Source organism: Amycolatopsis sp. WAC 04197 (genome assembly GCF_003947475.1).
Lineage (GTDB): Bacteria > Actinomycetota > Actinomycetes > Mycobacteriales > Pseudonocardiaceae > Amycolatopsis > Amycolatopsis japonica.
On record NZ_QHJK01000004.1, the window covers coordinates 449,354 to 823,957 of the forward strand.

The following is a 374,604-nucleotide window of genomic DNA, read 5'->3' on the forward strand; positions in this document are numbered from 1 at the left end:
GAGAGCCGATCCCCGAGGACCGGACCACCCGTGCCCCCGTCACTGAAGACGAGATCGCGGAAGTCTGGGAGACGGTCGCCACCGAGATCCGGGCAACCGGCTATGAGGTGACAGGCGGCCCGCCCGGCGACGTCGACAGCTACACCGACCTAACCGCCCGCGAAGTATGGGTCTGCGACACCCTGGACGACGAAGCGGCTATCACAGCGGCACTCCGAGAGCTGGCACACATCCGGCTCAATCACCTGGCCGACGCAGACGAGTACCGCCAGCACCGCGAAAGGATGGACCGCGAGGCGACAACGGTGGCGATCATCGCAGCGGGGGCCCTCGGCCTCAACACCTCGTCGCATGACCAACCTGCCCTCACCGGCTGGCTAGAAGGCAACGCCGAGTTGCTCGCCGAGACCGCCGAACGAGTAACGGCTACAGCTCAGGAGATCATCCGCGCCTTCCAGGAACCCGCCATACCCGAGTAGTCACGCGTGCCAGCCGAAGGCCGTGCCGTAACGGTCGCGCGCATCTTGGATGCGCGCGTGCCGTGGCCACACGGAACACGGAGGAGACCGATGGACGACACGACACACGAGCACCACCAGCTTACGAAACGCCGAGACCGGCAGGACCCGGTCGCGTTCCGGCTCGCCACGCCGGCGACCGTAGGCGGATACACGGTCATCGAGGCCGCGTTCTTCACTCCTGGGGGTCCCGGATGCCACGCCTCAGCGTTGGCCGTGACCCGCCGGGGCACGAACTACAGCACGCACGTCTTGCTGTACGACGAGAGCCAGGATGCCTGGTCGCTCGAGGTCGGGCACTACGACTTCGCCACGTTGCCGCTGGCCCAGGAAGACCTGGCCGCACGGGCGAACATCACCCTCGGAGGTGCCGTCCCGCCGATCGAGGTCAAGGAAATGCAGGACGTAACCCACCTGCCGTCGACGGGGACACGCGAGCAGATCGTGGAGTGGGTCCGAGAGCATCAGGGGAAGACCCCGGCAGAGATCGCCGCAGGACTTGGGCTCGGACGAGACCAGGTCCGGCAAGCATGCCGAAGGATGGTGCGCGATGGCCAGCTGCGAAGCACGCCCGGAGGCACCTACTACCCCTGACCGGCTACGGTGTCACTCGACGCACGCTGAACAGGCGGAACGGCGGATTACTCCGGCCACAGCGATCGGACTGCCGCGAACGCGCGGTGACACGGAAGTGCAGGTGATGACGCAGGTGGAGCCGCTGGAGCTAACGCCGGAGGTTCAGACGGTCATCGATGCCTGCCGAGAGTTCATCACCGGAGGCGGGGGCTCCTCGATAGAGGCGCTCTATGGCGGCAGCGATCTGCCAGAGCTACAGTCCGCGGTCCGTGAGCAGGTCGACCTCCTGGTGAGGCTCGCGCGGGCTGGCCAGCTCGTCGGTGTGGAGCTCGAACCGCCTATGGGTGGCGAAGACTCGGACGACGATGCCGTCGCGCGCTGCTCGCGTGCCGTCGCCCGGTGGAGGGTCAGTCGGGACCTGCACAAGAACCTCCGGGCCCGGACGACGCAGGCGAAAAACGACGAGCGCGAGAAGCAGCAAGCCCGAGACAAGGCTGTGCTGGACCTGGCGGCCGCGCGACCGGACTGGGGCACCCAACGAATGGGTAAGGCAGTCGGCCTACCGGAAAAGACCTTGCGCGACATCCTCACGAAAGCCGCCAATCCGCGCTAAAGGCCCAGCCAGCTTGCCCGCGAGAGCAAGCTCTTCAAGACGGGAAGGGCGCACCCGTCGATTCAGGCGATTAAGCCGATATCTGAACCGCGCCCAGCCTGAACAGCTGAATTACGAGCGCGGCCCGTGCATGCGTGCCCTCACGGCCGTAGCCGTCCATCTATCACGGCTTGCGGGATTCAATAGCTCGCATGTCCACGCGACTTCCCCGAGGTTGATGTAGCAACCGGGACATGACGCCAGAATATCGTTTGTGCATCGACGACGTGCGCAGACTACTGCGGAAGATTCGTAATCCCTCGCCTGTTAGATGGTCTTCAAAATTTCTCCACATAGGGACAGTTATTTAATCGATCGGCCGAAATGAGTATCTCATTTGAGGAGTAGTCATGGTTACATCGGCTAATTTGAACGCGGCAAGCAACGAGGTCTATGTCGCCTTGCTGGTGCCAGACGCCCCATCCTTCCCCGCAATTATCGATGATGAGAGGTGGAACACCTTTGCCGTGCCGAGATTTCGGCGCGCGACTGCTGAAGCGGTCGCGTCGTGGCTCAATGCCATGCACGAGGAAGACCCGCGAACCTGGCCGGGTGGAGCCGCTTTTGGTCCGGACGGCGTTCTGACCGTGCTGGAAGGAGAAGAACGCGCGACCGCGCGGGTTCTTCCGGACGCGGAAGGCAGGTACGCGATCGGCTTTCAAGGTTGGGCGTGGGTACTTAGCGCTCCGACCATTGACAAGCAGCGCAATGCTGAATTGCTCGACGATCGGGCGCGGCTAACAGCGGAGAGTCGCGAAATCCTTGTCACCATTAACATCAATGGCTCGGACCCCGTGTTTCCCGCACTGCCCTCGGTGGAGCACGGCTGGTCCCGGGCGGGATGTCCGCGGTTCCGGCGCGAGGTCGCCGAGGTGGTCGTTGCCTGGATCAATGACGTCGCCCGCAGCAGCCCAGAGGGCGCAGACCGCGCGTACTGGGACGCCGACACGATCGTGCTGCTCGACAACCAGGCAATTGCCGACGACGGCTACCTGCCAACCCGAATCGACGCCGATTCCGACGGACGCTACGCGATCGGCACGACATTCGAATGGGAGCTCGTCGATCAAGAGCTATAAATTCGCAAGCCGTTCGAGGAGGGAACATGGAAGAACGAGACGACATGGTCGTGACACTGGATATGCCCGGAACCATCGCGGAGTTCCTGCAAGATCTGGATATGCAGGACGACGAGATCGAGGCATACGACGGTGCTCGCTTCATCAATCGCTCTCGCGGATACACGCTCCGCGTCACGGCGACACTGGCTGTGCATAGAGCATTTCTCAGCCGTTGCTGGACATTCGAAGGTGGCGACGGCATCGAGTCGAGCTCAACCGAACGATCGGCTTACCGCGCGTACGCGCAGCGGATAGAACGCGCAGAGCATGACCCTAGTAAGTAGTCGATACCGCATGCAAGCACGCCAGAAGGAGTGGGAAGATGGTCAAGAATCACGAACCCAAATACCCGTTTCGGATTCTGCGGACTGCTAAGAACGTCCGCCGAGTCTCGATTCCCTATGACACACGCGAAGCACGGGATGCAGCGGGCAGCCGTTATGCGGAGCAGGACGCCGCACGGGTCCTGCTGGAGTTCTGGAGCGAAACTCACCCGCAGGACCCGCTAAACGAAGGGTGGGCTTGTGACGGACATGTCGATCCGCCCGGAGCGGCCCCGGCTGGCCCGTTGGACGATGCCTCCGCCCTGCTGACCCGTATCCGCGATGCGCTGATGCAGATCGACGACGCCGCCCACATGGTCGAGGACGCCGACCGGGCGGGGACTCCCGGTGACGAACACACAGCACGTGAACGGCGCGAAGCCCTTCTCGATGACCTCGTCGGATCGGTGGACGTCCTGGACAAACTGCTCTCCGAGGGCGGCGCCCTCCCCGGAGCGTGGTCGCGGCGCAGCACCAAAAAGGCAGTGACCTACGCCGCGGTCACCCCCGATGTGTCGGACGTCTGCCAGACCCAGGCCGGAGCGAAACTCGGCCCCATGGTCCTCCAGGGCGTCGAGGACGCCAAGAACGCCGGTGTCTACCACTGCCGCTGGTGCAGCAACGCCTTCAACCGGCAGCAGCAGGCAGTGCTTGCGCGGCACCCGGACGAGGACGAGCTCCACGGCTTCCACGAAGCCTGCGCCGGGGACTTCGCCCTCAACTACCTCCCCATCGTGGTGACCGTACGGCCGGACCGCACAGCCCAGGTCACCGGCCCACCGAACACCAGCGTCACCGTGCTCATCGAGGACTAGCAACTAGGAGGAACGGCCATGCAGCAGAAGACAAGAACTATCTACGTCGCCGTCCACCGAGTCACTGGACAGGAGATGGAAACAGGCTCGCCGGTGAAGGTCGCAGGCCCGCACGGGCGTGGCGCTGTGTTCCTCCACGTCGTACGGCCTGATCGCCGCGAGCCGCACCGGGAGCTGGCCGAGGTTTACGTCCGCTGGGACGCGAACGGCCGCACCAGCGACTGCTGGGCGCGAGACGTCGGGATCCGGGTCGAGCCACGCGAAGTACCCATCACAGGAACGACGCCGCTCGTCCCGGTAACGGCGCGCCAGCAGGACGCCATACGCCACGCCGTTCCCACGGCCCAGCTGGACGGCTGGCATTTCGGCACAGGGAGCATCGTCGTGCCGCACCCACCGCTAGAGGCACTCGCGGTAGTCCAACGGGCCTTCGACTGGGCGGCGGAGAAGTACGGCGCGAACAAGTTCCCTGCGGCTTCACTTCGTTCCGTGCTGAAGAGCCTCAAGGAGAGAACGAGCTGAGACCCGCGGGACTTCGGTACGTGCAGGTCGGCGCGGGTACGCCGATGAGTGCCCGCGCCGACCTCAAGTCCTAGCAGACCCATCGGCGGCACGCCGTCCCACCGCGAGCGCCTTCCAATGACAGCGCGAGGGCAAGCGGACAGGACGTGCCCCCTCGAATCGCAACCGGCTTGGAGAAGAGACCATGACTGCGCGCCCCAACAGCCCCGACCCGTCCGCCTTCCCGCTGGAGGAGACATGCCCTGCCTGTCACGTTGAAATCGGACAAGCTCACGAACATCGCTGCGAGGTCGCCCGCTGCTTGGCCACCGGCCGACAACGCAACGGCCACATGTACTGCCGTTGTCCCCAGGACGTATGGACGGGCCTGATGTCCGGGATGGCCGAATGTATCGAGTTCGGCTGGATGCAAGAAGGAGACCCCAGTCTCCCCGACCTCAACCGCCTCTACACCGCCGCGACCTGGGACCCTCGCAACCACCGCTGGACCCGGCCCTGATCGGCTGCCCCAGAGGCCCCCAATTCCGGCTTCACGGCCGGCGAGTCTTCGAAGCCACCCCATCGGCCAGGGGGCTCGCTCGTTTGTCTTGTGGTCCTGCTTGCCCGCTCGAGTCTCCGTGTGGCCTCCGGGTGGAAGGCCCGTATTCGACAGCGTCGTGCGGTCGAGGTGTCGGGCGAAGGCTCCTCGCGTTCCCAGAGGATCGAATCATTCGATCGCCGGGGTTCTTAGACCAACAGCTTGGCCCAAACCTGTTTTGGCTCTGAAGGCCCTGTCGACTGGCTGCGGGGCAGTCCTCGCACCCGCACTGTTGATCGCCGGTGCGGTGTGCCGGTGAAGTCGTAGTTGTAGCGAGCGTCCTGCGGCCAGCTACTGAATGGAGCGGTTGACTGCAGCAGTAACGGCAAGTTGTTGCGCGCCACGTACACAAGTCTTACTTCGGTTGGCTCTAGCGATGTTCTGCTGCCGTCCCTGGAACTCCGGTGGGCTGACCTGTCCGCCACCCTGGGATATGATCACAACGCGCACATTTGTGACTGCTGAGGCGCTGTCCAGCAATTTTGCCATTTTCAAGATCTTAGTTGTCAAGAATTATGGATCTTGGTATCAAAAAATTAGGGCCGAACGGCCCTTTACTGTGCAGGCGGTCGCCGCTACTTTGAAATAAAGTGGCATGCTGGAGGTCAAGTGTCCGCTAACGTCAATTTGTCGCGACATGAACTCATGGCTGCGGCGGGAGTTGAACTGGCGATTTATCGAAAGGGGTGCGCGGCGCCACCGTGGGAAGAATCGGTCGCGTGGAACGATGTCGGACCTGACCACAAGGCTATGAACCCTGCGATGCAGAATTTTGCCTTGCATCTCGCCAGTCAGTCTGTCATCGCGGAGCAGATGGGCATGGCGGCTGCGGCGTCATTGATGCTTGAAGCGCCAAGTTATACCTTGCGACTTAACCTCGCTCGCGCTGTTGCTGACGAGGCGCGACATGTTGACGTCTTCGCGCGGTATCTGCAGATTATTGAGGAGGAGCCAACTGCGCCTAATGAAAATTGGGAGCGGGTTGCGTTGGAACTCGGCGCGGAAAGAACATTTATACAGCGCTTTGTGACGCATTCTTTGTTGGAAGCACAGGCATTGGGTGTCTTCACTGTGTTGGCAGAGATCTTTTCGGGACGTATTCTTGGAAGTATTTATCTTCAACTAGTTCCTGATGAGGCCCGACATGTAGCATTAGGAGAGGAATATCTCCGTCAATTGTTGCTTCGTGAGCCTGGCGCAACTCAAGAAGTGGCCGACGCAATCGATAGAAGTTTGGCTACAACTGGAGTTAGCCGGGCAGTGGCCGAACGGTACGCACAATTTAGCGACTTATCTAGTGATCAGATACATGAGACGGTCGATCGTAAGCGCAGAAGCTTTCGTGCTCGAGTTCTAGCTGGAGTAACCGATCTGGAAGGAGGGTGACATGTTCTATCCGCCGGATAACGACGGAATCGACGAATGAGCTTCGAGGCTCAAATCGGACGGGTGCGCTGGCAATCGTGGCGCGCCCGCCCGTTAGTTCATGGATGTCAGCAAGCGCCGAGGTGAGCAATGCGCAACTCGATTAAAGTGTCAAAGTTTGAGCTGAATCAGCTTGGCGTCTCAGTGGCTATATTTGAGGCGGTGCTTGCGGATCTAAGTCTGGTTCCTTCCCTGCGAGTAAGTAAAGGGGTGGAAGGTGATACTGAATACCGACTGACTGTGCAGCGTCTGGTCAGCGATATGACTCCGCCCACTGAGGAGCGTTCATATTACCAGCCACAGAACGATCACGCGCTTGCTGAGTCTGCGCGGAGACTTATAGACGCAGTCACAAGGTCAATTCAGGTGCGAGATATAATTGGACCTGGCGAAATTCGACGGATTCAATGTAATGTACTCGATCCAGGTGACTTTATCGGAAGTCATGACGACTTCTCAGCGAATCAATTGTATTCGCACACTCTAGTAATCGGGTTGTCGTCGGATTATGATGGCGGAGCCCTATCCCTGCATTTGCCGGAGGGGGTTCTGAATGTTCGCCCTCTTCGAGGAGACGTAATAATTTTCGACAGTCGAGTAGTGCACGAAATTCACGCAGTGGAGAGCGGGAGAAGGCGCACCTTGGTGGGTTTTGTAGAGAGTAAATCCTAGACGGTGGGGCAGGAGGCTCCGGTTGCCGACCTTATGATTGAGTTTGGTGCGTCCGGTTACATGCTGATCCGATGTGGGTGTTGCCCGCGTGAGTGGACCGCTTGTCGCATTGTGCTGGTGCCACGTGTCGACTGGTGGCGCGCGTGGGCGAACTGGTAGCCGGTTTCACAGAACGCCTCGGCTTCGCCCAGCGTCTACTGCTGGGGCATGTACGGCATTTGGTCTATGCGGTCACGGCATTGGGGGGCGATTGTGGATCGGTAAGCGGTGGCGATTCTGTCGTAGCGTATGACCAGGACGGGCCGTTGCCCGAACGGTGGAACCGGCGCTCGAGATCGTCACGGCTGCAGTAGTCCACCTGGGGCTGAATATGGGTATGCGCAGCCGAAAGAACTTCACCGTTTTGGTGCCCCGCTTGATCGTCGGCGTCGTAGAAGTCGACAGATTGCTTGTGATAGGACCCTCGAAAGCTTGCGACCTAGAAAATTTCACTGAAGTCTGATTAAAGAACACGCGCATGTCAATTAATTTCGGAACTTGTCATGTGCCTGTGAAAGAAGTTCGAGACTTCAGGCCGATGGGCGCGTCGCGCCCGCGTAATCGTCACCAGGGTAACGGTAGTTGTCGACGCGAACGGGTTTCCCAAAGGTTGGCGCGTTGATCATCTTGCTTTCTCCGATGTAGAGACCGACATGGTGAATTCTGGCGGGTGTGCCGTAGAAGACGAGGTCGCCGGGCAAGAGTGGTTGCCCGTCCGGAACTCGGGGGCTGGCGTGAAACTGGGTGTGGGCGGTGCGGGGTAGCGCGATCCCTGCTGCGTCGTATGCTGTCTTGGTCAGCCCGGAGCAGTCGAAACCGTGATGCCCGCCGTCCGGGCCGTTTCCGCCCCAGACGTAGGGAAGGCCACGTTGCCTGCATGCGTAGGTGATTGCGGCCTTCGCGGCGGGGGTGGGTGCCTGAATCGCGTTACAGTCGCCTGTGCCGCTGGATGTGCAAGTCGCACTATGGACTGCGGCAACGACCTGGCGAGCGGCTGGTTCGAACTGTGCGTAGCGGTCGGGAAATCCGGACCGTTGTACGGTTTGGGCTGCTTCGGCGACGGGCTTGGTCTGCCAATTCGGCAGCGTCACGAGATGCCGGTAGAACTGCTCGCTGCTGTAGTTCGGGTTCATGATCTGGGCGACGGAGCCCCAGCCTTGCGAGGGGCGCTGCTGGAAGAGGCCGATGCTGTCGCGGTCGCCGTAGGTGAGGTTGCGCAGTCGTGACTCGGTGATCGCGGTCGTGATCGCGATGACCCAACCCTGTTCGGGAACGTTCATCTGCTTGCCGACGGCGACGATCGTCGCCGCGTGGCCCATCTCCTCAGGGCCGTATCCGACTATCGGTGCGCCGTTCGCGCCCGCGGGGATGCAACTCGTGCTTTGTGCAGAGCTGCCGACCACTGCTTGGACCACGGCGATCGCACCTCCGCCGATGAGAAGAAGCAGCACGACGAAGAACGCGACGCCGGCTACTGCGAGCTTAGCCATCGCTTAAGTACCCCCTTAGCTGTTAAGGCGTGAGGAAGCGGCTGGCGGCATCGGCGTGGGCGGCTCCAGCCCCGGTCGCGTGGCGCGCGTGGCATCGAGGTTGCGCCCACCGCTCGACGGCGGTGATGCGGGCAGATGCGGCCAAAGCTTCGGAAGCTCGGCCAGGGCTACCCGTCCCAGAGCTCCGGGTTCATCGACCCGGAGCCACCGGGATGCGGTCATGTCGAGTGGATCAGCGGAGGACTCGCCGCTCGTCGTCGCCACTGGCACTCGCGCGGGGCTGTCGAGACCTCGCAGGACTTCGGCCAGTACGCGACGCGCGTTGGCTTCTCTGACGGCGGTGGGAAACCAGGCCAGAACGGGTGTGGCGATACCCGTGACGTCGGCGAGGCGCTCATAGCGGACCAACTTGCTCGCCAGACGGGACAGTGTCTCTGTGCCGAAGTCGAACTCGACGAACCATTCGATCTCCCGTCCGGCTTCACGCCACCTGCCGTAGCCATCCGGGGTGACGATGTCGCCCCAAAGTCGTCCGCACCGGGCCGCCGACCACCAGGTGGTGAGCCTGGCGGTGGCCTCGGGTTGGCGGGACGCGCGAATCAGGGTGGTGAAGAGCGCGTTGCAGCCCACGGTATGGGCGAGTTGGAGGGAGAAAGCACGGCCCACTTCGCGTTCGCGGCTGTAGCCGAGGTCTTTGAGCGCAAGCCCGTCTTCGTGGGCGAGCGCGACCGCTCCGGCGGTATCGAGGACGTAATGCATCGGGTGCGAGCCGAGGGACCGGTGCGGTTGGAATCGGTGCACGAGGCCCCACCGGTAGAGGTTGTGCAGGCGCAGGTTCGCGGCACGGCGTCCGGGGAAGGCGATGTCGACGATCTGCGTGCTGGTGAGGACGTGGTGCTCAAACAGCATCCGGCACAACCAGCGGTCGCGGTCGGTGAGATGCCGTGCGAGCCAGGCGTGGTGCTCGGCGCTGTTCAGCACGCGTGGTGCGGGACGTTCCGGCCGGTGTGCTCGCAGCTGTCGTTGCGGGGTGGGGTTGCTGATCTTCATGTGGTGCACCTCCAAATGCGCCAATGCGCGGTGTTGGGTTCAAACGAGGAATGGCGAGTGCCGGGTCAGGCGGCACGCCGGGGATCGAATGCTGCGGGTCGTGCGTGTTCGGCAGTGTGCGGTCTGCTCCGAGCCTTAGCGTTAGTCCGTGCGAGCCGGCGGATCTCCTTAGCGCGTCCGGGGATCGCAGGCGGGAGTTTCTCGGTGACTGCTGTGAACGGGGGTGCTTCCTCGCTGTTGAGCACCAGCCGTGCGGCGACGTTGTAGCGGCCCAGGTTGGCGAGGTCGTGTTCGGAGAGCTGGGGCTCGGTGTGCCGCGCGAGGTCGCGCGCGTCTTCGGGCGAAGCGGAGAAGATGATCTTTGAGCGGGCGTTGGCGCTGATGCCTTCTTCCAGCTCGCGGGGGAGCTGGCGCAGGTATTGGTGGGCCAGGGTCATCGACATCCGGTAGCCGCGGGCTTCGGCGAGCATGTCTTCCAAGGGATAGGCGAGGGACAGGAAGTTGTGGCATTCGTCGATGTAGAGCGAGCTGTCGAGTCTTTCCCGCTGGGGAATTCGGACGCGACGGGTGGCGGCTTGCCAGGTCCGGGCGACCAAGATCGAACCGACCAACCGGGCGGTGTCGATCCCGAGCGAGTTCTTGCTCAGCCGGACGAGGCAGATGCCGCCGTTGAGGACCGCGTCCATGTCGACAGTGGATTCGCCGCCTGCGAGGGAGGCCCGGACGAACGGCCGCAACAGCAGGCCGCGGAGCTTGTTCATCAACGGTGCGACGACCTGGGCCTTGCTGGCATCGGATAGGTCGTCGTACCAGGCCCAGAATCCGCGCAGGACGTCGTCGGAGACCTGCGCGAGTGCGCGTTCCCGGAAGCTCGGCACCGTCAGGAGTTTCGGCAGGTGGGTCAGGGTCGGTGTGCCGGGGAGTTCACGCAGGGTCAGCAATCCGGATCGGAGGATGTCTTCGGTGCGGGGGCCCCAGCTGGAGGAGTACACGTGGGAGAAGATCGACACGAGGTCATCGACGGTGCGTGCGGTGTCGGCACCTTCGAGCGGGTTGAGCACCGGTGGCCGGTAGCGGCTGTCTGCGTCGAAGAGCACGACCTTGTCCCCGAGCCGCGAGGGAAGTCGCATCAGGACGTCGGTGATCAGGTCGCCTTTCGGGTCGATGACCACCAGGCCGCGGCCGGCGTCGGCATCGTCGAGAATCATCCGCGCCATCAGTTCGCTCTTGCCACTGCCGGTGGCCCCGAGGATGTGCAGGTGGTGACGGGCGTCAGCGACACGCAGCCCGACCGGCCGGGAATGGCCGGAGTCACTGACCCCGATCGGTTTCACCTCCGCGCCGCCGGTGGCGATGCCCGGTGGCGGCGGGACCGCCCGCGCTCCGGCGCGTTGCAGGCCGGGTATGGCGTCGTCGGTCGGGAGGTGCGCGAGCGCGGCCAGTTCGGTGATGGAGAGCAGGTCGCCGTCGGCGAGGCGGCGTTCGGTGACGGCCCGGACTGGGTGAGGGAGCCGGACACGGCGGTAGTAGTTGTGCTCGCTGTAGGCCGCGAACGCGCTGGCGATGGCGTGCCCGCGTCCGGCCAGGTGCTCGTGCACCGGCGATCGCTTCGCGTCGGTCAGGCCCTCGTCGACGAGGGTGGCGACGGCGTAGCGGACGCGTGTTTCGAACTGGGGGCCGCGCTGCTTGGCCACGATGACCCGATCTTGGGACGAGGTCTCTAAGACTGTCTGGCGATCGGCGACCGGCTTCGTCGTGCTAGCTCGGGATCTGCGTCCCTTCGTGTGTGGGGTGATCAGGTCCAGGAAGCGTCCCGCCAGTTTCGCGGAGCCTCCGGAGCGGACGTGGCGGGCGGCTCGGCGGGCCTTGCGGACACGCGCACCGGTGACCGGCCGCGCGAGGATCTGCACGACGGCGCGTTCGCGGGAGCCGAGCCCTGCCGGTGCGCCGAGAAGCGCACGGACCGGGTCGGCGGGGAAGTCGGAGCGGATCGGCAATGCTTCGCTGCGAGCGAGCCGCATTTCCCCGCCGACGGCCTCGACGGCTTTTCCCGCGGGCGTGAATTCCGGGATCGGTGGTTTGGCCGGGGTGGTGCCGGTGTGGGCTCCGGGCCAGGCCGCTTCGATCGCGCGTTCGGCCATGCCGGGCGGGACGATCCCGGGCAGCCATATTCGGATGGCGACTCCGGCGTGGGAGAACACGTATTCCCATACGATGTGCGGCTGGCCGTGGATCCGGCGTTTCCGGCCGGGACGCAAGAGTCCGACCAGGTTGGAGAAGAGCGCCTCAGCACCGCCCGGGTCCACGGTGGGCGGGGCGAGCACCGTGACCAGCCTGGCTCCGGCCGCCATCCGGTGGTGGCGTCGTTGCAGCCACCACCGGCGCCCGAAGGTAGCGCCGGTCCAGGCCAGCGCGAGCGCGGGACCGGCGACCGGTCCCCACAGCACGGCGACGTCTCGCACCGCGGTGAGCAGAGCGTGCACCGCGCCTCCGGGATCGCGAAGGTAGTCCTGCAACGGAGAGGTCAACGCCTCCGCGTAGGCAGCCACGTATGGGGCAGAAGACATCAGAACTCCGTTCTGCATTAGGGAAATCAGGCGTTCAGGCTGCGTGGCGATGGGCGTCCGCGGGGCGCTGAAGGTTCTGCTGCGAGGGCGCCGCCGGGCTCGTGCCGGGTACGAGCCGGAGGTGTCGGCGTCGTTTGCGGGCACGGTCGGCGTCGATTTCGGCCTGCCATTCCGACAGTCGCCGCCCGTCCATCCGTTTGAGGAAGTGCGGGATGTTGTTCGCGGGTACCCCGACGAGTCGCGGGCCGAGTACGGCCAGCAGGTCGGATGCTTCTTGCGAGGACCATCCGGCTGCGGTGATGGCGTCGGTGTCGGGGAAAACGTCGGCGACCCGGTCGCGGCTGGGGTCGATGTGGGCGTCTTCTTTGCCGCCGTAGCTGTAGACCCACAGGAAGTTGCTGGGCGGATCCGGCTCGATCAACCGCTTGAATCGGAGGACTTCCTTGGTATAGGCATAGAAAGTCACGTCCGGGCAGGCGCGCATGACGCGGCACCATGCGAGCGTGTAGGGGTCGTCGAAGAAGTCTCCGGCGTCGTGGACGCGGATGAACTTCCCGGTGAACCGTGACGCTGAGAGTTCACGGATCATGGCCGATTCCCAGCCGGGCAGGTCGTCGAGAACGAAGGCGAGATTGGCTTGGTGGCGGGCTTTCACGGCAGGGAAGCGGTAGGTTCCGTTGCGGGCGTAGCAGATCTGCGCGCATGCCGAGGCCGCGGGACAGGTCACCTGTGTGCGCCCGTCGGGCAGCCGGGCCGCGAGCGCGGGCAGTGTCCAGTTCCAGACGCCGATGGCGCGCATCGCCCGGTTCTGCGTCAGCAACCGCGCGGGCTGGCTGGCCTTAGCTAATTTTGTGACGGGTAAAGACATATAGCACCTCACACAAGCAGGCAGGAGCAAGGAAAGGGAGCGGCTAAGCGGGCTTAGCGTCAGGCGGCGGGATCGAGGTCGATGTGACGGTCGATGTCGTCGTCGAACGTCGCCGCGGTATCGATGCCGTCAAGGTCGACGAAGGCGCTGTCGTCGGCCTCGACGCCGGGTTCGGCATACGCGGCGAGCTCGGCCGGGTCGGTGGTGATGAGCGCGTTCTCTTGAGGCGAGGCCAGGGCTTGGAACGCGACTCGCTGTGTCCCAGTGCTGAGCAAGCCTTGTCCTTTGTCCGCGGAGACGAGGAACTGTTTCTCCCCGTCGGACAGGTTGAACGTCGCCACGATCTCGTCGATCGCTTGTGTCGCCTGGCGGAGCAGAATCTGCGTGGCGGCGTTGGCGATGATCGCCTTGCCCAGCTCGGTGCCGAGGACGTCGCCGACATCCTGTGTCGCGATGGTCAGGCCTGCCCAGTGTTTCCGGGCGGCTTTGGCCATGCGGTGCAGGAACCGCGCCCCGGCGGGGTCCTGCATGAGGAGCCACGCTTCCTCGACGGTGATCAGCCGCGGTCGCCGGATGGCCGGGTTGGAGACCCGCCGCCAGATCGTGTCCAAGGTGAGCAGGGTCCCGATCGCGCGCAGCTCGTCCGGCAGGTCGCGGAGGCTGAACACGGTCAGGTGGCCCTCGGGCCTGGTGGTGGTGGGCCCGGAAAACATCGCTGAGGATGCGCCGTCGACGAACGGATGCAGCCGGGACGCGAGGTCGGCCGCGACCGGATCACCGGTGCCGGTCAGGGTCGCGGACAGGTCGGCCAGCAGTGGTGCCTGACGGCCCCAGGTCCGGGGATCGCTGGTGATCCCGGCCCGTTGATAGGTGGCGAGGAACGCGCGGTCGAGCACGGCCCGCTGGTGCGCGGACAGTTCCATGCCGAGCAGGACGCCGATCACGGTGTGGAGGAACAGGACGCGTCGTGTCAGCGCGTCCTTCGGCGCGGTGCGGCGCCCGTCCGGGCGCGTCGCGATCGGCAGGTCGAAGGGATTGATGCGGACTGCGGGATCGCCGAGGCGGATGTAGGTGCCGCCGATCGCCTCGCACAGCCGGCGGTATTCGTCTTCCGGGTCGATGATCGCGACTTCGACACCTCGGTAGAGCGAGCGGAGTGCTTCGAGTTTGACCAGGTAGCTTTTTCCTGCGCCGGACCGGCCGAGGACGACGCTGTTGTAGTTGTCCGCGGCGAACCTGTTCCAGTGCACCAGGCCCTGGCTGCCGATGTTGAACCCGTACAGCACCCCGTCCGGCGCGGCGACGCTGGTCGGGTCGGCGGGCGGAAGGTCCGGTGAGGTGAACGGGAATGCGGCGGCCAGCGCGCTGGTGTCGAAGGTGCGGCGCATGCCGATGAGGTCCAGCGCGAGCGGCAGAGTCGATACCCAGCCTTGTAGCGACCGGTAGGTGGTGGGCTGAGCGTTCATCAGCAGCGATGCAGCGAGGGACCGGACCGCGGCGACGTGTTCGGCGAGATCGGGTTCGCTGGTGGCGTGCACGGTCAGATACAGGCCGAACCGGTAGAGCTTTCCTTCGCCGCGGGCAACGCGGGCGGACAGGTCGTAGGCGTCCTCGGTGGCGGCCTCGACCATTGGGTCCATCAGCCGCCCCTTCTCGTTGTTGTGCCGTCGACCGGATTCCAGTTTGGACAGCTGGCGCTTGAGCCGGTTGGCGGCGGTGACAGGGTCGATCGGCTCGACGTGCAGCGAGACATCGACACGGCCGGGATAGGACAGCAGCGGCTGAAGCCATCCCGCGTGCACTTCGCGCGGGTAGCCGGTGATCGCGAACGATGCGACCCACTCGCCGCCGATCTCCAGATGGCGCGGTGAGACCGCGAGCGAGTCCGGAGTGAACGCGCTCGCCCCGCCCACCGGTGTCGCCGCCGTTTGCCGGGCGCGTCCTCGAGTGTGGCTGGTTTTCCTGCTCATAGGTCGTCGCCCTCCCAGTCGTCGAGTGCTGTTGCCTCCGGTGCCGCGCGGTGCGTGGGCTCCCCGCGGCTCCTTGGGGTTCGGAGGGGTGGTTCGTCCTCGGGTTCGGCGGCGGTGGTGATCACCTCGTCTGCGCCGGCGAGCCCGGCCGACGGCGGGATGAGGGTGTCGGGATTGCAGGCGGTGGCAAGGACGGCGGTGGCCTGCCCGGCGTCCAGCGGGGTGATCGTGATCCCGGCGGGGGAGAGCAGCTCGATGGCTTCGCCCAGGCGGCGCACGAGCCGGGTTTCCGCGGATCGCAGCGCGCTCTCGGTGACCGTGTCGCCGCGGTTGGCGTGGCGGCGTGCGCGCAGGGCAGCCAGCGGTGACGCGCCGCCGAGCCCGTCGGTCGGACCGGCTGCGCGTACCGGTTCGCGCAGGACGATCAGCACCTGGCGGCGCAGCAGATCGGTCGAGCGGCGCAGCTGGTCGAGGTAGGTCGCGTGCTCGTGCGCGGCCGTTTCGAGCATCGGATGCGGCAGGCCTGGAGCGGCCTCGCGCAAGTCGTTGATCTGGTGGCTCAGGTCGAGCCGTTCGGCGCGGACGAGGATCTGCACGGGCGCGGAGATCGAGTGCAGGTACCGGCCGAACGACGCGACCAGCGCTTCCTGTTCGCCGGGGGTACGGAGCGCGAAGTTCACGGTGCTGGCGACCGCGACCATGGCTACGCCGTCGGACCCGAGGTCGATGACACCGGCTTCGGTGACCCCTTCTGCGGGCAGTCGCAGCGCGGCCGGTGACACCTGCGAACCGTCCGCCTCGCCAGGATCGTCGTTCGCCGCGACCTGACTGGTCAGCCATTCGGGCGCGGGACGGACACCTTCTGGCGCGGCTACCCGATGCCGTGGCTGCATGCGCTGCCGGATGGCCGCGAGCACGAGCCGGTCGAGGCTCATACCGTCGCGCTGCCCCAGGGCCAGCACCGCGGCCACGACCGCGATCGGGACGGCGATGATCAGATACACCAGCAGCGGCACCGCGCCGCGCGCCAGCGTCCACCCGCCGTACAGGACGATTCCGGTCACTGCGAGGATCGCCAGCTGCCGCGCGGTGAGATTGACGAGGACCCGGTCCTCCCGATCCACATCGGACGGTATGCGCACGGGCTGTGTCATGGCTTCTTACCTCCACGGGACGAGGGTTTCGGCGCGGGTGCTGGGGGCGCCGGTGGCGGAGTCGGCGCACGGAACGCGACCGGGGGAGCGGCCGGAGTACGCGGCCGGGCGTCCGCGGGGCGGGGCTCGGGATGCGGGGTCCGGAACACCGGCGCCGACAGCGTCGCGGTCGCGGGCGTGACTGGCCGGGACACATGGCCCGGTTCCGGTGCGGCGGGCTGGAACCTCAAGTGCGGCGGGACCGCCGCGACACCGACCGGCCGCGCGGGTGCCTGCCCGGCCCCCTGGCGGTGTGACGGATTCGCCGTCTGGAATCGCGGGTTCGTCACGCGCCGCCGACCAGCTCTAGGCGGTGGGAGTGGAACGGCGGGCCGGGGCGCCGAACTGAACTCCGGCTTGGGCGGCGACCCCGATGGAGCGGGGCTGGCTGCGGGGTCGTGCGTCGTGGTTTGCGGACCCGGTTGCAGGAACTGCGGTTCTTGCGAGGGGACGTGCGGTTGCTGGGCGGCGCGCAGCCGCTCGGCGTCGTACTGCTGTCGCATGCGCTTGTTCACCGCTTCCGGAGTCGGGGCCAGCCGCGGTTGCGGCGGCCAGGGCGGGTCGGCGACACGGGCATGCCCATCCCCGCTGCGGCCGCGGGGTGTCGTGGCGATGCCGGCTGCGCGGGACGCGCCGAATCCGCCGGAGCTACCGGCGATGGCGCCGAAGGTTTTCGCGGCGATCACGGCTTTGACCAAGCCGCCGAGAAACGAGCGGCCGCCCCCGCCGAGCTTTGTGGCGGAGAGAAACCAGGACGGGATCTTGATCAGGATGTAGAGCAGTCCGAGGACGGCGAAGAGCATCATCAGACCGCCGCCGAGAGAGCTGAACAGCTTCGTGCTGCCGTTGAGGAAGGTGTTGACCGCGACGATCAGCGTGAGCGATTGGACGACCTGGATACCGAGGGTGGCGGCGAGTGCCCGCCAGCCCCAGCGGGCGATGCCGTCGGTATGGGGAAGGGCGTGGCAGGCGACCCACAGCGGGGCGGACACGGTCAGGAGCAGCGTGATGATCACCCGCACCACGTAGACCAGCAGCAGCGCGATGACCGCGATGACCAGGACGACGTTCAGCAGGATGACGAACAGCCCGCCGGAGGCCATCGCGGAGTAGGTGCCGTTGATCGACTGGGTGAGGTTGTCGCCGAGCTTGGGCGGATCCGTCCCGCCGGACAACACCGCGGTCGACAGCGCGTTCGCGAGCCGGATCGCCTTGTCGATCACGAACAGCGACAGCATCGAGGCGATGAAGGAAATGACGAGACGGGGCGCGATCTCCTTGATCGAATAGCGGCTCTGGACCGACTCGTGCGACATCACGATGATCCCGCCGATCATGATCAGCCCGCTGTAGCAGGCCAGAACGATCAGCCAGGAGTTGTTCCACAGGTTCGTCACCCCGGGCAGCGAATCCAGCGTCGGCGTGCTGAACGCGGTGTCGCCCAGCAGCTTCAGCAGAGGGTCGAGCGCGGACTTGACCAGCTCGCGGAACACCGCGTTGATGGCCTTGTTGATGCAACCTTCGATGTTGGTGATCCCGCAGTCCGGATCGTCACCGTCGGCGCCCGGCCCGGTCGGCCCTGGAGGCGTGGACGGCGCGGGGGAGCTGGGTTGCGGGATGCACCCTTCACCGACGCAGGGACTGCCTGGGCTGGTGGTCGGAGCCGTGTTTGGTTCGCCGGGTGCGCAGCCGATCTGGCCGGGGAAACAGCTCTCCGGCGGCGGCAGTTCGGTGATCGGCGGCAGCGGGGTCGCAGAGACCGACGGCCGTGGCGACCCAGTTGGGAAGTTGCAGATCGGGTCCGGTGACCCCGGCGGACACGTCTCACCCGGTGCGACTGTCGGGAGAGGCAGGGGAAGCTCGGGCTGCGGTTGCGCCGCCGCAGCCTGCGACACGGTGGAGGACGGCGAAGACTCCGGCGCCGCCCACGCTCCGACCGCGAGAAGACAGCCGAGGACCACGACCAGGCCGAGCGGAAACAGCCGCAGCAGGCGACGCCGTGGACGACCGGTCCCGCCCGGGCCGGACGGGCTGAGCAAGATGCGCCCGCGAACCGTCACACGCGTGTCGGTCTCGCTGCGACCGGATGTGAGCGCGGGGTCGGGACGGGACGTGGCCATGACCTCAGGCCCCGACAATCCCGCGCAGGATCTCCACGGCGAGCGGCGCCAGCGCCGCCAACCCGTAACCCCACGCAGCGTTGCGGAAAGCCGACTTCGCCTTCTCCGTTTCACCCGGGTCGCCACCGGCCAGCAGGTACCGAACACCGCCGACGGTCAGGAACACCGTCGCCAGACCCGCCAAGATCCCGACCAGCCAGTTGCGGATGTTGGTGAAGACCTGATCGACGGTGGTCGCGAGCGCGACAACATGCGTTGAGGCCTGCGCCGAATCCGCCGTGTGCGTGGTCAGAAGGAGCGCGGTGACGATCGCCGAGCTGACCAGTCGGGAGAAAATGGCGCGCGCGGACCGGGAACTAGTGCTCGGATGACCGGCCTTCGAGTTGCCGCGCGCTTCGTTCGGCGGAGCAGGCCGCGCGTGCTCGGTAGTGCTTGCCGCCTCTGGCGGCGGCGAGACGGTGGGCTGGGTCGAGGGATGGGGTGTCAGGCGCATCGGCGCACCTCCGAAGTCGGCTCGTTCTCGGCGGTCCGCGGAGAGTTGGTCGGGCTCTCCCCGCACCCCAAGAGGCCGGATTTCGGGTTGTTTTTCGACACCGAGCGTGACGCTTTCTTTCGGTTCGCCGGTCGCCCGTTGCGGAGACGCCCGCTCACCGCGCGTGACTTGTGGGTGTCGTCGGCGGAGGTGGCGGCAGGAGCGGCCGCCCTGAGCGCGCTCAGGGCGGCGTCGGCGACCGGGTCTTCGTCGCCGGTGCCGTCGGTCTGCTGCCGCAGCCAGGACACCAGTCGGTCTTCGGCCCGGTTGCGCGCCTTGTATGCCGTCGCGAGGGCCGTCTCGTGGCGTTGTGCCCATGCGGTCATCGACGTCTCGCCGAGACGCGTGGCGGAGATCAACTCCGCTTCGGCAGGGGTCAAGATCTGTTCACCGACTGCCGTCGCGAGCACCAAGTCAGGGTGTCCGTACGGTGGCTTCGGAACGGTCGACCGAAAGGCCATCCCGACGGGACGAGGTGCGTCGAGGGACTCCTCCAGTGCCGCCTGGCCGGCGCGGCGGGCCGCGAAATGGAGCCGGAGGAAGATGCCGGGATCGGTCAGGTCCACGGTCGCCAACGCCTCGATGAACCCGGCAAGAACTGCCGCGTGTGCGTCGGCTCGGTCGCCGCGATACCGCGCCGCCAGCCACCCTGCGCTCGATGCCAGCGAGGGCAGCGCCATGCCGACGCAGGCCACTGTCCACGCGCCACCTTGAGCGCGCGAGCTCAACACAAGATGTGCCCAGACGGCATCGCGAGTTCGCGATGGGCACTGCTTGCTCAGCAACCGGTCCCGGAGCTCGTCCAGCGGCACCGGCCGCCGCGGCAGCCCGGCGAACTTGGAGCCGTGCACGGCCATCGGATCCGGGCCAGTGACCAGCCAGCTGAATGCATCGCGGGCGGTATCCAGAGGTAACCATTCATGCTCGTCTCGGCCATTCCGAGGTGAGGCGGGGAAGGTGTCGTCGACCGTCATGATCTGCTCCTGTTCTGCTGATTTGGAAATCCGTGAGAACAGGACGCCAGAGCTTCGACAAGAAAAGAACAAGAAAAGAACAAGCCAATCAGAGATTGGAATTAAAGAACTACTAAATGGCCGAAGGTGATCGATTCAGTGAGTGGGTTTCCAGGTGTCGAGACCGCGCGTCGACCCGTGGCAAAGGTGCGCAAATATGCGTCTCTAACTGGTGTTTAAGTAGTTGTTAGTCGGGTCTCGCGGGTTGTGCGCGTCGAGGCCCTTGGCTGTCAGTCTGGCAGTTCGGTCATGCTCATAATCGGGGTGAATGGTGCCGCAGGCGGCGGTTTGCAGACTGCGTCCACTTGCCCGTCTCGCAAGCATGGGCGGGCGCAGTCCTTGGGTTGCTGAAATAAGATTTTTCGGCTGCCCCGGCAGAGTTGAAGGAATTCGGCGTGCGGTGTCGAAAATCGGGCTCAAAAGCGGCCTCTTGGGGTGACTTGGCAGGCCACGCCGAGGACTATCCGCGAGGAAGGGCTACCGATGACCTCGACACCGCACCGTGATCACAACGGCCGCCCCCGCCGCACACCACGGCATCACCCGACCCACGACGGTCACGACAACCACGCCAGGCGCCGGACGGCGTCCCTGGGCTCCGCCCGGCGGCGCATCCGCGGCCCCCGGCCGACGACATTCTGGGCATTCGCGGACGCCGAGCAACTGCCCGGCACCGCACAGCTCGCCGGTTGGCTGGGGCGTACCGTCGTCACCCTCGTCACGACCTACACGAGCCCGGGTGACCGCGTCCTTCTTCTCACGCCGCCCGCGCCGAACCAGGTTCCGCCGCGCGCCACCGGCAGGGTCCACGACTCCGTCCACTACGGCGGACTCGCTGAAGCGGTCTGGACCGTCAGCCGCCTCGGCCGCAGCGTCGACACCGCGGCCGCCGTGCCGGTCCGGGACCAGTGCAGCGATCGCACCGACTCGCGCCCGGTCACTCGAAACGAGTCGGTGACGCGACCCCGCCCGAGTCGGCTCGGCCTTCGGTCAGTCGCCGAACCGTCCCCCGACTCCACGCGTTGCGCGCGGGCCGACGGAGACCGCTCCCGCGGCACATTCGACCTGATCATCACCGCTGTCGACCCGGGCACCACCGACTGGATCGGACACACCGACTGGAACACGCAGATCACTCCGGAAGGCATCGTCGCCCTCATCACCCACAGTGAACGACGAGCCGGGCGCCTCGTCGAACCGATCGCCGAACTGGCCGCCACGCTCGGTAACTACCAGCTGCGTTGTCTCGACCACATCGCCGTGCAGTCCGCCCATGCCTCTGACTTCTCGGTCGCCCATCAGGACGCGCATACGAGGGAGGGCCGTGTCACTAAGCCTTCCGCGAGCCTCGACAGGCCGGTGCACTTCCGGCAGGTCCACCACGACCTCGTCCTGTTCGCGCGGCCATCGGTCACAGAGGACGAGGCCGACGTTGCCAGGGGAGGAGAAACCTCAGATGTCTGAGCGCACGAGCCGACCGCTGTCCGCTAAAGAACTCGACCAGGAAGACCGTCTCGTGCCGACTTCGGTGTGGCCGACGGGGACGCTTTCTTTCCGAACTCAGCTCGAGGACGGTGGTTACCACGAGGCCACGGGCACCGACTCCGCGCTCATGGCTCCGGCGATCGCCCGATACGCGATCTCGGCGTTCACGAAACCCGGAGATGTGGTCCTCGATCCGGACTGCGGAGCAGGCACAACGGTCATCGAAGCGCTGCGCTGCGGAAGGCACGCGATCGGGCTGACCGATCAGCGCCGGTGGTGGCGGCTCGCCCGGGCGAACGTGACCACCACCAAGGCCGGTGGCGTGTTCGTCGACGGCATGGTCCTGGTCCTCGACCGGCGCCCCGGCACGGCCGTCGCCGCTGCGACAGCGGGCCTGACCGGACGCGTGGATCTCCTGCTGACCGCGCTGCGTCCCGGCCGGAACAGCGACATGGAAGGCGACGTGGACCGGTTGGGAACCTTGCTGGCGCAGTACCGGCCGCTGGTTCGTCCCGGCGGCCATATCGTCGTCACCTGCTCCCCGTGCCGCCACCCGACTCGGCACGAGCTGATCGACGTTCCCGGCCGGATCGAGGCGATCGGGAACGCAGCCGGACTGGTCCCGGTGGCCCGATGCGTCGCCCTGACCGCGGCGGTTCAACGAGGCAGGACCCACACCCGCACGACGTTCGCCCAGCGCCGCGCCGTTCGGCGAGCAGAAGACGCCTTCGGGTACCCGATCGCGCTCCCGGCGCACCACACGGTGCTGGTCTTCCAAGCCGATCCGGACGCCATCGACCAGGCCGCGGCCGAACCGGCGTGGCCGTCTCCCACACGCGTGGACGTGCACCGACGACGACGCAGGAGCCGTCGACGTCCGGAGGCAGCGACTTCCGGCTTCGACACACGAACCAACGCGGATCAGGAGGCGGCGTGAACACGCAACCGAGGAGCACCGTCCACTACCGCGACGAGTCGGTCACGCTGCTGACCGGCGACGCCGCGTCGACCCTGACCGGAATGCCGGATCGGTCGGTGGATTGTGTTGTCACCAGTCCGCCCTACTGGGGTTTGCGTGACTACGGAACCGGGAGCTGGGTCGATGGCGACGCCGACTGTGCGCACCTGGCCGCGGCCGGGCGCGGCGGCAACGTTCGCCAGTCCATACAGCGTCAATCCGCTTACCCTGCCTCGGCCGCGCATCGTGGCGGTGCACCCGCGCGTTGTCGCCGGTGCGGCGCGCGGCGGGAGGACGACCAGCACGGTCTGGAGCCGACGCCGCAGGACTACGTCGACCGTCTCCGCGAGGTCTTCGGCCAGCTGCACAGGGTGCTGGCCGATACCGGCACGGTCTGGCTGAACCTGGGGGACTGCTACGCCACCGAGCCTCCCGGTCGCGCCGGCGACGCGATGCGGGCGAGCACGTTGACCGGTCGGAGCACGGCGGCGCAGCTGCGGGATTCCGTCCGCCGCGCGGGAGCAGCGCGCGCCCACGACCTTCCCCGGAAGAACCTGATGGGCATGCCGTGGCGGGTCGCGTTCGCGCTTCAGGAAGACGGGTGGATCCTGCGCAACGCGATTGTGTGGCACAAGCCCAACGCCATGCCCGAATCCGTGCGAGACCGACTGTCCAACCGGTACGAGATGTTGTTCCTGCTGACGAAACAGCAGAAGTACTTCTTCGACCTCGACCCGATCCGCGAACCACTCGCCCGTCCTGAAGCGGTCGGGGAGGGCATCGTGATCGGCGGAGCGAACAAGGGCCGCTACGGCGGTATCGACGCGACCGCACGCCGCCGTGGCAACAGCGTGTACGGCAAATACCGGGACACCGAACCGTTCGCCGGAAAACCCCACGGCGACGCGATGCGCCCGACCGGCGCCCAACACACGGCGGCGCATGCACGGGGTAAGAACCCCGGGGACGTCTGGTCGATCACCACCCGACCGTTGCGGGAGGCGCACTTCGCCGCGTTCCCGGTCGACATCCCGCTACGCTGCATCGCCGCCGGCTGCCCGGACGGCGGTGTGGTGCTCGATCCGTTCAGTGGCGCAGCCACCACCGGCCTGGCCGCGAGGAAACTCGGACGGAACTACATCGGTATCGACCTCAATCCCGACTTTCACGACATCGGGCTGCGGCGCCTCGGCCTGGCAACCAGAGGTGGAGATGAGGTGGCGGCATGACGGATTCGTACAGCTACAGGCGACCCGGCCCGGTCCCCTCCGCTGACGGGGATCGTGTACGGCTGTGCCTCGGGGACGCGCGAGAAGTCCTCGCCGCCATGCCGCCCGCGTCGGTGGATTGCGTGGTGACGTCTCCGCCGTACTGGGGCTTACGCGACTACCGGGTCAACGGCCAGCACGGGTCGGAGCCCACGACCGAACAGTACGTCGACCGGCTTGCCGATGTCTTCGACGAAGTCGGGCGGGTGCTGACACCGAGCGGCACGGCGTGGCTGAATCTGGGCGACAGCTTCGGCGGCTCGTGGGGGAACTACGTCGCCCGCGGATCCGTCGCCCGGACCGCGTCAGCCCGCTCTGCGCAGGCCTACGGCGTGCACCGCCCGCCCCAGTCGAGGTATCGCGCGAAGGATCTGATCGGGGTCCCGTGGCGTGTCGCGTTCGCCTTGCAGGACCGGGGCTGGTTGCTGCGGAACGCGGTGGTGTGGGCAAAGACCAACGGGCGTCCGGAAAGCGTCCGCGACCGGCTTTCGCAGCGCTACGAGTCGGTCTTCCTCTTCGCCCGCAACGGTGAGCACTGGTTCCGCGGAGACGGTGCCGTAGGAGTGGATTCGGATGTCTGGACGGTCGCGGCGGACCGCGGCCGGACCGGGCATCGCGCCGCCGGAACCGTCGAGATCGCCCACCGTTGTGTGCGGCTCGGTTGCCCGGACGGCGGCGTCGTGCTCGATCCCTTCTCCGGCAGCGGAACGACCGGCCTTGCCGCGCTGGCACAGGGCTGCTCGTTCATCGGGATCGATCTGGATCCCGAATGCCATGCCCTGGCCCGGCGCCGGCTCGGAAGCTTCCTGGAAGAGCCGTGAACCCGGACGCCGAGCGGTTCACGACGTTGACCCTGGACGAGGTCGCGGCGCTGCCCGCCGTTGTCGATTTGATGACCGCCGCGCGTGCGTTGGGGATCGGCCGGACCACGGCCTACGGCCTGGCCCGCAACGGCGACTTCCCCTGCCCGCTGCTACGTGTCGGTGGCGAGTACCGCGTACCCACCTCCGGGCTTCTGCGCGCGCTGGGGATTGATCCATCCATCAGGTGAATTCGTCACCTCTCGGGCTTCCCCGAGAGGTGTGGTCAGCGCGAGCATCGTGCGGACCCGCTGATTCAACCGAACAGAAAGGAGGACGACTGGTGGCACAGATACCGCTGGGGTCGGTCTTCAAGCGTTGTTCCTGCCGGGACAACAACAATCGCGAACTGGGCAGCAACTGTCCGAAGCTGACTCAGCATCGCCATGGCCAGTGGTGCTGGCGGATCGAGCTACCCGCCGACACCAAGGGCACTCGGCGTCCCCGTCGCCGAAGTGGCTTCGAGTCGGCGACGAAAGCCCAAGAGGAACTGGACCATGTCCGGGATCTGCTCGCGATCGCCGAAGACGACGACGAGGACACGCGACGAAAAATCGGTGACGTGATCGCCACAGCGGTCGCGAAGAAACAGAAGCTACCGGAAGCAGACGACGTCCGGCGCCTCGTGCGCGCGGGCGCAAGTGTGCTGGAACATCCGTATATGCACGAGGTCTTCACGGCCTTCCTTGCCTTGAAGAAGAAAAATCGGAGCCGCAACACCTACCGGTCGTATGAGTCGCATGTCCGGCTCTACCTGGGCCCGCACCTTGGCCATATCCGTAGGGACAAGCTTGGCGTGCCGCACCTGGAGAGCATGTTCGACGCGATCGTGGAGCACAACGACCGCATCGCCGAGTACCGCAACAGCGGGGACCCGCAGAAGATCGCAGCAGTGAAATGGCAGCGTCCGGTCGGGCCGACGTCGATCCGACGAATCCGGGAAACGCTGCGTGCGGTGCTCAGCCCCGCGGTGAAACAAGGCCTGCTGACGGTGAACGTGGCATCGCTGGTCGAGTTGCCACCGGCAAAGCGGCCAACGCCGAAGGTGTGGACGGCCGAGCGCGTCCTGCGCTGGAAGCTCACCGGCGAGATCCCGTCGCCGGTGATGGTGTGGACACCGCAGCAGACCGGCCAGTTCCTCGACTCCGCGGTGAACGACCCGCTGTATCCGCTCTACCACCTGATCGCTCATGTCGGCCTCCGGCGAGGGGAGGCCTGCGGACAACGCCGGGCAGATACCTACCTGGACGCAGCGACGTTGGAAGTGGCAAACCAGATCGTGCAGTACGGATGGGAGACCGGCCAATCAGCGCCGAAGACCAACTCGTCGGAAGGCCTCGTCGCACTCGACGCGAACACCGTCCTCGTCCTGCGTCAGCACATCGCCTGCCAGGACGCGGACAAGGTCCGGCTCGGCAGCGATTGGGTCGACAGCGGGCTGCTGTTCACCCAGCCGGATGGGAGCCCTCTGCATCCGGCCGATGTCACCGATCGGTTTTACGAGATCGTCCACCAAGCCGGGCTGCCGCCCATCCGCCTGCACGACCTCCGGCACGGCGCCGCCACACTCGCCCTCGCCGCCGGTGCCGACATGAAGGTAGTCCAAGCCATGCTCCGGCACTCCTCGATCACCGTGACCATGGACACCTACACCACAGTCCTCCCAGAGATCGCACTCGCCGCAGCCGAAGCGACCGCCAAGCTTATTCCCCGGGGCCAAACAGGCAAGTTTGTTTCGATGGTCAATGAGCAGTAAGGTCGCTTGGATCCACGCCGTGGTCGGCGAAAAAACGGTTACACTCCGCCTTCAACGCTTCGAAATTTGTGTCCCGCTTGTTAATTGTGGCGGCAAGGGCTTCAACTTGTGGCCTGCTGAGCTGGCGGGAATCCGCCCGCTCGTACGCCATATCGATCGCTGCGATGGATTCCTTGGCGAAGATGTCGTACTTGTCTATCGCTGCCGTTAAGGCTGGCGATGGCGGTTTGTCAACGCGTACCTTATTTACTGCGGTATGCCAATCCTGTCCGGCTCGAGAGAGCATTACAGGGGGAAGGGGTGGAATTCCGAACTTGTCAGATTTGCGCTGTTGCCAAAGGATTGCAGCTGCGGCATTTTCCTTCAGTTCATCGCGCAGCGCATCGGCGTCTAGAAGGATCTGATGTATCATGGCAACATACTTGGCCTTTTGCTTCTCATGGTAGTTGTTTTGGTTGGCTTCAAGTTCCGATTGGGCAATCCGGAGCTGTTCTTCGGTTATCAGGTTCTGACGCTTTGCCTCTGCTGCCTGCTGCTCAGCGGCTAACGCGGATTTTTGGGAAGCCTTCGTTTGCTTTCGACTTTCGATAAGTGCCTGCTCGGCGACATCAGCGCTTCTTCTGGCTGACAATGACTGCGCTACTGCGGACGCTGCCTGCTTGCGCGCGGAAACGGCCTGCCAGCAGGCGATCCCCATTGTAACGAATGAAATTATCGCGGCGACGATGGCAACTATTGCCGCGGTCCACGCGGCGGCCTCAGCTGGGTTCACGTCTTTCCTTCGATTAATGCCGTAAGGTTTTGGCTACTAGTGTAGAACATTGCGTTCCGTTGTGTGCGGATTGATGGCGATCGTTATGCACTTATGTTGCCGTGTGCCGCTACGGTTCCAGGACTCCTCGCCTATTGCTTCATGAACCTTCGCCTCGAGGTTGATGCGTGGAAACTAGGGAGCGGTCGGGAGCTCTGCGCGGTACTCTGTGACGGTGAACTGGAACGACGGGAACAGGCCGGTCAGCCGGGCGTTTGATCGCTGGGTGCAGGTGGAGGCGCAGGTCAGAGCCTTCCATCGCTATGGCTTGCTCTGGTCGGAAGCGGGCTACGAGAGCTTGTGGTCGAAGGCTGAGCGGCGTCTCGCTGACGTGTTTGACCCCGACGTGCACTACGGCGACGAGCATGTCGAATACTTCGACGACAGCATCTCAGGAATGTGGCCCGACCAGTTTGAGTGGATGATGCATGCGGCGACTATTAAGGATGCGGTAACCGCATTTGAAGTGTATCTCGAAAAGAGTCTTCAGGAAATCGTTTCAAGAATTTATGCCCAGGGCTCTGATGGCAACCGGTTTCGTGTCGGCCTATTTGTTAATGGTAAAAATGAGTCGCCGATGTGGTCGACTCTAAAGGGATTTCATCAGCTTTTGGGTGGAGAAGTAGATACACCTCGTGTTCGTGAGATTCGAGCGTTTCGGCATCTTCTTACGCATCAGCGCGGCGAAATAAGGACCGATGAGGCACTCGAGCAATATTCGGCCAATAGTTTAATGAGCGTCGAGAACGAAGAGGATCTCTGGTCCGATAACCGCCCGTACGTAGGTGGCGACGTGCCGCTAGGTCGAGAACTCGTTGTAGGGTACCTTGACGACCTCGCAGGCGTTGTGCGGTCCACAGACCCCCGCGTTTGGGAAATAGCGTGGGGAGATAAACCTTGGCCCGATATCGGCGTTCTACGGGAGAAGAAGTACATCAAGTTGTATCCCGCTTAGCCTTGATTGGATGGAGTCGCTTAATCAGTTACTCTGGGAAATTGTTTGGAATGCGCTGACGTTGGGTCGCCTCAGGGGCGGCCGAAGAGGGCGACGCCCGCGGCTTGCGTTCGCAACTGCGGCTCAATAGAGGCGAAGGAGTGACGGAATGAGGTCGACAGCGGGGCTCCGGTAAAGGTGCCTTCGTAGGTCTCAGCCAACAGCGCGCCTGCCGCCCGATCGTCAATGTCCTAAATTCCACCAATCACGGCTGACGCGCCCGCGGTAGGCAGCCAACCGATGCCGTAAGTGTATCGCAGGGAGAGCAGGGCCTGGGCGGACCAGTAGCAGCCTATGACAACAATGGGCGGCAGCTGCATCGACAGCAGCGCTGCAGGTGAGTGCGCTCCGTCCGGCAGCTACATCCGGTACTCGACGCCGTCGCCACTGCTCCCGTGTACCCCGATGGTGAGCAGGTCAAAGGTCTCCTCGCTGAGCCGGCGATGAAGCTCGGCGAGCGAGCTCGCGCGGTGGAACTCGACAAGACCGCGGCGGGCGAGATCGGACAGCTTGGCGATCCCAGCACCGGCGCCCGCCAGTGTCTCGTCGAACAGTCCGATGACTCGAGGTCTGACTGTACGATGGTGCGTTCGTATGCGCCGAAGCGCCGCTATCGATGGGACACGAGCAGCCTCTGCGCCATCGTGCCCACGCCCTGTCCACGATGTTCGGGTAGCACCCCCACGCCGATCTCGTAGGTGACGCCCGAGGGAAGCCGCGGGGCTTCCAGGTGGCGATGCCGATAACCGTGTCGTCGGCCTGCGCGATCGCGACCGCCGCGGACTCGGCGGAGATGTACCCGTCGATCTCCCATCGCTTGCGGCGTGCCCTCGGATCACCGAATCCGGGCCACTCGAACTCGCCGAGCGCATCGGGATCCGTGCCGAGGCGGTCGAGAAAGGCGAGGTCGTTTTCGGGATCGGCCTGGCCACTGCCTACGGCTACATCCGCGAAGCAGCCGACGACCTGCCGCGCTCGCGCCCACGTTGGCCGACGCGATCCGGCAGGCCCGGCGGATCGCCTTTGTGAACCTGGACGGCACGCTCCTGCCGATCGACCGGATCGCCGCCGACCTCCCAATCCACTCCGGAAAGCACCGCAAACACGGGATAAACGTGCAGATCCTGGCCGATCCGTTCGGCCGTCTATAGCTGCGCGTCCGGGTGTCCTGTCGTCTTTCGAGAAGTGAAAGGTAGGTACCTCCCATATATGAGGCAGGAGGCGTCTATCTATGTCGACTTCTCATTCTGGTGGTTTGGTGGGTTACAAGTTCGAGCCATCCGGTGCTCGATGGCCAGGTTCGAGCGCCCATTGTGCCACGAATCTTGAGCAGGTCGGCGGCTTTGCCTTCAGCGGCTTGAATGGCCTTATAGGGAGCGAACGGATTAGCGCTGAAGACGTAGATGCCGCTGTAGATTCGGCGTCGCTCAGGGTGATCGAAATGTTGTCGTATGCGCGCCCCGATTCCTCCGCTTCGATGAGCCTTCCCAAGCCATCGCAAGCGGCCCTCGGTGTCTACAGTCAGGTACAGTCCCGACAGTACTTCGTCGAGTTCAACAACTGTGGCGAGGTAGTTGGCCGGAGCGAGGCTTCGCAGCGCAGGCCACTCGCCTAGCGTTAGTGGCCCTAACGCGGTCCATACGATCCGTAGCTCTTTGGTGGTTATCGGCGGCCCTGGAAGCGGTTCAGCGCAGCAGTCAGGTTTCACAGCTCCATCACGGCGATGATCGCCTCACTGAGAGCCGGGCCGAGAGACCCGGCCTGCTGCTGTGCCTCCTTGCAGTCGGCCACGTACCCCTTCTGCACCTCAGCAGGCTCTTCGGGAAGTCCAGCGTCCTTGCGGGCGGCTACTGCTGCCTTAATTGCTTCGAGCAGGGCGGTAGCTTCATGCTGCGCGTTCTGAAGGGCGACTTGCGCTCGGGCTACCTGATTAGGAAGTTCTCCACGCAGGCGAGTCATTCGAATCGCGGGCGGTTCGTCGATCTCTTCGTCGATTTCGGTCGACGTTTCACCGTGCCGGCCTTCGAAGTCCTCGGTATCAACGTCGTCACCGCCGGAAGACTTCGTCTTCCGTTTCGGGCCACTTCCCGAGACCTTCGGAAACGTCGTATCGAACCAGGCCTTGTCTGCAAGGACGTCGATCCGCGGTGATCCGTTCTCATCGGGAGCCCAGAAAGTGCCCTGCGCAAGGCCATCGGTTGGCGACGTATCAGGAGCTCCTAGGACGTTCTCCGCGAGGGCCAGCAGCAAGTCCCGCGTTACGCCATCAGGAGGGTTCGTGAAAGCGTCAATGAGGGCGAGGGTCGCGTTGGCAGGCGTTCGTCGGACGCCCTTGCGGTCTTCGCCCTTTTCCGAGCCTTGACCAGACGTGATGAGTGGTTCGGGCGCGTTGACGAGCCCAGGGAGCAGGTGGCGACGGACTAGCGTTTCCCACGCTTCAGCGTCGCCCTTTCGGCACGCCTCGGTCAAAGCGGAAAGACTCCGCTTATCTGAGCGGGCGCCGAACTGGACCTCCAGGGCCGTAAAGGCGCTATCCATCGCCAGGAGGTTCCCGCGGTGCACGAAGTGCTGTGCTACTACGGCAGCCCATACCTCGCTACGCCGCCTAGCCTTCGCACCGTTCTGCTGGCTCCAGGGTGCTTCTTGGAGTGCCTGCCGCACCGTGGTCCAGTAGCTCCCGGTTGGCATCGGCGACCGCGGTGAAAGGCCGGCGGGTCGCGGTGGAACAGGTGGGAAGAGCAGCACGGTGGCGCAACGGATGGCCATGTCCCGTAACGCCCGAGGGCTGGCCTCCTCACCTGGAACAAGCAGCTTGCCCAACGGCTCCAGTGGGCCAGCTCCGACGAGTGCGTCGGCCACGGCTGCATGGTCGAGATCGCTGGCGACAATTCGGCCCTTGGTGATCTCCTTGGCCAAGAGTTCAGTTAGGAGCCCCTTCGCCTGGTACGCGTTGACGATCGTTGACCAGATTCCGAGCCCGCGGTCTTCGTCGTCATAGACCAGCTGACCGCGAAGATGGTCATGGACATTGAGATCGCGGAGCGCCGTTTCGAGCCGTTCCGGCTGGATGGCGCCGACCACCACACGGGTTGGAACCTCGGCGATGCGTTTGGCCCGTTCGGCTCGGCCTTCCATGTCACGATCGGGGTCCGCGTACTCGGTGTTGAGGAGGCTACTTAGCCGACGCAGAATTTCCGCAAGACCACGCAGGATAAGCCTTTTGTTCTCTACCTCGTCGTCCAACTTGAGCAGGACGTGCGGAACTCCCGTGAGTAGTTGATCGGCGGCTACCCCGAAGATCTGTTGTCGGCAGTCCGCGCGATTGTTACCGGTGACGTGATAAAGCCGCCAGGCCTCGACAGGCTTCTCGTCCCTCTCGTAATCTGCCATGGGGGTTAGCTGGAGCACAACCACGGTGGCTTCTCGCTGCCCCTCCAGGACCAGGGATTCCTTGAGGTCATAGTTGCGTTGGCGGCCGCGGTAACGAAGCCGCTCCACTGCGTATTTTTGAGTCGCAGCAGCCACACCAGAGGATACCGGCGCACCAGAGAGCGCCGCACAGAAAGAGTTGCCCTCCTTAACGGTGCGAACCGTCGGCAGAGGCATCCGTCCGCCAAGTGCCTGCCTGCGCTGCTCGGCGGTACGTTCCGCGCGTGCATGCTCGTCTTCTGCTGCTTTCAGCGCTTCCACTGCGGCGTCTTTCTCGGCAGCGGTGGCAGAAGCTGCCAGCGCGCGCTGTGCTCCCTTGGCCCTGTCCACCGCGGCTTTGGCACGGTCACAGTGAAACTGGGCATCTACGAGCTCGTGCATCGCGGTGACGGTCGTCGCTGTCGGATGAAGCCAGTCGCTGCGGATTCGGTCGTTCAGTGCCCACGGCATGGTCGCGGCTCCGTGCAGGGCGACATTCAGCAGCATCAGGGCATGATCTGTTCCGCGCTTTTCGATGTGGAACGCGGTGGGCTTCAAGAACCTGCCTCCGCGGCGTGCCTCAATGACTCGCTTGGCCTCGCCGTGACCGAGCGCTGGTGCTAGACCTTCTAAGACGGCACTTCGCGGTACCGGGACGAGTCCATGTTCATCGCAAGTATTGACGATGGCGTCATAGAGGTGCTCAGCCCACGAAGCATGGGTTGGGTACGGGAAAGGTCCCGAGGGGGGTTTGGATGGCGACATGGCGGCACGCGGTCTTTCCCCCGGGTTGCTGCTGCCCGGGTGCGGGGCTCCGTACCCAGCGGTTACTGGGTGCGACACGCACCCAAACCGCCGCGCTCCTTCCACGGAACGCACCGAGGGCCGCCATCGTCGTGACGTCCGGTTGAACATCAGGGCGAGGACCGTCGGCCCCTCCGTGCCACCTTCAGTGCGAGGCGACGTCCGATCCACTGCGAGACCGAATCGCCGCATCTGCCCTTGCCCCTCCGCCGACGGCGGCATGGGGTAGGTAGCCCGTCAGGACCACTGACGTGCGGGTCAAGAGTTGCACATCCGATGCCGGCACGCCAGAACTAGTTCGGGTGCTAGCCGCACAAGGTGAGCCTGGAGCAGGCGGCCTTACGGAGGTGAGAGAGACTCTGCCTGGAATAGAAGACCATCGCACTGGGCGGCGACTGGTCAAGGCTCCGGACGCTGGCGTCAGACGCACGTGCAGTCCGTGCCCTCGGCGGCGCGGGACGCTGAAAGTCGAACGTAGGATCGATGTGCCTTGGTTCTCGAAGTTTGACTGCGAGGTGCCGAAGTCCAGGCCGTGACGGCGTGCCGTCAGCTCGGGCTCGCCTCGGGCTCAGAACTGATCACAATGGACAGAGAGGAAGTGGAAGAAGTGTATCCATATACCACAAAGCCCCACGTCATCGAAGCCGAAAACGTGGGGCTTAAGGGTGCGCCATCAGGGACTCGAACCCCGAACCCGCTGGTTAAGAGCCAGCTGCTCTGCCAATTGAGCTAATGGCGCCTGCTTGTTCCGCCGCTTTGGTGTTCCCCTCGGCGACGTGGAAAACATTAACACAGGGTGGCTGGGGCCCGTTTCAGGGGGGTCCCCTAACGCCGGGCCGGGACGTATTCGGCCATCCGGCCGCGAGCGTTGCGGCCGGTCAGGCAGACTATAGCCAGACGTAGGGGTTGGTACCACGCGAAACGGGCGGTGTGCATGAGGGTCTGGGGAGCGACGGGGCGGTCGCGGGTGGCTTTGGTGGCTTTGGTGGCCGGGTTCACTCTGGCCGGGTGCACCAGTACACCGTCGGGTGAACAGCCGTCGCCGGGTGGCGCCCCCGGGGGTTCGCAGCAGAGCGGAGCGCCCGCGCCGGAGCCGAAGCCCGCCGTGATGACGCTGACCCCCGCGCAGGGTGCGGCGAACGTGGCGCCCGGCGAGCCGGTCACGGTGGCCGTCGCGGACGGCAAGGTGGGCGAGGTCAAACTGACCGGCGCCGACGGCAAGGTCGTCGCGGGCAAGCCGAAGGAAGACGGTTCGGGCTGGGAGTCGGCGGAGCCGCTCGGTTACGGCAAGAGCTACACCGTCACCGCGGCCGCGACCGGCACCGACGGCAAGCCGGTCACCGCGACCTCGACGTTCTCCACGGCCAAGCCCGGCCGCCAGATCGGCGTCTCGATCAACCTCGTCGAAGGGGAGACGGTCGGTGTCGGCCTGCCGTTAATCTTCACCTTCACCGGCAACGTGCCGGACAAGGCCGCGACAGAGAAGGCGCTGAAGATCGTCACCGAGCCGCCGGCCGAGGGCGCGTTCCACTGGTTCGGCGAGAAGACCGTGATGTGGCGGCCCAAGGAGTACTTCAAGGCCGGCACGAAGATCTCGGTCAACGCCGCGATCTACGGCAAGAACCTCGGCAACAACACCTTCGGCCGGGAGGACAAGCCCGCCAAGGTGGTCGTCGGCGACAAGCTGGTCGCGACCGCGGACGGCGGCACGCACCAGATGAAGGTCGTGGTGAACGACCAAGAGGTCAAGCAGATGCCGATCTCGATGGGCAAGCCGTCGAGCAGCACCCCGGCCGGGACCTACACGGTGATGAGCGAGCACACCGGGTACACGATGGACTCCAGCACGTACGGCGTCCCGACGGACAGCAAAGCCGGCTACCGGACGTTCGTGAAGTACGCGGTGCGCATGTCGAACAGCGGCATCTTCTACCACTCGGCGCCGTGGTCGGTCGGATCGCAGGGCAAGCGGAACGTGAGCCACGGCTGCATCAACCTGTCGACCGAGAACGCGAAGTGGCTGATGGACACTTCCAAGAAGGGCGACATCATCACGGTCACCAACTCTGGCCCGCAGGTGCTGGAGCCGACCGACGGCTGGTCGGTCTGGCAGATGTCGTGGGACGACTGGAAGACCGGCGGCGACCGGAACTGACCTGTTCTTCATGAGGGTCCTGTCAGGACGGTTTTCGTCCTGACAGGACCCTCATGGCGTTGTTGGCGGGTAATACTCCGACTGCACCTCGCCGCTGGTCTTGTAGCGGCACTTCTGGGACTGGGCCTTGGTGCAGTTCGGGTAGCCAGGCTCGCAACGCCAAGGTGACTTTGTGACCGGAGAAGTCGTCGGCTTGGGCGGGGTCACCGTCACGGTCACCGGCGGCGGCACCGAAGTCGACGGCGTCGCCGTCACGGTTGTGATCGGGGTCGGTGTGATCGCCGGTACGGGTACTTGGTTCGGTGGAGACGTCGTGCAGGCGCCGGCCGCCACGAAGACTCCCAAGACCAGCCAGCGTCTCATGGCATCCTCCGCGCGAGTTCCTACCTGAACTCGCGCGAGCGCCACGCCGCGTTACCGACACCCCGGAAAAAGCGAAACCCCAGCCTGCCGGAAAACCAGCCGAACTGGGGTCGATGGGGTGAGCGACGGGTTTCGAACCCGCGACCTCCTGGACCACAACCAGGTGCTCTACCAGCTGAGCTACGCCCACCATCGCCGGGCTCGGGGAACCCCCCATCACCTCGGCCGCACTATATTAGCGTGCCCGTTTCCGGGGCTCGCAACGGGTTACCGTTCGTGGCGTTCCTGCACTTCAGCGGCCGCGGCCTTGGCCTGTTCGGTGGTCGGGCCGGGCTGCGGCACGAAGGCGACGCGACGGTAGTAGTCGAGCTCGCCGATGGATTCCTTGATGTCGGCGAGCGCGCGGTGCGCGAGGCCCTTCTCGGGCTTGGCGTAGTAGATCCGCGGGTACCAGCGCCGGACGAGTTCCTTCACCGACGAGACGTCGACCATGCGGTAGTGCAGGTGCGCGTCGAGCAGCGGCATGTCGCGGGTGATGAAGCCGCGGTCGGTGGCGATGGAGTTGCCGGCGAGCGGGGCGACGTTGGCCTCGGGCACGTGCGCGCGGATGTACTCGAGCACGCGCTGCTCGGCTTCTTCCATGGTGACCGTGGAGCGCCGGACCTCTTCGGTGAGGCCGGAGCGGGCGTGCATTTCGCGGACGACCTCCGGCATTCCGTCGAGGGCTTCCTCGTCGGCGTGGATGACGATGTCGACGCCTTCACCGAGGACGTTGAGTTCGGCGTCGGTCACCAGCGCGGCTATTTCGATCAACGCGTCCTTGCCGAGGTCGAGCCCCGTCATCTCGCAGTCGATCCAGACTAGGCGGTCGTTCACCCCGAAACCCTAACCCGACCCGGGGATTCGTGGCGCGCGACGTGCGGGTTCGGCGCGTTGCTGGCACCGTGTGCATCCTCAGGTGAGTCATGTCACAGATCGGGGAGCGACAGTGGCCGAACAGGGTCCAGCCCAAGAGATCGCGCAGGGATATGTGAGCGACGGGGCGGCGGTGGAACTCGGCGCCGTCGTGATCGACGGCAAGGCCGACGCCGGCGCGGCGGTCCGCCTGCCGCTGGCGACGCTGAACCGGCACGGGCTGGTCGCGGGCGCGACCGGTACCGGCAAGACGAAGACCTTGCAGCTGATCGCCGAGCAGTTGTCCGCCGCGGGAGTGCCGGTGGTGCTGGCGGACGTGAAGGGCGACCTGTCGGGGCTCGCCGCGCAGGGTGAGAGCAATGACAAGATCGCCAAACGCGCGGAGGAACTGGGCGACTCCTGGGAGCCCGCCGCGTTCCCCGTGCAGTTCCTGTCGCTGGGCACCGGCGGCAAGGGATCGCCGATCCGGGCGACGATCACGAGTTTCGGCCCGATCCTGCTGTCGAAGGTGCTGGGGCTCAACGAAACGCAGGAGTCGACGCTCGGCCTGATCTTCCACTGGGCCGATCAGCGCGGTTTGGCGCTGCTGGACACGAAGGACCTTCGCTCCGTCATCACGCACCTGACGAGTGACGAGGGCAAGGAGGACCTCAAGGGCATCGGCGGCGTCTCGGCCGCGACGGCCGGGGTGATCCTCCGGGCGCTGTCCAATCTGGAGGCTCAGGGCGGCGAGGACTTCTTCGGCGAACCCGAGCTGGACGTCCACGACCTGATGCGCGAGTCCGACGGCAAGGCGATGGTGACCTTGCTGGAGTTGGACAACCTTCAGTCGAAGCCCGCGCTGTTCTCGACGTTCCTCATGTGGCTGCTGGCCGAGTTGTTCGAGGAACTGCCCGAAGAGGGCGACCTCGACAAGCCGAAGCTGGTGTTCTTCTTCGACGAGGCGCACCTGCTGTTCAACGACGCGTCGAAGGCGTTCCTGGAGCGCATCGAGCAGACCGTGAAGCTGATCCGGTCGAAGGGCGTCGGCGTGTTCTTCTGCACGCAGCTTCCGACGGACATCCCGAACAACGTCCTGTCCCAGCTGGGCGCGCGGGTGCAGCACGCGTTGCGCGCGTTCACACCCGAGGACCAGGCGGCGCTGACGAAGACGGTGAAGACGTACCCGAAGACGAAGCACTACGAGCTGGACTCGGCGCTGACGTCGCTCGGTATCGGCGAAGCGATCGTCACCGTCCTTTCCGAACGGGGCGCGCCGACGCCGGTCGCGTGGACCCGCCTGCGCGCGCCGCGTTCCAAGATGGGCTCGATCGGCGCCGAAGCCATCTCCGCGGCGACGACGTCTTCGGACCTGCACGCGAAGTACGCCGAGACGATCGACCGCGAGTCGGCCTACGAGAAGCTCGCCGCGAAGGTGGCCGCGCCGCCTGCCGGTGAGGCGCCACCGCCCGAAGCGCCCGCTCCGAAGCCGGAGAAACAGGAGCCGGGGATGGTGGAGCAGGCGATGAAGAACCCGGCGGTGAAGTCGTTCCTCCGCTCGGCGGCGAGCGCGCTCGGCCGGGAGATCACGCGCGGTCTGTTCGGGAACCGGCGGCGGTGAGGAATACCTGACGCGATCTGTCAGGTAAAGGCGGCAGACTCGGTGCCATGACCAACCGCGCGACTGCGTCGTTCACCGTGGACGGCTGGGATCCCCAAGCCGCCGAGAAGGCCGAAGGCACCGAGTTCTCGAGGGTGCTCCTGACCAAGACGTTCACCGGCGACGTCGAAGGCACCAGTGCCGTCGAGATGCTCACGGCGGTGAACGAGACGTCGTCGGCGTACGTCGCCTTCGAGCGGCTGGCCGTCTCCGTCGGCGGGCGCAAGGGCGGCTTCGTCCTGCATCACTCGGCGGGGGAGAACGGGCATCACCTCATCGTCTTGCCGGGCTCCGGCCACGGTGAGCTGACCGGCATCATCGGAACGGCGGAGATCGTCCAGGACGACGAGGGCAACCACACTTTCACCCTCACGTACGAACTCTGAAAGCCCGTGAAGGCATCCTTGCGAAAAGGAGGCCTTCACGGGCTGTGCCTGCTGGGCCGCCCCCTGACAGCGGTCCAGACGGCGGGGTCAGCCGACGATCTGCTCGACGATCTTCTTCGCGTCGTTGATGGGGATCGCGAAACCGATGCCGATGCTGCCGGTCGAGGCCGGGTTGTACAGCGCCGAGTTGATGCCGATGACGTTCCCCTGCGCGTCCACCAGCGCCCCGCCCGAGTTGCCCTGGTTGATCGGGGCGTCGGTCTGGATCGCGGTGTAGCTCGGCCCGGCTTCGTTCGTGGTCCTGCTGTAGGGCGAGCGCCGTTCCTGGCCGCTGCTCAACTCGTCGAGCTTGCGGTTCAGCGCGCTCACGATCCCGGTGGTCACGGTGTTCTGCAGCCCACCGGGCGAGCCGATCGCGACGACCTGCTGGCCGACGGCGAGCTTGCTGGAATCGCCGAGCGAGGCCGCGGTCAGCCCGCTCGCGTTCTTCGCCTGGAGCACGGCGATGTCGGCCTTCGTGTCGGCGCCGACCACGCTCGCCTTGTACTGCTTGCCGTCGGACAGCGTGACGGTCACGTCTCCCTCGGCGTCCGCGACGACGTGGGCGTTCGTGAGGATGCGCCCGTCCGCCGTCAGGATGACGCCGGAGCCGACGGCCTCACCCTGCGCGGTGGTCACGTTCACCTGCACGACGCTCGGTGTCACCTTCGCGGCGACCCCGCTGACGTCACCCGAAGTGTTGTTCCCGACCAGTTGCCCGTTGGCGACCGCGGACGAACCCGTGCCCGACGCCGACGACGTGGAGCCGAGCCCCATGATCGCGGCGCCGCCGACCCCGCCGACGAGTGCGGCGGCGAGTGCCGTCGCGCTGACGAGGACGGCCACCCGGCCGCCCTTCTTGCGCGGTGGCGGGGTGACGAGTGGATTCGGCGCGGCCTGCCAAGGGGTGTAACCGGGGTACTGCTGCTGCTGGTGCGGCGGCTGGTGCCCACCGGTTGAGGCGGGGCCTGGCCGACTCTCGTTCTCGGTCATGGAACAAGATTCGCGCCCGTACTTGTGAACCGCCTGTGGAATCCCCCTGTGCTTTCCTGAGAAGAATTACCTGAGAAAACTCAGTCGAAGAACGCTGGCACGTCCAGCGCTCCGCCCGACGCCTCGAACTCCTCGTGCACCGCGGCGCGGAGTTTCGCGTCGGCCAGGTAGTCGGCGGCCGTCAGAGCCAGTCCCAGCGCCCCGTCGACGACCGCGCGATCGCCGTCCGGGGAACCGGCCGCCGCCGCGAACTCCTTGGTGTGCAAGGCGGTCGTCGGTCCGGCGATGGCGATCATCGGGTGGATCGCGGGCATCCGGTAGGAGAGGTTGCCGAGGTCGGTCGAGCCGGTGAGGAACTCGGGCACGATCCCCGGCGGCAGCGGTTTGCGGCCGGCGTCGACCTGATGCACCGACCAGCGTCCGGCGAGCGTGGTGTTGAACCGGATCGGCAGATACGCGGGCTGGGCGTCCCACCGGAGTTCGACTCCGCAGCCGGTCATCTCCGCCGCGCCGCGCGCGACCGCCGAAACCCGCTCGGCGAGGTCGCGCAGCGTGTCCGGTTGCGCGGACCGGAGATAGAACAGCAGCGCCGCGCGTTCGGGGACGACGTTCGGCCGTGCGCCGCCGTCGGTGAAGACGCCGTGGACGCGGTCGCTGGAGGGCAAATGCTGCCGAAGCGCCGCGACACCTTGGTACGCGGCGACGGCGGCGTCGAGTGCGTTGCGCCCCATGAACGGCTGAGCCGACGCGTGCGCGCCGACACCGTGGAACACCATTTCCAGCTGCCGCCTGCCGAGGAACGGGTGCATGGCGATGTCGTGGCTGAACGGGTGCAGCATGAGCACGGCGTCGACGTCGTCGAAAACACCGGCGCGGGCCATGGTCTCCTTGCCGCCACCGCCTTCCTCCGCCGGCGTGCCGATCAGCGAGACCCGGCCGCCCAGCCGTCCGGCGACCGCGGCCGCGCCGAGGAAGCCGCCCGCGCCGGCGGTGCAGATGACGTTGTGCCCGCAGCCGTGGCCGAGCCCCGGGAGCGCGTCGTATTCGGACAGGACCGCGATATGCGGGCCGCTGCCGGGGGTGGTCGCGACCAGGGCGGTGTCCAGCCCGCCCGCGCCGATCGTCACCTCGTGGCCGTGCCGCCGGAGCAGCTCGCCGAGCGCGCGGACCGAGCGGTGCTCGGCGAAACCCTCTTCGGGGTGAGCGTGCAGGTCTTGGCTCAACTCCACCAATTCCGCCCGCAGCGCGTCGATCTCGGCGACGACGGCGTCCCGTGTGGCGGCGTCCGCGCCGTCATGGGGCGAGCCGAGTGGTTCGGCCGCGGCGACGGCGTCCGCGGTCGCTTCGACCAGTGAACGGAGGTAGCTGTCGTCGGGAGGGATCGGCGAAGCGTGCTCAGAGCGGATCATTTCCGGATGTTAACTCCTAGCTCGCCCGTGACGATCTGCGTGACACCGGAGTACCGCTCGTCGACGTGGTCGAAGCCGCGGCGGAACAGTTTCGCCGCGATCTCGCCGCGGTCGAACATCCGCTGTCCGCTCAGCCTGCCGAGGACGGTGTCCGCCAGCCGCATCGGCTGATCGCCGTGCCGGGCGCTCGTCAGCATCACCAGCGAGCCACCGGGTTTCAGCACGCGGGCGAACGAATCCAAGGCGGCGTCCGGGTCGGCGAACATGTGCAGCGCGGCGAAGCAGCAGACCGCGTCCACAGTGGAATCGTCCAGCGGCAGGTCGACGGCGTCGGCGCGCAGATACGTCACCGAAGCGGGATTGGGCGCGGCGAGCGCCTTCTCCAGCATGGTGACCGAACCGTCGAGGCCGATGGAGAGCCCGTCCGGGCCGACGGCCTCACCGAAGGCCCTCGTGAACCGGCCGGTGCCACAGGCGACGTCCAGCGCGACCTGGCCGGGGCGCAGGCCGAGCGCTTCGAGCGCGATGCGGACCTCGTCGGCCATGCTCGGGCCGTTCAGTCCTTTCGCGACCCTGCCCAGCGTCGGGCGCCAGTACCGCTCGTAGATCATCGGCACGGCGGAGGTGCGCATGAGCCGCTGCGCGAGCCCGGTCGGCGGCCCCGCTTGCGGGATTTCTCCCAGCAGATCAAGGAATCCCTCGCCCTCGCCGGTGGTCGTGATACCCGGCCGCAGCAGGCTCCTCAGACGTTCGCGTTGGTCCGGCATGGCTGCTCCCTTCACGGTGTCCACCCGAGAATCTGCCATGACCGGTCCGTTCGCGACATTCCCGCCGCCGCGACCCGAAACTGTCGGTGCCCGTCTCTAACGTCGGAGGGAGTCGCCGTTCCCCAGCCGAAGGAGCCCGAAAATGACCGGCTCGATCCTGCAGCACCCCGCGTCGACCACGCTTCGCATCCCGGTGCGCGGCCCGTTCGACCTCGACAAGTCCATCCGCTTCCTGACCGACTTCCCGCCCGCGTGCCGCGCGGACGCCGCCGCCGAGCCCGGCACCCTGCGCTTCGCCTTTCCCGCAGAAGCGGGTTGGGAGCATGTCGGTGCGGCCGTCAGACAGAGATCGCCCGGCACGATCGAGGTGGAGGTCTTCGCCGAAGAAGGGCTCGCCGTCGAGGTCGGCGCCCAGGTCCGGCGAATCCTCTCGGTGGACGTCGACGGCGTCGGCTTCGCCAAGATCGGCACGGCGGATCCGGTGGTGCGCCGGCTGCAACAGGAGCATCCCGGGTTGCGCCCCGTGCTGTTCCATTCGCCCTATGAAGCGGCCTGCTGGGCGATCCTGAGCCATCGGACGCGGATGTCGCAGGCCGCCACCGTGAAAAGGCGGCTGGCCGAGGAGTTCGGCAGGCCGGTGGACGTCGGCGGGCAGGTTCTCAGGTCGTTCCCGGCGCCGGATGTGCTGGCCGGGCCCGAAGCGGGGCGCGGGCTCCCGGCGGTGAAGGCCGAGCGGTTGCGCGCGGTGGCCAACGCCGCCAAGGACGGTCTGCTCGACGCCGCGTACCTGCGCGCGATGCCGGTGCCGGACGCGTTGCGCTGGCTGCAGCTCTTGCCGGGGATCGGCCCTTTCTCGGCACAGCTGATCTTGATCCGGGGCGCCGGGCATCCCGACGTCTTCCCCGCCGGCGAGCCGCGGTTGCAGGAGGCCATGCGGGCGGCGTACGACCTGCCGGAGGCGCCGCCAGAGGAACTGGAGGAGCTTTCCGCGGTCTGGCGGCCGTTCCGCAGCTGGGTGGCCTTCGCCCTGCGCAACGACCCGGAGTTTCGCACGCGGGGGATCGGAGGTTCCATGACCGCCTGACACGGGACATATCCGGCCTGTGGTGAGCTGGTGAGGTGAGCTCGTCTCCCGCCGAAACGGTTTCCGACATCGCCCAGTCCACTCCGCCCGGCACGATCACCCTGGTCACCGGTGGTCTCGCACTGCTCGTGGTGCTCTCGGGCAGGCCTTGGCGGCTCGCCCGCAACCTGATCACGCTCGTCCACGAGGCGGGCCACGCGCTGGCGGCGGTGCTGGTCGGACGACGCCTGCAGGGCATCAAGCTGCACTCGGACACCTCCGGCGTCACCGTCTCCCGCGGCAAACCGGAGGGGCCGGGGATGGCGTTCACCGCGCTGGCCGGGTACCCGGCGGCCGCGGTGCTCGGGCTGGTGTTCGCGGGGCTGCTCTCGTCGGACCTGATCACCGTCGTGCTGGTCGTGATGGCGCTGATGCTGCTGGGTGTGCTGGTGATGGTGCGCAACACCTACGGGGTGTTCACCGTGATCGCCAGCTCGGTGGTGCTCGGGCTGGTCGCGCTGGTGGCGCCGTCGTGGTTCCAGGCGATCTTCGTCTACCTGCTGACCTGGTTCCTGCTGTTCGGTGGCGTCCGTCCGGTGGTCGAGCTGCAGATCAAGCGGCGCCGGGGAGCGGCGAGGGATTCCGACGCCGACCAGCTCGGCAGGCTCACCGGGATGCCCGCGGTGCTGTGGGTGCTGGTGATGGCCGTGCTGACGGTGAGCTGTCTCTTCGCGGGCGGGTTGTGGCTGCTGGAGCCGACCGTCGCCTGACCGGGGCGGTACGGCAGACTGATGGCTCGTTCCGCGCGGAAGGAGTCAGCAGATGGACGAGGTCGCCAAGGCCGTCGAGGAATGCGCTCGATCGGCGAAACGGGCCGCGCCGTCGCTGGCCGCGGCCTCCCCGGAAGCGATCGACGCCGCGCTGAACGCCATGGCGGACAAGCTCGTCGAGCACGCCGACGTCGTGCTCGAGGCGAATCAGGCCGACATCGCCAAGGCGCGCGAAGACGGGATGAGCGCGGGCCTGCTCGACCGGCTCACCATCACCCCCGAGCGGCTGACCGGCATGGCCGAACAGCTCCGTCTCCTGGCGGGAGCGCCGCATCAGGAGCGCTCCGTCGACGTGTCCACTTTGGACGGAGGGCTGCGGCTGGTGGAGCGCCGCCGTCCGGTCGGCGTGATCGGGGCGAACTACGAGGCGCGCCCGAACGTCACGGTCGACGTCGCGTCGCAGCTGGTGAAGTCGCGCAACGGCGGCGTGCTCCGCACGGGCTCCGCCGCGCTCGGCTCGGCCCAGCGCCTGCGCGAGACCGTCATCGCCCCCGCGCTCTCCGAGGCCGGCATCGATCCGGACGTCATCCAGCTGGTGCCGCGCGCCGAACGGGAAGCGGCCTCCGCGCTGGTCCGGTTCCCCGCGCTCGTGCCGCTGGTCATCCTGCGCGGCAGCGGGGACAGCACCAGGGCGCTGGCCACCGAGGCGGCCGTCCACGGCGTCCGCACGCTGGCCCACGCCGACGGCGGCGGCGTGCTGTACATCGACGAAGCGGCCGACACCGACAAGGTGCGCGACCTGGTCTTCAACAGCCTCGACCGGCTCGGTGTCTGCAACCGGCTGAACCTGCTGCTGATCCACGAGGCCGCGCACGACCGCGTGTGGCCCGGCATCTCCGGCGCACTGGCCGAACGCGGCGTCACGCCGTCGCTCGCCCCGCACGAGCACGCCATCGGCTACGAATGGGCGCTCGACTCGGACCGCGAAGCGACCGTCACCGTCGAGAAGGTCTCCGGCCTGCCCGAGGCGGCGGAGATCGCCAACGAGCGGACCTCGGGCCTGGCCGCCGGCATCGCGACCGAAAGCAGCGAAGCCGCCGACGCGTTCTTCGACGCGTACACCGGCACCGGCGTCTTCTGGAACGCGCCGACCCGGCTGCTCGACGGCTTCAAGCTCCTCGCCGTCCCCGAGACCGGCATCAACCTGGACAAGGTCCCCGGCCCGCGCGGCCCGGTCACCTACACCGACCTCTACGTGCGGCAATACGCCGTGCTGCCCGCCTGACGGGCTTCGCTCCCTTCTCATATGTCATGAAAGGGTCGTTCAGGACAAAAAATGTCCTGAACGACCCTTTCATGACACTTGGCCACGCCGGCCGGCGGAAGTGGTAGCAAAGGTCCCTTGCTCCCCTCGGCAGGGGATCAGCGCCGCCGGCGCTTCGACCGAGGCCGCGGCGGCAACGAGTCCGCGGTGGCGTCCTCGACCTCGTCCGAAGCGGGCGCCGGGTCCGGAGTGGCGTCGGCCAGCCCCAGCATCTCCGCCGCGAGCTGCTGTGAAGACGCGAACACGCCCGAAGGCCGGTCCCGCGCCCGCCGCAAGGACGAAGGCCGCAGCCGGTTGTACCCGCGCACCGAAACCGGCCGCCGCGTGCGGACCTCGAACTGCGGGAACTCCGAGAGTTCGGTGGCGAGTTCCTTGTCCACCAGGATGGTGCCCGGCCGTGCGGTCGAGGTGAGGCGGGCGGCGAGGTTCACGACCGAGCCGTAGACGTCGCCGAAGCGGCTGAGGATCCGTCCCGACGCCAGGCCGGCGCGCACGGCGGGCAGGGTCTCGTCCGCGTCGGCGCGTTCGGACAGGACGAGGGCGATCTCGGCGCCGTCGACGGCGGAATCGGCGACGAACAGCACCTCGTCGCCGATCATCTTCACGATCCGTCCGTGATGGTCGGCGATCACCTCGGTGGCGACGGATTCGAACCGGTCGAGGATGTCGGTGAGCTCGTCCTCGTCGACCTGCCTGGTCAGCCGGGTGTAGCCGACCATGTCGACGAAACCGACCACCTCGGTCCTGGCCTCGAGATCCTCGTCCGGCATGGCCATCGCCCGGCCGGCGTAGGCCGCGAGGTGGCGGCGCCAGACGAACTCCTGCACCTTCTCCAGCTCGGGCAGCAGCCGTTCGACGAGCCGCCCGATCTGGCGTTCGCTGCTGCCGATCTCCTTGTTCTCGGTGATCATCGTCCACAGCATGTGGACCTGCCATTCCGCGAGCCGCGAAAGGTGCTGGCCCAGCGCGCGCGTCACGGCGAGCTCGATGCCCGGTTCGATCAGGCCCGAGTTCATCAGCTGGTCCGCCGTGCGGATCGCCTCGATGTCGGCGTCGGTGAAGACGACCTCGTCGTCATCGACGGTCGCGAAGCCCAGGGCACGCCAAAGCCGCCGAGAGCGTTCCTCGGGAACGCCTGCCTTCTCGGCGACTTCGAGCCGGGTGTATTTGCGTTTCCCGCCGAGCAGGATCCGTTCGAGACGCTGTTGCAGCGCGTCGGGCGAGATCTCGCCGGGTTCGGGCATCAGGTGGTGTGGACGATGAGCACGTCCACCCCGGACTTCCGCGCGACTTCGGACGGCACGGAGCCGAGGATGCGGCCCGCGAGCGTGTTCAGCCCGCGGTTGCCGACCACCAGCAGATCCGCGGAGCGCTCGGCGACGACCTTGCGCAGCGAGTCGACCGGGTCGCCGACCACCGCGGCGGTGTCGATGTTCTTGGCGCCGGCCTTCGCCGCCCGGTCGCGGGCGGACAGGAGGGTGTCCTCGGCCGGGGCCGAGCCCACCACCTGGTACGCCTCGTCGCCGAGGACGTCCTGCGCCTTCTCCACGTCGCCCTTGTTGGCGGGGTAGTAGGCGCACACGATGACCAGGGTCGCTCCGGAGTCCCCGGCGACGCCCGCCGCCCGGTCGACCGCGGCGAACGATGAATCCGAGCCGTCCGTGCCCACGACCACGGTCCGATATGCAGCCATCCGCAACCTCCACCGATCTGACAGCCCGCACCTGCGTGCGAGCAGCGACGATAACCGCTCGTCGGCGGCCCCGCAGGCCGTCGTGAGCACGGTCGGGTGAAAAGGTTACTCGCCAGTCGGTTTCTGCGCTGCCGCAGGTCGCGGTGAAGCCTTCGCGCCTGATGTGGCCTTCGGCACATCGGCCGTCCGGAGCTGCACGGTGGCTTCCGCGTCGGGCGACGGCTTCGCCTTCAGGTCCGCCGGGACATGCGGCTCGTCGCCGAGCACGTGCGTCGCCTCGGCGAGCGCGGTCCGCGCGGCGCGGACCTGCTCGGCCAGGCTGGAGCGCACCTTGCGGAGCGCTTCGACCCGTTCGGTGGCCTGCGTGATCCGCCGGTTGGACTCTTCGGTGGCCTGCCGGACGCGGCGGCGTGCCTCGTCGGCCGCCTCGGCGAGCCGGGCGTTGGCCTCGGTGATCGAGTCCTGCTTGCGCTTGTTGGCGTCGGCGACGGACTCGCGCTGACGGCGTTCGATGTCGGCCTTGGCCGCCGTCTCCTCTTCGAGCACCTTCGCGCGGATGGCGGCGGCGTCCTCGGTGGCCTCGCGGACACGGCGGGCGGCCTCGGCCTTGCTCGCGGCCTCCTGCTCGGCCAGCGCGTGCATGGCCTCGGTGCGCCGCGACGCCATCGCGATCTCGAAGTCCTCTTCGACCTGGGTGCGACGCTGCTGCGCCTCGGCGTCGAGCTTGTCGCGCTCGGCCTTCGCCTTGTCGGTGATGTCCTTCGCCTCGGCGCGGGCCTTCTCCAGCACGCCGCGGTGCTCGGCCTCCATCTCCTTGCGACGGAGGTCGAGCTCGTTGAGCAGTTGCTCGTAGCGGGCCCGCATGGCGCTCGCGTCGGTCTCGGCCTTGGCGCGGATGTGCCCGGCTTCGGCTTCCGCGCGCGCCTTGGTGTCGGCGGCCTCGTCCTGCGCGAGCCGCAACATCCGCTGCAACCGCTCGGAAAGACCTTCGACGCTCGTCGGCGGCTGGGCGAGCCTGTCGACCTGCCCGCGCAGATCCGCGATCTCGCCGCGCGCGATCTCCAGCTGCCGTGCCAGGTCGCCCGCCTGTGCGATGGCGGCATCGCGATCGGCGGTGAGCATCTTCAGATCGGCGTCAAGCCGTTCGAGATGTTCGTCGACCTGCGCACGGCTGTAACCGCGCTTCGCCACGTCGAAGCCGGCTCCCAGCGGCACTAGCTCCCGTTCCTCGCCAAGGCTCATCCTTCTACCGTAGTCGAGCTGGAGTCACGGAAGGGTGAGCACCCACGCAACGCGCGGCGAAAGCGCGTTCTGGCGCGTTAAACGTTCCGGAAAGCGTTGATGCCGTCGATGTGCTTTTCGCGCAGCTCGTGGTTCCGGACACCCAGACCTTCTTCCGGCGCAAGGGCGAGCACGCCGACCTTGCCCTGATGTGCGTTGCGGTGGACGTCCAGCGCGGCCTGTCCGGTGTCTTCGAGCGCGTAGGTCTTCGACAGCGTCGGGTGGATCAGACCTTTCGCGATCAGCCGGTTCGCCTCCCAGGACTCGCGGTAGTTCGCGAAGTGGCTGCCGACGATCCGCTTCAGGTTCATCCACAGGTAGCGGTTGTCGTACTGGTGCAGGTAGCCCGAAGTCGACGCGCACGTGACGATCGTGCCGCCCTTGCGAGCGGCGTAGACGGAAGCGCCGAAGGTTTCGCGGCCCGGGTGTTCGAAGACGATGTCCGGGTCTTCGCCGCCGGTCAGCTCGCGGATCTTCTTGCCGAACCGCTGCCACTCCTTCGGGTCCTGGTTGTGCTCGTCCTTCCAGAACTTGTAGCCCTCGGCGTTGCGATCGATGATCAGCTCCGCGCCGAGCTTCCGGCAGATCTCCGCCTTTTCGGGGCTGGAGACCACGCACACCGGGATGGCGCCGCCGTTGAGCGCGTACTGCGTCGCGTAGGAGCCGAGGCCACCCGAAGCACCCCAGATCAGGACGATGTCGCCCTGCTTCATGTCGGCGCCGTTGCGCGAGACGAGCTGGCGGTAGGCCGTGGAGTTCACCAGACCGGGGGAGGCGGCCTCTTCCCAGGTGAGGTGATCCGGCTTCGGCATCAGCTGGTTCGACTTCACGAGCGCGATCTCGGCGAGTCCGCCGAAGTTCGTCTCGAAACCCCAGATCCGCTGCTCGGAGTCGAGCATCGTGTCGTTGTGCCCGTCCGGGCCTTCGAGTTCCACGTTGAGGCAGTGCGCGACGACCTCGTCGCCCGGCTTCCAGTTGTGCACGCCGGGCCCGGTGCGCAGCACGACGCCGGACAGGTCCGAGCCGACGACGTGATAGGGCAGGTCGTGGCGCTTCGACAGCGGCGAGAGCCGCCCGTAGCGCTCCAGGAACTTGAACGTCGAGACCGGTTCGAAGATCGACGTCCAGACGGTGTTGTAGTTGATCGCGCTCGCCATGACCGCGACCAGCGCCTCGCCCGGGCCGAGCTCCGGCACCGGGACCTCGTCCACGTGCAGGGACTTGCGCGGGTCCTTCTCCCGGCTTTCGAGGCCTTCGAACATGTCGGCCTCGTCCTTGTGCACGGTCACCCCGCGATAGGTCTCCGGCACGTCGAGCGACGCCACGGCGCCGAGGTCATCGTTCAGAATGGCCTGCTGGATCTCGCCGAGCTGCGACATCGAAACCTCCGCGATTGGGGTCATGGCGTTGGGGCCACAAATTACTCACGGGTAACCAAGTCCACAACTGTACGAGACGTGGAGCACGTCCACATCCCGAAGTGTTATCGACCGGTCTTGACCGGCCGGCCAACCAAGCGGACCATCGGACGTGGAGATCTCTCCGACCTGCAGGTTCAGCCGATTTTCGGAGGTGAGCACGCATGAACGAACCCACGACGCGCCCTTGGACCCGTCCCCATGACTGGGCGGAGGTGGTCATCGGTGTCGTCGTCGCGCTTTCACCCCTCTGGATGACCACGGACAACACCGCCATGTGGACGCTCGTCGTCCTCGGCGCGCTGGTCGCCCTCGACGGTCTCGCGTCGCTTGCGATGCCTGGCATGGTCTACGGCGAAGGCATCCAGATCGTTCTGGGCGCACTGCTGTTCATTTCGCCCTGGGTGATGGGATACGCCGACTTCATGGGCGCGTCCTGGACCGCTTGGATCGGTGGCGTCCTGACCGTGGTGGCCGGGGCGGCGGCGATGCCGATCGCCCAGGCGACGCACAGGACGGCGGGACAGCACTGACCCGGGAGGGAACGGCGTGAAAGAGGATTCGGCGAAACAGCGCATCCTGCGAGCCGCGGAGGCGCTCTTCGCCGAATCCGGTTTCGACGCCACGCCCACTTCGCGGATCGCGGAGCGGGCGGGCGTGCCGAAAGGCCTCGTGCACTACTACTTCCGGCGCAAGTCGGATCTGCTGGCCGCGCTGGTCGCCGAACTGCCCGACGCCCGGATCGAACCGGCCGTCGTGGTGGTCCCCGGCGACCTCGCGGGCAGCCTGCGCGGCCTCGTCGTGGAACTCGACAGGCGGTTCAACCGGTCGCTGGCGCTCTCACACCTGCTGTGGCGGGAAGCCGATACGCACCGCGCGGTCCGCGACGCGCTGGCCGAACGGTTCCAGCAGCTCGTCCGGCAGGTGAAGGCGGTGATCGTCGCCGCGACCGGCGGCAAACTCGCGATCGCCGACGTCGATTCGGCCTCGGGACTGCTGGCGCGGGCGGTCAGCCACCGTCACGCGACGGCGCGGCACACCGAGGACGGGGACCCCGCCGAGATCGACCGCGAGGTCCTCTTCATCGCCTCTGCGTTGACGCGGGGTCAGTGACCGTCCTTCGCGGGCTCGACCAGTTCCACCAGCACACCGCCGGCGTCCTTGGGATGGACGAAGTTCACCCGGCTGTTGGACGTGCCGCGTTTCGCCTCGGCGTAGAGCAGCCGAAGTCCCTGCGCGCGCAGAGCTTCGGCCGCGGCGTCCACATCGGACACTCGATATGCCAGCTGCTGCAACCCGGGCCCGCTCTTCGCGAGGAACTTGCCGATCGCGGAATCCTCACGCAACGGCGCGAGGAGCTGGATCGCGGTCTCGGTCCCGGCGGTGCCCGGCGCGCGCAGCATCGCCTCGCGGACCCCCTGCTCCTCGTTGATCTCCTCGTGCGCGACCTCCAGGCCGAAATGCTCGGCGTGGAAGGCGATCGCGGCATCGAGATCGGGTACCGCGATGCCGACGTGGTCGATGGCCGTCACGAACGGTTTCAGCGCCTGGTTCATGCAGAGCAGGATAGGTGCGCGAGCGGGCGGACCGGCGTGCGCCGCCTCACACTGGCTCCATCAAGAGGCCCGCGACCCGGGTATGGTCGCGAAGACCCCCTTTGCCCTTGCGCCGATGCTTGGAGGACGCTGTGTCCGGTTCCGTGATCCTGGGTGCCGCCCGTACACCGATCGGGCGATTGCTCGGTTCCCTGAAGGATTTCTCGGGCGCACAACTCGGCGGATTCGCCATCAAGGCGGCGCTGGAGCAGGCCGGTGTCTCCCCGGACGCGGTCCAGTACACGATCATGGGCCAGGTGCTCACCGCCGGCGCGGGCCAGATCCCGGCCCGTCAGGCCGCGGTCGCCGCCGGTATCCCGATGAGCGTCCCGGCGCTGACCATCAACAAGGTCTGCCTCTCCGGTCTCGACGCCATCGCGCTGGCCGACCAGCTCATCCGCGCGGGTGAGTTCGACCTGATCGTGGCCGGTGGCCAGGAGTCGATGACCCAGTCGCCGCACCTGCTGCCGAAGTCCCGCTCCGGGTTCAAGTACGGCGACACCACCCTCGTCGACCACATGGCCTACGACGGTCTGTTCTGCGCCTTCGACCAGGTCGCGATGGGCTCTTCGACGGAGAAGTACAACAGCCGCTACGGGCTCACCCGTGAGCAGCAGGACGAGTTCTCCGCGCGTTCGCACCAGCGTGCCGCCGCCGCGATCGCCGAGGGCCGCTTCGACGCCGAGATCGCGCCCGTGTCGATCCCGCAGCGCAAGGGCGACCCGGTCGTCTTCTCCCAGGACGAGGGCGTCCGCGCCGACACCACCGCCGAAGGTCTCGCGAAGCTGCGTCCCGCCTTCGCCTCCGACGGCACCATCACCGCGGGCTCGGCTTCGCAGATCTCCGACGGCGCGGCCGCGGTCATCGTCGCGAGCAAGGCCAAGGCCGAGGAGCTGGGCCTGACCCCGCTCGCCGAGATCGGCGCGCACGGTGTGGTCGCCGGTCCGGACGCCAGCCTGCACGAGCAGCCGTCGAACGCGATCCTGGCCGCGCTGGCCAAGGAGAAGCTGACCGCGGACGCGCTCGACCTCGTCGAGATCAACGAAGCCTTCGCCGCCGTCGGCCTGGTCTCGGCCGACAAGCTCGGGCTCGACCCGGAGAAGGTGAACGTCGACGGCGGTGCCATCGCGCTCGGTCACCCGATCGGCGCGTCCGGCGCGCGGCTCGCCGTGCACCTGGTGCACGAACTCCGCCGTCGCGGTGGCGGCCTCGGCGCGGCCGCCCTCTGCGGTGGCGGCGGCCAGGGCGACGCGCTGCTCATCCGCGTTCCGTAAAGCCGTTGCCGGTACAGCTGGACATCGACGAACTGGTCGGTCGCGCGCGGGACGGCGTCCCCCGCGCGATCGCCCGGTTGCTGTCGCTGGTCGAGGATGCCCATCCGCGGTTGCCCGAGGTCGCGGCGAAGCTGACGCCGCACACCGGGAACGCGCGGGTCGTCGGCCTGACCGGGCCACCCGGTGTCGGCAAGTCGACATCGACTTCCGCGCTGCTCACGGCTTTGCGGGCGAAAGGCCTGCGCGTCGGCGTGCTGGCGATCGACCCGTCGTCGCCGTTCTCCGGCGGCGCGCTGCTCGGCGACCGGATCCGGATGACCGAACACGCCACCGATCCCGGCGTCTTCATCCGGTCGATGGCGACGCGCGGCCATCTCGGCGGGTTGTCGTGGGCGACGCCGCAGGCCGTCCGGGTACTCGACGCGGCCGGGTTCGACGTCGTGCTGATCGAGACCGTTGGCGTCGGTCAGTCCGAAGTGGACGTCGTGAAACTGGCCGACACCACCGTGGTCCTGCTCGCGCCGGGGATGGGCGACGGGATCCAGGCGGCCAAGGCCGGCGTGCTGGAGATCGCGGACGTGTTCGTGGTCAACAAGGCCGACCGCGAGGGCGCGGACGCGACCGTTCACGACCTCAAGCAGATGATCTCCTTGGTACGCCGGGAGATCCGCGGTCCGAGCTGGCGTCAGCCGATCGTGCGAACGGTGGCGTCGCGCGGCGAAGGCGTCGAGGACGTCGTCCGCGCGCTCGACGAACACCACGATTGGCTCGTCCGGCGCGACGAACTGCCCCGCCGTCGTGCGGCGCGGGCCCGGGACGAGGTCGAGGCGATCGCCGTGCAGCGGCTGCGCGCGGAAATCGTCGACCTGCGTTCCGGGGACCGGCTCACCGAAGTGGCCGAACGCGTGGTCGCGCGGAAACTCGACCCGTTCGCGGCGGCCGAAGAACTCATCGGAGACCTTCGCGGCTCGTGAGGGTTCAGAATTCGACGTACATCTTGATGTCGCCGAAGTCGCTGTCGAGATTGTCCAGATGGGCGATCGCGTCCTCTTTCCAGACTTCGAGCTGATTGGTCTCGCCGTACGTGAGCTCTTCGCCGTCGGCCACCTTGTGGGCGTACTTCGTGATCGTGACGGTCTGCCCACGGCAGAACTCGACCCGCTCCAGGAACCGGTCCGCCATGTCGGGATCGAAGACGCGGCCCATCCGGACGTAGCCGTTGTTGATGTGCTCCTCGCAGTAGAAGTGCGCCGCGGCCGAGGCGATCCACTCGGTCAGCGTCGGTTCGCGGGGCGGCCACTTCTCCCGGACGTGCGATTTGATCTCCCTGGCGAGGCGGATGACGCGGCGCCGTTCGAGGTCGCTCAGCCCGTCCTCCTTGCGGAAGTCGAGGATCATGTCGTCGACGACCTTGGCCAGCCTGAGCATGCGCGGTTTGTCGAGTTCAGCCGGTTTCTCCGGCGGCAGCCCCGCCATGACCCGCTCGTGCACGAGGACGTACTGCGTGTACGCGTACAGGAAGGTCAGGGCGTTCAGCTGCCATTGGTGTCGTTCGGCGATCTCCACGGCTTCGACCCTAATCGCGGACCTACTTCCGGACCTGTGTGAGCGCCGGGGATTCACCCTATGCTCTCTTCTTCGTCCACGGCTGGGAGGCAGGAACCGTGCAGAGGATCGCGAAGGTCTTTGTGGCAGTGCTGGGAGCCGGGCTGATGCTCGCGGCCGGCACCGGAACGGCGTCGGCGGAAGGCGCGCCGCCGAAGGTCACGAAGGGGCCGTGCCAGTACACGCAGACGCCGGAAGACCCGGCCGTGCGCCCGGTCCCGTTGCCGCCGGACCCCCGTCGTACGCCGGACCGGGGCAAGGTCCCGGTGCAGCTGAAGACGAACCAGGGCATCATCGATCTGACCCTCGATCGGGCGAAGGCGCCGTGCACGGTGCAGAGCTTCCTACACCTGGCGAAGCACCGGTTCTACGACCGCACGACGTGTCACCGGCTGACCGCGTACCCGACGTTGAAGGTGCTGCAGTGCGGTGACCCGAGCGGCACCGGCGAGGGCGGCCCCGGCTACAAGTACAAGGACGAACTGCCCGTCGGCCTGCCGCCCGCGCCGACGGACCCGACCGGCGCGCGCAAGGTGTATTCGCGCGGTGTCCTCGCGATGGCCAACGCGGGCCCGGCGACGAACGGAAGCCAGTTCTTCGTGGTGTACGGCGACTCCGCGCTGCGGCCGAACTACACGATCTTCGGCACCGTCGGGCATGAAGGCCTCGAAACCCTCGACGACGTCGCCGCCGGCGGCATCCAGCCGACGCCGGAGAACCCCGCCCCGGTCGACGGCGCCCCGGTGCTGAAGACCGACATCCTCCGCGCCCGCGCCTGGTTCTGCTAGGTGACCCCACGCATTTAGTCCTCTGGATGCGGTGGTTCGCGCTACCAACTACCGCATCCAGAGGACGAAATGCGGGAGTCAGGTGACCTCGAAGATGGCCTCGCGCAAGGCCTGGGTAGCGCCGCCGAAAGCGTGCTTCGCGGCGGCGCCGTACCCGATGATGAGCCCCTCGCGCTGCGGCTCGCCGATCCAGTAGCCGCTGAGGCCTTCGAGCCCGATCGCGCGACGGCGGCAGGCGGCCAGCACCTCCATCTCCCCCGGGACCTCGCCGGGGAACTGGAGCACCAGATGCAGCCCGGCGGAGATCCCTTGCGGCAGAACGGAATCCGGCAGTGCCGCGAGCAGCTTGTCCCGCCGGGAGCGGTACTCGATCCGGCAGCGGCGGATGTGCTGGTCGTACGCGCCCGATTCGATCAGTTCGGCCATCGCCAGCTGGTCCACCAGCGCGGGCCGGGCCCCGCTCTCGGCCATCGCCGCGCGCACCGGTTCGACCAGGAACCGTGGCAGCACCATCCATCCCAGCCGTAGCGACGGCGCGAGCGTCTTGCTCGTCGTGCCCACGTACACGACCCGTTCCGGCGCCAGCGCCTGCAACGCGCCGACCTGCTGGTGGTCGAACCGGAACTCGCCGTCGTAGTCGTCCTCGATGACGACGGCACCGGTTTGCTCCGCCCAGCGGGTGAGTTCCGCTCGTCGCTGAGGGCCGAGTGTGACACCCAGTGGGTACTGGTGCGCCGGGGTGACCACCACCGCCGGACTGTCCAATGAGGACACGGTGATCCCGTGGTCGTCGACGGGGACGCCGACCACGCGGGGACCGTTGGCGGCGGCGATGTTCCGGTAGATGTGCAGCGATGGGTTCTCGAACGCGATCTCGTCCGCGCCGCGCGCGTGCAGGACCCGCGCCAGGATCGCGATCGCGTGCGAGAACCCGCAACACACCAGGATCCGCGCCGGGTCGGCGATCACGCCGCGGCTGCGGGCGAGATACGCGGCGAGCGTCTCCCGCAGTTCCGCCGCGCCGGATTCGGCCGTGTAGTCGAACGCCGTCATCGGCGCCTTGTGCAGTGCCCGCCGGGTCGCCGCGAGCCAGGCCGACCGCGGGAACGCGGACAGGTTCGGCCTGCCGGGCCGCAGATCCCAGCGTGGTGCCGGGTCGCGGGGGACGGGCCTAGGCGCCGACGCGGGCAGCGCGCCCGCCGTCGCGACGCGGGTCGGCGCGCCCTGTGCCGTCCGCAGGTAGCCCTCGGCGGCGAGATCGGCGTAGACGCGGGTGACCGTTCCCCTGGCGACGCCGAGGTCCTGCGCCAACGCCCTGGTCGAGGGCACCGCGGCGCCCGCCTGCCAGCGTCCTTCCCGGATGGCCGCACGGATCGCCGTCGCGAGCCCGGTCCGGCCGCTTTCGGGGCGCCAGTCCAGGTGGACGTCTATTCCCGAACTGGACCATGATTCCGCCATGACACTGGACCATACTCGTGGGCCAGTCGACGCTAGATTCGCAGTCATGACCGAGCGAATCCACGTGGGCAAACGAGTGCCCGAGATCTACCAGGCCATGGCGAAGCTCCAGGCCGAAGTCGAGAAGGCCGCCGCCAACGCCGGTGTCGACCAGAAGATCCTCGAACTGGTGAAGATGCGGTCGTCGCAGATCAACCACTGCGCGTTCTGCCTCGACATGCACTCCCACGACGCGTTGCAGATGGGCGAGTCGCCGCGGCGGCTGTTCGTGCTGCAGGGCTGGCGGGAGACCGAACTGTTCACCGAGCAGGAGCGTGCCGCGCTCGCGCTCACCGAGGCGATCACGAACGTCGCGACCCTGCACGACGTCCCGGACGACGTCTACGAAGAGGCCACGCGCGTCTTCACCGAGGAGCAGTACCGCGCCATCGTCTGGGAGGCGATCGCGATCAACAGCTGGAACCGGATGTGCGTGACCAGCCACGCGCCGCTGCCCGAGCGCGCCGAATGACCGCGGCTCGACTGCGGGAGCTGCACGTCGCGGGCGAGCCGCTCCTTCTGCCGAACGCGTGGGACGCGGACAGCGCACGTCTCGTGGAGGCCGCCGGGTTCCCGGTCGTGGCGACGAGTTCCTTCGCCGTGGCCAAGGTCCTCGGATACGAGGACGGGGAGGACGCGCCCGCCGACGAGATGTTCGCGGCGGCCGCGAGGATCGCGCGGGCGGTCTCGGTGCCGGTGACCGTCGACGCGGAAGGCGGGTACGGGCTCGAAGCGGGAGAACTCGCGGCGAGGCTGACCGAGGTGGGCGCCGTCGGCTGCAACTACGAGGACACCGACCATCCCTCGGGCGGTGTCCTCCCGTTGGAGGCGCAGGCGGAACGGGTCGCGAAGTTGCGGGAGGCCGCCGGGGACGCGCTGGTGATCAACGCCCGCGTCGACGTCTTCCTCGGCGCGTCCGACGAGCGGGCCGTCCTGGACGACGCGATCCTGCGGGCCAAGGCGTATCTCGATGCTGGGGCGGACTGCGTCTACCCGATCATGGTGAAGTCGCCGGAAGTGCTAGGCGAGTTCGTGAAGGCGGTGGCACCGGGGGCGGTCAACGCCGCTCCGACGCCTTCGGGCCCCGATCTCTCCGCGCTCGCCGCACTGGGGGTGGCGCGGATCTCGCTGGGCACCGGGCTGTGGAAATCGGCGAGGGCCGATCTCCGCGCGAAGCTGGCCGAACTGACGGCGGGGAAACTGCCGTATTAAGGGGAATGGGAACCGGGGCGGTGCGGCCGGGGGCGTTGGATGCCGGCCGCACCGCCCCGGCGACTAGTGGGCGACGGCCTTTTCGGCGCCCGCTCCGGTCAGGGACCGGACCTCCATCTCCGCGTACTTCTTCTGGTTGTGCTCCTTGGACAGCACGGTCCCGAGCCAGCCGAGGAAGAACGCCACGGGGATCGAGACGATGCCCGGGTTGTCCAGCGGGAACCAGTGGAAGTCGACGCCCTGGATCATCGAGGCGCTCTTCCCGGTCTTGGCATCGACTGGCTTTCCCGACACCGCGGGCGAGAACACGATCAGCACGATGCAGACCGCGAGACCGCCGTAGATGCTCCACAGCGCGCCCTGGGTGTTGAACCGCTTCCAGAACAGCGAGTAGAGGATTGTCGGCAGGTTCGCCGACGCCGCCACCGCGAACGCGAGCGCCACCAGGAACGCGATGTTCTGCCCGTTGGCGAGGATGCCGCCGAGGATCGCGACCGCGCCGATCACCAGCGCGGTGATCCGGGCGACCTTCACCTCCGAAGCCGGGGTCGCCTTGCCCTTCTTGATCACGTTGGCGTAGACGTCGTGCGCGAACGACGCCGACGCGGTGATCGTCAGCCCCGCGACCACGGCGAGGATCGTCGCGAACGCGATCGCCGCGATCAGGCCGAGCAGGATCGGTCCGCCGAGTTCCAGCGCCAGCAACGGGGCGGCCGAGTTCACGCCGCCGGGAGCGGCCTTGATCTTGTCCGCGCCGACCAGCGCGCCGGCGCCGTAGCCGAGCACCAGGGTGAACAGGTAGAAGACGCCGATCAGGCCGATCGCCCACACCACGGAACGACGGGCTTCCTTCGCCGTCGGCACCGTGTAGAAGCGCATCAGGACGTGCGGCAGACCCGCGGTACCGAGGACCAGCGCGATGCCCAACGACAGGAAGTCGAGTTTCGTCGTGCCGGTCTTGCCGTACTGGTTGCCCGGCCCGAGCAGCGCCTCACCGGCCTTGCCCGCCTTGTCCACCGCGCCCTGCAGCAGCGAGGAGAGGTTGAAGCCGTACATGCCCAGCACCCACAGCGTCATCGCCAGCGCGCCGACGATGAGCAGCGCCGCCTTGATGATCTGGACCCAGGTGGTGCCCTTCATCCCGCCGATGAGCACGTAGGCGATCATGATGATGCCGACGATCACGATGATCGCGGCCTGCCCGGCCTTGCTCTCGATCCCGAGCAGCAGCGCGACGAGGCCACCGGCGCCCGCCATCTGCGCGAGCAGGTAGAAGAACGACACGGCCAGGGTGGACGTCGCCGCCGCGGCCCGCACCGGGCGCTGCTTCATCCGGAACGCCAGCACGTCGCCCATGGTGAATTTGCCGGTGTTGCGCAGCAGTTCCGCGACCAGCAGCAACGCCACGAGCCACGCCACCAGGAAGCCGATGGAGTACAGGAAGCCGTCGTAGCCGTAGACGGCGATCGCGCCCGCGATCCCGAGGAACGACGCGGCGGACAGGTAGTCGCCCGCGATGGCGACGCCGTTCTGCGGGCCGGTGAACGCGCGGCCGGCGGCGTAGTAGTCCGACGCGGTCTTCGTGTTGCGGCTCGCCCGGAACACGACGAACAGCGTGACCACCACGAACAGGCCGAAGATGGTGATGTTGAGTACGGGGCTGCTGCCCTCGACTCCGGCGGCGAGGGTCATTTGGCCTCACTCTCGATGTCCGTGCGGATCTTCTCCGCGATGGGGTCGAGTTTCTTGTTCGCGTAGCGGACGTAGAGCCCCGTGATCACGAACGTCGAAACGAACTGCAGCAGACCGAAGACCAGGCCGACGGTGATGTTGCCGACCAGCTTCGTACTCATGAAGCCGTGCGCGTAGTCGGCGAGCAGCACGTAGAGCAGGTACCAGAGGAGGAACAGCGCCGAGACGGGGAAGACGAACCGGCGCAACCGAGCCCGCAGTTCCTTGAACTCCGCGCTGTCATGGGCTTTGTCCCAGTCCGTTTCCGGCGGACTGGGAGCGTTCGTTTCGGTACTCATCGTGCTCTCCTCGCACCGCGAATGTGTTCCGCGACACGTTAAGGAGAGGTCAAGGAGACCGGAACCTTCAGCGGTTCAAACGTCTGCCGAGACGACGAACGGTCGACGAACGGTGGTCGGACCACGACGAAGGGGTCTCGGCCGTGCGATCGTCCAGATGCAGCCGCAGCATGGCGGCCGTGGACCAGGCGGGAGGCCTGCCCCGCCAGGAAACCACGATCATTACGCCGAATGCCAGCGGAACCGACCAAGGCGCGGGCTGCGACACCAGGATCGCGGGCAGACCGCTCAGGCTGGGGACGAACAGGGCCACGAGGATCGAGCCCGAAGACGCGACGAGCCCGGCGAGGACACCGCTGATCGCGCCCGCGGCGGTGAGCCGGTTCCACCAGATGCCGAGCACCAGCAACGGGCAGAACGTCGACGCGGCCACGGTGAAACCCCAGGTGACGAGGACGCCCGCGTCCAATCTGGCCGACGGCAACGCGAGCAGGACCATCACCGCCGCCGCCCCGAGCACCGACCAGCGCAGTCTCCGCAGGCCGCCGGGCGCGAGGTCGTGCGCGACCGCGCCGGAGATCACCAGCAGCAGCCCGAGCGACGTCGCCAGGAACGCGGCGAACGCGCCCGCGGTCAGCAGCCCGGTGAACAGCGATCCCGCCCAGCCGTCGTCGATCTGCGCCGGCAACGCGACGACGACCGTGTCCGTCGCTCCGGAGACGTACAGCTCGGGCACCAGCACCCGGCCGAAGACGCCGTAAACCCCTGGGAACAGGTAGAAGACGCCGAGCAGGGCGACGGTGATCGCCGCGGTCCGGCGGGCGGCGCGGCCGTCCGGGCTGGTGTGGAAGCGCATCAGGACATGGGGCAGACCCATCGTGCCGAGCATGGTGGCGATCAGGATCGCCCACGTGCCGAGCAGCGGATAGCCCTGGTCGCCGAGGTCGAGCAGCGGCCGTTGCCAGTCCGGCCCGCCCAGCGGGGCACCGCCCCGGACGGCGGGAACCGGGGTCCCCTCGGCGAATTCCAGGGTCTCGCCGCTCCTGGCCACCAGCTCACCCGGCGGCACGACATGCTTTTCCGGCGTGAGCAGGGTGGTCGGCTCGCGCAGGGTCAGCGTCACGTCGATCTCGAAGGACAGCCGGGTGTCGCGGGCGAAGTGGCTGAATTCCACCGGATGCACCGAAGCCGACCGCTGCTCCGGGGACACCTGGGAGACCAGCCAGATCGCGGGAACGATGAACAGCAGCAGTTTCAGCACGAACTGGAAGGCCTGGACGTAGGTCGCCGCGCGCATCCCGCCGAGCGCCAACGTCGCGCTGACGGCGGTGCCCGCGATGACGACGCCGACCCAGTACGGCGTCCCGCCGACCGCGGTCAGCACCAGCCCCGCGGTGCGGAATTGCGGTACCAGGTAAAGGGTTCCGATCACGAGGACGACCACGGCGGCGAGGCGGCGCAGGGCGGGGGAGGCGAGCCGCGCTTCGGCGAAGTCCGGCACGGTGAGCGCGCCGGAGCGCCGCATCGGCGCCGCGACGAGCACCAGCATCGCGATGTACCCGGCGGTGAACCCGACCGGATACCAGAGCGCGCCGATACCGTCCTTCACCACCAGCCCCGCGACGCCGAGGAACGACGCCGCCGACAGGTATTCGCCGGAGACCGCGGCGGAGTTGACCAAGGGCGAGATCCGGCGCGAGGCGACGAGGAAATCCGACGTCGTGCGCATGGCCGCGACCCCGCGCAACCCGATCAGCAGGGTGACCAGCACGACCGGGGCCACCGAGAGCGCCGCGACCACTACTCGTCCTCGATCTTTTCCGCCCGGCGCAGCTGCCACCACGACAGCAGGGCCATGGCCGGGTACGGGAGGATCGCGATCATCAGCCAGGACAGCGGGATACCCAGCAGCCGCACCGAATCCAGCCCGGGGAAGATCCCGAACACCAGCGGGAGCCCGAAGACCAGCCCGAACATCCCGGCCAGCGCGGGGAGTCCGCGACGGCGCTGGGCGCGGTACAGCAGGTCCGCGCGTTCGGCGTCGCTCGCCGCCAGCCGGGGGACGCGCCAGCGGCCGCGTGCCCGGGGCCGCGACCGCGCGAGCCGGGTCTGCGGGCTGGTGACGGCGACCCGTTTGACGCGGCTCACGGGCGGCCTCCCCGGCCCAGTTCACCGCGTTGCGCGGCGGCGAGCAGCCGGTCCCGCAGGTCGCGCGCGTGGCGGCGGCTCACCGGGACGTCACCCGCCTCCGTATGCGCCAGCAGCCCGCCGGTGGTGTCGCTGCGCAGTTCGAGCACCGCGTCCACGGCCAGCAGGAAACCCCGGTGGACACGGGTGAATCCCGTTCCCTCCCAATACTCTTCGAGCCGGGAGATCGGCATCCGCGTGACGTGGACGCCGGATTTCGTGTGCAGCCGGACGTAATCGCCGTGCGCCTCGACGAACTGGACGTCGTCGCGCCGGACGTACCGGGTGCGCCCGCCGGATTCCACCGGCAGTGCCGCCATCGCGTCCGGCGCGGGTTTCGGCTCGTCGGCCTGGTTTCCCGCCATCCGGACCACTTTGGACAGTGCGGCGGACAGCCGTTCCGCGCGGACCGGTTTGAGCAGGTAGTCGACCGCGCCGATACCGTACGCGGCCACGGCGTGCCCGTCGTGCGCGGTGACGAACACGATCACCGGCGGTTCGTTGAGCCGCGCCAGCAGGGAGGCGAGTTCGAGCCCGTCGAGGCCCGGCATGGAGATGTCGAGGAAAACGGCGTCGAAATGACTGCCCTGCAACAGTTTGAGTGCGTTGACCGCGTCACCGGCGGCGACCACTTCGGCGACTTCCGGAGCCTCGCGCAGCAGGCTGCACAGCTCGTCGAGGGCGGGCGGGACGTCGTCGACCGCCAGCACCCGCAACCCGTTCGTCACGGCAGCACCCCCGGCTGGAATCGGGGCACCCGCACCACGACCCTGGTGCCCGCGCCGGTCTCGGTCTCCACCGTCAGGCCGTACCAGGGGCCGTAGACGCTGCGCAGCCTTCTGTCCACATTGGCCAGTCCGACGCCGCCGTCGTCGCCACGTCCGGCCAGGATCGCCGCCGCGCGTGCGGGGTCCATGCCGACACCGTCGTCCTCGACGCTGATCACGCAGTCGTTCCCTTCCGCCATTCCCTGAACCTGGATGAACCCCGCCTCGGCGCGTGGCTCGATCCCGTGCCGGATCGCGTTCTCCACCAGCGGTTCCAGCACGAGGTACGGCACCGCGACGGCCAGTACCTCCGGCGCGACGCGCACCTGCACGCGAAGTCGTTCGCCGAGCACGGCGCGCTGCAACGCCAGGTACGTCTCGATGGCGCGGAACTCCTCGGCGACCATCGTGTACTCGCCGTGCCGCGCGAGGCTGTAGCGCGTGTACTCGGCGAAATCGAGCATCAGATCGCGGGCGCGGTCCGGATCGGAGCGCACCAGCGAGGAGATCACGGTGAGCGCGTTGTAGACGAAATGCGGCGAGATCTCGGCCCGCAGTGCCCGCAGTTCCGCCTCCGCGGCCTGCTCGGCGGAGGCCTCCAGCCTGCCGCGTTCGAGCGCGTGGACGACGAGTTCGACGGCCTGGCGGGCGACGGCGTTCGTGGTTTCGGTGACCAGGAGGACGCCGGCCAGTTCGTCGTGGACGTGCAGGGGCATCGCCAGCAGTCCGGGTTCGGACACCGGTGTCTCGGAGTGGAGGACCTCGTCGAGCGCCGCGACCACGACGTCGTCTGCGGCCGGTCGGCCCGACCAGATCAGCGAGCCGGAGAGGTCGGTCAGCCCGAGGCCGGGGACGTCGAACAGCCGTCGGAGGCCGTGCGCCGCATGGCGGGCGCGGGGTCCGGCGAGGCCGTCCATGAGGTCGTCGGAAACGCGCTGGGCGGCGGCGAGCACCGGCACCGGATCCGCGCTCGCGGCCGGACGCCAGGGCAGACGGGTGGTCATCCGGCCTCCTCCACGACGTCGGGGCCTAGATCCTAACGTCGGTGCGTGGTTTCGCCGGTTACGCTCCGGGCATGGTCCCCGGTGATGCGGTGATGGTGCGCCTGGACGTCGTGATGCGGCGGGTCGCGATGGTCGGTTTCGTGGTGTTCGGCGTCGGCGGCGTGGTGGCCGTCGTGCTGGCGTTGTTCTCCGGCTCGGTTTCCGGGGTGGTGTTCAGCCTGCTCAGCGTGGCTTTCGCGGGGCTGATCCTGCTCGCTCTCCGGAAGTCGGCGAGCTCGTTGGTGATCTCCGCTGTGGGGTTCTCGGTCCCGGGCGTTTTCGAGGTCCGGTGGACCGAGGTGACGCGGCTGCGGGTGTACCGGGAGAAGCGGCGGGTGGGGCGGTGGATGCACTGGTGGCACTACCGGCTCGAGTGGACCGGGTCGGGGCCCGAAGTGTTGCTTGAGGACGGCGAGTACTTGTACGCGCTGGGGCACCTGGGTGGGGGCGCTCGGCTGTACGCGGCTCTCACGCGCTTCGCGCCCGCTGGGGTGGTCGAGTTCGCCGAGTGAGTGCGCCCCGGATGTCATGAAAGGGCCGTTCAGGACGAAATGTGTCCTGAACGGCCCTTTCATGACATGCGGCCTCTCGGCCACGTGAGATGAAGGGGCCTTTCATCGCAAATTTCGCTATGAAAGGCCCCTTCATCTCACGCGAGGGAAGCTGGTCGAGCCGCGGGAGTGAGCCGGGTCCCGAACGCTATGAACGGTCCTTTCCTTGCAAAATTTGCAAGGAAAGGACCTTTCATAGCAGCACCAAAGCGCGTCAGCAGCTCTGCTTGTAGAAGTACTGGGCGTTCGCGTCCATGTTCGCCTTGGTGATCGAGTGCAGCGAAGCGGTCAGGTTCCGCGTCACCGGCTTGCCCTCCAGCGCCGCGATGGCCTGCTGCACGCCCTGCTGCCCGATGGCGGCCGGGTCCTGCGCGATGAGGCCCTGGTACTCGCCCTTCTTCAGACCCTCGATCTCCGAAGGGGAGGCGTCGAAACCGATCAGGTTGACCGCGCCGACCTTGCCCGCGTTCCGCAGACCGGTCGCGGCGCCCTCACCGGTGTTGAGGTTGGTCGCGAAGATGCCGATCAGATCCGGGGTGGACGCCAGCGCCGCGGTCACCTTGGACGCGGCCTGGTCGGGCTCGTTCTGGGTGAACTGCACCCCCGCCGACTTCAGGTTCGGGTAGTTCTTCAGCTCGTCCTCGAAACCCTTCGCGCGGGTGTTCGTGGTCGAGGTGCCGGCGATGGTGTCGAGCACCAGCACCGAACCGGTCTTGCCCGCGGCCAGTTCCGCCATCGTCTTCGCGGCGAGCTTGCCGCCCTCGGCGTTGTCCGACGAAATGGACGACTCCGCGACGCTGGTGTCCTTCAGCGCGGTGTCGACCTCGATGATCTTCGAGCCGCGGTTCTTGACCTGCTGGATCGGCGCGAGCATCGCCTGCGCGTCGGTCGGCGCGATGAGCAGCGCGGCGGGCGGGTTGGAGCCCAGCGCGTTGACGAGCTGGGTCTGCATGGCCGCGTCGAACTTCTGCGGGGCCTGCGTGGTGAGCTCGTAACCCGCCTTCTTGGCCTCGGCCTCGGCGCCGCACTGCATCGAGATGTAGAACGGCTCGGCCTGCACGCCCGGGATGAGCGACAGCTTCTTGTTGTTGGTCTTGGCGCCGGAGTCGCCCGACGGCGCCTGGCCGACAGTGCCTCCGCCGCACGCGGTGAGCAGGAGGGCCGCGGAAACGGCGGCACCGGCGGCGAGCAGGGTCTTCTTCATGGGGAATGCACCTCTTTGTGCGTAGGGATCAGCGAGAGTTGCGGCGACGACGGCGCCGCTGGTCGAACCAGACCGCGGCGATCAGCACCGCGCCGACCGCGATCATCTGCCAGAAGTCCTGGACCTGCGTGATGTTGAAGCCCTTCTTCAGCACGGCCGGGATGAACACGCCGATCACCGTGCCCAGCACCGAACCGACACCGCCGAAGAGGCTCGTCCCGCCCATCACCGTCGCGGCGATGGCGTTGAGGTTGTCGGTGGTGTGCGCCGAAATCGTCGTCGACGCGTAGTACGCCAGCGAGAGGAAACCGGCGACACCGGCGAGGAAACCGGTGAGCGTGTACACCTTCAGCAGATGCGCGGTCACCCCGATGCCCGCCCGCCGCGCGCCCTCGGCGTTCGAGCCGACGGCGTAGGTGTAGCGGCCGAATTTGGTGGTGTGCAACAACCAGGCGCCGATCAGCGTGATCACCACGGCCACCAGCACCAGGTTCGGCACGCCGCCGAACGACGTCCCGTAGCCGAGCGTCTTGTTGAGCTCGGTCGGCACGCTGCGCACGTCGGACCCGTTGTTCAGCAGGTACGCGGCGCCGAGCGCGGCACCCATCGTGCCGAGCGTGACGATCAGCGGCGGGATGTTCGCCACCGCGATGAGGAAACCGTTGATCAGGCCCCAGATCGTGCCCGCGACGACGGCGGCCACGAGCCCGGCGGTGATGACTCCCCAACCGGCCTTGGTCGCGTCGCCGTCCGGGCTCAGCGCCTCCATCGTCTTGCCGGCCACCATGCCCGCGAAGATCAGCACCGAACCGACCGAGAGGTCGATCCCGGAGGTGATGATCACGAACGTCATGCCGACCGAGAGCACCAGCAGCACCGAGGTCTCGATGAGCAGGGTCTGGAAGGTGAACAGCGTCGCGAACTCAGCGGGCGCGATCGCGGTGAACACGATGATCAGCGCCAGCAGCACCAGCGCGATCCAGAACGTGTTGGCCCCGATGAGCCGTTGTCCGATCGACCGTTTGCCGAAGCCACCGTCCACAGAGGTCTGGATCTCGGGGCCGTTCTTCGTCGGAGTGGACACGGTCACGCCGCCTCCTCTTGTACGAGGGCGCCCGTCATCGCGGCGACCAGGTCTTCCAGTTTCGTGCCGTCGCCGGTGAACCGGGCGACGCGTTTGCCGAGCCGCAGCACCTCGATCCGGTCGGCCACCGACAGCACCTCGGGCATGTTGTGGCTGATCAGCACGACGGCGATGCCCTTGTCCCGCACCTTCTTGATCACGTCGAGCACGCGTTCGCGCTGCACGACGCCGAGCGCGGCCGTCGGTTCGTCCATGAACACGACCTTCGACGCCCAGACGACCGAGCGCGCGACGGCGACACTTTGCCGCTGCCCGCCCGAAAGCGAGCCGATGGGGACGTCGGTGCTCTGCAGGGTCACGCCGAGCCGCTGGAACTCCTCCACGGCCTGGCGTTTCATCTCCTTCTTGTCCAGCATCCCGAGTTTGCCGAGGATCCCCTTGCGGTGGATCTCCCTGCCGAGGAACAGGTTCGCGGCCGGGTCGAGTTCCGGTGCGACCGCGAGGTCCTGGTACACGGTCTCGATGCCCATCCGCCGTGCCGTGGTGGGGGAGTCGAGCACCACCGCGGAGCCGTCGAGCAGGATGCTGCCCGACGTCGGCTGCTCCGCGCCGGACAGGCATTTGACCAAAGTGGACTTCCCGGCGCCGTTGTCACCGATCAGCGCGGTGACCTCACCGGCGCGGGCCTGGAAGGACGCGCCGCGCAGTGCTTCCACCGAGCCGTAGCGTTTGACCAGGTTCTGTGCGTCGAGCAGGAGTTCGCTCACGATCGCTCCCTCTTCTCGGGTGCGGGCGGCCGGCAGCGGATGACCGTGAGCTCACCCTCCACAGTGGATTGACCGGCGTCGTGCGGTACCACGTAGGTCTCGCCCTTGCGCAGCGCGTACTCGCCGCCGTGTTCGGTGCGGAGCGTGCCCGAACCGTCCATGACCACCAGTACCGCGAACGACGGGTCGAGTGACAACGTTGTCGAGGTACCGGAAACGGCGGGGCGGAGCTGATCGGCACGGAAGAACGCGTCACTGCCGTCGGCGAGTAAGTCCACAGTGGCCGCTTCGGCACCGGCGGTGCGCTTGACGATCGAGCCGAGTCGTTCTTCGTCCCAGCCCGAGGTGTCCAGGGTTTCGATGGCGGTCTCGAAGCCGATCCCGAGATGCGCCTTCTCCGGGTTCGCCAGGAAGTCCCGCCATTCGAGGGTCAGCGAGAAGTCGGTCGGCTGCTGGAGTTCGACGACGAACACGCCTTCGCCGATCGCGTGCGGCAGGCCCGCCGGGATGTAGACCGTGTCGCCGGGGGTGACCGCGACACTGTTCAGCGCCTCGAGCATGGCGGGAGCGTCCTGGGTGCGGGCCCATTCGTTCACCGTCGCTTTGTCGACGGTCTCCTTGAAGCCCGGGTAGACGCGCGGGTCGTCGCCGTAGGTGCCGACCACGATCCACGCCTCGGTCTTGCCGAAGTGCGAGTCGAAATGCCGCTTCGCGAACGAGTCCGTCGGGTGGAAGTGCACGGGCAGGCGCTGGCCCGCGTCGAGCAGCTTCACCAGCAGACCGGTCGAATCGCCGAGCGCCTCGACGTGCTTGGCGCCGAGCCAGGCGGCCGGGTTCTCGCGGACGGCGTCGCGCAGCCAGACCCCGCTGGGCAGCTTGGTCAGGCCGTTGGTCTCCTGGCCGAACATCGTGGTGGCCGAGCCGACCCAGTCTTCGGGCCCGAATTTGGACTCCGACGGGGCGCCCCGCAACGCGGCGATGGCGTCGCCGCCGCGGTAGAACTGCGGCGGCTGGTTCGCCGGCAGGCGGATCGGTTCGAGGTGGCCGCTCATGAAGGCGCGACCTCCCCGGAACCGCGGGCTACGAGATGCACGGGCAGAACTACCTTTCTCGGTGCGGATTGATCTCCCTGTACCCGGGCGAACAGCAGTTCCGCGGCCGCCCGGCCCAGCGCGCTCACGTCGTGCGCGATCACGGAGACCGGCGGATCCAGCAGATCCGCCAGTTCGAAGTCGTCGAAGCTGATCATCGCGGGCCGCCGCTCGGCGTGGGCCAGCGCGCGCAGCAGGTGCACGGCGACCCGGTTGTTGCCCGCGACCACGGCGGTGGCCGGATTCGCGCCGGTGAGCAGCCGTTTCACGGCGTCGCCGACGCTCTCGGCGGTCGGCGTCCGCATCACGACGAGGCTGTCGTCGAAGGGGATGCCGTTGCGCAGACAGCCTTCGCGGAACCCGCGCAGGCGTTCGCCCGCGGTGAAGATGTCGGGGCTGTCGGCGAGGAACGCGATCCGGCGATGGCCGTGTTTCGCCAGGTGGGCGACCGCTTCGACGGTGCCGCCGATGTTGTCGACCAGCACCGTGTCGGCCATGATGTCGCCGGCGGGCCGGTCGAGGAACACCACTGGTGTGCCGGCGCGCATCTCGGGGACCAGGTAGCCGTGCTGCATCCCGGCGGGGACGACGAGGATGCCGTCCACCCGGCGGGAGCAGAACTCCAGGACGAGTTCGCGTTCGCGGTCGGAGTTCTCCTCCGACGACCCGGTCAGCACCTGGCGGCCGAACGAGGTCGCGATGCGTTCCACGGCCCGGTTCAGCTCGGAGTAGAAGGGGTTGCCGACGTCTTCGACGATCAGGCCGATCGTCCCGGTCGTCGAGCCGCGCCGCAGGTTCCGCGCGCCGAGGTTGCGCCGGAACCCGAGCTGCTCGATCGCCGCCATGACGCGCTCCGCGGTGTCCGGATGGACGGCGGGCTCGTCGTTCACCACCCGCGAGACGGTCTTGATGCTCACGCCCGCGAGCCGGGCCACGTCACTCATCGTGGCCCGTCGGCCGGTTGTGCGGTGGCCGTTGTCCGGTCCGCTGGAAGACAACGTTGTCATAGTGGCCGGAATTGAACGCCAGCGACGCCGCCGTGTCAATGCCCGGTTCGTCCTGGGTCCGCTTTCCGAGTTCGAACCGTTACGGCCGTCCGGGTCGCTGTCCTGAATCGGACAGGGTTTGGCGGACCTCTTGACCAGGTGGTCCGTTCTTGTCGAAGGTGAGCAGGCAGCGACAACGTTGTCAGGAGGCGGCCTTTCCCATGCCTGCACGTACCTCGACCCGCGTCGCCGGGTTGCTCACCGCGCTGGTCGTTCCCGCCGGGCTTCTCACGCCCGTCGCGGCGGCGGCGCCCGGTGGCGACCCCGTGGACGCGGTCAACACCTTCATCGGCACCAAGGACGACGGCAACACCTTCCCCGGCGCTTCGGCCCCGTTCGGGATGACGCAGGTCAGTCCCATTTCCTCGCATTACGCCGGCTACCGCTACGACGACACCGCGATCCGCGGCTTCGGGCATTTCTTCCTGTCCGGCGCGGGGTGCTGGGAGCAGGGCGGGCTCGTGTCGACCCTGCCCACCACCGGCGCGGTCGGGCCCGGTGCGGCGTTCGACACCGCGAAACCCGAGACGTTCGACCACAAGAAGTACGCCTCGCCGTACACGCACGAGGGCGAGGTCGGGAAACCCGGTTACTACAAGGTGCGGCTCACCGGTTACGGCGGCGTCGACGCGGAGACCACCGCGACCACGCGGACCGGTGTCGAGCGGTACACCTTCGCGAAATCGGGCGACGCGAACGTTTTCGTCAACGTCGGGCAGGCCAACGACAAGGAACCCGTGACGGCGAGCCAGATCCGCGTCGTCGGCGACCGGACGGTCGAGGGAATGGTGGAGTCGCAGGCTTTCTGCGGCGGGAAGCCGTACAAGACCTGGTTCACCACGACGTTCGACAAGCCGTTCAAATCCTTCGGCACCTGGTCGCCGACGGGCGGCACGCCGGGTTCGAAGGAGTCCGCCGGTGGTGAAGGGCTGCGCGGCGCGTGGCTGACCTTCGGCGGCGGGCAGGTCACCGCGACGACGGCGATCTCCCATGTGGACGCTTCCGGCGCCAAGCTCAATCTGGCCTCGGAGAAGGCTCGTTCGTTCGACGCGGTCCGCGACGGTGCCCAGCGCGCCTGGCGCAAGGAACTGTCCTCAGTGGCCATCAAGGGCGGTACGAAGGACGACCGCACGGTGTTCTACACCTCGCTGTACCACGCGCTCCTGCAACCGTTGACCGGCAACGACGCCGACGGCCGTTACCGCGGGTTCGACGACAAGGTCCACCGCGCACTGGGCTGGACGTATTACGAGTTCTTCTCGCTGTGGGACACCTATCGCACACAGAACCAGCTGCTCGCGCTCCTGCGGCCGTCGCGGGCGAAGGACGTCGCGAAGTCGGTGCTCGCCATCCACGACCAGGGTGGCTGGCTGCCGCGCTGGGCGTACGCGAACCAGGAGACGAACACGATGACCGGCGATCCGGTCACCCCGTTCCTGGTCGACCTGTGGCGTTTCGGTGCGCTGTCCGGGCAGGAGCTCCAGGCGTACCAGGCACTTCTGCAGAACTCGCGGGAGGTCCCGCCCGCGTCCTCGCCATTCCAGGGTCGCTCCGGCAACGCGAGCTACCAGAAGGACGGATTCGTCCAGTACGACAAGGACTTCCCGAAGAAGGGGCAGGACACCGACCCGAACCACGGCGCTTCGGCCACGCTGGAATACGCGCTCGCGGACTGCTCACTGTCCATCATGGCCGCCGGCCTCGGCAAGAAGGACGATGCGAAGGCCTTGGCGGACAAGGGGCGCAGTTATCGCACGCTCTGGGATTCTTCGGTGACCGACCGCGGCTTCACCGGTTTCTACCGGCCCAAGCTCGAAGGCGGCCAGTGGTTCAGCCCGGCGGACAAGCCGTACACCCCACAGAGCCCGGACGGGTTCCACGAGGGCACGTCGTGGCAGTACCAGTGGCTGACGCAGCAGGACGTGCCCGGCCTCGTCGAGCGGATGGGCGGCAAGGAGAACGTCGGCAAGCGGCTCGACGACTTCTTCGCCTACGGGGATCTGGTCAAGGATCCGGCGAAGACCGTGCGCGAGGAATGGGTCGTCGGCCCGTACAACTACTACAACCAGTTCCGCTACAACCCGAACAACGAGCCGGATCTGCACTCGCCGTGGATGTACACGCTGACCGGGCAGCCGTGGAAGACCTCGGCCGTCGTCCGCGCGGCGCACACGTTGTTCACCAACGCGCCCAACGGGGTCACCGGCAACGACGACCTCGGGACCATGTCCGCGTGGTACGTCTTCAGCGCGCTGGGACTCTATCCGGCGGTGCCGGGCACCGGGCAGTTCCTGCTGAACGCGCCCCGGTTCGAGAAGTCGGTGGTGCACTTGGAGAACGGCCGCGACATCACGATCAAGGCCGACGGCGCCGACGGCTCGAAGCTCCAGTACGTCCAGGGACTGGGATCCGGTTCGCAGCGGGCGTATGTCGGGTTGGAACAGTTGACGCGCGGGACCACTGTGGACTTCAAGCTCACCGGCGATGTGGCCAAGGCCACCTGGGCGACCGGCCCGGAAGGCGCGCCGAAATCGCCCTGCGCGGGGTGATCCGAGTGGTTTAGACCGGTTCGCACCGGGGGTCGTGAGCAGCATCACGACCCCCGGTGTTCCGGTGAGGGCCGTCACGCCTCACACTGGTATTACCACGTCCGACAGTGCTGTTGACGTTCTTGGCGAGTCCGCCTTGGACAGTGCTCGTCGGACGTAGTCATGTGTGCACACATAGTGGTGAGACCCCACAGGAGGAGAAAGTGTCCAGCAAGGCCGCTCTAGTATTCCGCGTGGCCGCGGTAGCCGAAGCCCTCTCCTGGGCCGGGCTGCTGGTCGGGATGTTCCTCAAGTACGCCGTCAAGCTCGGCGAGGGCGGCGTCCCCGTCCTCGGCATGGTGCACGGCGTCGTGTTCGTCCTCTACGTGCTGGTCTCCCTGTCCGTGGCGAAGCCGCTCGGCTGGCGCCCGAAGACCCTGATCCTCGCGCTGCTGTCCAGCATCCCGCCGCTGTTCACCTGGCTGTTCGAGTCCTGGGCGCTGCGCAACGGCAAGCTCGACGGCCCGCAGCGGCTGTCGCACGGTGGTGTCGGCCTGTTCGCGGCCAAGTCCGCGGAACCCGCCGCCGTCTGATTCTTTAGCGCGTGAAGGCCCCCTTCCCTCGGCTCAGTCGAGGGAAGGGGGCCTTCACGCGCTATTCGGTGAAGTCGCCGGTGGCCTTGCGGACCTTCGTGAGCAGGTCGGTCAGCTGCTCGGTCTGCTTGCCCGTGAGCCCGGTCAGCCCGAAGTCGATCTCGGTGACCGCCTTCGTGGCCTCTTCGCGGCGTGCGCGGCCTTCGTCGGTGATCTCGACCAGCGTGGTCCGGCGGTCCGTCGGATGCGGCACGCGTTTGACCAAGCCGTCCTTCTCCAGCCGGTCGACGATGTTGGTGACGCTCGTCGGGTGCAGCTGCAGCCGCTCGCCCATCACGCGCATCGGCAGATGGGACGCGCGGGCGAAGGTCAGCAGGACCAGTGCCTCGTACCGGGCGAAGGTCAGCCCGTGCGGTTTGAGCGCGCCGTCCACCGCGGACTGGATGATCTGTTGCACGCGCATGATCCCGGTTACCGCGGCCATGGTTTCGGACGGCCCGATCCGGGCCTCCCACAGCTGCGCCGCGCGGGCGATCGGGTCGAACGGCAACGGACGGCTCATGGCGCTCGAAGTTACCAGCGGGTACCCGTGCCATGCCGCACCACCGGGTGTTATGCGTGGGAAAAGCGTCTGAACGAGGAGCAGAAGATGATCGTGGCCTTCAGTGTCAGCCCGTCCGCGGCCGAGGAGGACGGCGGGGTCAGCGAGGCGGTCGCCCGCGCGGTGAAAGTGGTCCGCGATTCCGGACTGCCCAACTCCACCAACGCGATGTTCACGAACATCGAGGGCTCGTGGGACGAGGTGATGGACGTCGTCAAGCGGGCCGTCGAGGCCGCGGGCGAGGGATCGTCACGGGTCGGGCTGGTGCTCAAGGCCGACATCCGGCCCGGCTACGAAGGCCAGCTGACCGCGAAGGTGGAGCGCGTCGAGAAGCACCTGAGCGACTGAGTCAGGGGAGTGGCGGGGTGAACGAGACCAGCCACAGCTTGTCCTTGACCGCGACGGCCACCGGATAGCCGAAGGAACGGCCGTCGCCGAGCTTCCCGCTGACGGTGGCCGAGGTCGGCGCGAGATCGTCCGGCGCGAATTTCACCGTGACGTCGTGGGCGCCGCGGCCGGCCAGCGTGTCGATATAGGACTTAGCGAAGTCGCCCGCCGACGCGGGCGGGTAGTCGATGAGTTCGGAGAGGGCCTCGACGTCGTGCTCGTTGAGTGCGGCGGTGAGGCCGTCCCGGAGCTGCCCGGGACTGGCGACGCCGGGGTCGGGCTGGTGGGCGATGAGGACCGTGATGACGCTCACCCAGACGATGGCGATGCTGATCGCGACGGCCACGGTGGCCGTCCTTCGGGTCGGAATGTCGATCACCCCCTCGTGGCGAGCCTGCCGGAACCCCGGCGTCCTGCCAAGCGGGCAGCCGGGGGCATGCGGTGAAACGCTCGGGGATGCGTGCCAGGATGGAACCCGTGACACACCCACGCGGATCAGCATCGAAGACGGCGGCCCTCTCCGCCGCGCTTTCCGGCGCGGTCGACCTTTCCGCGCTCAAGGCGCGTGCCGAGGCGCCCCAGAAACAGCCTCCTGCCCCACCTCGTCCGGCGGACGGTGCCGCCCCCGCCGCGGGTGGTGCCGTGATCGACGTCACCGAGGCGACCTTCCAGACGGAGGTCGTCGAGCGCTCCTTGCAGCAGCTGGTGGTCGTCGACCTGTGGGCCGAATGGTGCGGCCCCTGCAAGCAGCTCAGCCCGGTGCTGGAGCGCCTCGCCGCCGAGTCCGGTGGCGCCTGGGTGCTCGCGAAGGTGGACGTCGACGCCAACCCGCGTATCGCGCAGCTCTTCGGCGCGCAGTCGATCCCGACGGTCATCGCCATCGGCGGCGGCCAGCCGGTCGACGCGTTCTCGGGCGCCCTGCCGGAACCCGAGATCCGCAAGTGGCTCAGTTCGCTGCTCGACGCGCTGCGCGACCGGCTTCCCGGCATCAAGGCGGCCGAGCAGAACGGCGGCGGCGTCGAGGTGCCGGAGGACCCGCGCTTCACCGAGGCGGAGGAGGCCTTCGAACGCGGTGACTTCGCCGCGGCGCAGGCGGCCTACGAGCGCATCCTGGACGTCGAACCGGCGAACGAGGAGGCCAAGACCGCGCTCGCGCAGGTCAAGTTCACCGCCCGCGCCGAGGCCGCCGGCCCGGACGCGATCGCGAAGGCCGACGCCGACCCGGCCGACCTCGACGCCCAGCTCGCCGCCGCCGACCTCGAAGTCGCGGGGCAGCAGCCCGAGGCGGGCTTCGCGCGGCTGATCGCCGTCGTGCGGCGTACCGCGGGCGACGACCGCAACAAGGTGCGGGAGCACCTGGTGGCGCTGTTCGAACTGTTCGACTCGGCGGACGAGCGCGTCATGAAGGCGCGCCGGGATCTGGCGAGCGCGCTCTACTGAGGTTTCGCAACTCCCGAACGCCATGAAAGGTCCTTTCCTTGCAAAATTTGCAAGGAAAGGACCTTTCATGGCACTTCAGGGAGCGATGACCGAACCGTTCAGCCCGATCAGCCGTACTGGGTCGAGCACACCGACGAGCTCTCCAGATAACCCTTCCGCAGCGCTTCGAGCCGCTCGAAACCGTTGTCCACGCGCTTGCCGTTGACGTCGGCCGAGACCAGGCTCTCCGGGCTCAGCAGGTCCGAGATGGCCTCGTCGAGGTCACCGGCCGAAAGCCGCAGCGTCGCGCCGGGCACGGTGCTCGCCTTCGCCCACGCGCCGACCAGGCAGGCGGTGCGCAGTCCCGCGTTCGCGTTGTCGATCGACGCGCCGACACCCTTCTGGATGCCCATCGCGTACCGGGACGCGATTTCCGAGAACGCGGCGAAGTCGCCCTTACCCTCGCTGTGCCCGCTTTCCCATTCCGCCTGCTGGTCGACCGGCTGGGCGAGTTCCCGCAGCTTGGCCATGTCGATGCTGACGGTGTTGTTCGACGGGCAGTACGACGCGGGCGGGGTGCTGGGGCCGCCGGGGCAGCTGCCGTTGCCGTCCTCGGTGATCTCCGGGCCGGGCACACCCGCGCCCTTGAAGGCCTCGTCGAGGCTCTTCTTCAGGATCCCGATGATCTCGGCGTCGAGTTTCTCGTCGCCCTTGCCCTTGTCACCCTTGTCGAACGGGCGCTCGGTGATCCGCGCCTTGATGTTCTCCTCGTTCATCGCGGCGCATTCCTTCGGGCCCTTCTCGAACCCGACCTGGAACGCGTACGTGCGGTCGAACGCCGTGCCGTGCGCGCCCTGTTTGGTCGCGCTGGTACCCGCCTGGTCGCGGATCAGGAACAGCGACGCCATGACCTGGTTGAGGCCTTCGGACGTGGAGACCCGGTAGTACTTGCTCTTGTCCTCGGCGACCCAACGGAAGTAGCCGCCGGCGAAGCAGTCGGCCTGCTGTTCCTTGACGATCGACGGGGTGTTCTTCTTGATGCCCGCCTTCTCGGCGAGCCGGTACTGCACGGCGTGCCCGAGTTCGTGCGACAGCACGACGGCGCCCGCCATCTTCCCGAACCGCTCGCGCAGCATCGGCAGCAGCACGCCGCGGTCCCACGCCACCAGGTCACCCGGCGGACAGTAGAACGCGTTGACGAGCTTCTTGACGCTCCCGCATTCGGTCTCTTCGTCGTCGGTCTTCGCGCTGTAGGACAGCAGCGACTTCAGCGGCTCGTACGGCTGCCCGAAATCGCGCGGCATGACCTCGGTCCAGTAGGCCTGCGAGTCGGCGATCGCGGCGATGGCCAGCTGGTCGTCTTCGGAGCCGTCCTCGTTGCGGACCTGCAGGTCCGGCTTCGGCGCGTTCGGCTTGAGCCCGCTCTCGAAATGCGTGATCGGCAGGCCGGCGACGTCACCGGCTCCCGGCTGACTGCCTTGCTGACCGGTCGAGCTTCCCTTGTCGCTGCAAGCGCTCAGCCCGAGGGCCAGCACCGTCACGACCGCGATCAGAGCCGGGCGTTTGAAGCCCCGCGCTCCCCCTTGGATCATGTTCACTCGCTTGTCGTCAGGGCCCCGACCGGGCCGCGTACTCCGGCAAGCACGGACCCTACCCAGCGCTTATGGCCCGCGTGCAGGTAATCCCCGAAGTGGGTCTTGAGCGGGGCGGGGGCCCTGCCGATATGGTCGCTCCTCATGAGAGCAGTCCGCCGGTTCACCGTCCGCGCGAGCCTGCCGGAGTCGCTTTCCGGCCTCGGTGACCTCGCCACGAATCTGCGCTGGACCTGGCATCCGCCCACCCGCGACCTGTTCGCGTCGATGGACGCGGAACTGTTCAACCGCGTTCGCGACCCGTTGCGGATGCTCACCGCCCTCCCGCCCGCCCGGCTCGACGAACTCGCCGTGGACGACGCGTTCCTCGCCCACGCGCGCGAGGCGGTCGCCGATCTGGACCGCTATCTCGCCGAGCCGCGCTGGTATCAGAAGCAGGACGACCCCGATCTCCCGCCTGCCGTCGCGTACTTCTCGATGGAGTTCGGCGTCACCGAGGCGCTGCCGAACTACTCCGGCGGCCTCGGCGTGCTCGCCGGGGACCACCTCAAGGCGGCGTCGGACCTCGGCGTGCCGATGGTGGGCGTCGGGCTGCTCTACCGCGCCGGGTACTTCCGGCAGGCGCTGTCCCTCGACGGCTGGCAGGTCGAGCACTACCCGGTGATCGACCCCAACGCCTTCCCGCTGGAACTGCTGACCGACGGCGGCGAACCGGTGCTGGTCGACGTCGCGATGCCCGCCGGGCGCACGCTGCACGCGCAGATCTGGAAGGCCCGCGTCGGCCGGATCCCGCTGCTGCTGCTGGACACCGACACCGAGGCCAACGACGAAGACCTGCGCGCGGTCACCGACCGGCTGTACGGCGGCGACGCCGACCACCGCATCCGGCAGGAGATCCTGTCCGGGATCGGCGGCTTCCGCGCGGTGCGGCGCTACTGCGAGCTGACCGGGCATCCGCAGCCGAAGGTGTTCCACACCAACGAAGGCCACGCCGGATTCCTCGGGCTGGAGCGGGCCCGCGAGATCATCCAGGCCGACGGGCTGGCGTTCGACGAGGCGCTGCCCGCCGTCCGAGCCGGCACCGTGTTCACCACGCATACGCCGGTCAGCGCCGGGATCGACCGGTTCCCCGTCGACCTGGTCCAGCGGTATTTCACCGACGGCAGGCTGGTCCCGGACGTCGACCCGCGCCGCGTGCTCGCCCTCGGCGCGGAGGACAACCCCGGCCTGTTCAACATGGCGCATATGGGCTTGCGGCTGGCCCAGCGCGCGAACGGCGTCTCGGCCCTGCACGGCCGCGTCTCGCGGCGGATGTTCTCCCGGCTGTGGCCCGGGTTCGACTTCGACGAGGTGCCCGTCTCGTCGGTCACCAACGGCGTCCACGGGCCGACCTGGGTGGCCCGCGAGCTGAGCGCGCTGCTCGGGCGCGACCACGAGGAGCTGGGTCTCGACGGGGCACCGGGCAAGCCGCTGCGGGACGGCGTCACCGACGAACAGCTTTGGGCGCTGCGGCGGGAGCTGCGCGAGAAGCTGGTCGCCGAGGTGCGGCGCCGGGTGCGGGCCGCGTGGATGCAGCGTGGCGCGTCGGCGCTCGAACTCGGGTGGACCGACACGGTCTTCGACCCGGACGTGCTGACCGTCGGTTTCGCGCGGCGTGTGCCGACGTACAAGCGGCTCACGCTGATGCTGCGCGACCCGGACCGCCTGCGCGCGCTGCTGCTGGACGAGCGGCGCCCGATCCAGCTCGTGGTCGCGGGCAAATCGCATCCGGCCGACGAGGGCGGCAAGCAGCTGATCCAGCAGATCGTCCGGTTCGTCGACGATCCCGAGGTCCGCCGCCGCATCGTCTTCCTGCCGGACTACGACATGTCCATGGCGCGCTACCTCTACCGCGGCTGCGACGTCTGGCTGAACACGCCGGTGCGGCAGCTGGAGGCGTGCGGCACGTCGGGGATGAAGTCCGCGCTCAACGGCGGTCTCAACCTGTCCATCCGCGACGGCTGGTGGGACGAGTGCTACGACGGCAGCAACGGCTGGGCGATCCCGACCGCGGACGGCGTCACCGACCCGCTGCGCCGCGACGAACTGGAGGCCGCGGCGCTCTACGACCTGCTGGGCCACCAGATCGCGCCGCTGTTCTACGACCGCGGCGCCGACGGTGTGCCCGGCGGCTGGCTGTCGATGGTGTGGCACACGCTGGAGACCCTCGGACCGCGTGTGCAGGCTTCGCGGATGGTGCGGGAATACGTCGAATCGGGTTACCTGCCCGCCTCTCGGATGGTCGCCGAAGCCACGGGCGACGGCTACCGCGGCGCGTTGTCGCTGGCCGACTACCGGACCAAACTGGACGTTTCCTGGCCGCGGGTGCGGATCTTCGACACCGAACTGCTCGTCGAGGATTCCGCGCCGATGGTCACCGGCACCGAAGTGACCATCCGGGCGCGGATCGACCTCGCCGGCCTGGAACCGTCCGAAGTGGACGTCCAGGCCGTCGTCGGGAAGGTGGGTGACGGGGACGAATTGAGCGACCCCGTCGCAGTCCCGATGTCGGGCGACGGTATCGGCGCGTTCTCGGCGCGGCTGAAACTGCCGCATCCGGGCTCGATCGGCTACACCGTCCGCGTGCTGCCGAAACACCGTCTGCTGGCCACACCCGCGGAACTGGCCCGCGTCGTCCACGCTTAGGCCGGTACCGAACAAAAGAAACCTCCGATTCTCGATTTCCGCCGAACAATGCGGAACGGCCCGGTGAAATAGACTTTGCCGGGCCGATCGCGAATCGCGGAGGAATGGTGGCTTCGGCGAAGGAAACGAAAACATCGCGCAGGGCCAAGGACCGGCTGCACCATGTCCACGCCCGCGCCGGTATCCGGCAGGACGGCCTGCGTCGTGCGCTGGGGCCGGAACTGCGGGAAATCTGGGGGATCGCCGAGGACGCCGAGCCGGGCCGGGTGCGCGAGATCGTCCTGCTGCGGCTGAACCGCGTTCTCGAGCGGTTCGCCGACCCGCTCATGCCCGAGATCGTCTGGACCGCCTACAACCTCGGCGTCGATCCGGTGAACGGCGGGGCGGGCATGGTCGGCCGGATCCGGACGATGGTCGGCCGCGGGCGGGTCGCCGTCTCCGAGCGGACCTGCACCCGGCGGTTCTACGACTTCCTGGGGAGTGTCAAGAACAGCCTGGACGGCTTCCAGGAGGACCTCACCGGTGAGGACTTCAGGCTCGCTTCGCGATGGATCGCCGAGAACGTCCGTCCCGAGCGGGAGCGAAATCCGAGCGAGCCCGTGCCGTCGGTGATGCGGATGTTCCTCGACGGCACGGTATGCGGCCCGGCGGACGAGGCCGGCGCGCCGATCCCGGCCCGCCTCGGCGCGCACGGCGAGTGGCTCTGCGTCTTCACCGACGAACGGCTGCTGGCCGAGTACCGCGCGGTCACCGGCGCGGGCTGGGCCCGGATCCGGCACCGGACCGGCCGCGAGGTCGTGCTCGCCGCAGCCGGTCGCGACGCGGCGACGGGAGTGCTGGTCAACCCCAGGCCGACGCGCGGCGCCGGGATCCACGCCGCGCTCCCGCTCTCCCCGGACTCGATCGCGCGGCTCGCGGTCCGCCGCTAGGGAACGGCGGGCGTGCCGCCCTCCCGGATCGGCAGGCCGGCCGAACGCCAGGCGCGGAACCCGCCTTCGAGATCGGTCGCGCCCGGCAGGCCGAGCCGCTGCAGATCCGCGGCGGCGAGACTCGACGAATACCCCTCGTTGCACACGACGATCACCGTCGAATCCGGGTTCACCTGCGGCAGCCGCCACTCGCTGTCCGGCGCGAGCCGCCATTCGAGGTGGATCCGCTCGACGACCACCGAGTCCGGGATCTCACCCTCTTCGAGCCGGTTGACGTGCGGGCGGATGTCCACGATCAGGGCACCGTCGCGCTGCAGCCGCAGCGCCTGCTCCGGCGCCGTCCGGTCCAGTCCGGCCCGGGCGGTGGCCAGCAGCGTGTCGATGGCACTCATCGGCCCAGTATCGGGGCCAGCGAGGGGATCTCGGCGGGAACGTCGGCGAGCGTGGCGTATTCGCGGGTCGCGACCAGCGGCGGCGAGTAGGCGTGGACGCTGGCGGCGGGCTCGGTGCCGATACCGGTCACCTGGTGCGCGCGCCCCGCGCCGAAGCCGATGCCCTCGCCCGCGACGTGCGTGCGGCGCCGGACCGGGCCGCCGGGGTAGCGGTACTCCTCGCCGAGTTCGCCCTGCAGCACGGTGAACGAGCCGGACGCGCCGCCGTGGTCGTGCGGTTTGGTCTGCTGGCCGGGCAGCCAGGACAGCAGCCACAGTTCGACGCCGTCGGTCAGCGCGAGACGCGCCCACCAGCGGTGGTCGGCGTCGAAGCGCAGCAGGCCGCGCAGGCCCGACGTCAGTTCGGTGGCGACGGTGGAGGTCAGGTCGGCCAGTTCCCGCGGCGTCCACAGCAGACGGTCGGGGTGCAGCAGTTCCGGCAGCAGCGGGTCGACCAGCTGCGGATGGATCTCGAAGTCCTGGCGCGGGGTGATGGACGTGGTCACGGTGAGGCTCCTCGTGAGGGTTCGCGGGCTCGGAAAGCGGGGCCGAACGCGGCGCGACACGGGGTGCCGTCGGAAGAGCGGGGACTCAGCCGTGTCGCGCGGTGGTACACCCGCACGAGGCGACGAGGAGCAGGTCGATGGCCCGGCGGCGCCAGAAAGAGCCCCCGATGACGGGGAAGGCGGCGGACACGGACCTGATCACGCGCTCGATGCTGCCACAGCGGCCGCGTCCGGGTCGCGTCGTCCCACTCCCTGGACCAGCCGCTTTCCCCCGACCGGCGGCCCGGTGCACACACGCGCGCGAGTGCGGACACAATGGGCGCGTGAGCGAGCCGATCCAGCCCAGCGAACTTGACGACCTCGTGGTGAGGATGACCGGTGTCGGGGTCCGCCGAACAGGCAACGACCTCCTCGCCGACCTCGATTGGACCGTGGAACTGGACGAGCGCTGGGTGGTGCTCGGCCCGAACGGCGCGGGCAAGACCACCCTGCTCCGGCTGGCCGCGGCCGAACTCCACCCGACCTCGGGAACGGTCGACCTGCTCGGCGACCGGATCGGCAAGGTCAACATCTTCGAGCTGCGCCCGCGGATCGGGTTCACCTCGGCCGCGATCGCCCAGCGTGTGCCGGGTGAGGAGCGCGTCGTCGACGTCGTGGTGAGCGCCGGGTACGCCGTCGTCGGCCGCTGGCGTGAGGAATACGACAGCCTCGACACCGACCGCGCACTCGAGCTCCTGGGCGCGCTCGGCATCGCGCACCTGGCCGAGCGCACCTTCGGCACGCTGTCCGAGGGCGAGCGCAAGCGGACCCTGATCGCGCGAGCGCTGATGACCGATCCGGAGATGCTGCTGCTCGACGAGCCCGCCGCGGGGCTCGACCTCGGCGGCCGCGAGGACCTCGTCGCCCGGCTTTCGGAGCTCGCTCTCGACCCGGAGGCGCCCGCCATGGTGCTCGTCACCCATCACGTGGAAGAAATCCCCCCGGGGTTCACCCACGCGCTGCTGCTGCGCGATGGCCGCGCGGTCGCGTCCGGACTCGTGGACGACGTCGTGACCAGCGACAACCTGTCCAAGACGTTCGATCAGGACCTGCTGCTCGAACGGTCCGGTGATCGCTTCTTCGCCCGTCGCCGCTGACGGGTCGTACTGACCGGTAGCCTGCAATCTGTCTTGGACGGTTAAGGAGGACGGCGTGGGAGAGTTCGTAAGTCTCGAGGTCGAAGGCGGGGTCGGCACGATCCGGCTGGACCGCCCGCCGGTCAACGCGCTGAACAACCAGGTGCAGGCCGAGCTGGCCGAGGCGGCCCGTGAGGCCTCCGAGCGCGACGACGTGCGCGCCGTGATCCTCTACGGCGGCGAGAAGACCTTCGCGGGTGGCGCGGACATCAAGGAGATGGCCGAGCGCACGTACCCCGAGATCGCGAAGTTCGGCGCCGCGCTGACGGCGTCGCTGGCCACCATCGCGAACATCCCGAAGCCGGTCGTCGCGGCCATCACCGGCTACGCGCTGGGCGGCGGCCTCGAACTCGCGCTGACCGCCGACCGCCGCATCGCCGGCGACAACGTCAAGGTCGGGCAGCCCGAGATCCAGCTCGGCGTCATCCCCGGCGCCGGCGGCACGCAGCGCCTCGCGCGGCTCATCGGCCCGAGCAAGACCAAGGACCTCGTGTTCACCGGCCGGTTCGTGAAGGCCGAAGAGGCCCTCGCGCTGGGCATCCTCGACGAGGTCGTGGCGCCGGACGACGTCTACGCCGCCGCGCACAAGTGGGCCTCGCAGTTCGCGAACGGCCCGGCTGTCGCGCTTCGCGCCGCGAAGGCCGCCATCGACGGCGGTCTCGACACCGACCTCGCGAGCGGCCTCAAGCTCGAATCCCACCTCTTCGCCGCGCTCTGGGCGACCGAGGACCAGCGCAACGGCATGAAGTCGTTCATCGAAAACGGCCCCGGCAAGGCCACCTTCGAGGGGAAGTGACGCGATGACCCAGGTGAACGACCCGGCGCCGAATCCGCACGCCACCGCCGAAGAGGTCAAGGCCGCCTTCGGCGACCCCAAGCTCGCCAACGTGCTCTACCACGACTGGGAAGCCGGGACCTACGACGAGAAGTGGTCCATCTCCTACGACGAGCGCTGCATCTCCTACGCGACGGACGTGTTCAACGCCGTCGCCGGTGAAGACGGCCAGCCGTACCCGACCGCGATGGAACTGGGCAGCGGCACCGGTTTCTTCCTGCTGAACCTGATGCAGGGCGGGGTGATCAAGAAGGGTTCGGTCACCGACCTCTCGCCGGGCATGGTGCAGGTCGCGCTGCGCAACGCCGAGAACCTCGGCCTCGACGTCGACGGCCGGGTCGCCGACGCGGAGCGGATCCCCTACGAGGACAACAGTTTCGACCTCGTCGTCGGGCACGCGGTGCTGCACCACATCCCGGACGTCCGCGCGGCGTTCGCCGAGGTGCTGCGGGTGCTGAAGCCGGGCGGCCGGTTCGTCTTCGCGGGCGAGCCGACGAAGGTCGGCGACTTCTACGCGCGCAAACTCGGCCAGATCACGTGGTACCTCACCACCAACCTGACGAAGATCCCGGTGCTGAACGGCTGGCGCCGTCCGCAGGAGGAACTCGACGAGTCCTCCCGCGCGGCCGCGCTGGAGGCCGTGGTCGACATCCACACCTTCGACCCGTCCGAACTCGAGTCGATGGCGCGCGGTGCGGGCGCACAGGACGTCCGCGCGGTCACCGAGGAGTTCGCCGCGGCGCTGGCGGGCTGGCCGATCCGCACCTTCGAGGCCGCCGTGCCGCAGGAGAAGCTGACCCTGCGCTGGCGCCTGTTCGCGTACCGGCTGTGGCTGCGGCTGTCCGCATTGGACAAGAAGCTGCTCGCCAAGGTGCTGCCGCGCGAGCTGTTCTACAACGTGATGATCACCGGTACCAAGCGCTCGTAGGTTGCCGTACCACTTCACCCTCGACGACGTCGCCTTCCTGCGCTCCGGCGCGGGAAGCGCGGCGCTCGCCGAATGCTCGTCCCTGCCGCTGACCGACAAGACCCGCATCGCCGACGTCGCCGCCGTGCGCCGGATCGCCCCGGACCACGCGGCCGCGGTGCTGGAAACGGTGGTGCTGCGGCGGAAGTCGTCGGCCAAACTGGACTCCGCGGGTTCGTGGCTGTTCACCGGCGACGCCCTTCAGCAGGCCAGCGCCACACTCGTCGCCCGGCACCGGGCTTCGCGGCTCGCCGGCCGCGACGTCCACGACGTGACGTGTTCGGTCGGCGCGGACCTGGTCGAGATCGCCCGTGTCGCTGCGAAGGCGCTGGGTTCGGATCTGGACGAGGTCCGGCTGTCGATGGCGCGCCACAACGCCGCCGAGGCCGGGGTTTCGCCCGCGTTGCTCCGGGCCGACGCGCTGCGGCCGGTCAGCCGGTCTTCGGTCGTCGTCGCCGACCCGGCTCGTCGTGACTCCGCGGGGCGCCGGGCGTGGAAGCCCGCCGATTTCCTGCCACCGCTGGACGGTCTGGTCGAGGCGTATCCGGGCCGCGAACTCTCGGTGAAATGCGCGCCGGGGCTCGATTTCTCCATCGCACCCTGGGCGGACGAGGTCGAACTGGTCTCATTGGACGGTCAGGTCCGCGAGGCGTGCCTGTGGCGCGGCGTGGGGTCGACGGTGTCGCGCCGGGCGACCGTGTTGCGTTCGGACGGTGCACAGTGGACGGTCACCGACGCCGATCCCGACGAGATCCCCGTGCGCGAGCCGGGCGAATGGATCGTCGACCCCGACGGCGCCGTCGTCCGTGCCGGACTCGTGCGGCATTACGCGGCACGGCACGGTTTGTGGCAGCTCGACGAACGCATCGCGTACCTGACCGGCGACACTCCGCCGCCGGGAATCCGGGCGTTCCGGATGTTCGAGCACGGACCGTACAGCGAGAAGAATCTTCGTGTACTGCTGAAAAAACACGATATCGGTCGATTGGAAATCCTCGTCCGCGGTCTCGACATAGACCCGGATGCCTTGCGGCGCAAGCTGAAACCTCGCGGAGGTGAAGAAGCTACTTTGGTTCTGACCAGAATCGGTCGTTCTGGAGTAGCGTTCCTTTGCCGCGCACAGCTGACGTGAGGAGCATTTCCATGAGCCGGTTCACCGGTCTGCTGAAACTGGCCGCCGCCGCGGCCGCCGGAGCCGTCCTCGCGGGCGGCGCCACCGCCGTCGCGAACACCGACGACGCCACCTGGCGGCGCGGTCACGAGCCCGCGAACATCGGCCAGGTCAAGCTCGACGTGAAGGCCTACTACGGCGATGTCGTCGGCAGCGACGGCAAGCACGGGTACTCCGAGGGCAGCCGGTTCGTCTCCGACACCAAGCGCCAGGTCGAGGACGCCAAGCGCTACCTCACGCGCAGGCTGGACCGCGGCGTGAAGAACCCCGCCGTCGTGTTCGACGTCGACGACACCGCCGAAGTCACCTACGGCTGGGAAGCGGACAACGACTTCGGCTTCGACCCGAAGAAGCAGCAGGAAGCGATCGACAAGGGCACGTTCGTCGCGAACAAGCCGGTGCTGGAGCTGGCGAACTGGGCCGCGCAGCGCGGCGTGAAGATCTACTTCCTGACCGGGCGCAACGAGTTCCAGGGCCCGCAGTCGCTCAAGAACCTCGCGAACGAGGGCTACCCGGCGCCGGCGGGGGCGTTCTTCAAACCGAAGACCACCGCGCCGGACTACCTGCCGTGCGGGCTGACCTGCACCACCGTCCAGTACAAAGCGGGCACGCGGAAGCACATCGCGTCGACCGGGGCGACCATCCTGGCCAATTTCGGCGACCAGTTCAGCGACCTCGAAGGCGGCTACGCCGAATTCCCGGTCAAGCTGCCGAATCCGATGTACTACCTGCCCTGACGGGAATATCCGCGCGTTCGGCGTCGCTGTGCCCGGTATGTCTGACAAAAAGGTGTTGAAGCCCAGCGCGGACCGCCCGATCACGGTGGCGCCGAACGAGGCGCGAGTGGTCGTCACGATCGGCGGCAAGGTCGTGGCGGACAGCGCGAACGCGCTCACCCTGCGGGAGGCGAACTACCCGCCCGCGCAGTACATCCCGCGTGCCGACGTCGACTTCGACCTGCTGGAGCGGACGGACCACTCGACGTACTGCCCGTTCAAGGGCGACGCGTCGTACTACAGCATCCGCACCGGCGACGGCCTCGCCGAGAACGCCGTCTGGACCTACGAGGCGCCGCACGACGCGGTCGCCGAGATCAAGGACCACGTGGCGTTCTACCCGACGAAGGTCGACTCGATCGAAGAGCGCTGACCTTCACGGGAGCTGGTTGATCCGGTCCCCGTCGGCCGCGAGCGAGGTGTCGGACTCGATCCGCCAGGCCTCCAGGCCCGGTGCGTCCAGCAGCGCGTCGATCAAAGCCTCGTCACCCGCGACGAGGGTCGAATCGAAGTCGACCTCGGTGGCGACGCACCACGCGCGGTCGTCCGGCCAGAACAGGTTGGGCGACTGCGCCTCGAACCAGTTCGGCCGGGGCCGCCAGCCGAGTTCGGTCGCGGCCGTCAGCGGCCCGTGGAACAGCAGGTAATCCCGGCCGGGATGGCGCAGGCGAGGCGCGGCGAGGTGTTCACGCGACAGCGTCGCCTCGTCGGCCCAGCCGTAGCCTTCCCAGAGGCAGAACCAGCCGTTCAGTGTGCTCGTGTGCCGGCCGAGCACGGCCAGCAGCGCGGTGAGGCTGTGTGACGGCAGCGAGCCCCGGTCCGGCGGGGAACCCCGCCAGAGCGAGCCGGTGAGATTCACCGGATCCGGGGAGCCGACGAGCGCGTGCCACTGCATGGCGGCATGGGCCCGGCGTCCCGTCTCGGCCGCTGCCTCACGCCAGCTCGCCCAGCCGCCGCGATCACGCTCGGCGGGATGGCAGACACGCGCGTACGCGGCGTAGCCACGCGGAACCGTGCGGCCCGCTGCGCCGAACGCCCCACCGAGCCTGGGGGAGATCCACTCGGCGGGGGACGGGTCGAGCACCGGCAGCAGCACGACGGCAAGTCTTCAGCAAGATCAAGTGAAGCGCATCTTGTCGGTGGCCGGGGGCATACTGCCGGACGTGGGTGTTCCGCTGCGTCGACGGTCGGGTCGTTCGGTGTACCGCGAAAGCAGTCCGGTCGCGGCGGTGGCCGGCGTCGTCGAGAGCGTCTGGACGGGGTTGGTGGGCTGCCGTCGTCCGCTGAGGGTGTTCCCGGACGGCTGTGTCGATCTCGTCTGGGACGGGACGGTGCTGACCGCGGTCACCACGGTGCGCGGGGTGCTGCGGCACGAGCTGGCGTCTGCGGTGTGGACCGCCGGGCTCCGCCTGCGGTGCGGCGTCGGTGGTGCGGTGCTGGGCCTGCCGATGACGGAGCTGTCCGCGGGCGCCACCCCGTTGCGTGACCTATGGTCCGCCCGGGCTCGTCGTGCGGAGTCCGAGCTGGCCGGATGCGGGACGCCCGGCGAGGCACGGTCGGTGTTGGAAGCGTTGGTCGCCGAGAGGCTCCGGGACGTCGAGGTGGACGGGCTGTCGATCGCGGCCGCTCGCGCGTTGAGCGCGCCCGGCGCCCGCACCGATCGAGTGGCGGCCCGGCTGGGTGTGAGCGAGCGCGGCCTCCGGCGGCATGTCCGGCACGACGTCGGCGTCGGCCCCAAGGAGTTGCAGCGGGTGCTGCGCTTCCACGGGTTCCTGAAGCGGGTCGAGACCGTGGCGCGCGACCACGCGTCGCTCGCCGACGTCGCCGCCGATGTGGGCTACGCGGATCAGTCCCATCTCGGGCGGGAATGCCGCCGCTTGTCGGGCGCTTCGCCCGGCGCGCTCGTGCGGTCGTGGACTGGCCGAAACGTTCCAGACCGAGGCGGCCCGTAGAGGCGAAGATCGGGAAGTGCTCGAACCTTTCCGCGTCACCATCGACATCCGCACGGACGACCTCGACCTCAACGGCCACGTTCGCGGCCCCGCCTACCTCGCGTACGCCGATCACGCCCGCTGGGAATGCGTGTGGGCGGCCGGGGTGGATCCGCTGGCCTTGAAGGCAGGAAACCTCGGCCCGGTCAACCTCGAAACGACGATCCGGTTCCGCCGCGAGCTTCGCGCCCGCGCGCGGATCGACGTGCTGACCCGGTTCGTCTGGCAGCCGGGCAAGGTGTCCCGGGTCGTCCAGGAGTTCGTGGCTCCGGACGGTGCCGTCGTGGCCGAGGTCGAAAGTGTCTCCGGACTGCTGGATCTCGAGTCGCGGCGCCTGGTCCCGGATCCGGGGCGGTATTGGCGGGAATACGCTTCACGGCCGGAGGTTCTGGGCTTGCCGTGACTCGGTCACTCGCTTTTCGTAGAGGCTGGTGGGCCATTTCGCTTCAGGCGGGTCCGCGACGTGCTCGAACCCACCGCGAGTCGGCCCAGATAGTAGGCCGGTTCCGTGGTTTCGCCCCAGAGTTCGGGATCCGCCTCGGACACCGCACAGGTCGCGATCGGCCCGCCGGGCCCGACGATCAGTAGCGCCTCACCCGCCCGGATCTGATGCCGCACCGAATCCACGGGAAAGCGTTGCGGCCATTGGTGAATCCCGCGCGCGGCCAGCCAGGCCGCAGCTTCGGCGAGGAGGTCCAGGACGACGTCTTCCTCGCCCGCGCGGGCCGGGCGGATGGTGGCCTCCGGGGTGAGCGGCTCGGGGCCGGCGAGGATCGGCATGCCTCGATGATGCCCCGGCGGTGGTTGGATGGCGTTCGTGGTCGACGAGAACCTCGTGCGGAAGCTGATCGCGGCGCAGTTCCCCGGGTGGGCCGGGCAGGCGATCGAACGATGGCCCTCCGGTGGCACGGTCAACGCCATGTTCCGGCTGGGCGACGACATGGTCGTGCGGTTGCCCCTGACCAAGAGCGGCGCGAAGGACGTCGCACTGGAACAGAAGTGGCTGCCCCGGATCGCACCGCGGCTGCCCACACCGATCCCGGAGGTGCTCGGGGCAGGAGCGCCCGCCGACGGATACCCGTGGCCGTGGTCGGTTTACCGCTGGTTGCCGGGCGAAACCCCGCGCCCAGAAGCACTTGGCTCGCCCGTGCCACTGGCCGAAGATCTGGCGGAATTCGTGCTGGCGATGCGCCGTGTCCCACCGGTACCCGCGCCAGCCCTCGCGCACCGCGGCGGACCGCTCGCGACGTTGGACGCGGAGACCCGGTCGGCGATCGAAAGCCTCCGCACGATTCCGGAAGAGAACCTCGACTGCGACGCCCTCCTTGCGCTCTGGGAGGAGGCTTTGCGGATCCCCGCGTGGGAGGAGCCGGCGGTGTGGCTGCACGCCGATCTGATGCCGGGCAATCTGCTGGTGGATGGTGGCCGCCTTTCCGCGGTGATCGACTTCGGTTGCATGGGTGTGGGCGATCCGGCCTGCGACCTGTTCCCGGCGTGGAACCTCTTGCCCGCCGACGCGAGAGGCGTCTTCCGGCAGACGCTGGGCGTGGACGACGCGACCTGGAGCCGCGGCCGCGCCCGGACGCTTTCGCAGGCGCTGATCGCGCTGCCGTACTACCGCACGACCAACGAGGCCATGGCGGGGAACGCGCGGCACGTGATCCGGGCTGTGCTGGACGAGGTGGGGTGATCCACCGGCTTGCTGTGTGGTCACTCCGGCTCGCGGAGCTCGCCGCCGCCAGCGCGCCGGTCTGTGGTGGCTCAACATCGCGGCGGGTCAGCAAGGCTTGGGATACGGGCGTTTACGGCCGAGGCCGTGGTTGCCGGGCTTCAGGTCGAGGGGTTGGCGTTGGATTAGGAGTGCCTGGGCCCATCGGTGGCAGGGACGATCGCGGCCGAGTGTTCTCGCGGCCGGTTGTTCGGTTTCGGAAGCTTCGCGGGGTCGGCCTATGTCCTGAGGTGCATGGTGTTCCTCCTCGGTGTTCCGGTCGGGTCGAGGTAGGCGGGTGGGGTGAATTCGGGGAATCCGTCCTGGGCGATCTGAACCTTCCATTCGCTGCGATGGATCAGCCGGTGGTGCTTGGTGCAGAGCAGGACGAGGTTGTCGATTTTCGTTTCGCCGTGATGCCGCCAGAAAACAATGTGGTGGGCGGTACAGCGCGGGACGGGCATGTCGCAGCCGGGGAAGGCGCAGCCTCCGTCCCGGAGGGTGAGCGCGTATTTCTGCGCGAGAGAGACGGTGCGTTTGGAGCGGCCGATGTCGAGTGGTTCGCCTGCGGTGCCGAGGACGCCGGGTCGGACGCGGGCGTCGCAGGCGAGGATGCGGGCGTCGGTGGCGCTGATCGGTCCGACCAGATCCAGGTGGGCTTCGCCGACGTCCCGGATCAGGTCGTCGTAGGACATGGTGACGAGAATGTGAGTGGCTTCCCCGGCTTGGCCGGGAAGATTCCGGCTGGTGGTTTTCAGTCTCACGTAGTCGGTGAAGGCATCCCCATAGCGTTCGTCCTGAGTGCGGGAGTCCCGCATTCCATCAATGGCCTTGTGCGGTTTGGCCAGCGGATCCAGGTCAGACTTCAACCGCGCATAGGTTTCCAGATCCAGGCGTGCCTTGAGGCCCAAGGTGCCATCGCGGTGCTTGACGAACCGCAGCTCCGGGCGGGTCTCCTTCGGGTCGTCGTTGCGGGGTTCTTTGCCGTCGGGGTCGAGTTCGTCCAGGAGGCGGCGTCCGGCGCGGGCGATTTGCCGTGGCCCCGCATGTCTGGCCAGTTCGACCAGGATCTTCTCCCCAGCACGGACCTCTTCCTCGGGGACGCTCGACGGGATGCGGGTGAGGGTCTTGATGATGGCATCGATCTGACCACCGCCGATCGCGCCCTCCGCAGCAGCCTCGGCCGTCAACGGTGCCAACGGTGGTTCGGAGTCGCCACCGATCGACGGACCGGGATGCAGCGCCAGCACCCGATCGGCACGGGCGGCAGCCTCCTTGTCAGAGACCAAGAAGTCTTCGAGGATCAGCCCAGCCAGCGTCGAATGGCCGCTGCAGCCCCGAATCCCGCGGGAATTGATCTCGGCGAGGATGGCGTTCTGTTCGGCATCCAGTTGGCGCTTAAGGACTTCGAGTTCCTGTTTACGCGCATGCAGCGTCGCCGTGTCGACGCGCCACCACTCGGTGGACGTCTTCGGGGATGCATCGTCGCTGGACACAAGATCAATGTTACGCCGATTCGAACACTTGTGCTATCGCACGTTCAGACTATATCGAAAGATGTAGGGCGCCTAAAGGTAATGCGGAGGGCGAGGGTGGTCGCATTTGGTCGACTAAATGCGACGGCAGGGCGGGCAAGGTGGGTGCGCGGCGTCTGGGGTCCGTGCTAACGTCGTCGCTGAGCCCCGTATGGGCCTACGCATGGAGGTAGCGGCTACTCGGCCACCGGAGATCGGCACATGCCGTCTCGCATAATCACTCATCCCCGCGTCGTGGGATGACGCCTCCATGCGGTGCGCCCGAATATCGGGCCTATGTGTGCTCCTCCGGTGACGGTTCCGCGCCCTCCTGTCGACACGGCGATGGGAAGGAACACAGTGAGCTTCAACGACCAGGTGATCGAAGAATTCAGGCAGGGCAAGGGCGGCATGCTCGAGGGCTGGAAGCTGATCCTGCTCACCACCACCGGCGCCAAGACCGGTGAGCGGCGGACGAATCCGTTGGCGTATCTCGAAATCGACGGCAAGACCGTCGTCGTCGCTTCGAACATGGGTGCGCCGGCGCATCCGGGCTGGTACCACAACATCCGGCGTGACCATCGGGTCACGATCGAGACGGAGACCGAGACTTATGAGGCCATCGCGTCCATCCCGCCCGCCGCGGAGCGTGACGTCCTGTTCGCGAAGGTCGTCGCCGAAGAGCCGGGATTCGCCGAGTACCAAGCTAAAACGACGCGCGAGCTGCCTGTCGTGATCCTGCACCGGATCGACGACCGGGTGCGGGGGATGGGCGATTTCCTGGTGGAGGTCCACGAGTGGCTACGGGAGGAGCTCAAGTCTCTTCGCGCCGGGGTGGAGGACATCGTGGCGGGCCGCGCCGACGCGCTCGTCATGGAGAAATCCTTGAAGGCGCATTGTGTTTCGTTCTGCGAGGCGCTGACCAAACACCACACCGGCGAGGACATGGGCGCGTTTCCCATGCTGGCCCAACGGTTTCCCGCGCTCGCACCGGCGTTGACGAAGCTCGGGGAAGATCACGTCGTCGTCGCGGCGACGCAGGAGCGGATCCGTGACCTCGTGGATGGTTACGTGCACGGCGAGAGTGATCTGGCACGTTTGCGTGACGAGTTCGACGCCCTCGCGAGCAAGCTCGAAGCGCATTTCGCCTACGAAGAGCGAAGCGTCGTGGCCGCCCTCAATGTGACGATGACCGGCTGATCGAGGCGGACGCCCTGGGGTTGCGGCCCCGGGGCGTGTACCGTGAGTGGTGGCGACGCCATCGGCGTGACGCCGCGAGGCGGGCGGAAATCGTCCCCGGCCTCGCCGAAGACCGCGAAACAGCGGTCCCCCTCGAAAGGTTTCACCGTCAAAACTCACAGCACGGACAGTGCGCTGTTCAGTCACCCGCTCGCAGCTCAGGACGAGCCCCACGAGCCGACCATCCCCCAGGGTGAGCGATACATGGATCTTTTTCGCGAACCTTCTTACCCCGCACCGGAACCATCGGCCGACGTCGTTCGTTGAGCTGACAAGTCCAACGTTTTGGGTGTCGTGTCGTCCAGCACGCTCGCGCAGAATTCGTCGCGGGCATACCTTCGTGCGCCGCGTCGTGCCTCAGGCTCCAGCAGCCGGCACATGCTTCGGCCATCGACAAGAAACGGCGATATGACCTCAGTTCTCAGACCCCCGGACAGCGAAGAGCGGCAGGCGCCGCAACCCCTCCTGTCGGGAGAGCAGTCCCGCACCGAAAACCTTCTCGTCAAGCTGTTCGCGGTGGTGCCCCTGGTGGCACTGGCCGCCTCCGTCCCCTTCGCGTGGGGCTGGGGCCTCGGCTGGGTGGACCTCGGCCTCGCCGCCGGGTTCTACTTCCTCACCGGCCTCGGTGTGACCATCGGATTCCACCGCTACTTCACCCATGGCGCCTTCAAGGCCAACCGCGGCCTGCGGATCGCCCTCGCGGTCGCGGGCAGCATGGCCATGCAGGGCCCGGTCATCGGCTGGGTGGCCGACCACCGGCGGCATCACGCCTTCGCCGACCGCGAGGGTGACCCGCATTCCCCCTGGCGCTTCGGCACCACCCCGGCCGCGCTGGCCCGCGGCTTCTGGCACGCCCATATGGGCTGGCTGTTCGAACGTGAGAAGACCAACGCTCAGCGGTTCGCCCCGGATCTGCTCACCGACCGTGACATCGCCCGGATCGATCGCCTGTTCCCGCTGCTGACCGTCGTGACCTTGCTCGCGCCGGCCGTCCTCGGCGGTGTGATCACCTTGTCCTGGTGGGGCGCGGTCACCGCCTTCTTCTGGGCGAGTCTCGTCCGGGTGGCGCTGCTGCACCACGTCACCTGGTCGGTGAACTCGCTGTGCCATCTGATCGGCGACCGCCCGTTCGCCGCCCGCGACAAGTCCGCCAACTTCTGGCCGCTAGCCATCGCCTCGATGGGCGAGTCCTGGCACAACTCGCACCACGCCGACCCGACCGGCGCCCGGCACGGCGTCCGCCGCGGCCAGCTCGACATCTCCGCCCGGCTGATCTGGCTGTTCGAGAAAGCGGGCTGGGCGACGGACGTCCGGTGGCCGAAGGCCGACCGCCTCGGTCGCAAACTCAATCCCGGCCACTCGTTGTCGCTGCGCCGTCGTACGCAGCGGGCCTGAGCCGTCAGCGGATCGCGCCCGCGATGGCGTCGATCAGCTCCGGCCCGTCGGAGAACACCGGGTCGTTGTGATCCGCGCCGGGGACTTCGATCGTCCTGGCACCCGCTGCCTGGGCCACCTCACGGCTCTGCTCGGCGGGGACGATCGAATCCTCGGCGCCGAAAAGGACGGTCACCGGCGCCTTCACACGGGCGACGGCGTCCTTCGTCGGGAACTCGTCCCGCAGCAGCCAGCGGACCGGCAGGAACGGGTAGTGCCGTTGTCCGACCGACGCGAGGTCGACGAACGGCGAACGCAACACGAGCGCGGACGGTGGACGTTCGGTGGCCAATTCGGTGACGACCGCCGAGCCGAGGCTCTCGCCCCCCGTACTCGCGGTAGTCCAGGAGCAGCACCGAGAGCCCGCGCGCGGGCCAGCGGCACGCGGAAGGAACGGTTCCCGGCGTTGCCCGGCGCGACCAGTACGGCCGCTTTCGCGCCGGCGACCGGGAAGTACCAGCTCGCCAGGCTCAGCCCGTCCGAGGTGGTGCGTGACGTCCCCGCAACACCTTCTTGCGCACGCTCAAGGCTTCGTCGGGGGAAGGCCGAACCGTGCGAACAGGTCCGCGTCGAGGAACGAGGTGATCTCGCGGATCCGATCGTCACGAAGGGACAACACGGTGATCGACCAGGGGGTGTGCGCGGCGTCCGCCGATTCGCCGAGGTAGCAGGCGACGGCGGGCTGCCCGTTGGCGGTGACGATCTCGGTGTGCCAGCTCGGGCACCGGCCGAGCGGGACCTCGGCGGCGAAGCCGGCGACCGCCTCGATACCGCTGTACCACTGCGCGAGCGGCGGCATGGACCAGGTGACGTCCTCCGTCAGCAGCGCCACGAGCGCGTCGGCGTCACCACGCTCCAGCGCGGAGGCGAAACCCGCGGCGATCTCGCGCGTCCGGGTGTCGTCGGGCCGGCCGCCGGGCGGCGGGACCTTTTCCGCCACGATCGCCCGCGCGCGTTGCAGCGCGCTGTTCACCGCCGCCACCGAAGTGTCCATTATGGACGCGATTTCGGCGGCCGAGAAACCGAGGACGTCGAAGAGCACCAGAGCGGCCCGCTGGTTGCCCGGCAGGTGCTGCAGCGCGGCGACGAACGCCAGCTCGATGGCCTCGCGCCGCTCGTACCGGGTCTCCGGGCCGTCGGGGTACGGGCCGAGCCACGCCACCTCGGTCAGCGGGGCGTGTTCGAGCACGACTCGCTCGCTCGACGGGCCGAGGTCCATCGGCAGCGCCCGTTTCCCGCGCGCCGCCGCGATGTCGAGGCAGGTGCGGGTGGCGATCGTGTAGAGCCAGGTGCGCATCGAGCTCCGGCCCTCGAACCGCTCCATCCCCCGCCAGGCCCGCAGAAGCGCGTCCTGCAGGGCGTCGTCGGCGTCGTGGGCCGAGCCCAGCAGGCGATAGCAGTGGGCGTGCAGCTCGCGCCGCAGCGGCTCGACGAGCCGATCGAACTCCGCGTCGTCGGTGCGCACGACGGCTACTTGGCGCGAAGCGCGGTGACGGCGGGGGAGAACATCGTCGTCTTGATCGCGGACAGCGTGCCGCGGTCCTTTCCGGCCAGCGGGCGGACGAGATCGGCCGCGTACTCCAGCAGGGCGGGCTTCTCGGCGACGGCGTCCACGAGCCCGAGGTCGCGCGCGTCGGTGCCGCCGAACCGTCGTCCGGTGGTCATCGACGCGATCGCGGCGGCGGGGGTGAGCTTGCCCTGGATCAACGCCGCCATCCCCGGCGTGAACGGGATGTTGATGTCCGCTTCGGGGAAGCAGAAGAACCCGCGATCCGCTCGCATCACCCGGAAGTCGTGCGCCATCGCCAGCATCGCCCCGGCGCCGAAGGCGTGCCCGTTGATCGCGGCGACCGTGTGCACTCCCAGGGTGAGCACGCGGGCCAGCAGTTCGTGGACGTCGGCGACGTACTGCGCGGCCTTGGCTGGGTTGCTGGTGAGCCAGTCGAGGTCGAGGCCGTTGGAGTAGAACTTCCCGGAACCGACGGTCACCAGCACCGCCGGATCCGGATAGGCGACGACGGTGTCCAGCTGGGAATGCACGGTTTCCAGCCAGGACGGCGAGAACCGGTTCTCGTCGTCCCCGAGGTCCAGCAGGAACACCGGGGCGTCGTGGCGCAGAGTGGGCATGTCAGTCCTTCCGTGGGGGTGGGAGCAGGAGTATGGCGTGGACCGCGGCGGACAGCCGGGCCCGGGAGTCTTCGGAGATCGGCTCGCCCGCGGTGAACGCGCGGCGGAACAGGGCCGTCGGCAGGTCGACGACGCAGGTCGTCAGCACTTCGACCGCCTGAGCGTCCCGCCTGCTCCAGAGCCGCTCGGCGAGCGTGACGAGAAGCCTGACCAGGCGTTTGTCGAGTGCGAGGAGCTCGCCGGCGAGATCTTCGGGGACCTGCGGGCCGAGTAGATGCTCCTTCTTGACGGTGATGAGCAGGCGGGCGGCTTCCGGACGACGGTGGGCGAATTCCGCGGGCGCGTCCGCTGCGGCCGCGATCGCGGCGGACGGGTCTTCCGCCTGATCGGCCAGCTCGGTCTGGAGGTCGAGAAAGGCGCTCGCCGCGCGGAGCCAGACGCGGGCCAGCAGTGCGCCGAGCGAGCCGAAAGCGTGGTAGATCGTCCCGTTGGACACGCCCGCGGCGGCCGCGAGGGAGCGCACGGTGACGCCCTGGGCGCCGACTTCGACGACGAGGCGCTCGGCCGCGTCGAGCAGCCGATCCAGGTCGTGCACGCGCGGCCGGGGCATGCGGCGAGGATAACAGAGCGCTTGCTCTAAAACGACGCGACCCTGTGACGTGCTTCACCCGGCGGGCTGTCACATCGGGTCGATCGCCGGGGTCAACCCCGCGAACCACCGAAAAGCCAAGGAGAAACCGAAATGACCACCGCTTATGTCATCGTCACCGTCGTCGGAGCGTTCATGGCCGCGTTCTCGGCCGCCTCGATCTTCTTCCGCGCCAAGTGGGTCGTGCAGCCGCTGGCCGACTACGGCGTTCCGCGCGGCTGGTGGACCCCGCTCGGGGTCGCCAAAGCCGCGGGCGCGCTCGGCCTGATCGCCGGCCTGTGGGTGCCCGCGCTCGGCGTCGCGGCCGGGATCGGCCTGGTGCTCTACTTCACCGGCGCCGTGATCACCGTGCTCCGCGCGCACTGGCCGTCGCACGTCGCGTTCCCGCTGATGTACATGGCGCCTGTCGCCGCTTCGCTCGTGCTGGGTTTCGCGGCCTGATGTCAGGAGTCCGGGGACCACACCGCGAGTTCGGCGCCGCCGGGCTCGCGGAAGTGGAACCGGCGCCCGCCGGGGAACGAGAACGGCTCGACCGTGACGATTCCGCCCGCGGCCTCGACGGAAGCCCTCGCCTGGGCGAGGTCGTCGGTGCGGATCGTCACCAGCGGCGCGGCCGTCTGCTGCGCGGTGTCCTGCTGGAAGCCGAGCGAGACCACGCCGCCGCTCTGGACGTCGGTGTACGTCGGGCCGTACGCCGTCGCCGTCCACCCGAAGGCCTTTTCGAAGAAGCCGCTCGAGCCCGCCGCCGAGCTCGACGGGAACTCGACGAAGTCGATTTCGTACATGGCCGCAAGCTACTCCGCCCCACCGACAAAACCGCGTCAGACGCTGCGCAGCACCGAGACCACGACGCCGAGCACGCTCGCACGGTCCCCGTCGATGACCTCGTAGGCGGGGTTGCGCGGTTCGAGGTACACGTGGCCGTCGCGGCGGCGGTACACCTTGACCGTGGCCTCCTCGTCGATCATCGCGGCGACGATCTGGCCGGAGTGCGCCTCCTGCTGCTGCTTCACCACGACGATGTCGCCGTCGCAGATGGCCGCGTCGATCATCGAGTCACCGCGCACCCGCAGGCCGAAGACGTTGCCCCGCCCGGTGAGTTCACGCGGAAGGGTCATCACGTCGTCGACGTGTTCGACGGCGGAGATCGGCGTGCCCGCGGCGATGTCACCGACGACGGGGACCGGCACGGAGTCCTCTGTGGACTCCTTCGACGAGGTGCCGTGCAGGAAGGCGCGCACGTCGATGGGGCGCGAGATGGAGCTGCTGCGGCGGAGGAAACCCTTCTCCTCCAACGCCGCCAGATGCTTCGACACCGAGGACGTCGAGCGCAGCCCGACCGCTTCGCCGATCTCGCGCGTGCTCGGCGAGTAGCCGTACTCCACCACCCATTCGCGGATGGTCAGCAGGATCTTCTGCTGCCGCTCCGGCAGGGAAGCGGCTTCCTCGAACAGCTCAAGATCGTGGTAGGCGGTCATCAGCGGAATGGTAGTTCGTGCGGGCCGCCGCGATCGCCGCGGTGTCCCAGTGGAACGGCCGCCGCGCGACGTGGCCGATCGCCGGCGGTCATCCGTCGTCGAGATCGGCCGGATGGCGGCACGGCCGGGCCGAAAGTCCGATCCCGCGAACGTTTCCGCGAGGTTGACTCGATCGTATGAACACGAAGATCACCGCGGCGGTGCTCGCCGCCGCGACGGCCACCATCGCCCTGTCCGGCTGCGGGCTCAAGGAAGGTCTGACCGAAAAGGCGAACGGACACGTCAAGACGGTCAGCTACGCGACCGGCGCGGAGGGCAAGCGGGACAAGGACGCCCGGCTGCCGGAGTGGGTGCCGGACGGGGCGGCGTCGGTCACGGAGGTCATCCGGACGACGGGTTCGGAGCGGCTCCTGAAATTCACCGGCGGCACACTGCCCGCACTCTGCGTGCCGGGGGCGGCCGCGACACAGGCGGCCACGCTCGCCGCGCAGTGGTGGCCGCAGGGTCAGGAGGGCAGGACAGACAAGGTCTGCGGCGAATGGCACGTGCTGGTCCAAGGCTCCGACGTGTACGCGTTCAAACCGGAGACGCTGGTGAGCACGAGGTCTTGAGTCATTCCCCGGGCGTGAGCGCGTCGGCGCAGACGGCGAGGTCGTGCACCAGCCGTTCCCGGCCCGCTTCCGAAAACGGGGCGAGCATACGGTCCTGGACCTCGCGCACGAGGCCGCTCGCGGCACGGAGCTGAGCGCGTCCGGCGGGGGTGAGCGTGCTGGGCAGGGCGCGGCCTTGCGGCGCGGTCGACGGTCGGGTGACCAGTCCGCGGTCCTGCAGACCGCGCAGCACCAGGTTCATCGACTGCCGGGTGACGAACACGGCCCTGGCCAGTTCCGCGTTGGACAGCCCCGGTCGCTGTGAAAGCACTTCGAGGCAGGAGTACTGCGGCACGGTCAGATCGAGGGGGCGCAACGCGGTGTCCATCGCCGTCCGGAGCGCCGTCGCCGCCCGCTTCAGCAGGTATCCCGCCGATTGGTCCAGTGGTCCGACCGTCATGTCAACATCATGACATAACAGCGCCTGTCAGACCGTGCCAGTGTCGTGTGCGGCGTCTGACAGCGGCCCCCGACACGCTCTGGAATGTCATTCCAGAAGCGACCGAGGGGTCACCATGAACACACCTGTCACGATCATCGGCGCCGGTCTCGGCGGGCTCACCCTGGCCAGGGTCCTGCACGTCCACGGCATCCCTTCCGACGTCTACGAAGCCGAAGCGTCGCCGACCTCGCGCCTGCAGGGCGGGATGCTCGACATCCACGACTACAACGGCCAGCTCGCGCTCGAAGCCGCCGGGCTGATGGACGAGTTCCGCGGCATCGTCCTGGAGGGCCGTCAGGCGCTGCGGGTACTCGACCGGGACGGGACCGTCCTGTTCGAGCGGGGCGACGACGGCACGGGCGGCCGGCCCGAGGCGCAGCGCGGTGACCTGCGGCGGATGCTGCTCGATTCGCTCCCCGAAGGCACCGTCCACTGGGGACACAAGGTGGTCGGCGTCCGGACGCTCGGCGACGGCCGCCACGAGGTGACCTTCGATGGCGGCTCCACTGTCGTCGCGGGTCTCCTGGTCGGTGCTGACGGGGCCTGGTCGCGGGTCCGGCCGCTGCTCACCGGCGCCGTTCCCGAGTACTCCGGCACGTCGATCGTCGAGACCTACCTGTACGACGCGGACACCCGGCACGCCGCCGTGGCGAAGACGGTCGGCGGCGGATCGATGTTCGGGGCCGGGACCACGGAGGGCATCGGTATCAACGCCCACCGCGAAAGCGGCGACACCCTGCACGCCTATGTGGAACTCGGCAAGCCGTTGGAGTGGTTCGACGCCATCGACTTCTCCGACGCCGAAGCGGCCAAGGCGGCGATCGTGGCGGAGTTCGGCGACTGGTCGCCGGAGCTGACCGCGCTCATCACCGAAAGCGACGTCGCGCCGATCCACCGCCCCGCCTTCACCCTGCCGTTCGGGCTGCGCTGGGAGCGCGTGCCCGGCGTGACCTTGCTCGGCGACGCCGCGCATCTCGCGCTGGCGAACGGCGAAGGAGCCAACCTGGCGATGCTCGACGGCGCCGAACTCGGCAAGGCGCTCGCCGCGCGTCCCGACGACGTCGAGGCCGCGCTCGCCGAGTACGAGCAGGCCATGTTCGTGCGCTGCGAAACGCCGATCGAGGAGGACTTCCTGATCGAAAGCATCTTCGGCGACGACGTTCCCGAGGTGCTGCTGAACATGTTCGAGGAGCGGAAGGGCTGAGTCAGGCTTTGCCGCCGGCGAGGGCCTCCAGGCCGCGGACGATCGTTTCCGCGCTGGGGGCCCGGTCCGGGGCGACGAGGTGCTGCAGCATCACGCCCGTGATGAGGGCGAACTGGACGGCGCCCGCCGCGTCGGCGTCGGTGGCGGACAGCCGCTCGCCGAGGACCTTGCGGGCCTCGTCCTGGGCGTCGGCGAGCCGTTCGCGCAGTTCCGGGAAGCGGATGGCCTGGGTGACGCTCTCCAGGACGGCGGTCCACAGGTCGCGCTGCTCGCCGAAGGAGTCGACAAGACCCTGCCAGGTGGTGGTGAGCGAAGCGTCCTCCGGCTCGCGCAGGCGCTCGACCACTTCGGTGGACAGCTCGATCATGGCCTCGTTCATGAGGGCCTCTTTGGAACCGAAGTGGTACCCGATGGAGCCGAGGTTCGCTCCCGAGGCCGCGGTGATGTCCCGCGCGGTGGTGTGCGCGTAACCGCGTTCGATCAGGCAGCGCTTGGCTCCGTCGAGGAGGTCCTCTCGTTGTCCCATGCGGCGATCCTAGCGCCCCGCTGTGACAAGCGTCTTATACAAATGTATTATACAAATGTTCAAGACGCCTAGCAGCAAGGAACCCGACGATGAATCGCTACGTCCTGGGCAACTTCGCCCCGGTCACCGAAGAGATCACCGCCTTCGACCTGCCCGTCACCGGGAAGATCCCGGACGACCTCGACGGCCGCTACCTGCGGATCGGCCCGAACCCGCTCGGCCTCGAAGACGCGTCGGCGCATATCTGGACCCTCGGGGAGGGCATGGTCCACGGCGTGCGCCTGCGCGACGGCCGCGCCGAGTGGTACCGCAACCGCTGGGTCCGGTCGGCCTCCGTGGCCGACCGGCTCGGGGAACCGCGGCGCGGGCAGGTCGCCGACGAGCGCCTGGACTTCGCACCGAACGTGCAGGTCGCGGGCCACGGCGGCCGCCTCTACGCGCTCATCGAAGGAGGTCTGGCCCCGTACGAGCTGACCGACGAACTCGACACCCTCGGTCCCGCCTCCCTCGGTGCGACGGAACAGGGATTCTCCGCCAACGCGCACAGCAAGTACGACCACGCGACCGGCGAACTGCACTCGCTTGCCTTCCGGTACGGCGCGGATTTCGTGCAGCACATCGTGATCGGCCCCGACGGGCGCAACCGGAGCGTCACCGACATCAAGGCGCCCACGTTGCCGTACATGCACGACTTCGCGCTCACGGAGCACTACGTGGTGTTCTACGAGTCCCCGATGGTGTTCATGCCCGAGCGCCTGGCGACGGGCGTGCCGTTCGGCTGGAACCGGGAACTGCCGTCACGGCTGGGGCTGCTGCCGAGGGCGGGCGGCACGGTGCGGTGGTTCGAGACCGCGCCCGTCATGGTCGGTCACACCCTGAACGCCTTCGAGGACAACGGAACCGTGGTGGTGGACGTGGTCGTGCATCCCCGGCCGATCGACTTCGCCGACGTCGGTGCCTCGAAGCCCGTGCTCGAACGCTGGACCGTGGATCTCGCGGCCGACCGAGCCACCCGCACACTGCTGCACGACCGTCCGCAGGACTTCCCGCGCCTCAACGGCCGGTTCGGCGGAAAGCCTTACCGCTACGGCTATTCGGCGGCGGCCGAGCTGTACGCCACCCCGAGCGCCACGGAACCGGACCGCCCCGACGAGGGTTTCAGCAGCGCCTTGCTGAAGCACGACCTCCTGACCGGCGTCACCGAAGCCCACGAATTCGGCCGCGACGCGAGCGCGGGGGAGACCGTGTTCGTCCCGTCGGCACAAGCGGCCGCGGAGGACGACGGCTACAACCTGGTCTACGTCCACGACCGCGACCGCGGTGCGGCGGACCTGGTGATCCTGGCGTCGCAGGATTTCACCGGCGAGCCTCTGGCGAGGGTTCACCTGCCCGCCCGTGTCCCACTTGGACTGCACGGCAGCTGGATCCCCGCGGCCTGACGCCGATGGCTAATCTGGGGTGATGCTGACCGGTGCGCGCGAGGTCGAGGTGTTCGAGGCGGCCCGTGGCCGGTTGGAGGCGATCGCGTATCGCCTGCTGGGGTCGGCGAGCGACGCCGAGGACGCGGTGCAGGACACGTTCCTGCGCTGGCAGTCCGCCGACCGCGGGTACGTCGAGACGCCGGAGGCGTGGCTGACGAAGGTGCTCACCAACCTCTGCCTCAACCGGCTCACCTCGGCGCGGGCCCGGCGGGAAACCTATGTGGGCCAATGGCTTCCCGAGCCGGTCTTCGCGGGGGACCGGATGCTCGGTCCGTCCGACACCGTCGAGCAGCGCGAATCGGTCTCCATCGCGATGCTCACGCTGATGGAACGGCTCTCGGCCAAGGAACGCGTCGTGTACGTGCTGCGCGAAGCGTTCGGATACTCCCACGCCGAGATCGCCGAGGTCCTCGACGTCACCGAGTCGAACTGCCAGCAGATCCACCGGCGGGCCAAGCAGCATCTGGCCGCCGACCGGCGCCGCGTGGAGGTCGACACGGCCGCGGCCCGCAAGATCGTCGAGGAGTTCCTCGCCGCGGCGCTCAGCGGCCGGACCGACGCGCTGGTGCGGCTGCTGGCCGACGACGCGATCAGCGTGGGCGACGGCGGCGGCGTGCTCTTCTCGCTGCCGCGGCCGATCACCGGCGCGGTCCGGGTGGCGAGGTTCCTGCGCGGCCTCTTCAAGCCGAGCGCGGCCAAGTGGTCGTTGATCGGCGGCAAGCCCGAGCTGTTCTCCACCGTCGCCAACGGCGTTCCCGCGCTGGTGCTGATGGTGGAGGACAAGCTCGTCGGCGTCGTCTCCTTGGAGGTCACCGCCGAGGGCATCGCCGCGGTCCACGCCCAGGTGAACCCCGCCAAGCTCGACCGCGCGGCGGGTCAGTGGGGCGTTTCCGAGCACGGGGAGCCGCTCACCGTCCCCTGGTGACCCGGATCACAGTCCGCCGCTGTCAGGTTTCGTGTCGCTGCCCGGTTCAGGCAGCGACACCGACCGGACAGGAGTGAGACCATGAAGCACCGAATCGTCGTTCTCGGAGCCGGATACGCCGGAGCCAACGCCGCCGGGCGGCTGGCCAAGCGGCTGCACCCCGCCGACACCGAGATCACCCTCGTCAACGCCGATCCCGAGTTCGTCGAGCGGGTCCGCATGCACCAGCTCGCGACCGGCCAGGACCTGAAGCCCCGTCTGCTGACCGACGTGTTCGCGGGTACGGGCGTCCGGGTGCGGACGGCGTGGGTCACCGCGGTCGACACCGAACGCAAGACCGTCGCCCTCGACGACGGGGACATCGCCTACGACACGCTCGTCTACGCCCTCGGCAGCGCCGCCGCGGACAGCGGTGTCCCCGGCGTCGCCGAGCACGCCCACCACATCGACGGCAAGGGCTCCGCGCTGCGGCTGCGGGCACGCCTCGCCGACCTCGCCGCGGGCGGGACCGTGCTCGTCGTCGGCGGTGGTCTCACCGGCATCGAAGCCGTCACGGAAATCGCCGAAGCCAGGCCGGATCTCCAGGTCGCTCTCGCGGCCCGCGGCGGTCTCGGCGACTGGATGAGCGAGAAGGCCCGGCGTCACCTTCGCGGGACCTTCGAGAGGCTCGGCATCACCTTGTACGAGGACACCGACATCACGCGTGTCGGGCCGGACGGTGCGACGACCGCGGCCGGCCGCGGGATTCCCGCCCAGGTGACCGTCTGGACGGCCGGTTTCGCCGTCCATCCCATCGCCGCGGCCACGACCCTGGACGTATCCGCGACGGGGCAGATCGTCGTCGACGACACGATGCGGTCGGTCTCGCATCCGGACGTCTACGCCGTCGGTGACGCCGCGCTCGCGACGGGCGCGAACGGGACGCCGCTGCGGATGTCCTGCGCCTCGGGCGTTCCCACGGCCTACCGCGCGGCCGACGCCATCGTCGCCGCCCTGACCGGAGGCTCGCTCCCCGAGAACAAGATCGGGTACACCGGCCAGTGCGTCAGCCTCGGCCGCCGCGACGCCGTCGTGCAGTGGGTGACCCCGGACGACCGGCCCAAGGACTCGGCGCTCACCGGCAAAACGGCCGCCCGGCTCAAGGAGATCATCTGCAAGGCCGCGGCTTGGAGCGTCTCGCACCCGACGTCGATGCTTCCCGTGCGGCGCCGCCGCATCGTCCGGGCCGAAGAGCTCGCCGGCGTCTGACCATCCGCCCGCCGAACAAAGGAACGATCATGATCCTGATCACCGGAGCGAACGGCGTCGTGGGACGTCAGGTGAAGAATGTCCTGCTGCGCCAAGGTATCGACGTCACCGCGATCACACGCGCCGATGGGGACCTGTTCGGTCCCGCCTGGATCGAACCGGCGCTGGAAGGTGTCGAAGCGATCCAGATCAGCCCGCGGGCGACCGGCCCCGGTCTCGAAGAGCTGCTGAAGCTGGCCGCCGGACGAGGGGTGCGGCGGGTGGTGCTGCTGTCGGCCACCACCGTCGAGTACCCGGCCGGGGAGGCGCGGTTCGCCGCCCAGTTCAAGAAAGCCGAAGAGCTCGTCAGGCGCTCCGGTCTGGAGTGGACGGTCCTGCGCCTGGCGGATTTCGCCGCCAACGCGCTGGCCTGGGTACCCCAGCTCCAGGCGGGTGACGTGGTGCGCGGCGCGTACGGCCGCGCCGCCACCTCCCCGATCCACGAAACCGACATCGCCGAGGTCGCCGCGCGAGCCCTTCTCGGCGACCTCCCGGCGGGGTCGGTGTCCACGCTGACCGGTCCGGGATCGGTCGACCAGCACGAGAAGGTGCGGCTCATCGGCGCGGCCGCCGGCCGGGCACTGTCCTTTCAGGAGCTTCCGCCCGAGCGGGTACGGCAGGGAATGCTCGCGCAGGGACTACCCGAGGAGGTCCCCGACCGCCTGCTCGGTTCCCTGGCCGACTACAGCGAACGCCCCGGGCCCACGACCACCACGGTGGAAGAACTCCTCGGACGGCCCGCGCTCAGCTTCGCCGACTGGGCGCGCGACAACGCGCCGGCCTTTCAGGCCCAGCCGATCCGCTCGTAGAACGGCGTGATCCACGCCCGGAACCGATCACCGTGGGCTTCCCGGGCGGCGGCCACGACGGCGTCCGGATCCTCGGACGGCGTCAGGCCGCGCCCCCGGAGCCACTCGACGAACAGCTCGTGCGAGCCGCTGTGGTCGTCGTCTTCCGCCCGGTAGTAGTAGGCCGAATCGTGGTCGACCATGATCTCGGCGTCGAAACCCAGCAGCCGCAGGAAATCCGTGAAGTCGCGGGCGACGACGTGCTCGCCGCCCTCGTCGCCGAAGACGACGACGGGCGCGAGGGCGAGGTCCGTCTCGTCGTCGGCTCGCCAGATGGCGTAAGTCGAGCCGCTCCCGTTCGCCTGGGCGAAGGGGATCAAGCGCGAGAGGAACGCGGGGTCGTCCAGCTCCTGGGGGAAGCTGCTCTTGTCGTCGTAGTCGTACAGCTCGAAACCGTCGGCGAGGTAGTCGCGGGTCGAGTCGTAGAGGTCCTTCAGCTCGTTCAGGACCGGAATCGGTGAGTACACGCGCTCACCCTATGTCGCGACGGGCTTCGGCGGCGTCGAGTGCGGGCGCGAGGGGTGCGAGTGCGCCGCGGAGTAGGTCGGGCAGTGAGCAGGACGGCACGACGAGCCCGCCGGCCGAACTCGGTTGGAGCCACCGCTGGAGCGCGATCCGCACCGCGGCGGTCACGCTCGCCGCGAGCACCAGGGCGATGTGCGGAGGGATGTCGCTCTGGCGTTGGGCGATCGCGTCGGCGAGGGGGACTTCGAGCGCGCTCGTGGAGTCGGCGAAGGCGTCGCGCAGTGCCGGCCGGGTGGTGATCAGCAGCAGTGCGTCGCGCTGGTGTTCGCCCGGATCGGTGTACTGCTCGACGATCGCCTCGATCACGGCGTCGGCGAGGCCTACTTCAGCGGGCTGAGCCGCCACCGCGGCCGCGATCCGCGCTTCCCGTTCGGCGGAGACGGCGGCGACGATGGCCTGTTCGCGGCTGGAGAAGTAGTTGTTGTAGGTCCGGGGCGAGACTCCGGCGGCTTCGGCGATGTCGTCGACGCGCACGTTTTCGGGGCCACGCTCCAGTGCCAGCCGCAGCGCCGCCTCGCGCAAGGTCTTCCGGGTGGCCTGCTTCTTCTGGTCGCGCAATCCGGTCACCGGCCGAGTATCCCAGCGAACTTGCGTGAACGCAAACTTGCGTGCGCGCAAGTTTCTGCCTACTCTCGGGCACCACATTCCCGACACGAGAGGACCGAACCCATGCGTGCCAAAGGAATCGCCTACGACACCGGCTTCGTCCGGGGCGGCCGGATCTCCCGCGAGAACTTCGATCTCGACCTGGTGAAGCGCGAACTGGCCGTCATCCGTGACGATCTGCACTGCAACGCCGTGCATCTCGTCGGCGGCGATCCGGAGCGGCTGGAGCAGGCCGCGCACCTCGCCGCGGAACTCGGGCTGGAGGTCTGGTTCTCGCCCTACCCGCTGGAGCTGACGCCCGAGGAGATGCTGGCGCTGTTCACCGACTGCGCCCAGCGGGCGGAACGGGTCCGGCAGGCGGGAGCGGAGGTCGTGTTCGTCACCGGCGTCGAACTGAGTCTCATGGACCACGGATTTCTGCCCGGTGCCGACATCACCGAGCGGCTCGAACGACTTTTCAACAGGCCGGAGAGCCTGGGCGAGCGAACCGCAGAGGCGAGCGCGCGCCTCAACGACTTCCTCGGCGACGCTGTGGCGGGGGTCCGCCGGCACTTTCGTGGGAAGGTCACCTACGCCTGCATCCCGTTCGAGCGGGTCGACTGGAGCCTCTTCGACATCATGTCGGTCGAACTCATCCGGTCCGCGGAAGTGGCCGACCGATTCCAGGAGGGGGTGCGAGCCCTTGTGGCGCAAGGAAAACCGGTCGCGATCACCGGCTTCGGCACGGCCACCTGGCACGGCGCAGGCGATCAGGCGCCGCGCAGCATGGAGATCGTCGAGCACGACGAGAACGGCGACCCGGTCCGGCTGAACGGGGAGTACGACCGCGACGAGGCCGGTCAGGCCGCCTACTTGCGTGAGCTGTTGGAGATCTTCGACGCCGAAGGTGTCGACGGCGCCTTCGTCTACCTTTTCGCGCTCTCCAACTACCCGCACCGTCCCGACGACCCACGCCGTGACCTGGACTTGGCCAGTCTCGGGATCGTCAAAGTCCTCGAAGACCGCGACGGCGACACCTATCCGGGCATGCCTTGGGAACCCAAGGCCGCGTTCAGCGCCCTCGCCGACTACTACCGTTCCTAGGCCGTCGGGCGGCCCGCTCCGGCGTAGTCGTCGCCCTGTTTCCGGTAGGTGTGCACCTGCACCGCCTGCCCGGTCTGCGGGGCGTCGATCATCTGCTGGTTCCCGATGTACAGCCCGACGTGGTGGATCTTCGTGTTCGGCTCGCCGTAGAAGATCAGGTCGCCCAGCTGGGGATCGGTCACCTTGTTCACGCTGTGGTACTGCGTGTGGGCGGTGCGCATGAGCTTGACGCCGGCGCTGGCGTACGCGGCCGTCGTCAGGCCGGAGCAGTCGAAACCGGGGTCACTGCCGCCGGTGCCGTTGCCGCCCCAGACGTACGGCAGCCCGATCTTGTCGATGGCGAAGTTGACCGCGCTCAAGGCCGCCGCGTTCGGCGGCTGCGGGTTCTGTCCGACCGTGCCGTAGACGTTCACCGTCGCGAGCGTGCGGTGCATCAGCAGCGGCGCGGGTTGCAGGGTGCTCACGGCGTTCCACCACGTCTGGCCCTGGCCGAGGTCGCGGCCGCCCGCGCACAGGGCACGCCCGGCGGTGAGCGTGGCGTCGTCGATGTTCTGCGGGTCCGGTTTCCCGCCGCTCGCCGATGCCTTGAACCGGTCCCAGACCGACGGCGTCAGCTGCAACGGGCCGCTCGCGTTCGCGGACGAGACGACCTTGTTGTAGAAGTCGCGGACCTCGACCGCGCCGAGCGGTTTGGTCAGCACGCCGTCGGCGTTCAGGCCCGAACCGGCGGCGCGGCCGTGATCGGAGGCGATCTTCCCGAGCGCGGCCAGCGTCACCCAGGAAAGGCGGCAGCCCGGCGTTTCCTTGCTCAGCGCCACGGTCGTCTTCGCGTACCCGGTCATCGCGCGCAGCGGGATGTCGAGCCAGCCGCTGGTCTTCGACACCCAGGCGTCGAACTCCTGCCCCATCTGCTGCGGGACCTTCGGCTGTTCCTTCGGCATCTCCGCCGGGGCTGACGACGACGGCGGCGGCGTGGGCGGGGCCGAGGACTCGACGGCGGCGGCCTCCGTCTTCGGCTCCTCCTTCGGCGCGAAGGTGATGGCGGCGACCAGTGCGGCACCCGCGACGACGACCGCTGCGATGATCACCGGGAGTCTGCGGCGGCGCGAGGTTTCCTGCTCCATCACCGGCCTCCGGTGATCCGGCCGAGGACGAACTCGCGGAAGGCGTCGACATCGGTGGTCAGCGCGACGTCGATGGTGCGGCCGGGCACGGCCTGAGGATCGGTGCTTCGCAGCCTTCGCCGGTCTACCAGCGTCGCGCCGCGGGCGGGGCCGAAGCCGCACTCGACGTCCACGGGGTACGACTCGACGTCGAGGATGCCCGGCCGGATCGCCTCGGCCACCGCGACCGCGTCGTGCATGACCATCCCGGGGAGACCGAGGATCGGCGTGTAGTGCTCGACGTAGGTGGGCGTCAGCGCTTCGAGCGCCGCGCCGAGCGGCCCGGACGCGGCGAGTTTGCCGAGCCAGCCGGTGTCGACCGAGCACTGATGCGTGATGTCCAGCGGGACCAGCACCGTCGGGATGTCCTCGTCGACCAGCACCCGGCGCGCGGCCTCGGGATCGCTCCAGATGTTGAACTCGGCCGCGGTGGTGGAGTTCCCCTTGGTCACCCCGCCGCCCATGATGACGATCCGGCCGATCTTCTCGCGGATGTCCGGGTGCGCCGCCAGCAGCAGCGCGATATTCGTCAGCGGGCCGATCGGGGCGATGGTCACCGGTTCGTCGGCGGCTTCCAGCAGATCCACCAGCAGGCGGACGGCGCCGCGTTCGTCGAGCGGGCGCTTCGCCTCCGGCAGGATCCCGGCGTGGCCGGACAGGCCGTCCTCGCCGTGGACGAACCCGGCTGGCTTGGCGTTGTCGTAGACCATCGGCCGCGCGGCACCGGCGGCGACGGGGACGTCGTCACGGCCGAAGAGCTGGAGCAGGCGGCGGGCGTTGGCGGTGGTGTGGCTCAGCGGGACGTTGCCGAACACCGTGGTCACACCGAGCAGGTCGACGTCCTCGGATTGCGCGGCCAGCGCCAGCGCGAACGCGTCGTCGACCCCCGGGTCGGTGTCGATGATCAGCTTGGTGCCCATGCGCGTGCTCCCCTTTGCGGTCGGCGGCCTGTTCACAGGTTACGGTCACCGGTATGACGTCCATGTGGGGTGCGCCCGCGTTGTCGCGGCTCCGCGCCTGGGGCCAGGCCCGTCGTGATCCGCGTCAGGCGAAGTTCCTGACCAAGGACTCGCTGCGCTGGGTGCTGCGAAACCGCGCGTACACGCCTTGGTACCTCGTGCGCTACTGGCGGCTGCTGAAGTTCCGGATCGCGAACCCGCACATCATCCTGCGGGGGATGGTGTTCCTCGGCAAGGACGTCGAGATCCACTGCCGTCCTGGCTACGGGCGGCTGGAGATCGGCCGCTGGGTGCACATCGGCGACGGCAACGCGATCCGCTGCCACGAGGGCTCGCTGCGCATCGGCGACAAGGCCGTCTTCGGGCGGCAGAACGTGCTCAACGGCTACCTCGACATCGAACTCGGCGCGGCCACGCTCGTCGCGGACTGGGTGTACATCTGCGACTTCGACCACGTCACCACCGACATCACGGTTCCGATCAAGGATCAGGGCATCGTGAAGTCGCCGGTGCGGATCGGGCCCGACACCTGGATCGGCACCAAGGTCTCCGTGCTCAAGGGCACCCGCGTCGGCCGCGGCTGCGTCCTCGGCGCGCACGCCGTGGTGCGGGGCGAGATCCCGGATTACTCGATCGCCGTCGGCTCGCCGGCGCGTGTCGTCCGGAACCGCCAGGACGACTATGCCGCCGACGCCGCCCGCCGCGAAGCCGTCGCGGACATGGCGCGCAAGGCGAACAAGGCACTGCAGAAGACCCTGGGCGTCGACTCGTAACTCGCGTGATCGAGGACGAGACTCGCGTGATCAGAGACGTAACTCGCGTGATCGGAAGCCGCAGACACGAGTTACGCCTCTGATCACGCGAGTTACGCCTTCAAGCACGCGAGTTCGGCCTCTGACCACGCGAGAACTAGCCGCGCAGCTGCTCGCGGACCTCCATGAGCGCGAAGCCCAGGAGGTTCTGCCCGCGCCAGTAGTCGGGGCGGGTGGCGTTCTTGTCCTCGCGGGCGAGGCCGCTGCCCCAGACCAGGTCCATCCTGGACGCCTCGACGATCACCTTGTCGCCCGTGCCTAGCAGGAACTCGCGTTCCTCGGCGTGCTGACGGAACTTCTCGAGGTTCCCGTCGACGACGATGTCGAAGCGGTGCCGTTCCCACACCTCGGCGTCGAAACCGGAGACCTCGCGCCCGAGGATCTTGGCGGTCTTGGGATCCGGCGCCTGACGGATGTTCGCCGCCGCCTCGTGATCACCGAACAATTCCGCCTTGCTCGCCATCATGAAATGCTCGGCCGTCGGGTACCGCTCGCCGTCCACCACGAACGGCGCCAGCCACCACTGGCTCAGGCACGCCGCGTTGACCCGGCCGCTTTTGAGCGGGGTGTGGCCGTAGAAGAGCTGGTACTCGGGCTCCGCGCCACTGTGGACCAGCTCGCGCAACGCATCGAGACTCCGGACTCCGTCGACCTTGCTCACCATGGCGACCAGTGGACCACAGGCCACCGACAACCCTGTGACGCACCCACTGGACCACTCTCCGTCGTGGCCGGGGCCGGTCAGTACATTCAGCATTCGTGCAAGGGATCGAAACGGTGAGCGCCCGAACGGTCGAAGAGGCCGCCAAGCGATTGGCCGGGGTGGTGACCCGCACGCCGCTCGAACCGAACGAGCGGCTTTCGGCGCGGGTGGACGCCCGGGTCTGGCTCAAACGCGAAGACCTGCAGACCGTGCGCTCGTACAAGATCCGCGGCGCCTACAACTTCATCGTCCAGCTCGACGCGGAGCACCGGGAGCGCGGCGTCGTCTGCGCGAGCGCGGGCAACCACGCGCAGGGCGTGGCGTACGCGTGCCGCCGCCTCGGCGCGAACGGCCGCGTCTACGTCCCCGGTACGACTCCCCGCCAGAAGCGCGAGCGCATCGCGACACTGGGCGGTTCGCATATCGAGGTCATCGTCGTCGGCGAGACCTACGAAGACGCCTTCAGCGCCGCGAAGCAGGACGCGGAGAACACCGGCGCGACGCTGGTCCCCGCGTTCGACGCGCCGGAGACGGTCGCCGGTCAGGGCACGGTCGCGATGGAGGTCGTCGCGCAGCTCGGATTCGTCCCGGACGTCATGGTGGTGCCGGTCGGCGGGGGCGGCCTTCTCGCGGGGATCGCCGCGTGGGCCGCGGAACGCGCGCCGGAGATGCGGATCGTCGGGGTCGAGCCGGCGGGCGCGACCTGCATGGCGGCCGCGCTGGCGGCGGGGGAGCCGGTGCGGCTCGAGAGCGTCGACACCTTCGTGGACGGTGCGGCGGTCGCGCTGGCCGGATCGGTGACGTATCCGCTGGTCCGCGACGGCGGTGTCGAGCTCACCGACGTCGCCGAGGGGGCGATCTGCACCGAGATGCTCGCGATGTACCAGTCGGACGGCGTGATCGCCGAACCCGCGGGTGCGCTCGCGACCGCCGCGCTGGGCACGACGGTGAAGATCGACCCCGGGCAGATCGTGGTGTGCGTCGTCTCCGGCGGCAACAACGACGTCAGCCGCTACGGCGAAGTGCTCGAACGGTCGTTGATCCACGAAGGACTGAAGCACTACTTCCTGGTGGGGTTCCCGCAGGAGCCCGGGGCGCTGCGGCGGTTCCTCGACGAGGTCCTCGGACCGGACGACGACATCACGCGGTTCGAGTACGTGAAGCGCAACAGCCGGGAGACCGGCCCGGCGCTGATCGGCGTCGAACTCGCGCGGCCCGGCGACCTCGAAGGTCTGCTGCACCGCTTGGAGGTCAGCCCGCTCCAAGTGGAACGGGTGGAACCGGGCAGCCCGTTGTTCCACTTCCTGGTGTGACCTCCCGCATTTCGTCCTCTGAATGCGGTCCTTGCGCGTGCAACGACCGCATCCAGAGGACGAAACGCGGCTAGCGGAAGGCGGCCAGATGCGTCCGGGCCCAGGTCGCGAACGGTCGCGGCTCCCGTCCGGTGAGGTCCTGGACGGCACCCGTGACCTCGGAGTCGTCGAACTCGCCCTCGGCGAAGAAGCGGAAGAAGGCGTCGACGTACTTCGCCGGCATCTCCGCGCTCATCGTCACCCGCGCCTCGGCGTCCGAAAGCGGATCCAGGCGCAGCTCCCGCCCAAGCAGTTCGCTCAGGACGCGGAGCCGGTCGGCCGGCCGGAGCGAACCCGGGCCGGTGATGGCGTACGCCCGTCCTTCGTGTCCCGGCGTGGTCAGCGATTCCGCGGCGACGGCGGCGATGTCGTACGGATCGATCGTCGCCACCGGCACGTTCGCGAACGGCTCGCGCACGACGTCCCCCGCGCGAAGCTGCGCGACCCATTGCAGCGAATTCGACATGAACCCGCTCGGCCGCAGGAAGGTCCACGGCAGCTTCGAAGCGCGCACCGCCGCCTCGGCCGCCATGTGCATCCCGGCGACGGCGTTGTCCGCGTGCCCGCCGACGACCGAACGGGACGACAGCAGGGTCACCTGCTCGACACCCGCCTCCCGCATCACCGCGAGCGCGCCGGGCATGTCCTCGTAGCCGCCGAGCAGGAAGACCGCCCGGACACCGTCCAGCGCGGGTTTCAGGCTCGTCGCCTCGTTGAGATCGCCCACCACCGCTTCGACGCCGTCCGGCAACGGCCGCGGTGTGCGGACCAGCGCCCGGACGGGATGCCCGCCGCGCGCCAGGATTCCGGTCAGTTCCGAGCCGACGTTGCCGCCTGCCCCGGTCACCAAGATCATCCAGTTCTCCCCAGTGCGGTGGCCGCCGTCACACCGGCGGCCGTCGACGGCAACCCTGCCAGGGAGATCAGGACGGCTCAAGGCGCCTTCGGCACCGCCGGGTACGGGACGAAGGTGCTCGTGTTCTCGTCGACGGTGAGCTGCTTGCCGATCGTCGGGAACGCGCGCTGCGAACAGGCCGGACGTTCGCAGACTTTGCAACCCATACCGATCGGCGTCGCCGCGGCGCGGTCGTCGAGGTCGAGCCCGGTCGAGTAGATCAGCCGTTTCGCGTGCCGCAGTTCGCAGCCGAGGCCGACGGTGAACGTCTTGCCGGGGCTGCCGTAGCCGCCGATGTTGCGCGAAACCGTCCGCGCGACCCAGAAGTAGCTCTTGCCGTCGGGCAGGGTCGCGATCTGGGTGAGGATCTTGCCCGGCTGGGTGAACGCCTCGTAGATGTTCCACAGTGGACACGCGCCGCCGACGCGGGAGAAGTGGAAACCGGCCGCGGACTGGCGTTTCGACATGTTCCCCGCCCGGTCGACGCGCACGAACGAGAACGGCACGCCGCGGTTCTTCGGCCGCTGCAACGTCGAGAGCCGATGGCAGACGGTCTCGAAGCCGACGCCGAAGTGGTCGCACAACCGCTCGATGTCGTAGCGGAAGCGTTCCGCGGTGGACAGGAACGGTCCATAGGGGAGGATCAGCGCGCCCGCGAAGTAGTTCGCGAGCCCGACCCTGGCCAGCGAACGCGCGGCGGGCCCGGAGAACGCCCACGAATCGGCGAGTTCGGTGATCAGGTCGTCGTATTCGAGCAGGGCGATCTGCGAAGCCATCCGGAACGCCTGCTGCCCGACACGCAGGCTCGGCGCCAGCCGCAGCACCCGCGGCCCTGGTTCGTACCGGTGCTGTTCGCCGTTGGCCTCGTCGATGCCTTCGCTCGTGACGTCGACGCCGTAGCGCTGGATCAGCGTTTCCTTCAGCGCCGCGAGCACCTGACCACGCTGGAGCGGGATGTCGTGCGCCATGCGTTCGGCGCGTTCGTCCAGTTCGGCGACGTAGTTCTCCCGCTCGTAGAAGAAGTCGCGTACCTCCTCGTGCGGCAAGGCGGTGGCGGCGCTTCCGTGCAGGCCCAGGCCGTTTTCGGTGGTCAGCGCGGCGGTGTTCTCGACGGCGTTGCGGTAGCTGCGGTGCAGTTTGACCAGTGCCTGGGCGATCGTCGGCAGGTTCGTGGCCAGGTCGTTGAGCTCGCTGTTCGTGACGTCCACGCCGAGGACCTCGTCGAGCAGCGCTTCCTTCACGTCCGCGACCAGGCGGGCGGTGTCGTTGTTCGCGAAGAACTCGGTGTCCACTCCGAACGCTTGCGTGATGCGAAGGAGCACCGGGACGGTCAGCGGCCGCGAGTTGTGCTCGATCTGATTGAGGTAACTGGGTGAGATCTCCAGCACACGAGCCAGATCCGCCTGGCTCATCGACCGGCTTTCGCGCAGATGCCGCAGCTTCGCTCCGGCGAAGGTTTTGTCCACTGAGGCCTCTCTGTCCGCAAGGTTTCCGGGCCTGAACGATTCAGTGAACGGTCAAGCACGTGAATTTTCGCTCCGCTTGCGAACCTGCGATTCGCAACCTTTGCAAGATGCTACGGAAGCTTCGCAGAAATTGGCAAATTGGAGGCCTGGATCGGATTTCCCCAGTCATGTCAGGGTCGGATCAGGAAAGGCGATCACTCGCAAACTTCGCAACACCGGGAGAATCCGATGACTCAGCACGCGCAGCAGCTGGAGCAGGCGGCCGCCGAACTGGCCAAGCAGTGGGAGACCGACCCCCGCTGGGCGGGCGTGAAGCGGTCGTACTCCGCGGCTGACGTGGTCAAGCTGCGCGGCAGCGTGGTCGAGGAGCACACGCTCGCTCGCCGCGGCGCCGAGAAGCTGTGGGACCTCCTGCACACCGAGGACTACGTCCACTCGCTGGGCGCCCTGACCGGTAACCAGGCCGTGCAGCAGGTGCGCGCCGGCCTCAAGGCCATCTACCTGTCGGGCTGGCAGGTCGCCGCCGACGCCAACCTCTCCGGCCAGACCTACCCGGACCAGAGCCTCTACCCGGCCAACTCGGTGCCCGCCGTCGTCCGCCGCATCAACAACGCGCTGGGCCGCGCCGACCAGATCAACTGGGCCGAGGGCAACACCGACATCGACTGGTACGCCCCGATCGTCGCCGACGCCGAGGCCGGCTTCGGTGGCCCGCTCAACGCCTTCGAGCTCATGAAGGGCATGATCGCCGCCGGTGCCGCGGGTGTGCACTGGGAGGACCAGCTCGCTTCCGAGAAGAAGTGTGGTCACCTCGGCGGCAAGGTGCTGATCCCGACCAAGCAGCACGAGCGCACGCTGAACGCCGCCCGCCTCGCCGCGGACGTGCTGAACGTGCCGTCGCTGATCGTCGCCCGTACCGACGCCCAGGCCGCCACGCTGATCACCAGCGACGTCGACGAGCGTGACCGCAAGTACGTCACCGGCGAGCGCACCGCCGAGGGCTTCTACAACGTCACCAACGGCATCGACCCCTGCATCGACCGCGGTCTGGCCTACGCCGAGTACGCCGACCTGCTGTGGATGGAGACCTCCAAGCCGGACCTCGAGGTCGCCCGCCAGTTCGCCGAGGCGATCAAGGCGAAGTACCCGGACCAGATGCTGGCCTACAACTGCTCGCCGTCGTTCAACTGGAAGAAGCACCTGGACGACGCGACGATCGCGAAGTTCCAGCGCGAGCTCGGCCACATGGGCTACAAGTTCCAGTTCATCACCCTGGCCGGCTTCCACGCCCTGAACTACTCGATGTTCGACCTGGCGCACGGTTACGCCCGCGAAGGCATGACCGCCTACGTCGACCTGCAGGAGCGCGAGTTCGCTTCGGAGGAGCGCGGTTACACCGCCACGAAGCACCAGCGCGAGGTCGGCACCGGCTGGTTCGACAACGTCGCGACCGCGCTGAACCCGGAGAGCTCGACCACCGCGCTCGCCGGTTCCACCGAGGCCGAGCAGTTCTGATCCCTCGCAAGTAGGTGCCAGGTGGCGGTCTCCGGACTCCCAGCGGAGACCGCCACCTCCCATCCCCTTCAAACTCTCGCGAAGCCCAGCGGAGGCACACCATGGTTGAGAAGCTGAACTACCGGATCGACGTCTGCGGACCCGCCGGTGACCGGTTCGCCGAGATCCTCACCCCGGCCGCGCTGGACTTCGTGGCCAAACTGGACAACGCGTTCGCCGGCCGCCGCCGCGAACTGCTCGACGCGCGCCGTCTGCGCCGCGAGAAGCTGCAGTCCGGTGAGGAGCCGCTGGGCTTCCTGCCCGAGACGCACGCGATCCGCGACGACAGCAGCTGGTCGGTCGCGCCGTCCGCGCCCGGTCTCGAAGACCGTCGCGTCGAGATCACCGGCCCGACCGACCGCAAGATGACGGTCAACGCGCTCAACTCCGGCGCGAAGGTCTGGCTCGCCGACTTCGAGGACGCGACCTCGCCGACCTGGCACAACGTGATCGACGGGCAGCTCAACCTGTTCGACGCGATCCGCCGCAACATCGACTTCACCACCGAGGCCGGCAAGCGCTACACGATCGGCGACGACCCCGCGACGATCGTCGCCCGCCCCCGCGGCTGGCACCTGGTGGAGAAGCACATCCGCATCGACGGCCGCCCGGTTTCGGCGAGCCTGGTCGACTTCGGCCTTTACTTCTTCCACAACGCGCGCCAGCTGCTGGCCCGCGGCAGCGGCCCGTACTTCTACCTGCCCAAGCTCGAGAATCACCTCGAAGCGCGGCTGTGGAACGACGTCTTCCTGCTGGCGCAACGGGAACTCGGCATCCCGCGCGGCACGATCCGGGCCACCGTGCTGATCGAGACGATCACCGCCGCGTTCGAGATGGAGGAGATCCTCTACGAACTGCGCGAGCACGTCGCCGGGCTGAACGCCGGCCGCTGGGACTACATCTTCAGCGTCATCAAGAACTTCTCGTCGCACGGCGCGGACTTCGTGCTCCCGGACCGCGCGCAGGTGACGATGACCGTCCCGTTCATGCGGGCCTACACCGAACTGCTGGTGCGCACCTGCCACAAGCGCGGGGCGCACGCCATCGGCGGAATGGCCGCGTTCATCCCGAGCAAGGACCCGGAGATCAACGCGACCGCGCTGGAGAAGGTCCGCCAGGACAAGGAACGCGAGGCGAACGACGGTTTCGACGGTTCGTGGGTCGCGCACCCCGGCCTCGTCCCGGTCTGCCGCGAGGTGTTCGACAACGTCCTCGGCGGCTGGCCGAACCAGCTCGGCAAGCTCCGTGAAGACGTCGTCGTGACGGCCGAGGACCTGCTCGACGTCGCCAGCGCGGGCGGCGAGGTCACCGAAGCCGGTGTCCGTGCCAACATCAACGTCGCGCTGCGCTACATCGACGCTTGGCTGCGCGGCACCGGCGCGGCGGCGATCCACAACCTGATGGAGGACGCCGCCACCGCCGAGATCGCGCGCTGCCAGGTGTGGCAGTGGATCCGCAACGGCACGAAGCTCGAAGACGGCACCGCGCTCACCCGCGAACTCGCCGTGTCCTATTTGGACGAAGAGCTGGCGTCGGTGCGGGCCGAACTGGGCGAGGACACCCGGCTCGGCGACGCCTACGAGATCTTCACCGAGACCGCGCTGGGCGAGAAGCTGCCGAGCTTCCTCACCACCGGTGCGTACGCGCGGTACCTGACCACGCACTGATCGAGGCTCCGGCCGCCTCTACCTGACGCGGGGCGGCCGGGTTCCACACCGGTTTGGGACGGTGTGGCCCAACGGGTCCGGTGGCGGAGGCTCCCCGCCACCGGACCCGCTTCACGCGCGCGCTCTTCCGGTAGCGCTGTCGGGCGTGCGCCTCGCCGCGGGGACCCCGCTCACCCCCACACCGCAGTGGGCGGGGTCTCCGCGGCTTCAAACACGCGAGTTCCGCCTTCAATCACGCGTGATCCGGCTCCGCGCACTCACGGGACCGGACGAATCGGTCACGGACCGCGATTAGGTAGGGGTACCTAGTGATACCCCCGTTGTTTCGGCGGCGGGTCGCGCGGATGCTCGGCGCCGGGCGGGAAATCCGCCCGTTTCCCCGAGGAGCCACCATGAAGAAGCAGTTGAGAACGCTCTTGGCCGCGACCTTCGCCGTCCTCGCCGTCGCCCTCGCCGCCCCCGCGGTGTCCGCTTCGGCCGGGGTCTCGGTGCAGCCGGACTGTGTCCGGCCCTGCCACTTCTGATCTTCGCCACCTAGAGCAGCCCCGGGGGTCGTGCCCCTCGCGACCCGCGACGCTCGTGAAGGGGGATCCGGGTCCCCCGACGTCCCGGATTCCCCTTCGCCCCGCATTCAGAGGACTAAATGCGACCCGCCGCGTTTAGTCCTCTGAATGCGATCAGGGCTCGAAGGCGTTGCCCGTCGCGATCTTCGGCCGCCCCAGTTCCACCGGTTCGGCGACGCGAGCCCGCCGGTAGACGGCCACGGTCGCCTCGGCGATCCGGCCCCAGTCGAAGTCCGCGGCCAGCCGCGACTGCGCGGTCAGCGCCCGCCGGGCGGCGGCGACCTCGTCGTCCAGCACCGCCTCGACGGCGTCCCCGAGGGCGTCGACGTCGCCGGGGTTGAACGCCAGGCCGGTCTCGCCGTCGACGACGACCTCGCCGAGCCCGCCCGCGGTCGAAGCCACCAGTGGCGCCTTCGCGGCGGCGGCCTCCAGAGCGACGATCCCGAACGGTTCGTAGCGGCTGGGCAACACGACGGCGTCGGCCGCGGCCAGCACGGCGCGCAGTTCGCGGTCCGACAGGTGCCCGACGAAGTCGACCGCGCGCCGGATACGCAGTTTCCGGGCCTGGTCGACCAGTTCCTCCAGATGCCGTCCCTTGCCGGCGACGACCAGCCGCGTCCCCGGTTTGGCGCGGCGGATCCGGGGGAGCGCGGCGAGCAGATCCTGCACGCCCTTCTCCCATTCCAGCCGTCCGAAGTACAGCAGCAGCGGCGCGCCGGAGGGGCTGTAGACCTCGCGCGCGTGCGCGACCTCCTCCTCGGGCACCTGCCAGGTGCGTTCCTCGATGCCGTTGTGGATCACGGTGACCGCGTCAGCGTCGACCTCGAACAGATGCGCCACCTCGCGGCGCATGGCCTGCGAACAGGTGATCAGCGCGTCCGAGCGGTTCGCGAGCCACCACTCGACGGAGTGCACCTGCTGGTTCAGCGGATGCGAGAGCCAGCCGGAGTGCCGTCCGGCCTCGGTGGCGTGGATCGTGCCGACCAGCGGCACCCGCGCGGCCTCCGCGATCGCGATCGCGGGATGGGTGACCAGCCAGTCGTGCGCGTGCACGACGTCCGGCTGCCAGCCGCGCAGCAGGTCGGTGGCGGCGCGGACCATCGCGTGCCCCATGGCCAGCGTCCACGCGACGAGGTCCCGTTCGAAGGTCACGTGCATCGGGTCTTCGGCGACCCGGATGATCCGGACGCCCTCGACCACGCGATCGGTCCTCGGATGGGTCTCGGCGTCGGTGCCCGCCGTGTGACGGCACAGGACGACCACGTCGTGCCCCTGCCGGGCGAGATGCCGGGCCAGGGCGTGGACGTGCCGTGCGAGTCCGCCGACGACCACGGGTGGGTACTCCCACGACAACATCAGCACGCGCATGGGTGGAGGTTACTCGTGAGTCGGTCGGCGCCGGGACGGGGCGATCACCCCCGCAGGTGACGCCGATCGAGGGCGACAGCGGCGGCGATCTTTGCCACCATCGGGTCGATGACGTCTTCGGTGAACGCGGCCGGACCGGCCTTCAAGACCGTCGAACCGGTGCTCTCGACGCCGTGGTCCGCGCAGGTCGGACCCGGCAACGCGCTGCCCGAGTACCCGCGTCCGAGGCTGGTCCGCGACCGCTGGCTGAACCTCAACGGCGTCTGGGAGTACGCGGGCAGCGGCGCGCCCCGCCGCGACGGGTACGGCGAGCGGATCCTGGTGCCGTTCCCGCCGGAGTCGGCGCTCTCCGGCATCGGGCGGCGGGACGAAACCCTCTGGTATCGCAAGGTTTTCCACGTCCCGTCCGGATGGGACGGTGAGCGGGTGCTGCTCCATTTCGGCGCCGTCGACCAGTCCGCGACGGTCTGGGTGAACAACCAGGAGGTGGCCGTCCACGAAGGCGGGTACACGGCCTTCAGCGCGGACATCACCGACGTCCTGCGCCCGTCGGGATCGCAGGAACTCACCGTCCGGGCGACGGATCGGACCGACGCCGCGACGCATCCCGTCGGCAAGCAGCGGAACGACCCGAAAGGGATCTTCTACACCGCCGCCTCGGGTATCTGGCAGACCGTCTGGCTGGAGCCGGTGCCGTCCGCGCATATCCGGGATCTGCCGCTGACCCCCGATCTCGATGGGGTGACGGTTGTGCCCAAGGTCACAGGCGGCGCCCGCGTGGAGATGATCGTCAGCGAACCCGGCGGCGCGGAGGTGACACGCGTCGAAGGAGCCGTCGGGCAGCAGTTGCGCGCGAAGGTGCCTTCGCCGCGCCTGTGGACACCGGACGACCCTTATCTCTACGACCTCCGGGTCCGCTTGCTCGACGAGAGCGGCAACGTGCTCGACGTCGTCGAGTCCTACACCGGGCTCCGGACGATCGGGACGGTCGCCGACGCCCAGGGCAGGCCGCGGATCGCGCTCAACGGCCGGATCACCTTCCTCCACGGCCCGCTCGACCAGGGCTATTGGCCCGACGGGATCTACACGGCCCCCACCGACGAGGCACTGCGCTTCGATCTGGAGAAGACCAAGGAACTCGGCTTCAACTTCGTCCGCAAGCACGTCAAGGTCGAGCCGGAACGCTGGTACCACTGGGCGGACAGGCTGGGCCTGCTCGTCTGGCAGGACATGCCGTCGCTCACCGTCTCCTTCGACGGTCCACCCGGGACGGCGCCGGACCCGGTCCCGGAGGCGCGGGCGCGGTTCGAAGCCGAGCTGACCGAGATGATCGAGCAGCTGCGCGGGGTGACCTCGATCGTCGGCTGGGTGCCGTTCAACGAGGGCTGGGGAGAATTCGACACCGCGCGTATCGCGAAGCTGGTGAAGGATCTCGATCCGACCAGGCATGTCGTCGCGAACAGCGGGGTGAACTGCTGCTTCTCCCGGCCGGACACCGGCGCGGGTGACGTCCACGACGACCACACCTACGTCGGGCCGGGGAGCCCCGCGGTGAAGGACCACAGGGTGATCGTCGACGGAGAGTACGGCGGGCTCGGCCTGGTCGTCGACGGGCATCGCTGGCCGGGGGAGCCGCAGGCCTACGAGATGACGCCGACCCCGGCACAGCTGACCGAGCGCTATGCCGAGGTCAGCGGGCACCTCGAGCGGATCGTCGCCGGAACCGGCCTTTCCGGCGCGATCTACACGCAGACCACCGACGTCGAGAACGAGGTCAACGGCCTGCTCACCTACGACCGGCGGGTGGTGAAGGCGGACGCGGAGTCCGTCGCCACCCGCAATCGGGCGGTCATCGAGACGGGTCAGTCCGGCTGAGCCTCCACCGGACCGCCGGAGTCACGGACCCGGACGGGCACTCCGAGCAGCTGAGAAGGCAGCTGCCCGGAGTCGTGACCGGGGGTCATCCACACGTCGATCGTGGGTGACCCCTCGGCCTCGCCCTGTCCGACCCCGACCACTCCGGGGACGTCGTCGAGCCACCGGGACGCCGTCACGAGGGCGGCATCGACATCGGATACGTCTTCGGCCACTACGGATGCACCTTGATCCCGAGCGAGGCCTCGACCAGCGTGATCCGGTTGACCACGGTGACCGACGGCGAACCGGCGAACAGCAGGCCGACCGCGTTCTCGCTGAGGTCCGCGACGAGGCTGCCGGAGTCGCCGCCCGCGGAGAAGGCCGTGGTCAGCAACTGCTGCGCGAACCTGGCCACCTTGCCGCCGCCGTAGTTGACGTCCACCGTCGCGTTGATGTTGGTGATCCGCCCGGTCGTCCAGTTCGTGGTCCGGCCGGTCTTCTGCACGAGGGTGCCGACCGCGGGGGCGACGTTCGTGCCCTTGAGGTCGCCGACCCAGTAGATCCGCCGGTCGAGGTCGTGGAACTGGCCTTCGGCGATGGCGGCGTCGACGAAGTTCAACGGGACCGGCTGCCCTGGCTGGATGAACTTGATCGGCACGAACCGGCTGAGCCTGGCGATGACGTCCGCGGGCGCGGTGCCGCCGTCGAACGGTCCCGGCTGCAGGATCGGGTCGCCGATGGCGGCGGCGTTCGAGTTCGCCAGGACGTGGTTGTTGGACAGGATGTAGTACCTGGGCGGAATGCCGGGCAACGCGGTGGCGTCGTACACCGCGGTTCCGTAGGTGCCCGCGGTGATCTTGAAGTGACCGACGCTCACGCCGCCGAAGGCCGGGCGGAACCGTTTGGCCAGCGTGAACGGGCCGACCTGTTGCTGTGCGAGCTCTTCGGGACGGCTGAGCGACGGTGTCGACGGCTCGTCGAGCAGACCGGGCAGCCCGTTGCCCTTCGTCGCGGTGAGGCTGCGGCCGGCCTGGAGTACGCCGACCTCCTGCACGTCGGTGGGAACACCGGAGACGGTCTGCGGGATGACGTCCTGCTTGCGGAGCAGATCGCGGGGCAGCTTGGTCTCGACGAGAACCGTCAGAGCCTTCTCTTCGGTGTCCGTGCCTCCCGCCCACTTCGTACCGAGGGCGACACCCACGACGTTCTGGCGGGCGAAAAGACTTTCTTCCTCGGATGCCTGTACTTCGGCCAGTGACTGGAATTCCTTCGGGATCATGTTGCTTTCGATCATGTCGGCCACACTTTTCTGGTTGTCGGCGTTGACGAAGTGCGGGACTCCCGACGAAAGAGTCTTCCCCTTCTGCGACTGGTGGCGCCATAGTGCAATCGGGTACGGCGCTTCACGCTGAGACGTCAGGATTTCCCTTGTGTGGCAAGGGTTTGTGATCGCTCAACCGGACATCGTCCCGGTGCCGCGGCCGTTGAGGGACTTTGGTCACCGATTCGCCGGAAAAGGAAACGGGCGGGCTCGCCGGATCACTCCGGCGGGCCCGCCCGTTCGTGAAAAGCGGTGATCAGCCGATCGCGGCGTCGATCGCCTTGGTGATCGTCTCGTCTTCGGGTTCGGTACGCGGGCGGAATCGGCCCACCACTTCACCGGAAGGGGCGACGAGGAACTTCTCGAAGTTCCACTGGACGTCGCCGGCGGCGCCCTCCGCGTCGGCCGCCTTGGTCAGTTCGGCGTAGAGCGGGTGACGGCTTTCCCCGTTGACATCCAGCTTTTCGAACAGCGGGAACGAAACGCCGTACGTCGTCGAGCAGAAGGTCTGGATCTCCTCCGCGGTGCCCGGCTCCTGGCCCGCGAACTGGTTGCACGGGAACCCGACGACGGAGAAACCCTTGTCCGCGTAGCGTTCCTGGAGCTTTTCCAGCCCGGTGTACTGCGGCGTCAGCCCGCATTTCGACGCCACGTTCACCACCAGCAGCGTCTTGCCTTCGAGCGCGCCGAGCGTCGTGTCCTCGCCCGCGAGCGTCTTCAGCGGGATGTCGTGGATCCCCATGGTGCCCCTTTCGTCATTTCCTCAGCAGATCGCGCGCGTCGACATGACCGAACGGCCCGTCGTCGCGCCGGAACGCGGCCGCGGTCTCCCGCGCGCGGTCGAGTGCTCCTTCCCGGAGCAGCCCGGCGAGCGTGTCGAACCGTTCCGTGTGCACTTTCGCCCGCCGCCGCGCGTAATCGGCGGCGGAGTCCTTGGTGACCATGAACGCCCAGTCGCTCGAAAGCGCGAGCATCGCTTCGGCGACGGCCTGATCGCGGACGGAGTCGCGGGTCGTCGTGTCCATTCCGGCGACGAGGTCGAGCATCCGGTCCTGCAACGCGGTGTTGTCCCGCACCATGTCGGCGACCTGCTCGCCGTCCCAGACCCGCCAGTCCTTGCCCGAACCCCACGACGACGCCGGGAGATCGACCTTCCCGCCGAGGTGACCGGCTTCGAGCGCGCCCTTGAGCGTCGTGACGCGGACGCCCGCCTCGGGCAGTGCGCGCAGGACGCCTTCGAGCCACGCCGGGCCCTCGTGCCACCAGTGTCCGAACAGTTCCGTGTCGTACGCGGCGACGACGAGCGACTCGCGGCCGTGCTCGGCCTTGAGCGAACGCAGGCGGGCGACGACCGTGTCGACGAAGTCCTGGACGTGACCGCCGAGGGTGGCCGTCGCCATCGCCGGGTCGTACGGCGCCTTGTCCGGCGGCTCGACGGTCTTGCCGGTCACCCGCGAGGGTTTGAGGCCGACTTCGTGCGCCCAGGTGTGGAAATCGCGATAGGCGGCGTGGCCGGGATATCCGGCCTTCGGTGACCAGACGCGGTATGTGACTTCGAGATCGCGGCCGAAGCACACGACGTCGGAATCGCCGACGGTCCGCGCCGCCGAGGTGTCACCGTGCAGGGAAGGCCCGTCGACCATGAACCGCTGGACACCCGCGGCGGCGTACCCGGCCTCCATGCCGGGCGCGTAGCCGCATTCGGGTGCCCAAATCCCTTCCGGACGCCGTCCGATCCGCAGCGCGGTGTCGGCCAGGCCGCCGCGCAGCATGAAGTCGCGGACCGCCGGGTCGAGCAGCGGCTGGAACGGATGCGCCAGCGGCCCGCCGAGCAGTTCGATCGTCCCGTTGTCCACAAAGGACCGAAGGATCGGGGAGAAACCGTGCCGCCAGCGGGTTTCGAGCTCTTCCGATGCCTTGAGCGCCGTCCGGTACTCACTCGCCGCGAGGTCGCGCAGCAGCGGGTCGCCGCGCCACAGCGTGGACGCGTGCCAGGAGCGCAGCTGCCAGTGGCCGAGCCAGTCGTGGAAGGCGTCGATGCTGTACGGGTCGTCGAGCTGGGCGGCGAGGATCGGCGTCATCCCGAGGGTGAGGACGTCTTCGCGGCCCTCGTCGGCGAAGCGGCGCAGGAGATCGACCATCGGCAGATAGGAATGCGCCCACGCCTGGTAGAGCCATTCTTCGCCGACCGGCCAGGATCCGTGATGCGGCAGCCACGGCAGGTGGCTGTGCACGACGAGGCAGAACGTGCCCTCGTAGTCGCTCATCGGCGCACCGCCACGGCGACCAGGTCGAGGCTGGCGTCGAGGTCTTCACCGTGGATCGCGAAGTCCGCGGCCTGGATGCCTTCGACGTCGGCCAGCAGTTCCGCGGGCCAGGTCGCCTGCCCGGGCAGTTGCCCCATGACGACGTCGAGCTGGGCGTCGATGATCGAGCCGCCGTACTTGGCGTCGAGCTTCGCCACACCTTCGCCGTGGTGGAGCCCGTGCAGGGTCTCGACCTCGAAGCCGGCGTCACGCAGCAGTTCGTCCAATTCGGACGGTGCGAGCTCCCTGGTGTGGAACGGGTTGAGCGGGGTGTCGCTGTCCGGGGTGAAGGTCAGCCGGTTGGGCGTGGTGACGATCAGCCGTCCGCCGGGGGAGAGCACACGGCGGCACTCGGCGAGGAAGGCGCCCTGATCCCAGAGATGCTCGATCACCTGGAAGTTGGCGACGACGTCGACCGAGGCGTCCCGCAGCGGCAGGAAAACCAGGTTCGCCCTGGCCACGCCGATGCCGGGGTACCGGCGGGCGACGTGCTCGGTGGTGGGGACGTCGTAGTCGAGGGCGAGCACCCGCTCGGCGACGGTGGCGATGAGCCCGGCGCCGTAGCCCTCGCCGCAGCCTGCCTCCAGCACCGTCTTGCCCTCGCACAGCGGCAGGAACTTGTGATACGCGGCCTCGTGGCGGCGGTACCAATAGTTTTCCTCGGCGATGCCCGGCACGGTGCGTTCACCGGTGAGGTGCAGCGCTTCGGCCCTGGTGGCTGGGGTGGTCACGCCGCGACCCTACCGGCCGGTCACTTCCCGCTCCGCCGCAGTTGGTCCTCTGGATGCGGTCCTTGCACGCGCAAGGACCGCATCCAGAGGACGAAATGCGTGTGTCACGTTTCGCGGCGCCACGCAGTCCAGGAGGTATGCAACGGACAATCACCCGCGTACTGCTCGTCGTCTTCGGTCTCATCGAACTGCCCGTCGGGCTGTGGCCGCTGTTCAGCCCGGAGGGCTTCTACCGGGACTTCCCGGGGTTCCGCACCGGCTGGGTGGCGATGGACGGCCCCTTCAACGAACACCTGATCCAGGACTTCGGCGGCCTCAACCTGGCGCTTTCCGCGATCCTGATCGGCGCCGCCGTGATCGGGACGACCGCCGTGGCCAGGTTGGCGGCGCTCGCCACCTTCTGCTTCGGGTTGCCGCATTTCCTCTACCACCTTGGCCACGTCTCGCATTTCGAGCCGGTGGACCAGGTGCTGATCATCGTGACGACGGCGCTGGGCGCGGTGCTCCCGGTGGTGCTGGCGCTGATCCCCTCGAAGCGGACTACACCGGCGACACCGTGATGCCGATGGCACCGGGCCCGAGGTGGGCGCCGAGGATCATGCTGGCGTCCACCAGGGTGCTGTCGACCATATGCGGCAACCGCGCCCGCAGCCGCCCGCCGATCTCGAGGTCGCGTTCGTCCGGGCCGAACCGGGTGATGGCGACCTCGACATCCTGGTCGCCCGCGCATTCCACCGCGAGGTCGACGAGTTTGTTGAGCGCCCGTCGCTGGCCCGGCACCCGGGTCAGCGGGGCGACCTCGCCGTTCTTCAGCGTCAGCAGGGGTTTGATCGAGAACGCGGAGCCGAGGAACGCCTGCGCGGCGCCGATCCGCCCGCCGCGGCGCAGGAACTCCAGCGTGTCGACGTAGAGGATCTCCCGGCTGCCGCGGAAACGGCGTTCGGCCGCGTCGATGACGCGGGTGGCCTGCCCGCCGGCGGCGGCGACCTTGGCCGCCGAGGTCGCCGCGAAACCCAGGCTCATCCCGGTGGTCCCGCTGTCGAGGACGTGCACCGGGATGTTCACCTGCTGGGCGGCCTCGCGGGCGGCGTTCACCGTCTCCGACATCCGTCCCGAGATGTGGACGCTGACGATCGCGGAGGCACCCTTGCTCGCGGCGTCCTGGAACGCCCAGAAGAACGCGGCGACCTCGGGCGGCGCCGTCTTCACCGGCGTCCCCGCCCGCAGATGGCCGATGATTTCCTCGCGGTCGTAGCGGTTCTCTTCGTCGAACTGCTCTCCGACCTGCAGTTGGACCTGAACGACGCCGATTCCCCAGCGTTCGGCGACCGGGGCGGGAAGGCAGGCGGTCGAGTCCGTGATCACGGCGACAGGGCCGGGCATGGAACGCATGGTGGGGCAGGTTATCCCTTCACCATCTCCGGGAGTACCCCGGAATACGGCCGTTCGGGTTAGTCGGCCGGTTACACTCACTTCTGGGTGAATTACCTGGACGATGGTCCCACTAAAACGTGCATCCAGGTGAATGAGGTCACCTCGGCGGGCCGCGGCGCTGAAATGGCCCTAATCTACCGGCCAGTAGAGCTGTTGCCCCGTGGCCGACGCCGGCCACTAACGGGAGGTCGAAGTAGACCCATGACGAACATCGTTGTCCTGGTCAAGCAGGTACCGGACACCTACTCGGAGCGGAAGCTCTCCGGTGCCGACAACACTCTTGACCGCGAATCCGCCGACGCCGTGCTCGACGAGATCAACGAGAAGGCCGTCGAAGAAGCACTGAAGATCAAGGAAGCCGGCGAGGGCGAGGTCACCGTCGTCTCGGTGGGTCCCGACCGCGCGACCGACGCGATCCGCAAGGCGCTGTCCATGGGCGCCGACAAGGCCATCCACGTCTCCGACGAGGCCCTGCACGGTTCCGACGCGATCGCCACCGCCAAGGTGCTGGCCGCCGCGATCTCGAAGGTCGAAGGCTTCGACCTGGTCATCACCGGTAACGAGGCCTCCGACGGCCGCGGTGGCGCCGTGCCGGCGATCATCGCCGAGCTGCTCGGCCTGCCGCAGCTGACCCACGTGAACGAGCTGACCGTCGAGGGCACCTCGATCAAGGCCGACCGCTACACCGAGGACGGCGTCACGCACCTCGAGGCGAACCTGCCCGCGGTGGTGAGCGTCGGCGAGAAGATCAACGAGCCGCGCTACCCCTCCTTCAAGGGCATCATGGCCGCCAAGAAGAAGCCGGTCGAGACGCTGACCGTCGCGGATCTGGGCGTCGACGCGGCCGAGGTCGGCCTCGGCAACGCGTGGTCGTCCGTGCTCGAAGCCTCCCCGAAGCCGCCGCGCACCGCCGGTGAGCGCGTCGAGGACGAGGGTGACGGCGGCAGCAAGGTGGCCGCCTACCTGGTCGCGCAGAAGCTCATCTGAGACAGGTTTCGAGGAGGAATAGGGAAATGGCTGAAGTACTCGTCCTCGTCGACCACGTCGACGGTGAAGTCAAGAAGGTCACGCTCGAGCTGCTGACCGCCGCTCGTGAACTGGGTGAGCCGTCCGCGGTCGTCGTCGGCCCGACCGGCACCGCCGCCAAGGCGAAGGAAGCCCTCGCCGCGCACGGCGCCGCCAAGGTGTACGTCGCCGAGGGCGACAACGCCACCGGCTTCCTGGTCACCCCGAAGGTGGACGTCCTCGCCGCGCTCGCGGAGCGGACCTCCCCGGCCGCCGTGCTCGTCGCGGCCAGCGCCGAGGGCAAGGAGGTGTCCGCCCGGGTCGCGGTCCGCCTCGGCTCCGGTCTGCTGTACGACGCCGTCGGCGTGAACGGCGACGGCAGCGTCGACCAGTCCATCTTCGGTGGCGCGTTCTCCGTGAAGTCCAAGTCCACCAAGGGTGTCCCGGTCATCTCGGTCCGCCCGGGCGCGGTCGAGGCCGCCCCGGCCGAGGGTGCGGCCGCCGAGGAGACCGTCGAGGTCCCCGCGGGCGACCCGGCGAAGTCCGCCAGGATCACCGGCGTCGAGCCGATCGTCGGCGGCGACCGGCCGGAGCTGACCGAGGCCTCGGTCGTCGTCTCCGGTGGCCGCGGTGTCGGCTCGGCCGACAAGTTCGACGTCGTCGAGGCGCTCGCCGACTCGCTCGGTGCCGCCGTCGGTGCTTCCCGCGCCGCCGTCGACTCGGGCTACTACCCGGCGCAGTTCCAGGTCGGCCAGACCGGTAAGACGGTCTCGCCGCAGCTGTACATCGCGCTGGGCATCTCGGGTGCGATCCAGCACCGCGCCGGTATGCAGACCTCGAAGACCATCATCGCGGTCAACAAGGACGCCGAGGCGCCGATCTTCGAGATCGCCGACTTCGGTGTGGTGGGCGACCTGTTCAACGTCGCGCCGCAGCTGACCGAAGAGGTCCAGAAGCGCAAGGGCTGAGTCCTTCGTTCGAAGAGGGGCCGTCCGGGATTTATTTCCCGGGCGGCCCCTTTTCCGTGACCGGGAAGTGACTTCCCAGCCTGAGAGAAGCCTGAGAACCCGCAATTAACGGAACGTGCACTAATCGGCCATCGGGCGCATTGTCGTTGGTACCCCTCCAGGGGTAGACCTGGGTCATGACGACGTCACAGCTCCTCGTCAGTACTGACCAGGCAGGTGTCGAACTCCCGGCCGACGCGCCGCGTTACTCCCTTCTCGTGGCGAACGGAAACGAAGAAGTCGTCGCCGCGCAACGCCTCCGCCATCGGGTGTTCGCCGAGGAAATGGGAGCGACGCTCAATTCCCCCGAACCCGGCCTCGACGTCGACTACTTCGACGAGTTCTGCGATCACCTCGTGGTGCGCGACGACAACACCGGCGAGATCGTGGGCACGTACCGGATGTTGCCGCCCGATCGCGCCGCGCGGGCGGGGAAACTGTATTCCGACAGCGAATTCGATCTCACCGCCCTTGATTCCCTGCGTCCTTCGCTGGTCGAGACGGGGCGTTCGTGCGTGCACCCCGACCACCGCAGCGGCGCCGTGGTGAGCCTCGTGTGGGCGGGGATCGGGCGCTACATGCTGCTGGCCGGGCACCGGTATCTCGCGGGCTGCGCGTCCGTGCCGCTGACCGACGGCGGGGTCTACGCGGCGGGCGTCTGGGATGTCCTGCGCGCCAAGCACTACGCGGATGAATCCCTTCGGGTGACGCCGCTGAACCCGTGGTTGAACGAGACCATCGAGCGGCCCTCGCGTGCGATCCTTCCGCCGCTCATCAAGGGCTACACCCGCCTGGGCGCGAAGATCTACGGGCCGCCCGCGCTGGACGCGGATTTCGGGGTCGCGGACTTCTTCGTCCTGCTGGATCTGCACAACGTCGACGAGCGGTACCTCAAGTTCTTCCTGGGAGAGCAGGGATGAGCCACGCCTGGATGCCGAAGTCGCCGTGTGGCGACGGCTGCCTCACCGAAGGGGCGCCGACTGTGGCGTTCCCGAGGCGGGTCCTGCGCTTCACCGCGGCGATCGGTGTCATCTTCGGCGCATTCCTGAGCGCGCCGCTGGTGCTCGTGCTGCGCGGCAAACCGCGGGAACGGTTGGTGCGCCTGCTTTTCGCGGGAATCCTTCGCTCGTTCGGGGTGAAGCTGCGCGTGCTCGGCGACGAGCGGTTCCGCGCCGTGCCCGGCCGGGGCGCGCTCGTGGTGAACAACCACATCTCGTGGCTGGACATCATCGCGGTCAACGCCGTCCAGCCGATGCGGGCGCTCGCGAAGAAGGAGGTCGGCGCCTGGCCGGTGCTCGGCCTGCTCGTGCGCCGCGGCGGCAGCATCTTCCTCGACCGGGAGAACCTGCGGAGCCTCCCCGCGACGATGGACGAACTCGCCTCCGCGATGCGCGGTGGATCACTCGTCAGCGTGACGCCGGAAGGCACCACCTGGTGCGGTCTCGGCTCGGGCCGGTTCCGCCCGGCGACCTTCCAGGCCGCGATCGACGGCGGTGTCCCGGTGCGGCCGCTCGCGTTGCGGTTCCGGCTCGCCGACGGGCGGGAGACGACGCAGCCGGCGTTCATCGGGCCGGAGTCGCTCATCGCTTCGCTGCGGCGGGTCGCGGCCCTGCGCGGTCTTGTGCTGGAAGTGCACGTGTGCCCGGAGATCGCGCCGGGCCGCGCTTCGGACCGGCGGGAACTGGCGGCGCTGGCGGAATCCGCGGTGCAGGCGGCTCTCGGGCGGGTGCAGATCCCGGCTCAGCGGCGCCGCCGCCGCGCTCCGGTCGTCGCTCCCGCTCCGGTCGTCGCTCCCGCTCCGGCCGCTGCTCCCGCTCGCAAGGCGGTCTCGCAGTAACTCCCGGATGTCATGAAAGGGCCGTTCAGGACGTTTTCCGTCCTGAACGGCCCTTTCATGACATCCGCCGGTAGCCCGGCATCACTCCAGCGTCAGCGTGATCTTCCCGCCCGCGTGCCCCGTCGCGCTTTCCCGGTGCGCCGAGGCGGCATCGGCGAGCGCGTAGCTCGAACCCAGCTTCAGCTTCAGCCCCCGCGCGACCAGATCCTCAAGAACCGCTTGAGTTTCCGCCCCGCCCGCCGAGAACTTCAGTCCCTGCGCGTAAGCCGCCGGGTCCGCGATGGTGATCAGCCGGTCGGGTGAGCCGAGCAGCTCGACGGAGTCACCCAGGACGCCGAAACCGGCGGCGTCGAAGACCGCGTCGACGCCGTCCGGCGCGACCGAGCGGACCCGCGCGAGCCAGCCGTCGCCGTACTGGACCGGCACCGCGCCGAGCGCCTTCACCTCGTCCAGCGACGAGGCCCCGGCGAGCCCGATGACCGTGGCGCCCAGCGCGACGGCGGCCTGCGTCGCGATCCGGCCGACCTGGCCGCTCGCGCCGTGGATCACCACGGTTTCGCCCGGCTTGACCTCGAGTTCGCCCAGTACCCGCAACGCGGTTTCCCCGGCGATGGGCAGCGCGGCGGCTTCGGCCCACGAAAGCCCGGCGGGTTTGCGGATGACCGTGCTCGCCAGCGCGTACTCCGCGTACGTACCGGTCTCCGACCAGCCGAATACCTCGTCCCCGACGGCGAAACCGGCGCCTTCGCCCACCGCGTCCACCACGCCCGCCAGTTCCAGGCCGAGGATGTGCGGGAAGTCGACGGGCCGGACCTCGGCCATCGCGCCGGACCGGATCTTCCAGTCGACCGGGTTGACGCCGGCGGCCTTGACCGCCACCCGAACCTGCCCAGGGCCGGGCTCCGGCAGCGGGGCCTCGTCGAGCCGCAGGACGTCCGGTTCGCCGTACTGGGTGATGGTGATCGCTCGCATGTCCACTCCTATCGGATTTCTTCGCTGCGATCAGTCAACCGGCGCCCGTACCCCGCCCGAACCAGCCGGACGAGCAGTGTTCACTAGCCGGGAGAGCAGCGTCCCCGAGCCGGGACGCGCCTACTGTGGACTCATGGATCCGCTGCAAGTGCTGAGCCAGGTCGAGTACATGCTCGCCGCTCCGCGCCCCGAACTCCTGCCGCGTTTCTCGGCGACGGCCGCCACCGTCCTGCCGCATCGCGCCGCCGCGATGGAGACCGGCGACTGCTCGCGTCTGCCCGTCAAGGTCGACGGCGACCCGGAGATCACCGGCGCGGTCACGAGCGCGGAGCTTCAGCGGCTCGCCGCGCTCGGCGTGCCGGGCCAGGCCGTGGTGGCCGAGGAGACGCTCGGCGGGAAGCACCGGAAACTCGTCGTCCTGACCTCGGCGCCGGTGATCGGCAAGGGCGCGATGATCGCGCTCGTCCCCACCGAGGACGAACCCGCCGAAAGCGCGCTCGCGTTCGTCGCCAAGCTGTGGGACATCGTCAGCGTGAACGCCGCCCAGCGCGCCACCGACCCCGAACCCGCCGTCCTGGAGAGCAACATCGCGGCGGCGACCGCGCGGGCGCGGGCGATCACCGATCTGGGGCAGACCCACGCCACCACCCTGACGTCGCTGCTTTCGGTGCTGCGGTCCCGCAGGCTCGGCGACGCCGCCGCCCGGCAGACCGCGACCGACCTCGCCGCGGCCGCGCTGGTCGAACTGCGCTCGATCGCCGACCGCGACCAGGAACTCTCGGCGGAACCGGCCACGGCGGCGTTCGGCATCCTCGTCACGCAGCTGGATCCCTTGGTGCGCCACAACGACGTGACCGTCGACCTCGCCGGGCCGGACGACGAACGGCCGCTCCCGCAGGACATCGCGCACACCGCCCGCACGGTCTCGCGAGGTCTGGTGCTCGCCGCGCTGGAGCGGGGCAGCACCCGCGTCCGGGCGTCCTGGCGGATCGACGGGCAGGACCTCCGCGTCACCGTGCGCGACGACGGCCCGGACGTCGCCCGCGCCGTCCCCGCCGCCGGTCTCACCGAGCGGATCACCCCGCTCGGCGGCCGCTGGGAGGTCGACGCCGTCCCGGACTGGGGCGCCACGATCACCGCCGTCCTGCCGCTGGGTGTGCGGGAAACGCCGGAACTGCGCCCGCTGGACCGGCTGAACCCGCGTGAACTCGAAGTCCTCGCGGGGATCGCGCGCGGGAAGCGGAACCGGCAGATCGCCGACGAGCTGGCGCTGACCGAGCACACGGTGAAGTTCCACGTGCGGAAGATCCTCGGGAAGCTGGAAGTCAGCTCGCGCGGCGAGGCCGCCGTGCTGGCGCGTGAGCTGCGCTTGGAGTCCGTCGGCGCTTGACCTCCACCGAACTGGAGGTTGCAGGCTCGTCGTATGACGATCACTGGGGGCAAGGCCGAGCCGAAGGGTGTGCTCTGGACACCCGAGCACCGCGTGACCACCATCGGGCTGCTGCTCATGGTCACGCTCATCGCGTTCGAAAGCATGGGCGTCGCCACCGCGATGCCGACGATGGTGGCCGACCTCGAGGGTCTCGCGCTGTACGCCTGGCCGTTCACCACCTTCCTGGTGGCCAGCGTGGTCGCGACCGTCCTTTCCGGACGCCTCGGCGACCGCAAGGGCCCGGCGCCCGCGCTGCTCGCCGGGACCGCGCTGTTCGCCGCCGGGCTCCTGGTCGCGGGGCTCGCGCACGACATGCCGCTGCTCCTGCTCGGCAGGGCGTTGCAGGGCTTCGGTTCCGGGCTCCTGCTGGTCTCGGTGTCCCTGCTGATCGCGCTCACCTTCACCGACCGGGAACGTCCGGTGATCTACGCGGCCAACGCCGCCGCGTGGGTGCTGCCCGCGGTGATCGGGCCGTCGGTCGCGGGCGTGGTGACCGTCAGCGTCGGCTGGCGCTGGGTGTTCCTGGGGTTGATCCCGCTGACCGGGATCGGGCTCGCCCTGCTGATCGTCGTCACGCGCAAGCTGCCCCGGCACACGCCCGCCGAGTCCGCGCGCCGCGCCGGGGTCGTGCCCGCCGTGGTCGCCGCCCTCGGCGTCGCCGCGCTCACCTGGGCGGCGCAGCATCCGTCCCTCGTGGCGCTGGCCTACGGCGGGGCCGGCCTGGTCGCCCTCGCGTACGCGCTTCGCAAACTCCTGCCCGCCGGGACGCTGTCGTCGCGGCCGGGGTTGCCCACAGTGATCGCTTCGCGCGCGTTGATCGCGGGCGCGTACGCCGGGATGGAGGCGTACCTGCCGCTCACGATGACCGAGGTCCACGGGTACAGCCCCGCGCTGGCCGGGCTGCCGCTGACGGTGACCGCGCTGGGCTGGTCGGCCGGGTCGATGCTGCAGGGCCGCATGCTCGACTGGTCGCGCGAGGCGTCCCTGAGGACCGGGTTCGCGCTGGTCGCGGCCGGTCTGGCGATCTTCGTCTTCGTCCCGCTGCCCTCGTTCCCCGGCTGGATGGCGTTCGTGGCGTCGGCGGTCGGCGGCTCCGGGATGGGCATCGCGATGCCCGCGATCTCGGTGCTGCTGCTCCGGTACTCGCCGGAGGCGGAACGCGGGTTCAACACCTCGGCGCTGCAGCTGGGAGACTGGGTCGGATCGGCCCTGACCATCGGTTTGGGTGGCGTTCTGCTCGCTTCGCTGGCGTCGGCGAAGGAGCCTTCGGTGGCGATCGTGGTGCTTTCGGTCGTGCTGACCGGCATCGCGTTGCTCGGGGTGCGGGTGACCGGCCGGTGGCCGTCGGATATGAGCGCCGCCACCCGCTGACCAGGGTGGGCTTGGTCACGCCCCGGAACGGGCTACCCTGAAGGATGCGATGACCTATCTCGACCACGCGGCGACCACCCCGATGTTGCCCGAAGCCGTAGCGGCGATGTCCGAGGCGCTGTCCACAGTGGGCAACGCCTCCGCGCTGCATTCCTCGGGACGCCGGGCCCGCCGCCGGGTCGAAGAAGCCCGCGAGGTGATCGCGGAGGCGCTGGGCGCCCGGCCGTCCGAGGTGATCTTCACCGCCGGTGGCACGGAGAGCGACAATCTCGCGGTCAAGGGCATCTTCTGGGCCCGCAACGGCGAGGACGCGCGGCGCCGCCGGGTGCTGTGCAGCACCGTCGAGCATCACGCCGTCCTCGAGTCCGTCGAGTGGCTGGAGCAGCACGCGGGCGCCGAGATCGGCTGGGTCGAGGTCGACGAGGCGGGCCGGGTCACCCCGGAGTCGCTGCGCACCGCCATCGGCGACAGCCCGGAGACGGTCGCGCTGGTCACCGTGATGTGGGCGAACAACGAGGTCGGCACGGTCAACCCGATCGCCGGACTCGCCGCCGTCTGCGCCGAGCACGAGATCCCGCTGCACACCGACGCCGTCCAGGCCGTCGGCGCGGTGCCGGTCGACTTCGCCGAAAGCGGCGCCGCGGCGCTGACCCTCACCGCGCACAAGCTCGGCGGCCCGTACGGCGTCGGCGCGCTGCTGCTGGGGCGCGACACGGCGTGCGTGCCGGTGCTGCACGGTGGCGGCCAGGAGCGCAGCGTGCGATCGGGCACGCTCGACGTCCCCGCGGTGATCGCGTTCGCGACGGCGGTGAAGGCCACGGTCGAGGGACGCGAGGAGTACGCGAAACGCGTCGCCGAACTGCGCGACGACCTGATCGAGGCGGTCCGGCGCGAGGTGCCGGACGTGGTGCTCAACGGTGGCGAGGGCGAGCGCCTGCCCACGCACGCCCACTTCACCTTCCCCGGTTGCGCGGGGGACAGCCTGTTGATGCTCTTGGACGCCAAAGGCATCGAATGTTCCACCGGATCGGCGTGCACGGCGGGTGTCGCGCAGCCGAGCCACGTGCTGCTGGCCATGGGTGCCGAACCCGCGGCCGCGCGCGGGTCGCTGCGGTTCTCGTTCGGGCATACCTCGGCACCGGAAGACGTTGAAGCGGTTTCGAGGGAGATCGCGGGCGTCGTCGACAGGGCGAGGCAGGCGGGACTCGCCGGAATGCGCAAGCAGACGCAGAAGCAAGAGGTGTGAGGAAGATGCGCGTACTGGCCGCGATGAGCGGGGGAGTGGACTCGGCGGTGGCCGCCGCGCGCGCCGTGGACGCCGGGCACGAGGTCGTCGGGGTGCACCTGGCGCTGTCGGCGAAGCCCGGCACGCTGCGCACCGGATCCCGTGGCTGCTGCACGATCGAGGACTCCGGCGACGCTCGGCGAGCCGCCGACATCCTCGGCATCCCCTTCTACATCTGGGATTTCGCCGAGCGCTTCACCGAAGAGGTCATCGAGACCTTCGTCGGCGAGTACGCCGCCGGCCGGACGCCGAACCCGTGCGTCACCTGCAACGAGAAGATCAAGTTCGAGGCGTTGCTGGACAAGGCGATGGCGCTCGGCTTCGACGCCGTCGCCACCGGGCACTACGCCCGTCTGTCCCTTGTGGACGGTGTGCCGGAGCTGCGGCGCAGCGTCGACTCCGGCAAGGACCAGTCCTACGTGCTGGCCTCGCTCACCCCGGAGCAGCTGCGGCATTCGCTGTTCCCGCTGGGTGATTCGTGGAAGACCGACGTCCGCGCCGAGGCCGCGAGCCGTGGCCTGTCGGTGGCGAAGAAGCCGGACAGCCACGACATCTGCTTCATCCCGGACGGCGACACGAAGAGCTTCCTGGAGAAGCGGCTCGGGCAGCGTCCCGGTCAGCTCGTCGACGCCGAGACCGGCGCCGTGCTCGGTGAGCACACCGGTGTGCACGGTTTCACCGTCGGCCAGCGCAAGGGCCTCGGCATCGAGGCGCCGGCGCCGGACGGGCGACCGCGCTACGTGCTTTCGCTGGAGCCGGTTTCGGGCACCGTGAAGGTCGGTTCCGCGCGGGACCTCGGCGTGAACGTGATCGAGGCGGACCGCCCGATCTGGCCGAGCGAGCGGCCGTTGGACGGGCCCACGGAATGCGTCGTGCAGGTGCGCGCGCACGGCGGGATCGTCGAGGCCGTCGCGGAGGTTTCCGGCGACTCGGTCACCATTCAGCTGCGCGAGCCGCTGCGCGGCGTCGCTCCGGGGCAGGTCGTCGTGCTGTACCGCACCGATGCCGCCGAAGGCGACCTTGTGCTGGGCAGCGCGAAGATCTCCGGAACCCGCTGACCGCCCGCATTTCGTCCTCTGAATGCGATCCTTGCGCGTGCAACTACCGCATCCAGAGGACTAAATGCGGGGCCGGGGCTAGAACTTCAGCTTGAAGCCGGTGTGCGTCGCCTCGAAACCGAGGCGTTCGTAGAACCGGTGCGCGTCCTCGCGTTTCACGTCCGACGTCAGTTGCACGAGGGCACAGCCTCGCCGCCGCGATTCGTCGATGGCCCACCTCATCAGCTCGCCGCCGAGACCGGAGCCGCGATGGCTCGACCGCACCCGGACCGCCTCGATCTGTCCGCGCAGCGCGCCTTTCCTGGCCAGGCCGGGAATGATCGACAGCTGGAGCGTGCCGACGGCCTCCCCGCCGCCGTCGGCGACGATCAGCAATTGCGCCGGATCGGCGTCGATCTGTTCGAAGGCCTTCAGGTATGGCGTGAGGTCGTCGGCCGAATCACGGGTGCTGCCGATCTGGTCGTCGGCGAGCATCCCGACGATCGCCGCGACGTCTTCCCGGCGCGCTTGACGGATGATCATGACGCGTAGTGTCGCACCCCGTCGGTTTCGGCCGAGGTGAGTTTCCCTTGGGCCACCAGCAGATCCAGATGCGAACCGGTCTCGAGCACGGCGAGCATCTGGTTGAACGGGTCCATGTCGGGCAGCTTGCGCCGCTTGCGCGTCCAGCCCAGCCGCAGCGCGACCTCGTACGCCGTCGTGACGTCCGCGGTGATCTCGGCGCCCATGACTTCGAGCCGGTCGCGGTGGTGCTCCAGCAGTTCGTCCACGCGGGCATGGACGCTGTCGGTGACGGGGCCGTGCGCGGGGAGCATGCGCCGGTCCGGCATCTCGCGCACCAGGCGCAGAGAGTCGAGGTAGTCGCTCAGCGGCAGTTCGGTGGGCACCGGCTGGAAGCCGATGGACGGCGTGATGTGCGGCAGCACGTGGTCGCCGGAGAACACGAGCCCCGCCTCGTCGTCGACGAAGACGACGTGCCCGTCCGTGTGGCCCGGCGTGTGCACGACGTCGAACTCGCGGCCGGGCACGATCGCGCGTTTCCCGGGGACGAGCCACTCGTCGGGCTGCTCCCACAGATGCGCCTCGGTGTGCCGGACGCCGCCGAAGGCTTTGGCGAGTTCTTCGACGACGGGGTCCGCGCCACACCGCTGGAGCAGGCCGACCTGCGCCTCCATCGGGAACCGGTCCGGATCGCCGGAGCGCACCAGCGACGGCTCTTCCCGTTTCCCGAGCCCGAGCTGGCCGCCGAACTCGCGGCGCAGTTCCACGGCCAGCGTGTAGTGATCGCGATGCACGTGGGTGATCAGGAACTCGTCGATGTCGCCGAGATCCGCGCCGAGCGCCTTCAACCCGCGCGAAAGCCGTTCGCGCGCCGACTCCAGCGCCCAGCCCGAGTCCACGAGGACCAGGCGGGTGCCGTCGGTGACGACGTAGACGTTGACCGCGCGCAGCGCGTCCTGCGGCAGGGGCAGCGGGATCCGGTGGACCCCCGGCGAAACCGTGTAGACGCCTGGCTCCGCCCAGTCCCGTTCGCCGTCTTCCGGCAACGGCTCCATGGTGACCTCCGTCCCGGACGCACTCCGGTGTGCCGCCCAGTCCCACCACTTTGTGCCGCCGGAAGCCGAGTGTCCACTTGAGCGGGGTGAGACCCCGGTCACTCGCGCCGCTCGCGTTTAGTCCTCTGGATGCGGTCCTTGCGTCTGCGACTACCGCATCCAGAGGACTAAATGCGGGAGATGACGGCCTTCAGCGATCGTCCTGCTTCAGCGCGGTGTCGATCGTCAGCGCCGAAGCGACCACCATCGACGCCAGCGGGTCCCGCAGCGGCCGGTGGATCTCGACGACGTAGTTGTCGGCGGTGGTGAACGCGGCCTTCACGAAACCGCCCCAGGTCTTGGTGATCCGCGCGATCTCGACGTCGGCGTGGTCCTTGATCACGAAGTTCCACGCCCGCCAGTTCTCCGCGAAGATCCCGCCCACCTTCTGGCCGTTCACCACGAAACCCAGCCGGATCTTGCCGAAGACGTTCTCCTGCACGATCTCCCCGATGGGGGAGTCGTCGGCCTTCGTCACCAGGAACCGGGATTTGAACACCTTCGCGGGCCGCGTGACCTTCAGCACGGTGCTGTGGTTCGCGTCGCGGATTTCGAAGCGGTGGGTCAGGAACTGGTCGTAGTTCGTGAGCAGCCGGATGGCCTTCTTCAACGTGCTCTGCCCGACCTGGACGACACCGCCGAGGCGGTTGCCGTTCTGGTCGAACACGCCGAACTCGTTCGACATCTCGATGAGTTTCGCGCGCTGGTTCACCACCAGCACGGGTTCGGAGAACAGCGTTCCGCCGCCGACCACCCCGGTGGCCCGGCCTTGGGTCCCCCGCGCCGCCTGCGCCCGGATCTTGTTCGGGTCGTGCGCGCCTTCGATGTCCAGCTCGATCATCTCGGCGTCGTGCGACGGCCGCGTGTTCGCGGTCCAGGCCTGCCCGTCCCACCACCGGTACACCCGGGGGTTCTGCTGGTCGGGATACCAGCCGGCGGGCTGTGGAGAGCTCGTCATGGCAGGTCAGCGTAATGCGCGCGGCGCCGTCTCGGGCTCGACGACGGCAATTGCGTCGAATGTCCGTGTCCTCCCCCCGCCCCGCCGCCCCGCACACTCGGACCAAGGGGAGAATCCGGGTGTGAACGAACGACCTTGGCCCCCTGGCGCGGCCACCGCGATCGGTTCCCTGCCCGGTACCGATCCGGTCGAGGCCGCTTCGATCGTGTTCGGTGAACTGCCCGAATTCCCCTGTATGCCCGAACTTCCCGCTCGCGGAGTCGGTGCCGACATGATCGGCCGGACGGCGGCGTTGCTGGTCGACCTCGCCGTCGAGGTCGTGCCGAGCGGTTACCGCGTCACCGCCCGTCCCGGGCACGATCACCGCCGGGCCCTCGATCTGATGAACTGGGACCTCGACGCCGTCCAGGAGGCGCGGGAGAAGGCGGGCGCCGCGCCGCCCGCCTTCAAGATCCAGGTCGCCGGGCCGTGGACGCTGGCCGCGAACGTCGAACTCCCGCGCGGGCACCGGGTCCTCACCGACAGGGGCGCGCTGCGTGACTTCGCCGCTTCGCTGCTCGACGGATTGGCCGGGCACGTCGAGGAGCTGAAATCACGCATCGGCGCGCCCGTCGTGATCCAGTTCGACGAGCCGTCGCTGCCCGCGGTCCTCGCCGGTGATCTCCCGACGGCGTCCGGCTACGGCACCGTTCCCGCCGTGCCCGCGCCGGAAGCCCGCGAGCTGCTTTCGACGGTGATATCGGGGGCGGAGCGCATCACCGGTCAGCCGGTCGCGGTGCACTGCTGCGCCGAAAAACCGCCGATCTCGTTGCTGCGCGCGGCGGGGGCGAAGGCGATCGCGTTCGACTTCGCCTTGCTGAAGGGCGCTTCGCCCGCGCTGCTCGACGAAATCGGCGAGACGCTGGACTCCGGCACGACGCTGATGCTCGGCCTCGTCCCCACCACCGACCCCGGCGTGCCGGTGGAACTGCGTGACGTGGTCTCGCCCGTCCTCAAGCTCGTCGACAGGCTCGGCTTCCGCCGCGAAATCCTCGCGGAACAGGTCGTGCCGACGTCGGCGTGCGGGCTCGCGGGTGCCACTCCCGAGTGGATGCGCCGCGCGCTCACGCTCAGCCGTGAGTCCGGCAAGGCTTTCACCGAACCGCCTGAAGGCTGGTGAGCGGCGCGGTAGCGTGCCCGTCATGCGTTTGTTCCGCCGTTCCCGCAAATCCGAGGACGTTCCCGACCCCCGCACCGCCTGGCCGGAGCAGCCGATCCCCGAGGACGCGGCCGCCGCGGCGGCCGCGTTCTGGGAGGCGTGGTTCGCGCTCCTGCCGGAGGTCAGCGCCGCCCTCGGCGACCGTGAACCGCATCGGGTGGAACACGACCTCTGCACCATCGTCGAAGCACTGCATCCCCGGCTGCACTTCTCCCTCGATCGTGGGCACCGGGCGATCTACGCACTGGTGCTGACCGGCCAGGAGGATCCGGAACTGCGCCCGTACACCGACGCGTGGAAGGCCGCGGCGCCGCCGGAGGACGCGATCTGGGAGTACCACGATTCGGTGCCACCGGTCCCCGATCCGAGTGACGTCACCGTCAACCTCGGCGAGACCCGCATCGCGCTCGCCGACGTCCGGGTGACCGCGAAAGTCGACGAAGCAGCCGGACGGGTGGACGTGACCGTGTTCCATCCGCTGATCGAAGTGCTGGCGCCGGAGACCCGGACGACCATGACGTTCCTGCCGCTGGACGCCACGCTGGGTGAGCGTGTCGCGGCCGAACGCCTCGGCAAGGTCGAGCTGGTGACCGAGGCCCAGGACGGGCAGCTGACCTTGCTCGAACTACGCGAAGTGGTCGGCGGACTCGGTTCACCGGAGCCCGGAAATGTCGGTACCCCCGACTAGGGTTACCCCCGTGAGCAGCGAACTTCCCGAAAACATCGAGCCGGCGCAGGACGTCACCGACGTGCCTGCCGACGTCCGCGAACGGCATGCCGAGCTGGCGGAGGAGATCCGCGGCCACCAGTTCCGGTACTACGTGCTGGATTCACCGATCGTGTCCGACGGTCAGTTCGACGAGCTGCTCAACGAACTCCAGGCCATCGAGGACGAGTATCCGGGGCTGGTGACGCCGGAGTCGCCGACGCAGAACGTCGGCGGCACGTTCTCCACCGAGTTCGTCGCGCACGACCACCTCGAGCGCATGCTCAGCCTCGACAACGTCTTCGACACCGAGGAGTTCGAGGCCTGGGTCGAGCGGGTCCAGAAGGAGATCGGCGCGACGAAGTACCTCGCCGAACTGAAGATCGACGGGCTCGCGATCAACCTGCTGTACGAGAACGGCCGCCTGACCCGCGCGCTGACCAGGGGCGACGGCCGCACCGGCGAGGACGTCACGCTCAACGTCCGCACGCTGGAGCAGGTGCCGGAGCGGCTGACCGCGACGGACGAGTTCCCGGTGCCCGCGCTGGTCGAGGTCCGCGGCGAGGTGTTCTTCCGCGTCGAGGATTTCCTGGCGCTGAACGCGAAAATGGTCGAGGCGGGCAAGGATCCGTACGCGAACCCACGCAACACGGCCGCCGGATCGTTGCGGCAGAAGGATCCCAAGATCACGAAGTCGCGCAACCTGCGGCTGATCTGCCACGGCCTCGGCAAACGCGAGGGTTTCGAGCCGAAACGCCAGTCCGAGGCGTACGACGCGCTCGCCGCGTGGGGCCTGCCGGTCTCGCCGCACAGCAAGGTGCTGACCTCCGGCAAGGAGTTGCTGGAGCACATCCAGTACTGGGGCGAGCACAGGCACGACGCCGAGCACGAGATCGACGGCGTCGTCATCAAGGTCGACGAGGTAGCGCTGCAGCGCCGTCTCGGCACGACGTCGCGCGCGCCGCGCTGGGCGATCGCCTACAAGTACCCGCCGGAAGAGGCGATCACCACGCTCCTGGACATCCAGGTCAACGTCGGCCGCACCGGGCGGGTCACCCCGTTCGCGGTGATGGAGCCGGTGAAGGTGGCCGGGTCCACGGTCGCGATGGCGACCCTGCACAACCAGGAGGAGGTCAAGCGCAAGGGCGTGCTGATCGGGGACAAGGTCGTCATCCGCAAGGCGGGCGACGTCATCCCCGAGGTGCTCGGGCCGGTCGCCGACGCGCGTACCGGTGAAGAGCGCGAGTTCGTCATGCCGCTGCGCTGCCCCAACTGCGACACCGAACTGGCGTACCAGAAGGAGGGCGACATCGACATCCGTTGCCCCAACGCGCAGTTCTGCCCGGCGCAGCGGAGGGAGCGGCTGTTCCACCTGGCGAGCCGGAACGTCTTCGACATCGAGGTGGTCGGGTACGAGGCCGCGGTGGCGCTGCTGGACGCCGGCGTCGTGCACGACGAGGGCGACATCTTCGACCTGGACGAGGAGAAGCTGCTCCAGGTCGAGCTGTTCCGCACCAAGGCGGGGGAGCTCTCGGCCAACGGGCGCAAACTGCTGGAGAACCTGGAAACCGTCAAGGATCGTCCACTGTGGAGGGTCATCGTCGGGCTGTCGATCCGGCACGTCGGCCCGACGGCCGCACAGGCGCTCGCGCGGGAATTCGGTTCACTGGAACGGATCGAGAACGCCTCCGAAGAGGAGCTCGCCGCCGTCGACGGTGTCGGCCCGACCATCGTGCGAGCCGCGAAGGAATGGTTCGAGGTCGATTGGCACCGCGAGATCGTCGAGAAATGGCGTGCGGCGGGCGTGCGGATGGAGGAGGAGCGCGACGAGTCCGTCCCGCGCAACCTCGAAGGCCTGTCCATCGTCGTCACCGGCTCGCTGAACGACTACTCCCGCGACGAGGCCAAGGAGTTCATCATGGCCCGCGGCGGGAAGGCGGCCGGTTCGGTGTCGAAGAAGACGGCGTTCGTCGTCGTGGGCGACGCGCCGGGCTCGAAGTACGACAAGGCCGTCCAGCTGAAGGTGCCGGTGCTCGACGAGAACGGCTTCCGTGTGCTGCTGGAAGACGGGCCCGAGGCCGCGGCCGAGCTCGCGCTGCCGACCGGCGAGGAGGAGAGCGGTGAGTGACCTGGAGATCCGGCCCGCGCGGCCGGAGGAGCTGACGGCCGTCGGCGAGCTCACGCTGGCCGCGTACTCGGCGGAGCGGAACCTCGTCGACGGCGTGGGCTACGCGACCGAGTTGCTCGACGCCGCCCGGCGGGCGGAGCTGGCCGAACTGCTGGTCGCGGTGGACGGGGACGGCACGCTCGTCGGCACGGTCACCATCGCGCACCCGGGGACGCCGTTCGCCGAGCTGTCCCGCGAGGGCGAACTGGAGTTCCGCATGCTCGGGGTGCTGCCCTCGGCGACCGGGCGCGGTATCGGCGAGGCGCTGACCAGGGCGGTCATCGCGCGGGCGCGGGAACTCGGCGCCGCGAGGGTGGTGCTGTGCAGCCTGGAGACGATGACGCGGGCCCACCGGCTCTACGAGCGGCTCGGCTTCGTGCGGCTGCCCGAGCGGGACTGGGAGCCGCATCCCGGGGTGACCCTGATCGCGTACCGCCTGGAGCTCACCTAGCCCGCATTTCGTCCTCTGAATGCGGTACTTGCGCGTGCAACTACCGCATTCAGAGGACGAAATGCATGAGGTCAGCTGTCCAGAACGACGGCGACGATCCCGGCGAAATGCGCCAACCGCGCCACCTCGGCGGCCCGGAAGTTCGGCCCGCCCGGCCGCGCGACCAGCAGCGCCTTGCCCGGCTTCCCCAGCGGCGTCGCCGCGAGCTCGGTCCCCAGTTCCTTCCACGTCTCCGGCACCCACGCCTCTTCGGCGTCGAGGATGGTGGCGCGTTCCAGCGGCAGCCACGGCAGATCGGTGATCGGCGTTTCGGGCGCGGCGTTGGACGACGCCAGCCGGATCGCGCCGGCCTCGGCGTGCTCGACGACGACGGCCCAGCCCGCCCGGATGATCCTCGGCACACCTTCGGCGAGGATCTCCAGCCCCGAAGCGGGCTTCGCGGCGATCTCCTCGACCAGTTCGAGCTCACGATGGGTGTCCAGCACCCCGGCGTACGGCCGGACGGCGTCGACCTCGACCCCGTCGACGCTTTCGGCGGCGGTGATCAGCGCGTCCGGCAGCCTGCCGGAGGGGATTTCGACGACGAGGTCGTCGATGGCGACACCGCCGCCCCGTTCGACGACGTCCACGCTCAGGATGTCGGCGCCGACGGTGCCGAGCGCGGTGGCGACCGCGCCGAGGGTCCCCGGGGTGTCCGGTAATTGGACCCGGATCAGGAACGACACACGCGCCCCTCTCGCCTCAGGCGTCCCAGCCTCGCCGTGGAACGCGCTACGCCGGGCGCCGATTGTGACAGACCGGACGAGGTAATGGGACCCGACGTCCGGGGCGCGGGATAACGAACCAGGCACTCCTTACCCGACATGGGAGCGCAGGCCGCGGCATAACCCAGTCGAGTTCGCCGACGCCGCCACCATAGACTTGCAGCTTCCGACAGAACCCGCACAGCACACCCCGGGAGTCACCCGCGTGCCCAACATTTCCCGCGACGAGGTCGCACACCTCGCCAAGCTGGCCAGGCTTGCCGTCACCGAAGAGGAGCTGGACGTCTTCGCAGGCCAGCTCGACCAGATCCTGGACTCGGTGGCCAAGGTGAGCGAGGTCGCAGGCGAGGATGTCCCGCCCACGTCGCACGCCGTGCCGCTGACCAACGTGTTCCGTGAGGACACGGTCCGACCGGGGCTGACCCAGCAGCAGGCGCTGGCCGGTGCGCCGGCCAGCGAAGAGGGTCGTTTCCGGGTGCCGCGGATTCTGGGAGAAGAACAGTGACCGAACTCATCAAGCTCACCGCCGCCGAGCTGGCGGAGAAGATCCAGTCCCGTGAGGTCTCGGCCGTCGAGGTCACCCAGGCCCATCTGGACCGGATCGCCGAGGTCGACGACCACATCCACGCGTTCCTGCACGTCGACACCGAGGGCGCGCTCGAAGCCGCCCGCGCGGTGGACGCCGACGTCGCCGAGGGCAAGGCGCCGAAGTCGGCCCTCGCCGGTGTCCCGCTGGCGCTCAAGGACGTGCTGACCACCAAGGGCATCCCGACCACGGTCGGTTCGAAGACCCTGGAGAACTGGCTCCCGCCGTACGACGCCACCGTGACGCGCAAGCTGCGCGAGGCCGGTGTCGTGGTGCTCGGCAAGACCAACATGGACGAGTTCGCGATGGGCTCCTCCACGGAGAACTCCGCGTTCGGCCCGACCCACAACCCGTGGGACCACGCCCGCATCCCGGGCGGTTCCGGCGGTGGCTCCTCGGCGTCCATCGCGGCGTTCGAGGCCGCGATCGCGATCGGCACCGACACCGGCGGCTCGATCCGCCAGCCCGGCGCGGTCACCGGCACCGTCGGCGTGAAGCCGACGTACGGCGGTGTCTCCCGCTACGGTCTCGTCGCCTTCTCCTCCTCGCTCGACCAGGCCGGTCCCTGCGCGCGGACGGTGCTCGACGCCGCCTTGCTGCACGAGGTCATCGCCGGGTACGACCCGATGGACTCGACCTCGATCGACGCGCCGGTCCCGCCGGTGGTCGCCGCGGCCCGCCAGGGCCTGACCGGTGACCTCAAGGGCGTCCGCGTTGGCGTGGTGAAGGAATTCGCCGGTGACGGCTACCAGCCGGGCGTGTTGCGGTCGTTCGAGGCCGCCGTCGAGCAGCTGCGCGCGCTCGGCGCCGAGGTCGTCGAGGTCTCGTGCCCGAACTTCACCTACGCGCTCCCCGCGTACTACCTGATCGCGCCGAGCGAGTGCTCGTCGAACCTCGCCCGGTTCGACGCCATGCGCTACGGCCTGCGCGTGTCCGACGACGGCGCGCACAGCGCCGAAGAGGTCATGTCGCTGACCCGCGAGAAGGGCTTCGGTCCGGAGGTCAAGCGCCGCATCATGCTCGGCACGTACGCGCTTTCCTCGGGTTACTACGACGCGTACTACGGCTCGGCGCAGAAGGTCCGCACGCTCATCACGCGCGATTTCGAAGCCGCGTACGAAAAGGTGGACGTGCTGGTCTCGCCGACCACGCCGACCACGGCGTTCAAGATCGGCGAGCGCGTCGACGACCCGATGGCGATGTACCTGGCGGACCTCTGCACCATCCCGTCGAACCTCGCCGGCAACGCCGCGATGAGTGTCCCGAGTGGACTGTCGCATGAGGACGGCCTGCCGGTCGGCCTGCAGATCATGGCCCCGGCGATGGCCGACGACCGGCTGTACCGCGTCGGCGCCGCCTACGAGGTCGCGCGCGACGCCGCCAACGGTGGCTCGCTGGTGCACGAGGTTCCGGAGCTGGGAGGAAAGAAGTGACCGCCGTGGTTGAGTTGATGGACTACGCCGACGTCATCGAGCGGTTCGATCCGGTGCTGGGCCTCGAGGTGCACGTCGAGCTGAACACGAACACCAAGATGTTCTGCGGCTGCGCCAACGAGTTCGGCGGCGAGCCGAACACCAAGGTGTGCCCGACCTGTCTCGGCCTGCCCGGTTCGCTGCCGGTCGTGAACGGCAAGGCGGTCGAGGGCGCGATCCGCATCGGCCTCGCGCTCAACTGCGAGATCGCCGAATGGTGCCGCTTCGCCCGGAAGAACTACTTCTACCCGGACATGCCGAAGAACTTCCAGACGTCGCAGTACGACGAGCCGATCGCCTTCAACGGCTACCTCGACGTGACGCTGGACGACGGCGAGGTCGTGCGGGTCGAGATCGAGCGTGCCCACATGGAAGAGGACACCGGCAAGTCGCTGCACGTCGGTGGTGCCACCGGGCGGATCCACGGCGCCGAGCACTCGCTGCTCGACTACAACCGCGCCGGCGTGCCGCTGATCGAGATCGTCACCAAGCCGATCGAGCACACCGGCGACCGCGCCCCCGAGGTCGCCCGCGCGTACGTGAGCGCCCTGCGGGATCTGCTGCGCGCGCTGGACGTTTCCGACGTCCGCATGGACCAGGGTTCCCTGCGCTGCGACGCGAACGTTTCGCTGATGGCCAAGGACGCGACCGAATTCGGCACGCGCACCGAGACCAAGAACGTCAACTCGCTGCGCAGCGTCGAGCGCGCCGTGCGCTACGAGATGACCCGCCAGGCGGCGATCCTCGCCGAGGGCGGTTCCATCAAGCAGGAGACGCGGCACTTCCAGGAGGCCGACGGCACCACGTCGTCGGGCCGCACCAAGGAGACCGCCGAGGACTACCGGTACTTCCCGGAGCCCGACCTGGTCCCGATCGCGCCGTCGCGCGAATGGGTCGAGGAGTTGCGCAAGACGCTGCCGGAGATGCCGTCGGAGCGCCGCAAGCGCATCCAGCGGGAGTGGAACCTGACCGACGAGGCGCTGCGCGACCTGCTCAACGTCGGCGCGGTCGACCTGGTCGCCGCGACCGTCGAGGCGGGGGCGACGCCGGACGAGGCTCGCAGCTGGTGGGTCAACACGCTGGCGCAGGAGGCCAACTCCCGCGAGATCGAGCTGGCCGAGCTGGCGATCACCCCGGCGCAGCTGGCCGAGGTCATCGCGCTGGTCAACGCCGGTGAGCTGACCAACAAGCTGGCCAAGGAGGTCGTGCAGGGCGTGCTCGCCGGCGAGGGTTCGCCGTCCGAGGTCGTCGAGAAGCGCGGCCTGAAGGTCGTCTCCGACGACTCCGCGCTCATCGCGGCGGTCGACGAGGCGCTGGCCGCGCAGCCCGACGTCGCCGAGAAGATCCGCGGCGGCAAGGTGGCCGCGGCCGGGGCGATCGTCGGCGCGGTCATGAAGGCCACCAAGGGCCAGGCCGACGCCAAGCGGGTGCGCGAACTGATCGTCGAGCGAGTCGGTGCCTGATTTCGCTCTGAAGAAGGTCACCTGGCGTGAGTGGCTCGGCCTCGCGGCCGGGCTGCTCGCGCTGGTGGCCTTGTTCCTTCCGTGGACGACGCTGACCGCCTCGCGCCCGGAAATCGAAGACGTGCTGAGCACGTTGCCCGCCACCGACGTCACGCGCGACGCGTGGCGTTCGGGTTTCCTCGCTTGGGCGCCGGTGTTCCTCCTGTTCCTTCCCGGTCTCGCGGTCGTGCTGTTCGGCCGTGTCGACGGCGTCCGCCGGGCGGGCCTGCCGCATCTGTGGCTGATGGCGGCCATCGGCGCGCTGCTGCTGATGGTGCTCGGCTGGACCACCCTCGACTGGCAGTTCGACGCCGACCAGCGCGGGATCCTTTCCGCCGCCGGAATCGAGATCGGGACCGGCCTCGGTCGCTATCTCGGCCTGGTGGCCGCCGTGGTCTCCGTCGTCGTGGCGTTCTTCGACGTCCGGCGCCTGCGTGCCGAGACCCGCACCCGCCGTCCCTGAGTCCCCTCCCTCTCGCGTTTAGTCCTCTGAATGCGAAAGGGAGGGCGCTTGCGAACGCATTGACATGTGACCATTTGGTCACCTATTTTGTCCCGCATGACCACTTCACGCAGGACACTCGTCACCGTGCTCGTCGCAGTTCTCCTCGGCGCGCTGTTCACCGCCGCGCCCGCGGCCGCCGGAGAGCGCCACCGGATCCACGAGGGCACCATCGACGGCGCCGACTATCTGGTCAAAGTGCCGAAACGCTGGAACGGCACGCTGGTGCTCTACAGCCACGGGCTCTACGTGGACCCGTGGGCGCCGAAGCAGATCATGCTGGCCACCAGACCCGAGACCGAGTCTTGGCTGCTGGACCAGGGTTACGCGCTGGCCGCGTCGAACTACAAGGGCACCTTCGGGCACGCGATCGAAGAAGCCTTGACCGACCAGATCGCGCTGCTGGACTGGTTCGAGACCAACGTGGGCAAACCGCGGCGGACCGTCACGAGCGGAATGTCCATGGGCGCCGTGATCTCCTTGAAGCTGGCCGAGAACAACCCGGGCCGGTTCGACGGTGTCCTGGCGCAGTGCGGCGAGTACGACGCGCACGGCACGTGGAACAGCGCGCTGGACATGCTCTTCGCACTCAAGACGCTGCTGGCGCCGGACGCGGACATCGACCTGGTCCGGCCGCGTGATCCGCAGGCCGCGCAGGCGGCACTCGAAGCCGTCGTTGCCGAAGCGCAGAAGACCGACGCGGGCCGGGCGCGGATCGCGCTGGCCGGTGCGCTGGGCACCGTCCCGGGCTGGGCGCTCGCGCACGAGCCGGAGCCGACGGCGTCCGCCGACCGTCTCGCCCAGCAGGCGATGTGGGTCACCGGCGCCTATCTGTACGGCTACGGACCGGGCGCGCGTCCCGAAATCGAGCGCCGGGCGGGCGGGAACCCGTCGTCGAACACCGGGATCGACTACCGGCGTCAGCTCGTCCGGTCCGCCGGTCTCGACCTGGTCCGGCAGGCCTACCGGACGAGCGGCGTGGAGCTGGAAGCCGACCTCGACCGGCTCGCCGCGGCTCCGCGGATTTCGGCGGATCCGAAGGCTCAGGCCTACATGCAGCGCTTCACCGTGGCGCGCGGCACCACGCCTTCACCCGTACTGACCACGCACACCACCGGTGACGGCGGCGCCGTGGCGGGCCAGGCCCGGTGGTACGGCGACCAGGTCCGGCGCGACGGCGATCCCGCTCTGCTGCGGCAGACCTACGTGAACCGGGGCGGTCACTGCTCGTTCAACGCGGCCGAGGAGATCGTCCTGCTGCGCACCCTGCTGTCCAGGGCGGACACCGGCCGCTGGCCCTCCACCGAACCGCACCGGCTCACCGCCGCGGCGAACGCGCTGGGCTCGGGCTACCGGCTCGTGCCGGAGCTGTTCGACCCGCAGGGCAAGGAAAAGGCGATGCCGCCGTCGTTCACCCGGTTCGCACCGGCGCCCCACCCGCGGCCGTCCCGCTAGGACCGCTCAGTCCTTGCCGCCCCCGCCGGAACTGGCCGACGGCGTGATGATGACGACGCGGTCGTCGCTCGAAACCGGGGAACCGCCGTCCTTGTTGACCGTCCCGGCGAGCGCGATCTGCGGGTTGACCATGCTCATCGCGGACAGCCTGCCGAAGGTCTTCGGCGGTTTGCCGACCTTGCCGTCCATGACGACGTTGGGCTTGCCGGTCACCGCCCCGTCCGGGGTGACCGGCAGGTTCTGCAGGTTGCCCGCGATGGACGTGGTGATCGAGAGATACCCGGTGGAGCCGACGAAATCCGCGCACCCCGCGACGCCGGGTTTGTCGGTCCAGCTCCAGGCCGGGGTGGTCAGCGGCTGGCCACCGCGAAGCCGGTACAGGACGTCCTTGTCGGCCAGCCGGTCGGTGAGCCATACGCGGGAACCGGCCTGGTCGCGGCAGATCCCGCCGGGGGAGTGCACGCCGGTGGAGAAGACCGCCGAACCCGCCGTGGGGTTGCCCGGCGCCGGTTTGCCGGAGGTGTCGATGCGCAGCACCTTCCCGGCCAGCGACGCCGGATCGGCCGCGAGCCCGGGGTTGCCCGCGTCGCCGGTGGCGACCAGGAGCGCGCCCTTCGCGTCGGTGCCGATCGCGCCGCGGTTGCCGGTGGCCCCCTTGGGGATCCCGGTCAGCACCGGTTTCGGCGCCTGGCCCTTCGCCAGGCGGACGACCCGGTTGTCGGTCGGGGTGGTGATGTAGGCGAAGACGAGCTGGTCTTCGGCGAACCCCGGGGAGAGGGCGAGCGAGGTGAGGCCGCCGTCGCCGGAACCGTCCACGGGGACGGTCGCCCAGTCGGCCGGGTCCTTCTCCGCGGCGGCGAGCAGGATCCGGCCGCTCTTGCGTTCTCCGGCGAGCGCGCTCGGAGCGGTGCCGTCGCCGGGGATCGCGGCCACGGCGGCGACGGTGTCCAGGCAGGTCGCGATGACGGCCTTGTCGAAGTCCTTGCAGCCCTGCGGCGGCGGGACCGGCGTCGGCGCCTGGTTCGGCCCGTTTCCCCGGCCGGGACCGGCGTCGCCCGCTTCACCGCCCGGCCCGACCTGCGGCGGGACCTCGGGGGACGGCGGGTTGACCGGGGTGAACTTCTGCCCGGCGGCGGTGTTGTCGAATTCGGCGCAACCGGAGAGCATCAGGGCGCCGCAGGCCAGCATGGCCAGCGGCGCGGTCCATTTCCGCCGGTACCGGGTACGCACGGGCCCAGCCTAGGTGGGCGTACGTGAGCCACAGGTAAGAGCTCCTCGATACCGTGGTGATCATGACTGTGACCGTTCTCGTGCCCGACGAAGAGGGAGTGGCCGCGCTTTCGGAGATCGAGGGCGTGCGTCCGGTGGTGTACCGCCGCGGCGAGCCGGTGCCCGCCGAAGCCGCCGAGGCCGAGGTCCTCGTGACCGGCGAGGGGCCCAGCGAGGAACTCTGGCGCGAACTGCCGAACGTCAAACTCGTGCAGCTGCTGGCGGCGGGTGCCGAGGACTGGGTCGGCAAGGTGCCGGACGGTGTGCTGCTCTCGACCTGCCGTGGCGCACACGGCGGAAGCTCGGCCGAGTGGGTCGTCGCGGTCCTCTTGACCATCTACCGGGATCTCGGCGGTTTCGCCGACGGCCACCGGCGGAAGCACTGGGAACGCCGGATCACCGACACCCTGCAGGGCAAACGGGCACTCATCGTCGGCGCGGGCGACCTCGGCAGGCATCTGCGCCGACGGCTGGAGACGTTCGACGTGCGCTGCACGATGGTGGGCGCGACGGCCCGCGAGGGCGTGCACGGCAACGACGAACTCCCCGGATTGCTGCCCGACCACGACATCACGGTCCTGATGGTGCCGCTCACGCCGCATACGCGGGGCATGGTCGACGCGGAGTTCCTGGCCGCGATGCCGGACGACGCGATCCTCGTCAACGTGTCGAGGGGGCCGGTCGTGGACACCGGCGCGCTCGTCGCGGAACTCGCGTCGGGACGGCTGCGCGCCGCCCTCGACGTCACCGACCCGGAGCCCTTGCCCGAGGGGCATCCGCTGTGGGACGTGCCGGGACTGCTGCTGACGCCGCACGTCGCGGGCGCCGTGAGCGGGCGGCGGCAGCGCGCCTACGCGGTGGTGGTCCGCGAACTGAGCCACTATCTGGGCGGGGAGTTGCCGAAGAACCTGGTCCACGGCGAATACTGATCGGCGTGGCGAATCTTCATGTCGGCTGCGCGATGTGGACGCACAAGGCGTGGGCGGGCCGGTTCGTGCCGCGGTCGGCGCCCGCCGGGGAGCGCCTGCGGGCCTACTCCGGCTGGTGCAACGCGGTCGAAGGCAACACGACCTTCTACGCGACGCCCGCGAGGGAAACCGTCGAGACGTGGGCGCGGCAGACCGGTCCCGGTTTCCGGTTCGTGGTCAAGCTGCCCAAGGTCGTCACGCACGAGAAACGGCTCGCCGGGGTCGAGACCGAGATGCGGGCGTTCCTCGACGCGATCGAACCCCTCGGTGAGCGGGCGGTCCTGTGGACCCAGCTGCCCGGCTCGTTCGGCCCGCCGGACGTCGACGCCCTCGGCCGCTTCCTGCGCCGTCTCCCCGCCGGTCTCCGGCGCGCCGTGGAGGTGCGGCACCCGGAGTTCTCCAGCGACGCCCGCGCGACGGCGTTGCTGGAGACGGCGCTGGCCGGCGCGGGTGCCGAGTGGGTGCCGTTCGACACCACGGTCTTCTTCGCGAGTCCGCCGGTCAGCGAAGCCGAACAGGACGCCTGGGCGAAGAAACCCCGGCTGCCGCGGCGGACGCGGGCGCTCACCGATCGCCCGATCGTCCGCTACCTGGGCCGCGACGCGACCGAAGTGACCGTCGAGGGATGGCGGCCGTGGACCGAGGTGGTCGCCGGATGGCTGCGCGAGGGCCGTTCGCCGACGGTCTTCGTGCACACCCCCGACAACGACGACGCGCCGGCGCTCGCCCGCCGCTTCCACGACGACGTGCGCGCCCTGGTGCCCGGTCTCGACCCGCTGCCGGAGCCCGAACCGGTCGAGCCCGCGACCTTGTTCTGAGCCGCTCCGGCGGTTCGGTCGCCTGACGGGCCGGTTTCCCCTACCCTTCGCGCGTGAGCGATGACTATCAGACCAGCATGATCTCGGACGTGGCCGACGCCGACAGCGGCCCCGGCCCGGCGGAGACCAGGGGCGGGATCGATCTCGGTCTGCTCGTCCTGCGAGTGGTACTCGGCGTGACGATGGGCGCGCACGGGCTCCAGCACCTCTTCGGCGCCTTCGGCGGCCCTGGGGTCGGTGGCTTCGCCAGGGCACTCGGCGAGCTCGGCTACACCAGCCAGACCACGCTGCTTTCGTGGATCACCGGGATCAGCGAAGTGGTCGGCGGCGCGCTCGTGCTGGTGGGCCTGTTCACCCCGATCGGCGCCGCCGCGCTGCTCGGTGTCTGCGCGAACATCGTCTACGTGAAGTTCGGCGGCGGGTTCTTCCAGAAGCAGGGGCAGGGCTTCGAGTTCGAACTCCTGCTGGCCGCGGCTTCGCTGACCGTCCTGCTCGCGGGCTCCGGGCGGATCGCGCTGGACGTCAACACCCCGTGGCGGAAGCGGCCGCTTTCGTTCGGGTTGATCGGGTTGCTCCTGTCGGCGGCCGCCTCGGTCGTGGTGATCGTCCTGTGCCGCTGACCGCTCGCATTTAGAGGACTAAATGCGCTCGTTGCGCATTTAGTCCTCTAAATGCATGCTTGCGGCCTACTTGTTCGGGTCCCGGACGGCGCCGGTGTCGGCCGAAGTCGCCATCCGCGCGTAGGCCCTCAGCGCGGCGGTGATCTTCCGGTCCCGCGAGACCGGCTGCCACGGCCGCTCGCTCGCCTCCATCTTCGCGCGCCGCTCGGCGAGCACGTCCTCGTCGACGAGCAGTTCGAGCCGACGCTCGTGGACGTCGAGCAGGATCCGGTCGCCGTTCTGGACCAGGCCGATCGCCCCGCCCGCGGCGGCCTCGGGCGAGATGTGCCCGACCGAGATGCCCGACGAGCCGCCGGAGAACCGGCCGTCGGTGATCAGCGCGCATTTCTTGCCCAGCCCCGAGCCCTTGAGGAACGCCGTCGGGTGCAGCATCTCCTGCATCCCAGGGCCGCCCGCCGGGCCTTCGTAGCGGATCACCAGCACCTCGCCGGGCTGGATCTCCTTCTTGAGGATGGCCGAGACCGCCTCCTCCTGGCTCTCCAGCACCCGGGCCGGGCCCTCGAAATGCCACAGTTCCTCGTCGATACCCGCCGACTTGATGACGGCGCCGTTCTCGGCGAGGTTGCCGCGCAGGATCGCGAGCCCGCCGTCCTTGGTGTAGGCGTGTTCGACGTCGTGGATGCAGCCGCCGACGGCGTCGGTGTCCAAAGAGGACCAACGGTTCTCGGTGGAGAACGCCTCGGTGGTGCGGACTCCGCCCGGAGCCGCGTGGAACAGCTCGATCGCCCGCTCCGACGGCTCCTTCGCCCGGATGTCCCAAGTGGACAGCCACGACTCCAGATCCGGCGAGTGCACGGAGTGGACGTCGGTGTTCAGCAGCCCGCCGCGGTGCAGTTCGCCGAGGATCGCCGGGATTCCGCCGGCGCGGTGGACGTCCTCCATGTGGTAGTCCGAGTTCGGCGCGACCTTCGACAGGCACGGCACGCGGCGGCCGATGGCGTCGATGTCGTCGATGGTGAAGTCGACCTCGCCCTCCTGCGCGGCGGCGAGGATGTGCAGCACCGTGTTGGTCGAACCGCCCATCGCCATGTCGAGGGCCATCGCGTTCTCGAAAGCCTTCTTCGACGCGATCGAACGCGGGAGCACGGACTCGTCGTCCTGCTCATACCAGCGCTTGCACAGCTCGACGACCGTGCGCCCGGCGTCCTCGAAGAGCGCCCGGCGGGCGGCGTGCGTGGCGAGGGTGGAGCCGTTGCCCGGCAGGGAGAGCCCGAGCGCCTCGGTGAGGCAGTTCATCGAGTTCGCGGTGAACATGCCCGAGCACGAACCACAGGTCGGGCAGGCCGAACGCTCCACAATGGACAGCCCGTCCTCGTCGACCTCGCTGCTGGCCGACGCGGCGATCGCGGTGATGAGGTCGGTCGGCGCCTGCGCGACCCCGCCGACGACCACGGCCTTCCCGGCCTCCATCGGTCCACCGGAGACGAACACCACCGGGATGTTCAGCCGCATGGCGGCGTTCAGCATGCCCGGGGTGATCTTGTCGCAGTTGGAGATGCAGACCAGCGCGTCGGCCTGGTGCGCGTTCACCATGTACTCGACGGAGTCGGCGATGATCTCGCGCGAGGGCAGCGAGTAGAGCATTCCGCTGTGCCCCATGGCGATCCCGTCGTCGACGGCGATCGTGTGGAACTCGCGGGCGACACCGCCCGCCTCCTTCACCGCGCCGGCCACGATTTCGCCGAGGTCCTTGAGGTGCACGTGCCCCGGCACGAACTGGGTGTAGGAGTTCGCGATGGCGACGATCGGCTTGCCGAAGTCGCTGTCGGTCATTCCGGTGGCGCGCCAGAGCGAGCGCGCGCCCGCCGCGTTGCGGCCGTGGGTGGTGGTCCGGGAACGGAGTTGAGGCACGGCTGACTCCAAGGTTCGGGATGGGGACCAGGGCGAACGAGCGCCAAACTGGTCCTACCAATCCTACTCCCCGGAATCGTCGCGCTTTTCCGGAGCCTCGGCCAGGTCGTCGGTCAGCCCGGAGGGATCGGCCATCCGCCCCGCACTGACCAGCGAAATCACCGGAAGATGGCGGGTGCGCACGGCGGGCAGGGCGACCTTGGTCTCGTCCTTCAGCACCGCCTGCACCTTCGCCTTGTCAGTGATGGCGAGGCCCTTGAGGGAGGTCCACGGCAGATCCTTCCGCCCGAACATCGTCCGCACCTCGAGTCCCTCGGCCGTCGCCGTCGTGCGGGTCCGGATGACGAACACCGCCAGCGCGATCGGGAAGAGGTAGAGCCACTGGAGATACGGCACGTCGCCGAACGCGACAGGCGTCACACAAACGACGAGGAAAGCGATCGCCAGCAATGCCGTGTTCGGGATTTTGAAGACGGCCTTGCGGTCCTCGTTCGCCTGTTCCCGCTGCTTTTCTTCTGCCACGTCAAAGATGGTGCACCGCCGCCTCCGCGGCCCCGAACGCGGGTCGCACCACGCGCCGAAGGTGTCCAGCATGCGGAATCGCCGTCCCGCAGAGTTGACACTCTTGACGGCGACCGGCTAGCTTCACTCTTGTGACAACGCAGACCGGCCTCGTACTTCCCAAGCGCGTCGACGCTTAGGGAAGTCTCCGCTGCGTCGACGCGCGACCCTCGTGCGACCACTCCGGTCGGCGGGGGTTTTTTGTTGCCTGGAACAATTTCACTGCCGAACCAGCCAATGAATACCCGAACGAGTGACTAGACAAGACGAGGCAAACAGCGATGACTAGTGCCACCTCGCGAGCTGATGCGAACTCCGGTACCACCGGTGCCCGACCCAAGCCGGCGCCGCCCGCCGGGACCCCGGTGCGGGTCACGGGCGCGCAGTCGCTCGTCCGCTCGCTCGAGGCGGTGGGCGCGGAGGTCGTGTTCGGTATTCCCGGCGGCACCATTCTCCCGGCGTACGACCCGCTGCTCGACTCGACGAAGGTCCGCCACGTCCTGGTCCGTCACGAACAGGGCGCCGGGCACGCCGCCACCGGGTACGCGCAGGCGACCGGCAAGGTCGGCGTGTGCATGGCCACCTCCGGTCCCGGCGCCACCAACCTGGTCACCCCGCTGGCCGACGCGAACATGGACTCGGTGCCCGTCGTCGCCATCACCGGCCAGCAGTCCCGCGCGCTGATCGGCACGGACGCCTTCCAGGAAGCCGACATCTGCGGCATCACGATGCCGATCACCAAGCACAACTTCCTGGTCACCGACCCGGCGGACATCCCGCGCACCATCGCGGAGGCGTTCCACCTCGCCTCGACCGGCCGTCCCGGCCCGGTCCTGGTGGACATCCCCAAGGACGTCCTGCAGGAGATGACCTCGTTCTCCTGGCCGACGGAAATGCGCCTGCCGGGCTACCGGCCCACGCTGCGCCCGCACGGCAAGCAGGTCCGCGAGGCAGCGCGGCTGATCAGCAAGTCGCGGCGCCCGGTCCTCTACGTCGGCGGCGGCGTGGTCAAGGCCGACGCCTCGCGCCAGCTGATGGAACTGGCCGAACTGACCGGCATCCCCGTCGTCACCACGCTGATGGCGCGCGGCGCGTTCCCCGATTCGCACCCGCAGCACCTCGGCATGCCGGGGATGCACGGTTCGGTCGCCGCGGTCGCCGCGATGCAGCGGGCGGATCTGCTGATCGCCCTCGGCGCCCGCTTCGACGACCGCGTCACCGGGCAGCTGTCCTCGTTCGCGCCGGACGCCGCCGTCGTCCACGCCGACATCGACCCCGCCGAGATCTCCAAGAACCGCAAGGCGGACGTGCCGATCGTCGGCGACTGCGCGGAGATCATCACCGAGCTGATCGAGGCCGTCCGCGCCGAGACCGACAAGTCCGCGAAGCCGGACCTGAAGGACTGGTGGACGCAGGCGAGCGCCTGGCGCGACGACTACCCGGCCGGGTACGAGTGGCCCGAGGACGGGACGCTGTCCCCGCAGTACGTCATCGAGCGCATCGGTTCGCTCGTCGGCCCGGACGCGGTCTACACCGCGGGCGTCGGCCAGCACCAGATGTGGGCCGCGCAGTTCGTGAAGTACGAGAATCCGCGCACCTGGATCAACTCGGGCGGCCTCGGCACGATGGGCTTCGCCGTCCCCGCCGCGATGGGCGCCAAGTTCGGCGTGCCGGACAAGCAGGTCTGGGCCATCGACGGCGACGGCTGTTTCCAGATGACGAACCAGGAACTGGCCACCTGCGCCATCGAAGGCGCGCCGATCAAGGTCGCCGTCATCAACAACGGCAACCTGGGCATGGTCCGCCAGTGGCAGAACCTCTTCTACTCCGAGCGGTACTCCAACACCGATCTCGGTACCCACAAGCATCGCATCCCCGACTTCACCCTCCTCGCGGAGGCGCTCGGCTGCGCCGGGCTCCGCTGCGAGACCAAGGAGGACGTCGACGCCACCATCCGGCGCGCCATGGAGATCAACGACCGCCCCGTCGTGATCGATTTCGTGGTGGGGAAGGATGCCCAGGTGTGGCCCATGGTGGCCGCGGGCACCGGTAACGACGAAATCATGGCCGTGCGCGGGATCCGCCCGCTCTTCGACGACGACGAGGTCGCCGCCGAGGCGGAAATCAACGCGGCCGCAGAAGGAGACGCCCGATGAGCGTGCACACCCTGAGCGTTCTGGTCGAGAACAAGCCCGGTGTCCTCGCGCGGGTTTCCGGACTGTTCTCCCGGCGTGGTTTCAACATCGAATCCCTCGCCGTCGGGCCCACGGAGAATCCCGAGGTGTCCCGGATGACGATCGTGGTCGCCGTTGAGGAGCTACCGCTCGAACAGGTGACCAAACAGCTCAACAAGCTGGTCAACGTCATCAAGATCGTGGAATTGGAAAAGTCCACAGCCGTGCAGCGTGAACTGCTGCTCGTGAAGGTCCGGGCCGACAACACCGTGCGCAGCCAGGTCCTCGAAACAGTGCAGTTGTTCCGCGCGAAGGTGGTGGACGTGTCTCCCGAGGCGCTCACCGTCGAAGCCACCGGGACCTCGGACAAGATCGGTGCCCTGCTCCGGATGCTGGAGCCCTACGGCATCCGTGAACTGGTCCAGTCCGGCATGGTCGCGGTCGGCCGGGGCTCCCGCTCGATCACCGCCACCTCCGCTCGATAACTTTGTTTGTAAGTCAGGAAAGGAAGTAGTACCCCTCATGGCAGTGGAAATCTTTTACGACGACGACGCGGACCTTTCGATCATCCAGGGTCGCAAGGTCGCCGTGATCGGCTACGGCAGCCAGGGCCACGCGCACTCGCTGAGCCTGCGCGACTCCGGCGTCGACGTCCGCATCGGCCTGCCCGAGGGCTCGAAGTCGCGGGCCAAGGCCGAGGAGCAGGGTCTCCGCGTGCTCACCCCGGCCGAGGCCAGCGCCGAAGCCGACCTGATCATGATCCTCGCGCCGGACACGAAGCAGCGCTTCATCTACGAGCAGGACATCGCGCCGAACCTCAAGGACGGCGACGCGCTCTTCTTCGGGCACGGCTTCAACATCCGCTACGACCTGATCAAGCCGCCGGCAGGCGTCGACGTCGCCATGGTCGCCCCGAAGGGCCCGGGCCACCTGGTCCGCCGCCAGTTCGTCGACGGCAAGGGCGTCCCGGCGCTCATCGCGGTCGAGCAGGACGCCTCCGGCAACGCGCAGGCGCTCGCGCTCTCCTACGCGGCCGCCATCGGTGGCGCCCGCGCCGGTGTCATCAAGACGACCTTCACCGAGGAGACCGAGACCGACCTCTTCGGCGAGCAGGCCGTGCTCTGCGGTGGCGCCTCCGCGCTGGTGCAGACCGGTTTCGAGGTGCTCACCGAGGCCGGCTACGCCCCGGAGATCGCCTACTTCGAGGTGCTGCACGAGCTGAAGCTGATCGTCGACCTCATGTACGAGGGCGGCATCGCGCGTCAGCGCTACTCGATCTCCGACACCGCCGAGTACGGCGACCTGACCCGCGGCCCGCGCGTCATCTCGCCGGCGGTCAAGGAAGAGATGAAGAAGATCCTCGGCGAGATCCAGGACGGCACGTTCGCCCGCGAATGGGTCGCCGAGGACGAGGCCGGGCGGCCGAACTTCACCAAGCTCGAGGAGCAGGGCAACCAGCACCCGATCGAGGAGACCGGCAAGAAGCTGCGCGACCTGATGTCGTGGGTGGACCGGCCGATCACCGAAACCGCCTAGTCGTGGGCTGAAGGGGCCCTTCACCGCATGCGATGTGGTGAAGGGCCCCTTCGTTTTGCGTACCGGAAAGCGATAGCGTGGGCACCATGAGTGAGCAGCCGGTGGACGACAAGGCGCATATCCGGCCCGATCTGGACTTGAGCGACGCGGTGTGGATCCGGGGCGAACCGGAAGGCGCGAACCTCAAGGACGCCGTCGAATACGCGCTGGTGCCGCACGTCGACGGGGTCACCTACACCGCGATGCGCCGGGTCGTCGAACCCGACGGTCACCTGCTCGTGTTCACACCTACTGAATGGGACGCGTTCTTGAAAGGCGTGCGGGACGGCGAATTCAACCTGCCTGCCTAGACCGGATGCTCGGGGCCGCTTTTTCGTGGTCTGATCAGTCCGGGTAGTCCACGCTCATTCCCCGCAGGTTCGTGGTGTCCGCGGGACAGTTCACCTTCGATTCCTCGTTCCTGTTCGCCCACGGGCCGAAATACCACTGGTAGGTGGGCCGGGTGTAAGTGCGGCACTCCGCCGCGGCTCGATGTGCGCGTTGAGTGCATTTCGACGAAACCGCCCAGGAACCTGTGCTCCGCCACACCTTGCAGTCGGGTGGGATGGCTTGGGTCGACGCGGACACGGCCGGTGCCGCCGTCACCAGAAGGCCGGCCGCGATCGCCATCGCCGCCGCGACCGGCCTTCCCGCGCGTGCCTTCGATCGGATTCTCTTCATCGAGTCCTCCCTCAAGGTGGTGAGTCCGGAGGATCCGAACTCGCCACCGGGTTCACGCGCTTGCCGACGAGGTCGTTGCCGCCCGGCGAGCATGGTCACCCGGATGGAGCCGCCCCGTCCGGCTAGACCCGGGAAAACAGGTCGTCGAGCCGGCCGGTCGCGGCCGCGATGGCGAGATGGTCGGCGTAGTCGCGCGATTCGACGATCAGTCCGTCGCGCACGCGCAGCACGAAGATGTTGGAAACGCGGAATTCCGCGCTGCCGCCCGCAGTCCCCTGGTAGTCGAACTCGCCGATCACGACCTCGGGATCGAGGGTCTCGTGGATTACCAGATCCCGGACCTGGAACCGGACCGCGCCCCGCTCGCCGAACTTGAAATGCTCACGCAGGTCTTCCCTCGATTTCAGGGTCTCCGCGCCGGGCAGAAACGGATGCGTGACATGGGTTTCCTCGGCGTAGAGCTCCGGCAAACCGGCCCAGTCGCCGTCCGCGACACCGTGGACGAGCCGCTCGAAAACGCCGCGCGGGCTCTTCGGATCCGCCGTCGACGCCGGGCGCGGCGGCACCGGCGTGAGCTCGCGCTCCGCGGTTTCGAAGCCCTTCTTCAGCTTCTCCAGGCCATTCTGTGCCGCGATGAGCGGCAGGTAGTCGTGGTAGTCGCGTGAATGGACGATGAGCCCGTCGCGCACGCGGAGCAGCTGGATGTTGGCGATGTCGAAGGACTTCCCGGTGTCCAGCGCCTCGCCGACATTGCGGTATTCGGCGACGATCACCTCTGGGTCGGTTGTCCCGTGAATCAGGACATCCGCCCTGTCCATGCGCACGTTCAGGCCGCCGCCGAAGTTCTTCCGCAGGGTCTCGCGACCCTCGTACCTGGTCGGCACCGGTGGTCGCTGCGGGTTTTCGACGACGGCGTCTTCGGCGTAAAGCGCGAAAATCTCGTCCCAGCGCCGAGCGGTGATGCGTTCGGAAAGCGCGTCGAAGACGTCGCGAGGTGTGGTCATGAGGGTCTCCCAGTAGGACATAAACGGAGTCTGTAGTCCGCCTTTGACGATACGGACTACAGACTCCACTTGTCCACTGGGTCATTCCACGACGGAGAGCACGACCTTCCCCGTGGTCTTGCCCGCCGCCACGAGTTCTTGGGCCTTCGCGGCCTCTTCCAGCGGGAACACCGTGTCGATGGTCGGCTTGAGCCGTCCGCTGTCGACGAGTTCGGCCAGCGCGAGCAGGCCGGTGCGGTCCGGCTCGGCGAGGGTGAACCCGGCGGTGACTCCGGCGGCCTCGGCCAGTTCCGGCAGCCGCTCGTCGTTCGTGCGGGTGAGCTGGACGAGCCTCCCGCCGCGGCGCAGTGTCTTGAGCGATCGGGGTCCGTACTCCAGGCCGATCGTGTCGAGCACGACGTCGACGTCGCGGACCTCCTCGGCGAAGTCCGTCGTGCGGTAGTCGATGAGTTCGTCCGCGCCGAGTCCGCGGAGGAATTCGTGTTTGGGCGCGCTGGCCGTCCCGATCACGTACGCGCCGCGCGCCTTGGCGATCTGGACGGCGAGATGTCCGACCCCGCCCGCCGCCGCGTGGATCAGGACCCGTTGCCCGGGCTGGATGTTCGCCGTGTCGACGAGGCTCTGCCAGACGGTCAGTCCCGCGAGCGGGACCGCGGCCGCGTGCACGTGGTCCAAAGTGGACGGTTTACGCGCGAAGTGACGGCTCGGCGCGGCGACGTATTCGGAGTACGCGCCCGCCTGGAACGGGAACGACGGCATGCCGAAGACCTCGTCGCCGGGGGAGAACAGGGAAGCGCCGGCGCCGACCTCCTCGACCACGCCGGACACGTCCCAGCCGAGGATGAACGGCGGATCGCCCATCGGGCCGATGCCGCCGGTCTCGCGGGTCTTCCAGTCGACCGGGTTGACGCCGGCGGCGTGCACCCGGACCAGGATCTGGGTCGGGCCCGGGGTGGGTCTTTCGACGTCGACGAGTTCGAGGACTTCGGGGCCGCCCAGGCGGTTTTGGCTGATCGCTCGCATGGGTCCATTGTTCGGCGAGCGTCGTACTTTCGGCGAGGGTCCGGCGGGCCAGGGGGCGTCAGGATCGGGACACGCCTCTCGCGGATGTCATGAAAGGGCCGTTCCTGACGTTTTTCGTCCTGAACGGCCCTTTCATGACACTCGGGGGACCGGTGGCCGTGCCATGAACGGTCCGTTCCTTGCGAAATTTGCAAGGAAAGGACCTTTCATGGCGTACGGGCGGGGGAGGGGGCGCGGTGGCAGGTCCGTCTCAGGGCTCAGGCGCCCCGCAGCACCGCCAGGATCTCGGTCTGCCCGAAGTGCTCGGCCCACCCCAAGGCCGACGACGAGTACAGCGAATCCTCCAGCGAAGGATCCGCCCCCGCCGCCAGCAACGCCCGCACGGCGTCCACATGTCCGCCCTGCACGGCCAGGTGCAGCGCCGTGACACCCTCCCCGTGCGACAGCCCGCCGAACGTCCCCCGGTGGTCGACCGAAGCACCCAGCTCCGCCAAAGTCTTGATCGCCGAAGCCTTCCCCTGGGCGGCGGCCCATGTCAGCGCCGTGCCCCGGTAGACGTCGGCGTCCACGCGGGCACCCCGCTCCACCAAGGTGCGCACGGCAGAAGACCGGTCGTTCCGCGCGGCCCACGAAAGCGCCTCGTCGACGATCTCGGCCGGATCGTCGCTCAGCCGCCATTCCGGGAAACCGCTGTGCGGCCGGTGGAATTCGCGATGTGCGCCCGCCGCGGGGGCGAGCGTGCCGTCCGGCGCGAGCAGTTCGTCGAGCAGGTCGGCGTGACCGAGCCCCGCCGCCACCCGGAGATTGCCGGGCGAAAGGCTGCGCGAAGCCAGCAGCTCCGCGGCCTTCCGATGGCCCCAGAACAGCGCGACCACCAGCGGCGTCCCGCCGTCGCCCCGGGCCGGGACGTCGATGGGGGCGCCCGCGTCGAGCAGCATCGTGACCAGCAGCGGCGATCCGACGTACCCGGCCTGGTGCAACGCCGTCCAGCCGTGCACGTTGGCGGACGCCGGATCGGCGCCGTGGTCGAGCAGGATCCGGCACAGCCGCTCGTCGCAGGTCGCGGCGGCCATGCCGAGCAGATCGTTCCCGTTCTTCCCGTGCGCGTGGACAAGCGTGGGCAGGTCGCCGATCAGGCGCGCGAGCCCCGCCAGGTCTCGCGCGTCGATCAGTTCCCGTGCGTTCTCGAAGGCGAGCTCAGCCGGTGACGTCACGCTCCCGCACGCTACCCCCGACCCCCGACAGAACCCGCCATTCGGCCAGCGGGATCCGTTCGTCCCCGGTCAGGACCTGCAGGCAGACATGGTCGGCCCCGGCGTCCAGGTGTGCCTGGACCCGCGCGGAGATCTCGTCCTCCCCGACGGCGACCAGCGCGTCCACCAGCTTGTCGGAGCCGTAATCCTCTTCGGTGAATCCGAACCGCCGCAGATTCGCCTGATGGTGGGCCGCCAACTCCAGGTACATCGACACGTGCCGTCGCGCGATCTCCCGGTCCGATCCCAGCACGACGGCCTGTTCGACGGCGAGGAACGCCGAAGGCCCGATGGCCTCCCGCGCCAGCGCGGTGTGCTCGACGGGGACGAAGTACGTATGCGCCCCATCGGTGCGTTCCGCGGCCAGGGCGAGCATCTTCGGCCCCAACGCGGCCAGCACACGCCGGCGTGGGGAGTCCGGTGTGGACAGTTCGGTCCCGTCCATCTCGTCGAGGTAGCCGCGCATCCCTTCCAGCGGTTTCGCGCCCGGGAGGTGTCCGCCGAGGCCGAGGACGAACCGGCCGGGATACGCCTCGGCGAGGGTCCGCTCGGCGGCGGCCGCGGCGACGGGTGCCCGATGCGAGAACCGCGCGATCCCGGTGGCGACGGTCAGCCGCGAGGTCGCCGCGAGCAGCAGACCCGCCTGGGTGAACGCCTCCCGGCCCAGGTACTCCCCGGACCACAACGTGTCGAAGCCGAGCTCCTCGACTTCCGCGGCCGCCTCGCGGACTTCGCCGATTTCCTTGCCGTCGAAGGAAAACGTCCAGATCCCGACGCTCACCGGGTCACCGCCGTCAGCGCCGGGGCGAGCCGTTCCAGCTGGTCCACGATGGACTTGAGATCGTCCCCGACCGGATTGACGAGCACGGTGTCCGCGCCGGCGTCGACGAGTTCCTTGAGCCGCCCGGCGATCCGCTCTTCGTCGCCCCACGCGGTCAGTCCGTCCACGAGCCGGTCGCTGACGTCGTCGATGTCCGCGTCGGTGTAGCCGAGCCGCTTCCAGCCCTTGAAATAGTGCGGGATGCCGTACTGCTTCATCAGTCCGATATCCCTCGCCACGCTCTTCCGCGCCTGCTCACGGTCGCCGAGCAGAACCGAATGGGTGGGGATGAGCAGCTTGTCCGGGCCGAGGATCTCGCGCGAGTACGGCGTGTGCTCGAAGGGCTGGGCGAACGGATGCGCCCCGTCCGTGAGCTCCCGCGCGAGTTCGAGCATCTTCGGCCCGACGGCGGCCAGGACCCGCGGGAACGGGACCGGCGAAGGGAATTCTTCCGCCGCCGCGGCCATGGCCGTGAGGTAGTCACGGGTCTGTTCGAGCGGCCGGTAGTCCGAGCCCGCCTTCTCCGCCTGATACGAGTGCCCGATCCCGACGCCGAGCACGAACCGGCCGGGGAACGCCTGCGCGAGCGTCCGCCCGCCGCTGTGGGCGGTGTACGCGGGCCGCGACCAGATGTTCGCGATCCCGGTGCCGACCACCACTCGCCCGGTGGCCGCGAGGGTGATGGCGCTGTAGGCGAACAACTCCCGGTTGCCGGGCCCCTCGCCACCCCAAACGGTGCGGTAACCCAGCTCTTCCAGGCGTCGGATCGCCCGCCGTTCTTCGTCGGGTGTCGGCGTGAACATGCCGACCGGCAGCCAGACACCCACCGGGCCCAGCCGCTCCCGGGTTTCTTCGATCAGGTCCATCACAGTCTCCCCAGCTAACATGAGGCAGCCTCCGCTTACGTCGCCCGACTATACGGAGGCTGCCTCCGATTTGTCGAGACTAGGCTCGGGAGCGCGATGGACACCGAGAAGAAGCCGCTGCGGGCGGACGCCCGGCGCAACTACGAGCGCCTCCTCGAAGAGGCGAGGCACGCCTTCGCCGCGAACGGCGTCGAGGCGTCGCTGGAGGAGATCGCGCGCCGGGCCGGAGTCGGGATCGGAACGCTCTACCGGCACTTCCCGACGCGGGAAGCGCTGGTCGAGACGGTGCTCCGCGAAGGCTTCGACGCGCAGGCCGAAGCGGCTCGCGAGCTGCTGGGCTCCTCGGAGCCGGTGGAGGCGTTGAAGGCCTGGTTCGCCGGGATGGGTGAACAGTCGGCGCGTTACCGGGGGCTGCCCGAGCTGATGGTCGACGTCCTCAACGACGAGACCTCGCCGCTGTACGCCTCCTGCCACGCGATGCGTGACCAGGTGTCCCAACTAGTGGAAAGGGCGAAGGCCGCGGGGGAGCTCCGGGCCGACGTCACAGTGCACGAATTACTGGTGCTGCTGCACGCGCTTTCCTGGGCCAGCGAACACCTTTCGGGTGACAAGGGCCTCGAACGGCTCCTCGATCTCGTTTTCGCGGGATTACGGGCGAGTTAACAATCCCCTGTCACCAGGTCTAAACTGCGGCGCAACCGGGCACAACGGCGTGACCGTCAACAGTGAGTCGCAGGCACAGACCAGATAGTGGGAGCCGTATCGTGACCAAGCCGAACAAGCCCGTCGTCCTCATCGCCGAGAAGCTCGCGCCCTCCGTGTTGAGCGTCTTCTCCGACGAGGTCGAGGTCCAGCATGTGGACGGCACGGACCGCCCCGCGCTGCTTGAAGCCGTGAAGACGGCGGACGCGCTGCTCGTGCGGTCCGCGACGAAGGTCGACGCCGAGGTCCTCGGCGCCACCACCTCGCTCAAGGTCGTCGCCCGCGCCGGCGTCGGGCTGGACAACGTCGAGGTCCCCGCCGCCACCGAACGCGGTGTGCTGGTGGTCAACGCGCCGACCTCGAACATCGTCTCCGCCGCCGAGCACGCCGTCGCGCTGCTGCTCGCCGTCGCCCGCCGGGTCCCGGCCGCGGACCAGAGCCTCCAGGGCGGCGCGTGGAAGCGCAGCGCCTACTCCGGCGTCGAGATCCAGGGCAAGACCATCGGTGTGGTCGGCCTCGGCAAGATCGGCCAGCTGTTCGCGCAGCGGCTCGCCGCGTTCGACACCAAGATCATCGCCTACGACCCCTACGTCTCGGCCGCCCGCGCCGCGCAGCTCGGCATCGAGCTGGTCACGCTGGACGAGCTGCTGGAGCGCGCCGACGCGATCTCCATCCACCTGCCGAAGACGCCGGAGACCAAGGGCCTCATCGGCGCCGAGGCGCTCAAGAAGACCAAGCAGGGCGTCATCATCGTCAACGCCGCGCGCGGTGGCCTCATCGACGAGCAGGCGCTGGCGGACGCGGTCAGCTCCGGCCACGTCGGTGGTGCCGGTATCGACGTGTTCGTCACCGAGCCCACCACCGAAAGCCCGCTGTTCGGCCTGCCGAACGTCGTCGTCACGCCGCACTTGGGCGCGTCGACCGCCGAGGCGCAGGACCGCGCGGGCACCGACGTCGCGAAGTCCGTGCTGCTCGCGCTGCGCGGCGACTTCGTGCCGGACGCGGTGAACGTCGCGGGTGGCGGCACGGTCGGCGAGCACGTCCGGCCGTACCTCTCGCTCACCCAGAAGCTCGGCACCGTGCTGACCGCGCTGAACCCGAAGGCCCCGGCCTCGGTCACCGTCGTGGTCAAGGGCGAGCTGGCCGCCGAGGACGTCAGCGTGCTGCCGCTCGCCGCCGAGCGCGGCGTGTTCTCCGGCGTCGTCGAGGACCAGGTCACCTTCGTGAACGCGCCGCGCGTCGCCGAAGAACTGGGCGTCCAGGTCGAACTGGTCACCGAGACCGAAAGCCCCAAATTCCGCAGCCTGGTCACCGTCCGCGCGGTCCACGCCGACGGCACGACCCTTTCGGTGTCCGGTTCGGTCACCGGCAAGGACGAGGTCGAGAAGCTGGTCGAGGTCAACGGCCGTCACTTCGACCTGCGGGCCGAGGGCAACGTGCTGCTGCTCGAGTACCCGGACCGCCCGGGCATCATGGGCCGCGTCGGCACGCTGCTCGGCGAGGCTGGCCTCAACATCGAGGCCGCGCAGATCAGTCAGACCACCGACGGCGCGGACGCGGTGATGCTGCTGCGCGTCGACCGTTCCGTCGACTCGCACCTGCTGGAGCCGATCGGCGCCACCGTCGGCGCGCACACGATCCGCGCGGTCAACTTCGGCTGACCTGCGGGAATTCCACCGACGAAAGCCGCGTCCACGGACGCGGCTTTCGTTATGTGCCAACAAGTTGTTCGGGCTCTTCGCAAGTAGTCGACCACTCGCGAAGAGCAAGATTCAATAACGGTGAAAAATGCCTACTGAAGTCGGGCTGGTCCCCGGATAGGTTCTTCCGGCGAGGCCGAACCATCGCGCCGTCAAGGGCACGGCGCGGCGCCGGGGCTCACCGTCGGGGGTGTGTTCGAGCGGCAGGCAGGTTCCGAGTCGAGGCCTCGAGTGAGGGCACTTACTCATGAACAGATCCCGCGTACCCCGGTGGGCCATCCGCTCATCGGCCGCGGTCTTCGCCGCGTTGCTCGCGACGTCCGTGACCGGGGCGACCGCAGCCGCGCAGGATGTCCCCCTCGCGGACGGTGTCACACCGGCGAAGATCGACCGTAACGGATTCCAGGGGAAGGTCGAGCCGAAGCTCAAGGCCGCCCAAGGGCAGATCACCGCCTTCGTCGAGCTGGCCAAGCAGCCCGCCGTCGACGCCTTCAACGCCGAGCAGAACAAGGGCGCGGGCAAGGAGAAGGCGAAGAAGGCCGCGAAGGACGCCAAGGCCGCCGCGGCCGCGACGGTGAACTCCGTCGTCGGTCAGCTCAAGGCCGCCGACGCCGGCACCCAGCTGGTCACCCAGACCGCCAACGCGGTCGCCGGCGCGGTCGTCACGGCCGACGCGGCGAAGATCCGCGAGCTGGCGAAGCGGCCGGACGTCGTCTCGGTCAAGAAGGTGGTCCCCAAGACCCGCACCAACTCCAGCGCGGTCCAGCTGACCAACACGCTCGCGTCGTGGCAGCAGACCGGCCGCTACGGCGACGGCATCCGCGTCGGCGTGATCGACGACGGCATCGACTACACCCACGCCGACTTCGGCGGCCCGGGCACGGCCGAGGCCTACAACGCGATCAACCGCGACCAGGCCACCCCCGCCTTCCCGACCGACAAGGTCGTCGGCGGTATCGACCTGGTCGGCGACGCCTACGACTCGGGCAGCGACGACCCGGCCCTCAAGACCCCGAAGCCGGACCCCAACCCGCTCGCCTGCGGCCACCACGGCACGCACGTCGCGGGCACGGTCGCCGGTTTCGGTGTCGACGAAGCGGGCAAGACCTTCACGGGCGACTACAAGAAGCTCAACAAGAAGAAGATCGAAGCGATGCAGATCGGCCCGGGCACCGCGCCCAAGGCCCTGCTGTACGCGATCAAGGTCTTCGGCTGCGACGGCTCGACCAACGTCACCTCGCAGGCGCTCGACTGGTCGCTCGACCCGGACGGCGACGGCGACTTCACCGACCACCTCGACGTGGTGAACCTGTCGCTGGGCGGCGACTTCGCCACCCCGGACGACCCGGACTCGCTGTTCGTGCGCAAGATCGCCGCGAACAACGTCGTCCCGGTGTTCTCCGCGGGCAACGGCGGCGACCTCAACGACGTCGGCGGCGCGCCGGGCAACACGCCCGAGGCGCTGACCGTCGCCAGCAGCCGTGACGCGTCCGTCCTCCGCGACGCCGTCGAAGCCGTCGCTCCCGACGGCGTCAAGGGCGCGAAGACCGGCCAGTTCAGCCAGAACTACGCGACCTACGACACGCTCGACGTCACCGCGCCGGTGGTCACGCTGTCGGCCGACAACGCCGCCGGCTGCAAGCCGTACTCCGAGGCCGACAAGGCCAAGGCCGCGGGCAAGATCGTGTTCCTCGAATGGGACGACAACGACGCGACCCGCGCCTGCGGTTCCGGCGCCCGGTCCAACAACGCGCAGGCGGCCGGTGCCAAGGGCGCGCTGTTCTCCTCGACGCTGGAGCACTTCTCGGCGGGTATCGCGGGCAACGCGGCCCTGCCGACGTTCCAGCTGACCGGCAGCGCGACCGCTTCGGTCCGCCCGGCGGTCGCCGCGGGCACGCTGCAGGTCCGGATGACCGGCAAGGGCCGCGTGTCCGTGCCGACCTTCGATCAGTCCATTGTGGACACCCCGAGTTCGTTCACCTCGCGTGGCGGGCGCGGCCCGGCCGTCAAGCCGGACGTCGCGGCGCCCGGTGACTCGATCTCGTCGGCGCTGGCCGGCAGTGGAGCGGGCCGCCTGGTCATCTCCGGGACGTCGATGGCGGCTCCGCACACCTCGGGTATCACCGCCCTGATCCGTCAGGCGCACCCGGACTGGTCGGTGGAAGAGGTCAAGGCCTCGGTCATCAACACCGCCGGCCACGACATCCACGACGCTTCGGGCCGGGTCTACGGTCCGCAGCGCGTCGGCAGCGGCCGGATCGACGCTAAGGCCGCGCTGGACAACCAGGTCCTGGCCTACGTCGTCGACAACCCCGGCTTCGTCTCGGTCAACTTCGGCGTCGTCGAAGCGGGCGGTCCGGTCACCCTGACCAAGACGGTCAAGGTGGTCAACAAGGGCATCAAGCCGGTCGAGTACTCGGTGGGCTACGAAGCCGTGAACGCGCTCCCCGGTGTCGAGTACACAGTGGACAAGCCGACGGTGAAGCTGAGCCCGCGCGGTATCGCGCTGGTGAAGGTGACCCTGAAGATCGCCGACCCCAAGGCGCTCCGCAAGGTCATGGACCCGACCATGGCGGCCACGCAGGTCGGCCTCGCCCGCCAGTTCGTGGCGGACGCCTCCGGCCGGATCGCGTTCACCCCGAAGAGCGGCACGACCGTTCCGCTGCGGCTCTCGGTGTACTCCGCGCCGAAGCCCGTCTCGTCCATCAACACCCCGGGCAACGTCAACTTCGGTGCCGGCCAGAACCAGGCCGTGCTGAACCTGACCGGTAAGGGCGTGGACCAGGGCTCCGGTGCGCAGCGGTACCGCTCGCTGATCAGCGTGCTCGAACTGCAGGCGGAATCCCCGCAGCTGCCCGAGTGCGACGGCGACGTCACCACCGACTGCACGCTGAACCAGACCGCCAAGGGCGCCGACCTGCGCTACATCGGCGCGGCGTCGACCGCTCCGCTGGCCAAGGCGCAGGGTGAGCCGGAGAACGCGTTGCTGGCCTTCGGTCTCACCACCTGGAGCGACCTGGCCAACCTGGGCAGCAACACCTCGCCGTTCGTGGACATCGACACCACGGGCGACGGGCAGCCGGACTTCGAGACCTATGTGACCAAGGTGACGTCGACCGACGTCCTCGTTGCGGTCACCGTGGCCCTGAAGCCGGGCTTCCCGCAGGTGGACATCCAGCCGATCAACGGCCAGCTCGGCGACGTCGACACGAACGTGTACGACACCAACGTCGTCGTGCTGCCGGTGAGCATCGCCGCGCTGGGGATCGACCCCAACGCCGCGTCGCACAAGATCAGCTACACCGTCGGGACCTCCGGGTTCTACGCGGCGCCGGGTGCGGACTCGTCGACGATCGACTACGTCGGCACGCCGCTTTCGTTCGACGCCTTGGCTCCCGCGTACACGGTCCAGGGCGGCGGCGACTCCGCGCTGGGCTACGTCGCGAAGCCGGGCACGGCGCTGGTGGTCAACCGCAACGCGGCCGCGCAGGACACCGTGCTGGGCCTGCTGGCGATCGAGCACCACAACGCCTCGGGCAACCGGGCGAACGTGGTGAAGATCCAGACGAACGCGGGTGGTGGCAACGCGGGTGTCGACCGGCCGGGCAACGGCGGGCGGCACACCGGACGTCAGCCGATCGGTGTGGGCTGACGCGATAGTGCGATAACCGGCGTTCGATGAGGTGAGGGACGCCCTGGCGGCATGCTTTGCGCCAGGGCGTCCCTTCTTGTTTTCACTCTTTCGGCTGTCTCGCTCTGTGGGAGGTTCCGGCATAAGGGTGGTGCGGCTACGGCTACCGGGCTACGGCCGGTAACCTTCCGCTGCTGGCGTTTTCTTGCGGATGGGCCATCCGGACTGCCGGTGGCCTGGTCTACGGAGGTGTGTGGATGCGGCTCGCGGTGATCCCAGGAGACGGGATCGGGCCCGAAGTGGTCTCCGAGGCGCTCAAGGTGCTCGGTGAGGTCGTACCGACGGCGGAGATCACGAACTACGACCTCGGCGCCGCCCGGTGGCACTCCACCGGCGAGCTGCTCCCGGAGTCGGTACTCGGTGAACTCCGTCAGCACGACGCGATCCTGCTGGGCGCGGTGGGCGACCCGACGGTGCCGAGCGGCATCCTGGAGCGTGGCCTGTTGCTGCGGCTCCGGTTCGAGCTCGACCACCACGTGAACCTGCGCCCCGCCCGGTTGTACCCGGGTGTGCGCGGACCGCTCGCCGAGGCGGGCGAGATCGACATGGTCGTCGTGCGCGAAGGCACCGAAGGCCCGTACGCGGGCAACGGTGGCCTGCTGCGCAAGGACACCGAGAACGAGATCGCGACGGAGGTCAGCGTCAACACGGCGTTCGGCGTCCGGCGCGTGGTGACCGACGCGTTCAACCGGGCCGAGGCGCGGCCCCGCAAGCACCTGACGCTCCTGCACAAGACGAACGTGCTGGAGTACGCGGGCTCGCTGTGGTCGCGGATCGTCGAAGAGGTCTCGCTGGAGCACCCGGAGGTGACGGTCGCCTATTCCCATGTGGACGCCGCGACCATCCACCTGGTGACCGACCCGTCCCGGTTCGACGTCGTGGTGACGGACAACCTGTTCGGCGACATCATCACCGACCTGGCGGCGGCCGTGACCGGCGGCATCGGGCTGGCGGCGAGCGGGAACCTCGACATCACCCGGCGGAACCCGAGCATGTTCGAGCCGGTGCACGGCAGCGCGCCGGACATCGCCGGCCAGGGTCTCGCCGACCCGACCGCCGCGGTGCTCTCGGTCTCGCTGCTGCTGGACCACTTGGGACAGAAGGAAGCGGCGCGGCGGATCGAGGCATCGGTCGCCTTCGACCTCGCGACCCGTGACCAGGCTTCGCCCGGTGCGACGCACGCGATCGGTGACCGGCTGGCGGCCCTGGTGTCGTCGAACGTGCGCCCGGTCACTCAGTAGTTTTCTTGGGCTGAAGGGGCTCTTCGCCGCGTCTCATGCGGTGAAGGGCCCCTTCGCTGCGTTCGGTCTACCTGGACCGAACGGCGGCTGCGCGTGATCTGACGGACGACACGTGTGATCCGACGGACGACACGCGTGACCAGAGGGACGACGCGTCCGCTGCGACGCCCCGCCGCGAGTCGTCCGTTCAGACACGCGTGTCGTCCCTTGGCTCACGTGTGTCGTCCATCCAGTCACGCGAGACCGCCAGTCGGTGTCCAAGACGCCGTTGGCTCGCGCCATGAACGGTCCGTTCCTTGCAAATTTCGCAAGGAACGGACCGTTCATGGCATTCGGGGTCGCCGCGGGCTCCCAGGAAGTGGGAAGTCTCGCCCGGCTTGTGGACGCCCGGCGAAGCGTGTGCCATGATGCGTCCGTGACCTCCTGCACCATCATTATCGCCGAGCGCGCCGGATAACAGCTCCACAAGAGCCCCCGGCGCGCAACCTCTCGCACCCATGCGGGAGGTTTTTTTGTTGCCTGAACACGTTTTGCCACCACCACGAGGAGATTCCCGTGACCCGCAAGGAGCCCGCCGATACACCGCTCGGCGACGCTTTCCACCTGTACGACACGACGTTGCGCGACGGCGCGCAGCGTGAGGGGATCTCCTATTCCGTCACGGACAAACTGGCGGTGGCGAGGCTGCTCGACGATCTCGGGGTCGGGTTCATCGAAGGCGGATGGCCGGGCGCGCTGCCCAAGGACACGGAATTCTTCGCCCGCGCCGCTTCGGGCGAGCTGAAACTCCGCCACGCCGCGCTCGTCGCGTTCGGCGCGACGCGGAAGGCGGGCACCAAGGCCGAGCAGGACCAGCAGGTGCGGGCCCTGCTCGACTCGCAGGCACCCGTGGTCACGCTCGTGGCCAAATCGGATCTGCGCCACATCGAACGCGCGTTGCGGGTCGACGTCGACGAAGCGTGCGAGATGGTGCGCGACACCGTCGCGTTCCTCGTCGGTGAAGGACGCCGCGTCTTCCTTGACGCGGAGCACTTTTTCGACGGCTACGCGTTCTCCCCGGACACCGCGCTGAAGGTGCTCGACGCGGGAGTGAACGCGGGCGCCGACGTCGCCGTGCTGTGCGACACCAACGGCGGCCAACTGCCGCTCGGCCTCGCGGAGACCGTCCGCGAGGTCAAGGAAAGGACCGGATTCCGGCTCGGAATCCATTGTCAGGACGACACTTCCTGCGCGGTGGCGAATTCCGTCGCCGCCGTGCAGGCCGGCGTGACGCACGTCCAGTGCACCGCCAATGGTTACGGCGAGCGGGCGGGTAACGCCGATCTTTTCGCCGTGACAGGGAATTTGGTGACCAAGCTCGGAATGGAGGTCCTCCCGACCGGAGGCGCCGCCGAGCTCACCCGGGTCTCCCATGCCCTTGCCGAAATCGCGAACATCGCCCCCTACACCCACCAGGCTTACGTAGGGGCGTCGGCCTTCGCCCACAAGGCGGGACTGCACGCGAGCGCGATCAAGGTGGATCCGTTGCTGTACAACCACATCGATCCAGCTTCCGTCGGCAACGACATGCGGGTACTGGTCACCGAGATGGCCGGCAGGGCCAGCCTGGAGCTCAAGGGACGTGAGCTCGGGGTCGACCTTGCCGGCCAGCCCGAGGCGCTGACGAGCGCCGTGAAGAAGGTGAAACGCCTCGAATCCGAAGGCTGGTCCTTCGAAGCCGCGGACGCTTCACTGGAACTGCTGCTGCGGCGGGAGGTCGACGGCCCGCAGAGCGACGTCCTCGACGAACCGCCGTTCGAACTCGAGTCGTACCGGGTCGTCCTCGACCACCGGTCCGACGGCGAGGTCGTCTCCGAGGCGACGGTGAAGGTGCACGTCGCCGGGCAGCGCGTGATCGCGACCGCCGAGGGCAACGGCCCCGTGCACGCGCTCGACGCCGCCCTGCGCGAGGCGCTCAGCCCGCATCTGTCCTGGTTGGACAGTGTCGAGCTGGCCGACTACAAGGTGCGGATCCTGCCCGGCCATCCGGGCACCGACGCCGTCACCCGCGTGCTCGTCGAGACCAGCGACGGCGAGCGCGAGTGGACCACCGTCGGCGTGCACGGCAACATCGTCGAGGCGAGCTGGCTGGCGCTGTGCGACGCGCTCGTGCACAAGTCCCTCAGCGAGGGCCCGGCGTGAGGAGTCGTACAGTGGGGGAGTGCGTCTAGCCCGAATTGCTCATCCCGGCGGTGTCGCGTTCGCTTCGATCGAAGGGGACGGCGACGACGCCCAGGTACTGGAAATCGCCGAGCACCCCTTCGGCAACCCCAACTTCACCGGCAAACGCTGGCCGCTCGCCGACGTCCGGCTGCTCGCGCCGATCCTGCCGTCGAAGGTGATCGCGGTCGGCCGGAACTACGCCAAGCACGCGGCCGAGTTCGGCAACGAGGTCCCGCAGGACCCGATGCTGTTCATCAAGCCGTCGACCACGGTGATCGGGCCGAACGTGCCGATCCGCCGTCCGCGTGGTGTCGGCCGCGTCGACTTCGAGGGCGAACTGGCGATCGTCATCGGCCAGCCGGTCAAGAACGTGCCCGCCGCCCGCGCGGCGAGCGCGATCCTCGGCTACACCGTGGCGAACGACGTCAGCGCGCGTGACCTGCAGAAGTCCGACGGCCAGTGGGGCCGGGCGAAGGGTTTCGACACCTTCTGCCCGCTCGGCCCGTGGATCGAGACCTCGCTCGACGCGGCCGATCTCGCGCTCAAGTCCGAGGTGGACGGTGTGCTGAAGCAGGACGGCCGGACGTCGGACCTGGTGCACAAGATCCCCGAGCTGGTCGAATTCGTGTCCGGGGTGATGACCCTGCTGCCCGGTGACGTCATCCTGACCGGTACGCCCGAGGGTGTCGGCCCGATCGAGGACGGCCAGTCCGTCTCGATCACCATCGAGGGCATCGGCACCCTGACGAACCCGGTCCAGGACATCTGACCTCAAGTGTCATGAAAGGGTCGTTCAGGACGTTTTTCGTCCTGAACGACCCTTTCATGACATCTGGAATCTAGCTACCGGCCGGTTCCATCGCCCGCCGCGCGAAGGCCGGGGCGTGCTCGGGCCGCAGCCCCAGGCCCAGCAGCCGCGCGGGGATGTAGGACAGCGCGGGGAACCGGCTGAACAGCTTCACCATCGGCGCGGGCGGGCCGTTGCGCTCGCCCGCCATCACCGGCCCCATCACGTTCTTGTGCAACATCCGCTGCAGCCCCTGCACCAGCATCGTGGGCGCGAGACGGCGCTTGCGGACCTTCGCCAGATCCGCCACCGACGGCCTCCCGCGGCGCAGCGGTTCGGCGAGCAGGGTGGCGGCCGCGACCGCGTCCTGCACCGCGAGGTTGATGCCGACCCCGCCGACCGGTGACATCGCGTGCGCCGCGTCACCGATGCACAGCAGCCCGTCGAGATGCCATTTCCGCAGCAGGTTCATCTTGACGTCGAGGAATTTGACGTCGTCCGTCGTCTTCAGCTCGTCCACGCGGTCGGCCAGCTCGGGCAGGATCGCGGCCACGTTCTCCCGGAACGCCTCGATGCCCTGGTCGCGCAGGTCCTGGCCCTTGGGGCTGAGGTAGGCGATCTGGAAGTAGCCCTTGCGGGGCAGCGGCACGGCGAAGCGGCGATCGCGCATCTTCGGGGTCAGCATGCCTTCGCGTTCGCCGTCCCGCCGCGAGATCCGGAACCACCACGCGTCGAACGGGATGGGGTAGTCCTTCGTCGTCAGCCCGGCCTCGCGGCGGGCCAGCGACCAGCGTCCGTCGGCGGCGATCACCAGGTCGGCGCGCAGTTCGCCGGTCTTCCCGTCGGCGTCGCGGTAGCGGACCCCGCTCACCCGGCCGTGTTCGAAGATCAGCCCGGTCATCTCGGTGCTCTGGCGCAGCGTGAACGTGGGTTCCTTCGCGCCGGCGTCGGCGAGCAGGTCCAGGAAGTCCCACTGCGGGACCATGGCGATGTACGGGTGCGCCACCTTCAGCCTGGTCAGGTCGGCGAGGCGCATCATCGTGCCGTCCTCGGCGGGGAAGCCGGCGTAGGCGATCTCGCTGTGCGGCAGGCTGAGGAATTTCTCGCTGAGGCCCAGCTCGTCCAGCAACGTCAACGTCGACGGGTGCACGGTGTCGCCGCGGAAGTCCCGCAGGAAGTCCTGGTGCTTCTCCAGCACGGTGACCTCGACCCCGGCCCTGGCCAGCAGCAATCCGGCGACCATCCCCGCGGGGCCACCGCCGACGACCACGCAGTTCGTACGTTCGTTCATCCGTCCCACCCCTTCGAACCCTTATTCATCACTTGTTGAATAAGCTCAGGATGCACCCCTCCGGCAGGCGCGTCAAGCGCCATCCGGGCGGATACGCTGTTCGGGGTATGGCCCAGGTCTCACCGGACCGTGTGAGCCGGCGGACCCCGCGACGAGTGTCCAAAAAGGACTTGAGTGGCGTGCGACCGTCCCGGAAGGACGGCGATCGCGGAAATGCCCTTGTGGACGGTCTCGCGACGTAAGCGGGACAAGGATTTCGTTGTCATCACAGGGTGTGCGCGCCGCGAATCGGATGGCGTGCCGCGTATCGACATTTCACCCGGCCGCCCGCGTTAGCCGTTGGCCGGTAACTAAAACACGTCATCTCACCAACTGGGAGTAGAGTGCCCGCGCCGGAACAGAGCAGCCTTAATCACCTCATCGGCAGAGTCGCGATCGCGCTGAGTGCCCTAGCCTCACTTGGTGGATTTCGCTCTCGTGCCCCGGACCTCGTCACGAACCACGCCGGACGCTCCGGACGGAGCCCCGTGGGAGCCGCCGGAGTTGCGATTGGTGTGCCTCGACATCGATGACACGTTGATCGACTGCACGGCGGCGATCCGCCTCAGCCTGAGTGCCCTCACCGGTCAGAACGACCTTTGGCCGCTGTGGGATCTCATCACCGAAGAGCATGTCGCGCTGGTGGTCGCGGGCGAAATCGATTACGCGACCATGCATTACAAGCGTACGGAATGTTTCCTCGCCGAGATCGGCATTTTGGCCGACGAAGAGCAGGTCAGCGGCTTCGAAAGACGCCGCCGTGAAATTCTCACTCGTTCGTGGCAATTGTTCGAAGATGTCCTCCCATGCCTGGAATGGCTGCGGGCCGCCGGTGTTCTCGTCGCCGCGGTCACGAACGCCTCGGGCGCGCATCAGCGCAAGAAGATCGCCGACCTCGGCCTCGCCCGGTTCTTCGATCACGTGGCCATCGCCGGTGAACTCGGAGTAGCCAAACCCGACCCGGCGATGTTCCACTCGGTCTGCCTCGGCCTTGGCTGCGACCCGGCGCAGGCCGTCCACGTCGGCGACAAACTCGACACCGACGCCATCGGCGCACGCGACGCCGGCCTGGGGGCCGTCTGGCTCGACCGGGACGGCATCGCCGAGCGCGCCCCGGCGGGCGTGCACACCATCTCGGGTCTCGACGAGCTGCCTGAGCTGCTCGTTTCCGAGTTCGCGAAGCTCGGCGTGCCCGCTCAGCGCGCTAGTGAGACCCCCGCTTTCACGGTGCGGAACAGCGTGCTCTAGTATTCTTTCTCGTGCGGCACCGAGCCGGTCAAGATCGGAACGGTACCTCACTGGGGTATGGTGTAATTGGCAGCACGACTGGTTCTGGTCCAGTTAGTCTAGGTTCGAGTCCTGGTACCCCAGCTGGAGAACTCTCCGGAGTGAAACACAGAGTGACCCCCCTGCGAAGGCGGGAAACCCGGTCTGGTAAGTTTCTCCACAGCAACACAGCAGGTGAACAACTGAAAATCTCCTTCTGAAGGAGAAGATCCTAGCCCCCGTCGTCTAGCGGCCTAGGACGCCGGCCTCTCACGCCGGTAGCGTGGGTTCGAATCCCATCGGGGGTACGCGCAGCTTCCACCCAAGAAGTCTCGACCGTGGCGGTCGGGACTTTTTGCATTTCGGTGGAGCTCATCGCGTCGTTGATCCTTTCTGCGGCTATCACTGTGTCCGGTACCTGTTCGACCGGCAGTTTGATGGTAATCGTCACCTGGTCACCCGCGCCATGGACCTTCACGGTGAGCTGGGTGATTTCGAAGAGTTGACGAAGCAGCGCTTGAGGAGCCTTGGCCAGATTGAGCTGGAGATGCGGGAGCCCTTCGAGGCGATCCAAGTCTGATGAGGTGGGCTTCGCCGGCTGGACTTTGTCCTCGGCGTCGAGATGAGCGAGCGCGGCCAGTGCCGCGGACTTGTCTTCCTCCAGCTTGTTGTAGTTCTGCCGGAGCGCCTTGGCGAACGGGTCGTCCGGTGCGCCGTCCTGAGCTTGGCGCAGAACCGAGTCCTGCCGACGGGCCACATCTGCCAGTTGGCGTCGAAGGCGTTCACGTTCTGCTCGGCGCTCCTGAGCAGCACTGTCGTCCACAGTGGCCAGATCAGCTTCGATGATGCCTCTCCTGGCTGGACTGAAGAGCCGGTCGGCGTAGAAAGCCGAAACGGCTTCGAGCAGTTCGTCCTCGCGGAGCCGGATGGCGGCGGGAAGTCCGGCGTGGGGCCCGGAGTCACCGCGGTTGTTCTTGCCCGGCCAGCACAGGTAGTAGAAGAGCCGGTTGTGTTTTGTGTCACCGGCCATGCGTCGTCCGCAGCTGTGGAAGACCATTCCGCGGAAGAGGTAGGTGCGCTCTGCCTTGGGGTTGGCGTTCGGCTGGGCGTCCGCGCGCGACCCTCGTCGGGCTTCGAGGCGGCTGGTGAGTTCGTCGAACATCCACTTCGCGATCAAGGGCTCGTGGACCGGCTTCGGTGACCACACCCACTTGAACGGCTCGTTGACCTTGCCTCGCTTGGACGTGGTGGCACGTCGGTTGAAGACTTGATAGCCCGTGTACTTGGGGTTCTGAAGGATCCCGGCTACGGAGCTCTTGCTCCACGCTCCCCGGGTGCGAGACTTGCTCGGCGCTGTCGGCGGCGGGTAGCGCTCGAGGTCGGCATTGAGACGGTCCGCGATGGTGTTGTAGCCGAGACTTTCGTGGTATCGCCACAGAGCGATCTGGGCCACGGTCTCGGCGCGTATGCCGTCCGGTTCGAGACGAGACTTGGTCTTGCCCTTCTCCGCCTTCGCCGGGCTCGGATGAGGGACGACCTTGGCCTTGTAGCCGTACGGCGGCTTGCCGATGTTCCAGCCGTCTCGCACGTGGGTGCACAACCCACCCCACGACTGTTCGAGCGTGTTCAGGACCTCGTACTCGGCGATGGACTGATTGATGCGGCGTTGGAGGACGCGCTGAGCGCGGCTGCCGGAGAGCGTGATCGGTTCGTTCGACGCGAACAGCGGGACGTCCGCCCGCTCGAGTTCCCGCTCGACGGACAGGCCCTCGAAGGCCCTGCGTGCCACGCGGCTGATGCCTTCGCAGATCACTACGTCGAAGGTTCGTGTGCGGCTCGGCGCCTGGTTGAGCAAGTCCGCGATTCCGCCTGCGCGCGGGACGGGGATGTCGAAACGGTCATAGTCCGCCCCTTGCCCCCGGTCCCCGAGCTCCATGCGACCGGACTCGACGTCGTAGAAGTGCGCGACGATGACCCACGACTCCGGGATCGCCGACTTGCAGTTGGCCAGCTGACGCAGCATCGATTGGCGCGGGTCCTGCAGATCTTCGGTGGACGTTCGCCCTAGAAACGCGACGCGTACTTCGTCGCGGAGCAAGGCGCCGGGCATGCCCAGAGGCGAAACCGCGTAGTCCGACAGTCCGGAGGGTCCGGAAACGTAGCGTCCTGGCGCTGGAGGGTCTGCGGCCTCTTGTTCGAAGGTCGTCATGTCGATTCGTCCTTGGGGGTCACCGGGTCGGGCTGATGCACGGCCCAGAGGAGCAGCTCGCCGATCAGGGTGTTGAGCCGCCGGTGGAGACGATCGCCCTCGGTCGCGGAAAGCGTTGTGACGTAAGCAGAATATCGGCGATCGCCAGATTTGAGTGGTTGATCGTAGCACCAAACCGGCTGTTCGGACGACGCTTCGAGCGGCTCGCGCGGTGCCGGCAGGTCCAAGTTGTCGGCAGTGTTCATGTCGTACCCGCCCAGTTCTGCCGAGACATGCTCGGCTGTCGGTGAGACACGTCGCCCGAAGGCGGCGAATCCAACGAGATCGACAGAGACATGGTCTTGGGCGCCCGGTTCCATGCAGCGCGGACATGGCGCGTCGGCCGGGGTGTGGTCTCGGGTTCGTGGCGGAGCGAGCGAGATCGGGCGAGACCTCGGTCTCGTTCGCCAATCAAGTCTCGGCAGGAAGGCCGACGGCCAGGTCGGTTTTCGGACAGCGGATACCCCGATCAGGTGGTGATCGACTTGCCCCATGGCCGGGGCAAGCATAAGGGCCAGGAAGTGAGCGAGGGGCGGCTTCGAGCCTCGTGGTGATCTTGTCGTCACTCGAAGGGCCGCCACGATGTCCGCCACCTCCAGCCCACTCACCGCGCTCCAACGTCAGCTCACTCACCCGAAGTCGCGCTTGCGGTTCGACGCTGCTCTTCGCTCCTGGTCGGCGCAAGATCCCGCGCTGGCAGACGCTGGTACTCACGAGCGGCTTTCGGAAGTCCTCGCCGGTCGTGATTACGCGCGCCATGACGACGTGCTGTACGCCCTGTTGCAGCGGGCCGCTCGCGTGGGTGATGAAGGCGTCGTAGCAGGGGAAGTCGTACTGAACGCCATGTTGCCAGCGGTGCCCGGAATTGTCGGGCGGGTCATCCGGGCGAGCCGGGCGGCGATCGGCACCTTCGGAGCCCGCCGTGGTGTCACGGGGGCCGGGGTCTCGGCGAACGAGGCGAAGACCGATGTCCAAGCCGGGGTCATCGGGCACCTGTGGGAGCAGATTCGCTGCTACCCCCTTCGGCGACGGCACCACGTCGCGGCCAACCTGGTCTGCGACACCCAGAGTGCCATGCTTCGCGCACTCGGTGTCGACGTCAGGCAGGCCGCCGCCGATGTCGTGACCATGGACGACATCGTGGTGCACCAGCCTCCGGCTGAGAAGGACGCATCGGAAGAGCTGCTGGAGCTGCTCTCCTGGGCGGCGGAGCAGCAATGGCTCGACGAACAGGAAGCGGCGATCTTGGCCGCTCGGTACTTCGGGGAACAGATGGGCCGGGACGGGGTCGCGACCGATCGGCAGCTCGGGACGCTGTTCGGGGTGAGCCAGCCAACGGCGACGCGAAGGCGAACTCGGGCGCTCGGCGCCTTGGCTGAGGCCGGCCGTGAATGGCAGCGTGCCGGTCAGGCATGAATCAAAGGTCGGCGGGTCGCGCGTGTCTTGAACACCGCGACCCGCCCGACCTCAGGGAGCATCCGTGACCGGACCCCGTGCCGACCTCTCCACCAGCGAACTGCTCATTGCCCACGCTCGTGTTCGAGCGAGGGGTCTGGGGCGGCGGCTCGAGTCGACGATGGTCGATCGGCAGCTGTACGACGAGCTCCGGCGCTTCCTCGACGAGGTCGGGTTCCCGGCCTGCGACGCACTCGACGGGCTCGCCGGTTCTGACGATCGAGAGCTGCGCAAACGCTTGCACCAGGTGCTGGGAATCGAGGCGCGGTGACGAAACAGGCGATCCCCGATGCCCGGCTGGAGTCCATCGTTCACACCGCGGCTCGCCGGATCGGCAGGGTACTGGGGTGGTGTGTGATCATCGCGAGCCCGCTGGCGGTGATCGTGGGCTTGGTGGTGCTGCGTCAGAGCCCACCGCCTGAAGCCCCGCAGTCCGAGCGGCTGATCGAGGCTGACGAGCCGCAGGGCTGGGCGGAGATGTACGTCCGGTCGTGGCTCTCGGCAAACCGCGACGATTCGGCTGGGCTCGAGGCCTTCTATCCGGCGGGGATGAAGTCGACACGTGCGGTCGGGACGCAGATCCCGGTCGACACCAGCACGCTGTCGGTCAGGTCGCCGCGGCCGGGCGCGTGGTCGGTGATGGTCGCCACCGACATCTGGGTGCAGCAACCTGACGGCAAGCACCGGGCGAAGCTGGTTTGCGCCGAGGTCAGCCTCGTCGGAAATGGCGAGGGCTATGTCGCGACATCGCTTCCGACGCCAGTGGCGTGTCCGCACACGCTCGCCGCGGTCGAGCTCGATTACCCGGAGACCGCGGAGCTCAACGGGCCGATCGGTCAGTCCGTACACGGCTTTCTGCTCGCCTACTTGGTTGGCCGAGGCGAGCTGAACCGCTACGTCGCGCCTGGGACGAACATCGGCGCGATCGTTCCTCCGCTGTACGCCGAGGCCCAGTTGTTGGAGCTGCGTACGCACGAGCCGTTCGAGCCCGGCCAAGCGGCCCGGCCGCTGGACGGAACCGAGGTTCACGCGACCGCGCGGACCTGGGGATACGACGGCCTTGGGCAGGTCACCACGATCGACTACGCCCTCACTCTCGTCGCGCGGGCGGGGCGTTGGGAAGTCAGCCGGATCGACCCCGTTCCGCTTCTGGCCGGAGAATAGGAGAAGAGATGTCGACCATCGTGCTCGCAGCCGACGTCAAAACCTGGATCGACACCAACCTCGTCTGGGGCGACCAGGCAGTTCGCCGCCTGATCCTGCTCGCGGCCGTCGTGGGCGGCATCGGCCTGCTGATCGGGACACGGGGCAACTTCACCCGTTCGATCAAGTACGGCGTGATCGCCGCGATCTTCCTCGGGATTCTGCTCAATCTCGATGGTGTGTCGGGCATGTTCGGCGCCTGGTTCACCAAATGACTCGCGGCGATGTCCTCATTGGACGGTCGTACACGCGGTCGCGCCGGTTTCCGCGGATGTTCGGGCGGATGCCCGGCCGGGACGGTGGCTATCTGCCTGGTGGCCCGTACACGCTCACTCAGGGGGTGGTCTTTCTTGTCCTTCTGCTGATCGTCTGGAAGCTGCCGCTTCTGGACTGGCTCGGTCCGGCGCGCTGGGGTGTGCCGCTGTTCGCGATCGCGGTCCGCCGCGCGCGGATCGAGTCGCGGACGCCCGCCAGTTGGCTGATCGGCCTCTTGGCACATCTGCTCGCGCCGTCGTCGGGGATGCTGGCTGGTCGGCCCTACCGGTCGGCGCGGCCGGTGTCCTGCACGCCGCGTTTCCACATGCATGGCGCGACTGTGGGCAAGTCTGTGGATAACTCCGCGCCGAAGTCGTCACTGCAACGGCTGCTCGCCGGAGTCCGGTGATGGAGAACCAGATCCAAGACATCAGCGGAAACCTGGTGTTCTGCGCGGACGGGTCGGTCTGGGCGGTGTGGCGGGCACACCCGCGCGAGAGCGCTCGCTCGACGGGAAAGCAACTGCACGAGCTCTACAGCCGCACCGTCACGTTCATGAAGTCCTTGCGTGGCGAGGTGATGCTGACGTCGCTGTGTGAACAGGTCCAGCCGCACGCGATCATCCGGCGCTGCCTCGGCGGTATCGACCTCGACGAGAATCCGCACTGGGCGGAAACAGTGCACAACGCCTGGGACCAGCTCGACGATCTCGACGTGCTCGGCCGCAGCTATTGGATCGCCAAACCCCTCGCCGGCGACGGAGGCCGCGCCCTGCTGCGAGCCGCGAAAGCAGCGCTGAGCGCAGGCCTCGGTCTCCCACCGCGGCCCGCGTCGCCTCAAGCCGTCGCTGAGGCACACGAACTCGCGAGCGTCATCGAGCACGAACTCGGCGGCGCGATCCCGCTTCGTCCCGCGACCGAAGCCGAACTGCTGTGGTGGTTGAGCCGCGCTCCGGTGAGGGGCATTCGCGAGCCTCAGCTCGAACGTGAGTCGACTGTGCACAACACCGGCGCGACCTTGTCACGTGGCCGAAGCCGCGCTCGCCTGGTGACGTTGCGCGGGACCGTGTTCGACGAAGGCGGCCGCAGCGACGAAGGTAAGCGCCTGGGAAACCCGCTGCAAGTCTTGAACAAGCGGTTCCTCAAGTGCGTCACGCCGGATGACGAGGGACTAATCGAGAGCTACCAGGCTTTTCTGGTGCTCGCAGAGATGCCCCGCGCCTTCACCTTTCCCGGGCACGAGATCTTGTCGAGGCTGGCGAACATCGGTTTCGGGGTCGACTACGCCTTGCGCATCGCGGCGAAGACGAACGACGAGGCTCGCGCGGCCAACCGGCGCCGTACCCGCGACCTGATGAGCCAGGACGACGAACATGGCGGAGACACCGCGGGTGTACCTGCCGATGTTCACTCCGCGCAGGAGGAGATCCAGCACAAGAACGCCCGCCTCGGCGCGAGTACCACCGAAATCGAACTCGAGGTCGGCATCGTCGCCTGCGTGTGGGGTGACACCGCCGACGAGTGCGACGCACGGGCCAAAACGTTGCGGCAGATGTTCTTGGGCGGCGAGTACAAGTGGGAGAGGCCGCTCGGTGGACAGAAGCAGCTCTACCAGGCGCTGCTCCCCGGCTACCGGACGCCGCTCGTCGTGCGGGAATGCAGCCAGAACCTCCTCTCCAGCGACTGCGCGATGTTGCTGCCGATGTCGTCCGCCGAGTTCGGCGATCCCAGCGGCGCGTTGTTCGGCATGGTCCTGGACGGCGGCGCGATCACCCCGTTCCTGCTCGACCCCACGTACGGGCCCACCCACGACTCGTCCGGCGGCGTCGCGGTGATCGGCGAACTCGGCTCCGGGAAATCGGTCGTACTGAAGAACATCGCCGCCGTCGTCCGGCTGATGCTCGACGGTCGCGTGATCACCATCGACCGCACCCGGAGCCGTGAATGGGAACCGGTTGCGAAGGCGCTCCCGGGCAACTGCCAGGTCGTCGACATCATCGATCCCACGCTCGACAGCGAACGAGCAGCGACTACCGAGCTTCGGCACTCGTGCGATCCCCTGCGGGTCTTCCGTGGCAAGACGAAGTCCAGCACCGGTATCGCGGAGACCTTCTTCGCCTCGTGGCTGGATCTGGAGTCCAACTCGGCCGAACGTGACGCGCTCGGCCGCGCCCTCGACGCGGTCAGCGGCTTGCCGACCGCGTCCAGCAACGCCCTCATCGACGTCCTCGCCGACCATGGTGCCGCGGATCCAGCGTCTCGAGGCCTCGCCGACCGACTGCGACGCCTTCGCCGCGATCCGATCACCCGGCCGATCTTCGATCCCGACCTCGGCCCCGTCGACCTACTCGCCGCCGACATGGTCGTCTTCTGCACCAACGAAGTGCCGCTCCCCAACACCCTGGAGATGAGTAACGAACGCATGGCCGCCCGTATCCCGCCGAGGAAGCTTTTCGGCCGTGCCTTCCATCTCCTGATCGCCGCGATCGCCAAGGAGATCTGCTTCGGAACCCAACGCTGGGGCCAATTCATCTGCGACGAGGCGTACAACGTCACCGGCACTCCCGAGGGGCAACAGATCGCCTTGGAGTTCGTGCGCGATGGGCGAAAACACGGCGCGGACGCCGCCTTCGGCTCGCATTCGGAAAGCGACCTCGGTGACGAGGTCCTTTGTGGACTGATCGCCGTCCGGATGCTCGGGCGCCATCGGGACGGCGGCCTCGCGCGACGAGGTCTTGCGTGGCTCGGTGTCGACCCGTCCGACGCCCGCTATCAGGAGATCGTCACCAAAGATCTCTCACCGCTCAACCCCGCAGGCAGCGAGGAAGAACGCCGGGCGCGTGCCGGCGAGTTCTTGGTCCGCGACCACGCCGGCCGGGTCGGCAAGGTCAAGATCTTGACCCAGCCATACCGGACGCTGCCTCAGGCCGTTCTCACCACGCCCACCATCGGGAGGCGGTCATGACGTACCGTGCCGCGAAACCTCTCGCCTTCGCCACCGTCGTGCTCGTCCTCCTACTCGGCAACGCCGTGCCCGCGACCGCCCAAGTCGCACCCGACGAGCCGCGGCCGTGCCAGCCGTACCCGCTGTGCCTCGTCGTCCCCGATCCTCGCGCGCCGCAGCCGACTCCGCCGACGTTGGACCAGCCCGATCCTGATGCGCCGACCCTGCCCTTGCAGAACGATCCCGGGCACGCCGCCCACCTCGAGGGCATGTTCACCATCGACGACGGCTACGGCCGCGACCTGCGCAATTACGACCTCTTCGCGAATCTGCCCTGGCTGGTCAGCAACCCCATGCCGACGATCTGGCTCTGGCTGGCGAACATGGGCTTCGCCGTCGGCAAGTATGCGCTCGGCTTCTCTGTTTGGTTCACCGAATGGTCCATGACCGCCGGCGTGGTCGACTGGATCAAAGCGCCTGCCCAGGACCTGGAGAAGATCTGGCAGACAACGATCATCGGGGGCTTGAAGCTCCGCGAGCTGGCCTTGCTCTTCACGACCTGCTACCTCGGACTGCTCTTCATGCGCGGCCTGACCACCCGAGCCTGGCGCGAGACCGTGTCCACGATCGCGATCAACGTCCTGGCCATCGCGATCATCACGCATCCCGTCGACTTCCTCGTCGGTGACGGGGGAGTGCTGAACCTCAGCCGAGACCTCGGCGCCGACGTCAGTGCGGTGATCATGGGCAAGCAACCCGGCGGCACCGGAAACCCAGCCGCGCCGATCGGGCAAGCCCTCATCGACAACCTGCTCATCGCGCCGTGGGAGACGCTCAACTACGGAACGCCGGTCTCCGGGAAACAGGGCACCGGTGCCTGTCAGTACTCGATCAAACAGATCCTCGACCAGGGGCCTTGGTCGGGCAAGGACAGCACTCCGGCCCGCGAACTCGCGGGTTGCCCGAGCGAGTACGGCAAGTACAACGAGGTCGCCGACGGCGACCGCATGCTTGGGGCGTGGGAGTACGCCGTCGCGATGATCCTGTTCGCGATCCTCACCATCTGTCTCAACGCGATCCAGATCCTTGCCCCGTACTTCCTGCTCTTCGAAGGTCTCCTGCTCAGCCTGGCCCTGATCGCGGCCTTGAGCCCGGCACTGCAACACCAATTGGCCTACCGCATCAGCTCGATCGCCGGGACCATCGCCAAGCTGCTGATGGGCATGTTCTTCATCGCCGTCATGACCGTGCTCCTGCGGTCGCTCATGCTCGCCGACCTCGGGCCGCAGCTGGTCAAGTTCGCCGTCATCGACATCGTCGTCCTCTCCGGCTTTCTGTTCCGCAAAAGGCTTATGGCGAACATTCAGCGGATCCGGTCCAGCGTCAACTCCGGTGTCCAGCGGCTCGGGCGGCCACGGAACGGGCCGAAATCCCTGCCCATGCCGGTCGTCGAGCCCGGGCCGCACCGGATCAGCCGTGCGGTCAAAACCGGCACCGGCGCCTTCAGCGAAGCGATCGCCCCAGCGAAGGACTTGACGAACCGGTTGGCGACCGCGAGCAAAGTGGGCGGGAAGGCCGGCAGCAAGGCGCTTTCCCTCACGTTGGGCGCCCCGGTGTCCTGGCCCGCCGCTGCGAATCGCGCGCATACCGCCCTCACTGCTCGGGGCACCGCCGCCAAGGCCGCGCTTGGGCGCAAGGCCGGTGCCGTGAAGGCCTACGCCTCCACATACGCGCATAACGTTGGCGCCGGACCGCTGTGGAACGCCGTCCTCGATCGCCGACGCTCCGGCAAGGAGGCACCTGCGCCGACCCCGCTACCGCCCGGAATGCTCCCGCCCGACCCGACCTGGGCACAACGCCTGCGGAGCCGGCTCACCGGGCATCGGTCATGAATCCCCTGCTCGCCCTCCAGATCGCCGACCATGTCCGCGACGAGGTGCGCGAACAGCCGAAGCGATGGGGCTGCCTTGCTCTCTTCGTCCTGTTCGGCCCCGCCATCGCCTGCGTGCTCGTCGCCGTCCTGATCATCGTGGTGATCGCCGGCGGTGCCGACGGCTCGGACACGTCGACAGGGCAAGTCCCCGGCATCCCCGACGTCATGCTCACCGCTTACCGACAGGCGACCCAGCGCACCAACGGGATTCGCCCGGCCTGCACCGGAATGCGGTGGTCCATCCTCGCCGGCATCGCCGAAGTCGAGTCTCGCCACGCCACGGGCCGCGCCGTCGCGCCCAACGGGGACATCACTCCGCCGATCCTCGGCCCCGTTCTCGACGGCAGCGGGGTGGGCGGCAACCGCACGCCGATCCGCAACCCCGACGGAACCTTCGCCCGGGCTGTCGGCCCGTTCCAGTTTCTGACCACTACCTGGGCGGGCGTCGAACAAGACGGGAACGATGACGGCGTGCGTAACCCGCACAACGCCTTCGACGCCGCCCTCGGCGCGGCCGTATACCTCTGCGGAACCGGCCCGTGTGATCTCACCGATCAAGCCCAGCTTCGCACCGCACTCTTCCGGTACAACGCGAGCCAGGCCTACGTGTCGCAGGTTCTGGCCATCATCGAGCGCTATGACGCCGCCCGGCTTCAGCCTGCCGTCAATGCCACCGGATCGGCGAAAGCGGTGATCGACGCGGCCATGTCTCAGCTCGGCGTCCCGTATGCCTGGGGTGGCGGAACCGCCGCGGGCCCCAGCCGCGGGATACGGGACGGAGGTGTGGCTGACCGGCACGGTGACTACAACAAGATCGGTTTCGACTGCAGCGGCCTCGTCGTCTACGCGTATGCCAAGGTCGGCATCGCGTTTCCGCACAACAGCAGGGCGCAGTTCGCATCAGGAGGTCGTGTGCCGAAGGAGGCTGGATTGGGCGCCTTGCGACCTGGGGACCTCGTCTTCTACAGCCCGGGTTTCATCCACCATGTCGGCATCTACCTCGGTGATCGGCGGATGGTGAATGCGCCGTTCTCCGGTGCGGTGGTCCGAGTGGATGTCGTTGATCTTGCGGAGTATGCCGGAGGGGTACGCGTACTGGAGCCGTGAGCCCTCGCACGGGTGCGGCATCATGAGCTGGTGACGCACGAGTCAGGTACCGGACACCGGGCGCAATTAGTCGACTGGCTGTCGAAACACATCCAGCTCCACCGCGCATTCGGCCGTAACGCCGACTGGCCGTACGGCAGCATCGAGGAACTTGTCCTCAGCCTTGGGCGCTGGGGCCTCCCGGCGCCCCTGCCGCCGGGCCGAGCCCGCGGGCCGGAACGGATGTGCTACGCCAATGCCGCCAGCTACGCCGAAAGCCACGACCTGACTTATGTCGAAGGCTATGCACTGACGTACGTCGGCTTCGTCTGTGCGCACGCGTGGTGTGTCGACGCCGACGGTCGCGTTCATGATCCGACTTGGCGCGACGATGTCGGAGTGGCGTACTTGGGAATCCCCTTCTCCGCCGGTTACGCCCGAACATTCACTGAAAAGTTCGGTAGCGCCTGCCTGCTCCATGATGCTCACCTCGACGAGTTCCGCATCCTCCGTGAAGGACTGCCTGTCGATGCGACCGTGCCCATCGGCGAGCCGATCGGCACACGCGCGTCTTGAGGCGCGAATCAAGACGGTGAGTCGTCGCACATGTCTCGCATCGAGTTGGTGTGCGACTGCGAGGAGCCGTCATGGGTGTGGAGTTTGCGTTCGATACCGCGTTCGATCCGGCGGTCGCGAGATCGGCTGATCTCTGTCTTTCCGCTGGTCAGACATCGTGGGTACAGCACCCAAGGGATGCCGACTTGTTCCCCCATGGCCGTCAGGCCATCCAGGGAACCAGCGCGCCGAAGGCGCTCGATCTCCACCACGTGCTCACCGAGCCCGCGCTGTGGTGGGTGACCGCTGCGCTGGTCGCGATCTTGATCGCGGTCTTCGTCCTCCACCGACACTTCCGTTCCCACCACCTCCGCTCCAGAGTCAGTTACGACCTCCTTCCGACCGCCACGTTCGACCCGTCGCTCCAGAGTGTTCTGGCGTTCGCGCACCAGCTCGACCGGGTGCGCCCGGTGCACGGCTGGGTGCCGAAGTCCGCGGTCGGTGTCCGGGTGCGGTTCAGCACCGACAAGGCGCTCGGGAAGCTCACCATGAGCGTGGAGGGCCGTGAGTCGATCACCAGCGTGATCAACAAGCTGACCTACCCCGAAGTCGAAATCCGTCGCAACGCGGACGACCGGGGAGATGTCTCCCGTGTGGACGGGGGACCGCGATGAACGGGGAGAGTTCTCCCTCCGTCGAGTATGTGGCACGTGCCGAACTGATTCTCGCCCGTCCGGCCCACCTCGCGCTCAAGGCGCTGCCGCTCCGGCCCGACGACCCGCTGCAGGCTTTGGCGAACGCGCTCGGCGACGTCCGGCCTGATCTCGGCGAGAAGGTCGACGTCTGCCTCGACCTGATCCCGCTGACGCCCGCGAGGATCCGCCACCTCGCTCGTCAGACGGCGACGGTAGCGGGACCGTTCGGTGAGGCCGCACGCGAGATCGTCGGTGAGTTCGTGCGCAGGCCCCGCCGGCCGGTCGCGCCGGTACCGAACAAGTTCGCCACCGACGAGCCGGTTTTCGCGGTCCAAGTGTTGATCCGCTGCCGTTCGGAGATCCCCGGCCGCGCCGAGGCACATCTGCGCAGCGTGATCGGCGCCTTCGACGTCTACCGCGGAGACAACTACTGGCGAGCTCGAGGACCGCGTGTGCTGGGCTGGCACTTCGGCGCGGACACGGTCGTGATCCGCAGGTTCTTCGATCGCCGTTTCGACACCGGCTTGACCAAGCCGCGCAGCCGGTCCTACGTGACGGCCAGCGAGATCGCGGCGCTGCTGAAGCCGCCGTCCGGCCGTTGCCTGTCACCGGTGATCGCACGTAGCCGTGGTTGGGTCATGCCCGCTCCGAGGGAGATCCCGCGGTACAAGCCCGGCGCGGGACTTGTCCGGCTCGGCTACGTCACCGACCTCAACGGCGAGGAGAGGCTCGTCGGAGTGCCGATTCGCGAGTTGCTGTTCTCGGCGCGGTTCGGGAAGGCCGGCTTCGGCAAGACCGAGGAGGCGCTCGCGCAGGCGATCGAGATCGCTCGGCTCGGAGGCGGGGTCTGGTTCCTAGATCCGCACGCCGACGGATGGAAACGAGCGAAACCGTACCTCTCGGATCCTGAACTGCGGAATCGACTGTGGGAAGTCAATCTTGATGTTCGCGGCCGAGGCAAGCGGCTGCCCGGCTGGAACCCGCTCAGCATGCAGGGGTTCTCCGAAGAGGACATCGAGGATCGCGTCGACGCCGTCGTCACGTCGTTCGCCACCGCGCTGGGCTGGGGAGACTCCGCCCCGCGGGCGAAGTCGATCCTGACCAAGGCGTGTGAGGCGCTCTGCTACCTCGCGATGCGGCTGCCCGCGGAGTGCGCGCCCACGATCTTCCAGATCCCGACGCTCCTCGACGACGAAACCTGGCGCGACGAGATCTTGCGTGTCCTCAAGCCGAGCATCCGTCGCTACTGGACGGATTCGTTCACGAAGCTCGCACCGGACGCGACCACAGTCGTCACGAACATCATCAATCGGCTGCGCACCAGCCCGACGCTATCCGCCTTCCTCGGCTCGTCGGTCACGACGTACAACGTCCGCCGGGCGATGGACGCCGGGAAGATCGTCTTCGTCTGCACCACCGGCACCGGCGAGACGAACAAGCTGATCACGTCTTTCATGATTTACGACCTGTTCCGCGCCGGCCGTTCGCGGGCAGATACCCCGGTCGATCAGCGCCGCAGGTGCGACGCGTTCGTCGACGAGCTCGCGGCGGTCGACGGAGCTTCGCGCGGCTACCTCGCCGCGATTCTGGAGCAGCTGCGGAAATATCGCGTCGCGCTGCACGCCATGAACCAGATGCCCGACCGGCTCGCGCCCGAGACCCGCAGGGCGCTGCTGCAGAACCAGTCGCTCCTGATGACCAGCGCCGCGGCGATCGACGGCGCGCGGACCGTGGCCCGTGAGTACGGCGGCCTCGTCCAGCCCGCCACAATCACCGAGCTCGAGCAATTCCACCACGTCGTCACCGTGACACTCGGTGGGCAGCGCACCACCCCGTTCAAGATCCGTGGCCTCCATGTCGACGACGAATTCGCTGACCACTTCCATCCCGAGTGGAACGACGACGTCGACCGGTGCCTCGACCGGAACCTGACCCGCCGACCGATCGGCGAGGTCCTCGACGAACTCGAGGATCTCGATGACCGCATCCTCGACGCCTTGCGCGGCAACCGGCCGGCACCCGAGTCGACGGTGGAGTGAATCGATGCAGCGGCTCGATCCGTTCAAGCGCGAGGCGCTCGTCGTTCTCTACTGGCATCGGATGGTCTCCACCGATCAGATACGTCGGTTGATCGCTCCCGCGGCACCGATCCGCACCGTCCAGCACAAGCTTCTCGCCCTCCAGACGGACGGCCTCGCCGCGGGGCTGCACCGGCACCGCGCTCCCCGAACCTGGCACGTCACCGAAAGCGGCGCGGAACTGGTCGAGGAATCCGGCCGGGTGGAACCCCGCCCGTACCGGATTCCGCGGGCCGCTGTGGTGGAACTGCTGCAGGAGCACACGCTCGACGTCGTCGAGACCGGCATCGCCTTCACAAATGCGGCACGTCGACGTGGAGACGAGTGCGGGCCGCTCTCTTGGACGCCCGAGGCCGCCCACCGGTTTCGAGACGGCCGAGGACGGCGGCAAGGCGTTGTCATCGCCGACGCGGTCCTCGACTACGTCCTCAATGAAGACGGGAGGCGATCGCAGCGCACGTTCTTCGTCGAGCTGGACCGCGCGACCATGCCCGTCCCCAGGCTGGCCCAGAAGCTCCGCTCGTACGTGCAGTACCACGACTACATCCCAGGAAAGCCGAACTCCGCTGGGCGTCCCGCGTGGCGAAGCCGCTACGCACGCTTCCCGCGGCTACTCGTCGTTTTGTCGGGTGCGGCCGAGCATGTTCTCGAGCGCCGGCTCGCGGACCTGCGGGCCTACGCGCGAGCGATGCACGGCCTGGCGCTCGCCGGCGATCGCGTGTGCGCGCTGGGTACGACTCTGCGAAGACTTCGTGAGCACGGACCGGCAGCTGACATCGCGTTGCCGCTGCTCGCCGAGAGCGGGGCGCCGGTATCCGCTTTCGCTTGGCCCAAGACGGGTAACCCGTGATGAACGAGCCGGTCGATCTCGTCGAGCAGCTCGGGATTTCGTCCCGGCTGCGGCAACGCCGATTCACCTTGCTCCCGCTGCGAGGCGAAGGCTCACCGTTCACAGACTCGCAGGGACGGGCGCCCGGCGATAGCACCGCTCCGGAAGAGCTTGCTGACCTGATCTCCTCCATCGCGACCGTCGGCGTCCTCCAGCCGGTTCTCGTCGAGGAGATGGACGTCGGCGACGGCAAGGCTCCCGCCATGAGGCTGACCGCGGGGGAGCGGCGCCTGAGGGCTTGCCGCTGGGGCGCGGTCCACAAGCCGAACAACCCGCACTTCGCCGCAGTCCCGGCGGTCATTTGCCCCGGACCGCTGTCGGACGAGGAACGCCGGATCTGGCAGCTGGTCGAGAACCTCGCTCGTGAGAACCTGCGCCCTGGCGAGCTGGCGGCCGCGCTCGTTCTCGATCGCTGCGCGGTGCTTCTAGGCAAGCTGATCGCACATGGTTACAAGGTTCCCGCCGACGTCTACGCCATCGACGATCCGATCGCCCGGTTCTCCGCCATGGAGCGGATCCGTGGTGCCGACAAGAAATGCGCCGCGCCTTGGTCCCAGGTGCTGACCCGCCTCGGCCTGCAGCTGACCCCGAGGAAGGCACGCGAGCTGGTGCGCGCGTTCGCCGAAATGCCCCGCGAGATCGCCGAAGAGATGGATGCGGCCAAGATCAGCCTCAACACCAGGATCCGGTTCATCGAACTCAATCGCGGGCGAGCACAGGCGGCTCAGGACATCTGGGCCGCGGTGAAGAAGACCAACCGGACCCGGCTGTTGAGTTCGGCTTTGACCACCGCTGCCGATCCATCGGTCAGTCCTGACGAAGCGCTAGCCGAAGCCGAACGGCTGCACGAACAAGCGGACAGTGCACGTGCCGAGAAACTGCGCGCTGACACCGGTGAGCCTGGCCCGTTGGTCGAGCAACGACTTGTCGACAAAGCCCTCGCCGGCCTTCGCCCCCTGGCAGCGGCACTGGCGACTGGCGCTCGGCTTTCTGCACACGACCTGGCGTCCCTTCGTCTTCTGACCACTCAACTCAACGGAACGGAGTGAGCACCTTGCCCGTATTCCTCGGCCTACCCGCAGACGTCGCGCCGGCTGCGAGATGCGACTGCAGGCGCTGCCCCTGGTACTCGGGCTCCGACGCTGAGCCGGGAGCGGTGATCGCGCCCGTGTGCTCGGGATGCAACTCGGACTGCAGCTACTGCGGCTGCGCGCGGGCAGAGACCGCATGCTCGAGCTGCCCGATTCGCTGCGGATCCCGGACGGACATCCAGGCGTGGATGGCCGACGCCGGAGGAACCCTCGAATTCGACGACATCGCAATCCGCAGCCGCTTGCCCGAAGGGTTGCCCTCCTTTATCCCGCAGGTCGACGGATCAGGCGTCGGTGACCTCGACGCGATCTTGGGCTGGCCAGCCTATGCCGTCGGGCTTCGCCGCGTCTTCTCGCCACAGACGTACGCCATCTATCCGCGGTGGGATAAACCGGCGACGGAGGTGCTCGGACTTCCGGCGACGACACTGACAGTCCTTTCGGGATATGGAGAAGATCCGCTGGTCGAAGCGTTCTGGACGATGCGGCACCGCGATCGGCTGCTCGACCGGTTGGCGACGCTTGAGTTCGATCTCGTCCTGGCGCCCAACTACTCGATCTACGGCAACTGGCCGCGCGCCGAGCACCTGATCAACATGCGCAGGTCGTTGCTGCTGGCGGAAGAGTTCGTCAACGCCGGCATGGCGGCCGTGCCGAACCTGTACTGGTTCCGGCTCGAAGACCTTCAGCGCTACGCCGCCTGGATCGCGGACACGACGCCGCCCGCGATCGCTATCAACCTTCAGACCGTGCGCGAGAACAAGAACTGGGAAACGTGGGCGTTGCCCGGTCTCAGCTGGCTCGCGGAGAACATCCCGGACGACCTTCCCGTCATCATCACTGGCCTCTCCCGGCGAGACCGCATCGCCACCGCCGTCGACCTGTTCGGCGCCAGGCTGACTCTCGTCAGCCAGAACCCGGCGCAGTACGCGCTCCATGGAGCGGTGATGACTCCCGAAGGGCGGAAGGACCTGCACGCCCGCATTCCCGACGCCTTCGCGAGCTCGGTGCGCTACCTGGCTTCGCTCCTACCCGAAGGAGGAAACTGATGCAGCGAACGCTCTGGATTCTGCTCGGCTGGTCACCCGAGTATGGAGCCGCTACGACCGTCGTCGCGGTGCTCGGCATTGATCAGGGCGACGACGGCCGGATCGACCGTCACATCGAATGGGTTCCACGGGAGTATCAGCGCTGCCTCACATGGCGAAAGCGCATCGCGTCGACGCCAGTCGGTGAGCTCCCCGCCCACATCGAGCTTTGGGAGAACTCGGTCACCGCGCCCGCCGCCCGCATTGACCCCGTCCCCTCTGCGCCTGACCTCGCTGCCGCTGTTCAGTGTCAGCTCGACGACCTGCTCGGTTTCGCCGGCTGATCGAGTTCTCGATGGGAACGAATTCCAAGACCGCGCACGCCACATACGCTGTCGGCCCGTCGGCTGCGGCTGAGCACAAGAGCCCCGAAGACGCAGAAATCGCTTTGTCGGTCGTGGAAGGTTTCGTACTCGACGGAGTTGACCCGGAGAACCCCTTCGATCCGACCACGCTCGATCTTCCGGATGACGTTGGTGAACGGTACGCGATGTTCGTAGAGGCTGTACACGAGGCGCAGGAAGAAATCGCGAAGATCGTCGGAGACCCCAGCGCGTTCGAGGACACGCTCCACACGCAGTGCGAGCTGTTTCTGAACAGCCTCACGCAGGACGAGCTCAAGGAACTCGCTGCCGCGCAAGGGTTCAAGCACCCAGCCTTGGTGGGATGGTCCGAGATCGACGGAAACCCGTTGGTGCACTGGCTTGATCCGTCCTATCCGGACGACGCGGGTACCAAGCAGACGATCCAGAGCATCGCGATCAACAGGTTCATCGCATTGCACGCCGGCGAAACAGTCGGAGGCAAGACCCTGGCGCAATGGCAACAGATCGACGCGAACCTGATCGCGAAGCCAAGCCTTAGCGTGCCGCCGGGCTTCACAGCGTGGACGCCGACCGCTGCTGAAGTGCAGGCAGCGCAGGAAGCGATCAACTCTGCCGCTGACGCGGTCGAGGCGGCCAAGACCAACGGATCCTGGGCCGATCCCGATCTCGTCTCGACTTTGATCGCTGCGGAAAACAAGCTGGCGACCGCGGACAACCCGGCGCTCGACGACTTGGCGTCGATACGCTCGGCTGCGAAGCAGCAAGTCGATCAAGCGTTCACCGACATCACTCCACATGAACTGTCCACTGCGATACAGACAGCGAAGGATCTCGATCAGATCGCACCGTTCCAGGTCAAGGTGCTCAATTCTCACCAGGTTCTGAAGCTGCTGCGCGCGTCGACCGAAAAACAGGAACGGCTCGACCTGCAGCACCTCGCCATCGAGAGGGCGGCCACGAAGGCGACGTTCGAAGCCGACATCGCCAAACTGCATGACGCGCTTGATCACGGTGGCTTGCCCAGTCTCGCCGACCCGGGCGGCGTCTCGTCGATGGCCAAGTTCCTCGACCATACACATCAAGCCGGCGTTGCGTACACGGCCATGAGTAGCTGGAAGCCGGTCGAGCCAACGCTCGCGCACAACGAGACTCTCCAGATCGCGCAAACCGAGATAGGGCCTTGGGCTGACCAGCAAGAGCTGAAGGACCTGCGAGCGTTCGTCGTCTCCGCGGGCCTCATCACAGCCGATCAAGCCGCGGCCGCGCCGAAGTCGATCTGCAAGACACTCCTGGTGCAGCAAGCCTACGGAGCCAGTTCGTCGGTCGCGTCCCTGAAGCACAGTTTGCAAGAGAAGATCGCTCTCAAGAACAGTACGAAGTCCTTGCCGCCAAAGGTGGGGAAATCCGCGAAGGCGCCGATCGTGGAGGTGCCGAGAAGCGCATTTGGTCGCCAGCACGCTGAGATGCTTTCAGCGCTCAAACAGACCAAAGCCGCGCTCGCGGCCTTGCCGAAACCGGCCGAGCCATCTGCGGTCGCTGCCTGGGACTTCGGAGTCGGCAAACCTGCGCACCTCGGCGGGACACATCCGAAGACGCTGCATACCGGGCCGGACGGTAAGACATGGCTGGCGAAGGGAGAAGCGACCCCGCGGGGCGGTGCAGTCGTCGAAGCCGAGGCCGCAACCTCGCGAGCACTCAAACGCGCAGGTCTGCCCGTCGTCCCGGTATTCGCGACCAAGATCAACGGAAAGCCGGCCTCCGTGCAGCCGATGCTCGTCGGCGCGACCGAGATGTCGAGCGAGCCCTCCACGTGGTCGCAAACCGATGTCGATGACATCGTCCGCCTGCACGTCGCAAGCTGGGCGCTGGGAAACCACGATCCCCACGCCGGCAACGTTCTTCGGACCGGACAGGGCGGCCTCGTCCCGATCGACCACGGTCAGTCGTTCAAGTTCTATGGCCAGGACAAGCTGTCGATGTCGTTCCGGCCCAACAACACGACGGCCGTCTACCACCAGGCGTATGACGCCTTCAAGACGGGCAAGCTCGCCAAGGGTGTGCGGATCAACCCGGCGGCCGCGCATTCGGTGATCAAGCACATCGAGGCGGTTCCGGACGCCGAATGGCGGGGGATGCTGCAGTCGGCGGCCTACGCCGGAGCCGCGCAGAAGCAGATGAAATGGGTCCCGGCGATGCGTGCTCGAGCTGCCAAGCACCATGGAATCACCGAGACCGCGGTGACCACGAAACAGATCGCAGAGACCTTCCTCGACTACGCGGTCGAGCGCAAAAGGAGCCTGCGCAAGGACTTCACCGACTTCTTCCTCGGTGAGTTGAAGCTGGAGAACGCCGCGGCACTCCAACACGCTGGGAAGACTTGATGGGCACCAACTCCAAGACGGCTCATACGAGCTACTCGATCACGCCGTCGACCTCGTCGGCCGTATCGGAGCCTGTGGTGATTGCTCCTCCAGCCGAAGCAGAAGCCGTTGTGGAGTCAGAGGCTCAGCCACTGACCCCGATACCGGACACGCCTGACGTCGGTAGGGCCTTTGGGGAGCCGATTCTGGTGGGCGGGACCGACCTGCACGCCTCGAGTGCCACTCTCGTCAGTTACGCCAGCACCGAAGGTCCACGCACCGTTCTGCACGCGCTGGTCAATGAGGAGGCGGAGGAGAAGCTGCTCGATGCCATCAATGTCACCAAGGAGACAGGGCCGGTTCAGATCGAGCAGGCCGTCCATGGTCGGCTGCCGCTCGACGAGCAGCACGAGCTTGCTGACAAGATCATCGCGGCCGCGAAGAGCGTGAACCATCACCTCAAGGTTGGAGATCTCTCCCTCGGGAATCTCCCCTCGACAACAGAGCAAAAGATCAGCGACGCGAAGAAGGCGATGGAGGACGCAGCTACGGAGATCGGCGAGAGCCCGGGGCCGGCGGACGCCGCGATGCTCGCGCACTACGCGGGCAAGCTGGTTGACGTCGAGGCAGCGGCCGCGACCGCCAAGTCTGTGGGGCATGTCAACCCGTACCTGCACGAAGGCCTCGCGACCGTGACGGTGACGATGCCGGTGCTCGTGAGCGGCACTGGAGACCACCGGGTCGCGGGTCTCCTGCGTGACGCGACGCGGATCAAGCCGTCCCTGGATACCGAGACGGGACAAGCCAGCTGGAATGGCGTCGCCAGATGGGAGAAGGTTGCCGGCAAGGAGTATGTGATCAACCTCGGTGATGGGTTTCAAGCCGTCTACCGGCCTTATAGCGTCAACTCGCCGAAGACGACGGAGTTCTCGCTGCGTGGCCGGCTCGAGATCATCGCGCCCGCGGGCGAGGGGCACGGCCCCGACGTGGTCAAAAGGCTCGGCCAGCTCAACCTGGCCAACCGTCCCATGACCCAAGCCGAAGGCGAGTACGGCTACCTCGCAGCGAACGTCAAGGCACAGAACTTGGCAGGCAAGGCCGAGGTTCAGGCGGCCATCGCGACCGGCGATCAGCTCGAAGAGATGACCCGACAGGAGCTTTTCCACGAGCGGGCTCATCTCGCGGTCGGGCTGGACGATGCTCAACTTGCGCGGTTCGCCAAAGACATCCAGTTGGACGCGCACACGCAGGCCTTGCCGACCAAAGTGAAGGTCTTACGGGAAGCTGTTGCGAAGGCGACAGGCTACGAGACGGGCGGGGCGCTCTCGGCCACCGATGGATACGACCCCACGCCCCGACGATCCGGTGGCTGGCTCACGTGGAGCCGGTTCGACGTCGGCAACTCGATGACGAAGCTGGACGCCGCGTTCAAGGGGAAAGCTTTGGTCCATTCCACCTCGGCGTCAGGGTTGAAGGCGATGTTGGCCAACGGGGTGCTCGCCTCCACCGAGCGCCGGACCTTGATGGGTGTCAGCCGCGGCGTCGGCATGAGCGAAGACGAGGACAAGCTCACCGGGGGAGCGAGCTCCGTCTTCCTGCGTGTTCTGGGAAAGCCCGCATCCGGCTCCGGCCCGAAGCTGGTCTGGGACGAACCTGGGCGTCTGATGCACCGTGCGGACTACTACGGCGCGAACGCGGACACCTACGGGGCCGTCAACCCCGCGAAGGCCGGCAAGTACTCGTCGTCCACGAGGAACCCGTTCAAGATCGCCGGCTTCACACATCCCGCCAACGAGGTCATGTTCGGAGATGGAATCGACCTGCTGGGTGCCGAAGGACCGTCAAGAATCCTCTGCGACAGCAAGGCGCAGCGCGACGAGATCCAGGCGATGTTCACGGCCAAAGGCATCACGCACATCGCCGGCAAGCCGATCGACGAAGTTCTGAAGGGATAACCCGTGAGCCACGAGATCAACCTTGATGAGGCTGAGCGCATCCTTGAGAACCTGGTCGCCGGTCGCGCACAGAGGCGATCCGACGACTTGCTGCCCGGCGCCGAACTCGTCGTCGATGGCGGCCGACGGGTGGCGTTGGCCAGGCAAGTGCGTCGTGATACGAACCTCCCCGCGCTCTTCTGGATCCGGCCGCTCGCCGTGGCGTTGCAGGACCCGGAGACGCGATTGCCCGTCTTCGATCCGGCGGTCGTCCGGCGCCGGGCGCTTCACGTCACCGCGGCACGGCGCGAGGGCTCCCGGCTCCGGCTCGAACTCGCCGACGGCTCTGCCGTGACCGTCCAGCCGGCTCGGTCCGGTCGGCTCGTGACCCTGCAGGCGTTCGACACGTGGATGACCACGATCCCGAACGATGAGCGCCGGGCGTTGGAGAGCCTTGAGCACGACTGAGGCGGGCCTGAATCAAGCCAGTGATCGCCGCCGCTTGTCTTGGGTATGGGTGAGACTCCGAGACCTGCCTTGAGCGACGTCGAATGGGTCGGTGAACATCACGAGGCGCATGGACAGCTGCTTGTCCGGGGCTCCTCGCTCGACGAGATCATCACGAAGGCGACCGAAGCCTTGGTCACCCGCATGCCGTCGCTTGGCCAGGCGGGTTTGCGTGTCCGGCCCGGGTGGTGGTGCGTGGCCACCTGCGAGTGCCGCCGGGCACTGGCGGTCTCGAATCATCCTGGGTGGCACTACCGCCGAGCGCGTTCGGACGAAGCCGGTTCCTGGTACGGCGCGGAGGTTCGGTTCGGTCTCTTGCCACGACGTTCACACGGTCGAGCGATGTAAACGCCGGTTGACCACGAGCTCGTGTGACGATGACCGAGTGGACCAGCTGATGAGCACTGACCTGCGCGTCGCCATCGGGTTCGCTCTCTGCGGTCTGCTCGCCGCGCTGCTGTTCCGCGCCACACTCAGGACTTCCCCGAAGCGCCTCCACTTCGTGGCGATCGCCATCGCGACCGTCATCCTCGGGGCGGCTACGGCAGCATGGCCGCCCAGCATGATCGCCGCAGGTGCCCTTCTGGCGGTGTGTGCCGTGCCGGCCGCCGCTGTTGACGTCGTCGAGCACCGCGTGCCGGACAAACTCACCGCGCCCTTGGCCGCGGGAATGGTCATCACGCTGGTCGCCGCGGCACTGTTCACCGATTCGATGCCGTCGTTGACCCGGGCGCTGGTCGGAGCCTTGGTGTGGGGCGGCATGTTGCTCGTGTCGTTCCTCCTCACCGGCGATCCGGGGCCTGGCGACGTCAAGCTGGCGCCGAGCCTGGGAATGCTGCTTGGCTGGCTCGGTTGGAAGTGGCTTCTGGCCGGGATCATCGGCTCTTACCTGCTGGCCGCTCTGTTCGCCGGGCTCGGGCTGCTGGCGAAGCGCTGGACTCTTCGTGACGGTCGCATGCCGCTCGCGCCTCCGATGCTGGCCGCTGCGGTGCTGAGCGCGACGATCGCCGCGTTCAGCGGCTGAATCGAACGCGTATCCGGATCACATGTCCTGAGGGCTCGCTACACCAGCAAAGGAGCCCGCCGATGTATGAACCTCCGTGGTACGACCAGGACCTCGAACAAGCCGCAGCGAACGCCGCACAGCGATTCGACCTCGACGACGACCAGGCCCGTGGGCTGGTCGAGAAGGTCGTCGATGCCCTGGAAGAAGGCGGTGACGCCGTCGGTGACGCGGCCTGGGACGTCGAGAACGAACATCCGGGCGTCCCGGGTGAAGACTTCGTCGAAGACGTCGCCGCGGAGCTGGGCTACGACGACGTTCTTTGAGGCAACCGGTTCAGTACTCGGCGTCAGCCGCGCCCGGCTTCGGAAGGGCTCGTTCCCGGCCGTCGCGCGGCTGTCCGCCGATGAACCCATCCCAGCACACGACTTCGTGAGCAACGTCCGCGCTGAGGAGCCGTGGGTCCAAAGTGGACGAGGCACGGTTGTAGGCCATGACGAGGTTGGCGCCTTGCGTGATGACCTCCGCCATCTGGAGGTGAAAGCGCGCCCACTCCAGATAGGTCTGGTACGAAAGCTCCAGCCTGCTCGCGATGCGGCGATGGAAACGATTCCGATCCCTCGGAATGCCCACGATTTCATGGTGGAGTTCTTTCGCGCGAGCGAAGAAGTTCTCCGCCGCGAGACAGTGGTGCGCTGCCGACATGACGTCGTCGGTCGGATTCGTTCGCTTGACTGCGATCATGATTTCCTGCCTGTTCCAGGTGGCGGAGCGTCGATCAGGTTGACCTTCTTGCCGATCCGAACCGGCGCGTCGGCCGGGCCGCGCCAGTGACCCGACACGACCTTCCAGCGCCGGAGTGAGTGGTTGGGCCCGTATGCCTGCCGTCGAAGGAACGGTGCGACGGGGAAGCGCACGCCGACGGTGCGTCCGCTCGGTTCCGAGGGCCGCGCTGGCCGAGTGGGTGCCTTCTGGCTGACCGACAGGACCCGTACCGGGTCCGTGGAGTGGCCTGCCCGCGCGGACCGCTTTCGCAGCGTCCTCGGGAGGTGCTCTTCAGTCACCTCCGTGAAGCCGTTCGGCTGACAGAAGATCCAACCCGCGTGGACTACCCGCATCCAGTCGATCGTCGTTTTGGCGGCGGCCAGCTTGGTGGGATCGAGAGGACGTCCGCCGGGCTCGTCGGGAACGACGGCTTCGGAAGCACCCCAGGGCATGTAGATCTCGTTGTCCCAGGTCAGCTCCGCGTTCTGTGCGTGCGCGAGCCGGGTCGCTTCGGCCGTGGGGAAGCCCACCGCGCGGAACTTGGCGATGACCGCCGCGAAGTCGGTGATGCTCCAGAAGGTCAGCCAGATCCCACCGTCGGGATGGGAGATGAGGGAGGTTTCTCCCCAGGAGACGGCGACGATGGCGACCGTCTTGCCGTCTTCTCTGACGTAGGTGCCCAGCGGTTCGGGGAAGAGCATGAAGCCGGTGAGCGCTGGCAAGTCCTGAGGCTCGATGTCCCAGCGATCCTGGAGATTCCGAGCGGCGTGATGGACGAGGGGCGTGATGTCGCTCGTGACGTAGAACAGCTGCGCCTGGTGTAGCCGCTGGTACTCGTCCGCCAACATCACCTCCGCTCCACGGTCCGGATCACCGACGGGGCGAAGAGTTCCTCGACCCTCGCGGATCACCGCCGAGGTGAACAGATGCGCTGCGAAGCTCGTGAGGTACTCGGCCAAATGCTCGCGTAAGGCTGGAAGCTCGCGCGGCTCGGGCGGGCACCAGGCCGTGTCAACGTGTTCGGCCATGACGACGCCCCACGAATCGCTCCCGACCAACCACTGACCTGGGGTTGTTGTGCTGCACTTGAGCCTCCCGCTAAAACCTTGATTACTAAGTAGACAAGGTTCAAGGTAGGCGAACATTGACTACTTAGTCAACAAGGTTGTTGCGGGCAGGACATGCCGAGTTGGCGCTCGTGCAAGTCGGACGTGCAGGTCCCTGTTAACTTCACCCTGGTGAGCGGCGACAACCACCGACTGGAAGATGGCCGTCCGGCCGGCGAAGGGCTGACCCTGCGTTATCTCGGGATGGTCGAGATCGGGGAGTGGTTCGGAGTCTCGCATCGGACGGTCGCGCTGTGGCGGCGGCGTTACGCCGCGGATCACCCGTTTCCGGAGCCGGATGTCGTCATCGGTCGGACGCCGGGCTGGTCGCCGGGGCGAGAGGCGGAGATCCGTGAGTGGGAGCGGGGGAGGCCCGGTCAGGGGGCAGGTGGCGGGCGCCCACGAAAAGCGACGTAGTCGACTTCGTCCGTTCGTGCTGTGGATGTGGTCGACGTGAGCGTAGTGACTGGGTATTTGCGACGCTAGTAAGTTTGCCTCTGCCGGGCTAATCGTGTGCGTCGACTATATGGGGCACGGTGTCTGTCTTCAATCCCTGGCAAATGCACTGCTTGCTCGATGTCATCTCCGGAGGCGCGCCGCGAGCACGTTGTCCTTGGTGGAAGTGCTCGCGGCGGCGTCAAGATGGCCGTAGGCGGTTTGTCGTCGACATGGGCCTAGCTGCGGGAACGAAAGGGTTCATGGGTCTTTGAGGATGCTATTGAAGTGCTTCAACCGACATGGTTTGTGGGGGCGTACATCTAGGTTGAAAGTAAGTGTGTTATCCGGTTCAACCTCTGGTGATCTGTGGGTACTGCGCGTCTGCTAGGCAAAAAGGGTTTGGCGGGGTTTTTAGGATGGCCGGGTTTTCTAGTTGCTTCGGGTCGATGATGGCATCATGGAGAATTGCGTCAGCAAGGTTGGCGGCCTCTAGTTTGGCGTCAGCTAGATTTGCGTATACGAGGTCTGCGCCAACGAATTGAGCACCAACTAGCCAGCTTTTCTGAAGGTTGGCGTTAGCTAATACTGTGCAGGTGAAATTGGCGAACATTGCGTTTCCTTGGTCTAGTCTTGCGCTGAGCAGGTATGCGCCTGTGAAGTTGGATTCGGTCAGGTCTGCCCCGCTTAGATCTGAGCCGGCAAGGAATGCGCGGGTAAAATCCAAGCCCACGAAGTCGACTCCGGAAAGACAAGTGAAGCGCAAATCTACTGAATACTCGTTGGCTTTTGTGTCTGGCTTGATGATGTGTCGACCGATTACTCCGATTGCAGTTCTGATGTCGTTCGGAACCCGTTTTTCTTCGGTGCATTCGGAGATTGGTGAGTGTTCGCGAATAAAAGAAGCAAGAAGCTTGATTATTGTGGGGTGATGTCGCGGTGAGTCCTGTAGAAGACTCTCCAGTGAGTGAATTCCGCCTTGTCTGATGTCGATACTGTCGCGGTTTCCTAACTGCTGGACGGCGCGATTGAATCGGTCGTCGAACTGGCCTCGCTCCGTAATTCCTACTTGTTGCAGACTGGCTTGGGCGGACTGCTGGCTTGCTTTGGCGGATAGGCAGCTGACGGCCACTGCTCCCGTGGCAACCAATGCGGACACCAGGCTTATCAGATTGCCCCAGAGCTGCTTGCCGTCCTTTTTGGCAGTCTCCGCTTCGTTCTTGGAAGTCGAGGAACGAGTTTCGGTGCGTCCGGTTGTTCGGCTTGCGGATCGTCGGCGGTTCCTGTTGTGTCGCTTGTTTCTCGCGGACATGGCGGTCGATTATGCCGTACCGTCGCTGGCTGTCAGGGGTGGAGGGGGCTTCGAGTGGGATAGCTGTCTGATACAAGACGGCCAAGCTTTGCTCGGCGACACGCAAGTCTTTCGCCTGGTGCTGGATGCTGAAATCAGATGGTGTCAGCCTGGTCATGATGACTGTCCGGCTGGACCGCGGGCGCTATCATTATGCCCTGTTTGATCTCGTCGGGTGCTCGGCGTGGGCGTCACCTCTTTGAGTGATGATCATTCGTGCTGTCGTGATTGATTCGATTTGTCGCAGGTTGGCTTCGATTCACCCTTTGGATGGACTCCCTTGCGCTCAGGGCGATCTCGCGAAGTTCATTCAGCTTCCGCAGGTATGGTGTCATGTCGTTGACCTCATCAAGGACCACCATCGCAGTGGCAGTATGAACGGTGAGGGCGGAGTTCTTGTCGTAGTCCTCGAAGAAGCTGAAGGCCGTCTGGAAGTCTTCGTCGAAGCTGTCTGTGGGGATGACGTGCACGTGGCAGTGCGGGATGCTGGCGGTCATCATCAGCTGGAGACGCTGTTCTTCCAATACATCGCGCATAGCCGGATCGCGGAGCGCGACCTCGTCGATGTAGAAGGTGGTGTCGAAGCCCGACCTCACGCCCTTGAGGACCTCCTGACGCGAGAGCCGTGCCTGCAGGGCGTCCTTGACGAGAGGGTCCTTGGGGTTGCGGTTGGCGCGCAGCATCACTTCGGCGTACTGCTCGGTCTGCAGCAACGACGGGATCCGGCGCGGTTCGTACACCTTGATCTTTTTCGCGCTCGAATGCAGAAAGTCGAGGGTCGGGAGCAGGTCGGGCATGTTCTCCGGATGACGCTGGAGGTCGTAGCCGTTGGCTGGTAACTCGGCCAACCTCTTCACGCGATCGAACTCCGCCGGCGCGGTCCCAGCTCGGGCCAGGTACGCGACGATGTCGAGCGTGGACCCGTCGCGCTGTCCGCTTTCTAGGCGAGAGACCTTCGGCGCTCCCCAGTCGAGGCCGCGGCAGATATCCGCCTGGAACAGTCCGGACCGTTTCCGTGCTCGCCGCAGCGCGGAGCCGATCTCTCGGCTCTTGGCCGTAGACTCCTCGACACACCTAGACTTCGCCGGCGGTTCTGGGGCTGCTTTGAACACGATCAGTCACTTTCTCGGGTGGGACTGGCATCCGGCCACCGGGGAGGTTGTGGCCAGAGTCGATGGTGAAGTTCGGTGGGGATGAGGGCTGCGAGGGAGAGTCGTGCGGCAAGCACTTCTCTCGCTGCGACGTCGAACCGCTCGCACGGCCACTGTTTGCCGAAGCAGACAGAGCAAAGAAAGGAGACGTCAGGATCGGGTAGGTGTGCCGTCAGGTCACATACTGAGTAGGCGACCTCGCCCAGCGGGCTGTCGCCGGCGACGATCAGGCAGGCCCAATGCCGGATCGAAGGCGTCTCGTCCATGGCCCGGCTCACAGCCTCGGCGGTTGAGAGTTGTTCGCCAACTCGTCCGCGCGAAGTCGAATGTGCGGCTCCTGGTACGGCCGCGGCTGCGGCGGAAGAACGATGACTTCGGTCGGCTCAGTGTCCAAGAACTCTGGATCCGTTGAAGGCCATCCAGTTTCCTCGCCCTTCCGCTGCTGGCTGACGCGGGCGACGATCGCCAGCGCTGCCCAATACGGCTGCCTGCGGATCAGGTGAATCCGGTGGCGCTTCGTGAAGTGTTTGACGACAAGCCAGATCAGGACCGCAGTGACGGCGGCAGAGCTAGCTGACCAGTACAACGACATGACAGCCTCCCAGAGGGCATTCGCTCAGAAGCCTTCACGTAGCCGGTAGGCCAGCCGAACGGATACGCAAGGCCAGTACTGCCCGCAGGACGAGCACCGACCGTGGAGCGGGTCGGTATCGGGACGGGGGATGTGCACCGCGAGATACAACGTCAGCAAGCTGTACAACTGCTCGGGATCCGGATCTCGCGCTTGCTCGCCTTGTCCGGCTCGCGCGGTGCTTCGGGTCAGGCGAGAGCGAACAGCCATCCCTGATTCGGTCAACCAGAACGGCATCCGGCGCTTTGAGTCGTGGCGCATTCGGTTCTTGCAGACGCTTGTCGCCATCTGTGCCCTCCGTGGCGCGGTGGTTTTTCCTGGACTGTCACCACTTTGGTGCGACCGCTATAGTTACGGAACGGGGTAAGGCCGCTACTTTTGGTATTTACCCCCATTTACCCCTGGTAGAGCCGGAGATGAGATGGCAGACGAGAGCGTCACCGCCGAGACGGCGCATGCCCGTCTGGCGGCGGAAATCAGACGGCTCAGGGGTGCTGTCGACCTGAGCCAGTCGAGCTTGGGTAAGCGCGTGGGGTACACCCGGAACTACGTGTCCATGGCCGAGCGTCCAGGCGGGAACCTTCCGTCGCAGAACCTCGTCGAGGCGCTCGATCAGGCCCTTGGTGCCGCGGGGAAGCTCCGCGCTCTTTGGTGCGAAGCCAAAGCGGAGCAGCAGGCTCGTCGTCGCCTGGGCCGAGTTGGCTCGCCGGCCGAAGGGATTGAAGATGCAGTGCTTAGCAGGCAGGCAGTTGCGGATGACGCGCGCGACGCTGCTCGGATCGCTCGCATGATCGCATCTTCAGGGACGACGAACGAGGCCGTCGAGCAGTTCGACTCTGAAATCCGCAGGATCGCCGCGGCCTACATCTCACGGCCCTTGGTCGATGTCTTCGGGGAGATCCGGGAACTCCGGCAAGAAGTGTTCCGGCTGCTCGACAGCAACCGCCTGCCGAACCAGCTCCGCGATCTCTATCTGCACGCGAGCAGGCTCGGAGGCTTGCAGGCCCACGTGTCGTTGGACCTCGGCGACTACCGCGCTGCCGACATCCACGCGCAGACCGCGTGGTTGTACGCCAAGCTGGCCGGACACCAAGACATGCTCGGCTGGATCAAGGCGCTCCAAAGCCTGATCGCCTACTGGGACGATCGGCTCGAGGACGCGGTCGAACGGGCGAGGGAAGGGGCTTTGTTCCATCCTCGCGGAACGACTCGAGCCCGCCTCGCGAGTCTCGAAGCGCGGGCATGCGCGGCGCGCGGCGACGAACAAGGCACGCTGACCGCGCTCGAAGCCGCGGAGAGCGCTCGCTCGGATGCGACCATGGACGAGTACTCCGGTGTCTTCACCTTTCCCGCGGCGAAGCAGTCGGTGTACGCCGGGACCACGTTGCTGACGCTGAAGAGCAGCCCGGCCTTGGCAAAGCAGGCCATCGGGAAGTCGCAGTTCGCGCTCGACGTTTACCAGGTGGCGGCCCCCGCCGATCGTTCCGCCGGCGACATGTTCGCCGCCCGGCTCGATCTGGCCGCGGCGCACATGGTCCTGGACGATCTGGATGCCGCGCAGTCGTACCTCGTTCCTGTTCTCGCTGCGCCGCAGGTGCGACGAACGGCCAGCATCGTCAAACGAGCTCGCGACATCGGAGATCGGTTGAGTTCGACGAAGTACCTCGCGACGGCTCGTGCAAGGGGCTTGCGCACCGATATCCGGGAATTCTGTACGCCGCCACCGGCTCTCCCGCCGGGATCGGGGACGGTCGCGAAGTGATGTCACGGCCCGAGGGCGTGGACACGACGAGCCGCGCCAAGCTCGCCGGAAGCGCGTACAAGGACGAGTCGGACCTGGCCGCTCGCCAGTCGCTCTACGCCTGGCAACAGCCGCGCTACGACCTGCCTGGCATCGTGCTCGAGCACTTGCCGGCTTCGACGACAAGTGTGCTCGACCTCGGCTGCGGGAACGGGAAGTTCCTCGATCGCATCCGTCGTGAGCGTCCGCACGCACTCACTGTCGGAGCGGACATTTCACCGGGAATTCTGGCGCCCCTGCCACCGCCGACCGTCGCGGCGGATGCGTCGGCCTTGCCGTTCGCGGCCGGGCGGTTCGACGTCGTGCTGGCGTTGCACATGCTTTACCACGTCGCCGAGCTGCCCGCGGCGCTCGAAGAAATCCGCAGGGTGCTCATGCCGGGTGGTCTGGTGTTCGTGTCGACGAACTCGCACAGCGACAAAGTGGAGCTGGACGACCTCTGGTCGGCAGCCGCGGCTGACGTGCTTGGTATTGCAAGTGGACCGAGGCGGGTCGCACTCAGCGAGCGGTTCGCGCTCGAAGATGCGCCTCGGCTCCTCGAGCCGTACTTCGAACCGGTCGCCACGGTTGACCTTCCGGGCGTGATCACCGTTCGCGAGCCCGCGCCAGTGCTCGCGCACCTTCGGTCGTACCGGGCGTGGGCTGACGAAGGCGGCGTCCCGTTCGACGCCACGATCGATCGCGCGCACGAGCTGCTTGGCGGGCATATCGACCGGCACGGCGAGTTCGCGATCTCCTGCCGAGGCGGTGTCATCATCGTCAGAAAGACCCTCTGACCAGGCAACTCACAAGTTGATCACCTTGGGTAGTCCCGTACTACAAACGGGCGAAAAGTCGCTGGTAGTGGTCAGCTGACGACGCTCCGGGCATACCGTGAGTTTCGGGAGAGGGACGAACGACCCGGCATTGTCAGTCCGGCGGAAGCGTGACCGCGCGACCGCATGCTGAGTTGTCGCCTGGGAGTTGCGTGTAGGGGGAACGGATATGGCGGAGCGCCGCCGTGCCGGCTTTGCCGTGCCATTGCGGAACCAGGAGTTCCGAGCGCTGTGGATTGCCGAAATGCTATCCATCGGCGGAGACCAGGTCGCCCGGGTCGCGTTGTCGTTGCTGGTGTTCAACGAGACGTCGTCCGCGGCACTGACCGCATTGACATACGCCTTGACGTTCATCCCGTCAGTGCTCGGCGGTTTTCTCCTGTCCGGTCTCGCCGATCGGTACCCGCGGCGTGCGGTCCTCGTGGTCACCGACGTCGCCCGTGCGATCCTCGCGGCGGCGATGGCGTTGCCGGGACTTCCACTGCCGGCGTTGTGGGCGTGCGTAGCGGTGCTCAGCGCGGCGGCGGGCCCGTTCAAAGCGGCCCAGTCGGCGTTGTTGCCGCAAGTACTCGGTCGCGAGGGCTTCCCGGCGGGGCTCGCCCTCCGGCAGTTCACCGGGCAGATCGCCCAGGTCGTCGCCTTCGGGTCCGGCGGGCTCGTGCTGACGCTGATTGAGCCACATCTCGGGATGCTGGTGAACGCGGCCACCTTCGTGCTGAGCGCCGTGATTGTCCTCAAGGGCGTGTCGTCGAGACCGATCAGCCGCGCCACCTCCGAACACGAGGAGTCCAAGCCGAAGGCAAGCGCGTCGATCCGAACGTGGTTTCTTCTCTACGGCCTGGTCCTGCTGGTAGGCGTCTACGTCGTGCCGGAAGGCGTGGCGGTGCCGTACGGACACGCGCTCGGGGTTTCCGCCTTCGGCATCGGATTGCTGCTCGCTGCCGACCCGCTGGGGAGCGCCCTCGGAGCCTGGCTGACAACACGGTTTCGTCTGCCGGTCACCCCACTTGCCGCACTGTTGTTCGCGATGGTGGCCGGGCTGCCTCTCATCGCCTGCTTCTTCGAGCCGGGAGTAGTCGCCTCGATCATGCTCTGGGCGGTTTCCGGAGCCGTCTCGACGGCGTTCCTTATCCAGGTGCAGACGATCGTCGTCGATCTGGTGCCGGACGCTAAGCGTGGGGGAGTGATGGGCCGGATGTCGACGTGCCTGCACTGTTCGCAGGGCATCGCGATCCTCGGTGGCGGACTCGCCGCCCAGCAGTTCGGGCCGTTCAAGGCGGTCGCCGCGGCCGGCGCCGTCGCGGTCGGCGCGGCGGTGATGATCAGCGTGCTGTGGATGCTGGCTCGCTCCCGGCTTCGGGCCGGGAGCGAGCGTGGTTCAGCGAATGAGGACGCGCGAGATCACCAGTCCTTGTTGGCCATCGATGAACCCTCCTCCCAGCGAACGGACTGCCTGGACGGCCCACCCGCTGAGAACATCCCGACGACGGCGTCCACCGGAGGACCGCCTGGGGACGCAAGCGCCTCAAGTATGCAGGTCAGGGCATCCGAAGTGGTCGACGAGGCCACAGGTGATACAGAACGTATTTGGAACGTCACACGGTGGAAGCTTTGGTCGCTGCCGCGGCGGGTGATCGCCTTCGTTCTCGCGGTCGAGATCGCCGCGGTCGTGCTCACGGTGATGCTGGACGGATTCACCTCGGTGAACCGAGCAGATCTTGTCCGTTTCGGTGTCCTTGTGGTGCTCGGTCTCCTCGCGGCGGAAGTGACCCGGGCCGTCGAACAGATGCGGCGCAGGTTCTCCGACACGCCACACGTCAACATGAGCTCGGTTTGGACCCTGGCGGCGGCCTTGCTCGTCACGCCGGGCTTGGCGGCCGTGACGGCGATCGTCCTGTACGGACACATGTGGTGGCGCAGCTGGCGCCGAGTGTCCGGTATGTGCCTCTACCGGGTGCTGTTCAGCGCGAGCTCGGTCGTCGTCTCTTGTTGCTCTGCCATCGCGATGGCTCGTTGGCTTCCCTCGGTGGGGGCTCTCGGCACCATCGATGACGCCGCGCTGCTGGGCTTGGTCGCGGTGGTCGCCTGCTACTGGCTGGTGAACTCGCTGCTGGTCGCCGGAGTGATCGCGTTGTCTCCCGGCAGGCGCTCGATCGGAGCCCTGGTCGGCAGCTGGAGCGAGAACAGTCTCGAGTTCGCGACCTTGTGCGTCGGTGTCTTGGTCGCGCTGTTGACGATCTGGCATCCGCTGGCCCTGCTGTTCGTCATGCTGCCGCTCTACGTGCTGGCGCGCAGTGTTCTCGTCCGGCAGCTCGAAGCCGCGGCGACCACGGACAGGAAGACCGGCCTGCTCAACGCCGAGACCTGGAAGACCCTCGCGGAGAACGAGCTGGCCAAGGCGCGACACCACCGCGCTCCGGTAGGTGTGTTGATGATCGATGTTGACAAGTTCAAGACCGTAAACGACACCTATGGACACCTCGCCGGAGACATTGTGCTTCGCGAAATCGCGCAGACGATCGTGGACAACGTGCGGTCCTACGACATCTCCGCGCGGTTCGGCGGCGAGGAATTCGTCGTCTTGCTGCCGAACGCCGACACCTCGGTGTCTGTCGACGTCGCCGACCGAGTCTGTGCGGCGGTCAGGGAGATGAAGCTCGACGGTGACCTAGCGGACTTGCACCTCAGCGTCTCGATCGGTGTGGCGGCCTACCCCGCGGCCGGCGAAGACCTGAACGACGTCCTTGTAGCCGCGGACAACGTTTTGTTCGCGGCGAAGGACGCGGGCCGTGACCGGGTTCGGTCGCTGATTCCCGGTCCTCGCCGCACGGCATCCGCCGAGGTGGACTAAGGGCCTTGGCGGTCGCCCTCGTCAGCTTGGTAGACCTGAGCCCACTCGGCGAGCGGCCGGACGGCGCGGAGCAGCGAGCGGCCGGTCGGGGTGAGTGCGTACGAGACCGTCGCGAAGTTGCCGGATTCGGCATACCGCTCGACGAGTCCGTCCTCGCGAGCACGCTGCAACGTGTCGCTCAGGACCCGGTTCGAGATCATGCGGTCGCGGTCGGTGCGCTTCTCGACGTCGTTGATCGCGGCCAGCAATTCCTTGAATGGCGTTCGGCCGCGTGCGAGCGCGGCCATGACGGCGACGGTCCACCTGCCCCGCAAAAGATCCAAGGCGATCTGGACGCTGTGTCGATACGGAATTTCCCACCCCTCCATGTCGACCAGCTAACACGATTCGCTACTGCTTGCGCGCGAGCAATTCTACTCATTCCTACCCCCAGACGAGTGACAAAACCCCTGGTGAGCCCGGGCTCACTCGGTTTTGAGCTTGCGCTCACCGGGCCAGAGAGCGGTATTCCTGGTTTGCCAGGAACGGACTGCCTGGCGACGCAGGAGAAAACCGGGGGCCGGCTGGACAACCCTCCCCCGCCCGAGAAACTCGCAAGCGACTCGGGCAGCCCAGCCGGCCTTCGTCTCCGGAAGTCTCGATGGAGGGAGGCCGGATGTCAGTCGAATATGTTCTCGACTGCGGTGATCGAGTGATGCTCCGTGCGAGCGGTGACGACGAAGAACTGCTGAGCCGGTACCTCTGGTGCGACGAATGCCGGATCTGGCGGCGCGTCATCGAACAGGTGGATCCCGCGGACCTGGATGCGGAGGTCGGAGGATGACGGTCACCGATTTCACCGAGCGCCTGAAGAAGGCAGAGCCAGCATCGAACAAGTCGTCGCGTTGGCTGAACCTCGTCGCGGTGCTCATCGCGATGGTGCTCGTCCTGGTCGTCGTTCACGTGGTCGTGATCCTTCAGGACGAGACGGTGCCCGCGCTCGTGCTGGCCAGAGACGTCGGCGCGACGCAGCCGATCACCGAGCCGGATCTCGTCACCATCGAACTGGTTCCGGACCACGGCATCCGCTTTGTCCGGGCATCCGATCGGCCAATCGTGCTTGGTCGCGCGCCTGCAATCGGCTTGCCGAAAGGGACACTTCTCTCCGCTTCCAGCCTCATTCCGGAAGGCGTGCCCGGTAGCGGTTTCCAAGTGGTCGGTCTCCGAGTCGGGGCCGGTCAGCGCCCAAGTCAGTCGCTTTGGCCTCATGCGCAGGTCTGCGTGTCTCGCCTGCCGGAGGCGTTGCCCTGTGGCTCATCGCCGGAGAAGGCGTTCCTCGCCGGGGTCGCGGGCGTCGGCTCGCCTGATGCCGGCGGGTCTCTCGTGGTCGACGTGATCGTCGATTCCGAACACGCCCAGGCCGCGCTGGCGGCAGCGAGTGGTGCCGTGATCATCAGCCTGATCGGAGCATGACATGAAGGCCAAGTTCGTGATCATCCTGCTTATCGCGGGCACGGCTGCCGCGTGCAGCGACAGCGGAACCGAGCCGTCGGCTCCCCCGGCCGCGACATCGACTTCGTCAAGCCGCGTTCCGACCGTCGAGGAAATGTCCAAGCAGAAGGCGCTCGAGGCGTATGAAGGCTACTGGCGCGTCAGCACCGCGGCGGAGAAGGCGCCGCGCGCGAAAGATTGGCGCCCCGAACTGGGCGAATACCTCGTCGACCCGGAGTTGACGCGCCACCTCGCGGAGATCCAGAACCTGGCCTCGGTGCCTTCCCATATGGAGGGCGACTACCACCGCTCCCCGATGGTTTCAGCAGTGTCGCTCGGCGATCGCGACCCCCGGATCACGATCACCGACTGCTTGGATCGGACGAAGGTTCACCTGGTCAGCGACAAACCAGGCGAAGGAGGCCGCACTCTCGACAACCCGGACCAGCCGCGGCGTTATGAGTTCCGCGCCGAAGTCGTTCGGTACGCGAGCCTGAACGATCGTTGGCTGGTTCAGGTCGTCCAACCCGCCTTGGACAAGCCATGCTGACGCAGGTGGCTGGGGCTGTCCTCCTGATGACCGTGCTGGCTAGCCCGGCTACGGCGACACCTGGTCCCGGCGGTTGCCAATCCTCCGGGGTGCGCGGGACCTGCTGGGTCGGTGCGACGGACCCAGGCCGTCCGAACCGTGACGGAGGTCGTCCGGGCGCCGTGCCGACCGACTCGGGAAAACGTGGCGGGCCTGCTCCGAAATGCGTTCCGATGGAGATCCCCCAACCGGCGAGTGGGGACCCGATGTGGGCGGGCCAGGACGCGTCTCAGGGACGGCTTGTCGTGATGATCTGCGGCGTCGGTGGCCCCGGCGGGGGATATCCCGGCGACGCCCGGCTGGTTTACGTGCCCAGTGGAGCCGCGGCTCCCGCCGTGCCGCAGGTCTCGCCGGCCGAACTCGCTCGTCAGGCGATCGAGCGGATGGACCTTGCCGCGCCCGACATCAGGCTCGCGCCGCCCGCGGACTCACCGTACGGGGCCACGATCGGCTTCCCCGTGTGGATGTGGAGCGCGCGGAGCGAGTCCACCACAGGGCCGGTGACACGGACTGCCAGCGCCGGCGCGACCAGCGTGACGGCTACCGCCAAGCTCACCCGCATCACGTGGTCGATGGGCGATGGAGCCTCGCACGTCTGTGCCGGCCCGGGCACTCCGTTTGCCGAGGACCGGGCTGGGCTCAGGTCACCTGACTGCGGGCATGTCTACCTGACGAAACCTTCTGCGGGCGCCTTTCCCATCGCGGCGACCGGCCACTGGGAGATCAACTGGTCCGGTGGCGGAGCGACCGGCTCCGAGGCGATGGACCTGACGTCGAACACTCGGTTGCCCGTCCGCGAGATCCGCACGCTGAACTCCGGGGCAGGACGGTCATGACGGCCTCGCAGGAAGGGTTGCCGCTCGCGCCGGAGCTCCGGCCGCTTCGACGGCGACCTTCGAAGATGTTGATCCTCGCCGGTGTCGTGCTGGCGGCGCTGTGCGCCACTGGAACGGTCTTCGTCTACCGATCCGTCGATACGACCGTCGCCGCGGTCGGCATCTCCGCGCCCGTCCGCTACGGGCAGGTCGTGCTCGAGACCGCCGTGCGAGAGGTGCAAGTCCGCCCAGACCCCGGGCTCGCACCAGTGTTGTGGAAGGACCGCGCGCAGATCGTGGGGCGGAGAGCGACGACGAACCTCTGGCCGGGCAGCGTGGTGACCGCGCAAGCGGTCGGTGGCGAACTTCCGCCTCGGCCGGGAGAGCAACTACTGGGAATCGCGGTCAAGCCGGCCCAACTGCCTGCAACCCCGTTGGAACCACTGAAGCCCGTTCTGCTCGTTCCGTCGGGACAAGGCGGCACGGTGGCCGAAACCTGGGAACCGGTCCGGGGAACCGTTGTCCGAGTCGGGGAGCGAGACCAGACCGGGCTTCGTGTCGTCGATGTCGTTGTGGCCGAGTATCAGGGGCCGAAGCTCGCGACCAAGGGGTCCGTGGGCACGGTCGCGATCGTTCTGCTGCCTGGGAGTTGAGCGCCATGCTGATCACGATCACCTCCCTGACCGGAAGCCCCGGAGCTTCGGCTGCGACGTTGGCCTTGACGTGGACCTGGCCAAGGCACGCGATCGCCGTCGAGTGCGATCCGTCCGGCGGACAGGCTCTCGCGGTGTTCGACCCCGGTGGCTCGCTCGGGCATCGAGGGATGTTCGAGGCGATGCTGGCCGCGCGGACGATGCCCCTGCCGCGAGCGTTATGGCAGCAGGCGATCACCTTGCCTGACGGCACCGGCCGTCACTTCCTCCTGCCCGGCTCACGAACGACCCGGACCGCGGAAAGCCTGCAGTGGCAACGCTTGGTGGAAGCCGTTCGCGGCTGGGAATCCGTCGATGTCCTGGCCGACTGTGGGCGGCTCCGAGCCCGGGGTACGCCTCATGCCGTCTTGGGAAGCGCCGACCTCGTCGTCCTTGTCGTCCGGAACGACCGGCATTCGCTCCGAGCGCTGGCGTCTTCGGCGGACGTGGTTCGCGAGGAGATCGGCTTGCTTGGTTCGGCGGACGACGGCCTCGTGGTCGTCTCGCAGGTTTCTGCCGGGGCACAACGCTTTGGGGTCAAGGAGATCGACAGGCAACTCGGCAAACTTGGCCTGCCGGTCGTCGGAGAGCTGCCGTGGGACCCGTCGGCAGCCGCGCAACTCACCGACACGTTCAATCCAGGAAAACGTTTCGAGCGTTCGCCGTTGCTTGAGCGCGCCCGGCAGCTCGGGCTCGAGATCGGCAAACGAGCCTTCGCCCGTTCAAGAAGGCTTCGAGAACCTGTGCGTCATGTTCCCGCCAGCGGCCTGAGCTCGCAGCGTGAAGTCGTAAGAAGGCCACAAGCGTTGCCCATGCCGCGGCCAGTCCGAGAGGGAGAACAGCATGCTGGTGGATGATCAGTCTGATGTGGACGAACTCGTTGACCGGGTCCAGCAGGAACTCGCACGACAGGTCGAAGACGAGATGTCTCGGCACAGCGACGGGGCGGAACCTGAAGGCTTCGAGCGTGCGCTCGCGGGCCGGTTGATCGATGAGGTCCTCTCCGTCGCGATCAAAGAACGGGCGGGCCGCGGGAAGCCGTTTCTCGATCCTGGCAAGGAGTGGTTCGTCAAGCGGTCCGTGATGGCCGAAATGTTCGGGTTGGGACGGCTGGAGCCGCTACTTGCGGACGAGGGCATCGAGAATATCGACATAATCGGCAACGAACCCGTGTGGCTGTCCTATTCGGACGGCACGGTGATGCGTGCACCGAGAATCGCTCCGTCTGATGAAGCGTTGCTGCGCTGGCTGCAGCGTGTGGCTGCCCGATACGGCCGGACGGAGCACTCCATCAACAGCACTTCGCCGCTGTTGAACATGGAACTGCCCGGCGGGGAGCGCCTCGCCGCCACCGTCGAGGTCACCGACCGTCCGCACATCTCCATCCGGCGGCACCGATTGTCCAAGACCGGCCTGGAGGATCTCCGACAGCGGGGGATGATCTCGACGGCGCAACTCGCGCTGCTGCGTGCAGCGGTTCGCGCGGAGAAGAACGTTGTCGTGTGTGGCAGGCAGAGGGCGGGGAAGACGACGCTGCTGCGGGCTCTCTGCTGGGAGATCCCTCCGGACGAACGGTTCGCGACGCTCGAGACGGAGTTCGAACTCGGTCTCCACCGGCATCGTGACCGGTTCCCCGCGGTCGTCGCCTTCGAAGAACGTGCCCGCACCGCCGAAGGGATCGGCGGTAACGTCGCGGGGCTGTCGCAGTTGGTTTGGCAATCACTGCGCATGCACACCACGCGCACGATCGTCGGCGAGGTCCGCGGCCGCGAGATCATCCCGATGCTCGACGCGCTTTCCACGGGCGGCTCGGGCTCACTCTCGACCCTGCACGCCCGAAACGCCGGTGACGCCGTGAACCGGATGGCACGCCTGTGCCTTGAGGGGAATTCGGCCTGGACTCCCGAATTGGCACACGAAACCGTGGCACACGCCATCGACCTGATCGTCCACATTGACCTTCTTGCCGACGGCGGCAGTCTCGATCGCTACGTCGCCCAGGTCGTCTCGGTCGAGGCAGGTGAGTATGGACGTCCTGCGAGGACCTACCTCTTCGATCGGACCAAGGCCCCTGATCGATGTGGTGCCCGCCGTTCGGTGCCGACCGGGAATGTGCCGACCGACATCGAGGACTACGAACGGGCCGGGTTCGATCGGAACTGGCTCACCTGCGGTAGCGATGGGGAATGGATCATGCCGCCGAGAGGTGGTGGTCGTGATGCCTGAAGTCGCTCTCGTCGTGCTCGGAGTCGGCCTGGTCGGCGGGTTGATCCTCATCGTCGCCGGAGCGATCGGTGTAGACGAGCGACGTAAGCCCATCTTTCGGCCGATGATGCTCCGGCGGCCGCGGCTCTCCCATAGAGGATTGCGCTGGCGTGGGCCGCTTGCGTTGTCCTCGGGTGTGCTGGTGTGGCTCGTGTCCGGCTGGCCGGTCGCCGGACTGGCCATCGCGCTCTTCGTTGGCTTTTTGCCGTGGCTCTTCTCGGCAGGGGCGGTCGCCAAGGAACGCATCGAGAGGCTCGAGGCGCTGGAGACCTGGCTCCGGCGGCTCAGCGATGTCGTAGCGGTGGGAAACACCGGGCTCGTGAGCGCTGTACAAGGTTCGACGCGCGAAGCCCCTCCCGTATTGGCCCGTGAGCTGATGACCTTGGCGCACCGGTTGCGGACCTGGGACGTGCAGGACGCGCTTCTCGAGTTCGCCGACGACCTTGATGACCAGGTCGGCGACACCGCGGTGGCGGGTCTCTGCGTCGCGTACCGCCAGGGTGCCGGGGCCGCCCATTTGCTGCGTGCCCTCGCCGGGCAGGTCGCCGAGGACATCATCGCTCGCCGGACCGCGGAAGCCGAACGGGCCCGGCGACGGTCGACCGCGCGGATACTGCTCGGCATCTGGGCGGTGATGTTCCTGGGGTTGGCACTCTTCGGTAGCTCGATGTACGCCTCGGTCTACGCCACTCCGGTCGGCCAAGCCGTTCTGGCCGTCGTCCTGGGGCTGGTCGGTGCCTCCGCGGCATGGCTGCGCCGGTTGGGGCTCGCGCCGATCGGAGCTCGTTTCCTCACTTCACAGACTCGGCGGCGGCCATGAGCACGCTCGGCCAGCTGATTCTGCTGGCGCTCGGGGTCGCTGGCGGTACGACGCTGGTGCTAGCGGCCTACTTGCCGGGACGCCTGCGGCTGAGCGACGTCCTGGACGATCGCCCGGCCGCCCCGGTCAGCTCGTCGACGTATCCGGTCCTGCAGGCGATGCTGCGGTTCGCCGACCGATGCGGGGCGAGGACACCGACCGCGGACCTCGACCTTGTCGGCAAGACGCGGGAAGCCTTCATGCTGAACCGGCTCGGCTACGCGTTCGCCGGAATCCTCGCGGTTCCGCTGACCAGCTTGGCGTTCGCCGTCGTCGGCGCCGGGACACCGGTCTTCCTGACGGCAGCGATGTCGTTGGGGGCAGCCGTACTTGGCTGGACACTTCCGCGTCTCGTACTGCGTTCTGAGGCGCAGAAGGCGCGTGCCGCGTTCCGAGGCGCTCTGGTCGCGTACTCGCACCTTGTCGCCCTCGGGCGCCTGGGCGACCGCGGCCCCGTCGAGGCGATGCGTTACCCCGCGACCTTGGGCGACGGCTGGGCCTTCCAGCGCCTCCGGCTGGCCATGAACGAGGCCTCGCTGGGCGGCCGGATGCCGTGGGAAGGGCTTGAGCGTCTCGCCGACGAGCTCGACGTCCGAGAGCTCCGGGACCTCGGCCACATCATCACGAGCGCGGGTGAAAGCGGAGCGAGCATCGCGGACACCCTGCGTTCCAAGGCTGCTTCGATCGCCCAGCAAGGGCTCGCGGACCAGAAGGCCGGGGCGTCGGTTCGCTCGGACCGCATGGACATGCCCATTGCCGTGATGGGCCTGGCCTTCATCGTCTTTCTAGCCTTCCCCGGGATCTACACGATGATCGGCAGTTGAAAGGAGAATTCCATGCTCAAGCTCCAGCTCGTGGTGTTCACGATCTGCTGCGTACTTCGAGAGCGCGGTGCACAGTTCGTACGTGAGCCCGAACGAGGCGACGAGAACATCACCAAAGCGATCTACGCCGTTCTCGGCCTCGTCCTGGCCACGGCGATTGCCGGCGCGGTCACGGCCTTCGTGAACGGCAAGCTCCCGCTGATCGGAGGGGAATGAACCTGCGCCGCGTAGCCCGGTTGACTGGCGAGCGCGGTGACGAAAATGTGTCGGCGATTCTCGGGCTGGGAGCCCTGCTTCTGGTCACCTGGGTCGTCCTGCAGGTCGTCATGCTCTTCTTAGGTCGCAACGTGGCCCTGGAGGCGGCGCGCGACGGCGTCAACGCCGCGCGTCTGCCACCGATCGACGTCGCTGCCGCCGAACAGGAAGCGCGCGACTATGTGAACCGTGTGACCGGCAGTTGGCTGTCCAATGTGAACGCCGAAGCCACCGTCGACGGCGCGAATGTCACCGTTGTCGTAACCGCCGATGCCGCCTCTCTCGTGCCCTTCGCGCGGTTTTCGGTGAGTCAACGTGCCTCCGGACCGATCGAGCAGCTGACACCATGAAGCGCAGGCTTCGGGGAGACCGCGGCGACGCGACCGTCGAAGTCGCGATAGGGACATCGGCGCTGATTGTCCTTTTCGGACTCGCGATTGTCGGGATGCGAGTCATCACCGCGGAGTCCGCGGTGGACGAGGCGGCTCGTTCAGCCGCGCGCGCCGCCTCCATCGCTCGTGACGGCGAGGCCGCAGCATCAGCGGCTGAGGCACGGGCCCATGCCGTCATCGCCCAGCAGGGCCTGAACTGCGACAGTCTCGCCATCGTGGTGGACGCTCGAGACTTCGCCAAGCCGCTGGGCGAAACCGGCTACGTCGTCGCCACCGTGCGGTGCGAGATCACGTTCGGCGACCTCATGATCCCCGGGGCCCGGGTCGCCGTCTCCGAGTTCCGCTCGCCGATCGATCGTTACGGTGCACGGCGATGACGGGCGAACGGGGTTCCATTTCGGTGTGGCTGGTGGCTCTGAGCCTTGCCCTGATCATCGCGATCGGGTGGGCGGTCGACGGTAGCCGCAAAGCCCTGGCTCACTCGGAAGCGACGTCGGTCGCCGAAGAGGCGGCGCGCGCTGCCGGGCAAGCGCTTCGCCTTCAGGCGCTGACGGCCGGCCAGGTGGCTGAAGTGACTCCCCACCACGCCATCGACGAAGCCGAGCGCTACCTGGCGACGGCCGGTGTGACTGGAACCGTTGCCGTACAGGGCAACCGGATCGTCGTCGACATCACGATCAGCAAGACCACGATCTTTCTCGATGTGATCGGGATATCGGAGTTCACCGTACACGGCCACGGTGTCGCCGACCTGCTTTCCGAGAAGTAGGAGGCTCGGTGATGAGAAGGCCTGTTCGAATCCTCTTCGGAATCCTCGGCTTGGTGTTGATACTCGCCGGTCCGCCGCTTCTCTTGTGGACTTTCCGGACGGCATTTCTGCCCGATCACGTGCCGGCGCTCCAAGAAGTCCTCGGCTGGTTGACCGAGCGGGACACCGGCCACGTTCTCCTTCTGGTGATCGCCGCCGCCGGTGTGATCGCTTGGCTTCAACTTGTCGTCGCCATCGTCCTCGAAGGCATTGCGCTCGTGCGTGGGGTCGCCGCTCCGCGACTGCCTGGATTCCGCTGGGCTCAACGACTTGTGGCCGGTGTCCTGTTCGGGCTCCTGGTCGGGGCAACCGCGGCGGAGGCTTCGCAACCTGTCGATTTGGAGTCGGCCTCCATCGTTGTTTCACAGGTCTCCGAGCACGAGGCCGAGCCTCCAGCCGTTGGCGGGTACACGGTCGCGCCTGGCGACTCGTTGATGAGCATCGCGGCCGAACATCTCGGCGACGAGCGTCGTTACCAGGAGATCTTCGACCTGAACCAGGGGCGACGCCAGGCAGACGGCGAGGTCCTTCGCAGCGTGGACCTGATCAAACCGGGATGGCACCTCACACTGCCTCCGAAGCCGCAATGCGTCGAGGTCGTCGTCGGCGAAGGCGACACGCTGACGCGGATCGCGCGAAAGCACCTTGGCTCGTCTGCTCGATACCGCGAGATCTTCGAGCTCAACCGGGGCCGGCCGCAATCTGGAGGCCGGGTTCTGGACAACCCGGACCTCCTTCACCCTGGCGATGTCCTGCGGTTGCCGATGGCGGCAACACCGGCCAAGGGCGGGGGAGCCTCTGCCGGATCGGCCTTCGCCCAAGCTGCACCGAGCTGCGAGCCCGAGCCAGATCCCAAGCCGGCGCCAGTGCATCCGCCTGCTCCAGAACCGAGGGCGCCTGCTGCGAAGCAAGTACCGGCCCAACCAACTGTCGAGCTACCCGCCGACAGCGGAGACGGCGTCATTCCCCTCGTCACTGCCGGACTCGGAGGCCTCCTCGCAGCCGGGATCCTCGCGACTCTCGTGCGGCGCCGAACGCTCACTCAACGACGACGCCGTCCTGGGCAGAGGATTCGCCGACCACCGACTACAGATCTGGAGGTCGCGGTCCGGAAGTCCGAGGATCCGCATACCGCTGAGGCGCTGGACCTGTCGCTGCGCGCCCTCGCTCATCGCGTCCGCGAGGCGGAGGAGTCTCTGCCGGCCGTGCGTTCCGCTGTTGTTGGGGCTCGCGGGGTGGTTCTGCAGCCGGGCGGTCAGAACGAACCCTTCGTTGATGCGCAGGACGTCGATGAACTGGACGGAGTGCGACCTCCCTGCCCGGCTCTCGTGACGTTGGGCCACGACCTTCGCCGTGACTTGGTCATGGTGAATCTCGAAGAGGTCGGCACGATCGTCCTTGACGGTGCCACCGACGACGCGGAAGCGGTTCTGCTGGCCTTGGCGTGGGAACTGGCGACGTCGGTCTGGAGCAGATCTCTGTCCGTGACGTTGGTTGGCTTCGGTCGCTCAACGGCCGCGCATCACCCAGCCCGCCTCCGTCACTTCGAGACGGTCGACGAGCTCTTCGAGAACGACGCGGCACCAACTGGGGTCGTCCTGTCCATGGAACCCCTCGACCAGGAACAGCAGGATGGCCTAGCCGTCGTATCTGTGGCGGGTACAACGGCCAGGGACGGCTGGAGGTTGGATGTTGCAGGTAAGTCGACGGTGATCGACGAACTTGGCATCGAAGTCGAGCTTCAACGCCTGACTGCCGAGCAGGCGGAAGAACTCGTCGGAACGCTCACCGCCGAAGACAACGCCGAGCTGGTGCCTGTTCACGAAGAACTCGACGTCGTGCTGGAGCCGCTGTCGGTCGAGGGGCCCGAGCTGAGGTTGCTCGGACCGGTCGGGTTGCACAACGTCGACCCGGCAAGGGTTGAAGGCAAGAAGATCAATCGGCTGACCGAACTCGCCGCGTTCCTGCTTCTCCACCCTGGAGCGACCGCGGACGAAATCTCCCGGCAGCTCGGCACGGATACCCGTCCCTGGTCACCTGCGACCCGGCAGGGTTACATCTCCCGTCTGCGCACCTGGCTCGGACACGACGAGAACGGCGACCTCTACCTTCCGAACATCGAGGCAAAGGGAGGCGGCTACTGTTTCTCGAACTCGATGAACAGCGACTGGCATCGGTTCCGACAACTCGCCGGCCTCGGTTCGGGCCTGGCGCTCGCGGACCAGCGGACTCGGCTCGAAGCCGCACTCGACCTCGTTACCGGCATGCCCTTCAGTAATGTCGGGGCCGGCCGATATGCCTGGAGCTCCTGGCATCAGCGCGAAATAATCGACGCAATCGTCGATGCCGCCCACGCACTTGCCGAGATTTGCCAAGGGGCCGGTGACCTGCCGGCGGCACGCCGAGCGATCCTGCGAGGCCTCGTCGCCGAGCCGGTCAGCGAACTTCTCTATCGCGACCTTCTTCGCGTGGAGTACCGAGCAGGGAACCTTGCCGCGGTGAGAAAAACCGCCGACAAGCTGGCCGATCTTGCTTCGGCGCTCGAGTCCGAGCTTGACGAAGAAACCGCTGCCCTCGTGGAGACCCTGCTCGGCCCCGGTGAAGGCAGACTCACCAGCAATTCACCTTGCACTCACTCGGATACGCCGCGATAGGCAGGGTTCCTCACCTTCGCTCGAAGGTGAGGAATCTTAGGAGGAAGCATGTCTGTCGCGAAGAGGCTCTTGGTCATCGGCCTGGCCTGCTCGGCCGCCGTCGGGCTCGGTGGCGCCCAGGCTTCGGCATCCACCCAGAAGGACGAGCTGTATCAGTGCATCGTCCAGGACAATACGCCGCTCTGGTACCACGGAGTGATTCTCCGATATTCCAACAAAGGCCAGGGTTTGTACGACATTTACGACTTCGGTGGCTTCCAGGTCTGGGCATCGCTCTGGGGTGGTACAACGTCGTATCAGATCGACCGGTGGAACGTCGGCTGGTGCTGAACAAGCCAAACGTCGCCAAGGCATGGCCCGCGGGGCGTGCGGGCCATGCCTTGGCATTTCTCGGCGGCTTTGGCCGCCCGCAGTCAAAGGGGCGACCCCGTCGCCCGTTCTTGGATTACTTGGGTTACCGAGTGAACCAGGCCCACACTGGCGTGCTCGCCCAGTTGACGACGAAGCCGAACACGATCGCGGCCACGATGCTCAGCCACCACTGAACCGTCGTGATCCGGCCTTGCCGGCGGAACTGGCGGCTGACCATATCTTCGATCGCTTTCGCCTGTGTCTTGTTCACCGTGGCCAGGTTTTCGTAGTACTTGGAGTCCTCCAGCAGCTTCTCCAGCGCGGCTGTTCGAGTGGCGACATCGTCCTCGAGTTCGGCCATCAGCTCACGGGCACGCGCGACATGCTCGCGGACTTCGTCAAGCCGGGAACGGAACCCTGTGTCGGTTCGTTGCGCCTTGAGTAGCCTGCGGTTCAGCAAGACATAGGCACCTGCTACGACGAGGTTCAACCCCATTCCGCTCAACAGGACGATGTTCGCGACGACGGCGGGGACCTTGGCTGACACGAACTGCCCGAACGACATCCAGCCGAGGAACAGCACCACGCTGAGCCAGAACAGCCAGATGACGCGGCGATCGGTCATCGGCAGTCATCCGGATTGTGCTCGGTCGCCTGAGGGACAGGCAGGTCGGTCACGAAAGTGTCGAGCTCGGCGGCCAGACACTTCCCGACGGCGTGGCGCAGCCGATAGCGGCGGGGAGGGTCGTCGTCGAAGGATCCGTCATGCAGGTAGCCTCCTCGCTTCCGTTGCCACCATCGAAGATCACCTGGGGCAATGGTTACTTCGTGCTTGTTCAGATAATCGCGGATCGCCTGGGCGCTACCGCGGGCACGTGTGTCCAGCAGGCGACTGTGAAGCCGCGTTCTTTCGGCCGTCGTGAAGTTGAAGTCGTCGAGAAGAGCAGTGAGGGCCCGGCGGAGTCGGTCCTGCTCGCGATCTGGAAGTGTGGCGATCGCGAGAGTCTCGTCGATGTTCGCGAGGACCTCCAGCGCGGCGGCGGTCAGGGTGAACTCCACGATCTCATCTCGCGAGTTTTGGGCGGCGTGAAAGAGCCTCAATCCACTGCGCAGCTGCGGTGGCCATGACTCGCGCCCGGCGAAGCGGCGTACGTCCTGCGCTGGCGGGTGTGTAACGAACCCATTGGCGCGGAAGGTCAGAACCCGGCCTGCGCGGCGGGCTGTTCCGTCGGGATCGAGCCACGAGGCTCCGGCCTCCGAGATCCCTCCCTCGGCCACGTCGAAAGGGGGAGGTGGACCGTCGGGTTGGTAGACGGCGTCCGTGCGACGGGTGCTTTGTCGGTTGTCGACGACGAACTCGTAGCCGCAGAAGGTCGTCGCGAGAACCATCATCAGGTCGGTGACCTTCGCCTGTGCTTCAGCCAATGCCGTGCTCGCGTTGACCGCGCGAACCGGCACATCGAGAACGACCTCAGGCCCGTCGATCACCGCGGACATTCCATCGGGCAGTTCGAGTGGTGGCTGAAGATGATGGTCGTTCGAAGTGCGGACCACGAGCGTGACCGCGTAGCCGCGATCGGGCTCAAACCCTTCTGCCAGATTGCCAGTGGTGGAGGGGTGCTCTGCAGGTGCCGACGTCATACCGGTCAAGTCGGCACAACAGCTCATTCCGTAACGCGAACCTCACGGAGTACTTCGCCCGGCTAATGAGCGCCCTCGGCATCACCGCTCGGCGCCATCACTCGAGAGCGGGGTTTCGAACGGCTGCGGACGCGTTACCGTCAGGCAAGTATGTCGACCGCGAGAGATGGGGTGCGATGAGGCGATCCGTAGTCGGGCTCGTCGCGGCCGCAGCGTTCATGGCAGCCGTCGGCTGGCTTTACCAGCTTGTGGGGCAGCGCCGCGACGAGCGTCACTTCTCTCCGCCCGGCCGTCTCGTCGATGTCGGCGGTCGTCGACTGCACATCATCGAGCGTGCCGGGACCGGGAACGGGCCTTCGGTCGTGGTGCTGCCCGCTCTGGGTACGCCTGCCGTCGAATGGCAGAATGTCTTCGCCGCACTGCCCGCCGGCATCACCGCCTACGCCGTTGACCGCGGTGGGATCGGCTGGAGCGACCCGGCACCTCCACTGCCGCGGACACCACTCGTGCTCGCCGATGAAGCGACCGCACTACTGGACGCGCTCGAACTGTCCTCGGTCGTGCTGGTCGGCCATTCCTACGGCGGGATCGCCGCGCGAGTGACCGCCGCTCGTCATCCCGGTCGTGTTGTCGGTTTGTTACTGGTGGACTCGTCCCACGAACAGCAAGCACGGCAGCTGGCCCAGCGCGATCCGAGGATTCCGCGGAGCGAGATTTGGCGTCGGGCCGCACGACGGCAGATGCGTTCGCTCGGCTGGTACCGCGCGTGGCACGACTTGACCGCGTGGCGGGCGCTGCTGCGGGAAGCCGTCGACGAAGTGGGGGAGCAGTTGGCGCCGGCGGTAGTAGCCCGGTCATTGCGGACCGCGAGCCGCCGTGCGGTCGTGGGCGAAATGGTCGGGATCGCTCTCGCTCCGTACGTCACCCCGGACTGGGCCCAACGGCTGGGCGACCTGCCTACGACGGTGCTGACCGTCGGAGACGGACATGCCTGGGGACCGGCCTATCCGACATGGTTCGAACTTCACCAATCGTTTCTGGCCATGTCCACGTGCGCACGACATGTGGTGCTGGACGGCACTGGCCACCACATGAACCATGACGTCCCACACGAAGTCGCGGGCGCGATCACCGACCTCGTCGACAAGGCACACCGTCACGGAACGCGAAGCCCCTGACGGCCGCGACCACGGCGGCCGTGGGCGCGGCGTTCCTGAGTCGTCTGGGTGTCCGGTGTTAGCTCTCATGGCTACGGAACTGATCCTGGAGGACTGTGCGCCAAGTGCAGTGCGGCCACACCGGCGACGTGCGGCGAGGCCATCGAGGTACCGGACATGGTGGTCGTTGCCGGTGTTGCTGGTGTGCGACGCGGACACGATGTCCGTGCCAGGGCCCCAGATGTCCAGGCAGGTGCCGTAGTTGCTGTCCGAGCGGCGAGCGTCGGTGCGGGTGCTGTTGCCAACGGTCACCCCGTCGCGGACGTGCTGCGGGGCTGTACCGGCAGGCGTCGTCGTTGGAGTTCCCGGCAGCCATCACCCACTGCACCCCGCTGGCGATGACCGACCGGACAGCGCTCTCCAACGGCGGGTTGCTCGGGCACTGGCTCCGGCAGCCGATGCTGTAGTTCAGCACCGCGGGTTTGGTCGCGTTGCGAGTGACCCAATTGGCGGCGGCGATGGGGTCGTCGTCATAGGCCGAACCGCTGCAGTTGAGCACCCTCAACGGCACGATCGTGGCCTTCTTCGCCACGCCGTAGCGGCTTCCCGCCGCGATACCGGCGACGTGCGTGCCGTGACCGTGGCAGTCGTTCGGCGTGGAGTCGCCGTCAACGAAGTCATACCCGGCCCCGATACGGCCGGTGAAGTCCGTGTGGGCGGCGTCGATCCCGGAATCCATCACGTAGATGTTCACGCCTTGTCCACCGTTGGACGAGTAAGTGTAGGACCCGTTGAGCGGCAGGGAAGGCTGATCGGTCCGGTCCAGACCCCAGTTGGCCGGGTTCGGCTGAGTGTCGAGCGCCACCATCTCCTGAACCTGCCGGACACTTTGGACCGTCGGGTCTGCGGCAAGTCGAGCGGCCTGCTGTGCGGACATCGCGGCCGAATAGCCGCCGACCACGGCGTCATACACGTGGCGCACCTGGCCGCCGTACCGCTGAGTCATCGCCGTCGCGCTCGCGGAGGAACTCGCCGCCGCGGACCCTTTGAGCACCACGATGTAGCGGCCGGGGACGGCGTCGGGGGAGTCCGCGTTGACGATCGCAGGGCTGGGGCTGGACGAAGCCGGGACCGACAGCGCGCACAGCGATCCCATCACGGCGACCGCGCACCCGATCGCTCTCGCTGATGTTGTCCACAACGACATGAGGTTTTCCTTTGCTCGCAGGGAGTGCGGATCGCTCCGCAGCAACACCGTAAGAGCGGCGCGCGGACGTGGAACTACGTGAACTTCCCGCGAACGCCTACCCTGCAAGCAAACCGGCGCCGGGCACAGCCGAGGCGCGGCCACGGATGCACACCACTATCTTGTTAAGACAGCCAACACGGATCATTCGGGCCGTGGCACACCAAAACCGACAGCTCGCGTTTCACACCAGTTTCCCTCGGTTCACCGCCGCAGCGGCGCCCTGCCGGGTGTGGCTGGGTCGCATTGGTGAAACACCTGCGTTGCAGGCCAAGCCGACGCCCGGGCGGAAGCGCTGCCCCGGGGTGAACCAGCGGCCGACAGTGGTCACCAAGGCTTCCGTGCACGGGTATCCGAGATGCTCGGGTGAAGGAAGAAAATCGATGACGTGACGTAGCCAGTTCAGCAGTTCCTGCTTGGAGTCTGCAAGCACGTCGAAGTCTTCTCGTGTCCTCTTAGTAACTCCTCAAGCACCTCGCTTCGGGCACATAAAGTATTCGGGGCAAAAGAGTTGGCGTCAGGCTGCGCCTCGCACATCCTCGGATTTGCAGTCAAGTGATCAGAGTCATCGGCCTGTCATCGTCCAGGTCTCCGAGCCAACGAGGAGTTTGCGAAGATCCGGGGGATTTGCGGCCTGCGCCTCCGCGACCTGGGCGCGTGCCTGGTCGTCGTAGGTGGGCCGCTCGACCTGCCGCAGGATGCCGGTCGGTACGTGGTTCAGGTTCTGGTCGCCGATCCGCGAAAGCGCGAACGCGTACGCCGTGTCCTCGATCGTGGGGTCGTGCACGACGAGGTTCTCCTCGCCGATGTTCGCGACCTTCCCGACCTCCAGCCCGGCCCAGCCGCCGCGCGTGACGCCGTATTCGCCCTGCGGGCCGAACTTGATCGGCTCGCCCGCCTTCAGCGGGATGAGCCGGGTGGCGGCCTCGTCCTTGTCCTTGAGGACGTCGAAGGCGCCGTCGTTGAAGATCGGGCAGTTCTGGTAGATCTCCACCAGCGCCGACCCGCGGTGTTTCGCGGCGGCTTCCAGCACCTCGGTCAGGCCCTTGCGGTCCGAGTCGAGGGCGCGGCCCACGAACGACGCCTCAGCGCCGATCGCCAGCGAAAGCGGGTTGAACGGGGTGTCGACCGAGCCCATCGGGGTGGACTTCGTGACCATGCCCGGCCCGGACGTCGGCGAGTACTGGCCCTTGGTGAGGCCGTAGATCCGGTTGTTGAACAGCAGGATCTTGATGTTCACGTTGCGCCGCAACGCGTGGATCAGGTGGTTGCCGCCGATGGACAGCGCGTCGCCGTCACCGGTGACCACCCACACCGACAGATCCGGCCGCGCGGTCGCGAGCCCGGTCGCGATCGACGGCGCCCGGCCGTGGATCGAGTGCATGCCGTAGGTGTTCAGGTAGTACGGGAATCGCGACGAGCACCCGATGCCCGAGATGAACACGATGTTCTCGCGTTTGAGGCCGAGCGTCGGCAGGAACGACTGCACGGCGTTGAGCACGACGTAGTCACCGCAGCCGGGGCACCAGCGGACCTCCTGGTCCGACTTGTAGTCCTTGGCCTTCTGCGGTTCGGTCTCGGTCGGCACAAGGTCCAAGCCGCCGAGGGTGGGGATCCCCAGGTCGATCGCGGTCATCACGACACCTCGTTCGCCAATTCGGATAGCCTGCCATTCACGACGCAGGTATTGATCGATGCGAGAAAATGCCGCTTAACGGATGAGGGTATTGCGATCGGTTCGTCAAGGCTGTGATCGGGGACATCCCGGCGCGAGTCTTGGTGCGATCCGTTCACAACCTGAGTCGCCACCTTGCGGATGCCGCGGATACTGGTTTGCGACGCCTCATCACTTATGGCAACACGCATGTGCCGCTCCTCGGCTCTTCCAGGACGAACGATTCTCGGCGCGGGTGGGCCCGGCCTCAGTGGCGGCCGTCAGGCGATGATGCGGCATGGTGGCTGTGGCGGCCCGAAACTCTGGACAAAAGTGCAACGATCATCGATGAACGGACGGCTGACTCTCCACGCGCCACCCGTACCTTCGATGTTGTCGGAGCCCGACTTGGCCTGAAGTGCCTCCGTCCATCGGCGTGGACGCCGAGGCGAGGGACGGAGCCAACCGCTCTCCTGACTGGCAGGGCCGCGGCAGATACCGCGCCGCCGCCGACCGTAGTCGTTGGGCCGGCGATGCGGGGAGATCCGCCCCGTCGCGGTATGCGGCGTGTCACGGTTTCGGTGAGGTCGCAGGAACCACATCTGCCGCTCGGCGGTCCCTCAGCTGATTCGACTGTCTCGTCGGCTGCCGCTGCGGGACTAGTGATCTCGGTACATGCCTGAGCCATGATGCCGTGCGATGGTTCTGCGTTCGCCCCAGCGATTCAACCCGCGTTTTCGAGGGTGATGAATGCCTTCCGCACCTCCGGTGGGATGTGCACACCCCCGCCACCCAAGAGCCGCACCTCCTCCGAACACACGCACCGTGCGGGCAAGTGGCCCTGCAACCGAGATACTGCGCCCGCCGCGCCGCCACTACCGCCCGGTAATCACCCCAACATTCCAAACAGGGAGGTTCATCTCACCTGTCCCACTCACGTCGTGGGGCCAGAGCCGAGCCGTCACCAACGGGTCTATCCCATGAGTCCGTGTTCCCGGGGTGGTTGATCAGCAGGTTCTCGGCTCCCGGCCAGCGCTCACCGAACGTGGAACAACCCGGCGAACGCGCCCCCAACGCCCCACCCACGGACAACCCCATCAATGCCTTACCTTCCAGCTCATTCCGCGTCTCCACCGCGATCTGCCCCAGTTGGATCGACAATCCCAGCCACCCATGATCCCGTCCCCGCCGCGGCGAACTCCGCCACCGGGATGGCAGCGCGTCCCAGGCCGAGCCTGACCCGGATCGCCGGCTCCGTGGTCAGCCTCGACGACTCTAGCGCCTGCATCTTCGCCACCAGAGCACGTCAGATCGCCATCAACGACCGCTGCGCCGCCGGCTTTGCCGCACCCACGGACACCGCCCTCAGATTGTGATCGGGACACCGCTCACCCGCCCGATGCGAGGAAGTCGTATGCCCGTGCGGGCCCTGGTTCGTGAAGTGATTCCCTCCTAATCGACGGGACCCGTCCGATGGTGTGGACGGAGGAGACCCGTGCGGCGAAGGTGGCTTGAAGGTGCACTGGACCCGAGGAGGAACATTGCGGTACCGAAGACTGCTCACCTTGTTCGCCGCATCCAAGGCGAGAAGGTCAAGCGTTCACTTTCGGCCGTGATCGACGTGAAGAACCAGCCGGCCAAGGTCAGGAAAGTCCCGCAGACCTCCTGGGGATCGGCACGAGCGCGAGCCAGTCGTCGTCACCGTCTGTGACGCGGCGACGAAGGCGTCCGCAGACCGGGGCACCGCGGTCGCGAAATATGGCGGGGCCGACTGGTCGCTTGGCTTCAATGTCACGTGTGACGGCCAGCCGTTCATGCGCACCGTCGGACACTGCACGAACGCCGGTGGGAGCGTGGTCCGGTGGCGACGTCACGTGAGCACTGGTCGTCGCCAGTGACTGCCGCGGCGCGGACATGGCTCTGCTCGCGCGCCCGAACGGACCGGGCCGGGACAGATCGTCATCGGTCGCACATCGCCTCCGAATCAGCCGGTCCACACCGACGCAGGCGTCCTCAACAACACGTTCGTCGCGAAGATCGTGACGCTGCCCGCTGACTCCGGCGGTCCGGCGTATGCCGGGACCGGGGGACTCGGCGCTCATTCCGGTGGCGACGACCGGGGCAGCTTCCACCGCCCACTCGCGCTGGCGATCCACGGCACTGTCCCGACCGATCCGGGTCGCACCAACGGCCCGGATCGGTCGTGAGTGGACGACTTTTCGGCGCACAACGATTTCTTGAGGGGAGGTGAAGAGATATGCCGGGTGGTTCGGTGAAGTTGCCTGCCGAGTTGCAGAATTTCTTTCTGGTGACGTTGGGGATGTCGTGGCCGGAGGGGAATGACGCGGCGTTGTCGGAGCTGGCTCGGGCGTGGAGTGAGTTCGAGGCGGCCGCAGAGGAGTATCGGGAAGCGGTGCGGGCCGGAGGCGCGGGGGTTCCGGGTGTGCTGGTGGGGGAGACGGGCGAGTTTTTCGCGGCTCATCTGCGTGGTGACGTGGTGTCCGGGGTCGAGGCGCTGGGCGAGTCGGCGTCGGGTCTGGCGGGGATGGCGAAGACGGCCGCGGCGGATGTGGTGAAGGCCAAGGTCATGATGATCGCGATGGCGGCGATGGCGTTGGCGACGATCGTCCATTTGCTGGCCACGGTGATCGGTGCGGCTTTCGTCGGGTTGGCGCAGTTGACGGCGCGGCAGGCGTTGATGGCGATCTGGCGTGGTCTTGTGACGAAGATGCAGGCGCTGGCCGCGATGAAGCCGAGCCGCGAACTCGGGATCCACGTGCTGAAGACGATCGGCGCGGGAGTGGTGGCCGCGATACCGCACACGGTGAGATTCGCGGTCGCGGGTGCGGGAGTCATGGGCGGTCTGGATCTGTCGATCCAGACCGGACAGATCGCGGCGGGCGAACGTGACGAGCTGGACGGCAAGTCGTTGCTGGGCTCGTTCGGAGGCGGGGCTCTCGGCGGCGCGTTCGCGGGGATCTTCCATGCGGGTGCGGTGTGGGCGAGGGGCGCCGCGGCGGGGTGGGCGGACAACGAAGCGGCGAGGTCGCTGGCGGACCGGTTGAAGGTCGAGGGGGTGACACTGGAGACCCTGCAGGAGGCCGGGGACCGGCTGGCGGTGGCGTTGCGGACGATCCCCGGCTCGGTGGAGGCGCTGGGGCATCTGTTGTATGGGGCCGGTCAGGTCGGGGTGGTGTTCATCACCGCACCGGTGATCAACCTGGCGACCGGGTCGCCGCACGCGAGTCCGTGGCTGGGGATGCTGGGGGCGTTGTCGGGGTTCGGCGGTGGCCGCGGCGGGGGTGGCCGCCTCGACGCGTCGCTGGTCGATCTGGGGCATTTGCCGAAGGCGGTGGAGTTCACGATCCCGGCCGTCGAGGTCAAGACCGATGCCGATGTCAAGCCCGGAACAGAGGCGAAGGCCCCCGTCACCGACATCAAGACCGACTTCACGACCGGTGGCAAGGCCGACGGCGGTCTCGCCACCGGGGAACGGCTCTTCCTCGAACCGCCACCGTCCTATGTGGATACGATCGCGGCCGGCCAGCGGGCCGCGGCCGATCCGGCACAGCGGCCAGCGGCCTCGACTACGTCAGGGCAGGCGCTCGGCACTCTCTTCACCCCGGTGGTCCACGAGAATTCCGCTGTCGTGGTGACTTCGTTGGCCGACACGACTTCAATAGTCTACATAGGACAGAAGGACGAGCCGGCAAGCGTCACGAGCCCGGATTTCGCCGATGAGGAGACAACGGCACACTTCGTCAAGGCGGCAGAATCGCAGCCGGGTGCGGCCTCCGGAGCAGCAGCCGGCAGGGCGGCACCGGAGCGGACCGTCGGCGCCACGACCGGAACAGTGGCCGCCCGAAACACCGACGCGGCCGCCCCCGCGCTGGGGCCCGGGTCGACGGCCGTCGACACTTCGTCGACCGGCGCGCAGCGCGTCGATAGCGCTCCCGCGATCGCCGGCACGGGGCCTGTGCGGGCTCCCGAAGCTCCTGTGGTTTCCGAGTCCGCGCCCGTCGCACCGATCGCGGCGGAAAGCCGGCCACAGCCGGCGGTCACCCGTCCGGCGGCGAGCGACCGAGCGACTTTCCCGGAGAAAACCGCACCCGAACGCACAACCGGCGACCTGCCTGTCCGGCCGGGGAAAACAGAACTCACGGAACTCCGGGTCGAGACCGCGGGGACACAGAGCGGAGGAATGGGCGCGGCGACCCCTCCCCGGCCGGAAGTCACGCCGGTCACGGAGGTGGCCGTCTCCACCGCTCAGGAAGTGCGGGACCGGCTCGAAGGCACGGGTTCTCGGCATCTCTTGGGAAGCTCCCGTGAGGCGGACACCTCCGCCCGGGAACCGGGTGATGTGGTGAACGACTGGGAGGTCGCGCAGGCGTGGGGCCGTGCGAGGGTTTCGCAGGAGACCCGGCTGGACGAGCACCACGTGATCCCTGCGGAGGACAGGGTCCGTATCGAGTACATGGTCGACGGGTTCGTCGATGCCGCGGTGCAGGCGCCGCCGGGCTCGTTGCCGCGAGTGCGGAGCGCGGTGTTCGTCGCGCCGGGGTCGTCGGCCGGTACCGACGGGCTTGGCGCGCTGATCGAGTCGCGGGTCCGGCTGCGGCTGAGTAGTTATCCGCCTGGCGTGGTGACGGTCACGGCGGACCAGCTGCTGACCCAGGTGTCGGTCTCCGCGCTCACCCGCCCCGAGGGCGATCCGCGGATCGGTGTCGTGCAGGTCCATGTGGACGGACAGCGTGCGCTGAGCGGACTCTACGGGCCCGAGGCATACTCCCGGCCGGGGGAACAGCCGAGTCGCCACTGGAAGGAGCTGGACCAGGCGCGTGCGGATCTCGCGCGGCTGGCCGACAGCGCTCCGGTCCTCGCCCGGGCCGGGGAGATCATGAATCGGCTGCACCAGCCTCCTCGTGTCTTCGTGGAGCGGGAGCCGTCGCCAGTGCATCAGGCACACCGGGAACGGCATCGGGCGGCCACGGATTTGGTCGCTTGGGAACTGCTCCGGAACGGCGAGCACGCCGCGATCGAGCGGGCGCGTGGCCTGGTCGCGGCGGTGGGCTGGCCCCGGCGAGGCGGAGTCGTGGGCGGGGCGCCGCGAGCCGACCAGCCTGTTCCGCCGACCGAAGCCGGTTCGTCGTCGAGTGCCACGGTGTCCACGACGCCGGAAGAGCCGCCTCCGCCCGCCGATGTGATCGGGTGGCAGCCACCGTTGCCGGGTACGCCGGGGCCGCGCACCTTGAACGAGTACGTGGCGAGGAACCACACCATCGTCAACCGGGTCAACGCCGCACTCTTCCTCGGACCGAGCGCGCTGGCCAAGATGCCTCCCGAACTTTGGGAGATGGTACGAGAGCACCTCAGAGAGGACGGGACGCCGGCGAGCTGGGCACGGGCCTGGGTCGAGAACATGAGTCCACGTCAGCCGCTCCAGGCACGGTTCGGCGGGACGCACGGTGTCGCGGTGGCTTCGGGAGGGTTGCTGAACCCTTCCGAAGTGCAGCAGGCGTGGAATCGCGCGCGAACCACCTTCGAAACCCGGCTGAGTGCCAGTGGTGAGCTCGACGGAATCGTCCGGCACTTCTCCATCGGCCTGATGATCGACGGATTCGTCGACGCCTCGTTGCAGCCGCACCCACGGATACTTCCGGAAATCCGGGTCGCGGTCTTCGTCGCTTCGGGCTCGTCCATCGGGGTGTCCCATCTTCGGACGGTGGCCGGGCAGAAGATCGATTCCCGGCTACGGCTGTATCCGGCGCACGCGAGATCACTGTCGGTCGAGCAGCTGCTCGCCCGTGTTTTCATCACCACGATTTCCCGTCCCGAAGGTGACGCTCAGATCGGCGTCGTCCAGGTACGGGTGGAAGGGCAGCGAAGGCTGTCCGGGCTCTACGGCCCCGAGATGTACACCGACCCGGCCGACCCGCTACCCGCGTACCGGACGCACTTGGCAGAGGCACGGGTGGCACTCGCCGGGCTCGCGGAGGACCATCCAGCGTTCACCCAGGCGCGCGAGATCATGAACAAGTACCACCAGCCGCCTCGCGTGTTCGCCGACCAGGAACCGCCTCGGTTGCACCAGGCGCATCGAGAGCGTCGCCGGGCCGCCACCGATCTCGTCGCTTGGGACCTGGTGCGGGTGGTGCCCATCGTTCCGGGCGAAGAGGTATCGGCGGCGGAATTCCGGGCCCGGTCCTTGGTCGCCGCCGTGGGCTGGCCCCGGGAGAGCAGGCTTCTGGGCGGCGCGCCGCGCGACGATCAAGCCGGGCAGGCGAGTGAAGCCGGTTCGTCGAGCTCCACGGGATCCGAGCGGATGGTCGACGTGGCGTCGCGGTTGCCGGACGGAGACGCGCTGGCCGGATTATGGGAGCGGCTGGCCGGCCCCGAGGGGCGGATGGTCGATTCCGCAGATGGCCCCGTAAGGCTCCGGGCCGTGCTGTCGGATGACGGTCCGCTGTTCGCTGTGGAGTCGGTGGCTCGGCCGCTCGAGCTGACTCCTCAGGAGTTCGTCTCGTGGGTGGCCGAGCACGAGGTCTCGGCTCCTGAGTCGCTCTTCCCGGAACGGGATACCGCGCCCGGGAAGAGCAAGGCCCGGCAAGAGAGCGGGTCCGGTCGTGTTCCCGCGGTGGTGCGGCAGGCGACCGGTCCGTCCGCGAGCAGCGACCTGGTCACGGTCCACGACGGCAGGGGCGCTCCGTACGCGAACGCGACGAACTCTCAGGCTCTCCTCGCTTCGATGCTGCCGGGAAAGACCACGTTGGCGTCGGTGGCCGACCTCCCCGGCACGCTCTTCTCTTGGGCGGTCGGCACGCACCTTGCGATCGCTGCCTGGAGGGACGGGCGAATCCACCTCCACGAAGACGGTCGCGCCGGCACTTCGGAAACCTCTGGTGGGGGACCGGACGCCTCGGCGGTTCTGGCCAACTGGGCACCGTCGCCGGTGGGGAGGACCTTGGCGGACGAGGTACGGGACATCAGCCTCGTCAACGACGAAAACCTCAAACTGCTGATGGGTAAGAACAACCCCACCCCGATGCCCGTCGAGCTGTGGAAGCTGGTGCAGGACCAGCTTGAACTCGACGCGGTACCGCCGGAACTGGCGAGGAACTGGGCCGGGTCCCCGAGCGTGCATCTGCTCGGAGACGAGCAAGCGGCCGAGGCCTCCGGAAATGTTCTGAATCGCTGGGAGATCAAGGCGGCGAAGGGGCGAGCCCGGGCCTTCTTGGAAACGCGGACAACCGATTACGGCACTCTTCGCGAGCCGGCTTTGGGCAAGATCACGCTCATGGTCGAGGGCTTCGTCGACGCCGCGGTACAGGCCCGACCGGAGTCCTTGCCTTCGATACGAGGTGAGGTGTTCGTCGGTCCACGCTCTCTGGGGGCCGTGACCACGAACAGTCTGCTCGCCCGGATCGACTCGACGATCAGAGCCAGGTTGGCCGAATACCCGAGGAACACGGTGACTACGTCGGCGAAGCAGCTGTCGGAACGTGTCGCCGTCCACGCGCGCACCCTTGCCGACGGGGACCTGCGGATCGGAGTCGTCGAGGTCCGGGTCGACGGGCAGCGCGAGCTGACAGGGCTGTTCGGCCCGTCGGTCTATTCCGATCCGAAGAACCCGCTTCCCCGGGTGAAGACGCTCGTCGAGGTGACGCGGAGACTGCTCGCGGGAGTGGACCGGAGCAGTCCGGAGTTCAGCCGGGCGCGGGAAATCATGGACAGGTTCCACCAGCCGCCTCAGGAGTTCGCCGGCCGTCCGCCACGAATACACCAGGCGCACCGGGAACGTCACCTCGCGGCAACGGAGTTGGTCGCGTCGCAGCTGTATACGCGGCCCAACGCGGCCGTACTGGTCGCCGAACTGTTGGTACCCGACGTCGGGTGGCCACGGCCGAGCCGGATCGACGGGGTACCGACGCTGAGCCGGGTCATCACCGGACATCCGTCCGCCGATCGCGAGGTGGCCGCGTTGGCGCTGCCGCGGAACACCGGTGTGGCCTTCGTCGACCCGCGCTTCTTCGGCAACGTCGTGAAGGCTTTCGCCGAACGCACGGACGATTCCGTTCCCGTTGTGGTGCACCACAGGGACGGCCGGTTCAGCCTCCCGGATTCCACCGGTCAGCGCGGCTCAGCCACCTATCGGGAGCTGGCCGAGAGCCTCGCCAGTATGCCGTCGAGGCTGATCGAATGGCAGAAGTTCTCCCGTGTAGTGCTCTACGCTTGCGGCCTTCCCAAGGAGGCTCCAGGAAGGCTCCAAGCCGAACTCGCCGGGATACCCGCTTTGTCGCACCTCAAGGTCGAGGCCTACTTCTTGAGAGAGCGGGTCCATTTCCTGCCCGAGGGCGCCGTCGTCACCGGTGACGTGACCGGTCTGCCGGACGGAACGCTCACTCTCGCGCCATCGGCCCGAGAGTCCGTCACGGATTTCTTCGCGGGCTTCCGCACGGCCTTGCCCGCCGCCGTGCACCCATCCCGGTGGCGTGGACGGGTCGAGGTCGATTCCCAGGGCACAGTGACCGGGGCCAGGCCCGCCCCGCTGAGCGCGCTCGTCGGACGCGAGCCGACCGCGTCCGGCCGGACACTCACGCCGCCGGACGTGCTCGCGTTCCGGCCGTTCCTCGACGGCGCGGGGCCGAGCACGCTGGACGAGTACGTGCGGGATCGCAGTATCGTCAACCAGGCTCGCTACGACGACTTCTTGTCCAAGGGAACACGAACACTCGGGTTGCCAACGGAAATCTGGAACCTGGTGCGGATGCAACTCATTTTGGATCCGGATTCGACCCCGCTGAACTGGGCAGGCGACTGGGTGCAGCGTATGGCCTATGCCGAACGCCCGCGACTGGCCCGGGAGGACGACCTGACACCGACCGGCCCTTATGGCCGGGATGAAGTACGACAGCTGTCCGGATTCGCGTTGAACTCAGCGGGGGCACAGCTGGCTTGGCATCGAGCGAGAGTGGCCTATGAGACCAGGCTCGACTTCGGTCGAGGTGCACTGCCCGAGGAGGCGCGTAGCCATATCCACCTGATGGTGGAGGGCTTCGTCGACGCCGCCGCGCGCGCCCATCCTGGCGAGCTGCCCCGAGTACGTGGTGAGGTGGTCGTCCCGAAGCGCCGTTCCGGTTGGGCGAACCTGGTCCGTTCACGGGTGAAGAAGACAGTCGAGCAACGGCTGAAGGAGTATCCCCCGGGCTCTCTGTCGCTGACCGTGGAGGAGCTGTCGAGGCAGATCGCGATCTCCGCGGTCGCTCGCCCACGGAAGCACGCCGAGATCGGCATGGTGCGGCTTCGCGTGGACGGGCAACGCGCACTGTCCGGATTGTACGGGCCGGAGGTCTTCGCCGATCCGAACGACCCCTTACCTGGCCGCGCACGTATTCTGCGCCAAGCAAGAGAAAATCTGGCTCTGCGGCGGCCGGGCGATCCGGTCTTCGCCGAGGCTAGGGAGATCATGAGCCGGTTCAACCTGCCCCCGCACGTCTTCACCGGCCCGGAACCGTCGCTGCACCAAGCACATCGTGTGCGCTATCAGGCGGCGGTGGACCTGATCGCCTCGGGATTGGTTTCCCACACCCCTTCGGAGAATCTCGAGAAGGCGGCCAAACTGCTGAGCGATGTCGTCGGCATGCCGCGACTGGGTGGTGCCCCGGTGCCGCCGAAGGGCCTTTTCACCTTTCGCTCTCCTGCCGGAGGCCGGGTCGCAGCCCTGGCGTTGGGGCACAACACCGGTGTCGCTTTTGTCGATCCCTACTACTTCACCCACATCAGCCGGGCCTTCGGTTCGGTGACAGGCCCAGTGCTTCCTGTCGCGGTTCACCATCGGGCGGGCCGGTGGTTCCTTCCCCGAGCCGACGGGTCACAGGTACCGCACGATTCTCGTGAGTTCGCGGCGGCGCTCGCCCAAGTGCCCGCCCAGCTTGTTACCTGGGGGCAGATCCAGCAGATCGCGCTGATCGCCTGCGACCTGACGCAGGCCGAGGTGTTCAGCCTTCAGATCGCTCTGCGAGAAATACCCGCCTTGGCGGAAATCTCGGTTATCCCGCGCCTGCTCGCCAGGCAGGCTCGTGTCCGGCCCAACGGTGAGATCAGCGGCAGGAGTCAAGATGCTCATGCTGAAGCCGGAGCACTCGTACTCGGGCCGGGCACGACCACGCCTGCCGGTGATTCCGTCGTCTCCGCTCGGAACCTCTACGGCGAGGAGAATCTGATCGCGCTGCTCCCGGACACTGTGGACGCGGCCGCGGCCAGCAGATCATGGGGGAACACCAGTGCGCACTCCCTGAGAACGATCCGGCGGGAGATCAACCAGTATGGAGACAGCCATGCCGAGTTCGCCCCCTGGGCGCCGCTCGTCAACGATCATCGTCCGACCCCCCTCGTGCTCCGGCTCTGGGTACGCGGATCCGGCTTCGGTGTCGGACGGGAAACGCTGAGTCCGGAAGAAACCGTGATCCGCCTTCACAAAAGTGAGGGATTCCAGCGTTATCTGCAAGAATCGGTGCGTCGGCCGATCGTCGTCCTCGCGTCGGACGACTCCCAAGCACCCAGCGATCTGCTGGGGCGGTTCCTCTCTTTGCTCAGCAGGAGCGGCCCGATGCAACTGGTCGGTTATCGGGGGCGCTATTCGCTTACGCGCGAAGGAATCCTCCTATTCGCGCAGTCCCCGCAAGTCGACTTCAGGTTGGCCGCCCTGCTCACCGACCTCGAGTTGTCGGCCGCGCCGGACATGTTCACCTTGTCTCGGGCAGTAGGGTCCGTGGACGCGGCGCGGAAGATCGCCGCCACGGTCAGCGGGGAATGGGCGAAAAACCGGACCGGTCCCGATCCCCTCGTGATGGTGCTGCCGGGTGACGACGACGTGGCACACGTCGCGGTGCGGTCGCGCGACGTCCGTCTTCCACTCGGCGGACAGGAGATCGCGGGACTGCTGCTCGCTGTACCGGGGGCTTGGCGGGCGTTGTCCTCGCCTCCGGGAAGACCGATCGTGCTGGCGGGAGACTTCGAGGTGAACGAGGCTCGTCCCGGTGGTATCCGGTTCGATGTGAGCGCCACCCTCGCCGCCTACGGCCTGTTCAACCCGGTGTATGCCACGAACAGCGACGCTTCGAATGGTTTTCAGCTGGTCTCCGGACTGTTCGCCGACCGGATCAAGACCGAACTGATCTTCGGACCGGACAGCCTGCCCGCGGCGGTCTTCGTCCGGCACGAAGGAGACGAGCCGGCGCTGCGGCAGGTTCAGGCGTGGGCTGGGGGAGCGGCCTCGACGATGGGGCAGGTGGTCCTGGGGCCGGACGGTACGAGAGTGGACACCCCGTGGCACAACGCCGTCCCCATCTTCGTCAAGCCTGCCGATGCCGGCCGGATCCATGTGAAACGTTCCGACGGGAAGCCCTCGATCGGAGAACCGGGATTGGCTTTGCGGGACAGCCGGGAACTGCGTTCGGCGTTGGGCAGGGAGGCGGACGGCCAGTCGTGGCCGCAGGGTGAGCGAACCCCGTGGCTGATCCCGCTCGAGGGCATGATCGGCGAGCTGGAGAAGTTCACGACGGACCTCGCGTCCGGTGGCTATTCGCGCGCTACCGTCGCGGCGCAAGGACCGGTGGTGCTCATGAACCGGCGCCAGATCATGCTGACCAAACCGGGCTTCGACCGGGTGGCGGCCGTCCTGCCGAGGCCCGAGCAGTTCGTCAGTCACCCCTTGAAGAGCGCCGATTCGGTGGTTCATGGCGTCTTTTTCCCTCGGGACGACATCGACATGCTCAACTTCTCCCCGGTGGACGCGCGGACCGGTTCGCTCTTGAGCGGTGGGTATTTCCAGTTCCCGCTGAAACCCGGCAATCCCCATGTCACACCTGGTGGTACGCCGAGTTGGCGCGCTGTCTTGCACGGCTCCCAGACGAACGTCGCCATGGCGTTGCCCGCCGGCCGACCGTACGAACTCGGAGATCGGTTCTCGGTGACGGGAGATCTGGCAGCGGAGGCCATTCTCGCCTCCGCCGTGTTCCACCGCGCTCGACCCGACCGCGACCGCCCTTTCCGGTTGCTTGCCTGTAACACCGCGCACAACAAGCAGCTGATCGGATCCCTCAAGGCTCGGTGGGGCAAGGGGGCGATCATCGCGCCGACCAATCTGGTGTACTTCGATCCCAAGATCAGCGGGGCGGCGTTGAACGCCCGCAGTCACTTGATCCGGGCGGACGGCCCACGCGTGCCCAGACTCGCGCTGGCGGACTTGGCGATCGAGGAGATTCGGCAGCGAACACTCGAATGGAGCACTGAAAAGCGCCTGCCGAAGGATGTGCAAGCGGCTGTTCAGACGGCTGTTCGCGCGTCGGCCTGGCGGGTGCTCAGCGGTGCGGAGCCGGTGAAGATCCGGATCATCGTCGGCGGCAGGGAGGAAGCCGACGGGATTTCGTGGGGAGGAGACCTCGCGACCAGGATACGGACACTCGCCGGTACCGAGGCGGCACAGCTGGCCAAGCACTACGGCCTGCCGGACACGGGTACGCGTCGCATGCCTGTCGACGTCGCCTTCGAAAGGAAGGACCAGCATCCCGCCGTGGCTCACGTGAAGTTCGAGCTGGCGGAGGGGGACTTCGGCCAGAAGAGCATGGACAGCCGTGATCCGGCTCAGATCAGCCGGGCTTTCGCCGCACTGGTGCCGGACGGCGATGGACTCCGGCCAGGGGGCAGGTCCAGCCCTTGACCGGCGCTTGTCGGCGATCGTCGATCGGTTGAGCCCGAGCACTCGTCTGCTGCCGGAACCGAGGCTGGCGGTGAAAGACACCTTCAGCGCCTGGATTCGAACGAGTTGAGGTTCTCCTCCCTCGACACCGAGGCGCTGCCGATGCCTCGGCGGGCCAGGACGCCACGACCGCGGACTCGTGCGTCGGCTATCGGCGCGCGTCGGTGTCGAGGAGCTTGGATTCGATCTCGACGGTGGCGGGACCGGCCGGTCAGGCACATCACGGGGCGGCGCGCCGGATCAGCGACGCCGCGTCGAATCGAGGGGGAGCCCATCCTTTTGGTCACCGTGTCACTGGCACTGCCTCGAGACTGCGGAAGAAGTAGCTGGCCGCGTAAACGGGTCGGTATCCTTCCGCCAGGGTCAAAGAGGGGATGCGGCGGAAAAGTGTTTCCAGGGCGATCCGGATCTCGGTTCGGGCCAGCGGCGCGCCGGGGCACACGTGCTTCCCCTTTCCGAATGCCAGGTGCTTGCGAACATTCGTGCGATCCATGTCGAAAACTTCGGGTTCGGAGAACGCTGTTTCGTCACGGTTTCCGGAGCCGAATAGCAGGAGCATCAGAGAGCCAGGGGGAAGTTCGACCCCGCCGAGCACGACTTCCCGGGTGGCGACTCGGAAAAGCCCGCGATGCGGTGCTTCTCGGCGCAGCGTTTCTTCGACCAGCTTCGGTATCGAACCTGGCAGATCGGCTCGCACCCGATCGGCCGCATGCGGGTTGGTCAACACCATCAGTGCAGCGGCGCTGATGGTGTCCCGGGTGGTGTCGTAGCCCGCCAGACGCGCGCCTGCGCGAACGAAATTGTGAATGTGGGCATCGGATAAGGGCGGTTCCCCGTCTGGTCCGTGCACCAAATCGGAGATCAGGTCATTCTTCGGATGGGCGCGGCGATCGTCTATGTGAGACTGGATGTAATGGGTGTAGTCGCCGAGGCGTCCAGCCGCTTCCACCCGATCCTGTAACGGGCCGAGGATGTTGAACACCGTCGCGACGTCGTCGGTCCATGACTGCACCTGTTCACTGTCGGCCTCGGGAAATCCGATGATCGAGTTGATCACGAACTGGACGAAAGGGCCAGCGTAGTCGGTGACCAAGTCGATCGTGCCGGTGCCGAACTCGTCGATGAGCCGGTTCGCGCGATCGTGCATCGCGGGCACCAGTGCGCGGATTCGGGTGGCCGGAAGACCCGAATCGAAGAATCGGCGCTGGTGCTCGTGTTCGGCACCATCGGCATTGACGACCGCTAGGGTTTCCTCGACCCCTCCTTGCCGCAGAACCTCCGTTACCTCCGGTGGATTCATGGAGAACCTCGGCAAAGCCATCGCGGACGAGTACGTCTCGGGATCCGCGAGCACGGTGCGCAGGTCCTCGTAGCGGGCGACCAGATAAGCGCCCAGCGTCGGCGACATCACCGGCCCGAGCCGGCGGGCGGCTCGGTAGAGTTCGCTCGGGTCTTCTCGATCTGGGCCGAACAGCGGGTTGAAATCGAGAACAGGGGTGCGTTCGGTCGAATCAGTCGACATGGCACGCCTACTTTCTTTCGGACGTGTCTACTGTTGCCATCGATCATTCGGATACGCCTAGGTGAATGGCTTTCATCCCCGAGCACGATGGCTCTTGGCAATACATGTGGCAGGGGCGGTCACTCGCGGAAGAGGCTAACAGGTGACCAAAACTATATGGAGCAGCCGAAGGGGCAGATCACTTGGATTTTTACGCGCGAGGCGGAGCTTCGCGGAGCGGTGATCACACGGCCTGGCTCGCAGGTCTGTGAGTCGGCGCAGACGTTCACCGCCGGCTGCTGCGGCGGCGATCTGCGTCGCGAACGCAGTCTGGGAGAGCCCGACGCCGTTGACGTTCAGGCGTTGGTGGAGCTTCTGGAGGATCCACTCGCCGTGGAAGCGTTCCTGCTGCTTCGGGCCAGGGTGCGCTGGGCCTCGACTCCGAACGCGCGACCTACTTCATGTTCGACGGTTTGGTGCGGCTCCCTGGGACACCTACAGTGACGATGTGCCTTGGGATCGAATCGCCGGGCACGTCGAACACTGTGTGATCGATGAGCGCGCTCAGGTGTGGCGGTGCGCCGGTGGGGTCGAATGCCTTGTGTCGCAGCGAGACGAGGAATCCGATTCGGATGTCGGTGGTCTGGTATGTGACTGCCTGTTTGAGGTATGCCTGCTTGTCGCTCAGGGGTTGTTTCATCGAGTCGAACTTCATTTCGATGCAGATGCTGAATCCGCTGAACTTGAGTCGAAGGTCGATCCGGCCGCCGCCGATGTGCTGGTTCTCGTATTCGGTGATCGCGCTGTGGCTACTGGCTTTCAAGAAGCCAAGGAGATCCTTGTGGATATGGTCTTCGACGGCCTTCGGGTCGAACAAATAGGGGTACAGATCCGATTGGGCATTGGTCCGTGAGCTGACGAACTGGATGATCAGCCGGAGGATGTCGTCCACGGCGTGCTTCGGTTCGCCCTGGTAATCGGGGCTGGCTTCCAGGTGGGTTTGGATTGTGCGGTACACCCCCTCTTCGATCAGGTTGAGGCTGTGCCGTCCGATGGTGGCGTCGCTGATCGCTTTGGCCAGTTCGGCGAGGGTCTCGGGAGATAGTTTCTCGGCGAGTTCGGCTGCCGCTGCGGATCCTGATGCGACGAGTTCGCTGAGTGGCTGCGGCAGCGACGCGGGCGCCGTGCCGCTACCGTCTTTTCCCGGCCCTGCACCGGCCAATGCTTGTGTCTTCGCCGCTTGAAGTACTACCTGTGCGGCGGCGAGCTTCTCGGTGACCTCGCGTTCGCGGTCACCCGCCGCGGCCGCGACTTCCTGCGCCAAGGCGTGGGTGTGATCTTCAAGGTTGCTCAGCAGGCCGGCGGTCCTGGCGAATCCCGATTCGATGACCGGTTGGACGAGTCTGAGCAGGCCGTCGATGTCCTCCTCGTGGGAGACCACAGCGGTGGAGCGTGAGCCCAGGTAGATCTGGAGCAGGTCGTCGACGACGACTTCGGCCTTGTAGAAGCTATCCCGTTTGAACTCCTCCCGAAGCCTACCCAGGTCGTCTGCGAGTCGAGTCCATGCCAGCAGCGCCGCTCTTTTCGGATCTCCGTACCAGTGGTTCAGGCCCATGGACGTCACGTTGATGCGGCGGACCCGCTCGGCCAGGTCGGCCAACGCGCCTGGTTCGAGCTGAGATATCGACAGGGCCTCCACATCCGGCCTTGGCGAGGACTCGTCGAGGAGCGCGCACAGCACTTCGACCACGGTCAGGAGGACGCTGGCGTCTTCGCGTTCGTAGGTGTCCCACGCGACCTGCAAGTACTTCGCGGAGTCCTCCAGTTTTCGGAGCATGTGAGGGAGGTCCGCTGCGCGGAGTGCACTGACAAGTTCGATCCCCGCCAGCACCCATGCGGCGTCGGAGGCGACGTCTTCCGGGTCGGCAGCTGGACGTGGCGCCCCCGTTGAAGGATCGATTCCCGCGACGAGGCGTACGACGCCGGTGAGGCTCGCGGCGTGCGGCCAGTGGTCGACGGCGACTCCGACGGCGCGGACCACCGCGATGCCGAGTGGCTTGGGCAATGGTGCGTCGAAGCGCTCGAGAAGGGCCAGCAAGGCGTACGGCGATCCGATCCCGCACAGGGCCAGGCGGGTGCGGGCTTCCAGCGCGCTCGCCGCTCGCAGCGCGGCACGACTGTCTGGCTCCGGTGAATCTAGGAATTCCTGGACAGTTCTTTCCAGTGCCTTGGCCAGCGCCGCGCCGACCTCGTTCAGCACAGGACCACTGTTGAGCAGAGTCTCCAGACCGTCGATGAGGATGGCCGGGCTTCGGCTGGAGGTGACCGCAGCGGACACACGGAGCATGGCTTCCGGGTAGCGGTCGGTTCGGCCACCGGAGTTGGCGGCCTCCTGCGTGACCAGGTGGACCAGCGGCGGAAGCACCGGGCTGTCGGCGAGTTCAGCGGCGTCCTGAGCAAGCCGTTCCCAGCCGCCGAGTGTGTCGAAAGTACCTTCGGCCGGCTGGCCTCCCGAGCCGGCCGCGAGGAGCGCTGTGAAGTCCCCTTCCAGTTCGACGGCCGCACCGCTGCTCATGGCGTTCCTCCTCGTTGCACTTGTCGTGCAGCTTCTCACCACACGTAGGAATTGCCCTCCGCGACAACCCGGTTGGCTTCCGGAAGAAGCTCGACGAGTGGCGTGGCGCTGCGGGTCGCGACGAAGATCTGCATCTCGGCCTCATTCGCGACGTCCTGCAGTGCCTTGACCATGGTGGCGAGATCCTCTTCCGGCATTTCCTCGGCCGAGGGGGAGTCGAGGACCAGAAATCCGGGGTGACGACCGATTCCCTCGACGTAACCGTGCTGAATCAGCGCGATGGCGGTCGCGATCTTGACCCGCAGCTTCTCCCCGGCCGTCAGCCCGGAGTACCTCTGCCTGACCCCGTTCTCACGGAGCGCCATGGAGGCAGCGCCGTTGAGCGCGAAACCACTGAGATTGTCGGCACCGAAGCTCTGCGTAAGGCGTTCGATGTCGGCGGAGATCTTGACCAGCATCGGGTCCTGGTCTTTCTTCACCCACTTCTTCAGCACCTGCTCGGCCGTGTCGACGACGGCGAGCCGCACCGGGTCGACTGGGTCGACCGCCTTGGGATCACTTGACCGGGTCAGTGCCCCCAGTGCGCCTTCGGCACGAGCCAAGTCCAGTTCGAGCACACGGCGAGTACTCGCGGCGGAAAGCAGTCCGCTCCCCGCTTCGACACGCGCCGCGGCCTCGTCCCGTTCCGTCGTCAGTGCCGCGATCTCGGCGGTCAGCTCCGCCACCGCGGCTTCGGCGGCGGTCACCGCGATCTGTGCCGCTTCGACCTCGTCCGGAGACTCTTCTTCGGCATCGGAGTCCCCGTCATCGCCGTTGGACGTCCTTGCGACCAAACCGGCGACGAGCTCGTCCGGGACGGACGCGGCCACGATGACATCGGCTTGGAGGGCTTCGAGATTGAGTTCGCCGGTGCACACCGAACACTCGTGTTTGTCCGGTTCCGCGGCCTGTCGCTCCGGAGTGACCTGTGCAGCACAACGAGGGCACACCGAAGGACGCATGTGATGGAAGAATCTTGCAGCGAGCGCGTCCTCGTAGCCGGTGTGCGCACGAGCTTTCAGTGTCTTGAGCTGCTGACGTGCCGTTCCGGCGAGCGAAGTCTGCGCGATCAGTTTCGCCTCGAGTTTGTGCGTCTCGCGTGCGAGGTCTGAGGCGCGGGTCGCGGCGTTGAGCATCACTCGCACGTCCGGCGTTCCGGGGGGCAGGTTCCTGATCTTCGCCTGAAGTTCCTGGACGTGCTTTTCTGCCGCGCGCCGGCTGACCTCCACCGCCTCACCCGCGGCATCCGCCTTGTCCTTCGCGGCGGCTTGTGCCTTGTCCAGGCCGCGTCGCGCTGTCATCGCGGCGGCCTGTACCGGTGCCCAGTCCGTACCGATGAACATCTGCATCATCCGCAGGCCGATGGTCTGCTCGTTGCCGACGATCGGATCGAGCTGGTTCGCACGGACCACGAACGAACTGGAGTACGCGGGCCACGCGTGCACCCGCGCCGCCGTGTCCGTCCAGACGGGGATGTTCTCCAACCGCAACCGAGTCATCATCAGCGAACCCATGACGCCCTCGAAATCCGCGCCGTCGAACTGGCCGAGGACCGTGGACCTGGTGTCGGAGCCGGTATCCGCGAAGCTGACGACTTGCCCGGTGGCCACCCCGTTCACCGCGTCGAAGTCCACCCGGAGCCGCTCGGCACCCACCTGCCAGTCGACCTCGACGTGCTCGATCCAGCTGCGGACGTCGTTCTGAAATTGCGGGCACCGGCCGGTCAACGACCACATGAGAACGTTCAAGAGAGTCGATTTGCCACGCAGGTTCCGCCCGGAGCCGATCCCGTTGACGCCGGGCTGCGGCGACCACACGAAGTGAAAGGGAACTCGAGCCTTCGGCCCTGTGTGTTCGCCGGCCTCCGGCGCAGCGCCGTCACCGGTCGAGCCGGTCGGTCGAATCCATTCGGGGAGATCGGCCGGGTCCACCAGCGGGTGCCCTTGGGCATCAGGGTGATCCGGTTTGAGCCACTTCGTCCCCCTGAAGTGCATCCGGGTCGCGCGCAGCGGCACGGGGACCGCTTTGGTACCGCCCAGCGGGACGCCCAACCCGCTGAGGATCTCGTCGACCTCTTCCGCGGTGAGGAAGATCGCATCGCCCGTCCGCCGCTTGGCCAGGATGCCGGCGACTTCCTTGCCCAGAGCACTCACGCCTGAATACCCTCCTGACCGCCGACTTCGGCAGCCGATCCCGTGACGGCAGTGCTCAACCCGTCGAGCCGTTCACGTACCCGCGGCGCGATCGGCGCGATGTCCACCCCTAGCTCGGTTCCCGCGTACGTGGTCTGCCGGTACTGCCGGTCCTTCAGCGCCTGCCCGCCGTCCTCCCCGGCGACCAGCGCGACCAGTTTCACCTGCTCGGTGTACCACCCCAGCGTCGGATCCGTCGTGAGCTCGGCGACCGCGGTGGCCCCGGCTTGTGTCAGGAAGAACTGGTTACGCTTGCTCTTCTTTCCCGGCTGCCCGGTGCGCCGCAGCGTCGCAAGACCGTACGTCTCCAGAAGGGAGAACGCGTCGTCGAGCTGCTCGTACGCGCCGAAGAACCACCGCGGCATCGGGTACCAGCGCAGGTCAGGTTCCGGGTCGTCCAAGAGCGACCGCGCAGTGATCAGGAGACCAGAGTCGGCCGTACCCGCTTCCACCATCGACACCAGCTCGTCGGCGAGGTAGTCCGGGTTCCGCAGCCAGAAGTCCATCGCTTGGAGCCGCAGCTCGCTCCGGACGGATTTCACAGTTCCCGGGGGATCTCCGTCCACTGTCGCCGTACCGCACCCGTCCAAGAGCGCCAACAACCGAATGGCGTGCTGGGTTCGCGTCGCGGCAGGACGTCCCTCCGTACCTGCGTTCTCTGCTGCGGTGGCCATCTTCTCCAACTTGGCATTCCCCCAGGTAGCACCGCTACCTGACCAGACGATCTTCACTGGAACGGCCGCCAGCGTGTTAACGGGCGGCAGCGCGAGGTCCCCATGGCACGCGAGACGAGCACGCCACCAGGTAGGTCGGACCGATGCAATCACTCGTTACTGTCGGACAATTGTCGTGACGAGGGTGGAATGTGGCTGATTGCCGGAGCAAACCTGAGCCAATGCGGCGAGAACCCGATCAGCCGACGGCATCGTTCACGGGGACGAGCACTGGGCCATGATTCTGGGCGGTACTGCCCGATGACGCGCCGGAGCTGTCTCATCGAGGGCCGCCGGAGATCGGACGGGTGCGGAGTGGTGCCGTCACCGAGTCGTTCACCGGCGAAATCAGCGAGATCCCGGTGCGGAACGTCGCACGGGGCCGCAAGGACCCTGGGCGCCGATCTACCAGCGCCCTCTGCGGGCTAGGACGCCACGACCGTGGACTCGTTCGAAGCCGGCGTCCGGCCGGTGGGCTGATGGCCCGCTGGAGGTTCGAGGAGAACGAGGGCAACGCGACCACGGACGAGTCCGGTAGCCTTTGTTGCCGGCTCCAAGGCGCCAAGTGGACGAAGAACCCCGACCCGCGCGGAAGCCGGTTCCGGTTCCATCTCGACGGCCAGGCCGTCCAGGCACGGGGCCGTTCCCGAGACGATCTACTGAGCCTGGAGGGCGCTCGGACTCGTGCGTCGGCTATCGGCACGCGCTGGTGTCGAGGAGTTTGGATTCGATCTCGACGGTGGCGGGGTGGGCCAGAGGGTCGAGGATTTCGAGTGCCCGGGTCCATGCGTCGCGGGCTCCGGGTGGGTCCCCTGCGGCTTGTAGCGCGTCGCCAAGGTGGTCGAGAGTCGTTGCTTCCAGGTAGGGACTGCCTAGTTCTTGGAACAGGGCGAGTGAGTCGCGGTAGCCCTGCACGGCTTCGGTGTACTGGCCGAGATTGTGGTGTGCGCGTGCGAGGCAGTGGAGGTTGTGGGCCCGGCCGTCTCGGTCGCCGATGCGGTCCAGTAAGGGTTTGGCCTCGCTGCAGCGGGCGAGGGATTGGGCGTGGTGGCCTGCTTTGCCGTGATACCAGCCGATGGCGGTGAGCGTGAATGCTTCCCACGCCTGGTGGCCCGCTTCGCGGCACAGCCGTAGAGCGTGATTGGCGTGCAGCAGAGCCCGGGTGTGGCACTGCTGCATGTCGTAGGCCGAGCTGAGGGAGAAATGGGTGATGGCCGTACCGATGATGTCCCCGAGGCCTGTGTAGAGGTCGAGCGCGTGCCGCAGGTTCTTCAGGGCTTGGTCTTGGTCGCCCAGCAGGATTTCGGCCCTGCCGAGCAGTTGGCGGCTGGTGGCTCGGGCGAAGTCGTCATCGAGGCGGTCGGCGGCCGCCAGCGCCGTGCGCTGGGACTCGGCGCGGTGCACCAGATGACCTCGCCTGCTCAGGTACGTGCTGTGCACCCAGGGCAGCTGCCAGGCGTGCACGTCGAGGCCTGCGCGGACGGCCGCCGCCGTCGCGGCGAGCAGGGTGTCGTGCTCCGTGGTGAGCCAGTGCATGGCCTGGCGGTAATCGTCGAGGGGCAGATGCGGGACGTGATCCTGCGCGGTGGCGAGCCCAATCGGTGGCCAGTGCGGTGCCAGGTGCCGTTCGGCGGCGAATCCGGTGTGGAGGTAGAAGTCGAGGCATCGGTGCAGTGCGGTTCTCCGTTCCTCGTCGGTGTCCTCCCGCTCAGCCAGTTCGGCCGCGTAGACGCGGAGCAGGTCGTGTGAGTGGAAGCGGCCGGGGCGGGGCTCGTCGACGAGGTGTGTCCGTGTCAGCTCGTCCAGCAGGGTGCGGGTGCTTGACAGGTCGATCCCGGCCAGCGCGGCTGCGGCGAACCGGCTCGCGTCGGGGCCGGGGTGCAGGCTCAGCAGCCGGAACAGCCGGGCCGCCTCGGGGCTCAGCGTGCGGTACGACCAGGAGAACACCGCTCGCACGCTCGATGTGGTGCCGTCCGCTTCCAACGCGTCCAGCCGCGCTCGCTCGTCGCGCAGTTCCTCGGCCAGGGCGCTCAGCGGGAAGGCGGGGTTGGCCACCGCGCGACCCGCCACGACGGCCAGGGCCAGCGGGAGCCGGGCGGAGTGCGCGAGAAGTCGCGCGACCGCGTCGGGTTCGGCGGTCACCCGGTCGGGTCCTAGCCGCCTGACGAGAAGCGAGACAGCTTCGATCTCTTCGAGCACGGTCAGGCGGACGGGCACGGCTCCCTCTTGGGCGATCAGATCGGTGGCCCGCTCGCGACTGGTGATCACCGTGAGGCAATCCGCGCCACCGGGAAGAAGGGGCCGGACCTGGTCGGCGTCGTAGGCGTTGTCCAGCACCACCAGTGCTCGCCGGCGGGCCAGCAGACTGCGATACAGCGCGGCCCGCGCGTCCGGGCCTGCCGGGACGTGCTCTGCCGGCACGCCTAGCGCTTCCAGGAAGCCGTGCAGTACATCGGCCGGGGACAACGGCTTGCCCACTCGATCGAACCCGCGGAGGTTCACGTACAGCTGCCCGCCGGGGAACCGTCCGGCCTCGCGATGCGCCCAGTGCAGCGCCAAGGACGTCTTGCCCGACCCTCCGGTGCCCGTCACCAGAACGACGCCGGCGGCGTCTTTCCGCGCCTTGTCGAGCAGGCCGAGTTCACGGGTGCGGGCGACGAACCACGGTGACGCCGCCGGCAACTGCCGTGGCACCGGCTCCTGGTTCTGCTCCGCCCGCTGGGCGGCGGGCGGAGGCGGCACCTGCGAGGCGAGCATCCGCTGATGCAGACGTCGCAGGTGATCGCCGGGCTCGACTCCGATCTCCGCGACGAGCCGGGCGCGGAACGTGCGGTACCGCGTCAACGCCTCCGCCCGGCGCCCGCATCGGTACAGGGCGAGCAGATGCTGACCGGCGAGTCGCTCGTCGAACGGGTTCGCCGCTATCAAGGTGGTCAGCTCGGCCAGTAGTTCGGCGTGCATCCCGAGGTTCAGTGCGACGTCGTGGCGCTCGAGCTGGGCGGTGTACCGCTCTTTCTGCAGCTGGTCGCGCATCGCCGCCAGCCAGGGGCTGTCCAGCTCGTCGAACGGCACACCTCGCCAGAGCCGCAGCGCGCGGTCGAACAGGACCAGCGCTCGCTGAGCTTCGGCGGCTTCGTGAGCCTGCCCGAGCAGACGCCGGAAGAGGTGCAGGTCGACGGTTTCGACGTCGACCTGCAGTACGTATCCGCCATTTCGGTGGGCGATGTCGAATCCCGCGACGTCCCGCAGGGCGGTCCTGAGCCGGAAGAGGTAGCTGTAGAGGGCGTTCCGAGCTTGGCGAGGGGCTCGCTCGCCCCACACCCGGTCTTCCAGCTGGGCGGCGGTCACCTTGTGGCCGGCCTCGGCAAGCAGGACGGCGAGCACGGACCGCTGGCGCGCGTGCCCGATCTCCAGATCCTGTCCGTCGAGCCGAACCCGGACTTCGCCGAGAACGGCGAACTCGACCTCCACCACAAACTCCCTCTCAACCTGCGGATTCAAGATTAGCGCGAGATACGTACAGGACTGATCACCCAAAGTAGTAGTCCCCAGGCCGACGCACGTGACGGCCTCAAGACGAAGGACGAACGCATGAGGCTTCACCCCGGTGGGCCGGTGCCGCAATCGGTCATCGCCGTGGTCCAGCCGGTACTCGTGGTCGCGTCGTCGTTGGCCGGGGCCTGGCTGTGCGCGCACTCGTCGCGCGTGCTGGGTGGGGTCCTGCTCGGCGTCGGCTTGGTGCTCTGGCTGACCTCGATTCTCCTCGCCGCGGCTCCGGGGTGGGTCATGGCGGGGGCGGCGGCCACGGTGATCGCCGCTTTCGCGGCGTGGGAGGGGGTGAACGACGCGGCGTTGGCCGAACGCGGCGTCCGCACGTCCTGCACGGTGCTCGACATCCAGACCCGTCGCGTGCCGATCCGGACCTATGACGGGGAGCACTGGAGCACGACGACGGAGACCTACTACGACCATCGCCTCGCCTGCGGGGACGAACGCGAGGAGAACGTGTCTCTGTCCTACCGCGCCGCCGGTGAGGGTGCCCGGCTGGACGTCGTCTACGACCCCGACGGCGCGGTCGCGACCCAGCCTGCCGGCGCCGTGTCGGACGGAACCCTTTCCGCGTGGATCGGTGGTACCTCGCTGCTGGTCGCCGTGGGCGCGCGCGTGCTCGGGGTCGTGCGCGACGCACAGCCCTTCGTCGGCCGCGTTCGGCGGGGGAACGGTCGGCGGTCTCGGTCGCCGGAAGGGGTGCGTCGGTCGTGAGCCGGGAACTCGTGGGTGATTCCCGCGTCACGAATGCCGGGCAGAGGGTCGGGCAGAGGGTGGGGTACGAATCTGACCCGCACCGGCGGATCTTGGTGATCTGCGCGGTGATCGGTGGCGTCCTCGCTCTGGTGCCGTTTCTGCTGTTCCTGACCAAACCGGCACTGGAGATTCAGGCCGGTGCGTTCTCCGAGAGCTTCGGAGCCGCGGCGAGCACGCGGTCCCGGTCGTTCGCCGCCGTATTCCTGGTGGTCATCCGGCTCCTGATGCTCATCGTCCTGTACCGAGCGGTGCGTCATCGTTGGCTCGCCACCCCCGACGCGCCGGTGACGCGCGCCCTAGTGGTCATGGCAGCGGCGCTGGCCACGCTGTCCGCCTTCCATCTGTTGGTGGCGGCCGTGCAGTTGGCCCAGCCGGAGTACCAGGTGTCGGAGATGGTCACCGCGAACATGAACGCCGGCCTCAGTGCCCTGCTGCTGGTGTGCCTGATCCTGGGCGGCGACCGGCTCCACCCCAGCCGTGCCGCCGACGGTGAGCGACTGCGGCGACGGGACAGGAACAGCCAGCTGTGGATCGCACTCGCGTGCGGTCTGCCGCCGATCGCGCTCCTGATCAAGATGATCCACGCGAGAGCCGAGAGCGGGGCGGACTTGGTGTCCGCGTCGCTGCTCTCGCTGCCCACGACGGCGATCGCGCTCTGGGCCGTGCATCGGATGCAACGCCATCGGCGGATGCCTTTCCGGATCCTGATCGCCGGATTCGGCTGGGGTTCGGCGGTGGCCGTCGGATACGGACTGGCGCTGCCGGTCCTGCTCGACTCCTTGAGCGATCAATTGCTGGGCCTCAACCGGTTCGTCGCGATCATCGACGGTGTCAAAGTGCCCGTCTTCGAGGAACTGGCCAAGGGCGTCGGCGTGCTGCTGATCGCCGTCGTGGCGCGGCGGTGGGTCGCCGACCTGGTGTCCGGTCTCGTCGTCGGTGCCAGTGTCGGCCTGGGGTTCAACTTCTTCGAAACCGTGTTGTACATGTCCGCCCCGGGCACGGGCGGCGCCGGCTATCAGCACTGGCTGCGGCAGGTGGTCGGGATCATGCTGATGCATGTGGCCTTCTCGGCGCTGGTCGGTGCGGCGATCGGTGCCGCCCGGCAGACGCGGAACCCGAGGACAAGGCTCGCCGTGATCGGGTGCGGCCTGCTGACCGCGATCTGCGGCCACTATCTGTACAACAGCCTGATCTCGTTGCTGCCGTTGATGTTCCGGGTCAGCGAGCCGGTGTTCGCCATGGTCGTGTTGCCCTTCCTGGTTCTGCTGCTGCTCAGTCCGCTCCTGGTGATGTACCTGGTGCTGCTGCGCCGCGGCTTGCGCTACCAGAGCGCCGCGCTCGCCATCGAACTCCGGCACGAGGCGAACAGTGGGCACGACGCGGTCACCGTCGCCGAACTGCCGGTGCTGCTCGATCCCGCACGCCGGTTCCGAACCCTTGTCGACGCCTTCCTGCGTGGTGGGCCGCTTGCTTATCGCCGGCTGTCCCGCCTGTACCAAGCCCAACTCGACCTGGGCATGTGTCACTGGCACCAGGCACGTCAGGACCCCGACCGGGCGGAGGCGGACTTCCCCGAGCTGCGGCGGCGCATCCACGACCTCAAGGCCGGCCACGAAATCCGCACAGGACGGGACCGCTGATGCGTCAAACGATCCGGAGGGTCGGGCACGTCGTCACCATCGTGCTCGCCGTACTGTTGCTCACCCCCGCGACAGCGGCAGCCCGGTGCACAGGTGGCCTCGTCAACACCCTTGGCTCCACGGGAGACGACGGCTGCGGCGGCATCTATCCGGCGGTCGGCTCCGCTGTCGCGGTGGCCGCCGCTCTCGCCGTGGCCGCCGGCCATGCCGCGTTCAGTTACGCCCGTGGCGGGACCAACGGGAAAGTCGGTACCGGCGCCAAGACCGGCATCGACCCGACACCGGAGTCGATCGCGCATGGCACGGTACGGATGGAGGACCACCCCGGTTTCGCAGCCGAGACCGCAAGAGTGAAGGCGATGGGCTTCACGATCGTCGCGGTCGAGAGCGACCCCTCGGTGGCGATCCGGCGCTTCGTCGGGTTGAAGGGGGAAACGCTCAGGACCGACCTCGAGTTCAGGCTTCGACCAGGCATGCGTTACCTGGACCTCGAACACGAACTCGGACACATCGGCCAACTCTTCGACCCGAATCGCTTCCCTGACGGCCCACCGCCGAGCGAGATCGTCACACCGACACGGAACTCGCCGTTGGGCTACAAGCGAGCGTTCAACCAGAGCGGGGTGTTGACGATCAATCAGAACGCGGTCCTGGAATACCACAACCGGCTGCAGGAACTGCTTTGGCTCAGCGAGCGTGGCGTCCCGCCGGACGTCATGCGGGAGCATCTCGCCGGAGCCGGCGACTGGTTGGACCGCTACCGAAAGGCCACGTCCGGACGGCAGGGGAACAGGACGATCGCCTGGCAACGCCGGCACTTCGGCGACCTACAGGACCTGGAACAGCGGGTGCGTTCGATGCGCGCGCGGCTGCGGCCCTGATCGCGGTGACGAGCAGGAAGAAGGTGGCACCGTGCAGGTGACTCCCAAAGCCGACTACCCGGTGGAAGTGCGTTCTCGGCGCTGGGAAGTGGATGGCCCTCAAGCCGTGCTCCACGAGGGCATCTGGGACGTTCTGCTCAACAGAATGGTGACAGTGTCATTCGTTCCCGACATCGGTCAGCCGGTCCACGACCGCGCTCGATCGACGACAGGACTCGATGAGATCACCACCGAGCGGCAGGCCCGGCTGGAAGCGGCCATGTTCGCCGACTACACGGTGACGCCGAACACCGAATTGGCAGGCCGCACAACCCGATCACAGACCACATTCTGGCGCGGCTTGGTGTTCTACGTCGACCCGGCCGAGTACGCGCGACAGGCGGCCGACCTGCGGGCACTCGACGTCGTGGGTGCCACGGTCTCCGAACTTCGCGGGCACCCGGCCGTGGACTTCATCGAACGTATCGTCGCCTCGCCCGAGTTCGCCGACGAGGATGCGTTCTGGTTGCGCGGAGAGGACTGACGGCGGTCAATATGCCGCAAGGAGGAACAATGGAATTCGACTTCTATGTCACCGACCTCGGAAGCCTGTTGGGCGGCTGGACGGTCAACGTGATCGGGGCCGAACTGAGCAAGCACAGCCGGTTGCTGTGCGCCGAGGTCTCCCGTTCGTCGTACTCCACTCTGGACAGAGTCGTCAGAGCCGGCCGGGAGGACCGGGATCGCTGGTGTTCGGCGACGCGCCGACTGCTGGCGGAGATCCACACCCTGCAGGAACGTGAGGAAGCCGTCAGCCTCCACCGGCGGGCGCCGTTTCGGGGTGGTCTGTGGTGGCGGATCAAGTACGCGCGGCGGAACTGGTTGCTGCGAAAGGGTTATGACGCGGCGAGCGCGCGCCTCCGGTCGGACTTCGCCACCGCTCTCGCGGACCACCAGAAGAGCATGGATGATCTTCCCGCGTACCTGGAGGAGTACGCCATGCGGGAGAAGGAGCGCAAACGGCGAGAAGATGAGCAGGCCAGGAAGAAGCGTGCGGAGGCCATCGCCGACGTGTCCGGTCCGGTGTGGGCTTATGAGATTCGCACGCAGCCAGGCGGGCGCCGCAGCTTCTGGATCTATCTGATGAGCCTGGACGCCGGAGGTGGCGGTAAGCACACCGTGCAGGAGGTCCATGCCGCGCTGACCGCGGAACGGGCCGAACATCGCTATACCGGCGTGTATTGGGCGCAGGAGACCGCTCGCGCGTTGGAGGAGAAATACGAGACCGTGGCATGGGGATGGGCACGGCTCACCGGCGAAGTGATCACCCCGCGTCCTCACGACCCGAGTGATCCACCTATCTGGTCGAAGTACCACGGCGCTCCCTCGAGCAACTACGGCAGCGGCAGCTTCTGATGAAGGACAAGGCGAACGGAGCCGTCTCGAAGAGCACGACATCGGTCACCGGGCCTCTGACGTTTGCGTATGATGGCCACTTCGTGCCGGGTGGACTGGCTGGTGCCGGCCGCGTTGCTGGGCTTGTCGGACTCCGCACGCGCCGCCGGCGCGCACATCGTCGGCGACTTCCGCCGCACTGAACGCAACCGGCTGATGGAGATCGCCTATCGCTTCGCCGGATTCACCGACGACCTGCCGACGCTGGACCGCGCCTGTCTGGAACGGTCCCCGGGCGATGCCGGAGACGCGGTGTTCCATCTCGTCCCCGGCTGAGGGAAACGACGAGCGGTATCGCGATCGAACGGCCGTGGCAGACCCCGCTGTGAAGGCGGGGAAGTCGAGGGAGGGGTGCCGCATCGAAAAGTAGTAGGTGCCGGTGAACACCTCTGGCTGCATCTCCGAGGTGCTGCTTCATTTCACAGAAGTGCCACCGAGTTGATCATTTCCGTGGAGCCCTTCTCGCTGAGGGCGGACTCGTGGAGTTCGTGCAACCTCCGCGAATACGGTGCCATGTCTTCCACTGCTTCCAGGACCAACATCGCGGTGACAGTGTGAACGATGAGGACGGAGTTGCCGTCGTAATCCTCGAAGAAGCCGAACGCGGTTTGAAAGCCTTCATCGAGACTCTCGGACGGGACGATGTGCACGTGGCAGTGCGGCAGCGGTGAACACCCCAAAAGGGGTGATTCTTTGGCTGTGGGCACCTGGCCCGACCGGGTTCTACTCGAGAGTATTGGGCCGGGACTCATCGGGGTGGTTCATAACCAACCAGTAATTCCGTTTCTGGGAACTGGTCGAGCGCCCTGCGCGGCCGACCTGATCCCTGTGCCGAGGAGTGTCATGGGGTCCGCCCTTGTCTTTACTCTGCAGTTCCCCGTTGCCGGGTCGGTAAAATATCCATCCCGATGATAGGATGGAATCAGGCGGACGTGGATGGCAAAGTTTCCGGCATGCTTGCCAATCGGCATCGAAAGTGCCCGAAAGGACGCTCTGTGGCAAAATATCGGGCAGACATCAAGAAAATGTCGCGCCGGGGAGTCTGATTTTTTGCCGCCGGCCCGAATTCGGTTCATAATCTGCTCTATGGACATGGTTCTGGTCTTGAGTGATGACGTCGCAGCGGCAAGCAGGGTGGCTACAATCCTCCAGCGAACTTTCCTGGTCGATCGTGCACTGTCGGTGAGGGAGGCAAAATTCGCAATCAAGGGCGGCGAGCATGCTGGCGTGATCATGAATTTGGAGGTCGCTAGTCGAGGGAGAGTGACGGCGGCGGTCAAGGAGCTGCTTGCGTATGGATCGAAACCGATCCTTGTCCTGACGGGTCATCAGAAAGAGGCCGATATAGTGCAAATATTTCATGCGGGTGCCGATGAATGTCTGCCGTCGACCGTGGCCGGAGTCGAACTGCTGGCTCGGGCCAGGGCGATGATTCGCAGGCAGGAAAACCACCTGCCGGTGGGAGCGGATATCGTTATCGGTGCGCTTCGTATCAACCCGGTGGGCAGGGTGGTGACCTTGGACGGCCGCATCATCGAACTCGCCGGACGCGAGTTCGACCTTCTGCTCGCCTTGGCGAGGCGCCCTGGGTATACCTTCGGTCGGCATGAACTTCAGAAGGCCCTGTGGGGCGAGCACAGCCCCGGAAGACTCAATGTCAACACCTATATCACCAGACTTCGTCAAAAAATGGGCGAGGTCGCGGGTAGGCCGCGTTTCCTGCACACCGTCTACGGCAAAGGGCTGAAGCTGCATGGTTCTGGGGTCGGTCAACTGAGGCAACCTGAGCAGATCGCCGCGACCGTAAGAAAAATCGAGTCCTGACGCGATGCGGATCCTCGCGAGAGAAACAGGGGTCCTGTGTTCGCGCTCGCGGAGAGAAACGCCGACTTGACGTGACGGGCTCTCTCGTCGTCTGCCCGAGAGGTGGGCGAATGTGGTTTGGCCGGTGCCGGTCCTCGGCCCAGGCTCCTTGGTGAAGCCGGGAAAGCGGCTTCGTAACCCGGCCTCGCCGACAAGCCTGCTCCTGCCACCTTGACTTGTCCCTCGATAGGCGACGAGCCGGTTGAGTGGGGAAGACCTGATCGGTGATGAACAGAGAGAGCGCGGCCTGCACGGCGCGAGCCGGTCGGCCGATACAGCCAGCGCGCCTGTAGCCCACCAGTCAGGAAGTGTTGAACAGGAACGGTGCGCTCCATCACCGCCACCAGGTCTGTCCAGTGCGGCCGCTGAGACTCGCATACCTCCGATGAGACGGGTCGGGCTCAGCCGTCTGCCACGGCGGTCCATACGGGACGGGATTCGTTCTCCATGATCCCGCCGGCGCCGACTTCACATTCGCAACGTCGAAGCAGCGGAAGCCGTGACGTGCAAACCGAAGTGGTGGCTCGCACCAATACGGACAACGATCGCACCGTTACCGTTGTGGTGATCGGCCCTGTTGGCCGTCAACAACTGTTGTACGGCAATGTAACCGGATCCGATGGGGGGGTTATCGGTGTTCAAGCAGGAAGCTCCTCGCGCCTCCCTGTTTCAGCCGTCGAAGGGTCTCGTTTCGCTGGCTCAGGGTCGCTCGGCCGTGTCACGGTCCTGAGGTCGGTGTAGGAGTCGAGGGCGAACGTCGCTCCGGAGCGGCCGAGCCCGCTGGCCTTGTTGCCACCGAACGGAGCGTCGGGGTGGCGGGCGACGGTGTTGATGCCGATCTGGGCGGATCGCAGTCGCCGTGCGAGACGCCGGGCGTAATCGGTGTCGTCGCTGAAGATGTAGTCGGACAAGCCGTAATGGGTGCTGTTCGCGGCTTCGACGGCTTCGTCGTCGCCGGAAGTCCGCATCACGCACAGGACCGGACCGAAAGCCTCTTCCCGCATCAGCGTGTTTTCCGGGGAGCAGCCGGTCACCAGGGTCGCCGGATGGTGGAACCCGATTTCGGGAAGGTCGGCTTTCCGATGGACCTCACAGCCTTCGTGCTCCGCGGTGTCCACGAGCCGGGTCACGGTCTCGCGTTGTGCGGCGCTGATGAGCGGGCCGACGGTCGTCTCCGGATGCCGGGGGTCACCGTGGCGCAGGTCCGCCCGTAGGGTCAGCAGGCGGTCGACGAGGGCGTCGTGCACCTTCGCGTCGGCGAGGATGCGGGCGGGGGTGAGGCAGACCTGTCCGGCTTGGACGGTCCAGGTGCGCGAGACGGCGGTGGCGACTTGGTCGACGTCGGCGTCCTCGCGGACGATGACCGCTCCTTTGCCGCCGAGTTCGAGAAGCAGGCGCTTCATGCCGGGGGCGGCGTTGCGGTAGATGTCGATGCCGACGCCGGTGCTGCCGGTGAAACTGACGGCTCCGACAGCGGGATGGGCGACCAGTGCCGCGCCGGCTTCGGCTCCGGAACCGAGCACGAGGTTGACCGCACCCGCCGGGGCGTTGAGCTCACGCAAAGCGAGGGTGAGGGCATCGGACAGCGCGGCGACCAGCAGAGGATCCTGCGGCGCGGGCTTGAGCACCACGGTATTGCCCGCGAACAAGGCCGGCGCGGCCTTGCCCACCATGGCGAGCAAGGGGAAGTTGTACGGGCTGATGCAGGCGACCACGCCGACCGGGGTCCGTTCTATCGTGGCACCGATCCCGTCGCGCTGGTCCGGTGAGGGCAGGACGAGACGGTCTTCTCCTTGCGCGGCCCAGTAACGGAGCCGGTCGATCGCGCGGCCCACCTGCACCTCCGCGGCGACCGCGGTCCGCGCGCCCGTGTCGGCGACCGCGAGTTCGATCAGCTCTTCGCGTCGCGCGTCGAGACGGTCCGCGGTCAAGGCGAGGATCGCTTTGCGGGTGAACAGCGGCAGATCCGCGAACGTGGGACTCGCCGCGGCGGCGGCTTCGGCCGCCTCACCGGCAAGGTCGGCGCCGCATTCGGCGACCTCGGCGATCGGCAGTTCGGTAGTGGGGTCGAGCACTGTGTAGGTGTCCGGAGTGAAGATCTCGTCGCCGCCGACGCGTGCGGGCACGCGGATGTGGGTCATCAAACACCTCTGAGGTCGAAGAATCCGCGTTCGAGTTCGCCCCGCCGCAGGTCGGCGATCAGATCACCGGCCTCCGACGGCGGGGCTACTCGTGTGACGAGTGGGGTCAGGGAGAATTCTCCGGCCAGGGCCCTGCGTGCCAGTTCGGGTAGCGCCGTCCGGGGATCGACCGAGCCCATCCGGCAGCCCAGGAGCGCCTTGTCGTGGAAGAGGGACCGGATCCGCAGCGACAGCTCGGTGTCGGCGGACGGCAGCCCGACAATCACCGCCCGCCCGCCCCAGCCGAGCGACGCGATGGTGGCGTTCAGCAGATCGGCGCGGCCGACGCATTCGAACGCCGCGTCGGCCCCGTCGGGGACGGTGTCAAGGCAAGCCTTCGCGACATCGGAGGCCTCGGGGGTGACGAAGAAGTCGGTGGCTCCACAGGCGACGGCGATGTCGTGTTTGCGCGGGTTCCGGTCGCAGACGATGATCCGGCCCGCGCCCGCGGCACGGGCGGCGAGCACGACGTTGAGGCCGATGCCACCGGCGCCGACGACCAGTACCGTTTCACCCCGTCGCACGCGAGCGCGTTCTTCCACCGCGCCGAACGCGGTCACGGTCGCACACCCGAGCATGGCCGCTTCGGCGTCGGGTAGCTCCTCCGGGATGGGGATGGCCTGGGACTGCGAGACGACGGTGCGTTCGGCGAAGGCGCCGGTCCGCACGAACTGCTGGACGGGGAGCCCGTCACGGCTGAACGGGGTGGCTGCCGGCTCGGCGGTGCGGCGGCAGGCGGTGCGGCGCCCGGCACGGCAGTGCTCGCAGGCCCCGCACGGGCGGAACACCGACAGCACGACCCGGGTGCCGATCGGGAGCCGGACACCGGGACCGCGCTCCACGATCCGGCCGACGGCTTCGTGACCGAGCACCACGGGTACTTCCTGGGTGATCTTGCCGTCGATTGGGTTGAGGTCGCTGTGGCACAGCCCCGCTGTGGCGATCTCGACGACCACTTCACCGGGTCCGGGTGGGCGGTGCAGCAGATCGTCCACCAAGGCGAGCTCGGAGCCGTCCCATACCAGTCCGCGCATATCGCTCCCGTCGTTGGGTGACGGCGGCCAACACTATCAGGTGATTCATTCCAGCGAAATCACATTTTACTCAGTAATATTGCAGCTTGCTGAAGTCTTGCTTGAAGTGGGCTCCATCACTTAGGCTCATTGAAAGTCAATTCTACTGAGTGAAACTACCGAGGTGCTCCATGCGACAGAGATCAATGCTGATCAGGGGCGGGTCACTGGCCGCGCTCCTGTCGCTGCTCGCGGCCGGGGTGTCGGCCTGTGGTGAATCGGCCTCGAGTGGCGGTGACGCGGGGGCGGCTGGAGCCGACGCCTGTCCCACGGCCGAGACGACGGGCGACATCACCCTCACCGTCAGTTCGAACCTGGCCGTCTTCGCTCCGGTGCTGCTCGCGATTCAGGACGGCGCCTTCAAGAAAGCCGGATTGAACGTCACCGTCCAGCGTCTGAGCGCGGCGGAGTCGGTGCCGTTGGTGGCTCAGGGGAAGGCTGACGCGCAGGTGACCTCGTACTCGTCGGCGCAGTTCAACGCGGTGAGCGGCGGTGTCGATGTCAAGTGGATCCTGCCGTTGGACACCCAGCCTCAGGCCCGTGACGACGCCGTCCTGCCGGGATTCTGGGCTCGGGAAGACGTGGTGGGTACCGGGGCGCAACCCGATTTCGCGAAGCTGCGTGGCCAGACGATCGGTTCGCAGACGTCGGGCACCGGGATCAGCGGCAAGATCTTGAGCGACGCGCTGGCCCAGGGCGGTCTCGGGCTGCCGGATGTGAAGATCACCAGGCTGGTCGGCGCCGACGCTTTGGCGGCGCTCAAGAACAAGGCCGTGGCCGCGACCTGGATCGCCTCCCCGGGAGAGATCGAGGCGAGTAAGACCGCCGGGCTGCGTCGTATCGCGACCTACCCGCCGGGAGTCACCGGAACGTCGATCATCGCCGGTCCGAAGCTGCTCGACCGCCCGGCGATCGCGGTGAAGTTCGCGCAGGTCATCAGCGAGACCGTCAAGAAGTATCTCGTCGGGGACTACCGCAAGCAGCCCGAGAGTGTCACGCAGCTGACGAAGGCCCTCGAAGTCGACGCGTCGGTCATCCAGCAGACCGAACCGCTGGTCTTCGATCCCGACCTCAGCATGGCGGGTGCCGACAAGTTCCTCGACGACCTGCAGGCCTTCTTCCTCAAGGAGAACGCTCTCGACTACAAGGAAGCCCTGCCTGCCTCGCGGCTCATCGACACCAGCGTGGCCGATTCGGCTCGCACGTGCTCGCGTGCTTGGTTCCAGCCTTAGCCGAGAGGTGACGCGAAGGTGGGGAGGCCGGTACGGCTCGTCGACCACGTCGGGCAGGGGGTGGAGTGGTGTCGCGAAAGCCACTTTCGAGACGTCTGATGTCCCGAAAGTGGCTTTCGCGTCGCGTCGTTGAGCCGATGCCGGACCGTCGGCGAAATCCGGAAACGCCACTTGTGCCCGCGGCGGGTACTCAAGCCACGGTTGGCTTCAACCCGAATCGCCACTCGCGACCAGGATCTCGATCAGGGCCCGGCCGGCCGGGGAAAGGTCCGCCGTGCGGTGGATGAGACCGACTTCGCGGGACAACAAGGGTTCCACCGGGCGCAAGGCGACACCGGGAAGCATGACCTCGGCGACCCGGCGCGGCGCGAAGGTGCACAACGCCCCGGCTGCCACCAGTTCCCACAGCAGCTGGCGGTGTGCGCACCGGCAGCGCACCTCGCCTACCAGCGGGGCCATTCTTTCCGCGCTCGGCTGGGTGCCGAGGACGTCCTTGGTCACCACGCCGAAGGGCAGCCGTGCGAGGTCTGCCACCGTCACCCGGAAGGGCAGAGTCTTGTCGAACGACTCCGGGGCGGCCAGCACCAGTTCCTCCGAACCCAGTGAGCGCACGGCGAGCGCGGTTTCCTGAACCGGGAGCTCGAGAAGGCCGAGTTCGGCTTCGCCGCTACGCACCATTGACAGCACGCCCGCGGGAGTCGCGCCGTCCCGCACGTGGACCTGCACTCCGGGATACCGGTGACGTAGTTCCGTCAGTGCCCCGGCCAGGGGGGCGATGGCGAACGTCGACATCGTGGTGACGGTGAGCCGGCCCGATTCCAGTTTCGCGACCCGCAGCACGCGCAGCCGCGCCTCCTCGGCGTCGGCCAGGACGCGCCGGGCCACGGGCTCGAGCGCCCGGCCCGCCGCTGACGGTGTCATGCCGCGACCGGTCCGATCGAACAGTTCGACGCCCAGCTTGCTTTCGAGATTGCGGATCGCCTGCGACAGTGACGGCTGGGCCACGTAGAGCGCCGTCGCCGCACGGGTCACTCCGCCGTGGTCCACCACCGCGAGGAAGTACCGCATCAGGCGCAGGTCCATAAAGGAAGGTTACTGCCCGGGCGCCGTCAGCTCCGCCGCGCCGAACAGGGCGCCGATCAGCGGCAACTGGTCGAGTGCCTCCTCGAACAGCAGGGAAAGATAGATCCCGTCCACCACGTCGGCCAGCTTGAGCAACCGGTCGCGGCATTCCTCCGCGGTCCCGCAGACGACGAACCGGTCGAGCAGGTAGTCCTCGACGTCGGGACGGTCGGCGAACAGCGCGGCGTTCGGAGTCGCGCCGGACCGGCCGTGCCAGTCGTAGTCGTAGGCGGCGAACCGCCGCGTCAGCACGTCGGCGAAGTCCGGCGGCACGTTCTTTCCGGCCATTGTGGACGCGAACGCGAAATGCGCCGCGCTGATGGCCCGGGGGAGCATTCGCCGCCGCAGGCTCGTGCGGTGCGCCTCGTCTTGGGTCACGGCGAGCCGGACCGACGCCCAGACCTGCCACGGCGTGCCTCGGCCCGGCTGGGCCGCGGTGCCTTCTTCGGTGATCATGCGCAGGGCTCCGCGGTCCGCGCCGACGCCGGCGATGACTCCGTCGGCGACGCGACCGGCGAGCCGGGCCGTGGCCGGGCCGCTCGCGGCGACCAGGACCGGGACGTCCGGGACATCGTGCTTGATCGTTTCGATCGTGCCGCGCAGATCCTTCAGGGGCGCGGGCTTCAGCCCGAACGTGTGGACGGCGGAGTCGCCGCGTCCGACGCCCAGCCGGAATCGGCCCGGGTAGGCGTTCTGGAACGACCTCGCCGCGCTGATGTGCACCGAAGGGTGGCGAGTGACCGGATTCGTGACGCTCGTCGAGATGGTCAGGCGCGAGGTCGCCGCGAGCGCGTCCGCGCACGCCGAATACAGCTCACCGTAATGCGGGGAGTCGCCGACACCCATGCCCCACAGGCCGGCGGCCTCGGCTCGTTCGGCGACGGCTCGGGTCAGCTCCCGCCGCACGGGCAGCCAGTTGACGCACAGTCTCATGTGGACTCCGGAAGGAAATCGATGCGCGAACGCGCGAGAGTTTCCAGCTATACGCCACGTGGACTCGCGAGGCAAGGCTCGGTCTCGGACCCTTGACAGTGTGTGGCCCGAAGAGTCATCCTTCATCTCAGTGAAACTGGATTCCAATGAGTGAAATTCCGCCGAAGATGTCGGAAGGAGGCCGAGACGTGAGTGTCACCCTCACCCCGAAGATCCGCGTCGAGTCGCTCTCGTACAGCTACCGCAGGCGTGGCAGCGAGGACGTCCAGGCACTGGACGAGCTGAACCTGACCGTCGGCAAGGGGGAGTTCGTCTCGGTGGTCGGCCCGTCCGGCTGCGGCAAGTCGACCCTGTTGCGAGTGCTCGCCGGGCTTCAGCGGCCGACCGGAGGCAGTGCCGGCGTCCTACGCGAAGACGGCGCGCGGCCGTTGATGGCACCGGTGTTCCAGGAGTACAGCATTTTTCCTTGGCGCACCGTCGAAGACAATGTGCGGCTTGGCCTCGACGCGGCCAAGGTGCCGCGGGCGGAGTCGAACGCCCGGGTCCGCGAATGGATTTCCCGCGTCGGGCTGACCGGCTTCGAGAAGGCATACCCCTCGCATCTCTCCGGCGGCATGAAACAGCGAGTCGCCTTGGCCAGGGCGTTCGTGCTCGAACCCGAGGTGCTGCTGATGGACGAGCCGTTCGCCGCGCTCGACGCGCAGCTGCGCAAAGTGCTCCAGGAGGAGCTGCTCGGCATCTGCCAGGAACGCGACTACACCGTCTTCTTCGTCACCCACAACCTCGACGAGGCGATCCTGCTGTCGGACCGGATCGCGTTGATGACCGCGCGCCCGGGCCGGGTGGAAGAGGTCTACGACGTCCCGTTCGGCCACCCCCGCACCCCGGATCTACGCAAGTCGCCGGAGTTCGTCGCGCTCGAAGAACAGATATGGGACCGGCTTCGCGGCGAGGTCCAAGGAGGACGCAAGTGAGTACCGACGCCGAAACCCGGACCGGGTCCACGACCGAGGGGGAGTGGGTCGTACAGGGGCCCCAGGCGCGACGCCGCACCCCCGCCGCGCAGGCACGCCGCGACCTGATCTTGCGGATCTCGCTCGGTGCGCTGATCCCGGTGCTGGCGGTGGTCTCCTGGGAATTGAGCGCGCGGCTGGGCTGGATCGACGCCAGGTTCTTCAGCCAGCCGTCCGCGGTGCTGGACCGGTTCCTCGCCGACTCGGCGAGCGGCCTGGTGTGGACGGAAACCCGCATCACCACCGTGCGACTGCTGACCGGGTACGCGCTCGGCTCGGTGGCGGGCATCGTCGTCGGCCTGGCCCTGAGCCAGTTCACCTTCCTGCGCTGGCTGATCGAACCGCTGATCCGCGCGCTCTACGTCATCCCGAAACTGGCGATCCTGCCGTTGTTGCTGCTGCTGTTCGGCCTCGGCGAGACACCCAAACTGATCTTCATCTCGCTCGGCACCTTCTACATCGTCGCGTTCACGACGCTGTCGGCGGCGATGATGATCCCCACGCCCTTGCACGAAGCGGCTCGTTCCTACGGCCTGTCCTGGAGCCAGCGGTTCCGGTGGCTGATCATTCCGGCGAGCCTTCCGCAGATCGTGTCGAGCCTGCGCCTTGCTTCGGGCATATCGATGCTGCTGGCCATCGCCGTCGAGTTCGTCAACGCCCAGGAGGGGCTCGGCTATTACACCTGGCATGCCTGGGAACTGTTCGTTCCCGAGCGGATGTACGTGGGCGTCGTGCTGATCTCGATCCTCGGTGTCGTGTTCAGCGCGGTCATCGGTTTCCTCGGCTCCCGGCTGGTGCGCTGGTCGGAGGGTGAATTCGACCAGACCAGGTGAAAGGCCGGCCCCGTACCGGCGGACCGCGCTGCGTTCCGCCCTGTCAGCAAAGGAAAGACGATTGATCGACTATGCCCGGCGGGGCGACGACGGTGACATCGCCGACCTGGTGAAGGTCGCTCGCCAAGTCGCGGAGGAACGCTACGCGCCCTTCGCCGAAGAGTGGGACCGTGAGCGACGGCTCCTGCCCATCGAAGAGAGGCGCTTTCTCGCCGGGCTCGGCTGGCTCGGTATCGCGTTGCCGGAGCGCTACGGAGGTGCCGGCGGCACGTTCCGCCAGGCGCTGGCCGTGGTCGAAGAACTCGCCAAGGTCTATCCGCCGGCCGCTTTCCAGGTCTTCGAAGCGAACGTCGGCCCCGCACAGCACCTGAGCCGGATCGGCACCGAAGATCAATGCCGGCGCTATCTGCCCCGGATCATCGCGGGGGAGCTGACGATGGCCATCGGGATCTCGGAACCGGACGCCGGATCGGCCGCGACCGACCTGACCACCCGCGCCGTGATCAACGGTGACAAGGTCGTGCTCAACGGCGGTAAACGCTGGATCTCCGGCGGCGGGGAGGCCGAGCTCTACCTGATCTACGCGCGGATGACGGACACGCCGGGCTCCCGGGGGATCGGTGCCGTGATCGTCGAGGCCGATCGTCCCGGGATGAGTTACGGCCCTCGCGAACGGCTGATGGGCTTCCGCGGCATCCCGTCCGCCGACGTCATCCTCGACAACGTCGAGGTTCCCCGCGACAACGTCCTTGTCGAACCGCCGGACGGTTTCCGAAGGTTGTTCGGCAACTTCTCGCTGGAGCGGCTGGGCAACACGACGATGAGCCTGGCGCTGGGGCAGGCCGCACTGGACAAGACGATCGCCTACGTCCGGGAACGAGTCCAGTTCGGCAGGCCGATCGCCGAGTTCCAGGCGGTCCAGCTCACGCTGGCCGACATGCTGCTGCAGGTCGAATCGGCCCGGCTGCTGCGTGATCGGGCGGTGGCGGGTGCCGACGCCGGCGAACTGGACACGCTCGAAGTGTCCCTGGCCAAATGCGCCGCCAACGAGATGGCCAAGCGCGTCACCGATCTCGCCATGGGGCTGCACGGCGGCAACGGCTACACCGAGGAGTACGGGATCGAGCGGATGCACCGTGACGCTCACGGCTGGGCCCTCGCCGGAGGTACCCCGAACATCCAGCGCGTGCGGATCGCCGCCGAACTCCTGGGCCGCACGTTCGACCAGCGGGGTGGGAAATGACCGAGCTCCGCACGCCCGCGGTCGTCGTCGACGTGGTCCGCACCCCGATGGGCAAAGGAAAACCCGGGGGCGCCCTGCATTCACTGCATCCGGTCGAGCTTCTGGCCCAGACGTTGACCTCGCTGCTCGCCCGGACCGGAGTGGACCCGGGCACCGTCGACGACGTCCTCGTCGGCTGTGTCAGCCAGTCGGGAGAACAGTCCGCCACCCCTGGGCGGATGGCGTGGCTCGCGGCGGGGTTCCCCGCTCACGTCCCGTCGATGACCCTCGAACGCAAATGCGGCTCCGGGCAGCAGGCGATCGAATTCGCCGCCCAGTCGATCGTGGCCGGGGTCAACGATGTCGTGATCGCCGCCGGGGTCGAGTCGATGAGCCGCGTCCCGATGGGCAGCTCGCGCGGCACGGCCGATCCGGCCGGACCCTCCGTCAAGGCGCGTTTCCCCGCCTTGGTCCCGCAGGGCGTGGCGGCCGAGCGCGTCGCTGAACGCTACGGCATCGGCAGACCCGCCCAGGACGAGTTCAGCCTCGCCTCCCACCGGCGCGCGCACGCGGCGGCGACCTCCGGCGGCTTCGACAACGAAATCGTCCCCGTCACCCTCGACGACGGCATGGTCGTGAGCGCCGACGAAACCATCCGGCCGGGAACCTCTCTGGAGCAGCTCGCCGCCCTGCGGCCCGCGTTCCGGAAGGAGCCGTACACCGAGCGTCTTCCCGGTCACGAATGGACCGTCACGCCAGGCAATTCCTCTCAGCTGACCGACGGCGCCTCGGCCGTACTGCTCATGTCCGAAGAGCGGGCGCACCGGCTCGGTCTCACGCCCCGCGCGCGACTGCTCGGTGGAGCGGTCTGCGGCGACGATCCCGAGCTGATGCTGACCGGGCCGATCCCGGCCACCCGGAAGGTGCTCGCCCGGACCGGGCTGGAGCTCGGCGACATCGACGTGTTCGAGGTCAACGAGGCCTTCGCCTCGGTTCCCCTGGCCTGGGCCAAGGAGTTCGGCGTGGATCTCGGCCGGGTGAATCCGTGTGGCGGCGCGATCGCCCTCGGCCATCCGCTCGGCGCGTCCGGCTGCCGGATCTTCACCACGATGCTCAACCACCTCGAGCGGACCGGGGGGCGGCTCGGTCTGCAGACCATGTGCGAGGCCGGCGGGATGGCCAACGCGACGGTGGTCGAACGGCTTTCCTGAACCTGACCGAGGAGAAAACCATGAGAATCACCGGAAACTCGGCGCTCGTCACGGGCGGCGCCTCTGGCCTCGGCAAGGCCACGGCCGAACGTCTCGTCGCCGACGGCGCCCACGTCGTGCTGGTCGACCTGCCGGGATCCGCGGGCAAGGAGGTCGCGTCCGGTCTCGGCGAGCGCGCCACTTTCGTTCCGGCCGACGTGACCGACGCCGGTCAGATCGCCGAGGCCGTGGACGTCGCCGTCGGGCTCGCGCCGCTGCGGATCCTGGTGCACTGCGCGGGCCGCGGCGGACCGGTGCGGGTCGTGGAGAAGGACGGTACCCCGGGTTCCTTGGAGAACTTCACCGACATCGTCGGCGTGAACCTGCTGGGCACCTTCAACGTCCTGCGCCTCGCCGCGGCCGCGATGGTCCGCAACGAGGACGAAAACGGTGAGCGCGCCGTCTGCGTGCTCACCGCTTCCGTGGCCGCCTGGGAAGGCCAGATAGCGCAAACCCCTTACGCCGCATCGAAAGCCGGTGTGGTCGGGATGACGATCGTCGCCGCGCGAGATCTCGCGCGCCGGCATGTCCGGGTGTGCACGATCGCGCCGGGGCTGTTCGACACCCCGATCCTCGCCCGCGTTCCCGAGCCCGTGCGCGAACGTCTCGCGGAGTCGGTACCGCATCCCGCACGCCTCGGAGATCCGGCCGAATACGCCGGTCTCGCCGCGCACATCATCGCCAACCCGATGCTGAACGGCGAAGTGATCCGGCTGGACGGCGCCATCCGCATGGCGCCGCGGTGAGAGCCACCCACCAGACCAAGAAAGCAGGACGATCGTAGTGACTGTCGACGCCGACGAGAGCTTTTTCGACCACACCCGCGACGTCTGGGACCCCGTGGGGCTGGACCCGGAACCCGAGCACGAGGGACTGTGGGCCGAGCTCACGCCGAGACAGCGGGAAGTCCGCCGCCTCGCCCGCGAAGTCGCGACCACCGAACTGCGGCCGTGGGCGGCTCATTGGGACGAACACGCGGAGTTCCCGAGGCGGTCGCTCGACGCGATCCGCGAAGCCGGGCTGCTCGGTCTCTGCGTGCCCGAGGAGTTCGGTGGCGAGGGCGAGCCGTTGCTGACCGGCTGTGTCGTGGTCGAGGAGCTGGCCAGGGCCTGTCTCTCCAGCGCGATGGCCGCTCAGCCGTTCCTCAACGGGCCCTGGCGCGCGGTCAGCGTGCTCGGGACGCCGGAGCTGCGCGATCGTCTGCTTCCTGACGTCGCCAGGGGAACGCGGCATTTCGCCATCGCGATGAGCGAACCCGGCGCGGGGAGCGCGGGCACCGACCTGCGGGCGGTGCTGCGCAAGGACGGTGAAGGCTTCCGGCTCAGCGGAGTCAAGAGCTGGGTGACCGGTGGACGCGAGGCGACCACGACGATCGTGTTCTGCCGGATCGAAGGCAGCGCCGGACCGTTCGGCATCGGCGCGGTCATCCTCGACGGTCCGCTGAAGGACTTCGGCGAGGTCGAGGTCGACCCCAAAATGGGCATCCGCGGGGTCGCCGAGTGCACGCTCCGGTTCGACGACGTGCCGATCGCGCCGGAGGACGTCCTCGTCTGGCCGGAGGCCGAGAGCAAGCGTGGTGCGCAGGTCCTGGTCAACCAGTTCAACCCGGAACGCTGCGGGAACGCCGCGATGTGCACCGGTCTCGGCCAGGCCGCGCTCGATGCCAGCATCGGGCACCTGACCACACGGCGGCAGTTCGACCGGCCGCTGTCGGATTTCCAAGGGTTGCAATGGAAGGTCGCCGACATGGCGATGGACGTGCACCTCTCCCGGGTGTTGCTGTGGCGGGCCGCGCGGACCGAGCCCTACGGGTTCCCGGCGCAGACCGAGACGATCATGGCGAAGCTGCACAGCAGCGAGATGGTCCAGCGAGTCACCAACACCGCGCTGCAGTTGCACGGCGCGCGGGGTTACTCGCAGCGATGGCCGATCGAACGCTATCTACGCGACGGCCGTGGCCTCTCACTCGGCGGCGGCACCGCCGAGATCATGCGCAACATGCTGGGCGCCCGTGTGCTCGGCGTCCGCGCCAGCCAGCGCGCGTCGTGACCGCCCGGGAGGTCGAAGCCGATGCCGATCGTTGAGCGGGATGTCTACGACGCCGAGCACGAAGCGCTCGCCGAGGTGGTCTCCGCCTTTCTGCGTAAGGAGATCGCGCCGAACCTGGTGGAGTGGGAGAGCGAGGGCGCGCTTCCCCGCTCGGCTTATCTCGCCGCCGGGAAACTGGGGCTGCTCGGCCTGCAGATCCCCGACGAGTACGGCGGCGGGGGACAGGACGGGTTCCGGTTCAACTGTGTCGTGACCGAACAGGTCGCCTACGAACGCGTCGCGATGGGATCGATGCGTGTCCATACCGACGTCGTCGTCCCGTACGTCCTCGGCCTCGCCGACAGCGCGCAGCGGGCACGGTGGTTGCCGGGTATGGCCAGTGGTGAGCTGATGAGCTCGATCGCCATGACCGAACCGGGAACGGGATCGGATCTGGCGGGCATGCGGTCGACGCTGAAACCCACCGCCGACGGCTATCTGCTCAGCGGGGCCAAGACGTTCATCACCGGGGGCAGCCAGTCCGACCTCGTCGTGGTGGCCGCTCGGTCGGACAGTGCGGAGAACCGCCGTGACGGGCTGACCCTGGTCGTCGTCGAAGCGGGGATGACGGGATTCAGCCGCGGCAGAAAATTGCCGAAACTCGGGCTCCACACCCAGGACACGACGGAGCTCTTCTTTGAAAACGTCGAGATACCGCGGGAAAACGTCTTGGGGGAGCCGGGGCGGGCGTTCACCTATCTGTCGGCGAACCTCGCACAGGAACGGCTGTCGATCGCGGTGAACTCCCAAGCGCAATCAGTGGCCGCGATCGAGACGACGTGCGCGTATGTCCGGGAGCGGAACGTCTTCGGCAGACCGCTGGGGACCTTCCAGAACACGAAGTTCGTCCTGGCCGACCTGACCGCCCAGGTCGCGGCCGGGCAAGCGCTTCTCGACCGCGCCATGCGGCGTCACGACGAAGGTGCGCTCAGCGCGGTCGAAGCGGCCAAGGTGAAGCTGTTCTGTACCGAGCTGCACGGCCGGGTCGTCGACGCCTGCCTGCAGTTGCACGGCGGTTACGGTTACGTGTGGGAACAGGACATCTGCCGGATGTACGCCGATGCGCGAGTCAGCCGCATTTACGGCGGCACGAGCGAGGTCATGAAGACGATCATCGCCCGCTCGCTGGACCTGTCGGGTGAGCGGCCGTCCTGACGGGACCGCGAGGTGCCTTCACGGACCGGTGCTCGGGGGCGATCAGCGAGGCGAAGGGAACTTTGCCCCCATCGCACGCGCGGAAAGGCCCCTTCACCACGCGTCTTGCCGTCCTCGGGAGAGGGAGGCTTGGACGTGTCGCCTGCGGGCAGCGGTGCACCCGGTGTCGCGCGCTCAGAACACCCGGACGCGTCCGCCGAGTTCGGCGGTCATGTCCGAGGCGGCGCGCACGACCGCCGCGATCGTCGTATCGGGGTCGTCGGGGAGGTTCGCCGTGGGCATGGATACGCCGAGCGCGCCGACCGGCTCGCCCTGCGGCCCGAACACCGGCGCGGCCACCGCCCACACGTCGGGCCACCGGACACTGCCGCCACAGGCGTATCCGCGCTCTCGCGCTTCGGCGATCCGCGCCCGGAGTTCGTCCTCCGAAGCGAATCCGGGCTCGTCGGAAGCGAGGTAGCCGTCGATCGCGGCGTCGACCCGATCCGCGGGGAGGAAGGCGAGCACAGCCTGGCCGGTGACGGTGGTCGGCAGCTTGTAGCTGCGGGCCGGCCGGATATGCGCCCGGACGGGTTTCGCCGGCTCGCTGCGCGCGGAATAGGTGACCTGATCGTTCTCGTAGACGGCGAACACCGAACTTTCGTCGACCTCGTGCGTGATCCGCTCGGTGTAGCCTCGCGCCACCGAAGCGACGCCGATGGTCGAATTGACCGCGTGGCCCAGGCGCCAGACGAGCATCGTCGCCCGCCAGGTGCGGTCCGGCTGCTGCGTCACGAAGCCTTCGTCCGCCATCAGGCGAAGCGTGCGCAGGAGCGTGGGCGAGCTGAGGCCGGTCTTCTCGCTCAGTGTCTTCAGCGTCTGCGGGCCTTCTTCGCATACAGCCGTCAGCACGCGCAGCGTGCGGGTGATCGAGCCGTCGGCCACAGTCCGTCCTTGCGTCGTGCGGCCGTTACGGAGCGCGGCCACCTCAGCGCGAAAGCATACCACCGGCATTTCATCGAGTGAAAGACAATTCAGTTGAGTGGAGTCCGGATGCCAACAGGTCAAGCAGGGTCTCGCGGTGGCGCGCCGGAGTGCCGAGCAGACCCGCGCCCGCGGTGCACCGCTTGAAATACCAGTGCAGGCGGTGTTCCCAGGTGAATCCGATTCCCCCGTGGATCTGCAAGGCGTCACGGGCGCAGGAAACAGCCGCCTCGGAGCAGACGATCTTGGCCAGCGCGGCCGCCCTCTCGGTCGAGTCGGCTTCACCGGCGAAGTGGTACGCCGCCGACCGCGCCGACTCGACGCGGATCAGCATGTCGGCCAGCTTGTGCTTGATCGCCTGCCTGCTGCCGATCGCGCGTCCGAACTGCACCCGCACCTTGGCGTGTTCGACGCTCAGGTCCAACAGCCGCTGCGCCGCGCCGACGAGATCACCGCACAGGACCGCGGTTCCGGCGCGCCGGGCGGCGGCGACCGCTCCGGTCACCCCAGGGCCGGGCGGGCACAACGTGACGGCTCGGGCCCGGTCGAGTCGCAGCGCCGAGAGGGGCTGGGTGCGGTCGAGGGAGACCAGCTCGCGCCTCTCGATCCCAGGCGAGTCGAGGACCAGGGAGAAAGCCGCCTGCCCCGTCCCGTCATCGGCGACCACCAGCACCTCGTGGGCGATGTCGGCGTCGAGTACGAACGGCAGGCTTCCGGAAATCGTCCAGCCGTCCGCCGCCCGCGCCGCCCGCAGGTCCCGCGGCTCCGCGGTCACCTCGCCGTCGGGGCCCAGCAACCCGACCGTCGCGATACGCGTCCCGTCCGCCAACCGGGCCGACAGCTCGGCCGTGGCATCGGTTCGCGGCAGGACGGCGGTGAACGCCGAGGCCAGCGCCGCGGACGACAAAAACGGCAACGGCGCGGCGAATGAGCCGAGGCATTCGGCCACCAGGACGGCCGTGAAGGGGTCTTGTTCCTCCGGCGGGCACGCGAAGAACCCGAGTGCGCCGGTGCCGGCGATCGAACGCCACAGGCGCTCGTCGAAGCGGCGGTCGGCGGGTTCGCCGGGCAGGCCGGCGACCGGTTCGGCGCGGGACAACAGCGCTGTCAGCGACGCGAGGTAGTCGAGCTGATCCTGGTCGGGAACCTTCATCGCTTCTCCCCGTTCCTGTCGCCGGCCGAGCCTGTCACGAAGGAACGCCACGTACCCGACCTGCTGGGATCGGCCTCGCGCGGCAGTCCCAGCCCACGTTCGGCGATCTGGTCCCGCAGCACCTCCGAAGTGCCGCCCGCGATCGTCTTGGGCTGGACGCGGAGGTAGGCCCAGACGTCGTAGGCCGCGGCGTCGTCATCCCGCTCGTGCGCGAGCAGCCGCGCCCCGCCGAGTTCGAGGAACAGGCGCTGCAGGCGTTTGGTGTGCTCGGCCTGCAGCACCTTGTTGAACGGCGTGCCCTTGGCGATCGGTGGCAACCCTTGCGCCCGTAGCTCCGCGTTACGCTGGTTGTTGAGCTTGACGACCTCCTCCTCGACCCACAGGCGGACGATCGCCTCCCGCTCGGCCGCCGAAGCCTCCGGCAGGTGGTCCGACACGAGTTCGGCGACGGACCGGCCGACGATCGAACCCGGTGTCGCCGCGCCCGCTCCGGAACCGGCGATCCGCTCGAGCGCCAGGACGGCGCGCACGATCTCCCAGCCCTGGCCCGGTTCGCCGACGCGGTAGCGGTCCTTGACGAGCAGGTCGTCGAAGGTCACCTCGAAGAATTCGGCGTCCCCGGTCATCTGCCGGATCGGGCGGATCGAGACCCCGGCGGCCGCCATGTCGACGCACAGGCACGTCAATCCCGCGTGCTTGGCGACGTCGGCGTCCGTGCGCACGACGGCGAGGCCCCATGACGCCTTGTCCGCCCGGCTGGTCCAGATCTTCGTCCCGTTGACCAGCCAGTCATCGGCCGTGCGCTCCGCCCGGGTCCGCACCGCGGCCAGGTCGGAGCCCGCCTCGGGTTCGCTGAACAGCTGACACCACAACGCCTCGTTCCGCGCGATCGGCGGGAGCACCTCCTCGGCGAGATCCGGTGCGGCGTACCGGATCAAGGCCGGTCCGATCCAGCCCGTACCGATCGCGCTCTCGACCGTGCCGACCTTCCAGCGCGCGAGTTCCTGGCGGACCGGAACGGCCTCCGCGGCGCTCAGACCCAGGCCTCCGTACTCAGGCGGCCACTCCGCGGCCAACCAGCCCGCCTCGGCCACGATGCCGACCAGTCGTCCCACATCGGCGCGGCCGCTCAGGAACTCCTGGACCGCGGCGGGACCGGCCTCGACCGCGGCAGCCCACTCGGAGGGCAGCGTCGCCTGAAGGAATTTCCTGAGCACAACGGCCGGGCTCTCGGCGGTCATCGGGCCACCACCCTCGCGTCCAGTGCCACGATCCGGCCGTCCACCAGCGCCAGCGGATTGCACTCGACCAGGCCGAAGCCCGATTCGGCGGCGAGATCGGCGAGCGCGTAGGCGATCTTCGCCAGCTGGTGCGCTATACCTTCGTAACGACCTGGCACCCGGCCGAAGACGTGCTCGTCGAGCCGCCTGGCCAGCCACTCCGCCGGCAGGTGAGCCGGTACCGCGACCGTCAGGTCGAGCAGCTCGATGTTCGATCCGCCGAGCCCCGCGCTGACCACCAGACCCCACTGCGGGTCGCGCCGCACCCCGGCGAACAACTCCAGCGAAGTGCGCAGCTGGCGCGCGGCGATGACCCGGTGTCCCGTCTCGAGCATGGCTCGCGTGTGCTCGGCCGCGGTTTCGCCGTACACGTCGAGCCGGACACCGCCGGCGGAGGCCTTGTGCACCTCGGCCGGGAGATCGGCCTTCAACACCACGGGCCAGCCTTCGGCGGCGCCGAAACCGAGTGTCTCCGGGGCGCCGGACACCAGCCGCCACGGCGCGACTTCGATCCCGGCCTTTTCCACCAGGGCAAGGCTTTCCGAAGCGGTCGGGGGTGTATTTCCCGAGACGCCGACGAGGGTGACCGGACGAAGCCCGCCACCGCCCGCGCCGGTTCCGGCGGTGGCCGCGGCCAGCACGGTGCAGGCGGTCGCCAGGTCGGGCAGCACCACCTGGCCCCGTTCGATCCGCGCACGGACACCAGAGGCGTCGCGGTCGAGCAGGGCGACCGCCGCCGGTGTCGAAGCACCGGTGAGGGCGCCGGCCGCGTCGGCTTGATCTTCGCGGCCGATGACCAGAAGGAGGTCCACCTCACCGCTGTCGCGCAGGGTGCCGCATACGCCGGCGAGGACGTCGTTGTCGCCGATCGTCTGCGCGGTGACGTCCACGGGATTGCGGGTGGAGGCGATCTCGGGCAGCTGCGCGGCCAGCTCCTGCCGCAATCCGGCCGACAATTCCGGCAGGGTCAGGCCGCGGGCCGCCAGGATGTCGGCGGCCACCACCCCGGCGCCGCCGGAACCGGTGACCACACCGACCCGGGTGCCCGCCCGCCGTCCCAGCATCGACGCCCCCAGGGCCGCTTGGACCAGCTCACGATCGTCGCGCACCAGCAGCGCACCGTGGTAGGCGAACAATTCGGCCAGTACCGCGTGGTCTGAGCTCACCGCGGAGGTGTGCGACGCCGCGGCCGACGACCCCGCCTCGGTCAGCCCGCCCAGCAGCGCGACGACCTGGATCCCGGCGGCGTTCGCGGCCGTCAGCATCGTGTCCAGCCCGGCGGGATCGCGAAGGCTCTCCAAATACAGCATCAGCACGCGCGGCGCCTCGGGTGACGCGATCAGGGCGGTGCCGAGGGCGCAGGCTTCGAGGTCGCTTTCGTTCCCTGTGCCGATGAGCCCGTCCAGGTGCAGACCGTAGCGGGCCGCGGCCTGCACGAGCCGTACGCCGAACGCTCCGCTCTGCGAGATAAGGAAAGCACCGCTGCCGTGACGGCACTCGGTGAGCGTGTCGAAGGCCTGCGCGAAGGTCACCACGGCCCGCGAGGGCGCGTAGTAGAGACCGACCGTATTGGGCCCCAGCAACCGGGTTCCGGCGGTCATCCGCGGGGCCGGCCGTCCGAGCTCCTCGAACCCGGACGAGTACACGACCGCGTATCCCGTGCGTCCGTCTATCCCGGCCAGGACGTCCTGGACCGCCGGGGCGGGCACGGCGACCACGGTGATGTCGACACCGTCGGGCACCTCGTCGGACGATCGGCACACCGTCAGCTCACCGGTGTACTCCGCGTCGCGAAGATGCCGCAGCGTGCGGCTGCCCAGCCCGGTCTCCCGGGAGGTGGCGCCGAGCACGGCCACGGAGCGAGGCCGAAGCAGCCGGGTGAGGTCCACCGCGGGCGCGTTCACCGCAGTTCCGCGGGAATCCGCTGGTGCTTGGTGGTCCCCCAGTCCGGATCGCGGCGCTCCTTGAACGCCGCGATGCCGCGCACCGTCTCGCCCAGCGTGCGGATCCAGTTGAGGGTGCGCCGTTCGCGGTTGTAGGCGTGCAATCGGTCGTTGTCCTCGAGGAACTCGTACATCAGCCGTTTCGTCGCGGTGAGCGAGGCGGGTGCGCACCGTGCGGCCGTCTGGTCCGCGAGGGCGAGCGCGGTGGAGAGGACGTCGCCGGCGTCGACGCAGTGCGTCGCGGCGCCGAGCCGGGTGAACTCCGCGCCGTCGATCGTGCGCCCGGTGAGCAGGAGGTCCATGGCCGGGCCGAAGCCGATCAGCCGTGGTAGCAGCCACAGCGAGTTACGGTCGGGGATCACCCCGATGCGGTTGAACGAAAACGCCAGCCGGGCGTTCTCGGCGACCACCCGGATGTCGGCCTGCATCGCCCAGGTGAGGCTGACCCCGATGGCGTCACCGTTGAGTGCGGCGATGATCGGCGTGGCCAGCTTCCACGGTGCCTGGTCGGGTTCGGTCAGCGATTCCACCGAGTGGGCGTCCGCGTCGCGCCAGTCCAGGCCGAGGTCGGCGCCGACTCCGAAATGCTCGCCTCGCCCGGTGACCACGATGACGCTGACACCGGCGTCCGCGTCGAGATCGACCAGGGCCTGCTGGAGCTGCTTCGCCATCAGCGGGGTGTAGGAATTGCGGTGCTCGGGACGGTTGAGGTAGACGATGCCCACCCGGCCCCGGTGTTCGACGGCTACGTGCTGTTCGACCATGATCACTTCCTGTCCACGGAGACACTTCCCCGCCCGTTCCGGAAAGGTGCTTCCACTTTCACCGACGACCTCGGCGCCGGGCAAAGACGCATCGACGCAGGAGGGCTGTGGCGTTGCCTATGGCCGCCAATCCGGTGACGCGGCCAGTGCGACGAACGCGCGAGCGGCCGGCGACAGGCGCGCGGGGTCGTAGACGAGCCCGACGGTTTGCCGGAACTTCGGGACGACCTGGCGAACGGCCGCGCCGTGCGCGACCGCGGCGTGCGCGGTCCGGTCGCCGACGAAGGTCGCGCCGGCACCGGCGATCATCGCGGCCATCCGAGCCTCCCGCTGCTCGACCATCGCGGCGACGATCATGCGCCGCTGCCCTTGGCCGAGTTCCTCCTCGAGGTCCGGGTAAAGCCCGCTGCCCGTCCGCGGGAGCACCATGGGGAGGTCCGGCAGGCTGCTCAGATCGACCGAGTCCGCCGGAACGGCGGGCGCGCCGGGCGGGAAGGCCACGTGCAGGTCGTAGGCGCCGATTTCGAGCGTGGCCAGCCGCGCCGCGGCCGCCTGCTGGGCCGGGGTGCGGGTGAAGGGGAGTTTGGTGCAGACGATCTCGCACTGACCGTCGGCGAGCAGTTCGGTCGTTTCGCGTTCGTCGGTGAGGTCCCGGATGTGCAGGGTCATTTCGGGGAAGCGGGCGAAGCACGCGGCCAGAAGGTCGGTGAGGGGGCTGTTGACGGTGGCCGACGGCACCGCGATGTCCAGCCTGCCACCGGTCGCCGGTTCGGGGAGCACGCTGTCGCGGGCTTCGGCCGCGCCCCGCACGATCCGCCGGGCCGGGCCGAGCAGAGCGTGACCGGCTGACGACAACGTCATACCGCGTCCGACGCGGTGGAAAAGGATCGCTTCGAGTTCCCGTTCGAGAGCGTGGACCGACTGGGAGACCGTGGACAGGGTGACGCCGAGATCCGTCGCCGCGCCACTGATGCTCTCGTTGTCGGCGACCGCGAGGAAGTAGCGCAGCTGCTGCAACTCCATGGCGTCACATTAATGGGCGCCGGCCGATGTTTCCGGCCCGTTTCACCCGTCGGTGCCAGGTGGGCAGGCCAGGAGGACGTCGTCCTGCCCGGGGGTCGGAGCCGGACCCGGTGCCGGGCAGGGCGTCGCGCTGAAGCGTGGTGCCGGGGCCGGGGCGAATCCGCCTTCGCCGTCTCGGAGAAAGACCTCTCGGGCCCGGTTGTGGGCGTGGGCGGCGGCTTCGGCCATGTCCAGCACAGGTGTCACGCAAGCGTCGACCTCGGCGAACACCGCGGCCCAGTGGTCGCGCGGAGCGGAGCCGAACGCGCGTGCCAGCGCTGAACGGATCCGCGGCCAATACGCGCGGTCGTGCTGCCGGGCCGGGTCGATCTCGTCGGACAACCCGAGATGGTCCACCAGGTTCACGAAGAACCGTGGTTCGAGGGCGCCGACAGCGACATGCCTGGCGTCGGAACACTCGTAGGTGTCGTAGAAGGGCGCTCCGGTGTCGAGCAGGTTCGTCCCCCGTTCGGAGGACCACGTGCCGAGATTGCGGAAACCGTGGATCATCGCCATCAGCGTCGCCGAGCCGTCCACCATGGCCGCGTCGACCACCTGACCTTCCCCGGTCGCCCGGGAGTGCAGCATGGCGGACAGCACGCCGAGGGCGAGCAGCATCCCACCCCCGCCGAAGTCGCCGACGAGGTTGAGGGGCGGCGTCGGCCGCTCACCTTCCCTGCCGATGGCCGCGAGCGCGCCGGAGAGCGCGATGTAGTTGATGTCGTGCCCGGCGCGTTCGGCCAGCGGCCCGGTCTGCCCGAAACCGGTCATCCGCCCGTAGACGAGTGCCGGATTGCCGGCCAGCAGAGGCTCCGGGCCCAGGCCGAGCCGTTCGGCCACGCCGGGGCGGAATCCTTCGAGCACGACTTCCGCGGAAGCGCGCAGGTAGTTCCGCATCCCGCGAACTTCCGCATCGTTCCCCAGATCCGCGATCACAGAGCGCTTTCCGCGATCGAGTACGGGGTGGACCCGGTCCGGCCCGTCACCGGGCCGGTGCACCCGGACGACCTCCGCGCCGAGATCGGCCAGCAGCATTCCGCAGAACGGTACCGGCCCGATCCCGCCCAGCTCGACGACGCGCACTCCCTTCAGGGGGCCCATTTCAGCGGCCCGTCCACTGTGGATCACGTTTCTCGGCGAAGGCGAGCGATCCCTCCCTGGCGTCGGCCGAGGCGAACACCGGATCGGTGTATTCGCGCTGGCGCGCGAACCGCTCCTCCGGGGCCCAGCCGCGAGAGAGCCGGAGAACCTCTTTACCGGTCGTGACCGCGAGGGGACCGTTGCGCGCGATCCGCCTCGCCAGCTCCAGCGCCCCCGCGAGCGCCCGCCCTTCCTCGACGACGGCGTTGACCAGTCCGGCCTCGTGGAGGCGTTGTGCGGACATCGGGTCACCGGTCAGGACGAGTTCGGAGGCCAGAGCCGGTGGCAGCCGGTCGGGCAAGCGCACCAGCCCGCCAGCGGCCGCGACCAAGCCCCGCTTGACCTCGGGAAGGCCGAAGCGGGCCCCTGCACCCGCTACGACGAGGTCACACGCCAGGACGAGCTCGAAGCCGCCGGCGAGCGCCCAGCCTTCGACGGCGGCGATGATCGGCTTGCGAGGTGGTGCCTCGGTGAGGCCGCCGAACCCGCGGCCGGGAATGCTCGGCCGCTCACCACGCAGGAAACCCTTGAGGTCCATTCCGGCGCAGAAGACGCCGCCGGCGCCGGCGAGGACGGAAACGGGGGCCGGCCCGGCGTCGAGCTCGTCGAGCGCGGCCGCGATCGTCCCGGCCATCGCGCGGGTCATCGCGTTCTTCGCCGACGGCCGGTTGAGGGTGATGACCTGGATGCCGTCGACCAGCTCGACCAGGATGTCGCCGTTGTCAGCCACGGGCACCCGCCAGTGCGGGCAAACGCTCGGTCATGATGGTGATCGCCTCCTGGATGACGCGGCCGACCAGGTCGGCCACGGTGGGGATGTCGTCGATGAGGCCCTGGACGAGCCCGACGGTCCAGATGCCGCGTTCGGGGTCGCCGGTTTCGTAGACTTGGCGGCCCCGGGCCCCGGCGACGAGTTCGCGGACCTCCTCGAACTCCGGGTTCTCCGTGAGCCGCCGGATCACCTCGCCGCTGACGCCGTTCCGCGCTACCCGGGCGGTGTTGCGGAGCTGGCGGAAGATCAGCTCGGTGTCCCGTTCGTCGCGCGAGACGATGGCTTCCTTGATGGCGCGGTGGATCGGCGCTTCTTCGGTGCACAGGAAACGCGTGCCCATGTTCACGCCCTCGGCACCGAGGCAGAGGGCGGCGGCGAGGCCCCGGCCGTCGGCGATGCCGCCCGAGGCGATGACCGGGATGTCCAGGGCCGCCGCGGCTTTCGGAATCAGCACCAGGCCTGGTATGTCGTCCTCCCCCGGATGGCCCGCGCATTCGAAGCCGTCGATGCTGACGGCGTCCACCCCTCGCCGCTGGGCGCTGAGGGCATGCCGGACGCTCGTGCATTTGTGCAGCACCCTCACCCCGGCGTTCTTCAACCGCGACAGCCGGTCCGGCGGGAGGGAACCGGCGGTTTCGACGATACGGACGCCGGCGTCGACGAGCGCGTCGATGTACGCGTCGTAGGGCGGTGGGGAGATCGAGGGCAACATCGTGAGGTTCACGCCGAACGGGAGATCGGTCATGCGACGGCAGCGAGTGATCTCGGTGTGCAGGTCTCGCGGCGTGGGCTGGGTGAGAGCGGTCAGGAACCCGAGGGCGCCGGCGTTCGCCACCGCGGAGACCAGTTCGGCGCGGCCGACCCACTGCATGCCACCCTGGACGACGGGATGGGTGACGCCGAACAGTTCGGTGAACCGTGTCGACAGCGTCATACTCGCCACCCTCCTGCGAAACGGGGCCGTTCGCCCTTGGCCACCTCGCGGGCGGCTGGAGCGTCGGTGGCGAAATTGATCGCCTGAGCGGCGTTCTCCGCCCGGACGGCGTCCGAAAAGGACAGTCGGCTGGACTGATGGAGCAGGATCTTGTTCTGCGCGAGGGCGATCGACGGCCCGGCGGCGAGCTCCGCTGCCAGCTCGTCGACGACGTTGTCGAGTTCGGCGGCGTCGGCGAGCCGGGTGACGAGACCGATTCGGTGGGCTTCGGTACCGGAGATGATTTCGGCGAGGTAGGCGAGCCGTTTGGCCGTCTGCAGGCCGACCAACCGGGGAAGCAGCCAGGATCCGCCGCAGTCCAGCGACAGCCCGCGCCGGGCGAAGATCTGAGAGAAGCGGGCGTCTGGAGTGGACACGACGAGATCGCAAGCCAGCGCCAGGTTCCACCCCGCGCCGACGGCGACTCCGGAGACCTTCGCGACCACTGGCTTCGCCAGCGCGTGTAGCGCGACCACGGCCTCGGAGATCCAGCGCATCCGTTCCAGCGGATGCGAACGATCGGCTGGCTCGGGAAGGCCGGTGCTCGCGCTGACATCCGCACCCGAACAGAAGTCGCCGCCGGCGCCGGTCACCACGACCACCCTGGCGTCGGAGTCCGCGACCCGGCGGATGGTGTCGTGCAGCTGCCGCCAGCCCGGAACGTCGAGCGCGTTCTTGCGGCTCGGCCGGTCGAGAGTGATCGTCGCGACGGGACCGTGGCGGTGGAACCGGATGGGGTCGTTCACAGCACGATCAAACCTGCCGGCCACCGATGGGCACAAAGACCAGCCGTCGAAAGTGCCCAACGGTGGAACCTATGACACCGGCACGCCCACGTACCGGAAGGTGGCCGTGCGCTCACTACTCGGTGGGAAACCTAGGGCGTCGCGTCGACTGCGCCGTCGGTGTCGATGGTCCGCTGGTAGAGAGCACCCGAAACACCGTGGGGCGCCCGGGTGGGCGGGGACGGCTCGTGCGCGAACGCGGAGCCGACACCGAGCATCTCGACGTGGTCGCTGGTGTCTTCTTGTTTGACGGTGGTGGGGAATTGGTAGTTGTCGCCGTAGTTGGCGAGGATGGTGCCGTGGGGGTTGGTGGTGGGGGCGAAGGCGTTGTCGAGTGCGACGAAGACGGTGGCGCCGACGGTGGTGTGCTTGGTGCGGAGGTGTGGAGTGGGAATTCGGACTTCGACGCCGCGAGCCTTGCCTGCCGTCCGGTGCGCGCGACCTCTCGGGCACTTCTCTGTGACGTGCATGCCGGATTCTGTCGGGGGATTCGCGCAGGTCGAGCGCGTCGCGTCGTTTCGTCACAGGAATTCGCCGAGCCAGTTCGCCATGGCCGTTGCCGTCGATTCCGCGTGTGCGGAAACGATCGACTCGTGGTTTCCCGGCACTCGCACCACGTGACCGCCGCCGTCACCGCTCAGGTTCGGCATCATCACGGGACGCGATGTGCCCGACATGTAGTCGGCCGCACGGATGTGCAGGGTCGGCACCGTCACCGGCTCCGGGATCCATCGCTCGAACAGGCGCATGACCGCACCCATCGCGACCAGCCGCCGTCCCAGTGCCGCGCGGTCGTCCACCAGGTCGATCAGCTTCGTGCTGCCACGGAACATGTCGGCCAGCTCCGGTTTCAGGCCGGGGTCGAACTCGGGCCACCAAGCCGAGGGCCAGATGGTGTCGAGCAGGACGAGCGCGGCGGGCGGGTGACCGGTTGCGGCCAACCGAGCCGCCACGCCGTGCGCGATCCAGCCGCCGGCGGAATGGCCCACCAGGACAAGCGGACCGTCGCCGGCGTGCTTGAGCGCGGATCGGCCGAACGCGTGGAACATCGCGTCCAGATCGGCCGGAATCGGGCCGTCGGCAATGAAAACCGGGGAGCGGAGCGCGAAAGCGCGGTGAGGGCGGGGGAACTTCCCCATCAGCAATCCGTACAGGTCGTCGATGATCGGGACCACCGGTGGCACCAGCACCGCCAGTGCGGGACCGAACGCGCCGGCGCCGAGCGGCTCGGCGACCGGTTCGCCACCGGACTCCTCCGGTGCCCTCGGCACCGCCTCCGCCACAGCGGCCAGCATCGCGAGGCCGGCGTCCGAGCGGCCGGCCTCGACCGCGTCCCGGTACACCGACACGAGGGTGTCCGGCTCCACCGACGCCGGCGACCTCGGGGCCGAGGGCGCTTTCTCTTCGAGCTTCGCGGCGAGGAAAGCGGCGAGCTCCGGCAGCGTCGCGTGCTCGAACAGCGCGCTCACCGGCAACCGGATGGCTGTCAGCTCCTTGATGCGGTTGCGCAGCTCGACCGCGGTGAGCGAGTCGAGTCCCAGCTCACGCAGCACGGCGTCGGCAGCGACGTCCTCGGCGCGGTCGTGCCCGAAAACCGTGGCGAGTTCGGCTCGGAGGACCTTGGTCACGGCTTCGGCGCGGTCGGCGGCCGCCAGCCTGGCCAGCCGGACGCGTGTGGACTCCGTCGTCTCGACCGCACGACGGGCCGTGGCCGACACCAGCGCGCGCAACGGTGCGGGCACCGGACCCGGTCCCCACGCGCCCGGATCGATCGGGCCTGCCAGCACCGCCGCCTCGTCCATCGCGGCGGCCGCGTCGAACAGTGCCAAGCCTTGCGCGGTCGTCATCCCGGCGCCCAGGCGGCGTCGATCCCGCTGCCGGGTGAGATGCGCGGTCATGCCACCCACCTCGCTCCAGTGGCCCCACGCGATCGAAGTCGCAGGCAAGCCCCCGGCTCGCCGGTGCTCGGCGAGGGCATCCAGGAACGCATTCGCCGCCGAGTAGCCCGCCTGCCCGCCCGAGCCCAGCGCCCCGGACAGGGACGAGAACAGCACAAAGTGGTCCAGGGGCAGATTCCGGGTGAGTTCGTGCAGGTTCCACGCTCCGGTGGCCTTCGGCGCCAGGACACGGCCGAGGCGCTGCGGCGTCTGGGCGGACAGCACGCCGTCGTCGAGTACCCCTGCCGCGTGCACCACGCCGCGGACCCGCCAGTCTTCAGGCAGCCGGGCCAGGACTCCGGCGAGAGCGTCGCGATCGCCGACGTCACAGGCGCGCACGAGGACGTCGGTCCTCGTGGCGGCCAGCCGGCGCGCGAGGTGCGGGGGGATCGTGCCATGGCGGCTGAGCAAGAGCAGCCGGCGGACGCCGTGCGCCTCGGCGAGGTGGGCCGCGACCTCGGCGCCGACGGCTCCCGACGCCCCGGTGACCACGACCACGCCTTCGGGGTCCCAGCCTGCGGGCCGTCCGGCAGTGGCCTGGGACAGGCGGGGAACCAGCACGACGGCGTCCCGTACGGCCACCTGGGACTCACCGGTCGCCAACGCCCTGGCCAGCGGGGCGCCGGGCTCGGCGTCGACCAGCGTGAACCGGCCCGGCTCCTCGACCTGCGCCGAGCGGACGAGCCCCCACACCGCAGCCTGCGCCAGGTCGCGCACGGTCTCGCCGGGACGCACCGCGACGGCTCCCGACGTGCGGAGCACCAGCCGTACGTTCTGCAACCGGGGCTCGGCCAGCCATCGTTGGAGCACCGCCAGCACCTGGCCGGTCGTTTCCCCGACCGTGTCGGCGCTACCGGCCCGGACGGGCACGACCACCGTGCCGGGCAGCATCGAGCCGGGTGGCAAGTCGCTCAGGTCGTGGTTTTCGAGCACCAAGGGACCGGCCGCGGTGGTGACGCCGGGTGGAGGCGCCGCGGACCAGCCGAGCCGGAACAGGGTGTTCACCGCGGCCGCGTCGTCGAGGGGACGGCCGGTCACCGAGCCGATCTTCGCCACCAGGCCGCCGGAATCGTCGGCGAGGGTCACCGAACGCCGCCCGCCGGTGGTGCCGGTGATCCGGACCCGCACCGTGGTGGCGCCGCTCGCGGACAGTGTGACGTTTCGCCACTCGAAAGGAAGTTCGACGCCGTCCTCGCCGACTTCCGCCCGCACCAGACCGGACTGCAAGGCGGCGTCCAGCAGTGCCGGATGGATCCCGAACCGGCCGGCGTCGTCTGCCGCTTCGGCCGGCAGTTCGACCTCGGCGAACGTGTCATTCCCAACCGACCAGGCCGCCCGCAGGCCCTGAAAGGCCGGCCCGTAGGCCAGCCCGCTCGCCTCCATACGCGCGTAGAAGCCGTCCAGGTCGATCGGTTGGGCGCCGGGCGGCGGCCACGGCGAAAGGTCCGAGTCCGCCGGGCCGGTCTCGGCCGGTGTGAGGACACCCGTGGCGTTGCGGATCCAGGAGTCCCGGTCGGTGCGGCCGGCCTGACGGGTGTGGACCTCGAGTTCGCGCGCGCCGGTGTCGTCCTCGTCGCCCACTGAAACCTGGACGTCGACCTTGGCGCCGGCCGCGAGCACGATCGGCGTGGTCATGATCAGCTCGCGCAGGAACGAGCAGCCCACTTCGTCGCCGGCCCGGATCGCCATGTCGATCACGGCGGCCCCAGGCAGGATCGCCCGGCCGCCGATGACGTGGTCGGCAAGCCAGCGCTGCCGCGACGGAGACAGCTGTCCGGTCAGCACCACGCTGCCGGATCCCGCCCACTGCACCGAAGTACTCAGCAGGGGGTGCTCGGCCGGCCGGAGGCCGGCCGACGCCAGGTCCGCACCCCGGTCGCCCTGGCCGTCCAGCCAGAAACGCCGTCGCTCGAACGCGTAGGTCGGCAGCTCGATCCGCTCGGCGCCGGACCCGGCGAAGAACGCCTCCCAGTCCACGACCCCGCCGTGCTGGTGGATCCACCCGAGCGCGGCGACGATCGTGTGGTCCTCCGAACGTCCCTTGCGCAGCAACGCCGTGCTCGCCAATCCGGGATCGACCTCGGCGGCGAGTTCCACCAGCACCGGATCCGGTCCGGCTTCGAGCACCTGGGTCACGCCGTGGCCGGTAAGGGTGCGGACCACGTCGGCGAAGCGCACGGTGTCGCGGGCCTGTCGTCGCCAGTAGGCAGGCTCGGCGATCTCCGGCCCGGCGAGGCGTCCGGTGCTCCCGGAGACGAGCGGAATACGCGGGGGCCGGAACACCAGACCGTCGAGAGCCCGTTCGAACCGGTCGAGCGCCGGATCCATCAATGCGGAGTGGAAGGCGTGGCTCACCTGCAGCCTGCTTGTCCGCCTGCCCTGTGCCGCGAAGATCCCGGCGATCTCCTCGACCGCTTCGGCCGCCCCGGAAACCACCACCGCTGCTGGGCCGTTGACCGCCGCGACGTCCGTCGAGGGGCGGGCCTCGACCAGGGGCAGGACCTCGTCCTCGGTCGCGGCGATCGCGACCATGGCGCCGCCGGGCGGCAGCTCCTGCATCACCCTGGCCCGCGCCGCGACCAGCGCGCACACGTCCGCGACCGACAGCACGCCGGCGATGTGCGCGGCGGCGATCTCCCCGACCGAATGGCCCGCGACGAAATCCGGGCGCACGTCCCACGATTCCAGCAACCGGGCCGACGCGACTTCGACGGCGAACAGTGCGGGCTGCGCGAGCCCAGTCGGGCTCAGGTCTTCGCTCCACACCGATGACGGGTCCAGGGCCAGGGCATCGCACACCTCGTCGAACGCCCGGGCGAACACCGGGAACGCCGCGTGGGCTTCCCGGCCCATCCCGGTGCGCTGGCTGCCCTGCCCGGTGAACAGCCACGCCGATTTCCCGTGCGTAGCCGCGGTCGGCTCCACCTCGGCCAGCCCAGCGAGCAATTCGGCCGGGTCCGTCCCGACCACGACCGCGCCATGTTCGAACCGGGTGCGTGTCGTCAGCAGCGAATACGCGACATCCACCGGCCGTGCCCCGGGCCGCCCGGCCGCGAACTCACGCAGCCGGACGGCCTGCCGCCGCACGGCGTCCGGGCCGCGGCCGGACACGACCCAAGGCACCGAAACCGTCCATTGTGGAGCCTCCGGCCGGGCCGGTTCCGCACCCTGTTCGACGATGACGTGGGCGTTGGTGCCGCTGATCCCGAACGATGACACCGCCGCTCGCCGCGGCCGGTCCAGGCTCTCCCATGGTCTCGCTTCGGTGACCAGTTCGATCGCCCCTGTCGTCCAGTCCACATGGGACGCTGGCTCGTCCACGTGCAACGTCGGCGGCACCACGCCGTGCCGCATCGCCTGTACCACCTTGATGACGCCACCCACACCGGCGGCGGCCTGGGCGTGACCGATGTTGGACTTCAACGACCCCAACAACAACGGCCGATCCGCCGGGCGCTGCCCGTACGTCGCCAGCAACGCCTGCGCCTCGATCGGATCACCCAGCCGGGTGCCGGTGCCGTGCGCCTCGACCACGTCCACCTCGGCACTGGAGAGCCCGGCGTTGGCCAGGGCTTGCCGGATCACCCTTTCCTGAGAAGGACCGTTCGGCGCGGTCATGCCGTTCGACGCCCCGTCCTGGTTCACCGCGCTGCCGCGCACCACGGCCAAGATCCGGTGACCGTGGCGACGTGCGTCGGACAGCCGCTCCAGCGCCACCATCCCGACACCCTCGGCCAGTGCGGTGCCGTCCGCGGCCGTCGCGAAGGACTTGCACCGTCCGTCTGGCGCCAGCCCGCCTTGCCTGCTGAACTCTACGAACCCTCGTGGCGTCGACATCACCGACACCCCACCGGCCAGCGCGAGCTCGCACTCGCCGCTCCGCAGTGATTGTGCGGCCAGGTGCAACGCCACCAGCGATGACGAACACGCCGTGTCCACCGACACCGCGGGCCCCCGCAATCCCAGCAGGTACGACACCCGCCCGGACGCCATGCTGGCCAGGTTGCCGTTGCCGGCGAACCCTTCGAACTCTCGAGGCACCTCAGGCAGACGGGAGAGATAGGCCTGCTCCAGCAGGCCGGCGAAAACGCCGGTCGCGCTGTCGCGCAAGGACGCCGGATCGATCCCGGCGTCCTCCAGGCACTCCCACATCGACTCCAGCAGCAACCGCTGCTGCGGATCCATCACCACGGCTTCCCGAGGTGAAATCCCGAAGAACGCCGCGTCGAATTCCGCCGCACCGGTCAGGAACCCACCCGCGCGGGCGTAGGACGTGCCATGGGTCGCGGCCGGGTCGAACAGCCGATCCAGATCCCAGCCACGGTCCTGAGGGAAGCCGCCGATCGCGTCCGTGCCCGAAGCGACCAGCTCCCACAGCTGCTCCGGCGAGTTCACGCCACCCGGGAAGCGACAGGCCATCCCGACGATCGCGACCGGCTCGGTCAGCTCGTCGTACTGACGGCGCAGCCGCTCGACTTCCTTCAGCGACGACCGCAGCGCGGCGACCAACTGCTCTTGCGGGTTTTCCATGGTGTTTCACCGTTCCCGTTCGGCGAAGCCGAGCGCCAGCCGCACCAGCTCGGCGGTCTCCATCGAGTCGATGTCGGCCGTGGCTTCAGCCGCGTCCGATCGCTCCTGCGCCGGCCGGGGCCCTTGGCCGCCCTCGCGCCGCCCGGACAGCTCGGCCCACAGCAGCTCGGCGACCGCCGTCACCGTCGGGTAGTCGAAGGCCAGCGTCGCCGGCAGTCGGAGGCCGCTCACGGTGTTGATCCGGTTTCGCAGTTCTACGGCCGTCAGCGAGTCGATGCCGAGGTCCTTGAACGACGTGGTCACCGAGATCCCGGCCGCGTCCGCGAACCCCAGAACGGCCGCGACCATGCGCGCCACCAGGTCCCGCAAGAACGCGGCGTGGTCCGCGGGGGCCAGCTCGACGAGCCGGGCGGCCAGCGCTGGGCTGGATTCCGCGGGCCGACGGCGCGGCCCGCGAACCAGCGCGCGCAACGTGGGCGGCGACGGTCACCAGGTCGCGGAGGTTCACAGGCCCAGCTCCCGTGCGATCAGCCGCCGCTGGATATCCGAGGTGCCGGAGAAGATGGTGGCGGCGACACTGTCACGGAGGATGTGCTCGACCGGTTCGCCCTGCAGGTATCCGGCTCCGCCGAACAGGTTCACCGCGTCCAGCGCCGAGGCCACGACACCTTCGGAGATCACCAGTTTGGCCAAGGCGGCCCGGCCCTCGGCGTCGTCGGCTTCTTCATCGATCGCGAGGCAGGCTCGTTCCAACAGGAGCCTGCCGCTTTCCAGGCGCGTTTTCATCGCCACGACCCGGTCGGCGACGGCTTGGAAATCGCCGATGGCCCGCCCGAACTGACGTCGTCGCCGGACGTGGTCCACGCAGAGGCCGAGAAGCCGTTGTTGCAATCCGACGTAGATCGCGAAGAGACAACTGCGTTCCCACAGCATCGAGTAGGCGAAAATCGCCGCGCCCGCGCCGACGGGGCCCACGACGCGCTCGTCGGGGATCAGGCAGTCCTCCAGGTGCACCGGGCTCACCGGGCACGATCGCAGGCCGGTCTTGTCGTGCGCCTGGCCGGGACGCACGCCGGAGTCGGTCCGTTCCACGAGGAAGGCGGTCGTGCCGAGATGCCCTGCCTCGGGGTCCGTCGTCGCGTACACGAGGTAGACATCCGCGGTCGGCCCGTTGCCCACCCAGCTTTTGGTTCCGTTCAGCAGATAGCCACCGGTGACCGGAGAGGCGGTGGTGGCCAGCCGGGACGTGTCCGAACCGGCGTGAGCTTCGGTCATGCCGCAGCCGGCGATGGCTTCGCCGGAACACATCGCCCTCAGCCATCGATCGTGCACGCCGGTGGACTGGAAGCGCGCCAGCGGCAGCGCGCAGGCGAAGGAGTGCGCGGCCGCGGCGAACAGCATCCCGGTGTCGTGGCAGACCTCACCCGCCAACGTCAGCAACTCCGCCGTCGCCTGTGCGGTCAGCCCGCTCCCGCCCGAATCGGCTGGAACGGCGGTACCGAGAAGGCCCAGCCTGCCCAGTCGTGCCCAGTCCTGCCGGGAGTAACCGGGCTGGTCCGAAACCGGCGAGGATGGGAACTCGACGGTCAAGGTTTCGCGAAGTTCTTTTAGGTTAGGAGTCATAAAGCCTCCTGCCGGGAAGCGTCGGCGTCCGATGAGCAGAACTATGGGGACCTCGCCGCGCTCGGGCCAACAGAACCCTGGCGCCTCACGTTCTTTCTGTCACCAGATTTGCCCTGGAAAACGTCGCCTGCTCTCGCCGCCATTTCTCCGTGGAACCGTCCTTGACAGACGGGATTTGCCGAACATAGCGTCGAGATGGAAGCCGGTCGACTCCTGAAACGAAGTCGAGAATGAAAAACGTAGCTATGCGGCGAGGAAGCAAAGTCACGCCCCCGGTGGCGATCATCGGTGGTGGCAGCATGGGTGTCAGCATCGCGGCCGTGTTCGTCGGGCACGGGATTTCGGTCGTCGTCGTGGAGCGTGACCCGGAGCGGCGGGGAACCCTGGCCTCCCGTGTCACTGGCGCGGTACGACACGGACGGCTGCTCGGGCGCCTGCCGGAACGGCCGTCCGTCGGAGGACTGACCGTCACCGGTGATTTCGGTGATATCGCGGGCGTGACGACGGTCGTCGAAGCGGTCACCGAGATCTTGGCGGAGAAGCACGCGGTTTTCGACCAGGCCCGCGCGATCGTTGTTCACGACGCGATCTTCGTTTCCTGCACGTCCTCGTTCACGATCGCGAGTCTCGCCGGCGCCATGCCCGACGCCTCGACGTTGATCGGAGTGCATTTCATGAATCCCGCGTACCTCGTCGACGCGGTCGAAGTGGTACGCGGGCCGGCGACGTCCCTCCACACGGTCGAACGGATCACACGGCTGCTGGGTGACATCGGCCGGACTCCCGTGTTCGTCGGTGACGGAGTGGGCTTCGTGACGAGCCGGCTCCTGCACCAGATGATCAACGACGCGGCGCTGATCGTCCAAGAAGGACTCGCCGACGCCGCATCGGTGGACACGATCATGGAGGCCGCGCTGGGGCATCCGATGGGGCCGCTGAGGACCGCGGATCTGATCGGCATCGACAACCTGGTCGATTCGATCCGGGCCCAAGCCGCACAGGACCGCACCCGCTTCGCAGGCCCGTGCAAGTTGTTGAGGGATATGGCGGATTCGGGGGAGCTGGGGCGCAAATCCGGTCGCGGGTTCTACGAATACCAGGAGCGATGATGGCCGGCCGGACCCCGGTGACCGGTGATCTGCTGGCCTACATCGAGACGATCACCCCGGAGCCAGAAGCCATGTGCGAGCTCCGTGACGAGACGTCACGGATGCCGGTTCTGGCGGAGATGGTCTCGACCGCCGTGCAAGCCCGGCTCCTCGCGCTGCTCACCGGGCTCGTGGGCGCACGCCGGATCCTCGAAATCGGGACGTTCACCGGGTACTCGACCTTGGCGATGGCTTTGGCGGCTCCGGAAGGCTGCGTGATCACCACCTGCGACCGGGCCCCGCGTTGGACGCGGATAGCCGAGAAACACTGGGAGAACAATGGCGTCGCGCACAAGATCGACCTCAGGATCGGTGATGCGGACGCGACGTTGACCGGACTCACGGCGGACGGAGCCTCCTTCGACCTCGCCTACATCGACGCCGACAAGATCGGATACCCGGCGTACTACCGGCATTGCCTGCGTCTGGTACGCCCCGGCGGCCTGATCCTCCTGGACAACGCGTTCTGCTTCGGGCGGGTCGCGGACGACACCGCGGTCGACGCGGAAACCGTCGCGGTCCGCGAGGTGAACCGCCTGATCGCCGAAGACGCCCGAGCCGAACACGTCACCATCCTGCCGATCGGCGACGGTTTGAGCATCGTGCGGCGCGGTGGGGATTTCCGAGAGGGGGAGGACTGTGGCAGATGACCGGATCCGGAACGAGCTGAGGACTTTCGTTCGAGATCGCACCGGGATCGAAACCGCGGACGGCAAGGATCTCTTCGGACAGGGCTTGATCTCCTCGATGTTCGCCATGGAACTGGTGGTGTACGTCGAAGAGACCTTCGAGGTCGAAATCGTCGGAAGGGACCTTGCTCTCGACAACTTCCGCTCGATCGACGCCATGGCCACGCTGGTCGGCCGGTTGCGAGGCGACGATGCCGCCTGAGGAGACAATTCCAGGGCTCGGTGATCTGCTCGGCCAGGCCGAGCCGGACGATTGGGATCGCGCCCATGCGATCCCGAAGGACTTGCTGGTCGGATTCGCCCGGTCCGGCCTGCTGTGCGCGGAAGTGGACGAGGCGTACGGAGGACGCGGCCTCACCGCCACGCGGAACGGGGAACTGACCGCGGCCGTGGGTGAGGTGTGCGGCTCGCTTCGCAGCATCTTGACCTCACAGGGCATGGCCGCGTCCGCGGTCCTGCATTTCGGGAGCGCCGAACAGCGTGCGCACTATCTGCCGTTGCTGGCGACCTCCGGAGCCCTCGGTGCGGTCGCCTTCTCCGAACCGGAAGCGGGCAGTGATCTGTCGGCGATGGAGACGGAGATCGCCGCGAAGGGGGATTCGGTCTTCGTGACCGGGCAAAAGCGTTGGGTGACGGCGGGAATGTACGCCGATCACCTCGTGGTCTTCGGCCGTCACGGTGTCGGGGGAGCCGCCGTCGTGGTGCCGGCGGACGCCTCCGGGGTGACCATCGAGCCCACCGGGACCTCGATGGGCTTTCGCGCGTCGGGGCACGCCGTTGTTTCCCTCGACGAGGTGGAACTCCCTCGGAGCGCGTTGCTCGCCCGTAGCGCACAGGCACCGTTGAGTCACCTGGCCGGCCGCACCCTCGTCTACGGCCGCTTGTCCGTCGCGTGGGGCGGTGTCGGAATCGTGCGAGCCTGTCTCGCCGCGGCGGCCCGGCACGCGATCAGGCGCACGCAGTTCGGCCTGCCGATCGCACGGCACCAGCTGGTGGCCCGGCGCCTCGCCGAACTCCGGGTCGCCGAGCATCTGGCCACGCTTGCCTGTCTGCGCGCCGGCGGTAGTGTGGACGCCCGGTCGCCGGCCGCGGTCATGGACGTCGTTCTCGCCAAGCACGTGGCCGCTCGTGAAGCGGTCAGCGCCTCCTCCCATGCCATGCAGGTCATCGCCTCTGCGGGAGTCAAGGACGACGGACTCGTTGCTCGTGCCTACCGGGACGCGAAGATGCTGGAGCTGATCGAGGGCACCAACGAGATGTGCGAACTGATGATCGCCGAAGACGCCGTCCGGAGCCACGGTGGGTCCGGTCTGTGGACGGAGACGCTGCGGTGACAGTCAAATGCCTGGTCTGGGATCTCGACGAGACGCTGTGGGACGGCGTGCTCGAGGAAGATCGCGACGTCACCGTGAAGCCGGACGCGCTGAAGCTGATAAAGCGGCTGGACGAGCGAGGGATCCTGCAGTCCGTCGCCAGCCGCAACGATGCCCGACCCGCCATGACGAAGCTTGAGCAGCTTGGCCTCACCGACTACTTTCTCCACCCCCAGTTCGGCTTCGGGACGAAATCCGGCTCCATCCGGACGATCGCGGATCTGCTGCGGTTCGACCTGGGGACGATGGCTTTCGTGGACGACAACGCCGTGGAGCGAGCGGAGGTGACCTGGACACTCCCGCCGGTCCGGTGCTACCGGCACGATCAGGTCGCCGAACTGGCCGACCTGCCCGAATTCACCCCACCGGCGATCACAGAGGAGTCCGCGCGGCGCCGGACCGCCTACCTCGAAGCCTCCAGGCGCGAGGCAAGCCGTTCGGACTTCACCGGTACCGACATCGAGTTCGTTCGCGGCCTCGACGTGCTCATGAGGATCACCGAAGCACGGCCGGCGGACCTTGCCCGGGTGTCCGAGCTGACCGCCCGGACCACGCAGATGAACGCGACCGGCACCGCCTATTCCGAAGACGATCTGCGTGCCATGGCGGAGACCGGCTCCACGGCCCTTCTCGTCGCCGAGGTCACGGACAGATTCGGCACATACGGCAAAGCCGGGTTCCTGGTCCTGGACCGGGCACCGGGCCTCTGGCGCCTGCGCATGATGGCCACTTCGTGCCGGGTGGTACCGCTCGGCGCCGGTGCCGCGTTACTGGGGTGGCTGTCGGACTCCGCACGCGCCGCCGGCGCGCACATCGTCGGCGACTTCCGCCGCACTGAACGCAACCGGCTGATGGAAATCGCCTATCGCTTCGCCGGATTCACCGACGACCTGCCGACGCTGGACTGCACCTGTCTGGAACGGCTGCCGGGCGATACCGGAGACGCGGTGTTCCATCTCGTTCCCCGGCTGAGTGAAACGGCGAGTGGTATCGCGATCGAGGGCCCCCTTTTGTGAAGGCGATCCGGGAAAGGAGCGACGAGACGCGCAGGGAAGCCTCCCAAGAGCAAGTCGTGGCCGCGCTCCGTTCCTCGCTCAAGGAGGTGGAACGGCCGCGCCGGGAGAACGCGGAGCCGGCCGCCACCGTCAAGGAACCGGTGGCCGCCAAGGACGTCTTCCCCTGAGGCCTGGCGCCGTGTCGACAGCCTTCCGGCCATCGTGCCCGAAAGTGCATCATCGGGTCGCGAGAAAAACGTGATTCGGTCGGCTGCGCGATTCCAGCCGGTAACGTTCCCGCTCCTTGACGACGACCCCACGCCGGGGGCGGCAAGTGGACACCATGACGTACTTCGACCTGGACATCGAAGAGTTCCCGGCGGCCGAGTTCGACGGCTACTTGCGGCGTCACCCAGGCCGGCCGCTGATGGCTCCTGGCCGTGGGCCGGTGTGCCCGGTGCGCTGTTGGTCGGGACACTCGGTTGCCTGGCGGGCTCGGCGATCGGTTTCGCCCTGATCCTGACACCTTTGGTTTTCGCCGGCTCTTCGCAGTTCTCCCGGCACTCACTCGACGACGGCCTGATGTGGTGCAAAGTGGTATGTGCTTTCAACCCTCTGGCATGCGTGAGTGATGGCATGCGCGTGCTGCTCGTCACCGATGTCCCGCACATGCCGCTGGCGCTCGACCTGCTCGCGCTCGTCGTCGCGATCCTCGGCTTCGGCTATCTCGGAACACGCAGTTTTCTGCAACGCGCGCTCGATTGAGCGCCGGGAAACGTGCGGAGTCGTCACAGCAGGGAAGCTGCCTCAGCGAGCCGGGAATGCAGCCACCTGCCTGCCTGGCCGGTGAAGTCCCTGGGATGGGAAAAACCCGCGATCGTCGCACGCGGCGGGGAATCGCTCAGCGGTATTTCGCGGAGTCCGAGTGCGGGCCCCGCTTTTTTGAAAAGCCTCCGCTGAACGATGGCCACCAGTTCGGTCCCGGCGAGGAACTCCAAGGCCAGCGCGAAGGTGGGCACCGTTATCGCGGCGGAGCCGTGCATGCCGAGTCCTATCGGGATCGGGTGCAGAGCCGCCGTTCCTTCTCCCGACGGATCGACCACCACGACGGGCCTTCCGGACAGGCCATCCGGAGTCATCGGCTCGTCGATCATTCGGTTGGCCTGATCGGCCGCCAGGACGAATTCATCGCTGAAGAGTTTGGTGTGCGGGAATTCCAGCAGATCGTGGGTGGCACGGTCCAGCGGCCACAGGACCAGGTCGAAGGTCCGGTTCCGCAGTGCGGCCGCGGGGTCCGGCTGGGGAGAATGGATGACGAACCGCACCCCGGGTGCCTGGGTCGCCAGCGCGCCGATCATCGGCCGCAGCAGCGTGGTCGCGACGTAGTCGCTGGCCATCATGGTGAAAGTGCGTTCGTCGGTCGTGGGTTCGAAAGACTGTCCGGTGGTCAACGCGGCGCGGCCGGTGGCGAGCGCGACTCGGGTGGGCCCGCGCAGCGACTCACCCAGCGGTGTGAGGACGAGCCCTCGTCCTTCGCGGACGAGGAGAGGGTCGTCGAAGTGTCGGCGAAGCCTAGCGAGGATCGCGCTCATCGAGGGCTGGGTCATGGACAACCTCTCAGCGGCCCTGGTCACGTTGCGCTCGGTCAGCAAGGCGTTCAACGGCAGAAGGAGATTCAGATCGATTCTGCTCCACTCGTCTGACATTCGCGGAGTCTACTGTGGATCGGCGAATCTCCGCAGGCCGAAGCCAGGTATAGCGCACGGCGATGCAAGGCATAGACAGTTCGGTCTTTCTGCGCTCCCGATTCGCCGGATAATCTCGGTTTCGCGGTCGCCGGGACCTTCCCGCGCCGCCTTTTCCCGCAGTTTTCCTGGAGGTTCGCCTTGCCTTCGTATTCCCTCACCGGTGCCCAGGTCGGTGTCTGGTACGGCCACCAGCTCGATGCCTCCGGCGTCGCACACAACGTCGCGGAGTACCTGGCCATCACCGGTCCGCTCGATCTGGCCTTATTCGAGGCCGGCTTGCGGCGGCTGGTGGACGAAGCCGAATGCCTGCGAGTTCATTTCTTGGAGGACGAGGGGGAGGTACGCCAGGTCGTCCAACCAGAGGTGCCCTGGTCAATGACTTTCGTGGACCTGCGCGACTGTCCGGAGAAGGCCGACGACCATCTGCGGGAAGTGTTGGAACGGCCGTTCGACGTCACGACGGGGCCGCTGTTCTCCTTCACAGTGCTACGGCTCGCGGAAGACCGGTACCGATGGGTGCACTGCTATCACCACCTCGTCGCGGACGGCTACACGGTGGCGATGCTGGGGCGTCGTGCCGGTGAGATCTACACCCGGTCGGTGGCGGGCGAGGATCCCGGGGAGAGTCCCTTCCTGCCGTTGAAGGTGCTCGTCGAAGCCGACACCGAATACCGCGCGTCGGAGCAGTGCGAGCAAGATCGTGCGTTCTGGGCGGCTTATGTCGCCGACCTGCCCGAACCGGTCAGCCTGTCCGCACGTTCCGCCGCGCCGCCAGGACTCGCGGTGCGCACCACCACCCAGGTGTCCGCGGAGACCACGGCCGCACTCGAACAGGCGGCCCGGACCGCCCGGACCTCGGCGTCGGTGGTGTTGATCGCCGGTGTCGCCGCGTTCCTGCACCGCATGACCGGCCGGGCCGACCAGGTCCTGGGCCTGCCGACGGCGTCGCGTGCGTCCCAGGCCACCAGGACGACGCCGGGGATGTCGGCGAACGTCGTGCCGCTGCGGCTCACCCTCGACCGGGAGATGTCGGTCACCGACCTCCTCACACAGGCGTCCAAGCGAATCAAAGAGGTGCTGGCCCACCAGCGTTACGATTACGCGGGGCTGCGGCGGGACCAAGGGGTTCTCGCTCAGGAGGACCGCCTGTTCTGCAGCCGCGTCAACATCATGCGCTTCACCTATGGCGTGCATTTCGGTGAGGCCACGGCCAAGGCGCACTATCTGTCCGGAACCGTCAGTGACGACCTCTCGGTGATCATCTACGACCGTTCCGACGGGAACGGCCTGGAAATCACGCTCGATGCCAATCCCCGGCTCTACACCGCCGACGAGCTGGCCACGCTGGAAGCCCGGCTGTCGCGATTCTTCGACTCTTTCGCGGTCCTCGGTGACCGTCCGATCGGTGAAGCGGAGGTGCTCAGCACCGCGGAACGGGACAGGCTGCTGGTGGGCTGGGCGGGCGGGTTCACCACCACGGAACCCGCGACACTGGCGGCACTGGTGTCCGACCGCGCCGCCGAGCACCCTGATCGGATCGCGATCACCTGCGACGGCGATTCGCTGACCTACCGCGAGCTCACCGAATCGGCGAATCGGCTGGCTCGGTTACTGATCGCGAACGGCGTCGGCCCGGGGGACCTGGTCGGGCTCGCCTTCCCTCGATCCTTGGAGTTGATCACCGCAATGCTCGGGGTGATCACCTCGGGCGCCGCCTATCTGCCGCTGGACACCGCCTACCCGGCCGAGCGGATCGCGTATCTGATCGAGGACGCCGGTCCCGCCGCGATCCTCGCCACGGACACGGCGTTGCCCGGCGCGGTATCCCTGCACGACGAAGATGTGCGGAACGAGATCGCGAAGCTGTCGGAAGCCCCGGTGGCCGACGCGGAACGCGTCCGGCCCCTGACCCCCGAAGACCCGGCCTACGTCATTTACACCTCCGGCTCGACCGGCGCTCCCAAGGGCGTGGTCATCCCGCACCAGAACGTCGTCCGGCTTTTCAGCTCCACCCGGCGGCAGTATGGCTTCCATCACGACGACGTGTGGACGATGTTCCACTCGTTCGCGTTCGATTTCTCCGTGTGGGAGATCTGGGGGCCGCTGCTGCACGGTGCCCGTCTGGTCGTGGTGCCGCACGCGGTGACCCGTTCTTCGCCCGATTTCCTCCGGCTGCTGGTGGAGGAGAGGGTCACGATCCTCAGTCAGACGCCGTCGGCGTTCTACCAGCTGATCGAGGCTGACCGGCAGGACCCCGGCCTGGGCGCGCGGCTGGCCCTTCGGGCGGTCACCTTCGGCGGCGAGGCGCTCGACCTCACCCGCCTGGAGGACTGGTACGACCGGCATCCGGAGGATTCTCCGCTGCTGATCAACATGTACGGCATCACCGAGACGACGGTCCACGTCACCCAGCTCCCGCTCGGCCGCGCGGATTGCGCGCCGGGCACCGGAAGCCTGATCGGCCGGGCACTCGACGACCTGCGCGTCTACCTGCTGGACGCCGAGGGCTCGCTCGTTCCGCAGGGGATGCCGGGTGAGATCCACGTCGCCGGCGCGGGACTGGCGGCAGGCTACTTGAATCGCCCGGAGCTGACCGAGGCGCGTTTCGTGCCCTGCCCGTTCGGGGTGACCGGAGAGCGCATGTACCGCAGCGGCGACCTGGCGCGCTGGACCGACGACGGCTGCCTGCAGTACCTCGGTCGCGCGGATGATCAGGTCAAGATTCGCGGCTTCCGGATCGAGCCGGGAGAGGTCGAGGCGGCGTTGGGCCGGTACCCGGGTGTGGCGCAGGCTGTCGTGGTCGTACGTGAGGATCGGCCCGGGGACAGGCGGCTCGTCGGATACGTCGTCCCGGCAGGCGACACCCGTCTCGATCCGGTCGCCGTCCGGGAGAGCTGCTCCGGTTCCTTGCCGGAGCACATGGTGCCCGCCGCGGTCGTCGTGCTGGCCGGAATGCCGCTGACCCGCAACGGCAAGGCCGACCGGCGGGCGTTGCCCGCACCGGACTACGCGACTTCCGTCGATCTGTCCCGCGAGCCGCGCACCGAGAGCGAGAGGCTGCTGTGCGCCATGTTCGCCGAAGTACTCGGTGTACCCGAGGTCGGTGTCGGGGACAGCTTCTTCGGACTGGGAGGCGACAGCATCATCGCCATCCAGCTGGTCGCCCGCGCGCGTGCCGCCGGACTGCGGTTCACCCCGGCCGACGTGTTCACGCGGCGCACGGTCGAGGGACTGACGGAGGTGGCGGTGGAGGTCCATGACGAACAGGTCCCCGTCGTCGAGGATCCCGGCGCGCGGGTGCCGCTCACCCCGATCCTGCGCCGGATGACCGATCAGGGCGCACCGTTCGACGAGTATCACCAGTGGACGTTGCTGAGCACTCCCGCCGGGCTGACCGGTGAGCGGCTGACCGAATTGCTGAAGTCGCTCGTGGACGCCCACGACATGCTGAGGGCGAGGCTGGAAGGCGACGGACTGTACATCGGCGACGGAGCCGAAGTCGAACTCTCGATCGTGACGGAAGACCCGCTGAAACACCGCGAGGAACTGGCCGCCTGGCTCGATCCCGCGCAGGGCCGGGTGTTCGGCGCGGTCTGGCAGCCCGGAGCTCCTGGGCAACTGCTCCTGGTGGCCCACCACCTCGTGGTGGACGGTGTTTCCTGGCGCGTGCTGGCCGACGACCTCGCCGCGGCCTGGGCGGGCTCCGGACCGGACCGGCCGCGCACGTCGTTCCGCACTTGGGCCACCGCGCTGACCACTGCCGATCGCGGCGCCGAACTCGCGCACTGGAAGCGGGTGCTGGCCACGCCCGACGCCACCCTTGGCGTGGCCACCGGTGACACCGGCCAGGGGCAGCTGACCGTCGAACTGCCGTCCGCCGCGACGGGACGGCTGCTCACCGCCGTACCGCAGGCCCTGCGCACCGGGGTGCACGAAGTCCTCCTCGCCGCGGCGGCTCAGGCCGTCGGCACCTGGCGTGATCCCATTTGCGCGCCGGTCCTGCTGGAGGTGGAAGGACACGGCCGGGAGGAGACCGCCGTACCAGGCGCCGATCTCTCGCGCACCGTCGGCTGGTTCACCGATCTGCATCCAGTGGCGGTCACTCCGTCCGTCCACGTGACCGAGACCGTCGGGGACGTCAGGGCTCGGCTCGCGGAGGTTCCGGCCGATGGCCTCGGCTATGGGCTCTTACGTCACGTCGATGGTGCCCTGGCCGAAGAGGCCGCTCCGCAGGTGCTGGTGAACTACCTCGGCCGGTTCGGCATCGGTGACGGTGACTTCTCGATCCGCGCCTTCGGCGGCGAGCGGGACCCCCGCATGCCCGCCGCGCACATACTGGAAATCAACGCGCTGACCGAGGAACGCCCGGACGGCCCGGTGCTGACCGGCACTTTCTCCTACGACCGTGCCCGGCTGACCGAGACCGACGCGAAAGAGCTCGCCTTGGCCTGGCTGGACGCCTTGAGCGAACTCGCGACGGGATCCGGTTCGGTGGGACGGCTCATCCCCGCGGACTTCCCCTTGGTCCGGGTGGACCGGAATCGGCTCGACGATCTGATCGGACGGTACCCAGGCCTTGCCGACGTCCTTCCCGTGACACCGCTGCAGCGGGAAATGCTCGAGCACAGCGGGCGCGCCACCGGCGGCCCCGACGTCTACGTCGTCCAGGTGCTACTCGATCTCGGAGGGGATCTGGACGCCGTCCGCCTGCGGAGCGCTTGCCAGGGCCTGGTGGACCGGCACCCGGCTCTGCGGGCGGCCTTTCCCGGTGGCGGAGTACAGATCGTGGTGGCCGGGGCAGAGCTTCCCTGGCGGGACGGCGTCTCGGCGGACCCGGCCGAGATCACGCGAGTGGTGGCCGAAGACCGCCAAGAGCGATTCGACACGACACGGCCTCCCCTGATGCGCGCGCGTTTGCTCCGTACGGGAGAGCGCAGGCACACGTTGCTCCTGAGCATGCATCACGCGGTCTTCGACGGATGGTCGCTGTCGCTGCTGTTGAGGGAGCTGGTTCACGCATACGAAGGTGTTCCCCTGCCCGAGGCGCCCGGCTTCGCCGAACATCTGCGCTGGCTCGCCCGCCAGGACGGCCACACCGCCCGGCACGCCTGGTCGGGGCACGTGGGCGAGACTCCGCCGGCCCTGTTCGCCGCGCCGATCGCCGACGACCCGACGCTGCTGCCGCTTCAGCGGAACCTGCGCCTGGACGAGCCTGATATGGCGGCGCTGGTGCGCACGGGCAAGGAACGAGGTCTGACCCTCGGCGTACTGGTGCGTACCGCCTGGGCGCTGACCCTGGGTGAACTGACGGGAACGGGTGACGTGATGCTCGGCGCCACGGTTGCGGGAAGGTCGCCGGAGGTACCGGGTATGGCATCGATCGTCGGCTTGCACACCGCGATCGTCCCGGTGCGCGTGCGGCGCGCTCCCGGGGAGACTTACGCCGGGTTGGCGGCTCGGTTGCAGACCGAGCAAGCAGGCCTGCTGTCGCACGAGCACCTGGGCTGGCCCGCGGTCGCGGAAGCCCGAGGGGACGGCCCGCTGTTCGCCGCACATCTGGTTTTCCACAACTATCCCGTGGGCCTCCTGGCGAGCGCCGGCTCCTCGGGGGTCGAGGTCCACGGGGTGGAGGTCAACGACGGCACGCACTACCCGTTGTCCTTGGTGGCGCGGCAGGAGGGAGCCGAACTGGCTCTGCGCATCGATCACCGCCGCGACGCGATTTCCGCAGCGGAAGCGGAAGCACTCGGGAACCGGTTGATGACCCACTTGGCGGCGCTGGCCGAAAACGCCGACTCGGTGCCTCTCAGCTGACACACTGAGTGTGCGCCGAGGAGCCATCGTGACGCCCCGTCCTGGCCAACCGGTACACCCAAGAGGACGTCGTGGCCGCGAACGTGCTGCCAGGTCAGGACATCTGTCAGGTTCTCGCGGCCACGACGCGCCGCCCCCCGGAAGTGCTGTGGGGGAGTCGTCGGTGCTTCCGGTCAGAGTCCCAGTAGCCGCTCGGCGTTTCGGTGACCGAGGTTCGCTTTGTCTTCGGCGCTGAGTGGAGCGGTGTCGACGAAGGCTCGAGCACCACCGGCGCCGCCGAACCGGCCTTTCATGCCGTTGTACGGATCGTCGTCGCCGTACATCACCCGTCCGGGGCCGAGTACATCGACAGCCAGGGTGAGCAGGCGATGGCTGAGCACGCCGCCCGGTGTCACATGGAGGTTGCCGGTGATGTACTCGATCACCCGGCGTTGCAGGGTCTTGTTCCCTTCGCTGAGCAAGTCGGCTCGATCAGCGAACGGAACGAGCATTTCGCCCCACCGGCCAAGGATGATCTGCAGAGCCGGATGGCGGTCGAAGGTGCCGGCCAGGATGAGCCGGAGGGCGGCCAGCCCGGCGTCCACGTGCCAGCCCCAGCCTCCGGTGGCGAGGTTGAGGTTCGTCCAGTCGTCGAATCCGCCGTAGCTGGCGTCGCGTACCGTCCGCAGTGGCTGCCCGGGGTGGATGTACAACGGCACATCCAGTGCCGCGGCCGCCTCGAAGACCGGGCGGAACGACTCATGGTCGAGGTACCGCTCGCCGGTCAGTGGCACCACCTGGGCGCCGACGAGCCCCAGCTCGGTGACACTGCGTTCGAGCTCACGCGCGGCGGCCGGAGGGTCAGGCGTGGGCAGTGTCGCCAAGGCAGCGAAGCGGTCCGGGTGAGCTTTGACGGTTTCAGCCAGGAAGTCGTTCGCGTCGCGAGCCAGTGGCACGGCCTCGGCGGCGGGCAGCGGCTGCGTGCCCGGGGTGGTGATCGAAAGCACCTGCATGTCGACCCCCGCCGCGTCCATGCGGGCGAGCCGTTCCTCACCGACCTCACGCAGGCGGTGATCGGTCTGTTCTCGACTGCTGAGCAAGTTCACCGTGTCGTCGCCCCCGAACCGCAGGAGCGCATCGCGCAGGTCCGCCGTCCAGGTGTGCTCTTCGACCCCGATCACGCGCTGTGCGCGAGCCACGTCATCGACCATCCTCATCCCCTGTCGTTTTCGAGTCCGCTCGGCGGGGTGTCCGAGGCCGAGAGGCAGTGCGCGACCGCCGCCGCCAAGATCTCCGGGGCGCTCGCATAGGCGAAATGACCTTGACCGGTGAGCGTCAGCCGCCGGAGTCCGGGCAGGACACCGCGCAGCGCGCCTTCACGGTCGGCCGGCAGCACCGGGCTTTCGGCGCCCACCAGCAGCCAGGTCGGGCCTGTGATGCCGTCCAGGTCGCCAGGACACCAGGCCAGCTCGTCCAGGAGCCTCAACTCGTCGGGAAACGCGTCGACCGTCTGCAGCATCCGGCTCCACAACGGCGATTCGGCGAACGCGGCGATGGCACTCGCCGGAAGCTTGATGACGTCTTCCAGGATCGCGCGGACGGCACCTTCTTTATCGCCACCGGCGATCAGCCGCCGGATCGCGGGAATCCGCCCAGCGCTGACCGGTCCGTCGATCGAATGGCGTGGTTCGTAGACGATGACGGGGCCCGGGAATCGTTCCCGAGCCGCGAAACCGAGGGCACAGCCTCCGCCGAAGCTGTGCCCGAGGATCGCGACGTCGGGTCCGGCGAGGGCCACCACGGCCGAAAGGTCGTCGACCTCCGCGTCGATGGCGAACCCCGGATTGATGTTCGGGCTGGAACCACGCCCGCGCCGGTCGTAGACAAAGACGGTGTGCTTGCCGGACATCGCCGCGGCGAACGGCAGCCAATCCCGAGCGGAAGCGAACGAACCGTGGCACACCACCAACGGAGGTCCGGTACCCAGCCTCAGGTAAGCGAGCTCGGTGCCGTCGGAGGATGTCACTCGGCCACTTTCCGCCACCGAGCCGTCAGGAAGCGGGAGCTGGTCGAGCATCGTGGACCTCCTCGTCTAGAACCAGAGTTAAGATAAGTCGCTTCCGCTGATCCTGCAACCCCGCTGCCTCGACGGTGAGTACGTGACGTCGCGATAGAATCGCGCGGCGGCCTGGGCGAACGGGCCGGGGTCATCCAGCAAGCGACAGGGGGATGGTTCGTTGCCGAGGAACCGTGCGCAGATCCCCATCGAGGAGCGGCGAGCCGACTTGGTCGCGGCCGCCACCGAGGTGTTCCTCACCCGCGGTTACGAGGGCGCGACGATGGACGACATCAGCAAGGCCGCCGGTGTGACCAGGGCGAACATCTACTGGTACTTCAAATCCAAGGACGAGATCTTCGCGGCTGTCATGACGCAACTGCTGCGCCGCGACTTCCACGCGCTGGCCGCCGAACACGCGGGTCTCGACGCGATGAGCAGGCTCACCCGGGGGCTGGCCAGCATGCGCTCGTACCGCTCGCTCCATCAGGCCATGCACGACCGCCTCATGCACAACGACGACGTGCGTGAGGCGCACGATCTGTGGCTGGAGTGGATCCGCGACTTGGTTCGCCGAATGCTGGACGAGCGCGGAATCGATACCGACCGGGACCTGGCCGCCCACCTCATCGAAGCCGTCTTCGAGGCGGTTCACCTGCCGATGACACACCGGCGTCCGCCGCACGAAATGATCCGCTTCATCGTCGATCTGATGGCGAACCCGGCACCTCGCCCGGCCGGCTGACCTGCGTCAACTACTCACTCAAGGATCGGCCGCGCCTTATTGAGCCGTAGGGCAGAGATGTCCTGCCGGATGGCGAGTCCGTGAAGGGAGCTCTCCCCTCATCGCACGCGCGGAAAGTTCCCTTCGCCGCAGGTGGTGCGGTCCTTATGGGCGAGGGAAGGCTCGGACACGTCGCGAAAGTGGCTTTCGCGACACCGAAGCCCGCATCCAGCAAGCGCCCGAACACGCCACATTTGCCTTACGGGTCCTTAAGTCTGTCACTTTGAGTATCTGTAGCTAGCTCACCGTCAACTTTGCCCCTGGATGGGCGGCTTGGTTGACATCGGGTCGAAACCGAACTTATGTTAAACATGGTTTAAGAGACGAGAACTGCAGTTCGGCTCAGCGCGGAGCACCGGAACCCGGGCCGCGGCGCTTTGCCGATGACCGGGTTCAGCTTCACCCCCTCAGGTTCGGAGGGTTCGACCGATGTCCGAAACCGCAAGACCCAGCACCCGTGCCGACCGGCGCCCGGCGCGCACGGCGGCCATTTCCGGCTTCTTCGGCACCACGCTCGAGTACTACGACTTCCTCATCTACGGAACGGCCGCCGCGCTCTACTTCGGCCCCGTCTTTTTCCCGGGCAACTCCTACGCGACGTTGCTCTCCCTCGGCAGCATCGGTGTCGCCTACGTGGCCAGGCCCTTCGGCGCGATCGTCTGGGGGCATCTCGGTGACCGGATCGGGCGCAAGCGGATCCTGTTGGCGATTCTGCTGACGATGGGCGTGGCCACCTTCCTGGTGGGCTGCGTACCGAGCACCGCGGCGATCGGACCGGCGGCGCCGGTCATCCTGATCTGTCTGCGGGTCGTCCAGGGAATCTCCGCAGGTGGGGAACAGGCCGGCTCGGCTCTGCTGGCTCTGGAGCACGCGCCTGACAACCGTCGCGGGTTTTACACGAGCTGGACGCAAGGTGGATCGCAGCTGGGCAATTTCCTGGCTTTCGTGGTTTTCGTGCCGCTGGCGGCCGTCCTGCCCGAAAGCGCGATGAGCGCCTGGGGTTGGCGGATTCCGTTCTGGGCCAGCGCCGTAGTGGTGCTGGTGACCTTCTTCCTGCGTCGCCGGCTTTCGGAACCGCCGGTGCGTCGGCAACTTGAGCGCGAAGGGCTGGCCAGCAAGGTGCCGCTCCTGGCGGTGCTGCGTGATCATCGCGCCGCGGTGGTGCGCATCGTGCTGGCCTCGGTATGCATCGCGCCGGCCGGGCTGGTCTACATCTTCGGTCTCTCCTACGGCACCACTGTGGTGGGGCTCGGGAAAACCGGCCTCCTCAACCTGGTCTCGGCCGCGAGCCTGCTCATGGTCGTCACCCAGCCGCTGTTCGGACTGCTGTCCGACCGGATCGGCCGCAAGCCGGTGTTCGTCGTCGGCGCGGCCGGGACCGCGGTGACGGTGCCACTGTGGTTGAACGGGCTCCGCGCCGGGAACTGGCTGCAGATCTACACCTTCGGCCTGCTGCTCCTGGGGGTTTTCGTCGCGATGACGGCCGGGATAGTCCTGGCGACCTTTCTCGAGATGTTCCCCGCCGACATCCGGTTCAGCGGGATGGCCGTCAGTTTCACGACCGGCATCGTGGTCACCGGTTTCATTCCGGCGATAGCCCAGTCGATGATCCAAGCCGACCCGCACGACCTCACGCCGATTTCGTGGTTGTTCGCGGGGATCATGGTCGTCTCGGGTGCCGCGATCGCGAGCGCGCGCGAGACCGCCCGCATCCCCACCGCGGAACTGGGCATGTCCCGGCGTCGGACCAAGACGGGACCGGCCGGAAACGTCGAATCGTCACTCGTCAAACCTCGTTGAGCCACGCCCCCTGTGTGTGAGAGAAGGGAGAAAGATGAACAGCGACGAAGCCACGGCGAGCAGCACTCTCGCCTTGGCGGACGACGCCGCGCTCGATGCCCTCTACGCGGGGCTTGACGCCGCCGATCTCAGTCCACTGTGGACTATTACCGAAGAGTTGCTCACCCCGGAACCGCGGCCGGCCGCCGTTCCCTGGCTATGGGCGGCCGCGTCGATGAAGCCGCTGGCCCGCGAGGCGATCCGGCTGGTTCCGGTGGAGCGCGGTGGCGAACGGCGGGTGCTGGCGCTGCGGAATCCCGGTCTCGGCGGACGGCCCTACGCGGTCGGCACGTTGTGGGGAGCCCTGCAGTGCTTGGGACCGAACGAGGTCGCGCCCGCGCACCGGCACACCCCCGGTGCGATCCGCTTCGTGCTGGAAGGTGAGGGTGTGTGGACCACTGTGGACGGCGATTCCTGTGACATGCGGCCGGGCGACCTCATCCTGACCCCGTCGGGGCAATGGCACGATCACACCAACGGCGGCGACCGGGAGATGTTCTGGTTCGACGGGCTCGACCTGCCGATGATCCAGGCGCTCGATGGCGTTTTCTTCGAGCACTGGCCCGGACCGGGCGAGTCACAACCCCAGCCGGCCGAGCACAACACGTCCGAGAGGCTGACCCGAGGCAAGCTCGGAAGCCGGTACAGCGACGGCGCGGTCACCGGGCCACTCACTCCGCGACCGTCCGAGCTGCTGATCTACCGGTGGTCCGACACCGCCGCGGAGCTGGAACGGCTGGGCCGGGAGTCGGACGATCCCCTGCTGGTGATCGAGTACACCAACCCGGAAACGGGCGCCAGCGTGCTGCCGACCATGGCGTGCGCGCTGCACCGGGTTCGCGGCCAGAGCCGCGCGACGAGGCGGAGCGGTAACGCGGTCTACGTCGTCTACAGCGGGCAAGGCACGAGCGTCATCGATGGTCAGCTCTTCACCTGGGGCGCGGGCGACATGTTCGTCGTGCCGTCGTGGGCCGCGGTCGAACACAACGCCGCGCAGGCCGATCTGTTCGTGCTCACGGACGAACCCGTCCTGCGAGCCCTGGGGATCGCCCGGCGCCAAGTGCTGCCGGAGCAGCAGAAGGTCACCGGCGAATTTTCTCGGTCCCACGTGAACAGTGGAAGAGGCAGTCGATGAAACTCGCACTGTTCGACGACAACCGGCTCGGCGCCGTCGTCGTGAAGCCGTCCGGTGACACGATCGTCGACGTCACCGAAGCGCTGCCGTGGCCGCACGATCCGGATCCGCTGACCGCGGGCTGGTGGCGAGCCCTTTGCCGCGATTTCGCAGCACTCCGGCCGGCCCTGGAAACAGCCGCCGCGGCGGGAACGCCGCGTTCGACCGACGATGTGAGGCTTCGAGCGCCGGTTCTGGCGCCCTCGAAGATCGTCGCGGCCGCCTCGAACTACCGGGAGCACGTCGACGAAATGCACGAGGTCCAGGAGCGGACCCTGGGCCGGGTCGAGCGCTGGATGATGGAGTTCGACGTGTTCCTCAAAGCGCCGTCTTCGATCGTGGGGCCGGGTGCGGACATCGTGCTGCCCGCCGATGTCGTCGCCGCCGGCCATGAGGTCCACCACGAGTCGGAACTGGTCGTCGTGATCGGATCCGGCGGCCGCGAAATTCCCGAGGAATCGGCGATGGACCACGTGCTGGGCTTCACCGCGGGCCTCGACATCACCGTGCGCAGCCCCGCCGACCGTTCGCGGCGCAAGAGCTACGACTCGTTCAGCCCTGTGGGCCCGTGGATCACCACAAGAGACGAGATCGGCGACGGCTCGGGTCTGGACATCCTGCTGACCACCGGCGGCGAGACCCGCCAGTCCGTCAACACCGGCACGCTCATCACTCCGGTGCCACGCCTGATCGCCTATGCCTCGTCGGTCATGACGCTGTATCCCGGCGACCTGCTGTTCACCGGCGCGCCGCCGGGAGTGGGGCCGATCTTCAAGGGAGAAGAGCTCGAAATGAGCATCAGCCGGATCGGAACCATGAACGTCTCCGTGGTGTGAAAGGAAACAAGCAATGAAGATCGCCAACGTCGCCGGACGTGCCACGCTGCTCGTGTCGGACTTCGAAGGAATCGACGTCGCGTCGGCGAGCGAGGGGAAGTTCGGTCCCGGACTCGGTTCGGTCTACGACGACTGGGACGGCTTCCTCGCCTGGGCCGAATCGGCTCCGGCCCGGGATACCGTGCCGGTCTCCCGTGAGCGGCTCGAAAGCCCATCGCCGCATCCGGGACAGATCATCGCGGTCGGCCTCAACTACGCGGAACACGCCGCCGAGTCCGGGTTCGCCGTCCCGGACCGGCTGCCGCCGACCTTCACCAAATTCGCCAGCGCCCTGAGCGGACCCGACTCGGAGGTGGTGCTGCCCGAAGGCGGCAACACCGACTGGGAGGTCGAACTGGTGGTCGTCATCGGCCGCACCGCGCGCCGCCTCGCGGAGGCAGACGCTTGGCAGTACGTCGCCGGTCTCACCGTGGGGCAGGACATCTCGGAACGGATCACCCAGTCCGCCGGCCCGTCGCCCCAGTTCAGCCTCGGCAAGTCGTTCGCGGGGTTCGCGCCGGTCGGGCCCTGGCTGGTGACCCTGGACGAGCTGCCCGACCGCGACGACCTCGCGCTCGGCTGCACGATCAACGGCGAGGTCGTTCAGGACGGGCGCACCCGCGACCTGATCTTCGGCGTTCCGGCCCTGATCGCGAAGCTGTCGCACATCGTGACGCTGAATCCGGGGGACCTGATCTTCACCGGCACACCCGCCGGCGTCGGGCTGGGGCGCTCGCCGCAGCGGTTCCTCAAGCCGGGCGACCGGCTCGACAGCTGGATCGAAGGCATCGGTTCGCTCCACCAGATCTTCGTCGTCGACGAGCCGGGGGTGTGAGATGGCTCTGCACGGTTTGACCAGGGTCGTGATGGGCGTTCCGAACGTGGCGGAAACCATCGGCTATTACAGCGAATTCGGACTGGAACATCTCGGCAACGGCTCGTTCTCGACGCAAGACGGCGGTGAGCAGCTGCGGATCGTCCCCGCACCCACGAGACGTCTGGTCGAGCTGGGAGTCGGCTGTGATGACCCGGACGATCTCGGGGACATCGCGGCGCGGCTCGACCGGCTAGGGCTGCCGCGCGTCGTCGGCGACCGGACAGTGGAAGCGATCGAACCGGTCACGGGTTTCACCACGAAGGTGCGGATCGCGCCGCGGATCGTGGTGACCCCGGTCGCCTCGACGCCGTACAACGGGCCAGGGCGTATCGAGCGATCCGGCCGGGCACCCGGCGTCGTCCGCTCGGAACCGGTACGGCCGAAGAAGCTGGGGCACGCCGTCATCGGGACGGTGAATCTCGAGGCGACGATGAACTTCTTCATCGACGGGCTCGGTTTCAAGGTCAGCGACTACATCGGGGGCAAGGGTGCCTTCCTGCGGTGCTCGACCGACCATCACAACGTCCTGGCCCTGAGCGCTCCGGTGAACTTCCTGCACCACACGAGCTGGCAGGTCGACGACGTCGATGACGTCGGACGTGGCGCCAAAGCCATGCTGGAAGCCGATCCCGGTCGTCATGTCTGGGGGCTCGGGCGTCACCACGCCGGGTCGAACTTCTTCTGGTACTTGAAGGACCCGGCGGGCAACTTCTCGGAGTACTACGCGGACATGGACTGCGTGCCCGACGACGAGCTCTGGACTCCTGAAGTGTTCGAGGGGGCCCAGGGCCTGTTCAACTGGGGGCCGCCGCCTCCGCCGTCCTTTCTCGCGCCGGACGATCTCGCCGCACTGATGACGGGCCAGCACGCGCCGAGCCGCTGACCGGCCGGAATCTCTTTCGATGCGAAGACAGGAGCAAGAACATGAGCAGCTCTCTGAGCGACGTCTACCAGTCGATGCCGGTGGAAGGCACAGGGCAGGCGCCGACGGAATTCGACGCCTTCACCTTCGGCCTCCCCGCTTACCCCGCGACGCGAACGGGAGAGGAGAAGCGAAACCAGCTGGTGGCCACGGCCGCCTCGTTCAAGGAACTCCTCGCCGAAAACGCGGCAGAGGCCGACCGGGCACGTCGTGTCCCCGAGCCCGTCATCAAGGCGCTGGCCGACGCGGGCCTGTTCAAACTGACGGTGCCACAGCGCTACGGCGGGCATGAAGCCGACGTCAGGACCATCATCGACGTCGCCGCCACGTTGGCGGAAAGCTGCGGATCGACCGCCTGGGTCGTCACTCTCATCAACACGGTGGCCATCGGCGTGGGCATGCTGCCGAAGCAGGCCCAGGACGAGGTCTTCGGTGCCGATCCCGAAGCGCGTGTCGCCGGTGTCTTCTCTCCGCGCGGGGAATCGCAGCGCGCCGACGGCGGTTTCCGCGTCACGGGGCAGTGGTTCTACGGGTCGGGGTCGTTGCATTCGGATTGGGTCATGGTCGGATTCCCGCTCGTCGACGACCACGGCGAGACCTACGACTTCGGGCTGGGGCTGATCCCACGCGAAGACTACGACGTGAAGGACACCTGGTTCGTCACAGGGATGAGGGGATCCGGCAGCAATGCGATCGTGGTCGAGGACGCGTTCGTTCCCGACCACCGGATCCTGCCGGTCAGCGGGGCCATCAACGGGGTTTTCCCGACCGAGTTCAAGGACGAGGCGCTTTACCGGTCCGCCTTCCACCCCGCGTTCACCCTGGTGCTCACCGGAGCGCAGCTGGGCATGGGCCGCGCCGCGCTGAAGCACGTGGTCGATCTCGCCGGCGAACGAACGATCGCGAACACCGTCTACACCCGGCAGCGGGACTCCGTCGGGTTCCAGCTGCAGATCGCCGACGCCGCGGCGTTGATCGACACCGCGCATCTCCACGTCTACCGCGCCGCGACCGAGATCGACGAGGCGGCGAGACGCGGCGAGTCACCGGGTTATCGGATGCGCGCTCGCCTCCGCTCGGACGCGGCCCGGGCGGCGACCTGTGTCAAGGACGCGCTCGATCTGCTCATCACGGCGCACGGCGCGGGCAGCTTCGCCGAATCGAGCCCGATCCAGCGGATATGGCGAGACTCGAACATCTCCCTCCGGCACGGCACCCTCGTCCCTCCGGCGTCACGGGAGATCTATGGCAAGGCACTACTGGGATTCCCCGTCGACGAGAACATCACCAAACTCCTCTGAGCGAAAGCCGCTCCGCACAGCCGAAGGAGGTCAACCATGTCCCAGCTCGCCACGCCGTCGTTGATCGACAGCGACCACTTCCGCCGGGTGCTCGGCCAGTACCCGACCGGGGTTTGCGTGATCACGGGCATCGGTCCCGACGGCAAGCCGGTCGGGATGACCGTCGGGACGTTCACCTCGGTGTCCTTGGACCCGCCGTTGGTGGCGTTCCTTCCCGGGAAGAACTCCCGGGCGTATGCCGCCATCGCCCGAAGTGGACGGTTCGCCGTCAACATCCTGGCCGGTGACCAGGTCGCGCTCTGCCGTCGATTCGCCTCGCGCGAGAGTGACAAGTTCCGCTCGGTGAGCTGGCGTCCGTCCCCGCAGGGCTCTCCCTTGCTCGACGACGCGGTGGCCTGGATCGACTGCCGGCTCGACGCGGCCTTCGAGGTGGGTGACCACGTGATGGTCATCGGGGCGGTGGAGGGTCTCGACATCGAACGCGAAACCGCGCCGCTGATGTTCTTCCAGGGCGGCTTCGGCCGGTTCTCGGCGTTGTCGGTCGTGTCCGGCGCCCTCGATGACACGGCCGCGCATCTGCGGCTGGCCGAGCTGGCGGGCCCGCGGCTGCAACGGCTGTCCACCGCCTTGGGTGTGCATGCCGCGGCGAGCGCACGCGCCGGTGATCACGTCATCCAGCTGGCTTGGGCAGGTGCCGAGGACTCCGATCTCCCGACCAACCTGGTCGGCCTCCGGTTGCCCTTCGCCGCGCCGTTCGGCCTGACCTTCGCCGCATGGGAGACCGAAGCGGTGCGGGATCGCTGGCTCGGTCGTCATATCGGCGACGCCGTGTATCGGGACGCGTTGCTCGAAAGTCTGGAACGTGCCCGGAGTCAAGGGTGGAGCGCGATTCCCGACCATGTGAAGCTGCGGGAGATCGAGTCGAGTATCGCGCGGATCGCCTCGGCGGGTCAGCTTCCGGACGCGATCCGGGAGCTCGACGCTCGCATCGTCGATTTCGCCTGCGAGTACGCCGAGTTGTCCGACGAGCGTCCGCGTGGGGTGTCGGTGCCGGTCTTCGACCGTGCCGGGCAGGTCATGCTGGCGTTGACGGTCCAGCGTCTCCCGGAAATGGATCAGGAAACTCTCGACCGGTGCCGGACGGCACTCGTCGATGTCGGGCGGGAGATGACCGCCGCGCTCGACGGAACACCACCGGCCGGCTGACCTCGACCGGATGAAATCCGCCCACTCCCACTGACATCTGGAAGGAAGATTCGTTCATGCCCCATCTGCAGCTTCCGGCGCCAACCCCGGCCATCTCGGTGAAGCCGGTCACCTTGCCCTTCGAGGGCCGCTACACCGACCTTGAAGTCAAGGTCACCGCCCCCGTGACCGGCTCCGATCTGCCCATCATCCTGCTGTCCCACGGTTTCGCCTCGTCCTTGGACGGCTACGAGCCCTTGGCGGACTTCTGGGCCGCCCACGGATTCGTGGTCATCCAGCCCACCCACCTCGACTCCAAAAAGGTGGGGCTCCCCGCCGAAGACCCGCGTCGCAAGGCGCTGTGGCGCTTCCGTGTCGAGGACGACAAGCACGTGCTCGACCACCTCGACCGGCTGGAACAGGCTGTTCCCGGCCTCGCCGGCCGCGCCGACCGGAACCGGATCGCCGTGGCCGGGCACTCTTTCGGTGGCCAGACCGCCGGAATCCTGCTGGGCTTGCACGTCACCGACGCGGAGACCGGTAAGGCCGAGGACCTGTCCGACGCCCGGGTCAAGGCCGGCGTGCTGCTGGCCACCGCGGGCCGCGGTGGCGACGCTCTGACGCCGTTCGCGGCCGAGCATCTCCCGTGGTTGCGCGAGGTCGATTTCGGCAAGCTGACCACGCGAACCGTGGTCTTCGCCGGCGACCAGGACCACAGCGCCGCGCTGACCAACCGGGGGGCGTCCTGGACCACCGACCCGTACTTCTTGAGCCCGGGCGCCGAGAGCCTGATCACCCTTGTCGGCGCCGAGCACTTCCTGGGCGGGATCTCCGGCTACGACGTCACGGAAACGACCGACGAGAACCCCGAGTACGTCGCCCTCGTGCAACGGGCCAGTTGGGCTTACCTTCGTAAGGCCCTCGGTATCGAAGAGGACAGCTGGAACGCGATCCAGGAGGACCTCGCCGAGAGCCCGCTGGCGCACATCGAGTCCAAGTAGTACCGAGCAAGGGGCGTGGGAGCGGTGACATGGTTTGCCGGGCCGGGCACCGCGATGGCCGTCATCACCAACGAACCGCATGTGCCGACGGCCATCGAGCCCACTTGCGATGTCAGCCTTTTCGAGGCGGTCCACCTGGGGAATGAAGCCATTGTCGAGGTAAGACGTGGACTGGCAATCGATCGTCCGGGAGCGATGCCGAGGCAACCGCTGTCCCCGCTACGGCGGTGTCATCGTGCGATTTTTCGCAGGCTCGGCCTGTTCCACCCCACGGCGGGCGCGAATTGCCCAGATCTCGCCGGTGGCGGCGTCCCCTTCGAGCCAGAAAGTTGTCGTCGACGAGCTGGTGAGCTGGATCCTTCTTGGCGGAGCCGGGCGGTGAAGCAGTTTCCATGCAGAGAATATTCCTGCGTTCGAAGATTCATCGAGCGACCGTTACGGCCAATTTTCTGGACGCCCTGCCGAGCAGGTGTCGTTTGTGGACATCGCCAAGGACGCGCGGTTTCGAAAGATACCTCGTAGTCGGCGTCCAGTGTCGCGAAAGCCACATTCGCGACGCCTGATGTCCCGAAAGTGGCTTTCGCGACACCGAAGCCGGCATCCAGCAAGTGCCCGAGCACGCCACAATTGCCTTGCTCTCAATAGGCGGTTAGTCACCGTCGTCCTCGTGATCGCGGGCGTCGGGACCATGCCCTGGTGCCGCGAGAGGACGGCGGCCGACGCCCGTGGACAGGACCGAGCAAGGTCAACTGCGCGTTTGTCGGGCGTTTTTGCACGTTTTCCCGGAGGGGCACGGTGCTCCAGCGAGGGATCTCCCGACGGATCGGGGTCGGCACTCGATGCGACGCGGTGACTGACGGGCCTGGGGGCTTCACTGAGCCGAACAGGTGGTGAGGCCTGCGGCGCTCCGCTGCTGCCTGGAGTCGAGCCGGCGCCCGACGAGTTCGGTCGATCATCCGTTCGAGTTTCGGGAGGAGGTGAAGCCAGAGATGGCCGGTGGTTCCACCGAGTTGCCCCCGGAGTTGCAGAAGTTCTTCCTGGTGACGTTGGGGATGCCGTGGCCGGAGGGGAACGATCAGGCGTTGGCCGCGCTGGAGCGGGCGTGGCGTGAGTTCGAGGTGGCGGCGGAGGAGTACCGGGACGCGTTACGTGAGACGGGCGTGAAGAACCTGCCGGCCGCGTTGGAGGGAGAGACCGGCAAGTACTTCTCGGCATGGCTGGCCGACGACGTGGTGTCGGGGGCCGAGGCTCTGGAGAAGTCCGCCGAAGGCCTGGCGAAGATGGCGAGGACGGCTGCGGCGGATGTGGTCAAGGCGAAGGTCATGATGATCGCGATGGCGGCGTTGGCGCTGGCGACGATCATTCACTTGCTGGCGACGTTGGTCGGTGCGGCTTTCGTGGGTTTGGCGATGTTGACCGCGCGGCAGGCTTTGATGGCGGTTTGGCGGTCGCTGGTGGCGAAGATGCAGGCGCTGGGTGCGTTGAAGTTGAACAAGGAGTTGGCGGTCCAGGTGGTGAGGGCGGCTGGGCGGGCGGCGGTTCCGGTGGTGGGGTTCGCGGCGGCGGGTGCGGGGATCATGGGTGGTTTGGATCTGTCGATCCAGTTGGGGCAGATCGTCGCGGGTACGCGTGACGAGCTGGATGGTAAGTCGTTGGTGGGGTCGTTCGTGGGTGGGGCGCTGGGGGGTGCGTTCGCGGGGTTGTTCCATGCGGGTGCGGTGTGGGTGCGTGGGGTGGCGGTGAAGGGGGCGGAGAAGGAAGCGGCGGGTCTGCTGGCGGAGAAGCTGGCGGTGAAGGGGGTGACGGCGGAGTCGTTGGCGGCGGCGGGGGATCGGCTGGTGGTGGCGAAGGAGCTGTTCCCGGGTTCGGTGCAGGCGTTGGGGCATCTCTCGTACGGGGCGGGCCAGGTGGTGATGGTGATCCTCTCCGCGCCGCCGATCAACCTGGCGACGGGATCACCACACGCCAGCGCGTGGCTGGGTGCGTTGAGCGCGTTCAGCGGTTTCGGCGGAGGACGCGGTGGCGGCTCCGGCGAGCACGGTTCCACCGGGTCTCTGGATGCGTTGATGGCGGCATTGGGTGCACTTCCGCGAGCACCGGCACTCGCCATCCCCGACACCGGAAAAATCACGGACGCCGCCGTCGGCTCTGATACCAAACCGGCCGGGGGTGCCGAATCCACCGGGGGCGGCAAGCTCCCCGGTGCTGGATTCACGACGTACGTCGAGACCACCGCCGACCCCGGCGACGGCGCGACGATCCCCGGCGAACCGCCGCCGTCGTACGCCGATGTGATGGCCGCGGACCGGCGAGGGGCTCCAAGTACGGAAAGTACGGCACGGCAAACGATGGCCGGCGGCGAAACCGGACACACGCTGGGCACCCTCTTCATTTCCACACCGGTAGCGGGTTCCGTCACCACGGACGCGTCGCCGTCGACGGCCGGTATCACCGCCGCAGCGACCGCCAGCGCGACCGGCGTAGTGGCCGAGAGTGTCCACATCGGACTGTCCGACCAGTACAAAGGCTCTTCAGGCGGGGAAATATCGGCAGGGGAACACCAGGCCTTGCCATCCAAGGATTCCACGATTTCGGCTACGCGCCCGGTGGAAGTCACCGGCCTCGTTGCCGCCACCACGCAGTCACCGAGCGGCACCATCGACGGCAAGTCCGCGATCGCGCGGTACCTGGATGGCGAGCCCGCCCCGGCGGCCACACGAGGCGACCGGGGTGCCGCCGCGTCCGTGCAGGTGGCGCGAGCAGAGGCGAAGGTCGTCGGCACCTCCAGCGGCGGGCCGAAACCCGCGGAGGACGCCACGGCGGCCACCAGTGCGAGTACCACGGCCACCCGGCCCGACGGAGAAGGTTCATCGGCTTCCGAAGCGGTGGTGGTTTCCGGACCCGCGCCGGCTCTTGTCCGGTCGGCTGAGAACGATTCGCCGTTCGCTCGGACGCCCGAGCCCACGAACGAGCATCACCATTCCTTCCTGACGTTCGCCGAACAAGGGGCACGAACTTCCGCCGACCCCGGTGGCGCGCCACCCGCCGACAGAAGTGTGATACCAGCGGCAGGCTTGGAACCGGCTGCGGAGAGCCGCTCCCGCGTAGCGGCCGAGGTGGTGACGGTTCCGCTGCCGGGCAGCGGCAATCTGTTGGGGGCAGTGGCCTTCGTGCCGCGCGCGGCCGCGGGCCCGGTCGCCGAAGCGGTGGCGCGATTGGACGTTACGCCGGGAACTTTCGTGGTCGTGGGTCGCCATCGCGATGGCCTGCTTGAGGTGCCGTCGGAAATGGGGTCGGGCGCGGTGTCGGCGCTACCGGCGTCGCTGGTGCCGTGGTCGCGGATGTCGCGTTTGCTTCTGGTGGCGTGCGACGTGACGCATCCGGTGGTGGAGTCGGTGCAGCGGTCCGTGGACGGGCGGCCGGACACGCGGAGTGTGCGGGTGACGCCGTACGCGTTGGAGGCACGCCTGCACGTGCGGGCCAACGGGACGATCGTTTCGGGGGAGCGGCCGGCGGACACGGTGGTCAGTCTCGACCCGGATTCCGATCCGGTGCCGGCGTTGATCACCGCGGAGACGGACCGGGTGCTCGTGCGGGTGCGCACCGGGTCGGACGTTTCCGCGGTGGCACGGCAGCTCCGCACGGAGGGGGTCGACCAGCGGCCGGTCCTCCGGCTGGCGGGGTTGGATTTCCGGTCGTCGGCACCGTTCGCGCAGGCGCTCAGTACCGAGCTCGGGCGCCCGGTCGACCGGCGGCCCGTCCAAGGGTGGTTTTGGATCCGGCATTTTCCCGACGGCAGGGAGCCGGTGGCACATTCCCAGCTGTTGCCGGCGGAGCGGCAAGACACGGGCGTCGCGGACGATGCCGATCAACTGGTGTCCGAGGGACTGCTTCTCGCAGATGAGGCCCTGGACGTCATCCGCCGGATGCCGCTGGGCAACGCCCTGCTGCGCAGGTTCGCACCACCTCACTACACCTGGGATGCCGAGCACGACCTGATCGATCGTGACGGTGGCAGTGTCGAGCTGCATGAGTTTGTCAACGTAGCCGAACGCTGGTTGACCGCCTGGCGGAAGACTCCGGCCGACGCCGACCGCAACGACGGCCTTCGCGCGCAGCTGTGGCAATGGAACAGGGCGGTCGAAGAACTGCGGAAGGAATGGCGAGCCTGGGCACGTCAGGAGATCCGGCGTTACGCGGAGGAAACCGATCCGCTGCCGATCGAGCCGTCGAACAGCAACTTTGTTTGGGCCGGGCACAGATTCCCGGGGTTCGCCGTTTCGGTGCGGTCGCGGATTCCCGGTGGTGACGGGACGGCGGGTCTGCCGCGAGGGTGGCGATCGAGCCCGGACAGGTCGGCTTTCCGGTCGCCACCGGCCTGGTTCCAGAAGCACGGGTGGAGTGCGGTCGCCACTGCGATCGCAGGCTCGCCCGGCGTCGACGTTCTGCACGTGGACATCCCACTGGCCAGTCACGACGACACCGCGATCATCGGGCAAGCCGCGCACCGTCTGGCGCGGCTGAGCAAGATCTTCGAGAAGCCGATCTTCGACCTGGTGGCGGCCGCGGCCGCACGGACCTCCCCGATGCTCCGGACCGAGGCCGTACCGAATCCGTACCCCTCGGTGGCGGGTATCACCGGAATCGGCGAGTACAACGCCGGCCCGCACGATCACGTCGAGTTCGGAAAAATCTTCTCACTCCACGAGAAGGAGGTCTCGTTCCGGCTGCCCTATCTCATTCGTGACCCGGGTGCGTTACTGGCGCTGTCGGACCTTTATGCAGGCCTCCTCGAGGTCGTGCTCTTCGCGCCGAGAGCGGCTGAACGCCGCATCCTCGCCGAGGATTCGGTCTATCGTGTTGCCGCCGATCCGGCGGGGGCATCGAGCAGCGCACTCTTGTTCGATCTGCTGGAGATCCTCCAACCGTCTTCGGCGGCCGAGGCGAGGCTGCTCCGGCTGTTCGCGCACGTTCCGGACGGGCACACTTTCGGCTGGGATGACATCGACCCCTCGATCGGACGAGGCAACGTCCGGATGTTCCCGGGCCCTGGCGCGGACTTCGACGGAGTTCTGCGGTCGCTCGAAGCACTGCGGGTCGCCCCGGACGTTCACCTGGTCGTGGCCGAGCGGGTAGCCGGAGGCGTGCTCAGGCCCGATGGCGGACGGCTGCCGTTCGAGGAGTTCCGGGGAATCCTGGTCGGCCGGGAGCCGGCGGTCCGGCTCGGGCAGACTCCGGAAGCGCTCGCGGCCGGAACTGTCCGAGGCCGGCTCGGTCTTGTGGTGTCCCGTTTCCCGGCCGAGCACGCCCAGGGGCTTGCCGATGATCTGGGGGTGCCCTTGCTGGTCACCATGGGCGAGGTCGTCCACGGTCCCGATGGCCGGATTCGATCGGACCGGCACTGGATCCAGTTCTGGCCGGGTGACTCCGGTGCCGTCTGGACTGCCCACGCCACGGACTTCGGAGAGGCACTGGCCCTGACACGCAGCCGTTTCCCTTCGGACGTACCTGCGCTGATGGAGTCTCTTCACTCGGATCTCGCTTCGGCGCTTCGTCACGTGACCGTCCTGGCCGATGAGACGCCTGAGGAACTGGCCGGCAGTCACGAAATCCTGCGCCACCAGGCGAACGAGCTTTCCGCCGCTGAGGCAGGAGAGGTTCCCGCGCGGCTCGTCCTCGACAGAGCGGTGGCGGCGGCGGACCTGCGAACCCAGCTGCGGGAGCTCCGAACGGACCAGCTGACCGAACTCTTCGAGGAGGAACTACACCGGTCGCTCCCAGCCGGATACCCACGCCTCGTGCCGAGTCTCCGGGCCAGTACGGTGGAGCCGCCGGCGGGAGCCGTTCAGCTGCAGCTGACATTCCCCGGTGACGCCACCAGGGACAGCGGCCGAGGTGACACCCTCGACTTGGCGGGCGTCAACTGGGCGCATGAGCCGGGGCCGGAAGGCACCCGCATTCTGCGTTCGCCACTGCAGCCGACGGTGGCGGCCTTCGCACAGCTTGATCGGCTGGCGCAGTTCGCCGATGACAGCGGCTGGCCCAGCGATGACCTCGGCGCTCAGATCCGGGTGGACGCCCAGCGGCTGCTGACGCCGGCCGAACGAGGACGGCTGCTGCGTCTGGTGAAAGCGTTCGAGGCGCCTCTCTACCGGTTCGGCGGCGCCGAGCTGGCGCTGCACGAAGCCCGGCCGGTGCCCTTGCCCGAACGCGGTGCGGAGCCGGTTCCGGGCGCGCTCACCGGCGACGGCGCCGACGTGGTCGGCTTCGAGGTCGATCACGCCACCGGGACCGAAGTGGTCCGGCTGGGATTCTGGCGTAGCAGTCTCGACCCGACGGTGCTCGTCTCGCAAACGGCGCTGTCGGTCTTGTTGATCGACGCGGCGAGGGATCCGCTGATCGACCGTGCGCTGGACGACCTGCTGCGAGCACCTCGCCTGGTCAACGATCCGGACAGCGGTGTGGCCCTGTTGGACGGCTTGGCGGACCTGCTCGAACTGCTGGACGTCTCCCACGTACTCGATTCACTCATCACTATCACCTACGCGAACAGCACGAACTGGATCGGCGGGGTGCGGACCGATCCGCACGGTGTGTCCCGGTTGGTCAGGCGGGAGAACGTCTCGATCCTGCCCGGCGCCGGCGAATCCGCCGGACAGGTCGTGGAGCGGCTGTACGCGCTCGACGCGCAGGCCGGCGCGCACCTGGTCATCGGCACCCCCGGTTCCGCCCACGGGACCGTGTCGGCGTGGAACGGGGATGAGCTGGCGGCCGAGGACCTGGCCGACGCCCTGGTGTGGTCCGTGCCGGCGCTGGCCAGTGGTCCGGCGCCGCTCGGACTCGTCGTGCCCGGCGGTGCCAGGGGGATCGCCGGTCCGCTGGCCGAGCTGTCGGAAACAGTGGTTCTCGCCACCGACGGCGACGTCCGGGTCGCGAACGGAACCGCCGTGACCGACCGGGCCTGGATCGAGTTCGCGCCGGACGGTCGTTCACGCGACACCGGCGAGGCTGACCTGGCCGTGGCGTTGCAGTCCGGATCTTCGGTGCTTCCGCTCCTTGACGGGCCCGCCCCGCGCGGCGATGTGGTGATGGCCCGGTTGCCGGCCGGGGGTGCGCTGGCGGGCTCAGTGGCGTTCGTGCGGCCCGAAGCGGTGGGGGCGGTGACCGCGGCGGTGGCGCGGTTGCAGGTCGAGCCGGGGACGTTCGTGCTGGTGGGGCGTTATGGCGCCGGCGGGTTGCAGGTTCCGTCGGGCCGATCGAGTATCGAGGCGGTGGTGGACGGGCTGTCAGGATCGATGATGCCGTGGTCACGGATGTCGCGGTTGCTGCTGGTGATGTGCGACCTTACGCATCCGGTGGTGGAGTCGGTGCAGCGGTACGTGGACGGCCGGCCGGACGCGGCGGGGGTGCGGGTGGTCCCGTTCGCGATGGGTACTCGCCTGCATGTGCGCGGCAACGGGACGATCGCTTCGGGGGCGCGGCCGGCGGACGCGGTGGAGAGCCTCGATCCGGAAGCCCCGTCGGAACCGGCGCTGGTGCGCGCGGAGACGGACCGGGTGCGGGTGCACGTTCGCGCCGATTCGGAAGTCGCCGAGGTGGCGGACCAGCTCCGCGCGGCCGGTGTCGACCAGCGCCCGGTCATTCGGGTGTCCGGTTTGGACACTCAATGGCTGCCTTCGTTCGCGCAGGCGCTGAGCGTGGAACTCGGTCGTCCAGTGGACCGCAGAACGCGCTACGGGCGGTCCTGGGTCCGGCATTTCGCCGATGGACGGCCGCCTTACGTGCTGTCGTGGCTGGGCTGGACGGGACATCCGGAGCGGCGCCTGGACGAGGTCACCGAGGAAGAGATCGAAGCGGCCGCGCGTGCTGAAGCGGTGACCGAACGCGTAACCCGAGATGCCGACGACGTCGTGGGGGAGGCGCGCGAGATCGCTGCGGAAGCGAGGGAACTGATGCGGCTCCTGCCGCAGGATCAGGGCCTGCTGCAGCGAGTGTTGCCGGCGGGGTACACGTGGGGCGACGATCTGGAGCTGGTCGACAGTGGCGGGAACGCCCACGAAGTCGCCGACGTGATCGACAGCTGGCTCAAGTCGTGGCGGGCAGCACCCGTCGACGACGGCCGCACCGCCCTCCTCCGCTCGGACCTGCGGCAGTGGCGCCGAGCTGTCGACGAACTGCGGGCCGGGTGGCGGAGCTGGGCGCGCAAGGAGATCTTGAGGTATGCGGAGGATTCCTCGTGGCCGCAGCAGACGGATGACTACCTCTACAGCGTCGGTGCCCGGTACAGCGAGTTCGCCGTCTCGGGCCGCACCCTTTACCCCGACACCCCCGCCGCCAGGATCAGCGACTGGGGGATCGATGCGGACGGCCCGCTCTTCCGGTCGCCTCCCCGGTGGTTCCGAAGTTCCGAGTGGGGGGATTTCGCGGACGTGATGTCCGGGCCGCTCGTGGTAGACGCGATTCACCTTGGTGGTGAAGTAGCGGTAGGCCCAGAAGAGGTGGCGCTGCACGACCGCACGGTGTACGACCTGGCGAGGCTCGGCAAGGTCTTCGAGGATGTCATCTTCGCGCTGGCGGCCGCCGCGGCTGGGCCGCGAGCGGCGGCGAACCCGAGCGCGGTCCTGCCGAACCCATACCCAGCGGAAGCGGGCGTCGCGGAAATCGGTGGCTACAATGCCAGCCCCAGGGATCTCATCGACTTCGCGGGATACTCTGTCGCCGGTACCACGTCGGTGACTTTCCGCCTGCCATTCCCGGTTCGGGAGCCGGCGGCGATCGTGGCTCTGACGAATCTTTTCGCAGGCCTTTACGATACCGCCATCGATTCGCCACCGGTACTCGAGAACCTCCTGCGCGAGGAGCGCAGGGCGCACGCCGCCGGAGCCGTTCCCACACCGGTCTCGCGGACCGCGCGTTTCCTGGACCTGCTCGAAGTCCTCCGCCCGTCGCCAGAGGGGCAAGACCGGCTGCTCCACCTTTTCGCGAAGGCCGAAGCCGGGCAAGACTTCGCCCGAGACGCGTCCGACGGCTCGGTGGGACAGGGCAATGTCCGGGTGTTCCCGGGCCCCGGCACCGACTTCGGCCAAGTACTCGGCACGCTCGAAGCGTTCTCGCCGCCGCGGGACACCCAAATCGTTCTGGCCGAGCGGGCGCCGGACGGTGATTCGTTGCTGCTGGCCGACGGCGGCCGCCTGCCGTTCGAGGAGTTCGTGGCTCGAATGGCGAAGCGGGACCTGGCCGGCCGGCTGGGCCAGACGGCGGAGGCGCTCGCGGACGGAAGTGTTCGCGGCCGGCTTGGCGTCGCGGTTTCCCGGCTGCGGCCGGAGCAGGCGCAGAGCCTGGCCGACGAGGTGGGGGTGCCGGTTCTGGCCACCGCCGGAGAGGTGGTCCGCCGGCCCCCTGAGGGGCTCGCTTCGAGCCGGCCGTGGGTCCAGTTCTGGCCCGGAGACGCCGAGGCGGCTTGGAACACCCGGGAACAGGGGTTCGCCGACGCGCTGGCGGCCGCTCGCAACAGATTCCCGTCGGACCAGAGGACGTTGCTGGGCAGTTTGCTCAACGAGCTTGTCGTGGTGCAAAGGCACCTGAACGTCATGTACACATACGAACGTGAAGCCGGTGAACCCTCTTACCAGCTGCTGCTCGCCGACCTGAAGGCACTGGCCCGCGCTCCGGCGGAGACCTTCGCGGCGTCCTTTGTGCTCAGCAGGATCGCGGCGGCCGAGGATTTGCGGACCCGGCTGCGGGCCACCAGGCTCTCCGACCTGAGAGAGGCCCTCGACGAACAGAGGGAGGAGCAGACGCCGGACGACAGCTCCGGACGGCTGCTGGAGGGCGTGGCCGTCACCTCTCTCGTACCTCCGGCCGGCCGGGTCGAGGCGGTGGTCGCTTCCCGCCAGGATCTGGCTGTCTCCGGGAGCAGCACCGCGGAAGAGCACGGTAACGCGCCGGACGGACGGTGGCGGCATACCGCGGGCGGCGACGGAACCTGGTCCGCCCGCTTGCCGATGCAGCCGATTTCCTCGGCTTTCGCGCACTTCGAGTCGCTGGGCCGGGAACTGGAGGCAAGGGACGTGATGCCCGAGGCGCTCGGGACCGTCATCCGGGTCGACGCCGAGGGGCTCCTGACGCCCGCCGAACGTCGGCGGCTCCTGCTCTTGGTGAAGGCGTTCGAAGCTCCGCTCTTTCGCTTCGGCGGTCCCGGCCGGCCGTCGACCGAGGCTCGGCCACCCGTTTTTCCCGAACGCGGAGCGGCGCAGGATCCGGCGACGCTGCCCGACGACGGTGCGAACGCGGTCGGCTTCGAGGTGGACCGTGCCGCCGGTACCGAACGGATCCGCCTGGGATTCTGGCGCGGCGGCTTCGAGGCCGCGGTGCTCGCCGCGCAGACCGCGCTTTCGGCCGCGCTGGTCCAAGGCGCCATGGACAAAAATCTCGACCGGCCGCTCGATCGCCGAATGCGCGAACCACGGCTCGTCAACGACCCCGTCGACGCGGACTTCACCGAGGCGGCGTTGGTGAGCGAGCTGACGGACCTCTTGGAGTTGCTTCCCGTCACCCGGGAGATAGGAACCCTCATCACCGTGGCCTACGTCGATGGTGTGAATCGGGGCGACGGGCCGCGTCCGGCGCAGTACGGGCATTCGCACCTGCTAAGGCGCGAGACCGTCACGCTGGTCCCGGAAGCCGGGACTTCGGCAGGCCGGGCCGTGGAGCAGCTCTACGCCCTCGACGCGCACCCCGGCGCGCACCTGGTGCGCGGGACACTCAGCGGCGATGGTTCGGCGCTGCGCACGTGGAACGCGGCCGAGCTGCCGATCGAGGATCTGGCCGATGCGCTGGCCGAGTCCGTGTCCGGGACAGGCGCGAAGCTCGCTTTGGTCGTGTCGCACGGTGCCCCGGCGCTCGGGGGCGTGCTCGCGGCGCGCCTCGGCACGACAGTTCTCGCTACTCGCGGGGACATCCGGATCGAGAACGGGATCGCCGTCACGGACCACACCTGGATCGAGTTCCAGCCGGACGGACGCGCTCGTGACACGTCCGAAGTGGACTTGACCGAGGCACTGCGCAGCCGCGAAGCCGAACCTGGCCTGGCCCGGCATTCGTTCCCTCTTCCGCTACGGCCGAGGGTGGCGGGCGAGGTGGTGACGATTTCGCCGGCGGGCGGCCCGCCGGGGAGCGCGGCCTTCGTCCGGCGGCCGGACGGGGTGGCGATGTCGGACGGACCGGCTGGCCCGGCGGTATCGTGGACACGGATGTCGGGGCGGCCACCGGCGTCGCTGCCGGGGGCGGGAGACGTGCTGCCCCAGCCGGCGACCATCGCCGCGCCCGGTCACGACCGGTCTGCCGGCGGGGCCGGCCTCATCCAGGACGACGTCGGCCCGGCGCGACTTCCCGCGTTCGCCGAGGTGGCCGTGAGCGAGGCCGTCAGGCAATTGTCCGTGGCCGGCCTCGACCGGGGCAACGGTGAACCCGCCGGTGTCGTCGCGGGGGCGTTCGACGACGGCGCCGAAGCCCGTGCGTGGGCCAGCGCGGTCGAGCACGAAGACCTCCGGCAGATCTGGACGGCGGGTAGCACCGCGCCCGTGCCCGCACCGTGGCAGCACCTGGCCTGGAATCCGGTGCACCTCCTGGCGTTCGGGGACGGAACGGGCTTCCTCAACGTGCGGGGCGACCAGTCGGGTTGGCTGGACGGTGCGCAGTTCGGCGCGGGCTTGGCGGCCGACGCGGTGTTCCGCCGCGCGGCCGGCCAGTACGCCGCGGCACCGCTGGTCATCACCGGGCTGTCCGGCGCGCCCGTGCGGATCGCCGAGCAGGTGCGGAGGTTGCAGGCCGCGCTACGCGGGGACGGCCTGATGCGCGACATCTATGTTGCGCCGTCCCACACCGCACTGCGCCCGGACGGTGGCTTCGAGGTCCCACCGGGACGGACGTTCACCCTTTTCAGTGCCCCGCCCCCGCGGCCGGAAGAAGTCCGCGTCGACTACCACACGTCGTCGGACGGTGAAGTCGTCATGGCTTCGTTGCCCTCGGCCGATCACCTCGACCAAGGTACGTGGGCCTCGCTGCTCACCGACGAGGCCGAGCGCACCTATTACGAATGGGCCACGCCTTACCAAGAGGACGATGGGTACGACTCCGACGGGATCGCCGCCGACGGCAGTCGCCTGGTCGTCCAGCGTGAGACCCCCTGGGCCCGGCTCGGTTCTCGACCCTTCTATTTGGCGGGCGGGGGGAACGCGAACGGCTTCCAGGCGGCATTGTCACCTCCAGGAGGTGACACCTTTGCGGCGGATCCCCGGTTCATGCACGATTTGATCATGTCCCGGGGGCTGCTCGCCAACGTTCCACCTCGTCGGCGCGAAGGCTTGGCACTCCTATTCTGCGATGTGGGAAGCGGGGGCCGGGAGAGTGTCGGCGTGCGCCTGATGGAGCTGCTGCGGCCGAGCCTGGGCACGCACTGGGCGGGCTTCGCGGCCACACGAGCGATCGTGCTCCCGACCCTCGACCACGAGGTGAACCCCATGGTCATCGAAAATAGTGGCCAGTTCGTCGTCTACTTCGCCGCGAGGAGGGCGGTCCAGGCCTATCGTGGCGCGGAAGCGGACTGAGCCGCCGTTCCCGCGTTTCCGGGCTGAGGACCCAGGTCAGCAGGAGATCGAGCGCCCGATTGATCTTGGGTAGATCTTGATTGTCGCTGGTGATGATTGTCGCAGGTCGCACACTTGGTAGCCCTGACCGACGAGAGTGGACCGGGCTTCCAGCCTCCACTATGGACACTTGCAGCCGACCGAATGTCTGATTTTGTGATTTGACGGGCGATTCAAACACGGGGTCGCGAGTGGTCCTCCCGCACGCGACACGCCACCTTTGACTTTCTCTCAAGAACCCGAATCGTCACGCACGCCCCCCGCGATAACCGGCCATAACGACATCAATCGGTCGCTCGATCGGCGCGTGATGTCCCTTGTGGACGGCATTCCCGTGAGCTTGTTCAAACCCCTGCCGCATGGGACGCACTCTGGTCGTGAGCAAGTAAGGACGACCTGCGTGGCCGGGGCGGGTCGGTGGTGGGTGAAGGAGGCCTTCGTCGCGGTCACTCACCCGCGTCGACCATCTCGTAGTCGGCGTCCAGTGCCGCGAAAGCCGCTTTCGCGACACGTTCGACAGCCGTAAGAGCGCTGTGGGTCAGGTGGTCGTGAGGGGAGATTCGGGTTAGAACCCGAATCTCCCCTCATAACGTGGCATTGGGTTCAGGCACGCATCAGAATGAAGTCGCCGTGCCCGCCGTAGCCGAGGACGTCCTCCGCGTACTGAGTGCCGTCGAAGGTCGGTAACCACCAGCGGCCGCCGATCCGGACGAGCATCGGATGCGGGATGTTGCTGCCGTACGGGGCGTTCAGCGTGCCCAGCTTCCGCATGCGAAGGTCGTAGACAGGGTATTCGCGCGCGTCGCCGTCGCTGGCGAACAGGTACCAGCGCCCGCCGACCCGCTGCAGGATCGTGCCCTCGGTCTGGCCGACGGAAAGATCGGCGCCGAGCAAGGTGAGGCCGCTGTCGTAGTCGGCTCCGGGGGCCGCGGCGGCGAGTGCGGGATGGAAGACGAAAGACGGTTGCTGCGCCGGGCTTTCGACGAATGCCAGGTGCCAGCGGCCGTGGATCCTGGTCAGTGCCGGGTCCCATGAGCTGACACCGGTGGGCAGCGCGAGCCGCCGGGTCGGCAGCACGTGCACGCCGGACAGGACGTCGGCGTGCGTGGCGGTGTGGCGCACGTGGACACCGTTGAAGGCGAAGTCTCCCCAGGAACTCATGAGCAGGATGAACCGCCCGCGGGCGTCGTCCCGGACGATCTGGCCGGCGTGATCGCCGAGTACGACGCCGTCGCGCTCGAAGAACAGATTCGCGACCTGCTCCAGTTTCGCCGGGTTCGCGAGGTCGAGGGTCCAGACCGCCCAGTGTGCCTGCTGGAAGAAGCCCAGTCCGGCGTTGGTCATGGTGAGGTAGAGCTTGCCGTGGCGGATGTAGGGCCTGCCGTCGGCGTGCTGCACGACGTGCGGGTCGCGGACACCGGCCTGTCCGTAGTAGCCCGCGCGGACCCTGCCCAGCCGTGTGCGGGAGCGGGTTCCGTAGGCATAGCCGAGCTTGCCGAGCACAGCGGGATCACGCAGGTCGATCCGGGCCCGGACCTGGTCCCGTTCGGTCAGTAACGGTCGCCAGCCTGCTCCCGTGTCGGCCAGGACGGTAACGGCGTTCTCGTTGATGACCACGGCGAAGCCGAAGGGGCCGCGCAGATCCGCCTGCGCGGTCTTGACCACGGTCGATCCGCCGCCCGTGGTGATCTCGATGCCCACTTGCCCGGTGGTGGCGTCGTAGGTGCCGAGAACCGAGACACCCGCGCCCGCCAACCCGGCGACGACCTGGCCGGTTTCCGGTACTTCGACGGTCACGGTCGCGAAGGGGGCCCTCGGCCGCACGCGGGTTTCGGCCAGCTCGCCCGGCCGGGCCCGGATGTCGAGCTGGACGAATTTCGGTGCTATCAGGTCGAACGGCCGTGCTCGCCTCTCCACCGAGAACTCGAGGTCGAGCGGGCTTTCGCCGGAGGCTTCGGCGGTTCCACCCAGCAGGCTCGCCGTCGCCCCTGTCACGCCCAGCGCGGTGAGGGCGCGCAGTGCGTCGCGTCGGTCGAAGTCTTGTCCGGTCATCGTGGACCTCCGGTGGTGGGACGGCCGAGGCACGCACCGGTTCCCGGGGCCGTGGCCCGGGTCACGGCGGCGCCAGTCTGCAACGTGGGCATGCCGCGTTGCAAGACTTTGTCCCGCGGTGGAACGAAAAGAGCGTGCTGACTCCGAAACTGCGAGACGTGGCCGAACACGCCGAGGTGTCGGTGCGGCGGTGTTCAAGGGAAATCGATTCGCCCATACCTCGCCGAGTTGGCCGCTCGGACAGTGCGCCTCGCCGGGAAGCGCGGGCGGACGGTGCTCATCGGTCAGACCGAGGAAGAGTCCGAACGGGAGAAGCTGTTGCCGCAGAGGAGCGCGGCCAGCTGGTCGACGGTGCTCGTCGGCCCGCGGGTGATCTCGCCCGCCGACCTGGACTCGCACACCGACACCGTGCCGCTTCACCGACGAGCTGACGCTCGGTGCACCGCGTGTCGTCCGTCCAGTCACGCGTTCTTCCGCGAACTTCCCGGAAGCTGACCGTCCTCGGACAGAGACGCCATGAAATCGGCATGTATGGCGAGGACCGCTTCGGCCAGATCCAGCGGGGGGAACGGCGCGGGCCAGTCCACATCGATGGAGCGGGCACGCCGGGGCGCGGGCGCGCGCAGCGTGACCGGGATGATCGTTTCTCCCAGGTACTCCACCGGCTTTCCGGCCCGGGGGGCCAGGAGGTCTCGCACTTCGGGGGGCAGGGAGACGGTTACGAACCCGTGCCCGAAGTACCGGTTGATCGTCACCGTGCGCACCCGCTCGCGAAGTCGTGGCGTGTCGGCGAGGTAACCGAGAGCGGCGGACCACACGATCTCGGGAGTCTCGTGCTGGTGTACCAGATCGAGGATCTCGATCAAGCGAAGATCGCCTTGTCGGTTCGCCAGTTCACGCACCAGGGTCTGCACCGCCTTGGCCGCCAGCAAAGTCGTGCCTTCGAGGTCGGCCGCCGCGATCCGGGGCCGCTGAACCTCGACACCCACACCCGGCACCCAGCTGGCGCGAGAGGTCGGTTCGGAGCCGGTCAAGGGAGGGAAATCACCGAGTCGCGCTCTGAGTTTGGGGAACAACTGGGGACCGGTGCGCCACATGACCGAGTTGCGCCGGGGAAGCCCGAGTGGACTCGCGAACCATTCCTTGGGCCTGGCCGCGAAGTCAGTGGGGAAGACATCCACTTGAGCCCGTTCGTAGCTCGCCGCGAGCTCGCACAGATAGACCCAGGCCATGTGGTGTCCCTTGGCTGTCGCCAAGCCGCTGTTGCTGTTCGAAGTAGTCATCTCCCCGCTCAGGGAAACTCGCTGCCGGGCGGTGACGGCGAACCCCTTCGGCTGCGCGTGCACGTGCTGCAGGATCCGTGGATCGAGTACCTTGTCGTCACCGTCCAGGTAAAGCCCGCCGAAGCGGGCGAGGATCTCGACCCTGAGGCTGTCTGCCGCCTCGACATAGCCTCGCGTTGTTCCCTTGGTCAACTCGGCACGGTAGAACGGATCCAGTGTCATCGGCGACTCGGCGTTGAACACCTCGTCGACGTTGACCAAGATGATGTCGTTCGTCAGCGCCCAGCGTGCCATTTCCCGTTCGCCGGCGAATTCCTCGCTGAGCGGGTTCGCCCGGGCGGCTTCGAAGCGGCTTCGCGGCACGTCCGTCCACAACACCGCTCGGCCGGCCAGCTTCCTCGCCGAGACCGCGAAGCCTTGCTTGAACAGCCCGGTTTCCCCGCCATCGGCCAAGGGGCAGCCCAGCCAGATCCCGTGCAGAAGTTCCGGGGTCTCCCGCCGTGCGGGCAGGGTTTCGGGATCGAGCCCTTCGCGTTCCCAGAACTGCCTGTCGGCTCGCGTCCATGCCGACACGTGGATCTTGGCGCTTCCCTCGGCAAGGGCCTCGGGCGTCAGCGCTTCCGCGTCGGGGAATGGGCGAGTGAGATCCAGCCGGGTCAGCAGAGTGACTCCTTGTGCCGCGCTCAGCTCGTCATGATCGAGTCCGCTGAGGGCGTCCAGGACATCGGGTGTCCGGCCGAAGCCGAAGAGATCCGGGCCGAGCAGGGGGTGGAATGGACGACGTCCGTCGACGGCGGCGGACATCGTCAGCAGTTCGAGCAGATCGCGGATCTCCGCCACCGTTCCCGGTGGCGCCGTGGGGAGAACGCCGAGATGGGAAAGATGTGTGTGCGCCGGTGCTTCGCCGTAGTGCTCCGGGCCGAGGGTAAGGGTGCCGGGCGGGAGACCGGCGGAGGTGGCCGCGGTGGAGAGGCGGCCCGCGGGGGTGATGTGGATGGGGCCACCGGGATGGGCGAAGGTCACGGTGAGGTGGTGAAGTGTGGGGTGGCTGCGAATCAACTGTGCCAGGTTCGTCTGGTCCTGTGGCGTCAGGTGACAGGTCCAGAGCTCGAGATTCGTGACCGGGGCCAAGAGGGCGAGTCGGGTGGCGAGGTCGGCTGGGAGATCGCCGATGAGGGAGAGGAGCTGACCGGGGTTGTGGGGGATGGTGGTGCCGTGGGGACCGGGGACGAGGAAAGAACCGGTGTCGTGCGCGCGCGGTGCGATGATGCGCAGGGTGCCGGGAAGCGGGGTGGGGAAAGCGTTCAAGAGGTTGGGGGAGTAGCCGTCGGCCACGAAACCGATCCCACCCGGGAACGGCACAGCCCATACCGGTTGGCCGAAGGAGGTCAGCGGGACCGAGGCGCTGCCGTGTAGCGGCTGCTCGGCTCGGATGGCGAGGAGGGTTTCGGCGTGGGCGCGCAAGGCAGGTGCGGGACCGGTTATGTGATGGACCCGCATCTGTCGCACCAGTTCGTTCACCGGGTCGGCGCCACCGGCCAGGTAGCGGGCGGCGTCCCCCAAGATGATCCGCCCGCTCCGCTGCTGGATATCCGGTGTGTTGACCGCCAGATCGGTGGTGAGCTCGGGAAGCCGGTCGCCATGGCGGTCGGCTTCGGCGATGGCGGAAGTGACCACGGCGGTCAGTACCGCGTGATCACCGGTGACTCCCTCCTCTCCCAGCCGCACGATGAGTGCCGCGGGGTCGGCGGACTTGTCCGCCCAGGCCACGGCGTACGCCAGCCTTCCTATTGTTTCGAGATCGTTCGGCCGACCGGCATCCAGGGAAAAATTCAGGAATCGCCGGACCGGCTGTGGGTTCAAAACCGCCATGGCAGCGTCGACCCTGGCTTGCCGCACTTCCGGGTTCTGTTCCTCCGCGGCGGCGATCGCCTGCCTCCGGGTTTTCGCCGCATTGGAGATCTGGTTGGTTTGCCCCTGGATATTGTGATCGCGCAGGCGTGCTGTCATCAAAACGAGGTCGAGGTCGGGTTCCGTAACGAGCAAAGCGTCTATCACGGCATGAGCATCATCAAGGTGTTCAGGTTTGGACAACGACAAGAACGGGGGACGGCGCCGGTTTTCCTCAGCGATTACCATGACGCTTTCGGCGCTCTTGACAAGTTCCCTGAGGTCGGTGAATCCGGCTTGTTCCGCGCGGCGCGCGATCTGTGCCGGGTCTTCCTGAGGGTGGCCGACCGCCAGAAGCCACAACACGGCGGCAAGGTGGTCCGGACTATCGAGATCGGCTGGTCCCTGACGCACCTGGCCGTGATAGGTGGGATGCCAGGCCGACCCCTCGGTTCGGGCTTGTGCCTTGGCATCGCGGATCAACGCGCCGAGGCCGGGCTTCTCCAGGACGCCCTCGTGGATCAGATGCCGGATCAACGTCTCGTCACTGAGCATTCCCCGTTCCGCAACCACGTTGCGGGCCAGTTCTCGCAGGGAATCACGGTCTCCGTCGATGGTGAGATCGAGGTGGCGTTCGCGGTAGGAGATGGGGCCGAACAGCAGGTCCGGATGGTTCGCGGTGATGGTACGCAGGGTGTCGGATGGGACTTGCCGCGCGGAAACGGCGATATTCTTCAGATCGTCCTGAAGGCCGGTGATGTGCCGCATTCGCATGTGATTGACCAGCTCGTTGAGCCGGTCGGCGTGGCGCAAGCCGGGTGTCGCGAGCAGAATGGCGGCGGTACGGGCCTGGATGGCGTCCGCGTGGCCGGGATTCCCGGCGGAGAGGAGTTCGAGCCGGTCACCGTTTCGGGCGGCCTCGGCCACCATCTCGGTGACGAGCCTGCCCAGGAGTTCGCGTGATCCGGCGACACCGGCGCCGGCCAGCCGGTCGGCGATCTCGTCGGGCGTGGCGTCCTTGTCCGTCCAAGCCACGGCGTAGGTCCATTGCCCGATCAGTACGCGGTCGCCCGGGGCATCGACATCCAGAGACCGGCCAAGGAACTTCGGATTGAGCCGCCCGGCCAATCGCGCACGTGCGGTGGCCACGTCGAGAGTGTGGTCCGGTTGCCGCAACCTGGCGTCAATGAATTTTTTAAAATCGTCTTTGTCTCCACGGATGCCGTGTTCATTTCTGGCGAGTTTAACGAGTGCGGTGGCTGTGAGGCTGGAGTTGGTGACGATCAGCGCGTCGATCAGCCCACGGATTTCGGGCAGGTCTCCGACTTTGGAGATCGATAGAAAACGGTTTCGACGACCGTCCGCTTCAGCGGCCATGAGGGCCTGCTGAGCGAAGGTGTAAAGCAAATCGGCTGACCTGGCGAAGCCCGCTTCCCGTGCGTAGCGCGCGAGCGCGCCGGCCGTGACGTTAGGCTGATCGGCAGCCTGCCAATACAGCCAGACGGTGAGGGCGTCAGGATTCTCCGGAGAGAATTTCCCCAAGCGTGGCTCGCCCCGGTATAAGGGTTGCCAGAGCTCGCCCCTCTTCTTCATCGCTTCGCGTTGCGCCTGAAAGTCCGCCCTGAAGACCTTGGTGTCTTTGGATTGGATGCCCTCTTTCGTCAAGTGCGTTAGTAGATTCTTGATTTCCACGTCACCGTGCTGATGAATGAGCTTGGTGGCCAAGGCGCTGCGCCACTCCGGATCGTCGAGGTGGACCGCGGGCTTCGCCGGGCCTTTGCCCTTGGGAGCGAGGGTGAGGGTCCCGGGCGGGAGGCCGATGGAGGTCGCCGCGGTGGAGACTCGGCCTCGTGGGGTGATGTGAACAGGCGTGCCGGCATGGGCGAAGGTGAGGGTGAGGTGATGGAGGGCAGGGTGACCACGGAGGTGTCGGGCGAGGCGCGTCCGGTCGCGTGGAGTGAGGTTGCAGGCCCAGAGTTCGAGGGTGTCGACGGTGCGCCAGGGGGCGAGGGCCGTGGGCAGGTTCGCCAGAGCTTCGGTGAACTGGCGGGAGCGGTGGGCGAGAGGGCGGCCGTGGTCGCCGGGCAGGAAGTAATGCTCGCCGGCGTGGTGATTGACGATCCGCAGCACACCAGGCCGTGGTTGTGGGAAGGCGTTGAGGACATTGGGCGCGTACTCGTGGCTCACGAACGCGACCCCACCACCGTTGGGCAGCGGAACCGTCTGGAGTGGTCCCGTTGGGAAGACGACGGGAATCCCCGCCCAAGGCGCGGGTACGGCCGGGGTGCCGGGGGTGGCAGCCGCGTGCACGACGGGCGCGGTGGTCGCCGTCTCCGGGGCGGTGCCGGTGAGGAACGGGACGACGCTGCTCGGCGGCCCGTGCGTCGTGGCGGAAACCGTCTCGATCTCACCATGGGCGAGGCGGGGCGGGGATCCGGCGGCGGTCACCGGTGGCACGGAGGTCCCCTGCGCGGTGACGGCTCCGGCGCCGTGAGGCCGTGACGAGGAGACGTCCTGGCCCGCGTTCCTGGCTGGAACAGCCGAATCGGACCGTGTTTCGCCGGACGCGACGGTACTCACCGCCAGGGTCGCCTGGCTCGCGCGGGCGTGAGGTGATGCCTGCGAGCCGCTACTGGCCACGGGCTCGCCCGGTGGGCTTGTCGCTGCACCCACCGCCATCGCCGGATCACCGGCTGGGACGGTCCCGGCCGGAACGGCAACGGGGGCGAGCCAGGTCGTCGGTGTCGATACCTCGGCGACGGCCAGGGGCTGCACGCTTCGGCCCTCGGGCGCACTCACGACACCGGTGACCTCGGCCCGACCGGTGCTGTCACCGGGCACGGCCCCGGAGACGGTGGTGACGGCGCCGACAGTGGGGGTGGTGTCACCGGTGGCGGACCCGGGCGACGAGCCGGCGACGGAAGCGTACGCGGGTGCGGCGTACAAGGCGCCGATGGCCTGAGGGCTCGTGGTGTACGCGGGGCTTTTCTCCTCCTGCGGGGCCGCTTGCCCGGCAAGAGCCGCCGAGTAGGGCGGCAGGGCCTCCGCTTTCGCCGGAGCGCTTCCTGTCGCGTCGATCGCGGCCTTGTCGCCGTGGATGGTGAGTGTGGGCGGGGGTGGCGGCAGGAGGGCGTCGAGGGTGAGGGCCGGGGTGCCGAGGCTGGGAGGGGTGGGGGAGCGGTGACCGCCGCCGTGCGTGGACAAGGAGCCGAGGATGCCTAACAAGGGGTTGCCGGCAGGAGCTCCGAGGGCGAGGTTGATGGGGACCGCGAAGGTCAGGGTGGTCTGGACTTGCCCGAGGCCGTAGGCGAGGTTGCCCATGGCGGCGAGGGGGCCTGTGATCGCGTCGCCGACCTGGCCGGCCGTGACCCCCTTGACGGCCGAGCCGGGGACGAGTTCGTCGAGGAGTCCCGGACGGACGTCCAAGCGGTCGCGCAAGGTGAGGGCGGTGCCGCGGATCAACCCGGCTCCGGCGTGGAAGAGGCCGGCGAATGCGCCACCCAAGGCTCCGCCGGCAAAGGACGAGGTCAGTGATCGGGTGTCCCAGCCGTCGCGGTCCCCGTCGGCGATCTGCCGGGCCTGGACGCCGAAATCGGTGCCGCCCATCAGCGCGGCCCCGAAGCCGGCGAACGCGGCGGCCTGGGTCGCGGCTTTCCGAGCGCCGTGCACGACGGCGGCGACGGTCAGGTTGCTCAGCCGCTCGACGAGTGCCCGCCAGATCGCGGCGAGCGCGACCCGGGCGGTGGTGATCACCACGCCGGCGAGCGCGGCGAAGATCAGTGTGGCCAGCAGGTGCAGGACCGAGGCCAGGGTGAACGCGGCGAACACCACGAACATCACCTTGGTCTTGTACACGTCCGCTGCCGCGTTCTGTGCCATCCGGGCCAGCTCTCCGGACGCTTCGGCCAGACCATCGAGGCCCTTCGGCACCAGAGCTGTCAGGTATTCGCCGAAGAACTCACCCGTCTCGCCGGTCAGTGCCTCCGCCGCGGCCACCCCGGCCTCGCCCACCGCGTCTTCGTAGATCGTGACGGCTGCCTCGAACTCCGCCCACGCCCGGCGCAACGCGGTCAAACCCCGGTCATCGCTCTCCGGCCACGACAAACCCAACGTGACTTCGAGGAAGCGCCGTACGTCCGAAGGGATGTGCACGGCCCCATCCCCCACGATGACGGCACCCTTTCTGTCAGACACGTCAGCAGACCGGGTTCAGTCTCTAGCCGAACCTGGCCGGCCATCCGGCAGGGAAGCCGAAAAACTCAAAGCAGAGGGGATTGCCCCACGAACGATCGGCGCTCGCTCGGAGAACGCCGAGTGCTCCTGCCTGCCTTCACGAACCGTCGGGATCAGGCGAGGGCGATCTCCGACGACGACAGCTCTCTTCGCCGGAGACGTGAAGCTTGCGATGAACGCCTGAGAGATGGAATTCGATCGTCCGTGTGGTCAGCCCGACCCTCTTCGCGATCTCCTTGTTGCTGAGGCCCGCATGGGCCGGGCCGGCGATACGGTGTTCCTGGGGAGTGAGCTTTCCGCGATCGGGGCGTCGGTCACTTTTCGTAGTTCAAGGCCGATCTCAACCGCCGATCGCCGGTCGCCGATCTGCCGCGACAGCTCGGCCGCACGCGAAAGGTGAACGGCCGCCTTGGCGAAATCCCCGGCTGCCAGCCAAGCTCGGCCGAGTTCCGGGCAAGCTGTGGCGAGCTCCACCCGGGCGCCCGCTACCTCGAGCAAATGAACCGCGTCGGGGAGCAGCGTGAGTGTTCCACCGCGACCGGCGACCATCGCCTTCACGTACAGCGCGTACCCGAGGCCGGCGGGGGTGGCGTACTGCTTCGCGGCCTGACGTTCGCCATCGGCCAGCGAACCGGCCAGGTCGGGGCGACCGCATCCGGTGGCGGCGAACGCGGCCATGGCACGCCAGTGCAGCACGGCCGGACTGGCCATGTGCTCGAAGGCGGGCGCGGCACCACAAGCGGTGAAATCGGACAGTGCATCTTTATTGCGACCTTCGGCGAGCTGGACGGTGCCGCGCGCGGCGAGGAGCAACGGCTGGTGAACGGTCGAGCGGCCGATCAGTCCACTGAGGTCATTCGCCCGGGCCGAGGTCGCCTGTCAGCCGAGCGATCTGGGAACGGATCAGCCGCCACAACGGATTCGTGGCAGGACCCGTCACGGGTGGTCTTGACGAGGCGTTCGTAATGCGCGTCGACCGCCGGAAGAGCCCGCGCGATGAGCAGTACCGACAGCGCACGCCACACACAGCGGAGGTCGTCCGCGTACGGCGGCGTGGTGAGCGCACGGTCGGCGAGCCGGGTGGCCAGGGTCCTGTCCATTCCCCGAATACCGGCCACACCATGGCTTCGGTGGCGTGACAATCGCGGTGCTCGGGGACGGTCACAGGATGTGCTCCCATCAGCGGATTTCGGCCGCCCTGACGCCGGACGCTAGTTGTCGGAAGCGTTCGTCCAGGGAGACTGAACCGCGCCGAGCTGCACGAGGGTGCCGAGCCAGTCGGTTCCGACCCAGTCCCGGATGATTCGCCCATTGTCGAATTCGAGGAAGTCGACACCCCAGGTCGTGATCACCCTTCCGGTGGGGGGCCTGCCGCGCAGGCCGCCGGTATCGGTGCCGGTGACAGACCAGCGGACGGCGACCTGGTCGGCCGAGGCGACCAGTTGGTCGATGGTGACCTTCAGATCGGGGAAGGCCGCGTGGTAGACGCGGATGGCTGCGAGCTTGGCGGCTCCGCCGCTGAGTTCCGGGGCTGCGGGAGAACTGAAGTGAGGGTGGAAGAGGTCGTCGGCGTTTTCGTACCGCCGGTCGTTCCAGAGGTCCGCATACACGCGTCGCGCGACGGTCTCGTGCGAGCCCGCGGCTGTGCGGGGCCCGGGGGTGGACGTTCCGTGGATACGGCGCGCGTGGCGTGCGTAGGCACGTGGCGCGAGCCGGGGCATGAGCAGCCGGGCCGGTGCTGGCGCGCGGCTCAGCATGAGGGAGACGACCTCGGGATCGCCTTCGTACATGAGCATTCCGAAGGCCAGCGCTGCCCGGGTCTTGGGCAGGGCGCCGATGCCGTCGCGCTCCAGTTCCTGCCATTCGTCGACGGAGAGGTAGCGCGAGGCCAGCGGCAGGATCCGGGCCTCTTCGTCGGCCAGATGGTCGTGCAAGGCCCTGAACAGCTGCTTGAGCGTGCCGGTCAGCCGACCGCGCGCTTCGGTATCGGCGCGTGCGATCCAGGCGGTCACCTGCTCGGAGACGGCGGTGAGGAGCGAGTGGAGTTCCTCGTGCTGGTGTTCCATTTCCGTCACCAAGGCGTCGAGGCGTTCAGGGACCCGGTGGTGAAGCCTCGGCCAGAGCAGGCGGTCCTCTCCGGTGTGATGGTGATCGAGGATCCGGATGATCAATCGCAGATGCTTCGCGACTCGCCGGGCCTGACGGCGATCGCCGTCGTCGACGCGCTCGACGGCTGCCGGTGCGAGCCGGAACTCCCGTCGGAACGCCTGGTGGGCGACGAGCATGTCCCGCACGTCGACGGCTTCGCCAGGCGGATTCGGAGGGGGCGGGGTCGGCATGTCATCTCCCTGCGACGCGCGGTCCAGCATTTCGCTGGAATCTGACTGTATTGAATCAGGAGGGTGTGTAGGATGGCAACAGTGACGAAGGGTGCGGCGGAACCGCCGCGGAAGTATCGGTCCACGCTTCGAGCTCGCCAGGTCGAACAGACCCGGCGGGAAGTCCTTGACGCGGCGGTGGATCTGTTCGCCCGCAAAGGGTGGGCTCGGACCACTGTGGCCGCTATCGCCGCAGCGGCCGGAGTCGCGGTCGAGACTGTCTACAGTGGCTTCGGCTCGAAGAAGGCTTTGCTGCGCGCTGCGATGGACGTCGCCATAGTGGGTGATGCCGACCCGGTTCCTCTCGTGGAGCGTGAGCCCTACCGGAAGCTGAGTTCCGAGCCGCAGAAACGAAGGCTCGAGGGAGCGATCGAGATCGCCGGGCAGATCTATTCGGGCCCGGTTTCCCGCCTTTGGGCGGCCATGCACGAGGCGGCCGCCGGTGACCCCGAGGTGGCTCAGTGGCGCACCGAACTCGAAACGGGCAGGCGGACGACCATTTCCGAAACCCTCGAACTGGTCTACGAGTGTCGGGTGGACGACCGCGTCATCGACGTCGTGTGGGGCTTGGTCAGCATCGAGACCTACACCAAGTTCTGCCTCGAGCGTGGCTGGACGACCGAGCAGTGGCGGGACTGGGCGGTCGAGGCCGTCCAGTTGTTCGCCGGCCGGCTGTGATCGGTTCGTGCTCGACCGGATTCGTGACGTGGCGATACCTCAGGTCAACCGAGGGCGACCACGTACGATGCGAACCTGCGCAGCTTCTCGCAGGTCTCCTCGTACTCACGTTCGGGCGGCGACGACTCGACGACGCCGGCGTCCGTGCGTAAGCCGGAAGGCCGTCTCCGCGTCCCCGAAGACTGGGTGCCGTTCAACCGGGATCACCCGTGGTCTGCCAGGGAAGCTATAAAGGCCAGGCGCCTGTGGCGTGGCCGGTGCCGTCCGTTGTGTAGTGGCCTTCGCAAACACCCGAGGCTGGCGGCGTCCCGTGTCGCGAAAGCCACTTTCGCGACACGTTCGACAGGCGGAAGAAAGGCGGTGACCCCCGCGCCACATTTGTCTTACTCCTCAAATAAGTCGTGTGAGAGGCACTTGCCACTCAGGACCCCTCGTCCGTTCAGGTCCTGCATCCTCGGTCCCGTTCGCCTTCGGTCACGGGATCCATCGTTGTCTCGGTGCGGCTCTCGTCCGGCTGGAGGCGGACGTCGTGCTCACCGCCTTGTTCGGGCGTTCTCCGCGAATGCGGGCCGTCGCCACCGATGACGCGCAGGTGATCGTCGCCCGGCGAAGGCCTACTCCGCCTGCGTGGGGGAAGTACGCACGGGGTACGCGTCGCGCTCGATCACGCGTACCCGTCGGGTTCTCGGTAGGGTCGGCCTCCGGCGTCAGCGAACGGGGGATTCCCAGTCGATCCGGTGCTGCCACATGAACGCGTTCGGGTCCTTTTCCGGCGGTTTCCTGAAAGCCCGGGTGATGAGGAAGTCTCGGATCACCCGCCCGGCGGAACTGGCCCTCCTCGCGTACCCAATGCGCTTGCCGCGCTCGACCACGGCTTCGACGCGCTCGCGCCGGAGCTCTTCGTAGACGGCCAGCGCCTCCGGGATCGACGCCACGTCGCGCAGGCATCGCGCCAGGGTGACGGCGTCTTCGATGGCCATCGACGCGCCCTGGCCGGCCGCCGGTGAGGTCGCGTGCGCCGCGTCGCCGATGATCACCATCCGGTCCGTTCGCCATACCGGCACACTCGGGAAGTCGTAGGTCGCCCAAGGCGGGAATACCTCGTGCGTCGCGCGCACGATCTCGGCGGCAGGTGTGCGGTCCACCGCCAGCTGCCGGATCAGGTCCTCGCGCCAGGCGTCCCCGGTCATGGCGGCCAGTTCGGCAGGCGTCGGCTCCTGCTTCCAGGGAAGGTTCGTGAACCACCACACGCCGCCGTCCGGATGCACGACGTGCGCGAAGAACAGCCGCTTCCCGAAGGTCATCTGCATGACGCCCGGTTCGTCGTCAAGCCGCAGGCCGTCGGCCAGCCCGCCGGTGTTCAGCATGGGTACGTAACGCGGTGGCGGCGCCTGCGGGTCGATGATCCGGCGCACTCGTGACCGGAGGCCGTCCGCGCCGACCAGCAGGTCACCCGCGGACGACGAGCCGTCCTCGAACGTCGCGAGCACGCCGTCGGCGGTTTCCCTGGCGCCGGCCAGTCGCCGGCCGTACCGGATCTCGATGCCGCGTCTGACGGCTTCGTCGCGTAGGCCGACGTAGAGGTCCGAACGCCGCAAAGTCTGTCTCGCGGTTCCGTCCGGCAGTCTCCCGTCCGCGGTCAGATCCGCCACCTCGCGCCCGCTGCCCAAGCAGATCCTGATCCTCGGCATAGCGAGTCCCCAGTCTTCGACCAGTTCTTTCAGGCCCAGTGGGGCCAGCGCGTCGAGTCCGTTCACCGCGAGCGCCAGGAACGCGCCGGCACCCTCGGCGGTCCGGGCGTAGGCCTCGTGGATCACTGGTTCGTGTCCCGTCTCGTGCAGTGCGATCGCGGCGACGGTTCCCGCGATTCCTCCACCGGCGATCAGTACCCTCGCCATGCCGCTCACTCCATCGGATCCCAGGGGACAGTTCGTCAATCGATCAAGAACACCGCTTACCGGCCGTTGTCAAGTGACCGCCGGCGACACCTTGGCCGGGCGTGCCTCTGTCAACACCCTCCGGCCATCGTGCCCAAATGTGCACTATCGCGCGCGTGGTGGCCGAGGAGCGCTTCGACACACCCGGTCTTCGACGGATGGGTCGCGAGGCCCGTGGGAGCCGGCCGGATCGGATGACGTGATCCTCAGGTACCGGACATGGCGTCGATCGTCGGCTTGCGCACCGCACGAGCACCTCGGCTGGATCGCGGTCGAGGAGGCCCGGGACGCCCCGTTGTTCGACGCGCGGCCGGGCTTTCGCAACTATCCCGTGGACATTCTCGACGACAGGCACTGCCCGCTGTCCATGGTCGCGCGCCAGGACGGATCCGAAACGCTCTTCGTATCGATTACCGCCTCGGCGCGATTTCCGCGGCGGAAGCGGAAGCACTCGGGAACCGGTTGATGACCCACTTGGTGGCCCTCGCCGAAAACGCCGCCTCGGTGGCTCTCAGGTGATGACATCAGGGGCTCGGCAAAGTCGCATGAACGCCGGCCGCTGCCGCTCTTGATGCCTATGTGTGTGGTTTCGCCCTGCGGGTCGTGAGTGGTGTCGCGAAAGCCACTTTCGCGACGTGTTCCGAGCCTTCCGTCGCCCACAAGGGTCGCACCACCTGAGGAGAAGGGGACTTTCCGCGCGTGCGATGCGGGGAAAGTTCCCTTCACCTCGCCGAGCGCCCCGGACTCGCCACCCGACAGGTCACCTTTCCCCTACGGCTCGTTACTGCTCACGATCCCTCCCGCAACGCCCGAATCGGGGGAAGTCATCCTGACGGCGTCCTCTATGGACAGTCGCTAGGGTGTCAAGTCATGGTGGCGGCCCTCTTCGCCACCCGCTCGGCCGGCGGGTAGACGACTTTGCCGAGACCCTGGTCATGAAATCGAGTGTCGCGTATCACGATGCTTCGCGAAGGAACTCCCGCTCTGTCCGGAACAACCGCGCCGAGGGCGTAGACGCGGGGGGTCGGCTGAGCGACGGTTGCCTGAAGAGAGCTGGGTTCGTAGCTGGGCAAGACCAGTGAAGCCATGGGAGAGAACAGTTGCTCAAGTCGTCGGTGTCGGAAGAATCCAGAGAGATCTCTTACTCAACCTGGCGTTCCTATGTGCTGAACAATGGTTCCGAGGAGCTTATTCGGCTTGAGGAAGAATGTTGGTCACCTTGGCTGTCGGCGCCGGCAGAGTCTCTCTTGGGCCGTGCGGAAATATTTCCCGAAGGGCAGATCTGCGCTCACTCCGAGCAAGGGCTGCTCGCCTCGCTGTCCGTGAACAGGATCCACTGGGACGGGCGGGCCGAAACCTTGCCGACCTGGGATCAAGTGGCCGGGGACCCGAGCACCTGTGAGCGGACATTTTCCGCTGACGGCAACACTTTGTGCCTGCTGTCGATGAATGTTCGCAAGGAGGTACGCGGACGGCGGTTGTCCGGCACCCTTGTCCGCTCACTGCTGAACCATGCTCGGCAGGTCGGCGCAGAGCACGTCATCGGATCTTTTCGTCCCTCGGCGTATGGCGAAGCGGTACTGTCGGCGGTCGAGCGTGGCTGTGCGCCGCCGGAATTCGCCGATTACTGCTTCGGCAGAGACAGCGCGGGCACGCTGATCGACCCGTGGTTGCGCACTATCTCCAAGATGGGGATGAAACCCGTGGTCGTGGACCACGAAGCCATGTCCAGGCATGTCACGGCGAAAGAGTTCGAGGACCTGCGGCGGGATTCCTGGCGAGCGATCGATCTCGCCGGTCGAACCGCCTGGTGGTGTAACGAGACCGGCTTTTTCTACCAGCAAGAGGGGGGAATGTTCCGCTACGTCGAAAGCAACCTCTGGGGCACGTTGGCGGTTTAAGGCACAAGATCGGCGAGGCCCGGAGTAATCGTGACGCTTCCAGGGCCTGCGTCCTCGGCCGGGCGTCATCGTGCCATCGACTGTCGGTCAATGACCTTCGCAACGCTGATCCGCCGCCGATTGGTCGATGTCATCGACGCGAACCACCAGTATGTACCAATGCACATCGAGTCCGTAGCGACGGTCTTGGAGAAGTACCGGTACCGGGGGAGTGTCGCGCCGAAGTCCGAGAAGGGCGGCAGGCATCCTGCGGCTGCCCATATTAGTTTCGAGTGAACGTCGGTTGATGACCGGTGGCTGGGCGAATCTTTCCAGCCGGATCCGGTCGCCGAACTCGGCTTTCTCGGCGGGGTCGTACAGCACGAGCCCTTGAATCGAGTAGATCCATCCCGTCAAGAAGCGTATTTCGGATCGAGGGAACGCGTGGCGGCCGCGCCGGAGCAACTCCGTGAAGCCGGCGTGCCGAACAGCGCCCGCCGCGCCCCGTGATCCCCATGCGGGCAACACCCCACCATAATCGAAGGAAGCTGTAGCCTGCGGGCCGGCTTCAGCGATCTCGTCGTACAGTCGGCGGTCGTAGATCTCGTTGCCGGGAGCTTCGAGGACCGGGATCACCCAGTCGCTTCCCGGTAACCGGTAGATTCGCTGAGCGACGGCTTCGAACCGGCCGTGGCCGTTCGCCGAAGATGGCGCTGCTTCGGCGACAACGTACTCCTTCGACTCGATCCAGCGGCTGACCTCATCGGGCATCAATGCCTCCAGGAAGCCGCCTCGATCCTCCCACTCCGGGCGCAATGCTTCGAACGCGAGCTTTGCTTGGAGAGGGTTCGTCCGCCAGCCGATGGCCAGGTTCAGCATCGCTGTGACCATCGCCGGTGACCTGTACACCTCGCGATACCTGGACAGTATTCCCTGGGCGACCCTTCCACTGTGGTCTTTCGTGACCACTCGAGTAATCCATTGTATTGTGTCAGGAATCGAGTTCACTGGTCGTCTCTCTGTGGAGTGGATTCGGCCGGCCTCAGGGAGTGAAAGCGATGTACAGGCCCAATGCGATAAAGAAGCAACCGGACAGCAAGTCGACCGGTAACCTTATGCGCCGATAGGCCACTTGAATCGATTTGCTGGAAAAGGTGATTGCGATCAGTGAATACCAGGAAAATGCCAGTACCGCTAGTGCGGCGACCGCGGACACCCGAGTGGGCAGTGGCACCGAGAAGGGCAGTATGGTTGTGGTAAGTACACCGAAGAAGAGCATGGCCTTCGGGTTCGCGACGATGGTGAGGAAACCTCGCAAGTACGCCTGCGGTCCCGATAGGGCGACAGGGGTATCGGTCGGTCGGTCCGTGAAGCGCAGTGCTCGCAAGATGCGAAGACCCATGTACCCCAGGTACAGGCCGCACAGTAGTCGCAGGATGCGGCCGGCGATTCCGTGCGTGCTGAACAGATCGCCGATGAGCAGGACGTAGATCGTCGCCAGTGTCGCACTGCCGGAAGCGACCCCGAATGCGGCCAGTAAGGCGCTCCTGCGAGAAGACGCCGAAGCCGTGTGCGCCACGTACAAGAAATTCGGTCCGGGAGTGACGGCACCCGCCAAATAGACCCCGGCGGTGGCGGCTACCGTGCCGAGAAAGGACACGTCGCGCTCGTGATGATCCTCTGGAGAGTACTGGATGCTCGCAGTGATGCCCACAGAAACATGCACATGATCCTATGGTCGATTCGAAATACTTCCGTGGCAGGTCTGGATTTATAGGGGTTTCACTCGTGAACTATCTCCTGTGCTGCCGTCCAGTGCGCAGGCCGGAGTTTCACGCCCGAGGCCGGGCAGAGGCGTTCCGCGGGGTCGTACGGAATGTGGGGCCGCACGGGCGCGGCCCCAATGGTCTGGCCACTGTGGGAATCAGTGAGGAGTCAGGCACTTGTCAGGCACTCGGTCGTACCGACCGGGAGAGACGGCGAACGCGCGAGGAAGGACACCGCGGAAACCGGCGGAGCGATGTGGGGGATCGCCGTCGACCTCGCCGAACCGGCTCGCGCTCATCGGAATCGACCGTGACCAGAACACGGCCAAGGAATACGACGTCGCCCGTGCGGCCGAACCGGTGAAGATGAGACTGGTCGGGTACACGACTGTCGTGCACGTGGTGATGATCCGCGCCATGGCCGCCGAGCTCGCACCTGGGCGGGTCCACCTGAGGATCGTCGCGGACAGTTTGGTGACCATCGACGGGGGCCCGGTCAGTAACTGCGGAAGCGCAGCTCCTGCTCCGGCCGGAGGTGGACGTCTTCGCCGGTGATCGTCCGGGCGTTGTGGACGACGATGTCGTAATGATCGGGGAGATGGCAGGTGCCGAAACCCAGCACCCTGCCAAGGAGCTTCGTCCCGATCCAGACCTCGTCGCCCCGGTCGATCACGCCGGCCCGCCCGATCTCGGCGAAGACCAGGTAGCCGACCTCGTCGACGACCGCTCCGGGGGCGGGATCGTCGTGGGTTGTAGTGATGAGTTCGTGTACTTCGCCCGCGCGAACACATCGGCTGGCGAAGGGTGCCAGGCTCATCCCGGCGTCGTCACGACGATGTCCCAGCACTTTCACCACTGTGCCGGTGATTTCCCGCTTCGGCCCGTTTCCCCGCATCACGATCCTTTCGACGTGCTTCGAGAGGTGCGTCTCAGTCGGTTTCCGGCAGTGGGGAACCGGGGATCGAAGCGAAAGCGGCAGCGGACGCGCGAAAGACTTCTCGGCGCGGTGCCAGGGCGATGGCAGGGAAGCTGCGCGCCGGCACCTTCGCGGGTCCGCTCCTCCATCAAATTCGTCCGTACCACGAGAACGCCACGGCCTTTCGGTGGCATGTCGAACTTCCCGTCCGGTCGTCGTTCCCGTCCTCGGCTTTCGGTGAGGCCCGGGCGAGTGCCGGGAGAAAGAGTTTTAACACCATTGCCGGTGCGCCATCTTCGTCTGCTCCGCGCTCGTCGAAGAGGTGGGGATCTCCTTCACGAACCTCTCGCCGAAAACGAGAGTACGCATTCTCGGTACACAGGCCGGCATCGTTCGGCCGAGCCGTGGATCTGTTCGGTGCTGTCGAGGTTCCTGGCGGTGACTAAGGGTGACTGAAGCGACCGGGGCGCCTTCGAGGTCGGGACGACGGCCGCGCAGCGGTATGTCCGACCAGGATGTTCACCGGTGCAGACTCGGTAGAAGATCGGACGGTCGCGGTGGTCACGCCGGGTGAGTCATGCCAGGATCGAACCGTCCAGAAGTAATGATCTTGCCTGGAGTGCCTGCTGAACCTGCCGACCGAAACCCTCAGCGCCGGCGACCGAGTTTCTTTCCATGCGGAGTGGCGACCTTTTCTCGTCGGCTATTCAAGAATGAGGCGAATCCAGCATGACTTCCGTCGTTGATTTGAAGGCCCTGCCGACCGCCGCCATCTTGGAATCATCGGGCCTGGACGCCCGGGATCGTCTGCTTTTCCAGCAGTATGGCTGGGGGCCGGCCTGCCCCGTGCCCGGCGAAGCGGTGCACAAAGCGATCGAACGTCATGCCGCTCTGGTGCCGTCGGCGATCGCGGTCGAACACGAGGGGCAAGTGCTCTCCTACGGCGACCTCGACCGGCACGCTGATCGGCTGGCCGCGTACCTCGTGGGGAACGGGGTTCGCGTGGGTGACCACGTCGCGCTGGTCCTTCGCCGGGGAATTCCCATGGTCGTCGGTATTCTGGCGATCTTGAAAGCCGGCGCCGCCTACGTCCCGCAAGACGCCCGGGTCACCCGCCCGGTCGCGCTCGAGCACATCCTCGTCACCACCCGTGCCCGGATGGTGCTCACCCAATCCGATGTGCCTGTGACGCTCCCGACAGGACGGACCAGTGTCCACATCGACACGTTCATGGCCGAAGAGGCGGACTTCGCCGCCGTCGCCGTGGACGTTCCACCCGAACAGGGCTGCTATGTCCTGTTCACCTCGGGCACGACAGGTATGCCCAACGGTGTGGTGGTCACGCACGCCAATGTCGCCAACCTGCTTTTCACCGAGCCTGGTGACCTCGGTATCCGGCCGGGAACGGTGGTGGGGCAGATCCTCAGCATCGCCTTCGACATGGCCGCGTGGGAGATCCTGGGCTGTCTCACCCACGGAGGCACGTTGCTGATCCGCGGCGACGACATCGAGGCGACGGCCGGGCGGGTGGATGTCCTGATCGCGACGCCGACGATCCTCGCCTCGCTGGACCCGGACCGGTGCGAACGGGCGCGAACCGTCGCCGTCGCCGGCGAACCGTGCCCGCGGCCGCTCGCCGACCGTTGGGCGCGGGGAAAGACCTTCTACAACGGTTGCGGGCCGACCGAGGTCACGATCGTCAACACCATGCGACGACACCGTGCCGACGCGGAACTCCTCACCATCGGTACTCCTGTGCCGAACAACACCGTCTACATCCTCGACGAAAGCGGGCGGCCCTGCCCGATCGGTGAGATCGGCGAGATGTGGGCCGGTGGAGCCTGTGTCTCGGCGGGTTATCTGGCCAACCCCGAGCTCAATGCCACGCGCTACGCGCCGGACCCGTTCCTCGGTGGCGGCCGGATGATGTTCCGCACCAGGGACCTGGCGCGCTGGACGCCCGACGGGCAACTGGAACACTTCGGGCGCACCGATGACCAGGTGAAGATCCGAGGCTTCCGCGTCGAGCTCGACTCGGTGTCCGCGATCCTGGAGCAGGCACCCGGCTGTACCAGGGCGGTCACCCTCAAGACCGATTGCCGGACGCTCGTCGCGTTCGTGCAACCCGAGACGGTCGATCCACTTGCCGCTCGTCAGGCGGTCGCGGACATGCTGCCCTACTACTGCACACCCGAGGTCGTCCACGCGCTGCCAGAGCTGCCCATGACCGACCGCGGCAAGATCGACAAACGACTGCTCGCCGAACTGGCGAGGAACAAGGAGATCCAGGATGACCGCGCTGGGTGAGCAGACGGGAAAGATCGTGCTCCCGGAACCGCTCCCACCGCTACGCCGGCTGTTCAAGCATCCGGCGATGATGCACTACAACCGGTTGGCCGCGTCGGTGCTCGCCCTCAACCTGGTGGCACTGGTGTTCGCCCTGCCCGGCGGGATCACCGCGGACTTCGCGGCCGACGCCTCGCTCGTCAACTTTTCGCTCGCCGTGCTCATCCGGCGTCAGCGCTTGATCAACCTGCTGTTCCGGCTAGCCACCGCCGCGCCCGTGACCTGGCCGCTGAAGGTGCGCTGGACCCTGGGCAAGGTGTACCACTTCGGGGGCCTCCACGTCGGCGGCGCGGTGGCCGGATCGCTGTGGTTCGCCGCGTTCGTCGTGCTGGTCACCGTGCAGGGCGCACCGACGGCCGTCCTGGTACTGGCCTACACCCTCACCGCCTTGCTGATCGGGATCCTCCTCACCGCGACGCCGAAGCTGCGGGTCAAGTCCCACAACCGATTCGAACTGATCCACCGGTTCGGCGGGTGGCTGACGCTGGCTCTGTTCTGGGCGCTGACCGTGACCCGGGTGGTCCACAGTGGAGAATCGCTGCCCGCCACGCCGCAGTTCTGGATGCTCGTCGTGCTCACCGTGGCCGTCGCGGCACCGTGGACGAGGTTGCGCAGGGTCCCGATCACCATCGAGCGGCCGTCGCCGCACGTCGCCCTGACCCGGTTCACTCACGGCCGGAAGCCTTTCGCCGGATCGTCCACCGCGATCAGCCGGTCGCCCTTGCGCGAGTGGCACTCGTTCGCCAACATCCCGGCCCCAGACGAGCACGGTTTCCGACTGACCATCTCGCGCGCCGGCGACTGGACGGGCAAGTTCATCGACGACATGCCTTCGCATGTCTGGGTCAAGGGCATCACCACCGCCGGTGTCGCCAATATCGAGACGCTGTTCCGCAAGGTCGTGTACGTGGCCACCGGCAGCGGGATCGGCCCGTGCCTGCCGCACCTGCTGGCCCAGGAGGTGCCCGCGCTGCTGGTCTGGGCCACCCGGAACCCGCGGGTGACCTACGGGGACAAGCTGGTCGACGAGATCTTGGCGGTGCAGCCGCGGGCCCGGATCTGGGACACCGGGTCGCACGGGAAGCCGGACATGGTCGACCTGGCCTACGCCGCGTACCGCGATTTCGGCGCCGAGGCCGTCATCTGCATCTCCAACAAGAAACTCACCTGGCAGGTCGTCCACGGCCTCGAACGCCGCGGGATCCCCGCCTACGGTGCCATCTGGGACTCCTGACCTCCACTAAGGACATCATCATGCGACTGAGGTTCGAACGCGTCGGCCGGGTTGTCTGGGCGTATCTGGACCGTCCCGAGGTCCTCAACGCGCTCGATTCCGCGTTGCTGGACGAGCTGGTGAGCACGCTGAAACCCCTGGACGGCGATCCGGAGGTCGGCTGCTTCGTGATCACGGGATCGGAGCGGGCGTTCGCGGCGGGGGCCGACATCTCGGAGATGGCGGGAAAGTCCGCCGCCGACATGGTCGCGGAGGACTATTTCGGTGGGTGGGAAGCCTTCGCCGCCTTGCGTACTCCCAAGGTCGCGGCCGTGTCGGGCTTCGCACTCGGCGGAGGTTGTGAGCTGGCGATGATGTGCGACATCGTGCTCGCGGCCGATACCGCGAAATTCGGCCAGCCCGAGATCACCCTCGGCGTCATCCCCGGGATCGGCGGAACCCAGCGGCTCACCCGGCTGGTGGGCAAGGCGAAAGCCATGGACCTCATCCTCACCGGGCGGCTGATCGACGCGACGGAAGCCGATCGGATCGGGTTGATCAGCCGGGTCGTCCCGGCCGGCACCCTCCTCGCCGAGACCGCGGAAGTCGCCGCGCGGATCGCGGGATACGGCAAGATCGCCGCGATGGCGGCACGTGACTGCGTCGACCGCGCACTCGAGACAGGGCTTTCGGACGGCGTCCGGTACGAGCGCCGGGTATTCCACTCGTTGTTCGCGACCGAGGACCAAAGAGAAGGAATGCAGGCGTTCCTGGAAAAGCGAGAGGCTTCCTTCAAGGGCCGGTGAGGGGCGCGGGGAAGGTGTCAAGTCCGTGAAGGCCTCCTTGAGGGACTCTGGGTCCCTCAAGGAGGCCTTCACGGACAGCAGCATCGGGCGCCTGCGCAGGAGCCCCGGCGACCCACCACGTTTGTCATACTCTCAACAACTCTTCTGCTGCTGTCTCGGGTGTGGGGGCGTCTGGGACTGTGCAGGTGTTGCGAAAGCCACTTTCGAAACGTGCCATGTCCATTTGTGACCAGGACAAGTCCGCCTTACGTTCGATGGTTCAATTTCCGTTAATTTGTTACCGGGTGCGAAGTAATGTTCTCGCGTCACCATGGTGGCATGACCACGCCGTTGCTTTCCGCGAACGTGCCCGCGCTCGACCGGTACGCCCGACATCTCGAAAACGTGATCTCCGCCGACCTGACGGGAGTCGCCCGGGGCATTTCCGGTCTCGGTGGTGGGCAGGTCGGCGCTTTCGGTGTCTTCGCCGCTCAAGCGCTCGGTGTTCCCTGCCGGGTGGCCATCGCCGGCCTTGGTGACCAGGTGACCGATCTCGCCACCCGGATCTCCGAGCTCGCCAGTGCGGTACGTGGGGCCGCGCACGATGTCGAACGCACCGACGAGGAGAACACGGCGCGGTTCGACCGCCTCGCGTGGCGCTGACACCGATGGGACAGCTGCAGATCGAACCGGCCACCTGGTCGGCAGGCGCCGGGATCATCGACACCGGGAACTACCTCGCGACGACCATCAGGCAGGCACACGAACGTGACCAGGCGGTGGTCGCGGCCGAACTGGGGATCGGCGTCGTCGCACTGACGCTCGACACCGCGTCGATGGTTCTGGACCCGCTGGGCAAGCTCATCGCGGCCGGCTTGGGATGGCTCATCGAACATGTCGCGTTTCTCCGGGCGCCTCTGGACATGCTCGCCGGCGACCCGCCCCAGATCAAGGCCATGGCGGACCGGTTGCACCGGCACGCCGAAGACGTCCGCCTGGCCACCGCGGACCTTGACCGAGCCACCCGCTCGGCGACGAGCGACTGGGAAGGGGAGACGGCGGAATCGTTCACCGCCGTGCTGTCCGGCTACCGGGCACGGCTGGAATCGGTGAGTGAGTCGATCGAAACCGCCGGGTACGTGGTGGAGACGACCATGGCGGTGATCGCCGCCGTCCGCGCGCTGGTCCGGGACATCATCACTTCGGTGCTCGGTGACATCATCGCGACCGTCGTCATCGCCCTCGCGCTCGCGCCGTTCACCTTCGGCGCGTCGCTGGTCATCGGAACCACCCGGTGCGTCGTGCTCGCGGCGCTCGCGGTCGCCGGCACGCTCGCGAAGATCTCGCTGCTGAGAGGGTTCTGCGCCCGAGCGGCGGAGCGGCTCGACGGGCTCGCCACCCCCGCCCCGCCGATGAGCGCGACGACCGCGCGACCGGCAGGCCCGTCGGCGGCCGGCGGCTCCGCACTGCGGAACCACGAGGTCCCTTGGTTGAAGAAGCACGAGCAGTGGCTGATGGGACACGGGCTCGCCGAGCCGAGGCGCAGGGCGAGGTTCCTCGAGCAGTGGATACGGCAACACCATCCCGAGACGTTCCGGGTGCTGAAGACGCTTAGTGACGCGAAGAGCAGTTCGAACTACGTCGGCCTGGCGGACAAGGCCGCGATCACCTTCGGGCGCCAGATGACCGACATCCACGCCCAGGCGGAGGCGGCTTGGGCGGAAGCGCGGAAACAGTGGGACGCCGGACACCCGGATGCCGCGGCTTCACCGGGGCCGTGATCAACGCGAGGACGTTTCCGGTACCGGCAAACCGATCGTGCGAAGACCGTCGGCGTCCGTCCGGAACGACACCAGCTCGGACGCCGTGCGTTCCCTCGTCCAATTCGCGTGCTCGGTGCCTCGGTACTCCGGGGTGACCTGCCACGTGACCTGGGCGCGGACCCGGTACAGCGGCCCGGTCGTCTTGCCGTTCTGTTCGGAGACGACTCCGCCGGAGCCGACGCCGGTGGTGTTCATCCAGCTCAGCACCGGCCCGACCGCGCGGAGTTCCGGGCGGTCGACGAGCGACGTGCCGGGCACCAACCCCTCCGCGATACTCTGGCCGGAGGTGGCCGTCTTCGGGAAAAGACTGGCGTTGAGGGAAGCGAACAGACTGTTCCACATAGGACCGGTACTGCGATCCTGCCGCACCGAGCGGTCCGTCACCTCGGTGGCCGTGATCGTCGCGTCGTCCGAGGCGGACGGGTGAACCCATGCCTCGGCCAGTTCGGCATGGAGGACCAGGGCCGCGAGCGGATTCCGTTGCGTGAGTCCCGCCGCGTAGAACGGATCCGCGTCCAAACCCTCGATCCGGTGCCCAGCGCTCGTCAGCGCCCGGGGGAGTGCGGCGGCGAGGGCGGCAGGGGCGGTGGCGGTCTCCACGATGTTCCTCGCGGCGGTGGCTTCCCTCGGCACCCGGGGCGTGACGCCGGTCCCTTCGGCTACCGGTACGCCGTCGAGAACGTCGGTGACGATACCGGCGACGGCGCGTCCGGGGACGTCGATGTAGGCCGTCGCGGGTAAGGAACCGAGGACACCGTGCGCGAAGTCTTCGCCGATTTCCGCCGCGAGCGCGCGGGTTCTCACCGAATCCGGCACCAGCACGTTCGCCGGCCGGTGTGACGCCGGTGTCCCGGTGAAGTAGTCCGTCAGGCCGCCGGTGAGGGAACGGACGGCCCGGCCGAGTCGCGCCGTGCGGCTCAGTTCCACTGTGAACTCGATGTCATGGCGGTAGATGGCCGAATCACCGGACAGGGACGCGGTGCCGGTCTTCTGGGTCTTGGTGGTCTCGGTCGTGGTGAGCGTCGTGTTCGCCGAAAGGCCGCTCTGGCCCGAGGGCCCGATGCCGCGTACCAGCGGGTGTGGCAGGTACAAGGGCATGCGGAAGGCGAAATTGGCGCTGTGTGAAACGGTCTCGGCGTGGACCTGGTCCTGTTTGGTCTCTTCGCGTGCGGTGAGTACGTCGGACCAGCCGTCCGTGGTTCGTTCGAACTCGCCGGGCAGGACCCGGGCCTTGAGGACGAGATCGATGTCGATGGCGCCGAGGGGACCTGCGAAGGAGTCTCTCCAGGTTTTGCCTCCGGCGACGAGTTCGGGCAGCAGCCGCGCCAGCCGTCCGGGCGCCAGATCCGGCAGGACTTGCGCGAACAGGGCGTTCACCGCCTGCCGATCTCCCGCCCCGAAGACCAGCTGCCCGGCTTTCGCGCCTGCCCAGGAAACGAGGGTGAACCAAGAAGGCGCCGCCGCGGCGGGAGAGACCAGATCGGATAGCCCCTGCTCGATCGACCCGATCAGCCGCCTGGTCGTCTCCGGCCGCAAGGAAACCGCGTCGGTCACGTCGTAGGCGTGCGGCCGCAGCAGTCGCGCGTCCGCGGTGGGAGAAGCGAGGAGCTCGTCCGCCTTCAAGCCGATCTGACCGATTTCCTCAGCCGGGACCCATACCTGGACGGCGTCGCGCCGATGGGCTTCGGCCCTGATCGGGGCGACGGCGGACGTCGAGTCGTAGGGGCCGAGCCCGAAGTGCCGGTTCTCGTTGACGGAGAGGAGAACGGTGGCGTCGTAGGTGACCAGATAGGCGTCCCCGGAGTAGGTCGTCCGCCGGGACCTCTCTTGCTCGGCGCGATTGGTGATTCGCTGGGAATCGCTTCCGAATCGGCCGTATCCCAGCTGGGGGAAGGCATACAGGTTTCCGTCGGAGTTGCCGGCGATGCCCGACCTGCCGTTTCCGTAGGTGTAGCCACGACTGGTTCGCTCAGCGCCATGCGAGACCGAAGAGCCCGCGCCCGAGGTGAAGGTCAAGGTGGTCTTTCGCGGTGGGCCGTCGATGCGGGGGTTGCTGAGCTCGATCGCGAGACCGGCTTCCCCCAGCCGTTCCCCGAAACCGGTGTATTCGCCTTCTTGCCGCCCGTAGCGATGCAGGGGCATCCGGTAGGTGCCGGTCACGAGCTGATCAAGCCTGGCGGCGAGCCGGTCCCGTCCGGCGAACACGTACAGCTGGTGCTCCGCCAGATGCTGCGCTTTGAGGCCGCCGAACATCTTGTTCGCCAGATAGCCCGGGATCCCGGGAGGCAGGTCGAGCCCGTGTACGGCGAAATGATCCGGCAGGCTGCCCGGTGACCACCCGCTCGGAGCGGAGGGGACGGCATGGTCCACCCGGCTGAAGGTCGTGTTCCCGTCGGCGCGCGGCGGGTCGAAAGACGTCCTTCCACCGATCGTCGTTTCGGCGATCCCGCCGGAAACCAGGAAAGTGCTGGAATTTCCGGCGTTGCGAATCGTCACCCGGTAGCCGACGGTGCGGGTATGCCGGGTGACACCCGAGGCCGACCAGCCGTGCCCCTGGCTCGATTCCTGGGTGACACCGAGCTGGTTCGTCCTGCTGCCGAACGATCGGTTGGCGCCGCCGGACAGTTCGTAGCTGCGCACGGTGGCCGCCGAGCCCGCGCCGATCAGGACGCCGCCGCTGCCACCGGCTGTGATGGACGCTTCGACGGAGGCGTTCTGCTCCACCTTGCGCTTGGCGTTGATTTCGCCGCTCAGCCCGTCTTGCGGCGGCGCTTCAGTGGCGTCCTCGCGTCGCGGCCCGGTCGGGGCGCCCACGGCTCGGATCAGCACGTGGACTAGTTCGGAAGGCCGGTTGGTGAGCTCGTGGGTCTCCCGCACGAGCAGGAAGGACAGCCCGTCGCCGTTGAGATCGGCCGAGTGGGCCTTGAATCCCTCCGGCGAGACAAGACTGCTCAGAAGCGTTTCGTTGTCGGCGGCCGCGCTGTGACCCGAGTGATCGTCCTTCGTGGGTAAAACACCTTCGGGCAAGCGTTTACGCAGCTCGCCGCGCACGTCCTCGGCCCCGGGGAACTTCGTTTCGGCCGCGCCGAGCACCTTGCGTGGATCGAAAGTCGCGCTGACGGCGTCGTTCACTTCGGCGTGGTCCGCCGCCACCGACCAGGTGGTCCGCCCGTCCGGGACGAACTGCTTGCCGCTCGCTTCGACGCCGTCGTCGAACCGGACCCGGATGTCGTAGACGACGTCGCTGATCCGCGCCCGGAGTTCCCCGGTGGAGGACCAGGTCGTGGATGCCGTGGTGTCCTCGGTGCGGGTGGTCTCGCGGCTCTCCGCGGCGGACCGGAAGCCACTGACGTCGAACCGGAGATCGAGCCGGTCGCCGAAGATCTGGCTTGGCTGGTCGTGGATGCTCCACAAGAGACCGAAGCCGAGCGAACCGTTGACGTCGAACGGGCTTCGAGAGGCCACGGTGGCCGAGGTTTCGCCGCGGTGCCCGCGGCCCTGGGCGGTCACGGTGCCGGCCGAAGGCCCGTCGTCCGATCGGGGCCCGGCGATCTGGTCGCGGATATCGGTCATCGTGGCGGAAATTTCGACGACCGCGGTGAGCGCGCCACCCGTGGGCTTCGTGAGCTTCAAGCTTCGCGTCAGCGTGCCGCCTGCCACCAGCTTTTCGCCCGCCTGGGAAAGTGCCGCGCTGCCGCTGAGGGTCTGGACGTCGGCGCGTGGCGCCGAACCGGGTGAGTTCATCGCCTCCGCCCACGCGGGATGCTGTCGCACCACGTCCCCGATCGCGGTGAACAGGCGACGGTCACCGCTGAGGAAAGTCGCTCGCGGACCGGCCGGTTCGCGGGATTCGCCGTCGGCGGGCCGTAACCCGTGCAGCACCTCGGGCACGCTCAACCCGACGCCGCCCGGCTGTGTTCCCATCGTCGTCTCGTCCGGCAGACCGGCCCGGGTGAGGACAAGGCCGTGATGCAGGTCGAACGTTCCGCCCGTCCATTTGTCCGGTGGGGTCACCGAGGTGGCCGTCTGCAGTTCGCCGGTCGCCGAGGTCCGCCAGCTCGGCTGCGAGGTGACGCCCTTGATGCCGAACGACGGATCGACGGTCCGCCAGGCGATCGGCGGATCCGAAACAGGCGCCGAAAGATGGCTCCCGAGCGCGCCTTGCCGGCGTGGCGCGGATACGGCGTCCTTGGTCACTGAGCTGTACGCTCCGCCGGAGACCTGATTGGTCCGCCGCGCCTGGTCCGGGGGGCCGACGGCGACGCCGCTGCCCGAGGTGTCGTCGCCGGGTTCACCGCGGAGGGCCAGTTCGACCGCGCCGGGGCCGTGCCCGTCCGTCACGACGTAGCCCTCGTGCGCGAACAGCTTGAAGTTGTCCCGCAGGCTCAGGTCGGTGAGCGCGCTCAGTATCCGTTCGGTCTGCGCGGCGGGCACGCCGGAACCGGTGAGCAACTGGCGGACGTCCGCGCGGATCGCGGTTCCGTCGATCGATTCGGCGACCACGCCATTGACGCGCGTGAGCGTGCGCACTTGCTCGGTCCTCGCGGACGGGGCCGGTGGCAGCTGTTGCAGTTCGACGGCTGGCGCCAGGAAGGACTCGATCGCCGAACTGGAGGAACCGGCGTAGTTCGACGGGCCCGCCTCGGTTTCGGGGTACCACTCCGTTCGGTTCGCCGCACCTCCACCCGGCAGACCGGTGGTGCGGCGGGTCCCGAGCTCGTCGGCGAGTGCGGAGGAACTGGCGGCGGCCGCCTTGGCGTCCGAGTGGTGGACCTGTTCGGCGATCACGTCCTCGACGTCGTCGATGAGTTCCCGCAGCCGCCGTATCGGAGCGGACGCGACGCCGTCGAGGATGACGGGGATCCGGTGGTGCCGGGAAACGATGTGCGCGGCCCGCGCGTAGATCTCGTCCGCGTCCGTCTGGCGGAGCTTGCCCAGTCTGCGCCGGGCTCGCTCCGCTTGGGCCGCGAGGCGATCGCCGGGGGTGTAGGCGGGAGGCGGGAGTTCTTCGCGGGCCGCCGGGATGAGCAGCTGGTGACCTGGCGGGACGGAATCGCTGTACACGGGCAGATACTGCTTGGGCGCCTCGGTGCTCGTGGTCCGTCCTCCGCCGCCCGCGCCGAGGAAACCGCCCCAGACGCCGCCTTTGCCGCCGGTCGCCAGGTTCGCGAAGACGTTGCCGACCGGGGTGGCGATCACCTGGCCTGCCACGTCGCCGAGCTTGCCCGCGACCAGGGAGCGGGGAGCGAAAGTCTCTCCCGCCTTCAGTTCGCTTCGGACGAGAGCGCGAACGCCTCTCGACGCTCCGAAGGCAATCCCGGCCGCGGCGCCGCCGCCCATACCGCCGAGGGTCGAGTAGCCGACCGAGGACCAGTCGACACCACTCCGGTCCGAGAACATGATCTGTCCTATTTGGACGCTGAGATCCAGGCCGCCCATGAACGCTCCGCCGGTTCCCGCCAGAATCGCGACGTGCTTGGCCAGCTGTGCGGTCGCGAGCGCGAGTTCTTTCGCGGTGAGGGCCGTCATGCTCGTGATCAGTTTCCGCAGCGCGGCCCGCAGGCCGACTTGAGCCGCCGCTTTGACCGCCGGGATGAGGAAGTAGAGGAACGAGTAGATGAGGGTGAGCACGGTGGCGAGGGCCAGCGCGGCCATGGCGACGAAGATGATCTTGGTCTTCTGGACGTTCAGCGCCGCCGTCTTGGCCATGCCGGCGAGTTCGCCGCTCCGGAGGGCCAAATCGGTCAATGCCGCGGAGAAGTCGTGACCCAGCCTGGCGGACGAGGCTCGCGCGACGTCGCCGTCCATGGCGTCGTCCACCAGCTTCGCGCCGGCCGCCACTTCGTCTCGATAGACGCCGAGCGCGTCGGACAAGGCCTGCCATGCTCGCTGGATCGCGCGGAGCCCGGCTTCGTCGGACTCCGGCCACTCCATTCCCAGGCCGACCCGGAAGAAGGATTGCAGCTCCGGCGGCAACTGGACACCTCGGCCCGTTCCGCTCACCTGGCACCGTCCGCGCGCGTCACCCGTTCAGGTAAGCACAGCCTTACCTAATTAGCAGGTGTTTGTGGGCGGGATCATGACCGTTCCTCTGGGTTCGAGTTCGGCTCCGCGTAGTACTTCGCGGCTTCGAACGCGTCCCGCAAAGTGTGGAAGGCGTGGTCGCGTACCTGGTCGTGCGCCGCTTGTGGCAGGAAGGCCGCGAGGTCACCCGGGTCGAGCCGGAGCAGAGGCGCCGTGTCCCAGCCGCCGTTCGGCTCAGCCTGATCGAGGTACGCCTGGTACGCCACAGCGGTGAGTACCACGTTGTGCACGGCGAGGCGGTGGTCCAGCTGGCCCAGGGTCAACCCCGGCGGCGGTAGCAGGTGACGCAGCATCCGCTCTCGCCACGGACTGAGCACGCTACCCGGCAGCTCCCTTGCCAGCTCGAACAACCGGCCGAGGTGGTCCGCGGCTTGCCCCAGCGATCCTTGGTGCACGGCGCTCCGGTCGAGATCCACGACGTCGTCGTAGTCGGGCGGTACCTCGCCGTGGAATCGCCGGTCCGGATCTTCCAGGCTGTAGGGCGGAACCGGTTCCGCGAGCGAATTCCACTCGTAGCCGGTTCCTTCCTCGGCCGGGAATCGGCCGAACCCGGTGTGTCCCCACAGATACCGGCTGGTCAGCCGGAGGTCTTCCGCGGTCAATCGCGCGTCCCAAAGGTGGTTCCACGCGGCTTCGGGCTCAATACCGCGGGCGATGGAGCTGCTCAGTGAAGCGAGCAGACCGTCGTGGAACTCCTGCCGGATCCGGGATCCGACCCCGCCCGGGACCCCTCCGACCGAGGCCCCCAGCATCGCTTCGGCCTGTCGGCGTGCCAGGAGAACACGCTCGGCGGACGCCTCGCTCCGTTCTGTTTCGCGCCGCAGCTCCACTTCAGCCTCGGCGAAGTCGTCCGCGAACCGCGCCAGATTCTCCTCGGCCCAGTGGGACAAGGCATCGTGAGTACGCACCTGCTCGAACCGCGAACGGATCTCGCCGGCCAGATCCCTGCCGTCGCGTCCGCGGGCCAGTTCCGCCGCCACCGCTTCGACCGCCGATTGCCAGAGCGCGTGCTGCCGGGAGCCGCTCGGCCCGTAGCCCGGCTCGGGGGCGGGACGCTCGCCCAGCAGCCGCCGCGCCTCGTCGTGGAGAGCCGAGTCCCGCACGGCGTCGGCTTCGGGCAGCGACCGCTCGAACTCCTCGATGAGTTCACGCAGGCGCGGCGGGTCTTCACGTGGACCCGGCTCGGCGGCGGCGGTGGTGGTGGTTTCGGCGAGGGCGTCCTCGGTCAGATCGGCGGCCCCGGTGACGGCCTGACCCGTCGGTTCCGCGCCGGACGGGTGTACGACGGTGGAGGCCGGTGACTCGTCTCGCAACCCGCCCAGCTCACGGGACGGCAATGTCGTGTAGTGCGGGACTCCGCGTACCGCGCCCCGTAGTGCTTCGGCGTCCTCGCGAAGTCGTGTGATTGCGGGGGTTTCCCAAGCTCCCCGGGGTGACACGCCGTGCGCCATCGCCTCCGTCAGTGCCGACACGAGCCCGTCGTGGAGAAGACGACGCGCGGCATCGTCGGCCTCTGGCGCCGAGACCGGCAGGGAACGCACCAGCCGCTGGGCTCGCGCCCGAGCGGCTTCGACCTCAGGCTGCCCGGCCCGCGCCGCCAGCCACTCCCGCGTCACTCGGAAGGGCTCGGCCCACTGCGCTACCGCACGGTCCGCGACGGCTTGGAGCACGAAGGGTTCCTCGGCGGCTTCGGTCCGTATCGCCCTCTCGGACTCGTCGCGCGTGCTCTCAAGCGATGCGTCGGAGCTCCTACTCCGCAGCGACGCCGTAACCTGCCGTAGACCGGCGACGTCCTCGTGCCGCCACGCTTGCCGGAGCGAAGCACCATCGAGCATCACATCCGTCAAGAGGGTCCTGAGACCTTCGTGAAGGAACGCGTGGATCTCCTCGTCGACGCCGTCGGCGGCAGCGGGCAGCTCTCCCACCACTTGCTCGGCTCGGCCGCGCACCTGGGAGACATTCTCCGGTTCGGCCGCCTCCCGCTCAGCCACTCGATCATGCGCGGCCCCGATGCGCTCGGACCACTCCATCATCGCGGCGATTTCGGCTGGGAGGGCTTCGTCCTCCTCAGGAATCGACGACACCTCGTCGGCCGTCATGTCCTCTGGCGCGGGGGTGTTTTCCGTGCTCTGGGAGTCGGTTGTGTCGGCTGCCGAGTCTTCGTGCGGTGTCGTGACGCGCGGTGTTCCCGCGAACTGCTCCGGGGTTTGCCAGGTGAGGTTCGCGCTCATCCCATCGCTGACCAGGAAAGCAGGCTCGTCATCCTCCTGCGCGAAAAGTGCGCCATCATCGACGCTGGATGTTTCCGAGGCGTCGTCGTCCGAGAATCCCGCGAAGGTCGGGTCCACACGGAGCCGGATACCTCCTGGTCGCGGCGGCCCCACTGAGGTACTTGTCAGGGGATCGCTTGGCTCTTCATCACCGCGGTCCGATTCGAACAGCCCGAGTCCGGACAACAGCGGTTGCGGCGGGTCGGGCACAACGCCTGGTGCGACGGCTTCGAAGAACGCGCCCCCGGCCTCGACGGTTCGCTCGCCGTCCCGGCCTACTACCACCGGGTTCGACGCTGCCCACAGCACAGTCGGACCGAACTCGTTTCGCCAGCCCTCACGGATGCTGAACGCGGCTGTCGGACCGGCTGAGCCGGCCATGGGCAGGTTGACGGAGCACTGACCGAGGACGATTCCGGCCTCCGGGTCCGGTTGGGCCCGGCGATAGATCTCACTGGCGAAGATGACACGGGCCGCGGGAGCGCCTCGCAAGGAAACGACGTCGCCGCGACGATAGAGGTCACCTGTCAAAAGCGCGAAACTGAGCCCAGCGGGTGTGCCGTGGCCGCTGGTGAACCATGGATTACGGCCGGCCCACGGCGCTCGGTACGGTATCGAAGCAAGCACGTGCCCTCCGCGCCCGTCGGGACGGGAGACCTCTCTGATGTAGTACTGCTGCTGCCCGTGGGATTCCCGGAGAGCCGCGAGGACCTCATGCGCGCCGTCGAAATCTTCGCTGGGAAAGAATTGGCCGAAGGTCCCCAGTCGCTCGTTGGCGCTCTCGAAACTCACGATGTCTCTCGGGCGAGGCGGTCGTGGTTCGGCTACGCGGAAGCCCGGCCCGGTCAGTCCGAGCCGTCCGCCGGGGCGGAAAAGAAGAGCTCCTCGCGGCGCGTATGCGGTGCGGGCGTAGCCTCCTCGCGCCATCCTGCCGGCGAAGGAAGCCAGCCCGGCCGTGCGGCCGTCCAAGCCGACCAGAAGGTAGGGGAGGTCGGGATCCGTCCCGAGTCCCTGCCGGAGAACCGGATCGTCACGGAAAACGTCGGCGAGCGCGGCAAGGCCGACCATGCCCACTTTCCCGTCGCGGCGGGTCGCGAGATAGCCGCGAGACGAGCGCGGTGCGACGATGAGAACCGGAGCTCGGTCCCACGGAGCCCTGACCCGGCCGCCGTCTCGGCCGAGGTAAGTGGACAGTTTCGCCTCAGTGCTGGATTCCGCCCAATGGCGGAGGCGCCGCGCGACGGCCTCATCGCCCGGTACCCGGACGAGCCTTGCGGCCAGGGTGCCATCCGGCCGGTGGAAGTCGGTGCTCAGGAGATCGCCGGTGCGCAGCCGGGACACTCGTACGAACTGCGGTTGTCCTTCGGTCCCACCTTTGACGCCGTACACAGGCGGGTAGAAGCCGGCTTCGTGAAGGCTTCCGGCCAGGTCGAAACCCAGACCGCCGATATCGTTGCGCGAGCCGGAATCGGCCGAGTGGACGATGACGGGCCGCCTGGGGTTCGCTTCGAGTTGTGCCTTGAACCGATCGTCAGACAGCAGCAACCGGCCGACGGCACGTCCGCCGAGTTCGAGGTCTTGGTGATCCATACCCGCCAGCGCACGCTGCTCGTCGCCGTCGAGAAAGACGTGAATGGGTCCCTGCTCGCCCCAAGGGCCTCGGAGCGGCGGCGTCCTCTCACCGAGTAAGGCAGCTCTCGAAGCCGCGTCTCCGGAAACCGAGGCGATCGCGAAGGAGGAACCTTCGGAGGAGAATCGAAGTTCGGTGACATCCGGCAGGACTTCGGTGAACCTGCCTCCATGGTCGATCCCGACCACGCCGAAGTCGCGTTCGAACGTCAGCCGGCCGCTGTGTTCGAAAACGTGCCAAGGTCCGGCCAGCTCGCGCAGCCTGGCCAAGAACCGCTGGTTGAGGTCCGTGCGACCGACGCTGGGATCGGTTTCATGAGTGGTGAGGATCAACGGCGGCCTGACCGGCCCGTCGATGGCCTTCCGGAATGACTTGGTGGCGAAGACCTTGTCCGCCATCGCTTCCGGTGAGAGCTTGTGCACCTCCTTGCCTGCTGGATCAGTGGCGGCGAATCGTCCGTCTTCGCTTTCGAGCACCACGTGGACCGGCCGGGTCGCGCTGCCGTCGGTGGAGCCGGCCCAGTCCTGCACCGCTTCCACTCGGGAGATCGCACCGTCTTCGTCGGTCATCTGGACCGCCACGACGCGTTCGGAGTGATCGGTCGACGCGGCGGCGGCCGAGAGCAGGACTTCTCCGCGCTCGACGGATCCGGTGATCCCGACGCCGTAGTCGCGACCATGGGCGTCCGTGAGTTCATACAACCGCACCGCTGGGCCCACGGCGTCATCGGTTCCGCTCGCCTTGACGGCCGGATGTACGTCGTGGCCGTCCCTCGACTCCGCGCGGGACATCGCAGCTGTCCGTACGTCCCGATCCGCGGTAATGAGCGACTCCGCCGCCAGGTGGGGGAACAGGTTCACGTGCGCACGCGCGTCCGACGAGCGCGCCCAGCGTGCGAACTGCTCAGGGGTCTGCCGGGCGAGGTTTCCGTACATCCCGTCGCTGAGGACGAAGACAGGCTCACCATCCACACGCGCCGCCCGCAGATAGACGGCGTGGCCGGGAGTGACGACGAGCGTGCCGCCCCGCGACGCGACCTCTGCCCAGAACGCCGTTTGTGCTTCCGGCTCGCGGAGCTCTTCGCCGAGGTAGATTCGCTGGTCCTCGTGCCTGATGAATTCGTTCGCGCCGAACATCGTGCCGTCGGGCTCGAAGGCCAACTGCGGCTGGAGCCGCTCGAGATAGGCACTCCGGTTCACTCCGGCCAGCCGGCGCGCCCCGCGATCGACGATCAGAGGCGAGGTCAGCACCAGACTCGTCAACCAGTCGCCGGGTACGACTTTGCGCGTCAGCACCGGCACCGTTTTCTCCTGGAGGTCGGCGGCGGCCAGTTTCTGCATCGTCCTGCCCCAGCGGTCACTCAGGGCGCTCCAAGCCTGCTTGGTCGACGGGTCGGTCTGGTCCGCGGACACCAAGGCCAGTGCGCGCTTTTCGATGGCCGCGAACTCGGCTTGAGCGTCGTCGACGCGTTTCCGGACCATCGCTTCCAGCGAACGTCCGAACGGACGGTCCCGTCTGTTTCGCACGGCCGGGTCCACCCGGAGCAGGTCACGACCGGTCGCGTCGGCCACGGCACGCCCGATGTGCAGCAGAGCGGCGATGGTCGGCACCCTGCCACGGACGGCCGCGTCGATCGCGGCTGGGACACTCGTATTGAGGAACCGTTGTTCCTCGTGCCCGGTACCGGCGAACAGTGCTTCCGTCAACGCCGCCGGGTTTCGGAGCAGGGCCTGATACAACGGGTCGCCGGTCACGATGGTCCGCGAGGAAGCGCTCAGGTTGATCAATCCGAGCGCCGCGAGGCGCGCCGCCAGGTGATCACCGGATGCGATGGTCGTTCCCGCCACCGGCGAGGTCGGTGTACGGGTCGGGTCCTCGCTCCGTGCGACATGGTGGTTCAGTTCGTCGAGCAGCTGGGTGAGCCGGGCCGGGGTGATCGGCTGGATCACTCTCCGGTCCACGGGCACGCCGCGCGCCCCGCTCTGCGGCTTAAGGACCTGCTCCCGGGCCGGTACCAATGAAGCGGAGAGCACCGCTTCGTTCACCAGCGCCCGCACGCGGTTCCTGGCCTCGGCGTCGGCGAGAACGGCGAGGTTTTCGTTCAGGGCGAGCAGCTGTGCTCGGGTCGCCGTCGGCAGCGGATGGTGTTCGAGTCTGCCCCCGATCGCGAGTTCGCCGTACTCGGACAGCCGGGTCTCTATTTCGGCTCGGGGCAGCCGCAGGCCGTGTAAGCCGCGAGTAGCCATGTCGTACGCCTCGACCGTGAGCTGCTCGGCCGCGGGCCGGGTGACGGCCACGGACGTCTCGACCACGACCTGTTGGCGTCCCTCCGGTGGCGTGCCCTCCGGGCCGAATCCGGCTTCGGCGTGGATCGCGATGTCTTCCACGCGTACCGAACCGGAACCCTCGAGGGCGAGCTCCTCGGCCAAAGCCCGGCGAAGCAGTGCGCGCACCTGAGCTGCTCGCTGCTGCGGATCCCGCCCGCCGTACGCGGTCGTTGTGATCGACAAACCGGGCAATTCCCACTTCGAGCGCAGGGCAGCGGCCTGAGCGATCGCGTGGGCGGTCTCCCGGAGTGCGGCGAGTTCGCCGGCCGTCAAGGCGGCGGCGGTCTCGGCGAAGGACACGGTGAGAGCCGGGATGCCCGCCGGGCCCACGACCGCCGTGACGTCGCCTTCGGATCGGGGCCGCAGGGCGGCGGCTCCTGTTCGTTCGCCGGCGTGCCACCGGCTGTCGAAGCCGGCGAGTACCTGCTCGGTGAACGACCGCGGGTCCAGCACGATCTCCGGCAGGAGCGAGCTGTCCGGTGCCTCCGGCAGCGCCTCCACGGGAGCACCGGCCGACGGCTCACCGATCCAGGCGGATCCGTTACCCGGCGCGGGGACGAAAGGTTCTGCGGCAGGGCTCTCATCGTGGCTCGGGTCCATGGCCGTGAGGATCGCCAGCGCCATCCCGAGGTCGGACTGGCCGGTCCGGAGCCAGACGGAGCCGGAAACGAGGGCGACCCATTCGTCGTCGGTCCACAGCTTGCCGTCCTCGGTGACCCGTACTTGGCCCTCAGTGGCGACGACCGGCTCGTCGATGGCGTTCGACACAGCGGTCCCCAGTTTGGTCGCTCCCGAGGGCACCGCGAGGACGAGCCTGGGGGAAACGCCCGGCGGCAGGTCGGACTCGGGCACGCTGAACACCGGATTTCGCGACCGGAGGACCTCACTGAAAGCGGCGACGGAGACAGGGGCCGAGGTCCAGAGATCGATCGCGTCGAGGCCTGAGGTCAGGGTGGCGGCCACGACCTCGGCTCCGGGGTAGCGCGGCAGGCTCGCGGTGAGGTGCAGTGCTTCGGAAATTCCGGTGCCTCGCACCGGGAACAGCCATCCTCGTCCGCCAGGACCGACCACGGTCTGAGCCACGAGCTGCGGATCGTTGCCATCGGTCACCGACAGAGGACGGGTCTGCGCGTACTGGGAGACCACCAGCTCTTCCGCGGCGCGGCTCAAGGGCAGCAGTTCCAGGAGATCCAGCAGGTAGGCGAGTTCGTCTTTCAGACTGGGAAAAACGGGTGTGTGTCCCACCAGGCGAGGTTGTGTGATCAGCTCTCGCAACCGGCCGTCGATGGCCGGGTCGGCGGCCGCGAGCAGCATCGAACCGCTGATCTCGGCGGCGACCTGGACCCCGGTCTCGGCGAGGCCGCCTGCCCAGAACCGGAATTCGACGCGGTCTTCGGGTTCGCCGTACACATGCCGGTAGCTGACCGCCTCATGTTTGGTGGTGTTGAGGGCCTGGACGTCGTCGGCGGTGGTGATGTCGGCCAAGGCGAGCGGGAGCGGGTTCGGACCGACCGGCTGGAGAAGCCGGCTTCGCGCGTCAGGGCCGGGATGATTGCCCAGCCGGTACAGAACGTCTTCGAACACCTTCGCCAGCTGTGCCAGCCGACCATACGCGGCGAGATCGGGGCGCCGGTCGAAGCTCACGTTCACATGGCCACCGACTCGTCCCACGTCCGGTGGGTCCCCGTCGACGTTCCTGTGGGACCTGATGACGCGCAACGCCCGCTCGACTTCTCGCCAGCTCTCGGCGTTTCCCGGCAGGATCGGGGATCGCAGCTCGGCCCCGTCGTCGAGGTCGGGCTCTTCCACGAAGGTCCAGCGGGTGGGATCGGTTTCGACGTCCTCGAACCGTACGCCACCGTCCCATTCGATGATCCCGTTCGCTTCCAGCAGGCTGCCCAGCCTCCCGCTCTGCTGCTCGAAACGCTCCCCGTGGAGCTGGAGTTCGATCTCCAGCCCGAACCGGGCATCGGGACGGCTGGTCACTCCGCCGGGCACACCCGCGAGATGAAACCGCAGGGGGTTCTCTCCGCGATCGATGGCGGCAGTGGCCGCCTCGTGCAGTGCGGTGGCCTGACGCAGGCGGTGGTCCCTCAGTTCGGCGACCACCTGTTCGAGCTCGGCGACCCGGGCGGGCAGGCCGGTCACGTCCCCCGGAGCCAGACCCTGTGAGGTGATGCGGCCGAGACCGGCCCCCTGTTCCGCGACCCGGGTACGCAGCTCGGGCTCGAAGGACTCGGGCAGCACCGCGAGATGCCGCTTCGCCTGGGCGACCAGCGTGGTCAGGCGTGCGAGCGAATCGTGGCCGTCTCCCAGCGTGGTGCCGGCGGACGGGTCCGGCGGCGTCGCGTCCACCGGACGGCCAGTGGAGACGCCGATGGTCGCGCCGAGGGTTCTCGCCCGGTGCTCGACGAGCCAGAGGTTGCGTGGTTTCACCGAGGGAACCGGGAGATCGGTGTCTCCCTGTGTACGCACCTCCTTCAGGTAGTCGGCCAGGTGGCGGGTGAACAGGCCGTCGTCGGAGATCACCCGGCTCGAACCCGGGCCGCGCAACGCCCAGGCCGCTCCCGCGCCATCGTGCCGCACGTACTCGTCGTGCAGGCCGGCGAAATGCCCGAGTTCATGGGCGATAGTGAGCTCGTGGATGTCCGCGGGCCAACGGAGCTGGTCGGCTTTGCTCCCGGGAGTTCCGATGGTGACCGTGTCGTGGGCCGCCCCGCTCGGATCGTGCAGAACCCGGAAGTGGAAAGCGTCTCCGGTCGGCACGAGATAGCGATGGTTGTAAACACGGTCGAGGGCCGCTTGCGCCCGCTCGGCATAGTGCGGAACGTCCGAACCATCGAGAGCGGTGAACCGGAGCCGGACCGTGTAGTCCTGGACCCATTTCCCTGGCCGGGCCTCGTAACGTCGGTAGTCGTAGGCGATGGGGTGCCGCCATTGACCGGTCGCCGCCCCGGAGCGTGGGTCGAGCACCTGTGGGCCGACGTCCTCGGCGGCAACTGTGACGGGAGTCGTGCCGTCGCGGGCGGCGTCGAGTTCAGCCCGGGTGAGTGGTGCGGGGTCGATCATCCACTCGGCGGTGGCGGCCGTACTGTGCCGCCACGCCGGGTCGTCGAGAACCGGATGCTTCAGGGGCGGAAGGTCGGTGGTGATGGTGAGCGGTGTCGCCGGCGAGGTCGTTTCAACAGAAGGGCGGGCCAGCAGACCGGCGCCACGCAGCTCCCAGTCCACCCGCAACTGGACGGTCCCCGGTGCCGCGTCGGGCCGGTGAGCCAGCCGGATCACCGGTCCGGGGACGGCCTCGGGGGCGTGCCGGGATGTGTGTTCGGTGACCAGGTCGGAAAGCCGCTGACGGATCGATTCGGCTGGGCCCGTGCCGGCGCGTACCCCCAGCTCGACCATCGGCGGTGTGAAGCCCCGCCGCCTGCGCAGGACCGACTGTTCGGCCAGGTAGCGTGCCAGCTCGCTCAGGGCGCGCGTCTGCTGGAAGCCCGCGATACCTCCGGCTGACGGCGTGTCGATGACCAGTTCCGGTGCGTCGATACGTGGTGGCCGGGGAGAGCTGGGGGCGGGTGCTGCTCCTGGCGTCTCTCCGGCGACCAGAATCGGCTCTTCGGGAACCGACGCGCTGCCCTGCTCGGCTCGTTCGCTGCTCGTCCGGACACCTTGGCGTTGCCCCTTGACGCCGTCGACCAAGTTGACTTGGACTTCGACCGTCCCCGCCAGGTCGCCGTCCTCGGTGGCGATCTTTCGGATCGGCACGGTGGCCGGATCGAAAGGCAGTCCGTAGCGAGCCGCGAGCAAGCCGGCTTCTTCCGCGACAGCGGTGCGGATACGCGTCTCGGCGAGGGCGGCCATCGTCGCGGCGCCGCGACCGAAGGCGACGGTAATCGAGGGAGGCGGCGTCCCGGCTCCGAGGCGGGCACTGCCGGCCGCCGCCCGCGCTGTCTTGCGTGCGATCTCCACGAGAGCGTCCAGCCGTCCGGCCGGCACGCTGCCGGCTTCGGCATCCGACAGCCGCACGGTGTCGATCGAGCGAGCGGTGAGATCGGCTGCCGGAACGGGGATCCAATCGTCAGTCGCCTTTCCGGCCTCGGCGAGCACACCATTGTCCAGCACTGCTCGGCTTCCCCGGTAGAACAGGTCCAAGATATTGTTCGCGGCGATCGCGCCGGGTACCGGCCGGTGCGGAAGATCCCGGTTCCAGGCCTCGACGATGGAGAGTGCGGACGACTTTCCACCGGGCACATACGGCTTGTTGAGCCAGCAGACGTCGAATTCCAGCCATGGCGTTCTCTCGGGGTGCGTTTTTTGGAAAAGCTCGCTGTTGAGCATTCTGGCGGCGAGCGATCCGGTCATTGTCACGTAGTCGCCACGTCCGTGCAGGAATCCTGTCCGCAATGCGACGATCATCCCTTGGGGCAAGCCGTGACTGACCACTCGCCAGCTGTCTTCGGATCGCGGCGCGAGCATCGTGACCTCGATGTTCAGCGGATCTCTGTTGGTCTTGTCGATCCGGTGCTGAACATAGTGCTCGCGCGACCGGGGAGAGCTGGTCGCCGCCGACCAGGCGTCCTTCGCCGCATCGGCGTCCTCCGATGGGAAGGTCTGCCCGATCACGTCGCCGTCCTTGGTGGTCAACGGATAGCTGAGCACCTGATCGGCTGCGGGATCGGGCGGCGGAACCGAGACGAATCGTGGTTCGGTGGCGGCCACGGTGCCATCGGGTACGAAGCGGAACTCTCCATCGGTCGAGTGGATCGTGCGCGAGTACCCGCCCGAGGCAAGCCCGGCAACGAGCGCGGGCCTGCCCAGCGCCGGCCCGCCGACGGGCGCCAGCACAATCGAGGGTTCCTGTCCGCGTGCCAGGTCAGCGCCCGCGGTGCCCCGGCCGAGCAGCGACCTCAGCGCTTCCGAGTCCCGCAGTACGTCGGTCAGCTCCTTCGGGGTCACCGCCGCCGGCAGGCCTCGCGCCTGGCCAAGGTATCCGGTTTCCGACCGCTTCGCGACGAGGAACACGGGCATCCGCTGGGAACCATGCCACGGCGCGAGCGCCACCCCGTCGGGCAGCGTGACCGACCGCAGTGTCTCGTTCGTGCTTGCCGTTGCCCACTGCTGGACCTGGCTGACCAACTGTTCGTCGCCCGGCGACCGGACAAGTAGCGCTCGAGGCGTGCCATCCGGCCCGGTAACAGGCAAAAGATCGAGGTCCCCGTCACGCGGTACGGACACCAAGGAGATCGCAGGTGGCCGGTCATTGTCCCAGCGCAGCCCGGCCGGAGCAGCAACCGCGAAAACCCTCCGGTAGTCGCGCGCTACCGTGTGCAACGCCGAGGCGAAGTCGAATCCGAGACCACCTGGTCGCGCTCGGTCGCCGCCGTTCGGGCTGATCAGCACGATCGGTCGCTCCCAGGCCGCGATCGGTTGCGGGTCGGATGTCATCAGGCCGGCGTACTCGTTGTTGGCAATCAGTGCCGAGGCCGCCCAGTAACCGCTCTCCTCGGTCGTGAATCCACCCTTGTGGGAGACCCTGGTGTTGAGCGCGTTGCCTGACGCCAGTACGAATACAGGGTCGGCATCGCCCCATTCCGCACTGCGCACCGCTCCCTGCCGGACTTGCTCGGCGAACGCCGCCATCTCGGTTCGCGACCACGCGCCGTCCGCCGACGGAAATCCGAACACCGAGCCCGAATGGAACACCTCGACATCCCCGACTGGGGTCGCCTGGTGCGAAAACGGGCTCGCGCCGTCGACGATCAGCTGACCGAATGAGCTGAACGCTGCCTTACCCGTATAACTGCTGCTCTCCCACCGCCCGCCGGCCAGCTTGCCCAGTTCGGTCAGGAATCGCTCGTTTTCGGAGAGCTGTGCGGCTTCTGGCCCGTTGTACCGGGTCACGACGTTCAGCGCGGGGCGCACCGCCCCCGCCAGTGCCGTACGGAATGCCGGTGCTGCCCAAACCGCGGCCGCCGCTTGCTCCGGACTCATGTCGCCCGCCCGCCCGCCTGACAAAGCAACGCGGTAGGCGCCGGAAGTCTCCATGTCCAGGTAGATCCACAGCGGCGGAGTCCGGTCCTGCTCGAGTCGCCAGTGGGCGAACATCGGGTACTCGGGCACACGCACGGTGGCAGAAGTCAAGTCCACATAGAGGACCGCCAGCCCACGCTCGGCCTGCGTGGTGGACTTCGTGGCGCCGAACGCAGCCCACGGAGACGCGGCCAGGTTGAATCCATGCAGCCGGCCCTCCGCATTGTCCAGCCGAGCGACGTGCACGTCACTGAGACGCGGCCGGGACACTTGCCGGAACTCGCCTCCTCCCGGCTCGTCCACATCGGCCATCACAGCCGCGTCCACTTCTCGGTAAACGTCATCCGAAAGGAACGCTTCTGCGAACTCAGCCGCCAGTCGCCAGCCGGTTCCGGCGTCACCATACGCCAAGGCCACCAAGCGGATGGCGATCGACGAATCGGCCACCATCGAAGCAGCTTCGCGTTGGATGGCCGCTACCAGTTCCACGGCTGTCAGCTCGCGTCCTCCGTCCGCGAGAAATCCGCTCTCGCCAGTCTCGACGTAGAGGTATAACGGTTCATCGCGGTTACTGACTGGATCATCGCCAAGCGCCGGAGCGGAATGCGTCTCGTACATCCGTAGGGCCCAGCCCGCCCGCCGCCCGTCGTCCGACACGAGCGCTAGCCCTCCGACCGTATCCGCGGTAGGAGGGAACACCTCCAGGTCGCCGCCCGCCCCGAGTGAAAGCGACAGGTCGGCGTCCTGCTGTGGGGAGCCCGCCTCCGGCGCTTTTCCGGACGACACGAGATCGCTCGATGCCGAACCTTCGGGGTCGGTGGTGACGAGGGTGCCGTCGCGGCGGTGTTTGGGTGCGAGGTGGAGGGTGTTTGGTTGGCCTGGGTCGGTGGTGGTGATGTGGCCTTGGGTGGTGATGTGGATGGGGGTGTTGTGGT

General features: G+C 67.8%; 308 protein-coding genes, 4 tRNA genes and 3 pseudogenes (1 of these 315 running past the window's edge). 181 read left to right on the top strand and 134 right to left on the bottom strand.

Going from position 1 to position 374,604, the window contains the following annotated elements:
• The 9 genes from DMC64_RS18990 to DMC64_RS43670 form a co-directional block, all read left to right on the top strand.
• Positions 1 to 479 carry the end of an ArdC-like ssDNA-binding domain-containing protein gene (locus DMC64_RS18990; RefSeq protein ID WP_125734597.1) on the top strand. The gene continues 1,090 nt to the left of window position 1, outside the view, so only the last 479 of its 1,569 coding nucleotides appear in the window; the start codon falls outside the window, past its left edge; its stop codon occupies positions 477 to 479.
• A 90-nt stretch (positions 480 to 569) separates the two neighbouring features.
• The gene (locus tag DMC64_RS18995) at positions 570 to 1,112 is read left to right on the top strand and encodes a hypothetical protein (protein WP_125734598.1); all 543 of its coding nucleotides are present in this window, start codon (positions 570 to 572) and stop codon (positions 1,110 to 1,112) included.
• Positions 1,113 to 1,218: 106 nt separating this feature from the next.
• Positions 1,219 to 1,707: a hypothetical protein gene (locus DMC64_RS19000; protein ID WP_125734599.1), complete on the top strand. Its 489-nt coding sequence runs from the start codon at positions 1,219 to 1,221 to the stop codon at positions 1,705 to 1,707.
• Positions 1,708 to 2,096: 389 nt separating this feature from the next.
• Complete coding sequence (locus DMC64_RS19005; RefSeq protein WP_125734600.1) at positions 2,097 to 2,825, top strand: hypothetical protein; 729 nt, start codon at positions 2,097 to 2,099, stop codon at positions 2,823 to 2,825.
• Between the two features lie 26 nt (positions 2,826 to 2,851).
• Complete coding sequence (locus DMC64_RS19010; RefSeq protein ID WP_125734601.1) at positions 2,852 to 3,151, top strand: hypothetical protein; 300 nt, start codon at positions 2,852 to 2,854, stop codon at positions 3,149 to 3,151.
• 38 nt (positions 3,152 to 3,189) lie between these two features.
• Complete coding sequence (locus tag DMC64_RS19015) at positions 3,190 to 4,005, top strand: hypothetical protein (RefSeq protein ID WP_125734602.1); 816 nt, start codon at positions 3,190 to 3,192, stop codon at positions 4,003 to 4,005.
• Between the two features lie 18 nt (positions 4,006 to 4,023).
• Positions 4,024 to 4,527 carry a hypothetical protein gene (locus tag DMC64_RS19020; RefSeq protein WP_125734603.1) on the top strand — a complete coding sequence of 168 codons (504 nt, stop codon included), beginning with the start codon at positions 4,024 to 4,026 and terminating at the stop codon, positions 4,525 to 4,527.
• 1,186 nt (positions 4,528 to 5,713) lie between these two features.
• A complete protein-coding gene (locus tag DMC64_RS19030) occupies positions 5,714 to 6,490 on the top strand; it encodes a ferritin-like domain-containing protein (protein WP_125734605.1) in 777 nt (258 codons plus the stop codon).
• A gap of 300 nt (positions 6,491 to 6,790) precedes the next feature.
• A complete protein-coding gene (locus DMC64_RS43670; protein WP_370324390.1) occupies positions 6,791 to 7,201 on the top strand; it encodes a 2OG-Fe(II) oxygenase in 411 nt (136 codons plus the stop codon).
• A gap of 569 nt (positions 7,202 to 7,770) precedes the next feature.
• Here DMC64_RS43670 and DMC64_RS19040 read toward each other — a convergent pair.
• The 9 genes from DMC64_RS19040 to DMC64_RS19080 form a co-directional block, all read right to left on the bottom strand.
• Entirely contained in the window at positions 7,771 to 8,730 is a 960-nt protein-coding gene (locus DMC64_RS19040) for a C40 family peptidase (protein ID WP_125734607.1), read from the bottom strand.
• 15 nt (positions 8,731 to 8,745) lie between these two features.
• Positions 8,746 to 9,780: a replication-relaxation family protein gene (locus DMC64_RS19045; protein ID WP_125734608.1), complete on the bottom strand. Its 1,035-nt coding sequence runs from the start codon at positions 9,778 to 9,780 to the stop codon at positions 8,746 to 8,748.
• Between the two features lie 65 nt (positions 9,781 to 9,845).
• Complete coding sequence (locus tag DMC64_RS19050) at positions 9,846 to 12,347, bottom strand: helicase HerA domain-containing protein (protein ID WP_199755015.1); 2,502 nt, start codon at positions 12,345 to 12,347, stop codon at positions 9,846 to 9,848.
• Between the two features lie 34 nt (positions 12,348 to 12,381).
• On the bottom strand, positions 12,382 to 13,215 hold the full coding sequence (locus DMC64_RS19055; protein ID WP_125734609.1) for a hypothetical protein: 834 nt from the start codon (positions 13,213 to 13,215) through the stop codon (positions 12,382 to 12,384).
• A 59-nt stretch (positions 13,216 to 13,274) separates the two neighbouring features.
• The gene (locus tag DMC64_RS19060; RefSeq protein ID WP_125734610.1) at positions 13,275 to 15,185 is read right to left on the bottom strand and encodes a VirB4 family type IV secretion system protein; all 1,911 of its coding nucleotides are present in this window, start codon (positions 15,183 to 15,185) and stop codon (positions 13,275 to 13,277) included.
• Entirely contained in the window at positions 15,182 to 16,339 is a 1,158-nt protein-coding gene (locus DMC64_RS19065) for a PrgI family protein (protein WP_125734611.1), read from the bottom strand. The genes DMC64_RS19060 and DMC64_RS19065 overlap by 4 nt, the downstream gene beginning before the upstream one ends.
• Positions 16,336 to 18,438: a hypothetical protein gene (locus tag DMC64_RS19070; protein WP_233629708.1), complete on the bottom strand. Its 2,103-nt coding sequence runs from the start codon at positions 18,436 to 18,438 to the stop codon at positions 16,336 to 16,338. Before DMC64_RS19070 ends, DMC64_RS19065 begins: the two co-directional genes overlap by 4 nt.
• 64 nt (positions 18,439 to 18,502) lie before the next feature.
• Positions 18,503 to 18,991 (bottom strand): pilin, encoded by a 489-nt coding sequence (locus DMC64_RS19075; RefSeq protein ID WP_370324286.1) that lies wholly within the window; start codon positions 18,989 to 18,991, stop codon positions 18,503 to 18,505.
• Positions 18,982 to 20,004: a hypothetical protein gene (locus DMC64_RS19080; RefSeq protein ID WP_233629709.1), complete on the bottom strand. Its 1,023-nt coding sequence runs from the start codon at positions 20,002 to 20,004 to the stop codon at positions 18,982 to 18,984. Before DMC64_RS19080 ends, DMC64_RS19075 begins: the two co-directional genes overlap by 10 nt.
• Positions 20,005 to 20,526: 522 nt before the next feature.
• On the opposite strand from DMC64_RS19080, the gene DMC64_RS19085 reads away from it, so the two are divergent.
• The 6 genes from DMC64_RS19085 to xerC all read left to right on the top strand — a co-directional run bounded on the left by DMC64_RS19085 (position 20,527) and on the right by xerC (position 26,370).
• Positions 20,527 to 21,507, top strand: coding sequence for a hypothetical protein (locus DMC64_RS19085; protein ID WP_125734613.1), 981 nt, complete (start codon positions 20,527 to 20,529; stop codon positions 21,505 to 21,507).
• A complete protein-coding gene (locus tag DMC64_RS19090) occupies positions 21,500 to 22,465 on the top strand; it encodes a DNA methyltransferase (RefSeq protein ID WP_125734614.1) in 966 nt (321 codons plus the stop codon). The genes DMC64_RS19085 and DMC64_RS19090 overlap by 8 nt, the downstream gene beginning before the upstream one ends.
• Entirely contained in the window at positions 22,462 to 23,715 is a 1,254-nt protein-coding gene (locus tag DMC64_RS19095; RefSeq protein ID WP_125734615.1) for a site-specific DNA-methyltransferase, read from the top strand. The genes DMC64_RS19090 and DMC64_RS19095 overlap by 4 nt, the downstream gene beginning before the upstream one ends.
• Entirely contained in the window at positions 23,712 to 24,575 is an 864-nt protein-coding gene (locus tag DMC64_RS19100; protein ID WP_125734616.1) for a site-specific DNA-methyltransferase, read from the top strand. The genes DMC64_RS19095 and DMC64_RS19100 overlap by 4 nt, the downstream gene beginning before the upstream one ends.
• On the top strand, positions 24,572 to 24,805 hold the full coding sequence (locus DMC64_RS42975) for an AlpA family transcriptional regulator (protein ID WP_233629710.1): 234 nt from the start codon (positions 24,572 to 24,574) through the stop codon (positions 24,803 to 24,805). Before DMC64_RS19100 ends, DMC64_RS42975 begins: the two co-directional genes overlap by 4 nt.
• Positions 24,806 to 24,897: 92 nt before the next feature.
• Positions 24,898 to 26,370, top strand: coding sequence for a tyrosine recombinase XerC (gene xerC, locus DMC64_RS19110; RefSeq protein WP_199755016.1), 1,473 nt, complete (start codon positions 24,898 to 24,900; stop codon positions 26,368 to 26,370).
• Here xerC and DMC64_RS19115 read toward each other — a convergent pair.
• Entirely contained in the window at positions 26,357 to 27,142 is a 786-nt protein-coding gene (locus DMC64_RS19115; RefSeq protein WP_125734618.1) for a hypothetical protein, read from the bottom strand. The genes xerC and DMC64_RS19115 overlap by 14 nt on opposite strands.
• A 214-nt stretch (positions 27,143 to 27,356) precedes the next feature.
• Between DMC64_RS19115 and DMC64_RS19120 the strand changes: the two genes are divergently transcribed.
• Positions 27,357 to 28,136 carry a hypothetical protein gene (locus tag DMC64_RS19120; protein ID WP_125734619.1) on the top strand — a complete coding sequence of 260 codons (780 nt, stop codon included), beginning with the start codon at positions 27,357 to 27,359 and terminating at the stop codon, positions 28,134 to 28,136.
• 649 nt (positions 28,137 to 28,785) lie between these two features.
• On the opposite strand, the gene DMC64_RS19125 is transcribed toward DMC64_RS19120, so the two are convergent.
• Positions 28,786 to 28,989 (bottom strand): GNAT family N-acetyltransferase, encoded by a 204-nt coding sequence (locus DMC64_RS19125; RefSeq protein ID WP_233629711.1) that lies wholly within the window; start codon positions 28,987 to 28,989, stop codon positions 28,786 to 28,788.
• 98 nt (positions 28,990 to 29,087) lie between these two features.
• Here DMC64_RS19125 and DMC64_RS19130 point away from each other — a divergent pair.
• Positions 29,088 to 29,323, top strand: a pseudogene (locus tag DMC64_RS19130) (IS5/IS1182 family transposase); the annotation flags it as partial.
• Positions 29,324 to 29,879: 556 nt separating this feature from the next.
• On the opposite strand, the gene DMC64_RS19135 reads toward DMC64_RS19130, so the two are convergent.
• Together DMC64_RS19135 and DMC64_RS19140 are read right to left on the bottom strand one after the other, a co-directional pair.
• Positions 29,880 to 32,141 (bottom strand): hypothetical protein, encoded by a 2,262-nt coding sequence (locus DMC64_RS19135; RefSeq protein WP_199755017.1) that lies wholly within the window; start codon positions 32,139 to 32,141, stop codon positions 29,880 to 29,882.
• A 912-nt stretch (positions 32,142 to 33,053) separates the two neighbouring features.
• Positions 33,054 to 33,126 (bottom strand) — tRNA-Lys (locus DMC64_RS19140).
• A gap of 195 nt (positions 33,127 to 33,321) precedes the next feature.
• Between DMC64_RS19140 and DMC64_RS19145 the strand changes: the two genes are divergently transcribed.
• Together DMC64_RS19145 and DMC64_RS19150 are read left to right on the top strand one after the other, a co-directional pair.
• Positions 33,322 to 34,542, top strand: a complete 1,221-nt coding sequence (locus tag DMC64_RS19145) for an Ig-like domain-containing protein (RefSeq protein WP_199755018.1) — start codon at positions 33,322 to 33,324, stop codon at positions 34,540 to 34,542.
• Positions 34,543 to 34,714: 172 nt separating this feature from the next.
• Positions 34,715 to 34,933, top strand: a complete 219-nt coding sequence (locus DMC64_RS19150) for a hypothetical protein (RefSeq protein ID WP_125734621.1) — start codon at positions 34,715 to 34,717, stop codon at positions 34,931 to 34,933.
• An 86-nt stretch (positions 34,934 to 35,019) separates the two neighbouring features.
• Here DMC64_RS19150 and DMC64_RS19155 read toward each other — a convergent pair.
• A tRNA-His gene (locus tag DMC64_RS19155) sits at positions 35,020 to 35,095 on the bottom strand.
• Positions 35,096 to 35,172: 77 nt separating this feature from the next.
• Positions 35,173 to 35,781 carry an oligoribonuclease gene (gene orn, locus DMC64_RS19160; protein WP_081975886.1) on the bottom strand — a complete coding sequence of 203 codons (609 nt, stop codon included), beginning with the start codon at positions 35,779 to 35,781 and terminating at the stop codon, positions 35,173 to 35,175.
• Positions 35,782 to 35,893: 112 nt separating this feature from the next.
• On the opposite strand from orn, the gene DMC64_RS19165 reads away from it, so the two are divergent.
• Together DMC64_RS19165 and DMC64_RS19170 are read left to right on the top strand one after the other, a co-directional pair.
• A complete protein-coding gene (locus DMC64_RS19165) occupies positions 35,894 to 37,420 on the top strand; it encodes a helicase HerA-like domain-containing protein (RefSeq protein WP_125734622.1) in 1,527 nt (508 codons plus the stop codon).
• Positions 37,421 to 37,467: 47 nt separating this feature from the next.
• Entirely contained in the window at positions 37,468 to 37,845 is a 378-nt protein-coding gene (locus DMC64_RS19170; RefSeq protein ID WP_125734623.1) for a DUF3224 domain-containing protein, read from the top strand.
• Between the two features lie 87 nt (positions 37,846 to 37,932).
• On the opposite strand, the gene DMC64_RS19175 is transcribed toward DMC64_RS19170, so the two are convergent.
• From DMC64_RS19175 to DMC64_RS19185, 3 genes are all read right to left on the bottom strand, one after another.
• Entirely contained in the window at positions 37,933 to 38,877 is a 945-nt protein-coding gene (locus tag DMC64_RS19175; protein WP_125734624.1) for a S1C family serine protease, read from the bottom strand.
• 80 nt (positions 38,878 to 38,957) lie between these two features.
• A complete protein-coding gene (locus tag DMC64_RS19180) occupies positions 38,958 to 40,286 on the bottom strand; it encodes a M20 family metallopeptidase (protein WP_125734625.1) in 1,329 nt (442 codons plus the stop codon).
• Positions 40,283 to 41,053, bottom strand: coding sequence for a class I SAM-dependent methyltransferase (locus DMC64_RS19185; protein WP_125734626.1), 771 nt, complete (start codon positions 41,051 to 41,053; stop codon positions 40,283 to 40,285). The genes DMC64_RS19180 and DMC64_RS19185 overlap by 4 nt, the downstream gene beginning before the upstream one ends.
• 142 nt (positions 41,054 to 41,195) lie before the next feature.
• Here DMC64_RS19185 and DMC64_RS19190 point away from each other — a divergent pair, with 142 nt between their 5' ends.
• The 3 genes from DMC64_RS19190 to DMC64_RS19200 are packed head-to-tail and all read left to right on the top strand — an operon-like array spanning position 41,196 to position 44,171.
• Positions 41,196 to 42,137, top strand: a complete 942-nt coding sequence (locus DMC64_RS19190; protein WP_125734627.1) for a DNA-3-methyladenine glycosylase — start codon at positions 41,196 to 41,198, stop codon at positions 42,135 to 42,137.
• 35 nt (positions 42,138 to 42,172) lie between these two features.
• On the top strand, positions 42,173 to 42,886 hold the full coding sequence (locus DMC64_RS19195) for a M50 family metallopeptidase (protein WP_037341700.1): 714 nt from the start codon (positions 42,173 to 42,175) through the stop codon (positions 42,884 to 42,886).
• A 52-nt stretch (positions 42,887 to 42,938) separates the two neighbouring features.
• Complete coding sequence (locus tag DMC64_RS19200) at positions 42,939 to 44,171, top strand: aldehyde dehydrogenase family protein (protein ID WP_125734628.1); 1,233 nt, start codon at positions 42,939 to 42,941, stop codon at positions 44,169 to 44,171.
• A 137-nt stretch (positions 44,172 to 44,308) separates the two neighbouring features.
• Here DMC64_RS19200 and DMC64_RS19205 read toward each other — a convergent pair whose 3' ends face one another.
• From DMC64_RS19205 to ccrA, 4 genes are all read right to left on the bottom strand, one after another.
• Complete coding sequence (locus DMC64_RS19205; RefSeq protein WP_125734629.1) at positions 44,309 to 45,454, bottom strand: adenylate/guanylate cyclase domain-containing protein; 1,146 nt, start codon at positions 45,452 to 45,454, stop codon at positions 44,309 to 44,311.
• Complete coding sequence (locus tag DMC64_RS19210; RefSeq protein WP_037341714.1) at positions 45,454 to 45,903, bottom strand: universal stress protein; 450 nt, start codon at positions 45,901 to 45,903, stop codon at positions 45,454 to 45,456. The genes DMC64_RS19205 and DMC64_RS19210 overlap by 1 nt, the downstream gene beginning before the upstream one ends.
• Positions 45,904 to 46,008: 105 nt before the next feature.
• Entirely contained in the window at positions 46,009 to 47,118 is a 1,110-nt protein-coding gene (locus DMC64_RS19215; protein ID WP_037341716.1) for a chromosome segregation protein, read from the bottom strand.
• Positions 47,119 to 47,222: 104 nt separating this feature from the next.
• Complete coding sequence (gene ccrA / locus DMC64_RS19220; RefSeq protein WP_125734630.1) at positions 47,223 to 48,563, bottom strand: crotonyl-CoA carboxylase/reductase; 1,341 nt, start codon at positions 48,561 to 48,563, stop codon at positions 47,223 to 47,225.
• Between the two features lie 203 nt (positions 48,564 to 48,766).
• On the opposite strand from ccrA, the gene DMC64_RS19225 reads away from it, so the two are divergent.
• Both DMC64_RS19225 and DMC64_RS19230 read left to right on the top strand, forming a co-directional pair.
• Positions 48,767 to 49,135, top strand: a complete 369-nt coding sequence (locus DMC64_RS19225; RefSeq protein WP_037341721.1) for an SPW repeat protein — start codon at positions 48,767 to 48,769, stop codon at positions 49,133 to 49,135.
• Positions 49,136 to 49,151: 16 nt separating this feature from the next.
• On the top strand, positions 49,152 to 49,715 hold the full coding sequence (locus DMC64_RS19230) for a TetR/AcrR family transcriptional regulator (RefSeq protein ID WP_037341723.1): 564 nt from the start codon (positions 49,152 to 49,154) through the stop codon (positions 49,713 to 49,715).
• On the opposite strand, the gene mce is transcribed toward DMC64_RS19230, so the two are convergent.
• On the bottom strand, positions 49,709 to 50,158 hold the full coding sequence (mce, locus tag DMC64_RS19235; RefSeq protein WP_016336653.1) for a methylmalonyl-CoA epimerase: 450 nt from the start codon (positions 50,156 to 50,158) through the stop codon (positions 49,709 to 49,711). The genes DMC64_RS19230 and mce overlap by 7 nt on opposite strands.
• Before the next feature lie 131 nt (positions 50,159 to 50,289).
• Here mce and DMC64_RS19240 point away from each other — a divergent pair, with 131 nt between their 5' ends.
• Complete coding sequence (locus DMC64_RS19240; RefSeq protein WP_037341726.1) at positions 50,290 to 51,471, top strand: acetyl-CoA C-acetyltransferase; 1,182 nt, start codon at positions 50,290 to 50,292, stop codon at positions 51,469 to 51,471.
• Positions 51,472 to 51,476: 5 nt separating this feature from the next.
• Positions 51,477 to 52,445, top strand: a complete 969-nt coding sequence (meaB, locus tag DMC64_RS19245) for a methylmalonyl Co-A mutase-associated GTPase MeaB (RefSeq protein WP_125734631.1) — start codon at positions 51,477 to 51,479, stop codon at positions 52,443 to 52,445.
• A gap of 4 nt (positions 52,446 to 52,449) precedes the next feature.
• On the opposite strand, the gene DMC64_RS19250 is transcribed toward meaB, so the two are convergent.
• Positions 52,450 to 53,037 (bottom strand): hypothetical protein, encoded by a 588-nt coding sequence (locus tag DMC64_RS19250; protein ID WP_016336650.1) that lies wholly within the window; start codon positions 53,035 to 53,037, stop codon positions 52,450 to 52,452.
• 146 nt (positions 53,038 to 53,183) lie between these two features.
• Between DMC64_RS19250 and DMC64_RS19255 the strand changes: the two genes are divergently transcribed.
• Positions 53,184 to 53,864 (top strand): peptidylprolyl isomerase, encoded by a 681-nt coding sequence (locus DMC64_RS19255; RefSeq protein WP_125734840.1) that lies wholly within the window; start codon positions 53,184 to 53,186, stop codon positions 53,862 to 53,864.
• Between the two features lie 78 nt (positions 53,865 to 53,942).
• Here the strand turns inward: DMC64_RS19255 and DMC64_RS19260 are convergent, their stop codons facing one another.
• Positions 53,943 to 55,322, bottom strand: a complete 1,380-nt coding sequence (locus DMC64_RS19260) for a PLP-dependent aminotransferase family protein (RefSeq protein ID WP_199755019.1) — start codon at positions 55,320 to 55,322, stop codon at positions 53,943 to 53,945.
• Positions 55,323 to 55,368: 46 nt separating this feature from the next.
• Here DMC64_RS19260 and DMC64_RS19265 point away from each other — a divergent pair, with 46 nt between their 5' ends.
• The gene (locus DMC64_RS19265) at positions 55,369 to 55,833 is read left to right on the top strand and encodes a carboxymuconolactone decarboxylase family protein (protein WP_016336647.1); all 465 of its coding nucleotides are present in this window, start codon (positions 55,369 to 55,371) and stop codon (positions 55,831 to 55,833) included.
• Entirely contained in the window at positions 55,830 to 56,573 is a 744-nt protein-coding gene (locus tag DMC64_RS19270) for an isocitrate lyase/phosphoenolpyruvate mutase family protein (protein ID WP_125734632.1), read from the top strand. Before DMC64_RS19265 ends, DMC64_RS19270 begins: the two co-directional genes overlap by 4 nt.
• Positions 56,574 to 56,636: 63 nt before the next feature.
• Here the strand turns inward: DMC64_RS19270 and DMC64_RS19275 are convergent, their stop codons facing one another.
• The 6 genes from DMC64_RS19275 to DMC64_RS19300 form a co-directional block, all read right to left on the bottom strand.
• Positions 56,637 to 58,265 carry a cation acetate symporter gene (locus DMC64_RS19275; RefSeq protein WP_125734633.1) on the bottom strand — a complete coding sequence of 543 codons (1,629 nt, stop codon included), beginning with the start codon at positions 58,263 to 58,265 and terminating at the stop codon, positions 56,637 to 56,639.
• Positions 58,262 to 58,603, bottom strand: coding sequence for a DUF485 domain-containing protein (locus DMC64_RS19280; RefSeq protein ID WP_037341746.1), 342 nt, complete (start codon positions 58,601 to 58,603; stop codon positions 58,262 to 58,264). The genes DMC64_RS19275 and DMC64_RS19280 overlap by 4 nt, the downstream gene beginning before the upstream one ends.
• A 67-nt stretch (positions 58,604 to 58,670) precedes the next feature.
• Positions 58,671 to 60,404 (bottom strand): cation acetate symporter, encoded by a 1,734-nt coding sequence (locus DMC64_RS19285; RefSeq protein WP_038509229.1) that lies wholly within the window; start codon positions 60,402 to 60,404, stop codon positions 58,671 to 58,673.
• Positions 60,404 to 60,751 (bottom strand): hypothetical protein, encoded by a 348-nt coding sequence (locus DMC64_RS19290; RefSeq protein ID WP_073848169.1) that lies wholly within the window; start codon positions 60,749 to 60,751, stop codon positions 60,404 to 60,406. Before DMC64_RS19290 ends, DMC64_RS19285 begins: the two co-directional genes overlap by 1 nt.
• Entirely contained in the window at positions 60,748 to 61,518 is a 771-nt protein-coding gene (locus DMC64_RS19295; protein ID WP_037341755.1) for a LytTR family DNA-binding domain-containing protein, read from the bottom strand. Before DMC64_RS19295 ends, DMC64_RS19290 begins: the two co-directional genes overlap by 4 nt.
• Complete coding sequence (locus DMC64_RS19300; RefSeq protein WP_199755020.1) at positions 61,515 to 62,561, bottom strand: sensor histidine kinase; 1,047 nt, start codon at positions 62,559 to 62,561, stop codon at positions 61,515 to 61,517. The genes DMC64_RS19295 and DMC64_RS19300 overlap by 4 nt, the downstream gene beginning before the upstream one ends.
• Positions 62,562 to 62,632: 71 nt before the next feature.
• Here DMC64_RS19300 and DMC64_RS19305 point away from each other — a divergent pair, with 71 nt between their 5' ends.
• Positions 62,633 to 63,112, top strand: a complete 480-nt coding sequence (locus DMC64_RS19305) for a hypothetical protein (RefSeq protein WP_233629713.1) — start codon at positions 62,633 to 62,635, stop codon at positions 63,110 to 63,112.
• A gap of 253 nt (positions 63,113 to 63,365) precedes the next feature.
• On the opposite strand, the gene DMC64_RS19310 is transcribed toward DMC64_RS19305, so the two are convergent.
• From DMC64_RS19310 to DMC64_RS19330, 5 genes are read right to left on the bottom strand one after another with little or no spacing between them, the layout of a single operon-like run.
• The gene (locus DMC64_RS19310; protein WP_125734635.1) at positions 63,366 to 64,355 is read right to left on the bottom strand and encodes an ABC transporter substrate-binding protein; all 990 of its coding nucleotides are present in this window, start codon (positions 64,353 to 64,355) and stop codon (positions 63,366 to 63,368) included.
• Between the two features lie 28 nt (positions 64,356 to 64,383).
• Entirely contained in the window at positions 64,384 to 65,445 is a 1,062-nt protein-coding gene (locus DMC64_RS19315) for an ABC transporter permease (protein WP_073848166.1), read from the bottom strand.
• The gene (locus DMC64_RS19320; protein ID WP_038509236.1) at positions 65,442 to 66,206 is read right to left on the bottom strand and encodes an ATP-binding cassette domain-containing protein; all 765 of its coding nucleotides are present in this window, start codon (positions 66,204 to 66,206) and stop codon (positions 65,442 to 65,444) included. The genes DMC64_RS19315 and DMC64_RS19320 overlap by 4 nt, the downstream gene beginning before the upstream one ends.
• The gene (locus tag DMC64_RS19325; RefSeq protein WP_125734636.1) at positions 66,203 to 67,258 is read right to left on the bottom strand and encodes a class I mannose-6-phosphate isomerase; all 1,056 of its coding nucleotides are present in this window, start codon (positions 67,256 to 67,258) and stop codon (positions 66,203 to 66,205) included. Before DMC64_RS19325 ends, DMC64_RS19320 begins: the two co-directional genes overlap by 4 nt.
• Positions 67,255 to 68,241 (bottom strand): LacI family DNA-binding transcriptional regulator, encoded by a 987-nt coding sequence (locus tag DMC64_RS19330; protein ID WP_037341767.1) that lies wholly within the window; start codon positions 68,239 to 68,241, stop codon positions 67,255 to 67,257. The genes DMC64_RS19325 and DMC64_RS19330 overlap by 4 nt, the downstream gene beginning before the upstream one ends.
• A 263-nt stretch (positions 68,242 to 68,504) precedes the next feature.
• On the opposite strand from DMC64_RS19330, the gene DMC64_RS19335 reads away from it, so the two are divergent.
• On the top strand, positions 68,505 to 70,892 hold the full coding sequence (locus DMC64_RS19335; RefSeq protein ID WP_199755021.1) for a GH92 family glycosyl hydrolase: 2,388 nt from the start codon (positions 68,505 to 68,507) through the stop codon (positions 70,890 to 70,892).
• A 203-nt stretch (positions 70,893 to 71,095) separates the two neighbouring features.
• Entirely contained in the window at positions 71,096 to 71,464 is a 369-nt protein-coding gene (locus DMC64_RS19340; protein WP_037341771.1) for a DUF3817 domain-containing protein, read from the top strand.
• A 61-nt stretch (positions 71,465 to 71,525) separates the two neighbouring features.
• On the opposite strand, the gene DMC64_RS19345 is transcribed toward DMC64_RS19340, so the two are convergent.
• Positions 71,526 to 72,026, bottom strand: a complete 501-nt coding sequence (locus DMC64_RS19345) for a MarR family winged helix-turn-helix transcriptional regulator (RefSeq protein ID WP_037341773.1) — start codon at positions 72,024 to 72,026, stop codon at positions 71,526 to 71,528.
• Positions 72,027 to 72,113: 87 nt separating this feature from the next.
• Between DMC64_RS19345 and DMC64_RS19350 the strand changes: the two genes are divergently transcribed.
• Positions 72,114 to 72,413 carry a thiamine-binding protein gene (locus DMC64_RS19350; protein WP_037341775.1) on the top strand — a complete coding sequence of 100 codons (300 nt, stop codon included), beginning with the start codon at positions 72,114 to 72,116 and terminating at the stop codon, positions 72,411 to 72,413.
• 1 nt (position 72,414) lies between these two features.
• Here the strand turns inward: DMC64_RS19350 and DMC64_RS19355 are convergent, their stop codons facing one another.
• Positions 72,415 to 72,831 carry a hypothetical protein gene (locus DMC64_RS19355; protein WP_037341777.1) on the bottom strand — a complete coding sequence of 139 codons (417 nt, stop codon included), beginning with the start codon at positions 72,829 to 72,831 and terminating at the stop codon, positions 72,415 to 72,417.
• Between the two features lie 98 nt (positions 72,832 to 72,929).
• On the opposite strand from DMC64_RS19355, the gene DMC64_RS19360 reads away from it, so the two are divergent.
• Positions 72,930 to 73,892, top strand: coding sequence for a tetratricopeptide repeat protein (locus DMC64_RS19360; RefSeq protein ID WP_125734637.1), 963 nt, complete (start codon positions 72,930 to 72,932; stop codon positions 73,890 to 73,892).
• Between the two features lie 107 nt (positions 73,893 to 73,999).
• Here the strand turns inward: DMC64_RS19360 and DMC64_RS19365 are convergent, their stop codons facing one another.
• The gene (locus tag DMC64_RS19365) at positions 74,000 to 75,463 is read right to left on the bottom strand and encodes a neutral zinc metallopeptidase (protein WP_037342550.1); all 1,464 of its coding nucleotides are present in this window, start codon (positions 75,461 to 75,463) and stop codon (positions 74,000 to 74,002) included.
• 144 nt (positions 75,464 to 75,607) lie between these two features.
• On the opposite strand from DMC64_RS19365, the gene glgP reads away from it, so the two are divergent.
• Together glgP and DMC64_RS19375 are read left to right on the top strand one after the other, a co-directional pair.
• Positions 75,608 to 78,148, top strand: coding sequence for an alpha-glucan family phosphorylase (gene glgP, locus DMC64_RS19370; RefSeq protein WP_037341779.1), 2,541 nt, complete (start codon positions 75,608 to 75,610; stop codon positions 78,146 to 78,148).
• Between the two features lie 104 nt (positions 78,149 to 78,252).
• Positions 78,253 to 79,077: a hypothetical protein gene (locus tag DMC64_RS19375; RefSeq protein ID WP_037341782.1), complete on the top strand. Its 825-nt coding sequence runs from the start codon at positions 78,253 to 78,255 to the stop codon at positions 79,075 to 79,077.
• Here DMC64_RS19375 and DMC64_RS19380 read toward each other — a convergent pair.
• Both DMC64_RS19380 and DMC64_RS19385 read right to left on the bottom strand, forming a co-directional pair.
• Positions 79,074 to 79,469: a rhodanese-like domain-containing protein gene (locus tag DMC64_RS19380; protein WP_125734638.1), complete on the bottom strand. Its 396-nt coding sequence runs from the start codon at positions 79,467 to 79,469 to the stop codon at positions 79,074 to 79,076. The genes DMC64_RS19375 and DMC64_RS19380 overlap by 4 nt on opposite strands.
• Positions 79,466 to 80,014: a cysteine dioxygenase family protein gene (locus DMC64_RS19385; RefSeq protein WP_037341786.1), complete on the bottom strand. Its 549-nt coding sequence runs from the start codon at positions 80,012 to 80,014 to the stop codon at positions 79,466 to 79,468. The genes DMC64_RS19380 and DMC64_RS19385 overlap by 4 nt, the downstream gene beginning before the upstream one ends.
• 323 nt (positions 80,015 to 80,337) lie before the next feature.
• Here DMC64_RS19385 and DMC64_RS19390 point away from each other — a divergent pair, with 323 nt between their 5' ends.
• From DMC64_RS19390 to DMC64_RS19415, 6 genes are read left to right on the top strand one after another with little or no spacing between them, the layout of a single operon-like run.
• Complete coding sequence (locus DMC64_RS19390; RefSeq protein WP_125734639.1) at positions 80,338 to 81,150, top strand: ABC transporter ATP-binding protein; 813 nt, start codon at positions 80,338 to 80,340, stop codon at positions 81,148 to 81,150.
• Positions 81,151 to 81,205: 55 nt separating this feature from the next.
• A complete protein-coding gene (locus tag DMC64_RS19395) occupies positions 81,206 to 81,985 on the top strand; it encodes an enoyl-CoA hydratase/isomerase family protein (protein WP_005167845.1) in 780 nt (259 codons plus the stop codon).
• 4 nt (positions 81,986 to 81,989) lie between these two features.
• On the top strand, positions 81,990 to 82,952 hold the full coding sequence (locus DMC64_RS19400; protein WP_125734640.1) for a class I SAM-dependent methyltransferase: 963 nt from the start codon (positions 81,990 to 81,992) through the stop codon (positions 82,950 to 82,952).
• A 1-nt stretch (position 82,953) separates the two neighbouring features.
• Entirely contained in the window at positions 82,954 to 84,123 is a 1,170-nt protein-coding gene (locus DMC64_RS19405; RefSeq protein ID WP_125734641.1) for a class I SAM-dependent methyltransferase, read from the top strand.
• Positions 84,124 to 84,134: 11 nt separating this feature from the next.
• A complete protein-coding gene (locus tag DMC64_RS19410; RefSeq protein WP_038509251.1) occupies positions 84,135 to 84,899 on the top strand; it encodes an HAD family acid phosphatase in 765 nt (254 codons plus the stop codon).
• Between the two features lie 37 nt (positions 84,900 to 84,936).
• Entirely contained in the window at positions 84,937 to 85,311 is a 375-nt protein-coding gene (locus DMC64_RS19415) for a DUF427 domain-containing protein (protein WP_125734642.1), read from the top strand.
• Positions 85,312 to 85,314: 3 nt separating this feature from the next.
• On the opposite strand, the gene DMC64_RS19420 is transcribed toward DMC64_RS19415, so the two are convergent.
• Complete coding sequence (locus tag DMC64_RS19420) at positions 85,315 to 86,034, bottom strand: hypothetical protein (protein WP_038509253.1); 720 nt, start codon at positions 86,032 to 86,034, stop codon at positions 85,315 to 85,317.
• A gap of 67 nt (positions 86,035 to 86,101) precedes the next feature.
• On the opposite strand from DMC64_RS19420, the gene DMC64_RS19425 reads away from it, so the two are divergent.
• Together DMC64_RS19425 and DMC64_RS19430 are read left to right on the top strand one after the other, a co-directional pair.
• A complete protein-coding gene (locus tag DMC64_RS19425; protein ID WP_125734643.1) occupies positions 86,102 to 86,890 on the top strand; it encodes a helix-turn-helix domain-containing protein in 789 nt (262 codons plus the stop codon).
• Positions 86,891 to 86,906: 16 nt separating this feature from the next.
• Entirely contained in the window at positions 86,907 to 87,332 is a 426-nt protein-coding gene (locus DMC64_RS19430) for a thioesterase family protein (protein WP_125734644.1), read from the top strand.
• 5 nt (positions 87,333 to 87,337) lie between these two features.
• On the opposite strand, the gene DMC64_RS19435 is transcribed toward DMC64_RS19430, so the two are convergent.
• Positions 87,338 to 87,709, bottom strand: a complete 372-nt coding sequence (locus DMC64_RS19435) for a hypothetical protein (protein ID WP_233629714.1) — start codon at positions 87,707 to 87,709, stop codon at positions 87,338 to 87,340.
• A 28-nt stretch (positions 87,710 to 87,737) separates the two neighbouring features.
• Here DMC64_RS19435 and DMC64_RS19440 point away from each other — a divergent pair, with 28 nt between their 5' ends.
• Positions 87,738 to 88,619 carry an aminoglycoside phosphotransferase family protein gene (locus DMC64_RS19440; RefSeq protein ID WP_125734645.1) on the top strand — a complete coding sequence of 294 codons (882 nt, stop codon included), beginning with the start codon at positions 87,738 to 87,740 and terminating at the stop codon, positions 88,617 to 88,619.
• A 257-nt stretch (positions 88,620 to 88,876) separates the two neighbouring features.
• Here DMC64_RS19440 and DMC64_RS19445 read toward each other — a convergent pair whose 3' ends face one another.
• A complete protein-coding gene (locus DMC64_RS19445) occupies positions 88,877 to 90,133 on the bottom strand; it encodes an HNH endonuclease signature motif containing protein (protein WP_125734646.1) in 1,257 nt (418 codons plus the stop codon).
• Positions 90,134 to 90,562: 429 nt separating this feature from the next.
• On the opposite strand from DMC64_RS19445, the gene DMC64_RS19450 reads away from it, so the two are divergent.
• Entirely contained in the window at positions 90,563 to 91,351 is a 789-nt protein-coding gene (locus tag DMC64_RS19450; protein WP_233629742.1) for a nitroreductase/quinone reductase family protein, read from the top strand.
• Positions 91,352 to 91,798: 447 nt separating this feature from the next.
• A complete protein-coding gene (locus DMC64_RS19455; protein ID WP_052120810.1) occupies positions 91,799 to 92,785 on the top strand; it encodes an acyl-CoA desaturase in 987 nt (328 codons plus the stop codon).
• 4 nt (positions 92,786 to 92,789) lie between these two features.
• On the opposite strand, the gene DMC64_RS43675 is transcribed toward DMC64_RS19455, so the two are convergent.
• The 4 genes from DMC64_RS43675 to DMC64_RS19475 all read right to left on the bottom strand — a co-directional run bounded on the left by DMC64_RS43675 (position 92,790) and on the right by DMC64_RS19475 (position 95,561).
• On the bottom strand, positions 92,790 to 93,116 hold the full coding sequence (locus tag DMC64_RS43675; RefSeq protein ID WP_370324311.1) for a hypothetical protein: 327 nt from the start codon (positions 93,114 to 93,116) through the stop codon (positions 92,790 to 92,792).
• 231 nt (positions 93,117 to 93,347) lie between these two features.
• A complete protein-coding gene (locus DMC64_RS19465; RefSeq protein WP_125734648.1) occupies positions 93,348 to 94,289 on the bottom strand; it encodes a sigma-70 family RNA polymerase sigma factor in 942 nt (313 codons plus the stop codon).
• Positions 94,290 to 94,294: 5 nt separating this feature from the next.
• A complete protein-coding gene (locus tag DMC64_RS19470; protein WP_125734649.1) occupies positions 94,295 to 94,951 on the bottom strand; it encodes an enoyl-CoA hydratase-related protein in 657 nt (218 codons plus the stop codon).
• Between the two features lies 1 nt (position 94,952).
• Positions 94,953 to 95,561 carry a TetR/AcrR family transcriptional regulator gene (locus DMC64_RS19475; protein ID WP_125734650.1) on the bottom strand — a complete coding sequence of 203 codons (609 nt, stop codon included), beginning with the start codon at positions 95,559 to 95,561 and terminating at the stop codon, positions 94,953 to 94,955.
• Between the two features lie 132 nt (positions 95,562 to 95,693).
• On the opposite strand from DMC64_RS19475, the gene DMC64_RS19480 reads away from it, so the two are divergent.
• Complete coding sequence (locus DMC64_RS19480) at positions 95,694 to 96,041, top strand: DoxX family protein (RefSeq protein WP_038509265.1); 348 nt, start codon at positions 95,694 to 95,696, stop codon at positions 96,039 to 96,041.
• 2 nt (positions 96,042 to 96,043) lie between these two features.
• Here the strand turns inward: DMC64_RS19480 and DMC64_RS19485 are convergent, their stop codons facing one another.
• Positions 96,044 to 96,385: a VOC family protein gene (locus DMC64_RS19485; RefSeq protein WP_037341826.1), complete on the bottom strand. Its 342-nt coding sequence runs from the start codon at positions 96,383 to 96,385 to the stop codon at positions 96,044 to 96,046.
• Positions 96,386 to 96,421: 36 nt separating this feature from the next.
• Complete coding sequence (lexA, locus tag DMC64_RS19490) at positions 96,422 to 97,078, bottom strand: transcriptional repressor LexA (RefSeq protein WP_037341828.1); 657 nt, start codon at positions 97,076 to 97,078, stop codon at positions 96,422 to 96,424.
• Between the two features lie 176 nt (positions 97,079 to 97,254).
• Here lexA and DMC64_RS19500 point away from each other — a divergent pair, with 176 nt between their 5' ends.
• Complete coding sequence (locus tag DMC64_RS19500; RefSeq protein ID WP_125734651.1) at positions 97,255 to 97,689, top strand: hypothetical protein; 435 nt, start codon at positions 97,255 to 97,257, stop codon at positions 97,687 to 97,689.
• Between the two features lies 1 nt (position 97,690).
• Here the strand turns inward: DMC64_RS19500 and DMC64_RS19505 are convergent, their stop codons facing one another.
• Positions 97,691 to 98,128, bottom strand: a complete 438-nt coding sequence (locus DMC64_RS19505; protein ID WP_037341831.1) for a MarR family winged helix-turn-helix transcriptional regulator — start codon at positions 98,126 to 98,128, stop codon at positions 97,691 to 97,693.
• Positions 98,129 to 98,243: 115 nt separating this feature from the next.
• Between DMC64_RS19505 and DMC64_RS19510 the strand changes: the two genes are divergently transcribed.
• Entirely contained in the window at positions 98,244 to 99,374 is a 1,131-nt protein-coding gene (locus DMC64_RS19510) for an NAD(P)/FAD-dependent oxidoreductase (RefSeq protein WP_125734652.1), read from the top strand.
• A 1-nt stretch (position 99,375) separates the two neighbouring features.
• On the opposite strand, the gene DMC64_RS19515 is transcribed toward DMC64_RS19510, so the two are convergent.
• Positions 99,376 to 99,900 carry a TetR/AcrR family transcriptional regulator gene (locus tag DMC64_RS19515; protein ID WP_125734653.1) on the bottom strand — a complete coding sequence of 175 codons (525 nt, stop codon included), beginning with the start codon at positions 99,898 to 99,900 and terminating at the stop codon, positions 99,376 to 99,378.
• 89 nt (positions 99,901 to 99,989) lie between these two features.
• On the opposite strand from DMC64_RS19515, the gene DMC64_RS19520 reads away from it, so the two are divergent.
• The 4 genes from DMC64_RS19520 to DMC64_RS19535 all read left to right on the top strand — a co-directional run bounded on the left by DMC64_RS19520 (position 99,990) and on the right by DMC64_RS19535 (position 104,402).
• Positions 99,990 to 101,339, top strand: a complete 1,350-nt coding sequence (locus tag DMC64_RS19520; protein WP_125734654.1) for a carotenoid oxygenase family protein — start codon at positions 99,990 to 99,992, stop codon at positions 101,337 to 101,339.
• 22 nt (positions 101,340 to 101,361) lie between these two features.
• Positions 101,362 to 102,306: an RNA polymerase sigma-70 factor gene (locus DMC64_RS19525; RefSeq protein ID WP_125734655.1), complete on the top strand. Its 945-nt coding sequence runs from the start codon at positions 101,362 to 101,364 to the stop codon at positions 102,304 to 102,306.
• A gap of 81 nt (positions 102,307 to 102,387) precedes the next feature.
• Positions 102,388 to 103,554, top strand: a complete 1,167-nt coding sequence (locus tag DMC64_RS19530) for an NAD(P)/FAD-dependent oxidoreductase (protein WP_125734656.1) — start codon at positions 102,388 to 102,390, stop codon at positions 103,552 to 103,554.
• A gap of 29 nt (positions 103,555 to 103,583) precedes the next feature.
• Positions 103,584 to 104,402, top strand: a complete 819-nt coding sequence (locus DMC64_RS19535) for an NAD(P)H-binding protein (RefSeq protein ID WP_125734657.1) — start codon at positions 103,584 to 103,586, stop codon at positions 104,400 to 104,402.
• Here DMC64_RS19535 and DMC64_RS19540 read toward each other — a convergent pair.
• Positions 104,378 to 104,908, bottom strand: coding sequence for an SMI1/KNR4 family protein (locus tag DMC64_RS19540; RefSeq protein ID WP_037341840.1), 531 nt, complete (start codon positions 104,906 to 104,908; stop codon positions 104,378 to 104,380). The two genes, DMC64_RS19535 and DMC64_RS19540, sit on opposite strands and share 25 nt — an antisense overlap.
• 4 nt (positions 104,909 to 104,912) lie before the next feature.
• Positions 104,913 to 105,533: a TetR/AcrR family transcriptional regulator gene (locus tag DMC64_RS19545; RefSeq protein WP_233629715.1), complete on the bottom strand. Its 621-nt coding sequence runs from the start codon at positions 105,531 to 105,533 to the stop codon at positions 104,913 to 104,915.
• 102 nt (positions 105,534 to 105,635) lie between these two features.
• On the opposite strand from DMC64_RS19545, the gene DMC64_RS19550 reads away from it, so the two are divergent.
• Positions 105,636 to 106,655: a hypothetical protein gene (locus DMC64_RS19550; RefSeq protein ID WP_125734658.1), complete on the top strand. Its 1,020-nt coding sequence runs from the start codon at positions 105,636 to 105,638 to the stop codon at positions 106,653 to 106,655.
• Here DMC64_RS19550 and DMC64_RS19555 read toward each other — a convergent pair.
• Together DMC64_RS19555 and DMC64_RS19560 are read right to left on the bottom strand one after the other, a co-directional pair.
• Entirely contained in the window at positions 106,652 to 107,779 is a 1,128-nt protein-coding gene (locus tag DMC64_RS19555; protein ID WP_125734659.1) for a bifunctional lysozyme/C40 family peptidase, read from the bottom strand. The two genes, DMC64_RS19550 and DMC64_RS19555, sit on opposite strands and share 4 nt — an antisense overlap.
• Positions 107,779 to 108,738 carry a nucleoside hydrolase gene (locus tag DMC64_RS19560; RefSeq protein ID WP_125734660.1) on the bottom strand — a complete coding sequence of 320 codons (960 nt, stop codon included), beginning with the start codon at positions 108,736 to 108,738 and terminating at the stop codon, positions 107,779 to 107,781. Before DMC64_RS19560 ends, DMC64_RS19555 begins: the two co-directional genes overlap by 1 nt.
• A gap of 53 nt (positions 108,739 to 108,791) precedes the next feature.
• Between DMC64_RS19560 and DMC64_RS19565 the strand changes: the two genes are divergently transcribed.
• On the top strand, positions 108,792 to 109,550 hold the full coding sequence (locus tag DMC64_RS19565) for an acyltransferase (protein WP_007031648.1): 759 nt from the start codon (positions 108,792 to 108,794) through the stop codon (positions 109,548 to 109,550).
• Between the two features lie 136 nt (positions 109,551 to 109,686).
• On the opposite strand, the gene DMC64_RS19570 is transcribed toward DMC64_RS19565, so the two are convergent.
• Positions 109,687 to 110,253, bottom strand: coding sequence for an NADAR family protein (locus DMC64_RS19570; protein ID WP_199755022.1), 567 nt, complete (start codon positions 110,251 to 110,253; stop codon positions 109,687 to 109,689).
• Positions 110,254 to 110,348: 95 nt separating this feature from the next.
• On the opposite strand from DMC64_RS19570, the gene ilvA reads away from it, so the two are divergent.
• Positions 110,349 to 111,605, top strand: a complete 1,257-nt coding sequence (gene ilvA / locus DMC64_RS19575) for a threonine ammonia-lyase IlvA (RefSeq protein WP_125734661.1) — start codon at positions 110,349 to 110,351, stop codon at positions 111,603 to 111,605.
• A gap of 70 nt (positions 111,606 to 111,675) precedes the next feature.
• Here the strand turns inward: ilvA and DMC64_RS19580 are convergent, their stop codons facing one another.
• Both DMC64_RS19580 and DMC64_RS19585 read right to left on the bottom strand, forming a co-directional pair.
• On the bottom strand, positions 111,676 to 112,500 hold the full coding sequence (locus tag DMC64_RS19580; RefSeq protein ID WP_125734662.1) for an NAD(P)H-binding protein: 825 nt from the start codon (positions 112,498 to 112,500) through the stop codon (positions 111,676 to 111,678).
• Positions 112,501 to 112,577: 77 nt separating this feature from the next.
• Complete coding sequence (locus DMC64_RS19585; RefSeq protein WP_037341856.1) at positions 112,578 to 114,005, bottom strand: short-chain fatty acyl-CoA regulator family protein; 1,428 nt, start codon at positions 114,003 to 114,005, stop codon at positions 112,578 to 112,580.
• Between the two features lie 228 nt (positions 114,006 to 114,233).
• Between DMC64_RS19585 and aceA the strand changes: the two genes are divergently transcribed.
• The 3 genes from aceA to DMC64_RS43510 all read left to right on the top strand — a co-directional run bounded on the left by aceA (position 114,234) and on the right by DMC64_RS43510 (position 117,750).
• Positions 114,234 to 115,520, top strand: a complete 1,287-nt coding sequence (aceA, locus tag DMC64_RS19590) for an isocitrate lyase (protein ID WP_037341857.1) — start codon at positions 114,234 to 114,236, stop codon at positions 115,518 to 115,520.
• Positions 115,521 to 115,621: 101 nt separating this feature from the next.
• Complete coding sequence (gene aceB / locus DMC64_RS19595; protein WP_073848129.1) at positions 115,622 to 117,226, top strand: malate synthase A; 1,605 nt, start codon at positions 115,622 to 115,624, stop codon at positions 117,224 to 117,226.
• A 392-nt stretch (positions 117,227 to 117,618) separates the two neighbouring features.
• A complete protein-coding gene (locus tag DMC64_RS43510; protein WP_255431241.1) occupies positions 117,619 to 117,750 on the top strand; it encodes a hypothetical protein in 132 nt (43 codons plus the stop codon).
• A gap of 153 nt (positions 117,751 to 117,903) precedes the next feature.
• On the opposite strand, the gene DMC64_RS19600 is transcribed toward DMC64_RS43510, so the two are convergent.
• Positions 117,904 to 119,157 carry a glycosyltransferase family 4 protein gene (locus tag DMC64_RS19600; protein WP_125734663.1) on the bottom strand — a complete coding sequence of 418 codons (1,254 nt, stop codon included), beginning with the start codon at positions 119,155 to 119,157 and terminating at the stop codon, positions 117,904 to 117,906.
• A 108-nt stretch (positions 119,158 to 119,265) separates the two neighbouring features.
• Here DMC64_RS19600 and DMC64_RS19605 point away from each other — a divergent pair, with 108 nt between their 5' ends.
• Positions 119,266 to 121,032 (top strand): glycoside hydrolase family 2 protein, encoded by a 1,767-nt coding sequence (locus DMC64_RS19605; RefSeq protein WP_125734664.1) that lies wholly within the window; start codon positions 119,266 to 119,268, stop codon positions 121,030 to 121,032.
• Here the strand turns inward: DMC64_RS19605 and DMC64_RS19610 are convergent.
• The 5 genes from DMC64_RS19610 to DMC64_RS19630 form a co-directional block, all read right to left on the bottom strand.
• The gene (locus tag DMC64_RS19610; RefSeq protein ID WP_037341868.1) at positions 121,020 to 121,247 is read right to left on the bottom strand and encodes a hypothetical protein; all 228 of its coding nucleotides are present in this window, start codon (positions 121,245 to 121,247) and stop codon (positions 121,020 to 121,022) included. The two genes, DMC64_RS19605 and DMC64_RS19610, sit on opposite strands and share 13 nt — an antisense overlap.
• Positions 121,247 to 122,308, bottom strand: a complete 1,062-nt coding sequence (locus DMC64_RS19615; RefSeq protein WP_125734665.1) for a serine protease — start codon at positions 122,306 to 122,308, stop codon at positions 121,247 to 121,249. Before DMC64_RS19615 ends, DMC64_RS19610 begins: the two co-directional genes overlap by 1 nt.
• Positions 122,309 to 122,591: 283 nt before the next feature.
• A complete protein-coding gene (locus DMC64_RS19620) occupies positions 122,592 to 123,077 on the bottom strand; it encodes a glutathione peroxidase (protein ID WP_016336571.1) in 486 nt (161 codons plus the stop codon).
• Positions 123,078 to 123,090: 13 nt separating this feature from the next.
• Positions 123,091 to 124,602: a glycoside hydrolase family 57 protein gene (locus tag DMC64_RS19625; protein WP_125734666.1), complete on the bottom strand. Its 1,512-nt coding sequence runs from the start codon at positions 124,600 to 124,602 to the stop codon at positions 123,091 to 123,093.
• A complete protein-coding gene (locus tag DMC64_RS19630; protein ID WP_125734667.1) occupies positions 124,599 to 125,372 on the bottom strand; it encodes a class I SAM-dependent methyltransferase in 774 nt (257 codons plus the stop codon). Before DMC64_RS19630 ends, DMC64_RS19625 begins: the two co-directional genes overlap by 4 nt.
• A 137-nt stretch (positions 125,373 to 125,509) precedes the next feature.
• On the opposite strand from DMC64_RS19630, the gene DMC64_RS19635 reads away from it, so the two are divergent.
• Positions 125,510 to 125,932: a hypothetical protein gene (locus DMC64_RS19635; RefSeq protein WP_125734668.1), complete on the top strand. Its 423-nt coding sequence runs from the start codon at positions 125,510 to 125,512 to the stop codon at positions 125,930 to 125,932.
• Here DMC64_RS19635 and DMC64_RS19640 read toward each other — a convergent pair.
• A complete protein-coding gene (locus tag DMC64_RS19640; RefSeq protein WP_081975891.1) occupies positions 125,913 to 126,764 on the bottom strand; it encodes a DegV family protein in 852 nt (283 codons plus the stop codon). The two genes, DMC64_RS19635 and DMC64_RS19640, sit on opposite strands and share 20 nt — an antisense overlap.
• Before the next feature lie 243 nt (positions 126,765 to 127,007).
• On the opposite strand from DMC64_RS19640, the gene DMC64_RS19645 reads away from it, so the two are divergent.
• From DMC64_RS19645 to DMC64_RS19660, 4 genes are all read left to right on the top strand, one after another.
• On the top strand, positions 127,008 to 127,793 hold the full coding sequence (locus DMC64_RS19645) for an electron transfer flavoprotein subunit beta/FixA family protein (RefSeq protein WP_037341879.1): 786 nt from the start codon (positions 127,008 to 127,010) through the stop codon (positions 127,791 to 127,793).
• Between the two features lie 26 nt (positions 127,794 to 127,819).
• Entirely contained in the window at positions 127,820 to 128,779 is a 960-nt protein-coding gene (locus tag DMC64_RS19650) for an electron transfer flavoprotein subunit alpha/FixB family protein (RefSeq protein WP_016336565.1), read from the top strand.
• Between the two features lie 176 nt (positions 128,780 to 128,955).
• Complete coding sequence (locus tag DMC64_RS19655; protein ID WP_125734669.1) at positions 128,956 to 129,738, top strand: GNAT family N-acetyltransferase; 783 nt, start codon at positions 128,956 to 128,958, stop codon at positions 129,736 to 129,738.
• Positions 129,735 to 130,655: a 1-acyl-sn-glycerol-3-phosphate acyltransferase gene (locus tag DMC64_RS19660; RefSeq protein ID WP_125734670.1), complete on the top strand. Its 921-nt coding sequence runs from the start codon at positions 129,735 to 129,737 to the stop codon at positions 130,653 to 130,655. The genes DMC64_RS19655 and DMC64_RS19660 overlap by 4 nt, the downstream gene beginning before the upstream one ends.
• A gap of 81 nt (positions 130,656 to 130,736) precedes the next feature.
• Here the strand turns inward: DMC64_RS19660 and DMC64_RS19665 are convergent, their stop codons facing one another.
• A complete protein-coding gene (locus tag DMC64_RS19665) occupies positions 130,737 to 131,627 on the bottom strand; it encodes an NADP-dependent oxidoreductase (RefSeq protein WP_125734671.1) in 891 nt (296 codons plus the stop codon).
• Positions 131,628 to 131,760: 133 nt separating this feature from the next.
• Between DMC64_RS19665 and DMC64_RS19670 the strand changes: the two genes are divergently transcribed.
• Genes DMC64_RS19670 through mnmA form a run of 4 tightly spaced genes read left to right on the top strand, consistent with a single transcriptional unit; the run spans position 131,761 to position 136,773 of the window.
• Complete coding sequence (locus DMC64_RS19670; RefSeq protein WP_125734672.1) at positions 131,761 to 133,017, top strand: LuxR C-terminal-related transcriptional regulator; 1,257 nt, start codon at positions 131,761 to 131,763, stop codon at positions 133,015 to 133,017.
• A 33-nt stretch (positions 133,018 to 133,050) separates the two neighbouring features.
• Positions 133,051 to 134,430 (top strand): MFS transporter, encoded by a 1,380-nt coding sequence (locus tag DMC64_RS19675; protein WP_125734673.1) that lies wholly within the window; start codon positions 133,051 to 133,053, stop codon positions 134,428 to 134,430.
• Between the two features lie 49 nt (positions 134,431 to 134,479).
• Positions 134,480 to 135,676, top strand: a complete 1,197-nt coding sequence (locus tag DMC64_RS19680) for a cysteine desulfurase family protein (RefSeq protein WP_037341897.1) — start codon at positions 134,480 to 134,482, stop codon at positions 135,674 to 135,676.
• A 5-nt stretch (positions 135,677 to 135,681) separates the two neighbouring features.
• Complete coding sequence (gene mnmA / locus DMC64_RS19685) at positions 135,682 to 136,773, top strand: tRNA 2-thiouridine(34) synthase MnmA (RefSeq protein WP_073848121.1); 1,092 nt, start codon at positions 135,682 to 135,684, stop codon at positions 136,771 to 136,773.
• Positions 136,774 to 136,851: 78 nt separating this feature from the next.
• On the opposite strand, the gene DMC64_RS19690 is transcribed toward mnmA, so the two are convergent.
• The 3 genes from DMC64_RS19690 to DMC64_RS19700 form a co-directional block, all read right to left on the bottom strand.
• Positions 136,852 to 137,295, bottom strand: coding sequence for a GNAT family N-acetyltransferase (locus DMC64_RS19690; protein WP_125734674.1), 444 nt, complete (start codon positions 137,293 to 137,295; stop codon positions 136,852 to 136,854).
• The gene (locus DMC64_RS19695; RefSeq protein ID WP_125734675.1) at positions 137,292 to 138,329 is read right to left on the bottom strand and encodes an MBL fold metallo-hydrolase; all 1,038 of its coding nucleotides are present in this window, start codon (positions 138,327 to 138,329) and stop codon (positions 137,292 to 137,294) included. Before DMC64_RS19695 ends, DMC64_RS19690 begins: the two co-directional genes overlap by 4 nt.
• Before the next feature lie 190 nt (positions 138,330 to 138,519).
• The gene (locus DMC64_RS19700) at positions 138,520 to 139,326 is read right to left on the bottom strand and encodes a phospholipid scramblase-related protein (protein WP_037341907.1); all 807 of its coding nucleotides are present in this window, start codon (positions 139,324 to 139,326) and stop codon (positions 138,520 to 138,522) included.
• A 121-nt stretch (positions 139,327 to 139,447) separates the two neighbouring features.
• On the opposite strand from DMC64_RS19700, the gene DMC64_RS19705 reads away from it, so the two are divergent.
• From DMC64_RS19705 to DMC64_RS19720, 4 genes are read left to right on the top strand one after another with little or no spacing between them, the layout of a single operon-like run.
• Positions 139,448 to 140,485 carry a methionine synthase gene (locus tag DMC64_RS19705; RefSeq protein ID WP_125734676.1) on the top strand — a complete coding sequence of 346 codons (1,038 nt, stop codon included), beginning with the start codon at positions 139,448 to 139,450 and terminating at the stop codon, positions 140,483 to 140,485.
• Between the two features lie 22 nt (positions 140,486 to 140,507).
• On the top strand, positions 140,508 to 141,212 hold the full coding sequence (locus DMC64_RS19710; protein WP_125734677.1) for a hypothetical protein: 705 nt from the start codon (positions 140,508 to 140,510) through the stop codon (positions 141,210 to 141,212).
• A 10-nt stretch (positions 141,213 to 141,222) separates the two neighbouring features.
• A complete protein-coding gene (gene ligA, locus DMC64_RS19715) occupies positions 141,223 to 143,358 on the top strand; it encodes an NAD-dependent DNA ligase LigA (protein WP_037341913.1) in 2,136 nt (711 codons plus the stop codon).
• Positions 143,351 to 143,848, top strand: a complete 498-nt coding sequence (locus DMC64_RS19720) for a GNAT family N-acetyltransferase (RefSeq protein WP_038509346.1) — start codon at positions 143,351 to 143,353, stop codon at positions 143,846 to 143,848. The genes ligA and DMC64_RS19720 overlap by 8 nt, the downstream gene beginning before the upstream one ends.
• A 71-nt stretch (positions 143,849 to 143,919) precedes the next feature.
• On the opposite strand, the gene DMC64_RS19725 is transcribed toward DMC64_RS19720, so the two are convergent.
• Entirely contained in the window at positions 143,920 to 144,573 is a 654-nt protein-coding gene (locus tag DMC64_RS19725; protein WP_037341914.1) for an amino acid-binding protein, read from the bottom strand.
• A gap of 244 nt (positions 144,574 to 144,817) precedes the next feature.
• Between DMC64_RS19725 and gatC the strand changes: the two genes are divergently transcribed.
• The 5 genes from gatC (at position 144,818) to DMC64_RS19750 (ending at position 150,129) form a co-directional block, all read left to right on the top strand.
• Entirely contained in the window at positions 144,818 to 145,117 is a 300-nt protein-coding gene (gatC, locus tag DMC64_RS19730) for an Asp-tRNA(Asn)/Glu-tRNA(Gln) amidotransferase subunit GatC (RefSeq protein ID WP_005162012.1), read from the top strand.
• The gene (gatA, locus tag DMC64_RS19735; RefSeq protein WP_037341916.1) at positions 145,114 to 146,631 is read left to right on the top strand and encodes an Asp-tRNA(Asn)/Glu-tRNA(Gln) amidotransferase subunit GatA; all 1,518 of its coding nucleotides are present in this window, start codon (positions 145,114 to 145,116) and stop codon (positions 146,629 to 146,631) included. Before gatC ends, gatA begins: the two co-directional genes overlap by 4 nt.
• Positions 146,628 to 148,133 (top strand): Asp-tRNA(Asn)/Glu-tRNA(Gln) amidotransferase subunit GatB, encoded by a 1,506-nt coding sequence (gene gatB, locus DMC64_RS19740; RefSeq protein WP_125734678.1) that lies wholly within the window; start codon positions 146,628 to 146,630, stop codon positions 148,131 to 148,133. The genes gatA and gatB overlap by 4 nt, the downstream gene beginning before the upstream one ends.
• The gene (locus DMC64_RS19745; protein WP_125734679.1) at positions 148,126 to 148,635 is read left to right on the top strand and encodes a hypothetical protein; all 510 of its coding nucleotides are present in this window, start codon (positions 148,126 to 148,128) and stop codon (positions 148,633 to 148,635) included. The genes gatB and DMC64_RS19745 overlap by 8 nt, the downstream gene beginning before the upstream one ends.
• Before the next feature lie 96 nt (positions 148,636 to 148,731).
• The gene (locus DMC64_RS19750; protein ID WP_125734680.1) at positions 148,732 to 150,129 is read left to right on the top strand and encodes a DUF6351 family protein; all 1,398 of its coding nucleotides are present in this window, start codon (positions 148,732 to 148,734) and stop codon (positions 150,127 to 150,129) included.
• Between the two features lie 6 nt (positions 150,130 to 150,135).
• On the opposite strand, the gene DMC64_RS19755 is transcribed toward DMC64_RS19750, so the two are convergent.
• A complete protein-coding gene (locus DMC64_RS19755; protein ID WP_125734681.1) occupies positions 150,136 to 151,359 on the bottom strand; it encodes a sorbosone dehydrogenase family protein in 1,224 nt (407 codons plus the stop codon).
• Positions 151,360 to 151,421: 62 nt separating this feature from the next.
• On the opposite strand from DMC64_RS19755, the gene DMC64_RS19760 reads away from it, so the two are divergent.
• The 3 genes from DMC64_RS19760 (at position 151,422) to DMC64_RS19770 (ending at position 153,804) form a co-directional block, all read left to right on the top strand.
• The gene (locus DMC64_RS19760; RefSeq protein ID WP_037342561.1) at positions 151,422 to 152,327 is read left to right on the top strand and encodes a 2-hydroxyacid dehydrogenase; all 906 of its coding nucleotides are present in this window, start codon (positions 151,422 to 151,424) and stop codon (positions 152,325 to 152,327) included.
• 32 nt (positions 152,328 to 152,359) lie between these two features.
• Positions 152,360 to 153,184 (top strand): DUF72 domain-containing protein, encoded by an 825-nt coding sequence (locus tag DMC64_RS19765; protein ID WP_125734846.1) that lies wholly within the window; start codon positions 152,360 to 152,362, stop codon positions 153,182 to 153,184.
• 77 nt (positions 153,185 to 153,261) lie between these two features.
• A complete protein-coding gene (locus tag DMC64_RS19770) occupies positions 153,262 to 153,804 on the top strand; it encodes a DoxX family protein (protein WP_037341928.1) in 543 nt (180 codons plus the stop codon).
• A gap of 66 nt (positions 153,805 to 153,870) precedes the next feature.
• On the opposite strand, the gene ilvD is transcribed toward DMC64_RS19770, so the two are convergent.
• Positions 153,871 to 155,715 (bottom strand): dihydroxy-acid dehydratase, encoded by a 1,845-nt coding sequence (ilvD, locus tag DMC64_RS19775; protein ID WP_125734682.1) that lies wholly within the window; start codon positions 155,713 to 155,715, stop codon positions 153,871 to 153,873.
• 63 nt (positions 155,716 to 155,778) lie between these two features.
• Positions 155,779 to 156,237, bottom strand: a complete 459-nt coding sequence (locus DMC64_RS19780; RefSeq protein WP_037341932.1) for a PH domain-containing protein — start codon at positions 156,235 to 156,237, stop codon at positions 155,779 to 155,781.
• 320 nt (positions 156,238 to 156,557) lie between these two features.
• Here DMC64_RS19780 and DMC64_RS19785 point away from each other — a divergent pair, with 320 nt between their 5' ends.
• From DMC64_RS19785 to DMC64_RS19800, 4 genes are all read left to right on the top strand, one after another.
• Positions 156,558 to 158,432, top strand: a complete 1,875-nt coding sequence (locus tag DMC64_RS19785; protein WP_125734683.1) for an acetolactate synthase large subunit — start codon at positions 156,558 to 156,560, stop codon at positions 158,430 to 158,432.
• Positions 158,429 to 158,935, top strand: a complete 507-nt coding sequence (gene ilvN, locus DMC64_RS19790) for an acetolactate synthase small subunit (protein WP_005162051.1) — start codon at positions 158,429 to 158,431, stop codon at positions 158,933 to 158,935. The genes DMC64_RS19785 and ilvN overlap by 4 nt, the downstream gene beginning before the upstream one ends.
• A 37-nt stretch (positions 158,936 to 158,972) precedes the next feature.
• Positions 158,973 to 159,986: a ketol-acid reductoisomerase gene (gene ilvC, locus DMC64_RS19795; protein WP_037341937.1), complete on the top strand. Its 1,014-nt coding sequence runs from the start codon at positions 158,973 to 158,975 to the stop codon at positions 159,984 to 159,986.
• Positions 159,987 to 160,072: 86 nt separating this feature from the next.
• The gene (locus DMC64_RS19800; RefSeq protein ID WP_125734684.1) at positions 160,073 to 160,336 is read left to right on the top strand and encodes a DUF397 domain-containing protein; all 264 of its coding nucleotides are present in this window, start codon (positions 160,073 to 160,075) and stop codon (positions 160,334 to 160,336) included.
• Positions 160,337 to 160,370: 34 nt separating this feature from the next.
• Here DMC64_RS19800 and DMC64_RS19805 read toward each other — a convergent pair whose 3' ends face one another.
• From DMC64_RS19805 to DMC64_RS19830, 6 genes are all read right to left on the bottom strand, one after another.
• On the bottom strand, positions 160,371 to 160,706 hold the full coding sequence (locus DMC64_RS19805) for a hypothetical protein (RefSeq protein ID WP_037341939.1): 336 nt from the start codon (positions 160,704 to 160,706) through the stop codon (positions 160,371 to 160,373).
• A 122-nt stretch (positions 160,707 to 160,828) separates the two neighbouring features.
• A complete protein-coding gene (locus DMC64_RS19810) occupies positions 160,829 to 161,710 on the bottom strand; it encodes a nuclear transport factor 2 family protein (RefSeq protein WP_125734685.1) in 882 nt (293 codons plus the stop codon).
• Between the two features lie 81 nt (positions 161,711 to 161,791).
• Complete coding sequence (locus tag DMC64_RS19815; protein ID WP_125734686.1) at positions 161,792 to 162,733, bottom strand: NADP-dependent oxidoreductase; 942 nt, start codon at positions 162,731 to 162,733, stop codon at positions 161,792 to 161,794.
• 257 nt (positions 162,734 to 162,990) lie between these two features.
• Positions 162,991 to 163,947, bottom strand: coding sequence for an ankyrin repeat domain-containing protein (locus tag DMC64_RS19820; protein WP_125734687.1), 957 nt, complete (start codon positions 163,945 to 163,947; stop codon positions 162,991 to 162,993).
• Positions 163,931 to 164,767: a TIGR03620 family F420-dependent LLM class oxidoreductase gene (locus DMC64_RS19825; protein ID WP_125734688.1), complete on the bottom strand. Its 837-nt coding sequence runs from the start codon at positions 164,765 to 164,767 to the stop codon at positions 163,931 to 163,933. Before DMC64_RS19825 ends, DMC64_RS19820 begins: the two co-directional genes overlap by 17 nt.
• Positions 164,764 to 165,672, bottom strand: a complete 909-nt coding sequence (locus DMC64_RS19830) for a TIGR03620 family F420-dependent LLM class oxidoreductase (RefSeq protein ID WP_125734689.1) — start codon at positions 165,670 to 165,672, stop codon at positions 164,764 to 164,766. Before DMC64_RS19830 ends, DMC64_RS19825 begins: the two co-directional genes overlap by 4 nt.
• Before the next feature lie 96 nt (positions 165,673 to 165,768).
• Between DMC64_RS19830 and DMC64_RS19835 the strand changes: the two genes are divergently transcribed.
• The 6 genes from DMC64_RS19835 (at position 165,769) to DMC64_RS19860 (ending at position 175,977) form a co-directional block, all read left to right on the top strand.
• Positions 165,769 to 166,335 carry a TetR/AcrR family transcriptional regulator gene (locus DMC64_RS19835; RefSeq protein WP_125734690.1) on the top strand — a complete coding sequence of 189 codons (567 nt, stop codon included), beginning with the start codon at positions 165,769 to 165,771 and terminating at the stop codon, positions 166,333 to 166,335.
• A 101-nt stretch (positions 166,336 to 166,436) separates the two neighbouring features.
• Positions 166,437 to 168,035, top strand: coding sequence for a phosphoglycerate dehydrogenase (gene serA / locus DMC64_RS19840; protein ID WP_073848102.1), 1,599 nt, complete (start codon positions 166,437 to 166,439; stop codon positions 168,033 to 168,035).
• 286 nt (positions 168,036 to 168,321) lie between these two features.
• Complete coding sequence (locus DMC64_RS19845; RefSeq protein WP_037341948.1) at positions 168,322 to 171,726, top strand: S8 family serine peptidase; 3,405 nt, start codon at positions 168,322 to 168,324, stop codon at positions 171,724 to 171,726.
• Between the two features lie 236 nt (positions 171,727 to 171,962).
• Positions 171,963 to 173,006: a 3-isopropylmalate dehydrogenase gene (locus tag DMC64_RS19850; RefSeq protein WP_007031599.1), complete on the top strand. Its 1,044-nt coding sequence runs from the start codon at positions 171,963 to 171,965 to the stop codon at positions 173,004 to 173,006.
• Positions 173,007 to 173,561: 555 nt separating this feature from the next.
• Positions 173,562 to 175,187, top strand: coding sequence for a citramalate synthase (gene cimA, locus DMC64_RS19855; RefSeq protein WP_037341950.1), 1,626 nt, complete (start codon positions 173,562 to 173,564; stop codon positions 175,185 to 175,187).
• 19 nt (positions 175,188 to 175,206) lie between these two features.
• Positions 175,207 to 175,977, top strand: a complete 771-nt coding sequence (locus tag DMC64_RS19860; RefSeq protein ID WP_037341952.1) for a fumarylacetoacetate hydrolase family protein — start codon at positions 175,207 to 175,209, stop codon at positions 175,975 to 175,977.
• Positions 175,978 to 176,047: 70 nt separating this feature from the next.
• Here DMC64_RS19860 and DMC64_RS19865 read toward each other — a convergent pair whose 3' ends face one another.
• A complete protein-coding gene (locus tag DMC64_RS19865) occupies positions 176,048 to 177,286 on the bottom strand; it encodes an FAD-dependent oxidoreductase (RefSeq protein WP_199755023.1) in 1,239 nt (412 codons plus the stop codon).
• A gap of 552 nt (positions 177,287 to 177,838) precedes the next feature.
• Here DMC64_RS19865 and DMC64_RS19870 point away from each other — a divergent pair.
• From DMC64_RS19870 to DMC64_RS43245, 5 genes are all read left to right on the top strand, one after another.
• Positions 177,839 to 178,573, top strand: a complete 735-nt coding sequence (locus DMC64_RS19870) for an HAD family hydrolase (RefSeq protein WP_037342565.1) — start codon at positions 177,839 to 177,841, stop codon at positions 178,571 to 178,573.
• 51 nt (positions 178,574 to 178,624) lie between these two features.
• Positions 178,625 to 178,696: transfer RNA gene (locus tag DMC64_RS19875), tRNA-Gln, on the top strand.
• A gap of 130 nt (positions 178,697 to 178,826) precedes the next feature.
• Positions 178,827 to 178,899, top strand: a tRNA-Glu gene (locus tag DMC64_RS19880).
• Positions 178,875 to 179,171: a hypothetical protein gene (locus DMC64_RS43240; RefSeq protein WP_233629717.1), complete on the top strand. Its 297-nt coding sequence runs from the start codon at positions 178,875 to 178,877 to the stop codon at positions 179,169 to 179,171. Before DMC64_RS19880 ends, DMC64_RS43240 begins: the two co-directional genes overlap by 25 nt.
• A 42-nt stretch (positions 179,172 to 179,213) precedes the next feature.
• On the top strand, positions 179,214 to 179,792 hold the full coding sequence (locus tag DMC64_RS43245) for a hypothetical protein (protein ID WP_233629718.1): 579 nt from the start codon (positions 179,214 to 179,216) through the stop codon (positions 179,790 to 179,792).
• On the opposite strand, the pseudogene DMC64_RS43250 reads toward DMC64_RS43245, so the two are convergent.
• Both DMC64_RS43250 and DMC64_RS19890 read right to left on the bottom strand, forming a co-directional pair.
• Positions 179,778 to 180,800, bottom strand: a pseudogene (locus DMC64_RS43250) (recombinase family protein); the annotation flags it as partial. The gene DMC64_RS43245 and the pseudogene DMC64_RS43250 sit on opposite strands and share 15 nt — an antisense overlap.
• The gene (locus tag DMC64_RS19890; protein ID WP_125734693.1) at positions 180,797 to 181,159 is read right to left on the bottom strand and encodes a hypothetical protein; all 363 of its coding nucleotides are present in this window, start codon (positions 181,157 to 181,159) and stop codon (positions 180,797 to 180,799) included. The gene DMC64_RS19890 and the pseudogene DMC64_RS43250, both read right to left, overlap by 4 nt.
• A gap of 262 nt (positions 181,160 to 181,421) precedes the next feature.
• Between DMC64_RS19890 and DMC64_RS19895 the strand changes: the two genes are divergently transcribed.
• The 20 genes from DMC64_RS19895 to DMC64_RS19995 all read left to right on the top strand — a co-directional run bounded on the left by DMC64_RS19895 (position 181,422) and on the right by DMC64_RS19995 (position 202,566).
• On the top strand, positions 181,422 to 182,255 hold the full coding sequence (locus DMC64_RS19895; RefSeq protein ID WP_125734694.1) for a transposase family protein: 834 nt from the start codon (positions 181,422 to 181,424) through the stop codon (positions 182,253 to 182,255).
• Positions 182,256 to 182,319: 64 nt separating this feature from the next.
• Positions 182,320 to 182,565 carry a hypothetical protein gene (locus tag DMC64_RS19900; protein WP_125734695.1) on the top strand — a complete coding sequence of 82 codons (246 nt, stop codon included), beginning with the start codon at positions 182,320 to 182,322 and terminating at the stop codon, positions 182,563 to 182,565.
• Positions 182,562 to 183,458 (top strand): conjugal transfer protein, encoded by an 897-nt coding sequence (locus DMC64_RS19905; protein WP_233629719.1) that lies wholly within the window; start codon positions 182,562 to 182,564, stop codon positions 183,456 to 183,458. The genes DMC64_RS19900 and DMC64_RS19905 overlap by 4 nt, the downstream gene beginning before the upstream one ends.
• Before the next feature lie 8 nt (positions 183,459 to 183,466).
• Positions 183,467 to 183,712 carry a hypothetical protein gene (locus DMC64_RS19910; protein ID WP_125734696.1) on the top strand — a complete coding sequence of 82 codons (246 nt, stop codon included), beginning with the start codon at positions 183,467 to 183,469 and terminating at the stop codon, positions 183,710 to 183,712.
• Positions 183,713 to 183,780: 68 nt separating this feature from the next.
• Entirely contained in the window at positions 183,781 to 184,161 is a 381-nt protein-coding gene (locus DMC64_RS19915; protein ID WP_233629720.1) for a hypothetical protein, read from the top strand.
• The gene (locus DMC64_RS19920) at positions 184,161 to 186,716 is read left to right on the top strand and encodes an ATP-binding protein (protein WP_125734698.1); all 2,556 of its coding nucleotides are present in this window, start codon (positions 184,161 to 184,163) and stop codon (positions 186,714 to 186,716) included. Before DMC64_RS19915 ends, DMC64_RS19920 begins: the two co-directional genes overlap by 1 nt.
• Positions 186,713 to 188,587, top strand: coding sequence for a hypothetical protein (locus DMC64_RS19925; RefSeq protein ID WP_233629721.1), 1,875 nt, complete (start codon positions 186,713 to 186,715; stop codon positions 188,585 to 188,587). The genes DMC64_RS19920 and DMC64_RS19925 overlap by 4 nt, the downstream gene beginning before the upstream one ends.
• Complete coding sequence (locus DMC64_RS19930) at positions 188,584 to 189,735, top strand: bifunctional lysozyme/C40 family peptidase (protein ID WP_125734699.1); 1,152 nt, start codon at positions 188,584 to 188,586, stop codon at positions 189,733 to 189,735. The genes DMC64_RS19925 and DMC64_RS19930 overlap by 4 nt, the downstream gene beginning before the upstream one ends.
• A gap of 30 nt (positions 189,736 to 189,765) precedes the next feature.
• Positions 189,766 to 190,290: a hypothetical protein gene (locus DMC64_RS19935; RefSeq protein ID WP_125734700.1), complete on the top strand. Its 525-nt coding sequence runs from the start codon at positions 189,766 to 189,768 to the stop codon at positions 190,288 to 190,290.
• A gap of 185 nt (positions 190,291 to 190,475) precedes the next feature.
• Positions 190,476 to 190,943, top strand: a complete 468-nt coding sequence (locus tag DMC64_RS19940) for a hypothetical protein (protein WP_233629722.1) — start codon at positions 190,476 to 190,478, stop codon at positions 190,941 to 190,943.
• Between the two features lie 29 nt (positions 190,944 to 190,972).
• A complete protein-coding gene (locus tag DMC64_RS19945; RefSeq protein WP_233629723.1) occupies positions 190,973 to 193,003 on the top strand; it encodes a type IV secretory system conjugative DNA transfer family protein in 2,031 nt (676 codons plus the stop codon).
• 4 nt (positions 193,004 to 193,007) lie between these two features.
• Positions 193,008 to 193,892: a replication-relaxation family protein gene (locus tag DMC64_RS19950; protein ID WP_125734701.1), complete on the top strand. Its 885-nt coding sequence runs from the start codon at positions 193,008 to 193,010 to the stop codon at positions 193,890 to 193,892.
• Positions 193,892 to 194,980, top strand: coding sequence for a ParB/RepB/Spo0J family partition protein (locus DMC64_RS19955; protein WP_233629724.1), 1,089 nt, complete (start codon positions 193,892 to 193,894; stop codon positions 194,978 to 194,980). Before DMC64_RS19950 ends, DMC64_RS19955 begins: the two co-directional genes overlap by 1 nt.
• A 230-nt stretch (positions 194,981 to 195,210) precedes the next feature.
• Entirely contained in the window at positions 195,211 to 196,071 is an 861-nt protein-coding gene (locus tag DMC64_RS19960) for a DUF4417 domain-containing protein (RefSeq protein WP_233629725.1), read from the top strand.
• Positions 196,071 to 196,394: a hypothetical protein gene (locus DMC64_RS19965; protein ID WP_125734703.1), complete on the top strand. Its 324-nt coding sequence runs from the start codon at positions 196,071 to 196,073 to the stop codon at positions 196,392 to 196,394. Before DMC64_RS19960 ends, DMC64_RS19965 begins: the two co-directional genes overlap by 1 nt.
• Positions 196,395 to 196,405: 11 nt before the next feature.
• A complete protein-coding gene (locus tag DMC64_RS19970) occupies positions 196,406 to 198,817 on the top strand; it encodes a hypothetical protein (protein WP_125734704.1) in 2,412 nt (803 codons plus the stop codon).
• Positions 198,817 to 200,751 carry a hypothetical protein gene (locus DMC64_RS19975; protein WP_125734705.1) on the top strand — a complete coding sequence of 645 codons (1,935 nt, stop codon included), beginning with the start codon at positions 198,817 to 198,819 and terminating at the stop codon, positions 200,749 to 200,751. Before DMC64_RS19970 ends, DMC64_RS19975 begins: the two co-directional genes overlap by 1 nt.
• 3 nt (positions 200,752 to 200,754) lie before the next feature.
• A complete protein-coding gene (locus DMC64_RS19980) occupies positions 200,755 to 201,198 on the top strand; it encodes a hypothetical protein (RefSeq protein WP_233629726.1) in 444 nt (147 codons plus the stop codon).
• 436 nt (positions 201,199 to 201,634) lie between these two features.
• Positions 201,635 to 202,261, top strand: a complete 627-nt coding sequence (locus DMC64_RS19990; protein WP_125734707.1) for a prepilin peptidase — start codon at positions 201,635 to 201,637, stop codon at positions 202,259 to 202,261.
• A 62-nt stretch (positions 202,262 to 202,323) separates the two neighbouring features.
• Positions 202,324 to 202,566 carry a hypothetical protein gene (locus DMC64_RS19995; RefSeq protein WP_125734708.1) on the top strand — a complete coding sequence of 81 codons (243 nt, stop codon included), beginning with the start codon at positions 202,324 to 202,326 and terminating at the stop codon, positions 202,564 to 202,566.
• A 10-nt stretch (positions 202,567 to 202,576) separates the two neighbouring features.
• Here the strand turns inward: DMC64_RS19995 and DMC64_RS20000 are convergent, their stop codons facing one another.
• Entirely contained in the window at positions 202,577 to 202,984 is a 408-nt protein-coding gene (locus DMC64_RS20000) for a hypothetical protein (protein ID WP_125734709.1), read from the bottom strand.
• Positions 202,981 to 204,150 carry a hypothetical protein gene (locus DMC64_RS20005; RefSeq protein WP_233629727.1) on the bottom strand — a complete coding sequence of 390 codons (1,170 nt, stop codon included), beginning with the start codon at positions 204,148 to 204,150 and terminating at the stop codon, positions 202,981 to 202,983. Before DMC64_RS20005 ends, DMC64_RS20000 begins: the two co-directional genes overlap by 4 nt.
• Before the next feature lie 93 nt (positions 204,151 to 204,243).
• Here DMC64_RS20005 and DMC64_RS20010 point away from each other — a divergent pair, with 93 nt between their 5' ends.
• Positions 204,244 to 204,528 (top strand): hypothetical protein, encoded by a 285-nt coding sequence (locus tag DMC64_RS20010; protein WP_125734710.1) that lies wholly within the window; start codon positions 204,244 to 204,246, stop codon positions 204,526 to 204,528.
• Between the two features lie 370 nt (positions 204,529 to 204,898).
• Here DMC64_RS20010 and DMC64_RS20015 read toward each other — a convergent pair whose 3' ends face one another.
• The 3 genes from DMC64_RS20015 to DMC64_RS20025 all read right to left on the bottom strand — a co-directional run bounded on the left by DMC64_RS20015 (position 204,899) and on the right by DMC64_RS20025 (position 207,640).
• Positions 204,899 to 205,858 (bottom strand): pentapeptide repeat-containing protein, encoded by a 960-nt coding sequence (locus DMC64_RS20015; protein WP_125734711.1) that lies wholly within the window; start codon positions 205,856 to 205,858, stop codon positions 204,899 to 204,901.
• Positions 205,859 to 206,088: 230 nt separating this feature from the next.
• Complete coding sequence (locus tag DMC64_RS20020; protein WP_158634225.1) at positions 206,089 to 207,009, bottom strand: helix-turn-helix transcriptional regulator; 921 nt, start codon at positions 207,007 to 207,009, stop codon at positions 206,089 to 206,091.
• 313 nt (positions 207,010 to 207,322) lie between these two features.
• Positions 207,323 to 207,640, bottom strand: a complete 318-nt coding sequence (locus DMC64_RS20025; RefSeq protein ID WP_125734713.1) for a hypothetical protein — start codon at positions 207,638 to 207,640, stop codon at positions 207,323 to 207,325.
• A gap of 460 nt (positions 207,641 to 208,100) precedes the next feature.
• Here DMC64_RS20025 and DMC64_RS20030 point away from each other — a divergent pair, with 460 nt between their 5' ends.
• The 3 genes from DMC64_RS20030 to DMC64_RS20040 all read left to right on the top strand — a co-directional run bounded on the left by DMC64_RS20030 (position 208,101) and on the right by DMC64_RS20040 (position 213,146).
• Positions 208,101 to 209,441, top strand: a complete 1,341-nt coding sequence (locus DMC64_RS20030; RefSeq protein WP_125734714.1) for a helix-turn-helix transcriptional regulator — start codon at positions 208,101 to 208,103, stop codon at positions 209,439 to 209,441.
• The gene (locus DMC64_RS20035; RefSeq protein WP_125734715.1) at positions 209,441 to 210,256 is read left to right on the top strand and encodes a class I SAM-dependent methyltransferase; all 816 of its coding nucleotides are present in this window, start codon (positions 209,441 to 209,443) and stop codon (positions 210,254 to 210,256) included. The genes DMC64_RS20030 and DMC64_RS20035 overlap by 1 nt, the downstream gene beginning before the upstream one ends.
• A gap of 208 nt (positions 210,257 to 210,464) precedes the next feature.
• Positions 210,465 to 213,146: an MFS transporter gene (locus DMC64_RS20040; RefSeq protein WP_125734716.1), complete on the top strand. Its 2,682-nt coding sequence runs from the start codon at positions 210,465 to 210,467 to the stop codon at positions 213,144 to 213,146.
• Here the strand turns inward: DMC64_RS20040 and DMC64_RS20045 are convergent.
• The gene (locus DMC64_RS20045) at positions 213,143 to 213,514 is read right to left on the bottom strand and encodes a helix-turn-helix domain-containing protein (protein ID WP_125734717.1); all 372 of its coding nucleotides are present in this window, start codon (positions 213,512 to 213,514) and stop codon (positions 213,143 to 213,145) included. The genes DMC64_RS20040 and DMC64_RS20045 overlap by 4 nt on opposite strands.
• A gap of 287 nt (positions 213,515 to 213,801) precedes the next feature.
• On the opposite strand from DMC64_RS20045, the gene DMC64_RS42695 reads away from it, so the two are divergent.
• The 15 genes from DMC64_RS42695 (at position 213,802) to DMC64_RS20115 (ending at position 225,099) form a co-directional block, all read left to right on the top strand.
• Entirely contained in the window at positions 213,802 to 213,969 is a 168-nt protein-coding gene (locus DMC64_RS42695) for a hypothetical protein (RefSeq protein WP_158634227.1), read from the top strand.
• Positions 213,966 to 214,598: a hypothetical protein gene (locus DMC64_RS20050; protein WP_125734718.1), complete on the top strand. Its 633-nt coding sequence runs from the start codon at positions 213,966 to 213,968 to the stop codon at positions 214,596 to 214,598. Before DMC64_RS42695 ends, DMC64_RS20050 begins: the two co-directional genes overlap by 4 nt.
• A 1-nt stretch (position 214,599) precedes the next feature.
• Complete coding sequence (locus DMC64_RS43255; RefSeq protein WP_233629728.1) at positions 214,600 to 215,166, top strand: hypothetical protein; 567 nt, start codon at positions 214,600 to 214,602, stop codon at positions 215,164 to 215,166.
• 212 nt (positions 215,167 to 215,378) lie between these two features.
• Positions 215,379 to 216,041 carry a hypothetical protein gene (locus DMC64_RS20060; protein WP_125734719.1) on the top strand — a complete coding sequence of 221 codons (663 nt, stop codon included), beginning with the start codon at positions 215,379 to 215,381 and terminating at the stop codon, positions 216,039 to 216,041.
• The gene (locus DMC64_RS20065) at positions 216,038 to 216,673 is read left to right on the top strand and encodes a flagellar biosynthesis protein FlgA (protein ID WP_233629729.1); all 636 of its coding nucleotides are present in this window, start codon (positions 216,038 to 216,040) and stop codon (positions 216,671 to 216,673) included. Before DMC64_RS20060 ends, DMC64_RS20065 begins: the two co-directional genes overlap by 4 nt.
• 5 nt (positions 216,674 to 216,678) lie before the next feature.
• The gene (locus tag DMC64_RS20070) at positions 216,679 to 217,569 is read left to right on the top strand and encodes a hypothetical protein (RefSeq protein ID WP_199755024.1); all 891 of its coding nucleotides are present in this window, start codon (positions 216,679 to 216,681) and stop codon (positions 217,567 to 217,569) included.
• Entirely contained in the window at positions 217,556 to 218,938 is a 1,383-nt protein-coding gene (locus DMC64_RS20075; protein ID WP_125734720.1) for a CpaF family protein, read from the top strand. The genes DMC64_RS20070 and DMC64_RS20075 overlap by 14 nt, the downstream gene beginning before the upstream one ends.
• Positions 218,931 to 219,797: a type II secretion system F family protein gene (locus DMC64_RS20080; RefSeq protein ID WP_125734721.1), complete on the top strand. Its 867-nt coding sequence runs from the start codon at positions 218,931 to 218,933 to the stop codon at positions 219,795 to 219,797. Before DMC64_RS20075 ends, DMC64_RS20080 begins: the two co-directional genes overlap by 8 nt.
• Positions 219,794 to 220,660 carry a type II secretion system F family protein gene (locus tag DMC64_RS20085; protein WP_125734722.1) on the top strand — a complete coding sequence of 289 codons (867 nt, stop codon included), beginning with the start codon at positions 219,794 to 219,796 and terminating at the stop codon, positions 220,658 to 220,660. The genes DMC64_RS20080 and DMC64_RS20085 overlap by 4 nt, the downstream gene beginning before the upstream one ends.
• Before the next feature lie 12 nt (positions 220,661 to 220,672).
• Positions 220,673 to 220,876, top strand: a complete 204-nt coding sequence (locus DMC64_RS20090) for a hypothetical protein (protein ID WP_125734723.1) — start codon at positions 220,673 to 220,675, stop codon at positions 220,874 to 220,876.
• On the top strand, positions 220,873 to 221,265 hold the full coding sequence (locus tag DMC64_RS20095; protein ID WP_125734724.1) for a hypothetical protein: 393 nt from the start codon (positions 220,873 to 220,875) through the stop codon (positions 221,263 to 221,265). Before DMC64_RS20090 ends, DMC64_RS20095 begins: the two co-directional genes overlap by 4 nt.
• Positions 221,262 to 221,684 (top strand): TadE/TadG family type IV pilus assembly protein, encoded by a 423-nt coding sequence (locus tag DMC64_RS20100; protein WP_125734725.1) that lies wholly within the window; start codon positions 221,262 to 221,264, stop codon positions 221,682 to 221,684. Before DMC64_RS20095 ends, DMC64_RS20100 begins: the two co-directional genes overlap by 4 nt.
• The gene (locus DMC64_RS20105) at positions 221,681 to 222,076 is read left to right on the top strand and encodes a pilus assembly protein TadG-related protein (RefSeq protein WP_125734726.1); all 396 of its coding nucleotides are present in this window, start codon (positions 221,681 to 221,683) and stop codon (positions 222,074 to 222,076) included. Before DMC64_RS20100 ends, DMC64_RS20105 begins: the two co-directional genes overlap by 4 nt.
• 53 nt (positions 222,077 to 222,129) lie before the next feature.
• Entirely contained in the window at positions 222,130 to 224,769 is a 2,640-nt protein-coding gene (locus DMC64_RS20110; RefSeq protein WP_233629730.1) for a LysM peptidoglycan-binding domain-containing protein, read from the top strand.
• Between the two features lie 48 nt (positions 224,770 to 224,817).
• A complete protein-coding gene (locus DMC64_RS20115) occupies positions 224,818 to 225,099 on the top strand; it encodes a hypothetical protein (protein ID WP_125734728.1) in 282 nt (93 codons plus the stop codon).
• Positions 225,100 to 225,223: 124 nt separating this feature from the next.
• On the opposite strand, the gene DMC64_RS20120 is transcribed toward DMC64_RS20115, so the two are convergent.
• Entirely contained in the window at positions 225,224 to 225,745 is a 522-nt protein-coding gene (locus tag DMC64_RS20120; RefSeq protein WP_125734729.1) for a hypothetical protein, read from the bottom strand.
• Positions 225,742 to 226,770 carry a hypothetical protein gene (locus DMC64_RS20125; RefSeq protein WP_125734730.1) on the bottom strand — a complete coding sequence of 343 codons (1,029 nt, stop codon included), beginning with the start codon at positions 226,768 to 226,770 and terminating at the stop codon, positions 225,742 to 225,744. Before DMC64_RS20125 ends, DMC64_RS20120 begins: the two co-directional genes overlap by 4 nt.
• Before the next feature lie 167 nt (positions 226,771 to 226,937).
• Here DMC64_RS20125 and DMC64_RS20130 point away from each other — a divergent pair, with 167 nt between their 5' ends.
• Positions 226,938 to 227,939 (top strand): alpha/beta fold hydrolase, encoded by a 1,002-nt coding sequence (locus DMC64_RS20130; protein ID WP_158634228.1) that lies wholly within the window; start codon positions 226,938 to 226,940, stop codon positions 227,937 to 227,939.
• Positions 227,940 to 228,010: 71 nt separating this feature from the next.
• Here the strand turns inward: DMC64_RS20130 and DMC64_RS43515 are convergent, their stop codons facing one another.
• The 4 genes and pseudogenes from DMC64_RS43515 to DMC64_RS20145 all read right to left on the bottom strand — a co-directional run bounded on the left by DMC64_RS43515 (position 228,011) and on the right by DMC64_RS20145 (position 230,800).
• A complete protein-coding gene (locus DMC64_RS43515; RefSeq protein WP_255432663.1) occupies positions 228,011 to 228,097 on the bottom strand; it encodes a S8 family serine peptidase in 87 nt (28 codons plus the stop codon).
• A 209-nt stretch (positions 228,098 to 228,306) separates the two neighbouring features.
• Positions 228,307 to 229,125, bottom strand: a pseudogene (locus DMC64_RS43520) (S8 family serine peptidase); the annotation flags it as partial.
• Positions 229,126 to 229,348: 223 nt separating this feature from the next.
• Entirely contained in the window at positions 229,349 to 229,597 is a 249-nt protein-coding gene (locus DMC64_RS20140) for a hypothetical protein (RefSeq protein ID WP_125734733.1), read from the bottom strand.
• Between the two features lie 132 nt (positions 229,598 to 229,729).
• Positions 229,730 to 230,800 carry a 2-oxoacid:ferredoxin oxidoreductase subunit beta gene (locus DMC64_RS20145; protein ID WP_125734734.1) on the bottom strand — a complete coding sequence of 357 codons (1,071 nt, stop codon included), beginning with the start codon at positions 230,798 to 230,800 and terminating at the stop codon, positions 229,730 to 229,732.
• A gap of 2,057 nt (positions 230,801 to 232,857) precedes the next feature.
• Here DMC64_RS20145 and DMC64_RS42700 point away from each other — a divergent pair.
• Positions 232,858 to 233,025 carry a hypothetical protein gene (locus DMC64_RS42700; RefSeq protein WP_158634229.1) on the top strand — a complete coding sequence of 56 codons (168 nt, stop codon included), beginning with the start codon at positions 232,858 to 232,860 and terminating at the stop codon, positions 233,023 to 233,025.
• A gap of 65 nt (positions 233,026 to 233,090) precedes the next feature.
• Positions 233,091 to 243,536, top strand: coding sequence for a hypothetical protein (locus DMC64_RS20150; RefSeq protein ID WP_125734735.1), 10,446 nt, complete (start codon positions 233,091 to 233,093; stop codon positions 243,534 to 243,536).
• A 322-nt stretch (positions 243,537 to 243,858) separates the two neighbouring features.
• Here the strand turns inward: DMC64_RS20150 and DMC64_RS20155 are convergent, their stop codons facing one another.
• From DMC64_RS20155 to DMC64_RS20175, 5 genes are all read right to left on the bottom strand, one after another.
• A complete protein-coding gene (locus DMC64_RS20155; protein WP_125734736.1) occupies positions 243,859 to 245,097 on the bottom strand; it encodes a cytochrome P450 in 1,239 nt (412 codons plus the stop codon).
• Between the two features lie 433 nt (positions 245,098 to 245,530).
• Positions 245,531 to 247,651, bottom strand: coding sequence for a hypothetical protein (locus tag DMC64_RS20160; RefSeq protein WP_125734737.1), 2,121 nt, complete (start codon positions 247,649 to 247,651; stop codon positions 245,531 to 245,533).
• 35 nt (positions 247,652 to 247,686) lie between these two features.
• Entirely contained in the window at positions 247,687 to 249,843 is a 2,157-nt protein-coding gene (locus DMC64_RS20165) for an ATP-binding protein (RefSeq protein WP_199755025.1), read from the bottom strand.
• Positions 249,840 to 250,424, bottom strand: coding sequence for a hypothetical protein (locus DMC64_RS20170; RefSeq protein WP_199755026.1), 585 nt, complete (start codon positions 250,422 to 250,424; stop codon positions 249,840 to 249,842). Before DMC64_RS20170 ends, DMC64_RS20165 begins: the two co-directional genes overlap by 4 nt.
• An 864-nt stretch (positions 250,425 to 251,288) precedes the next feature.
• Entirely contained in the window at positions 251,289 to 254,066 is a 2,778-nt protein-coding gene (locus DMC64_RS20175) for a BTAD domain-containing putative transcriptional regulator (protein WP_158634230.1), read from the bottom strand.
• A 120-nt stretch (positions 254,067 to 254,186) separates the two neighbouring features.
• Here DMC64_RS20175 and DMC64_RS42705 point away from each other — a divergent pair, with 120 nt between their 5' ends.
• The 6 genes from DMC64_RS42705 to DMC64_RS20205 all read left to right on the top strand — a co-directional run bounded on the left by DMC64_RS42705 (position 254,187) and on the right by DMC64_RS20205 (position 259,131).
• Positions 254,187 to 254,858, top strand: a complete 672-nt coding sequence (locus DMC64_RS42705) for a hypothetical protein (protein ID WP_158634231.1) — start codon at positions 254,187 to 254,189, stop codon at positions 254,856 to 254,858.
• Positions 254,859 to 254,917: 59 nt separating this feature from the next.
• The gene (locus DMC64_RS20185) at positions 254,918 to 256,540 is read left to right on the top strand and encodes a PrsW family intramembrane metalloprotease (protein ID WP_125734741.1); all 1,623 of its coding nucleotides are present in this window, start codon (positions 254,918 to 254,920) and stop codon (positions 256,538 to 256,540) included.
• Positions 256,541 to 256,581: 41 nt separating this feature from the next.
• Positions 256,582 to 257,421 carry a hypothetical protein gene (locus DMC64_RS20190; protein ID WP_125734742.1) on the top strand — a complete coding sequence of 280 codons (840 nt, stop codon included), beginning with the start codon at positions 256,582 to 256,584 and terminating at the stop codon, positions 257,419 to 257,421.
• A gap of 31 nt (positions 257,422 to 257,452) precedes the next feature.
• Entirely contained in the window at positions 257,453 to 257,944 is a 492-nt protein-coding gene (locus tag DMC64_RS20195; protein ID WP_125734743.1) for a hypothetical protein, read from the top strand.
• Between the two features lie 29 nt (positions 257,945 to 257,973).
• A complete protein-coding gene (locus tag DMC64_RS20200) occupies positions 257,974 to 258,816 on the top strand; it encodes a hypothetical protein (RefSeq protein WP_125734744.1) in 843 nt (280 codons plus the stop codon).
• Between the two features lie 69 nt (positions 258,817 to 258,885).
• Complete coding sequence (locus DMC64_RS20205; RefSeq protein WP_125734745.1) at positions 258,886 to 259,131, top strand: hypothetical protein; 246 nt, start codon at positions 258,886 to 258,888, stop codon at positions 259,129 to 259,131.
• Positions 259,132 to 259,274: 143 nt separating this feature from the next.
• On the opposite strand, the gene DMC64_RS20210 is transcribed toward DMC64_RS20205, so the two are convergent.
• Positions 259,275 to 259,562, bottom strand: coding sequence for a Scr1 family TA system antitoxin-like transcriptional regulator (locus DMC64_RS20210; protein ID WP_125734746.1), 288 nt, complete (start codon positions 259,560 to 259,562; stop codon positions 259,275 to 259,277).
• Positions 259,563 to 259,941: 379 nt separating this feature from the next.
• Between DMC64_RS20210 and DMC64_RS20215 the strand changes: the two genes are divergently transcribed.
• On the top strand, positions 259,942 to 260,679 hold the full coding sequence (locus DMC64_RS20215; protein ID WP_158634232.1) for a response regulator transcription factor: 738 nt from the start codon (positions 259,942 to 259,944) through the stop codon (positions 260,677 to 260,679).
• A 677-nt stretch (positions 260,680 to 261,356) separates the two neighbouring features.
• On the opposite strand, the gene DMC64_RS20220 is transcribed toward DMC64_RS20215, so the two are convergent.
• Positions 261,357 to 262,859, bottom strand: a complete 1,503-nt coding sequence (locus tag DMC64_RS20220) for an aldehyde dehydrogenase (protein ID WP_125734748.1) — start codon at positions 262,857 to 262,859, stop codon at positions 261,357 to 261,359.
• Positions 262,859 to 263,932, bottom strand: a complete 1,074-nt coding sequence (locus DMC64_RS20225; RefSeq protein ID WP_125734749.1) for an alcohol dehydrogenase catalytic domain-containing protein — start codon at positions 263,930 to 263,932, stop codon at positions 262,859 to 262,861. Before DMC64_RS20225 ends, DMC64_RS20220 begins: the two co-directional genes overlap by 1 nt.
• Before the next feature lie 170 nt (positions 263,933 to 264,102).
• Between DMC64_RS20225 and DMC64_RS20230 the strand changes: the two genes are divergently transcribed.
• On the top strand, positions 264,103 to 265,203 hold the full coding sequence (locus DMC64_RS20230) for an ABC transporter substrate-binding protein (protein WP_125734750.1): 1,101 nt from the start codon (positions 264,103 to 264,105) through the stop codon (positions 265,201 to 265,203).
• Between the two features lie 207 nt (positions 265,204 to 265,410).
• Here DMC64_RS20230 and DMC64_RS20235 read toward each other — a convergent pair whose 3' ends face one another.
• Positions 265,411 to 266,286, bottom strand: a complete 876-nt coding sequence (locus DMC64_RS20235) for a LysR family transcriptional regulator (RefSeq protein WP_125734751.1) — start codon at positions 266,284 to 266,286, stop codon at positions 265,411 to 265,413.
• Between the two features lie 9 nt (positions 266,287 to 266,295).
• Entirely contained in the window at positions 266,296 to 267,258 is a 963-nt protein-coding gene (locus tag DMC64_RS20240) for an LLM class flavin-dependent oxidoreductase (RefSeq protein WP_158634233.1), read from the bottom strand.
• Between the two features lie 188 nt (positions 267,259 to 267,446).
• Between DMC64_RS20240 and DMC64_RS20245 the strand changes: the two genes are divergently transcribed.
• The 7 genes from DMC64_RS20245 (at position 267,447) to DMC64_RS20275 (ending at position 274,819) form a co-directional block, all read left to right on the top strand.
• Positions 267,447 to 268,232 carry an ABC transporter ATP-binding protein gene (locus DMC64_RS20245; protein WP_233629731.1) on the top strand — a complete coding sequence of 262 codons (786 nt, stop codon included), beginning with the start codon at positions 267,447 to 267,449 and terminating at the stop codon, positions 268,230 to 268,232.
• Complete coding sequence (locus DMC64_RS20250; RefSeq protein WP_158634234.1) at positions 268,229 to 269,104, top strand: ABC transporter permease; 876 nt, start codon at positions 268,229 to 268,231, stop codon at positions 269,102 to 269,104. Before DMC64_RS20245 ends, DMC64_RS20250 begins: the two co-directional genes overlap by 4 nt.
• A 61-nt stretch (positions 269,105 to 269,165) precedes the next feature.
• Positions 269,166 to 270,347: an acyl-CoA dehydrogenase family protein gene (locus tag DMC64_RS20255; protein ID WP_233629732.1), complete on the top strand. Its 1,182-nt coding sequence runs from the start codon at positions 269,166 to 269,168 to the stop codon at positions 270,345 to 270,347.
• On the top strand, positions 270,344 to 271,537 hold the full coding sequence (locus DMC64_RS20260) for a thiolase family protein (RefSeq protein ID WP_125734754.1): 1,194 nt from the start codon (positions 270,344 to 270,346) through the stop codon (positions 271,535 to 271,537). Before DMC64_RS20255 ends, DMC64_RS20260 begins: the two co-directional genes overlap by 4 nt.
• A gap of 20 nt (positions 271,538 to 271,557) precedes the next feature.
• Positions 271,558 to 272,322: an SDR family NAD(P)-dependent oxidoreductase gene (locus DMC64_RS20265; protein WP_125734755.1), complete on the top strand. Its 765-nt coding sequence runs from the start codon at positions 271,558 to 271,560 to the stop codon at positions 272,320 to 272,322.
• Positions 272,323 to 272,359: 37 nt separating this feature from the next.
• Positions 272,360 to 273,625: an acyl-CoA dehydrogenase family protein gene (locus DMC64_RS20270; RefSeq protein WP_125734756.1), complete on the top strand. Its 1,266-nt coding sequence runs from the start codon at positions 272,360 to 272,362 to the stop codon at positions 273,623 to 273,625.
• Positions 273,626 to 273,646: 21 nt separating this feature from the next.
• On the top strand, positions 273,647 to 274,819 hold the full coding sequence (locus DMC64_RS20275; protein ID WP_125734757.1) for an acyl-CoA dehydrogenase family protein: 1,173 nt from the start codon (positions 273,647 to 273,649) through the stop codon (positions 274,817 to 274,819).
• Positions 274,820 to 274,993: 174 nt separating this feature from the next.
• Here DMC64_RS20275 and DMC64_RS20280 read toward each other — a convergent pair whose 3' ends face one another.
• The 14 genes from DMC64_RS20280 to DMC64_RS20365 all read right to left on the bottom strand — a co-directional run bounded on the left by DMC64_RS20280 (position 274,994) and on the right by DMC64_RS20365 (position 293,711).
• Positions 274,994 to 275,743 (bottom strand): IclR family transcriptional regulator, encoded by a 750-nt coding sequence (locus DMC64_RS20280; protein WP_158634235.1) that lies wholly within the window; start codon positions 275,741 to 275,743, stop codon positions 274,994 to 274,996.
• A 70-nt stretch (positions 275,744 to 275,813) separates the two neighbouring features.
• Positions 275,814 to 276,935 (bottom strand): acyl-CoA dehydrogenase family protein, encoded by a 1,122-nt coding sequence (locus DMC64_RS20285; protein ID WP_125734759.1) that lies wholly within the window; start codon positions 276,933 to 276,935, stop codon positions 275,814 to 275,816.
• Positions 276,932 to 278,176, bottom strand: a complete 1,245-nt coding sequence (locus DMC64_RS20290) for an acyl-CoA dehydrogenase family protein (protein ID WP_125734760.1) — start codon at positions 278,174 to 278,176, stop codon at positions 276,932 to 276,934. The genes DMC64_RS20285 and DMC64_RS20290 overlap by 4 nt, the downstream gene beginning before the upstream one ends.
• Positions 278,173 to 280,119: an acetate--CoA ligase family protein gene (locus tag DMC64_RS20295; protein WP_125734761.1), complete on the bottom strand. Its 1,947-nt coding sequence runs from the start codon at positions 280,117 to 280,119 to the stop codon at positions 278,173 to 278,175. The genes DMC64_RS20290 and DMC64_RS20295 overlap by 4 nt, the downstream gene beginning before the upstream one ends.
• Positions 280,116 to 280,922, bottom strand: a complete 807-nt coding sequence (locus tag DMC64_RS20300; RefSeq protein WP_125734762.1) for an enoyl-CoA hydratase/isomerase family protein — start codon at positions 280,920 to 280,922, stop codon at positions 280,116 to 280,118. Before DMC64_RS20300 ends, DMC64_RS20295 begins: the two co-directional genes overlap by 4 nt.
• 117 nt (positions 280,923 to 281,039) lie before the next feature.
• A complete protein-coding gene (locus DMC64_RS20305; RefSeq protein WP_125734763.1) occupies positions 281,040 to 281,945 on the bottom strand; it encodes a LysR family transcriptional regulator in 906 nt (301 codons plus the stop codon).
• Between the two features lie 42 nt (positions 281,946 to 281,987).
• A complete protein-coding gene (locus tag DMC64_RS20310) occupies positions 281,988 to 283,085 on the bottom strand; it encodes a CaiB/BaiF CoA-transferase family protein (RefSeq protein ID WP_125734764.1) in 1,098 nt (365 codons plus the stop codon).
• Position 283,086: 1 nt separating this feature from the next.
• Complete coding sequence (locus DMC64_RS20315) at positions 283,087 to 283,854, bottom strand: crotonase/enoyl-CoA hydratase family protein (protein ID WP_233629733.1); 768 nt, start codon at positions 283,852 to 283,854, stop codon at positions 283,087 to 283,089.
• A complete protein-coding gene (locus tag DMC64_RS20320; RefSeq protein WP_125734766.1) occupies positions 283,847 to 284,830 on the bottom strand; it encodes a nitronate monooxygenase family protein in 984 nt (327 codons plus the stop codon). The genes DMC64_RS20315 and DMC64_RS20320 overlap by 8 nt, the downstream gene beginning before the upstream one ends.
• Positions 284,827 to 285,615 carry an enoyl-CoA hydratase/isomerase family protein gene (locus DMC64_RS20325; RefSeq protein WP_125734767.1) on the bottom strand — a complete coding sequence of 263 codons (789 nt, stop codon included), beginning with the start codon at positions 285,613 to 285,615 and terminating at the stop codon, positions 284,827 to 284,829. Before DMC64_RS20325 ends, DMC64_RS20320 begins: the two co-directional genes overlap by 4 nt.
• Positions 285,616 to 285,746: 131 nt before the next feature.
• Positions 285,747 to 286,124 carry a hypothetical protein gene (locus DMC64_RS20330; RefSeq protein ID WP_125734768.1) on the bottom strand — a complete coding sequence of 126 codons (378 nt, stop codon included), beginning with the start codon at positions 286,122 to 286,124 and terminating at the stop codon, positions 285,747 to 285,749.
• 51 nt (positions 286,125 to 286,175) lie between these two features.
• Complete coding sequence (locus DMC64_RS42710; protein ID WP_158634236.1) at positions 286,176 to 292,121, bottom strand: type I polyketide synthase; 5,946 nt, start codon at positions 292,119 to 292,121, stop codon at positions 286,176 to 286,178.
• Positions 292,122 to 292,127: 6 nt separating this feature from the next.
• The gene (locus DMC64_RS20360; RefSeq protein WP_199755027.1) at positions 292,128 to 292,592 is read right to left on the bottom strand and encodes an acyl carrier protein; all 465 of its coding nucleotides are present in this window, start codon (positions 292,590 to 292,592) and stop codon (positions 292,128 to 292,130) included.
• Positions 292,593 to 292,625: 33 nt separating this feature from the next.
• Entirely contained in the window at positions 292,626 to 293,711 is a 1,086-nt protein-coding gene (locus DMC64_RS20365; protein ID WP_158634237.1) for an acyl-CoA dehydrogenase family protein, read from the bottom strand.
• Positions 293,712 to 293,989: 278 nt separating this feature from the next.
• Between DMC64_RS20365 and DMC64_RS20370 the strand changes: the two genes are divergently transcribed.
• The 7 genes from DMC64_RS20370 (at position 293,990) to DMC64_RS20395 (ending at position 298,714) form a co-directional block, all read left to right on the top strand.
• Entirely contained in the window at positions 293,990 to 294,853 is an 864-nt protein-coding gene (locus DMC64_RS20370; RefSeq protein ID WP_125734859.1) for a 3-hydroxyacyl-CoA dehydrogenase family protein, read from the top strand.
• The gene (locus tag DMC64_RS20375) at positions 294,853 to 295,542 is read left to right on the top strand and encodes an O-methyltransferase (RefSeq protein WP_125734770.1); all 690 of its coding nucleotides are present in this window, start codon (positions 294,853 to 294,855) and stop codon (positions 295,540 to 295,542) included. The genes DMC64_RS20370 and DMC64_RS20375 overlap by 1 nt, the downstream gene beginning before the upstream one ends.
• Complete coding sequence (locus DMC64_RS20380; protein WP_125734771.1) at positions 295,532 to 295,783, top strand: phosphopantetheine-binding protein; 252 nt, start codon at positions 295,532 to 295,534, stop codon at positions 295,781 to 295,783. The genes DMC64_RS20375 and DMC64_RS20380 overlap by 11 nt, the downstream gene beginning before the upstream one ends.
• Complete coding sequence (locus DMC64_RS20385; protein WP_125734772.1) at positions 295,773 to 296,915, top strand: acyl-CoA dehydrogenase family protein; 1,143 nt, start codon at positions 295,773 to 295,775, stop codon at positions 296,913 to 296,915. The genes DMC64_RS20380 and DMC64_RS20385 overlap by 11 nt, the downstream gene beginning before the upstream one ends.
• Entirely contained in the window at positions 296,912 to 297,970 is a 1,059-nt protein-coding gene (locus tag DMC64_RS20390) for an HAD family hydrolase (RefSeq protein WP_158634238.1), read from the top strand. The genes DMC64_RS20385 and DMC64_RS20390 overlap by 4 nt, the downstream gene beginning before the upstream one ends.
• On the top strand, positions 297,967 to 298,137 hold the full coding sequence (locus DMC64_RS43525) for a polyketide synthase docking domain-containing protein (RefSeq protein WP_255432661.1): 171 nt from the start codon (positions 297,967 to 297,969) through the stop codon (positions 298,135 to 298,137). Before DMC64_RS20390 ends, DMC64_RS43525 begins: the two co-directional genes overlap by 4 nt.
• A gap of 262 nt (positions 298,138 to 298,399) precedes the next feature.
• Positions 298,400 to 298,714, top strand: a complete 315-nt coding sequence (locus DMC64_RS20395) for a hypothetical protein (RefSeq protein WP_125734774.1) — start codon at positions 298,400 to 298,402, stop codon at positions 298,712 to 298,714.
• A 23-nt stretch (positions 298,715 to 298,737) separates the two neighbouring features.
• Here DMC64_RS20395 and DMC64_RS20400 read toward each other — a convergent pair whose 3' ends face one another.
• Positions 298,738 to 299,655 carry a LysR family transcriptional regulator gene (locus tag DMC64_RS20400; RefSeq protein WP_125734775.1) on the bottom strand — a complete coding sequence of 306 codons (918 nt, stop codon included), beginning with the start codon at positions 299,653 to 299,655 and terminating at the stop codon, positions 298,738 to 298,740.
• A gap of 180 nt (positions 299,656 to 299,835) precedes the next feature.
• Here DMC64_RS20400 and DMC64_RS20405 point away from each other — a divergent pair, with 180 nt between their 5' ends.
• Positions 299,836 to 305,511 carry a non-ribosomal peptide synthetase gene (locus DMC64_RS20405; RefSeq protein WP_125734776.1) on the top strand — a complete coding sequence of 1,892 codons (5,676 nt, stop codon included), beginning with the start codon at positions 299,836 to 299,838 and terminating at the stop codon, positions 305,509 to 305,511.
• 173 nt (positions 305,512 to 305,684) lie between these two features.
• On the opposite strand, the gene DMC64_RS20410 is transcribed toward DMC64_RS20405, so the two are convergent.
• Positions 305,685 to 306,689, bottom strand: coding sequence for an amidohydrolase family protein (locus DMC64_RS20410; protein ID WP_158634240.1), 1,005 nt, complete (start codon positions 306,687 to 306,689; stop codon positions 305,685 to 305,687).
• Between the two features lie 14 nt (positions 306,690 to 306,703).
• Complete coding sequence (locus DMC64_RS20415; protein WP_125734778.1) at positions 306,704 to 307,567, bottom strand: alpha/beta fold hydrolase; 864 nt, start codon at positions 307,565 to 307,567, stop codon at positions 306,704 to 306,706.
• A 160-nt stretch (positions 307,568 to 307,727) separates the two neighbouring features.
• Between DMC64_RS20415 and DMC64_RS20420 the strand changes: the two genes are divergently transcribed.
• The 10 genes from DMC64_RS20420 (at position 307,728) to DMC64_RS20465 (ending at position 330,112) form a co-directional block, all read left to right on the top strand.
• The gene (locus tag DMC64_RS20420; protein ID WP_125734779.1) at positions 307,728 to 308,291 is read left to right on the top strand and encodes a TetR/AcrR family transcriptional regulator; all 564 of its coding nucleotides are present in this window, start codon (positions 307,728 to 307,730) and stop codon (positions 308,289 to 308,291) included.
• Between the two features lie 468 nt (positions 308,292 to 308,759).
• A complete protein-coding gene (locus DMC64_RS20425; protein ID WP_125734780.1) occupies positions 308,760 to 310,130 on the top strand; it encodes an MFS transporter in 1,371 nt (456 codons plus the stop codon).
• A gap of 34 nt (positions 310,131 to 310,164) precedes the next feature.
• A complete protein-coding gene (locus DMC64_RS20430) occupies positions 310,165 to 311,304 on the top strand; it encodes a cupin domain-containing protein (RefSeq protein WP_125734781.1) in 1,140 nt (379 codons plus the stop codon).
• Positions 311,301 to 312,179 (top strand): fumarylacetoacetate hydrolase family protein, encoded by an 879-nt coding sequence (locus tag DMC64_RS20435; RefSeq protein ID WP_125734782.1) that lies wholly within the window; start codon positions 311,301 to 311,303, stop codon positions 312,177 to 312,179. Before DMC64_RS20430 ends, DMC64_RS20435 begins: the two co-directional genes overlap by 4 nt.
• A 13-nt stretch (positions 312,180 to 312,192) precedes the next feature.
• Positions 312,193 to 313,053: a fumarylacetoacetate hydrolase family protein gene (locus DMC64_RS20440; RefSeq protein WP_125734783.1), complete on the top strand. Its 861-nt coding sequence runs from the start codon at positions 312,193 to 312,195 to the stop codon at positions 313,051 to 313,053.
• 1 nt (position 313,054) lies between these two features.
• Positions 313,055 to 313,978: a VOC family protein gene (locus DMC64_RS20445; protein ID WP_125734784.1), complete on the top strand. Its 924-nt coding sequence runs from the start codon at positions 313,055 to 313,057 to the stop codon at positions 313,976 to 313,978.
• Between the two features lie 41 nt (positions 313,979 to 314,019).
• Positions 314,020 to 315,318: an acyl-CoA dehydrogenase family protein gene (locus DMC64_RS20450; RefSeq protein WP_233629734.1), complete on the top strand. Its 1,299-nt coding sequence runs from the start codon at positions 314,020 to 314,022 to the stop codon at positions 315,316 to 315,318.
• A gap of 36 nt (positions 315,319 to 315,354) precedes the next feature.
• Complete coding sequence (locus DMC64_RS20455) at positions 315,355 to 316,524, top strand: flavin reductase (protein WP_125734785.1); 1,170 nt, start codon at positions 315,355 to 315,357, stop codon at positions 316,522 to 316,524.
• Positions 316,525 to 316,580: 56 nt separating this feature from the next.
• Positions 316,581 to 317,504, top strand: a complete 924-nt coding sequence (locus DMC64_RS20460) for an alpha/beta fold hydrolase (protein ID WP_125734786.1) — start codon at positions 316,581 to 316,583, stop codon at positions 317,502 to 317,504.
• 989 nt (positions 317,505 to 318,493) lie between these two features.
• A complete protein-coding gene (locus DMC64_RS20465) occupies positions 318,494 to 330,112 on the top strand; it encodes a hypothetical protein (protein ID WP_125734787.1) in 11,619 nt (3,872 codons plus the stop codon).
• 642 nt (positions 330,113 to 330,754) lie between these two features.
• Here the strand turns inward: DMC64_RS20465 and DMC64_RS20470 are convergent.
• The 6 genes from DMC64_RS20470 to DMC64_RS20495 form a co-directional block, all read right to left on the bottom strand.
• Positions 330,755 to 332,203, bottom strand: coding sequence for a hypothetical protein (locus DMC64_RS20470; RefSeq protein WP_125734788.1), 1,449 nt, complete (start codon positions 332,201 to 332,203; stop codon positions 330,755 to 330,757).
• A gap of 461 nt (positions 332,204 to 332,664) precedes the next feature.
• Positions 332,665 to 339,528, bottom strand: coding sequence for a hypothetical protein (locus tag DMC64_RS20475; RefSeq protein ID WP_125734789.1), 6,864 nt, complete (start codon positions 339,526 to 339,528; stop codon positions 332,665 to 332,667).
• A gap of 178 nt (positions 339,529 to 339,706) precedes the next feature.
• Positions 339,707 to 339,880, bottom strand: a complete 174-nt coding sequence (locus DMC64_RS43680; RefSeq protein WP_125734861.1) for a LuxR C-terminal-related transcriptional regulator — start codon at positions 339,878 to 339,880, stop codon at positions 339,707 to 339,709.
• The gene (locus tag DMC64_RS20485) at positions 339,820 to 340,422 is read right to left on the bottom strand and encodes a hypothetical protein (protein ID WP_125734790.1); all 603 of its coding nucleotides are present in this window, start codon (positions 340,420 to 340,422) and stop codon (positions 339,820 to 339,822) included. The genes DMC64_RS43680 and DMC64_RS20485 overlap by 61 nt, the downstream gene beginning before the upstream one ends.
• A gap of 26 nt (positions 340,423 to 340,448) precedes the next feature.
• Complete coding sequence (locus DMC64_RS20490; RefSeq protein ID WP_125734791.1) at positions 340,449 to 340,709, bottom strand: hypothetical protein; 261 nt, start codon at positions 340,707 to 340,709, stop codon at positions 340,449 to 340,451.
• Positions 340,710 to 340,820: 111 nt separating this feature from the next.
• Positions 340,821 to 341,978: an ester cyclase gene (locus DMC64_RS20495; RefSeq protein WP_125734792.1), complete on the bottom strand. Its 1,158-nt coding sequence runs from the start codon at positions 341,976 to 341,978 to the stop codon at positions 340,821 to 340,823.
• 42 nt (positions 341,979 to 342,020) lie between these two features.
• On the opposite strand from DMC64_RS20495, the gene DMC64_RS20500 reads away from it, so the two are divergent.
• Positions 342,021 to 342,665: a TetR family transcriptional regulator gene (locus DMC64_RS20500; RefSeq protein WP_125734793.1), complete on the top strand. Its 645-nt coding sequence runs from the start codon at positions 342,021 to 342,023 to the stop codon at positions 342,663 to 342,665.
• 707 nt (positions 342,666 to 343,372) lie between these two features.
• On the opposite strand, the gene DMC64_RS20510 is transcribed toward DMC64_RS20500, so the two are convergent.
• Positions 343,373 to 344,563: an NAD(P)/FAD-dependent oxidoreductase gene (locus DMC64_RS20510; protein WP_125734794.1), complete on the bottom strand. Its 1,191-nt coding sequence runs from the start codon at positions 344,561 to 344,563 to the stop codon at positions 343,373 to 343,375.
• Between the two features lie 1,139 nt (positions 344,564 to 345,702).
• On the opposite strand from DMC64_RS20510, the gene DMC64_RS20515 reads away from it, so the two are divergent.
• On the top strand, positions 345,703 to 346,503 hold the full coding sequence (locus DMC64_RS20515) for a hypothetical protein (protein WP_125734795.1): 801 nt from the start codon (positions 345,703 to 345,705) through the stop codon (positions 346,501 to 346,503).
• 87 nt (positions 346,504 to 346,590) lie between these two features.
• On the opposite strand, the gene DMC64_RS20520 is transcribed toward DMC64_RS20515, so the two are convergent.
• The 3 genes from DMC64_RS20520 to DMC64_RS20530 all read right to left on the bottom strand — a co-directional run bounded on the left by DMC64_RS20520 (position 346,591) and on the right by DMC64_RS20530 (position 349,143).
• Entirely contained in the window at positions 346,591 to 347,361 is a 771-nt protein-coding gene (locus DMC64_RS20520) for a hypothetical protein (protein ID WP_125734796.1), read from the bottom strand.
• Positions 347,362 to 347,524: 163 nt separating this feature from the next.
• Positions 347,525 to 348,196 (bottom strand): LysE family translocator, encoded by a 672-nt coding sequence (locus DMC64_RS20525; protein WP_158634242.1) that lies wholly within the window; start codon positions 348,194 to 348,196, stop codon positions 347,525 to 347,527.
• A gap of 548 nt (positions 348,197 to 348,744) precedes the next feature.
• Positions 348,745 to 349,143, bottom strand: coding sequence for a hypothetical protein (locus DMC64_RS20530; protein ID WP_125734798.1), 399 nt, complete (start codon positions 349,141 to 349,143; stop codon positions 348,745 to 348,747).
• A gap of 750 nt (positions 349,144 to 349,893) precedes the next feature.
• Here DMC64_RS20530 and DMC64_RS20535 point away from each other — a divergent pair.
• The 5 genes from DMC64_RS20535 (at position 349,894) to DMC64_RS20555 (ending at position 355,289) form a co-directional block, all read left to right on the top strand.
• Entirely contained in the window at positions 349,894 to 351,471 is a 1,578-nt protein-coding gene (locus DMC64_RS20535) for an amino acid adenylation domain-containing protein (protein ID WP_125734799.1), read from the top strand.
• A complete protein-coding gene (locus DMC64_RS20540; RefSeq protein WP_125734800.1) occupies positions 351,455 to 352,744 on the top strand; it encodes a hypothetical protein in 1,290 nt (429 codons plus the stop codon). Before DMC64_RS20535 ends, DMC64_RS20540 begins: the two co-directional genes overlap by 17 nt.
• Positions 352,745 to 352,764: 20 nt before the next feature.
• Entirely contained in the window at positions 352,765 to 353,529 is a 765-nt protein-coding gene (locus tag DMC64_RS20545) for an enoyl-CoA hydratase-related protein (RefSeq protein WP_125734801.1), read from the top strand.
• A 318-nt stretch (positions 353,530 to 353,847) separates the two neighbouring features.
• A complete protein-coding gene (locus DMC64_RS20550) occupies positions 353,848 to 354,171 on the top strand; it encodes a hypothetical protein (protein WP_125734802.1) in 324 nt (107 codons plus the stop codon).
• 5 nt (positions 354,172 to 354,176) lie between these two features.
• Positions 354,177 to 355,289: a WXG100 family type VII secretion target gene (locus DMC64_RS20555; protein WP_125734803.1), complete on the top strand. Its 1,113-nt coding sequence runs from the start codon at positions 354,177 to 354,179 to the stop codon at positions 355,287 to 355,289.
• On the opposite strand, the gene DMC64_RS20560 is transcribed toward DMC64_RS20555, so the two are convergent.
• On the bottom strand, positions 355,290 to 361,334 hold the full coding sequence (locus DMC64_RS20560; protein WP_125734804.1) for a hypothetical protein: 6,045 nt from the start codon (positions 361,332 to 361,334) through the stop codon (positions 355,290 to 355,292).
• A gap of 74 nt (positions 361,335 to 361,408) precedes the next feature.
• Positions 361,409 to 374,119 carry a hypothetical protein gene (locus tag DMC64_RS20565; RefSeq protein ID WP_125734805.1) on the bottom strand — a complete coding sequence of 4,237 codons (12,711 nt, stop codon included), beginning with the start codon at positions 374,117 to 374,119 and terminating at the stop codon, positions 361,409 to 361,411.
• Positions 374,120 to 374,604: the final 485 nt, after the last annotated feature.

What these genes read in the sequence shown, in the direction of transcription:
- DMC64_RS19800 (WP_125734684.1), top strand. Translation starts at nt 160,073, where the DNA reads ATGAGTGAGCAGCCGGTGGACGACAAGGCGCATATCCGGCCCGATCTG.
- DMC64_RS19010 (WP_125734601.1), top strand. Translation starts at nt 2,852, where the DNA reads ATGGAAGAACGAGACGACATGGTCGTGACACTGGATATGCCCGGAACC.
- DMC64_RS19380 (WP_125734638.1), bottom strand. Translation starts at nt 79,469, where the DNA reads ATGAGTGCCATCGACACGCTGCTGGCCACCGCCCGGGCCGGACTGGAC.
- DMC64_RS19400 (WP_125734640.1), top strand. Translation starts at nt 81,990, where the DNA reads ATGACCCAGGTGAACGACCCGGCGCCGAATCCGCACGCCACCGCCGAA.
- DMC64_RS19615 (WP_125734665.1), bottom strand. Translation starts at nt 122,308, where the DNA reads ATGATCGAAAGCAACATGATCCCGAAGGAATTCCAGTCACTGGCCGAA.
- DMC64_RS20460 (WP_125734786.1), top strand. Translation starts at nt 316,581, where the DNA reads ATGCCCCATCTGCAGCTTCCGGCGCCAACCCCGGCCATCTCGGTGAAG.
- DMC64_RS20375 (WP_125734770.1), top strand. Translation starts at nt 294,853, where the DNA reads ATGGCCGGCCGGACCCCGGTGACCGGTGATCTGCTGGCCTACATCGAG.
- DMC64_RS19785 (WP_125734683.1), top strand. Translation starts at nt 156,558, where the DNA reads ATGACTAGTGCCACCTCGCGAGCTGATGCGAACTCCGGTACCACCGGT.
- DMC64_RS19665 (WP_125734671.1), bottom strand. Translation starts at nt 131,627, where the DNA reads ATGCGAGCGATCACCATCACCCAGTACGGCGAACCGGACGTCCTGCGG.
- DMC64_RS19625 (WP_125734666.1), bottom strand. Translation starts at nt 124,602, where the DNA reads ATGAGCGACTACGAGGGCACGTTCTGCCTCGTCGTGCACAGCCACCTG.
- DMC64_RS20535 (WP_125734799.1), top strand. Translation starts at nt 349,894, where the DNA reads ATGACTTCCGTCGTTGATTTGAAGGCCCTGCCGACCGCCGCCATCTTG.
- DMC64_RS19815 (WP_125734686.1), bottom strand. Translation starts at nt 162,733, where the DNA reads ATGCGAGCGATCAGCCAAAACCGCCTGGGCGGCCCCGAAGTCCTCGAA.
- DMC64_RS19995 (WP_125734708.1), top strand. Translation starts at nt 202,324, where the DNA reads ATGTATGAACCTCCGTGGTACGACCAGGACCTCGAACAAGCCGCAGCG.
- DMC64_RS19300 (WP_199755020.1), bottom strand. Translation starts at nt 62,561, where the DNA reads ATGACCACCCGTCTGCCCTGGCGTCCGGCCGCGAGCGCGGATCCGGTG.
- DMC64_RS20425 (WP_125734780.1), top strand. Translation starts at nt 308,760, where the DNA reads ATGTCCGAAACCGCAAGACCCAGCACCCGTGCCGACCGGCGCCCGGCG.
- DMC64_RS20070 (WP_199755024.1), top strand. Translation starts at nt 216,679, where the DNA reads ATGCTGATCACGATCACCTCCCTGACCGGAAGCCCCGGAGCTTCGGCT.
- DMC64_RS19305 (WP_233629713.1), top strand. Translation starts at nt 62,633, where the DNA reads ATGGTCCCCGGTGATGCGGTGATGGTGCGCCTGGACGTCGTGATGCGG.
- DMC64_RS20370 (WP_125734859.1), top strand. Translation starts at nt 293,990, where the DNA reads ATGCGGCGAGGAAGCAAAGTCACGCCCCCGGTGGCGATCATCGGTGGT.
- DMC64_RS19960 (WP_233629725.1), top strand. Translation starts at nt 195,211, where the DNA reads ATGGCCGACGCCGGAGGAACCCTCGAATTCGACGACATCGCAATCCGC.
- DMC64_RS19225 (WP_037341721.1), top strand. Translation starts at nt 48,767, where the DNA reads ATGAACGAACCCACGACGCGCCCTTGGACCCGTCCCCATGACTGGGCG.
- DMC64_RS20115 (WP_125734728.1), top strand. Translation starts at nt 224,818, where the DNA reads ATGTCTGTCGCGAAGAGGCTCTTGGTCATCGGCCTGGCCTGCTCGGCC.
- DMC64_RS19835 (WP_125734690.1), top strand. Translation starts at nt 165,769, where the DNA reads ATGGACACCGAGAAGAAGCCGCTGCGGGCGGACGCCCGGCGCAACTAC.
- DMC64_RS19680 (WP_037341897.1), top strand. Translation starts at nt 134,480, where the DNA reads ATGACCTATCTCGACCACGCGGCGACCACCCCGATGTTGCCCGAAGCC.
- DMC64_RS20040 (WP_125734716.1), top strand. Translation starts at nt 210,465, where the DNA reads ATGGCGGAGCGCCGCCGTGCCGGCTTTGCCGTGCCATTGCGGAACCAG.
- DMC64_RS19485 (WP_037341826.1), bottom strand. Translation starts at nt 96,385, where the DNA reads ATGTACGAAATCGACTTCGTCGAGTTCCCGTCGAGCTCGGCGGCGGGC.
- DMC64_RS19415 (WP_125734642.1), top strand. Translation starts at nt 84,937, where the DNA reads ATGTCTGACAAAAAGGTGTTGAAGCCCAGCGCGGACCGCCCGATCACG.
- DMC64_RS20435 (WP_125734782.1), top strand. Translation starts at nt 311,301, where the DNA reads ATGAAACTCGCACTGTTCGACGACAACCGGCTCGGCGCCGTCGTCGTG.
- DMC64_RS19605 (WP_125734664.1), top strand. Translation starts at nt 119,266, where the DNA reads ATGACGTCTTCGGTGAACGCGGCCGGACCGGCCTTCAAGACCGTCGAA.
- DMC64_RS19260 (WP_199755019.1), bottom strand. Translation starts at nt 55,322, where the DNA reads ATGGCGGAATCATGGTCCAGTTCGGGAATAGACGTCCACCTGGACTGG.
- DMC64_RS43245 (WP_233629718.1), top strand. Translation starts at nt 179,214, where the DNA reads ATGAGCGAGCGCGGCCAGTGCCGCGGACTTGTCTTCCTCCAGCTTGTT.
- DMC64_RS19000 (WP_125734599.1), top strand. Translation starts at nt 1,219, where the DNA reads ATGACGCAGGTGGAGCCGCTGGAGCTAACGCCGGAGGTTCAGACGGTC.
- DMC64_RS19065 (WP_125734611.1), bottom strand. Translation starts at nt 16,339, where the DNA reads ATGACACAGCCCGTGCGCATACCGTCCGATGTGGATCGGGAGGACCGG.
- mnmA (WP_073848121.1), top strand. Translation starts at nt 135,682, where the DNA reads ATGCGCGTACTGGCCGCGATGAGCGGGGGAGTGGACTCGGCGGTGGCC.
- DMC64_RS19950 (WP_125734701.1), top strand. Translation starts at nt 193,008, where the DNA reads ATGCAGCGGCTCGATCCGTTCAAGCGCGAGGCGCTCGTCGTTCTCTAC.
- DMC64_RS19175 (WP_125734624.1), bottom strand. Translation starts at nt 38,877, where the DNA reads ATGACCGAGAACGAGAGTCGGCCAGGCCCCGCCTCAACCGGTGGGCAC.
- DMC64_RS19765 (WP_125734846.1), top strand. Translation starts at nt 152,360, where the DNA reads ATGTGGACGCACAAGGCGTGGGCGGGCCGGTTCGTGCCGCGGTCGGCG.
- DMC64_RS19470 (WP_125734649.1), bottom strand. Translation starts at nt 94,951, where the DNA reads ATGCCCACTCTGCGCCACGACGCCCCGGTGTTCCTGCTGGACCTCGGG.
- DMC64_RS20215 (WP_158634232.1), top strand. Translation starts at nt 259,942, where the DNA reads ATGGACATGGTTCTGGTCTTGAGTGATGACGTCGCAGCGGCAAGCAGG.
- DMC64_RS20220 (WP_125734748.1), bottom strand. Translation starts at nt 262,859, where the DNA reads ATGACCCACATCCGCGTGCCCGCACGCGTCGGCGGCGACGAGATCTTC.
- DMC64_RS19510 (WP_125734652.1), top strand. Translation starts at nt 98,244, where the DNA reads ATGAACACACCTGTCACGATCATCGGCGCCGGTCTCGGCGGGCTCACC.
- DMC64_RS19620 (WP_016336571.1), bottom strand. Translation starts at nt 123,077, where the DNA reads ATGGGGATCCACGACATCCCGCTGAAGACGCTCGCGGGCGAGGACACG.
- DMC64_RS20050 (WP_125734718.1), top strand. Translation starts at nt 213,966, where the DNA reads ATGACGGTCACCGATTTCACCGAGCGCCTGAAGAAGGCAGAGCCAGCA.
- DMC64_RS19325 (WP_125734636.1), bottom strand. Translation starts at nt 67,258, where the DNA reads ATGAGCGGCCACCTCGAACCGATCCGCCTGCCGGCGAACCAGCCGCCG.
- DMC64_RS19975 (WP_125734705.1), top strand. Translation starts at nt 198,817, where the DNA reads ATGGGCACCAACTCCAAGACGGCTCATACGAGCTACTCGATCACGCCG.
- DMC64_RS20260 (WP_125734754.1), top strand. Translation starts at nt 270,344, where the DNA reads ATGACCGAGCTCCGCACGCCCGCGGTCGTCGTCGACGTGGTCCGCACC.
- DMC64_RS43255 (WP_233629728.1), top strand. Translation starts at nt 214,600, where the DNA reads ATGAAGGCCAAGTTCGTGATCATCCTGCTTATCGCGGGCACGGCTGCC.
- DMC64_RS18995 (WP_125734598.1), top strand. Translation starts at nt 570, where the DNA reads ATGGACGACACGACACACGAGCACCACCAGCTTACGAAACGCCGAGAC.
- DMC64_RS19750 (WP_125734680.1), top strand. Translation starts at nt 148,732, where the DNA reads ATGACCACTTCACGCAGGACACTCGTCACCGTGCTCGTCGCAGTTCTC.
- glgP (WP_037341779.1), top strand. Translation starts at nt 75,608, where the DNA reads ATGAGAGCAGTCCGCCGGTTCACCGTCCGCGCGAGCCTGCCGGAGTCG.
- DMC64_RS19965 (WP_125734703.1), top strand. Translation starts at nt 196,071, where the DNA reads ATGCAGCGAACGCTCTGGATTCTGCTCGGCTGGTCACCCGAGTATGGA.
- DMC64_RS20545 (WP_125734801.1), top strand. Translation starts at nt 352,765, where the DNA reads ATGCGACTGAGGTTCGAACGCGTCGGCCGGGTTGTCTGGGCGTATCTG.
- DMC64_RS42695 (WP_158634227.1), top strand. Translation starts at nt 213,802, where the DNA reads ATGTCAGTCGAATATGTTCTCGACTGCGGTGATCGAGTGATGCTCCGT.
- DMC64_RS19530 (WP_125734656.1), top strand. Translation starts at nt 102,388, where the DNA reads ATGAAGCACCGAATCGTCGTTCTCGGAGCCGGATACGCCGGAGCCAAC.
- DMC64_RS20015 (WP_125734711.1), bottom strand. Translation starts at nt 205,858, where the DNA reads ATGTCCGCGAGAAACAAGCGACACAACAGGAACCGCCGACGATCCGCA.
- DMC64_RS20450 (WP_233629734.1), top strand. Translation starts at nt 314,020, where the DNA reads ATGAGCAGCTCTCTGAGCGACGTCTACCAGTCGATGCCGGTGGAAGGC.
- DMC64_RS20495 (WP_125734792.1), bottom strand. Translation starts at nt 341,978, where the DNA reads ATGCTGGACCGCGCGTCGCAGGGAGATGACATGCCGACCCCGCCCCCT.
- DMC64_RS20265 (WP_125734755.1), top strand. Translation starts at nt 271,558, where the DNA reads ATGAGAATCACCGGAAACTCGGCGCTCGTCACGGGCGGCGCCTCTGGC.
- DMC64_RS19640 (WP_081975891.1), bottom strand. Translation starts at nt 126,764, where the DNA reads ATGCGTTCCATGCCCGGCCCTGTCGCCGTGATCACGGACTCGACCGCC.
- DMC64_RS20490 (WP_125734791.1), bottom strand. Translation starts at nt 340,709, where the DNA reads ATGGACAGGACCCTGGCCACCCGGCTCGCCGACCGTGCGCTCACCACG.
- DMC64_RS19770 (WP_037341928.1), top strand. Translation starts at nt 153,262, where the DNA reads ATGATCTCGGACGTGGCCGACGCCGACAGCGGCCCCGGCCCGGCGGAG.
- DMC64_RS19580 (WP_125734662.1), bottom strand. Translation starts at nt 112,500, where the DNA reads ATGATCTTGGTGACCGGGGCAGGCGGCAACGTCGGCTCGGAACTGACC.
- DMC64_RS19515 (WP_125734653.1), bottom strand. Translation starts at nt 99,900, where the DNA reads ATGGGACAACGAGAGGACCTCCTCGACGGAGCCAAGCGCTGCCTGATC.
- DMC64_RS19520 (WP_125734654.1), top strand. Translation starts at nt 99,990, where the DNA reads ATGAATCGCTACGTCCTGGGCAACTTCGCCCCGGTCACCGAAGAGATC.
- DMC64_RS20060 (WP_125734719.1), top strand. Translation starts at nt 215,379, where the DNA reads ATGGAGATCCCCCAACCGGCGAGTGGGGACCCGATGTGGGCGGGCCAG.
- DMC64_RS19500 (WP_125734651.1), top strand. Translation starts at nt 97,255, where the DNA reads ATGAACACGAAGATCACCGCGGCGGTGCTCGCCGCCGCGACGGCCACC.
- aceA (WP_037341857.1), top strand. Translation starts at nt 114,234, where the DNA reads ATGACTCAGCACGCGCAGCAGCTGGAGCAGGCGGCCGCCGAACTGGCC.
- DMC64_RS19145 (WP_199755018.1), top strand. Translation starts at nt 33,322, where the DNA reads ATGAGGGTCTGGGGAGCGACGGGGCGGTCGCGGGTGGCTTTGGTGGCT.
- DMC64_RS19375 (WP_037341782.1), top strand. Translation starts at nt 78,253, where the DNA reads ATGGTGGCTTCGGCGAAGGAAACGAAAACATCGCGCAGGGCCAAGGAC.
- DMC64_RS19850 (WP_007031599.1), top strand. Translation starts at nt 171,963, where the DNA reads ATGCGGCTCGCGGTGATCCCAGGAGACGGGATCGGGCCCGAAGTGGTC.
- DMC64_RS19635 (WP_125734668.1), top strand. Translation starts at nt 125,510, where the DNA reads ATGCAACGGACAATCACCCGCGTACTGCTCGTCGTCTTCGGTCTCATC.
- DMC64_RS19690 (WP_125734674.1), bottom strand. Translation starts at nt 137,295, where the DNA reads ATGATCATCCGTCAAGCGCGCCGGGAAGACGTCGCGGCGATCGTCGGG.
- DMC64_RS20285 (WP_125734759.1), bottom strand. Translation starts at nt 276,935, where the DNA reads ATGAAGGTTCCCGACCAGGATCAGCTCGACTACCTCGCGTCGCTGACA.
- DMC64_RS42705 (WP_158634231.1), top strand. Translation starts at nt 254,187, where the DNA reads ATGAGGCTTCACCCCGGTGGGCCGGTGCCGCAATCGGTCATCGCCGTG.
- DMC64_RS19925 (WP_233629721.1), top strand. Translation starts at nt 186,713, where the DNA reads ATGACGTACCGTGCCGCGAAACCTCTCGCCTTCGCCACCGTCGTGCTC.
- DMC64_RS19695 (WP_125734675.1), bottom strand. Translation starts at nt 138,329, where the DNA reads ATGGAGCCGTTGCCGGAAGACGGCGAACGGGACTGGGCGGAGCCAGGC.
- DMC64_RS19760 (WP_037342561.1), top strand. Translation starts at nt 151,422, where the DNA reads ATGACTGTGACCGTTCTCGTGCCCGACGAAGAGGGAGTGGCCGCGCTT.
- DMC64_RS20230 (WP_125734750.1), top strand. Translation starts at nt 264,103, where the DNA reads ATGCGACAGAGATCAATGCTGATCAGGGGCGGGTCACTGGCCGCGCTC.
- DMC64_RS19895 (WP_125734694.1), top strand. Translation starts at nt 181,422, where the DNA reads ATGTCCGCCACCTCCAGCCCACTCACCGCGCTCCAACGTCAGCTCACT.
- DMC64_RS19955 (WP_233629724.1), top strand. Translation starts at nt 193,892, where the DNA reads ATGAACGAGCCGGTCGATCTCGTCGAGCAGCTCGGGATTTCGTCCCGG.
- DMC64_RS19910 (WP_125734696.1), top strand. Translation starts at nt 183,467, where the DNA reads ATGTCGACCATCGTGCTCGCAGCCGACGTCAAAACCTGGATCGACACC.
- DMC64_RS20400 (WP_125734775.1), bottom strand. Translation starts at nt 299,655, where the DNA reads ATGTCAGACGAGTGGAGCAGAATCGATCTGAATCTCCTTCTGCCGTTG.
- DMC64_RS20565 (WP_125734805.1), bottom strand. Translation starts at nt 374,119, where the DNA reads ATGGTGGCCGATTCGTCGATCGCCATCCGCTTGGTGGCCTTGGCGTAT.
- DMC64_RS19100 (WP_125734616.1), top strand. Translation starts at nt 23,712, where the DNA reads ATGACGGATTCGTACAGCTACAGGCGACCCGGCCCGGTCCCCTCCGCT.
- DMC64_RS20045 (WP_125734717.1), bottom strand. Translation starts at nt 213,514, where the DNA reads ATGGAGGGGTGGGAAATTCCGTATCGACACAGCGTCCAGATCGCCTTG.
- DMC64_RS19670 (WP_125734672.1), top strand. Translation starts at nt 131,761, where the DNA reads ATGGATCCGCTGCAAGTGCTGAGCCAGGTCGAGTACATGCTCGCCGCT.
- DMC64_RS19920 (WP_125734698.1), top strand. Translation starts at nt 184,161, where the DNA reads ATGGAGAACCAGATCCAAGACATCAGCGGAAACCTGGTGTTCTGCGCG.
- DMC64_RS20000 (WP_125734709.1), bottom strand. Translation starts at nt 202,984, where the DNA reads ATGATCGCAGTCAAGCGAACGAATCCGACCGACGACGTCATGTCGGCA.
- DMC64_RS19170 (WP_125734623.1), top strand. Translation starts at nt 37,468, where the DNA reads ATGACCAACCGCGCGACTGCGTCGTTCACCGTGGACGGCTGGGATCCC.
- DMC64_RS20105 (WP_125734726.1), top strand. Translation starts at nt 221,681, where the DNA reads ATGACGGGCGAACGGGGTTCCATTTCGGTGTGGCTGGTGGCTCTGAGC.
- DMC64_RS19505 (WP_037341831.1), bottom strand. Translation starts at nt 98,128, where the DNA reads ATGACGGTCGGACCACTGGACCAATCGGCGGGATACCTGCTGAAGCGG.
- DMC64_RS20095 (WP_125734724.1), top strand. Translation starts at nt 220,873, where the DNA reads ATGAACCTGCGCCGCGTAGCCCGGTTGACTGGCGAGCGCGGTGACGAA.
- DMC64_RS19700 (WP_037341907.1), bottom strand. Translation starts at nt 139,326, where the DNA reads ATGACGAGCTCTCCACAGCCCGCCGGCTGGTATCCCGACCAGCAGAAC.
- DMC64_RS19660 (WP_125734670.1), top strand. Translation starts at nt 129,735, where the DNA reads ATGAGCCACGCCTGGATGCCGAAGTCGCCGTGTGGCGACGGCTGCCTC.
- DMC64_RS20025 (WP_125734713.1), bottom strand. Translation starts at nt 207,640, where the DNA reads ATGTCGTTGTACTGGTCAGCTAGCTCTGCCGCCGTCACTGCGGTCCTG.
- DMC64_RS43515 (WP_255432663.1), bottom strand. Translation starts at nt 228,097, where the DNA reads ATGTCCGGTACCTCGATGGCCTCGCCGCACGTCGCCGGTGTGGCCGCA.
- DMC64_RS19600 (WP_125734663.1), bottom strand. Translation starts at nt 119,157, where the DNA reads ATGCGCGTGCTGATGTTGTCGTGGGAGTACCCACCCGTGGTCGTCGGC.
- DMC64_RS19550 (WP_125734658.1), top strand. Translation starts at nt 105,636, where the DNA reads ATGCGTGCCAAAGGAATCGCCTACGACACCGGCTTCGTCCGGGGCGGC.
- DMC64_RS19020 (WP_125734603.1), top strand. Translation starts at nt 4,024, where the DNA reads ATGCAGCAGAAGACAAGAACTATCTACGTCGCCGTCCACCGAGTCACT.
- DMC64_RS19280 (WP_037341746.1), bottom strand. Translation starts at nt 58,603, where the DNA reads ATGAGTACCGAAACGAACGCTCCCAGTCCGCCGGAAACGGACTGGGAC.
- DMC64_RS20100 (WP_125734725.1), top strand. Translation starts at nt 221,262, where the DNA reads ATGAAGCGCAGGCTTCGGGGAGACCGCGGCGACGCGACCGTCGAAGTC.
- DMC64_RS20320 (WP_125734766.1), bottom strand. Translation starts at nt 284,830, where the DNA reads ATGACGCTGTCGACACGGTTCACCGAACTGTTCGGCGTCACCCATCCC.
- DMC64_RS19330 (WP_037341767.1), bottom strand. Translation starts at nt 68,241, where the DNA reads ATGAGTGACGTGGCCCGGCTCGCGGGCGTGAGCATCAAGACCGTCTCG.
- DMC64_RS19970 (WP_125734704.1), top strand. Translation starts at nt 196,406, where the DNA reads ATGGGAACGAATTCCAAGACCGCGCACGCCACATACGCTGTCGGCCCG.
- DMC64_RS19255 (WP_125734840.1), top strand. Translation starts at nt 53,184, where the DNA reads ATGCTCGCGGCCGGCACCGGAACGGCGTCGGCGGAAGGCGCGCCGCCG.
- DMC64_RS20465 (WP_125734787.1), top strand. Translation starts at nt 318,494, where the DNA reads ATGGCCGGTGGTTCCACCGAGTTGCCCCCGGAGTTGCAGAAGTTCTTC.
- aceB (WP_073848129.1), top strand. Translation starts at nt 115,622, where the DNA reads ATGGTTGAGAAGCTGAACTACCGGATCGACGTCTGCGGACCCGCCGGT.
- DMC64_RS43510 (WP_255431241.1), top strand. Translation starts at nt 117,619, where the DNA reads ATGAAGAAGCAGTTGAGAACGCTCTTGGCCGCGACCTTCGCCGTCCTC.
- DMC64_RS19085 (WP_125734613.1), top strand. Translation starts at nt 20,527, where the DNA reads ATGACCTCGACACCGCACCGTGATCACAACGGCCGCCCCCGCCGCACA.
- DMC64_RS19205 (WP_125734629.1), bottom strand. Translation starts at nt 45,454, where the DNA reads ATGCCCGAACCCGGCGAGATCTCGCCCGACGCGCTGCAACAGCGTCTC.
- DMC64_RS20540 (WP_125734800.1), top strand. Translation starts at nt 351,455, where the DNA reads ATGACCGCGCTGGGTGAGCAGACGGGAAAGATCGTGCTCCCGGAACCG.
- DMC64_RS19830 (WP_125734689.1), bottom strand. Translation starts at nt 165,672, where the DNA reads ATGGACCTGATCGAAGAAACCCGGGAGCGGCTGGGCCCGGTGGGTGTC.
- DMC64_RS19075 (WP_370324286.1), bottom strand. Translation starts at nt 18,991, where the DNA reads ATGCGCCTGACACCCCATCCCTCGACCCAGCCCACCGTCTCGCCGCCG.
- DMC64_RS20130 (WP_158634228.1), top strand. Translation starts at nt 226,938, where the DNA reads ATGAGGCGATCCGTAGTCGGGCTCGTCGCGGCCGCAGCGTTCATGGCA.
- DMC64_RS19015 (WP_125734602.1), top strand. Translation starts at nt 3,190, where the DNA reads ATGGTCAAGAATCACGAACCCAAATACCCGTTTCGGATTCTGCGGACT.
- DMC64_RS19090 (WP_125734614.1), top strand. Translation starts at nt 21,500, where the DNA reads ATGTCTGAGCGCACGAGCCGACCGCTGTCCGCTAAAGAACTCGACCAG.
- DMC64_RS20290 (WP_125734760.1), bottom strand. Translation starts at nt 278,176, where the DNA reads ATGACCGCCGAGAGCCCGGCCGTTGTGCTCAGGAAATTCCTTCAGGCG.
- DMC64_RS19650 (WP_016336565.1), top strand. Translation starts at nt 127,820, where the DNA reads ATGGCTGAAGTACTCGTCCTCGTCGACCACGTCGACGGTGAAGTCAAG.
- DMC64_RS20155 (WP_125734736.1), bottom strand. Translation starts at nt 245,097, where the DNA reads ATGTCGACTGATTCGACCGAACGCACCCCTGTTCTCGATTTCAACCCG.
- DMC64_RS19535 (WP_125734657.1), top strand. Translation starts at nt 103,584, where the DNA reads ATGATCCTGATCACCGGAGCGAACGGCGTCGTGGGACGTCAGGTGAAG.
- DMC64_RS19570 (WP_199755022.1), bottom strand. Translation starts at nt 110,253, where the DNA reads ATGGTGAGCAAGGTCGACGGAGTCCGGAGTCTCGATGCGTTGCGCGAG.
- DMC64_RS19560 (WP_125734660.1), bottom strand. Translation starts at nt 108,738, where the DNA reads ATGGGCACCAAGCTGATCATCGACACCGACCCGGGGGTCGACGACGCG.
- lexA (WP_037341828.1), bottom strand. Translation starts at nt 97,078, where the DNA reads ATGACCGCCTACCACGATCTTGAGCTGTTCGAGGAAGCCGCTTCCCTG.
- DMC64_RS43670 (WP_370324390.1), top strand. Translation starts at nt 6,791, where the DNA reads ATGACTCCGCCCACTGAGGAGCGTTCATATTACCAGCCACAGAACGAT.
- DMC64_RS20160 (WP_125734737.1), bottom strand. Translation starts at nt 247,651, where the DNA reads ATGAGCAGCGGTGCGGCCGTCGAACTGGAAGGGGACTTCACAGCGCTC.
- DMC64_RS19435 (WP_233629714.1), bottom strand. Translation starts at nt 87,709, where the DNA reads ATGCCGATCCTCGCCGGCCCCGAGCCGCTCACCCCGGAGGCCACCATC.
- DMC64_RS20510 (WP_125734794.1), bottom strand. Translation starts at nt 344,563, where the DNA reads ATGGCGAGGGTACTGATCGCCGGTGGAGGAATCGCGGGAACCGTCGCC.
- DMC64_RS20120 (WP_125734729.1), bottom strand. Translation starts at nt 225,745, where the DNA reads ATGACCGATCGCCGCGTCATCTGGCTGTTCTGGCTCAGCGTGGTGCTG.
- DMC64_RS19265 (WP_016336647.1), top strand. Translation starts at nt 55,369, where the DNA reads ATGACCGAGCGAATCCACGTGGGCAAACGAGTGCCCGAGATCTACCAG.
- DMC64_RS20530 (WP_125734798.1), bottom strand. Translation starts at nt 349,143, where the DNA reads ATGCGGGGAAACGGGCCGAAGCGGGAAATCACCGGCACAGTGGTGAAA.
- DMC64_RS20005 (WP_233629727.1), bottom strand. Translation starts at nt 204,150, where the DNA reads ATGTTCGCCTACCTTGAACCTTGTCTACTTAGTAATCAAGGTTTTAGC.
- DMC64_RS19005 (WP_125734600.1), top strand. Translation starts at nt 2,097, where the DNA reads ATGGTTACATCGGCTAATTTGAACGCGGCAAGCAACGAGGTCTATGTC.
- DMC64_RS19350 (WP_037341775.1), top strand. Translation starts at nt 72,114, where the DNA reads ATGATCGTGGCCTTCAGTGTCAGCCCGTCCGCGGCCGAGGAGGACGGC.
- DMC64_RS19045 (WP_125734608.1), bottom strand. Translation starts at nt 9,780, where the DNA reads ATGAAGATCAGCAACCCCACCCCGCAACGACAGCTGCGAGCACACCGG.
- DMC64_RS20090 (WP_125734723.1), top strand. Translation starts at nt 220,673, where the DNA reads ATGCTCAAGCTCCAGCTCGTGGTGTTCACGATCTGCTGCGTACTTCGA.
- DMC64_RS20310 (WP_125734764.1), bottom strand. Translation starts at nt 283,085, where the DNA reads ATGGGCCCCCTGAAGGGAGTGCGCGTCGTCGAGCTGGGCGGGATCGGG.
- DMC64_RS19645 (WP_037341879.1), top strand. Translation starts at nt 127,008, where the DNA reads ATGACGAACATCGTTGTCCTGGTCAAGCAGGTACCGGACACCTACTCG.
- DMC64_RS19525 (WP_125734655.1), top strand. Translation starts at nt 101,362, where the DNA reads ATGCTGACCGGTGCGCGCGAGGTCGAGGTGTTCGAGGCGGCCCGTGGC.
- DMC64_RS19915 (WP_233629720.1), top strand. Translation starts at nt 183,781, where the DNA reads ATGCCCGGCCGGGACGGTGGCTATCTGCCTGGTGGCCCGTACACGCTC.
- DMC64_RS20225 (WP_125734749.1), bottom strand. Translation starts at nt 263,932, where the DNA reads ATGCGCGGACTGGTATGGGACGGCTCCGAGCTCGCCTTGGTGGACGAT.
- DMC64_RS20030 (WP_125734714.1), top strand. Translation starts at nt 208,101, where the DNA reads ATGGCAGACGAGAGCGTCACCGCCGAGACGGCGCATGCCCGTCTGGCG.
- DMC64_RS20035 (WP_125734715.1), top strand. Translation starts at nt 209,441, where the DNA reads ATGTCACGGCCCGAGGGCGTGGACACGACGAGCCGCGCCAAGCTCGCC.
- DMC64_RS20275 (WP_125734757.1), top strand. Translation starts at nt 273,647, where the DNA reads ATGCCGATCGTTGAGCGGGATGTCTACGACGCCGAGCACGAAGCGCTC.
- DMC64_RS20205 (WP_125734745.1), top strand. Translation starts at nt 258,886, where the DNA reads ATGATGGCCACTTCGTGCCGGGTGGACTGGCTGGTGCCGGCCGCGTTG.
- DMC64_RS19185 (WP_125734626.1), bottom strand. Translation starts at nt 41,053, where the DNA reads ATGCCGGACCAACGCGAACGTCTGAGGAGCCTGCTGCGGCCGGGTATC.
- DMC64_RS19335 (WP_199755021.1), top strand. Translation starts at nt 68,505, where the DNA reads ATGCCTGCACGTACCTCGACCCGCGTCGCCGGGTTGCTCACCGCGCTG.
- DMC64_RS19040 (WP_125734607.1), bottom strand. Translation starts at nt 8,730, where the DNA reads ATGGCTAAGCTCGCAGTAGCCGGCGTCGCGTTCTTCGTCGTGCTGCTT.
- mce (WP_016336653.1), bottom strand. Translation starts at nt 50,158, where the DNA reads ATGAACCAGGCGCTGAAACCGTTCGTGACGGCCATCGACCACGTCGGC.
- DMC64_RS19440 (WP_125734645.1), top strand. Translation starts at nt 87,738, where the DNA reads ATGGCGTTCGTGGTCGACGAGAACCTCGTGCGGAAGCTGATCGCGGCG.
- ccrA (WP_125734630.1), bottom strand. Translation starts at nt 48,563, where the DNA reads ATGTCGCAGCTCGGCGAGATCCAGCAGGCCATTCTGAACGATGACCTC.
- DMC64_RS20385 (WP_125734772.1), top strand. Translation starts at nt 295,773, where the DNA reads ATGCCGCCTGAGGAGACAATTCCAGGGCTCGGTGATCTGCTCGGCCAG.
- DMC64_RS19410 (WP_038509251.1), top strand. Translation starts at nt 84,135, where the DNA reads ATGAGCCGGTTCACCGGTCTGCTGAAACTGGCCGCCGCCGCGGCCGCC.
- DMC64_RS19890 (WP_125734693.1), bottom strand. Translation starts at nt 181,159, where the DNA reads ATGGAACCGGGCGCCCAAGACCATGTCTCTGTCGATCTCGTTGGATTC.
- ilvC (WP_037341937.1), top strand. Translation starts at nt 158,973, where the DNA reads ATGGCAGTGGAAATCTTTTACGACGACGACGCGGACCTTTCGATCATC.
- DMC64_RS19365 (WP_037342550.1), bottom strand. Translation starts at nt 75,463, where the DNA reads ATGATCCAAGGGGGAGCGCGGGGCTTCAAACGCCCGGCTCTGATCGCG.
- DMC64_RS20300 (WP_125734762.1), bottom strand. Translation starts at nt 280,922, where the DNA reads ATGGTCGAACAGCACGTAGCCGTCGAACACCGGGGCCGGGTGGGCATC.
- DMC64_RS19060 (WP_125734610.1), bottom strand. Translation starts at nt 15,185, where the DNA reads ATGAGCAGGAAAACCAGCCACACTCGAGGACGCGCCCGGCAAACGGCG.
- DMC64_RS19845 (WP_037341948.1), top strand. Translation starts at nt 168,322, where the DNA reads ATGAACAGATCCCGCGTACCCCGGTGGGCCATCCGCTCATCGGCCGCG.
- DMC64_RS20200 (WP_125734744.1), top strand. Translation starts at nt 257,974, where the DNA reads ATGGAATTCGACTTCTATGTCACCGACCTCGGAAGCCTGTTGGGCGGC.
- DMC64_RS19270 (WP_125734632.1), top strand. Translation starts at nt 55,830, where the DNA reads ATGACCGCGGCTCGACTGCGGGAGCTGCACGTCGCGGGCGAGCCGCTC.
- DMC64_RS20445 (WP_125734784.1), top strand. Translation starts at nt 313,055, where the DNA reads ATGGCTCTGCACGGTTTGACCAGGGTCGTGATGGGCGTTCCGAACGTG.
- DMC64_RS19190 (WP_125734627.1), top strand. Translation starts at nt 41,196, where the DNA reads ATGACCGGCTCGATCCTGCAGCACCCCGCGTCGACCACGCTTCGCATC.
- DMC64_RS20235 (WP_125734751.1), bottom strand. Translation starts at nt 266,286, where the DNA reads ATGGACCTGCGCCTGATGCGGTACTTCCTCGCGGTGGTGGACCACGGC.
- DMC64_RS19125 (WP_233629711.1), bottom strand. Translation starts at nt 28,989, where the DNA reads ATGGGAGATCGACGGGTACATCTCCGCCGAGTCCGCGGCGGTCGCGAT.
- DMC64_RS20550 (WP_125734802.1), top strand. Translation starts at nt 353,848, where the DNA reads ATGACCACGCCGTTGCTTTCCGCGAACGTGCCCGCGCTCGACCGGTAC.
- DMC64_RS20305 (WP_125734763.1), bottom strand. Translation starts at nt 281,945, where the DNA reads ATGGAGTTGCAGCAGCTGCGCTACTTCCTCGCGGTCGCCGACAACGAG.
- DMC64_RS20080 (WP_125734721.1), top strand. Translation starts at nt 218,931, where the DNA reads ATGCCTGAAGTCGCTCTCGTCGTGCTCGGAGTCGGCCTGGTCGGCGGG.
- DMC64_RS19310 (WP_125734635.1), bottom strand. Translation starts at nt 64,355, where the DNA reads ATGAAGAAGACCCTGCTCGCCGCCGGTGCCGCCGTTTCCGCGGCCCTC.
- DMC64_RS19180 (WP_125734625.1), bottom strand. Translation starts at nt 40,286, where the DNA reads ATGATCCGCTCTGAGCACGCTTCGCCGATCCCTCCCGACGACAGCTAC.
- DMC64_RS20470 (WP_125734788.1), bottom strand. Translation starts at nt 332,203, where the DNA reads ATGACCGGACAAGACTTCGACCGACGCGACGCACTGCGCGCCCTCACC.
- DMC64_RS19480 (WP_038509265.1), top strand. Translation starts at nt 95,694, where the DNA reads ATGACCACCGCTTATGTCATCGTCACCGTCGTCGGAGCGTTCATGGCC.
- ilvN (WP_005162051.1), top strand. Translation starts at nt 158,429, where the DNA reads ATGAGCGTGCACACCCTGAGCGTTCTGGTCGAGAACAAGCCCGGTGTC.
- DMC64_RS20085 (WP_125734722.1), top strand. Translation starts at nt 219,794, where the DNA reads ATGAGCACGCTCGGCCAGCTGATTCTGCTGGCGCTCGGGGTCGCTGGC.
- DMC64_RS20520 (WP_125734796.1), bottom strand. Translation starts at nt 347,361, where the DNA reads ATGCTGAACCTGGCCATCGGCTGGCGGACGAACCCTCTCCAAGCAAAG.
- DMC64_RS19805 (WP_037341939.1), bottom strand. Translation starts at nt 160,706, where the DNA reads ATGAAGAGAATCCGATCGAAGGCACGCGCGGGAAGGCCGGTCGCGGCG.
- DMC64_RS20430 (WP_125734781.1), top strand. Translation starts at nt 310,165, where the DNA reads ATGAACAGCGACGAAGCCACGGCGAGCAGCACTCTCGCCTTGGCGGAC.
- DMC64_RS20415 (WP_125734778.1), bottom strand. Translation starts at nt 307,567, where the DNA reads ATGCTCGACCAGCTCCCGCTTCCTGACGGCTCGGTGGCGGAAAGTGGC.
- DMC64_RS20455 (WP_125734785.1), top strand. Translation starts at nt 315,355, where the DNA reads ATGTCCCAGCTCGCCACGCCGTCGTTGATCGACAGCGACCACTTCCGC.
- DMC64_RS19675 (WP_125734673.1), top strand. Translation starts at nt 133,051, where the DNA reads ATGACGATCACTGGGGGCAAGGCCGAGCCGAAGGGTGTGCTCTGGACA.
- DMC64_RS19055 (WP_125734609.1), bottom strand. Translation starts at nt 13,215, where the DNA reads ATGTCTTTACCCGTCACAAAATTAGCTAAGGCCAGCCAGCCCGCGCGG.
- DMC64_RS19080 (WP_233629709.1), bottom strand. Translation starts at nt 20,004, where the DNA reads ATGACGGTCGACGACACCTTCCCCGCCTCACCTCGGAATGGCCGAGAC.
- DMC64_RS19455 (WP_052120810.1), top strand. Translation starts at nt 91,799, where the DNA reads ATGACCTCAGTTCTCAGACCCCCGGACAGCGAAGAGCGGCAGGCGCCG.
- DMC64_RS19565 (WP_007031648.1), top strand. Translation starts at nt 108,792, where the DNA reads ATGACGTCCATGTGGGGTGCGCCCGCGTTGTCGCGGCTCCGCGCCTGG.
- DMC64_RS19210 (WP_037341714.1), bottom strand. Translation starts at nt 45,903, where the DNA reads ATGGCTGCATATCGGACCGTGGTCGTGGGCACGGACGGCTCGGATTCA.
- DMC64_RS19930 (WP_125734699.1), top strand. Translation starts at nt 188,584, where the DNA reads ATGAATCCCCTGCTCGCCCTCCAGATCGCCGACCATGTCCGCGACGAG.
- DMC64_RS20075 (WP_125734720.1), top strand. Translation starts at nt 217,556, where the DNA reads ATGCTGGTGGATGATCAGTCTGATGTGGACGAACTCGTTGACCGGGTC.
- DMC64_RS19710 (WP_125734677.1), top strand. Translation starts at nt 140,508, where the DNA reads ATGCGTTTGTTCCGCCGTTCCCGCAAATCCGAGGACGTTCCCGACCCC.
- DMC64_RS19345 (WP_037341773.1), bottom strand. Translation starts at nt 72,026, where the DNA reads ATGAGCCGTCCGTTGCCGTTCGACCCGATCGCCCGCGCGGCGCAGCTG.
- DMC64_RS20145 (WP_125734734.1), bottom strand. Translation starts at nt 230,800, where the DNA reads ATGACCGCGATCGACCTGGGGATCCCCACCCTCGGCGGCTTGGACCTT.
- DMC64_RS19450 (WP_233629742.1), top strand. Translation starts at nt 90,563, where the DNA reads ATGCTCGAGGGCTGGAAGCTGATCCTGCTCACCACCACCGGCGCCAAG.
- DMC64_RS20065 (WP_233629729.1), top strand. Translation starts at nt 216,038, where the DNA reads ATGACGGCCTCGCAGGAAGGGTTGCCGCTCGCGCCGGAGCTCCGGCCG.
- DMC64_RS19655 (WP_125734669.1), top strand. Translation starts at nt 128,956, where the DNA reads ATGACGACGTCACAGCTCCTCGTCAGTACTGACCAGGCAGGTGTCGAA.
- DMC64_RS19555 (WP_125734659.1), bottom strand. Translation starts at nt 107,779, where the DNA reads ATGGAGCAGGAAACCTCGCGCCGCCGCAGACTCCCGGTGATCATCGCA.
- DMC64_RS20500 (WP_125734793.1), top strand. Translation starts at nt 342,021, where the DNA reads ATGGCAACAGTGACGAAGGGTGCGGCGGAACCGCCGCGGAAGTATCGG.
- DMC64_RS19200 (WP_125734628.1), top strand. Translation starts at nt 42,939, where the DNA reads ATGGACGAGGTCGCCAAGGCCGTCGAGGAATGCGCTCGATCGGCGAAA.
- DMC64_RS19475 (WP_125734650.1), bottom strand. Translation starts at nt 95,561, where the DNA reads ATGCCCCGGCCGCGCGTGCACGACCTGGATCGGCTGCTCGACGCGGCC.
- DMC64_RS19275 (WP_125734633.1), bottom strand. Translation starts at nt 58,265, where the DNA reads ATGACCCTCGCCGCCGGAGTCGAGGGCAGCAGCCCCGTACTCAACATC.
- DMC64_RS19865 (WP_199755023.1), bottom strand. Translation starts at nt 177,286, where the DNA reads ATGAACGAACGTACGAACTGCGTGGTCGTCGGCGGTGGCCCCGCGGGG.
- DMC64_RS20240 (WP_158634233.1), bottom strand. Translation starts at nt 267,258, where the DNA reads ATGAGACTGTGCGTCAACTGGCTGCCCGTGCGGCGGGAGCTGACCCGA.
- DMC64_RS19050 (WP_199755015.1), bottom strand. Translation starts at nt 12,347, where the DNA reads ATGTCTTCTGCCCCATACGTGGCTGCCTACGCGGAGGCGTTGACCTCT.
- DMC64_RS19810 (WP_125734685.1), bottom strand. Translation starts at nt 161,710, where the DNA reads ATGACCACACCTCGCGACGTCTTCGACGCGCTTTCCGAACGCATCACC.
- DMC64_RS20555 (WP_125734803.1), top strand. Translation starts at nt 354,177, where the DNA reads ATGGGACAGCTGCAGATCGAACCGGCCACCTGGTCGGCAGGCGCCGGG.
- DMC64_RS42710 (WP_158634236.1), bottom strand. Translation starts at nt 292,121, where the DNA reads ATGGAAAACCCGCAAGAGCAGTTGGTCGCCGCGCTGCGGTCGTCGCTG.
- DMC64_RS19990 (WP_125734707.1), top strand. Translation starts at nt 201,635, where the DNA reads ATGAGCACTGACCTGCGCGTCGCCATCGGGTTCGCTCTCTGCGGTCTG.
- DMC64_RS20330 (WP_125734768.1), bottom strand. Translation starts at nt 286,124, where the DNA reads ATGCACGTCACAGAGAAGTGCCCGAGAGGTCGCGCGCACCGGACGGCA.
- DMC64_RS20440 (WP_125734783.1), top strand. Translation starts at nt 312,193, where the DNA reads ATGAAGATCGCCAACGTCGCCGGACGTGCCACGCTGCTCGTGTCGGAC.